Consider the following 461,373-nt stretch of genomic DNA (forward strand, 5'->3'; position numbering starts at 1 on the left):
TGCCGCTGCCGCTGCCGCTGCCGCTGCCGCTGCCGCTGCCGCTGCCGCTGCCGCTGCCGCTGCCGCTGCCGCTGCCGCTGCCGCTGCCGCTGCCGCTGCCGGTGCAGCGCATAACCATCGCGCCGCAGCGATGTGGCGACGTGCTGCATCGGGCTGCGTGGTGCGTCCGGCGCGAGCGCCCGGGCATGTGCCTGCAGGCGCGCCGCCAGGGACGCGGCGTCGGACCGGGTGTCGACGCTCTGCGTCGCCAGCGCGATCGCGAGCGACATCGCAAGCAACAGCGCAAGCATGACTTTCCAATGTGATGTGAAGAGCGGTCGCATGGCGTCACATGGCGCGGTGCGGCGCGTTGTCGGCAATCAATGCAGCCAGTGTAGCCAAACATGTCAAATTCTGCGTCGCTGGGTGAGGGCAATTCCGCGCTACAACGAGGTACCCACAATCCATCAAGTCTGCTTTGCGCCAGCACGACGTTACGGCTGTGGCATAGCAAAAATCCGCATCATATTTCGGCCGTAATTAATATTTTTTGCACATCGACTTATGAATATTGCATGGACTTTGATGTACTCTTGGTTGGTATTCTCTGATTTCCTTCGGTAAGCGGCTGGGTCTGCAAGGAGGATGAATCTTGCTTCCTGGCCTGTTCGTCGCAATGGCGCGACGTTGTCATCAGCAACTTAGGAGCGGACATGGCCACTAGTACCAATATTCTGGAAGTGCAAACACAACTGCGCAAACTGAGTTTCGACCCGGGCCCACTGGATGGCATATGGGGGCGGCGCACCATCGCGGCGTTGCGCGCGTTTCAGGAGTCGAGAGGGCTTCAGGTCGATGGCATTCTCGGGCCGAAGTCGCATAAAGCCTTGTTCCAGGGTGTGGCTAACAACCAGCACATCATTCCTGATGAGCTGCCCTGGATGGCCGAGGCAACGAGATTGATTAATACGATGGAATTCATGGGCGATCTGCATAATCCCGTCATCCTTGACTGGGCCGACGACCTCGATATCCATTATCCCGGTGACGAGGTTCCATGGTGTGGTTTGTTCGTCGGGCACTGCATCGGCAGTACGCTGCCGGAGGAAATCTTGCCGACGACGTTATTGCGCGCTCGCGCGTGGGAAAGGTTTGGCCAGAAAATGTCACCCCGCTACGGTGCAGTCATGGTCTTCTGGCGTATCAGTGAACAAAGCGGTAAAGGGCACGTCGGCTTTTATACCGGCGAAGACGACGACGCTTATCGTATTCTCGGCGGCAACCAGAGTGACAGTGTCTGCTATGAGTGGGTATCCAAGACACGTTTCAAGGCAGCACTCTGGCCCACGTCTGCGGCATCGCTGGCACACTTTGCATCGTCGCGGATATTGGACCGCGCAGCCGATCTGGCAGCGGGTGGCAACAGTCTGTTTGCGCAAACCAATGCGGGCCTGCATTCGCCGCACTGACAATGACAGGGCAGTGTGCTCGCGACCTGACAAAGGTCACGAGCAAAAAAACCGGGCCACGCAGGCCCGGTTTTCGTTCACCTTGTGTGTCGATTGTCAGCGTCGCCGGCACGATCGCAAGCTCGCCAGGGCAATGCCGCGCTACAACGCGCTGCGGCGTCGGCGCCACAGCGGGGACCATGACCGCTGGCACATTGCGCATCATCAATTTCGCTACAGTTTCGCATCGCTAAGATCGGGCGTTGCCGTGTTATCTGCGGTGGTCATCATGAGGCGAAGACAGTGAAACTCGATCAACTTGCTGCGAGCGTCATGGGATTGTCGGATACGAAACGCGCCATACGCCTCCGTCTATCGGGCGCCAATGGCATCGTCGACGACCTGCTGCTGGTGAAGTATGTGAGCGGGGTCGAGACAATGTGCGGCGGGATCGAATATGCGCTGCAATGCGTATGTCTGAGGGCAGGGCTGGCGTTGAAGGCGTTCATTGCCAATCCGGTCGAGCTGCAATTCGTGACCGATACCGGATCGCTGCGCAGCGTCTGCGGTATCGTCGGCGGTGTGACGGAGGGGCAGAGCGATGGGGGGCTGGCCACTTACCAATTGATCGTCCGTGACGCGATTTCTCTGTTGGAAGAGACCTGCAACACGCGGGTGTTTCGCAACCGCAACGAGGTCGACATCACCAGGATCATGCTGCATGAGTGGTGCCAATCCAACCCCATTGCCAGCGCCGCATTTCGCTTCGACCTCAGTGGGCTGAAGGCATATCCAGCCCGCGAATTTACCATGCAATATAACGAGTCGAATGCCGCCTTTCTGCGCCGTCTGTGGAAACGGCGCGGCATTGCGTGGTTTATCCGCGCCGGAGCTTCGAATGAACGGGGAAGCGACAACACGCCTGTTCATACGCTCGTGCTGTTTGACCAGCCGAACGCGCTGGAACAGAATCCAGCCGGCCCGGCACGCTACCACCGCGACCACGCCACCGAGCAACGCGATAGCATCACTGCCTGGCATGCGGTGCGCAAGCTGACTGCCGGGCGCGTTGAACGCCAGAGCTGGAACTATCGGTATGCATGGTCGATGAGCAGCCAGGATACGAGTCTGGCAAATCAGGGCGAGTCAGGCAACCGGTTCGCATCCTCGCTTGATGACTACCTGATCGACTCGCCGCACGTTGGCGACAGTTCGGATGACTATCGCTATCTGGGCCTTGCGCGCATCCAGCGCAAAGAGTATGAGGCCAAGTTCTTCGAGGGAGAAAGCGGCGACCGCGACATGCGCGTCGGGCAGTGGCGCAGCATAAGCGGGCACCGCGAAATCGATTCGTATCCGGAAGCGCAGCGTGAATTTGTCTGCACCGAATTGCGGGTGGAGGCCGAAAACAACCTGCCCACGACCCTGAATGAACGCGCTGGCCGGTTATTCGCACTGAATCGCTGGAGCAGCGAACTGGTGCGCGCCAGCGCCGAGCGGGGCGTACGCTATACCAATCGATTCACTTGCGTACGACGCGGCATTCCAATCGTGCCTGCCTTCGATCCACGCATCGATCTTCCGCGCACGGCGCCGCAAACCGCCATCGTTGTCGGACCTGCGAATCAAGAGATTTTTTGCGACGCAATGGGAAGAATCAAGCTGCGATTTCCTGCGTGTCGCGCACAAGACCATGAGCATGCCAAAGGTGCCGGCACATCGGACAGCGACCGGGATTCGGCGTGGGTGCGTGTTGCGACCGGTTGGGCGGGTAACCGCTATGGCGCAATCTCGCTGCCGCGCGCAGGCGATGAAGTTGTCGTCGTATTTTTGGGCGGCGACCCGGATAAGCCGCTCGTGATTGGCAGCGTCCATGGATACCGCACGCCGTCCCCGTCCTTCAGCCGTAGCAGCGTTCTGCCTGGGGATAAGCATTTATCTGGAATCGTGAGTCGCGAGGCGGAGGGGGGACGCGCGAATCAACTGCGCATGGACGATACGCCGGGACAAATCAGTGCGCAGATCGGGAGCGAGCACGATCACAGCCAACTCAATCTTGGTTATCTCACGCAGCCACGTTGTGACGGCGCCGCCGAGCCGCGCGGCGAAGGCGCGGAATTGCGCACAGATGCAGCATTGGCGTTGCGCGGTGGTCAAGGCGTCCTGATCAGCGCGGATGCGTCGCTGCGGGCGGCGGGAAGGCAGCTGGATCGGGATGGCTTGACTGGACTGGCCGAGGCGCTGGTTACCATACAAAAGCAGTTGGCCGAGTTGGCCGAGACCCATGAAACAGATGCGGTGGAAGGGGAGTCGCTGTCGCAAATGAAGTCGCATCTGGAACAGTGGGAGCAGGGCAGCAACACGGCAGGGCAAGCTGCGGCAGGGACGGGTGCGCCCATTGTCGCCATTGAAGCGCCAGCAGGCGTGCTGGTTGGCAGTCAGGCTGGCGTCACGATTGGGGCGCAGACGCATGTCGATCTGGTCAGCGTTCGGAATACCCAGGTATCTGCGGGGCGCAAGCTGATGCTGCATGCATTGCAGGGGATCAGTCTATTCGCGCATTCGCTCGGAACCAGACTTGTTGCGGCAAGCGGGAAGGTAGAGCTTGTTGCACAGGATGACAACGTCGAGATCACGTCAGCGAAAAGGATCGTTCTCACTGCAACGGAGGAGATTGTTTTGCAGGCCCCGAAAGTGACAGTGGTGACGCAGGGCGCGCAGGCGGCCTTTGGGGATGGAGCGATTACGCATCAATGCACGGGAAGTTTTATGGTCAAGTCGGCTAAAGCAGAATTTTCAGGTGCAGGGGATGGCGAGATGCATTCGACGCAAATGTATGAAAGTGATGTTCAATACGATCAGCATGTTCGATTGGTTGATTTGTCTACCGGTGAGCCATTAGCAGAGCAACGTTACCGAGTTACTGTTGAAGATGCTCAGGTATTGGAAGGGCGTACAAATGCAGATGGAGTGACTCAGCACTTTTCGTCTGATATCCCGTTTGCCCAATATAGGATTGAAGCCATCGACGACTAACTATAGTAAAGGTGTGAGTCAGTATTGGATGTCACATGGATGCTATCAGTAGCAAGAATCAAGAAAGATATGCGATGACGATTGTTCCAAGTAAAAATGGATACAAGCTGCCAATCAATCCCGAGAAAAAACAAGGAAAAATTTCTCAAGGTTTCGTCACGCCTAAACAGGACAAAATTCCACAAGTTCAAAAAATTCCGCCCAAGCGGGTTTTGCCTATCGTGTTTATACCGGGAATTATGGGATCAAACCTGAGAATGACGGAGACCCGCCAGAAAGAGCTCCACGGGACGCATAATATATCCTGGCGGCCAGATAATTCGAGTGTGACTGTGAAGCAATACAACGATAGTCCAATCAAGAGGCAACTGCGTCTAGATCCAGAGAACACCGAAGTTGACACCTACGATCCTTTGAAAAACACGACCGGGAGCCTTGAAGAAAGTTCGGACTCGCGCAATCAAAGCGTAACGTATACCCGAGGATATAGAGGTTGGAGCAGACTCGATGGGCCCTTACTACAGCCAGATTTGCCGGGGACTGAAAATCGCCGTAACCAGCATCAAAAAGCTCGAGAGCGAGGCTGGGGAGAGATATATTTTGGAAGTTATCAAAAACTTCTTGAAGTCTGTGAGAGTAAGCTCAATCTGCATTTTCCTGCGGAGTAATGGATCTTTATTTGCAGACCAATATTCTAAAAATCGACCCAAAAAAGTGGCAGGCAGATCCGAGTATTATTATGCCCCCTCTTGATGAGAGTTCTATGCGAGACGCTGTTAAAGGGTGTTGGTTTCCAGTACATGCAATGGGTTACAACTGGCTTAAAGGAAATTTTGAATCTGGTGTCGTTATTGCAAAAAAAATCAATACTTTGATTGATAAGTATAAAAGTGAAGGATTTGAATGTGAAAAAGTCATTCTTCTAACACATTCGATGGGAGGGATAGTCGCACGCGCAGTTATTCACCCTGCTATTGGAAACGCGAACGATAAAATATTGGGCGTCGTTCACGGAGTTATGCCTGCCCTGGGTGCCGGGGCAGCTTACAAGCGAATGCGTTGTGGCGTTGAGGGAGAATGGGCAGCGCCGACAGAAAGAATAACAGCAGGGGTTTTGGGAGATAACGCACAAGATGTAACTGCAGTGCTTGCGAATGCTCAAGGTGCCTTAGAGTTGCTTCCAAATCAGTTTTACGGAGCTCATTGGCTGGAATTTCGAGATGAAAAGAAAATATTGAAAAGCTGGCCTGTCCAGTGCCCATACGAGGAAATTTATAAAGTAAGAGCGAAATGGTTTAGTTTGTTCCGAGAACGATGGGTCAATCCGGCAGGTGCGATAGGGGTTGGAATTCACAAGACTTTGAATTTATTGGACGACGCTAAGAGCTTCCACGCTAGTATTGAAAATACCTATCACAATCAGAGTTACGCTCACTATGGGGTGGATCCCGATAGAAAAGCTTGGCACAAAGTGACTTGGAAGGTTGATGACGTGGTCGATTCAAAAAATATTGATTCTTTAAAGATTGTGGAAGACAATCGAAAAGGAAGTCTTAGTCTGGTCGATCTGAAAGCACCAGAAGATGTCAGAAAGGTTAATTTTTTAAGTGTCGAGATGCTTGGTCCAGATGCCCCTGGCGATCAAACCGTGCCGTCGCATTCAGCAGATGCACAGCTTTTAAGTAGAAAATTTAAAGGTGTATTCAGACAGCAAGGCTACGAGCATCAGGGCAGCTACTCGAATCCTGTCGTATTGGCGTCAACTTTATATTGCCTATTTAAAATAATTTCAACGATGAAATGGGATAAATGATGAAAAGGCTTATTTCTCATTCTGTTGCATGGTTGATTTTTACAATGGCGGTATTGGTAGTTATTATAATCATCAACGGAAGAGAGGGCAAAGTGATGCCGGCATCTAAGAAAATAGATAAAATATTTGAGCATACACATATGGTGTGTTTTGGGCGCTTGCGCGTGAAAATTCCGAAGGGTGCATCTGTCATCTACGGGCCTATTTCAGTTGATGGAAATATACAATTTTATCCCGATCAATCTTCAAATATTTCTACATTAGTAAATTCACGTTTGCAAGAAGTCAAATTGGAAAAAAGCTACTTGGCAGATTACTCACTCGCCAAGCTGCCAAAAATTGGAGAGGTCATTGATGGCATCATCCCAGGTCAGAAAATTGTTTTCGGGGCGAAAAGCTCAGTAAGTTACTCGATTCATTCTTATATCCCAATAAAAAATGACCTTTTTATTCATTACATCAGCAGTGCAATGCCCAGCGAAGACAATATTTCATTAATAAATAAAATTGCTGGCCATCTCAGCTCCCGCTCTGAGAATGAAATTCCTGCAGGAATGGGAGTGTGCGTTGAAGGAGGCTTTTTAGAAGTTGATGCAGAATACGAAAATAGTGCTATAGGTATTTATCTAAAAGAGATTCCAGATGTCCGAATTTCCATCGAAGCACGCAAAAACCATGATTATTTGCAAGAGGACAGTGCTCCGGGGCGGCTGCGGCAACAAGCGAAAGAACATGCTGCCAATCTTGGATTAGGCAACTTTTTCTCTAGCATAAAAATGCTACGAGAAGGATCCCGTCAACTGGGAGTCTGGCATGGTGAAGAAATTCTCACCAGGCGACCGGCTTACAAGAATGATACAGATGCACATGAATTCCGGTTTTTCAGCGTTGGTGAGGCAAACAACGCGCTGCATCCTTTGCTGGATATTCGACTCGATTCTGGCGTGAAGGATGACACGAAAGCCAAGATCAAGCCCACCCTTACAGATGACGAAGCCATGGCCCTCTGGGACAGATTGGTGCCGTCTATCGGCATACGCCAGCCAAGCGATGCAACCCTGACCAAAGAGCTAAGTCAAAAAGCACCGCTGGGAACTACAATTCAATCAGGTAACATATGCCCGCAAACGGGGCAATGGCAATGCCTTGACAAGCGAAGGGTCGAGGGGGAGCGATATCGTATATTCAGCGAGGGGGAAAAAATACCGCCAGTGATCGTGACGGGCCATAAGAGTTTTCTCAGGACACTTATCGGTGACGTCTACCGTGTTGCTCAAACTGAATGGCAATTGGTAGCCTATTCCCCACCGTCTTATATAGCAGATGAAATCGATGGTCTTTGCGAAGATATCCACAAATCAAAAGACAGCCATTCCTAACGTCATCCGCCTAAACGATCCTACCAGCCACGGCGGCAAGGTCACTGCCGTCGCTGCTACGCCTTTCACCGTTGGAGGCATCGCCGTCGCCTGCATTGGCGACAAATGTGCATGCCCGATCCACGGTGACGGCACTATTGTTGAGGGCGAGCCCATGTACACGATAAATGGCAATCCAGTTGCCTATAACGGCCATAAGACCAGCTGCGGCGCTACGTTAATCTCGACCATCGCGACCTTCACCCACAGCTAGCCCAAGCCCTGCAGCCATGTCACCTGCGCCAACCTTCACACGAAAAAAAACCGGGCCACGCAGGCCCGGTTTTCGTTCAAGTCAGCAGCGTCGCAACTTACCTCGCCGCCACCGGCGTCCCATCAGCTTGCGCCGCCGGTTCCACCCAGCCGCCGCCAAGCACGCGATACAACGCGACCTGGTTCTGCAGACGCAGCAGATTGGCCTGAACCGACAACTGCTGCGACTGGAACAGCGAACGCTGTGCGTCGAGCAGGTCGAGCTGGCTGGCTGCGCCGCTGCGGAAACGCAGGTCGGACAGGTTGAAGCGGTCGGCTTCGGCTTCGGTCACGGCTGCCTGCGCGCGCAGCTGTTCGCTGTACGTCGCCTGGCCGGCCAGGGCGTCCGCCACTTCGCGGAATGCCGTCTGGATCGATTGCTCGTAGCGCGCCACGGCGATGTCGCGCTGGGCACGGGCCGCGCCCAGCGTGGCGGTGTTGCGGCCATAGTCGAAGATCGGCAGGATTGCCTGTGGTGCGAACGACCAGCCCCAGGTGCCGCTCTCGAACAGGCCCGACAGCTCGGTGCTGGCGCTGCCGGCGCTGCCCGTCAGCGAGATGCGCGGGAAGAAGTTCGCGCGCGCCGCGCCGATGTTGGCGTTGGCCGCGATCAGTTCCTGCTCGGCCGCACGGATGTCCGGACGGTTGGCCAGCAGGTCCGATGGCAGGCCGGCCGGCAGGTCGGGCAGTTCGGTCTTGGCCAGCGTGGCGCCGGTCGAGACGTCGGCCGGCAGCGGCTGGCCGACCAGCAGCGTCAGCAGGTTGATGTCCTGGGCGCGGAAGCGCTGTTGCTGCGCCAGCGTGGCCAGGGCCGTTTCGACGAGCGAACGCGATTGCTGGATATCCAGGCGCGATGCGACGCCGTTCTCGAAGCGCAACTGCGTCAGGCGGTCCGAATCCTGGCGCGTCTTGAGCGTGTCTTGCGTGATGCGCAGCAGTTCTTCGTCGGCCAGCAGTTGCAGGTAGGCGTTGGCAACCGATGCGATCAGGCTGATCTGCGTGGTCTTGCGCGCTTCCTCGGTGGCCAGGTATTGCGCCAGCGCGGCCTCGGACAGGTTGCGCACCCGCCCGAACAGGTCGAGTTCGAACGACGTGACTTGCAGGCCGGCCTGGTAGGTGCTGTTGATCGGCTCGTCCTTGCCAACGGTCTGGCGGCTACCGCTGACGCCCAGGCCCACCGATGGCAGGCGGTCGGCGCGCGTGATGCGGTACTGCGCACGGGCCTGCTCGATGTTGGCAATGGCGATGCGCAGATCACGGTTGTTCACCAGTGCCTGGTCGATCAGCTGACGCAGGCGCGGATCGGCAAAGAACTGCTGCCACGCGACCGCGGCCGGCGCCTGGGCGATCACCGGGCTGGTCGATGCCGTGGCGGCCTGTGGCACTGCCGGGAAGGCGCTCGCCACCGGAGCGACAGGGCGCTCATAGTCCGGTGCCAGCGACATGCAGCCGGCCAGTGCCATCGACAACGCCAATGGCGTGACGATCAGTTTGATGTGTTTAATCATACTTGTTTCCCTTGTTCTGCGGCCTGCCGTTCCTGTTTCTCGAGCTCATGCTGTTTTTCCTGCGCATGGGCGTACATCTTGTTCTGGCGCTCGCTGCCCTTGAAGAGCGTGCGGATCACGACGAAGAACACCGGCACGAAGATCACACCGAGCACGGTCGCCGTAATCATACCGCCCATCACGCCGGTACCGATCGCGCGCTGCGATGCCGAACCGGCGCCGCCGGCCAGTACCAGTGGCAGCACGCCGAGGATGAACGCGAGCGAGGTCATGATAATCGGGCGGAAGCGCAGGTGGGCCGCTTCAAGCGCCGCGTCGAACGGTGACTTGCCTTCGGCTTGCAGATCCTTGGCGAATTCGACGATCAGAATCGCGTTCTTCGCCGCCAGGCCAATGATGGTGATCAGGCCGACCTTGAAGTAGACGTCGTTCGACAAGCCCCGCATATTGGCCGCCAGCAGCGAGCCAAGAATACCCAGCGGTACCACGAGCAGCACGGCCACCGGGATGGTCCAGCTTTCATACAGCGCGGCCAGGGCCAGGAACACGGCCAGCAGCGCGAAGCCGATCAGGATGAACACGGTCGAGCCCGAAAGCAGTTCTTCGCGCGACTGGCCGGTCCACTCGTACGAGAAACCAGCCGGCAGGCGTTCTGCCAGACGCTGCATCTCGTCCAGCGCTTCGCCGCTCGAATAACCCGGTGCCGGTTCGCCGGTCAGTTTCATCGCAGGATAGCCGTTGTAGCGGTTGGTTTGCATCGGGCCGGTGGTCCATTCGGTCGTCGCGAACGACGACAGCGGCACCGGCTGGCCCTGGGTATTCATCGCGTTGATGCGCAGAAGGTCGTCCGGCTGCATACGCTGGGGCGCATCGGCCTGCACGATCACGCGCTGCAGGCGGCCGGCGTTCGGGAAGTCGTTGACATACGACGAACCCATCGACGTCGACAGCGCGGTATTGATCGCAGCGAAGGTCACGCCCAGCGCTTGCGCCTTGTCGCGGTTGATGTTCAGCTTGAGCTGCGGCGCATCTTCCAGGCCTTCCGGACGCATGCCCGTCAGGACCTTGCTCTGCGACGCCATGCCCAGCATCTGGTTACGCGCGGCCAGCAGGGCGGCGTGGCCGTTGCCGGCACGATCCTGCAGGCGGAACGAGAAGCCGGTGCCGGTACCCAGTTCCGGGATTGGCGGCGGGCTCACCACGAAGATGAACGAGTCGCGCAGCGCGCCCATGTGGCCCATGATGCGCCCTGCGAACGCTTGCGCGTCCTGGCCGTCACCCTTGCGCTCGTCCCATGCCTTCATCGGGATGAACGCCAGACCCATGTTCTGGCCCTGGCCCGAGAACGAGAAGCCGGTCAGGGCCACGATGTTCGCCGTTTCCGGCTGCTTCATCACGAACTCTTCCATTGCATGCATGACGGCGCCGGTACGTTCGGCCGTCGCGCCTGGCGGCAGCTGGACGTTGGCGATCACATAGCCCTGGTCTTCGTTCGGCAGGAACGAATTCGGCAGGCGCGTGAACATCACGCCAACCACGACGACCAGCACGGCAAACACGACCATCCAGCGGCCGGCACGCTTCATCAGGGCGCCGACGAAGCCTTCGTATTTCTTGGCACCGGTGGTGAACTTGCGGTTGAACCAGCCGAAGAAGCCCTTCTTGTCATTGTGGTGACCGGCTTCGACGGGTTTCAACAGGTGCGCGCACAGCGCCGGGGTCAAGGACAGCGCCAGGAAGGCCGAGAAGGCAATCGAGGTGACCATGACCACCGAGAACTGGCGGTAGATGTTGCCGACCGCGCCAGCGAAGAAGGCCAGCGGGACGAACACGGCGATCAGGACCACGGTCACGCCGATGATGGCGCCGGAGATCTGGCCCATTGCCTTGCGCGTCGCTTCGAGCGGCGGCAGACCTTCTTCGCTCATGATGCGCTCGACGTTCTCGACCACCACAATGGCATCATCGACGACGATACCAATCACCAGCACCATGCCGAACATGGTCAGCACGTTGATCGAGAAGCCCATCGCCAGCAGGCAGGCGAACGAGCCCAGCAGTGCGATTGGCACCACGATGGTCGGGATCAGCGTATAGCGGAAGTTCTGCAGGAACAGGTACATCACCAGGAACACCAGCACGATCGCTTCGATCAGCGTGTGCACCACTTGCTCGATCGAAATCGAGATGAAGGTGGTGGAGTCGTAAGGGATCGAGTACTTCACACCGGCCGGGAACAGCTTCTGCAGTTCGGCCATGCGGGCCTTGATCAGATTGGCGGTTTCAAGGGCGTTACCGGCTGGCGCCAGCTGCACGCCGATACCGGCTGATGGCTTGCCGTTCAGGCGCGCCGAGGTGGCATAGGACTGGCCGCCGACTTCGATGCGTGCGACGTCTTTCAGGCGCACGGTCGAGCCGTCCTGATTGGCGCGCAGCACGATGTTGCCGAACTGTTCGACGTTCGACAGCTGGCCCGTCACGATGACGGTGGCGCTGATCTGTTGCCCCTGCGTGATCGGCAAATCGCCGATCGTGCCCGATGCGACCTGGGCATTCTGCTGCGAGATCGCGCTCGTGACGTCGGCTGGCGACAGGTTGTAGCCGACCAGCTTGGTCGGGTCGATCCAGATGCGCATCGCCTTTTCGGTACCGAACAGCTGAGCCTGGCCAACACCGGTAATACGCTGGATTTCAGGCAGCACATTGCGCGAGGCATAGTCGCCCAGGGCAATATTGTCCATCTTCGGGTCATCCGACGACAGGATGGTAAACAGCAGGAAGTTCGAGCGCGACTTGTCGACGCGCACACCTTGCTGCGTTACCGCCGGCGGCAGGCGCGGGGTCGCGCGCGACAGGCGGTTCTGGACGTCAACCTGGGCCAGTTCCGGATCGGTGCCGGTCTCGAAGGAAATGGTAATCGAGCCAGTGCCGTTGGCTTGGCTGGTCGATTCCATGTAGATCATGCCTTGGGCACCGTTCATCTCGCGTTCGATAATCGAGATGACGGAATCCTCCAGAGTCTGCGCCGACGCACCCGGGTAGGTGACGTTGACGACGATCGCGGGCGGCGCCACGGATGGATATTGGGCGATCGGCAACTGCTTGATCGCAACAGTACCCAGCACCATGATGAACAGCGCGATCACCCATGCAAAAATTGGGCGGTCAATAAAAAAACGTGCCATTGAAAAGTCCTGTTCGTTTTATTCTTAGCGGCTGCTATTGGCCGGGGTCGTTGCACCCGCCGCCGGCGAACCGGAACTCGGAGTGCGCGCACCCGGTGCATTCGCGCCGGCGGCGTTCGGCTGGGCAGCCGGGGCGCCTGCCTGTGCGGGGGCTTGTGCGGCGACCGGGGTCCATGGCACCGGCTTGACCGGCGTGCCTGGTGGCAGCATCTGCAGTTTCTGGAAGCCGTCGACCATGACGTTTTCGCCTTCCTTCAGGCCGTCGATGACGATCCAGCTCTCGCCTTGCTGCGAAGCGATCTTGACCGTGCGGGACACTGGCTTGTTGTCGGCGCCGATGACCATCACGGTGTCGCCGTTCTGGCCGCCACGGGTGACTGCCTGCTGTGGCACCAGGATGCCGCGCGTTTCCGACTGCGACAGACGCACGCGTGCGTACTGGCCAGGCAGCAGGGCATTGTCCGGATTGTCGATGGCGGCGCGCAGCGTGACCTGGCCGCTCGTTTCATCGACGGTGACGTCCGAGAACAGCAGCTTGCCCTTGCGTGGCAGCACGGTACCGTCGTCGAGCACGACCGTGACCGGCAGCTCGGCATCGAGCTTGCCGCCGGCCTGCTTGCGCAGGCGCTGCAGATCGTTCGCCGATTGCGTGATGTTCAGGTACATGCGGTCGGTCTGCTGGATCAGGGCCAGCTCGGTCGACTGGGTCGCCGAAACCAGCGCGCCTTCGGTCACCAGCGAACGGCCGATGCGGCCGGAGATCGGGGCGTTGACGTTGGTGTAGCCCAGATTGATCTGCGCTACGCGAACCTGCGCGCGGGCGGCGGCGACTTCGGCCTCACCCTGGCGCTGGGCAGCCACGGCGTTGTCGAATTCCTGCTTGCTGACAGCAGCGGCTTCGACCAGCGGCTTGTAGCGATCGGCAATGGACTTGGCCGCCACCAGATTGGCCTGGGCGCGTGCCAGGTCAGCCTGGGCGGCAGCGACCTGGGCCTGGTACGGTGCAGCGTCGATCTGGTATAGCGCCTGGCCCTGCTTGACCATGCTGCCCTCGGTGAACAGGCGCTTCTGGACATTGCCATCGACGCGGGCGCGAACCTGGGCGGTGCGGATTGCCTCGACGCGGGCTGGCAGCTCGGTCTGCAATGCGACGGTTTCGATCTTGGTGGTGATGACACCGGCCTGGACGGCTGGCGCTTGCTGGCCGCCAGGGGCGGCGCCGGCTGGGGCTGCATCTTTCTTGCCGCAGGCGGACAACAGAACCAGGGCTGCCAGGGTGGCGGCAGCGACCCGGGTCAGGGACGGGGACGAGGATTGGGCAGGGCGCATTACGTGTGCTTCCTTCTAGTTAGTAAGGCGTTGACCTCACCCGCCACTGAGGAAAACATGGCGAAGGGTAATATCAACACTGGCTTTTGCAAATCGTTTTATATACTATCACGACTGTATGTAAAATGTTTGCCCCCTTGTAATTTTGGAGTAACCCCCGAATATGGTCCGCAGGACGAAAGAAGAAGCCGCCGCAACACGAGACAGCATCCTTGATGCAGCAGAAATCTTGTTTGCAAAAAATGGCGTTTCGCGAACAACTTTACAGCATATCGCCACCGCAGCGGGCGTGACACGCGGCGCGATTTATTGGCATTTTGTCGATAAGGGCGCCGTCTTCAGCGCCATGATGGAACGCGCCACGATGCCCATGGATGCCGCCGTCAAGCTGGCAGGCGAGCGTGCGGACACCGATCCGCTGCAAAGCCTGCGCAACGAAATGATGGCAGTGCTGCAGATCGTGGAGGGTGACGAGAAGGCGCGCCGCGTGTTCGAGATCGCGACGCTCAAGACCGAATTTACCGACGAGGTCGATTCTGCCCGCGCGCACAAGCGCGAGTCGGTAGCGCGCTGGCGCGGCCGCTTGCAGGATCAGTTCACCCAAGCCAAGGCCGAGGGCACCTTGCCGGCCAGCGTCGATCCGCGCAATGCGTCGATGTGCATGTGGGTCATGCTCGACGGCTTGATCCGCAACTGGATTTTCGAGCCGGGTTCGTTCGAGCTGGTCGAGCTGGGTGCTGAATTGATCGACACCTACATCGCCGGGTTGCGTGCACGCTGAGACCTGGCTTTACACATGTAAAACCAAGAAAAAACCCGGTCGTAGGGTGGGCGGGTTACCCGCCCACGCGTTCAAACCAACTACGCATCGTGGCATGCCACGTTATGTTGAACGCGTGGACGGCAAAGCCATCCACCCTACGGTGTAGATGTAAAAACAACAAAAAACCCGGCCGCAGCCGGGTTTGTCGTTTGCGCAACTGATGTGATTAACGCATGCCTTCGATCATCACCTTCAGCTTGATCGAATCGGCGACGAACGCGCGGATGCCTTCGGCCAGCTTTTCGGTTGCCATCGCATCTTCATTGAGCATGAAGCGGAAGGTTTTCTCGTCGATTGCGATCTTCTCGATATTGGCGCTGTCATCCTTGACCAGCTTGCGCTCGAACGGCGCGTCGCTGTCGGCCAGCTTTTGCAAGAGGTCCGGCGAGATCGTGAGCAGGTCGCAACCGCTAAGTTCCAGGATCTGCGACGTGTTGCGGAAGCTCGCGCCCATCACTTCGGTCGCGTAGCCGAACTTGCGGTAGTACTGGTAGATGCCCTTGACCGACTGCACGCCCGGATCGTCGGCGCCCTGATAATCGGTGCCGGTCGACTTCTTGTACCAGTCGTAGATACGGCCGACGAACGGCGAAATCAGCTGCACGCCCGCTTCGGCGCAGGCCACCGCCTGGCACAGCGAGAACAGCAGCGTCAGGTTGCAGTGGATACCGTCTTTTTCCAGGATCTCGGCGGCGCGGATGCCTTCCCAGGTCGAGGCGATCTTGATCAGGACGCGCTCGCGCGACACGCCGGCCGCTTCGTACAGCGCGATCAGTTCGCGGCCCTTGGCCACCGTGGCCTCAGTATCGAAGGACAGCGCGGCATCGATCTCGGTCGACACGCGGCCCGGCACGAACTTGAGGATTTCCACGCCGAAGGCGATCAACAGGCTGTCGATGATGCCGTCGATCGACGCGTCGGGCGCGTCCGCGATCGCTTTTTCGAGCAGCGGGCGGTATTCCGGCTTCTGCACGGCTTTGAGGATCAGCGACGGGTTGGTGGTCGCGTCCTGCGGCGTATAGGCCTTGATCGACTGGAAGTCGCCGGTGTCGGCAACGACGGTGGTGAATTGCTTGAGCTGTTCGAGTTGGTTCATGGTGGTCTTTTGAATATTCTTAGAAATCGGTGCCCGCAACAAACGCGGCCAGCATGGCTTCCAGGCCGACGCGGTCTTCGTCGCTGAAGCGTTCAAGCTTCGGGCTGTCGATGTCGAACACGCCGATCAGCCGGTCGTCCTTGAGCACCGGGATCACGATCTCGGAGGCCGACGCCGAATCGCAGGCGATATGGCCCGGGAACGCGTGCACGTCGGCGACCACGATGGTCTCGCGGCGGGCGGCGGAGGCGCCGCAGACGCCGCGCCCGAACGGGATGCGCGCGCAGGCAGGCTTGCCCTGGAACGGGCCGACCAGCAGATCCTGGCCTTCGCCCTTTTTGGACGGCACGGTGAAGTAGAAGCCAGCCCAGTTCAGGTCGGCGATGGTGTCGTAGACGAGTGCCGAGAACTGCGCCGCATTGGCTGTCAGGTCACGTTCGCCTTCGAGGATGCTCGCGACCTGGCGGACCAGCAGGTCGTAATCGGGACGGGTGCTGCGTTCTGGATTGATGTGCATGGCGTTGACATTCGGCGGTCAAGAAAGGAACTATTTTAGCCGATGAACGAATCGAACTGCATGTCGAACTCCTGTAGCGCTTTCTGTGCGTTTTGCATCTTCTTGCGAAACTCCGGCCCGCGCCGCAGCGCCAGGCCCACCGCCAGCACGTCGATCACGACCAGGTACGCCAGGCGCGCCGAGATTGGCGTGTACGGGTCGGTCGCAAACACGAGGTCGATCGGGATCAGGAGCGTGGCCATCTCGGCCAGCGGCGTGCCCGATGGCGCCAGCACGATGACCTGCGCGCCGCCCGCCTTGGCCAGCTTGGCCGAACGGGTCAGCGCCGGGTTGTTGCCGCGCTGCGAAATGGCGACTACCGCATCGCCTTCGCGCAGCAGGGCGGCCGCGATCGAGTGGATGGCCGGGTCGGTGTAGGCCACCGTCGGCACGCCCGAGCGGAAGAACTTGTGCTGGGCGTCGGCCGCCACGAAGCCGGACGTGCCCTGGCCGTAGAACTCGATCTTGTTGGCGCGCGCGAGGATCTCGAGGGCCTGCTGGACCAGCTCCGGCTTGAGGTTGTTGCGCAGGTCGAGCAGCGTGTTGATCGAGCGGCTGCAGATCTTGTTGATCAGATCCGACGCCAGGTCGTCCTGGTGCGGCGCCTCGTTGGCGCCGGGCAGGGCCAGCGCCAGGCCTTGCGCCAGCTTCAGTTTGAACTCGTGCCAGCCGTCGTAACCCAGCGTGCGGCAAAAGCGCACGACGGTCGGTTCCGATACGCCCGCGTTGCGCGCGAGCGCCGTGATGTTCTGGCTCACGGTGCCGGACGGCGCCGCCAGCACCGCGAGCGCCACCTTGCGCTCCGATTTGGAGAGCGTGTCGAGCTGGGTGCGGATCGAGTCGAGCAGCATTGGTTAGCCTCAGTCTTCCGGCAGCGATTCTTCGCGCCACTGCAAGCCGTCGCGTCCGATCAGGGCGCTGGCCGCAGCCGGGCCCCAGGTGCCGGACGTGTACGGGGCGGGAGAGCTGTCGTCCTGTTCCCAGTGCTCCAGGATCGGTTCGACCCATTCCCACGCCGCTTCCAGCTCGTCGCCGCGCATGAACAGCGTGAGCTGGCCGCGCAGCACGTCGAGCAGCAGGCGCTCGTAGGCTTCCATGCGCGGCGACGTGAACTGCTCGCGAAAATCGAGTTCGAGTTCGGCCTGTTTCAGGCGCATCGAGTCGCCCGGCGTCTTGGCCATCAGGTTCATCGACAGCCCTTCATCGGGCTGCAGGCGGATCACCAGGCTGTTGGGCTGGAAGCTCGACGTCGGCTGGTTGAAGATCGAGTGCGGGATCGGCTTGAAGCGCACGACGATTTCGGCCAGGCGGTCGGACATGCGCTTGCCCGTGCGCAGATAGAACGGCACGCCGGCCCAGCGCCAGGTGTCGATTTCGGCCTTCATCGCCACGAAGGTCTCGGTGCGCGAACTCTTTGGCGCATCCGGTTCGTCGCGGTAGCCGGGCACCGGCTGGCCATCGATATAGCCCGAGCGGTACTGGCCGCGCACGATATTGTGCGAGAGCGTGGTCGGCGTGAAGCGTTTCAGTGAGCGCAGCACCTGCAGCTTGGCGTCGCGCACGGCGTCCGGCGCGATCGACGCCGGCGGCTCCATCGCCACGATGCACAGCAGTTGCAGCAGGTGGTTCTGCAGCATGTCGCGCAGCGCGCCCGAGTTGTCGTAGTAGCCCATGCGGTTGCCCACGCCGATCTTCTCGGCGATGGTGATCTGCACGTCCGAAATCCATTCGCGGCGCCACAGCGGCTCGAACAGGATGTTCCCGAAACGCAGGGCCAGCAGGTTCTGCACGGTCTCCTTGCCCAGGTAGTGGTCGATGCGGTAGATCTGCGACTCGGCGAAGACCTTGCCCACGTCCAGATTGATCTGCTTGGCCGAGGCCAGGTCGCGGCCCAGCGGTTTTTCGAGCACCACGCGCGAATTGGGCGTGGCCAGGCCCGTGGCGGCCAGGTTGTCGCAGATCTTGGCGAAGATCTGCGGCGGCGTGGCCAGGTAATACACGCGCGTGAGCGACGTGTCGGCGCGCAGGGCCGCGACCAGGTCACCGTAGGTGCCGGCATCGGTGGCATTGAGCGCCACATAGGTGATGCGGCCGATGAATTTTTCCCAGTTGGCGCCGGATGGCGCTTCCTTGATGTGCGGCTTCGAATTGGTCTCGACCATGTGCAGGAATGCTTCCTGCGTGGCGTCGTCGCGCCCGACGCAGATGATGCGGGCGCTGGCCGGCAGGTCGCCCGCCACGTCGCGCGCGAACATGGCAGGCAACAGCTTGCGCATCGCAAGGTCGCCACTGCCGCCAAAGAATACGAGGTCGAAATCGGGAATCGCCATGATGAGGTGGGTACTTGAAGAGAATGAAAACAGGAAGAGATTATATGTAAATTTACTACATAAATTAGCACCTTACAAGAAAATCTACTACGAAAGGCGGTCGCCGAGGTTTATGTTGACATAGTTGTGCGCCCACCGGCGCACCCCGAGTGGTGGGAATGCGACGGCCAGACAATGCGACATGACAGGGCAAGGGATCAGGGCTATAGTTTCCACAAGTAAATATCGTAGCCATGCGAGCTGCGAAGATGAGGGAGACATGATGGGCTGGATGCAAAGTCTGGGTCGGGCGCTGTCGCCGTTCGGTGGCCGGGCGGTGGGTGGCAGCGTGCGCGCGCTGGTGGTCAAGGCGCGCGATGGCAGCATCCGCACGGCGATCAATGCCGCGCGCCTGCGCAAGGAAGTCGATCAGGCGCAGGCCCAGGCCGCGCGCCAGCACCAGGCGGCCGGCGCGCTGGCCGCCGCGGCGCGCGAAGTCACCGACCTGTCGGCCGATGTCAACGCCGGTACGCTGCGCATCGCCGACACCGCCGCGCGTAACCTGCACACGGCGCGCGAATCGATGGATGAACTCACGCGCCTCGAAGCACGCATGCGCACCATCGAGGCGCAGGTGCACGGTTTTTCCGACACCGTCTCGCAACTGGTCGGACACCTGCACGAGATCGGCGAATTCGGCACCGTCATCGAAAACGTCGCCAACCAGACCAATCTGCTGGCGATCAATGCCGCGATCGAAGCGGCGCGCGCCGGCCCGGCCGGGCGCGGGTTTGCCGTGGTGGCCTCCGAAGTGCGGCGCCTGTCGCAGGTGGTCAACGCCGAAGCCGTGAAGATCGCGACCGCCAGCAGCGCGATGCGCGGGCTGGTGGCGTCGACCTCCAGCGCGACAGCCGATATCCTCGAGGGTGTGAACGTCTCGGCGCGCGAAGCCGGCAGCGCGGCGAGCCACCTGACGACGTTCGTGGCTGATTTTGAGCGCATGACCGCGACCGTGGACCAGATGGCGCTGGCGATGCAGTCGCTCGACGGCGTCAATCAGCAGATCGGGGCGCGCGTCGACGAGGTGGCGAGCAATGCGTCCGGGGCGGCGGCGACGATGCAGGATGCCTCGCGCCGGGTCGACGAGGTGCGGCTGGCAACCGAGGATCTGCAAGGCGTGCTGGCGGGTTTTCGCACCGGCGGCACGCCGTTCGACGCGCTGGTCGATGCAACCACCGTGCTGCGCGAAGAGGTGCTGGCCTGCCTGAAGCGCCACGGCGAAGGCGGCGCCAACGTGTTCGACCAGAGCTACCAGCCGATCGCGCAGTCCGATCCGCCGCGCTTTACCACGTCCTACGACCGCATCGTCGAGCGTGATCTGCAGGCGCTGTTCGACCGCGTGCTGACTGACTTGCCGGGCGCCGCCTACGCGCTGGCCGTGGACAACCGCGGCTTTGCACCGACCCATAACACCAAGTTTTCGCGCCCGCCCAACGGGCAGCGCGAGCACGACCTGGTGTATTGCCGGAACAAGCGCATCTTCGACGATCCGGTGGGTATCCGGCTGGCGAAGAACCGCGAGCCATTCCTGCTGCAGACCTATCTGCGCGATACGGGCGAGGTGATCAACGATCTGTCGATGCCGGTCATGCTCGACGGGAAGCACTGGGGCGCGGTGCGGATTGGCTACGATTCGGCCCGCATGATGGGCTGAGAGAAGCGCCCCCTGCCACCTGCCGGTTCCCGATATAAGCATAGGCAAAATCGATATTGGTAACGCAATTGGAGGCCTGTTAAGCTTCGCGTCCCTTCGGCGGTCGAGGTACCGCCGTCACCGACCAGAAGAAGAGAAGCCCCCATGAGCTGCAAGCACCATCACGCCAATCCGCATCGCGCGGTCCTGATCCTGAGCCTGATCGCGACCCTGGCCCCGACCGCAGCGCTGGCCCAGACCACGCCGCCACCGGCGCCGGCCGCCCAGGACCTGCAGACGATCGTCGTCACCGGCACCCGTTCACTGAACCGCCGCACGCTCGACTCGGAGTCGCCGGTCGACGTCATCGGCAACAAGGAACTGCTCAGCACCGGCTCGGGCGAACTGGCCACCGTGCTCTCGCGCCTGCTGCCATCGATGAATTTCCCGCGTCCGAGCGGTGCCGATGCCAGCGATGCGGTGCGTCCGGCGCAGCTGCGCGGCCTGTCGCCCGACCAGACGCTGGTGCTGGTCAACGGCAAACGCCGCCACACGTCGGCTGTCGTCAACGTCAACGGCACGCTGGGGCGCGGCTCGGCGCCGGTCGACCTGAATGCGATTCCGCTGGCGGCGATCGAGCGCATCGAAGTGCTGCGCGACGGCGCCGCGGCCCAATACGGCTCGGACGCCATCGCCGGCGTGGTCAATATCATCCTGAAGCGCGGCGCCAAGGGCGGCGAAGCAGAAGTGGTGTATGGCCAGTATGACGCGGGCGATGGCGAGCAGGCCACCGTGCGCGGCTCGGCGGGCTTCAATCTGGGCCAGGATGGCTGGGTGCGCATCGCCGTCGAAGCGGCCGAGCGCAACGCCACCAACCGCTCGTTCGCCGACCCGCGGCCGTCCGCCGGTCCACGCCAGGGTCTGGTGACCCAGCGTTACGGTGATCCGGACAGCCGTCCACGCACGCTGTTCGTCAACAGCGAAGTGCGAATCAACGACGACGTCGACTGGTATGCTTTTGCGAGCTACGGCGAGCGCGATACCTCGTCGGCGGCGACTTTCCGCACTGCGTTTACCGACAACAGCCGCACCACGCTGCGCTCGCCCCTGTATCCGGAAGGCTTCCAGCCGCTGCTGGGCAGCACCTCGGTCGATGCCTCGATCGTGACGGGTCTGCGCGGCGTGGTCGCCGGCTGGCGCTGGGACGCAAGCCTGAACCACGGCCGCAACCGCTTCACCCTCGACGTCAACGACACGGTCAACTACGGCCTCGGCGCGGCCAGCCCCACCAGCTTCTATGCGGGCGAACTGACCTCGACCCAGAGCCTGGCCAACCTGGACGTGGCGCGCGAAATTCCCGTGTCGTTCATGAGTGGTCCGCTGACGGTGGCCCTGGGCCTGGAAGCGCGCCATGAATCCTACGAGATCGGCGCGGGCGAAGCCGGTTCATACTTCGGTTCCGGCGCCCAGGGTTATTCGGGCTTCCGGCCCGAGAACGCGGGCGAAAATACCCGCAACAACAAATCGGTGTACCTGAACCTGGAAGGCGACATCACGAGCGCACTGTCGGGCGCACTGGCGCTGCGCCATGAACGCTACAGCGATTTCGGCAGCACGAACTCGGCCAAGGCATCGGCACGCTATGCGTTCACGCCGACCTTCGCGCTGCGCGGTACGGCATCGAACGGTTTCCGCGCGCCGTCGCTGGCCCAGTCGTTCTACACGATCACCACCACCAACACGCTGCTCGTGAACGGCGCCAGCGCACTGGTGGAGACGGGTACCTTCCCGGTCGGCAGCGCCGCCGCCCGTGCACTGGGCGCGCAGCCCCTCAAGGCCGAAAAGGCGCGCAACCTGAGCATCGGCGCGCAGTGGCAGCCAAATCGCAACTGGACCACGACGGTTGATTTGTACCGCATCGATATCGACGACCGCATCGTGTTCTCTTCGAACCTGCAACTTGCCAATGCACCGGCGCTGTCACGCGCGCTCGCGGCCCAGGGCGTGTTCGTCGGCGCGGCGCGTTACTTTACCAACGCGGTCGACACGCGCACCAAGGGCGTCGATGTGGTCAGCACGTACCGCCTGAACTTCGCGCAGGGCGCGCGCGCCGACCTGACGCTGGCCTACAACCACAACGACAACGACGTGCAGGGTGTGGCGGCGTCGCCGGCCGTGCTGTCGGGGCAGGGACTGTCGCTGGTGGACCGCCAGAGCATCAACCGCCTGACGGTCGGCTCGCCGAAGGACAAGCTCAGTCTGACCGGGGACTACACGCAGGGTGCGTGGAATGGCCGCGCCGTGGTGACGCGTTATGGCGAATTCACGGTGCCGCAGAACGATCCAGCGTTGGACCAGAACTACGACCCGCAGTGGGTGCTTGATCTGGCAGCGAGTGTACGCCTGAACCAATGGCGCCTGACGGCCGGCATCGACAACGCGACCAACCGCTATCCTGCGCAGGTCACGTCGCGGGCCAACCTGAACGTGAACGGCACCCAGCCGTACAGCGTGTGGGCGCCGAACGGCTTCAATGGCCGCTACTTCTACGTGAAGGCCGGCTACACCTGGTAACAGGCCGCCGCGCCGTGCGCAATGCACGGCGCGTGCTGTCTCATGGCCGGTATTCGGGCTCTTCGCGGCCCGCGACATCGAGCCGCACCGACAGCACCTTGCCGGTGTGCGGATACTGCGCGATTTCTTCGCTTGACCGACCCTGGCTGGCGCTGGTGATGTACAGCGTGCGCAGGTCGGGCCCGCCGAAGCAGACCGAGGTCGGGCAGCGCACCGGCAGTTTAATCTCGCGCAGGATCTCGCCGGTTGGCGAGATGCGCAGCACGCGAGCTCCTTCGAACATCGCGACCCAGTACATGCCTTCCGCGTCGATCGTCGCGCCATCGGGCCGGCCGCCGTAATCCGGCGCCGTCTTGTCGCTCGGGAAAGTGAGGATCGTGCGGCGGTTGCTTTGCTCGCCGGTGTCCACGTCGAAGTCGTAGCAGTCGATCCGGTGCGTGGTGGTATCGGCATGGAACATCGTGCGGCCATCCAGGCTCCAGGCCAGGCCGTTCGAGTTGGTCATGCCGCCGCGCCAGGCGCAGCGCAGGGTGTCGCGCTCGAGCACGTACATCTCGGCGGCCGGCTGGTCGCGCGGCTCGTACATGGTGCCGATCCAGAAGCGGCCCGCCGGGTCGACGCGCCCGTCGTTAAAGCGCACCTTCGACGGATCGTACGGCGCGTGGGCGATCGGGGTTTCGACACCGTCGGTCGTGTTCAGGCGCAGCAGGCCCTCGCGTGTGGCCACGACCAGAAAATTGTTGTCGTCGATTGCCAGCGCCGACGGGTTCGAACCCATCTTCCATGCGCTGAATTTGCCGCTTGCCGCATGCAGGCGGTTGACGGTCAAGCCCTCGATGTCGACCCAGTACAGGGCCGATTCGACTTCGTGCCAGATCGCCGATTCGCCCACCAGCATCGGCGCATCGTGTACCACTTCAAATTTTTCGGTTGCCATAATCTTTCTTTCGTGTCGCAGGTGCTGCAGCCGGCGTAGGGTGGACGGCTATGCCGTCCACGCGTTCAAATTAATCCGATTTTGTGGCGTACCAAAGGTCGTTGAACGCGTGGACGGGGAACCCGTCTACGCTACTAGGATTACGATCAGACGGCGGCTTTCGCGCGCGCGATCAAGCCATTGGTGGAACTGTCGTGCAGGCCTGGTGCCGGTTCGCCCGCCAGTTCGGCCTCGATCTTCTTGGCCAACACCTTGCCCAGCTCGACGCCCCACTGATCAAAACTGTTGACGTCCCACAGCACGCCCTGGACGAACGTCTTGTGTTCGTACAGCGCGATCAGGGCGCCCAGCGTGGTGGGCGTCAGGCGCTCCATCAGGATCGTGTTGCTCGGGCGGTTGCCGGGGAAGGTCTTGTGCGGCGTAAGGCGCTCGACTTCGTCCGCCGGCAAGCCTTGCGCCGTCAGGTCGGTGCGCACTTCGTCGGCGGTCTTGCCCTTCATGAAGGCTTCCGATTGCGCGAAGCAGTTTGCCAGCAGGGCAGTGTGGTGGTGGTCCATCTCGTGCGCCGGGCGCAGGGCGGCGATGAAATCTATCGGCGTCACGTCGGTGCCCTGGTGCAGCAGCTGGAAGTAGGCGTGCTGGCCGTTGGTGCCGCACTCGCCCCAGATCGCCGGGCAGGTTGGCGTGTCCACTGGCTGGCCGTCGCGCGTGACGCGCTTGCCGTTGCTTTCCATGTCGAGCTGCTGCAGGTAGGCCGGGAAGCGGTTCAGGTCCTGGTGGTACGGCGCGATCGAGACCGAGCTGCACTCGAGGAACTGGCGGTTCCAGAAGCCGATCAGGCCCAGGAGTGCCGGCAGGTTCTGCTCGAGCGGCGCGCTGCGGAAGTGCTCATCCAGTTCGTGGGCGCCGGCCAAAAAGTCCTTGAAGTAGCCAAAGCCCACGGCCAGCGCGACCGGCAGGCCGATCGCCGACCAGACTGAGTAGCGCCCGCCAACCCAGTCCCAGAACGGGAACATATTGGCCGGATCGATGCCGAAGGCCTTGATTGCTTCCGTGTTGGTCGATGCGGCGACGAAGTGCTTCGCCAATGCGGTGTCGGCCAACTCCGCAGGCGCGTGCGCCAGGAACCAGCGACGCGCGCTCTGCGCGTTCATCATCGTCTCGGTGGTGGTGAAGGTCTTGGAGGCGACGATGAAGAGCGTCGTTTCGGGATCGACCTGGCCCAGGGCCGCGTCCATGTCGTGGCCATCGACGTTCGAGACGAAGTGCATGCGCAGGCGCGGATGCGCGTAGTGGCGCAGGGCCAGCACGACCATCTTCGGGCCCAGGTCGGAGCCGCCGATGCCGATGTTGACGATGTCGGTAATCGGCTTGCCGGTGTAACCCAGCCATTCGCCGCTGCGCACCGCGTCGGTGAAGGTCTTGATGCGATCGAGCACGGCGTGGATGTCGGCATTGATGTCCACGCCATCGACCACGTGTGACGCGCCGCGCGGGGCGCGCAGGGCGGTGTGCAGCACCGCGCGGCCCTCGGTATTGTTGATGCGCGCGCCCAGGAACATCGCATCGCGCCGCGCTTCGACGCCGCGCTCGCGCGCCAGCTGCATCAGCAGTTCAAGCGTGCGCCCGTCGAGGCGATTTTTTGAATAGTCTAGGAACAGGCCTGCAGCCTCATCGCTGAAACGCTCGAAGCGCTGCGGGTCGGCGGCAAACAGATCGCGCATCTGCCACGTGGTGGCAATGTCGGCGTGCTGGGCGAGTGCCTGGAAGCTGGCGATACTGGTCAGGGATGGCTGGCGCATGGGGTCCGGGGTGCGTGGCACAATGTTGTCGTTAACAGATTATCGAATAATACAATTATCTGCGCGTAAATTCACTACATAAAAGCGCGTGTGCGTCGCCAGGATACCAACATCCGGCGCTGTTCGGGACCCCCCTTCACGCTCATCCGTATAGCATCGGGGGTAACTGAACAGCGCAGCACCCCAATTCGTAGTAAAATTTCAGATACTAAATTCAGGAAGGAACGAACATGGCGCTCCACCCCGTAGTCGAACAGGTTACCAACCGCATCATCCAGCGCAGCGGCCCGTCGCGCGCAGCCTATCTGGCGCACCTCGAGGCCGCCCGCATCCAGGGCGTGCAGCGCGGCGCGCTGTCGTGCACGAACCTCGCCCACGGGTTCGCCGCGTTCCCGGCCAACGACAAACTCAAGCTGCGTGAAGTCAAGCAGCCATCGGTGGCCATCGTTTCTTCCTACAACGACATGCTGTCGGCGCATCAGCCGTTCGAGAGCTATCCGACCATCATCAAGGACGCCGTGCGCGAGATCGGCGCCGTGGCCCAGTTCGCCGGCGGCGTGCCCGCCATGTGCGATGGCGTCACGCAGGGTCAGCCGGGCATGGAACTGTCGCTGTTCTCGCGCGACACCATCGCCATGGCCACCGCCGTCGGCCTGTCGCACAATATGTTCGATGCCAGCCTGTATCTGGGCATCTGCGACAAGATCGTGCCGGGTCTCCTGATCGGCGCGCTGCATTTCGGCCATATCCCGGGCATCTTCGTGCCGGGCGGCCCGATGACGTCGGGCCTGTCGAACAAAGAGAAAGCGCGCGTGCGCCAGCTCTACGCGCAGGGCAAGGCCACGCGCGAAGAACTGATGGAATGCGAAGCCGCGTCGTACCACGACGCCGGCACCTGCACGTTCTACGGCACCGCCAACAGCAACCAGATGCTGATGGAAGTCATGGGCCTGCACCTGCCGGGCGCCGCGTTCATCACGCCGGGCACCGAACTGCGCGACGCGCTGACCAGGAGCGCAGCGCGCCAGGCAGTGGCGATCTCGCAGCAGGGTGGTACCTATATGCCGATCGGCCGCATCGTCGACGAGAAATGCATCGTCAACGCGATCGCCGCGCTGCACGCGACGGGCGGCTCCACCAACCACACGCTGCACCTGGTGGCCATCGCACGCGCGGCCGGCATCGTGATCGACTGGGACGACTTCGACCAGCTGTCGAAGGTCGTGCCGCTGCTCACCCGCATCTACCCGAACGGCGAAGCCGACGTGAATCACTTCCAGGCCGCCGGCGGCCCGGGCTTCATCATCCGCGAACTGCTCGACGCGGGCCTCGCGCACGAAGACGTCAACACGGTGCTGGGCCACGGCCTGCGCGCCCACTGCAAAGAGCCGTTCCTGGGCGAGGATGGCAAGACCATCTGGCGCGACACGCCGGCCCAGAGCGGCGACGAGACCGTGCTGCGCCCGGCATCGAACCCGTTCAGCAACAACGGCGGCATGGTGCTGGTGCAGGGTAACCTGGGCCGCGCCGTGATGAAGATTTCGGCCGTCAAGAACGATTACCACGTGATCGAAGCGCCGGCGCTGACGTTCGATTCGCAAGAAGACTTCATGGGCGCCTACAAGGCCGGCCAGCTCAATCGCGATTTCGTGGCGGTGGTGCGCTTCCAGGGCCCACGCGCCAACGGCATGCCGGAACTGCACGCACTGACGCCAGCGCTGTCGAACCTGCAGGATGCCGGCTTCAAGGTAGCGATGGTCACCGATGGCCGCATGTCGGGCGCGTCGGGCAAGGTGCCGGCGGCGATCCACGTGTCGCCTGAAATCCTGGCCGGTGGCCCGCTGGGCCTCGTGCGCGACGGCGACATCATCCGCGTCGACGCCACCACCGGCACGCTGCAGGCGCTGGTGCCGGCCGAAGAATGGGCCGCGCGCAAGCAGGTCACGACCGACCTGAGCAAGAGCCACATCGGCATGGGCCGCGAACTGTTTACGATGTTCCGCGCCTCGATCAGCGCAGCGGAGCAGGGCGCGGCGACGTTCCCGCTGCCGTCGCCGGTTCCCACCATCGTGCCGCTGCACGAAGGCCTGGACGCCAATGAGGTGGTGCCGGGTTCAGACGAAGACTTTCTCTTTAGGACGCAGAAATGACCTTACTTGAAATTATGCGCTCGGCGAGCGTGATCCCTGTCATCGCCATCGACGATCCGGCGCACGCCGTGCCATTGGCCAGAGCGCTTGTCGCCGGTGGCATCCGCGTGCTCGAAGTCACGCTGCGCACGGAGCACGGCCTGGGCGCGATCCGCGCCATGAGCGAAGTCGAAGGCGCCATCGTCGGCGTCGGCACCCTAACCTCGCCCGAAGAATTCGTCGCCTCGCGCGACGCCGGCGCCGTGTTCGGCGTCTCGCCGGGCCTGACGCCAGCGCTGATCGCCGCCGCCAAATCGAGCGGCCTGCCGCTGCTGCCGGGCGTCATGACGCCATCCGAAGTGATGGCTGCGCGCGAAGCGGGCTTCCGTCAGGTCAAGCTGTTCCCGGCCATGCAGGCGGGCGGCGTGGGCATGCTCAACGCGATCCGGGGCCCGCTGTCGGACATGACGTTCTGCCCGACCGGCGGCATCACGATCGAGACCGCGCCGGCCTTCCTGGCCTGCAAGAACGTCGCCTGCGTCGGTGGTTCGTGGCTCACCCCGAAGGACGCGATCGAGGCCGGCGACTGGGCCCACATCACCGCGCTGGCAAAAGCCGCAGCGGCGCTGCGCGCCAGCTGACTGGCGTCGGGCGACGCATCGTGCGCTCGTACTTTCGTTCCCTGAGCGAAGGTGAAATCAGGTTGGCGTCGCTGCTGTTCGGCGACGCCATCGACTATTCGCGCGTGCGGATCCACAACCGCCGCTACATGCCGTTCCAGCCACACAACTGCTGCATGACGCCCAACGGCAGCATGTACTTTCATCACGCCTGTTTTCTCCCCGACTATGCACGCGGCGATCCGCCCGTGATCCACTGGTTCATGCACGAGATGGTGCACGTCTGGCAGTATCAGCTCGGATATCCGGTGCGGCTGCGCGGGGCGTTCCGGATCGGGCTATCCTATGGCTACACGCTGACCGAAGATTCGACGCTGGAGGACTTCAATATGGAAGCGCAGGGAGATTTGCTGGCGGATTACTTTGTGCTCAAGCACTTGCGCCGGCCCGAGGCGATGCGGCAACAGCGCTACCGCGACAGCCTGGCGTTGTACGAGAAGGTGCTGGCGCTGTTTTTGGCCGACCCTGCCAGCCGCGCCAGTCTGCACCGTGGACCGGCGCGCTGGCTGGCACGCTGGCAGGCCGCTTGATGCGCCCATTTTCCGTGGGCGCGATGCTGGCCGCCACGATCTTGTGCGCCCCCGCGCTGGCCAGCACCTGCTTTGGCAGCAGCGCCTCTGGGCGCATCGAAGGCGCAGTCGCCCTGCCGCTTGCGGGCGCCAACTTCGCTGCCTACTCGGAACTTGGTCGCAAGCTTGGCCGCACCTACGTCCATGCGCAGGTGCGCGACGTGGTCCTGGGCGCGTATTCGGCGCTGTCCCGCAGCACGCCGGACGTGCAGTACGTCTACGGCGAGACCGGCCTGCGTACCGGCGGCCCGATGCCGCCCCATCGCACGCACGAGAACGGGACATCGGTGGACTTCATGGTGCCGGTGCGTGGTCGCGATAGAAAGCCGACACCGTTGCCGCGCATCGCGCACAACCACTACGGCTACGATCTGGAATTCGACGACGCAGGCAAGCTTGCGGACTTGCACATCGACTTCGCCGCCATTGCCGCGCACCTGGCGCAGCTGGATCTGGCAGCACGGCGCCGTGGGCTCGGTATTGCGCGCGTCATTCTGGCGCCGGAGTACATCCCCAGGGTACTTGCCACACCGGCAGGTCAGCGTCTCAAGTCACTGCCTTTCATGAAGACCAGACCCTGGGTTCGGCACGACGAGCATTACCACGTCGATTTCGCGGTCACGTGTGCCACCTAGGGAGGCACCGATTAATTCATGGAGGCGGACTTGGTGCGGAAAATAGCCACCCTGCGGCGTTGCAAATTCTCGCAATAACTCGCTATTGCTGCGATTTGCGCCTTGCATGGCGGCTTTTTCCGCAGCCAATTCCATCCCCCAGAATAAATCAGTGCTTCCCTGGATCGACGGTAGTCGTTGCCACGTGACGCCATCAGGCGATGGCGTCTTCATCATCGTCGACGCGCGCCACGGCGGCGCGCGACGGCGTTTTAGGTCGTGTCACGAGTGAACGTGCGGGCGCAGCATGGTGTGCACCCGTCGGTGCGCCCTGGCCCAGGTTGAACACGCTGACCAGCTGCGCCAGGGTCGTCGCCTGTTCCTGCAGCGCCGCTGACGCTGCCGCCGCTTCTTCGACCAGCGCCGCGTTCTGCTGCGTCATGCCATCCATCTGCGTGATCGCCTCGTTGACCTGCTCGATACCCGTGCTCTGTTCGGCGCTGGCCGAGGCGATGTCGGCCATGATGTCGGTGACACGCCCGATGCCCTGCACGATTTCCTGCATCGTCGCGCCGGCTTCACCGACCAGGCGTTCGCCGGCGTCGACCTTCGTGACCGAGTCACTGATCAGGCCGCGGATCTCCTTGGCTGCGGCGGCCGAGCGCTGCGCGAGGTTGCGCACTTCGCTGGCCACGACCGCGAAGCCGCGGCCCTGTTCGCCGGCGCGCGCCGCTTCGACTGCCGCATTCAGGGCCAGGATATTCGTCTGGAAGGCAATGCCATCAATGACGGCGATGATGTCGCCGATCTTCTTTGACGACGCATTGATCGATGCCATCGTCGATACCACCTGCGACACCACCTGGCCGCCATGCGCGGCGATCTGCGAAGCGTTCTTGGCCAGCACATTGGCCTCGCGCGCATTATCGGCATTCTGGCGCACGGTGCTGGTGAGCTCTTCCATCGAAGAGGCGGTCTCTTCCAGTGAGCCGGCCTGCTGCTCGGTGCGCGACGACAGATCCATATTGCCCGTCGAAATCTGGCGTGACGCGGTGACGATGTTTTCAGTCCCGGCGCGCACCTCGGTCACGGTCTTGCGCAGGTTCGTGCTCATGCTGCTGAGAGCATCGAGCAAGTCGCCGACTTCATCGCGTGACTCGGCGCGGATATCGGTCGTCAGGTCGCCGGCAGCGACCTGACGCGCCAGGGCCACGGCGCGCCTGAGCGGCGTGGTGATGCTGCGGGCCAGCATGACACCCAGCACGATACTGACGACCAGCGCGACCAGAGCCAGTACGATCAGCGAGCGTCGTGCGGACCGGTCAAGCACCTCGATGTGATCATTGGCAGTCTTGAACAGCATCTGCTGGAAGGCCGCGACTTTATTGACGCTCTCGGTGTAGGCGATCATCTCCGGCATCACTTTTTGTTCAAAGTGAGCCTGGACCTGTGGACTGTCCGGTCCCAGCTCTCGCTTGAGCTTGTAAGCGGTGTTGCGCGCGTCAATGTAGGCAGTGCGGCGCGCCGCCACGGCGGCGATCAATGTCTTGCCTTCGGCACTTTTCACGAGCGATTCCAGCTCTTCCTGTACCTTGCTGACGTTGGCGCTGACAGCCTTCATTTCCTGCTCGTGGTACTTCTCGTCTGCGGGCGACGTGCTCTTGAACCGGGCGATGGTGCTGACCCGGTTGACGGCCACACCCTGGCGCCATTCCGTGGCCAGCATGAATTTGTCAGAGGCCTCTTCCATCTCTGTTTTGGCGCTTGAAATCTGGGAAAGTTGCCATAGCGCGTTACCCGCCATGAGGACCATGAGGCCGACGATGATGGCGAGTGTCGCACCCAGCCGGGTTCCAATCTTGAGGTCCTTGATATTCATTTCTGTTCCATTCCTGACGATAAGGGGAGACGCGATTGCGGTTTTCTTCCTAGGCAGTTGCGTGCTTACGGGCAACCTTGGAGACAGAATAAGGCCTCTACAAGCTGTAGAAACGGTAATATCGAAAAATTCATCCAAAGTGTTGCTCAGCGTAAACGAAACAATGTGTGAACATTACTTTTCTTGACGCAACGCTAATGTGGCGTTATGGCAATGTGCGTTCCGCGTACGCTTGCGTGACCGCGATGCGCGCGCGGCCACTCAGCGTCGCCGCAACAAGCAAGGGCGGCTTGGTGCGGAAAACACCATCAGGCGATGGCGTCTTCCTCATCATCGATCCGCTCCACGTCGGCGCGGGAAGGTGCGGCGCGGCGTACCGCCAGTGAGCGCCCGGCTGCGGCAAAACCCGCAGAATACGGCGCAGCATGGCGCGCGCCACCCGACCCGCCGTGGCCCACATTGAACACGCTGACCAATTGCGCCAGCGTCGTTGCCTGCTCCTGCAGCGATGCCGCCGCCGCCGCTGCTTCTTCGACCAGCGCCGCATTCTGCTGCGTCACGCCATCCATTTGCGTGATCGCCTCATTGACCTGCTCGATACCCGCGCTCTGTTCGGCGCTGGCCGACGTGATGTCGGCCATGATGTCGGTCACGCGCCCGATGCCCTGCACGATCTCCTGCATCGTCACGCCGGCTTCATCGACCAGGCGGCCACCGGCCTCGACCTTCGTGACCGAGTCGCTGATCAGGCCGCGGATTTCCTTCGCCGCAGCAGCCGAGCGCTGCGCGAGGTTGCGCACTTCGCTCGCCACGACCGCAAAGCCGCGACCCTGTTCGCCGGCGCGCGCCGCTTCCACCGCTGCATTCAGGGCCAGGATATTCGTCTGGAATGCAATGCCGTCGATGACGGCGATGATGTCGCCGATCTTCTTCGACGAGGCGTTGATCGACGCCATCGTGGACACTACCTGCGACACGACTTCACCGCCATGCGCCGCAATCTGTGATGCATTCTTGGCCAGCACATTGGCCTGGCGCGCATTGTCGGCGTTCTGGCGCACGGTGCTGGTCAGTTCTTCCATCGACGATGCCGTCTCTTCGAGCGAGCTGGCTTGCTGCTCGGTGCGCGACGACAGATCGAGATTGCCCGAGGCGATCTGCTGTGATGCGGTGACGATGGTCTCGGTGCCGGCGCGTACTTCGGTCACGGTCTTGAGCAGGTTGTCGTTCATGGTCTTGAGCGCCAGCACCAGGTCGCCCACTTCATCGCGCGACTCGGCGCGGATATCTGCCGTCAGGTCGCCCGAGGCCACCTGGCGCGCCAGGCCCACCGCATGTGCCAGGGGACGCGTGATGCTGCGGGTCAGCAGCCAGCCGCAGGCCGCACCGATGGCCAGCGCCGCGATGCCCAGGCCGATCAGGATGCGCGTTGCCGACACGACGATGGCATCGATGCTGGTGTCGGCATCGGTGAACAATTGTTCTTGGTACGTCGCGAGCTTTTCGATGGTGCCGACGTAGTTGCGCATTTCGGGGATGACCTTGACTTCGAAGAACGCCTTGACCTCGGCGCTGTCGCCGCCAAGCGCGCTCTTCATCTTGAAGCCCTCGTTGCGCATCGCCGAATACTTGGCGCGTTCGGTGGCAATGTCCGCCAGCAGCGTTTTGCCCTGGTCGCTCTGGACCAGGGATTCGAGCTCTTTCTGCAGCTTGCCGGCCTTGTCGCTGATGACTTTCATTTGTTCGTCGTGATACTTCTCATCGGCCGGATCGACGCTCTTGTACTTGGCGATGGTGCTGACGCTGTTGGTGAGTGTGCCCTGGCTCCACTCCTTGGCCAGCTTGGCGCGGTAGGATGTTTCCGCCATGGTCTGCTTGGCGTCGGCGATCCGCTCGAGCTGCCAGAAGGCAACGCCCAGCATCAGTACCATGAGTGCAAGCAAGGCGGCAAACGCGCCGCCAAGGCGTATGCCGATTTTGAGGTCGTTGATTGTCATAATGTCCGTTCAGGTGGCGAGGTGGTGACCTGGCATGTCGGTCGTACCGGGAAGGGCGTCGTACTGTTCTAAAAAATACCCAACGGCAATAGTAAGCCACGCTGCGGCGATATGAACTCAAAAAATCCGGTAATACCAAATGCCGTTGTCCAGGGGGAACATATTAGTACGTGGATGACATCGCCGGATAATCAATGCATAACGCAATGATGTTTTCATCACTGTCTGCAGAGGCGAGCATCGAGGCGGCAGGGTCATTCGTAGCGCAGGCAATCCACCGGCAGCAGGCGCGACGCGCGTCGGGCAGGATAAAACCCGAAGAACACGCCCACTGCCGTGGCAAACCCGCACGCCACCACCACGCCCGTGATGGTGAGATACACCTCGAAGTCGGCAAACTTCGTGATCAGCGCCGCGCCGCCGGCCGCGATCGCAATGCCGACCAGGCCACCGGCCAGGCAGATCAACACCGCCTCGGCCAGAAACTGCAGCAGCACGTCGTTGGGCCGCGCACCGATGGCCATGCGGATGCCGATCTCGCGCGTGCGCTCGGTCACCGACACCAGCATGATGTTCATGATGCCGATGCCGCCAACCAGCAGCGAGATCGCGCCGATCAGGCCAAGCAGCAGTGCCACCCCAGCGGTGATCTTGTTGGCCGTTTCGGCGATCGTATTCAGGTTCTGCACCCGGAAGTCGTCCGGATCGTCGACGCGAATCCGGTGCCGGCTGCGGATGACTTCCTTGATGTCCTCAACGGCGTCCGTCATTTCCACACCGGGCCGGCCCTGCGCATTGATGTAATGGACATTCTGCGGAAACGGCGACTTGACCAGGTTGGCGCTGGCCGCCGTGATCGGCACCAGGATCTGTTCGGCCAGGTCGGTGCCGTCGGTCTGGCGGCCTTCGCCGGCCAGCACGCCCACCACCTGGAACGCGACGTTCTCGATGCGCAGGAACTGCCCGAGCGGGTCGGCGCGGTAAAAGAACTGGTCCGCGACCTTCTGGCCGATCACCACCAGGCGCGCGCTGGCGCGCACATCGCTCTCGCCGAACAGCGTGCCCTGGTCGACTTTCCAGTTACGGATCGTAAACATCGCCGGTGTCACGCCCATGACCATGCTGCTGGCGTTTTCGTTGCCGGCGGCGACCTTGAAGCTGCCCTGCAATGCCGGCGCGGCGCCGGTCAGGCTGGGTAGCGCATTGAGGGCTTCGGCATCGCTAAGGGTCAGCACCGCCACCTTGCCTTCGCGGGCGCGCTGGGCGGCCGTACGATCGCCCCCCGGCATCACGTAGACCATATTCGTGCCCAGCATCTGCAACTGCTTGCCGATGAAGCGCTGCATGCTGTCGCCAAGTGCCAGCAGCAGCACGACCGACGCGATGCCGATCACGATGCCCAGCATCGTCAGGGCAGTGCGCAGCCGGTTGGCCGCCATTGAACGGAACGACTCGATCAGGACCTGGACCAGGTTCATCGCGCGGCTCCCGCATGGCTGCCCGCCAGTTGCAGGCCTTCGGCCGCCGGGCCGTCGTACAGCACGCGGCCATCCTTCAGGCGCACCAGGCGCCGGCTGTAGGCAGCGACATCGGGTTCGTGCGTCACCAGCACGATCGTGATGCCGCGTTCACGGTTCAGGGTGCCGAAGCTGGTCATGATGTCGTCGCTCGTGTGGGTGTCGAGGTTGCCGGTGGGTTCATCGGCCAGCAGCAGCGGCGGATCGGTCACGAGCGCGCGCGCGATCGCCACGCGCTGCTGCTGACCGCCCGACAGCTGGCTTGGCGTGCGCCTGGCAAACTCGCCCAGGCCCACGCGCTCGAGCTCCTGCACCGCGCGCGCCTGCGCCTTCGCGCGGCCCACACCGCCATAGATCAGGGGCAGGGCGACGTTCTCGGCCACGCTCATGCGCTTGATGAGATTAAAGCTCTGGAACACGAAGCCGATCGTGCGGTTGCGGATGTCGGCCAGTTCGGCACGCCCGAGCGTACGCGTATCGACGCCGTTCAGCAGGTAGGTGCCGCCGGTGGCCTGGTCCAGGCACCCCAGAATATTCATCAGCGTCGATTTGCCGGAACCCGACTGGCCCATGACCGAGACAAAGTCGCCGTGCTCCACGCGCAGGTCGACACCATGCAGCACCGGGGTTTCGACCGCGCCACTCAGATACGTCTTGACCACGCTGCGGATGTCGATCAGCGGCCCTGTCATGGATTCTCCGGCGTGGCCAGCGAGCGGGTGACGACGCGCTCGCCCGGCTTCAGGTCGCCCGAGACGACTTCGGTATAGCGAAAGTTCGACAGGCCGGCACGGATATCGACCGGCTGCGGGTGGTTCATCGCGTCGAGCTTGTAAATCTTGAACATGCGCGTCGTGTCGCTCGCGTTGCGAAACGCGATGTCGTCGTCCTTGACTGGCGCAGGGGTGGCGGCAACGGCGCCCGGTTTGGCGCCCTTGTTGCGCTTGCGCTCGGCCTCCTGCTCTTCTTCCGACAGCCGGAAGCGCAGCGCGGTGGTGGGGATGCGCAGCACGTCCGGGCGATTCGCCACGACCAGCCGCACCTGCGCCGTCATGCCCGGCTTGAGCAGTTCGTCGACATTGTCCACGTCGAGCACCACGTTGTACGTGACGACGTTCTGCACGACGTTCGGCGCCAGGCGGAACTGGCGCATCGTGGCGGCAAATTCGCGGTCGGGATAGGCATCGACGACGAAGCGCGCCGGCAGGCCGTCCTTGAGCTGGCCGACGTCGGCTTCGGACACGCTGGTATCGATCTGCATCTTGGTCAGGTCTTGCGCGATCTGGAACAGGTTCGGCGTGTTGAACGACGCCGCCAGGGTCTGGCCCAGGTCGATCGTGCGCTTGATCACCACGCCGTCGATCGGCGAGCGGATCACGCTGTTGTTCAGGTCCGCTTTGGCGCGGTCGTGCTGCGCCTGCGCCAGCGTCAGGTTGGCCTGCGCGACCTGCATCTCGCGCTTGGACTGGTCGAGCGCGAGGCCGGACAGGAAATTCTGCGCCACCAGCTGCTCGTTGCGCTCGAACGTGGCCTGGGCCAGACGCAGGCTGGCGCGCGCCGAGGCGATGTTGGCTTCGGCCTGGCGCACCTGGGCATTGAAGATGGTCGGCTCGAGCTTGAGCAGCACCTGGCCTTTTTTCACGCGGTCGTTGAAGTCGGCATTCAGTTCGGCCACGGTGCCCGACACCTGCGAGCCGACGTTGATCAGGGCGACCGGATTGATGGTGCCGGTAGCCGTCACGGTCTGGTTGATGGCGCCGCGGTCGACGACGGTGCTGCGGTATTGCGATGGTGGTACGGTGTCGTCCTTGCGCTTGACCACGGCAATGGCGACTGCGGCAGCGGCGAGGACGGCAACGGCGATGACAACGCGCTTCCTGGTGAAGATGTTCATTGTATGTATGCCAGATAAATACTAAGTGTAGGGTGGGCGCGGCCGGCGAGGCGGCTATGCCGTCCACGCGTTCAAATCAATCGGGATTCGTGGCGCGCCATGGTTCGTTGAACGCGTGGGCGGGAAACCCGCCCACCCTACCGACGGATAAGTGACGAGTTTGATACAGCGGCACTGGATTGGCAATGCATGATGCATGGGCAGGCCGGATTTTGAACGCGGATGGCGGCCATTTTTGAAAGTAAGGCGGCGTCGATCCGCTAGAATGGCGTATTCCTTTTTTTTTACCGAAGCATCATGACTCAAGACGAACTGAAACAAGCCGTAGCGCGCGCCGCCATCGATTACGTGGTCGAAGGTGAAATCATCGGCGTGGGCACCGGCTCGACCGCCAACTTCTTCATCGACGAACTGGCAAAGATCAAGGACCGCATCAAGGGCACCGTCGCGTCGTCCGAGGCCACGGCCAGCCGCCTGCGCGGCCACGGCATCCCGGTGTTCGACCTGAACGACGTCGAATCGATGGCGGTCTATATCGACGGCGCCGACGAAATCAACGCGCAGGGCGCGATGATCAAGGGCGGCGGCGCGGCGCTCACGCGCGAGAAGATCGTCGCATCGGTCTCAAAAAAATTCGTCTGCATCGCCGATGGCTCCAAGCTGGTCGAGACGCTCGGCGCATTCGCGTTGCCGGTCGAGGTGATCCCGATGGCGCGCGCTTCGGTGATGCGCCAGCTGGCAGCGCTGGGCGGCCAGCCAAAGCTGCGCCTCAAGGCCGGTACCGATCAGGCGTTCATTACCGACAACGGCGGTGAGCTGATCGACGTGGCGGGTCTGAAGATCACCGATCCGGTGGCGCTGGAAGAGACAATCAACGGGATCGTCGGCGTGATCGCCGTTGGCCTGTTCGCCAAAGCCGGCGCCGATGTCTGCCTGCTCGGCACGGCCGACGGCGTCAAGACCCTGTCGCTGTAACTGGAAACCCGATCATGAATCGTGCGCTGCTGCTGTCCGTCTCTTCGCTTGCTGCCTTGCTGGCAGGTTGTTCTGTCTTTGGCAGCTCGATTGACTTGTCCGAGCCTGCCGTTGCCGGGTCAGCCCCATCGGCTGCATCGGCCGACGTGACAGCGATCCAGCGCACGCCGTTCAAGATCGGGGAATCGTCGCACACGGTCGAGAAGCTGGCCAAGGCGCAGGCCTGCACCAGCATGCAGGGCGCGGGCCTGGTGACCGAGCCCGGGCCGATCGAGGTCTACCGGATGCAGTGCCAGAATGGCCAGGTGTTCATGGCGCGCTGCGAGCTGCGTCAGTGCACAAAGATGTAACGACACCAGGCGAAAAAAATCCCGCTCGCGGCCAGCGCCCCGAGCGGGATTTTTTTGTGCACCAAGCGTACGAAACGCAGCGTACAAAACGCCGCGTGCTTACACCGGTGGCGGCACGTAGCCCATTGCCTGGTCGGCGCCGTCGCCGAAGAAGTGCTTCTCGAGCTGCGTCGCCAGGTATTTGCGCGCGCGGTCGTCGGCCAGGTTCAGGCGGTTTTCGTTGATCAGCATGGTCTGGTGCTTGAGCCATGCCTGCCAGGCTTCTTTCGAGACCTGCAGGTACAGCTTCTTGCCCATCTCGCCCGGGACCGGTGGATAATCCAGGCCTTCGGCTTCCTTGTTCAGTTTGATGCAATTGACGGTGCGGGCCATCGAGTACTCCTGTTGTTCGTTCGGTGATTCGGTCATTGAAGACGCGTATTATAGAGACTTGATCAGGACCTGTGAGCGGCGCTGCCAGTTGTACATGTGCTGCCTGTCTTTCGGCAGGTCGTCCACGGTGGCCGGCACGAAGCCGCGCTTCTTGAACCAGTGCGATGTACGCGTGGTCAGCACGAACAGCTTGGTCAGGCCAGCCGCGCGGGCGCGGTTCTCGATGTGCTTGAGGATGCGTTCACCGTCGCCCTGCGTCTGCGCGTCCTGGCTCACGGTCAGGCAGGCCATCTCGCCCATTTTCGAGCCGGGGAACGGATACAGCGCGGCGCAGCCGAAAATCACGCCATCGTGGTCGATGACCGAGAACTGGTCGATCTCGCGTTCGATCAGCTCGCGGCCGCGATAGACCAGCGTGCCATCGGCTTCGAGTGGTTCGATGAGCTTGATAATCCCGCCAACGTCCTCAATTGTGGCATGGCGCAGGCTTTCCAGGTTCTCGTGGCTGATCATGGTGCCCACGCCATCGTGGGTAAACACCTCGAGCAGCGCCGAGCCGTCCATCTCGTACGGAATGATGTGGGCGCGGTCGACGCCGGCGTTGCAGGCCTTGATCGCGTGTTCCATGTAGAACGCGGCCGAGTCGGACAAAAAGCCCGCCTGCAGCACGGCTTCGGCCATGTGCGACGACAGCTCGCGAATCTCGGTGCCGGCCGCGTCGACGATCATCGGCGTTTCGGTAATGAAGATCAGCTTGTCGGCGTGCAGCGCGATCGCGGCCGACGCGGCGACGTCTTCCAGCGTGAGGTTGAAGATTTCGCCGGTGGGCGAGAAACCCAGCGGCGAGAGCAGCACCAGGTTGTCTTCGGTCTGCAGGATCGGGTGGATTTTTTCGGCCGCGATCTTGCGCGTGACGCCGGTGAGCTCGAAGTCGACGCCGTCGATCACGCCAAGCGGGCGGGCCACGACGAAGTTGCCCGAGACGATGCTGATCTGGGCGTTGGACATCGGCGTGTTGGGCAGGCCCTGGCTGAAGGCGGCTTCGATATCGAGACGCAGTTCGCCGGCGGCTTCTTTGGCGCATTCGAGGGCGGCAGTGTCGGTGACGCGCACGCCGCTATGAAAGCGCCCCTCGACGTTGCGCAGCGCGAGCTGTTCGGCCACCTGCGGACGTGAGCCGTGCACCAGCACGATCCGGATGCCGAGGCCGACCAGTAGTGACAAGTCCTGCGCCAGTACCGGTAGTGCGCCGGCGGCAACGAGCTCGCCGGGGAAGGCGACCACGAAGGTCTTGCCGCCGAATGCGTGAATGTACGGCGCGACCGAGCGCAGCCACTGGACGAATTGGGTAGGAGTTTCCATTTGCCGCATTATAATTCGCTGCGCGATGTGCGCACCAAAACCTTGTAAAAATCAATGTCTGAACAGAGTAACAAGCCTTCGCAACCACCGGCGCGCGTCGTAGACGCCGCTGCCAACGCCGATTCCAACGCCACTGCGGCCCCTGCAGCTGCCCAACCACGTCCACGCCGCGCGCGTGGCGAGGGGCAGCCACGCCAGCAGCGGCCGCACCGCGAGGAAGTCCCGCGCGAGCGCAATCCGCTGCCGCCCATCACCTTCCCCGAAGACTTGCCGGTCTCGGGCCGGCGCGCCGAAATCGCGAAAGCGATCCAGGAGAACCAGGTGGTCATCGTCTCGGGCGAAACCGGTTCGGGCAAGACCACCCAGTTGCCGAAGATCTGCCTGGAACTGGGCCGCGGCAGCAAGGGATTGATTGGCCACACGCAGCCGCGCCGGATCGCCGCGTCGTCCACCGCCAAGCGCATCGCGCAGGAACTGGGCACGCCGCTGGGCGAGCACGTGGGCTTCAAGGTGCGCTTCAACGACACGCTGCAAAAGGGCGCGTCGGTCAAGCTGATGACCGACGGTATCCTGCTGGCCGAAACGCAGACCGATCCGCTGCTGCGCAACTACGACACGATCATCATCGACGAGGCGCACGAGCGCAGCCTGAACATCGACTTCCTGCTTGGTTACCTGAAGCAGCTGATGCCGCGCCGGCCGGACCTGAAGATCATCATCACGTCGGCGACGATCGACGCCGAGCGCTTCGCGCGCCACTTCGGCAAGGGCGATGGCGCCGATCTGAAACCGGCGCCCGTGATCGAGGTGTCGGGCCGCCTGTACGCGGTCGAGGTGCGCTATCGCGCGGTTGATCGTGATCCGGTCGCGAATGTGGGGCTGAATGCCAGCCTGCCCAAACCAGGCGAGGCGCCGAATCTGGCACCCAGGGCGCAAGCCGCGCGCGACAAGCGCGACCTGATGGACGCCGTGGTCGATGGCGTCGATGAAGTCTGCCGGCTGGGGCAGGGCGACGTGCTCGTGTTCCTGCCGGGCGAGCGCGAGATCCGCGATTGCGCTGAGGCGCTGCGCAAGCACCATCCGCCGCATGTCGAGATCCTGCCACTGTTCGCGCGCCTGTCGGTCGAAGAGCAGGATCGCGTGTTCCGCACGACCAACGCGCGCCGCATCGTGCTGTCGACCAACGTGGCCGAAACCTCGCTGACCGTGCCGGGCATCCGCTACGTGGTCGACACGGGCCTGGCGCGTGTCAAACGCTACAGCTTCAGGAACAAGGTCGAGCAGTTGCAGGTCGAGCCGATCGCGCAGTCGGCCGCCAACCAGCGCGCCGGTCGCTGCGGCCGCGTGGCCGACGGCGTCTGCATCCGCCTGTTCGAAGAAGACGATTTCCTCAAACGCCCCAAATTTACCGAACCCGAAATCCTGCGTTCGTCGCTGGCCGCCGTCATCCTGCGCATGAAGGCGCTGCGCCTGACGGACGTGGAAACTTTCCCGTTCATCGAGGCGCCGCAAGGCCGCGCGATCGCCGACGGCTACCAGCTGCTGCAAGAAGTTGGCGCGGTCGACGATACCAATGAATTGACGCCGCTGGGCCGCAAGCTGGCCAAGCTGCCGCTCGACCCGCGCGTGGGCCGCATGATCCTCGCCGCGCTCGACAACGGGTGCCTGACCGAGATGCTGATCGTGGCCTCGGCCCTGTCGACGCAAGATCCGCGCGACCGCCCCGTCGAGTACCAGCAGCAGGCCGACGAGAAGCACAAGAAGTTCGCCGACGAGCGCTCGGAGTTCCTCAGCTACCTGAAGATCTGGGCCTGGTTCGAAGACGCGATCGAGCACAAGAAAACCAATCGCCAGTTGCAGGAAAACTGCCGCGCCAATTTCCTGTCGCAGGTGCGCCTGCGCGAGTGGCGCGACGTGCACTCGCAGCTGTTGACCATCGTGCGCGAGCAGGGCTGGCGCCTGAACGAGTCGCCGGCGACCTATGAACAGCTGCACATCTCGCTGCTCACGGGCTTACTTGGCAATATCGGCTTCAAGGCCGAGGACGAGCAGGCCGGCATCTACCTGGGCGCGCGCGGCATCAAGTTCCACATCTGGCCCGGCTCGACGCTGGGCAAGAAGGCGGGGCGCTGGGTCATGGCGGCCGAACTGGTCGAGACCACGCGCCTGTATGCGCGCACGATCGCGCAGATCCAGCCGGAGTGGGTCGAGAAGGTCGGCGCACACCTCTTGAAAAAATCGTGGGGCGAGCCGCGCTGGGAGAAAAAGCAGGCGCAGGTCACGGCGCTCGAACGCGCGACGCTGCACGGCATCGTCATCTACGGCGCGCGCCGCATCAACTACGGCCAGCGCAATCCAACCGAAGCGCGCGAGATCTTCATTCGCGATGCGCTGGTCGTGGGCGACTTCGAGACGCGCCTGCCGTTCTACATCCACAACCACAAGCTGGTCAAGGACATCGAGAACCTCGAACACAAGTCGCGCCGCCAGGACGTGCTGGTGGACGACCAGCTGATCGCGGCCTTCTACGACAGCGAGATCCCGCGCGACATCGTCAATGGCGCCGGCTTCGAGAAGTGGTACAAGGACGCAGCGCGCGAAAATCCGAAGCTGCTGTACCTGAACCGCGAAGAACTGATGCGGCACGAAGCGGCCGGCATCACCACCGAGTTGTTCCCGAAGACGATGACCGTCACCGGCATCGAGATGGGGCTGTCGTACCACTTCGAGCCGGGCAGCATGCGCGATGGCGTCACGCTGGCCGTGCCGCTGTTTGCGCTGAACCAGATTCCGCAAGAGCGCGCGGCATGGCTGGTGCCGGGCATGATCAAGGAAAAAGTGCACCTGCTGCTCAAGTCCCTGCCGCAAAAGCTGCGCCGCCACTGCGTGCCGCTGCCGGACTACGCGGCGAAGTTCGTCGAGCGCATCCACACGGCCGGCGCGTTTGGCCGTGGTGACCTGATCGACGTGCTGATCGCGGACGTGCGCGCGCAGACCGGCACGCTGGTGCTGACGGCCGACTTCAAGATCGAGACGCTGCCAGCGCACATGTTCATGAACTTCAAGGTGATCGACGAGCACAGTCGCCAGCTGGACATGGGCCGCAACCTGGCCACGCTGCAGGCAGAACTGGGCGGGCAGGCGCGCGAGAGTTTCCAGAAGATGGCCGAGTCGGCGCCGGCATCGAGCGGCTCGCTCGCGCGGCTGGCGCGCCCTGGCGCAGTGGGTTCCGGCGCAGCTGCTAACGCTGCGGCTGCACCGGCCGCAGCGCCGACGGCCAAGGGCAAGGGCGCCCAGCCGGCCGCGCCGGCGGTGGCCTCTGCCAAGGGTGCGTCGACGAGCAGCCAGCACACGGGCCTGACCGCCTGGACCTTCGGCGACTTGCCCGAGCTGCTGGAGATCAATCAGGGCAAGCTGACGCTGATCGGCTTCCCGGCGCTGGTCGACAAGATCACCTACTGCGACCTGGAAGTGTTCGACGACCCGAACGTGGCGGCGCGCACGCACCGCGTGGGCTTGCGCCGCCTGTTTGCGCTGCAGTTCAAGGAGCAGCTCAAGTTCGCCGAGAAGAACATCCCCGGCCTGCAGGGGATAGGCATGCAGTTCATGAGCCTGGGTTCGCAGGAAGACTTGCGCGACCAGATCGTGGCCAAGGCGATCGACATCGCCTGCCTGCAGGATCCGCTGCCGCTCAATGCGGCGCAGTTCAACGCGCGCCGCGACCAGGGCAAGGGCCGTATCGGCCTGTTGATCAACGAGGTCGCGCGCCTGGCGGGCCAGGTGCTGGCCGAATTCCACGGCATGCCCAAGCGCGTGCAGACCCTGCCGCAGGCGGTGTCGGCGGACATCTTGGGGCAGTTGCAGGCGCTCGTGCACAAGCGCTTCATCGCGGACAACGAGTACAGCCAGCTGGCGCACTTCCCGCGCTACTTGAAAGGGATCAATGTGCGGCTGGAGAAGTTGCGCGGCAATCCGACGCGCGATGCGCAGTTGATGGCGGAGTGGCAGTCGGCGGCGGCGCAGTTCCAGCGCACGCTCAAGAACATGGGGTCGAAGAACAACGATCCGCGCATGATCGAGTTCCGCTGGATGCTGGAAGAGCTGCGGGTATCGCTGTTCGCGCAGGAGTTGAGAACGCCGATGCCGGTGTCGGCCAAGCGCTTGCAGAAGGTGTGGGAGTCGATGCAGCGGTAATGACGGCGCATGGTTGACAGCTTAGTTGACAGCTTGGCCGCCAACCCTGCACCGTCGTGGTTCAATCAGCCGATGTTGCTGCCCCGGATGCGGCTCAGGTCCTTGTCGTCGCCCAGGTTGCCGGCACGCGGGTCAAGACTCGCGCCCGAGCCCTGGTTGAGCGGGGAGTCGCTCATGCTGCTTCCCGATCCGGCAACGCTGGCAGAACCGGCCGAGCCTGCGCCCATGCTCGAACCCATCGAGCCGCCGGCATACGTGCGGCTGCCGGTGCCTGCGCCGCCCATGCCAGTTGTCGGGACGCCTGGACCCATGCTCGGCGCGCCCGAACGATGCGGATCGGTGCCATAGAAATCGTGGATGCCGCCGGCCCAGGTGGTGTCAGCCATGTCGGGCCAGGCATCCTTGTCGAAACCGGGGGCCGTTTTGAGGTAGTCTTTCTCGACGTCGAGCACGAAGCGGTGATTGATCGTGTCCAGGTGCAGCGCCTGCCATGGCACCGCGAACAGTTTCTCTCCCATGCCCAGAAAACCCCCGAACGCCAGTACGGCGTAGGCCACCTGGCCGGTCTGCATGTCGAGCATGATGTCCTTGATGTCGCCAAGGTCTTCATCGTTGGCATTGACGACGCTGTCGCCAATGAGCGTGTCGGCGCCCATCAGCGATGGTCCCGGACCTGCGATGCTGGTGTCCTTGTACATCCCATATTTGTCGCGATCTGCGTAGCTCATCGTTTCCTCCGTGTCGGTTGACGTTATGAACAGCGCCCGCGGTTATCCCGATTGGGACCGACCGTGACCCTGTTGGCTCATGGTAGGCCGCTATTGAATTGGGGCGCGCGCGCCAGCGCTTCAGGTCGGGCGTCTTCCTCTTGCGACGGCAAAATGCAACAAGCGACATTAATGCGTTACAGAAATACTATGTTTACCGATTTGCCCTGAAACGATCGGCTACATTGGTGGATCGACAGGAATACGTTAATGGCAACTCTCATCCCATCACTCAGTGCCTGCACGGCGCGCATGACTTCTGGCGAACGGCGCTTCGCCTTGCGGCTGGAAGACAAACTCGAAGATGACTACCTGTGCTGGTATGACGTGAGCATCGGCGCGCGCAACCAGCATCCTGATTTCATTGTGTTTCATCCGGCACGCGGCTTGCTGGTGCTGGAAGTGAAAGACTGGCGCCTTGGCACCTTGGTCAGCATCGACAAGCAGCACGCAGTGATCGTCACCGACGCTGGCACCAAGCAGGTCATGAATCCGCTGGAGCAGGCGCGCCAGTATCTGTACGCCGTCACCAACAAGCTGGAGGGCGATCCGATGCTGATCTGGCCATCGGGTAGTTTGAAAGGGAAATTTTTCTTTCCCTATGGTTGTGGGGTTGTCCTGAGCAATATCACGCGCAAGCAATTTGACGATGGCGCGTTGGGCGAGATTCTTCCGGGGCACCTCGTTGTTTGCCAGGACGAGATGACTGAGAGTGTGGATGACGAAGCGTTTCAGGCGCGGTTATGGGGCATGTTCCCCATCAAGTTCAAGATGAAGCTGTCGTTGCCTCAGATCGACCGTGTGCGCTGGCACATGTTTCCCGAGGTGCGCATTGGCATTCAGGCAGATCTGTTCAATGAGCACGGCCAGATCAGTACGGAAATCCCGGACCTGATCCGTGTCATGGACCTGCAGCAGGAGCAACTGGCGCGCAGCCTGGGTGAAGGGCATCGCGTGATTCATGGCGTGGCCGGTTCAGGAAAAACGCTGATCCTGGGCTATCGCGCCGAGCACCTCGCAAAGCTTAGCCAGCGGCCGATTGCGATCCTTTGCTACAACAAGACCCTGGCCGCCAAGCTCGCCGCAATGATCGAGCAAAAGGGACTGGGCGAAAAAATCGTGGCCATCAACTTCCACGCATGGTGCATGCGCCAGCTTGACACCTATCACGTCGACAAGCCCGCCAGGACAGCCGACCTCGATGCTTTTTTCGAGGCGTGCATCGATAGCGTGATCCGTGGCGTGGACAGCGATCTCATTCCCCGCGGGCAGTACGACGCCGTACTGATCGACGAGGGGCACGACTTCAAACCGACCTGGTTCAAGCTGATCGTTCAAATGGTCAACCCTGAAACCAAGTCGCTGCTGGTCCTGTACGACGATGCGCAGTCGATTTATCACACGGCAAAGAAGCTGAAATTCTCGTTCTCGAGTGTCGGCGTGCAGGCAGCAGGGCGCACCACCATCCTGAAACTCAATTATCGGAACACTGCCGAAATCCTGGCGGTGGCGCGCGCCTTTGCCGCCGAGCTGCTCACCGCGCACAATACCGAGGACGACGAGGCGCCCACGGTCCAGCCGATGAGCACAGGCCGGCATGGCCCGAAACCGATTCTGGTGCAGCTGCCAAGTCTGCAGAAAGAAGCCGAATTTCTGGCCGATAAACTCGCTGCGGCCAGCAAGACCGGCACGCCATGGGGCGATATGGCGCTGATCTATCGGCGTTATGGTGTCGGTAAAGTGCTGGCAGAAGTGCTGCAGCGCCGCGACATTCCGTTTCAGTGGCAGCAGGCAAAAGGAGCGGCATATTCTCCGGTGCACGACAGCGTCAAGCTGATCACCATGCACAGCAGCAAGGGGCTGGAGTTTTCACTGGTGGGCATTCCCGGCCTTGGCGCCGAGTGCAAGGAAGAGGACATCGTGGAAGACGAGGCGCGCCTGCTATATGTGGCAATGACCCGCGCCACGCACGAGCTGGTAATGACCTGCGATGGCGTCACGCCCCATACGGACAAGCTCAAACGCGCAATGACGGTGCTGGAAACAATGTGAGTGTTGCGTGAAGTACACGGCAACAAGCTGCCTGATGCCAGCGGGTAAGACTATGCGAACCAGCGTACAGAAGAGCTGGACGGCAATGGTTAATCTGCAAAGCAATACTTTGGAGAACAATCATGACCGTCACCTCACGCTGCAACAACGCGGGACCGCTGGCCCGCCGGATCCCGACCCGTCCGTTCGCGGCGTTGCTGGTGCGATTGCTGCGCCGCCGCTGAGTACGCAGCCTTGATGGTCCACCCGGCAGGGCCGGGCGGACATGCCGGTGGGCGCTTACGGCTGCCCGCCGCCACCCGCCACGCCATACACATGACCGGTGGTATAGCTCGATTCATCCGATGCCAGCGTAACGAAGGTCGCCGCCAGTTCGGCCGGCTGGCCTGGACGCTTCATTGGCGTGTCTTCGCCGAACTTTGCGCGGCCCTCCGGTGAATTGCCGCCCGCCAGTTGCAGCGGCGTCCATACCGGCCCCGGCGCCACCGCATTGACCCGAATCCCTTTCGATGCCATCTGCTTGGCCAGCGACTTGGTGAACGCTACCTCGAACGCCTTGGTCGACGCATAGTCGAGCAGTTTTTCCGGCGGATCGTAGGCCGTCTGCGACGACGTGTTGATGATCACGCTGCCCGGCTTCATGTGCGGAATTGCTGCCTTGGTAATCCAGAACACCGCATACACATTGGTCTTGATCGTCCAGTCGAACTCGGCGCTGGTGATGTCCAGGATCGAATCATGGTTCTGCTGGCGCGCGGCGTTGTTGACCAGGATGTCCAGGCCACCCAGTTCGCGCACCGCCGTCTCCACCATCTTCTTGCAGAACGCTTCATCGCGAATATCGCCCGGCACGGCCACTGCCTTGCGGCCGGCGTCGCGGATCAATTGCATCACTTCGCGTGCATCCGGCTCTTCGGCCGGCAGGTAGCCGATCGCCACGTCCGCGCCTTCGCGCGCATACGCGATCGCGGCGGCGCGGCCGATGCCCGAGTCGCCACCCGTAATCAGCGCCTTGCGACCGGCCAGGCGGCCACTGCCGCGATAGGTGGTTTCGCCATGATCGGGCCGAGGCGTCATCTTGCTGGCCAGGGCCGGCCATGGCTGATCCTGATTCGGAAACGGTGGACGCGGATAGCGCTTGGCGGCTTCGCGCGCGGCGCCGGCGGCCGGCTGGTTGCCGCCCGCGGCTTGCTGGGCCAGGGCCGGCACGGCGGCGGCCGAGGCGGCGACGCCGGCGGCAACGGTGCCGACGAACCGGCGGCGCGATGGCGCCATGTCTTGTGTTTTTTTGTTCTCGATCTTCTTGTCTTCCGAATGCATGCTTGCTCCTTGGGAGTGGGGGAGGGTGCCGATAGCGGGCCACGACGTTGATAAAGATGTTAGTCGTTATCGAAAAGTCACGGTGTTCGGTAGCAGTGGGGCAATGTCTTGGAAGGGAGTTTAATGGCGCCTGAGCCAGGCTCGGCCGTCGTTGCAGATAGCCGGTCGATACAGCGCGGTAAGTGGCTCGATTACATTGTCATGCTGCGCGAGGCAGCATCAGTCGCGCTGCGGCGGTCCAGGTTGGCTCGTACCGTTGCCGTTTTACCGGCATGCAGATTGACCTCGAGTCTGTCGCAGCTTGCAGCGATATGGCTCGTCATGGCATAAATCAGGGTCGCCATTCCGGTCATTTCGAGTCCTTCCTCCACCATGACCAGCACGTTATAGAGCAGACTGTCGCCATGGCTTTCCATAACACTGCCATTGATCAGCTCCATGCCAAGGCAACCGCCAAGGAACAAACATGCTGCCAGGAGCATTCGACGGCGTGTGGCAACTGGCAACCGCAACATGAATCTAAGGAAGAACAGCGAGACGATGAACGCGCCTATCAAGCCCGGCACGACCCAGCTGTAATACATCAGGCCAAGGCGTGCGCCATTTTCCGGGTCAGAGCCCCCCAACATTGCGCGCATCGGCCCGGTCATTCTTTCATGCACCTGAAAACATTCATCGTAAGACAGGAACAGGAAACCCGCAGCCAGAACGGTCCAGTAGATGGCGTCCCGGTCACCACGATTTTTTGCGTCCAGCGCAATCACGGCAAGCAGGGCGCTGCTGCACAGTCCGAGACAAACCGAGAAAAACGTCGGAATATTGCCTTCGACATTGACGTCGAACAGGGGAACCAGGCCATAGACGGAATCGTGGTCGAACCCCAGGCGCATGACAAGGCCTGTTGCGTGTGCGCACAGCAGACAGACGATGATCGTACCCAGAACGTAGGCAACTGAACGTGAGCTTCCCGACAGGCGATAGGCGGGCATATTGTTTTCTCCAAAATGATCGCCACAGGAACTTCTGTTCGAACAACAGGAACTGCACAATGTTGTGACAAGACGATGACAACGATAAGGCGGAGGTTACCTTAATAATTAGACATCGTAAATAGTATATTCCTGCCATGTAAATACATTGCGCGGGCGAACTTCTGCAACGCGTTACCAAGGCCGTGCGATCGCTGCGGAAAGCAAAACGGTGATACATAAAAAACGGGTGACCCGGCAAAGCCGCGTCACCCGTTTTCAGGGCACTACCTGGGCGCTGAAAATCAGTCGACGGTCGCGCCGCTGTCTTTCACGACTTTCGACCATTTGGTGGTCTCAGCCTGGACGAACTTGGCGAAGTTCTCTGGCGTGTCGCCCACGTATTCGGTACCGGTGTCGGCCAGCACGCGCTGGAAGTCAGGCGATTTCATGACCTTCTGGGTTTCGGCGTTGATCTTGTCGACCACGGCCTTTGGCGTCTTGGCTGGCACGAACATGCCGTACCACGCATACGATTCGATCGGCAGGCCGGCTTCGGCGAAGGTCGGTACGTCTGGCAGCAGCGGCGAACGCTTGTTGCCCGAAATAGCGATTGGCTTGACCTTGCCGCTCTTGATGTGCGGCATGATCGCGATGGTGCTGTCGAACATGATCGGGATGTGGCCGCCCAGCAGGTCGGAAATCGCCGGTGCCGAACCCTTGTAGGGCACGTGGACCATGTCGAGCTTGGTCACGCCGCGGAAGATTTCGCCGGTCAGGTGTTGTGGGGTACCGTTACCGGCCGACGCGTACGAGAACTGGCCGTTCTTCGACTTGATCAGCGCCAGCAGTTCCTTGACGTTCTTGGCCGGGACCGATGGGTGGGCAACCAGCACCAGCGGTGCGCGCAGCAGGTTCGTGACCGGGATCAGGTCGGTCGCCGGGTTGAACGCCATTTTCTTGTACAGGCTCGGGTTGATCACGATTGGTGCGCTCGAGGTGATCAGCATGGTCTGGCCGTCCGGATTGGCGCGGGTGACCGCTGCCGAACCGATATTGCCGCCGCCGCCGCCGCGGTTATCGATGACGAACGACTTGCCCAGCGTGGTCGTCAAGCCTTTGGCCAGCGGGCGCGCCGCGATGTCCGACGGGCCGCCTGCCGGCCATGGCACGACGACGGTCACGGTGTCGCTTGGCCAGGCTTGGGCGAAGACGCTGGTGGAAAGAACGGTTGCCGCGAGAGCAAAGACAAGGGTTTTTCCGCTGGATGGGAAGACGCGCATGGTGTTGTCACCTCTATATAGTTGATTTGTTCCGATAACCTGCTGAGGCGATTTTACACGAAGGGTCCTGTCGGTTACGTCATCACAGGTGTAATCTTTTGTTTCTAACTGGGAATTTTTTACAACAATTTATGGCGTCGTGGCGGGCGTGGACTGCCCGGTGCTTGCTTCCCACACGACAGTCGGCGTCCAGCCGGTGGCCAGCAGCGTGGCCTGCATCACCGTGGCGGCGTTGTCCTTCGCGGTGTTCAGTACCGTCGGCTGGCTGCAGGCAGCTTGTACTGCTTTCTGCGCCGTGGCCAGCACGTTGTTCATGGCCGTGGTGCGCGTTTGCGCCGATGGAATGAACGCCTGCAAGCCCTGGTCGGTGACCGCATAGAAGTACGAGCCGCCCTTGTCGCGCGGTTCGTGGTTGATGCGCGCCTGCAGCGGCGAGGGCGCCGGCAGCACGACGGTCAGCGTGCGCGCCGTGTTGTCGATGTCTTCGTAGCGCGCCTGGCGCAGGTCGGTGGCCAGCGTGCAGTCGCCACGCGCGACCAGCAGCACGCGGGTGCTGCCAAGCCGTACTTCCCATTGCGACCACGGGATGTCCACGGCATTGGGCTGCGTGAATTCGATCACGTCCGAAAAGTTCATCTTGAGCGACACCAGGTGCCCCATCTTCTCGAGCGACACCAGCGGCGGCGGTGCGGGCGCTTCGTCGACCGGGCGCTTGATGAGGGCGAAGGTGATGACGGCGGCGAGGACGGCGACGAGCAGGATCGGCAGGTGTTGCGATGGTTTCATGGGCGGGCAGGGCGGGTGCGTTGGCGGACTCGGCGCCAGTCTATCCGATCCTGTGGATGGTTGTCGTTCGCGGGTGTGCCGTGACTGCCTGCGGCATACTGGCGTCATCACAGGAGAAACCCATGCCCGGTCTTACCGATGCCGCTGTTCTCGACGCGTGGTCACGCAACGTCGACCCATGGACTGCCGCCGTGCGCGGCGGGGAGATCGAAACACGCACGCTGGTCACCAATGCCGCCATCGTCGATGCGGTGCGCAGCCTCGATCCGGCCACGGGCGTCGATCTCGGTTGCGGCGAAGGCTGGCTGGTGCGCGCGCTGCCTGGCGTGGCCATGGTCGGCGTCGATGCAATTCCCGCGTTGGTCGAGAAGGCCAATGCCGCCGGCGGTGGCGACTTTTGCGTGCTGTCGTTCGAGCAGATCGCGCAGGGCCGGCTGGCGCTGGCGGTCGATGTCGCGGTCTGCAATTTCTCGTTGATCGGTAACGAGGCGGTCGATGGCCTGCTGCGCGCGGCGCCGACCTATCTGCGCCAGGGCGGCTCGCTGGTCGTGCAGACCGTGCACCCGCTCATGGCGTGCGGCGATGCGCCGTATGTCGACGGCTGGCGCGCCGGCAGCTGGGCGGGCTTTTCCAGCGACTTCGCCGATGCCCCGCCGTGGTACTTCCGCACGGTCGCGGGCTGGATTGCGTTGTTCGCGGCGCATCGCTTGCGCCTGACGGCGATGCGCGAGCCGCTGCATCCCGGTACCGGCAAGCCGGTTTCGCTGATCCTGATTGGTCAGCTGGAGGCTTAACGCCGCCTTAGCGCAGCAGCTTGAGGCCCGGCGGCAGCGCATCGCCCAGCATGCGCGCTTCGCTGGCCTGATCCAGTTCCACGACCTCGCGCACCATCTCGGTCCATGCCGGCGGCGCGCCGCTGGCCGCCAGGCGGCGCAGCACGTCGTCCCGCACCGCCTCATCGATGTCGCGCGAGCGGTCGCCCGTCATGCGCGCGATGTGGGCGGCGGCGAAACCGGCCGGTTCCACCTTGCGCCAGTCGAGCAGCAGGAGCTGGCGCAGCCAGCCCTCGGCCACGTCGGGCGGCGCTACTTCATGTGCGCTCGACTGGAACGACTGGCGCGCACCCACGCGGCCCAGCGCCCACAAGTAGCGCCCGTAGCGCGCGCTGGCGCGGGCATCGAGCTTGCCGCCGCCAGGGATGTCGGCGATCTGCTTGAACAGCCATTCCCCGATCTCGGCCTTGTAGGCCGACGGGATGCGCTCGAGCGACGCGCCCACGCGCAGCAGGTCTTCTTCGCTGCCGTCGACCAGCGTGACGGGGCGCCGGCCACGCTCGGCGGCATCGGCCTGCAGGTTGAAGGCGAAATCGTCGAGCACGCGCAGTTGCGCGTCGAGCGACAGCCCGCCGGCCACGCGGCGCCACAGCGTCCACCATTCGGCGCGCACCTGGCTGTCCTTGTGGTGCTGCACACCCGCCTCGAACATGGCCCACAGCCCCTCCATGCGCCATTCGTCGAGCGGGTGGCCGAAGCCGGGGCGCAGGCTGTAGCCGGCCAGATTGAGCCACGCGCGCTCGTGCTCGACCGAGCGGCGCCGGCCTTTCGCGCGCGCCATCAGGGCGTCGAACAGGCGGCGCAGCAGCGGCGTGGTCCAGCTTTCGCGCGCGCCGAGCAGGTGTTCCAGGCCGGCGCGCAGTTGCCTGACTTCTTTCGGCTCGATCTGTTTCGAGCGGGCGCCGAACACGCGCTCGATCTTGTCGATTGCCGCGTCCAGGTTTGCGGGCAGGGCCTCGTCCGGCGTGTCGATATCGACGTCGCCACCGCCGTCGCCACGCAACTGGAACGCGAGTTGCCAGCGCCCGCCGCCGTCTTGGGCGACGCAATGCACTTCGAGCGAACCGACTTCGCTCAGCGTCGTCACCAAGTGTACGGGAATCTCGGCCGTTGTGCCGGACGCTGAGGTGGACGCTGCCGCGCGCAGCACCGTCGCAATCGGCGGCAGGCGCACCACGTCGGCCGGATCGAGATCGACCAGGTCACCGGCCTGTGGCGCCGCGCCGGCATCGGCAATCGTCGAGACGAGGTGAAAGCGTACCGGCTGGCCGACGCGCAGTGCGAAGCTGCGCTCCGCCAGCGCGACTTCCGTGGCGGCCGGTGTGCCGCGTGGCAGCAGGCAGACGGCGCGCAGCAGGCCAGCGCGTGCTTCGCCGTCCAGGAGCAGGTAGTAGTTGCGGGCGGCGCCGCTGTCGATCGCCGGCGCCAGGCCCTGGCGTGCCAGCGCGTAGGCGACGCCGCCACGGGCGACGGCGATATCCGGATTCTCGTTGTGCAGCACGCGTAATGGCGCGTCGCGCCAGCCGGCCAGCGTGTCGACCAGGCGCCGCGCCAGCGCGCTGCCCCTAAACACGCCGCCGTTGAGCAGCACGGTATCCGGCACCGGGATGGTGTCGCCATCCAGGCCGAGTGCCTCGCGCGACGCCGCCGCATGCTGGCGCAGGAAGCTGGCCAGATGCCGCGTAATGGCCGGGTCGCTCGCATACGGCAGGCCGAATTCGACGATGCCGGTGCGCGCACGCACCGGTTCTTCCTGCGCGGCGTTGAGCGGCAGGAAGCCATCGAGCACGATGCGCTCGACGTCGCTGCGCAGCAGGTCAGCCTTGCGAGCCGAGCCGATCAGGCGGCTGCCGGCGCCCAGCAGCGTGACGGCAACCGACTCGGGGGCATCAATGGCCAGCAGTTGTTCCTTGGCGGCGCGGCAGCGTTCCGTGAGCTGGGCCAGGCGCGCGGCCGACAGGCGCGTGCGCGCGGTGTCATTGCCATCGTGTTCGCCGGAGTGTTCGGCCATGCGCGCTTCGATCAGGTGTGCCAGCGCCAGGTCCATATTGTCGCCACCCAGGATCAGGTGGTTGCCCACGCCGATGCGCGTCAGGTGCGGCTCGCCGTCCTTGACATCGACCTTGACCAGGCTGAAGTCGGTGGTGCCGCCACCCACGTCGGCCACCAGCACCAGTCGCGCGTCGCCCAGATCGTCGGCCAGGCTGGCGCGATGGCGGTACAGCCAGTCGTACAGCGCGGCTTGCGGTTCTTCCAGCAGCGCGACCTTCGGCAGGCCGGCCAGCCTGGCCGCTTCGAGCGTCAGCGCGCGGGCGCCTTCGTCGAACGACGCCGGCACCGTGAGCACGATCTGCTGGCGCTCAAGGGGTTGTTTGGGAAAGCGCGCATTCCATGCGGCGCGCAGGTGCGCAAGGTAGCTGGCGCTGGCGGCCACCGGCGAGACCTTGGGCACGTCGTTCTCGACACCCCACGGCAGGATCGGCGCCATGCGGTCGACGCCGCCGTGCGACAGCCAGCTCTTGGCGCTCGTGACGAGCCGGCCCGGCGTGGCCGCACCCAGCACGCGCGCCAGGCGCCCCAGCGCAACGCGCTCGACGCCGGCGACATCCGACCCCTGCCAGGGCAGTTGCAGGGCGCCGGGTGCCAATTCATCCGGCCCCGGGTGGTAACGCATCGAGGGCAGCAGCGGTGCGCCGGCCACTTCGCCGGGCGCCACCAACTGATCGATCTGGAATAGCTCGATGCCGCCCGGGCCATTGCGGCCGTAGGCCAGCACCGTATTCGTGGTGCCCAGATCGATGCCGACGAGCCAGGTCACTGGACCCCGGCCGCCGTACGCACGTCAAACTCGATCTTCCAGCGCTGGCCGTCATGCGCCACCGCCAGCAGTTCGAGCGTGCCGGTATCAAGCGCCAGCGCATGCAGTTTCACCTGCACGACCTCGCCCGCCGTGCGGCCGTCGGCCGGCAGCGTGGCCTGGATCTCGTTCATTTCGTGCAGCTCGTCCGGTCCCCAGAATTCGAGCACGTCGCCGATGCGGTCCTGGCGGCGCGTGGTGGAGCCGAAGAAGCGGAACGTGACCGGCTCGCCGATCACCAGGCCGAATTCCTGGCCCGGCAGTTCGAGTTCGCTGCCTTCTTCCATGCCGAACGGCGCCACGCACAGGGCTTCGAGTGGCGGCTCCATGCCGGGAATGGCCGGCATCGACGACTCGACACCGACGTAGTACGAGCGCGCCGTGCCGCCGCGAATGCGCACACCGCCGCCGCGCCGCGCGTAGCTGAAGTAGGCCGCGCCGCGCGCGACGGCCAGATCCAGATCGGCGCCTTCGAGCATACGCGCCGGCTCGGCGCCTTCCATGTACAGCCAGTCGTTGATGGTGTCCATCACGCGCTGGGCCAGGATGCCGGATTTGAACACGCCGCCATTGAACAGCACCGCGCTCGGATGCAGGAAGGTGTGGTCGGCCGTGACGCGGCCAGTAAAACCTTCGAGTTCGGCGGTGGCGCCGGCCTGGCGCGCGAGGAACGCGGCCAGGTGGCGCGTGATCGCTGCGTCCTGCGCATACGGCAGGCCAAGCTGGGTCAGGCCGGCGCGGGCGCGCACGGTCGGCCGCGCCGAGGCCTCCACGCGTGGGAAGAAGCCGTCGGTGATGAAGGCGGTGACTTCGTCGCGCGTGAGTTCAGTGCGGATCGAGCCGCCGATGAGTTTCGAGCCGCGGCTTGGCACCACGATCGGGTGCGTCGTCGCGTTGGCGTCGGCCAGCAGCGCTTCCTTGGCGCTGCGGCAGCCGTAGGTCAATGCGCGCATCTGCCAGGCATCGAGCTGGGTGCCGTTGGCAGCGAGTTTGCGGGCCACGAAGTGGGCCAGCGCCAGGTCCATATTGTCGCCGCCCAGCAGGATATGGTCGCCCACGGCCACGCGATGCGGCTCGAGCTTGCCGTCGCGTTCGAGGATCGCGATCAGCGAAAAGTCGCTGGTGCCGCCGCCGACGTCGACCACCAGGATGATGTCGCCCGGTGCGACCTGCTTGCGCCAGCGGCCGCCGCTGCCCTGGATCCAGCTGTAGAGCGCCGCTTGCGGCTCTTCGAGCAGGGTCGGCGTGAAGCCGGCCAGGCGCGCAGCGTCCAGCGTCAGTTCGCGCGCGCCCGGATCGAACGAGGCGGGGATGGTGACGGTGACCGATTGCTGGTCGAACGGCGCTTCGGGGTGCGCGGCGTTCCAGGCCTGGCGCAGGTGGCGCAGGTAATGGGTGGAGGCATCCAGTGGCGAAACACGGGTGACTTCGTCCGGCGCGTCCGTCGGCAGGATCGCGGCGCGGCGGTCCACGCCCGGGTGGCACAGCCAGCTCTTGGCCGACGAGACCAGGCGGATCGGCGTGGTCGCGCCGCGGCTACGCGCCATTTCGCCGGCGATCGCCGTTTCTTCGCTGTCGCTCCATGGCAGCGCGCGTTCGCCGGCCGGCAGTTCGTCCGGGTGCGGCAGGTACAGGAACGATGGCAGTAGCGGCAGCGCCTCGATCGTGCCGGGCGCGGTCAGTTGCGGGATCGGCAGCACGGCGTCGACGGCCTGTTCGCCGTCGCTGGCCTGCAGGTCGACATACGAGAGGGCACTGTGGGTGGTGCCCAGGTCGATGCCGATGGCGTAGCGCGGCTCGGCAGTACTGTTCAACGGGTCGTTCACGATGTCGTTCACAGTTCGACCTCGGCCGGGGCCAGCACGCGCGCATCGTGGCGCTCGGCCAGTTGCGGCAGTGTGACGCTGGCGGCGCGCCAGCCGCGATGGCTCAGGGTGCCGTTGAACGGCGCCGTGCCGACCACGTTGCCGGTCAGGCGCACGCTGGCGGCGTCAAAACCTTCGGCCAGCGTGATGCGGGCGCCTTCAGCTTCGCTGCGCACCGGTTCGATCGTGAAGTGCTCGCGCAGCACGCGCGCGCAGCCTTCGTGCACGACGCGCGCGGCGGCGCCGATGTCGGCATCCGAATAGCTGGTGAGGTTTTCGTGGGCGAAGTCGATCAGGCGGGCTTCGCGCTGGAAAAGGCTCAGCAGCTGCAGGGCCGAATCCGGCGTCGGCGCACGCAGGGGCGCCGGCGCGGGCGCCGGTTTCACTGCTGGCGCTGGCGCTGGTGCCGGTGCTGGTACTGGAGCGGCGGTCGGGCCGACACCGTCATCGCGCACGCGCGCAGCGAATTCGGCGTCGCCGAGCGATTTGAACAGGGCGCCGAAGGCGATCGACAAGCGGCTGAAGAAGCCAGGCAAATTGGTCTGTTGGGTCATGGTTGTTTTGATTGGTCAGTGCGAGAGCGGCAACCCGGCGCATCCGGCGCCAGAAAATGCCACTCCCAAAAGAGGCGCATGATACCAGCAGGCGCACCGTTGGCGCACTGACAAGACATGGTCAGGGTTGGCCGACAGCGCGTGCGCCACGCGTGAGCGCTGCTGCGTAATCGGTGAAATCGCCAAGGCCGCGCTGGATGATCGCAACCAGGGCCGGCAGGGGCGCGGCCTGGTAATCCCATTCGGCGCGGCAGAATTCGCCGGTGCGCTTGAGGTTGTCGGCCATGGTGGGCGCGATCCAGCCATGTCCTGCCAGCAGCGTGATGACCTCGCGTTCGTCCTGCGCTGGCCCCAGGCGCGCGCAGCCGATCACGTAGTCGCCCATCTCGATCGCCGCTTCCCAGGCCCGTATCACGTTCAGTGTGGCGGCATCCTGGCGCGTGATGTCGTCGGTGAATGTCGCGGGATCGCGCTCGTATTCTTCGCTGGCGCGGTTGCAGCAGCGTTCGATGATGCCGGCTTTCTTGAGCAGAAGATCGGTACTCGTTGCATTGCTGATTGCGTTGCTCATTGACAACTCCATGGTCATGGGGCACGAACGACATATGTGGCGCCAGAAAGCCGATCTACAAGGTGGCGATACGGTAGACAAAATGAAAAGCGCTTGCCAAGGCCCGTTTCAAAGAGTACTGTACGTTTATACAGTACTTGCATTGTTATCACTGCCATGAATCCTTCTTCCATCCTTGCCGCACCAGAGGCATTGCACCCATCGCTGTGGCGCGCCTCGCAGCTGGCGCATGCCGATACGCGCTGCATCGACACGGGTCACGCCACCCTGTCGGGCCAGCTGCCCGGCGGCGGCTGGCCCGGCGGCACCCTGGTCGACCTGCTGCTGCAACAACCCGGCATCGGTGAAATGCGCCTGCTGCGCCCGGCGCTGGCCGCCTGCGCGTCGCGCCGCATCGTGCTGCTGCAGCCGCCCCATCCACCCCAGGCGCTGGCGCTGGCCGCGCTGGGCCTCGATCCATCCCAATTGCTGTGGCTGCGCTCGACGCGCAGTGCCGATGCGCTGTGGGCGGCCGAGCAGGTCTTGCGCAGCGGTAGTTGCGGCGCGCTGCTGTTCTGGACCAACCACGTGCGCAGCGACAGCCTGCGCCGCCTGCACCTGGCGGCGCAGGGGGGCGAGACCCTGTTCTTCATGTTCCGTCCCCTGTCTGCCGCGCAAGACGCGTCGCCCGCACCGCTGCGCCTTGCGCTGCGTCCGGCTGCCGGCGGCATGACGATCGACTTCCTCAAACGCCGGGGACCGCAGCGCGACGCGCCGCTGTTCCTGCCCCTTGGTTCTTCATTACTGCAACGCCATGCGCCTCTGGATCGGCCTGTATTTGCCCCAGCTACCGCTCGAAGTCTTCAGCCCACGCTGGTGCAATAGCAGTAGCAGTAGCAGTAGCGGCGGTGCCGATGCTGCTGCTCCCGCTCCCGCTCCCGCTCCCGCCCATGCGCCTGCTGGTGCCGATGCGCTTGCTGGTACCGACACGTCGGCTGCTGGCGACCCCGGCATCGTGGTTCTGGAGCAAGAGCGGGTGATGGCCTTGTCAAAGGCGGCGCACATTGAAGGCGTGCTGCCCGGCATGCGGCGCGGCGGCGTGCTGATGCTGATGCCCCACGCGCGCATCGTCCAGCGCAGCCACGAGCGCGAGGCCGAGGCCTTGCAGGCAGTGGCCATGGCGATGCTGCAATACACGCCGCAAGTGGCGCTGGCCGAAGAAGCCACGCTGCTGCTCGACATCGGCGCCAGCCTGCGCCTGTTTGGCGGCATCCGGCAGTTGTGCGAGCGTGTGCGCGCCAACCTGCGCACGCTCGGCTTTACGGGGTGCATTGCCTGCGCGCCCACCGCGCGCGGCGCGTGGCTGCTGGCGCGCCGCAATGCCGGGCGCGCGGTCAAGATGGCCTCGCTCGTGCGGCGGCTCGACCGCCTGCCGGTGAGCCTGCTGCCACCGGCGCGTCCGTTTGCCGCCTGGTTCGATGGCCTCGGCTGCCGCCGGCTCGATGAATTGCAGCGCCTGCCCCGGCCCGGCCTGCAGCGGCGTTGCGGGCGCGCGCTGCTCGACATGCTCGACGCCGCGTATGGCCACAGTCCCGAATTGCTGCGCTGGATCGAGCCGCCCGAACGCTTTCAGGCCCGGCTCGAACTGTTCGACCGGCTCGAGCACGCCGACCTGTTGCTGGCCGGCGCTCACCACCTGGTGCTGCAGATGACGGGCTGGCTGTGCGCGCGCCAGCTGGCGGTCGAACGCATCCGGCTGCTGCTCGAGCACGAGCGGGGCAGGGTAGCCTGTCCGCCCACGGTGGTCGACATCGCGCTGGCCGAACCCACATGGCGCGACGAACACCTGATGCGGCTGCTGCGCGAACGCCTGGGCAAACTCGAACTCGTCGCGCCCGTGATCGGCATCCGGCTCGAAGCCCAGCAGTTGCAGGCGATGGCGCCGCCGACCGATTCGCTGTTCCCCGATCCCGGCGGCAGCGAAGAAGACCGCATGCGCATGATCGAACTGCTGGTCGCGCGCCTGGGCACCGACAACGTGCTGCAGGCGCTGCCGCATGCCGACTACCGGCCCGAAATCGCCAATGCCTGGGTGCCCGTGCACGAGAAAATGAGCGCGGCGGCGCGCGCCGCGCAGATGCCGCCCGACGTGCAAAGCCTGCCCCGGCCAAGCTGGCTGCTGGCCAAGCCGCTCGCGCTGCTGATGCGCGACCACCGGCCGTTCTACGGCTCGCCATTGCGGGTAGCGTCCAATCCCGAACGCATCGAAGCAGGGTGGTGGAGCCAGACGCAAACGCGCGATTACTTCATTGCCGAAGGCAAGGACCACGCGCTGTACTGGATCTACCGCGAGCGCATCAACGGCTCGGGCGAAGATGCGGCGCCGCGCTGGTTCCTGCATGGCTTGTTCGGGTAAGGCGATGCCGGTTGCAAGCTGCGAGCGCGCGTCAGCGAACGGACTGCTTGCCCCGGTCAGGCATACTTCAGCGATCGACAGTCGACAGGAGAACCCATGAAATTATCCATTCATTTCGCCGCCCTGGCCGTCTTCACATTCGCCGCCTCGGCCCACGCCGCCACGCAGCAGACGCTGGACACAGCCGGCTTTACCGTCAAGATCGTGCAGCAATGCGAAGAGGGCAACGTCACCTGCGACGACGTGCGCTACACCGGCACCAGCAAGAAGACCGGCAAGGCGATCACGCTACGCGGCAAGACCATGCACTCGATGGCGGCCGATGGCGTCACGCCCGGCGCCTTCCAGGGCTATGTGTTTCGCTCGGGCCGCGTGAACTACACCGTCTACGCCGATGGCCGGCTGGTGGTCACCGAAGGCAAGAAGACGCTGGTGAACCAGCGTGGCAAGTGGACATACTGACCGACGCATGGTGATCGATACCGTCCGGCGCGGCGCCCTTCATGAAGCCGGCTCGCATCGTCCACACTGACTGTGCCATCCGACTTGCCGGGTCTTTTCCTGGCAGCGCCACGATGGCTGGCCTGCGTCTGCCTGGGTCTTGTGATCAGGCAGACTGCTCTTCACCGTGCGTAGTTGCTTGCAACGGCCAGCCTTGCAGAGCGGCCATGACAATCCGGTTCAACTTTTCCCTGGCCGCGCCGTCCCGCGCCAGCGTGGACATCCCCTGGATCAACGCCATCGCCATCGCTGCAAGGGCATCGGCATCGGCATCGGCGGGCACGTCTCCCTGACGGATTCCCGCCGCAATCCGGTCCCGCACCTGCGCTTCGATACCCCGCCGCCTCGCGCCAAGCGCCTGGCGCACATCGCCTGCATCCGCGGAGCAACTCACTGCGGCGCTGGCCAGCAGGCAACCCTTCGGCGTGCATTCACCGGTGAAGCCGGCCGCCGCACCCAGCAGCATCTGCTGGACTGCGGCGCGCGCCGTCGGCGCCTGATCCAGCATCATCTGCAGGGAGCCGCCACCCGTCATGTACAACTCGAGCGCTTCGAAAAAGAGCGTCTTCTTGTCGCCGAACGCGGAATAAATACTCGACGGCGTCACGCCAAGCGCCGACGTCAGCGCGTTGAGCGACGTGGCTTCATAACCGTGTTCCCAGAATAGCAGCATGGCCTTGTTCAGTGCCGCCTCACGGTCGAACGACAGGGGGCGCCCCTTCTTGCGCAATGCCGCAGTGGTTTTTTTGGTAGCGATCACTAGGAAAGTCCTTGCAACGGTAATGTGAGCGGGTTACTATTTTCCTAGCAATCACTCTGAAAGTAAAGTTATGGCACTGCATGATTATCGTACCCTGGGCCGCTCCGGTCTGGCGGTGAGCCCTTTTGGACTGGGCACCATGACGTTCGGCACGTCGCGCTGGGGTTCGGACGCAGCAGATTCGCGCGCCGTATTCGACGCTTATGTCGAAGCCGGTGGCAATTTCATCGATACCGCAGACGTCTATTCAAGTGGCCGCAGCGAGGAAATGCTGGGCGCGTTTATCGCCGACAGCGCATCGCGCCACCGCCTGGTGGTTGCAACGAAGGCCGGCTTTGCGACGGGGAGCGGCCCGCATGCCGGCGGCAACAGTGCCAAGCACCTGCACGCCTCGCTGGAGAACTCCCTGCGACGCCTGCGCACGGATTTCATCGACCTGTTCTGGATTCACGTATGGGATGGCGTGACCCCTGCCGAGGAGCTGCTCGACACCATGGCCGCACTGGTCCGGGCCGGTAAAATCCGCTACTGGGGCATGTCCAATTCTCCCGCCTGGTTTATCGCAAAGCTGGCGACCCTGGCGCAGGTGCGTGGCTTGCCGGGGCCCATCGCACTGCAGTACTTCTACTCCCTGGCCAACCGCGACATCGAAGACGAATTCGTGCCTATGGCGGCCGAGTTTGGCATGGGTATTGTCCCGTGGAGTCCGTTGGCCTTTGGACTTCTGACCGGAAAATATGTGCGCGCCACCGTCGAGGCTGGGGCGCCGCGCGCGGGCGGCTTGCCACGCAACGCCGCATTACCGGGAGAGCAGCGTAGCGCCGACGACAAGCGGCTCGACGGCGCGAATCCGTTTGGTGATTCGTTGTTCACCGATCGCAACTGGAAGCTGGTCGACGCCCTGAAAAAGATCGCCCAGGAGGCTGGACATAGTCCTGCGAGCACGGCCTATGCATGGCTCAACAGTCGCCGCGGCGTGACATCGGTCTTGTTGGGCGTCAGCCGCCTGGCGCAGTTGGCAGAGAATATTGCGTCACTCGACATCGTCCTGACGCCCGAGCAATGCGCTGCGCTCGATGGCGCCAGCGCGATCGAGCGGGCAGCGTTGTACAGCCTGTCTTCGCCTGCAGTGCGCCAGCATGCGGTGTTTGGCGGAAGTACGGTACGGGCCTGGTGGGAGTGAGCCGTTCTCAATCCGGCGCCAGCAACTGTTCCAGCCGGCGCGGATAGTGATTCAAAAAGTCGCGCGTCACGGCGTCATGTTCCGTGTCCTCATAGCCGATCTCGGCAATGCCGCTGCCATCGAACGCCAGAATCTTCGCGCCAGGGTAGGCAAGCAGAATCGGCGAGTGCGTCACGATGATGAACTGCGACTGTTCCTGCACCAGTTGATGCATCGCCCGCAACGCGGCCAGCTGGCGATTGGGTGAGAGCGCAGCTTCGGGTTCGTCCAGCAGGTAGAGGCCATTGCCCCTGAATTTATCGAGCAGCACGCTCATGAACGCTTCGCCGTGCGAACGCGCATGCAGCTCCTTGCCGCCATAGCCGGTGGTGCCTGACATCTCGTCGAGGTAGGTCGCGAGATTGTAGAAACTTTCGGCCCGCAGAAAATAGCCGTCCCTGGGCCTGCGCGCGCTGCGCGACATCCGAATGTGATCCGCCAACCGGGTGTGCTCGCCGGACGTGTTCAGCAAGCGGTTGTTCAGCGTGCCGCCTTCGATGCCGAAGCCCAGCGCCAGCGCGATCGCTACCAGGATGGTCGATTTGCCGCTGCCGTTTTCAAGGTCACGTCGGCGTGAAATTCGATCGTCTGCAATTCGCACACGTTGAGCAGATAAACGGCTCCTGGCGTAGGGTGGGCGGCTAGGCCGACCACGCGGTGATCGTTGGCGCCAAGATCACCGCACTTGTGCACGCTGTAATAGACCGGCGTCTCCAATTCACTCCAGCATCATCGTCCGCGCTGCCTCGGTGCCACCCCAATCAGGAAGATATATCCCGCTCTTCACAAACCGCCCAAACGATGAATACGGCCACTGCGCAGCACTGCTGACATGACCATGCCTGACCGGCTTGTAATGAATGTAATCGACATGGCGCGCCATGTCGTCGTCATCCCTGATCTGATGTTCCCAGAAGCGCCGTTGCCAGATCGCGGCTTCACCACGGCGGCGGCGTGACTCGGCAGGCGCGATGTCGTCATATTGATCGCGACAGGAGAAGGAAACATGGTGCTTGATCTGTGCCCATCGTGTCGAGATGTCGGTGTCGCCATCCGGCAGCGTCCAGATGCAATGCAGGTGGTCCGGCATCAGCACGATGGCGTCGATCGAGAGGGGGCGGCGCAGGCGCGTTCGGTCGAATGCAACGCGCAAGGATGAGCGGATCGCATCGTCACACAGGATGGGGCGACGACGAAAGGCGACCAGCGTGAAGAAATAAGTCCGGCCAGAGCGGACGCGACGAAAATGGGACATGCTGCCGAGCGTATGCGGCAGCAGAGGGTAATGGGATGTCGCACGTCAAGCGTGACGTGCGCGTTGGATTTGCCGATCGTTGGACGCGTGGATGGCGGGGCCATCCACCCTACTCAGGCTTGCGCGTCGGATCGGCTGATGGTTGGACGCGTGGATGGCGCAGCCATCCACCCTACAGCGCCTTGAACAACACCTCGAGCCGATCCTTGGTGCCCGCAATGCGTTCCAGGCGCGGATAGCGCAGGCCGTCGCGGTAGTCGAGCGAGATCGTGCGCAGGTTGTTCCCCTTGCGTACCAGGAGTTCGAGCGGCGCCTTGCCATCCTTGGCGGCGCGCACCGCTGCCTTGAGCACATCGCCCTTGTAGACGCGGTTGTTGACCGCGACGATCGTCGTGTTGGCCGCCAGGCCCGCGCGGAAGCCCACGCCATCCCAGATCACGCCCGTGATGCCACCATCGGCGCGCACCTGGAAGCCCAGCGAGTACGTGAAGTCGGTGGTCTTGTTGCGATCTTCCGCACCGCGCGTTGTGTCGCTTGGCGTGTCGCCGTAGACCAGCTTCCAGCCGGCGCGCTTGAGGCCATCTAGCGGGGCGCCCGGGCCGTGGCCGTCCAGGCGCGCGCGCAGGAACGGCGCCCAGTCGTATTTCTGCACCTTGTTCAAGGCGGCCACCACGTCGTCGAACGTGTAGTAGGTCGTCTGCGTGCTGCCGTTGTCGATGCCGAAGAAGGCGCGCGCGAAGTCCTGAAGGCCGCGCTGCTCGCCCGACATCTCGCGGATCATCGTGTCGACGTCGAGCCAGATCAGCATGCCCTCGGTGTAGTAATCCTCGCTGCGCTGCCAGTTGCCCCAGCCGATCGGACGGCGGCCGTTGATGATCGGGTCGTTGACGGTGTCCTGCACTGCGCGCCAGTCCCGGCCCTGGGTGGCATCGTAGCGCGCGGCGTCGGCGGCCAGAGCGTCACGCGCGTGGGCTTGCGAGACCAGGCCTGAACGCGCGGCGAGCACCTTGCCCCAGAACTGGGTCTGGCCTTCGTACAGCCATAACAGCTCGTTCTGCAGCGGCGTGTTGAAGTTGGCGACATCCTGGCCCGCGGGCCGGCGGAACTTGCCGTTCCACGAGTGGACGAATTCGTGCGGCAGCAGCTCGCGTCCGGCCTCGTTGCGGTTCCACTCGGTGAAGTAACCGAGCTTGACGCCGTTCTCGCTCGACTGCTGGTGCTCGCGGCCGATGCCGCCGAACTCGTCCGAGATCGCAAACAGGAAATCGTACTGGCGATAGTGGTGCGATCCGAACAGCTTGAGTGCCTGGCTCACCATCGCGCGGTGCAGCGCGATCTGGTCCGGCTTGGCCTCGAGGTTTTCGGGATTGTCGGCCACCACGTTGAGCATCACCGGCTGCTTCGCGCCCGGCGCCAGGTCGATGCGCTTGAAGTAGCGGCCCGCGAACAGGGGCGAGTCGACCAGCGTATCGAGGTCGTGCGGCTTGAAGCGCACTTCGTCGCCGGTGCGTGCTTCGACCGCCAAAGAGCTGGCGAACTGCCAGCCGGCAGGCAGGCGCAGCGTCGGCTGCACGGTGATGCGGCGCGCCTGGTAGCCGGCCGGGTACAGCGCCACCGATTGCCACTGCACGCCGAGGATATCGTCGGTCATCGTGATGCGGCCCTGGCTCGTATCGAGCGGCGACAAAAACTGGTATTCGGCGTCGAGCGTGGTTGCGCCTTCCGGCACCACGACATGGAACGCATACACGTTGACCGGGTCGCGCTTCCATTCGAGCGGCTTGCCGCCGGCACGGAATTTCAGGCCGGCGAGCTGGGTCAGCGGGATGTTCGGACCGTGGTTGCCCGGTGCCCACTGCGGGTACAGCAGCGTCATCGCACCGGGCTGCACGGGCATCGACAGGCGCATCCTGAAGACCTGTTGCGACAGATTGCTCGCATCGACATGCAGCGCGATCGTGCCGGGATACGGGGCGTCGCCGACGGCGGGAAGCTGGGCCGAGGCAGGCAGGGCCAGAGTCAGGGCCAGAGTCAGGGCCAAAGCGCTCGCCGGACGGGCAGCGCGTGCAAAGAAGGTGCGGGATGCGGTCATGGAAAAAGGCAGGGAAGGGGAGCCGGGCAGTGTAGCACCGCCCGTAGGGCTGGATTTCCCCTGATACATCATGCAAACAAAATTTGGATAAATATTTTAAAAACCGCATTTTGAATGTCTTGATTTCGCGATCTCCGGCATTAGATTGGTACCAGCGGATGCTCAACTGAGGTCCGCACCCTTATCGCTTAACTTTACAAGGATAGATAGCATGCGTACTTACGACCTGACCCCACTGTACCGTTCCGCCATCGGTTTCGATCGCCTGGCCAGCCTGCTCGAGCAACGCGCCGAGTCGCAGCCAAGCTACCCACCGTACAACATCGAACTGGTGAGCGAAGACCAATACCGCATCGTGATGGCGCTGGCCGGTTTCACCCGCGACGAAGTCGAGATCATCACCGAGCGTGACAGCCTGCACGTCACCGGCCGCAAGCAGAAGGACGACGCCCAGCGCACCTTCCTGCACCGTGGCATCGCAGCGCGCGATTTCGAGCAGCGCTTCCAGCTGGCCAACCACGTGAAGGTGACCACCGCCTCGTTTGACAACGGCATGCTCACCATTGAACTGGTGCGCGAAGTGCCCGAGGCGCTCAAGCCGCGCAAGATCGCCATCGGCGATGCTGCCGGTACCACCATCAGCGGCGACAACGTCCAGGCGCTGGAACAGCGCGCTGCCTGAGCTGTGGCACATGATGTGATAATGGTTTGAACGAAGGGCGCCTGCAGCATCGGGGCGCCCTTGTCATATCTGGCGGGCATCGTGTCCGTCCAGCCGCAAGCCGTGTGCATCAAGGCGCGTCTAAGGGGTGTTGCCGGTCAACTTAAGTATGGTCTAAGACGGTTGCGCGACACTAGTCTCATCGAATCTCAATCATCGATTCACCGAATTTTCATCAGGAGCACATCCATGTCGAATCCAAGTGCCGTTACTGCCATCACTGCCAAACGCCTGACGCTGGCCCTGTGTGCCGCAGGCGTCATCGGCGGCGCGGTGGGTGCCATCGCTGTCAATCACAATAACGCGACTGCCAACCCCGCCGCCCCAGGCACGCCGGCCGTCGTCGCGGCAGCCCCTGGCACTGCGCCGGCTGCTGCCGTGGGCGCCCCGTCGTCGACCGTGGCGCTGCCCGACTTCACGCGCATTGCCGCGCAACAGGGCAAGGCAGTTGTCAATATCCGCGTCGTTGGCGGCACCAAGACCGCTGCCCGCAGTGGCGGTGATGCAGGCGGCATGCCAAGCCTCGACCCGGGCCATCCGTTGTATGAGTTCTTCAAGCAGTTTCAGGACCCGCGCTCCGGTGGTGAGCGCGCTGGTCGTGAAGCGCCCGTTTTCGGCGCTGGATCGGGCTTCATCGTAAGCCCGGACGGCGTCATCCTTACCAACGCACACGTCGTGCAGGGCGCTGACGAAGTCACGGTCAAGCTGCAGGATCGCCGCGAGTTTCGCGCCAAGGTTCTGGGCTCCGACCCGCGCACCGACGTGGCTGTGTTGAAAATCGACGCCAAGGGTTTGCCCGTGGCGCCGATCGGCAAATCCAAATCGGTCCTGGTGGGCGAGTGGGTGCTGGCCATCGGGTCGCCGTATGGCCTCGAAAGCACTGTCACCGCCGGCGTGGTCAGCGCCACCGGTCGTTCGATTTCGGACGGTAGCGTGCCGTTCATCCAGACCGACGTTGCGGTCAACCCAGGCAACTCGGGTGGCCCGCTGTTCAACACCCGCGGTGAAGTGGTCGGCATCAATTCGCAGATCTACAGCCAGACCGGCGGTTACCAGGGCCTGTCGTTCTCGATCCCGATCGATCTGGCGGTGCGCATCAAGGACCAGATCGTCGCCACCGGCAAGGTGCAGCATGCCAAGCTCGGTGTGGGCGTGCAGGAAGTCGGCCAGAGCTTTGCCGATTCGTTCAAGCTCGAATCGGTCGAAGGCGCCCTGGTGAGCAACGTCGAGCGTGGCAGCCCGGCCGAACGTGCGGGCCTCAAATCCGGCGACGTCATTCGCACGGCCAACGGCACGCCGATCGTCTCGTCGGGCGACCTGCCGGCCATGATGACGATGGCCAAACCCGGCGACAAGGTCGCGATGGACGTCTGGCGCGAGGGCAAGCTGGTGCGCATCGATGCGACGCTGGCCGACGCTGCCGAGAAACCGCGCCGCGGCCAGGTGGAAGACGTGGCGGGCGCTGTCGACAACAGCGCCAAGCTGGGCCTGTCGCTGCGGCCCCTCGAGCCGATCGAGCGTCGCCAGAGCGGCATCGCCGCTGGCCTGTTGATCGAGGACGCCTCGGGCGCCGCCGAGATGGCGGGCATCGAGCCGGGCGACGTGCTCATCTCGGTCAATGGCCGTCCCGTGACGTCGGTGGTCCAGGTGCGCGAGATGGTGGCCAAGGCCAGCAAGTCGGTGGCGCTGCTGATCCAGCGCGACGGTCAAAAAATCTTCATCCCGGTGCGGATTGGTTAATTGGTTAAGATAGCGTAGCGTCCTCGGGTCGCACTTTAATAACGGGGGATGTATGCGACTGCTGCTGGTGGAAGACGATACGATGATCGGTGAAGTGGTGCTCGACCTGCTCAGGGCCGAGCACTACGCGGTCGATTGGGTCAAGGACGGCGAAATGGCCGACACGGCCCTGATCCAGAACCAGAACTACGATCTGGTGCTGCTCGACCTGGGGCTGCCGCGCAAGGATGGCCTCGAAGTACTGCGCTCGATGCGCGCGCGCAAGGACCGCACCCCGGTGCTGGTTGCCACCGCGCGCGATTCGGTGGCCCAGCGCATCGCGGGCCTGGATGCCGGCGCCGACGACTACGTCCTCAAACCCTATGATCTCGACGAATTGCTGGCGCGCCTGCGCGCGTTGCTGCGCCGCGCTGCCGGCCGCGCCGAGCCGATTTTCGAATACCGCAACATCACGATCAATCCGGTCACGCGCGAAATCATGGTCGACGGCACCCAGGTGTCGCTGTCGGCGCGCGAGTGGGCCGTGCTCGAGGCGCTGGTGGCGCGGCCCGGCGCGGTACTTTCGCGTGCGCAGCTCGAAGAAAAGCTGTACAGCTGGCGCGATGAAGTCTCGAGCAATGCGGTGGAAGTGTATATCCACGGCCTGCGCAAGAAACTGGGCAGCGACCTGATCCAGAACGTGCGCGGCGTCGGCTACATGGTGCCGAAAGCATGAAAATGACGCACTCGCTGCGCGGGCGCCTGCTCTGGTTCCTGCTCGCGGCGATCACGATCGCGGCGGTGGCGCAGGCGACGATCGCCTACCGCACCGCGCTGCACGACGCCGACCAGATCTTCGACTACCACATGCAGCAGATGGCCTTGTCGCTGCGTTCGAGCACACCGCTGTCGAACGACGAAGCGCGCGCGCGGCAAGAAGCCGAAAGCGCCGGCGGCAACGACGATATGGTGGTGCAGATGTGGTCTCCCGACGGCGCCCAGATGTTTCACAGCGTCTCGCGTGCGCGCCTGCCGCAGCGCGCGGTGCTGGGCTTTTCGAACGTGCGCGCCAACAGCACGACCTACCGCGTGTTCTCGATCCAGACCTCGAATCAAACGGTGCAGGTCGCGCAAGACCTGGCCGTGCGCCGCAATATGGCCGGCAACCTGGCCCTGCGTACGCTGGGGCCCATTGCGGTCATGATGCCGATCCTGATGCTGGTCGTGTGGTGGGTCGTGAGTGGCTCGCTGCAACCGGTGGCGCGCGTGCGCTCGCAGGTGGCGTCGCGCCAGGCCGACGATCTGTCACCGGTCTCCGATACCGGCTTGCCCGACGAAGTGCGCCCGCTGGTGCAAGAGCTGAACCTGCTGTTCGGCCGCGTGCGCACCGCGTTCGAGGCCCAGCAGAACTTCGTGGCCGACGCCGCGCATGAACTGCGCACGCCGCTCGCGGCGCTGCGCCTGCAGGCCCAAAGCCTGGACCGCGCCGACACGCCCGAAGCGCGCCAGATCGCGGTGGGCCGTCTGACGGCCGGCATCGACCGCGCCACGCGCCTGGTCGAGCAGCTCCTGATCCTGGCGCGCCAAGAGGCCACCGCCGCCGAAGGCACGGCGACCCGCAACCGGCCGGTGGACCTGGCCGACCTGGCGCGCCGCACCGCCGCCGACCTGGCCGGCGTGGCCGCCGCCAAGGGGGTCGACCTGGGCTTGCAGCAGGCCGACCCGGCCAGCGTCGACGGCCAGCCCGATGCGCTGCAGATCCTGCTGCGTAACCTGGTCGACAACGCGGTCAAGTACACCCCGGGCGGCGGCACCGTCGACATCTCGGTGCTCAGCGGCGCCGGGACGGTGGCGGTGCAAGTGGAAGACAGTGGCCCCGGCATCCCGCCGGACGAACGCGAACGCGTGTTCGACCGCTTCTACCGCGTGGCTGGCAGCGAGGCCGCCGGCAGTGGTCTGGGCCTGGCCATCATCAAGGCGATCGCCGAGCGCCATGGCGCGGTGCTGACGCTGGATTCTTCTGATCGGCTGGGTGGCTTGATGGCCACCGTCACGTTCAAGACGACGGTACAGACAAGTCTTTAGCAGCGCAGCTCGTGATAACGCTGGCGCAGGCTGAGGGTGTCATGCGCCAGCGCTTCCCTTGATTCGCGCGCGGGCCCTTGATGCTCGATGCGTTCGTTGTCGACGATCGCCGCTTCGAGTGCGCGGCATTCGCGCTGTGCTCCAGCATCCAGCCCGTGACGCCGTACCGCTGTAGCGTACTGTTGCTCGTTCATGCCCAGGAGGGGTTTCAAGGCACGTGCCATATTCTCCTGTTGATATTCACGTGCGACTGTCACGCCCACGCGGGACGTGCCCGACAGCTTGTCGACACCGCGCGCCGGCACCACGTCGAGCCGTTTCGCACCGAGGCAGGGCACGTCGGTATAGGCGATCTTGCCGGCCACCTCACATTTATAGATCGTGCGGCTTGGTGCCGGTAGCTGCGCCTGCGCGGGCAGCAATGCAAGTAGCAGCAGCAGATTGCCAGTGAAGGCAGCCTTGATTCTGAATGGGATGGTGTGCATGGTGTGCGCCGGGAAGTGCCTGTTGCCGCGACCGTGCTGTTGCAGGCGCCTTTGCTGTCAAGCCAGGCAGGATACCGCAGCAGGTACGGGCAAAATAGCGTCAATTGTCACGCCAGCGCGGTGTGCGTACTCACGGTAAAATAACCGGTTTGGCGGCTTTTTGCCCGCCTGTTTGCATACCGGGGAACCCATGAACAAGAACATATTGGCCGCCAGCGTACTGGCGGCAACGGCCGGCCTGGCGTCAAGCCAGGACATCGTCAAGATCGGCCATGTGGCCGGGATCACCGGGCCGGTGGCCTACTTTGGCAAGGACACCGAGAACGCCACGCGCATGGCGATCGAACACCTCAACGCGCGCGGTACCACGATCGCGGGCAAGAAGGTGACGTTCCAGCTGGTGGCCGAAGACGACGCGGGCGACCCGAAACAGGCCACCAGCGTGGCGCAGAAGCTGGTCGACGCCAAGGTGAACGGCGTGATCGGGCACCAGACATCGGGCACCACGATTCCCGCGTCGAAGATCTATCACACCGCCGGCATCCCGCAGATTTCGCCGTCAAGCACCAGCCCGAAATACACGCAGCAGGGCTTCAATACGGCGTTTCGCACGATCGCCAACGATGTGCAGCTGGGCCAGGCCCTGGGCCGCTACGCGACCGGTGCCATGAAAGTGCGCCGCGTGGCCGTCGTCGACGACCGCACCGCGTACGGCCAGGGCCTGGTGATGGAATTTTCCAGGTCCCTGCAACAGCAGGGCGGCACGATCGTCGCGCGCGAGTTCACCAACGACAAGGCGACCGACTTCAGCGCCATCGTCACCCGCATCCGCGCCACCAAGCCCGACATGGTCTTCTTCGGTGGCCTGAGCGCCACGGCCGGCCCGATGCTGCGCCAGATGAAGCAGCTGGGCATGAACGTGCGCATGATGGGCGGCGACGGCATCTGCTCGGACGAGATCTTCAAGCTCTCCGGCGGCACCATGGTCGATGGCCAGGTCGTGTGCGCGGAAGCGGGCGGCGTGCGCGGTGAAGGCAAGGCCGGCATGGACAAGTTCCGCGTCGATTACAAGAAGCGCTTCGGCATCGACGTGCAGATCAACGCACCGTATGCGTACGACGCGACGATGGTCATGGCCGATGCGATGGTCAAGGCAGGATCGGCCGCCCCGGCCAAGTACCTGCCGTTCCTGGCCAAAGCCAGCTACAAGGGCGTGACCGGCCCGGTGGCGTTTGACGCGCGCGGCGATGTGCGTGACGGGACGATCACCTTGTACGGTTTCAAGGGCGGCAAGCGCTCATTGATCACGGTCACCAAGTAGGGTGGGCGGCTGCGCCGTCCAAGCGTTCAAACCAAGCCTGCGTAGCCACACCGCGATGACTGGTTGAACGCATGGATGGGAAACCCATCCACCCTACGCGATCAGGTGCCGGAAAGTCGGCTCGATATTCTTCGCGTGCAGATGGCGCACGATGTCTTCCAGCGTCGCGTCTTTCAGCAGCAGGCCTGCTGGCGGCGCAGGCACAGACAAGGACACAGGCGCAGGCGCAGGCACCGGCGCACTCACCGCAGCCGGTTCGAGCAGGCGCCACGCGTGCTCGAACTGCGCCGCATCGATACTCTCCAACCCTTCCAGGAACCCGGCCTGGCCATTCGGCGGCGGCTGCATGTCCAGCCCCGGTTCGTCGGCAAACGAGGCGCCCATTCCCGGGTGGATGAAGGCGGCCCATTTGCCGGTGCGCGGGTGCAGGCAGGGCGGCAGGGCGACCGGCGCACGTACCGCGTCCGGCGCCAGCTCAACGTCGGGGAAGTACGCGGCGCGCAGGCGTTCCAGAAAAGCCTGCGCGCGCTCGGCCGGTACCGGCGTCGCGAGCGACAGCCACAAATAATACGCGTCGCCGCCCGAGATGCTCACCGCTGGCGCGGGCAGCTTGAGCGTCGTCTGCAGCGCATTGGCCACCTCGCACAGCCGCGTCCAGTGTGCTTCGCTGTCGGCGCCCTTCGTCTTGCGAAACGGGATCATCATGGCGCGCGTCTCGCCATCGCCGTTTGTCAGGCTGACCGGCAGCGCGAGCACGTCGGACGACAGCACATCGGCGGGAAGATACAGCCGCATCAATTCGGCAATCAGTTTGTGCATGGTGTTCTCGCTGTAAAGGGCGCATTTTGACACATCACGTACCGGCATACCCTGTGGTACGGCGCCAACAGCCATTCTTGGACGAAAAACCAGGCGATTACTTTTTCGTGGATTTAAAACGATTCCGGCGAAAAAAGAATATCGCAGAAATGGCTGCGATATTCTTTCAGTCGCTTTTATAAGAAATTGCGCTATTTAAGTTATCGCAAATATTTATCTCGGGAAATGCGCTGAACAAGCGTATGCAATCCGGTTGCAAACCATTTAAAAATATCGCATTCTCATTTCCGGCATTCGATGATCAGAATGCAAATTCAAATAAATATAACGGAGACCAGCGTGCATCACACCCTTTCCTCAATGGGAACATGGGCCGTATTGTCGTCGGCCATGCTTCCTTCGTTCGTCGCTGCCCAGGCCGCGCCAACCCCGATCGTCTTCCAGAATGCCGCCGTGCACGACCCGTCGGTCATCAAGGTGGACGATATGTTCTATGTGTTCGGATCGCATCTGGCGGCCGCCAAATCGCGTGATTTGATGAAATGGCAGCAGGTCAGCGACGGTGTCACGGCGAACAATCCATTATTCCTCAATGGCGCATCGAATGTATTCACCGAACTGGCCGAAACATTCAGCTGGGCGCAGTCGTCCACACTTTGGGCGGCCGACGTCAAGCGCATGCCAGACGGAAAATTCTATATGTATTACAACGCCTGCAAGGGCGATTCGCCACGTTCCGCATTGGGTATTGCGGTAGCGAATAATATCGAAGGTCCTTATGTCGACAAGGGCATCATTTTAAAATCGGGCATGTGGGGCCAGCCCAGCCACGATGGCACGATCTACGACGCACTGAAACACCCGAATGCCGTCGATCCGCACGTCTTTTCGGATCGCGCCGGCAAACTGTGGATGGTGTACGGCTCGTATTCGGGCGGGATTTTCATCCTGGCGCTGAATCCGTCGACCGGCATGCCATTGCCGGGGCAGGGCTACGGCAAGCGCCTGATGGGCGGCAACCACGCACGCATCGAAGGTGCTTACGTGATGTACAGCCCCGCCACGTCGCACTACTACCTGTTTACGTCCTTTGGCGGGCTGGATGCGACCGGTGGCTACAATCTGCGCGTCGCGCGCTCGCTCAATCCGGACGGGCCGTACGTCGACGCCCAGGGCAACGACATGGCGGCTGTCAAATCCGATCCCACCAAGCCGCTGTTCGACGATGCATCGATCGCGCCCTACGGCGTCAAGCTGATGGGCAGCTTCCTGTTCGAGCGAAGCCTGGGCGATACGGGGACAGGCATCGGCACCGGCTATGTCTCGCCCGGCCACAACTCGGCGTATGTCGATCCGGCCAGCGGCAAGCACTTCCTGATCTTCCATGCGCGTTTCCCAGAGCGCGGCGAGCAGCATGAGATCCGCACGCACCAACTGTTCATGAATGCGGACGGCTGGCCGGTCGTCGCGCCGCGCCGCTACACGGGCGAGACGCTGGGCGCCGTGCGGCGCGAGTTCGTGCAGGGCGACTACATGCTGGTCAATCATGGCAAGGACATTTCGGCCGCCATCAAGAAGTCGCAGTCCATCTCACTCAACGCCGACGGCACGATCACGGGCGCCGTGGGCGGTAGCTGGCTGCTCACCGGCAGCAACGGGATCGAGATCCGCCTGCCCGGTGCCTCGCCGTACAAGGGTGTCTTCATCAACGGCTGGGACGAAACGGCCAAAAGCCCTGCGATGACCTTCTCGGCGGTCTCGCGCGAGGGCGTGTCACTGTTCGGCAGCCGGCTGCCGCCACGCACCGAGGCGCAGGTGGTCAATGCCGTCGCCGCAGAACTCAGCCTGGGCAACACGAGCGCCGTCACGGCCAATCTTGCGCTGCCCACGCGCGGCACGCGCGGCGCGGTGATTGCCTGGACGTCGTCCAATCCGACCGTCATCAGCAACACCGGGGTGGTCACCAGTCCGGCCAGCGGGGACGTCAATGTCACGCTCACGGCGCGCATCGCCAAGGGCAACACGGTGGTCACCAAGACCTTTGGCGTCACCGTGCGCAAGGCCGGCGGCCTGCTGGCCCATTACACCTTCGATGGCAACCTGGCTGACGCAAACGGCATCTTCGGCGCCGGCAGCGTGACCGGCAACCGGATCGACGCGCCAGGCGGCAGCATCGCCTTCGAGGCAGGCGTGAAGGGCAGGGCGGCTGTCTTCAACGGCGCGAGCGGCGTGCGGCTGCCCAATGGGCTCATCGCGAGCCAGAACTACAGCGTGGCGCTGTGGCTCAAGCCGGCGGCACTGACGGCGTTTTCGACCACCTTCTTTGGCGCGCGCACGACCGAATCCTGGGTCAGCCTGCTGCCGATGGGCCATGGGGGCGTGGGCGGCGCATCGATGCTGTGGTCGGGCACGGCCTGGTACGACGCCGGTCTTGGCATGACGATCCCTGTCGGCCGCTGGTCGCACGTGGCCTTCACCGTGCGAAACGGCGCGGTCAACGTGTATGTCGACGGCAGCAAACGATTCAGCGCCGCGGGTTTCCCCAACGTGTTTACCGGCACCAGCGGCGTGTTTGCGCTGGGCGTGAACTGGTGGGATGCGCCGTACCAGGGCGCGATGGACGATTTGCGCATCTACGGCTCGGCACTGAGCGACGCCGACATCGCGGCGCTCGTGCGCCAGTAACCCGCCACGTTTTCACATCAAGGAGCACCCTATGCAACACAGTATCCTTTCGTTCCTGCTGGCGGCATGCTGCGCGAGTGCGCACGCCGACGTCATTGGTTTTGACGACCTGGCCAGCAGCGAGACCGCCGTCATCGCCGACGGCTATGCGGGCTTCAAGTGGAGCGGCGTTGGCGTCATCGGCGCCGATGCCTATCCCGACAGCGGCTTTGCCAACGGCGTGGTCTCGGCGGCCAACGTCGCCTTCAACCACGGGGGCGGCACCGTCACGATCTCGAATACGACCGGCTTCGACTTCCTCGGCGCGTTCTTCACGTCGGCCTGGTATGAACAGGAACTCTCGTTCGAGGGCAGCCGTGCAGGCCAACTGCTGTTCGCGACCGACGTGTCGTACGGGATCGACACGTTCGCGCCGCAGTGGATCGAACTCGGTTGGCGCGGCATCGACACGCTCACGATCTACAACAGCAGCGGCACGCAGTGGGCCGTGGATGCTTTCACGGCATTCGCTACGGCGCCGAACACGGTGCCGGAGCCGGGGACGCTGGCGCTGTGCGGCATTGCTGCTGCGGGGTGGCTGGCGGCGCGCAGGCGCAGGCCGCTGCAGCGGGCATAAACGACAACGGCCTGCAATCGCTTGCAGGCCGTTGTTTTACCGCGCGGCTAGATTAGATCAGAAGCGGTGCGCCAGGCGCGCGAACAGCGCCGCGCCATTCAGGCCGAACTGCACGCTCTCGTACTTGAAACCGTTGTCGGTCTCGTTCGCATCCTGCACGGTCGGCTTGACGTCGAAGATGTTCGTGCCGCCCACCGTCAGGCGGGTCTTCTCGGTGAAGGCCCAGGTAAAGGCCAGGTCGGCCGAGGTCTTGGCTTCGTACTTCTGGTTCGGCACCGGTGGACCCGAGAACGTGCCCAGGGTTTGTGGACCGAAGTGGATCACGCGCAGCGCGGTTTCCAGCTTGCCCAGTGCGTAGTCGAAGCCCAGCGTGGCCTTGCGGCGCGGCGCGCCTTCTTCGATGAACAGGCGCTCGCGCTCGGACAGCAGCACGTCTTCGAAGCCGGCCAGCGCGGCCGGCGCTTTCACGCGCTGCACTTCGGTCTTGCTGAAGTTGGCGGCCAGGAATGTCGTCAGGCGGCCCGCGCCCAGCGTGGAGCGGTTCGAAATCGTCAGGTCCAGGCCCTGCGTCTTGGTGTCGACCGAGTTGACGAAGAACTGCGCCTGGCCCACGCCCAGCTGCTGCAGCGTCGCGCCCAGCGCCGGGTAGTTGTCGGCGTCAAAGCGCCCCGACAGCACGATGCGGTCATCGATGTCGATGCGGTACAGATCGGCCGTGACCGACGTTGCCTGCGTTGGCGACCAGGTCAGGCCCAGCGTGTAGCTCTTGGATTCTTCGTCCTTCAGTTGCGGGATACCGGCGGCGGCAGCCACGCGGCCACCGTTTGGCGCCAGCACGACGTCCAGCGGCTGGCCGCTGACGAAGTCGGTGAAGGTCGACGAGAAGTAGGCCTGCTGCAGCGACGGCGCACGGAAGCCCGTGCTGGCCGAGCCGCGCAGCAGCACGTTCGGTGCCAGGCGATAGGCGGCGGCGAGCTTGCCGGTGGTGGTCGAGCCGAAGTCCGAGTAGCGCTCGTGGCGCAGCGCGGTCTGGATCTTGAGACGGTCGGTGAGGTCGGTTTCGATGTCGACGTAGGCCGCGTTGCTGTGACGGTCGGTGTTGGTTTCGTCGCCCGGCTGGAAGCCCGGGAAGCCCTGGCTGCCGGCGTTGCCCCCGATGCCCACGCCGTCGGCGTCGATGTACGAACCGGCTTCACCGGCGAAGATCTGGTAGTTCTCGCGGCGGTGTTCGAGGCCGAACGCGACGTTCATGCCCTTGAACACATCGCTGTAGAAGCGGCTGATGTCGGCATTGGTGGTCGCCTGGCGGAACGAGAACGCGCCCGCGTAGAAGCGGTCGGCGCTGCGGCCCTGGCCGCCACCCAGCAGATCGAGGTTGGCGATCGAGGCGTTGAGCGTGTTGGCGATGTCGTACTTCAGGCGGTTGTAGCCGTAGGTCTGCGACAGGTCGGCATTCCATTCGCCGGCCGTCCAGCGGTAGCCGACGGTGCCCCAGCGGTCATCGACCTTGCCGTTGATGAACGGGACGAACCCGTCCGGGTACATCGCGGCCGAGTTGCGCGACGGGATGTCTTCGGAACCCAGGCCTTCGCGGCCGAAGGCGGCCGATGACGCGTCGCGCTGCTGCACGCCGGCGGTGAAGTAGAACTTGCCGCCCGCGCCGGCCGGGAATTCGCCGTTCAGGTAAATGGTCTGGTTTTCGGATTTGGTGTCGCCGATGATGCGCGGGTTGCCGGGCTCCGAACGGTTGGAGCGGCCGCGATCGGAGTATTCGCCGGTGATGCCCAGCACGCCGCCGCCAAGGGCCACGCCGCAGTAGGCCGACGCCTGCCAGTTCTCGCCGTCGCCTTCGGTGTACTGGCTGTAGCCGGCCACCGATTCGCAACCCAGGCTTTTCTTCAGGTCGATGTTGATCACGCCGGCAATCGCGTCCGAGCCGTATTGGGCGGCGGCGCCATCGCGCAGCACCTGCACTTCGCGGATCGCCATCACGGGGATGCCGTTCATGTCGGTGCCGGTGTTGCCGCGGTTGCGCGCGCCGAACAGGTTCACCAGCGCGACCGTATGGCGGCGCTTGCCGTTGACGAGCACCAGGGTCTGGTCCGAACCCAGACCGCGCAGGGCGGCCGAGTCGATCAGGTCGGCGCCGTCGGCGCCGGTCTGGCGTGTCGAGTTGAACGACGGCGACAGATTGCTCAGCACCTGTGCGAGGTCGAACTGGCCGCTTTGTTCGGCCGCTTTGGTCATCGGGATGAAGTCGATGGCCACCGGGGTGTCGGTGCTGGAGGCGGCGCCGACGCGGCGCGAGCCGACGACGCTCACGCTTGGCACGACGGCGTCAGTGGTGATGGTGGGTGCGGTTTGCGCCTGGACGGCGACAGGGGCGAGGGCAAGTGAGGCAAGGATGGTGCTGCCATACAGACTGGACAACACGGAGCGGGGCATGATTTTGAGTTTGAGCACTGGTTTCTCCGAAGGATATTCGGATACTAACAATGGATCCTTCGATTACCGTTGCAATGTGGCATTAACGCAACGTTCTTGTTGTATAACTTTGTATTATCAATTGAGTTGCATAATTAATTTCCTGTGGTAAATAACGTGCAGGAGGTGAAAAAGGTCGGTTATACTGTGTTTTTATACAGTACTTGTCATCTGACATGAGCCCGGCGTGACACAGCCTCCGACCAACCAGCCACCCGCATCCCCGACCCTGCCGCCCTACGCCGAGTTGTTCTGCCTGTCGAACTTCTCGTTCCTGCAAGGGGCGTCGCATGCCGAGGAGCTGGTGCTGCGCGCCGTGCAGCTTGGGTACTTCGCGCTCGCCATCACCGACGAATGCTCGCTGGCCGGCGTCGTGCGCGCGCATGCCGAAGCCAAGGAGGCCGGCCTGCCGCTCATCATTGGCGCCCACTTCCATTTGCAGAACCCCGATGGCAGCCCGGCGCCGTCGCTCATCCTGCTGGCGCAGAACCGCGAGGGCTACGGCAACCTGGCCGAATTCATCACGCTCGGGCGCACGCGTGCCGAGAAGGGCGCGTACCTCCTGACACCCGACGACCTGGCCGACCCGGCGCCGCAGAACGCGCACCTGCGCCATATGCCCGATTGCCTGGCAATTTTGCTGCCGCCGTATCCGGGGCACGAGGCGCAGGACGTCGACCGCCTGCACGCACAGGCGGCGTGGGTGGCCACCACCTTTCCGGGCCGCGCCTGGCTGGGCCTGACGTCGCTGCACCGCGCGTTCGACGATGCGCACCGCGCCACGGTCGAGGAAGTCGGCTGGCAGCACGGCTTGCCGATCGTGGCGCTGGGCCACGTGTGCATGCACGTGCGCTCGCGCAAACCGCTGCAGGACACGCTCACCGCCACGCGCCTGAACAAGGCGGTGGCCGACTGCGGCTACGGGCTGGCGCAGAACGCCGAGCAGCACCTGCGCTCGCGCCTGCGCCTGGCCAATCTGTACACGCCACAAGTGCTGGCCGAAACGGTGCGCGTGGCGCGCCTGTGCACGTTCTCGCTCGACGAACTGCGCTACGAATACCCGGACGAAGTGGTCCCGCCCGGCCATACGGCGGCAAGCTTTTTGCGCGCCGAAACCTGGATCGGCGCGCACCGGCGTTTTCGCGACGGCATTCCGGCCAAGGTGCAGGCGCAGATCGAGCACGAGCTGGCGCTGATTTCCGAGATGCGCTACGAGCACTACTTTTTGACGGTGTACGACATCGTGCGCTTCGCCCGCTCGCAGCACATCCTGTGCCAGGGCCGCGGCTCGGCCGCCAATTCGGCCGTCTGCTATTGCCTGGGCATCACCGAGGTCGATCCGGCCCGCGCCAGCCTGCTGTTCGAGCGCTTCATCTCGCGCGAGCGCAACGAGCCGCCCGACATCGACGTCGACTTCGAGCACCAGCGGCGCGAAGAAGTCATCCAGTACATCTACAACAAATACGGGCGCGATCGGGCGGCGCTGGCGGCGGTGGTGATCAGCTACCGCCCCAAGAGCGCGCTGAGGGACAGCGGCCGCGCGCTGGGCATCGATCTTGGCATCGTCGAGAAGGTGGCCAAGACCCACCACTGGTTCGACAGCCGCGCCGACCTGCTGGGCCGCCTGGCCGAGAGCGGCCTGGATCCCGAGGCGCCGCTGTCGCGCCAGTGGGCCACGCTCGCGCAGTCGCTGCTGAACTTCCCGCGCCACCTGTCGCAGCACCCGGGCGGCTTCGTCATCGCGCGCGGCAAGCTCTCGCGCCTGGTGCCGATCGAGAACGCCGCAATGGCCGATCGCAGCGTCATCCAGTGGGACAAGAACGATCTCGAAGAGCTGGGCCTGATGAAGGTCGACGTGCTGGCGCTGGGCATGTTGTCGATGATGCGGCGCGGGCTGGAGCTGGTGGGCCAGCGCTACGGCAACGTGTTCGAGATGCAGGACATTCCGGCCGACGACACCGCCACCTACGACATGATCTGCCAGGCCGACACGGTGGGCGTGTTCCAGATCGAGTCGCGCGCGCAAATGAGCATGCTGCCGCGGATGCGCCCGCGCGTCTTCTACGACCTGGTGATTGAGGTGGCCGTGGTGCGCCCGGGCCCGATCCAGGGCGGCATGGTCCACCCCTATCTGCGGCGGCGCCAGGGCTTCGAGCCGGTGGTATATCCGAGCGCCGACATGAAAGTGGCGCTCGAGCGCACGCTGGGCGTGCCGATCTTCCAGGAGCAGGTGATGCAGGTGGCAATCCTGGGCGCGGGCTTCACGCCGGGCGAGGCCGACCAGCTGCGCCGCGCGATGGCGGCCTGGAAGCGCAAGGGCGGGCTCGAACATTATTACGAGCGCATCACGACCGGCATGCTCGAGCGCGGCTACACCCTGGAATTTGCCGAGGCGATTTTCAGCCAGATCCAGGGTTTCGGCGAATACGGCTTTCCCGAGTCGCATGCGGCCAGCTTCGCGCTGCTGGCGTATGCCAGTTCGTGGCTCAAGTGCCACGAGCCGGCGGCGTTTTTATGCGCGCTGCTCAACAGCCAGCCGATGGGCTTTTACAGCCCGTCGCAACTGGTGCAGGATGCGCGCCGCCATGGCATCGAGGTGCGGCCGGTCGATGTCGCCGTCAGCAGCTGGGATTCGGCGCTCGAAGAATACGATCCGCACGAGCGCACGCGCCAGCCGGCGGTGCGCCTGGGCCTGTCGCTGCAGCGCGGGATGAAGGTCGATGCGGCCGAGCGCATTGAGCAGGCGCGCGCCGTGCGGCCCTTTGCCGATGTGGCCGACCTGGCGCGCCGCGCGGGCCTGGACCGGAGCGACCTGCAGGTGCTGGCGGCAGCCGGCGCGCTGCAATCGCTGGCCGGGCACCGGCGCGAGGCATTGTGGGAAGCCTCCGGCGCCGCGCCCGACAAGGACCTGCTGCGCCCGACGGTACCGCGCGAAGAAGCGCCGGTGCTGGCGGCGCCGAGCGAAGGCGAAGAGATCGTGGGCGACTACCGCGCGCAGGGCCTCACGCTGGGGCGCCACCCGCTGGCGCTGCTGCGCGAGCGCCTGCTGGCGCAGCGCTTCCTGCCGGCGTCGACGCTGATGGATTTCCAGAACGGCCAGCTGGCGCGCGGCTGCGGCCTGGTGACGGTGCGCCAGCGACCCGGCACCGCCAAGGGCGTGCTGTTTTTGACGCTGGAAGACGAAACCGGCAACGTCAATGTGATCGTGTGGCCGTCGCTGGTGGAGCAGCAGCGCCGCGAGGTCCTGAGCGCGCCGCTGCTCGGGGTCTACGGGGTCTGGCAGCGCGAGGGCGAGGTACGCCACCTGGTTGCCAAGCGGCTGGTAGATCTGTCGCACCTGCTCGGTAGCCTCGATACGCGCAGCCGCGATTTCTGTTGATCCACAGCCGGGGTCAGGTCTGACATTCGGACACGACCTCAGCCTAAGTCACTCCCAAAAGTGCCTTGCCCAGTATTAGCATGGCTCTGTGCCCGCTAGTTCCGACTGTTCGACTGTCGAGATCGTGTCCGAATGTCAGACCTGACCCTGGCTTTTTCGGTCGCTTCGTCTCGTCGCCAACTTTCATGTGGCGGCAGGCCGCCGCGTTGATAGAATGGTTAGTGCGTAAATATCACGGGAACAGCATGGACAAGACAAGCCGGGGCAGGGGAACAGGGCGCGTAACGCTCGAGCAGGTGGCGGGCATGGCCGGCGTGTCGATCATGACCGCTTCGCGCGCACTGAGCCAGCCGCAACTGGTGTCCGAGGCCACGCGTCTCAAGGTCGAGCAAGCCGCGGCCGAACTGGGTTACGTGCCCAATCGCGCGGCGCGGGCGCTGGCCTCGGCGCAGTCGCATGTGATCGTGGTGCTGGTGCCATCGCTGTCGAACGCCGTGTTCACCGCCGTCCTCGAAGGCATCCACGACGCCGTCGCGCCCGGCCAGTACCAGCTCCTGATCGGCAATACCTACTATTCGCAGCTCGAAGAAGAAAAACTGCTGCGCACCTATCTGCAGTCGAATCCCGACGGCATCCTGTTCTCGAGCCAGGTGCGCAGCCCTGCGGTGGCCAAGATGCTGGCCGCATCCAAGGTGCCGGCCGTCGCGATGATGGACCTGTCCGATGATCCGGCCGTGCTGTCGGTCGGCTTTTCGCAGTATGAGGCCGGCATGGCCATGACGCGCCATCTGATCGCCAAGGGTTACACGCGCATCGGCTTCATCGGTGCCCAGCTCGACGAGCGCACGCTGCGCCGCGCCGATGGTTACCGCGCCGCGATGGCGGCGGCCGGCCTGGCCGATCCCGGCCTAGAACTGATGGTGCCCGAACGCTCGACGATCGCGCTGGGCGCCGGCCTGATGGCACAGATGCTGGCGCTGCGGCCCGACTGTGACGCCGTCTTTTGCTGCAACGACGACCTGGCCCACGGCGCCGTGTTCCACTGCCAGCGGCAAGGCATCCGCATCCCGCGCGATGTCGCGGTATGCGGCTTCAATGACTTGCCGGCGTCGGCCTGGATGATGCCGTCACTGACCACGGTCGACACGCCGCGCTACCAGATCGGCTTCGAAGCGGCCGGCCTGCTGCTGCAGGTGATCAAGGGCGAGGAGCCGGCCGAGCGACGCATCGACCTTGGCTTCACGCTGCGCGACCGCGAAAGCGCATAAGCACGATCAGTAGGTTTTATAGGGCAAAAATTTGCCCGACAAAACCACGTTCACGCGGTCGCCTTTCGGGTCTTCGGTGCGCTGAATGTCCATCGAAAAATCGATGGCGCTCATGATGCCATCGCCGAATTCTTCGTGGATCAGCTCCTTGATCGTGGTGCCGTACACGTTCACCATTTCGTACCAGCGGTAGATCAGCGGGTCGGTCGGCACGGCCGTCGGCAGCGAGCCCTTGTACGGCACGATCTGCAGCCAGGCGATGGCTTCGTCGGACAGCTCGAACAGCTTGCCGACCGCCTCGGCCTGCGGTTTGGTCAGCGTCATCTGGCCCAGGCAGGCGGCCGTGGTCCATTCTTTCGACAGGCCCGTGGCCTCGGTCACGTCGCGCCATTTGATGCCCTTGCGGACTTTCGCGGATACGATCAGTTTGGTGACATCTTCACGGCATGAAATCATGTGGCGGCTCCAGAAAGTGGTGGGGAAGGTACGTGCTCACGCTTTACCTCAGCAAGGCGCGTGCCATGCATGAAGTCGACGAAGCAGACACATCTGGCCGGCCAGCCAGCAAGAAGCTAGCAAGAAGTCAGCATGACCTCAGCGAAATGCGCACCGCGCGGGCGCGGGTGCCCGAAATGGGTGCGCGGCCTGCGGGTTTACATTTGCAGACCGGGAGCGCACAATCGCGGTATGTTTGTTAGCGGTAACATAAGGCAATGACGACAGAACCAACGAGCGAAAACAAGGGAACGGCCTGGGTCATCATGGGCGTGAGCGGCTGCGGCAAAAGCCAGATCGGCGCGCGCCTGGCCAACGGGCTGGACGTGGAATTCATCGAGGGCGATGCCTACCACTCCGACGTGAACATCGCCCGGATGTCGGCCGGCATCGCGCTGACCGACGCCGACCGCCACGACTGGCTCCTGACCTTGCGTGACCTGCTGGCGCGGCGCGAGGGCGGGGCGGTGCTGTCATGCTCGTCGCTCAAGCGCAGCTACCGCGACCTGCTGCGGGGCGCAGGCGGCGACGTGCGCTTCGTGCACCTGGCCGGCGAGCGCAGCCTGCTGGCCGAGCGCGTCAGCAACCGCCCCGGCCACTACATGCCGCCGTCGCTGCTCGACAGCCAGCTGACAACGCTCGAACCGCTGCAGCCGGACGAAGCGGGCATCACGCTCGACATCCGCGACACGCCGGCGCAGCTGGTGGCGCAGATTCTCGCCAGCGCCTAGGCAGACAGGCTCAGGCCCGCCCGTCACTGGGGCCGCGTCGGCGCCGACACTTATCATCACCATCACCATGTCCGCCGCAGTCCGATCGCAAGCGGTATGCGCACCGGGTAATCGGTGCGTGACATGCAGATCTGTTTGACGCATCCCGAAAATCGGACTATATTTTTCATATAAATTTGGAAACGTTTCCAAGCATGTATTCCGCAGCAAAACCATTCGAGACCAACGCAAAGTTGGCGGCGTGTGGCACGGCAATCCGGCACGGCCACATTTTCTTGTCGTGAGAAAAGAGGAGTCAACGTGAGTCACCTACACCAGCAACACCGCTCAAAATGGAAGCCTTTCCAGCTGCTTGTCGCCGGCCTCGCGTTGGCGTGGAGCGCGCAAGCCGCCGCCAGCGTCACCAACCCCGTCATCGGTCAGTTGCTGTGGTCCGAAGAATTCAACGGCGCCAGCGTGAATACTGGCGTCTGGAACCTGCAGGACGGGAACGGTTGCCAGATCGGCCTGTGCGGCTACGGCAACGCCGAGCTGCAGACCTACAGCCCGAACAACGCCAGCATTGCCAACGTGCCGTTCGAAGCGGGCACGCGCGCGCTGGCGATCCAGGCGCGCAGCCAGACCGTGGGCAGCAATCTGTTCACGTCGGCGCGGCTCGACACCCGCAACAAGGTGCAGGTGCAGTACGGGATGATCGAGGTGCGCATGGCCACGCCGAACCTGGGCACCGGTCTGTGGCCCGCTGCCTGGCTGCTGGGCGTGAGTCCCCAGACCTGGCCGCGCAACGGCGAGATCGACATCATGGAGATGGGACACAAGGCTGCGGCGCGGGCCGAGGGCGGTGCGCCGTCATCCAACCACTTCGTCGGCGCGAACGTGATCACCTGGCAGCAGGCCGCCTGCGTGCCCGGCAACGAGAGCTGCGCCGCATCGACCGCGTGGCAGACCGATAACTGGCACGTGTCAGCCACGTCGCTGGCCAACCGCTTCGTCACCTACCGCTTCTACTGGACCGAGAGCCAGATGCGCTTTTCGGTCGTGGACAACGGCGTCGAGCACAATCTGTACAACGCGCCGCTGGCAGTCAATTCGAGCGCGCTGCAGGCGCCGTTCTACCTGCTGCTGAACATGGCCGTGGGCGGCAACTTCACCGATGCGGCCAATGCCAGCCAGGTCACGGCGCCGCTGCCGGGCACGATGTATGTCGACTATGTGCGCGTGTACCAGCTCGATGGCAAGGGGCAGGTCAAGCTGGGCGACCAGACCGCGCCCGAAGTCGCCGGCAAGTTCGGTGTATTCACCGATAACACGGCGGTCGACGCCAAGCTGGTGCCTGGGTCGAACGCCGACATCTACTTGTGGAATACCGCGTCTACCGGTGCCGGCACCACCGCGCCCTATGAAGGCAGTAACGTCATCGCCTGGAACTACACCTCGCCGGGCCAGTGGTTCGGCGGCGGCATCCAGGCGCGTCAGGCGCGCAACCTGAGTGCTTACCGGGCCAACGGCGTCGTCAACTTCCGCATCAAGATTCCGGCGAACGTGGGCTTCCGGATTGGCGTGGGCGACACCTATACCAACCAGAACTGGATTAACTTCCCGGCCAACACGACCGCGTATGGCCTGGTGCGCAACGGGCAATGGGCGCAAGCTTCGATCCCCGTCTCGACACTGCTCGGGCCCCTGGTGGCGGCGCAGTCGATCTTCGATGTCTTCATGATCTCGAGTATCGACGGCAGCCTGCCGACTGCAGGCTTCCAGTTTGCGATCGACGATATCGTGTGGAAGGCGGGCGGCAATGTGGCGACCAACATGCTGACGCGCGTCGCAGCGACGTCGGTAAGCCAGGTGGGGCCCACGATGCTGGAATTTCGCACCATGACCAAAGGCTGGGCCGATGTGCATTACACCGTCAATGGCGGCGCGCAGGAGAACGTGCGCATGTTGCTGCGCAGTGGCGTGAACACCTTGACGGCCGGTGGCATGAAGGCGGGCGATGTCGTGCGTTATACCTTCACGTACTGGGACACCGCGCGTAACGTTGGAGTCGATACGGCGCCACAGACGTTCACCATGAAATAAACCTTCCTAGAAGACAGTCACCTGCAAGCGATACGTGCGGCCCGCCTCGATATTGTCGATGCGGGCCGCAGCCAGTTCGACGCCGTCACAATTGACTGTCACGCGATCGACCGCGCCGCGCCGGATGTCCACCTCGAACGTCGCGCCGCGAAAGCGCCGCGTGACCGTCATGCCGGGCCAGCCGGACGGCAGCTGCGGGTTGACCGTCAAGCCATTCGCATCACCCTTCAAGCCACACAGGCCCTCGATCAGGCAGCGATAGACCCAGGCCACGGTGCCCGTGTTGAACAACTGGCTCGAGCGCCCGGCCGTGCGCGGGTACTCGTGGTAGGCGCCGCGATAGTAGTTGGGAATGAATACCGGCAGCTGGCCGCGCTGCAGGTAGTCGGCCAGGTCTGGTCCGGGGATCATCTTGCGCAGCGCGTCGAAGGCGCGGTCGGCCTCGCCGATCGTGTACAGGCTGAAGATGTAGAACACGGCAGCGTGGTTGTAGACCGCGCCATTCTCGGCCGAGCCGGGATGCTTTTGCGTGACGCGCCCGATATCTTCGCGCATGGCGCTGTAGGGCGGAGCGAACATCTGCACGCCGTAAGGCGTTTTCAGTTGCGCGTCGATCTCCGGCAGCATTCGCGCACGCTGCGCGTCGTTCGCGGCGCCCGACAGGAATGCCCAGCTTTGTGGATTCAGGTAGATGCGCCCTTCGGTATCGGCCGCCACGCCGAACTTGACGTCGTCGTCGGTGATGCCGCGCGCGAACCAGCTGCCATCCCACAGGTGGGCATTGGCAGAGGCGTTCATGGCCGCCGCGCCGTCGCGGTAGCGCGCCAGCATCGCGTCGTCGCCACGCGCGGCGCAGACGTCTGCCCACAGGTTCAGCGCGTATGCCGCTGCGACGGTCAGCCAGCCCGAGACGCCGCGGCCCTTGTAGCCGACCATGTTCATCGGGTCGCACCAGTCGCCCTGTTCGATGTAGGAGAGGCCCCGCGCATCGCGCCGCAGCAAGAGCCAGTCCATCGCCAGGCAGATGCGCTCGAACGCGGATCTGACATCGCCGCCGTGCGCGCTGATTGGCACGTCGAGAATCGCCACGTCGCCCGTTTCGTCAAGATAGGCTTGCAGGCACACGGGCAGCCAGACGCAGTGGTCGGTGTGCGGAATCTGGTTGATGTATTTGAGCTCGGCGCCTTCGAACAGCAGGATCCCGTCCGGCATGGCGCCACTTTCTTCCTGCTGGCTCAGCGCATGCAGGAAGGCAGCGCGGGCGGCGGCCGGCTTGACGAACACCATGCCCATATTGTCTTGCAGGTAGTTGCGGGTCTGCGGGTCGGTGCTGAGGCGATTGACGTCACCGTGGTAATACACCTGGCGCGCCAGCCACGTGTTGACGAAGTTGTCCAGCTCAGGATCGGGCGTGGCGATCTGCAGCACGCCGTCGCCCTCGGCGATGTAGGCGGCGTAGTCGCGCGCGGCAGCGGCGAAACCTTCTTCGCTCAGGTAGCGCTGGCGCAGCAGGGTAATCTCGGCATCGTCGAACGCGGGGCCGAACAGGAAGCGGCGCGTGACGGCCTCGCCCGGCGCCAGGGCCAGGCGATACTGGACGACGGCGGCTGGTGTTTCATAGCGCGCGTCGCCGCAGGGCAGGAGCGCATGCGCCAGCGTCGATGGCGCATGCAGGCCGCCTTCGCCTTCGAACACCTTTTGCCCGGTTTCCCAGGCGTCTGGCGCGTGCTCGCAAAGCAGCACCGTGCGGTCTTTCAGCAGGCGGTTCTTGAAGAAGTCGTCCAGCTTCTGGTAGGGCGTGATGCAGGTTGCGACGATGCCGCCAAGGTCGTGCCGGTATTCTGCCGACTGGTTCATCCACGACATGTAGCCGACCGTGAAGTACGGGTAGATGCTGATGCGGCGCGGACGCCCGGTCAGGTTGGTCACGGCCACGGTCCACAGTTCGGCCACGTCGTCGACCGGCAGCGCGAGCGTCAGGTCGATGCGCACGCCAAGCTTTTCGATCGTCCATTGCAGGTCGGTGCGCCCGACCGAGAACGCAAAATGATCAAGGCCGCCGCGCACCGGTTCGTACGGCGCCGAAAACAGCTCGCCCGTGTCTTCATCCTTCACGTACACGAAGCGGCCCGGATGGTGGGCATAGTAGTTCTGCTCCGGCTGCATGAACGATTTTGCTTCCATGTTCGGGCCGTGCGAATACTTGCCGGGTTCGGGCTGCATGAACTGCGCGGTGGCGTAGCCGCGGCAGGTCGTCTGGATCATCATCCTGCGGTTCCACAGGAAGCCGCCCGCCTGCGGCATCGCGGTCGGGCTGGTGAGCACATAGCGTTCGTCTTGCGGGTACAGCATGGGGGCAATCTCCGTTGGAATCATGGCGCCGCCTTGCGCGCGGCCAGTTCGGCGCCCATGCGCGCCAGGGCCCTGGCGTCGAGGTTATACAGGCACATCACCAGCACGGCCACCAGCGCAAAGGCGGCCGGCACGAACGACATCAGCCAGACGATGCCGGCCTGCGAGCCGACGCTCTGCGCCGCGTTGGGCACGTAACCGAGCCAGGTAAAGACGGCGCCGATGACGCTCACCGCCACCGCGGTGCCGAGCTTTTGCGAAAAGGTCGCGGCGGCGAAGGTCATCGCGGTGGCACGCCGGCCGGTGCGCCATTCGTTGTAGTCGGCGGTATCGGCATACATCGAGAACGCCAGCGGCGACTTGGGCCCCAGCACCAGGCCCAGGCCCGCCTGCAGCACGAACATCAGGTCGACCCGGTCGGCCGGGATCAGGAAGAACAGCGACGACAGCACGGCGGTGCAGCTCATCAACAGGATCATCAAGCGCTTCTTGTCGATGACGCGCGTGAGCAGCGGCGTGCAGGCCGCGCCGATGGCGGCAAACACCATATAGGTTGGCACGAAGGTCGCCATCAGTTCCGGCCGTTCGACGACGTACTTGAAGTAGTAGGCCGAGGTCGTGGTGCGCAGCGTGATCGTCACCATGATCACCAGGGCCAGCACGAACAGCACCACCCAGGGCCGGTTGGACGCCAGGTCGCGGATGTCGCGCCAGACGTCGTTCTTCTGGCCGGGCGGGGGGAGTACGCGTTCGCGCGTATTGATGAAGGTGATCAGGAACATGATCGATGCGGCCACGCTCCAGGCGAGCATGGTCAGCTGCCAGCCCCGTTCATCGTCGCCGGCGCCGAGCCACGCCACCATCGCCGGTGTGGCGGCCGTCACCAGCGTGCTGCCGGCGAACGCGAAGATGAAGCGCAGGCCGTTGATCGTCGAGCGCTCCTGCGGGTCGTTCGAGATCACGCCGGAGAGCGCGTTGTAGGGAATGTTCACGCAGGTGTAGCAGACCATCATCGCGAGGTAGCTGCCGTAGGCCCACAGCAGCTTGCCGTTGGCGTCGAGGTCGGGCGTGGTGTAGGTGAGCACGGCCGCCGCGCCGAGCGGAATCGACATCCAGATCAGGTAGGGGCGAAACTTGCCGAAGCGGGTGTTGGTGCGGTCGGCGAAGGCGCCGATCACGGGGTCGGTGAAGGCGTTGATCAGTTTGATCGAAGCGAGCAGCGTGGCCGCTTGCGCTGCCGAGATGCCGAAGGTGTCGGTGTAAAAGATCAGCAGGAAGGTGGCGATATTGGCCCAATAAAAATTGAAGCCCATGTCGGCCACGCCATAGCTGATCTTTTCTCGCCAGCCGAGGTTGCCGCCCATCGCCACAGGTGTCTCAGGCCCGTGCTTGAACATTGATTGTCTCCAGATATTTTTATGGTGATGTCAGCATTGGGTGATAACGCTAACATCGGGCAAGTATGGCGCTGCCGGGAGGGCGTGTCAACACACTGCGGCGCCCCAGGACGCCGTATTGAAATATGGTTGTTTTGATCATTGCTCTACACTGCCGGGGCAGCTTGCCATAACGCACTTTGAACAGGGGAGTCGATAGTCCACCATGATCCTGCCGGCCCGGATGCAATTTTTGATGAACCGTCTGCGCGAGCGCCTGTGGGTCAAGCCCATGATCGCCTGCGTCCTTTCTGTTGCCGGCGTGGCGCTGGCGCACCTGGTCGACAGCATCCCGATCGACTGGAAGGTGCCGGAAATCGCGCAAGGCTCGATCGTCGACCTGCTCAAGGTGATCGCCGCCAGCATGCTGGGCGTCGCGACGTTTGCCGTCGCCTCGATGGTGGCCGCGTATGCATCGACCGGGCAGTCGGCCACCGAGCGCGCGTTTCCGCTCGTGATCGCTGATGACGTGTCGCAGAACGCGCTGTCGATCTTTGTCGGCGCCTTCATCTTCGCCATCATCGGCCTGAGCGCAACGACCAACGACTATTTCGGCAAGCCGGGCCGGTTCACCCTGTTCGTGCTGACCTTGCTCACACTGGTGATCGTCGTGCTCGTGTTCGTGCGCTGGGTCGACAGCATTGCCCGTCTGGGTCGGCTGGGCGCCGTGATCGCCCGGGTCGAACGCGCGGCCGCCGAAGCGATGGCGCGCCGCACGCGAATGCCCTGCAACGCGTGGACATGGATGCGCTGCAGCGCATCGCCGCCGAACGCAAGCTGCGCATCACGCTGGCGGTCGCGCCCGGCGCGCTGATCGTGTGCTCGCGCCCCATCGGGTACGTACTGCCCGATGGCGAAGACGCCGGCACGATCGAACCGGACCTGATCGCCAAGGCATTCACAGTCGGGCCACTGCGCCAGTTCGACGAAGACCCGGGCTTCGGGCTGGTCGTGTTGACCGAAATCGGCAGCCGCGCGCTGTCCCCCGGCATCAACGATCCGGGCACTGCCATCGTTGTACTCAATGCGGTCTACCGGATCTTCAATGCGTGGACCCATCCCGATTTCGGCGTCGAGTCGGACCATGACCGCGTTGAAGTGCCGCCGCTGTCGCTTGACGATATGTTCAACGATATCTTCCCGCCGCTGGCCCGCGATGGCGCCGGGGTGCTGGAAATCGCGCTGCACCTGCAGTGGGTGTGCGGCGAGCTGGGGCGCTGCGGCGACCCGCACCTGCGCGTCGTGGCGCAGCGCCAGGCCGACGAGGCCCTGGCACGGTCGGCAGCCGCCCTCGACTTCGCGCCGGACCTGGCGCAACTGCGCCGCCGGCATGCTGACTACTGGTGACCGGCATGCCTGATGGGTCAGGCGGCGCTGGCATGAGCATTCCCTGCCACGCATGCCGTCTTGCACGCAGGCATCCGCGACAACCTGTTACCAAGTCATGCAATGCGCATGCCGCGCCAGACGCTTTCCGTCGTAAGCTTCAGCTCTGTCAATTGGAGGGATGAAGATGACGATAATCCGGATCATGGCGCTGGCCGTTGGCGTGCTCGCCGCGTGTGCGATGCAGGCGCAGGCGCAGGCGCAGGAACTGCTGCCAATCCAGACGCCAGTCGGGCCGGCAGTGCTCAAGGCCGATCAGCTGCACGAACCCGACCCGTTTGCCGGAACGCGTACGAGCGCGTCGCGCGTGTACGGCGCGAACGTTGCCGCCCAGCCCAATGACCATATCTTCAAGGGCTTGCGGCGCGATCCCCGCCTGATCGCCGGGATCAAGGTTGCCCCGCATGTCGCGCTCGAGGCCGGTTACGTCAATCTGCCCGACCGCGGCCTGTACCGGGACGAGCCGGGCAGACCCGAGGATGCATCGCAGGGGCTCGGCGAGAAAGGCTCGAGCAACCATCTGGCCGTCAAGCTATCGACGCCCGAGGATGCGCGCCTGACGGCCTATGCCAAGGCGGGGATCGCCTACAGCGAAATCAAGCGCAGCATCAATGCCGGGCCCGATACGTGGGTTCACAACGGCGCTGGTCCAAACATCGATGCCGGGTCCGATACGGGGCTGTACACGGGTGCTGGTGCAAAACTCAAGCTCGACAAATCAACATCGGTCAATGCCGAGTTCTCGCGACATGGCGACACGGCCAAGAAGCTTGGCCGTGTCGTCCGTGACGGCATCAAGGGCAACATGCTGATGGGATTCTGATCCCGTCAGTGCGCGGCGGCGGGTGCAGCCGCGACCGGCGCCGAAGCACGCTTTGTCACCTTCTCGTCACGCAGGTCTTCCGGATCGCGCAGCGGAATCATCAGGAATGCACTGAGCGCATACAGGCCGGCAAAGATCCAGATGATGCCCGCCACGCCGAGCGACGCACTGAAGATGGCGACGATCGCCGGCCCGACCCAGGTCGATGCACCGGCACCCAGGCTCAGCACCGACAGTGCGGCGGCGCGGTTTTTCGGCACCAGCAGCGGCATCAGTGCCGACAGGGGCACGAAGCCGCCCAGCGTCATGCCGTACATCGCGCCGAACAGGCTGGCGATATAGAAGTTACCGATGAACAGTTGAGGCATGTAGAAGAACAGCGGCGTCGTGATCGCGCTGCCGACGGCGCCCATCCAGATCACCGTGTTGCGCAGGCCGAAGCGGGTGGCCAGGCGGCTCGAGATGATGTTGCCGGCGATGTTGGCGACAAAAATGACCGTCACCAGGCGCAGCCACTGCTCCAGCGTGAAGCCGATGACCTCCATGAAGAAGCCCGGCAACACGATGAAGAAGCCGAACATCGACGCCGTGTTGATGGTACGGACGACGCCGCTGAGCGAGGTTTTCGGTTCTTCCCACATGATCGAGACGCTGCCCATCAGCGACGTCAACGGCTTTTCACCGACTGGCGCGAGGCGCTTCGTGCCGGCGGCATCCTTCACGCACAGCAGGGCCAGAGCGGCCCCGGCAATCACCAGGATCAGCGACAGCCAGAAGGTGGCGAGCGCGCCGATCAGCGGCACTGAAAAACTTGCCACCAGCGCGCCGAGGGTCGGCAGGCCGGCCGCGTAGGCGACCCAGAACCAGCCCATCGCCAGACCCAGCTTCCTGGCTGGTGTGGCGGCCACGATCCAGACCAGGAAGCCGTAGGCAAACAGCGGATAGCCGAAGCCGCGCAGCGCGTAGCCGGCCAGCATCATCGGGTAGCTCATCTGGCCGACGCCGAATGACAGGAAGAACACCTGGAACACGACCCAGATACCGGCGCCGATCAGCATGACTTTCTTCGGACCCCAGATATTCGACAGCGCGCCGGCGCACCACGAGCCGATCGCCACGGTCACGCCATACACGGTGAACAGGACCGCGATATCAGCCTCGACCATGTTTTTCTGGGCCAGGTAGGGCGCCAGATAACCAAGTTCGACGCCATCGCCGATCATGAAGACCAGCAGGCCGACGAAGCCCCAGAACAGTGGACGTGGGATGCCGAGCTTCTCGCATAATCTGTCGAGCAAGCCGGGACTGGAAGAAGGGAGCTGTGGCGATGCCGTTGACATACGGTTGGTTGTTGGAGACAAATTAGCACCTGCAAAATCGTGGCGTTCGTGAACGCGATGGGCGACCCGAAAGGGGTGGATGGCGCACGCTGTGGGCGAGCAGTGGGGCAGTTCCGGAGAGGAACTCAGGCCAAGGAAGCCTGTGACATGCCGTGGGAACGGCAAACAATGGCGCGTGACCGCGCCATTGCGTGAGACCGGAGCTGGTCTTTCCAAATGGTATCACATTTGCACAAATGTGCTAACTTATTAGTAAATCTGATGCGGATGTGCGACGTTGCTGCAAGATGCGACCAGGAAGTAAAAAACCGCCGTGCCCGGAACGGGGACGGCGGTTTTAGCTGGTGGCAACCGGAAGCTTAAAACTCTTCCCACTCCGCTTCATTCATCTTGGTCGAGGCAACCGGCTTGCTGGCTGATTTGGCGGTCGGCTTGCCGGCGGGCTTTTCTGCCTTCTTTTCTGCCTTCTTTTCGGCCGGCTTGCTCAGCGGCTGCTCTGCAGGCGTAGCGGCGGGCGTAGCAACCGGCCTGGCCGCCGCACGCGGCGCAGGCTTGCCCAGTGCCGGCCGTGCAGGTGGCGGACGTTTGACCGGTGCGCTCATTACGACCGGCGTCGTGTGCGCTGCATCGAGCTTGAACACGTCGACCACCTGTGCCAGGCGTTTGGCCTGATCCTGCAGCGAGGCCGTGGCGGCGGTGGCTTCTTCGACCAGCGCGGCATTCTGCTGGGTTGCGTTGTCCATCTGGCCCATCGCCTGGTTGACCTGATCGATGCCGGTGATCTGCTCCTGGCTGGCCGACGAAATCTCGCCCATGATGTCGGTCACGCGGCGGATCGAGTCCACCACTTCGCGCATCGTCGCGCCGGTCTGGTCGACCAGCTTGGTGCCGGTGTCGACTTTCTCGACCGAATCGCTGATGAGGCCCTTGATTTCCTTGGCGGCAGCGGCCGAGCGCTGCGCCAGCGTACGCACTTCGGAGGCGACGACCGCGAAGCCGCGGCCCTGCTCGCCGGCGCGCGCCGCTTCCACGGCAGCATTCAGTGCCAGGATATTGGTCTGGAACGCGATGCCGTCGATGACGCTGATGATGTCGACGATCTTGCGCGACGATTCGTTGATCGAGCCCATCGTGGCAACGACCTGGTCGACCGAGGCGCCTGCCTGCGTCGCCACGCTCGAGGCGGTGATGGCCAGCTGGTTGGCCTGGCGCGCATTGTCGGCGTTCTGGCGCACGGTGCCCGTCAGTTCTTCCATCGAAGCGGCGGTTTCTTCCAGCGCTGCGGCCTGCTGTTCGGTGCGGCTCGACAGGTCGAAACTGCCGGCGGCGATTTCGCCCGAGGCGCTGCTGATGGTCTGGGTGCCGGTGCGTACCTCGTCGACAATTTTGGCCAGACTAGTGTTCATATTGCCCAGCGCGCGCAGCAGGGCGCCCGTTTCATCGCTGGCGCTGCTGTCGATGCGCACGGTCAGGTCGCCGGCCGCAACCTGTTCGGCCGCATGCACGGCGCGGCGCAGCGGCCCGGTGATCGAGCGCGTCAGCAGCCAGGCGAAGATGCCGCCCAGCAGCAGGGCGCCGGCCGCGAGCGAACCGATGACGACCTTGCCACGAGCGGCGGTATTGGCGATCATCGCCGCGCTGTCGCTGATGTGCTGTTGCTGCAGCTTGACCAGATCGTGGACGCGTTCTTCGTAGGCCTTGGCGGCCGGCGTGAACTGCTGGGTCAGGATCTGTTCAGCCAGTTCGGTATTGCCATCGGCCTTGGCCTTGATGGCGCCGTCGCGCGCCTTGCTGTAGGCGGCGCGGTGCTCCATCACCGACTTGAACAGGGCTGTTTCTTCGTCACCGCTGATCAACGGTTCGATCTTCTTGACGAGATCGGCCGACAGCTTGCCGGTGGCGGCCGCGTCTTCCTTGAAGTACGCGGTCAGCGAGCCGTCGCTGCTCTTGACGATGGCGGCGGTGCGGCGTACGGCGGCAAAGATCTGCGTGTACCACTGGGCGATCATGCGTTCTTTTGCCAGCGGCTCGGCCAGAATGGTCTGCGTTTCTTGCGCGACCTGATTCAGCCGCCAGACGCCGACGGTCGCGATAATGACCGTCATCATGAGGGTCAGTATGAACCCTGCTGCCAGTCGCGTTCCGATATTGAGTTTGATAAAGTTGCCCATGTTTGATCTGCGTGAGGTGTGGGAATGCGGGTGGCCCTGCATCGGAAACGGTGTTCTGCCGACGGTCTTGACCGATGTGGTGATTTATTTAAAGATTAAAGTTACCAGTGCTAATTATTGCCCAATCGAAATATAATTGCACTGAGAACGCAAGATAATTCGTGGTTTTGTGATCGGCCAGCGACACCGGGGTCAGGGAGTTAACGTCTTGATATGAGGCGATATTTGCCGCTTTAAGGTATAATTTCTATTTCCCGCGTGTGCCGTTCGGCACCATCAGCACAATGACCAAATTCGTATTCGTCACTGGCGGCGTCGTCTCTTCCCTGGGCAAAGGGATTGCAGCAGCCTCCCTCGCCGCCATCCTCGAGAGCCGCGGCCTTAAAGTCACCATGCTCAAGCTCGATCCGTACATCAACGTCGATCCGGGCACCATGAGTCCAACCCAGCACGGCGAAGTGTTCGTCACCGACGACGGCGCCGAGACTGACCTCGACCTTGGCCACTACGAGCGCTTCATCAGCACCCGCATGAAGAAGGTGAACAACTTCACCACGGGTCAGATCTATGAATCGGTGATCCGCAAGGAACGCCGTGGCGAATACCTCGGCAAGACCGTGCAGGTGATCCCGCACATCACCAACGAGATCCAGGATTACATCCGTCGCGGCGCCGAAGGCGTCGACGTGGCGCTGGTCGAAATCGGCGGCACCGTGGGTGATATCGAGTCGCTGCCGTTCCTCGAGGCGGCGCGCCAGCTGTCGCTGCGTTCGGGCCGCAAGGGCGCCGCATTCGTGCACCTGACGCTCGTGCCGTTCATCGCCTCGGCCGGCGAACTCAAAACCAAGCCGACCCAGCACAGCGTGCAGAAGCTGCGCGAAATCGGCATCTCGCCCAACGCGCTGCTGTGCCGCGCCGACCGTCCGATCCCGGACGACGAGCGCGCCAAGATTTCGCTGTTCGCCAACGTCGAAGAGCAGGCCGTCATTTCGGTATGGGACGTCGACACGATCTACAAGGTCCCGCAAGTGCTGTGCGACCAGGGTCTGGACGACATCATCCTTGAAGCGCTCGGCCTGGAAGCGCCAAAAGCCGACCTGTCGATGTGGACCAAGCTGATTCACACGCTCGAAAATCCAAAGCACGAAGTCACGATCGGCATGGTCGGCAAGTACGTCGACCTGATCGAGTCGTACAAGTCGCTGACCGAAGCGCTGCGTCACGCCGGCATTCACACCGAAAGCCGCGTCAATATCGAGTACCTCGATTCCGAAGAAATCGAAACCCGCGGCTGCGAGCACCTGGCCAAGTACGATGCGATCCTGGTGCCGGGCGGCTTCGGCAAGCGCGGCGTCGAAGGCAAGATCGCCGCTGCCCGCTACGCCCGCGAAAACAAGATCCCGTACCTGGGTATCTGCCTGGGCATGCAGGTCGCGCTGATCGAGTACGCGCGCAATATGGCCGGCCTGACCAACGCCAACTCGACCGAATTCGATCCGGACACCGACCAGCCGGTCGTGGCCCTGATCACCGAGTGGCAGAACCACGACGGCAAGGTCGAAAAGCGCGACACCAATTCGAACCTGGGCGGCACGATGCGCCTGGGCGCGCAGACCTGCGCCGTCAATCCGGGCACGCTGGCCGCTGAAATCTACGGCAACGTCGTCACCGAGCGTCACCGTCACCGCTACGAAGGCAACAACCACTACCTGCCAAAGGTCGAGGCTGCCGGCCTGACCGTGTCGGCGCGTACGCCGAACGAAGACCTGTGCGAAATCATGGAGCTGCCACGTACCGGCGCGAATTCGCACCCTTGGTATATGGGCGTGCAGTTCCACCCCGAGTTCAAGTCGACGCCGCGCAACGGTCACCCGCTGTTTACGTCGTTCATCCGGGCCGCCCTGGCGCACCAGGCATCGAACACCAATCCTGCAGCCAACCTCGTCCAGGCCGCACCAGCACTCCAAGGAGACGCAGCATGAAACTCGCCGGATTCGACGTCGGCCTCGAGCACCCGATCTTCCTGATCGCCGGCACCTGCGTGATCGAATCGCGCCAGATGGCGATGGACACCGCGGGCACGCTCAAGGAAATCACCGCAGCGCTGGGTATTCCGTTCATCTACAAATCGTCGTTCGACAAGGCCAATCGCTCGTCGGGCAAATCGTTCCGTGGCCCTGGTATCGACAAGGGCCTCGAGATCCTGGCCGACGTGCGCCGCGAAATCGGCGTGCCGGTGCTGACCGACGTGCATGACGCCGAAATGATCCCGCATGTCGCGAGCATCGTCGACGTGCTGCAAACGCCGGCGTTCCTGTGCCGCCAGACCGATTTCATCAACGCCTGCGCGCGTTCGGGCAAGCCGGTCAATATCAAGAAGGGCCAGTTCCTGGCCCCGGGCGACATGAAGAACGTCATCGACAAGGCCAGAGCTGCTGCGCGCGACGCCGGCTTGGAAGAAGACAATTTCATGGCCTGCGAGCGCGGTGCGTCGTTCGGCTACAACAACCTGGTGTCGGACATGCGTGGCCTGGCCATCATGCGCGAATCGAATTGCCCGGTGGTGTTCGATGCGACCCACTCGGTGCAGCTGCCGGGCGGGCAGGGCACGTCGTCGGGCGGCCAGCGCGAGCACATTCCCGTGCTGTCGCGCGCCGCCGTGGCGTCGGGTATTGCCGGCCTGTTCATGGAAACGCACCCGGATCCGGCCAATGCGATGTCGGATGGCCCGAACGCGGTGCCGCTGGCGCGCATGAAGGAGCTCCTGACGACGTTGGTCGAGATCGACCGCGTCGTCAAGAAGTCGCCGTTCCTGGAATTCGACTTCAAGTAACCGTTCAGGTTTGGATGCGCCGTGTTGCGGGTATCCCTGAGGGACCCGATGCACGGCGGTCCCCCAAGATTACCTACCTTCTGGAGACTGAGAAACATGAGTGCTATCGTTGATATCATCGGCCGCGAAATCCTGGATTCGCGCGGTAACCCTACCGTCGAATGCGACGTCCTGCTCGAATCGGGCGTGATGGGCCGCGCGGCAGTGCCGTCGGGCGCATCGACCGGTTCGCGCGAAGCGATCGAACTGCGTGACGGCGATCCGAAGCGCTACTTCGGCAAAGGCGTGCTGCAAGCCTGCGAAAATATCAACACCGAGATCTCCGAAGCGATCATGGGCTTGGACGCGAACGAGCAAGCATTCCTCGACCGCACCCTGATCGATCTCGATGGCACCGAAAACAAGAGCCGCCTGGGCGCCAACGCGATGCTGGCCGTGTCGATGGCCGTGGCCAAGGCCGCTGCCGAAGAAGCGGGCCTGCCGCTGTACCGCTACTTCGGCGGTTCGGGCGCGATGCAGATGCCGGTGCCGATGATGAACGTCATCAACGGCGGCGCGCACGCCGACAACAACCTGGATATCCAGGAATTCATGATCATTCCGATCGGCGCCCCGTCGTTCAAGGAAGCCATCCGCTACGGCGCCGAGGTGTTCCACACGCTCAAGAAAATCCTGCACGCGCGCGGCCTGAACACGGCCGTTGGCGACGAAGGCGGTTTCGCCCCGTCGGTGGCCAACCATGAAGAAGCCATCAAGCTGATCATGGAAGCGATCGAACAGGCAGGCTACGTTGCCGGCCAGGACATCGCGCTGGGCCTCGATTGCGCCGCCAGCGAATTCTACAAAGACGGCCGTTACGTGCTGGAAGGCGAAGGCGGCCTGAGCCTGTCGGCAGCCGACTTCACCAACATGCTCGCGACCTGGTGCGACAAGTACCCGATCATCTCGATCGAAGACGCGATGCACGAAGGTGACTGGGAAGGCTGGGCCACCCTGACCGCCGCACTGGGCAAGAAGGTTCAGCTGGTGGGCGACGATCTGTTCGTCACCAATACCAAGATCCTGAAAGAGGGCATCCAGAAGGGCATCGCCAACTCGATCCTCATCAAGATCAACCAGATCGGTACGCTGACCGAAACGTTTGCCGCCATCGAGATGGCCAAGCGCGCCGGCTACACCGCCGTGATCTCGCACCGCTCTGGCGAAACCGAAGACTCGACCATCGCAGACATCGCCGTGGGCCTGAACGCGCTGCAGATCAAGACCGGTTCGCTGTCGCGTTCGGACCGCATGGCCAAGTACAACCAGTTGCTGCGCATCGAGGAAGACCTGGGCGACATCGCCAGCTACCCGGGCCGTGACGCGTTCTACAACCTGAAGTAATCCCCTGAGGCCGACGCGCGGGATGGGATCATCCCACCCGCGCGTCGGCTTTTTCATCTCCTTCGTTTCTCACCATGCGCCTGATCACGATTGCCCTGGCTGCGCTGCTCGTGCTGATCCAGTATCCCCTCTGGCTTGGCAAGGGCGGCTGGCTGTCCGTGGCCGACATGCAGAACCAGGTCGAAACCACGCGCATCAAGACCGAGCAGCTCGCCGCGCGCAACAGCAAGCTCGACTCCGAAGTCGATGACCTGACCGAAGGCACCGGCGCCGTCGAAGAGCGTGCGCGCTATGACCTGGGCATGATCAAGCAGAACGAGATTTTCGTGCAGGTGCTGCGCAAGAACGAAATCCCGGTCGAATCGATGACCGTGCCGCCACCACCACCACCGCCGAAACCTGGCGCCAAGCCAGCCGGCGCTGCCGCACACTGAACCAGCCACCATGACTCAAGAAAACACCCCGATCGACCCCGCCAGCCTCGATTCGCTCGATGCGATCGCAGATTGCCTGGCCGAAGCGTTTGAAGATGGCGATGGCGCCGTGATTGCGGCTGCCTTGCAGGCGGTGGCGCAAGCGCCTGCTCTGGGCGAACTGGCGGCCAGCGTGGGCATGCCGCGCGACGCGTTGCAGGCGGCGATGACGGCAGGGGAGTTTGATATGGACCTGACCCTCGAGATCATGAAGGTGGTCGACCTGCACATGAGTGGCGGGCACTAAGAATGACGAGGCACTCTGTGTCTCTCCACCACATACGTAAAAACGTCGTTCCAGCTGAGGCTGGAACGACGTTTCCAAGCTAATTTATTTAGCGCGACAACGGCCCGTAAAGGGCCGCAGTACTTCTTACTCTTTCGACTTCGACGATGCGTCGCCCTGCTCGTGGCCTGCGCCCTGTTCCAGGAATGCACGCAGCATCCATGCATTTTTCTCGTGCACTTCCATGCGGGTCGACAGCATGTCGGCGGTCGGGAAATCGTCGATTTCGTCAGCAATACGCACGGCAGCGCGCGCGGTGCGGATCACGGCTTCCTGGCCTTCGACCAGTTGACGGATCATCTCTTTGGCCGACGGCACGTCGGTTTCTTCGGTGATGGTCGACAGTTCCACATAACGCTTGTAGGTGCCTGGTGCGAAGTGGCCCAGTGCGCGGATACGCTCGGCGATATCGTCCAGCGCGGTCCACAGCTCGGTGTACTGCTCCTGGAACATCACGTGCAGGGTCTGGAACATCGGACCGGTCACGTTCCAGTGGAAGTTGTGGGTCTTGAGGTACAACATGTAGCTGTCGGCCAGGACGGTCGAGAGCGATTCGACGATTTTTGCGCGGTCTTCGGTGTTGATGCCAATATCGATGTTCATGTGTGGTTCTCCATTAGTCAGTGATATTCATGTGGTGCCACTGTCTGAAAATGCAACAGTATCAAACAGGCATCAGCTTATCATCTTGCCCCAATCGTCGCAGTACAGTAGAACGCGTGTGACGAAGCGTGAGAATTGGCGCGCCCCCGTCGCGTAGACTGATTTGTTTCTGATAACGAAAGTGATCACATGATGTCGCAACGTGCGGTAGTGGCACTGGTACTGGTGCTTTCCAGCCCGGCATGGGCGCAAGTATCGGCACCCGAAGCCGGTAGGGAAACGAAGGTCGAAGTCAGCGGCGTCAAGGACCCCGAGTTACGCCCCTACCGCATCATGTCGCGAGGGCTGGACGCGTTCGACAAGCACCATGGCCTGGCGCCCAGCGCCAGTTTGCGCTTCGAATTGAAGAACGCAGATGGCACGACCCAGTCGCCGGACGGCCTTGCCCTGCGCCTTTCCGGCGACACGGTGGACCTTCCGCTCGCGCTCGACAGCGATGCGACATTCATTCTGCCGCGTAGCCAGCAAGCGTTCGATGACAATGCCGACCTGGTTTTGAACCGTAAAAAATCACGGATGCGCTGGCGTCCGCGCGTGCGCAGTCCCGGCGTGCCTGAGAACATGCGCCGGCTGGGCGACATGCGGCTCGAATGCGAAGTGGCGTGGGCTGTGATGAAGGACGAGATCGGTATTGTGATGCGCAGCGCCATGGCGGTCGTTGGCGGGATGTGTCATGCGCCGATGACGGCGCTGTACTATCGCGCGCCAAAACGGCTCGAGGCAGCGCGCCTGACATCGGGCGAGCGTAGCAGGCTTTTGACGCTGAGCGAAGATCACCACAGCTTTATCGTTCCGGTGCGTAGCAAAGAGTGGGATAACGACAGCTTGATCACCTATGAATTCGCACCGGATTCGCAGCAGGCCGCTCAAAAAGAACAGGGCGCCGCAGCGCCCTGAAACAACCCGCCGGCGCCGGCCGGTGGCCGGCGCCGGCACACGTCAGTGCGTGCTGCCGCTTGGCGCAATCAGGGCCTGGGCCGCGGTATCCACGGCAAACAGCTGCGCGCAATCGACCTTGTCGAAGGCGTAGTGCTTGCCGCAGAAATCGCAGTTGATCCCCAGTTCGCCCAGTTCATCCAGCGCCGTTTCGACTTCTTGCTGGCCCAGCATCTTGAGCATATTGCCGACCTTCTCGCGGTTGCAGCTGCAGTGGAACTGCGGGTGCAGCGGATCGAACACGCGGATGGTTTCTTCCCAGAACAGGCGGTGCAGCAAGGTCGAGATGTCGGTCGAGAGCAGCTCTTCGTGCTTGAGCGTGCCGCCCAGCGCTGCGGCGCGGTTCCAGGTTTCCAGGTCTTCTGCTTCCGACGCCTGTTTGCTCTGGTCTTCGCCGCCGCTGTGACGCGGCAGTTTTTGTAGCAGCATGCCGCGCGCGACCTTGTCGTCTGCGGCGACCCACAGGCGCGTGTCGAGCTGCTCGGAACGCAGCATGTAGTTTTCGATCACGGTGGCGACGTCGTCGCCGTCGAGCGGCACGATGCCCTGGTAGGCTTGCTGGCCCGGCATCTTCTCGAGCGGGTCGAGCGTGATCACGAAGCGGCCCATGCCCTGCACATTGACCAACTGGCCGAGCGTGGCGTCGTCAGTCACCTCGACGTCGGGCGCCAGCTTGGCCGTGGCGCGCATGCGCAGGTTGGCGTCGCATTCGACAACCAGCAGGCGCACCGGCCCGTCGCCGTGGATCTGCATCACGATCGAGCCGTTGAACTTGAGGTTGGCCGAGAGCAGGGCGCAGGCCGCCACCATCTCGCCCAGCACCGAGCGCACCGCTTTCGGGTAGCCGTGGCGCGCCTGGATCTCGCGCCAGGTGTCGGAAATCTCGACCAGCTCACCGCGCACGGCAGCGTTGTCGAAGATGAATTTCTGCAGCGTGTCCTGGGTAGCCTGCGTGGTATCAAGCGTGGTATCTGGTGTCGTCATTCTTTATCCGATTCTCTTTAGCTGTGTATTGAATAGCTGGCCTCGCGCGACATAGCTCGCGGCATTGCCCTGCAGGCGCAGCAGGTCTTCTTGTGTCAGTGTCCGCACCACTTTCGCGGGCGAACCCAGGATCAGTGAGTGATCCGGAAATGTCTTGTTCTCGGTAACCAGCGCACCGGCGCCGACCAGGCAACCCTTGCCGATGCGCGCGCCGTTGAGGATCACCGCACCGATGCCGATCAGCGAGCCGTCACCGACCGTACAACCGTGCAGCATGGCCTGGTGGCCAATGGTCACGCCCCGGCCGATGTCGAGCGGATAGCCCATGTCGGTATGCATCACCGTGCCTTCCTGCACATTGCTGTTTTCGCCGATGGTGATGCGCTCGTTGTCGCCCCGCAGCGTGGCCCCGAACCACACCGAGGTATTGGCCGCCAGCGTGACCTTGCCGATCAGCGTGGCCGAATCGGCAACAAACGCCGACGGATCGATCTCGGGTGCATGTTCGCCCAGCTGGTAAATGGCCATGGATGCGCTCGCAGAAGGTTGGAATGGCGCTATTTTACCGCCCCATGCCTTGCGCAGCGCGGGCTTTGCCAACGCCGGAAGTCGGACAGATGGGGCCGTGGTACGCGAATTCAACGGTCCGGCGATATAATTGCCAGAACGATCGTACTTTTTTCGAGGTGCCATGAAACTTTCACGTTCTGAATTTGTCACCGTACGCGGCCTGCGTCTTCATGTGCGCCATTGGGGGAACGAGGGCGCGCCCAAGCTGTTCATGCTGCACGGGTGGATGGATGTGGCGGCGTCGTTCCAGTTCGTCGTCGATGCGCTCAAAGGCGACTGGCACGTGATCGCACCGGACTGGCGCGGCTTCGGGCACAGCGACCGTTCGGGCGCCGATACCTATTGGTTCCCGGATTACGTGGCCGACCTCGATGCGTTGCTCGACCGTTTCGCACCGGACGAGGCCGTGAACCTGCTCGGGCACAGCATGGGTGGCAATATCGCCGGCCTGTACGCTGGCGTGCGGCCGCAGCGCGTGGGCAAGCTGATCAACCTCGAAGGTTTTGGCCTGCCGGGCACGCGCGCGGCCCAGTATCCGAAACGGATGGCCAATTGGCTCGACGAATTGCGCGCGCCACCCGAGATGCGCGGCTATGCCAGCCTGGATGAAGTAGCGGCGCGCCTGCGCAAGACCAATCCGCGCCTGGCCTACGAGCGCTCGAGCTTTCTCGCTGCGCACTGGTCCGAGCAGGATCGCGACGGCCAGTGGCGCATCCTGGGCGACCCGGCGCACAAGATGACGGGCCCGCTGCTGTACCACGTCGACGAGATGATGGCGGCGTGGTCGGCCATCACGGCGCCGGTGCTGTGGGTCGAGGCCGAGGACACCGATATGTGGCGCTGGATGGGGGCGAAAGAGCAGGCACGCGTTGAAGTCGACCGCCGCATGGGGTATCTAAAGCACGTCACGGCGCGCATGGTGCCGCAGGCGGGACATATGCTGCACCATGATCAGCCGGAATTGCTGGCGCGCATGATCGAAGACTTCCTCGCTGCGCCGAAAGATTGATGCGCGTACAATGGAGCGTCCATCCCGCCTGCTGAAAATCCCATGCTGAAAGTCGACCTGCACTGCCATTCCAATGTTTCCGACGGCGTCCTTGCGCCATCGGAGGTGGCCGCTTACGCTGGCAAGAGCGGCGTGAACGTGTGGGCGTTGACCGACCACGACGAAATCAGCGGCGTGAAGGCCGCGCGCCAGGCGGCAACCGCGCTGGGCATGCGCTTCGTGGCCGGCGTCGAGATCTCGGTCACCTGGGCCAACGACACTGTTCACGTCGTCGGCCTGCAGGTCGACGAAGACAATCCGGCGCTGATCGCCGGGCTGGCGGCAACGCGCAACGGGCGCGAAAAGCGGGCCCGCGAGATGGCGGCCCAGCTCGAGCAGGCCGGCATTCCCACGCCCTATGAAGGCGCGCTGCGCTATGTTGCCAATCCCGATCTGATGTCGCGCACGCACTTCGCGCGCTACCTGTGCGAGATCGGCGTCTGCACGACGACGTCCGACGTGTTCCGGCGCTTCCTGACCGAAGGCAAGCCGGGCTATGTGCCGCATCGCTGGGCCACGCTCGGCGAAGCAATGGGCTGGATCGCGGGCGCGGGCGGCATCGCCGTCATTGCGCATCCGGGGCGCTACCGGTTCAGCGACACGGCCCAGGGCGCGCTGTTCGATGAATTCCGTCAACTGGGCGGCACCGCCATCGAAGTGGTTACCGGCAGCCACACGCCGGACCAGTACGGCACCTATGCCGAAGTCGCGCGGCGCTACGGCTTTCTGGCGTCGCGCGGCACCGATTTCCACGCCCCCGGCGAATCGCGGGTCGAGTTCGCCGAACTGCCCCCGCTGCCATCCGGCGTGACGCCGGTCTGGCACGACTGGTTCTAACACTCCCTTCAGTCTGACTGTACGGTCGCCGCTCCTGCGGCTGGCCGCGTTGCGCCCGTTGCTTTCCTGTTTTTATAAAGAATTTGCCCGCCAGCTCTTGTAAAAGCCGATTTATACTCCAATTGGAGTATATACAGCGTATGGAGAGCACGATGAAAGCAGTTTTACCCCAACAGAAACTTCCTGACAGCGACAAGGTCACGGTCAATGTCGGCCTGGTCGACCTGGCCCAAGTGGACCTGCTGGTCGAGGAAGGGTTTTATTCCAACCGCACCGACCTGGTGCGCACAGCGATCCGCAATCTGCTTACGCAGCATGCCGACGTGATCCGCCAGACCATCGTGCGCAAGCGCTATGTGATGGGCTTGTACCACTACTCGGTGCAGGAACTCGAACAACTGGTGGCGCAGGGCCAGCAACTCGATATCCATGTGCTCGGTCTGGCGGTCATCGAAGACAACGTATCACCTGAACTTGCCCGGAATGCGATCGCCTCGATCCAGGTCCTGGGCGCATTTGTTGCATCACCTGCCGTGCGCGCCGCGCTGGCAGATCGCACCCTTACCTAGACTGGATAGTGATGAAAACGCTCGACCAATTCATGAACAAGATGATGGCTTCTGCCCGCCTCGTGCAGAACAAGGATGTGGCCTCGGCCACCGCCACGATCCAGCAAGCGCTGGCGCAGGCCGGCCTGATGCCGGGGCATGGGCAGGGCGCAGCGCCCGCCAGGGAGGACGCTACGGGCTTTGTGGACATCAACCCGGCGCCCGATTGGCAAGCGCAGCTGCGCAAGGGCCAGGCGGCCATGCGCGCCGCCGGCGTCGGCGTCGGCATTGGCATGCCTCCAGATGACGACGTGGCCGTCATGGACGACGCCGCAGCGGGCACCTTCACGGCCGGCGTGTTTTCGAACGCCGCCGGGCGCCGCCGCTACAAGCTGTACATCCCGGCGCAGCCGTCGACCACGCCGCGTCCGTTGATCGTCATGCTGCACGGCTGCACGCAGAATCCCGACGATTTCGCGCTCGGCACCGGCATGAATCGCCTGGCTGAAGAAGCCAACTGCCTGGTGCTGTATCCCGAGCAGGACAGCGCCTCGAACCGCACGCAGTGCTGGAACTGGTTCGAGGCGGGCCACCAGGCGCGCGATGCGGGCGAGCCCGGCATCATCGCCGGGCTGACGCGGCAGATCCTCGCGGAGCACGGCGCCGATCCGGCGCAGGTGTTCGTGGCCGGCATGTCGGCGGGCGGGGCGATGGCGGCGGTGCTGGGCGCCGAGTATCCCGATCTGTTCGCGGCAGTGGGCGTGCACTCCGGTTTGCCGGCTGGCAGCGGGCGCGACATGATTACCGGCTTGCAGGCCATGAAGAAGCCAGCCAAAGGACGCACCTTGCGCGAAGCCGTGCCGGTCATCGTGTTCCACGGCAGTACCGATCACGTGGTGGCGCCAGCCAATGGCGACGCCGTGCTGCAACAGTATGTGGGCGCTCACGCCGGCCAGCACGCTACGCCGCCCAGCGTGCGTCACGACGATGCGGCCCATGGCGGGCGCCGCTGCCGTCGTAGTGTCTGGCGCGATGATGCGGGCCGGGCGATGGCGGAGCAGTGGGTCGTGCAGGGCGCAGGGCACGCTTGGGCTGGCGGCAATGCGGCGGGATCGCATACGGATGCGGCAGGACCGTCGGCGTCGAAGGAAATGCTGCGCTTCTTCCTGGGCGTGAAACGTTGATACGGCAGGCACGCGCGGCCGTGCCCTTGAATTTTCCGGCAGGCAGCCCAATATTGGCATCTTGTCATCCAGTCAGGAGTCGTCTGCCATGAAGCGCATTGTTCTTTTCCTCGCCACCAACCTGGCCGTCGTTCTGGTGCTGTCGCTGGTCATGAATGTGCTCGGCCTGGGCCGCGCCGTATCGGCGCAGGGCATCGACTTCGCTTCGCTGGCCGTGATGTCACTCGTGATCGGCTTTACCGGTTCGTTCATCTCGCTGTTGATCAGTAAGCCGATGGCCAAATGGTCGACCGGCGCGCGCGTGATCGAGCAACCGGCCAATTCCACCGAACAGTGGCTGGTGGACACCGTGCGCCGCCTGGCCGAGCGTGCCGGCATCGGCATGCCCGAGGTTGCCGTCTACGATGGCGAGCCGAATGCGTTCGCCACCGGCGCCTTCAAGAATTCGGCGCTGGTCGCCGTGTCCACGGGCCTGCTGCAAAGCATGAACCAGGACGAAGTCGAAGCCGTCCTGGGCCATGAAGTCGCCCACATCGCCAATGGCGACATGGTCACGCTCACGCTGATCCAGGGCGTGGTCAATACGTTCGTCGTGTTCTTCGCGCGCGTGGTTGGCTTCTTCGTTGACAAGATGCTGTTTCGCAAAGAAGGTGACGCGCCCGGCATCGGCTACTACGCCACCGTGATGGTCTGCGAAATCCTGTTCGGCCTGCTGGCCTCGATCATCGTGGCCTGGTTCTCGCGCCAGCGCGAATTTCGTGCGGACGCCGGCGCCGCCAAACTGATGGGCAGCCCGGTGCCGATGCAGCACGCGCTGGCCCGCCTGGGCGGTTTCGCGCCGGGCGCGTTGCCCAAGACGATGTCGGCGTCGGGCATTTCCGGCAGCGGCGGCGGCTGGGGCGCGCTGTTCTCGACCCACCCGCCGATGGAGCAGCGCATCGCCGCCCTGCAGTCGCTGCGCTAACAACAATAAAGGACACCATTCATGGGCCAGTTTTTCCAGATTCACCCAGAAAACCCGCAAGCGCGCCTGATCAAGCAGGCCGCGCAGATCGTCAGCGCCGGCGGCATCGTCGCGCTGCCGACCGATTCGGCGTACGCGCTCGTGTGCCGCCTGGACGACAAGACCGCCGTCGAGAAGCTGCGCCGCATTCGTGGCGTCGACGACAAGCACCACCTGACGCTGCTGGTGCGTGACCTGTCCGAAGTGGCGCAGTACGCGCGCGTGGACAACACGCAATACCGCCTGCTCAAGGCAACGATGCCGGGTCCGTACACGGTGATTCTGGAAGCCACGCGCGAGTTGCCGCGGCGCCTGTCGCACCCGTCGCGCAAGACGATCGGCCTGCGCGTGCCTGAAAACCGCATCACGCTGGCGCTGCTCGAAGAACTGGGCGAGCCGCTGATCGGCACCACGCTGCAACTGCCGGGCGACGAGCACATGCTGTCGGATCCCGATGAAGTGCGCGAGCGTCTCGAAAAGCAGATCGAACTGATCATCGACGGCGGCGCCGGTATGCTGGAAGCCACCACCGTGATCGACCTGACCGGCCCCGAGCCGGTGCTGATTCGCCAGGGCAGGGGCGACCCGGCAGCGTTCGGCCTTTGATCGTCGGGACGGCAGCCTCCAAGGCTGCCTTAAGAATTCCACCGGTCAAGTACCCGCCGGGCTCTGATAGAATCAGCCCCCATGGAAGAAACAATTCGCACCATCGCGGTGTATGCGCTGCCGGTCCTGTTTGCAATCACGCTGCACGAAGCTGCCCACGCCTACGCCGCCAAGTATTTCGGCGACAATACCGCCTATTCGCAGGGGCGCATGAGCCTGAACCCCCTGGTGCACATCGACATCTGGGGCACGATCGTGATCCCGGTTCTGATGTTCCTGTTCACGCCGTTCGTGTTCGGCTACGCCAAGCCGGTGCCGGTCGAATTCGGGCGCCTGCGCAATCCCAAGCGCGACATGGCGTGGGTGGCGCTGGCCGGCCCGCTGGCCAACTTCATCATGGCCGTGCTGTGGCTGATCCTGGGCGTGCTACTCGTGTTCTTCCAGGTCGGCGAAGAATTCCCGCACAAGATGGCGCAGGCCGGCATCGTCACCAACCTGTTGATCATGGCCTTTAATCTGCTGCCGATCCCGCCGCTCGATGGTGGCCGGATCGTCACGGCAATGCTGCCGCACCGCGCTGCGTATGCGTTCGCGCGCATCGAGCCATACGGTTTCTTCGTCGTGCTGGCGCTGGTGATGCTCAAGGTCGTCGGTTACTGGCTCACGCCGGTGATGGCGCTGGGCGGCTACCTGGTCCAGCTGGCAGCCACGCCATTCACGTTCTTCCTGCTTTGAACCGATGAGCACCGGTGTCCATATGGCGGCACTGCCCGCGTCGCCCTGGGTAGCGCGTTTTGCGCCCCTCGCGCAGCCGGGCGACGCGCTCGACCTGGCCTGCGGCAATGGGCGCCACACGCGCCTGCTCGCGGCGCAAGGATTGCAAGTGCTGGCGCTCGATCGTAATCCGGCGGCGCTGGCTGCCAGCGCTGGTGCAGGCGTGACGACGCTGGCCTGCGACCTGGAAGCCGATGGCGCAAGCTGGCCCTTCGAAGCCGGGCGCTTTGCCGTCATCGTCGTGACCAATTACCTGCACCGGCCGCTGTTCGCGCAGATCGCGGCAAGCCTGCGGCCTGACGGCATCCTGATCTACGAAACCTTCGCACAAGGTAACGAGATCTATGGCAAGCCGTCGAATCCGGCCTTTCTGCTCGCGCCCGGCGAACTGCTGGCGCTGGCCCATGAGGGTGGCCTGCAGGTACTGGCGTACGAGGACGGGCACGTAGAGCGACCCCATCCGGCGCAGGTGCAGCGCCTGTGCGCTGCGGGCCCTGCATACCGTAAAACCGAAGCGTGGCTCGACCATATTGTGGTCAGGAATGAACCATAGGGGCGGGCTATCCGCTACAATCAGATTTTTAAATGAATGGCACGGTCCAAAGATTATGATTAAGGGCAGTATCGTAGCAATCGTCACCCCGATGTTCGAAGACGGCACCGTCGATCGCGACGCCCTGCGCGCGCTGATCGACTGGCATATCGCCGAAGGTACCGACGCGATCGTCATCGTGGGCACGACCGGCGAATCGGCGACGCTGTCGCCGGAAGAGCATTGCGAACTCGTCAAGCTGGCGGTCGACCATGTCGCCGGCCGCATCCCTGTCATCGCCGGTACCGGCGGCAATTCGACCGTGGAAGCGATTGCGCTGACCCGTCATGCGAAAGCGGTCGGTGCCGACGCATCCCTGCAGGTCGTGCCGTACTACAACCGGCCGACGCAAGAGGGCATGTACCGCCACTTCCGCACGATCGCCGAAGCCGTCGACCTGCCAATCATCCTGTACAACGTGCCGGGCCGTACCGTGGCCGACATGGCCAACGAGACGGTCGCGCGCCTGGCGCCAATCGAGAACATCGTCGGCCTCAAGGACGCCACCGGCAATATCGGCCGCGGCATCGAACTGCTCAAGATGGTCGACCAGTCCTTCGCCGTGTATTCGGGTGACGATCCAACCGCGATGACGCTGATGTTCTGCGGCGGCGCCGGCAATATTTCGGTCACCGCCAACGTGGCGCCGCGCGCGATGCACGAGCTGTGCGTGGCCGCCATGAGCGGCGACATCGCCCGCGCACTCGAGATCAATAACCGCTTGCTCGGCCTGCATGCCAAGCTGTTCGTCGAACCCAATCCGGTGCCCGTCAAATGGGCACTGGCCGAGATGGGCAAGATGCCGGCGGGCCTGCGCCTGCCGCTCGCGCCGCTGTCCTCCCAATACCACGAGATCGTACGTGCCGCCCTGGTGGAAGCCGGCGTTCATTCCCCGTCCTGAATCCGCAAGGGTTCGGATTACTGACCTGATATCGAACGACATGACTATTCGCAAGACTAAGAATTCCAACGGCGCATCCCTGATCAACGCTCCTGCCGCCGCCCGTGTGCTCTCGCTCACGGTCATCGCGTTCAGCCTGGCGGCCTGCACCACGATCTTCAGTGGCGACAAAGTCGACTACAAGGGCACCAAGAAGGCCGCACCGCTGGACGTGCCGCCCGACCTGACCAAGCTGCAGCGCGACAACCGCTATGCGATTCCGGATGGCCGTGGCATCGCCACCGCGTCCGCATTCCAGCAGGGCCAGGCGGCAGCTGCTGCCGGCGGCGTGCCTGCGGTGGCCGGTGTCTCGGCATCCGGCCAGCCGATCGGCCCGATCTCGACCGACGCCGTCAGCGTGCAGCGCAATGGCGATCAGCGCTGGCTGGTGGTCAAGCAAACGCCTGAACAGCTGTGGCCGCAACTGCGCCAGTTCTGGGAAGAGCAGGGCTTCGCACTCGAGACCGAGTCGGCCACCACCGGCACCATGGAAACCGCCTGGGTCGAGAACCGCTCGAAGATTCCGCAAGACTTCGTGCGCCGCGCCATCGGCCGCGTGTTCGAGAGCGCGTACTCGACTGGCGAACGCGACAAGTTCCGCACGCGCCTCGAGCGCCTGCCGGACGGCTCGACCGAGATCTGGGTCAGCCACCGTGGCGCCGAAGAAGTCCTGGCCGGCCCGCAAAGCGAAACCACGACCTGGACCGTGCGTCCCAACGATCCGGGCCTGGAGTCGCAATACCTGAGCCGCATCGTTGCACTGCTGACCGGCGCCAAGGAAGTAGCCCCGGCCGAAGCCATGGTCGCGAACGCGCCGCTGGCGCCGCAACACGCCAAGCTGGTGGGCGACAAGGTCGAGGTCGACGAAGGGTTCGATCGCGCATGGCGCCGTGTCGGCCTGGCGCTCGATCGCGTCGGCTTCACCGTCGAAGACCGTGACCGCGTGCAGGGCATCTACTTCGTGCGCTACGTCGATCCGGATGCGGGCGAGACCAAGGATGGCTTCTTCAAGCGCCTGTTCACGTTCGGCAAGTCAGAAGACGCTGCCAAGGAAGCCCAGCGCTACCGCGTGCTGGTCAAGGCCGCACAGGGCGCAAGCGTGAGCGAAGTGTCGGTGCAGACCAACGACGGCAAGGCCGAAACCTCGCCGACGACGACCAAGATCCTGACGCTGCTGAACAACGAGCTCAAGTAATCCTCGTTGCGGCAACAAAAAACCGGCCAACTGGCCGGTTTTTTTTATGCCTGTCTGGATTGCGGCGTCGCTCTTTGCAAAGCGGCAGGCGTAAAAAAACCGGCCCGCAGGCCGGTTTCTTCATACCGAGTAACGAATTACTTGGTGGTAGCAGCAGCGTCAGCAGCTTGCGTAGCCGAGGTCTGAGCAGCAGCAGCAGCGTCGGTTGCGGTGGTTGCAGCAGCAGCAGCGTCGGTTGCAGCAGCGTCAGCAGCAGCAGCAGCAGCTGGAGCGGTTGCGTCAGCAGCTGGCATGGTTGCGTCAGCAGGAGCGACGACAGCAGCTGGGGTTTCGGTCACTGGTGCGACTGGAGCTTCTTCTTTCTTAGCGCAAGCAGCCAGGGTAACAGCGAACAGGGAAGCGATCAGCAGGGATTTTTTCATGGTTTTTTCCTTAGTATTTACAAAAGTAGAACTACTTGATACGAATAATAATTACCGGTAATTATTTCTCGATGGAATTCTCGTGCCTTCACAAATAGCAAGACTGCCACGCGCGCAACGGAACCTTCCTGATTGATATTATAGACAATTTTACAGTTTCGCAATAGCGCACACATGCTGTAGTGTAAGAATTTTCCGCTTTGATAAGCTTCATCTTGTTACAAGATGCTACGTACATGACGTGATGCCCGAAAAATAACTGTCGGGCAATGACTCATGCTCGCATGCGTGATTTACAACCCGGTCCTCGTCGGATGCAGCGTCGGCCGCGATGCTTCCCAGATCGCTTCGAATCGTTGTTGCGGAACATCGACGGCGCGCGGATCGTCGAAATCTGCTTCGCCACGCATGTGGTCGCTATGGAAGCGTCGCACCACGTGCTGCTCGTCGGCGATGCAGAACGAGTCGGTCAGCTGGCGCAGGTTCTTCGGGCTCTGGCGGCATTCGCAGGCGTGGCCGTAGTCGCGCAGCAGGCGCAGAAAGCGCGGAAAGTGGCGCTCGATATGACCAGGCTCGTGCAGGGCCAGGCGCAACGTGCCGCCGCGCTGCAGAAAGGCGCGCAGCGCCGCATCCACGCGGACGGCGCCCAGCGCAAACACGGCGCCATCCGGATCGAACAGGCGCAGGCTGTGCTGCGCGGCCGCCACGACGGCGAGAAACTGCGTCTCGCAATCGCGTCGGGTGTCGAACGGGATCGCGCGCGCATCCATCGTCAGCCCAGCTCGACCCAGCCGTCCTGGTACCACGCGTACAGGGATTCGGTGACGTCGTCGGTGGCTTTGCCGAGCGTGGCGCCGTCGATGCGGCGCTCATTGGCCAACACATCGAGCACCACCTTGTCGGCGCGGCCGGCGGCGAGCGATTCACCATTGATGAACACGTTCTTGCCGCGGTACAGCATCAGCGTCTTGCTCGAGAGCTTGACGCCGCGCTTGGCCGCCGTTTCCATGAAGCGGCCAAAGGTCAGCGGCTTGGCCGGCGGCGTGAAGAACACATTGTGCTTCGGCTCGGACATGTGCTCGCCGAGGAAGATAGTGACGTCTTCTTCATCCCAGCGCACCTTGTTGAGTTCTTCGGTGACGGTGGCGAGCATGTGCTTGGGGATTTCGGCCGGGTTCTTCGCTTCCTGCAACTCCGGATCGGCATAGCGGCCCGGCAGGTCGATGGAATCGGCCATGAATTGCAGGAAAGCTTCGCCCAGTTCCTGGAACGACGGCGAGCGGAAACCAATCGAATACGTCATGCATTCGCCTTCGGCGATGCCGTCGTGGGCGTAGTGCGGCGGCAGGTACAGCATGTCGCCCGGCTCCAGCACGAATTCTTCTTCGGGCTCGAAATTGGCCAGGATCTTGAGTGGCAAGCCGTCGATGATCGTCAGGTCTTGCTGCGCACCGATGCGCCAGCGACGCTTGCCGTGCGCTTGCAGCAGGAACACGTCGTACGAATCATAATGGGGACCGACGCCGGCGCCATCGGTGGCAAAGCTCACCATCAGGTCGTCCAGGCGGGCATCGGGCACGAAGCGGAACTGGCGCAGCAGGTCGTCGGCGCGCTCGTCATGCAGGTTCACGCCCTGGACCAGCATCGTCCAGTTTGGCGCGCTGCGCGCCGGCAGGTCGGTCAGGGGGCCGTGCTGCATATCCCATTCGCCGTCGCGCAGCGACACCAGGCGCGATTCGACGTGGTTCAGCGCGGCCAGCTCGGCCAGCTTCTCGAACTTGAGCAGTGGCTTGAAGCCGGGAATGGCGCCACGGATCAGCAGCGGCTTCTTGTGCCAGTAATCGCGCAGGAATTCAGCGGGGGAAAGATTCCCCAAAAGCGGTAATTTTTTCATGCGACATTATAACCAGCCGAAGCGGGACCTAGACCCATCGAGAGTATAATCCGCAGCTCACAATGAAAGGATGGACGATGAAGATTGCTAAAGACACAGTCGTGACGGTTAATTACAAACTGTCGGATGCCCAGAACAATCTGATCGAGGAGGGCTCCCAGCCGATGGTATACCTGCACGGCGGCTACGAGAACACCCTGCCGAAGATCGAAGAAGAGCTGGACGGTAAAGAAACCGGCTACGCCTCGACGATCCAGGTAGAGCCGGACGACGCGTTCGGTGACTACGAGCCAGAGCTGGTGAAGGTGGAAGAGCGTTCGCGCCTGCCGGAACCGATCGAAATCGGCATGCAGTTCGAAGGCGTGGCCGAAAACGGCGACGACGAGCCGGTGATTTTCACCGTCACCGAAATCGCTGACGACAAGGTCGTCCTGGATGGCAACCATCCACTGGCCGGCATGGCACTGCGCTTCGACCTGTCCGTGGTCGACGTGCGCGCTGCGACCGACGAAGAAATCCAGCACGGTCACGTGCATGGCGCCGGCGGTCATCATCACGAGATCGATGACGGCGACGATGGCGATCATTTCCGTAGCCAGCCGCTGCAGTAATTGGGTTGTTGCGCGGCCACCGCATCACGCGGTGGCCGCGTCTGTATCATGCGTTTATGTGAAGTGCCTGTTTTACTGCTTCGCGTCCACGACCGTGAACGCCGCATCTTTCCCCAGCATCACATTCACCTCGACCGCCTTGGTTCCCACCGATAGCTGTCCCAGATTGTCTTTCCATGCAATGTGCGGTGTGCGGCCGCCGGGCGCACTGCTATCGACCAGCAGCACCTTGCCATCGAACTTGACTGCCTGCGCCTGGATCTGACGCCGCGCCGCTTCGAAGCCGTCGCGCTCGACCGGTGTGCGCCGCAACAGGCCGCGCAGTCCCGTGGGCTGATCGAGATGGAACGGGCGCACGGCGCCTTCCGAGAACAGCACCAGCGCCTGGGCCTTGTCGCTGCGCGCCATCGCGAACAGGCGGTTCAGCCAGAAGCGATTGGCCACCGCCCGGTCTTCGTATTCGCTGTTGCGGCCCGCCGCCGGCAAGAAGTGGTTGTTCCCGGCCGGCAGATTGATGGTGGCGTACAGCACCTTGTCCACCTTCCAGTGCGCGTTTTCGGCATAGCTGCGAAAACGCGGGCTGGCCGACAGTTGTGTGAGGTGGATCTTGGTTGCGCCAAGCGATGCAGGCTCGCCGTACAGCAGTTCGCGCAGACGGTTCAGGCGCTCGATCGCATTGGTGCGTTTGGCCGAGTTGCGGCAGCCGGTCCAGTCGCTGCCGGCCAGCGACACGATCACCGGGCGCTTCGCATGCTCGAACAGGTCGCGCCGCTGCTGGTACAGCTTGTCGCCGCAGCTCTCGTTCTCGCCCTTGATGCCGGTGAGGACCACGAACGACACCGACTTTTCGGACGAATCGGCCAGCGCCTGCTTCAGGCGCGCGTCACTGTCGGCGCCCGCGTCATTGCCAACCACGGCGAAGCGGTGCGTGGGACGCTCTTCCTTGTCCTTGTCCTTGTCCTTGTCCTTGGCTTGGGCCGCCAGCGGCGCGCAGGCCATGAAGGCGGCGAGCAGCGCCGTGCAGGCAATGACAGGACGCGACATCGGCATCAGGCAGCCAGCCGTTTCAGCTCGTAGAGCCGTTCGAGCGCTTCGCGCGGGGTCAGCGCGTCCGGATCGATGGCGTCGAGGGCGTCGCGCAGCCCGTCATCTGGGGCCGCTGCCACGACTGGCGCCGGGGCGTCGTCAATATCGTGCTCGGGCAGGGGCGCGGCAAACAGGTCGCGCTGCGGCGTGCCGCCGGCGGCCTGCGCTTCCAGGCGCGCAAGGTGCTTGCGCGCGGCCTTGATCACCGGCTGCGGCACGCCGGCCAGTTGCGCCACCTGCAAGCCGTAGCTTTGCGACGCCGGGCCATCCTGCACCGCATGCAGGAACACGATGCTGTCCTTGTGCTCGACTGCCGACAGGTGCACGTTGTAGGCGCTTGGGTACGACTCCGGCAACTGGGTCAGCTCGAAATAGTGGGTCGCAAACAGCGTGAAGCTGCGGCTCGTGTCGATCAGGTGGCGCGCAATGGCCCACGCCAGTGCCAGGCCATCGAAGGTTGATGTGCCGCGCCCGACTTCATCCATCAGCACCAGTGAATGCTCGGTGGCGCCGTTCAGGATCGCGGCCGATTCGGTCATCTCGACCATGAAGGTCGAACGGCCATTGGCCAGGTCGTCGCTGGCACCGATGCGCGTGAAGATGCGATCGATCGGGCCCAGCGTGGCTTCGGCCGCCGGCACGTAGCTGCCGACATAGGCCAGCAGCGTGATCAGCGCCACCTGGCGCATGAAGGTCGATTTACCGCCCATGTTCGGACCGGTGATCAAGAGCAGGCGGCGCTCGTTCGAGAAGCGGCAATCGTTGGCGATAAAGCGCTCGATCTGGTTTTCAACCACCGGATGGCGGCCTTCGACGATGTTCAGGCACGGCGCATCGACCAGCTGCGGCGCGCACCAGCCGTGGCGCAGCGCGTGGCTGGCCAGCGCGACCAGTACGTCGACCTGCGCGATCGCGCGCGCGATCGTCTGCAGCGCGCCGATGTGCGGCGCGAGCTGGGCCAGCAAGTCGTCGTAGAGGATTTTCTCGCGCGCCAGCGCGCGGTCCTGCGCCGACAGCGCCTTGTCCTCATAGGCCTTGAGTTCAGGCGTGATGTAGCGTTCGCAGTTCTTCAGCGTCTGGCGACGGCGGTAGTCGTCCGGCACCTTGGTCGCCTGGCCGTTGGTCACTTCGATGTAGAAGCCGTGCACGCGGTTGTATTCGACGCGCAGGTTGGCGATGCCGGTGCGGGCGCGCTCGCGTGTTTCGAGGTCGACCAGGAACTGGCCGGCATTCTCGGACAGCGCCTGCAGTTCATCGAGATCGGCATCGTAGCCGCGCGCGAACACGCCACCATCGCGGATCATCGCGCTCGGCTCTTCAAGCACCGCGCGCACCAGCAGATCGAGGCAATCGGCCGGCGTGGCCAGGTCGTCATGCAGCTCGCGCAGCAGCGACGTATCGCCCGGCACGAAGCAGCGCGCTACCAGTTCGCGCAGCATCGGCAAGGCCTTGAGCCCATCACGCAGACTGGCCAGGTCGCGCGGCCGCGCGCTGAGCAAGGCCACGCGCGTGGTGATGCGCTCGATGTCCGGCACCTGCGCCAGCGTTGGCGACAGATTGTCGATGGCATCCGCCTGCAGCAGCGCGGCGATCGACTGGTGGCGGCTGCGCGCGATCGACTGGTCGCGGCGCGCATGGTGCAGCCAGTGGCGCAGCATGCGCGAACCCATCGCCGTGCGGCAGCCATCGAGCAGCGAGAACAATGTAGGCGACTCTTGCCCGCGAATGGTCTCGGTCAGCTCCAGGTTGCGGCGCGTGGCGGCATCGAGGCCGATGTATTCATTCTCGCTTTCGCACGCTAGACCCCGCACGTGCTGCAGCCCGCGGCCTTGCGTCGACTGGGCATAGCGCAGCAGCGCGCCGGCCGCGCCGAACGCGGCGCCCAGGCCGTCGGCGCCAAAGCCCGTGAGCGTGGCGACCTTCAACTGTTCGAGCAGCGCGCCGTGGCCCTTGACCACGTCGAAGTGCCATTCCGGCACGCGCTGGGTGTGCACGGTGGACGCGCCATCGTCGAACATGTCGCCGCAATCGGCGCGCAGGATTTCGGCCGGCGCGATGCGCTCGAGTTCATGCGCCAGGCGCGCCTCGATGGCGCGCGCGTCGCCGGAAAACTCCATCAGGCGCAGGTTGCCGCTGGCCAGCGACAGCCAGGCCAGACCCGCGGTGACGGTCTTGCGCTGGGTCTGCAGGCACAGGGCCAGCAGCGGACGCTCGGCTTTTTCGGGCAGCAGGTCGGAATCGGTCAGCGTGCCAGGCGTTACCACGCGCATGACCTTGCGTTCGACCGGGCCCTTGGACAGCGCAGGGTCGCCGATCTGCTCGCAGATCGCACATGATTCACCGAGTTTCACCAGCTTGGCCAGGTAGCCATCGAGCGAGTGAAACGGCACACCGGCCATCTTGATCGGATTGCCCTCGGACTTGCCGCGCGCGGTCAGCGTGATGCCCAGCACGCGCGAGGCTTTTTCGGCGTCGTCGAAAAACAGTTCGTAGAAGTCGCCCATGCGGTAGAACACCAGCATGTCGGGGTAGTCGGCCTTGATGCGCAGGTATTGCTGCATCATCGGGGTGTGCTTGTCGGTCGCGCTGTTCTTGACGGCTGCGGCGTTGATTTCAGTGGGAACGGTGGTCATTTCTTCGGATTGGGTACGGCGAGGCAGAGGCTGGCCAGAGCTGCGTATTTTACCGCGATTGGCGCTACGCGCGGCACAGCTGGGGTCCACAGCTGGGGTCAGGTCTGACATTCGGACACGACCTCAGCCTTAACCACTTCCAATGGTGTCTTGTTCAAATTAACATGGCGCCGTGCCAGCTAGTTCCGACTACTCGACTGTCGAGATCGTGTCCGAATGTCAGACCTGACCCCGGCTTTGCCCGTTTTGCGCGGGTCGCGCAATATCACGCGTAGCCAAGCGTGCCTTCGACGGCCACGCGCTCGCTGCACAGCACGACAAAACTGTCGGGGGCTTCGCAGGCCACCAACGTTGCCGAAGCACCGACCGGCACGGCGCGTTTAAATCGGCATGCCAGACTGGTGACGCGAGGATTGGCCGATTGCTCGAACGCCGCGCAGACGCGCGCCATCGTTTCCATGCCGTGAATGATCGGTGCGCGCATCCCCATCAGCCGCGCACTCCATGGCCATAGATGAATGGGATTCCAGTCGCCCGACAAGGCGGCATAGCGTCGCCCCGCATCGGCGGCCACGACCCATTTTGCAACGACGTCACCCACGGGCGCGCCCGATGGCGACACTGTCGCGTGCTTGGCGCGTTGCCCGCGTTTGATCAGGTACCGGCTGGTGCAGGTAAAGATTGTTTGCGCCTCGGTAGTCGCTACTGTCTCCAGCACACATTCGACTGCGCCGTTGACCCTGGGTTGCGGAATCGACAGCGTCGTCATTAATATCATTGGCGTATCAGTGCGTACCTCGCACTGCATCGCGAGGTCGTTTGACACATGAATCAACCCGACAACCCGAAACGGAATCGCACGATCGAGCATCGTCGCCAGTTGCGCGCGCTGCGCCAGCAGGTAGAGGTAGGTCAGCGGCACGGGGCCGGGCGGGAAGCCGAATGCGTCGCTGTAGCGCCGTACGTGGTCGGCATCGATCCGGTCCAGCCGGTAGCTGGCCTGGACCGGTAGCGCCGACGGCCGCGCGGGCCGCTTGAATAATGCCCGCAACAGCGGCCAGGCATTGGCCCTGGGCAGGGCAGGGCAGGATGATGAGGACGGGCTGTTCATCAACGCAGCATACCGCGTGATTGCCCGTCCCCGGTCACAACAGCACCGAGATTCAGGCTGCTGCCTTGACCCGCGCCGTGATATGCGCCAGCGCCGCGTCCACCTGGTCGATCAGGATCAGGCACAAATCGCCATCGCCCAGGCGCGAGAGCGCCCGGTCGATCGCCACGAACTCGCCATTGATTTCTTCGACGTGTTCGGTGCGGGTCGCATTGCTCAAGCCTGCGCGCAGCAGCGCGATGACTTCGCCATCGGCGCGGCCGCGCTGGCACTGGTCCTGATACAGCAGCACGTCGTCGAACGCCGCGCCCAGGATTTCGGTCTGCTGCGTGATGTCCTGGTCGCGCCGGTCGCCGGCGCCGCTGATTACCACCGAGCGGCGCTTGGCGGGCATGCTCTCGACCGCATTGACCAGCGCGGCGATCGCATCCGGATTGTGGCCGTAGTCGGCGATCACGGTCGCGCCTTTGTAATCGAACACGTTGAAGCGCCCGGGCGCGTTGTCGCTCTCGCCGACGAAGGTTTTCAGGCCCAGGCGGATCGCATCCCACGACGTGCCCACGCCCCAGGCGGCGGCCACCGACGCCATCACGTTCTCGACCTGGAAGCCCACCACGCCACCGCGCGTGATCGGTACTTCCTTCAAGTCGATGCGCTCGACGAACGATTCTTGCGCTGCCACCAGGTAGCCTTCTTCGACGAAGACGACGCGGCGCCCTTGGGCGCGGTGCATGGCCATGACGGGATTTCCCATGTCCTGGGCGAAGAGAGTCACTTCGCCGCGCGTTCTTTCGGCCATTGCTGCCACGGTCGGATCGGCGGCGTTGAGTACCGCCATGCCGCCGACGGCCACGTTCTGCACGATCACGCGCTTGAGCACCGCCAGGTCTTCGAGCGTGGTGATGTAGTTCAGGCCCAGGTGGTCGCCCGAGCCGATATTGGTGACCACCGCGACCTGGCATTTGTCGTAGGCCAGGCCTTCGCGCAGCAGGCCGCCGCGCGCCGTTTCGAACACGGCGGCGTCGACGTCAGGGTGCAGCAGCACATTGCGCGCGCTGCGCGGGCCGCTGCAGTCGCCACTTTCGATGCGGCGCCCTTCGATGTAGACACCGTCGGTGTTGGTCATGCCGGTGCGCAGGCCACCGGCCGTGAGCAGGTGCGCGATCAGGCGCACGGTGGTCGTCTTGCCGTTCGTGCCGGTGACGGCCACGATCGGAATGCGGCCATCGTCGCCGTCCTTGAACAGCGTGTCGACGATTGCCTCGCCGATCGGGCGCGGTTTGCCGAACGACGGCGCCAGGTGCATGCGCAGGCCTGGCGCGGCGTTGACTTCGACGATGCCGCCGTTCTGGTCTTCGATGGGTTTCAGGACGCTGTCGCAGACCAGGTCGACGCCGCAGATATCCAGGCCGATCATGTGGGCCGCAGCGACGGCGCGCGCCGCGACTTCGGGGTGCACGTCGTCGGTGACGTCGGTGGCCGAGCCGCCGGTGGACAGGTTGGCGTTATTGCGCAGCACGACGCGCTGACCGATGGCGGGCACCGAGTCCGGCGTCAAGCCGTTCTGGGCCAGCGTGCCGATGGCGATGTCGTCGAAGCGGATCTTGGTCAGCGATGTGCCGTGGCCGTCGCCGCGGCGTGGGTCGAGGTTGACCTGTTCGACCAGTTCGCGCACGCTGCGCTCGCCATCGCCCACCACCTGCGGAGGTTCGCGGCGTGCGGCGGCCACCAGCTTGTCGCCCACCACCAGCAGGCGGTAGTCGTGGCCCGGCAGGTAGCGTTCGACCAGGATGTCGTCGCGGAACTCGCTGGCTGCCTTGAAGCCGGCGTCGAGCTGTTCGCGCGTGGTGACGTTGACCGTCACGCCCTTGCCCTGGTTGCCGTCCTTTGGCTTGATCACCACCGGCAGGCCGATTTCCATGGCGGCGGCCCAGGCGTCATTGGGGTCCGAGACACCGCGACCCTGCGGCACCGGCACGCCGGCTGCGTCGAGCAGCTTCTTGGTCAGTTCCTTGTCTTGCGCGATCGATTCGGCAATGGCGCCGGTGGCGTCGATCTCGGCGGCCTGGATGCGGCGCGCGCGGCTGCCCCAGCCGAACATGACCATGCTGCCTTCGGTCAGACGGCGAAACGGGATGTTGCGGGCCACGGCGGCCTGCACGATCGCGCCGGTCGATGGGCCGAGGCGCACGTCTTCGTCGGTCGCGCGCAGTTGCGCCAGCGCGGCCAGCATGTCGAACGGGGTGTCGTTGCGGGCCGATTCGATCAGTTGCTGCGCGAGTTCGAGCGCCTGGCGGCCGACGTCTTCTTCGCTGTATTCGACGACCACCTGGTAGGTGCCGGTTTCCAGCGTGGCGGTAGTGCGGCTGAAGGTCACCGGGCAGCCGGCCTCGGCTTGCAGGTGCAGCGCGACCAGTTCGAGCACGTGCGCCAGCGGGATCGTTTCATAGTGGCCGAACGGCTGCAGGCCGCCGATCTGCGGGAAGCGCACGCGCAGGCGCGACTCGAATCCGGGCAGTTCGCCGATCGATTGTTCCTGGGGCGAGCACGTCACGATCGCCTCGACCGAGGTGTGGTGGCTCCAGAGATTGGGGCCACGCAGGGCCCGTACGCGAGATACTTCCATAAACCGTCATTCCTTTCGCGGGCCGCGCACCGCGCGCACATGCGCGGGGGCGGGCGCCAGGCCCGGCAGATTGCCGGGCAATGTCATTCAATGTGTCGTTTGTTTTGGTGTCGCGTCGAAGGCGCGCAGGCCGCCGCACAGCAGGTCGCTCGGCACGCCAAGCGCCCACGCCGCTGCCACTGCCGCCAGCACGTTTTCGGGGTACTTCACGGTGGATGGCTTCATCGTGTCCAGCGTGTTCAGGCGCGTCTCGATAGTGCCTGCGGCCAGCATGATGCGCCCGTCGCGCACGAACACGATGCGCTCGCCCGCCGCGCGGTGCGCTGCCAGCACCGCATGGTGTTCGTCGAAGGCGTAGAAGATCACGCCGCCGTCGCACAGTTCGGCCAGCGCCGCCACCTGTTCGTTGGCGGCGTTGAGCACGGCCACGCCGTCCGGCAGGATCACGTCGACCTGGGTACGAATCACGTTGCGCAGGGCGTCGTCGTCGTGGATATGGAACTCTGCCAGCTCGGCCAGGCCTTGCATGTCGGTCACGACGCCCACCGTGCAGCGGTCGTACGGCAGGCCGTCCTGCAGGATCGAGCGGGCGTTCGATTCGAACACCGCCGTCTGCACGTTGCGGTTGATCAGGATGCGCTGGCCGGCTTCGACGGATGTACTGTCGCGGTTCGAGATCACGCGCGCATTCAGGTACAGGCCCTCGCCGTTGGCCACGCCGACCTCTTTGCCGGTGATGTTGACCAGGCAGCCGATCAGGCGCGTGATCAGGCTGCAGCCGAGCGAGCCGGTCACGCCAACCACCGGGATGCGCGCGGTGTCGTCCGGCGCGAACAGGTGTTCGATGATGTCCTTGCCGACGTTGCGCGCGGTGCCGCTGGCTGGTTTGGTGTGGGCCAGCAGGCCCGGGCTGGCATTGACCTCGATGATCGCGCCGCGCTGCTCAAGCAGGGGGCGGCCGATGTCTTCGCACACCAGGTCGATGCCGGCGATGTCGAGGCCAACGATGCGTGCAGCCAGCGCCGCGGCGTGCGCGACGTCCGGATGCAGCTGGTCGGTGACGTCGTCGGCGACGTTGCCGTTCATCTGGATCAGCACCTTCTGGCCGGCGGGCGGCACCGAGTCGGGCGTGAGGCCCTGGCGCTTGAGCTGCAATTGGTTTTCTTCGCTCTTGCGCGGCTCGACGGGGCTGAGCGGGAATTCTTCGCTTTCGCCGCGGCGCGGGTCGATGTTGATCTGGCTGTCGCACAGCTCGGCCACATTCTGGCGGCCGTCGCCCGTCACCCACAGCGATTCGCCGCGCGCGACGGCAACGACCTTGCGGCCGACCACCAGCAGGCGGTGCTCGCTGCCCGTGATGAAGCGCTCGACCAGCACCGAGCGGCTTTCGCCTTCTTCGGACGCGATCACGTAGGCGGCGCGCACATCGGCTTCGGTATTCAGGTTCAGCGAGACGCCGCGGCCGTGATTGGCGTCGATCGGCTTGACGACCACCGGCAGGCCGATGTCGGCGGCTTCTTCCCACGCCGCGTCGGCGCTGCGCGCGATCGCACCTTCGGGCACCGGCACGCCGCACGAGGCGAGCAGGTTCTTGGTCATGTCCTTGTCGCTGGCGATGCCCTCGGCAATCGCACTGGTGCGGTCGGTCTCGGCGGTCCAGATGCGGCGCTGCGCGGCGCCGTAACCCAGTTGCACCAGATTGCCGTCGGTCAGGCGGATCGACGGGATGCGGCGGTCGGTGGCGGCGTCCACGATGTGCGCGGTCGACGGGCCCAGGCACAGGCGGTCGACCATATCAGTGAGCGTCGCGATGGCACCCGGCAGGTCGAACGGCTCGTCGTTGATCGCGGCCATCAGCAGGCGATGGGCGACCTCGAGCGCGGCGCGCCCGACGACGTTGTCGCGCGTGCGGAAGGCCATCTTGTAGACGCCATGCTCACCGGTGGAGCGGGTCTTGCCAAAGCCGGTCTTCATGCCGGCCAGGCTTTGTACTTCGAGCACGACGTGTTCGAGGATGTGGCCGGCCCAGGTGCCTTCGTTCAGGCGCTCGATGAAGCCGCCGTGGTAGCCCACGCCGCAGTGGTGCTCGATCAGGCCGGGCAGCCAGGTGGTCAGGCGCGTCGTGAACCCGGGGAGCAGATTCGAGGGATAGTCTTCCAGTTCGCCGATATCGAGCCAGGCCTCGAGCACGGGACGGTAAGTCCAGATGTTCGGTCCCGCCAGATAATTAATGCGCAGGAATTTGATGTCGTTCTTTTTCGTCATGTAAATACGTTGGTCACCTGGCGCTACTCCCACACCGGCGACTTGTCCTTGTATGCCTGAGGTGTCACTACGTTAGCGAAACAGCGCCAATCGCAGCGCACATCACGCTCTGATCTAATCCAGTTGCTGCTTTTACTTAGCCGCAATATTTTCGTCAAAACACATTTCGTGTCATCCAAACTCTGCCCAAAAACGTTCTAGCGCTCTGTGGAGCGTTTCATGCCTGGCATAACAACAACCGCCGCACGCTTTACCCATACTGAATCTTTGCCGAATTAAAGCCCGTCTCGGGCGCAAACCATGACAACAAAACAACTTGCCAATCCGTCGTCGCTGGCAATAGCCGCCAATTTCTTGCCAGATAACTGGGAAAGTGACGTCGCGAAACAGCTTGCATCAGGGGAAAACGTTTTAAGCAGCGTGGAGGTTGACCTCGATGCGAAATTACATTTCTCAAAAGGATTAGTTCTGGTCACGCAGCGGCGCCTGCTGGCGCGCGCGCCGGGCGAAACGGCGTGGCGCGACTGGCCTTACCGCGAAGGACTGGCGCTGCGCCACCACGACCACGCCGGTGTCGGGCATCTCGAACTGACCGATGCGCACGGGCTACTGGCCAGCTGGCGCTTCACGCTGGGCCAGAACCTGCACGCCGTGCGCGTGGCCGACCAGTTCCTGGACCAGATGGAAAGCGCGCTGACGGGCGTGGCCGTCCAGCCGCCCGAGCAGCATACTTGTCCAAGTTGCAAGGCACCTCTCGATGCCGACCAGGACGATTGCCCGATCTGCGAAAAAGTGTTGCACACGCCACCATCGACGTGGACGCTGTTTCGCCTGTGGCGCTTCGCCAGGCCGTATCAGGGGCAATTGTTCCTGGGCTTCTTGCTGATGCTGGGCTCGACTGCTGCGCACATGATTCCGCCGTACCTGACGATGCCGCTGATGGACAATGTCCTGATTCCGTACCAGAACGGGCAGCAGATCGATACGAGCCTCGTGTATATGTACATGGGCGGCTTGCTGGCCTCGGCCGTGCTGGCCTGGGCGCTGGGCTGGGCCAAGACCTACGTGCTGGCGCTGGCGTCCGAGCGCATCGGCGCCGACCTGCGCTCGACCACCTACGAGCACCTGATGCGCCTGTCGCTCGAATTTTTCGGCGGCAAACGCACGGGCGACCTGATGGCGCGCATCGGCAGCGGTTCGGACCGCATCTGCGTGTTCCTGTCGCTGCACCTGCTCGACTTCCTGTCCGATGTCCTGATGATCATCATGACGGGTGTGATCCTGTTCTCGATCAATCCATGGCTGGCGCTGGTGACGCTGGCGCCGTTGCCATTCATCGCCTGGATGATCCACCTCGTGCGCGACAAATTGCGCACCGGCTTTGAAAAGATCGACCGCGTCTGGGGCGAAGTCACCAATGTGCTGGCCGATACGATTCCGGGCATCCGCGTCGTGAAAGCCTTTGCACAAGAGAAGCGCGAAGCAGCGCGTTTCCGCGAAGCCAACCGGCACAACCTGAACGTCAACGATAAGCTCAACCGCGTGTGGTCGCTGTTTTCGCCGAGCGTGTCGTTCCTGACCGAACTTGGCCTGCTGGTCATCTGGTGCTTCGGTATCTGGCAAGTCTCGCGCGGCGACATCACGGTCGGTACGCTCACGGCATTCATCGCCTATAGCGGGCGCTTCTACGTGCGCCTCGATTCGATGAGCCGCATCGTGTCGGTCACGCAAAAGTCGGCCTCGGCCGCCAAGCGTATCTTCGACATTCTCGACCATGTCTCGAGCGTGCCCGATCCGGTCAACCCGATCAAGGTGGCCAAGCTCGAAGGCAACATCGAACTGCGCGAAGTCGGTTTCCGCTACGGCAACCGCGCCGTCAATCGCGGCATTTCGCTCAATATCAAGGCCGGCGAGATGGTCGGCCTGGTCGGTCACAGCGGGTCGGGCAAGAGCACGCTGGTGAACCTGATATGCCGTTTCTACGACGTGTCCGAAGGCGCGATCCTGCTCGACGGCAAGGACATCCGCTCGTTTGCCGTCGCCGATTACCGCCGCAATATCGGCCTCGTGCTGCAGGAGCCGTTCTTGTTCTTCGGCACCATTGCCGAGAACATTGCCTACGGCAAGCCGGATGCATCGCGCGAAGACATCATCGCGTCGGCCCGGGCCGCGCACGCGCACGAATTCATCCTGCGCCTGCCGCAGGGCTACGATTCGATGGTCGGCGAGCGTGGCCAGGGCCTGTCGGGCGGCGAGCGCCAGCGCATTTCGATTGCGCGCGCACTGTTGATCGATCCGCCCATCCTGATCATGGATGAAGCCACCTCGTCGGTGGACTCGGAAACCGAGAAAGAAATCCAGAAAGCGCTCGACAATCTGGTGCAAGGCCGCACGACCATTGCCATTGCCCACCGCCTGTCGACGCTGCACCGCGCCGACCGCCTGATCGTGCTCGACCGCGGCGTGGTGGTGGAAGAGGGTAGCCACGATGACCTGATGGCGCGCGAAGGCGCCTACCACCGCCTGTACGAAGCGCAAGCGCGCAACGTGGATCAGGACCTCGACGACAAGGACGCATGATGAGTACCGTTTCGACAACCCCGTTCCAGTTGCGCCGCGACGCATTCGGCAAGCTGGTGATCACCCTCGAGACTGGCGAAGAATACGTGGGCATCACGCCCGTGCGCGCGTTCCCGATCCAGGCGCCGACCAAGGGCATTTCGCTCGTGCGCGACGGCGGCAAGGAAGTCGCCTGGATCGACGATCTGGCCACGGTGCCGGATGACATCCGCACGCTCATCAGCGATGAAATCGGCGGGCGCGAGTTCATCCCCGAAATCATCAATATCAAGGATGTGTCGAGCTTTGCCACACCGTGCACCTGGTATGTGACGACCGACCGGGGCGACACCGAGTTCGTGCTCAAGCTCGACGAAGACATTCGCCGCATCGGCGAAGCGTCGCTGCTGGTGGCGGATAGCCACGGCATCAACTTCCTGGTGCGCGACATGTTCAAGATCGACAAGCACAGCCGCAAGATCCTCGACCGTTTCCTGTAATCCAGGGGCACCCCCGGTTTGACCCGTCAGCGGGGGATTGTGGTCCCGTACGTTCGTCTGCCCACATACCGTCAGGGCAGATGACGTTAGAGTTGTCTCATCGGCCACACGGCCTTCGCTAACAGGAGACGACCATGGATTCCATCAATCGCAACCAACCCGAAGAAAACCGCCGCGATCTGGCAGGGCTTGAGGCCATCGAGCGCATCAAGGACATCATCGACGATGCCGAGACCGGCTTCTTCATCACCGGCGGCGGCACCGGCGCGAGCCGCGGCGTGCGCCCGATGAGCGTGCGCGAGACCGACGACAATGGCGCCATCTGGTACCTGGGCGCGATCGACAGCCACACGAATCAGGAACTGCAGGCCAATCCAACCGTCAAGCTGTTCTTCCAGGCGGGCGAAAATGCCGGCTTCCTTGAACTGGACGGCCACGCTGAAGTGTCGCAGGACAAGGCCCGCATCAAGCAGCTGTGGGAGCCGCTGCTCAAGACCTGGTTCACCGAAGGCGAGGACGACCCGCGCATTATCGTGATCAAGGTCACCCCGAAGTCCGGTTATTATTGGGACAACAAGCACGGCGGCATCGTGGCCGGCGCGAAGATGGCGATCGGTGCCGTACTCGGCAAGACGCTGGATGATTCCATTGAAGGCACGCTGACCTTCTAAATCGACGAAGGGCGGGCCCATGCATGTAATTCTGGTGACGATGGGCTCTGCCGGGGACCTGTTCCCGTTCCTGTGGATCGGGCGGGCGCTGCGCCAGCGCGGCCACCGCGTCGATTTTCTGGGCCCTGACCTGCATGCGCCCTACGTCGATGCGGCCGGGCTGACCTTTCACGGTTTGCCGGCCGACCCGGCCGTGCTCGACCACCCCGATCTGTGGCATCCCACCCGCGGCCTGGCCGTGGTGTGGGACGCAACACGGCCGGCGATGGCGCAATTGCCGTCCCTGGTCGCCGCGCTCGATTCGGGCAAACAGACCCTTCTTCTGGTGCATCCTCTGGCGCTGCCAGAGGCCGACCTGTGCCGTCTCAACCTGCCTGGGTTAAAGATCGCCGCGACCTGGCTGGCGCCGTCCAATCTGCCCACCGTGTACGACCCGTTGTTACTGGGTCCTTATCCCGTACCGACCTGGGTGCCGCATGGCGCGCGGCGCTGGTTATGGCGCACGCTCGCCGCGCGCTTCATCGATCCGGTCGCGTTGCCCGGCCTGAACGCGGCGCGTGCCGAGCGTGGACTGCCCCGCGTGCGCAGCCTCATTGATTACCTCCACACCATTCCCGACCTGTCGCTGGCGCTGTTTCCCGACTGGTTTGCCGCGCCCGTGCCGGACTGGCCGCAGCCGATGCTTCAGGCTGGTTTTCCCCTGTACGACCCCGATCCTGACGCTGCGCCAAGCGCCGCGCTGCGGGCGTTTCTCGATGTCGGCGCGCCGCCAGTCGTCTTTACGCCAGGCACCGGCAACCGGCAGGCGGGACGCTACTTCGAGGCAGCGTCGCAAGCCGTCGCGCAACTGGGCCTGCGCGCGATCTTCCTGACGCCGCACCGCGAGCAGCTGCCCGGTTCGCTCCCACCGTCCATCTGCTGGCAAGGCTACGTGCCGCTCAAGGCCTTGCTGCCGCACGTCGCCGCGCTGGTGCACCACGGCGGCATCGGCACGACGGCCGAAGCGCTGCGCGCCGGCACGCCGCAACTGGTGGTGCCGCTCGCGCACGATCAGTTCGATAACGCGGCAAGGGTGGTGGTGCTGGGGGCGGGCGTCAGCCTGCACGCCAGGCGCGTCACGCCGGCCCGGATGGCGGCCGCGCTGCAGCAGGTTCTGGCGGGCGCGGTGGCGTCGCAAGCGGCAGCGGTTGCCGCCCGTTCCACCGCGCCGGATTGCCTCGATGCATTGTGTCGCCGGCTTGAGGAACTGGCGCGCGCCTGAGCTGATTGTTGGTAAGCGCACCGACACCGTCGCGGTAATAGCGTCCAATGGCGTATCTAGAATACGCCGGAGGGCAGATGCCCCGCAAGAAAACCACCCCCCCAAACGCTGCCGAAGACGGCTTCGTCCATGTGCGCGGCGCCCGCGAACACAATCTGAAAAACGTCAGCCTCGACATCCCGCGCGGACAACTCGTGGTGTTTACCGGGGTTTCGGGCTCGGGCAAGTCGTCGCTCGCCTTCGGCACGCTGTACGCCGAAGCCCAGCGCCGCTATCTCGAATCGGTCTCGCCCTACGCGCGGCGCCTGTTTCATCAGATGCCGGTGCCCGAGGTCGATACGATCGAAGGCTTGCCGCCGGCCGTCGCGCTGCAGCAGCAGCGCGGCACGCCCACGGCCCGTTCGTCGGTCGGCAGCGTCAGCACCTTGTCCAATTCGCTGCGCATGCTGTATTCGCGCGCCGGCGATTATCCGGCAGGGCAAGAGCTGCTGTACGCCGAATCGTTTTCGCCGAACACGCCGCAGGGCGCGTGCCCGCGCTGTTCGGGCATGGGGCGCGTGTTCGAGGTGACCGAGCAATCGATGGTGCCGGACGACAGCCTGACGATCCGCGAACGGGCCATCGCCGCCTGGCCGCCGGCCTGGCACGGCCAGAACCTGCGCGACATTCTGGTGACGCTGGGCTACGACGTCGACACCCCATGGCGCGATCTGCCGAAGAAAGACCGCGACTGGATCCTGTATACCGATGACAGCCCGAGCGTGCCCGTGTACGGCGGCCTGACGCCCGAGGAAACCCGGGCTGCCCTCAAGCGCAAGGACACGCCCAGCTACCAGGGCACGTTCACCGGCGTGCGCCGCTACGTGATGCAGACCTTTGCCAACACCGAAAGCGCGTCGATGAAAAAGCGCGTGGCGCGCTATATGGTCAGCAACGCTTGTCCGGAATGCGAAGGCAAGCGCCTGCGGCGCGAGTCGCTGTCGGTGACGTTCGCCGGCATGGACATCGCCGAACTCTCGCGCCTGCCGCTGGCGCGCCTGGCCGAATTGCTGGCGCCGTATACGCACGCGACGAGCAAGATAGAAAAAGGCTTGCACGCCGAGCAGCTGATCGTGCGCCGGCGCATCGCCGATGATCTGTCGGCCCGCATCGAGGTGCTGCTGGCAATGGGTCTTGGCTACCTGGCGCTCGATCGCAGCACGCCGAGCCTGTCGCCGGGCGAACTCCAGCGCCTGCGCCTGGCCACGCAAGTGCGCTCCAGCCTGTTCGGCGTCGTCTATGTGCTCGATGAACCGTCGGCCGGCCTGCATCCGGCCGATGCCGAAGCGCTGCTCGACGCGCTGGCGCAACTGAAAGCCGCCGGCAATTCGCTGTTCGTTGTCGAGCACGCGCTGGACGTGATCCGCCAGGCCGACTGGATCGTCGACGTCGGGCCGCTGGCCGGCGAGCGCGGTGGCCAGGTTCTCTACAGCGGGCCGCCGGACGGCTTGCGCGACGTGGAAGCGTCGCAAACCCGGCGTTACCTGTTTGGCGACGCGGCCCTGGGTGCGCGCACGCCGCGCGAACCGACCGGCTGGCTCAAGCTCGAGGGCGTGCACCGTAATAATCTGCAGGATCTCGACGTCGCGTTCCCGCTGGGTGTGCTCACGAGCGTGACGGGCGTGTCGGGCTCCGGTAAATCGAGCCTGGTCAGCCAGGTGCTGGTCGAACTGGTCGCTGCGGCCCTGGGGCAGGGCAGTGCGGTGGCCGAAGAGCAGTCCGACGAACCGGACCTGGAGCGCGACGACGCCCTGCCGCTCGAGGGGCGCATCGTGGCCGGCATGGACGGCGTGCGACGCCTGGTGCGGGTCGACCAGAAGCCGATCGGGCGCACGCCGCGCTCGAACCTGGCCACCTATACGGGCCTGTTCGACCAGGTGCGCAAGCTGTTTGCGGCCACGCCGGACGCCAGGAAACGGCGTTTCGACGCCGGCCGCTTCTCGTTCAACGTCGCCAAGGGCCGCTGCGAGCACTGCGCCGGCGAAGGCTTCGTGATGGTCGAACTGTTGTTCCTGCCGAGCGTGTACGCGCCTTGCCCGACCTGCGACGGCGCGCGCTACAACGCGCAGACGCTCGAAGTAACGTACCGTGGCAAGAATATTGCCGAGGTCCTGGGCATGACGGTGGGCGAGGCGATCGACTTCTTCAAGGGTGAAGCGTTGGTGGAGCGCGCGCTCGAAGTGCTGAATGAAGTGGGGCTGGATTACCTGCGCCTGGGCCAGCCGGCCACCGAGCTGTCGGGCGGCGAGGCGCAGCGTATCAAGCTGGCGTCCGAGCTGCAGCGCGCCACGCGCGGCAATGCGCTGTACGTGCTGGACGAGCCGACCACCGGCCTGCATCCGGTCGATGCCGACCGCCTGATGGTGCAACTGAACCGTCTGGTCGACGCCGGCAACACCGTGATCGTGGTCGAGCACACGATGCGCGTGGTCGCGGGCAGCGATTGGGTCATCGATGTCGGTCCCGGCGCAGGTGATCGGGGCGGCAACATCGTGGTCGCCGGGCCGCCGCGCGATGTTGCTCGTAACAAGAAAAGCCGCACCTCGCAGTACTTGAAACCACATATGGGCGAGCCAAGGTAGCACGCGAAGCGGTGCGCCCGCTGCGTATCCATTTTGCTAAGATTACGGTTGTAGCGCACGGTCGGGCTTCTGCACGACCGTACGCATTTGGTGTGGGCGCGATGTCACAATTGCGTTACACTTGGGCTATTTTTTTGCTAACAGAACAACAGGTATGGCCGGTTCAACCATCGATAACAACGCGTTTCGCCGCATCCTTTCCCGCAATGTCGCGCTGCCCTTGGGCATGAGCGTTGTCAGTGCGCTCGTGTTCGTGGGCATCATCGCGTATCTGATCAATAACCTGACCTGGGTCGAGCATTCCCAGAAGGTGATCGGCAATGCGCACGAGATCCGCAAGCTGTCGGCCGAAATGGAAGCCGGCATGCGCGGCTATCTATTGGCGGGCGATGAAGAGTTCCTGACGCCGTACCTGCTGTCGGCGCAGCGGATGGGCAGCAGCCTCGATACGCTGGGTGAACTGGTCAAGGACAATGGCCCGCAGGCCGAACGCATCACGCGCATTGCGCAGGTCCAGAAACAGTGGGAGGCATTTGCCGAGGAGATGATCACGCGGCGACGGGCCAATGACCTGAGCTATATCGATGCGGTCAGAAGCGGTCGCGGCCGACTGCTCACCGACGAGATGCGGCGCAATTTCGACCTCGTGCTGGCGTCCGAAGCCCGGCTGCTGCAGGAACGCAGCGACAACGCGCGCAGCACGACCTTCTGGTCGGTGGCGCTGTTCCTGCTGCTCTCGGCGCTGGTGGGTGGCGGCCTGGCCATCTTTGGCCGGCGCCAGTTGATGACCCTGTCCAGTTCGTATAACGACGTGCTGGGCCACGAAGCCGAGCACAATGAAAAACTGCGCCACCAGGAGTGGCTGCGCACCGGCCAGAACGAACTGACCGTGCGCAGTGCCGGCATCCATCACCTCGAGCCGCTGGCCGATGCGGTGCTGCCGTACGTCGTCAAGTATCTCGACGGCGTCGTGGGCGCAATGTACGTGCGCAGCGAAGACGGCGTGCTGCGCCGCATCGGCGCCTACGGCTTTACCCATACCCCGTCCGAACGCGCCGAATTCATCCAGCCGGGTGCTTCGCTGGCCAGCCAGGCGGCGCAGGAAAACCGCCTGATGGTGCTCGACGAACTACCGGCCGGCTACATGAAGGTCAGCTCGAGCCTGGGCGAGACTGCCCCGCGCGCGCTGATCATTGCGCCGTTCTACAACCACGGCAAGGTCAAGGGCGTGTTCGAGATCGCCTTCCTGCGTCCGGTGGAGCTGCGCGACCGCGAATTCCTCGGCTTCATCGCCCAGGCGGTGGGGGCGGCCATGGCGGCCGTGCTGTACCGCCAGCGCCTGCAGGATTCGCTCGAAGAAAGCCAGACGCTCAACGAAGAACTGCAGGTCCAGCAGGAAGAACTGCGAACCGCCAACGAAGAGCTCGAAGAGCAGTCGCGCGCGCTCGAAGAATCGCAGTCGGCACTCGAAAACCAGCAGGCCGAGCTGCGCACCACCAACGACCAGCTGGCCGAACAGGCCTTGAGCCTGGACATGAAGAATGCGGCGCTGCAGTCGGCGCAGGAGCAGTTGCAGCAGCGCGCCATGGAACTGGAAAGCGCGAGCCGCTACAAGTCCGAGTTTTTGGCCAATATGTCGCACGAGCTGCGCACGCCACTGAACAGCTCGCTGATCCTGGCCAAGCTGCTGTCCGACAATACGCCGGGTAACCTCAGCGACGAGCAGGTGCGCTTCGCGCAAACCATCTATTCGGCCGGCAATGACCTGCTGCACCTGATCAACGACATCCTCGACATCTCGAAGGTCGAAGCAGGCAAGCTCGAACTGGTGCCCGAAGACGTGCCGGTGCGGCGCGTCGTCGAAGGCCTGGCGCGCACGTTCGAGCCGCTCGCGCGCCAGAAGTCGCTCGAGTTCCGCATCGACGTGGCGCCCGATGTGCCGGCATCGATCAACACCGATCGCCAGCGCATGGAGCAGATCCTCAAGAACCTGTTGTCCAACGCCGTCAAGTTCACCGATGCGGGCGCCGTCACGCTGTCGGTGCAGACGACCGTCGATGGCGCGGTTGCCTTCCGCGTGCAGGACAGCGGCATCGGTATCGCGCCCGACCAGCAGGACAAGATTTTCGACGCTTTCCACCAGGCCGATGGGACCACCAGCCGCCGCTTCGGCGGCACGGGCCTGGGCCTGTCGATTTCGCGCGACCTCACGCGCCTGCTCGGTGGCGGCATTGCCGTCTCGAGCGCGCCGAACGAGGGTAGTGTGTTTACGCTGACGTTGCCGCACGGCCTGCCGGATTCCGTGCTCTCGTCAGGCTCGTCCATGTCGGCCCCGGCGGTGACCAGCGCGCAGCCGCACCATGCGCCAGCCCCGGTGGTCCGGCCGTCGGCGCCTGCGCCAGCTCCTGCGCCGGTGCCGGTGCCAGCGCCTGCGCCGGTCGTGACTGACCACTACGAGAGCTTCCCGGATGACCGAGAGCGCCCGGCCGATGGCCGGCGCAGCGTGCTGGTGGTCGAGGACGAAATGGCGTTCGCACGCATCCTGTACGACCTGGCACGTGAGCTCGATTACCGCTGCCTGGTGGCGATGAGCGCCGAAGAAGGCCTGGCGCTGGCCATCAGCCAGCGGCCTGACGCCGTGCTGCTCGACGTGCGCCTGCCCGACCGCTCTGGCCTGACCGTGTTGCAGCAGCTGAAGGACAACCCGGCCACGCGCCACATCCCCGTGCACATCATCTCGAGCATCGAGAACGGCGGCGAGGCGCTGCACCTGGGCGCGATCGGTTATGCGCTCAAGCCCGCGAGCCGCGAAGAACTGGAAGAAGTGTTCCGCAAGCTGCAGGAGAAGTCGGCGCAGAAGATCAAGCGCGTGCTGCTGGTCGAGGACGACGAGCGCCAGCGCGAAAGCGTCGTGGCGCTCATTGCCGACGACGACGTGCAGATCGCGGCGGTGGGCACGGCCAACGAAGCGCTCAATCTGCTGCGCACCGAGATCTTCGACTGCATGGTCATCGACCTGAAGCTGCCGGACATGCAGGGCGGCGAGCTGCTCGAGCGCATGTCGCACGAGGAACTGTGCTCGTTCCCGCCCGTGATCGTCTACACGGGCCGCAACCTGACACGCGACGAAGAGGCCCAATTGCTGCGCTACTCGCGCTCGATCATCATCAAGGGCGCGCGCTCGCCCGAGCGCCTGCTCGACGAAGTCACGCTGTTCCTGCACAAGGTGGAATCAGAACTGTCGACCGAGCGTCAGAGCATGCTCAAGGCCGTACGCGGGCGCGATCGCGTGTTCGAAGGCCGCACGATCCTGCTGGTGGACGACGACGTGCGCAATGTGTTCGCACTGACTGCGGCACTCGAGCAGCGCGGCGCGAAGGTCGAAGTGGGCCGCAATGGCTTCGAAGCGATCGCGAAACTCGATGAAGTACCGGGCATCGACCTGGTGCTGATGGACATCATGATGCCGGGGATGGACGGCATGGAAGCGACGCGCCGCATCCGCGCCGACGGCCGCTTCGACCGCCTCCCGATCATCGCCATCACGGCCAAGGCGATGAAGGACGACCAGGAGCAATGCCTGGCCGCCGGCGCCAACGATTACCTGGCCAAGCCGATTGACCTGTCCCGCCTGTACTCCCTGTTGCGGGTCTGGATGCCGACCCTGGAGCGCATTTGAGCCATACGCCGAGCGACTTCGACATCGAGCTGCGGATGCTCGTCGAAGCCGTCTACCTGAAATACAACTATGACTTCCGCGACTACACCGGCGCTTCGCAAAAGCGCCGCGTGCTGGTGGCCATGCGCGAGATGGGATGCAATACGGTCTCCGAGCTGCAGTCGCGCGTGGTGCACGATCCGAACGGCTTTGCCCAGTTGCTGCAATACCTGACGATTCCCGTCACCGAGATGTTCCGCGACCCGGACTACTTCAGGGCGGTGCGCGAGCAGGTCGCGCCGTTCCTGAAAACCTACCCATCGCTCAAGATCTGGGTGGCCGGCTGCAGCACGGGCGAAGAAGTCTATTCGCTGGCGATCCTGCTGAAAGAAGAAGGGCTGCTCGAACGCAGCATCATCTACGCGACCGACATCAATCCGAAGTCGCTTGAAACAGCCCGGCGCGGCGTGTACCCGATCGACCGCATGCGCCTGTACACCGAGAATTACCAGAAGTCCGGCGGCAAGGCCGCGTTCTCGGACTATTACACGGCGGCCTACGGCGGCGCGCTGTTCGAGCGCAGTCTGATCGAGAACGTGACGTTCGCCGACCACAGTCTGTCCACCGACAGCGTGTTCTCGGAAACCCACTTTGTCAGCTGCCGCAATGTGCTGATCTACTTTAACCGAACGCTGCAGGACCGGGTATTCGGCCTGTTTCATGAATCGCTGTGCCACCGGGGCTTTTTGGGCCTGGGCAGCAAGGAAAGCATCGACTTTTCCAGCTACGCCGGGCGCTTTGAGTCGCTGGCGCGGCGGGAACGGGTGTATCGCAAGGCCGCGCCATGAGCCTGAACGAGCAAGTGGCGGCGGCGCTGGGCAAGCGGCGCATCGAGCTGGTCCTGATCGGCGGCTCGGCCGGCGGCGTCGATGCGCTGCTCAGCTTACTGCCGTCGCTGCAGCCGGACTATAAGCCGGCCGTGGTCTGCATCCTGCATGTGCCGGGCGACCGCGAAAGCCGGCTGGCCGAACTGTTCGATGCGCGCGTGATGCTCCCTGTGCGCGAAGCGCGCGACAAGGCGCCGATCGAGCCGGGCAATGTCTATTTCGCCGGCTCGGGGTACCATCTGTCGATTGAGCAGGACCGCAGCTTTTCGCTCAGCTGCGAAGCGCCCGTCCAGTATGCCAGGCCGTCGATTGATGTCTTGATGGAATCGACCGCCAGTGTGTATGGACCGGCAATGGCCGGTATACTACTGACCGGCGCCAATTTTGATGGCGCCGAAGGGATGTGCAGTATCCGCGAACACGGCGGGCTGACCATCGTCCAGGATCCTGAAGAAGCGCACGCCAGTACGATGCCGAGAGAAGCCATCCGGCGCTGCGCGCCACATCTGGTGCTGCCGCTGGCCGCTATCCGCGCCGCGCTGCCCCTGTTGGAGACCCCATGAGCGCCCATGAATTAAGCAAAATCCTGATCGTCGATGACTTGCCCGAGAACCTGCAGGCGCTCGAGGCGCTGCTGCGCCACGACCAGCGCGAGATTCACCAGGCCAATTCCGGCGACGCCGCGCTGGCCTTGCTGCTCGAGCACGAATTCGCGCTGGCCATCCTCGACGTGCAGATGCCGGGCATGAACGGCTTCGAACTGGCCGAGGTGATGCGCTCGACGTCGCGCACGCGTCATATCCCGATCGTGTTCGTCTCGGCTGCCGGGCGCGAGCTCGATTACGCCTTCAAGGGTTATGAGAACGGCGCAGTCGACTTTTTGTACAAGCCGATCGACCCGGGCGCGGTGCGCAGCAAGGTCGCCGTGTTCGTCGCGCTCGACCAGCAGCGCCGTGAAACGCGGCGCCAGATGCTGGCGCTCGAGCGCAGCCGGCAAGAGCAGGAAACCTTGCTGCGCGAGCTGAACCAAACCCAGCAGGAGCTGCAGCGCTCGTTGAAGATGCGCGACGAATTCATGTCGCTCGTCGCGCACGAACTGCGCACGCCGCTCAATACGCTGTTCCTGGAAACCCAGATGCGCAGCCTGCAGATCAAGCGCGGCAATGCGGCCGCGTTCGCGCCGCAGCAGATGGAAGCGATGGTCCAGCGCGACGAGCGCCAGATCAAGTCGATGATCCGCCTGATCGACGACATGCTGGATGTCTCGCGCATGCGCAGCGGCAAGCTGTCGATCCGGCCAACGCAGGTTCAGTTGATGACGCTGCTGGAGCGCGTCGTCAGCGACCTGTCGCTGCAGGCGGCCACGACCGGCAGTTCGCTGACATTGCTGCCGCATGAGCCGGTCAGCGGCTGCTGGGACGAGTTCCGCGTCGAGCAGGTGATCGTCAACCTGCTCACCAATGCGCTGCGTTACGGCGGCGGCCAGCCGGTCGAAGTGAGTGTCGAGCAGGTGGGCGAGTGCGTGCGCATCGACGTGCGGGACGGCGGCAAGGGCATCGCACCGGGCGACCTGGAACGCATCTTTGAGCCCTTCGAGCGCGGCGCCCGCAATGGCGAACCGAAAGGCCTGGGGCTGGGCCTGTATATCTCGCGCCAGCTGGCGATCTCGCACAGCGGCGAGTTACGCGTGACGAGCATCGCCGGTGAAGGCTCGACCTTCAGTCTGATGCTACCATGCACGGCCGTGCCGGTCTGCGCCTGACGGCGTAGCCCTGGACAGCTCGGCATGCTGTCGCCCGCTCGATAGTCAAAATCAATCAACTGTATCCAATCAATCAATTTCCCAAAAGACGAGCTGAGCGGTACACTGCTTGTCATACGTTTCACCAACCACAAACAGGAGAATACATGTCCCTTATCAACACCCAGATCAAACCGTTCAAAGCCACCGCATACAGCAATGGCAAATTCATCGACCTGACCGAAGAAAACTTCAAGGGCACCTGGTCGGTGGTGATGTTCTACCCGGCCGACTTCACCTTTGTCTGCCCAACTGAACTGGAAGATCTGGCCTCGTTCCAGCCTGAATTCGACAAGCTGGGCGTGAACGTGTACGGCGTCTCGACCGACAGCCACTTCGCTCACAAGGCATGGCACGACACCTCGGACGCGATCAAGAAAGTCAACTATCCGCTGATCGGCGACCCGACCGGCACCCTGTCGCGCAACTTTGAAGTCATGATCGAAGAAGAAGGCATGGCACTGCGCGGTACTTTCGTCATCAATCCAGAAGGCCAGATCAAGGTCATGGAAGTGCATGACAACGGCATCGGCCGCGATGCATCGGAACTGATGCGCAAAGTCAAAGCTGCCCAGTACGTCGCCGCTCACCCAGGCGAAGTCTGCCCAGCCAAGTGGACCGAAGGCGCTGAGACCCTGACCCCATCGCTGGACCTGGTCGGCAAGATCTAAGTAACGCGGTAGTCTGGTAGCCCCCTGACCGGGCCGCTGCGGCGGCCCGGTGCTTTTAGCGCCCTCCATTTATTGATTCAAAGAGTTTAAGGAAACCATCATGCTTGAAGCGACCCTCAAGAAACAGTTGCAAGCCTATCTGGAAAAAGTGGTGCAGCCGATCGAGCTGGTTGCATCCTTGGATGATTCGCCGAAAGCGCGCGAAATGGACGAGCTGCTGCGTGAAATCGCAGAGCTGAGCAACAAGATCACCGTGCGCTACGAAGCCAATGAGCGCACCCCGTCGTTCGCGATCAACCGCGTCGGCACCGATGTCGGCGTGCGTTTCGCCGGCATCCCGCTGGGCCATGAATTCACCTCCCTCGTGCTGGCACTGCTGCACGTGGGCGGCCACACCATCAAGCTGGAGCAGGCGGTCATCGACCAGATCGCTGCCCTGGATGGTGACCATGTTTTTGAAACCTACATCTCGCTGTCGTGCCACAACTGCCCGGAAGTCGTGCAGGCACTGAACACGATGTCGGTAATTAACCCGCGCATCAAGGTCGTGACGATCGATGGCGGTGTCTTCAAGCAGGAAGTTGAAAGCAAGCAGATCCTGGCCGTGCCGATGATGTTCCTGAATGGCCAGCATTTCGGCCAGGGCCGCACCACCATCGAAGAGATTCTGTCAAAAATCGACGTGAACGGCGGCGCGAAAAAAGCCGCGGCACTGAGCGAGAAAGAAGCGTTTGACGTGCTGATCGTCGGCGGCGGTCCTGCCGGCGCGGCTGCAGCAATCTACGCTGCCCGCAAGGGCATCCGTACCGGTGTTCTGGCCGAGCGTTTCGGCGGCCAGGTACTCGATACGCTGGCGATCGAAAACTACGTGTCGCTCAAGGCAACCGATGGGCCGAAGTTCGCCGTGGCCCTGGAAGAGCATGTGAAGGATTACGAAGTCGACATCATGAACACGCAGCGCGCCAGCAAAGTCGTCGGCGGCAACGGCTTGATCGAAGTGCACACCGAGAGCGGTGCGGTGTTGAAATCGAAGTCGGTGATCATTGCCACGGGCGCCCGCTGGCGCGAGATCAATGTGCCGGGCGAGAAAGAGTACAAGAACCACGGCGTGGCCTATTGCCCGCACTGCGACGGTCCGCTGTTCAAGGGCAAACGCGTGTCGGTGATCGGTGGCGGTAACTCGGGCGTGGAAGCGGCAATCGACCTAGCCGGCCTCGTCAAGGAAGTCACGCTGATCGAGTTCGGCAATGAATTGCGCGCCGATGCCGTTCTGCAGCGCAAGCTGTTGTCGCTGCCGAACGTGAAGGTGATCAAGTCGGCGCAGACCACCGAGATCCACGGTGACGGCAAGATCGTCAATGGCCTGAGCTACAAGGATCGCACTACCGGCGCGATTCACCGGATCGACCTGGAAGGCGTGTTCGTGCAGATCGGCCTGATTCCGAATTCGGAATTCCTGAAGGGTTCGATCGATCTGTCGGCGCATGGCGAAATCGAAATCGATGCACGTGGCCATACCTCGATGCCGGGCGTGTTTGCCGCCGGCGACGTGACGACGGTGCCGTTCAAGCAGATCGTGATTGCAGTGGGTGAGGGTGCGAAAGCATCGCTGGCAGCGTTTGATTACCTGATCCGCCAGCCGGTGGAACAGGAAGAGCAAGAGCAAGAGAAGAAAGCTGCTTGATGACGGGCGGGCCGAAAGGCCTGCCCAGGAAACACTTGGAGCGAGCCGAAAGGCTTGCTCGCAATGACAATGAACGCCGTCTTCCCAGTGGAAGATGGCGTTTTTTTATTTAGTGGAGCGAGAACAGCACGGTCGAGGAGAGGGCGCCCGACTCCAGCAAGAACCAGGTGGCAGCGCCGGCAAGGGCCAGATGGACGGCAGTCCATGTCATTGGGTGGCGGCGCATGATGAATCTCCTGGGTGGTGGCAATGCTGTGAATGTGGATTACATCTTATGTCGCCAATCCGGCCTTGGGCATCGGTAAATACTCCGTCGTGATGTAGGACTAAACCTTCTTGCGAATGTGTGTCGCACAATTGAGATCTAATCGACAATATTTTTGGAAGGTGACGGTCCTACGCCCGAAGTAGGTGGCGTCCTATAGTCGAGTCGGGGCGGTCAACCTACAGTCGATATCACCATGACACGACACGACCCCACCCTGATGCACCGCGGCCTCATTGCCGTGCGCCGCAACGCCATCCAGCGCCTTCTCGAGGGCATCTTCGGCATCGCCAAGCTGCGCGACGGCCAGCAACGCGTGATCGACAGCGTCCTTGACGGCAAGGACACGCTGGCAATCATGCCCACCGGTGGTGGCAAATCGCTGTGCTACCAGATTCCGGCAAAGATGCTCAAAGGCATCACGGTTGTCGTTTCGCCGTTGATCTCGCTGATGAAAGACCAGCTCGAAAAACTCGAGGAACTGGGCATCCGGTCGGTGCAGGTCAACAGCTGCCTGAACGCCGAAGAAGAACATGCGGCGATCGCGGCCATCGAACAGGAGACCTGCGAAATCGTGTTCTGCACGCCCGAACGCATGGTCTCGCCCGACTTCACTGCAACGCTGCAAAAGGTCACGCTCGACATCGTCGTCATCGACGAAGCGCACTGCATCTCGCAGTGGGGTCATGATTTTCGGCCGGCCTATATCGGCCTGGGCGGGGCGATCGAAGCGATTGGCCGCCCGCCGGTGCTGGCACTGACGGCGACTGCGACCGATGAAGTCATTGCCGACATCAACAAGCAGCTGGGCCGCAAGCTCAATGTCATCAATACCGGCGTGTACCGCCCGAACCTGCATTACGCGGTCCAGCAGGTCACGAGCGTGGCCGAGAAATACCAGGCTGCGCTGCGCCTGGTGCAGGCATCCCAAGGCGTCGGCATTGTCTACGCGGCCACCGTCAAGGCGGCCCAGGAGATGCTGGGCGTACTCGAAGAGGCCGGTGAATCGGTCACCATCTATCACGGCAAACTGCCTGCGGCCGAGCGCAAGTTGAACCAGGACCTGTTCATGGATGGCGAGCGCCGCGTCATGGTCGCGACCAATGCATTCGGTATGGGTATCGACAAGTGCGATACCCGCTTCGTGATCCACCTGCAGATTCCGCCCAACCTCGAATCGTATTATCAGGAGTCCGGCCGCGCCGGGCGCGATGGGGTGGACGCCACCTGCACGCTGCTGTACCTGCAGGACGACAAACGCCTGCAGCAGTTTTTCCTGATGAAGCACTACCCATGCGCGCAGGAGCTGCAACTGGTGCACGGCGCGGTGCGCGGGCTGGGCGACACCGGTCCCGTGACCCCGGCGCGCCTCGAAGAAGCGTTGGAAGCCCTGGCCGAGTCGAGCATCAAGGTCTGCATCAAGCTGCTCAAGGATGCCAAGCTCATTCGCCAGAACCGCAAGCTCGACTATATCGCCGCCAGCGCCGAACCGAAGCCCGGCATCTTCGACAAGCTGGCTGCCGTTTACACCCAGAAACAGGAACACGACAAGCACGCGCTCGAACAGATGGTCGGGTACGCCGTCAGCGGTTTTTGCCGCTGGAAGCTGATCCTCGACTATTTTGACGACAAGGTGGCGGGTTTCGAACACTGCTGCAAGTGCGACAATTGCCTCAATCCGCCGGCGCTGTCGCTGACGGACGGTTTCGAGATCGGTGACAACGCGTTCGACCACGAGCCGGTGGCTGAAGCACCAGCGCCCAGGTTCGTCGTCGGCGCGCGTGCCTGTTCGGCCAAGTACGGCGAGGGTGTAGTATCTGCCATTGCCGGCGACCAGATCACGCTTGATTTTGCCGATGGAGAAAGCCGGACCTTCATGGCCGACTTCCTCGAGCCGGCGTAAGGATGGGCATGGGAGACATGGTCGTTGTCCGCAAGGAGGGCTTGTACTGCGTACCGGGTGATTTTTATATCGATCCATGGCGCCCGGTGCCGCGCGCCGTGATCACGCACGCGCATGGCGACCATGCACGCGTCGGTCATGGCCACTACCTGGCCGCCGCGCCCGGTATCGGCGTGCTCAAGTCGCGCCTGGGCGACATCACCGTTGACGCGATGGACTACGGCCAGACGGTCACGCACAACGGCGTGAAGATCTCGCTGCATCCGGCCGGTCACGTGCTGGGCTCCGCGCAGGTGCGCATGGAATCCGGCGGCGAAGTCTGGGTCGCCTCGGGCGACTACAAGGTCGAACCGGATAAAACCTGCGCGCCGTTCGAACCGGTGCGCTGCGACACCTTCATCACTGAATCCACCTTTGGCCTGCCGATCTACCGCTGGCAACCCGAGGCCGAGCTGATGGCCGAGATCAACGCCTGGTGGCGCAAGAATGCCGACGAGGGCCGTTGCAGCGTGGTGTTCGCGTATTCATTCGGCAAGGCGCAGCGCATACTGGCAGGGCTGGACGCGAGCATCGGCACGATCGTCTGCCACGGCTCGGTCGAGCCGCTCAACCGCGCCTACCGGGCCGAGGGTATCGAGATTCCACCGACCGTGCTGGTCACCGACGTCGACAAGGCGCTGCTGCGGCGCGCGATGGTGATCGCGCCGCCGTCTGCCAGCGGCTCCACCTGGATGAAGCGCTTTGGGGACTACAGCGATGCCTTCGCCAGCGGCTGGATGCTGCTGCGCGGCGCCCGGCGCCGGCGCGGCGTCGATCGCGGCTTCGTGCTGTCCGATCATGCCGACTGGCCGGGCCTGATGAGCGCCATCAAGGCGACGGAGGCCGAGCGCGTGATCGTCACGCACGGCTCGATCCCCACGCTCGTGCGCTGGCTGAACCAGAACGGGCTCGACGCGTCCGGCTTCGAAACCGAGTACGGCGACGAGGAGGCGGGCGAGGCCGCATCCGATGGCGCCCCGAAAGAATCGGCTGCGCCCGACAGTGCGGCAGGAGCGGCTGATGCGTGAATTCGCCCGCCTGTACGCCGACCTCGACGAAACCACGTCGACCACCCGCAAGCTCGACGCGCTCCAGGCATACTTCGCCAATGCCGCGCCCGAGAACGCCGCGTGGGCCGTGTACTTCCTGGCCGGCGGCAAGCCGCGCCAGGCGGTGCCGACCAAACTGCTGCGCCAGTTCGCCATCGAGTACGCGGCGCTCGACGGGTGGTTGTTCGACGAGTCGTACGCGGCCGTGGGCGACTTCGCCGAAACCATCGCACACATCCTGCCGCCACCGACCGCACGCTCCGACATTGGCCTGGCCGAATGGATGGAAGAGCGCATCGGCCCGTTGCGCGGCGCCGACCCCGGCCGCATCCGTGAGGCGCTGTTTGGCTACTGGAACGAACTCGACTGGCGCGAACGCTTCCTGCTCGTCAAGCTGATTGGCGGCGGGTTTCGCGTGGGCGTCTCGCGCCTGCTCGTCACGCGCGCGCTCGCTGCCATCGCGGCGGTGGACAGCAAACTCGTTGCCCAGCGCCTGATGGGGTGGACCGACGGGCGCGTGAAACCGACCGCCGCAGGTTTCCTGCAACTGATCGCCGAGCAGTCGGCCGAAGAACACAAGCTGCGCGGCGGGCAGCCCTATCCATTCTTCCTGTCGCATCAACTGGCGGCTGAACCGGCAACGCTGGGCGAACCGTTTGACTGGATCGTCGAATGGAAGTACGACGGCATCCGCGCGCAACTCGTGCGCCGTGACGGCCAGAGTTTCCTGTGGTCGCGCGGCGAGGATCTGATCACCGAGCGGTTTCCCGAGCTGGCCGCGGCGCGCCTGCCGGACGGCATGGTGCTCGATGGTGAAGTGCTGATCTGGCAGCCCGATGCAGCGATGCCGTCGCCGTTCGCCGACCTGCAAAAACGCATTGGCCGCAAGACCATCTCCAGCAAGCTGCTGGCCGAATTGCCCGCTGTGCTGTGCTGCTACGACCTGCTCGAACTGGACGGCGTCGATCTGCGCGCCTTGCCGCAGCACGAGCGGCGCGCGCTGCTCGAAGTCGAAGTGGCCAAGCTCGATCAGCGCCAGTTGCGCCTGTCACCCGTGGTTGAGGCCGACAGCTGGGAAGCGCTGGCCGCACTGCGCGCCGGCTCGCGCGCGCGCAGTGTCGAGGGCATGATGCTCAAGGCGCGCACGGCGCAATATGGTGTCGGGCGCACGAAGGATGTCGGCATCTGGTGGAAGTGGAAAATCGATCCGTATGCCATCGACGCGGTGCTGCTGTATGCGCAACCGGGCAGCGGGCGGCGCGCGTCGCTCTACACCGACTACACGTTCGCCGTATGGGACGGGGCCGGCGACGAACGCAAGCTGGTGCCGTTCGCGAAAGCGTATTCGGGCCTGACCGATGCCGAAATCACGCAGGTCGATAACGTCATCCGGCGCACGACGATCGAGAAATTCGGCCCGGTGCGTTCGGTGAAACCGACGCTGGTGTTCGAGATCGGCTTCGAGGGCATTGCGCTCTCGCCCCGCCACAAGGCCGGCATTGCGGTGCGCTTTCCCCGCATCCTGCGCCGGCGGCTTGACAAGCCGGTCGACGAAGCCGATACGCTCGATACGCTCAAGGGTTTGCTGGAGGCGGCCACGGCATGAGTCGCAACGAGGTCAAGGACCGGGTCGACGCGTGGTTTGCCGGGCGTGGCTGGACGGTGTTCCCGTTCCAGCGCAATGTCTGGAAGGCGGCGCTCAAGGGCGAATCGGGCCTTTTGCATGCGAATACTGGCGCCGGCAAGACGTTCGCCGTCTGGTTCGCGGCGCTGCAGCGCGCAGGGCTTGCGTCGGGCCGCAACAAGGCGGGCCTGCGCGTCCTGTGGATCACGCCGATGCGGGCGCTCGCAGCAGACACGCAGCGCGCGCTCGAAGAATCCGCCGCCGAGCTGATGCCCGAGTGGCGCATCGGCGCGCGCACCGGCGACACGAAAGCCAGCGAGCGCGCGCGCCAGACGCGCAGCATGCCGGCCACCCTGGTGACGACGCCCGAAAGCCTGACGCTCATGATCAGCAACGCGGCGGCGCTCGAGCAGTTCCGCAACCTGGACATGATCATCGTCGACGAGTGGCACGAGCTGATGGGCAGCAAGCGCGGCGTGCAGGTGCAACTGGCACTGGCGCGGCTGCGGCGCTGGCGGCCCGCGCTCCTGGTCTGGGGCGTATCGGCGACGATGGGCAACCTCGAGCTGGCGCGCCAGGTGCTGCTTGGCTCGGACGCGGGCGTGCTGGTCGAGGGCGACACGCGCAAGAAAATCGTCGTCGATTGCCTGATACCCGAAAACGTGTCGCGCTTTCCGTGGGGCGGGCACCTGGGCCTGCAGATGCTGCAGCCCGTGATCGACGAGATCGACAAACACGAGGCCACGCTCGTGTTTACCAACACCCGGTCACAGTCCGAGATCTGGTACCAGAACATCCTCGAGGCGCGGCCCGATTGGGCCGGCGTCATCGCGCTGCACCATGGCTCGCTCGATCGCGACGTGCGCGAGTGGGTAGAACTTGGCCTGAAAAGTGGCATCCTCAAGGCGGTCATCTGCACCGCGAGCCTGGACCTGGGGGTGGACTTTTTGCCGGTCGAGCGTGTGCTGCAGATCGGCAGCGCCAAGGGCGTGGCGCGCCTGCTGCAACGTGCCGGCCGCAGTGGCCATGCACCGGGGCGCGTTTCGCGCGTGACGCTGGTGCCGACCAACAGCCTCGAATTGCTCGAGGCAGCCGGTGCGCGCAAGGCGGTGGCGGCGCGCCGCATCGAAGGGCGCTATGTGCCCAACAAGCCGTTCGACGTGCTGGTCCAGCACATCGTGACGGTGGCGCTGGGTGGTGGCTTTCGCTCCCAAGAACTGTACGACGAAGTGCGCCAGGCCTGGTCGTACCGGGATCTGACGCAGGACGAATGGCAATGGGCGCTCGACTTTGTCGCGCGCGGCGGCCAGAGCCTGACCGTGTATCCCGAATACCGGCGCGTGCTGCCCGACGCAGAGGGCGTCTACCGCGTGCCCGATGCCGCGATCGGCCGCCGGCACCGGATGGGCATCGGCACCATCATGTCGGATGCCACGATCCAGGTGAAGTACATGTCGGGCGGGCGCATCGGCAGCGTCGAAGAATCGTTCATCTCGCGCCTGAAGCCCGGTGACCGTTTCCTGTTCGGCGGGCGCATCCTCGAATTCGTGCGCGTGCACGAACTGACAGCGTTCGTGCGGCGCGCCACCGGCACGCGCGGCGCGATCGCGCGCTGGCAGGGCGCCAAGATGCCGATGTCAAACGAGCTGGCACACGCCGCGCTGGAAGAACTGCGGCTGGCCGACGGGGGCGTGTTCGACGGCCCCGAAATGCGCGCGCTGGCCCCGCTGATCGAGATCCAGCAGCGCTGGTCGGCGCTCCCCACCAGTGAAACGCTGGTGCTCGAATCGATGAAGAGCCGCGAAGGGTATCACCTGTTCGTGTACCCGTTCGCCGGGCGTTCGGTGCACATGGGGCTGGCCTCGCTGATGGCGTTTCGGGTCGGGCGGGTGCAGCCGATCACGTTCTCGATTGCGATCAACGACTATGGCTTCGAGCTGATGTCGCCCGAGCCGGTGGACTGGGCCCGCATATTCGACACGTCCACCGGGGCTGGCGTGGCGCTGTTTGCTACCGAGCGCCTGCTCGAAGACGTGATCGACAGCCTGAACGCGACGCAGTTGTCGCAGCAGCGCTTTCGCGAAGTCGCGCGCATCGCCGGGCTCGTGTTCCAGGGCTATCCGGGCCAGCCAAAATCGAACCGGCAGTTGCAGGCGTCGTCGTCGCTGTTCTTCGAGGTGTTTCGCAAGCACGACACGGGCAATCTGCTGCTCACGCAGGCCGAGCGCGAAGTGATGGAGCAGGAGCTGGAACTGACGCGCCTGCGCGACACGCTGCTCGAGCTGCATGCGCGCCGCGTGGCGTATCGCGAGGTCAAGCGCGCGACGCCGTTCGGGTTCGCGCTGATGGTCGAGCGCTTCCGCGAAAAGGTCAGCACCGAGAAACTGAGCGACCGGGTCGCGCGCATGGTGCGTGAACTCGAGAAGGCGGCGGCATGACCGATGCAACCATCCAGGTGGCGGGCGAGACGCTGTTGCTGCTGCCCGAGAAGGCCGTGTACTGGCCTGCCCAGCGCATGCTGATCGTTGCCGACATCCACTTCGGCAAAGCCGCGGCGTTTCGTTCGCTGGGCGTGCCGGTGCCGCGCGGGACGACATCGGAAAACCTGGCCGGCCTGGACGCCTTGGTCGCGCAGCACGACGCGCGCCACGTCGCGTTTCTTGGCGACTTCCTGCATGCGCGGGCGGCCCATGCCAGTTCGACCCAGCTGGCGATGCTGGCCTGGCGTGGGCGCCACCCCGAGCTGGCCTTGACGCTCGTGCGCGGCAATCATGACCTGCACGCGGGTGATCCGGCCGAGGCGCTGGGCATCGAGCTGGTCGACGAGCCGCATGCGATCGGACCGTTTGCGTTCTGCCACCATCCGGGCGTCGATGCGCCGGGCTATGGCTTGGCCGGCCACGTGCATCCGGTGTACGTGCTGGCCACGCGCTTCGATGCGCTGCGCCTGCCGTGCTTTGTCGTGGGTACGCAAGGCCTTCTGTTGCCGTCGTTCGGCGCCTTCACGGGGGGCCACGCGGTCAAGCCGGGGCCGGGCGACCGGATCTACGTGACCTCGGGCGACATGGTGCACGGCGTCGGCTAGCAGCTTCGTACGTCAGCGTACCGACCCGCAGCCAGCACAGGTGTAAGGTCGGACATTGACCCCGCTGATGCCAGGAGAACGCCAATGAAACTACGCCTCATGATGTGTACCTTCGCCGCCGCCATGGCGCCAGCCACGGTACTGTTGACCGCCAGCGGTAGCGCCATTGCGCAGCCTGCGCCGCAAAGCCGCACCGCGACCCCGGCCATCGACGGTTTCAATGTCGAAGAAGTCGCGCGACTCGACCAGGGCGTGCGCCTGCAGTTCGATTTGTACGGCACGCCGGGCGGAAACGCCACGCTCAATCTCGATGGCGCGAACCGCTCGCTGCACCTGACCGAAGTCGAACCCGGCCAGTACACGGGTTCGTATGTGATCGGCACGCGTGACCGCCTGAAGGCCGACAGCCGCGTGAGCGCCGAGCTGCGCATGGGCAGTGAGGTTGCCACGAGCGTGCTGCGTGAATCGCTCGTGCGGGGCGACGTGGCGCAGCCCGCCGACGACGCACGCCAGCTGACCACGAAGGATCCCCGCATCGCCGCCGCGGCCCCCGGCGCCGCGCCACCGCCGGCCCCGCGCGCGACGGAACGTCCGCGCGTGGCCCGTTACTGCACCAGCTGCGGCATCATCGAGAAAGTGGAGACCGTGCAGGGCGCCTTGCCCAATCCACGGCCACTGGCCAGCGACGCCACCGCGCGCCAGTACGTTCGCGTGACGGTGCGCATGAATACGACCGACACCACGCAGGTGCTGGAGTTTGCCAACAATCCCGGCTACCGCAGCGGTGACCGCGTGCGGGTCAATGACGGCGTGCTGACGCTCGACAAGCAAGAGTAATCCACACAGCATGTACCAACGACAACGCCCGCCATCACTGGCGGGCGTTGCTTGTATACCGGACTGGTGTCAGGCCGTGGCCAGCACCTGGTCGTCGCCCGATTGATCGAGTTCGGCCTTTTGCTTGGCGCTTGCCTTCGTGCGCGAACGCGATGGCGGCAGGCGGCGCAGCGTCTTGAGCGATTCGGCATCCTTGATGCCGATGGTGCGCTGGTCGACCGTGATCATGCCGATCTCGTTGAAGGCCGACAGCGTACGGCTGACGGTTTCCAGCGTGAGGCCGAGGTAGCTGCCGATCTCGTGGCGGGTCATGCGCAGGTTGAACAGCTTGCTCGAGTAGCCCATCGCGGCAAAGCGGTCGGCCAGCGCGACGAGAAAGCGTGCCACGCGCGCCTCGGCCGACAGGGCGCCGAGCATGCCGATCATCGTTTGTTCACGCACCAGCTCGCGGCTCATCACGCCGTACATCATGTTCTCGAGCTCGTTGTGCACGCGGCCCAGCGCCGTCAGTTTCTTGAAGGGCAGCAGGATCAGGTCGCAGTCGGACAGCGCCACCGCCTCGGACGCATAGTGGCGCGTGTGGATGCCATCGACGCCGAGCATGTCGCCCTTCATCGGGAAGCTGAGCACCTGCTCGTTGCCGAATTCGTCGATCAGCACGGTCTTGAGAAAGCCCGAGTTGACGATGTACAGGGTGTCGAAGGCCTGGCCGATCGTGTGGACGCGCTGACCGGTCTTGAACTGAACGTGCTGGAACAACAATTCTTCGGAACTTACCGAGACACTGGCCTGGATACGCAGCAGGTCGCAGACTTCCTTGAGGTTGGACCAGAGTCGGCCCTGGCGCTGGCGACCGGCCTCCATCGGGGAATGCAGGGTCGGCTGGGTGGCGTTGCGTGGTTCTGACGGTGGCTGAGACTGCATGCTCTTCTCCGGTAAGAAACTCAGGGTTTGAGGCGACCCCGGCGGCACTGCCGATGGTGACGCACATCTGCGATGCCATTGATTGCAAGCGGCTGACGCCGTGACTTGGATCGCGAGCAAGTCAAAGCGACCAATTCAGTATGCCAACACGAGCCCGGCACGACTATCAGCGTTGCCTGAATATGTAGGTAGGACAGATGGTAGGATTGTAGGAATATTCCTACTGGCAAGCGGTGTTGCCCGAATGGCGGAGGGGTGAAACAGGAAGGTCAGAACCTTGTTCTTGAACAAACTCGTTCGTGGCGGCAGTTGTTGCGCAACATCGGATAGCGGGGTCGGCGTAAGGTCACGAACCCGCTGTTCTCATGCTTTCATCGGCGAGAGCAGGCGGTGCGCCACGGCGTACTGCACCATTTCCGAGAGCGAACTCATCCCCATCTTCTGCATGATGCGGGTTTTGTGGGTGCTCACTGTTTTCACGGAGAGATGCAGGCCGTTGGCGATCTCGGTAATCGATTTCCCACCCACGAGATGGGAAAATACCTCAAATTCGCGGTCAGATAACTGCTTGTGGAGCAATTGCTCGCTTGGGGCCATGATGTTCAGGGCCAATTGCTCTGCTACTTCGGTACTGATGTACGGGCGCCCGGAAGCCACTTTGCGGATAGCGCCCACCAACTGCGTGCCCGCGCTTTCCTTCGTGAGATAGCCCTGGGCGCCAGCCCGGATCGCGCGCACGGCGTACTGTTCTTCCTCGTGCATCGTCAGGATGAGAATGGCCAGTTTGGGCGCCTCGCTGCGCACTTGGCGGATCAGGTCGACACCGCTGCGCCCGGGCATGGACAGGTCGAGCAGCAACAGATCGAAGCCGCCCTGGCGCACCAGGGCCAGCACCTCGAACCCGTTGGTTGCTTCGCCGACGATGTCAACTTCTTCGGCGCCCTCCAGGATACGTTTCAGACCTTCGCGCATGATCGTGTGATCGTCCGCGATGACAATTCTGATCATGTCGATTCCTCACACATTAAGAGGTTTCCTACCCCGCAAACCGTTGTTCTATTAAACACGGTTTCTTGGAGTAAGTCCTGCTATCAACACTGCGGGTTGCCCTACCTCGCTTTGTGCGAAGTGCAGACGGTTTTGTCTCGTTCAGACTGCGGGTTCGGCGATCAGCCGGTGCACCAGCACCGGCTTGGCAGTGTGCGACAGCACCTTGTTGGTGACACTGCCCAGCAACAGCTGATTCCAGCCGCTGCGGCCGTGCGAACCCATGAAGATCAGGTCGCAGCCTTCTTGCTCGGCAACGTCGACGATCTTGAGCGCCGCGGTATCGGAAAACGCCGTCAGGCACCGGTGCGCGAGATTGGCGCTAGCGCAGGAGCGCATGATCTTGCCCATGTATTCCTCGCCCATCCGGCGCATCTGGGCTGCATATTCTTCTTCGCTGGGGTACGAGGGCGGTATGATCTCGACGTACACCGGGTATTGGTATTCGGGCGCGACAAACAGGGCCAGTACTTCGGCGCCCAGTTGCTGGGCAAACTTGACGCCGGCGCAGGCGGTGTGCTGAGAGACGGCGGATCCGTCGGTTGTAATCAGAATTTTGCGGTACATGATGATTCTCCTCAGGGCCTCTCCATTCTGACAACCGTATGCCGAATGGTCAGTGTTGAAAACGCAAAGTGTTGAGTTCGCTCAAACGTCATGTGACCGTCCGGATGCGACACTTTCTCACGGAAAACAACAGCGCGATCACAAAATACAACACCGAGCATATAAAAACGATCAGGAATTGCACGTTTTAATTGTCTCGCAACTAAGTTTTTGAGTCCATTTTGTTGCATCGCCTTCTCTTAGATTTACCTGGGGCAACCACGCTGATACACTCGCAGGCAACACTAGTCCCATCGGTGGGCCCGGAAACGACCGGCCCGGTGGACGCAGCACCCCCCAGTATTGCAGAGCTGATTGCGAATTTATATTATGGAGAAGCAGGGATTATGACCAACGCCGCTGACGATTTCGACGCACTATTCGATGAAGTGGCGGCGCAGCGCACCAGCGCTTCGCCAAGTCCTGCCACTTCCCCTGCGCCTGCCCCGGCAGCTGCAGCCAGCAACGACGAGGACGATCTCGACTCGCTGTTCGACCAGGCGTCGGCCACCGCCGTGTCCGCTGCACCCGCAGCCCCCGCTGCCGCCCCGCCCGTCGCGCCCGCTGCAGCGGCAACCACCGCCACGGCCCCGGCCGCCGGCGACGATGGCAATGAACACGGCGGCATGTTCGAACGCCTCGGCGGCATCGTGCGCCTGCTGCACGATTCGCTGCGCGAACTGGGCTACGACAAGGCGCTCAATGAAGCCTCGTCGCAGATCGTCGATGCCCAGGATCGCCTCGAGTACGTCGCCACGCTGACCGAACAGGCTGCCAACAAGGTCCTGAACACGCTCGACGAAGGCATGCCAGCCCAGGACGCGCTGTCGAAGCAATCCAAAGACATGGAATTGCGCTGGGCCGACCTGTTTGACGGCAAGCTGAGCCTGGACGAATTCAAGGCGCTGGCCGGCGATTCGCGCCAGTTCGCCACCAGCGTGACGGCAGCCACCGAAGCCGAAAAAGCGCGCCTGCTCGAAATCATGATGGCCCAGGACTTCCAGGACATCACCGGCCAGCTGATCAAGAAAGTGGTCAAGATCACGCAGGCCGTCGAGGGCGAGCTGGCCCAGCTGCTGCGCGACAACGCGCCACCTGACATCAAGGAAAAGCTGGCGCAGAAGCAGGCAGTACCGGAGCCGCTGATGCAAGGGCCGTCAGTGCCGCAGGCGGCACTGAACCAGGACAACGTTGACGATCTTCTTGCCGATCTGGGATTCTAATGGACGATATGCTGAAGGATTTCGTCGTCGAGGCGATGGATCTGGCGGTCAACGTCGAAGAGCACCTGCTGCGCCTCGAACGCGATCCCGACAACAAGGAAACCCTGAACGCGGTGTTCCGATCGTTCCACACGATCAAGGGCGGGGCCGGCTTCATGGGCCTGCCTGCACTCGTGGCGGCCTGCCACCTGACCGAAAACCTGTTCGATGCGCTGCGCACCGGCGCTGCGCCGGTCACGCCGATCGCGATCGAAGCGGCGCTGCAGGCATCGGGCTTCGTGGCCGATCAGCTGGGTGACCTGAACAACGGCACACCGCCGGAAGGCCTGGCGCAGATGCCGGCCGACCTCGAACGCATCCTGATGGACGCGATCGAAGGCAAGGGCAACAGCGCGCCGGTGCCAGTTGCCGCGCCGGTGGTGCAAGCACCCGTTGAAGCGCCCGTCGTGGTCGCACCGGTCGTCGGCGAAGATGGCCTGGACTGGGTTGGCATGTACAACACCGTCGTCCCCGCCGCCAATGCCCTCGTCGGCGCACCTGCCGTTGCTGCTGCCGCCGTTACCACCGCAGTTGCTACCTCCGCCCCAGCGGCTGCGCAAGCCGCACCCGCAGCCGCCAGCCCGTCAACGGCAGTCGCCACCACGGCGACCCCCGTACCGGGCGGCAAGGGCTGGGACGGCACCGAACGCCGCAACGACACCAAGCCGGTCGCCAACGCGCCGGTCAAAGATGAAAGCATCCGCATCGACGCGGTCAAGCTCGACGCCCTGCTCGAAGTGGCCGGTGAATCGGTCCAGGCCGCGAACCAGGCTGCCGTGCTGCTCGAACGCCTGCAGCAATTCAAGTTTGAAGGCCAGGCTGCGACCTTGATCGCCACGCTGGCCGAAACGCTGGAACGCGCGTCGCGCTATTCGGCCGAACTGCAGCGCGCCACGCTGGCAACCCGCATGCAGCCGGTGGGCCGCCTGTTCCAGAAATTCCCGCGCCTGGTGCGCGAGCTGGCGAAAGACCTGGGCAAGGACGTCGAACTGACCATCGAAGGCGCCGAGACCGAAGTCGATCGCGTGGTCGTGGACAGCCTGTACGATCCGCTGGTGCACATGCTGCGCAACGCCCTGGACCACGGTGTCGAGTCGCCAGCCGACCGCGTCGCCAACGGCAAGCCGGCCAAGGCCTTCATCCTGCTGAAAGCCTGGCAGGAAGCCAACAGCGTCATGATCGTGCTGCAGGACGACGGCAAGGGCATGGACCCGTCCCGCCTGCGCAAGATCGCCATGGACAAGGGCCTGATCGGCGAAAACGGCGCGCAGAGCGACGAAGACGCTTACCAGCTGGTGTTCCTGCCGGGCTTCTCGACCAAGGAAGTCGCCTCCTCGGTCTCGGGCCGCGGCGTGGGCATGGACGTGGTCAAGACCGCGGTGGAGAAGAACCGCGGCGCCATCCGCATCGAATCGCAGATGGGCAAGGGCACGCGCTTTGCGATCCGCCTGCCGATCGAACTGTCGATCGTGCCGACGATGCTGGTGTCGACCTCGGGCGCGCAACTGGCGCTGCCGATGGCCGTCGTCGAGCGCGTCGTCGAGCTGCCGGACGAATTCGCCTGTGTCGGCGGCTTCCCGGTGCTGAAAGACCAGGGCCGTCCGCTGCCGGTGCGCTCGCTGGCGCTGGCGCTGGGCTACGAGGCCGGTTCCGAGAAGGTCGGCATCGTCATCAATGCACCGCAACCGTACATCCTCGCGATGGAAGCGGTCGATGGCACGGCCGACCTGGTGATCAAGCCGATGACCGCACTGTCGGTCGAAGGCATCACCGGCACGGCGCGTTCGGCCGAGGGTGAGCTGGTGCTGGTCGTGGGCCTGTCGTTCCTGATGGATGGCTGCCGCAGCAGCGTGCGCCTGGCGGCATAAAGCAGCGCAAACTCCGCTCATCGGCAAAAGCGCAGGGAAAGGCCCGGGTCATTGATCCGGGCTTTTTTTATTTGTGCGTAGCAAAGCCCTTGCAAACTTAATTTGCCACATGTTAAGGTCCTTGGCATAAACATGCGCCGCCCCACCATGGTGCGGCACAGCACAACTATGGCATAATCGAAAATCCGGCTGCCGGGCACCCTGTCCCGGCGACCGCGCGCATCCCCTGTGCGCCCATACACCGCATCAATGGACTGACCATGCAAAAAACGCTCTACGACAAACTCTGGGATTCCCATGTCGTGCGTGCCGACGCCGATGGCACCACCGTCCTGTATATCGACCGGCACCTGGTACACGAAGTGACCAGCCCGCAAGCCTTCGATGGCCTGCGCGACGCTGGCCGCGGGCTATGGCGTACTTCGAGCACGCTGGCCGTGGCCGACCACAATGTGCCGACCACCGACCGCGCGCAAGGGATCGCCGACCCCACGTCGCGCCTTCAGGTCGAAACGCTCGACGCCAATGCCAAAGCGTTCGGTCTCACGTACTTCAACATGAACGACCTGCGCCAGGGCATCGTGCACGTGATCGGGCCCGAGCAGGGTGCCACGCTGCCCGGCATGACGGTCGTCTGCGGCGACTCGCATACCTCTACCCACGGCGCCTTCGGTTGCCTGGCGCATGGCATTGGCACCTCGGAAGTCGAGCACGTGCTGGCCACGCAAACGCTGCTGGCCAAGAAATCCAGGGCCATGCTGGTCAGGGTCGAGGGCGACCTGCGCCCGGGTGTGACGGCCAAGGACATCGTGCTGGCCGTGATCGGCCACATCGGCACCGCGGGCGGCACCGGTTATGCGATCGAATTTGGCGGCTCCGCGATCCGCGCGCTGTCGATGGAAGGCCGCATGACGGTCTGTAATATGGCGATCGAAGCGGGCGCGCGCGCCGGCATGGTGGCGGTTGACGACACCACGATCGCCTACGTCAAGGACCGGCCGCTTTCGCCCACGGCCGATCAGTGGGATCAGGCCGTGGCCTACTGGCGCACGCTGCACAGCGACGACGGCGCCGTGTTCGATACGGTCGTCGAACTCGATGCACACGACATCCAGCCGCAGGTCACTTGGGGCACGTCACCCGAGATGGTGATTGCGATCGACGGCCGCGTGCCGGACCCGCTCGACGAACACGACCCGGTGCGCCGCGGCGCCATCGAAAAAGCGCTGGTCTACATGGACCTGACGGCGGGCACGCCGATCGACGAAGTAACGATCGACAAGGTGTTCATCGGTTCGTGCACCAACTCGCGCATCGAAGACCTGCGCGCCGCCGCCGATGTCGTGCGAGGCCGCCAGCGCGCGCCGAACGTCAAGCTGGCGATGGTCGTGCCGGGTTCGGGCCTCGTGAAAGAACAGGCCGAGCGCGAAGGCCTCGACCAGATCTTCCTGGCCGCCGGCTTCGAATGGCGCGAGCCGGGCTGCTCGATGTGCCTGGCGATGAACGCCGACCGCCTGGAGCCGGGCGAGCGCTGCGCGTCGACGTCGAACCGCAACTTCGAAGGCCGCCAGGGTCAGGGTGGACGTACGCATCTGGTGTCGCCGGCAATGGCCGCTGCCGCAGGTATCGCGGGGCACTTTGTCGACGTACGCGCGCTCTGATGCGTTAAGGCGTATTGCGATCATTTTTACGATCATTTTCTCGTTCAGGACATCATGAAAAAAGCTCTCGCACTCTCCCTCGTCGCCATCCTGCTGGCCGGCTGCAACACCATTTCGGGCATCGGCCGCGATGTCTCGAAGGTCGGCCAGGTCGTGACCGGCGCCGGCGGCAAATAAGATGGGCCAATAAGATGGAAAAGTTCACCGTACACGAAGGCCTGGTGGCGCCGCTCGACCGCGCCAACGTCGATACCGACGCCATCATCCCGAAACAGTTCCTCAAATCGATCCGGCGCACCGGCTTCGGCCCGAACCTGTTCGACGAATGGCGTTACCTGGATCATGGCGAACCGGGTCAGGACAACAGTGCGCGCCCGCTCAATCCCGATTTCGTGCTGAACCAGCCGCAATTTGCGGGCGCCTCGATCCTGCTGACGCGCAAGAACTTCGGCTGCGGTTCGTCGCGCGAGCACGCGCCGTGGGCGCTGCAGCAGTTCGGTTTTCGCGCCGTCGTCGCGCCGAGCTTTGCCGACATCTTCTTCAACAACTGCTTCAAGATTGGCCTCTTGCCGATCGCATTGACCGAAGACGAAATCGAAGCACTGTTCCAGGCGGTCGAACGCCAGCCGGGCTTCCAGCTGACGATCGACCTCGAACAGCAGCGCATCGGCACGCATGACGGCAGCCTGTCGTTCGGCTTTGCCATCGACGACTTCCGCAAGTACTGCCTGCTGGGTGGCCTGGACGACATCGGCCTGACGCTGCGCCATGCGGCCGACATCCGCGCCTTCGAACAACGCCATCTCGCGGCCCAGCCGTGGCTGGCCAACGCGATCTGATCGCGGCGCCAAGACAAGAAACCAAGACAAGAAACCAAGACAAGAAAGACGAGCATGAAGATTGCGATCCTGCCGGGTGACGGCATCGGCCCGGAGATCACCGCCCAGGCGGTGAAGGTACTGAACGCGCTTGGTGAGCAGTTCGAGATGGAGACCGCAGAAGTGGGCGGCGCTGGCTACGCCGCGCACGGTCACCCGCTACCCGACAGCACGCTCAAGCTGGCGAAAGATGCCGACGCGGTGCTGTTCGGCGCCGTGGGCGACTACCGGTACGATGTGCTCGAACGCGCGCTGCGTCCCGAGCAGGCGATTCTTGGCCTGCGCCGCGAACTGGGCCTGTTCGCCAACCTGCGCCCGGCGATCCTGTACCCGGAACTGGCCGGTGCCTCTACCCTCAAGCCCGAGGTGGTGTCGGGCCTGGACATCCTGATCATCCGCGAGCTGACCGGCGACATCTATTTTGGCAAGCCGCGCGGCGTGCGCGAATGCCCGGACGGCCCGTTCAAAGGGCAGCGCGAAGGCTTCGACACGATGCGCTACGCCGAAGGCGAGATCCGCCGCATCGCCCACGTTGCGTTCCAGGCCGCGCTGAAACGCGACAAGCGCGTGACCAGTGTCGACAAGGCCAACGTGCTCGAGACGGGCCAGTTCTGGCGCGATATCGTCACTGACGTGCACAAGGAATACGCCGGCGTCGAGCTCGACCACATGTACGTCGACAACGCCGCCATGCAACTGGTGCGGGCGCCGAAAAAGTTCGATGTGCTCGTCACCGGCAACATGTTCGGCGATATCCTGTCGGACGCCGCGGCGATGCTGACCGGTTCGATCGGCATGCTGCCATCGGCTTCGCTCGACGCGAACAACAAGGGCCTGTACGAGCCGTCGCACGGTTCGGCGCCGGACATCGCGGGGCAGGGCGTGGCCAATCCGCTGGCCACGATCCTGTCGGCCGCGATGATGCTGCGCTTTACCTTTGGCCTGACGGCGCAAGCCGACCGCATCGACAACGCCGTCAAGCGCGTGCTGGCCCAGGGGCTGCGCACGCCGGACATTCACGAAGCAGGGTCCACCCGCGTGGGCACCGAAGAGATGGGCAACGCGGTCGTCGCGGCGCTCGGATAACACTGTAATCACACTGAAAGAAGACGATGAAATTAGTTGGTCTGGTAGGTTGGCGCGGCATGGTTGGCTCGGTCCTGATGCAGCGCATGCAGGAAGAGGGCGATTTCGACCACATCGAGCCCGTGTTCTTCACGACGTCGAATCCGGGCGGCGCCGCGCCGGCGATGGCGAAGAATGAAACCACCCTGAAGAGCGCGAGCGACATCGCCGAACTCTCCAAATGCGAGATCATCATTTCCTGCCAGGGCGGCGACTACACGAGCGAGGTGTTCCCGCAACTGCGCGCGGCCGGCTGGAACGGCTACTGGATCGACGCCGCATCCACGCTGCGCATGAACGACGACGCGGTCATCGTGCTCGACCCGGTCAACCGCGCCGTGATCGATGCGGCACTCTCGCGCGGCGTGAAGAACTACATTGGCGGCAACTGCACCGTCTCGTGCATGCTGATCGGCCTGGGCGGCCTGTTCGAAGCAGGCCTGGTCGAGTGGATGACGTCCATGACCTACCAGGCAGCATCGGGCGGCGGCGCGCAGCACATGCGCGAACTGCTCACGCAGTTCGGCACGATCAACAGCGCGATCAAGCCGCTGCTGGACAACCCGGCATCGGCCATTCTTGAAATCGACCGCACCGTGCTGGCCACCCAGCATGGTCTCTCAAGCGACGAAACCAAGCAGTTCGGTGTGCCACTGGCCGGCAACCTGATCCCGTGGATCGACAAGGACCTGGGCAACGGCCAGTCGAAAGAAGAGTGGAAGGCCGGCGCCGAGACCAACAAGATCCTGGGCCGCGGCGCGGGCTTCGACACCACACCGATTCCGGTCGATGGCCTGTGCGTGCGCATCGGCGCGATGCGCTGCCACTCGCAGGCACTGACGATCAAGCTGACCCGCGATGTCCCGCTGGACGAGATCAGCGACATCATCGCCTCGCACAACCAGTGGACGAAGGTCGTGCCGAACAACCGCGAAGCGTCGATGCGCGACCTGTCGCCGGCCGCCGTCACCGGCGGGTTGACCATCCCGGTTGGCCGTCTGCGCAAGATGTCGATGGGTGACGATTACCTGTCGGCGTTCACCGTCGGCGACCAGCTGCTGTGGGGCGCGGCCGAGCCGCTGCGTCGCATGCTGCGCATCGTGCTGGAACGTTAAAGCGTACGCACACCGGGCCGGCTGCCTCGCGGTCGGCCCAATATTTCCAGTTCGTCATCGCCGGTTGCACTAACTGCAACTGACATGTCTGGTGGTTATCGAACCCCGTGAAGGCATGTCTCACAGGCCACAAAACCCCCCGTTTCCCCTGCTGTAAACGTGCGCATCGCTTGCGTGCCCTAGAGCATGATGTTATGTTGAGACTCCGGGAAACCGTCTTTCCCTCGGCCAACTAACTCGCTGCTCACTATGCATTTTTCGGAACAATCTCAGCTCATGGCACCTGCGTTGAAAACCCTCACTGCGGCGATCGCCAGTGCAGTGTTCGTCACTTCCGCCGCCAGCGCGGCCGGGCTTGGAAAATTGACCGTGTTGTCGGCACTTGGCCAGCCACTGCGCGCCGAGATCGAACTGACGACCAGCGCCGGCGAAGACCCGGCCAGCATGGCCGTCAAGCTGGCCACGCCCGAGGCATTCCGCAGCGCGAACATCGACTTCAATCCGGCGCTGCTGTCGCTGCGCTTCGCCGTCGAGCAGCGCGGTGGCCGCCAGATCATCCGCGTGAACTCCAGCCAGCCGCTGAACGAACCGTTCGTCGACATGCTGCTCGAGCTGACCTGGAATAACGGTCGCCTGGTGCGCGAGTACACGTTCCTGCTCGATCCGGCCGAACTGCGCACGACGCAGCCGGCGCAAGTGGCCAGCAGCCCGGCGCCGCGCGCGGCAGCGCAGCCTGCGGCTGCAGCGCCTGCTGCTGCACCGGCGTTTGACGCAGCCGAGCGCGCCCGCATTGCCGCCGCACGCGAGGGCGCCGCGCGCCAGGCGGCGCAGCGCGATGCGGCGGCTGCCGAAAGCACCTACCGCGTGCGTCGCGGCGATACGCTCAGTGGCATCGCCACCCGCGTGAAGCCGGCCGAAATTTCGCTCGACATGATGCTCGTGGCGCTGTACCGCGCCAATCCCGAGGCCTTTATCGGCAACAACATGAACCGCCTGAAGTCGGGCCAGATCCTGAGTGTGCCCGATAGCGACGCACTGCGTGGCGGCGCGAGCCAGAGCGAAGCGCGCGGCGTGGTCGTGGCGCATGCAGCCGATTTTGACGCCTACCGCAACAAACTCGCCGGCCAGGTCGCGGCCAGCACCCCGAGCAGCGCGCCGCAGGGCGGCCAGAGTGCAACCGGGCGCGTGACCGCGCGCGTGGAAGAACAACCGACCGCCGCCAACGAAGCGCAGGACAAGCTGCGCCTGTCGAAGGCCACGGCAGGCGCTGCCGGCACGCCGGAGACCGGCACCGCCAGCGTCGAAGACACGCTGGCCAAGCAGCGCGAACTCGAACAGGCCGAGGCCCGCGTCAAAGAGCTCGAAAAGAACGTCGGCGAACTTGAAAACCTGATGACGGTGCCGAGCCGTGCGGGCGCGGAAGCCGAGCAGGCCGCAGCGGCGCCCGTCGTGGCGACGCCAGCCAAACCGGTCGCGCATCCACGCCTGAAAAAGCCGGTGCCGGCGCCGGAGCCAGAAAAAGGCCTGGTCGACACACTGCTGGACAATATGCTGTACATCGCCGCAGCGCTCTTGGTGCTGCTGCTGGTCCTGTTTGGCATCGCGCAGCGCCGCAAGCGCAACGCGGCGCCGGTGGCGCCAACGCCGACCGAACCGTCAGTGCTGGGCGGGCCGGGCACCAGCGCCCAGTCGCTGTTCGCCGAAAGCGGTGGCCAGAGCGTCGATACCAACAACAGCGTCTTCAACTCGAGCTTTGCGCCATCGGCCAGCCAGCTCGATACGAATGAAGTCGATCCGGTTGCCGAAGCCGACGTCTATATCGCCTACGGTCGCGACGCCCAGGCCGAGGAAATCCTGAAGGAGGCACTGCGCATGCATCCGGACCGTCATCCCGTGCGACTGAAACTGCTTGAGATCTACGCGACGCGCAAGGATGCCCGCGCCTTTGAAATGCAGGCGCGCGAGCTGCATGCACTCACGCAGGGCCAGGGCGACGAATGGGCGCACGCTGCGGCGCTGGGCCTGGGCATCGACCCGCAAAACCCGCTGTACGCGAACGCCGCGCCGGCCCTGGCGCAAGCGCCGTCGGCGCAGGAACGCGGCCAGCAGGCCATCTTGTCGCAGCAGTACCAGGACGCGCTTCGCGCTGACGAGCCGGCAGCCGTTGCTGGTTCCAGCACTGGCACCAGCGCGGGTGCGCTTGCCGGCGCGGTGGCTGCCGGCGCTGTCGCTGGTGCTTCTGCGATATCGCTGTCGAAGGACGATGCGGATTACACCGCGGCGCCGCAAGCCGAACCGGTGGTTGCGCCACGCACCGACGACAACACGCTCGACTTCGATCTTGGCGGGCTGACGTTCGAGCCGGTTACCGATGCCGAGAGCGCGGCCCCAGCGCCGGCAAGCCGGCCCGACCCCGACGCCACGGCCGTGCCGGACCTCGACTTCGACATGCTGGCACCGGTACCGGCAGCGGCAGGCAAGCCCGAGTCGACGCTGTCGACCGACGTCAACGATCTCGAATTCGACATGGACTTCGATGCGCCGCCTGCCGCGCAAGCCGCTGCAGCCACCCCGGCCACCCCGACCGCCCCGGCTGATCTGCGCGACGACTTCTCGCTCGATCTGACGCCGCAGCCGCAAATCCAAGCTACCCCGGTCGACATGGCCGGTATGGCCAAGGATTTCGACGGTTTGCCGTCGCTGCCGGGCAGCCCGGCGCAACCGGCGCTGGCCACTGCGACGCCAAGCGATCCGCTGTTCGATCTCGATTCGATGGACTTCGGCGCACCGGTCACGCCGGCGACGCCGGCGCCCGTGAACGATCCGCTGCCTGCCGTGCGCGGCTCGTCGAACACGAATCTGTCCGAAGATCCGCTGTTCGATCTGGACGCGATGGACTTCGGCGTACCGGCCGAGACGCGTGCATCGAGCGGCGCCGAACCGAAAGACTTCGCGGCGCGCCAGGACGATCCGTTCGACATGTTCGACCTGCCGGACACCCCGGCGCCCGTGCCTGCGCCCGAAGAATTGTCAGCCCCGCCGCTGTCCGATGCGCCGACGCCAGCGGCCTTCGACACTGACGTGGCGGGTGAGGTGGTGAATGAGGCGTCCCCGGCGCCGCTCTCGCCTGAGCACATGGAAATGGAAACCAAGCTCGATCTGGCCGTGGCCTACCAGGAAATCGGCGACAAGGAAGGCGCACGCGAACTGCTCGATGAAGTCATCAAGGGCGGCAGCACCGAGCAGGTTGGCCGTGCCAGCGCGATGCGAGAGCTGCTGGCGTGACGCGTATTGTTCTGGGTGTCCAGTACATCGGCACCGGTTGGAACGGCTACCAGAAACAGCCGGAACGCAATACGGTCCAGGACCGTCTTGAAATGGCGCTCGAGAAGTTCGCCTGCACGCCGCTGGCCACCACCTGTGCCGGCCGCACCGATACCGGCGTGCACGCGATCGAGCAGGTGGTCCATTTCGATACCGATCTGGTGCGACCGACGCAGGCATGGGTGCGCGGCGTGAATACCTTCCTGCCCGATTCGATTGTCGTGCGCTGGGCGAAAGAGGTGCCGCTGGGCGAGGACGGGCTGGAATTCCACGCCCGTTTTTCGGCCCGCTCGCGCACCTATCACTACGTGCTGTACAACCATCCGACGCCGTCGGCGCTGTTGTCGAACCGCGCCGGCTGGATGTTCCGGCCGCTCGATGTCGAGCGCATGATCGACGCCGCGCGCCATCTGATCGGCACGCACGACTTTTCTGCGTTTCGCGCCTCGAGCTGCCAGGCGAAGACCCCGGTCAAGGACATGCACGAAGTGCGCATCGAGCGCCACGGCGACATCATCGTGTTTACGCTGCGCGCCAGCGCCTTCCTGCATCACATGGTGCGCAATATCGTCGGCTCGCTCGTGTATGTCGGGCTGGGACGGCAAGAGCCGGACTGGATGCACGAGGTTCTCGAAAGCCGTTCGCGCGACGTGGCCGCGCCGACCTTCATGCCCGACGGCCTGTATTTCGCCAAGATCGAGTACGATCCAATCTGGAAGCTGCCGCAGGAAGCGGCCGCGCCGCTGCCCTGGCTGTAAGGAAGTAAGCATATGCAACGTACCCGTATCAAAATCTGCGGCATCACCCGCGAAGAAGACCTGAGCGCCGCTGTCGCTGCGGGCGCCGATGCCTTGGGCTTCGTGTTCTATCCGAAGAGCCCACGGTATGTGAGCCCGGCCCGCGCCGGCGCCTTGTGCGCCGGCCTGCCGCCGTTTGTGAGTGGCGTGGCGCTGTTCGTCAATCCGACGCTGGCCGAGGTGCAGGAAGTCGCGGCAGCGATGCCGCTCGCGCTGATCCAGTTCCACGGTGATGAGACGGTGGAGCAGTGCGCGGCGATTGCGGCGGCCGTCCAGCGCCCGTTCATGCGCGCGTTTCGCGTCAAGCCTGACACGATCCCTGGCACGCTGCTAGAATGTGAGCTTGCATACCGCACCGCCAGTCCATGGTTCTCGAGTCTTCTGCTCGATACGTACGTGGACGCTTATGGCGGCGCAGGAAAGGTCTTCGATTGGTCTCTCATCCCAAAAGAGCTCGCGCCTCGGGTCGTTTTGAGTGGTGGCTTGAACGTACACAACACCACTGACGGTGTCGTACGCGTTCGGCCCTTTGCCGTCGACATCAGCAGTGGTGTCGAAGCAGCAAAGGGTATCAAGGACGCCCGCAAGATGGCCGCGTTTGTCGCGGCCGTGCGGGCAGCCGATGCCACTATTCATAGCGAGACATACCATGCACAACCTCCCATTCAAGGCAGCGCCTAACGCCGCCCCGCTGTTCAAGACCCCCGATTACGCCCTGCCCAACGCGCAGGGGCACTTCGGCCCCTACGGCGGCGCCTTCGTCGCCGAGACGCTGACGCACGCGCTGGCCGAGCTGAGCGAAGCCTACGCAAAGTACGCGCAAGACCCTGAATTTCTCGAAGAGTACCGCTACGAGCTGGCGCACTTCGTTGGCCGTCCGTCGCCCGTGTACCACGCGCGGCGCTGGTCCGAGATGGCCGGCGGTGCGCAGATCTACCTCAAGCGCGAAGACCTGAACCACACCGGCGCGCACAAGATCAACAACGTGATTGGCCAGGCGCTGCTCGCGCGGCGCATGGGCAAGCCACGCATCATCGCTGAAACCGGCGCCGGCCAGCACGGCGTGGCCACGGCCACCATCTGCGCGCGCTTTGGCCTCGAGTGCGTGGTCTACATGGGCAGCGAAGACGTCAAACGCCAGGCCCAGAACGTGTACCGCATGAAGCTCCTGGGCGCGACCGTGGTGCCGGTGGAATCGGGCTCGAAGACGCTCAAGGACGCGCTCAACGAAGCGATGCGCGACTGGGTCACGAACATTGAAAACACGTTCTACATCATCGGTACGGTGGCTGGCCCGCACCCGTATCCGATGATGGTGCGCGACTTCCAGGCGGTGATCGGCGAAGAGTGCCGCGTGCAGATGCCGGCCATGACGGGGCGTCAGCCTGACTACGTCCTCGCCTGCATCGGCGGCGGCTCGAATGCGATGGGCATCTTCTATCCGTATATCGGCGAGCCGGGCGTCAAGCTGTTGGGCGTCGAGGCAGCGGGGGAGGGCCTGGACTCGGGCAAGCACTCGGCCTCGCTGACATCCGGCCTGCCGGGCGTGCTGCACGGCAACCGCACCTATCTGCTGCAGGACGAAAACGGGCAGATCGCCGAGACGCATTCGGTGTCGGCGGGCCTGGATTATCCGGGCGTCGGGCCAGAACACGCGTGGCTGAAAGACACGCTGCGCGCCGAGTACGTGTCGGTCACGGACGACGAGGCGCTGCAGGCATTCCACGACTGCTGCCGCATCGAAGGCATCATTCCGGCGCTGGAATCGTCGCATGCGATCGCGTATGCAGTGAAGCTGGCGGCGACGCTGCCGAAGGACCAGATCATCCTGGTCAATCTGTCGGGCCGCGGCGACAAGGACATGCACACGGTGGCACAGCGGATGGGGCTTGATTTCGGCTGATGCCGGCGTCAACCATTCCATCCTGCCCCGGTCAGCCGGGGTAGTCGCCTTTTCCGATTATCAAAGGAACCCAGCATGTCCCGCATCGAACAGACTTTTACCGCGCTCAAGGCGCACAACAAGACCGCTCTCGTCACCTTCATCACGGCCGGCGACCCGGGCCCCGAACTGACCGTCCCGCTGATGCACGCGCTGGTAGAGGGCGGCGCCAACATCCTCGAACTGGGCGTGCCATTTTCGGACCCGATGGCCGAAGGCCCAGTCATCCAGCGCGCCTGCGAGCGCGCACTCAAGTTCAATGTCGGCCTGAAAGACGTGTTCGGCTTCGTGCGTGAATTCCGCAAGAACGACCCCGACACGCCGGTGGTGCTGATGGGTTACGCCAACCCGATCGAACGCATGGGCCAGGCCGAATTCATCCGCTGCGCCAAAGAAGCCGGTGCCGACGGCGCGATCGTCGTCGACTACCCGCCCGAAGAATGCGCCACGTTCGCCACTGCGATGCGCGACAACGACCTGGACCTGATCTTCCTGCTGGCCCCGACATCGACCACGGAGCGCGTCAAGCAGGTGGCCCAATACGGCGGCGGCTTTAGCTACTACGTTTCGCTGAAAGGCGTGACGGGCGCCGGCACCATCGATACCGACGACGTTGCCCGCCGCGTGGCGGCGATCCGCGAGCACGTCAAACTGCCGATCGGCGTGGGCTTCGGCATCCGCGACGGCGCAACGGCCAGAGCCGTTGCCGAAGTGGCCGACGCCGTCGTCATCGGCAGCCGCATCATCCAGGAAATCGAAAACAGCCCGCCAGGCCAGGCCGTCGACGCCGTCCGCGCCTTCACCACCACCATCCGCACCGCCCTCGACGCGCGCTAAGCCACCAGCCAAATGCCAATGAGGGTCAGAGTCGAATTATTGAGCAATTTCCTCGTAAAATGTTGTCATTTAATTCGACGCTGACCCTCATGGTGATTGCCTCCAAGTTCTTGCAATCCAATTAGGGTCAGAGTCGAATTGTTTGACAACTTTTTGCGATTGGCAGGTGAATCTTATCAATGTCTGCTTGCGACGGTCATGGCCAATGGATTTTTTGCAGGCTGACCGCCACATCTTTCCTGCTAGTTGCGCCAGCTTAAAGCTTTTTCATTTTCCATCAGTAAATTGATCTCTCCGTAGCTCAACCTGAGGGAGCGTTCGATGAAGAAGCGTGTCAAGCACATTGCAGTGGCCCAGTTCGGAAAGATGTTGGCGGCAGTTTATTTCGTCGCTATGCTCCCGGTCTTGGCGATATTTCTCCTTGCCATCCTGACGGGCGCAGAGGTGCCGCCGATTGGTGCCGGCGTGGTCATTCTGTTTGCAGTTGTGTATATCGTCAGCATCTATCTTGCTGGAATGCTGAGTGCATGGATATATAACATCGTGGCGGCGCGCTTGGGAGGCGTTGAATATACGGTCAACGATATCGCGTTGCCAGCGAAATAATCGCCAAAAATCACCGCGTAAATAAATTAGGGTCAGAGTCGAATTGTTTGACAACTTCGAGGAATTGCCCAATAAATCCACTCTGACCCTAATTGTTGAGAAATTGATTATCTGGCTGATCCACTTGACTCTGTCCCTCATATTGCGAAAAGGATCTATTGCGGCATTAATTCGGCCGAGGATCGATGCTATTTATTGGGAAATTATCGAAAGTTGTCAAACAATTCGACTCTGACCCTCATTGTTTGAGGGTGATCGCTATGGGGTGCGGGTTGTGGGTGCTGTGTGATGTTTGATTGGCAATCTTGATAATTTGCTACGATTCGACAAGCTGCCTGCGAGCGGCTACACTACGCCCCACTGTAAGATTTGCCGCAAAGGAGAGAATATGAGTTGGTTGGAAAAACTGCTGCCCCCTCGGATCCAGCGCTCCGATGCCGCTAACCGCAAGACCATGCCCGAGGGCCTCTGGGTCAAGTGTCCGTCGTGCGAGTCGGTGCTGTACCGGGCGGATATCGAGTCCAACCTGCACGTGTGCCCGAAGTGCTCCCATCACATGCGCATCCGCGCGCGTGCGCGCCTGGATTCGCTGCTCGATGAAGGCGGTCGCTACGACATTGGCCAGGAGACGTTGCCAGTCGATACCTTGAAGTTCAAGGACAGCAAGAAGTATCCGGACCGCCTCAAGGCTGCCATGGAAGCCACCGGCGAGACCGATGCGCTGATTGTCCAGGGCGGCTCGATCATGAGCTTGCCGGTGGTCGTGGCCTGTTTCGAATTCGAATTCATGGGTGGCTCGATGGGCTCGGTGGTCGGTGAGCGTTTCGTGCGTGGCGCGCAGGTCGCGCTCGAGCAGAAGGTGCCGTTCATTTGCATCACTGCCACCGGCGGCGCGCGCATGCAGGAAGGTTTGCTGTCGCTGATGCAGATGGCCAAGACCACGGCGATGCTGACCAAGCTGTCCGAGAAGAAGCTGCCGTTCATCAGCGTGCTGACAGACCCGACCATGGGCGGTGTCTCGGCCTCGTTCGCCTTCATGGGCGACGTCGTCATCGCCGAGCCGAAGGCCCTGATCGGCTTTGCCGGTCCGCGCGTCATTGAGAACACGGTGCGTGAGAAATTGCCGGAAGGCTTCCAGCGCGCCGAGTTCCTGGTCCAGAAGGGCGCTGTCGACATGATCGTCGACCGCCGCAAGATGCGTGAAGAAATCGCGCGCCTGCTGGCCCTGCTGCAAAACCAGGCGACCGAAGTTCTGGCCTGATCCATTCAAAGGCCACCGCGAGGGCAACCCGCGAACATTGGCGCCAACGGCGACCGGCGCCGCCATGCCATACGGCGGCCCCGGCGGTCGCCTTTCACATTTCCCGCATCGCCCGCTGACTCCCTTTTTGCTGAGCACCATGTCCCCACTCCCGACTACCTTGCCCGACTGGCTGGCGCTGCTCGAATCGCGTCATGCCGAAACCCATATCGACATGGGCCTGGACCGCGTCCGCGCCGTCAAGGAACGCCTGCAGCTCGCGTTTTCATGCCCCGTAGTCATGGTGGCCGGCACCAACGGCAAGGGCTCGACCTGTGCGATGCTCGAGTCGGTGTTGCTGCAGTCGGGCTACCGCGTCGGCCTCTACATCAAGCCGCATTTCCTCGACTTTAACGAGCGCGCCCGCATCAATGGCGAGATGGCCTCCGACGACGTCCTGATCACCGCCTTCAACGCCGTGGAAGCCGCGCGCGGGGATACGGACCTCACGTACTTCGAATTCACCACACTGGCCATCGCCCACCTGCTGTCAACCAGCGAGATCGACGTCGCCATCCTCGAAGTCGGCCTGGGCGGCCGGCTCGACGCTGTCAACGTGATCGACGCCGACGTGTCGATCGTTACCAGCATCGACATCGACCACACGGCTTACCTGGGCGACACGCGCGAGAAAATCGGCTTCGAAAAAGCCGGCATCTTCCGCGCCGGCAAAACCGCGATCTGCAGCGACCCTGTGCCCCCACAGTCGCTGATCGACCATGCAACGAACATTGGCGCCGATCTGTGGCTGCTCGGCCGCGACTTCAACTACCAGGGCGACCAGCAGCAGTGGAGTTTTGCCGGCCGCACCGGGCGCCGTAACTCACTGGCGTATCCGGCCCTGCGCGGTGCCAACCAGTTGCTCAATGCGTCCGCCGCGCTGGCCGCCCTCGAGGCGCTGCGCATGACCTTGCCATGCGGCGCCCAGGAAACCCGCGCCGGTCTGGCGATGGTCGAGCTGCCGGGCCGCTTCCAGGTGCTCGCGGGACGCCCGACCCAGGTGCTCGACGTGGCCCACAATCCGCACGCCGCATCGACGCTTGCGCAGAACCTCGGCAATATGGGCTTTCACCGCTTCACGTACGCGGTGTTCGGCATCATGGACGACAAGGACATCGACGCCGTGATCGCACCGATGGCATCAAGCATCGATCACTGGTGCGTCACGCGCCTCGATTCGCCGCGCTCGGCCGACCCTGCAGCATTGGCAAACAAGATTGCTGCACTGAAGCCAGCCGGCGCGAAAGCCGGCGATTTTTCTGTCACCACCTTCGATACGCCCGCCGAGGCTTACGCGAATGCGCTGAGCCGGGTTGAGGAGAATGATAGAATTGTGGTCTTTGGTTCGTTCTACACGGTTGCCGGCGTGATGGCGGCCCGTAAATCCTCACTACACTGATACCTCAATCGCATGGGCTTGTTCTCGTTCGGCACTAAAAACAAGCAAGAAACTGTTCGCGACAGCGGCCACTTCGTCAAGGACGACGAGGCCGCCTACACCGAGCGCGCACGCTCCAAGCGTGCAAGCTCGGCCGGTGAGGGCGGTCGCCGCTCGAGCCGTGGCGATCCGATCCTACCCGAGAAAAAACGCGCGCGTCGCCGCCTGGTCGGCGCCATTGCGCTGGTCCTGGCGGCCGTGGTGGCCTTGCCGATGCTGCTCGATTCCGAGCCCAAGCCGCTGGCCACCGACATTGCGATCCACATTCCCGACAAAGACAAGGCCGCGCCGCTGCCGGTGCCATCCGAGCAGGTCGCGCCAACGGCCAGCGTCGACAGCGACGAAGAGATCATCGACGCTGTCCCCGCGCCGCCTGCTGGTACGCGCACGCCCCCGGTCGCCGTGGCCGCAGCGCCGGTCGCCAGCGAGGTGCCGCCAATGCGCATGCTCGAGCCAGCCAAGCCGGTCGAAACAGCCAAGCCGACGCCGAAGCCCGAAGCAACGCCAAAGCCAGAAACCGAAGCCAGGCCAGTGACAAAGCCCGAGCCCGTCAAGGCCGAGCGCAAGAGCGAGCCCGAGAAAAAGCCCGAGCCAGAGAAGAAACCGGTCAAGGTCGCCGAGAAAGCCGCCGATTCGCATCCAAAAGCCGAGCAGGTCGCCAAGCCGGCCCGTCCGGACGACGCCGCGCGCGCCATCGCGATTCTCGAAGACAAGCCAGCCGCCAAGCCCGAGCCAAAAACGATCAAGGCCGAGGGGCCGGCGCCGCGCTTCGTGGTGCAGGTTGCCGCGCTGGCCAGCCAGGAAAAAGTCACCGAATTGCAAAGCCGCCTGCGCGCCGCCGGCGTCGCCTCGTTCACCCAGAAGTCTGGCGAACTGATCCGCGTGCGGGTCGGCCCGTTCAGCAAGGAAGAAGCAGAGAAAGTGCGTGCCAAATTAGGCGGCATCGGTCTGTCCGGCACGATGGTGCCGCTCTGATCCTCGCTGCAGCGTGACGATTTTCGATTACCTGGTGCTGTTCGTGCTGATCGCGTCTGTCGTGATCAGCACGCTACGCGGCCTGGTGAAGGAAATCCTGTCGCTGGTAGGCTGGGTCGTCGCCTTCGTGGTGGCCAATGTCTACGGCGCCCAGCTCGCGCCCTTGCTGCCCGAGGTGATTCCGGGCGGGACCGCGCGCCTGATGGCCGCCTTCATTGCGTTGTTCCTGGGCGTGCGAGTTCTGATGGGCTTGCTGTCGATGGCAATTGGCGCGGTGGTTGCGGCCACGGGCCTGTCGCTGGCGGACCGTGGCCTGGGCGGCTTGTTCGGCCTGGCGCGAGGCGTTGTGATCGTGCTCGCAGGCGTCATATTGTGCGGGATGACGGCGATTCCGCAGCAGGCGTTCTGGCGCGACGCGCTGTTGTCACCGATTGCCGAGACCGGCGCGCGCACCGTCAAACCATTCTTGCCCGCTGCCTTTGCGCAGCATATTAATTACTAGACCAGTATTCGTTGTTTTCGCAGTTTTCTGTCATTTTGCACCCAAGCTTTTAGGAGCACTTCATGTGTGGCATCGTCGGCGTCGTTTCGCACTCTCCCGTCAACCAGCTTCTGTACGATGCATTGCTGCTGCTGCAGCACCGCGGCCAGGACGCTGCGGGCATTGCGACCAATCACAGCAGCATGTTCTCGATGTTCAAGGCCAACGGCCTGGTACGTGACGTTTTCCGTACCCGGAACATGCGTTCGCTGCAGGGCAACACCGGCATCGGCCATTGCCGTTACCCGACCGCAGGTTCGTCGAGCGAAGAAGAGGCGCAACCGTTCTACGTCAACGCGCCATTCGGCATCACGCTCGCGCACAACGGCAACCTGACCAACCAGGCTCAGCTCAGGGATGAGCTGTTCCGTAACGACCGCCGCCACATCAACACCGATTCCGATTCCGAGGTGCTGCTCAACGTGCTGGCCCACGAAATCCAGGAAGCGGCCGATGGCTTCTCGCTCGACGCCGACGCCATCTTCAAGGCCGTCGCCGCCGTGCACCGCCGCGTGCGCGGGGCCTATGCGGTCGTCGCGCAGATCGCCGGCCATGGCATGCTGGCGTTCCGCGATCCGTTTGGCATCCGTCCGCTGTGCCTGGGCGTGAACGAAACCGAGAACGGCAACGAATACCTGGTCGCCAGCGAGTCGGTCGCTCTCGAAGGCCTGGGCTTTCGTTTCGTGCGCGACATCGCGCCGGGCGAGGCGGTCTTCATCACCAATGATGGCAAGCTGTCCGAGCGCCAGTGCGCCGAAAATCCATCGCTCAATCCGTGCGCGTTCGAATTCGTCTACCTGGCCCGCCCGGACTCGGTGATCGATGGCGCGTCGGTCTACGCTACGCGCCTGCGCATGGGTGAATACCTGGCCGACAAGGTTCTCAGTGAAATCCCGGTCGAAGACATTGACGTCGTCATGCCGATTCCCGATTCGTCGCGTCCTGCCGCCATTCAGCTGGCGTTGAAACTGGGCGTCGAATACCGCGAAGGCTTCATCAAGAACCGCTACATCGGCCGCACCTTCATCATGCCGGGCCAGGGCATGCGCAAGAAATCCGTGCGTCAGAAGCTCAATGCGATCATTTCCGAATTCAAGGACAAGAACGTGCTGCTGGTCGACGATTCGATCGTGCGCGGCACCACCAGCCGCGAGATCGTGCAGATGGCCCGTGAAGCCGGCGCGCGCAAGGTGTACTTCGCCTCGGCCGCGCCACCGGTGCTGTACCCGAACGTGTACGGCATCGACATGCCGACCCGCGACGAACTGATCGCCTACGGCCGCACGACCGAAGAAGTCTGCCGTGAGATTACCGCCGACCGCGTGATTTACCAGGACATCGATGCCCTCAAGCGCGCGATTTCGGACGTCAATCCGGCACTGACGAACTTCGAGGCGTCGTGCTTCGACGGCGTCTATGTGACGGGCGACGTGACCCCGGAATACCTCGATCGCCAGGAAACGGCGCGTCATAATCCTGCCGCCAAGGATGAAGACCAGGTCCGTACCCAACTGAATTTGAACCCCGCCGCCGCCGAGTAAGCATGAGCGAGAAAAAAACCTACGGCTTTACCACGACGATCCTGCACAACGACCGGTACAAGCCGATCGAGCACGGTTCGCTGCACAAGCCGATCCACACCTCCGTCGCGTTCGGCTACACGGATGCGCGCCAGCTCGCGTCCGTGTTCCAGGGCAAGGAGCCGGGCTTCCGTTATGGTCGCCAGGGCAATCCGACCGTCAGCGCGCTCGAGGACAAGGTGAGCAAGATGGAAGATGGCGTCGCCACGCTGTGCTTCGGCACCGGCATGGCGGCCATTGGCGCGCTGTTCCAGGCCTTGCTCAAGGCGGGCGACGCCATCGTCTCGTCGAGCTTCCTGTTTGGTAATACCAACAGCCTGTGGCAGACGGTGGCGGGGCAGGGCGTCGATGTTGCCTTTGTCGATGCGACCGATGTGGCGCAAGTCGAAGCGGCGTTGACGCCCAACACGCGCATGGTGTTCGTCGAGACGATCGCCAATCCGCGCACGCAAGTGGCGGACCTGGCCCGCATCGGCGAGCTGTGCCGTGAGCGGGGCATCCTGTACGTGGTCGACAACACGATGACGTCGCCATGGCTGTTCCGCCCGAAGAGCGTCGGTGCTGGTCTCGTGGTCAATTCGCTGACCAAGTCCATCGGTGGTCACGGCATCGCGCTCGGCGGCGCGCTGACTGATACCGGGCTGTTTGACTGGAGCACCTTCCCCAACATCGCACCGAACTTTCGCAAGCAGCCGGCGCAGGCCCAGGGCATGGCGCAACTGCGCGCGAAAGCGCTGCGCGACTTCGGCGCCTCGCTTGGGCCGGAAGCGGCGCATCACATCGCCGTCGGCGCCGAGACACTGGCGCTGCGCATGACGCGTACCTGCGCCAATGCACTGGCGCTGGCCACGATGCTCGAGGCTGACGAGCGCGTGGCGAAGGTCCACTATCCGGGCCTGGCCTCGCACCCACAGCATGGTATTGTCACGTCGCTGTTTCGCGCCGGTGGTTCGCTGCTCAGCTTCGAGCTGCACGAGGCCATCGATCCGTTCGATTACCTCAATCGCCTGCAGCTGGCGATTCCGGCGTCGAACCTGGGCGACAACCGTACGCTGGTCATTCCGGTGGCGCACACGATCTTCTTCGAGATGGGCGCCGAGCGCCGCGCCAGCATGGGCATTGCCGAGTCGCTGATCCGTGTGTCGGTGGGCATCGAGGACACCGATGACCTGGTTGAAGACTTCCGCCAGGCGCTGGACGCGTAAGTACGGCGTACCGCCCGGCGTTACCGCGCGGCGTATCGCGCGGCGTTACCGCGCGGCGTTACCGCGTGGCGTTACCGCGTGGCGTTACCGCGTGGCGTTACCGCGTGGCGTAAAGCCATGCAAAGAAGGCCGGCGCGATGCCGGCCTTGTCATTTTTACGGTTGAGTTTGGCTGTAAAAGGGGGCTATGATGCGCCATCGTCAGCTTGTCATTTTCTTCGGATGCCCATGAAACGTTTCCTGCTCTGCCTGTCCCTGTACCTGCCCCTGAGCATCGCCAGCACTGCCTATGCGGGCGAGCTGGAAGACGCCAATGCGCTGTTCGAAAAGAAGGATTACGCGGGCGCGCTCAAGCTCTACACCAAGCTGGCCAATGCCGGCAATCCACAAGCGCAGCAGCAGCTGGGCCAGATGTACTGGTATGGCGAAGCGGGCGCCGTCGACGAGGCGGCGGCCAAGGCATTGTTCGAAAAGTCGGCGGCCAAGGGCAACAAGGTCGCGGCCGAATCGCTGGTCGTGATGGAACAGCGCGTGACCAAGCGCGCCGAGATCGATTACTGGATCAAGGGCTACGATGGCGCCGAGCTGCAGTCGGGCGAATACCGTTGCCCGTCGCCGCGCATTCCAGCCGTGTCGAAAGTCAACGACGAGATCGATCGCGTCAACAAGCTGGTGACGGGCTGGCAGGATTGCTATAACAAGATGGTAACGAACCTGAACGCGCAGTCGCCATTGACCAAGAAGATTCCGGCCGATATCGCCAAGCTGATGAACAAGCAGGAAACAGAGGCATCGGCAGCCTACCTGGAGCAGGTGCGGCAGAATATCGCGGAAGGCGCGAAGGTCAATTCAAAGATGATCCTGGCCGATTTTGCCGCGTGGCGCAGTGCGACCGAGGCCTTTGTCAGCCAGCACAATGCGGTCGTGAAGAAGGCGTCGAAGTAGGCAGGGCAGGACGGGCGCCGGCAGGGAGAGGCCGGCGCCTTTGCATCAGTTCCAGCTACGCATCAGACCAACAGCCAGGCCTTCGAGTGCAAACTCTTCGTCTGGCGAGACGGCAATGATGTTGAAGTCGGGGTTTTCTGGCAGCAGCTCGACCAGATCACCCGTCTTGCGATAGCGCTTGACCGTGACTTCGTCGCCCAGGCGCGCGACGACGATCTGGCCATTCTTGGCGCTGTCGATTTTCTTGACCGCCAAAAAGTCGCCATCCATGATGCCGGCGTCGCGCATCGACCAGCCCTTGACCTTCAGCAGAAAATCGGGCCGCGCTGCGAACATCGCGGCGTCGACGTTGTAAGTGGCTTCGACGTGCTCCTGCGCCAGGATCGGATTGCCCGCCGCGACGCGCCCGACCAGCGGCAGCGACATGAACGACGGTGGCGGCATCGGAATCGCCTCGACGCTCGCGCCGATCAGGCGAATGCCACGCGACGTGCCCGGCGAAATTTCGATGGCGCCCTTGCGCGCCAGCGCTTGCAGATGTTCTTCAGCCGCATTGGCCGAGCGGAAACCAAGTTCGGAAGCGATTTCAGCCCGGGTCGGGGGGAAACCGGTGTTCTCGATCGCTTCCTTGATCAGGTTCAGGATCTGTTCTTGCCGTGCAGTGAGCTTTAGCATAAATGTGTTACAGCAACCGGTTATGTGTGTAACCTGTATTTTTGTACAGTATTCTGCCGCGCGCAAGGGGAAACGCAAAAAATATCGCGAAAATCCCGATTCAGGGTCCAAACATGCGCCAAAACCCCGGAATTGTCGAGTCAGATCTGTCGCAAGACGGGCTGAACGTGCCTGCAATGCGTCATTGGGCTTTCCAAGCCACCGAGATCCGGGTTATAATTGCCGGCTTTCCCTTCCCACACTCGTCTTGACGCCGAGGTGGGCATTTGTTAAACGTCCTCAAGGAGTAATGCATGCGTCATTATGAAATCGTGTTTATCGTCCATCCGGACCAGAGCGAACAAGTCCCGGCGATGATCGAGCGTTACAAGACCACGGTGACCAGCCGCGGCGGTAACATCCATCGCGTTGAAGACTGGGGCCGCCGCCAGATGGCATACCAGATCCAGAAGCTGCCAAAAGCACACTACATCTGCCTGAACATCGAATGCGACAACGAGACCCTGGTCGAGCTGGAAACTGCATTCAAGTTCAATGATGCGGTTCTGCGTCACCTGACCGTCAAGCTGAAAAAAGCTGAAACCGCACCGTCGCCGATGATGAAATCGGTGCAGCGCGAAGACGCAGCCAAGAGCCACCGTGCCGAAGCCGCTGCGCCTGCAGCCGCTCCAGCCGCTGCGCCAGCGCCTGCTGCTGCTTAAGTTTTTCCCAGTTATTCGTAGTAACCAGTAATACCGGGTGCACAGCGCAAACCACCTCCAGCTCATGGCGACCATCGCCGAGCGCGACGTACTGCGTTACACCCCGGCCGGTGTGCCAATCGTTTCAGCCGTCCTGATGCACGAATCGCAGCAGGAAGAGGCCGGAGTCGAAAGGTCGGTCGCGTTCGAAGTCCCCGCGTTCGCCGCGGGCGAGATTTCGGGCAGGTTTGCCAGCGCCGAACTTGGCGCCAGCTACAGGTTCAACGGATTTCTTGCACGGAAAAATCGCAACAGCAAAGCCCTGGTGTTTCACATCATTGATTTCAGTGCCGCTTAACCCGGCAATTTAGATACAGGAGCCTCAAATGGCATTCGGTAAAAAGTTCGACAAAAACAAAGCGAAACTCAAAGAGAAGCGCAAACAGCAAAACCCGCTGTTCAAGCGCAAGAAATTCTGCCGCTTCACCGCCGCTGGCGTTGAGCAGGTGGACTACAAGGACGTCGACACCCTGAAGGACTTCGTCCAGGAAAACGGCAAGATCATGCCAGCACGTCTGACCGGCACCAAGGCGCACTATCAGCGTCAGGTCGACACCGCGATCAAGCGCGCACGCTACCTTGCGCTGCTGCCGTACACCGACCTGCACCACGGTTAATCGTCGGTCACGACAGTCAGACATCTGGAGATCACTATGCAAATCATTCTGTTGGAAAAAGTAGTCAACGTCGGCAACCTGGGCGACGTCGTCAAGGTCAAGGACGGTTACGCACGTAACTTCCTGATCCCACAAAAGATGGCCCGCCGCGCTACCGCCGGCGCCGTCGCCGAGTTCGAAGCCAAGCGCGCTGAACTGGAAAAAGCAGCAGCTGAAAAGCTGTCGGCTGCCCAGGCCGAAGGCGACAAGCTGAGCGGCATGACCGTCACCATCGGCCAGAAAGCCGGCGTTGATGGCCGTCTGTTCGGTTCGGTCACCAACTTCGACATCGCCGAAGCGCTGACCAAGCAAGGTTTCGCTGTCGAGAAGTCGCAAGTGCGCCTGCCGACCGGCCCTTTGAAAACCACCGGCGAATTCCCGGTTGCAGTCGCTCTGCACACCGACGTCGTGTCGGAAATCACCGTCGCTGTTGTGGGCGAAGCTGCCTAAGCACACGCTGTACATGTGCTGAGCACGCAGTTCTGAAAAAGCCGGGTTCGCCCGGCTTTTTTGCTTTTCGGCTTTCCATTATTGCCAGTCGCAAGACCGGAAAAGGTATAATCCCGCCCATGAACGCAGCACCTCCAGATCCGCAACTCGACGCCCTGCGCATCCCCCCGCACTCCATCGAAGCCGAGCAATCCGTCATTGGCGGCTTGCTGCGCGATAACGCCGCATGGGACCGCATTGCCGACTTCATGAACGCGGAAGACTTCTACCGCTACGATCACCGCATCATCTTCGAACAGATGGTCCGCCTGATCAACGGCGGCAAGCCGGCCGACGTGATTACCGTCTACGAAGCCTGTAACCAGCTCGGCAAGGCCGATGACGTGGGCGGCCTGCAATACCTGAATGCGATGGCGCAGAACACGCCGTCGGCTGCCAATATCCGGCGCTATGCCGAGATCGTGCGCGACCGCGGCATCCTGCGCAAGCTGATCACTGTGGCCGATGAAATCTCGGGCAATGCGTTCAACCCGCAGGGCAAGGAAGTCAAGCAGATGCTCGACGAAGCCGAGTCCAAGATCTTTGCCATTGCCGAATCCGGCTCGCGCGGCCAGCAGGGCTGGAATCCGATCCAGCCGCTGCTGACGCAGGTCGTCGAGCGCATCGACGAACTCTATAGCCGCGAGAATCAGGGCGAGATTACCGGGGTGCCCACCGGCTTTATCGACCTCGACCGCATGACGTCCGGCCTGCAACCGGGCGACCTCGTCATCGTTGCCGGTCGTCCGTCGATGGGCAAGACGGCGTTCTCGGTCAATATCGGCGAGAACGTCGCGATCGAGGCCGGTCTGCCGGTCGCAATTTTCTCGATGGAGATGGGCGGTACCCAGCTGGCGATGCGTATGCTGGGTTCGGTCGGCCAGCTCGACCAGCACCGGCTGCGTACCGGGCGCCTGAACGACGAGGATTGGCCGCGCCTGACCCACGCCATTCAAAAGATGAACGACGCCCAGCTGTACATCGACGAGACGCCGGCGCTGAACCCGATCGAGATGCGTGCGCGTGCGCGACGCCTGGCGCGCCAGTGCGGCAAGCTGGGCCTGATCATCGTCGACTACTTGCAGCTGATGCAGGGTAGCCAGCCGGGCGATAACCGCACCGCTGAAATTTCGGAGATTTCGCGCTCGCTCAAGGGCCTGGCCAAGGAGCTGCAATGCCCTGTGGTGGCGCTGTCGCAGCTGAACCGCTCGCTGGAACAACGGCCGAACAAGCGGCCCGTGATGTCCGACTTGCGCGAATCCGGCGCAATCGAGCAAGATGCCGACGTCATCATCTTCCTGTACCGCGACGAGGTCTACAACCCCGATTCGCCCGACAAGGGCACGGCCGAAATCATCATCGGCAAGCAGCGTAACGGTCCCATTGGCGCGATCCGCCTGACCTGGATCGGCCAGTACACCAAGTTCGGCAATTACAGCGGCAACCTGTCTGTGTACCAAGGTGACTAAATAACCATTTGTAGTAACACCGAGGCGGCCATTGATGTTTTAATGGCCGCCTTTGCGCGTGGCCGCATTTCCGGCGCGAGCGCGTGATCCCAGAGAGTCAATACGGAGAATCTATGTTTGGACGTTTCATGCCCACCGAGGGCAAGTTTTTCGATCTTTTCAATCAGCATGCCGACTTGTGCGTCAAAGGGGCGCAGGAGATGGTCAGTCTGATGACCAACTTCGATGACCTCGAAACCCGCACCCATGCGATCGAGACGATCGAAAAGCAGGCTGACAAGATCACCTATGCCACGGTGGACTTGCTGCACAAAAGCTTCATCACGCCGATCGACCGCGACGATATCCACAAGCTGATCACGCGCATGGACGACATCCTGGACATGATGGAAGACGCGGCCCAGACGATTTCGCTGTACGACCTGCAAGCCGTGACGCTGGAAGCCAAGCGTCTGGCCGAGCTGTGCCTGGCCTGCTGCCTGAAGGTGCAGGAAGCCGTCTCACTGCTGCACAATATGGACAACGCCGCCAGGATCGTCGCGCTGTGCGAAGAGATCGACCGCCTGGAATCGGACGCCGACCACGTGATGCGCGCGGCGATGTCCAAGCTGTTTCGCGACGAGCCGGACGTGCGTAACCTGATCAAGATGAAGGCCATCTACGAGATTCTCGAGACGGTTACCGATCGCTGCGAAGACGTGGCCAATATCATCGAAGGCATCATCGTCGAGAACGCGTAAGCGTCGCAGACCTGCATAACCATGGATAATCTCAACATCAGCATCTACGTGCTGGGAATGCTCGTGCTCCTGGCACTGGTATTCGACTTCATGAACGGTTTTCACGATTCGGCAAACTCGATCGCCACCGTGGTCTCGACCGGGGTTTTGAAACCCCAGCACGCCGTCGCAATGGCGGCCTTCTTCAACTTCATCGCGATCTTCGTGGTCAACATGAAAGTCGCGCAAACCATCGGCAAGGGCACGATCGATCCGCACGTGGTTGACCATTACGTGATCTTTGGTGCCCTGGTCGGGGCGATCTCCTGGAACGTCATCACCTGGTACTACGGCATTCCATCATCGTCGTCGCACGCGCTGATCGGCGGCCTGGTGGGCGCGGCCGTGGCCAAGGCGGGCACCGGTTCGCTGATCTCGAGTGGCCTGATCAAGACCGTGGCGTTCATCGTCGTCGCGCCGCTGCTGGGCTTTGCGCTGGGCTCGATCATCATGCTGATGGTGGCCTGGATCTTCGTGAAGTCCACGCCCAGAAAGGTCGACGGTTTGTTCCGCAAGCTGCAGCTGGTCTCGGCTGCGGCGTATTCGCTGGGCCACGGCGGCAACGACGCGCAAAAGACGATGGGCATCATCTGGATGCTCCTGATCGCCGCGGGCTACACGAGCGCGACGGCCGAGTATCCACCGGCCTGGGTGATCATCTCGTGCTACGCGGCGATCGCATTCGGTACGCTGTTCGGCGGCTGGCGCATCGTCAAGACCATGGGCCAGAAGATCACCAAGCTCAAGCCGGTTGGCGGCTTCTGCGCCGAAACGGGCGGTGCGGTCACGCTGCTGCTCTCGAGCGCGTTCGGCATTCCGGTGTCGACGACGCACACGATCACCGGCGCCATCGTCGGCGTGGGCGCCGCGCGCAAGACCTCGGCCGTGCGCTGGGGCGTGGCTGGCAATATCGTGTGGGCCTGGATCTTCACGATTCCGGCATCGGCCTTCATGGCGGCGGTGGCCTGGTGGATCGGCACCAAGATCATGTGATTGCGGCTGGATCACCATCGAAAACGGCGCCCTCGGCGCCGTTTTTTTTTCAATGCTGCGTCATCGCGCCCGTGCCGACGCCGGAGTTTTTCATGTTCTCGCGCTCGATGTCGCTGACCGTACCGGCATTGTTGGCCGTCTGGCCTTTCTTGCGCGGCAGGTAGGTGCCGATTGGGGTAGTGCGTTCTTCGCGCACGCTTGCGGTCTTCGCGCCGTCAGGGGCAGGGCTGGTGCAAGCGGCCAGCAGCAGGGCGGCAGCGCACGAGGTGAGGAGTGATGTCAGCGGGAGGGGCATGGAAGCAGGCTCGGGAAAGTGGCTGTTCGGTATTGACAGCCGCGCCCCATTCTAAGCCGGTGCCGGCGCGCGCCACCCTGACAGATTTGACAGGTGAGCATGGGCGTAAAGTGCGCTAGCCGAGATCGACTTCCAGGCCTTCGTAGGCCAGCAGCACCTGGAGGTTGCCCAGGCACCCGGCGTGGCGCGCCGTCACGTCGGCAAAGACAGCCTCGAGCTCATCGTCGCCGCGGGTCGGTTCGTGGTGCGTGCAATACAGCGTGCGTGCGCCAACGCGTAGCGCCATCGCAATGGCGCCGTCAAACGTGCCGTGGCCCCAGCCGCGCTTGGACGGGTATTCGTCGCGCGTGTACGAGCAATCGACGATCAGCGCGTCCACGCTCCCCATCACGGCGTCCATGCGGCGCTCGGCCTCGCGTACCTGCAGTTCGGCCGCCGCATGCTGCGGGTGGTCCGCAGCATGCGGGTTGTACCAGGGTTCGTGGTCCCCCGTGAAGAACACCGATGTGTCGTTGCAATCGATGCGGTAGCCAAGGTTGGTTACCGGGTGGTTCGTCACTACGTTGGAAACCAGTGCATCGCCCACCGCGAGCGGCTCACCGATGGTGAGCGTGCAGTACTCGATCGTGGCGCTCATGTCTGTTTCGCCTACCGGAAAATAGCTGCTTTGCAGCTGCACGCCCATCACGTGTTCGATGCCTTTTCCCGTGATCGGATCATGCGCCCCATGCAGGCGCACGCGGCTGCCCTTGACGAACAGCGGGGTGAAGAAGGGCAGGCCATGGATGTGATCCCAGTGGCTGTGCGTGATGAAGATATTGGCGTGCACGGGAGGCCGGGCCAGCAGGTGCTGGGCCAGCGGGAACAGGCCGGTGCCGCCATCGAGCACGATCAGCGTGTCGTCGTCGGTGCGTACTTCGATACAGGTCGTGTTGCCGCCATAACGCGCCGTGCGTGGCCCCGGTGCCGGGATCGACCCACGTACTCCCCAAAAACGAAATTTCATGGTGCATTCCCTGCCAGATGAACTCGGGATAATTCTATATAGTTTCGATCATAGCGGGTTTGTCATCCTTGGAGACGTTGTGACCCAGAAATGCCGTGCCAAAACAGGGCGCAGTCAACGTTATCTGTTGATGGCGCCGACTGCGATGCGCAGCAACTGTTCCGGGGAACTTACCCGCCCCCCATCGAGGGCCCAGCGCCAGCCCAGGTAATTGGGCAGGTAGCGTGACGCTACGCCACGAAAGCACATCAGCCAGGCCTTGAAGCGCTGGTGATACCCGTTCACGTTCTGTACGTGGATAGCCAGGTTGCCCAGGCGCCTGACGCGCACGCCGGCGCGCAGATTCACCACCTCGTGCGCGATCCTGTGCTTGCGTGCAAAGGCGCGGTAGGCGGCATGGCTGTCGCTGACCAGCAGCGCCTGTGGATCGAGCCTGGGCAGCAAGCCGCGTTCGAGTTGTGCGGCCGTCAGCGCACCGCGGCCAGTGACGGCGTCAATGGTGCCCCCGTTGCGGTCGCGCGCCACGAGGATGCAATCGAGCTCACGGGAAATGCCGCGCCGGGCGGCGCGCCCGCCCCGCCGACGGGGTGGGCGGTCGAGTGTGCGCGAGCCCTTCTGCGATTCGAGCAGGAACGTCTCATCAGCCTCGACGATGCCGTTCAGCGCGGCGGGCCGGTCGAGCTTGACCCAAGCGAGAAAGCGGTGGCGCCATCGGAAGGCGGTATTGCGGTGCACGCCGACCCGGTCTGCGGCTTTGCGCACGGGGAGCGAGTCCAGCAGCACCTGGGAGTAGGCGAGCCATTTGGTCTTGAGCCTGAGCCGCGCCAGTGGCGTGCCGCTCAGGTCGTTGAAAGTGCGCCCACAATTGCAGTAGCGAAAACGCTGCAGATCGTTGGCAAACCCGTGCCGGTTGCAGCGTGCGTCGCCACAGCTGGGACAACAGCGCCCTGGTGCCCTGGCCTGGGCGATGAGCGCAACGACCTGGTCGAGGCCGGCCGCAGGGTGCAGCGCATCGAGCACTTGACGACGCTGCGCCCCGTTCAGCGATGGCAATGTTGCGAACCAACGTTTGAAACGTGGCGCTTTCATGATCGACTCCTGACACTGGCGACAGGGGTTGGACCATGGGGCCGCTCATCAGTTCAAAGCTCAGCTCTATTTAACGTTGACTGCGCCAAAAAAAACGCCCGCCGGTGAGGGCGGGCGTTTCAGGACTGCGTCTGCACGGAGCAGACCGCAAAACGATTACAGCACGTCGCTGGCGTGATCGGCCAGGCGCGAGCGTTCGCCGCGCGCCAGCGTGACGTGGCCACCGTGGTTCCAGCCCTTGAAGCGATCGACCACATAGGTCAGGCCGCTCGAGCCTTCGGTCAGGTACGGCGTGTCGATCTGCGCGATATTACCCAGGCACAGGATCTTGGTGCCAGGACCGGCGCGCGTGACGAGCGTCTTCATCTGCTTGGGCGTCAGGTTCTGCGCTTCGTCGATGATGAGGAACTTGTTGACGAAGGTGCGGCCGCGCATGAAGTTGAGCGACTTGATCTTGATGCGCGAGCGGATCAGGTCTTGCGTTGCCGCGCGACCCCAGTCGCCGGCATCGCCGTCCGACTTCATCAGCACTTCGAGGTTGTCGTCGAATGCGCCCATCCATGGCGACATCTTCTCTTCCTCGGTGCCTGGCAGGAAGCCGATGTCTTCACCGACCGGCACCGTCACGCGGGTGACGATGATCTCGTTGTAGAGCTTGGTTTCGAGCACCTGCGCCAGGCCGGCGGCCAGGGCCAGCAGGGTCTTGCCGGTACCGGCCTGGCCCAGCAGCGTGACGAAATCGCACTCCGGATTCATCAACAGGTTCAGCGCGAAGTTCTGCTCGCGGTTGCGCGCCGTGATGCCCCAAACGTTGTTCTTGTTGTGGCTATAGTCGCGCAGGGTTTGCAGCACGGCGGTCTTGCCGTCGATCTGCTTGACCTGGGCATACAGCGGCGACTGGCCATCCTTCGGCTCCATGTACACGAACTGGTTCGGCAGCAGCGTCGGAATCAGCGGGCCGGTCACGCGGTAGTAAGTCGCGGAGTTGCCGTTCTTGTTTTCCTGCCACGATTCGACGTCCTTGCCGTGCGTGTCCCAGAAATTGTCCGGCAGCTGGACGACGCCCGAGTACAGCAGGTCGCTGTCTTCCAGCACGTGGTCGTTGAAGTAATCTTCGGCCGGCAAGCCGATGGCGCGCGCCTTGATGCGCATATTGATGTCTTTCGACACCAGCACGATCGCGCGGCCTGCCTGCTGCTGCTCGAGTGCCCGCACGACGCCCAGGATCTGGTTGTCGGCTTTGCCTTCCGGCAGGCCTTCGGGCAGTGGCGCACTGGTCAGGCGGGTCTGGAACAAGAGGCGGCCCTTGGCATCCTTGTTGCCCAGCTTGGACAGCGGAATGCCGGACTCGATCGCGTCGTCGTCGACGTTGGCGATCAGGGCGTCGAGCGTGCGCGAGACCTGGCGTGCATTGCGCGCCACTTCGGACATGCCCTTCTTGTGGTTATCGAGTTCCTCGAGCGTCATCATCGGCAGATAGACGTCGTGTTCTTCGAAACGGAACAGCGAGCTTGGGTCATGCATCAACACATTGGTGTCGAGCACGAACACCTTGGTCAGGCCCGAATGGTCGGCCTTGCGTCTGGTGGACGACTTGAGCTGCGCATCCACCGGCTTGTGCTTGGTGGAGTGCAGTTGTTCGGCATCCTGCTCGCGCAGCTTGGCCGAGATCGGGGCAACGTTCGGCGCCTGAGGTGCAGCTTGGGGTGCAGCTTTTGGTGCAGCTTCCGGCGCAGCCTGTGGCTTCGCTTCGGCAACCGGGGCAGCGCGCACCGGCGCTTGCGCGGCGGCGAGGGTGTCTTGCGCTTTGCGGCGTGCGCGCGACTTCGGCGTCGGCACGGCTTGACCGCTGATCAGGTCATCGACTTCTGGGTCGGGCTTGGCCGAGATCGAACGCACGGGCGAACGACCGGGTTCGGCCTTTGGGTAATCTTTGACCAGCAGCATGGTCGCTGGTTCATTCGGTATTTTTGGCAGTGGCATCAGGTTCTCAATCTAAAAAAAGTCTGGAAGACCGTGCGCGCGCGGGCCACATGGCGCTGGCGCACGAGATGACGCGACTAAACAGGGATATGGGGAATTGCGGTTGAACTGTTGCAACACGGCCGAGCCGGCAAATGCGCCGGCCCGGCGGGCAACCGGATGGGAGAAATACAGATACAGGACAGGTTGAATTACAGGTCGACTCAAAATAGGCGGTAGCGATCCAGCAGGTTGAACAAACTGGAGCCAGCCAATATCAGGGCTGGCTCTTCAGAAATTCCAGCACTTCAGTCACGTGGTCACTGACCTTCACGCCACGCCATTCTTTCACCAATCGGCCTTGAGCGTCAATCACAAACGTACTGCGCTCGACCCCCCGTACTTTCTTGCCATACATGTTCTTCATCTTCATGACGTCGAATTGCGTGCACACGGCTTCGTCGGCGTCCGAGATCAGCTCGAACGGCAGACCGAGCTTGGACTTGAAATTCTCGTGCGAGCGCAGCGAATCGCGGGACAAGCCATAGATGTCGGTGCCCAGTGCCTGGAAGGCAGGATACGCTTCGCGAAAGGCGATGCTCTCGGTGGTGCAGCCAGGGGTATTGTCCTTCGGGTAAAAGTACAGCACCGTGTACTTGGCGGGGCGCCCGAGCAGTTCAAACGGTTTCTCGCCCGTCATCGGGGCAGTGAAGGGGGCAAAGGTTGCAAGTTGGCTCTCGGCCACGGGTTTCTCCTGACGGTCGCAGCGCAGCTGCAGGGTGACCCTCCCGGCGCGCCATGGCGGGGAGCGGCATCCCATGATAATCCGTCGGCGCTATCCGCCGCTAGTACTGTCGTGGGCAGAATCGCAATATTTACCCCGATTGAAACGATTCCGGGCCCGTTGACCCGGTATTGTATCGATTCATGCGGTGCGTTCGAGGATCAGGGCCAGCGTCACCTTGCGGCCTTCGCCCATCAGCACGTTGTACGTGCGGCAGGCGGCGCCGTTGTCCATGCTTTCCACGCCGATGTGCCGGCTCGACAGACTGGTGACCAGGCGCGGATGCACAAACCGCTGGCGCGCGCCGGTGCCGAGGATGACGACGTCCGGCGCATCCAGCGCCAGTTCATCGAAGTGGGCGGCGGTGAGCTGATCGAAATCGGTCACGGGCCAGGGACGCGGCGGGACCTCTGGCAGCAGCGTCAGGCTGTAGTCGAAACGCTGGGCGTTGATCTCGACGCCGCTGGCATCGACGCCGGTAACGGTCTGGTATTGCTGGGTATTGTCGGAATGGAGCTTCATGGCGATAGGCGAAGTGGGCGCATCGGATGCGGTGACTGTGCGGATACCCATTGTAACCGGATCGGCAAGGTTGCCTAAACCGTGCGCTTTGGGCAGAATGGTATTTTTGCGCACTGCAACAGTGCAGGCGTTTTTCCAGGGGATACTGTGCGACCGATTGCCAAATCGAACAAGCTCGACGACGTCTGCTACGAGATCCGCGGACCGGCTCTGGAGCAGGCGCGCCAGATGGAAGAAGACGGCCAGAAAATCATCAAGCTCAATATCGGCAACCTGGCCGTGTTCGGCTTCGATGCACCGGACGAAATCGTCAGCGACATGATCCGCAATATGCACGGCGCGGCCGGTTATACCGATTCCAAGGGCATGTTCGCGCCGCGCAAGGCGATCATGCACTACACGCAAGAGAAAAACATCACCGGCGTGACGATCGACGACATCTACCTGGGCAACGGGGCATCGGAACTGATCGTCATGTCGATGCAGGGCTTGCTGAACAATGGCGACGAAGTGCTGGTGCCGGCGCCCGACTACCCGCTGTGGACCGCCGCCGTGAGCCTGGCCGGCGGCGCGCCGCGCCACTACATCTGCGACGAAGGCGCCGGCTGGATGCCCGACATCGCCGACATGCGCAGCAAGATCACGCCCAACACGCGCGCCATCGTCGTCATCAACCCCAACAACCCGACGGGCGCCTTGTATCCGCGCGAAGTGCTGCTCGAGATTATCGAACTGGCGCGCCAGCATCAGCTGATCATCTACGCCGACGAAATCTACGACAAGACGCTGTACGACATGGCCGAGCACGTCTCGATGGCCTCGCTGGCTGACGACGTGCTGTTCGTGACACTCAATGGCCTGTCGAAGAACTACCGTTCGTGCGGCTACCGTGCCGGCTGGATGGTGGTGTCGGGCGAAAAACGCCATGCGAAGGGCTATATCGATGGCCTGAACATGCTGGCCTCGATGCGCCTGTGCGCCAACGCGCCGGGCCAGTTTGCGATCCAGACCGCGCTCGGCGGGCACCAGAGTATCAACGAGCTGGTGGGCCCAGGCGGGCGCCTGCTCCGGCAGCGCGATCTCGCCTACAAATTGCTTACCGATATACCGGGCGTGTCCTGCGTGAAGCCAAAAGCTGCGCTCTACATGTTCCCGCGCCTCGATCCGAAGATGTACCCGATCACGGACGATCAGCAGTTCATTTGCGAACTGCTGACCGAGGAAAAAGTGCTGCTGGTGCAAGGCACCGGCTTCAACTGGATCGCCCCGGACCATTTCCGGCTGGTGTTCCTGCCTAATTCCGACGACCTGACCGACGCTTGCGGACGCATTGCGCGCTTCCTCGACGGTTACCGACGGCGCCACGCTTGAATCAGCGCGTCGCGCCCAGACCTCACGAGAAACAGATTTTATGAAACCGATTCAAGTTGGCCTGCTGGGCATCGGCACCGTTGGTGCCGGCACCTTTAACGTACTCAAGCGTAACCAGGAAGACATCCGCCGCCGCGCCGGCCGCGGCATTGAAGTGACGATGGTCGCCGCGCGCAATACCGAGCGCGCACGCGCCGTCACCGGTGATGGCGTGGCCGTCGTCAGCGACCCGTTCGCCGTGGTGAACCATCCCGATATCGACATCGTCGTTGAGCTGATCGGCGGCTACGAGTTGTCGCGCGAACTGGTGCTGCAAGCTATTGCCAATGGCAAGCACGTGGTCACCGCCAACAAGGCGCTGGTGGCGCTGCACGGCAACGAGATTTTCGCGGCCGCGCAAGAAAAAGGCGTGATCGTCGCGTTCGAGGCAGCCGTGGCCGGTGGCATCCCGATCATCAAGGCGCTGCGCGAAGGCCTGACCGCCAACCGCATTGAATCGGTGGCCGGCATCATCAACGGCACCACCAACTTCATCCTGTCCGAAATGCGCGACAAGGGCCTGGACTTCGCCACCGTGCTGGGGCAGGCCCAAGCGCTGGGTTACGCCGAGGCCGACCCGACCTTCGACATCGAAGGCGTGGACGCCGCGCACAAACTCACCATCATGTCGGCGATCGCCTTCGGCATCCCGGTGCAGTTCGACAAGGCCTACGTCGAAGGCATCAGCCAGCTGCAGGCGGTGGATATCCGCTACGCCGAACAGCTCGGCTACCGCATCAAGCTGCTGGGCATCACCCGCCGCACGACGGGTGCCGCTGGCGAAGGCATCGAGCTGCGCGTGCACCCGACCCTGATCCCGGCCGCGCGCCTGATCGCCAATGTCGAGGGCGCGATGAACGCCGTGCTGGTGCATGCCGACGCCCTCGGCGTCACGCTGTACTACGGCAAGGGCGCCGGCGCAGAGCCGACCGCATCGGCCGTGATCGCCGACCTGGTCGACGTGACGCGCCTGGCCACCGTTGACCCGTCGGGCCGCGTGCCGCACCTGGCGTTCCAGCCGAACCAGATGAGCGACGTGGCGATCATGCCGATGGCCGACATCACCACCAGCTATTACCTGCGCGTGCACGTGCAGGATCAGCTGGGCGTGATGGCCGACCTGACGCGCATCCTGGCCGACGGCAATATTTCGATCGACGCCGTGCTGCAGAAAGAGCCGGGCGACCAGACCGATATCGACATCATCATGCTCACGCACCAGACGCAGGAAAAGAGCATCGATGCGGCGATTGCCAGGATCGAGGCGATGCCGGCCGTGATTGGCAAGGTGACGCGGATTCGACTGGAGTCGCTTGGATAAGTCGGGCAGGGTGGCCGCGTGGCCACCCGCGCCATGCGGGCCGGGTAGTACCGCGCGATTCTTCTGGGCTGTTTCGTATCGCCGGTGACGACCTTCGGTATCAGATGCGAATACGCAAGCATGAATATGAGAAACATGCTTTGTCCGGCCGTGCTTGCCGTTGTACATTACGGCATCCTAGTCATCCGAGCCCTCCAGCATGCGCCAACCGAGCCAATTCTCCCTGCTGACCCAGCGCCGTTTCGCCCCCTTTTTCTGGACCCAGTTCCTGGGCGCGTTCAACGACAATCTGTTCAAGACGGCACTCCTGGTCGTGATGACCTACGACGCGCTGAACTGGACCACGCTCGACCCGTCGCTCATCAACAACCTGATCCCCGGCCTGTTCATTCTGCCGTACGTGCTGTTTTCGGCCACGGCCGGCCAGCTCGCCGACAAGTTCGACAAGGCCAGGCTCGCGCGCATCGTCAAGATCGCCGAGATCGCGATCATGCTGGTGGCCGGTATCGGCTGGATGACGCACAATCTGTGGCTCCTGATCGCAGCCGTCATCGGCATGGGCATGCACTCGACGCTGTTCGGTCCCGTCAAGTACGCCTACCTGCCGCAACACCTGAAGTCCGACGAACTGGTCGGCGGCAATGGCGTCGTCGAGATGGGGACGTTCGTCGGTATCCTGCTGGGAGAAGTGGCCGGCGCGGTGCTGGTTGGCAGGCCGAGCGGCATCATGCTGGTGGCCGGCGCCACGGTGCTGTTTGCCGTGCTGGGCCTGCTGGCCAGCTGGCGCATCCCGCCTTCGCCCGCACCGGTGCCCGAGCTGCGCATCAGCCGCAACATCATTGCCGAATCGTGGCGTAACCTGGCGTACTCGCGTAAGAACCGCACCGTGTTCCTGTCGATGCTCGGCAACTCGTGGTTCTGGTTCTATGGCGCGCTGCTGCTGGCCCAGTTTCCCGTGTTCTCCAAGGATTACCTGCGCGGCGACCATAGCGTGTTCGTGCTGCTGCTCACCGTGTTCTCGCTCGGCATCGGGGCCGGCTCGCTGCTGTGCGAGCGCCTGTCGGGCCACAAGGTCGAGATCGGCCTGGTGCCGTTCGGCTCGATCGGCCTGTCGCTCTTCGGCATTGATCTGTACTTCGCCAGCGCGGGCTTTACGGCATGCAGCACGATCGTCGACTGGATGGCGCTGCTGAGCCAACCGGGGGCCTTGCGCATCCTGTTCGACCTGGTGATGATCGGTGTGTTCGGGGGCCTGTTCATCGTGCCGCTGTTCGCGCTGATCCAGACGCGTTGCGACCAGAAGCACGTCTCGCGCACGATCGCAGGCATGAACATCCTCAATGCGATGTTCATGGTCGTTTCGGCCGGCGTGGCGATCCTGCTGCTGGGGCAGGGCTTCACGATCCCGGAACTGTTCCTGACCACGGCGCTGCTCAATGCGGTGGTGGCGATCTACATCTTCTCGCTGGTACCGGAATTTTTGATGCGCTTTTTGGCCTGGATCCTGATCCATACCGTGTACCGCGTGCGCATGATCGATACGTCGCACATTCCGGCCGATGGCCCGGCGGTACTGGTCTGCAATCACGTGAGCTACGTCGATGCGATCGTCATCAATGCGGCCAGCCCGCGCCCGATCCGCTTCGTGATGGACCACCGCATCTTCAAGACGCCGTTCCTGCGCTGGATTTTCCGCGCGGTCAATGCGATCCCGATCGCGCCGGCCAAGGAAGACCCGTGGACGATGGAAAAGGCCTTCGTCGACATCGCGCACGCGCTGCATGACGGCGAGCTGGTCTGCATCTTCCCGGAAGGGCGCCTGACCAAGACGGGCGAGATGAGCGAATTCAGGAGCGGCATCACCAAAATCATCGAACGCAACAAGGTGCCGGTGATCCCGATGGCGCTGCGTGGCCTGTGGGGCAGCTGGTTCACACGCGACCAGGGCAATCTGTTCGGCCGGCGCATCGCGCGCGGCATGCGCTCGCAACTGTCGCTGGCGGTGGGCACGCCAGTGGCGCCCGAACTGGCGACGCCGGAATATCTGCAGCAGCAGGTGATGACGTTGCGGGGGGAGTGGAAGTAGGCGGGGGCGAGCGCCAGGCCATACTGCCTCGATAGGTATGGCAAAAGCGCAAGATTTTTTTTGTGGCTCTGATATAATTATTGACTAGTCGGGGCGTAGCGCAGCCTGGTAGCGTACGTGCATGGGGTGCACGGGGTCGGAGGTTCGAATCCTCTCGCCCCGACCAATAGATTCAAGAAAAGGCCAATCTCCGGATTGGCCTTTTTTCTGCCCGGACGCCGCATTCACGCTGCGGCCAACCCACCATTCAGGGCGTCTTCCCAATGCTGTCACCGAGCCAGTGGTGATCGATGTCGTGCAAGCCCCAGTCCGCAGCGCTCTCGCACCCGACAATCGCATCGCGCGCACCCGGCGCCCCCAGGTCGATCAACTCCGGCCGGATATGAGCCCGTGCTCGCGTAGAGAAGAACACCTTGATCTTGGGCAGCAGCAGCGATTTGCCGCAGGGCTGTTCCGCGACGACGCCGAGGCGGCCCGATTGCAGGCGCACCAGCGTGCCCACGGGGTAGATGCCGACGCACTTGACGAAGGCGGCGAACACGGCCTCGTCGAACTGGCCGGCGCGGGCCCATTCGGCCATGCGCCGCAGCGATTCGGCCGGGCACCAGCCGGCCTTGTAAGGCCGGTTCGAGGTGATGGCGTCGTACACGTCGCACACCGCGCCCATGCGCGCGTACAGTCCCACAGCGTCACCGGAGAGCCGGTGGGGATAGCCCCGGCCGTCGGGCCGCTCATGGTGGTGCAGGCAGACGTCCAGGGCTACCGGGCCGACGTCGGGTGAGGCCAGCAGCATCGCGTGACCCTTTTCCGGGTGGCCGCGAACGACGCAAAACTCGTCCTCGGTCAGGCTGCCAGGTTTGTTGAGCACGTCAGCCGGAACGGCCATCTTGCCGACGTCGTGCAGCAGACCGGCCAGGCCCAGTTCGCGCGTGAGATGGTCGTCCAGGCCCAGCTGGCGCGCGAGCGCGATCATCAGCGCGCAGACGGCCACCGAATGCATATAGGTGTAGTTGTCGGCCGTCTTCAGGCGCGCCAGGCCGATCAGCGCGCCGGGATTGCGCAGTACCGAGTTGGCGATGGATTCGACCAGCGGCATGGCGTGGCGCAGCTCGACCGCGCAGCCCATGCGCGCTTCGTTGAACATGTCGAACAGTGCCCGTTTCGATGCGTTGAGCAGCACGGCGGCGCGGCCGAGCTCGTCTTCCATGGTGGAATGCGCAGCGCTGCGGAAGCGAAACGCCGTTCCCGGTGCCTGGGGCGGCGGCGGGGTGGCCGGCGCCATGGCGCGCGCATCCGGGGTGGACGCTACATCGAGTCCGCGTTCGGTGTCGATCCAGGCGTCGGCGGCGCGACTGGCCGCGATGCGTTCGAGCTGCGCTGCCGATTCGATCAGAAATGACGATTGCCAGAATGGCGTGTCGATCCACGAGCAGCACAGTTGTTCCACATACATTCCTAACCGCAGCTGCTCAATGGCGACCTTCTTCAGTCCGGCACGCGCCACCGGCGCTGCCTGCCGACCGCTCCCGATCATGGCATGGCCAGTTGCAGCGCGGCGTCGCGCTTGACGCCCGGATGACGGCGGGGCGCTGGCGTTGGTGCTGCACTGCGCACCAGCTTGAACACGGCCAGCGCCTGCATCACCTTGAGCGTCTGCTCCTGCAGCGCGGCGGCGGCCGCCGCCGATTGCTCCACCAGTGCGGCGTTCTGCTGGGTCACGCCATCCATCTGCGTGACGGCGTCGTTGACCTGGCCGATACCCGCGACCTGTTCGCGCGAGGCGGCGGCGATGTCGGTCATCAGGCCACTGACCTTGCGCACGGCCGCCTGCACTTCCTGGGTGGTCGCCCCGGCGCGCGCGGCCAGGGTGGCGCCGGCCTCGACTTGCGTGATGGACGCTGCGATCAGCCGCTTGATTTCCTGCGCTGAGGTGTTGCTGCGCTGGGCCAGGTTGCGCACTTCGCTGGCGACGACGGCAAATCCGCGTCCCTGTTCACCGGCACGGGCCGCCTCGACGGCCGCGTTCAGCGCCAGGATATTGGTCTGGAAGGCGATACTTTCGATGATGCCGATGATGTCGCCGATCTTGCGCGATGCCTGCGAGATCTGGTCCATGGTCGCGATCACTTCGCCCACGATCAGGCCACCACTCACGGCGGTGCCGTCAGCCGCCTCGGCCATGGTACTGGCCTGGCCGACGCTGGCGCTGTTCTGCTGGACGGTCGAGGCCAGCTCTTCCATGCTGGAAGCCGTCTGTTCGAGCGTCGATGCCTGGGATTCGGTGCGTCCCGACAGATCCATATTGCCGGTGGCGATTTCCGCGGTCGCCACGCTGATCAACTGGAAGTTGCTGCGCACGTCGCCCACGATGGACTGCAGGTTGATGCGCAGCTGGCGCATGGCCCGCACCAGCTGGCCCATTTCGTCCTGTCGGTCGCTGCTGAAATCGGAGGTCAGGTCGCCCCCCGCCATGACCTGGCAGGCCTGGCGCGCTGCTTCCATCGGGCGCAGCAGGGTCGCGTGCAGCGCGTACCAGAAGTACAGCAACGACGCGATGGCAGCGCCGGTCAACACAGTCAGCATGGTCTCGAGATTGGCAAACCGGGTCGCGCCGTCGAACAGGTGGAAACCCAGCAGAAGCAGTAGTAACGCGCACTGGCCCGTCAGGTTCAGCGCGATGCGGCGTCGCAGCGACATCCTGGTCAAGGCGGCCAGCCGCCCGCGCAGCCCTGTGGCGCGCACCATGCCCTGCTCGAAGCGGATATTGCCGGCGGTACCGGCCTTCATGTTGCGATAGAGTTCGGCGGCGGCCGTGATCTGTTGGCGCGTGGGTTTGGTGCGCACCGACATGTAGCCGACGGCCTTGCCGTTTTCCATGACCGGTGTCGCGTTGGCCATGACCCAGTAGGCGTCCCCGTTCTTGCAGCGGTTCTTGACCATGCCTGTCCACGACCGCCCCGAGCGGATGGTGGCCCAGAAGTCGGCGAATGCCTCCACCGGCATGTCGGGATGGCGCAGAATGTTCTGAGGGGCGCCGATCAGCTCATCCTCGGTATAGCCGCTGATGGCAATGAAGTACGGGTTGGCGTACGTGATATTGCCTTGCAAATCGGTGGTCGACACGATGGTGTCCGTGTCGCTTAGTTCGATTTCGACATTGGTAACTGGAAAATTATTGCGCATGGAAGGCTCCTGCTTGAGATGGGGCGGGCGTAATGCGCCACCGATTTTGATTCACTGCAGCAACAATTTTAAGTCATAAGAATCGAAGTGCACAAATAAAACGAATAAACTGAATTATTTTTGTGGTTGTGTTGCGATTTTTCACGTTCGGTATTACGACAAGCCGCATGTGGTGCACCATGTAACTACGTATGAAGATAGCAGCGCGTTCGTTGCAAGCCAGACATGGTTTCGTTGTGTTTTCGCCAGCCAGGTGTAGCATGAGAAAAATGGTCATTCCACCCCTCGGGCCCGTCAAGCGGCGTCGGTATGTCGAGTTCGCCATGTTGGCGACTGCACTGGTATTGATTGGTGCCAGCCTCGCTTACGTGCATCTGACCGAAGTGGCGCGTATCGAAAGCAGTGAGCGGGCACGCCTGCTGTCGCTCACCACACTATTGGCTCGCGATATCCAGACCGATCTCGAGGCCACCAATGTAGCGCTGGAAGATGTCGTCCGCGATTACCTGAGCGAGCCCGATGGCGTCGTCGCCGATGCCGCGCTGTCCGGTCGCCTTGCCGCGCTGGTCGGCGCGATGCCCGGGCTGCGTGCGATGATGGTGTTCAACCGCGACGGGCAGGTGCGCGCTGCCAGTCACCAGGATCTGTACGGGCGCGATTTTTCCCGGCGCGACTATGTGGCGGCAGTGCGGCGCGCCCCCAGCAGCCGCACGCTGTACGTGGCCGAGCCGTTCCGGTCGATCCGCGGTGACCAGGTGGTGACGGTCGCGCGCATGGTGCCGGACGCAGCGGGCCGATTCGCTGGACTCGTGCTCGCCACCCTGGACCCCGAATATTTCACCGGTCAGTTCCGCACCGCCATGTATGCGCCCGACGTTTGGGCAGTGGTGATCCACGGCGGCGGGCGGCAATTGCTGAACTATCCGCCGAAGGGCAACATCGACGGCACCAACCTGGCGCGCCCGGGCACGTTCTTCCAGCGCCACCGCAGCAGCGGCAGGGAGGCGGGGATACTCGAAGGCACGGTCTACACCACGGGCGAGCAGCGGGTCATGGCGATGGCCACGATCGCGCCAGCAGCGCTGGCCATGGACTATCCGCTCGTGATCGGCCTGAGCCGCGACGTGACCGCAGTCGCCGCGCCGCTCCGGCGCCAGGGGCTGACGCTGGCCGTGCTGTTCGCCGTACTGGCAACCGGTGCCTGCGCGGCACTGGCGGTCTTGCAGCGCAAGGGAGCGCAGTGGGCAAGGCAGGATACCGAGCAGGCGCGTGCGCGCGCCGCCATGCAGGGCGTGTATGACAGCGAAGCGCGTTTTCGCACGCTGATCGAGGACGCGCCGCTGGCCATCGCCATCCTGCGCCACGGCCGCTTCATCTATTCCAACCCGCGCTACCGGGTCTTGCACGGCTATGCGGCAACGGACGATCTGACCGGACTGCGCTGGCGCGCAATGATCGCTACGCAGTCGCTGGCCGACCTGGCGCTGCAAGAGGCCATGATCGAGGCCGACAGCCCCACTGAGCAGCATTTCGAGGCGATGGGCGTGAGCAAGTGGGGCTGCAGCGTACCGATCTACAAGACCACGGCCCAAGTGAAGCTGGCGGACGGCCCGGCAACGCTGGTCTTCGCCCAGGATATTTCGGCGCAAAAGTGCGCCGAGGCCGAGATGCTGCTGGCTCGTTATGCGGCTGAGACGGCCAGCCGCAGCAAGGCCGAGTTCCTGGCCAATATGAGCCACGAGATCCGCTCGCCGCTCAACGCCGTGCTCGGTTTCGCCTATCTGCTCGAGCAGCGTGCGATCGATGCCGACGCGCGCAGCATGGTGCACAATATTCGCGTGTCCGGCCAATCCCTGCTGGCCATCGTCAATGACATCCTCGATGTGTCGAAAATCGAGGCCGGGCACATGCTGATCGAGACCGCACCGTTCTGCCTGGCCGAGTTGCTGGACAAGGTCGCCACCAGCATGCGTATCGGCGCCGCCGGCAAGGACCTGCAACTGATCGTCGACGGGCCACCTGACGGTGCCGGCAATGTGCTTGGCGATGCGTTGCGGCTGGAACAGGTGCTGCTCAACCTGACCGGCAACGCCGTCAAGTTCACACCAAAGGGCCAGGTCGCGCTGCGCTGCGCGTTGCTGGGGCGCGATGGCGATGTCCTGCTGCTCCAGTTCAGCGTGCACGACACCGGCATCGGCATCGACCCCACGGCTCAGGAGGCGATCTTCTCGCCGTTCACCCAGGCCGACAGCTCCACCACGCGGCGCTTCGGCGGCACCGGCCTGGGGCTGACCATCTGCCGCCAGCTGGTCGCGCTGATGGGCGGCGCGCTGGTCGTCGACAGTGCGCCCGGGCGCGGCAGCGTGTTCAGTTTCAGCCTGTCGCTGCAGGCATCCACCGAGGTCAACGTCACGCCAGCCTGCCCGGCCAACGCATCCCCGGAGCAGGTCCTGCGCGACGTGTGCGTGCTGGTCGTCGACGACAGCGACATCAACCGCGCGGTGGTCCAGCGCATCCTGCGCGACCAGGGCGCCGAGACCGTCTGCGTGGGCGACGGCCGGCAGGCGCTGGACTGGCTGCTGGCGCATCCGGACCAGGCCGACGTCGTGTTGATGGACGTGCAGATGCCGGTCATGGACGGCATCGAGGCCACCCGGCAGTTGCGCCGCATGCCGCAGTTCGACGACCTGCCGGTGATCGCGCTCACTGCCGGTGCGTTCAAGGAGCAGCAGGAGGCCGCGCTGGCGGCCGGCATGTGTCATGTGCTGAGCAAGCCATTCGACGTGCCGGCGATGCTTGCGTTGCTCGCGCGCTTGTGCGGCAACAGCGGCGCCACGGCCGGACAGACGCCCCCACAGCGCGACAACGATGCGCTCGACCTGGCTGCCGGGCTTGCCCTGTGGCTGGACAGTGCGGCCTACCGACAGTATCTGGCCCAGTTCCTCGACCTGCATGGCGACAGCGTGGCGGACATGCGTGCCAGCCTGGCTGCCGGCCGGCCCGCAGAAGCGGCGGCGCTGGCCCACAAACTGGCCGGCGTGGCAGCCAGCCTGGCCCTGCCTGCCACGCACGCCGCCGCCCATCAGGCCGAGAGCCTGCTGTACGCCGCGATGCGCGAGCCGGGCGCTGACGCCGCTGCAGTCGACCTGGCGCCACTGGACCGGGTCTTGGCACAGGCGCGGCGCGCCATCGACCATTACCTCGGGCCTGCCCCGGCCGTGGCGCCGCCGGTGGCAGCACCATCGGAAGTGCTGCACGCGCACCTGACCGGTCTGCTGGACGCGCTCGAGGCCGATGCGCTGGACGCGGCCGAGACCTGCCTTGCGGCGCTGGCACCGATGCTGCCTGCGGCGGTGCTCGATCGTGTGTGGCATCCGCTGCGCCGCTTCGATTTCCGCGCCGCCGAGGCCGCTGCGCGCTCGTTGGCCGCGTCCGTACCGGTGACGGCAGCACACTGAACCACCATGCTGCCGGCCGATCACGATCACGATGACGCTGCCGGGGTAGGGGCAGTGCGTCAGCGGCCTGGCTGCGTCCAGCGACGCACGAGGTCGCCAAGCTGCTGCGCCGTGAAGGGCTTGCTCAGATAATCGTCCATGCCGGCCGCCAGGCAGCGTTCGCGGTCGCCGTCGATGGCGCTGGCGGTCAATGCCACCACCGCCAGGCGCGGCGCGCCGGTGGCATCTTCGCGCTGGCGCAACTGGCGGCACGCCTCGTAGCCGTCGAGCACCGGCATCATGCAATCCATCAGCACCAGGTCATAGGTGCTGGTCGCCAGCGCCGTCAGCGCGGCCTCGCCGTTGACCGCCTCGTCGACCCGGCAGCCAAGCTTTTCGAGCAGGATCCGCAGCAGTTCGCGGTTGATCTCGGTGTCCTCGACAACGAGCACGCGCGGCGACCCCACGGTGGTGCGCAGGCCGGATGCGGTGACGGTGTCGGGCACCGGTGTCGTCGCCAGGCTGCAAGGCACGAGCAGGCGGAAACAGGCACCGGGCCCGGTGCGCGGTACCAGGTCGATACTGCCGCCCATCAGGTCGGCCATCCGCCGGCAGATGGCAAGCCCCAGGCCGGTGCCGCCGTACACGCGGCTGATGGTGTTGTCGGCCTGGCTGAATGGCTGGAACAGGCGCGCCTGCGCAGCCGGCTCGATGCCGATGCCGTGATCGGCGACCTGGTACAGCAGCACCCAGCCGCCGGCCGCTTCCGGATCGCGCCGGGCCAGCACGGTCAGTTCGATCGGGCCGCCGCCGGCCGGCGTGAACTTGATGGCGTTGCTGAGCAAATTGCCCAGCACCTGGCCGATGCGATCGGCGTCGGCCATGATGGCCGGCGGCAGCACGCCCGGTCGCAGCACGATCGCCAGGCGTTTGCGCTCTGCGCTCATGCGGTACGAATCGACCCGCTGCGCTGCATGGCGCAGCGGGTCGAACGCCTGCGGCACCATTTCAAAGTTACCGGACTCCACCTTTGAAAAGTCGAGGATGTCGTTGATGGTGCGCAGCAGCTCGAGCACGCTCTGGTGCACGGTGCGCGCATACCGGTCCAGCGGAGTCGCCAGGCCGGCGCCGAGCAGCAATTCGGACATGCCGACGATCCCGTTTATCGGTGTGCGGATCTCGTGGCTCATCATCGCCAGGAACCGCGACTTTGCCTGATTGGCGGCCTCGGCCTGTGCTTTCAGCGCAAGCGCCTCGGTGGCATCGCGCTCGCGCTGACGGACGATACGCAGGACCGTGGCAAAGGCCAGGGCCACGCCCAGCATACCGGTCAACGCGATGGCCCCCAGCGGGCGCAGATTGCGCCACCAATGGCTCGTCAACAGCGATTCGGGCACCGACGCTTCGATGATCAACGGGTAGTTGCGAACCGGCCGCTGCGCCACCATGCGTGGCTCAGCAGCGCTCGAGCCGGTGTCGGGCGGCTGGCCGATCATGGCATGACGCTGCGGCCACGAAGCCAGCACGATCCGGTCACTCGACAACAGTGAGATCGCCGCCTCCTGACCGGGGCTGACGGAATGGAAAAAATCGTTGAACGATGCGCACGAAATGCCCACCACTGCCACGCCCGCGAAGCGGCCATCGGGCGTTTCGCGACGGCGGCTGAGGTAAAACGTCCACGCGCCGTTGACCTTGTTGCGCACCGGCCGGCTGACGTGAAGGGCGGTGCCGCGGTGTGCACGGTGGTAAACGAAGTAATCGCGCTCGGACAGGTTAATGACGGGGGCCGGCCAGGCGCGAGTCGAATTGAGCATCGCACCATCGGCGCCGATGATGCTGGCAACGGCCGCCTGGGGCAGGCCGCTGATCTTGTCGCTCATGGTGCGAAAGAGGGCCTCGCCGCCCATTGCCGGGGCACCATTCTCGGTCGGCAGCGCGGCGATGATGCTGTCGAGTGCGAGGCTGGACGAGGCCATCGATTGCGCCGTGCTTTCGGCCAGTACCAGCGTCAGGTTGTCGAGATCGCTGGCCCAGTCGTCGATCTCGCGAGCGCGCAACACCCACGCCGAGCTGGCCAGCCCGAGCGTGAGCAGCAGCACCAGGGCCGCGCAGATCATGGCGCTCGTGCTGCGCGTATCCAGTTGTCGCAAGCGATGCCACCATGGCACGCCATCCATCGATGTGTCCGCGATCACCCATGCCCCCGTCGGTATTGGTCGGCACCCTGTGAGGTGCCCGCGCGCGGTATGGAAACGGCGAATCACGCGCCCATGCCGGCTCGCCCGGTAGACCACGAGTCTACATTAAAACCTTTAAATTCGTTAATTTAATTTAATAAATTGTATTTAACAAATTTGGAGATTGTGCGAGGCTTGTTCGCTACACTGGCCCGGGTTTGCGGGCACGTTGCGCGAGATTGGCGCGCAAATAACCGCGCAGCTCGTCGTAGTTGATCGGCTTCGGGAAAAACACCACGCCCGCCGGGACGCCGCCACGCGCTGCCAGTTCGTCAGCGGGTAGTCCGGACAGGATGGCAATGCTGACGTTTGCCAGTTCCGGGTCGGTCATGACAGTGCGCACCACTTCGAAGCCATCGATGCCATCCATGACGATGTCCGCGAGCAGGATGTCGGGCGGGCGACGGGCGATCTCCAGCAGCGCCTGGTAGCCGTTTTCACAAAAGATGCATTCTGCCGGCAGGTCCCAGCCCCCGAACTGGCGCTGGTACAGGGCGCGCTGGATGGCGTTATCCTCGATCACGAGAATGCTCGCGCGCCCGCCGCCTTCGCGCGCCGTGCTCCCTGCCAGCTTGTGCTTGTAGTCCAGGATAGCCTTGAGCGGAATGCGGCGGTGTCCGCCCTGGGTTTTCCAGGCTTCCAGCACACCCGTCTCGGCCAGTTGCTGCACCAGCGATACCGACACGCCGAGCATGTGCGCGGCCACCTGCGTGGTGCACACCTCGTCAAACATCACTGCACTTTTCTTCATTGCCACCAGAACCACTCCCCACCAGGCGCGCGCTCAATGAGAATTCATTGAATTCGTTTTAATCGGTTGTATTGTACGCCGGTATTACCGCTCGGCACGCATTGCGTCGACCGGCTGGCAGCGCTTGTAGAAGAACGTCGTTGCGCACAGCGCGCCGTCGGGAAGATGCGCGAAATCCGGTATCACCCCGGCACGCTGCCATCCCGACCGTTCGTACAGGCGCGCGGCGACCGCGTCGGCCGTGTCGAGCACGAGCACACTGCGCCCCTGGGTACGTGCTGCTCCCTCGACCGCCTCCATCAATCGCCGACCTACCCCGGCACCACGCGCCCGGCGCCGCACCAGCAGCTTGGCCACGTCAGCCCGATGTTGCTGGTTGTCCGGCATCGCGGTGATCAACTGGACGGTGCCGAGAATGCCAGCACTGTCTTCGGCCACGATGAGCGTTCGTTCTGCGCGCCCCACGCCGGCGGCGACGTCGTGCCAGAACTGTAGCGCCGTCGTGCGCGTGAGCGGCAACATGAAGCTGACCGATGCCCCGCCTTCGACGCAATCGATCAGTACGTCAGCCAGTTGCTCGCTGCAGGCCAGCACCTCGTGCTGCGAGAGCGTGCGTAGCGTGATCTCATGCGTCATTGGGGTCTCCCTGTTGGTGGTGTTGTGCAATATGCGCGATCGAACTTGCCGGTCACGGGCGACGCTCACTGACTGGCGTTCTTTCCGTGGTGAGTGTCGGCTTGACGTCTGGCCATTCTAGCCCGGACCCGGCGCCAGTGTGTCCAGCAGCGCCAGCAGATAGGGAATGTCCACCGGCTTGACCAGGTGCCGCGAAAAACCGGCGGCCTGCGACGCGGCCACGTCCTGCGGCTGTCCGTAGCCGCTGAGCGCCACCATGACCGCGTCGGCCATGCGCGGCGCGGCGCGCAGCCGGCGCACGAGCTGGTAGCCGTCCATGTCGGGCAGGCCGATATCGAGCAGGCAGACATCGAATGCGCGGGATGCGGCCTGCAGCAGGGCGCCATGGGACGATTCCTCGACCTGCACCGTGTGGCCGACAGCCGAAAGCACCATGCCCAGCGATTCGGCGGCATCGCGGTTGTCGTCGACGATCATGATGCGCAGCGCCGTGTGCGCTGCCAGCGCGGGGTCATCCGGCGTCGCCGTGGCAGGATCGAGCGCGCTCGCGCTCAGCGGTAACGTGACGGCGAAGCAGCTGCCCTGGCCGGGGCCGGCGCTGTGCGCTTCGACCTTGCCGCCATGCAGCGTCACCATGCTGCGCACCAGTGCCAGGCCCAGGCCAAGCCCGCCCTGCGCCCGGTCCGGCGTGCGCCTGGCTTGCGTGAACAGCTCGAAGATGTCCGGCAGCAGCGCGGGGTCGATGCCGACCCCGTTGTCCCGGACCGACAGGGTCACGCATGCAGCCTCGGCGTCGGCTTCGGCAAACACCGTGATCTCGCCCCCATCCGGCGTGTATTTGGCCGCGTTTCCCAGCAGGTTGGTCAGCACCTGCACCAGCCGCTTGCGGTCGCCCGTGACGGTGACGTTGGCCGCGCCCAGGCGCGTTGCGAGCGTGTGGCCCTTTTTTTCAATGAGCGGGCGCGCCTGCTCGATGGCGCTCCCGATGACGGTCTTGAGATCGACCGGCAGGTGCTCTAGTTCGACCAGGCCGCGCGTGACGCGCGAAACGTCGAGCAGATCGTCCACCAGCTCGACCATGTGCCTCACCTGGCGACCGATGACGTCGGCCGCAAGCGCGGTGCGCTTGGGATCGACGCCCGGGAGCTTGAGCATCTGCGCCGCGGTGCTGATCGGCGCCAGCGGATTGCGCAGTTCATGCGCCAGCATCGCCAGAAATTCATCCTTGCGCACATTGGCCGCCTTGAGTTCTTCGGCGGCCAGCCGCTGGTCGTGCATGTCGGTGACCGTGCCCATCCAGCGGATGATGGCGCCGGCCTCGTCGCGCACCGGCAGGGCGCGGTTGAGCACCCAGCGATACTCGCCGCTGTGGTGACGCAGCCGGTGCTCGATCTCGAACAGTGCGCCGCTGGCCAGGCTGGCCGTCCACTGCGCCTGCAGTGCCGGCAAGTCGTCGGGGTGGATGGTGCGGATCCAGCTGGTGCCGGCCAGCGCCTGGATTGATATCCCGGTGAACTCGGACCAGCGCCGGTTCGAGTAATCGTTGGTGCCATCGGGCAGGCACGACCACACCATCTGCGGCATCGCTTCGGTCATGATGCGGAACTTGCCTTCGCTCTCGCGCAGCGCGCGCTGGATCTGTACCTGGGCCGTCAGGTCCATCGATGCCGCCACGGCGCCGGTGATATTGCCGGCGTCGTCACGAATCGGTATGGACCGGGTGAGCAGCGTATGCCGCTCGTGCGGCCGGCCGAACGGTTCGATCTCGACGAAGTCGGCATCGACCTGCTCGCCGCGCAGCGCGCGCACCAGCGACCAGTCGTGCGCCTGTACCGGCTGCCCATGGCGCTGCGAACCGTCGGCCCACCAGCCGCGCCAGTCGGCATAGCCTTCGGTGCTGGTCGTCATCGGATGCTCGCCCCACAGCACGTGCATCATCGGGTTGGCCGACGACATCGCGCCCTGCGCATCGGCGTAGACGATCCCCACCGGCGCCGAACTGAGCAGCGCATCGAGGCGCCGCCGATCGGCCTCGGCCTGCGCCAGGGCAGCGCGCGCGGCCGCTTCGCTCGCCTGCAGGGCGCGCTCGGCGTTCTTCTGGTTGCTGATGTCGGTAAACAGCAGCGCCACACGGCGCCTGGTCGGGTGTGCGATGCGGCTGACGTAGACGGTGAACCAGCGCCCCATCGCTTCCGAGCCTTCCTCGAAGCGGCGCGCCACGCCGCTGCGGGCGATGTCGTCATAGATGTCGACCCAGCTCTGCTCGATGTCGGGCACCAGCGCGCGCACGGTCTTGCCGACACTGTCGACCAGGCCCGTGTGGCGCGCAAAGGCGGGGTTGGCTTCGACGAACAGGTAATCGACCGCCTTGCCGTGGGCATCGTCGATCATCTCGATCATGCCGAAGCCTTCGTCCATCGTGTCGAACAGCGCGTGGTGCGTTTGCTCGAGGCGCTGGCGCAGCAAATGGCTGTGCGTGACGTCGTTGACGATGGCGAGTACGCCGCGCACGCCGCGTTCGTCCTCGATCGGGCTGTAGCCGTAGGTCCACCAGATGTCTTCGCGCCGACCGTGGCGGGTGAGCGGGATCAGCCGGTCATCGTGCCACGCCCCGGGGCCACCAGCCATGATGTGCTCGATCTCGGGCCCGATCAGGTCCCAGGCTTCTGCCCAGCAGACCCGGCCCGGCTGGCCCAGCGCGGACGGATGGCGCTCGGGGCCAAGGGTCTGGCGGTAGCTGTCGTTATACAACTGGATCAGGTCGCTACCCCACCAGATGAACATCGGGTGATTGCTCGACAGCACGACCCGGACCATGGTCTTGAGCGCCATCGGCCAGGTGTCCGGCAGCCCCAGCGGGGTGGCTTGCCAGTCATGGGCGCGCATGAGGGCGCCCATCTCGCCGCCGCCGGTCAGGAAGCTCGATTGTGAATTCAAGGGGATCGATCTTGGCATCTACGAACGTCTACGATACGGCTTGCATGCGCGATTCGCAATGGCAATGGCGCGCGGCAATCATCCATGGCGTTGCAGCCGCAGCAGTAACCAGGCCGCTGCCGTCGTGAAGGTCGCGATCAGCCCGCACACGATCCAGAAACCGTGACCGTTTTCGGCCAGCGGCACGCCCCCCACGTTCATGCCGAGCAGGCCCGCAATCAGGTTGATCGGCAGCGCCATGACCGTCACGATCGTGAGCAGGTACAGGCTGCGCGCATTGTCTTCGTTGACGCGCGCGGCGATTTCTTCCTGCAGCAGCTTGATGCGTTCCTGCAGCGCGGCCAGGTCGCTCAGCACCACGGTGAATTCTTCGGTGGCCTGGCGCAGGTCTTGCCGGTCATCGCCATGGACCCAGGCCGGCGGGCGCTGCAGCAGGCGAAACAGCGCCGCCGGCTCCGGCGCCAGCAGGCGTTGCAGCCGCACCAGCACGCGCCGCAAGGCGCCAAGGTCTTCGCGCTGGCGTGTCAGGCGTCCGGCCAGCAGGCGGTCTTCGATGGTGTCGACGCGCGCCACCGCATCGCGCACAATGTTGACCAGCACGTCGGCCTGGTCGCGCAGCAGGTGCACCAGCAGTTCGCTCGACGAGCGCAGAGGCGCGCCCTGCAGCACGTCCTGGCGCAGGCGCTCGATCGACGCCAGCGGCTTGCGGCGCGCGCTGATGACGGCGTGCGGCGTGACATGTGCCCACAAGGTCGATATCTCGGCGCTGTCGAGCGAGAAGCCGTGCAGCACGTCGTTGACGACGGCGATCAGCGCGTTATCGGCAATCTCGATGCGGGTCGAGCGCGAGCCCTGGTGCAGCGTGGCGTAGAACTCGTCGGCCAGGCCGGCGTGCTGGCGCAGCCAGCGTTCGCTGGCCGTGTTCGACAGGTTAAAGTGCAGCCAGATGAACTGGTTCGGCTGCGGCGCGGCCATCCAGCGCAGGGCGTCGGCCACGCCGATGGGTACCGCAGTGGGCACGGCGGCAGTCTCGGGGTCGATCAGGAAACCCCACACCAGGCCCGAATTGTCGGAGCCGTAATTGAAGCTCGATGCCGCCATTTCCCCGTCCAGGTTGAATCAACGATGGGCAATTGTAGAGTGATCCGCGCGCCCCATGTGCAAGATCGGGTGCGCTGTCGGCGCACTGGCGCGATGTCATCAAGCTGAAATGTAGGGCCGCTAAGATTGCTGCTGTGTCTCTCTCTCGCGTGATCCCCGACGGATTTCGCGTTACTCCGTCGGCGGAGGTGCCGACGGATTTTTTGTGCTCTCGCCCCACGAAAGAAATCAGATGCAAGCAACACAGATCGATCGCCGCTATGTCGGCCTGCCGTATATGCAGTCGAATCCGTACGCGGATGCCACCCACGTCGTGCGCCAGGGTATGCAGATCCAGGCCAGCCTGGGCACCCTCAGCGCCGTCGAATTTCTCAAGCAGCATGGCGTGCATGGCGCCGTGATCCACCGTGTGCTGATGGGCGAGTTCGTGCGGATGGACGACCAGGTTCTGATCGACGATCCACGCATGTAACCGCCGTGCACGGCAAAGGACCGCCCGCGCAGCTTCAGGCGGGGTCGGTCAGCTCGCGCAGGATGGCACACTGGCCCGCCGTCTGCACCGAGTCGCAGCGGGCGCGCACTGCCGACAGGGCAGTGCGCAGCTGCTGCAGTTCGGCGATCTGGCGATCGATTTCGGACAGCTGGTGGTCGACCAGTGCATTGACCCCGCTGCACGAGCGCTCCGGCTGGTCCTGGTAGCCCAGCAGTGTGGCGATTTCTGCCAGCGACATCCCCAGCGCCCGGCAGCGCCGGATGAAATGGAGCCGCTCGGCGTGGCTCGCATCGTAGACCCGGTAGTTCGCCTGCGAACGCACGGGCGGCGGCAACAGACCCTTGAGTTCATAGAACCGCACCGTTTCGGACTGACACCCGGTCAGCTTCGCCAGTTCTCCAATTCTCATCGACATTCACCTTGACCTTGTAGTAACTACAGGGATTCTAATGCATCCATTGTCGTTGGAGGTGCGTATGTCGTCATGCTGTTCAGGATCGTGCAATTCTGCCACCCCGCCACCCGACGGGCGCTACCGCAAAGTGCTATGGGCGGCCCTTGTCATCAATTTTGCCATGTTCGGCGTCGAGATCGTCAGCAGTCTGGCCGCCGGTTCGGTGGCGCTGCTGGCCGACTCGATCGACTTTCTGGGCGACGCCGCCAACTACGGCGTCTCGCTGTTCGTGCTGGGCCTGGCCGTCGTGTGGCGCTCGCGCGCGGCCTACGCCAAGGGCCTCGTGATGGGCGCCTTCGGCCTGCTGGTGCTGGCACGGGCCTTGTGGCTTGGCACGGGCGGCCACGTGCCGCTGGCCCAGACCATGGGTGTGGTGAGCGTGCTGGCGTTGGCGGCCAATGGCGCGGTGGCGGCGCTGCTGTATGCGTTCAGGAACGGCGACGCCAACATGCGCTCGGTGTGGCTGTGCACGCGCAACGACATGATCGGCAACGTGGCCGTCATGCTCGCTGCGCTCGGCGTGTTCGGCACCGGGGCCGGTTGGCCCGATATCGTGGTGGCGTCGATCATGGCGCTGCTGGGGCTGCATGCGGCGCGCGACATCATCCTGCAGGCGCGGGGCGAGCTGCGCCAGGCGCCCGGTGCTGGCGTGATCACCCGTTAGCGCAGGTCGCCATGCCGGGCGATCAGCATCGCCGCGTGGTACAGGTCGGGCGCGATGCGCGTGGGCAGCCGGCGCGGGCCCAGGCGCCACTCGGTTTCGTTGCCGTTGTCGATCAGCAGCGTGCGGCAGCCGGCGCGGTTGCCGGCTTCGACATCGTGCAGGATGTCGCCGATCATCCACGATGCGCGCAGGTCGATGTCGTGCTCGTGCGCGGCGCGCAGCAACATGCCCGGCGATGGCTTGCGGCAGGTGCAGGCATGGGCATAGTTGCTGACGGTGCCCAGCGGATGGTGCGGGCAATAATAAAAGCCGTCGAGCGTGAGCTGTTCGCGAAACAGCAGGTCGCGCAGGCGGTCGGACATCGGCGCCATCGCTTCTTCGCCGAAACAGCCGTGTGCGATGCCGGACTGGTTGGCGACGACGAACAATCGGTAGTCCAGACCCGAGAGCAGCCGCAGCGCGGGCCCGGCGCCGTTGACCAGGCGGATGCGGCGCGGTTCTGCAGTGAAGGGCAGGTCGTCGACCAGTGTGCCGTCGTTGTCCAGAAAAATGGCTTTCATGCGGGCGCCTTTCACGGTGCGGTCATGGTCATGGTCATTGGAGGGCGGAATTGTCTGGCACGGCCAGCTTGGCAGGGCGCTCGCCACCGTTAATGGCCATCGCCTGCGCCAGCCCGGAAAGGCGGTGCAGCCGGGCCAGGTGCGAAGCCAGCGCCTCGGCGTCGCGCGGCGGGATGACGGCGCCCGGCAGCGGGCACGCCAGCGCTGCGTGCGAGAGAGCGACATCTGCCGCGCACCACGGCGTTCTGACCAGCACATTGGCTGCGGCATGGCAGTCGCGCAGGACCTGCGTCGAGCCTGGCACCAGGAAGTGCACGTGTGTTTTCATGGACAGTGCGCGCACCAGGTCGCGCAGTCGCGCCAGTTCGGCATCGGCACCGGCATCGGCGCTCACGGCGACGAGCAGCATCGCATCGACGCCATGCCGCTGACGCAGCCTGGCAACGCCCAGGATCGCGGTGTCGATGCCAACGCAGGGTGCAAGGCGACCGCTACGCACGGCGCTGGCAAGCACGACGAAGCATGCTTGAGCGATGTCCAGCCGGCGTCGCGCCAGGGAGCGCCCCGGTGGGCGTGCGCCGAAAGGTAGCGCGGCGGCAGTGCAGGAAACGTCGTGCGTTGCTGGCATGGCAGGTCTCCGCGGGTTGCGCGCCACCGTGCATGGGCGGCGATGGCGAGCGGTTCGACTACCACCTGCGTGGTGCGGTTCCAGTAGAGCAGGGCGACTTGGCGCTGGATCAAGCGCGCCACAATGCACACCGGGGCGCCAATGGCGCCCCGGAAGGTGTTACTGCTGCGATGTTACGGTTGAAACCCGCGCACTTATTTGCGCGAAAAGCCCGTGTCGTCGTCCATCTTGCGATCGCCGGCGAGCTGGTTGGCGCCGCCCGGGCTGCGCGGATACCCGCCTGCCGCATCGTTCGATTCGTGCACGGGATTCGGTTCGGCGTACATGCTGCCGCCGGTCTCGTGACCCTCGCCTTCGGTACGCGGACCGCCGTTGCCGCCGCTGCGCGGCAGGCCGCCGGCCAGATCGTTAGACTGGTGGAACTCGTCAGCCGGTACTTCGCGGCGGGTTTCGCCCGTTTGCGAACCGTTGCGGTCGGTGCTTTCCTGGATCTTGCTCGAGCTGGCGTCCTGGGTATCGGCGCGGTTTTCGCCATTGGCATTATCCACACTCTGACGGTTGCCGTAGATGTCGCCATGCTGCACGCCCGGCACGCCGGCTTCCGTTCCGCGTGCGTCGCGCTCTTCGGTGCCTGGCACGATGCCGGTATCGACACCTGTCCCGGTGCTGGTGCCTGCATGCGCAGGCTGGACCGACGCAGGTGCGTTCGGGTTATCGGTCGTGCTTGTCTTGCCCTGGCGATTGCCCACCGGTTCGCTCAGCTGACCCCACTCGCCCGATTGCGCTTCCATCGCGCGCTGGTGGCTGTCGGTCGTGCCCTGCTGCGCGCCGGTCGGGGCGAGCTGGCCTTGCGATGCACTCGGGAGATCGGTGTGGGCCATGCCGGTGCCCGACGGCGCGCGCTGTTCGCTGGCGCCATCGCGCGTCGCGCCCTTGGCATCCGGATTCGATTTTTCGTTGGCGCCGTTATTGGTCTGGTTATTCACTTCGCTACGCTGGTTTGCATCCATGTCGGTCTCCTGTGCATTGGTGAACTGGCAGGTCAGTGCCTGCCGCATGGACCCATCATGCGCGCACATGGCGCTGCACAGAATAGGATGACGTAGGGGGCGTCTGTAGGACTGTTCCTGAGCCGATGATTGGATACTGAAACTTTAATTTCGTAACTGCACTAATTCTCGCGCGTTGTCCTACAAAGTCATCTGGACTACTCCTATAGCAGCATCCAGATAGCGTGCCTACTATGGATTTGGGCTCATCGTCGCCGCCGTTCGGGCGTCGGCAGGCCTCAAGCCTGCCGCAGGACGCGGCGGTTTCCAATCGTCTATATGGGAGAAACCTCATCATGGCCTCAAGCAACCAGGGTAACAAGCAATCCGGTACGGCGGGTAACAGTCAAAGTGCCGGCGGCACCCGTAATCGCGGCTTCGCATCGATGGATCCCGCACGCCAGCGCGAAATCGCCAGCCAGGGCGGCAAGGCTGCTCACGCGAAGGGCACGGCGCACGAATTCACGTCCGACGAAGCCCGCCGCGCAGGCAGCCTGAGCCACGGTAACCGCCAGTCGGCGAGCGCCAGCGACATGGTGCGCAGCGCGTCTGCGAGCGACAACCGCCAGGGCGCCGGGAGCGGCAGTCGCAGCGGCGGCGCCAAGGAATAACCTGCCTGTTTCCGGCGGCGCGCCGGCACAGTCATCCACGGGGAGCGTCATGCTCCCCGTTTTGCTTTCCCAAGGAGCAAACCACCCAAAAGGCCGGGGGGATGCGGTAGAATCGCAGCGCCTTTTTCAACCTTCCCCCGAGGATCAACGTCGTGAAACCAGCGGTAATTCGTCAAGTCAAGAGCCTGTCCATGTCCTGCGACCGGGTTGGTAACCTGTTGCTGACCAAGTTCTCCACCATCGGTGCAAGCGATGTTGCCGTTCATATTCCGGCCAATGTCGTGTTCTGGCTGCTCAAGCACCTGCCGGTCAACCAGGACCCGCAGCTCAAGGCGCCCCCGGCCGGCCCCGTGATCGGCGAGGTCGACTGGCAAAACCCGAGCACGCCGCGCGTCCAGTACGTCAATTGCAAAGAGCTGCCAGGCATGATCCGCATGACCTTTGCGCTTGAGACCAAGCCCGATCTGACCGTCGTGCTCGATCGCGGCAATGTCGAGCTGATGCGCCAGATCATGGCGATGTATGCCAAGGATCTGATCGACCTCGACGCGCAGTAAATTCTGTTCCTTAGCGCCTCTCGCCGGGCTGGCGCCCGGCGCTTTGTCACCCCGCGCCGCCGTCCACGGCGGGCCATGAAAGGATCACCATGTCCATCAAGATCAGCACGATGTTCGACGCCGGATCGATCGACGTCGTTCATGCCGAGCATCCATCCCGGATCGACCTGAACCTGCGCGCCGACTCGCACGCCGACATCCACCAGTGGTTTCATTTTCGCCTGCAGGGCGCGCGCGACCAGGCCGTGACAATGCGTTTTTTAAACGCGGGCCAGGCCACGTATCCGAAAGGGTTCGAGGATTACCAGGCGGTGGCCAGCTATGATCTCGACAACTGGTTCCGCGTGCCGACCACGTTCGATGGCCAGGTGATGACGATCGAGCATACGCCGGAAACGGACAGCGTCTACTACGCCTACTTCGAGCCATACAGCTGGGAACGCCACCTGCGCCTGCTGGGCGAGGTGGCCGACAACCCGATTGCGCGCGTGCTCGACATCGGCAGCACGGTCGAAGGGCGCGACATGAACCTGGTCGTGATCGGCAATCCGCAGGCCGAGAAAAAGATCTGGGTCATCGCGCGCCAGCACCCTGGCGAATCGATGGCCGAGTGGTTCGTCGAAGGCATGATGGACGCGCTGCTCGACAGCGCCAATCCGGTCGCGCGCACGCTGCTGCAGCGCGCCGTGTTCTACATCGTGCCGAACATGAACCCGGACGGCTCGGTGCGCGGCAACCTGCGCACGAATGCCGCCGGCGCCAACCTGAACCGCGAATGGATGAACCCGTCGCTCGAGCGCAGCCCCGAGGTACTGTGCGTGAAGCAGAAGATCGAAGAAGTCGGCATCGACATGTTCTTCGACATCCATGGCGATGAAGCGCTGCCGTACAACTTCGTGGCTGGCTGCGAAATGCTGGCCGATTTTACTGCCGAGCGCGCCATGGAGCAAACCGCCTTCATCGACCGCTACATCGCCTGCAGCCCGGACTTCCAGAAAGAATTTGGCTACGCTGCCAGCAAGTACAACGACGAGCTGCTCACGCTGGCGTCGAAGTATGTCGGCCATCACTACAAATGCCTGTCGCTGACGCTGGAAATGCCGTTCAAGGACAACGCCAACCTGCCCGACGCGCACACCGGCTGGAACGGCGCGCGCAGCGCGGGCCTGGGCGCGGCCATGCTGCAACCGATCCTGCAAGGGCTGGGCTAAACCGATGGGCATCGAGATCGAACGCAAGTTCCTGCTGGCAGGCGACGGCTGGCGCACACTGGGCACGGCCACGCTGCTGCGCCAGGGCTATCTGTGCGCTGACCCGACGCGCACGGTGCGCGTGCGCATCGAGGGCGAGCAGGGCGTCCTGACCATCAAGAGCAAGAGCGAAGGCGCGTCGCGTGGCGAATGGGAGTATCCGATTCCGCTCAGTGAGGCCGCCGAGCTGCTCGAGCGCCTGTGCGAGCGGCCCCTGGTCGAAAAGACCCGGCGCCGTATCGAGCACGCCGGTTTTACCTGGGAAGTCGATGAATTCCTGGGCGAGAACGCGGGCCTGGTCGTGGCCGAGATCGAACTGCCGGCCGAGGACACCGTCTTCGACAAGCCCGACTGGATCGGTCAGGAAGTCACTGGCGAGAAGCGCTATTACAACTCCAGCCTGATCAGGGCGCCGTATTCCACCTGGACCGATACCCCGACATGACCCATCGCTCGCGCCGCAGCCTCATCCAAGTCGTCATCGTTACCGCGCTGGGTCTGGCGTTTTCTGGCGCCTCGGCCGCTCCGGCCTCAGCAGTCGGTGCGGCTTACTTCCCGCCCGCCGGAGAGTGGGCGCGCAAGGACCCGGCGGCGCTCGGGATGGATCCGGTTGCGCTGGCCGCCGCCATCGCGTTTGCACAAGCGCGCGAGACCGAGCGGCCGCTCGACCTGTCCGACCAGGAAGCCATCTTCGGTACGCGCCTGGGCTCGATGCCAACCCGCCGCGCCGCGAGCAACGGCGTGGTGATCTACAAGGGTTATGTCGTGGCCGAGTTCGGCGACACGCGTTTTGTCGATCCGACCTACTCGGTGGCCAAGAGCATGCTGGCCACCGTGGCGGGCGTGGCCGTGCGCGACGCTCGCCTGCAGGTCGATGAGCCGGTGGCGCAGCGCGTCACCGACGGTGGCTACGCGACGCCTCACAACGCGGCCGTGACGTGGAAACAGCATCTTCAGCAAGAGTCCGAATGGGACGGTGAGCTGTGGGGCAAGCACAGCAACTTCATCGGCAAGGCAGCCTTCGGCAAGGGCGAAAGGGCGCCGCGCGCCATCAAGGCACCGGGCACTTTTTACGAATACAACGACACGCGCGTGAACCGCCTGGCACTGTCACTGCTGCGCGTGTTTGGTCAATCGGTGCCGGACGTGTTCCAGCAGCAGGTCATGGACCCGATCGGTGGCTCGTCGACCTGGAAATGGATCCCTTACCACAATAGCTACGTCGAACTGAATGGCAAGCAGGTGCCCTCGGTCAGCGGCGGCACGCGCTGGGGCGGCGGCATGTGGATCGACAGCTGGGACATGGCGCGCTTCGGTTACTTGTGGCTGCGCCAGGGCAACTGGGCCGGCAAGCAGATCCTGCCACCGGCCTATGTCACGGCGGCGCTCACGCCGAGCGCACATGGTCCCGATTACGGCTATCTGTGGTGGCTCAATACCAAGGGCAAGAACTTGCCGGGCATGCCGGTCACGGCATTCGCCGCGCTGGGCGCTGGCAGCAACGATATCGTCGTCTCGCCCGAGCACGACCTGGTGATCGTCTGGCGCTGGCATGCGGGCAATGCCGCCGAATTCGCCACGCGCGTGGTGAGAGCGATCCGCAAATAGAGCGTGGTCCTGCAGTCCAACGAACCGCATTCTGGCCTCATCCGGACGGCGTTCAGGCGCGTGGCGGCATCTCGGTTTCGTACACGCTCCGTTGTCCAATTGTGCGGGGCAAAAGGGGGGTTGGGTGATATTCTTTTGCTATTAAATTCACTCGCGATGCGGCGACGCGTGCCACGGCCTTTAGAGGGGTCCGGCGCAAGCCTCCCCCGGCATTGCCAATATCACCAGGACACAAGCATGAAAAAGAACATCGCCATTGTTGGTGCAGGATTCTCCGGGGCAGTGATCGCCAATCAGCTGGCACAGGCCGGCTACAGCGTCGACGTGTTCGAGTCGCGCCCGCACGTGGCCGGCAATTGCTATTCCGAGCGCGATGCCGAAACCGGCGTCATGGTCCACGTCTACGGCCCGCACATTTTCCACACCGATAATGAACGCGCGTGGGAATTCGTCAACCGCTTCGCCGAGTTCAAGCCGTATGTCAATCGCGTCAAGGCCATCACTGACGGCAAAGTCTTCACCTTGCCAATCAACCTGTTGACCATCAACCAGTTCTTCAACAAGACGATGGGCCCTGCCGAAGCACAAGAGTTCCTTGCGAACCTGGGTGACAAGACCATCGAGAACCCGACCACGTTCGAAGAGCAGGCGCTGCGCTTCGTCGGGCGCGACCTGTACGAAGCGTTCTTCAAGACCTACACGATCAAGCAGTGGGGCCTGGAGCCAAGCGAACTGCCGGCAAGCATCCTCAAGCGCCTGCCCGTGCGCTTCAACTACGACGACAATTACTTCAACCACAAATATCAGGGGATGCCGGCCGAGGGCTACACGCAACTGGTGCAGAACATCATCGACACGCCAGGCGTGACGGTGCACCTGAACACCACGTTCGATCCGGCGACCAAGGGCGAGTACGAGCACGTGTTCTACAGCGGCCCGATCGACGCCTGGTTCAAGCACACCGAAGGCCGCCTGCCTTACCGCACGCTGGACTTCGAAGTCTTCCGCGCCGACGGCGACTTCCAGGGTAACGCTGTCATCAATTACTGCGACAACGAAAAGAAATACACGCGCATCACCGAGCACAAGCACTTCTCGCCGTGGGAAAAGCACGAAAAGACGATCTGCTACGCCGAGTACAGCCGTCAGTGCGAAGAAAAGGATATCCCGTACTATCCGATCCGCCAGAACCGCGAAAAGGCCATGCTCGAGCTGTACGTGAACAAGGCGCAAAACGAGCCGAACGTCACGTTCGTCGGCCGCCTGGGCACGTATCGCTACCTGGACATGGACGTCACGATCGCCGAAGCACTGGCCACATCCGACAAGTTCCTTGAAAGCGCCCGCACCAATGCCCGCATGCCTGCATTCACCATCGATCCGATGGCGTAATACGCAAGAGCAGCCATAAAAGAAGGCCAGCCACGATCAACGTGGCCGGCCTTTTTTGCATTCATCCGCAATATAAACAGCGGGGGTCAGGTCTGACATTCGGACACGATCTCGACAGTCGGTAGTCGGAATTTGGGGAGACCGAGCCATGCTGATACTGAGCATGCCACCATTGGAAGTGGCTAAAGCTGAGGTCGTGTCCAAATGTCAGACCTGACCCCGGCTGTGGAAGATCAGTGGAAGTGCTCGCTGCCGCTTGGCGTGTCGTCCGGCATCTCGGCGTGCACCAGTTCGCCTGTGGGGTCGGCGAACAAGGGGGAGCCGCAGTCGTCGCAGTACTCGGCGACGTAGCGCTCGTTGATGCGCTTGATGTGGGCGATGCCGGCTTCGTTCAGGTGCGCGACGATCTCGTTCAGTGGGCTGAGCGCGTCGTGCGTGATGGCCAGCGGGCCTTCCACCGGCGTGCCGGACTCGTCTTCTTGCCCGTACAGCGGCCAGACGATGCCATACACGACATCGGCGCTCTGACGCATCGTGAAGGACACGCGGTATTCGTCGATCTGGATGTCCGGCGCTTCTTCGCCAAAGCCGGCGACGACGGCGCGCAGGTCGGACGGCTCCACGCCCAGCGTGTTGGTCAGGTAGTGCACGGCAGCGCGGATCGAGATCGGACGGATCAGCTTATCGGCTTCGCGGCAGGCGACGTAATACGCTTCCGGCAGCAGCAGCTCGATGCCGCAGCCGGGCATCAGACGCGCGACGTTGGCGGTGGCTTGCGTGCGCCATTGTTCCAGGCTGCGCTCGCGCTCTTGCACGACGTGCAGCTGATGCTGCGGTTCTTGCCAGCGGAACAGCGGGTCGCCCGCCGGCGCGACGATCGCGATCAGCATGTAGCGCGTGTCGGCCAGGAAGGGCGCGGTTTCCTCTAACTGGGGCGCTGGCTTGATCGTGCCACCCTTGTGCGCGGCGGCCGCCAGCTTGTGCGTCAGCGCGTAGGTTTCGGCGTGGGTGCGCGGCAGCTGGTCGATCGAATACAGGGTTGGGGCGATCGCCATCTTCGTGCCGCCCGCGAGCAGGTGCGCCGAGAAGTGGGCGCCGAGCGTGGCCAGCAAGTCGGCCGGGATCGCGCCAGTGGCGATCGAAAACCGGGTCCAGGCCAAAATCGGGGCAGCGATCAGGAGCGCCTGCCAGGTGACGTCGACGCCATCCTTCTGCTCGACCATCATGGCCGATTCGCTGACCGCTTCGACCGTGTCCATCAGGACGTCGTATGAGGCCAGATCGCTCTTGAACAATGCGTTCAGGGCGCTGTCGATGCTGTCCTGGTGGTTGGTCTTGAGCAGTTTTTGCAGTTGCGTGTCGAGCTGGCGTTCCCACGCCCGTTCTTCGGCACGGCTGGCAGCTTGCATGAGGGCTTGCGAGAGGCTGACGAGGCGCTGGCTTTCTGCGGGAAGTTTGGGTGTTGAATCTTTGGAAGGACGACGCATGGGGCGAGTGAGTCTCTTGTCAGTTAGTGGATCGAATGTCAGTGGAGCGATAGAGCGCGGCTGGCGTTGCGCAGATCAGCGTACGCAGTTTAAAGCCGGATAATGATGATAATCCCTTATCCCCGGTATTGTAGTTGATTCGGCCACGGCCCATGAAGAATGGGGCCGGCGCACCCGGTACGCACGGATTGCAGGAAGACGCTTGCCAAGTCCGCGCACACCGCCCATAATGAGAACAATTCTCATTCAAGCATTAATGGGAAGACGGAAGGAACTGTTCTGCCCTGCCGGCGACCGGGAAAGCGCTGGCAGATGCTCTTCACGGAGTACCACCCCCGCCGGGAGACCGGATTCGCCCCTCCTGGCTTGCCAGGGGGGATTTTTTTATTGGCCGTACCCACCACGATCTCATCATGATGCTGCATATCCCCGGCGTGCTGACGCCAGAACAGGTCTCTGCTATCCGCGCCCGGCTTGACCGCGCGCCAGAGTGGATCGACGGGCGCGAGAGCGTCGGCGCGCAGGGCGCGCAAGTCAAGCGCAACCGCCAGCTGGGCGAGGGCACGCCGCTCGCGCTCGAGCTCGGTCAGATCGTCAGCGGCGCGCTGATGGCCAACCCATTGTTCTTTGCTGCCGTGTTGCCGCTGCGGGTGCTGGCGCCATACTTCAATGCGTACGCGGGCGGCGAGCATTACGGGCTGCACGTGGACGGTGCCATCCGGGCCCAGCGCGGCGGCTTGCCGGCCGTACGTGCCGATGTGTCGACGACCGTGTTTCTGAGCGAGCCCGACGACTACGAGGGCGGTGAGCTGGAGGTGGTGGACCTGTATGGCACGCACGAAGTCAAGCTGGCGGCGGGGGATGCGATCGTGTATCCGTCCGGCAGCGTGCACCAGGTGCGGCCGGTGACGCGCGGAGAGCGGGTGGCGTCGTTCTTGTGGACGCAGAGCATGGTCAGGGATGACGCCAGGCGGGCGATGCTGTTCGACCTGGACACGCATATCCAGGCGCTGCGAAGCGACCATGGCGAGTCGAGCACGACGGTCGGGCTGACGGCGCACTATCACAACCTGCTCAGGATGTGGGCCGAGGTGTGATGAATACCGCTGTCGCACCGCGCGATCTCGCTGCGTATCCTTGAACGCGTGGACGGCGAAGCCGTCCACGCTACGTCTACGCACGATTGAACGCATGCCCGGCAGGGTGGACGGCTCCCGCCGTCCACGCGGTGATCGTTGACGCTACCGTTTACCCGACGTCGATGCAATGTCGAATGACGATGTAAAAAGGGCTGTAACCCGTGAGGATTCCAGCCCTTTTCTGTTGGACGCAGCCCGCTTGCGCGGGCCTTGCCAACAGCTTACGCCAGCAGCTGACGCAGCACGAATGGCAGAATACCGCCGTGCTTGTAGTAGTCGACTTCGATTGGCGTATCGATACGCAGCAGCACGCGCACTTCTTGCGATTCGCCGTTTTCACGATGGATCACGAGCGTGGCCAGCTGTTGCGGCTTGATCTCGCCTTCCAGGCCCTTCAGGTCATACGTCTCTTTGCCCGTGATGCCCAGGCTGTCGACGCTGTCGTTGCCGATGAATTGCAGCGGCAGCACGCCCATGCCCACCAGGTTCGAGCGGTGGATGCGTTCGAACGAGCGCACGATCACTGCCTTCACGCCCAGCAGCTGGGTGCCCTTGGCGGCCCAGTCGCGCGACGAGCCGGTGCCGTACTCTTCGCCGCCGAAGATCATGGTCGGGGTGCCGTCAGCCACGTATTGCATGGCGGCGTCATAGATCGACATCTGTTCGCCGGTTGGCTGGAACTGCGTGATGCCGCCTTCGATCGCCGAGCCGTCCGGACCCACCGGGATCATGCGGTTCTTGATCCGCACGTTGGCGAAGGTGCCGCGCATCATGATTTCGTGGTTACCGCGCCGCGAGCCGTACGAGTTGAAGTCGGCTTTCAGGACGTTGTGTTCCTTGAGCCACTTGCCTGCTGGGCCGTCTTCCTTGATCGAACCGGCCGGGGAGATGTGGTCGGTGGTGATCGAGTCGCCGAACACGCCCAGTGCGCGTGCGCCGGTGATGCCGGTGGCGACCGCTTTCGGGGTCATCTCGAAATCAGCGAAGAACGGTGGCTCGGCGATGTAGGTCGATTCAGGCCAGTTGTAGACTTGACCTTCGGTCGTGGTGACGCGTTCCCACAGCTCGCCCGGGTTGCCCTTGACGTCGGCGTAGTTCGACTTGAAGACTTCCGAGTTCATCGCAAAGCGCATCAGCTCACCGATCTCTTGCGAGGTCGGCCAGATGTCGCCCAGGTACACGTCCACGCCATGGCTGTCCTGGCCGACTGGCTCGGTCATCAGGTCGCGCGTCATGTTGCCGGCGATCGCGTAAGCGACGACCAGCGGTGGCGACGCCAGGAAGTTCGAACGGATGTTCGGGTGGATCCGTGCTTCGAAGTTACGGTTGCCCGACAGGATGGCCGAGGCGACGATGTCGTTCTGCGTGATCGCGGCGTTCAGTTCCGGGGTCAGGTCGCCGGCATTGCCGATGCAGGTCGTGCAGCCGTAGGCGGTCACGCCGAAGCCCAGCTTTTCCAGGTACGGCAGCAGGCCGGCAGCGGTCAGGTACTCGGTGACCACGCGCGAGCCAGGGGCCAGCGACGACTTGATGTGCGGCGCCACGGTCAGGCCGCGCTCGACGGCTTTCTTGGCCAGCAGGCCGGCGGCCAGCAGCACGCTCGGGTTCGACGTGTTGGTGCACGACGTGATGGCGGCGATCAGGATGTCGCCGTTCTTCACGTTCACGCCGTTGGTCGTGGTGTACTGCTTGTTGAGGTCTTCCGGATTCTTGTTGAAGCCGTTCTGCGTCGTCGGCTTGCTGAACAGTTCCGTGAAGTTGTTCTTCACGTTGCCGAGTTCAATACGGTCTTGCGGACGCTTCGGGCCTGCCAGCGATGGCGTGACGGTCGACAGGTCGAGCTCGACGACGCGCGTGAAGTCGATGTCGCCTTCTTGCGGGATGCCGAACATGCCCTGGGCGCGGTAGTAGCCTTCGAACGCAGCCAGCTCTTCTTCGGTGCGGCCGGTGCCGCGGAAGTAGTCGACCGTGGCTTCGTCGACCGGGAAGAAGCCCATCGTCGCGCCGTATTCAGGCGCCATATTGCCGATGGTTGCGCGGTCGGTGGTCGACAGCGAGCGGGTGCCGGCGCCGAAGAACTCGACGAACTTGCCGACGACTTTTTCTTTGCGCAGCAGTTCGGTGACGGTCAGCACCAGGTCGGTCGCGGTGCAGCCTTCGCGCAGCTTGCCTTTCAGGTTCACGCCGATGACGTCCGGGGTCAGGAAGTACACCGGCTGGCCCAGCATGCCGGCTTCGGCTTCGATACCGCCCACGCCCCAGCCGACCACGCCAACGCCGTTGATCATGGTGGTGTGCGAGTCGGTGCCGACCAGCGTGTCAGGGTAGTACACGTCGCCCTGCTTCATGACGCCGCGCGCCAGGTATTCCAGGTTGACCTGGTGGACGATGCCGAAGCCCGGTGGCACGACGCCGAAGGTGTCGAAGGCTTGCATGCCCCATTTCATGAACTGGTAGCGCTCGTTGTTGCGCGAGAATTCCAGCTTCATGTTCAGGTCGAGTGCGTTCGGCTCACGGAAGTGGTCGATCGTGACCGAGTGGTCGACGACCAGGTCGACCGGCACCAGTGGCTCGATCTTCTTCGGATCAGCGCCCATCTTGGCGGCGACGTTACGCATCGCAGCCAGGTCGGCCAGCAGCGGCACGCCGGTGAAGTCTTGCAGCACGACGCGGGCCACGACGAACGGAATCTCGTCGGTGCGCTCGGCCGTGGCTTTCCAGCCGGCGACCTGCTTGATGTGCTCTTCGGTGACCTTCTTGCCGTCGCAGTTACGCAGCACGGATTCCAGGACGATACGAATCGACACCGGCAGGCGCGACAGGTTCACACCAAGGGTTTCCGCCAGCGCTGGCAGCGAGTGAAACTGGCCGCTCTGGCCTGCGCCGATCGGGAATTCCTTCAGTGTGTTCAGGGTGTTGCGAGACATAATCTCTCCTTCAGTGGAATATTGTTATCAACAACGTTGTTATTTCAACAGCATCAAATAACATCAGGCGACAGGACGGTCTGGATCCGGGAAACCCAGGCCGCGGCTCAAGTCTTGCTCGCCTCCGGCGCCGCGGTCGCCACGATCGCGGACTGGGTGGCGTTCTTGCATTCATTCGCCAGTTGGCGGTTGAGCTTCGAGTCGAGCAGGATGCCCTTGGACGGAATGCCAATCCAGATCAGGCCATAGTGCGGATTTTCGAAGCGCAAGGCGCCGGTGGTGGTGCCGATGCGGGCCAGGCGGTGCAGCCGGGTCTTCCAGCGCAGCGCGATGTGGCTCGCATCGTTGTCGTTCGTGTAGATCGTGATCTTGTTGCCCAGCTCGCAATCGTACTCGGTGGTCTTGGTGTCGGTGATGTCCGGTTCGTCGACCTCGAGCGGGTTGGCGGCCACCGCGGCGGCCGTGACGGCAGCGGTAGCAGCAGCGGCTTTCGCCTTCTTGCCAGATTTTTTCGCGGGCGCCTTCGCCTGCTTTTTCGCCGCTTCGGCAGCGAGCACGGCGGAGGCTTTCGGGTGCGCTACCGGCGTGGCGGCGTTGGCCGGCGCACACGCGACGGCGGCGGCAAGCGCAAGTGCGCAGGCAGCATTGACTGGTGAGAGGAGGGTGGCCATGGTCGGGATTATCGGGAGTCTGAGAGGTTGACGATGGCTGCAGCTGCCTCTGGCAGGGCGAGGCCGGCCAGCTTGGCCCGCTGCAACACCGACCAATAGTATCGGTAGCTCGCACGGTCATGCAAGCGCCCATGTTGCGCAATCGGTCCCCAGCCCGAGGCCATGGCTTCGGTCAGGATATTCGTGGCTTCATTGACTTCGGACAAGCGCGGCGTGAACGCCTTGAGGATCGGCTTGATCTGATCCGGGTGGATGCTCCACATACGGGTAAAGCCGAACTCGGCGCCGGCGCGCTGGGCATCGTTCGCCACCGTTGCGCTGTCCTTGATGTCGGTCGTCACGTTGTGCGATGCCACCTTGCCATGGGCATGGCAGGCCGCCACCATTTCGAGCTTCGCGCGCACCACCAGCGGGTGCGTGAACTGGCCTGGCGTGCGCATCGCGCTGGCCGGAATCGCGCCGTAGTGGGCCGAGACAAAATCCATGATGCCGAACGACAGGCACTCGACCTGCGGCAGCGCCGCGATGTCGTAGGCGTCGCGCAGCGCGCCGTGGGTTTCGATCAGTACATGCACTGGCAGGTCGGTGCGACCGGCAGCGAGCGCGTACTTGTTGATCAGCTCGATCGCGCCGCGCACCTCGTCGACGCTGTCGACTTTCGGCAGCACGACATACGCCAGGCGCGCCGCCGCGCCGCCGACGATGATCGCGACGTCGTTGGCAAAGTGGATGCTGGCCGGCTCGTGCAGGCGCGCGCCGACACGGTTGAAACGGTTCTCTTCGCTGTTTAACAAGCCCGCCACAAGGACGGCGTGCTCGTGCTCGACGCCCGCCTGGGCGCCGTCTTCGCAGTCGAAGGTGATGTCAAACAAGGGACCAAGCTCTTGTTGCAGGGTCAGCGATTTGCGCATCAGTTTCTCGGCGCCGGCGTAGTGATCGCAGGAGGGGAGAAGCAGCGGCTGGCGTTTGCCCTGGAATAAAACCTCGGAAGGATGCATAGATTTCTTCACAACGCTTGGTTGCATAAAACACCGCCGTGCCGGTTGACTGGCACGGCGTGGTTGGCGCACGGCAGTTGCCGTGCGCCTTGTACTGATTAGCCCAGCAGGTGTGCGACGCCGGCTTTTTCTTCTTCCAGCTCTTTCAGGGTCAGGTTGATGCGCTCTTGCGAGAACGAATCGATGTCCAGACCTTGCACGATCGTGTATTCGCCATTCTCGGTCGTGACCGGGAAGCCGAACATGGTGCCTTCAGGGATGCCGTACGAACCGTCCGACGGGATACCCATCGTGGTCCACTTGCCGTTCGTGCCCAGGACCCAGTCACGGACGTGGTCGATCGCTGCGTTGGCGGCCGAGGCTGCCGACGACAGGCCGCGCGCTTCGATGATCGCAGCGCCGCGCTTGCCGACGGTTGGCAGGAAGGTGTTGGCGTTCCATTCCTGGTCGTTGATCAGGTCCTTGACCTGCTCGCTGCCAGCGGTGGCGAAACGGTAGTCGGCGTACATCGTTGGCGAGTGGTTGCCCCAGACGACCATTTGTTCGATGTCCTTGACGGCCTTGCCGGTCTTGGCTGCCACTTGCGACAGCGCGCGGTTGTGGTCCAGACGCAGCATCGCGGTGAAGTTTTTCGCTGGCAGGTTCGGTGCCGACTTCATCGCGATGTAGGCGTTGGTGTTGGCTGGATTGCCGACCACCAGCACCTTGACGTTGCGCGAAGCGACGGCGTCCAGCGCCTTGCCCTGCACGGTGAAGATCTGGGCATTGGCTTCCAGCAGGTCCTTGCGTTCCATGCCTGGGCCACGTGGACGGGCGCCGACCAGCAGGGCGACGTCGATGTCCTTGAATGCGGTCATTGGATCGGCGTGCGCCGTCATGCCTTCGAGCAGCGGGAACGCGCAGTCGTCGATTTCCATCATTACGCCCTTGAGCGCCTTCTGTGCTTTTTCGTTGTCGATTTCGAGCAGCTGAAGGATGACCGGCTGGTCCTTGCCGAGCATGTCGCCGTTGGCGATGCGGAACAGCAGGGAATAGCCGATCTGGCCGGCAGCGCCGGTCACAGCGACGCGCATTGGGGTTTTAGCCATGATGAATCTCCAAAAGTGGGAATGAAAACGGTTTGCACCGAGGTCGACGCCGAGCCTACGCTTGTAGCGCTCAGCTGCAATCAGACTTTAATCAGACTGCAATGATAACAAAAAGCGTCGGCCGGGCTATTCAAAAGTCAATCGCGGGTGTCGCGCGCGTACTCTAGCAAGAGTGCCACCGACTCCCGGTCGGGCATGAGTGTATGCCTGCGTCATCAAGGCTGTCAATTCATATCTTATGTCTTATATAAGACAGATATCTGAATGCCTCAAAAGCTGGACGGTATGGCGCTTTTGTGGTGAAATCGCGGTCTATGAATTCCACCTCGTCCAATCCGGCTGCCGACCCTGCCGCCAGCGGCTCGCCGTCCTTCCGGCCGCTGTACCAGCAGATCAAGGCCCTGATCACCAAAAGCCTGCAGGCCGGCGAGTGGAAACCGGGCGAAATGATGCCGAGCGAAGTCGAGCTGGCCGGGCGGTTCAAGGTCAGCCAGGGCACGGTGCGCAAGGCCATTGACGAGCTCGCGGCCGAGAACCTGGTCGTGCGCCGCCAGGGCAAGGGCACGTTCGTCGCCAGCCACGCCGAAGAACGCGCGCATTTTCGCTTTCTGCGCCTGCGGCCCGACGAAGGCTTGCCACACCATCCTGAAAACCGCTTCCTCGAGGTCAAGCGCATCCGTGCACCGGCCGAGGTCGCGCGCCTGCTCGACCTGAAAGCGGGCGACGCCGTCGTCTACATCAAGCGCGTGCAGTCGTTCGAGGGCAAGCCGACCATCCTGGAAGAGCTGTGGCTGCCGGGCCAGTTGTTCAAGGGCCTGAGCGCCGAGCGCCTGGTGGAATACAAGGGCCCGATGTATGGGCTGTTCGAAACGGAATTCGGCACCCGCATGATCCGCGCGACGGAAAAGATACGCGCCGTCACGGCCGATGCCGCCACGGCCGACTATTTGAAGGTGCCGCAAGGCACACCGCTGTTGTGCGGCGAACGTGTGTCGTTTACCTACGGCGACAAGGCAGTCGAGCTGCGCCGCGGGATGTACTTGACGGAACAACATCACTATCAGAACGAGCTGTCCTGATAAGTAGCTCAGCCGTATAGAAATACTTTGCCGCAGTCAATATGGGCTGCAGCGAAAATCGGCAAGAGCGACTAAAATAACTTGGTTTTGGGTGCGCGGCGGACATGACCCGGTCCTTCGCTCGCTGTCCCGCCCACCTTGCTTCGCGTTAACGGACCAAGACAGGGAAATCAGCGAAAATCCAAAGGGTTCACATAAAAAATTGTTGTCATAAGGGAGGTGTACCATCATGTCCGAAGCCGTGAGAGAAGCAAAGCAGAAGGGGCGGCCGGAGTTCCGCAATATCGGCATCACCGATATCACCAGCAAATATCGCATGCCGCCATCGGCCATCGTGTCGATCCTGCACCGTGTCAGTGGCGCCGGCATGTTCCTGGCGTTGCCTTTCCTGTTGTACCTGTTCCAGCAAAGCCTGCTGTCGGAATCGTCGTTCGGCTACTTTGCCGGCATCGTTTCCCACCCGCTCGCCAAGATCGTCCTGCTGGGCCTGTCGTGGGCTTACCTGCACCACTTCACCGCCGGCATTCGTCACCTGATCATGGACAATCACATCGGCATCGAGAAGGACACGTCGCAAAAGACCGCCCGTGTCGTGCTGGTGATCAGCCTGCTGCTGACCGCGTTGGTCGGCCTGAAACTGTTCGGAGTGTTTTAATTATGGCAACCAAGAATAATATCGGCACACGCCGCGTCGTCGTCGGCGCGCACTATGGCGTCAGGGACTGGCTGGCGCAGCGCGTCACCGCCATCGTGATGGCGGTCTACACCGTCATCCTGCTGGTCGCGTTCCTGACCGGCCAGAATTTCACCTATGAAGGCTGGGCGGGTCTGTTCTCCCAGCAATGGTTCAAGCTGTTTTCGCTGGTGACGTTCCTGGCGTTGTACTACCACGCCTGGGTCGGCATCCGCGATATCTGGATGGACTATGTTAAATCGGCAGGCCTGCGTCTGTTCCTGATGCTGGTAACGATCTTCTGGCTGCTCGCTTGCGCCGCCTGGACCGTACAAATTCTCTGGAGTGTGTAATCGTGGCAGCTATCAAAACTGCAATTCCTACCCGTCGGTTCGACGCGGTCATCGTGGGCGCCGGCGGTTCCGGCATGCGCGCTTCCCTGCAACTGGCTGAAGCCGGCCTGAACGTTGCTGTTCTGTCCAAAGTGTTCCCGACCCGCTCGCACACCGTGGCGGCGCAGGGCGGCATCGGCGCCTCGCTCGGCAATATGAGCGAGGACGACTGGTACTGGCACATGTTCGACACCGTCAAGGGCGGCGACTACCTGGGCGACCAGGATGCGATCGAATTCATGTGCCGCGAAGCACCGAAAGTCGTCTACGAGCTGGAACACTTCGGCATGCCGTTCGACCGCAACCCTGACGGCACGATTTATCAGCGTCCGTTCGGCGGCCACACGGCCAACTTCGGCGAAAAGCCGGTCCAGCGCGCCTGCGCAGCAGCCGACCGTACCGGTCACGCGCTGCTGCACACGCTGTACCAGCGCAATGTCCGCGCCCGCACCCACTTCTTCGTGGAATGGATGGCACTGGACGTGATCCGCGACGCCGAAGGCGACGTGGTCGGCGTGATGGCCCTGGAAATGGAAACCGGCGAAGTCATGATCATCGAAGCGAAGACCACCATCTTCGCCACCGGCGGCGCAGGCCGTATCTTTGCCGCATCGACCAATGCCTTCATCAACACCGGCGACGGCATGGGCATGGCGGCGCGTGCCGGCCTGCCGCTGCAAGACATGGAGTTCTGGCAGTTCCACCCGACCGGTGTGGCGGGCGCGGGCGTCCTGATCACCGAAGGCGTGCGCGGCGAGGGCGGTATCCTGATCAACAGCAACGGCGAACGCTTCATGGAGCGCTACGCGCCGACGCTGAAGGATCTGGCGCCACGCGACTTCGTGTCGCGCTCGATGGACCAGGAAATCAAGGAAGGCCGCGGCTGCGGTCCGAACAAGGACCACGTGCTGCTGGACCTGCGCCACATCGGCGCCGACACCATCAAGAAGCGTCTGCCTTCGATCCTCGAAATCGGCCACAAGTTCGCCAACGTCGATGCGACCAAGGAACCGATTCCGGTCGTGCCGACGATTCACTACCAGATGGGCGGCATCCCGACAAATATCCATGGTCAGGTCGTGGCACCGGATGGTGCGGGCGGCCAGAAGATCGTGGGTGGTCTGTATGCGATTGGCGAATGCGCCTGCGTGTCGGTCCACGGCGCGAACCGCCTGGGCACGAACTCGCTGCTCGACCTGATCGTGTTCGGTCGCGCAGCCGGCAACCACGTCGTCGCGTCCGACCTGAAGAAGAAAGTCGCCAAGCCGATGCCGGCTGATGCTGCCGACTTCGCACTCGATCGCCTGAACCGCCTCGAAACGTCGACCGGCACCGAGAAAGTGCAGCACGTCGCCAACGATATCCGCGCCACGATGCAGAAGTACTGCGGCGTGTTCCGCACCGACCAGCTGCTCACGCAGGGCGTCAAGGAAATCATGGTGCTCGACGAGCGCCGCAAGAACGTGTCGTTCAAGGACAAGTCGAAGGTGTTCAACACCGCTCGCGTCGAAGCGCTCGAACTGGACAACCTGATCGAAACCGCGAAAGCGACTATCGTTTCGGCCCAGGCGCGCAAGGAATCGCGCGGCGCCCACGCCCACAGCGATTACGAAGTCCGCGACGACGAGAACTGGATGAAGCACACGCTGTTCTTCTCCGAGGGCAACCGCCTCGACTACAAGGGCGTCGTGCAAAAGCCGCTGACGGTCGAGACCTTCAAGCCAAAAGCACGTACTTTCTAAACATTTTTGTGGCTACCGGGCGATTGTCGCCCGGCCGCCGTGATGAGATAGGTAAAACATGGCACGCACTGTCCAACTGAAAATTTACCGCTACGATCCGGACAAGGATTCGAAGCCTTACATGCAAGACGTTTCGGTCGAGCTGCAAGACACCGACAAGATGCTGCTGGACGTCCTGCAGCGCATCAAGGCGGACGTCGATGACTCGTTGACGCTGCGCCGCTCGTGCCGCGAAGGCGTGTGCGGTTCGGACGCAATGAACATCAACGGCAAGAACGGTCTGGCCTGCACGACCAACCTGAACGAGCTGACCCAGCCGATCGTGCTGCGTCCTCTGCCGGGCCTGCCGGTGGTGCGCGACCTGATCGTCGACATGACCAACTTCTTCAAACAGTATCACTCGATCAAGCCGTACCTGATCAACGAGTCGATCCGGCCTGAAAAAGAACGTCTGCAGTCGCCCGAAGAGCGCGAAGAGCTCGACGGTCTGTACGAGTGCATCCTGTGCGCCTGCTGCTCGACTTCGTGCCCGTCGTTCTGGTGGAACCCGGACAAATTCGTCGGCCCGGCCGGTCTGTTGCAGGCGTACCGCTTCATCGCCGACTCGCGCGACGAAGCGACCAACGAGCGCCTGGACAACCTGGAAGATCCGTACCGCCTGTTCCGCTGCCACTCGATCATGAATTGCACGGATGTGTGCCCGAAAGGCCTCAATCCGAACAAGGCGATTGGCAAGATCAAGGAACTGCTGGTGCGTCGCGCGATTTAAGCGATGGATGCGTGTGGCGCCGCAGGTGGGCGCCGCACGCGTTGTCTGGCGGTGTGCAGACGTGCGTCGGACGCGTTCGACGAACGTGTGCAATACCGTAAAAGTACCGTGCTGCCGAATCGTGTCAGCCGGAGTATGATGTCGAACCAACAACGGATTTTAATGTGATTACACATCAAGCCGATCCTGCCAACCGTTCGCGCCTGCGCTGGCGTGCACGTCGCGGCCTGCTCGAGAACGATCTGATCCTGACGCGCTTTCTCGATGCGCAAGAAAAGGGTCTGACGGACGACGAGGTCGATGCGCTGACGCGCCTGCTGGACCTGGCTGACAACCCGTTGCTGGACTTGCTGCTGGGGCGCAACGAGCCCTCCGGCGAGCACGACCTGCCGCACGTGCACGCCTTGCTGGCGAAGCTGCGGCTAGCGTAAGCGAACTACGGGCCTTTCGATTCGCCAACGCGGCACGTCGCGACGCCCCCCGGTTTCGTTTTATTTTGTAGACCCACTCCCACAAGAAGGAAGTGCCATGAACATCTCTGATACCAAAGCCACCCTGTCGTTCTCGGACGGTAGCCCGTCGATCGACATGCCGATCTACAAAGGCACCATCGGCCCGGACGTCGTCGACATCCGCAAGCTGTACGGCGCGACCGGCAAGTTCACGTACGATCCTGGCTTCATGTCGACCGCCGCCTGCAACTCGAGCATCACCTACATCGACGGTGACAAGGGCGAGCTGCTGTACCGCGGTTATCCGATCGAGCAACTGGCCGTCAATTGCGACTTCCTGGAAACCTGCTACCTGCTGCTGAACGGCGAACTGCCGGACGCAGAACAGAAAGAGCTGTTCACCGACACCGTGACCAAGCACACGATGATCCACGAGCAGATGAATTTCTTCTTCCGTGGCTTCCGCCGTGATGCGCACCCGATGTCCGTGCTGGTCGGCACGGTCGGCGCGCTGGCGTCGTTCTACCACGATTCGCTCGACATCAACGATGCCAAGCAGCGCGAAATCTCGGCGATCCGCCTGATCGCCAAGCTGCCGACCCTCGTCGCGATGGCCTACAAGTACAACGTCGGCCAGCCGTTCGTGTACCCACGCAATGACCTGTCGTACAGCGCCAACTTCATGTACATGATGTTCGCCAATCCGTGCGAAGAGTACAAGGTCAATGACGTGCTGGTGCGCGCACTGGACCGCATCCTGATCCTGCACGCAGACCACGAGCAGAACGCATCGACCTCGACCGTCCGTCTGGCCGGTTCGTCGGGCGCCAACCCGTTCGCCTGTATCGCAGCCGGTATCGCCTGCCTGTGGGGCCCTGCCCACGGCGGCGCGAACGAAGCGGCCCTGAACATGCTGAAAGAAATCGGCAGCGTCGAGAACATCCCGGCCTTCATCGAGAAGGTCAAGGACAAGAATTCCGGCGTCAAGCTGATGGGCTTCGGTCACCGCGTGTACAAGAACTTCGACCCGCGCGCCAAGCTGATGCGCGAAACCTGCCACGAGGTGCTGGAAGAGTTGGGCCTGCAGGACGACCCACTGTTCAAGCTGGCAATGGAACTGGAACGCATCGCCCTCGAAGACGAATACTTCGTGTCGCGTAAGCTGTACCCGAACGTCGACTTCTACTCGGGCATCGTGCAGTCGGCACTGGGTATCCCGGTCACCATGTTCACCGGCATCTTCGCGATGGCCCGTACCATCGGCTGGATCGCGCAGTGGAACGAAATGATCGCCGACCCTGAGCAAAAGATCGGCCGTCCACGTCAGCTGTTCGTCGGCTCGCCGGCGCGTGACGTGCCGGACATGGACAAGCGTTAATCCGCTGGTTCAATAGCTGAAAAAGCGGGCTGCGGCCCGCTTTTTTCATGGGCGCCTGCAGCGAAAATATTTCGTCGGCCGACCCCTGGCATTGCCGCCGAAGAGGTCTATACTGAGCTCATCAGTTTCAATTGCCACTATGAAACATTCCATGTATTCCCGATCAGTCGAACCCATTGGTGCACGTACGCTGGCGCGGCTCGGATTGCTCCGCGCCGCCCATGGTCGAGCGGCGCACGCCGTCAGTGCGTAGCGCCGCAGCCAGGCCCCGCCATCGTAGCGGCAAGCCGGCTCTCTCAACGCTGATCGTGGAGACTGAAATGAGTGATTCAATGGTTGTATCCTGGCTTGACCTCGAACGCCTCGAGCGTGTGCTGGATCGGCTTTCTCCGGCAGAGGCCCGAGCGCGTGACGCGCTGCTGGGTGAACTCGAACATGCGCAACTGGTCGAGCCGTGGGAGATGCCGCCCGACGTCGTGACGATGAATTCGCGCGTGCGCTTTCGCGTGACCGGCGCCAGCGAAGAAGAGACGATGACGCTGAGCTATCCGAACGACATGCAGGACACCGCAGAACGCCTGTCGGTGCTCACGCCGGCCGGCACAGCGCTGCTGGGCGTGCGGGTGGGTGGGCGGATGTCGTGGCAGCAGCCGGACGGGCCGCACGAGGCCACGGTGCTCGGGATCGAGCATCAGGCACAGCCAGCAGGGCGGCAGCACCGCTAGGGGAGCACTGATTTATTCTGGGGGATGGAATTGGCTGCGGAAAAAGCCGCCATGCAAGGCGCAAATCGCAGCAATAGCGAGCTATTGCGAGAATTTGCAACGCCGCAGGGTGGCTATTTTCCGCGCCAAGTCCGCCTCCATGAATTAATCAGTGCTTCCCAAGTGCCTGCGCTGGCGGGGTGGGCGAATGCACCGGCCTCTTGCGTGCATGTGTAGAATGCTTCGCTCATCACCGTCATCGAAGGACCACCATGCAACGCCTCCTGACCGCCTGCTTACTTAGCCTGAGCCTGAGCCTCTGCCTGTCGCTGGCCGGCCCCGCGCACGCTGCCACCGATGCAAGCCTGACGCGCGAAGTCAACGCCTTCGTCGACGGCTGGCACGACGACGCCGCCAATACGCGCATGGCGTACTTTGACAAGATCGCCAAGGATGGCGTGTATATCGGCACCGACCACACCGAGCTGTGGACGCGCGATGAATTCAAGGCCTGGTCGAAGAAGTACTTTGACGCCAAGGCGGCCTGGACCTTCAAGGCCACGCGCCGCAATGTCTACGCGTCGGCCGACAAATCCCTGATCTGGTTCGACGAGCTGCTCGATACCAAGAACATGGGGCCGGCGATGGCCAGCGGCGTGCTGCGCAAGACCAAGACGGGCTTCGAGATCGTTCACTACCAGCTGTCGCTGGCGGTGCCCAATGCCGTCAACGAGCAGGTCGTGGGCATCATCGCCGCGCACGAACAGCAGCCAAAGAAATAAGCAGCCTGCAGTGAATCAGCCTTATATCGGCCGCTTTGCGCCATCGCCTTCCGGGCCCCTGCACGCCGGCTCGCTGGTCGCGGCCATGGCCAGCTACCTCGACGCCCGCTGGCACGACGGCACGTGGCTGATCCGCATCGAAGACATCGACGAAGGCCGCAGCGTGCCCGGCGCAGCCGAAGGCATGCTGCAATTGCTGGCCGCGCTTGGCATGGCGCATGACGGCGAGGTGGTCTGGCAAAGCCGGCGCAAGCACCTCTACGAAGCGGCTGCCGCGCGCATCGCGCAGGACACCTATCCGTGCGGCTGCAACCGGCGCGAGATCGCCGATTCACGCATCGGCGTGGCGCCCGATGGCAGCGCGATCTATCCCGGCACCTGCCGCCATGGCCTCGGACCGGGCCGCACGATGCGCAGCCTGCGCGTGCGCGTGCCGGCGGCGGGCGACGACGAGATCACCTTCATCGACCGCTTTGCCGGGCCCGTCACGCAGCACCTGGCGCGCGATGCCGGCGACTTCGTGCTGAAACGCGCCGATGGGTTCTGGGCCTATCAACTCGCGGTCGTGGTGGACGATATCGAACAGGGCGTGACCGACATCGTGCGCGGCGCAGACCTGCTCGATTCGACGCCGCGCCAGATCCATCTGCAGCGGCTCCTGCACGCACCGACGCCGCGCTATCTGCACGTGCCGGTGGTACGCAACAGCAATGGCGAGAAGTTGTCGAAGCAGACCGGTGCGCTCGCGGTCACGGCGGGCGATGCGCCTGCGGCGATCGCGGTGCTGACAGAGACCGCAGGGTTTCTGGGGCTCGTGCTGGAGCCCGCCGCGCCAGATTCCATTGATGCATTCTGGCGCGCTGCGATTCCTGCCTGGGGCCGCCTGCTGGCCCAGCACGGCGCACTGCGGTAATTTACTGCGGTAATTTACTGCGGATTCTGCAAGATGCTGATCGAGCCGTTCGTCTCCAGGAATGCGCATTTCATCTTCAGGCGCGGGCAGTCGGCGCCGCGCAGCGCTTCTTCGACATCGTCCTGCGACAGGCGGCAGCGCTTCATCACATTCTCGAAAAACACGCCGTCGCGCCCAATCAGCACGGGGCTGCCCTCGACGAACGACTCGAACTTGCGGCTGCGCGAGGTCAGGAAGGAGATCAGCACGGTCAGCGCCACCAGTGTCGCGGCGATGATCAGCCCGCCGAACAGCGATTCGTCACCACCCGTCATCGAATTGGAGACGGATTCGGACAGCAGCATCACCACCAGCAGGTCGAACGGCGTGAACTGGCCGACCGTGCGCCGGCCCGACACACGCATCATCACGAGCAGGGCGCAGTAAACGATCGCGCCGCGCGCGATCAGCTCCCACCAGGGTAGATCGAGGTCGAACATGGCGCCTCCAGGGCAGAAAATAGTGGCTGATTGTAATCAATCTGCCAACCTCATGACGCCCGGCTGCGCCATGCCGGATCAGTGACCGGCCAGCATGTCTTGTGCGCCGTCCTTGTCGTGGATGGCGAACCGCTTCATCAATGTGGCGCTGGCCTCGTTCAGGCCATGCACGAACACCTGCGCACCGGCCCGGCGCAGTTTCAGGACCACCTTGTCGAGCGCGCCGATGGCCGTGATATCCCAGAAATGCGCATCGCTCAGGTCGATGTGCACGGTCGCGTCTGTTGCGTTGTAGTCGAACGCATGGACCAGCTGGTCGGCCGACGCAAAGAACACGTGACCGCTGACAAGATAGCGGCGCACATCGCTGTCAGCGTCGACGCGCGCCGTCACGCCCAGCATCCGGCTGACTTTCTGCGCAAAGAAGACGCCCGACAACAACACGCCCGCCAGCATGCCCTTGGCCAGATCGTGCGTGGCCACGGTGACGATGACGGTGGCGAGCATGACGATGCTCGAGCTGGCCGGATGCGCACGCAGGTTCGTGATCGAGCCCCAGCTGAACGTGCCGATGGCCACCATGATCATCACGGCGACCAGCGCCGCCATCGGGATCTGCCGCACCCAGTCGCCCAGGAACACGACCATGAACAGTAGCACCACGCCAGCGGTCAGCGTCGACAGGTGGGTGCGTCCGCCAGACTGCACATTGGTCACCGATTGCCCGATCATCGCGCAGCCGGCCATGCCGCCGATGAAGCCGGTGGCGACGTTGGCGATGCCCTGGCCGACGCATTCGCGGTTCTTGTCGCTGCGGTGCGCGGCGGTATCGCTCGATCAGCGCGACGGTGGTGGCGCAGCTGGCATGTCATCCGTTGGTGACGGTGGTGACGGTGGTGACGGCGGTGCGGGCGGCCTTGCGTGTGCCGGTGGCACCGGTGGTGCTGGTGGCGCCGGCCTGTCCTTCAGCGCATGACCGACCCGTGCGGGTGGCGGCGGCGGCGGTGCGACACCAACTGGCGGTGCAGGCGGCGTCGTTGGCGCCAGTAGCGCAGCTGGCGGTGCGGGCGGTAGTGGTGGCGGTGCGCATTTGCTGCTGGTGCCACGGCAGTCGGGTTGTTCGGCGGCGTGGGTCAGGCTGGCGCACAGTGGCAGGCCCATGGCCAGGCCAAGGGCCAGGCTGGATCGGATGATGCGGTTCATGGTGTTCTCCTTGGTGGGCATGCAACACATGCTGCGCCAACAATGTGGAGAAATCATGGAGACGCCCGACCGCGTCAGCACAGCGTGAAACATTCTTGGAGGCAAATCGCGCCATCGTCGTTTACTAAACGGCACTAAACTTCACGCAAACTGCCAAAGTTTGTTGAGGCCTAACACATTACTTGTATAAATTTGCGGTACCGGTTTGCACCACCCTGCGATATGCAGATGAGATGCCGCCGTTTAGTAAATCTGCGACCAGCCGGCATGCGACACCTCAGGAGCGTGTCACGCCGGCTTGACCATCGGGACGCTTCACGTTGCGGTGCGCAAAGGCTGCCGGTTGACGGACGCCAAACCAGCTGCCGCCATAAAAGATAGCCCATACAGGGCACGACCAGGAGACACACATGTATTCACACACCCACCGCGCTTCACGGCAGCGCTGCAGCGTCACGCCCATCGCCATGGCCGTCAGTCTCGCGCTGCTGTCGCTGTCGACCGTTCACGCCCAGACCGTGCCGGTCGACGGGGCAGCCCAGCCGCCGGCCGCACAGCCGGGCGCAGCGCAAACAGTCCCGGCCGCAGCCGCAGCCGCAGCCGCAGCCGCAGTCGCCGATACGCCGTCCGCCGACCAGCCGGCCGGCGCCAGCCCGACGACGGTGGTGGTGACGGGGTTCCGCTACTCCATCGAGAAAAGCCTCGACCAGAAGCGCGAGGCGAATTCGATCGTCGAGGTGGTCACCGCCGAAGACGTGGGCAAATTCCCGGACAAGAACGTGGCCGATGCGCTGCAGCGTGTGCCGGGCGTGGTCGTCACCCGCAGTGGCGGCGAAGGCAAGAACGTCAGCGTGCGCGGCCTGTCGTCCGACCTGACCCTGACGCAGCTGAACGGCAACTACGTCGCCACCGCCGAATCGAATGGCGATCCGTCGCGCTCGTTCAACTACATGCTGATGCCGTCGAACATGCTTGCCAGCGCCGAGCTGTACAAGACCTCCGAAGCGCGCTTCGACGAAGGCGGCATCGGCGGCACGGTGATCCTGCGCACGCGCCGGCCGCTCGACGTCAAGTCGGGTACGGGCTTCGTCAACGCCGAAGGCACCTGGGCCGATACCACCAAGAAGACCGATCCGCAGTTCTCCGGCCAGTATGCGTGGCACGACGAGAGCAACCGCTTTGGCGTGCTGGTCGGCTACACCCAGCAAAAGCGCACCACGCGCACGATGGGCGCGAGCACCGAAAACTGGCAATGGTATGCCGACGACTACAAGGCGCAGCCGCCGGTGGGCGCCGATGGCCAGCCATCGAAACTGAATTCGTTCTGGTGGGGCCAGTCGGGCTTCTATGACCAGTCGGGCAAGTACTACACCAAGTTCGCGATGCCGACTGCGGTGGCGCTGGACGTGCGCACCACCGAGCGCGAGCGCAAGGGCGGGCAGGTCACGCTGCAGTTCAAGCCGCTGCGCAACCTGAACATGACGGCCAATTACTTCCGCTTCGACCTGCAGCAGAATTCGCAGCTGAACCAGCTGAAGGTCCCGGAATGGAATATCGCGCGCTACGACGGCGACGGCAACTGGCCGGGCGGACGCCTGCTCGACGGCCTCACGTTCGACCCGAGCGGCACCGTCGTCACCGGCGCGCAGTACAGCCTGCGTCCGGGCAAGGCGTACTACTGCACCAGCGCGCAGGCCGGCGCGGGCGGCTTGAGCAATACCGGCGGCTTCGGTCCGGACGATTGCACGGTCCCGACCCCGCAGATCACGGGCGGCTACAGCCGCGAGAAGGCGCTGTCGCAAACGGCCGACATCGAAGTCGAATGGAAGGGCGAGTCTGTCGACGCCACCTTCAAGGCCGGCCGCACCTGGGCCAAGGGCGGCCCGGAACTGCAATTTGGCATGCCGATCAAGCCGCGCCGCCAGAATGCCGACGGCAGCTGGGCGCTCGGTAACACGGCCACGTCGTGGGACGTGAGCGGCACGCCGACCATGACGTTCGCGCCGGAACTGATGCAGAACCTGCGCAATGGCATCGGCGAGATCGACCTGGGCTCGACCTCGTCGTCCTGGACCCGCAACAGCACCGACCAGAACTACGCGCAGGCCGACCTGACCTGGCACGCCGACAGCAAGTGGCTCGACTCGGTCCAGTTCGGCGCCAAGTACCGCGACGGCGGCACCAGCCGCAGCACCGGCAACAATTACTGGGTCTGCAAGGGCGCCAACCCGGCCGATTACGACAGCCGCTACCAGAACGGCTGCGATGCGTCGGCCAACCAGTTCCGTCCCGAGTTCCTGTACGACGAATCGCTGGGTAACCTGACGGGCGGCCTGAAAGCCAGCGCTTTCCCCGGCATCAATTACCCGGCCTATATCTCGTACCTGAACCAGACGTATGGCGAGATGCAGACCCGCAACGAAGAAAACTTCATCTACAACGTGGATGAAAAGATCACGTCGATGTACTTGCAGGGCAATTTCAAGACCGACCGCCTGCGCGGCAACCTGGGTGTGCGCGTGGTGCGCACCCGCCAGCATGCCGACTCGACCGACAAGGTCGACTACTACAACGACTACTTCTTCGACGGTCCCGACGGCACGCCGGCGCCATGCCTGGCCGGTGGCTTGCCAGCCGCCGGTGCGCCTGCCGGCTCGGGCTGCACGAGTGGCTTCACGGTCGTGCCGGACAGCGAAACCAATCCGGCCACCGGCCACGTCTCGACCTATGTGGTCAGCTCGCTCGACCGCACCTACACCGATGTGCTGCCAAGCCTGAACGTCGCCTACGACCTGACCGACACGCTGCTGCTGCGCGGCGCCGCCTCGAAGGTCGTGGCGCGGCCAAGCTACAACGATATCGGCGCGCCGGGCGCCCTGAGCAACTACAGCCAGGAATACGTCAACGATCGCCGCCTGATCGGCGGGGGCGACCGCCAGGGCTGGTTCGGCTCGGGCAGCAACAAGGATCTGGAGCCGTACCAGGCCACGCAGTACGACCTGGGCCTGGAGTGGTACTTCCACCGCGGCTCGGTGCTCGGCGCCGGCATCTTCCGCAAGAACGTCAAGAACTTCGCGGTGCCGGTCGTGCGTGATGTCAACCTGAATCTCGGGGGCGAGTCGATCGCGGTGCAGAACTATGCGACCAGTGCCGGCGGGCGCGACGCGGTGTCGAAAGGCATCGAGTTGTACGGCCAGCACACGTTCGACAACGGCATCGGCTTCCAGCTCAACTACACGTACAACAAGACCAACCAGGCCGCCATCACGCTGGCCGACGGCACCGAGATCGGTACGTCGCCACTCGTGGGCAGCGCCAAGAACCAGGCCAACGTGACGGTGTTCTACTCGACCGACCGGCTCATGCTGCGCGCGTCGTACAACCGCCGCGGCCAGGTGGTCAATGGTCTGATGAACGGCTTGAACGTGTATGAGGCGCCCTACAGCCAGGTCGACCTGAACGCGTCGTACAACTTCACGCCGCAGCTGAGCTTGACCGCATCGGTACTGAACGCCACCGAGGAAGAATCGCACTCGTACCTGGGCAACGACACCAAGGCGCGCTTCTACAGCAACAACTACGCCGGCCGTGTGGCGTATATGGGCCTGAACTACAAGTTCTGAGTCTGCAGCGACCATCGCCGCGGTCCCGCGGTCAACGCGGGTTTGCCACACAATCACGTTGGGTTGAACGCGTGGACGGCGTAGCCGTCCACCCTACCGCCCGCAGGACAGGCGTAGCGTGGACGGGTCCCCCGTCCACGCGTCCAACGAACCCCGGGTTCGCCACAAAACCAGGTTGGTTTGAACACAGGACAGTGTCTCTTTTCCAGGATCACGCCATGAACGACCGGATCAGTACGATCTCGACGGCCGGCGGCGGCTGGCGCGCGCTGTGCGCCGGCCTGCTTCTCTTCTTTTGCGCAGGCCTCGCCCTGGCCAACCCGTCCGACAAGCTCGTCATCGACGGGGGCTGGCGCTTCCACCTGCTGCCGGGCGACGCGCGTGAAGAGGCGCATCCCGACCTCATGCCATGGCGCGCCGCCACGGTGCCGGGCACCGTGCATACCGACCTGCTGGCCCACGGCCTGATTCCCGATCCCTACGTCGGCGCGCCCGAAGCAGGCTTGCAGTGGATCGGCCTGGCCGACTGGGAATACCGCACCGCCTTCGACGTGCCGCGCGCGGTACTGCAACGCGCGCGCAGCGAGCTGGTGTTCGCCGGCCTCGACACCTTTGCCGAAGTTTGGCTCAACGGCGTCAAGCTGCTCCACGCGAACAATGCGTTTCGCACCTGGCGCGTGCCGGTGGCGGGCCGGCTGCGTGAGCACGGCAACATCCTGCGCATCGTGTTCCGCTCACCGATCAACACGATGCTGCCGCAGGTCGCCGCGATGCCGCACAAGATCGCCGGCAACTATGCCTCGCCGTACGGCGATGAACCCAAGGATATCCTGAGCGCGAACTTCGTGCGCAAACCCGGCTACCACTATGGCTGGGACTGGGGGCCGCGCTACGTCACTGCCGGCATCGGCAAACCCGTCGTGCTGCACAGCTGGGATGCGGTGCGCATCGACGACCTGCAACTGCGCCAGGACCGCGTCGATGCCGCGCGCGCAGACATCGCCGCCATCGCCTCGCTCGACGCCGTGCGCGCCGGGCGCTTCACGCTGCGCCTGTGGCAGACGGCGCCCGGCGGTCAGCGCACGCTCGCAGCAAAGCGGCGCGTCACTCTGCGCGCCGGCGCCAACCGGATCGAACTGCCGGTGCGGATCGACGCGCCGCAGCGCTGGTTCCCGAACGGCTACGGCAAGCAGCCGCTGTACCGCTACCAGCTCGAGGTCGCCCATGGGAACAACACGCTTGCCACGCATGCTGCGCGCACGGGTCTGCGCAGCGTCGAACTGCGGCGCGACCATGACGCCGCGGGCCAGGGCTTTTATTTCGTCATCAATGGGATTCCCGTGTTTGCCAAGGGCGCCAACACGATCCCGTTCGACATGTTTCAGCCGCGCGTGCGCCGCGAGGGGTTGCGGCGCGTGCTGCAGTCGGCGGCCGACGCCAATATGAACATGCTGCGGAGCTGGGGCGGCGGCTATTACGAGGACGAAGACTTCTACGACCTTGCCGATGAGCTGGGCCTGATGGTCTGGCAGGATTTCATGTTCGGCGGCGGGATGCAGCCAGCGTACGATCCGGCGTTTCGCGCCAACGTGGTCCATGAGGCGCGCGACCAGGTGCTGCGCCTGCGCAACCGGCCCAGCGTCGTGCTTTGGTGCGGCAACAACGAGCAAGAGGTCGCCTGGAAAAACTGGGGCCACCGCAAGACGCTCGAGCGCGCCGACCCGGTCTTTGCCAGCCAGGTGTGGGACGGGTATGTGACGCTGTTCGGCGTCGATCTGCGCCGCGTGGTGGCCGAAGAAGGCGGCGGCATCGGCTACTGGTCGAGCTCGCCCGGCAACGATTTGCAGGAAGTCGCCAACACGCCGGGCAGTGGCGACATGCACTACTGGGAGGTGTGGGGCAATCCGGCCCATCCGGTTTCCAACTATCTCGACATCACGCCGCGCTTCATGTCCGAGTACGGGCTGCAGGCCTGGCCGGTGCAGCGCACGATCGACGCCTTTGCCACGCGCGCCGAGCAGGGCGTGGCCACGCCCGTCATCGAAGCGCACCAGAAATTCATGGCCGGCAAGGGCAACCAGCGCTTGATGAAGTACGTGCAGGCGCAGTTCGGCGTACCGGTCGATTTTCCGGCGTTTGCCTATCTGAGCCAGGTGATGCAGGCCGACGGCATCGAACTGGCCGCGCTGCACCATCGCCGCAGCCGGCCTCACACGATGGGTTCGCTTTACTGGCAGCTCAATGATGTGTGGCCGGGCGCGTCGTGGTCGAGCATCGACTGGTTCGGCCGGCCGAAAGCGCTGCAGTTTCATGCACGCCGCTTCTTTGCACCGGTCGCGGTGGCCGCACTGCGCGACGCCGGGGGCGCCACGCGCGTCAGCCTGCTCAACGACCGCACGCACGCCGTGCAGGGGACGCTGCGCACGCGCGTGATGACGATTGACGGCGCCGTGCTGCGTGACACGCGCGAAGCCATTGCGATCGGGCCGCTGTCGGCGGGCGACGTGCGCGCGTATGCTGACGCGGACCTGCTGGCCGGCGCCGATCCGGCTTCGACCGTTGCCGTGTTCACGCTGCAGGTGGATGGCGAGCCGGCATCGACCGGCGTCGTCTACTTCGTGCCGGCGAAAGACGTCGCCTGGCGCGATCCTGGCCTGCAGACGACCGTACACCGCGATGGTAATGGCTACCGCATCGAGATCACGGCAGCGACACTGGCGCGCGGCGTCTGGCTCGATGCCGGCGACGTCGATGCGCAGTTCCACGACAATGCCCTGACCGTGCTGCCGGGCGAATCCGTCACCGTGCGCGTGACGTCCACCGCCAGCGAGACCGTGCTGCGCGCCGCCCTCCATGTCCGCTCGCTGCGCGATGCCATGCGCGCGACCAACCCAACTTCCTGGAAGATCACCCCATGAACAAGACCCACACCATCGGCGCCGCCGTGGCCATGCTGCTGGCCAGCATGGCCAATGCCGCCGAACCCCGCACTGCCAACGGTTTTGCGACCTCGTTCGAAGCGAATGATCCCGTCCCCGCTACCACAACAGGCGAGGGCATCCGGGTCACGCCGGGCAGCGGCCCTGATAAACCCTACGCTGCCAAGGCGAAGGCCGGCTACACGGGCCTGCGCGCGCTGCAATATCGCGCGGACGGCAAGGGCGGACGCTTGCCGCTGTTCGCGGTCGATCTGGCGATCACCGCCGACACGGTCCTGTCATGGAAGGTGCTGCCCGAGATCGTCGATGGCGACATCGCCACCTCCACCGGCGTGGCGCTGGACCTGGTGCTGGACGACGGCCGCCGCATCTCGAGCCTTGACCTGCGCGACAACCACGGCGTGCGCATCGACGCGGCGGTGCAGGCCAAGTCAAACACGCTGTATCCGCAGCAGTGGGCGCACAAGTCGGTGCGCCTTGGCAGCCTGGCGGGCCGCCGCATCAAATCGATCGAGCTGGCGCTGCAGCCTACTACCGCCGCCGGCGCCAGCGGCTGGCTGGACGACATCGTCATCGGCGAGCAGGCCCAGGGCGACACCAAACGCCCGAGCGACCACGTGCTGACGACACGCGGCACCCAGGCCAACGGCACCTTCTCGCGCGGGAACAATATTCCGGCCACGGCGATGCCACATGGCTTCAACTTCTGGACGCCCGCCACCGATGCGGGCACCTTGACCTGGTTGTATCGCTGGAACGAGCAGAACGACGAAAACAACCGGCCGCGCCTGCAGGCGCTGTCGCTGAGCCACCAGCCGAGCCCCTGGATGGGCGACCGCCAGACCTTCCAGATCATGCCCTCAAACGCGACCGGCCAGCCCGATCCCGACCGCAAGCGGCGCGCGCTGTCGTTCTCGCACGAGAACGAAGTGGCGCGCGCGCACACCTACCGCGTGGACTTCGACAACGGCATCCGCGCCGAGATCGCGCCGAGCGAGCGGGCGGCGATCTTTCGCTTTCGCTTCCCGCAAGGGGGCGACGCCAACCTGCTGTTCGATAACGTCGATGCGCGCGGCGGCCTGCGCCTGGACGCAGCCACGCAGACGCTGCGCGGCTACACCGACACGCGCAGCGGCCTGTCGAACGGCGCGACGCGCATGTTCGTGTTCGCCCGCTTCGACCAGCGCTGGCAGGCCAGCGGCTCGCTGGAGACGGGCCGCCCGACTGGCTACATCAAGTTCAAGGCCGACGGCGGCGAAGTGCGCATGCGCATCGCGACGTCGCTGATCTCGGTCGAACAGGCGCAAAAGAATCTGGCGCTGGAAATCGGCGACGCCGGCTTCGACACCGTGCGCGAGCGCGCGCAGACGGCGTGGGACAAGGAACTGGGCCGGGTGAAGGTCGATGGCGCCAGCGCCGACCAGCTAACCACGGTCTACTCGAACCTGTACCGCCTGTTCCTGTACCCGAACGTCGGCCACGAAAACGTCGGCAGCGCGCAGCAGCCCGACTGGCGCCACGCCGACCAGAGTGGCTGGTCGCAGGCCAACACCGGCGGCGACGCCGACAAGACCTCGGCGCCGGTCGTCGCCGGCAAGGTGTATGTCAACAACGGCTTCTGGGATACGTTCCGCACCACGTGGCCGGCCTACGCGCTGCTGGCGCCAACCCGCGCCGGCGAGATGGTCGACGGCTTCCTGCAGCAGTACCGCGACGGCGGCTGGGTGGCGCGCTGGTCGTCGCCGGGCTACGCCGACCTGATGGTCGGCACCAGTTCTGACGTCGCCTTTGCCGATGCCTGGCTCAAGGGCGTGCGCGGTTTCGATGCGCACCAGGCGTATGAAGCGGCGCTGAAGAACGCGACCGTGGTGCCGCCCGTGTCGAACGTCGGGCGCAAGGGCCTGGGCAAGTCAATGTACCGCGGCTATGCCGATGCGTCGGTCCATGAAGGCATGTCGTGGACGCTCGAAGGTGCGCTCAATGACTTCGGCCTGGCGCAGATGGCGACCGCGCTGGCCGGCGGGGAGGGTGACACGTCGCGCGGGCGCCGCTACCGCGAGGAAGCCGCATACTTCGGCGCGCGCGCCACCGATTACGTCCACCTGTACAACCCGGCCACGGGGTTCTTCCGCGGCCGCGACGCCAAGGGCGCGTGGCGCGAACCGGCCAGGGCGTTCGATCCGCGCCGCTGGGGTGGCGACTATACGGAAGCCAATGCCTGGAACTTCGCGTTCACCGTGCCGCACGACGCCGAAGGACTGGCCGGCCTGATGGGCGGACGCGCGGCGCTGGGCAAGCGGCTCGACACCTTCTTTACCACGCCCGAAACGGCGCAGGCGGCGTTCTCGGGCAGCTACCGCCAGGTGATCCACGAAATGACGGAAGCGCGCGACGTGCGCATGGGCATGTACGCCCACAGCAACCAGCCGTCGCACCACATCCCATGGATGTACGTGGCCGCCGGCCAGCCTGCGAAGACGCAGAAGATCACGCGCGACATCCTGGCGCGCCTGTACCTGGGCAGCGAGATCGGGCAGGGCTATCCGGGCGACGAAGACAATGGCGAGATGTCGGCCTGGTACACGTTTGCGATGCTGGGACTGTATCCGCTGCGGATGGGGTCCCCGGAATACGTGATCGGCTCGCCGGCCTTCGCGCGTACCGATGTGCGCCTGGAAAACGGCCGCACGCTGTCCGTGATCGCGCATGGCAACAGCGTTGACAACGTCTACGTACAGTCGCTCACCGTCAATGGCAAGCCGTGGACCAAACCCTGGATCCGCCACGACGACATCGCTGCCGGCGCGACGCTGGAATTCACGATGGGCAGCACGCCATCGACCTGGGGCAGCGGCGCCGGCGCCTTGCCAGCGTCGCTCACGCCAGCCGGCAAGCAGCCTGCAGGCCTGGTCGACCGCAGCAAGGGTGCCACGCTCACGCTGGACGGCAAACGCGCGCCCGCGCCGCTGACCGACGACGATGCAGCCACGGCCGTGCAGGTAGCAGCAGCGGCGAACATCGGTATCACCCTGGCCAAGAGCGCACGCATCAGCCACTACACGCTCACCGGCGGCAAGGCGCCGCTGGGCAAGGTGTCGTGGACGCTGGAAGGCCGTGACGCCAAGGGCGGCTGGGTCGCGCTCGACACGCGCGAGAACGAAGTCTTCCCCTGGGAACGCCAGCTGCGCCCGTTCGGCATCGCCAAGCCAGGCGTGTACAAGGCATACCGCTTGCGCTTTGCGCAGTGCGCGGCGTTCGAGCTGGCCGAACTGGAACTGCTCGAAGCGCGGTAAACACACCGCGCTCCGGGGGCGATGCTTGTTTACTAAAACGCGCTAAAACACGGCCGGTTTAGTTTGCCTGCGTTGACTCCCCAGAGGCGCGGCTGCTATAAAACACACTACAAGAATGCGCGTTGGAGACGATTCCGATGACGCAAAAAGCGCCCGCAGAGGCGTAATGCCGTTCAGTTACCCATAGAGTGAAAAGCGGGGGTCAGGTCTGACATTCGGACACGATCTCGTCAGTCGGACAGTTGGCACTCGCTGGCACCGCGCCATGCTAATAATGGGCAAGACACCATTGGAAGTGGCTAAGGTTGAGGTCGTGTCTGAATGTCAGACCTGACCCCGGCTGTGGAAGTAGTTAAGGCTGAGGTCGTGTCTGAATGTCAGACCTGACCCCGGCTGTGTTAACTGAACGGCATTGCCCGCAGAGGCGTTTATTAAACCAACGATTGGAGACCGATCATGTCCATGATCACGAGGCCCGGCATGCCGGAGGCGCGGCCGTGAGCCAGGTCACGCTGCGCCATATCGCCAGCGCCACAGGGCTGTCCATTGGCACCGTCTCGCGCGCGCTGAAGAACCAGGGCGGCATGACGGAGGCCACGCGCACGGCCGTGCGTGACGCGGCGCTGCGGCTGGGCTACGACTTTTCGCTGCTCAAGAAAGGCCGGATCCGCCGCATCGCGTTTTTGCTGCACAGCCAGCACAACACCCTCACGTCCAGCCCCTTCTTTACGCCCGTGCTGCACGGGGCCGAAGAAGCCTGCCGGCGCGAGGGGATTGCGCTGTCGCTGATCGTCGTCGGGCCGGCCGAACCGGTGCTGGAACAGATTCGCCTGCACCAGCCCGACGCGATCCTGTGCGCCGGCTTCTTTGAGCCGGAAATCCTCAGCGCCCTGCAGCAGACCGGCAAGCCGATGGTGCTGGTCGACATGCACCGGCGCGGTTTCACGTCGATCAACCCGGACAATATCAGCGGCGGCTACCTCGCCACGCAGCACCTGCTGCGCGTCGGGCGCAAGCGCATCGCCATGCTGTCGGGGTCCCTGGCCCACTACAGCATCGGGCAGCGCAACCGCGGCTTTCGTCAGGCGCTGTTCGATGCCAGGATGCATGCCGATCCGAGCCTCGAAGTGAGCGTGCCGACGATGGGCGAGGGCGACGACGGCGTGATCGAGGCGATGCGCAGCCTGCTGGCGTTGCCGAAGCGGCCCGACGCGCTGTTCTGCTACAACGACAGCACGGCGCTGGTCGCGATGAAGTACTGCCTGGGCGAGGGGCTCAAGATTCCCTACGACCTCGCCATCGTCGGCTTCGACGATATCGCCGCCGCCGCTGCCGCCATTCCGCCACTGAGCACCGTGCGCGTGGACAAGGAAGCGCTGGGGCGCGCCGGCGTCGATGCGCTGCTCGCCAGGCCAGAGCTTCAACACACCAACCCGCAACAGCCCGGCCTCCAGCAGAGCGACGTGGACGCCACCCAGATAACCCTGCCAGTCGAGATCATCGTGCGCGAGAGCAGCTACGACGACTAGCGTACAACCACCATCCCCCACCATGACCACGTTCCCGAACTTTCGCAGCCCGGACCTGCTGCTCGACCACGCGCGCCATACGATGCGCTTCTACCACCCGCGCGCGATCGATCCGGCCGGTGGCATGTTCCACTATTTCAAGGATGACGGCGCCGTCTACGACCCGCACCACCGCCACCTGGTGAGCAGCACGCGCTTCGTGTTCACGTATGCGATGGCATACCGCCAGTTCGGCGATCCGGCCTATCTGGACGGCTTGCAGCACGCGGTGCGCTTCCTGCGCGACGCGCACCGCGCACCGGACGGCAGCGGCTACGCCTGGATGCTGGATGGACGCGAGCTCGAAGACGGCACCCAGCATGCCTACGGCCAGGCCTTCGTGCTGCTGGCGTATTCGCATGCGACGATGGCCGGGCTGGAACAGACGCGCGCCTGGATCGGCGAGACGTTTGACCTGATGGAAGCGCGCTTCTGGAGCGCGGCCGATGGCCTGTACGCCGACGAGGCAAGCCACGACTGGCGCACGCTGTCGAGCTACCGCGGCCAGAACGCGAACATGCACGCAGTCGAGGCGCTGCTGGCGGCCCACCAGGCCACCGGCGAAGCGCGCTACCTCGAGCGCGCCTATCTGGTGGCCAGCAACATCACGCAGCGCCAGGCCGCGCGCTGCGGTGGCCTGGTCTGGGAACACTACGACGAGCAGTGGCAACCGGACTGGAAGTTCAACATCGACGACCCGGAAAACCTGTTTCGCCCATGGGGCTACCAGCCGGGCCACTTTACCGAATGGGCCAAGCTGCTGGTGCAGCTCGAAGCGCGCGCCACGGGCGTTCTGTTTGATGATCTGAGCTGGCTGCTGCCAACCGCGGAGCGCCTGTTCAAGGTGGCGCTGGAGAAGGGCTGGGACAACGAATACGGCGGCGTGGCCTATTCGCTCGCGCCCGACCTGACAGTCTGCGACAGCCACAAATACTTCTGGGTGCAGGCAGAAAGCGCCGCCGCGGCGGCGCTCCTGGCCGCGCGCACCGGTAACGACGCCTACTGGACCTGGTACGAGCGACTGTGGCAATACAGCTGGAGCCACTTCGTCGACCACCAGCACGGCGCCTGGTACCGCATCCTCGACCGCGATAACCGCAAGCTCAGTGACGAGAAAAGCCCGGCCGGCAAGGTCGATTACCACACGATGGGCGCCGTGTACGACATCGTCGCCGCGATGAAAGGGACGCGCCATGGTTGATGCACCGTTCATGCTGTGCGCCGGCGAGGCGCTGACCGACATGATCCATCAGGGCGACGAACGCTGGGTCAGCCGCGTGGGCGGCTCGACCTGGAACGTGGCGCGCGCGCTGGCGGTGCTGGGCGAGCCGACGGCGTTTGCCGGCGCGATCAGCCGCGACCGTTTTGGCGACGCCCTGTGGGCGGCCAGCGAAGCGGCGGGCCTGGACCTGCGCCTGCTGCAGCGCGTGGAGCGCGCGCCGCTGCTGGCCGTGGTCGAGGGCGGCGAGCCGCCGCGCTACTTCTTCATCGGTGACGACAGCGCCGACCTGCATTTCGATCCGTCCGCGCTGCCGGCCGGCGCCTTCGACGGCCTGCGCTGGGCGCACTTTGGTGGCATCAGCCTGGCGCGCGAGCCGCTGGCCGCCACGCTGGTGGCGCTGGCGCGCACGTTGAAAGAACGCGGCGTGTCGATCAGCTTCGATCCGAATTACCGCAACCTGATGGATGCGCGCTACACGCCGACGCTCGAGGCAATGGCCTCGCTGGCCGACCTGATCAAGGTGTCGGACGACGACCTGCGCGGCCTGTTCCCCGGCCTGGGGCTGGACGACGCCCTGGCGCGCCTGCGCGCGTTCAACCCGGCCGCTTACTGCCTGCTCACGCGCGGCGGCCAGGGCGCGAGCCTGTTCCACGGCGACGAACGTTGTCACGCGCTGGCGCCGAAAGTGGCGGTCGTGGATACCGTGGGCGCGGGCGACGCCAGCGCCGCTGGCCTCTTGCACAGCCTTGCACGCCATCCGCAGCGCGCCCTGCAGGCGCACCTGCACGCCGCACTGGCGGCCGGCTCCGCCGCCTGCCTGCAGGCCGGCGCCACCCCACCGCCACCGGCGGCCATGCACCAACTGTTCGAACTGCTCGAAGGAGAAGCATCGTGATGCCGCATTTCCGTACCCGTTTCAGTGTCCCCACGCTGGTGCTGGCCTGCCTGCTGCCCCTGGGCGCGCAGGTCGCGCTGGCGGCCGACAGCATGCCGGTCAACACCTTCATCGGCACCCAGGATGAGGGCAACACCTTCCCCGGCGCCTCCGCGCCGTTCGGCATGATCCAGGTCAGCCCGATTGCCGACCACTACGCCGGTTATCGCTACAGCGACAAGCGGATCCGCGGCTTTGGCCACTCGTTCCTGTCCGGCGCTGGCTGCTGGGAGCAGGGCGGACAGCTGTCGGTGCTGCCGGTCACGGGCACCATCGGGCCGGGCGGCGACTTCGACACCGCCAAGAAAGACAGTTTTGACCACAAGCGCTACGCCGCCGACTATACGCATGACGGCGAAGTCGGCCAGGCTGGCTACTACAAGGTCAAGCTGACCAGCTACGGCGGCATCACGGCCGAAGCGACCGCGCTGACCCGCGCCGCCGCCGAACGTTATACCTACGCGCCCGGCACCAAGACCGGCCATGTGCTGCTCAACGTCGCGCAGGCCAACGAGCGCCATGGCGTCATCGGCAGCGAAGTGCAGGTCGTCGGTGAGCGCGCCGTCGAGGGCAAGATCGTCACCCGCAGTTTCTGCGGCGGCGCCAAGTATACGACCTGGTTCCGCATGGAGTTCGACCAGCCCATCGCCGCCAAGGGCGTCTGGGACGACCGTGGCGGCTGGCCTGGCGCTGCCGGTCCGAGCCAGCAGGGCGAGGCCAAGCCGCATGGCGTGTGGCTTAGTTTTGAGCTGAAGAACGGCCAGGCCGTCACCGCTGTCAGCGCGATTTCGCACGTCGACGCCGAAGGCGCGCGCATCAACCTCGCCGCCGACGGCAAGGCTGGCGACAAAGCCTTGACCTTTGATGCGATGAAAACAAAGGCGCAGGCCACCTGGCAGCGTGAACTGGGCAGCGTGCGCATCAAGGGCGGCAGCAAGGACGACCGCACCGTGTTCTACACGGCGCTGTACCACGCGCTGCTGCAGCCGCTGACGGGCAACGACGCCGACGGCCGCTATCGCGGCTATGACGATGCGATCCATACCGCCAAGGACTGGACCTACTACGAATTCTTCTCGCTGTGGGACACCTATCGCGCGCAGAACCAGTTGCTGGCGCTGATCCGGCCCGAGCGCGCGCGCAATATCGCGACCTCGGTACTGGCGATCCGCGACCAGGGCGGCTGGCTGCCGCGCTGGGGCTATGCCAACTTCGAAACCAATATCATGACGGGCGACCCGGTCACGCCGTTCCTGGTCGATCTGTGGCGCTTCGGCGCGCTCAAGGGTCGCGAAGCGCAGGCCTACGCCGCGCTGCGCGAAAATGCCTTCGGTGTGCCGGCCCACGGCATCCGTCCGCAAGGCCGTTCGGGCAATCCGAATTACATGAAGCAGGGTTTCGTGCAGTACGACCGCAGCTTTGTGTCGAAAGGGATGGACACCGACCCGCACCACGGCGCCTCGGCGACGCTCGAATACGCGCTGGCCGATGGCGCGCTGGCCGAGATGGCCAAGGCGCTCGGCCACGAGGACGATGCCCGTGTGCTGGCGCAGCGCGCGCTGAACTGGAAAACCGTCTGGGATGCCAATGCCATCGACGAACCGACCGGCCAGCGCGGCTTCCCACGCCCACGCCTGATCGACGGCAGCTGGTTTGCCGATGTCGGCAGCGGGTTCGATCCGCGCGGCGACCATGGCTTCCATGAAGGCACGGCGTGGCAATACCAGTGGCTGGCGCCGCAGGACGTGCCGGGCCTGGCCGCAGCGATGGGCGGGCAGGCGGGGGCACTGGGCCGGCTTGACCAGTTCTTCGACTATCCGGCCGTGTTGGCCGACCCGAACGCCGTGCGCAAGTCGTGGGTGGTGGGGCCATACAGCTACTACGCCCAGTTCCGCTACAACCCGAACAACGAGCCGGACCTGCACGCACCGTGGATGTACACGTTGATGGGCCAGCCGTGGAAGACGACCACCGTGCTGCGCGCCGCCGAAACGCTGTTCACCAATGGTCCGGGCGGCGTGACGGGCAACGATGACCTGGGGACGATGTCGGCCTGGTACCTGTTCAGCGCATTGGGCATCTATCCGGACATGCCGGGCAGCGGGCGCTTCCTGCTGCATGCGCCGCGCTTTGCAGGCGCCGAGATCGACCTGGCACAGGGCCGCACGCTGCGCATCGACGCTGCTGGCGCCAAGCCGGGCCAGCGCGGTTTCGTCAAGTCGGTCAATTACAGCGGCCGCGCGGTGGAGCGCGTCTGGCTCGACTGGGAGCAAGTGCAGTCGGGCGGCGCGCTGAAGTACCAGCTGGCGCCGCAGCCGGATGCGCAGGGCTGGGGCACGCGTGCCCGCGACCTGCCACGCCCGCCCGCTGGCATGGCCCGCTAAGTACCTCGACCACAACAAAAATAGTTAGGAGACAGCATGGCAAATATGGCTACGGGCGCGGCACCACTCGCGCGGCAGGACGGTCCCCCCGGGACCCAGCAGGGCAGTAACACGGGGGCGCTCGTCATCGTCACCATCCTGTTCTTCATGTGGGGCCTGATCACGTCGCTCAACGACGTCCTGATCCCGCACCTGAAGGCGGTCTACACGCTGACCTACGTGCAGGCGATGCTGGTGCAGTTCTGCTTCTTCGGCGCGTATGCGATCGTGTCGCTGCCGGCCGGCGTACTGATTCGCCGCATCGGCTACCAGAAGGGCGCCGTGACGGGCCTCCTGGTGGCGGCCGTCGGCTGCACGCTGTTCTATCCGGCCGCTGCCGGCGGCTATGGCATGTTCCTGCTGGCGCTGTTCGTTTTGGCCTCGGGCATCACGGTGCTGCAGGTCGCGGCCAATCCGTATGTGGCCGTGCTGGGCCCGGCGCGCACGGCGTCGAGCCGGCTGACGCTCACGCAGGCGTTCAATTCGCTGGGCACGACGATCGGACCGGCCGTGGGCGGGGTGCTGATCCTGTCGGCGGCCGGCGCTGCCGCCGTGGCGGGGACCGACGTTGTTGCAAATGCGGCTGCCGAAGCAGCCAGCGTGCGCGGGCCGTACCTGATGCTGGCCGGCCTGCTGGTCGTGCTGGCCGTGCTGTTTTTGGCAGCGAAGCTGCCAACGATTGCTGCCGCCGATGACGCTGGTGCGCCGGTGGCGGGTGCCGCCGGCTCGGTGCTGGCGCATCGCCATCTGGTGCTGGGTGCCATCGGCATCTTCCTGTACGTGGGCGCCGAAGTGAGCATCGGCAGCTTCCTGATCAACTTCATCGGCGAGCCGCAGATCGCTGGCCTGGCGCATGCCGACGCCGCCCATTACGTCAGCATCTACTGGGGCGGCGCGATGGTGGGTCGCTTCATCGGCTTTGCCGTGATGCGCGTGGTCAGCCCGGGCAAGACGCTGGCATTCAATTCGGTGGCGGCAATCGTGCTGGTATTGGTCGGCACGTTCGCGCAGGGCGACATCGCGATGTGGGCGATCCTGGCGGTTGGCCTGTGCAACTCGATCATGTTCCCGACGATCTTCAGCATGGCGCTTTACGGCCTGGGCAAGCACACGGGCCAGGGTTCCGGCATCCTGTGCATGGCCATCGTCGGCGGCGCGCTGGTGCCTTTTGCGCAGGGCGCGCTGGCCGATACCTTGGGCGTGCAGATCTCGTTCCTGCTGCCGGCCGCATGCTATGCGTTCATCCTGTACTTCGGTGCCCGTTACGCGTCGATGTACGCGCCGAAGTAACCTTCACGCGTCGTAGCGGTAGCCGAGGCCATAGATCGAGCGGATCGGCTCCAGCCCCGGCGCCGCCGCATCGATCTTGCGCCGCAGGTTCTTGACGTGGCTGTCGATGGCGCGGTCGGTGGCGTCGAGATTATCGGCGCGGGCCGCGTCGAGCAGCTGGGCGCGTGACAGCACCTGGCCCGGCCGGCGCGCCAGCGCTGCCAGGATCGCGTACTCGCTTGGCGTCAGGTCGAGCGCACGGCCGTGGAGACTGACGCTGCGCGCGGCCTCGTCGAGCTGCAGCGCCGCCGGCGCAACGTCGCTGCTTCCGGCGCGGCGCAGGATCGCCTTGATGCGCGCCATCAGTTCGCGCGGGCTGAACGGCTTGCACAGGTAGTCGTCAGCGCCCAGTTCCAGCCCCAATAAGCGGTCGATTTCTTCGACGCGCGCCGTCACCATCACGATTGGCACGTCCGAAAATGCGCGCACCGCGCAGCACAATGCCAGGCCATCCAGGCCAGGCAGCATCAGGTCGAGCACGATCAGATCCGGCGGCGCCGCGCGGATCGCGGCCAGGGCCTGCGCGCCATCGCCATGCACGGTCGCGACATAACCGGCCGCGCGTGCGTAGTCGGCGATCACGGCGGCCAGTTCTGGTTCATCCTCGACGATCATGATGGTGCTGATCATGGCACGTCCTTTTCAAGCAGCGGCAGCGACACGGTCACGCGCAGGCCGCCCAATGGCGAATGGGCGAACGCCAGCGCGCCGCCCTGCGCTGCGAGCAGGCGCCGGCTCAGGGCCAGACCCAGGCCGGCGCCGCCGTGCGCGCGGCTACGCGAGGCATCGACGCGGTAGAAACGCTCGGCCAGCCGCGCCAGCGCGGCATCGGGCACGCCGGGCGCGCTGTCGTCGAGCGTCAGGTGCAACTGGCTGTCGTGCACCTGCGCGCTGAGCCGCACCACGCCGCCGGGCGCCGTGTAGCGCAGGCTATTCTCGAACAGGTTGGCCAGCACCTGACGCAGGCGGTCCGGGTCGCCCAGCACCTGTGAATGTGCCGGCGCCCCGCCGGTCTCGAACGTCAGGCCAGCGGCCTGGAAGCGCGCGCCGAATGCCTGCGCTTCAGCGGTCGCCAATTGCCACAGGTCGAGCGGCACGCGCTGGCATGCCAGTTCGCCGACGTCGGCCCGCGCCAGCGCATACAGTTCGTCGATCAGCTTCGTCAGCGCATGCACCTGCAGCACCATCGCATCGACGGTGGCGGGTGTGGCCTGGCGCACGCCATCCTGAATCGCTTCGAGCTGTGCGCGCAGTACGGCCAGCGGCGTGCGCAGTTCGTGCGAGGTATCGGCCACCCACTGGCGGCGCGCCGCTTCCGCTTGATCCAGTCGTTCGGCCAGCGCATTGAAGTGGCGCGCCAGGTCGCCCAGTTCGTCGCTGCGCTGGTCCGGCAGGCGCACGGCGTAGTCGCCTGCGGCCAGTGCGCCGGCGCCGCGCGCGAGGCGGTCGATCGGGCGCCGGAAGTGGCGCGCCAGGCCGATTGCCGCCAGCGCGCTGAGCACGAGGGCGAGTCCGCCAATCAGCCACAGGCTGCGCTGCAACTGGTCGAGAAAGGCGAACGCCATCGCGTCACTGGGCCGCGCGCTGCGCGCGACGCCGAGATAGCCAACGGTGCGCTCATCGATGGTGATGGCGCGCCGAGCCAGCGGACGGTTGCCCGGCGGACGGCCGGCGAGATACGCGCCCTGAGCATCGAGCAGCGTGATGCGCATGTGCAGGTCGGCGATTACGCCGGGTGGGGCGGGTGGGGGTGGTGGGAGCGGCGGCATCGGTGGGCCGGCTGGCGTGTGCTGGGCAGCAGCTGGTGCAACAGGTGCCACGGGGGCGACAGGGCCCACTGGCGCTACCGGTCCCACCGGCCCGACCGGCGGCGCCGGTTTCCCCCGCATCGACTGCAGGCGCGTCAGTTCGCCGCCGATCCAGTCGCGGCGGTCTTCACCAGCGGGCAAGAACGTCCAGTCGCCATGTTGGCGGTACTGGCGCGCGACGGCGCCAGAGAGTTCGTCGAGGCGATCCAGTTCGATCGCCACCGCGTAGTCGCCGAAACTGCCCAGCACATTCTGGCGCAGCAGCAGCACGGCGGCGGCGGCCACCGTCAGCATGGCAAGAAGCACGGAGGCAAAGAGGCGGTGGCCGATGGCGATTTTCACGGGGCGGGCAAGAAGTGGTGACAGTGCATGGTAAGCCATGAGCGTCGCGACGCGGCATGTTGAATGCGCACGAGGTTTGGCGGCTACTGTTCAGCCCTTGAGGACTAGCCCCTTATCGAATTACCGGCGGGCATAGCCGCGCCCGTGGTATGCGTCGTTGATGCGCCAGTCGGATACCAGCGCGCCCGCAGTTGCATGAACGGCGTCTCTATCACGCGGTACAGTACCCAGCCGCCCAGGATGCCGGCCGCCATGACCGCTGCGATGGTCAAGGGCGCGCCGGGGTCGATGCGCCTGCTGACCAATTCCGGACGCAAGGCCATGAACACTGGCTTGTGCACCAGGTAGACGGCGTAGGACCACAGGGCCAGGCTGGCTGCGCCGGGAATGCTCGCCCGGTTCAGGATCGAGCCCGGGCTGAGCGCCGAACAGGTCAGCACCGCGAAGCTGGCGGCGACCAGTGAAAACCCGAAGGTGGATGCCGCGAAAGCAGTCGGCACGTCGTTCATTATTCCGTACAGCACAGCCGCCGACATCGCCAGGCCCGCTACCAGCAGCGCATTCCCGTTGCGCAGGATGCGTGCAAAGGCCGCCGGATGGAAATTTTTGAGCATCGCGATGGCGACACCGGGCAGCAATTCGTCGAAGCGGGAAAAGCTCGAGTAGTACACCGGCGCCGCAAAGACATCCATGCCGTCCATGAAGGCCATGCCGCGTACCGTCATGCCGGTGCCGATGGCGGCAAAGAGGGCGCACCAGAGCCAGCGCGGCGAGCGCTCGCTGCCGACCAGTACCAGCACTGCCAGCGGGAACACCAGGTAGAACTGCTCTTCGATGCACAGTGACCACGAGTGCGTGAAGGTTTCCCCATAGTTCAAACCGAAGTTCTGGGTGAAGGTGAGGAACTGCCAGACCGGCGCCATGCTCTTGCCGGCGATGGGACTATCCGGCAGCAGCAGGTACACGGCCAGCACCGCGTAGTAATTTGGCAGCGTGCGCAGCAAGCGGCGTGCGAAGAAGGTTTTCAGGTCCAGCTTATCGCCACGCGCGGCCGGCGCCAGCAGCTGATTGCCGATCAGGTAACCGCTCAGCACGAAAAACAGGTCGACTCCGGCCCAGCCGATTTTTCCCATGAAGCCGAATGTCGGCGCGTGGCTGACGAAGCCTTGGTAGTGCGACATCAGGACCAGCGCGATGGCAAGCGCGCGCAGGGTGTCCAGCCCGGCGAGCCGGGCGGAAGTGGATTGAAGCTGCATCATGAAGATTTCTTGTCGAGGTGTTGTAGTGCTTCCGCCAGGGCGGGCATATAGGTGCGGCTGGCGCGCAGCACGCTGCCGTCATGCAGGCGCAGCAGGGCGTCGCGATTGGTCAGCGAGCGCAGCTCGGCGACCATGTCCAGCCGCACGATGGTCGAGCGGTGCACACGGTGGAACTGGCGCGCATCGAGCTGTATGGCCAAGTTGTGCAGGCGCTCGCGAACCAGCCAGGTCTTGCCGTTCGCATGCAAGGTGGCGTAGTCGCCGTCGGCCTCGATGCGCTCGACCTGCGCAACCGGCACCAGCACCGTGCGCGCGCCGACACGCACGCTGAAGCTGCGCAGCGCCGGCACGGCTGGTGGCAACGTGCTGCCGTAGGCGCGATAAGGAAAGGCCTGCTGCGCGCGGTCGAGGGCTTCGTCCAGGCGTTCGTCATCGACCGGCTTGAGCAGGTAATCCAGGGCGGCCAGATCGAATGCCTGCAGGGCGAAGCTGTCGTAGGCGGTCAGCAGGATCGCCATCGGCCGCTGCGCCGGCGGCAGCGCTGCCAGCACCTCGAGCCCGGTCTGGCCCGGCATCTCGACATCGATAAATACCAAGTCGGGCCGCAGCGCCAGGATGCCGGCATGAGCGCTGTCGCCGTCACCGAACTCGCCGACGAGAGCGAAGCCGCTGCGCCGCGCCAGCCTGAGCTTGACCGCCAGCCTGGCCAGCGGTTCGTCGTCGACAATGACGACCCGTATGTTCATGCCGCCGCCTCCATGCTACGTAGCGGCAAGGCGATACGCACGCCGAAGCGGCCGTCCGGCCCCCACCCCGTCTCGACTTCCTGATCGTCGCCGTACAGCTGGAGCAAGCGTTCCCTTACGTTGGCCAAGCCGATACCGCATCCCGGCTGCACCGGCTGCTGACCGTCGTTGCGCACCTCGACCAGCAGGCGCCCGCCGACATGCTCAAGACGGATGTCGAGCCGCCCGGGGACGGACAGCGGCGCGATGCCGTGACGGATCGCGTTCTCGACAAGGGGCTGCAGCATCAGGTAGGGCATGACGTTGTCGAGCAGGCCCGGACCGGATTTCACGCTCAGACACAGGCGTTCGCCCAGGCGTGCCTGTTCGATCTTGAGGTAGGCGTCGAGCAGGGCCAGTTCTTCCGCAAGCGAATGCTCGTGGCGGCCGTCGTGCGCAAGCGTGGCGCGCAGGAAGTCGGCCACACAGCCGAGCATGCGGTTGGCCTCGCGGTTGGACTGGGCCGACACGAGCGCGGAAATCGCGTTCAGGGAGTTGAACAGGAAGTGGGGGTTGACCTGCAGGCGCAGCGCGCGCAGCTGGGCGTCGCGCGCTGCGGCCTGCGCCTGAGCCAGATGGAGGCGCACTTGCTGCAGAGACAGGTAGTAGGCCGCCACTGCATGCACGGCGCAGAACGCGATCAGGGCCAGCCAGCAGCCGTCCAGACCCTCGGCCAGTTCATTCCAGCGGTAGTGCTTTTGCAGCCCGAGCCAGATTCCCAGGCCCTGTCCCAGCACGGCGTTCAGGATGGACATGGCGTAGCTGGCGGCCAGCAGCACCAGCGCCATACGCAGCCAGGGCCAGTCACAGCGCCACATGGCGCGCTGCAGCAGCGCCAACGGAATCAACCACACCAGGCAGGCAACGAAGTACAAGCTGCGGAAGGCCGCAGCATACTCGTAGCCGAAGACAGGCAGCCCGAGGATGGCCATGCAGGCGGCGATCGGCAGTGCGGCCAGCACGGGGACGAACAGGGGCGTTTCGACTTTCATGCCGGCTTTTCGAATTGTAATGTTGCTATTCTATCGTCTCAGTCGCCCATGGAAAACAGCATCGAGCTGATCTTCCAGCCGTCTTCCGCGCGCACCATTTGCCAGCTCTCGCTGCCGCGGTTGGTCACCTTGCCGTCTTCGAGAAAGTCGAAATCGAACCACACCGAGGCGACGGCGCCATTGGTGTCGACCCGCACGTTGTAGAAACGTTCTTCGATCGGCTTGTCTGCCGTCTGGATGAATTCAGCGAACTTCTTCCAGCTCGAAGAAACCACTTTGCGTGCCTTCGGATTGCGCGCCTTGACGTTGGCCCAGGCCGCCTCGTCGACCACCGACAGCCAGCTGTCGTGGTCTTGCAGGAACAGGCTGCCTAGGGTCTTGCCGTCACGGGCGATGAGCGCCGTCTTGAATTGATCGACGACCGCGTGGATCGCCGCCACGTCGGCCGCTCGGGCGCCTGGGGTGGTGCCTTCGGCGGCATGCGCCGGACTCGCCAGGCAAAGTGCGAAAAGAAGGGATGACAGTAGGATACGCATGGAAGCCCTCGGGAGTTGGAAAATTTCCACTTTAGGCAGCAGCCGCACGGCGGTCCAGTGGAATGCGCCGACCCGTGCATACCCTGCGACGAAAGGGTTGAGCCTGAGTTGAGGGTATTTCAAAGAAACCACTGGCTTTTCAAGATGCGCTCGAAAAATGAACGAGTTAGATCATTGCAGAGCCCGTGTCTGAATGTCAGACGCGACCCCGCTATAGCAACGTCTTCCCGCGAGCACTCGTCAACCAAACATCCGCATCAACTTTCTCACGCAACGGGTGTAGACTGGTCCGCGCTTCAGATCCGAAGCGCTACCGGAGTGCATATGAAAGCAATATGGAATGGTGAGGTGCTGGCGCAGTCGAACGATACGGTCGTCGTCGAAGGGAACCATTATTTCCCCCCTGCCTCTTTAAACCGCCAGTTTTTCAGCGATTCGAGTACAACAACCAACTGCCCCTGGAAGGGGACAGCGAGCTACTACGACATCGAGGTGAACGGCAAGGTCAACAAGGATGCGGCCTGGCTGTATGCCACACCAAAATCCGCCGCGGCAAATATTACCGGCCACATCGCGTTCTGGAAGGGTGTGGATGTGAAGCCCTGACGCGGTTCATTGACTGCATCGTTCCGCAAGGTGTTTGAGGTACGGGCGTCGGGTGTCGGGTCGATCTGCTTTTGGACGAACCCGACCGTTCGCGTCTGACTATCAGGTTACTGGGCTGAAAAGGTCGCAGTCAGTTGTCGACCCAGCACGTTCTCTGAGTGAGTGCCAAATGAAAAGAAGTCCGCTGACAAGAAAATAGAACTTGATCAGGGCATCAGTACACGTCGCGCCGGTAGCGCCCATCGGCCATCATCGCCTCGACCGTATCCGCGCCCAGCACCTCGAGCAGTGCATCATGCACGCCGCCAGCCATCCCCTGCAGGCTGCCGCAGACATAGATCGCGGCGCCATCCTGCACCCACTGGCGCATCAGCTCACCCTGCGCTGCGACCAGATGCTGCACATAGCGCGCCGTGCTGCCGTCGCGCGAAAACGCCAGGTCGAGGCGGGCGAGGGCGACGCTGTCGCGCCACTCTTCGAGTTCGCCCCGGCACAGGAAATCATGGGCCGCATTGCGTTCGCCGAACAGCAGCCAGTTGTCGTGGGTGCCGACGTCGATGCGCGCCTTGAGCAGCGCGCGCAGGCCAGCCAGGCCGCTGCCGTTGCCGATCGCGATCAGGGGCCGCAGTCTATTGTCGCCCAGCCGGAAGCGTGCATGCGCGCGCACCCGTAGCCGGATCGTGTCCGTTTCCAGCGCATCCGTGCACAACCAGCCCGACGCCGCGCCCGGTGTCCCGTCGGCACGCTGCTGCAATCGCACCAGCAAGGTCAGCTGGCCTTCTGCTGGTACCGAGGCAATCGAATACTCGCGCGGGTGCTCGGGGTCGGCCGGCGCGCTCACCTGCGCCAGGTCGCCCGCTTCCCACGCCGGCAACGCGCCATCCTGCGGCATCAAAGCGATGCGGTACAGCGGCGCGCCGGCGCTGCCGGGATTGAGCAGCGTGCGTTCGGCGATGCGCCAGGCGCCGTAGGCAGGCGCTTCCCAGTCCGGTGCGTCGCTCGTGCCGGCCAGGTGGCTCAGGTGGTGCTGCCATGCGGCCAGCGCCTCCGGTGCGCCACGGTCGACGTCGATCCGCTCGAACAGGCTCGTTGCGCCACGCTCAAGGAGCCAGGCATCGAGCGCGCGGCCGAAGCCGCAGTAGTTGGTGTACGTGATGTCGCCCAGGGCCAGCATGCCGAAGTGCAACTGCGACAGATCTGGCGCAGCGCCCATCGTCTGCGTGGCAAAGCGCGCGGCGGGGTCGGGCGCGTCGCCTTCGCCGTAGGTGCTGCAGACGAACAGGATGCGGCTGGCGCCCGACAAGGTCGCCATGTCGAGCGTCGAGATGCAGGCTGCGCGCGCGTCCAGGCCCCCGAGTGCCAGCGTGGCGGCCGTGCGTTCGGCCAGAAATTGCGCGCTGCCGGTTTGGCTCGCGTACACCACGAGCCAGTCGGCGGCTACGCGAATGGGGCGCGCCTTGGCGAGATGCATGCGCCACAGTCCCAGGCACATCGCAAAATATACGCCGCACAGCGCCAGGGCGCTGCCCCAACGCAGCGGTTCGATCGTCATCATCATTGCAGATTCATTGCAGATTCATTGCATCATCAAGCGCCATGCGCTCGTCGTGGTTTCTTTCAAGCCGGATTCGGCGCGCACGAGAAAGCGCGCCGCAATCCCGCGCTGTTCGGCAAACGCCAAGCCATCGGCGGGTCCCAGCACCGTCAGGGCAGTGGACAGCGCGTCGGCCGCCATGCAGGTCGGCGCCAGCACCGTCACCGAGGCCAGATCGTGATCGACCGGGTAGCCGCTGCGCGGGTCGAGCGTGTGCGCGATGCACCGCCCGCGGTATTGAAAACTGCGCCGGTAGTCGCCCGAGGTGGCAATCGCCAGCCCGTGCAGGGCAACGATCGTCTGCCCGACAGCCTCGCAATCGGGCACGCCCTCGACCTCGACCCACCAGGGCTGGCCATCCGGCTTGACCCCGGCGCCGCGCAATTCGCCGCCCGCTTCGACGACGAAATGGCGCACGCTGCGATCTTCGAGGCACGCCGCCATGCGATCGACCGCATACCCTTTGGCGACCGAAGAGAAATCCAGGATCGCGCCGCCTGGTTGCAGCAGGCGCCGCCCGGCAGGATCGAGCACCGGCTGGCGCTCGATCCGGCGCTCTAGGAAGGCGTCGACCAGCCCCGCCTGCGGCGCCTGGAACCCCGGCTGATCGTAGCGCCCGCTGGCGCCAAAGCCCCACAGATCGACAAGCGCGCCGGCGGCCGGATCGTAAGCGCCGCCGCTATCGGCCGCGACCTGCAGCGCGTACTCGGCGACGGCGAAAAACTGGGGCGGCAGCGCGTGCCAGCTGCCGGCCGGCGCGCGGTTGTAGCGCGACAGCAGAGAGTCGGCGTCCCAATGGCTCATTTGCGCAACGATCTCATCCAGCTCGCCTTGCAGCGCGCCGGCGAGCACGGCGCCATCGGCGCCCGGCGGCAGCATCAGCCGCGCCGACCAGGTCGTGCCCATCGACGTGCCGGCCGTGGCAAACAGCGTGCTGCCGCCGGGCGGCATGGCCGCGTCGACGCTCAAGGGAACAAGAATGGTGCGCATCGATTCCCTGCGTCCTTACTGTGGCAGGACGTCGAGCGTGGCTGTGTAGCTGTAGCGCTTGGCGCCCGGCGTTGGCGGACCCTTTGGCGTCTCGAGCGGGAACTTGGCCGAGAGCCAGTACATATTTGCTGCCGGCACCGTGAACTTGACCTCGCCCGTGGCGTCGGTGGTAAAGCGCAGCTCGCCCAGCGTGCCGCGGTACTTGACGGCGCCCGGCACCATGCTGAACGGGAAGTTCGGCAGCGGCTTGCCGTCGAGCTGGAAGCGGAACGTGATCGGCTCGCCCGCGCGCAGGTCGGACGGATTGGTGACCGGAACCATTTCAAGGCCGACGCCGCTCGGTTTGAGCGCCGTGTCGTTCATGTCATTGGCCGAGACGAAGGTTTCCAGGCGCGTGTGCGTGGTGCTGGTGGTGACGTCGGTCGCGCCGGCCGGGATTTGCACGCCCGGTGTGCCTTCGACACCGCGCAAGCGCTTGACTTCGCCGCCCAGCTTGTAGCTGCCCATCACGTTGTTGCTGACGATGGCCAGGCGGTAGGTGCCGTCCTTCGGCAGGCGGATGTCGATCGTGCTGCGGAATTTGCCGAGCACGGCGCCTTCGGCCTTGGTCGTCACACCGTCTGGTCCCGTGATGGTCAGGTTGTCCAGGCGCAGCGGCACGTGGTGGAATTCGAACAGGCCTTCCGAGATCGCGCCGTCGAGCGTGACCCACGGTTCTTTCGCTTCGACCATGGCCGTGCTTGGCAACAGCCAGCCACGGTGCGCCTGCGCGCTGATCGACATGCCGGCCAGGGCCAGGCCGAGCAGGGCGCCCTTGAGGATACGTTTATGCATGGGATTCTCCCTGGAGTGTTGTTATTGGAGTTCGAGGGCGACGGCGCCCAGTTCTTCCTTGCCGGCGGCATTGGCCGCGACCTTGCCCTTGCCGGTCCACGTGAACGGCACTTTGACCAGTTCACGTCCGCCAGCTTCACGCGACGCTTCCACGACCAGCTTGTATTCGCCAGCCGGCAGCTTGTCGAGGCCGTGCTTGACGCCGGCAAATTTCATCGTCTGGCTGCCTGCGGGGCGGGTGGCGCCGCTCACGCCATCGAGCGGGAACTTGGCGTCACGCCCGGCCTTGCGCCACCAGGTGCGCAGGTCCTTGACCCATTTGTCGCCGGCGGCATCTTTCTTCAGGTCGTAGAGCACGGCCAGATTGGCCGCGACGCTTTGGTCGGCGCGTTCGAGCCAGATCGCCACGTACGGCTTGTGGTATTCAGCCACGTTCAGTTGCGGCAGGTCGAACTTGACCGACAGGTCGGCGGCCATGGCCCAGCCGGAGACGAGCGGCAGGGTCAGGACGAGCGAGTGGGACAGTTTCATGCTTGGTCTTCTCTCAGGTTGGAAATCGGTGGAACGCTCAGTGGCAAACTTCAGTGGCAAACTTCAGTGGCAAACTTCAGTGGACAAACAACAAGGCCAGCACGGCGGGCAGCACGATGCCGAAGCCGATCACCGGCCAGGTCGATGGCCGGTTGGCCGCGTGGTATTTCATGATCAAAAAGCCCGTGATGCAAAACACGATGCAGGCGACCGAAAAAATATCGATGAACCAGCTCCAGACGGCGCCGGTGTTGCGGCCCTTGTGCATGTCGTTGAGCCACGAGATCCAGCCGCGGTCGGTGCGCTCGAATTCGGCGCTGCCGTCGACGGCGATGCGCAGCCAGGCGTCGCCACCGGGGCGGGGCAGCGCGATGTAGGCGTCTTCCTCGGTCCATTCGGCGCGCTGGCCGCGCACGTCGACGGGGAATGCGCTGTTGGTCCAGTCGGCAATGCTGCTTGGCAGCGGTACCTTGGCGTCGGCATGCTCTTCGGCCCATTGCTTGAATTGCGGACGCAGCGGCGCCGGCAGCGTGGCTTTCAGGCGCGTGACCTCGGGCGTGGCCTTGATCAGCGCCGCGTTGTTCAGCGTCAGCCCCGTAAAGCTGAACAGCAGCATCGCCATCAGGCAGATCGCGGAGCTGATCCAGTGCCATTGGTGCAACTGTTTGAGAAACATGGCGCGCCCGGCGCCCGGCAGGCGCTGGGGCATGCTGCCTGCAGTGGGGGCGGGGGTGCCGGTTGCTTTGGCCGATGCCGGCAACACGGGCTGGACAGTATCAGGGGACGGGGCAGATGTGGACATGCCATAAATGATAACGATTATCATTTACAAGGTCAATGTGGTATTGACTACCAGCTGAAATTTGCCTGCCCGGATCCAGTGTTTAAAAACACATTTGGAAATAAATTATTCTAGGAATGTAATCTGCCCGGTAGGGGATCATGCGTTACAATCATGAGCGCAAACAGGCAGGATTTTGCACATGTATTGGTACTGAAACAGTCCTTCCCCCACAACTTGATGTCTTGAAGTGCAATCCGCTAAACGGTCAGGCCGTGTCGCGGAAGGTTAAATAACCCGCCCAACCCTCGCGAAGCGCGAAAAGAAAGGTGAGCAAGAATGATGCAACAACAAAACGCCAACTCATACCTGTTCGGCGGCAATGCCCCGTACGTGGAAGAGTTGTACGAGTCCTATCTGGACAATCCGTCGTCGGTGCCAGACAACTGGCGCGCCTACTTCGACCAGATGCAGCACGTGCCGGCCGTCGATGGCTCGAACCGTCCTGACGTCGTCCATTCATCGGTCATTGCGTCGTTCGCCGAACGCGCCAAGCAGGGCCCGATCCGCACCGTGGTCGCCTCGGCTGACTCCGAGCTGGGCCGCAAGCGCGTCGCCGTCACCCAGATCACCGCCGCTTACCGCTACCTCGGTTCGCGCTGGGCCAACCTGGATCCGCTGCAGCGCCAGGAACGTCCACTGCTGCCAGAACTCGATCCCGCGTTCTACGGCTTCACCGAGTCCGACATGGACACGGTCTTCAACATCACCAATACGTATTTCGGTCAAGAAACCGCGCCACTGCGCGATATCCTGAACATGCTGCGTGACACGTACACCCGTTCGATCGGTGCCGAGTACATGTACATCAGCGACCCGACCGAAAAGCGCTGGCTGCAAGAGCGTCTGGAGTCGATCCGTTCGACCCCGACCTTCTCGGCCGAAAAGAAAAAACACATCCTCGAACGCCTGACCGCGGCCGAAGGCCTCGAGCGCTACCTGCACACCAAGTACGTCGGTGCCAAGCGCTTCTCGCTCGAAGGTGGCGAATCGTTCATCGCGTCGATGGACGAAGTCATCCAGCGCGCCGGTGAAAAGGGCGTCCAGGAAATCGTCATCGGCATGGCCCACCGCGGCCGTCTGAACGTTCTGGTCAACACCCTGGGCAAGAGCCCGGCCGAGCTGTTCGAAGAATTCGAAGGCAAGCACGCCGACGACCTGCCAGCCGGTGACGTCAAGTATCACCAGGGCTTCTCGAGCGACATCACCACGCCGGGCGGTCCAGTCCACCTGTCACTTGCCTTCAATCCTTCCCACCTCGAGATCGTCAACCCGGTCGTCGAAGGTTCGGTCAAGGCGCGCATGGAACGCCGGGGCGATCGCAAGGGCAAAGAAGTGCTGCCGATCCTCGTGCACGGCGACGCTGCATTCGCCGGCCAGGGCGTGGTCATGGAAACCCTGAACCTGGCGCAGACCCGCGGCTACGGTACGGGCGGCACGGTCCACATCGTCATCAACAACCAGATCGGTTTCACCACGTCCGACCCGCGCGATGCGCGCTCGACGCTGTACTGCTCGGACGTCGTCAAGATGATCGAAGCGCCGGTGCTGCACGTGAACGCCGACGATCCTGAAGCCGTCGTGCTGGCCAGCCAGATCGCACTCGATTACCGCGCCGAATTCGGCAAGGACGTCGTCGTCGACATCATTTGCTACCGCAAGCTGGGCCACAACGAGCAGGACACGCCAGCGCTGACCCAGCCGCTGATGTACAAGAAGATTGCCAAGCACCCGGGCACCCGCAAGCTGTACGCCGAGAAATTGGCAGCGCAGGGCACCATCGAAGCCGACGGCGGCGACAAGCTCGTCGCCGCGTTCCGCGATGCGATGGACGCCGGCAAGCACACGGTCGATCCGGTGCTGACCAACTTCAAGAACAAGTACGCCGTCGACTGGGCACCGTTCCTGAACAAGAAGTGGACCGATGCGGCCGATACTGCCGTGCCACTGACCGAACTGAAGCGCCTGGCACAACGCATCACCGTCACACCAGAGAACTTCAAGCCACACTCGCTGGTCGACAAGGTGCTGGCCGACCGCGCCAATATGGGCCGCGGCGACGTCAACCTCGACTGGGGCATGGGCGAACACCTGGCCTACGCGTCGCTGTTGTCGTCGGGTTACGCCATCCGCCTGTCGGGCCAGGATGCGGGCCGCGGTACGTTCGTGCACCGCCACGCCGTACTGCACGACCAGAACCGTGAACGTTGGGACCAGGGCATCTACCTGCCACTGGCCAATGTGTCCGAGAACCAGGCCAACTTCACCGTGATCGACTCGGTGCTGTCCGAAGAAGCCGTGCTCGCCTTCGAGTATGGTTTCTCGACCGCCGAACCGAACACGCTGACGATCTGGGAAGCCCAGTTCGGCGACTTCGTCAACGGCGCGCAAGTCGTCATCGACCAGTTCATCGCTTCGGGCGAAGTGAAGTGGGGCCGCGCGTCGGGCCTGGTCATGATGCTGCCGCACGGCTACGAAGGCCAGGGTCCGGAGCACTCGTCGGCACGTATCGAGCGTTTCCTGCAACTGTGCGCAGACAACAATATGCAAGTGGTCCAGCCAACGACCGCAGCCCAGATCTTCCACCTGCTGCGTCGCCAGATGGTGCGTCAGTTCCGTAAGCCTTTGGTCATCTTCACGCCGAAGTCGCTGCTGCGTAACAAGGATGCCGGTTCGCCGCTGACCGACCTGGCCAAGGGTGGTTTCCAGACCGTGATTGGCGAATGCGACGAGAAGATCGACGCATCGAAGGTCAAGCGCGTGCTGGTCTGCTCGGGCAAGGTCTACTTCGACCTGGTCAATGCACGCAAGGCGCGCGCCGTCACCGACACCGCGATCATCCGCATGGAACAGATGTATCCGTTCCCGCACAAGTCGTTCGCCGCCGAACTCAAAAAGTTCCCGAACGCCGGCGAAGTGGTGTGGGTGCAGGACGAGCCGCAAAACCAGGGCCCGTGGTTCCAGATCCAGCACAACATCTTCGAAGGCATGGAAGATGGCCAGCGCCTGGCGTACGCCGGCCGCGCCGCATCGGCGTCGCCTGCGGTCGGTTATGCCGACAAGCACATCGCGCAGCAGAAAGAACTGCTGGAGACCGCGTTCTCGAAGCTCAAGGGCTTCATTCTGACGAAGTGATCACCAATAAGTAAGACCACGACCCCGGCGCCGCGCGTCGGGGTTTCTTGCAAAGAATAATTACTGGAGTTTTAAATGGCACAAATCGAAGTCAAGGTCCCTGTATTGTCGGAATCGGTTGCTGAAGCGACCCTGCTGTCCTGGCACAAGAAAGTCGGCGAGTCCGTCGATCGCGACGAGAACATGATCGACATCGAGACCGACAAGGTGGTCCTGGAACTGCCAGCGCCAAGCGCCGGCGTGATCGTGCAACTGCTCAAGGCCGACGGCGCGACCGTCGTCGCCGGTGAAGTCATTGCCGTCATCGACACCGAAGCATCGGCGCAGACCAGCCCGCTGCCAGTGAAAGCCATCCCGTCGGCTGCGCCAAACGCGCCAATCGACACGCCGGCAACGCAAGCAGCTCCAGCAGCTGCCTCGAATCAGTCGAAAGCCGGCGTGGCAATGCCTGCCGCTGCCAAGATCCTGGCTGACAACAACCTGAGCGCCGCCGGCGTTGACGGTTCGGGCCGTGACGGCCGCGTGACCAAGGGCGACGCCCTGGCCGCAGTCGCCAGCAAGCCAGCTGCCGCACCAGCACCAGCCGCCGCACCTGCCAAGGCACCACTGCAGCAAGTGCCTGCCGCCGGTCCTGCCAACCTGGGCGACCGTCCGGAAGAGCGCGTGCCGATGAGCCGCCTGCGCGCCCGTATCGCCGAGCGCCTGCTGCAATCGCAGTCGACCAACGCCATCCTGACCACGTTCAACGAAGTGAACATGGCGCCAGTCATGGAACTGCGTAACAAGTACAAGGACAAGTTCGAAAAAGAGCACGGCGTCAAGCTGGGCTTCATGTCGTTCTTCGTCAAGGCCGCCGTTGCCGCACTGAAGAAGTACCCGGTGCTCAACGCGTCGGTTGACGGCAACGACATCGTCTACCACGGCTACTTCGACATCGGTATCGCTGTCGGTTCGCCACGTGGCCTGGTGGTGCCGATCCTGCGCAACGCCGACCAGATGTCGATCGCCGACATCGAAAAGAAAATCGGTGAATTCGGCCAGAAAGCCAAAGAAGGCAAGCTGACCCTGGACGACCTGAACGGCGGTACGTTCTCGATCTCGAACGGCGGCGTGTTCGGTTCGATGATGTCGACCCCGATCATCAACCCGCCACAGTCGGCCATCCTGGGCGTGCACGCGACCAAGGACCGCGCGGTTGTCGAAAACGGTCAGATCGTGATCCGTCCGATGAACTATCTGGCCATGTCGTACGACCACCGCATCATCGACGGCCGCGAAGCCGTCCTGGGCCTGGTCGCGATGAAGGATGCGCTGGAAGATCCGGCCCGCCTGCTGCTGGACCTGTAAGTCTCAACCTGGTCGGCGCCCTCTGGTGCCGGCCATAGTTTGCCGGAGAACGACATGCTGTCAGACGAAATCAAGCGGCTGCACGAGCTGCACCAGGCCGGCGCGCTGTCCGACGCCGAATTCGAGCAGGCCAAGGCGCGCATTCTGTCCGGCGCGTCGACGGTCAGCCTGACGAAAGAGAGCACGTTCAGGGGCGGCTCGTCGTTCGACACGCACCGTGACGACCTGCTCAGCGGCCTGCGCCGCACGCGGCTCGATCGCTGGCTCGGTGGCGTGTGTGGTGGCCTCGCGCGCACCTATGGGCTCGAGTCCTGGGTCTGGCGCCTGATCTTCGTGTTGTTCGTCCTCACGTTCGGCTTCGGCATCCTGATTTACCTGCTGCTGTGGGTATTTGTTCCGGAAGAATAAAAAAGGAATCATGTAATGAGCGATAAACAATTTGACGTCGTCGTCATCGGCGGCGGTCCTGGCGGTTACATTGCCGCCATCCGCGCAGCCCAGCTGGGCTTCAAGGTTGCCTGTATCGACGAATGGAGCAACGCCGCCGGCAAGCCTGCCCCGGGCGGCACCTGCACCAACGTCGGCTGCATCCCGTCGAAAGCCCTGCTGCAGTCGTCCGAGCATTTCGAGCACGCCGGTCACGCTTTTGCTGACCACGGCATCAATGTCTCGGGCCTCGAGCTCGACCTGGGCAAGATGCTGGGTCGCAAGGACACGATCGTCAAGCAGAACAACGACGGCATCCTGTTCCTGTTCAAGAAGAACAAGGTCAGCTTCTTCCACGGCCGCGGCGCGTTCGCCGGCACTGCCGAAGGCGGTTACACCATCAATGTCAGCGGCCCGACCACCGACACGCTGACCGCCAAGAACGTGGTCATCGCGACCGGTTCGAACGCACGCCAGCTGCCAGGTGCCGAATTCGACGAGAAACTGATCCTGTCGAACACCGGTGCACTGGCGATCGATGCGGTCCCGGGCAAGCTGGGCGTGATCGGCGCCGGCGTCATCGGCCTGGAAATGGGCAGCGTCTGGCGCCGTGTCGGCGCGGATGTCACCGTGCTCGAAGGTCTGCCGACCTTCCTGGGTGCAGTCGACGAGCAGATCGCCAAAGAAGCGCACAAGCTGTTCGTCAAGCAGGGCCTCAAAATCAACCTCGGTTGCAAGATCGGCGCGATCACCAAGGGCGAGAACAACGTTACCGTTGCCTACGCCGACAGCACCGGCGCCGAGCAAACCACCACGTTTGACCGCCTGATCATCTCGATCGGCCGCGTGCCGAACACGATCGGCCTGAACGCCGAAGCCGTCGGCGTGCAGCTCGACGAGCGCGGCTTTGTCGTGGTCGATGACGAGTGCCGCACCAACCTGCCAGGCGTGTGGGCAGTGGGCGACGTCGTGCGCGGCCCGATGCTGGCGCACAAGGCCGAAGAAGAAGGCGTTGCCGTTGCCGAGCGTATCGCCGGCCAGCATGGTCACGTCAACTTCAACACGATTCCTTGGGTCATCTACACGTCGCCAGAGATCGCGTGGGTCGGCAAGACCGAGCAGCAGCTCAAAGCCGAAGGCATCGCCTACAAGGCCGGTACCTTCCCGTTCATGGCCAACGGCCGTGCGCGCGCACTGGGCGACACGTCGGGCATGGTCAAGTTCCTGGCCGATGCCACGACCGATGAAATCCTGGGCGTGCACATCGTGGGCCCGATGGCGTCCGAGCTGATTTCGGAAGCCGTCGTGGCGATGGAATTCAAGGCCTCGGCCGAAGACATCGCCCGCATCTGCCACGCGCACCCGTCGCTGTCGGAAGCAACGAAAGAAGCCGCACTGGCGGTGGACAAGCGTTCGCTGAACTTCTAAGCAATTCACCGGCTTCGTGCCGCACGTTGGACGCGTGGACGGGAAACCCGTCCACCCTACGGGTCAGCAACGCACGCTGCGATGCTGAACGGTTCCACGTGTCGTAGGGTGGACGGCTCCGCCGTCCACGCGTTCAACTGGCCGCGTCCACCCTACTTTTTCTCGGTATCCCATGAACGTTCAAGAATATTATGTGCACGAGCTTAACGCGCGTGGCTTCACGTCCGACCCCGCGCAGCAAATGGCGGTGGACCGCCTGCAGCAGGCGTACGACGACTGGGTCGCCTACAAGGCCCAGCGGTCGTCCGCTTTCAAACGTCTGATCAACCGCCCCACGGTGCCGAAGGGCGTCTATATGTGGGGCGGAGTAGGGCGCGGCAAATCGTTCCTGATGGACTCGTTCTATTCGGTCGTGCCGGTGGTGCGCAAGACGCGCCTTCACTTTCACGAATTCATGCGCGCCGTCCACGGGCAGCTGGATGAACTCAAGGGCGTGGCCGATCCGCTCGACGAAGTCGCCAAGCGCATCGCCAAGAAGTACCGGCTGATCTGCTTCGACGAATTCCACGTCTCGGACATCGCCGACGCGATGATCCTGTACAACCTGCTCAAGGCCCTGTTCGACAATGGCGTGAGCTTCGTGATGACGTCGAACTACGAACCGTCGACGCTGTACCCGGACGGCCTGCACCGCGACCGCATGCTGCCAACCATCGCGCTGCTGCAGGCGAAGCTGGATGTGCTGAACGTCGATGCCGGCAACGATTACCGCAAGCGCGCGCTCGAACAGGTCGAGGCGTATTACACGCCGCTCAATGCCGCGTCCGACCGCGCCTTGCGCGACGCCTATGCCAAGGTGGCCGACATCGCCGATGAAGCGCCGATCGTGCACATCGAGAACCGCGAGATCCGCGCGCTGCGCCGTGCCGGCGGCGTGATCTGGTTCGATTTCGCCACGCTGTGCGGCGGCCCGCGCTCCCAGAACGATTACCTGGAACTGGCCAGCCAGTTCCACACGGTGGTGTTGTCCGCCATCCCGGCGATGTCAGCATCGCAGTCGTCCGAAGCGCGCCGCTTCACCTGGCTGATCGACGTGTTCTATGACCACAAGGTCAAGCTGATCATGTCGGCGGCGGTCGAGCCTGAAGAGCTCTATACGCAGGGCCAGCTGGCCAATGAATTCCACCGGACCGTATCGCGTATCATCGAGATGCAGTCGCGCGAATACATGCTCTCCGAGCGGCGCGGCGCGGCCGACAAGATCGCCTGATACGGTCAAGCACGACAACAAGGATCCACATGACACGAACTACCAAGCTGCGCGCGGGCGCGCTGCTGGCCCTGGCAAGCCTCATGGCGGCCTGCTCGACGACACAGCCGGCCGCGCCGGATGTGCCGCCGCCGGCATCGGCCTCGACCGCGCAGGCCGAAGGACGCCTGGCAGCCGTGGCCGCCGAGCGCCGCGCGATCGACAACCGCTACGCCGAGCGCGAAGTCGTCTGCTACGACAAATTCTTCGTCACCAGTTGCCTGGACGAGGCGCGCGAGCAGCAACGCGTGGCGCTGCTCGAGCAGCGCGCCATCGAAATCGAAGCGTCGCGCTACCTGCGGCAGGCCAAGGTCGATCAGCGTGACCGCGCCCTGGCCGTGTCCGAAGCCGCATTCCAGAAAGAAGAAGCCGAATTGGCGGCCAATCCACCGCCAGTCAAGGCGCCGCCGAGCACTGCCTTGCCAGCCGCGCGCACGACCCCGTCGGAGTCGCGCGCAGCCCGTACCAGACGCCTGCAACAGAATGCAGCCCGCACCCAGAGCGCTCAGGCAAGGGCGGCCCAGAATGTGGCCGCAGCCGAAGCACGTCGCGTGGAATCGCTCGAGCGCCAGAAGCAGGTGGCGCGCCGTGTGGCCGAGCGTGAAGCGAAGGCGGCCAAACGCGCGGCCGATGAGGCCGCAAAAAAGGCGGCCCAGCCGCCGGCAGCGAGCAATTAGGAGTTGGCCGGCGTGGCCAGCTTGACGATGGCCATCGTGCAGTTGCCGCCCTTGCCCTGCGAGCGTTCGCCGGCTTTGCTGATGAGCTTTTCGGCGGCCTGGCGCGGCGTGGACTTGGCAGTCACGGCGGCCAGTTCGGCATCGGTAAAGAAATGCCACAGGCCGTCGGAACCCAGCAGGAAGCTGTCGCCGGCAACCAGGCCGGTGTGGCTGCCGGTCGTGACGAACGGTTCCTTGCGGCTGTTGCCCAGTACATTGAGCAACAGCTTGGAGCGGCGGTGGTTGCGCGCCGCATCGGCCGGCAGCCGGTCGCTCGAGATCAGGTGCTCGACGTAGGCGACGTCGCTGGTGCGCATCGCGCACTTGTCGTGCTCGAAGCGATACAGGCGCGAGTCGCCCACGTGGGCCCAGACCGCCTCGCCATGCGGACTGATCACCAAGCCGACAAAGCTGGCGTGGAGTTCGGTCTTGCCGGCGATGGCGTTCATCTTGATGACCGTGTGGGTTTCGCTGATGATTTCGTGCAGCAGTTGGGCGAGGCGCTCGATGTCCGGGTGGTCGCCTGGCTTGAATTCGTCGAACACCTGGCGCGCCGTGTGCAGCACCTGTTCGGCCCCGGCCGGACTGGAGATGCCGTCGGATAGCACCGCGAGCACATAGCCGGGGGCACGCGCGCCCGTGAACAGGGCAGCGCGATCGTTTTGCTGGGGGCGGTTGCCGATGTGCTGCGCGGTGCCCGCTTCGATCCTGTAGGAAGTCATAAATGCTTGTTTTCTTTAGCCTAACGCCAATCTTTGTTGGCGGCAATGACCGCGTGGATTAAACTATGCACCTAGAACCAACCAACAAGCAAGAAGATTTGCTTGCAGCAATACTGGAAGGCCCGCTGTGCCAGCGCCGACCAGCTCCCATTCCCGCAATCCCATCTGCAACCACTGTTTGGAACAGACCATCATGATCGATGTCCAGGACATCCAGCGCCGTATTATTGAACTCGATGTGGAACACCGCGACCTCGATGCCGTCATTGCCCTGTTGACGGCGGACGGCCACGCGGACGGGTTACAACTGCGCCGCCTCAAAAAGCGTAAACTGCAGCTCAAAGATCATATTACGCTGCTCAAGATGCAGCTGGTTCCCGATATTCCGGCCTGAGCCATTGCTGCGAGCCACGTTTCTTCAAGATAAGTTACGACACATACATTGACCGACCATCTCCCTGTTCCCGGCCCTGCCGCAGAGCCGGTCGGGACGGCTGGGCCGGCCACTGGCGCCGTGGAAGCACATTCCGCCGCGTCGACCGACTCCGTTATCCCCGCCGGCAAATACGACGCTGACCTCGACCGCCTGTTCGGCGCGGGCGGCCCGCTCGCGCCCGCCGTCGGCACCTTCAAGCCACGCCAGGCCCAGACCGAGATGGCCAAGGCCGTCGCCCACGCCATCGACAAACAGCAAGTGCTCATGGCCGAGGCCGGTACTGGCACCGGCAAGACCTTCGCCTACCTGGTCCCGGCGCTGCTGTGGGGCGGCAAGACGATCGTCTCGACCGGCACCAAAAACCTGCAGGACCAGTTGTTCATGCGCGACATCCCGACCATTCGCGCCGCCTTGCGCGCGCCGGTCTCGGTGGCGCTGCTCAAGGGCCGCTCGAACTACGTTTGTCACTTTCACCTGGAGCGCACGCTGCAGAACGGCCGCCTGACGTCGCGCGACGACGTCGGCCACCTGCGCGAAATCTCGCGCTTCATGAAAATGACGAACTCGGGCGACAAGGCCGAGCTGGCCAAGGTGCCCGAAACGGCCACGGTCTGGAACCTCGTCACGTCCACGCGCGACACCTGCATGGGCGCCGAGTGCCAGTACTACCAGGACTGTTTCGTGATGAAGGCGCGGCGCGAAGCGCAGCAGGCCGATATCGTCGTCGTCAACCACCACCTGTTCTTCGCCGACGTGGCGCTGAAAGACACCGGCGTGGCCGAGCTGCTGCCGTCGGCCAACACCATCATCTTCGACGAGGCGCACCAGCTGCCTGACACGGCGACGCTGTTCTTCGGCCAGTCGGTGTCGACCTCGCAAGTGCTCGAACTGTGCCGCGACGTGCTGGCCGAAGGCCTGGCGCATGCCCGTGGCGGCCCCGATTGGGCCAAGGTCGTCACCGTCGTCGAGAAAGCCACGCGCGACCTGCGCCTGGCGTTTGGCGAAGGCAATCTGCGCCTGTCGCTGCCGCAGATCATGCCGACGTCGCAATTTTTCCCGGCACTCGATACGCTCAAGACCGAGCTGGCCGGAATGATCACGACGCTCGAAGACAACGCCGCGCGCGCCGAAACGATCGAAGCCTGCCGCGTGCGGGCGCACGACCTGGCCGCCGCCATCGAAGGATGGAAGCCGGATCCCAAGGCGCCGGCCGCCGAGCAGGCGGTGCTGTGGGCCGAAGCGTTCGCGTCGTCGCTGCAACTGCACAAGACGCCGCTGTCGATCGCGCCGATTTTTTCCAACCAGCGCGAAGGCACGCCGCGCAGCTGGATTTTTACGTCGGCAACGCTGGCGGTCAAGAACGACTTCAAGCATTTCTCCGACCAGCTGGGGCTGACGGGCGAGCCGGCCAAGACCTGGCCGAGCCCGTTCGATTACGTGAACCAGGGCTTGCTGTACGTGCCAACCGGCTTGCCGGAGCCGCAGGCGGCCGTCTATACCGACGCCGTCGTCGATGCGGCGTTGCCGGTGATCGAGGCCGCCGGCGGGCGCACGTTCTTCCTGTGCACGACGATTCGCGCCGTCAACAAGGTGGCGGAACGCCTGCGGGTCGAGTTCGCCGAGCGCGGTTGGGATTTCCCGCTGTTCGTGCAGGGCGAGCGGGGGCGCACCGAATTGCTCGATTCGTTCCGCACTGCCGGCAATGCCGTGCTGGTGGGCAGCCAGAGCTTCTGGGAAGGCGTCGACGTGCGTGGCGATGCACTCTCGCTCGTGATCATCGACAAGCTGCCGTTCGCGCCGCCGGACGATCCGGTGCTGGCCGCGCGCATCGAGGTGATGGAAAAGCAGGGCCTCAACGGCTTCATGCACCACCAGTTGCCCGAGGCGATCATCACGCTCAAGCAGGGGGCAGGGCGCCTGATCCGCGACGTCGACGACCGGGGCGTGTTGATGATCTGCGATCCGCGCATCATCACCAAGCCGTACGGGCGCCGCATCTGGCAGAGCTTGCCTTCGTTCAAGCGCACGCGGGTGCAGGAAGAGGTGCTGCGCTTCTTCGATCCGGCGGCGGCAGAGGCCGCTGCTGCTGATGCTACCGAGGGCGGCGCGGCCTGAGCACGCTTACGGCGTGATCACGACCTTGCCGGTCACCTTGCGCGCCGCCATGTCTTCCAGCGCCTGCGCGGTGTCGGCCAGCGCGTAGCGCTCCGATACCAGCGGGCGCAGCTTGCCCTCGCCATGCCAGGCGGCCAGTTGCGCCATCGCGGCATGGTGCGCGCCCACTTCCTTGCGCGTGAAATCGCCCCAGAACACGCCCACCACGGATGCGCCTTTGAGCAGCATCAGATTCCACGGCAGTTGCGGAATACGACCCGCCGCAAAGCCGACCACCAGGTGCCGGCCGCGCCAGGCAATCGAGCGCAGCGCCGGTTCGCTGTATTTGTCGCCGACGGGGTCGACGATCACGTCCGGCCCGCGGCCATCGGTGGCAGCGCGGATGGCGTCGCGCAAGTCGTCCCGTTCGTAGTTGATCAGCGCGTCGGCGCCATGGGCGGCGCATAGCGCCAGCTTGTCATCGGTGGAGGCGGCTGCGATCACGCGCGCGCCCAGTGCCTTGCCGACCTCGACCGCCGCGAGCCCGACGCCGCCGGACGCGCCCAGCACCAGGATTGTCTCGCCCGGTTGCACGGCGCCCCGGTCGGCCAGTGCGTGATACGCGGTGCCGTAGGTGAGCGTCAGCGCCGCGGCCACAGCGAAATCCATCGTGGCCGGCATTGGCAGCAGCGCGCTCACGGGCGCCAGCGCCTGCTCGGCAAAGGCGCCGGTGCGCGTGAAACCGATCACGTGCTGGCCGGGCGCGAACGCGGTCACGCCAGGACCCACCGCGCGCACGACGCCGGCAAACTCGTTGCCTGGTGTGAAGGGCAGGGGCGGGCGGAACTGGTACTTGCCCTGGATCGTCAGCACGTCCGGAAAGTTCACGCCGGCGGCGCGGACATCGACCACCACCTCGGCCGGGCCCGGCACCAGGTCGGGCAGGTCTGCAAGGATCAAGCTGCCGGGCGGGCCCCAGGCGGTACAGCGGATGGCTTTCATGGCTTCTTTCATCGGTAGCGGCGCGGGGCATTATGCCTCACGGCTGAACGTGGATGATCAGTCCAGCCCGTACCGCACGGCCGGTCTTCTCCTGTTCGACCGCAACCGATGGGCCTCACAGGCAGGCTAGCATCGGCAGGATCGCGCCGTTCTTCGCTGCCTGGCGCGCTCGTGCCAGATGTTCTTCCTCCCCAATCATGAGGCATCGCATGGACCAATCCAGCCTGTCGTTCGCGTCCCCCGCGGCGCTCGATGCCCATGAAGCGTTCGCGCAGACACTCGCGCGGCAGCACGCGTTCACACATGCGAGGGCGGTGCTGGAAAGCGTCGTCGCGGCACGCCGGTGCCAGCAGGGCAGCGCGCATCGCGACACGCTACGCTGCAGCTACCGGCTGGCGCTGCTGTGCGCCGGGGCGGGCGAACTCGGCAATGCACGCCGGTTGCTCGAAAGGATACTGCGCGCCTGCGCACGGCAAGCCACCTGCGATGCCGCCGCCCGCCTTGCCGCGCGCACGGCGCTCGCCGAGGTCCTCGCCACGCAAGACGACATGGCCGGATTGAAGCATTTGAACAACAGTCCTTGAGCGTGGTTGTTTGGCGCTTGCCGCGGTTGCCACGCTGCTTGTCAATTCGCTAATTCATTCCTCCCGGCGGCATGGCAAAGCTGCCCTCAACGTTCCGGATCATGAAATCCGGGCGCATTTTTCCGCGACCAAGTGTCGATACAAGCGTTGCTTCAGGTAAAATCGTCTCTATGCGGATACTGATTAGCAACGACGATGGCTATCTCGCGCCCGGCATCCAGGCGCTGGCGGATGCGCTCGCGCCGATCGCCGAGATCGTCGTGGTCGCGCCCGACAGCAACCGCTCGGGTGCGTCCAACTCGCTGACGCTCGACCGCCCGCTGTCGGTCCACAAAGCAGCCAACGGCTTTTACTTCACCAATGGCACGCCGACCGACTGCGTGCACATCGCGCTGACCGGGATGTCCGACGCGCTGCCCGACCTCGTTGTTTCCGGCATCAACAATGGCCAGAACATGGGCGACGACACGCTGTATTCCGGCACCGTGGCCGCCGCCACCGAAGCCTATCTGTTCGGCGTGCCGGCCATCGCGTTCTCGCAGGTCAACAGCGGTTGGGCCCACATCGACGATGCAGCCCGTGTGGCGCGCGACATCGTCGAGCGCTTTGCGGCCGGCGGTTTTGCCGCCTTGCCGTCGCCGTTCCTGCTCAACGTGAACATCCCGAACCTGCCGTATGACCAGATCGGCCCATTGACCCCGGCCCGTCTCGGCCGTCGCCACCAGGCCGAGCCCGTCATCCGCGCGCAGGATCCGCGCGGGCGCGAGATCTTCTGGATCGGCGCGCCCGGCGCCTGCCTTGATGCGGGCGAGGGCACCGATTTCCACGCGACCTCGCAGGGGCGCGTGTCGATCACGCCGCTGCAGATCGACCTGACCCACAAGACCCAGCTCGATCTGCTGGCTGGAGCCTTGCCATGAAGGATGCGCGTCCGAACTTCCCGCTGCCGCTGTCGTCGACGACGGGGGGCGCGCGCAAGCCCGGCGCGCCGCCGCCGGTGTTTACGCCGCAGACCGCCACCCGCAACGCCGCCAGCGGCAGCAAGGCGCCGCTTGAAGCCGCGCCGGCGGCGCGCGCGCCCGGCTACGTGCAGGCAAGTACCAGCGCACCGACCGCCCAGCGCTCGGACCTTGCCGCGACCGAAGCGGTGCGCCGCGCGATGGTGGCGCGCATCGCGCGCCAGGGCGTCAACGACCCGCAGGTGCTGCGCGCCATGGAAATCGTGCCGCGCCACCTGTTCCTGGAGCCGGCCATGTCGGACCAGGCGTATGTCGATGCATCGCTGCCGATCGGCCATCAGCAGACGATGTCGCAGCCGTACATCGTGGCGCGCATGATCGACATGGTGTGCGCCGGCCGCAAGCTCGAGCGCGTGCTCGAGATCGGCACGGGCTGCGGCTACCAGGCCGCGGTGCTGTCGTTTGTCGCGAAGGACGTGTATTCGATCGAGCGCATCCGGGCCTTGCACGAGCTCGCCAAAACCAATCTGCGCCCGATGCGCATAGCGAACCTGCGTTTGCAGTATGGCGATGGTATGTTAGGCTTGCCACAGGCGGCGCCGTTCGACGGTATCATTCTCGCGGCTGCCGGCCTCGACGTGCCGCGCGCGCTGCTCGAGCAGCTGGCCATCGGTGCGCACCTGGTGGCACCGGTTGGTGCCGAGGTGCAGCACCTGCACCGTATAACCCGCACCGGCAAGGCCGAGTGGACCAGCGAAACGCTGGAAGCGTGCCACTTCGTGCCCTTGCGCCCGGGCACCATCTAATTTCAATCTGGGCCGCCAGGCCCGCAGTACGCCGACAAGACTAAAGAATGCCAATGACACAAGCACCGCGTTTCGCCCTCCTGACGATCCTCATCGGCCTCGTTGCCGGCTGTTCCACCACGACCCGCCAGGCGCCTGTCGTCGAACGCGGTACCCCTCCCGCACAGACCCGCCCGGCACCGGTGCGCGTCGACGACGCGCCCAAGCACGACGAGCGCGGCATGTACACCGTGCGCAAGGGCGACACGCTGCTGCGCATCGCCTTCGACTTCGGCCAGAACTACCGCGACCTGGTCGACTGGAACAAGCTGGCCAATCCCGACGACATCAAGGTAGGCCAGGTACTGCGCGTGAGCGCACCTGGCGGTGAGCGTACGGCCAATGTCCAGACCCAGCCGATTCCGATGCCGCCGGCCGCCACCGCGCCGCGCAAGACCGAGCCGCGCGTCGACAAGAAACCGTTTCCCGAGAGTGCCGCTGCCGATACACGCCCGAGCGTCCCAGTCGTCACGCCAGTCGCGCCGGCAGCACCTGTCGCCCCGGCTCCCGGTGCCAGCGACGAAGCGCGCCTGAGCTGGATGTGGCCATCGGAAGGCCGCGTCATCGCCACCTTCGACGACGGCCGCAACAAGGGTCTGGATATCGCCGGCAAGGCCGGTCAGCCGGTGGTCGCGGCGGGTTCTGGCAAGGTCATGTACGCTGGCAGCGGGATTCGCGGTTATGGTAACCTCGTGATCGTCAAGCATAGCAACAGCCTGTTGTCGGCCTACGCGCACAATCGCAAGATCGTCGTGAAGGAAGGCGACAATGTGGCCAAGGGCCAGTTGATCGCCGAAATGGGCGATTCCGACGCCGACCTGGTCAAGCTTCACTTCGAGATCCGCCAGCAGGGCAAGCCGGTCGACCCGACGAGGTTCCTGCCCGTTCGATAGGATGGTATGACGCAGCCGCCGCTCTCGCTCGACTCGCAGGACACCGACGAGTTTCCGGATGACCCGGAAAGCGAGGCAGCGCCTGCTGCACGCGACGACGAACCATCGGCGGTTGCCGCCGTCGTCGACACGGTCGACGAGCTGCGCAAGGTCTTGCAGGCCGAGCTCGCGACCGACACCACCCAGCACTACCTGAACCAGATCGGCACCCGCGCGCTGCTTACGCACGCCGAAGAAGTCCATTTCTCCACGCTGTCCAAGGCCGGGGATTTTGGCGCCCGCCAGACGATGATCGAGCACAATCTGCGCCTGGTCGTCTCGATTGCCAAGCACTACATCAACCGGGGCGTGGTGCTGCTCGACCTGATCGAGGAAGGCAATATCGGTCTGATGCGCGCGATCGATAAATTCGAGCCCGAGCGGGGCTTTCGCTTTTCGACCTATGCGACCTGGTGGATTCGCCAGAGTATCGAGCGCGCGATCATGAATCAGGCGCGCACGGTACGGTTGCCGGTGCACATGGTGCGCGAACTCAATGGTGTGCTGCGCGCCAAATACCATCTCGAAGCGCACAACCACGATGGCAAGGAAGCCTCGAGCGAGGACATCGCCAGCCTGGTCGGCCGCCCGGTCGAAGAGGTGCAGGATATTTTGATGCTGTCCGAGCATCCTACGTCGCTCGACGCGCCGCTCGACAACGACCCGCAATCGAGCCTGATGGACGTGTTGCCCGACGACGGCGAGAGCAGTCCCGACGCCCACGCCGAGCAGCAGGAAGCCGCGCTGCTGGTGCGCGACTGGCTGGCGCGCCTGCCGGACAAGCAGCGCCTGGTCGTCACGCGCCGCTTCGGCCTGGACAACGACGAGCCGGCCACGCTCGAGACGCTGGCTGACGAGCTGGGCGTCACGCGCGAGCGGGTACGCCAGATCCAGCAAGAGGCACTCGTCAAGCTCAAGCGTGCAATGGCCGCCCGTGGCGTCGTTCGCGACGCCTTGTTCTAACGCTTCCGGGCAGGTTGTAGCGCCTCATCCGTTTCCTTGCTATCATGCGCCCGCCTGTACGGCCCCGCCGCCAGCGCATCCTTTCCTCGACGCTCACCCCTTTCTGATCGCCCATGCACGACATTTTCATCGACATCAAATCCCTTGATATGGACGGGCGCGGCGTTGGCCACCTCGAGAACGCCGACGGCTCGCCCGGCAAAGTGGTCTTCGTCGAAGGCGCGCTGCCCGGCGAGCGCGTCAGCTACGAGACGCTCAAGAAAAAGAAGAACTGGGAAGCGGGCCGCATGGTCACGCTGCAGCGCGCATCGTCGATGCGGGTCGAGCCCAGATGCATCCACTTCGGCTACTGCGGCGGCTGCTCGATGCAGCATCTGGAGCCGGGCGCGCAGGTCGCGATGAAGCAGCGCGTGCTCGAAGATAACCTCAAGCACATCGCCAAGGTGAAGGCCGAGACCATCCTGCGGCCGATGTATGGCCCGACCTGGGATTACCGCTATCGCGCGCGTCTGTCGGTGCGTAACGTGCCGAAGAAAAACACGGTGATGGTGGGCTTTCACGAGAAGGCATCGGCGCTGGTGGCCGATATCGTTACCTGCGAAATCCTGCCCGACCATGTCGCGCGCCTGATCGTGCCGCTGCGCGCGCTGATCGCAGCGCTGTCGGTGATCGACCATGTGCCGCAGATCGAAGTGGCGATCGGCGAAGAATCGACGGTGCTGGTGCTACGCATCATGGCGCCGCCCAACCGTAAGGACGAAGCGCTGCTCAAGGCATTCGCCGACGAATGGAAGATCCACTGGTGGCTGCAGCCGAATGGCCCCGATTCGGCGCATCCTTATTATCCGCTGGGCACTGACCTGTATTACACGCTGCCGGAGTTCGGCATTCGCATGCCGTTCAAGCCAACCGACTTCACCCAGGTCAACCACCAGATCAACCGCGTGCTGGTCTCCAAGGCGCTGCGCCTGCTGGACGTGCAGCCGACCGACCGCGTGGCCGACCTGTTCTGCGGCCTGGGCAACTTCACGCTGCCGCTGGCGACGCAGGCGCGTGAGGTCGTCGGCATCGAAGGCAGCACCGCGCTGACCGAGCGCGCGCTGGACAATGCCCGCGCCAATGGCCTGGCCGCCAAAACATCATTCTCGACGCGCAACCTGTTCGACGTGACAAAAGGCGACCTGGTCGCGCTAGGGCGCTTTGACCGCATGCTGATCGACCCGCCACGCGATGGTGCGATGGCGCTGGCGCAGGCGCTGGCCGACCTGCGCATCACCCACGAGCACCTGATGCCGCAGCGCATCGTGTACGTCTCGTGCAGCCCATCGACGCTGGCGCGCGACGCCGGCATCCTCGTGCACGAAGCCGGCTACGTGATGACGAAGGCAGGCGTCGTCAACATGTTCCCGCACACGTCGCACGTCGAATCCATCGGTGTATTCGAGCTGGGCGAGAAGCCAGCGCCGGCAGAAGAGTGGATCTGATAGCCGGGGTCAGGTTGACATTCTAAAAAACCGGGGTCATAAAAAACCGGGGTCAGGTCTGACATTCGGACACGATCTCGACAGTCGGGCAGTTGCAACTCGCTGGCAATGACTACGCTAATGATGGGCTAGACAACGTTGGAAGTGGTTAAGGCTGAGGTCGTGTCCGAATGTCAGACCTGACCCCCGCTGTGGGTGGGGAAGTGAAGGACGAAAAAAAACCGGCGAGTGGCCGGTTTTTTTATTGGGGCAGGGACGATCAGTCGTCGCCACCAATGATGCCCAGCAGGCGCAGCACGCTGGAGAAGATGTTGAATACGCTCAGATAGATCGACAGCGTGGCGGTGACGTAGTTGGTTTCGCCGCCGTTGACGATGCGCTGGACGTCATACAGGATGAAGGCCGAGAAGATACCGATCGCCAGGACCGAGATCACGATCGACAGCACCGACATCTGCAGGAAGATGTTGGCGACGACTGCCAGCAGCAGCACGACGACACCGGCCATCAGCCAGCTGCCCATGCCCGAGAAATCGCGCTTGGTCGTGGTGGCGATGCTGGCCATCACGGCGAACACGATCGCGGTGCCGCCAAAGGCGGTCATGATCAGGCTGCCGCCGTTTGAGTAATTCAGCGTGTGCGTCAGAAGCGGGGCCAGCATCAGGCCCATGAAGAACGTGAAGCCCAGCAGCAGGGCAACGCCCAGGCCCGAATCCTTGTTCTTTTCAATGGCCCACATGAAACCGAATGCCACGGCCATGAAGATGACGAAGCCGAGGATGCCGCTGAACAGCGCCACACCCATGGACACGCCAAGGAAGGCGCCTGCCACGGTCGGGATCATCGACAGCGCCAGCAACCAGTAAGTATTGCGTAGCACGCGGTTACGCGAGGCCTGACCGCCTTTGGTCAGGTCGATGGTACTTTGGGTACTAGGATACATAGTGCCTCCGGAGAAATGAATGACTGCTGGTACTGTACAACAACTACCTACCATCCTATAACATGTAGCTTAAACGAGCATGAAGGTTGATGAAGAAGCTGGACGTAGATTTGCTGCCACTTTACCACCATGCCGACCGCCACCGCAATATGAGCTTTTCGGGTCGGATATGGTAAAATTGAAGGTTAATTGAGTCCCAAAGTCCGTTTTCAATACTCAGTTCTAAACCTTTCATTTTATTGGAGTTTTCTCATGGCAATCGAACGCACCCTGTCCATCATCAAGCCTGACGCAGTCGCAAAAAACGTGATCGGCAAAATCTACAGCCGTTTCGAAGAAGCTGGCCTGAAGATCGTCGCTGCACGCATGGTGCAACTGTCGCGCGCTGAAGCCGAAGGCTTCTACGCTGTGCACGCTGCACGTCCATTCTTCAAGGACCTGGTCGAGTTCATGATCTCGGGCCCAGTCATGGTCACCGCCCTCGAAGGCGAAGGCGCGATCCTGAAAAACCGCGACCTGATGGGTGCAACCGATCCAAAGAAAGCTGACGCTGGCACCATTCGCGCTGACTTCGCCGATTCGATCGATGCCAACGCCGTTCACGGTTCGGACGCTGCCGAAACCGCCGCTGTGGAAATCGCTTACTACTTCCCGGCACTGAACGTCTACTCGCGTTAATTAGTAAGGGGGAGCGCAGTCCGGGCGCGCCCCGGAGCATTCTCCCCGGACTAATGCAATGAGTAACCTGCTCGCCTGCGGCCAAGGGCTGATGCGAGCGGGTGCTGAAACTGAGGAATTTTTGCCATGACGACGCTCACCAACCTGCTGGACTTTGATCCCGCGCAACTCGTCGCTTATTGCGCCGACTTGGGTGAGAAGCCGTTTCGCGCCAAGCAATTGCAACGCTGGATCCACCAGTTTGGCGCCGCGGACTTCGATAGCATGACCGACCTGGCCAAGTCGCTGCGTGAAAAGCTGCGTACGCGCGCCGAAGTGCGCGCGCCAGCCATCGTCAGCGACAACACGTCCACCGATGGCACGCGCAAGTGGCTGGTCGACGTCGGCAATGGCAATGCGGTCGAAACCGTGTTCATCCCGGAAGAAAACCGCGGCACGCTGTGCATCTCGACGCAAGCGGGCTGCGCCGTCAACTGCCGTTTCTGCTCGACGGGCAAGCAGGGCTTCAACCGCAACCTGACGGTCGCCGAAATCATCGGCCAGCTGTGGATGGCCGAGTTCGAGCTGCGCCGCACCAAAGGCATCGAGCCGGGCCCGAAAGGCGAACGCCAGATCACCAATGTGGTGATGATGGGCATGGGCGAGCCGCTGCTGAACTACGAACCCACCGTTACCGCACTCAAGCTGATGCTCGACGATAACGCCTACGGCCTGTCGCGCCGCCGCGTGACCCTCTCGACCTCGGGTGTGGTGCCGAACATCGACAAGCTGTCGCAGGACGTGCCGGTAGCCATGGCGGTGTCGCTGCATGCGTCGAACGATGCGCTGCGCGATATCCTGGTGCCGCTCAACAAAAAATACCCGCTGCGCGAACTGATGGCTGCCTGCAAGCGCTATCTCGAATTCGCGCCGCGCGACTTCATCACGTTCGAATACTGCATGCTCGACGGCTTCAATGACAGCGACGAGCATGCACGCGAACTGATTGCACTGGTCAACGACCCCGTGGTCGGTGTGAACTGCAAGTTCAACCTGATTCCGTTCAACCCGTTCCCCGAGTCGGGCCTGTTCCGCTCCAAGAATCCCCGCATCAAGGCGTTTGCCCAGGTGCTGATGGATGCCGGCATCGTCACCACCGTGCGCAAGACGCGCGGCGACGATATCGACGCCGCCTGCGGCCAGCTGGCTGGTGAGGTCAAGGACCGCACCCGGGTGGTCGAGCGCATGGAAAAAATGGCCGAGTACCAGAAAAAGTTTGGCGCCGACTTCGGGCGCATCGTGGAGATCCCGACCTGATGAAGCTTGCCGCCGCCGCGCTTGCACTCGCCTCGACCCTGACCCTGCTGGCCGGATGCGCCAGCAACGCGGGCGGCGGGTCGGGCAGTGGATCGGGCACTACCGGCGAGCTCAAGACGGCGTCGGACCAGACGGCGGGCGAGAAGCGTGCCTCGATCCGCATTCAACTGGCGGTCGGTTATTACCAGCAGGGCAAGTACGAAATCGCGCTCGACGAAATCAAGAAGGCGCTGGCGGCCGATGCGGCCTATGGCGATGCGTACGGCTTGCGCGCGCTGGTCTACACGTCGATGGGCCAGTATCCGCTGGCCGAAGAGAATTATCAGCAGGCGCTGCGCCTGCGCCCGAACGACCCCGAGTTTTCAAACAACTTCGGTTCGTTTCTGTGTCAGTCGGTCAACCGCCCGGCCGAGGCAATGCGTTATTTCGATGCTGCACTGAAGAACCCCACTTACCAGACGCCGCTCAGCGCGCTGGTGAATGCGGGCGTGTGCAGCATCAAGAACCAGAACAACGATGCGGCCGAGCGCTATCTGCTCGAAGCCTTGCGTTTGAACCCCGGTTTGCCGACGGTCAACACCGGATTGGCGCGGGTATATTACGAGCGGCGCGACCTTGAGCGCGCCGGTTTTTTCATCAACCGCCTGCTCGAGACAGCCAAACTCGACACGCTGTCGGCCGATGCGCTGTGGCTTGCCATGCGCATCGGGCGCAAGGCGGGTGACCGGACCCATGAAGCGTCGCTGGCGGCCCAGCTGCGGCGCCGCTTCCCCGGTTCGCCCGAATACGCGGCGTACGAGCGCGGGGCGTTTGGTGAGTAAAGAAGAACAAGGACAAGGACAAGGACAATGAACGAGCAAGCAGACCAGCCAGCCGCACCGGGCAACGCGTCCGGCATCCCTGGCAAGACCCTGCAATCCCAGCGCGAAATCATGGGCTGGAGCGTCGAGCAGGTTGCCGACCAGCTCAAGCTGGCGCCGCGCCAGGTGCTGGCGCTGGAAGCGGGCGATTACGCCTCGCTGCCCAGCCCCGCCGTCACGCGCGGCTTCGTGCGCGCCTACGCCAAGCTGCTGCGCATCGACGCGGCGCCACTGGTGTCGATGATCGAACTGAACATGCCACCCGAAGCCCGTGCTGGTGCCCAGTCGGCCATCGCTGCTGCGCGCCGTGAACAAAAACCAGCGGCGTTCTCGGAAACCCGGTTCCCGATCAACGGCAAGCGCCGCAGCCTGCCGCTGGGCTGGATTGCGGCCGTGGTCGTCGTGGCCGGCGCCGCTGTCGCGGTCTGGCAGTTCAACCTGATACCAAGTTTTAACCGTGACGTGGAATCGGGCGATACGATGGTGCTCGAGAACCCGGCCACCGGTGTCGTGGCGCCGGGCGCTGCTACCCCGGCGCCGCAAGGCCTGATCAATCCGTCGGTGCCGCTCATTTCGGTGCCGTCGCCATCGAGCCAGGGTACGGCGCCTGCAGGCACGCCGGCGACAACGTCAGCAGCCCCAAGCGCGCCTGTTGCTGCGCCTGCCGCAGCGCCGGTGACTGCGCCGGCCGCTGCCACGCCGGCGCCCGTTGCCGTGGCGCCGGCGGCTGCAGCGACCGCTGCCGCAGCGACGGCTGCCGCAGCGACGGCTGCCGCTGGCCCCAACACGCTGTTGCTGAATGTGCGCGCCGATTCGTGGATCGAAGTACGCCCGAGCGGCGGCGGTCGCCCGCTGATCTCGCGCCTGGTCAAGGCTGGCAGCACCGAGTCGGTCGAGGTTCTAGGTCCCGTCAATCTGACCGTTGGCGTGCCGGGCGCCGTGACCGCGACGCTGCGCGGTGCTAACGTTCCGCTGCCACAGCAGCCGGGCAAGACCATCGCACGCGTGGCCCTGAAATAAGCTGATCACTCGCTGGAACCAACATGAATTCCTTGAACGAAACCCCTGTCCCCGAGTTCGCATCGGCCGCCGCCATTCCATCGGGCCCGATGGCCCGCCGCGCCAGCCGCAAGGTTCTGGTCTCGCACGGCGCGCGCCAGGTGTGGGTCGGCGGCGATGCGCCGGTCGTCATCCAGTCGATGACCAATACCGATACCGCCGATGCGATCGGCACCGCGATCCAGGTCAAGGAGCTGGCGCGTGCCGGTTCCGAGATCGTGCGCATCACGGTCGACACGCCGGCAGCGGCGGCCGCCGTGCCGGCGATCCGCGCCCAGCTCGACCGCATGGAAGTCGATGTGCCGCTGGTCGGCGACTTCCATTACAACGGCCACCTGCTGCTGCGCGATTATCCCGAGTGCGCGCAGGCGCTGTCGAAATACCGCATCAATCCGGGCAATGTGGGGCAGGGCGCCAAGCGCGACACACAGTTCGCCCAGATGATCGAGATCGCGGCCAAGTACGACAAGCCGGTGCGCATCGGCGTGAACTGGGGCAGCCTCGACCAGTCGCTGCTGGCGCGCATCATGGACGAGAATGCCTTGCGCGCCAATCCATGGTCGGCCCAGGCCGTCATGTATGAAGCTTTGATCACGTCGGCCATCGAGAACGCCATGCGCGCCGAAGAAGTGGGCCTGGCGCGCGACAAGATCATCCTGTCGTGCAAGGTCTCGGGCGTGCAGGACCTGATCGCCGTGTACCGCGAACTGGCCCGCCGCTGCGATTACCCGCTGCACCTGGGCCTGACCGAAGCGGGCATGGGCAGCAAGGGCATCGTCGCCTCGACCGCCGCGCTGTCGGTGCTGCTGCAAGAGGGCATCGGTGACACGATCCGCATTTCGCTGACGCCCGAGCCGGGCGGCGATCGCACGCGCGAAGTCATCGTCGGCCAGGAGATCCTGCAGACGATGGGCCTGCGCAAGTTTACGCCGATGGTCATTGCATGCCCGGGTTGCGGCCGCACGACGTCGACCGTGTTCCAGGAGCTGGCGGACAATATCCAGACCTTCCTGCGCGACCAGATGCCGGAATGGAAAAAGACCTATCCGGGCGTGGAAGGCATGAACGTGGCCGTGATGGGTTGCATCGTCAATGGCCCGGGCGAATCGAAGCACGCGAACATCGGCATCAGCTTGCCGGGCACGGGCGAATCGACGGCGGCGCCGGTGTTCGTCGATGGCCAGAAATTTGCCACGCTGCGCGGCGAGCGGATCGTCGAAGAATTCCAGACGATCGTGCTGGACTATGTGAAGAAAAACTACGGCCGCGAGTCGGTGATGTAGGGTGGACGGCTTCGCCGTCCACGCGTCCAACCGGTGCTTGCCCTGCCGGAACGCGTGGACGGCATAGTCATCCACCCTACCGAGGAATTGGTGCAGGCAGTACCGGCACCGTTTGTACGCACAAAGAATTGGTTCAGGCAGTACAAGCACCGTTTGAACACGAAAAAGAGTTAACAGAAAATGTCCAAACCAGAAAAAATCGTTGCCATCAAAGGCATGAACGACATCCTGCCCAGCGATGCACCGCTGTGGGAATTGTTCGAGAACACCACCGAAACGATCCTGAAAAGCTACGGCTACCAGAAGATCGTCACGCCGATCGTCGAGCAGACGAGCCTGTTCTCGCGCGCCATCGGCGCCGTGACTGACATCGTCGAAAAAGAGATGTATTCGTTCGAAGATTCGATGAACGGCGACCAGCTCACGCTGCGTCCTGAAGGCACCGCCAGCGTCGTGCGCGCCGTGCTCGAACATAATCTGGTCTACGACGGCCCGCGCCGCCTCTGGTACAAGGGCCCGATGTTCCGCCATGAGCGTCCGCAGCGCGGACGCTATCGCCAGTTCTTCCAGTTCGGCGCGGAAGCCATCGGTTTTTCGGGCCCGGACATCGATGCCGAGCTGATCATGATGTGCCGCCGCCTGTGGGATGACCTGGGCATCGAGAACGTGCGCCTCGAACTGAACTCGATCGGCAACGCCGAAGAGCGCCAGCGTCACCGCGCCGACCTGATCGCCTACCTCGAGCAGCACGAGGCCATCCTGGACGCCGAAGCCAAGCGCCGCCTGCACAGCAATCCGCTGCGCATCCTCGACACCAAGAACCCGGCGATGCAAGAGATGGTCAATGCGGCGCCGCGCCTGCTGGACTACTTGGGCGAAGAATCGCTGGCGCACTTCAACGGCGTCAAGTTCCTGCTCGACCAGAACGCGGTGCAGTACACGGTCAACCCGCGCCTTGTACGCGGCCTGGACTATTACAACCGCACCGTCTTCGAGTGGGTCACCGATGCACTGGGCTCGCAAGGCACGATCTGCGCTGGCGGCCGCTACGATCCGCTGGTGGAAACCTTTGGCGGCAAGGCCACGCCGGCCGTCGGTTTCGCGATGGGCATGGAGCGTATCATCGAGCTGATGAAGGCGATGGGCGAGCCGGCCGAGCCGAACCAATGCGACGTCTACATGGTCCATCAGGGCGAGAAGGCGCAGCTGCAAGCCTTCATCCTGGCCGAGCGCATTCGGGATGCCGGGCTGGATGTTGTGTTACATTGCGCAACGCCAGCGGGCGCCGGCAGCTTCAAGAGCCAGATGAAGAAGGCCGACGGGTCGGGCGCGGCGTTTGCCGTGATCATTGGCGAAGACGAAGTCGCCAACGAAACCGCCGCCGTGAAGACGATGCGCGGCGAGATCGGCGAGCAGCAGCAGAGCACCGTGCCGTTCCTGGAAGTGGTCGACTACCTGGTCGACCAGATCACCGGTGCGCACGTGCATGACGAACACTGCGGGCACGACCACGATCACGTGCACAAGCATTAACACCCGTCGTACCTCGCAAACCATTCAACCACTACAAGAACACGCATATGGCATACGATCACCAAGAGCAGGAACAGCTTGATTCCTTCAAGGCGTTCTGGTCGAAATACGGCAACATCATCGTCTGGGTCCTGATCCTGGCGCTTGGTTCGTTTGCTGGCTGGAATTTCTGGAAGACCCATCAGGCCAACAAGTCGATCGAAGCGTCCGCGCTGTACGACGAACTGCAAACGTCGCTGCTGGCCAATGACAATGCCAAGGTCCAGCGTATCGCCGGCGACATCCGCGCCAAGTACGAGAACTCGCCGTACACGCAGATGGCAGCCCTGGCCGCGGCCAAGACGGCGTTCGACGCCAATGACCTGAAAACCGCCAAGGCCCAGCTGCAATGGGCGGCCGAGAACGGCAACGACGAATACAAGTCGATCGCCAAGCTGCGCCTGGCTGGCGTGCTGCTCGACGAAAACGCGTTCGACGACGCCTTGAAAGTGTTAAATGGAACGTTCCTGCCACAGTTCACTGCGCAAGTGAACGACCGCAAGGGCGATGTGCTGGTGGGCCAGAACAAGCTGAACGAAGCACGCGCTGCCTATGTCGCCGCACTGGCCGCGATGGATGCTGCCAGCCCGGCCCGTCAACTGGTGCAGGTCAAGCTCGAAGCCATCGGCGGCACTGTGCCGGCAGACAAGAAAACCGGCCAAGCGCCAGCCGCAGACCAGAAAGCGGCTGCGTAAAATTTTCGCATGAGATGGCCCGCGTCCGCCTCGCAGCGGACGCGGGCTTTGCGTCCTTTATAGTCCAGGAACAAGGTAGAACATAATGCGTATTAGCAGCAAGCTTGTTGGCGTCGGCGTACTGGCCCTGATGACGGGTTGCTCGACCCTCAATTCGCTCAATCCATTTGCATCAGACAAGAAGGGCGATCAACCCGCCAAACTCGTCGAACTCAAGGGCAGCATGGCCGTGCGTACCGCATGGAAACTCGATATCGGCAAGGCGAAGAGCTACCAGTTCTCGCCTGCGCTGACCGGCAACACGCTCGTCGTGGCCGCAGCCGATGGCGCCATTGCGCGCGTCGACGCCGCCACCGGCAAGCAGCTGTGGCGCGTCAAGGCCGACAGCGAGCTGTCGGCGGGCGTGGGCACGGATGGCAACCTGATCGCCGTGGGCGGCGAAAAGGGCATCCTGATGGGCTACAACATGGATGGCAAGCTGCTCTGGAAAACGCAGCTGTCGAGCGAGATCCTGTCGGCGCCGGTCGTGTCGCAAGGCATCGTGGTCGCCCGGTCGATCGACAACCGCATCGTCGGTGTCGATGCCACCGACGGCAGCAAGAAATGGACCGTGCAGAAGGTCGCGCCGCCGCTGACGCTGCGCAACGCGCCGGGCATGATCGTGGCCGGCACCGACGTGATCGTCGCCCAGCCGGGCGGCAAGCTGTCCGCACTGATCATCGCGACCGGCGCACCGCGCTGGGACGTCGAGGTCGGCATCTCGCGCGGCGCGACCGAACTGGAGCGCGTCACCGACATCGGCGGCGCCCCGGTGCTGTTCGAAAACGAGGTGTGCGCCGCGTCCTATCAAGGGCGCGTAGGCTGCTTTGACCTGGTGACTGGTTCGGCGCGCTGGACGCGCGACCTGTCTTCCAGCGTCGGCGTGGCCGTCGACCAATTGTTCGTGTTCGCACCGGACGACAAGGGAGCACTCAATGCATTCACCCGCGACACGGGCGCCAGCAGCTGGAAGAACGACAAACTGTCGTTCCGCCGCCTGTCGACCCCGCTGTCGTATGGCCGCGCTGTTGCGGTCGGCGACTACGAAGGCTATGTGCACTTCCTGTCGCGCGAAGATGGATCTTTCCTGGCGCGCGCCGCAACCGACGGGAGCCCGATCGTGGGCACGCCGCTGGTCGCCGGTTCAAACCTGATTTTTCAAACACAAAACGGAACTGTGACCGCCATCGCGGTCGAATAAGAAAACATGAAGCCGGTAATCGCACTCGTAGGTCGACCCAACGTCGGGAAATCGACCTTATTTAACCGCATGACCCGTTCGCGCGACGCGTTGGTGGCCGACATGCCAGGCCTGACGCGCGACCGCCATTACGGCGAAGGCCGCATTGGCGAACGACCATTTCTGGTCATTGACACGGGCGGTTTCGAGCCGGTCGCCAAAGAAGGCATCATGCACGAAATGGCGCTGCAAACGCGCCAGGCCGTCGCCGAAGCCGACGTGGTCGTGTTCATCGTCGACGGCCGTCAGGGCCTGACCCCGCACGACAAGACCATCACCGATTTCCTGCGCAAGAGCGGCCGCAAGGTCATGCTCGTCGTGAACAAATCGGAAGGCATGAAGTACACCGCCGTCACCGCCGACTTCTATGAGCTCGGCATGGGCGACCCGTACGTCATCTCGGCCGCCCACGGCGACGGCGTGTCCGACCTCGTGGTCGAGGCGCTCGACGCCGCATTTGCCGCGCGGCCGGATGAGCCTGCCGAACTCGAGCACGTCGACCATGGCATCAAGATCGCCATCGTCGGCCGCCCGAACGTGGGCAAATCGACGCTGATCAACACGCTGGTCGGCGAGCAGCGCGTGATTGCCTTCGACATGCCGGGTACCACGCGCGACTCGATCGAAGTACTGTTCGAACGCGACGGCAAGAAATTCACGCTGATCGACACCGCGGGTATCCGTCGTCGCGGCAAGATCTTCGAGGCCATCGAGAAGTTCTCGGTCGTCAAGACCATGCAGTCGATCGCCGACGCCAATGTCGTCGTGCTGCTGCTCGATGCCCAGCAGGACATCTCGGAACAGGACGCGCACATCGCCGGCTTCATCCTGGAGTCGGGCAGGGCGCTGGTCGTGGCCGTCAATAAATGGGATGGCCTCAAAACCGACGAGCGCGACGAAGTCAAAATCGACCTCGACCGCAAGCTCGATTTCCTCAGCTTCGCCAACACGCACTTCGTCTCGGCACTGCGCGGCACCGGCATCACGCAACTGATGAAATCGGTCGAGGCGGCCTACGCTGCCGCCACCGCCAACCTGTCGACGCCGCGCCTGACGCGCGCGCTGCAAGAGGCCGTGGAGAAGCAAGAGCCGAAACGCAAGGGCTCGGGCCGTCCAAAGATGCGCTACGCCCACCAGGGTGGCCAGAACCCGCCGATCATCGTCATCCACGGCAATGCCCTGGACGGGATTAGCGAGCCGTACAAGCGCTATCTCGAGAAGCATTTCCGTGAGACGTTCAGCCTGGTCGGCACGCCGCTGCGGATCGAGCTGCGCAGTGGCAAGAATCCGTTCGCGAAGCCGTAGCAGTACGACAAAAAGTGGCGAAACAGGTTACAGTAGTTCGAGGCCGCATTCGCTTTGGCAGAATATGGCCTCACCCATGTGGCATGACTACTTGAAAATCGGCAAATCGCCTCAAACTTTTAACTACAACAACATCACGGAGCTGTTATGAGCAACAAAGGGCAACTGTTACAAGACCCATTCCTCAACGCCTTGCGCAAGGAACACGTCCCTGTCTCGATCTACCTGGTCAACGGTATCAAGCTGCAGGGTCATATCGAATCCTTCGACCAATACGTCGTTTTGCTTCGCAACACCGTGACCCAGATGGTCTATAAACACGCCATCTCCACCGTCGTGCCGGCCCGCGCCGTCAACCTCAATCTTGACTCCAGCGAAGCCGAGTAACGCCGATGGCTGACGCCCCCGGCACGCCGCTCATGCGCGCAGCCCTGGTCGGCATCGACTTCGGGACTGGCGACTTCAACGCCAGTCTCGAAGAGCTGTCCCTGCTTGCGCAGTCCGCTGGCGCCGAACCGATCACCACGATCACGGCCAAGCGGTCGAGCCCCGATCCCGCACTTTTTATCGGCAGCGGCAAGGCCGATGAAATCGCCCTCGACGCCAAGGCACTCGGCGTTGATATCGTCATCTTCAACCACGCACTCTCGCCTGCCCAGCAGCGTAACCTCGAGCGCCGTCTCGATCTGCGCGTCGTCGACCGTACCAGCCTGATCCTCGATATCTTTGCGCAGCGCGCCAAGAGCCACGAGGGCAAGCTGCAGGTCGAGCTGGCGCAGTTGCAGCATCTGGCCACGCGCCTGATTCGCGGCTGGACTCACCTCGAACGGCAAAAGGGCGGTATCGGCCTGCGCGGTCCCGGTGAAACCCAGCTCGAGACCGACCGCCGGCTGATCGGCGAACGGGTCAAGGCGCTGCGCGCACGGCTGGCCAAGCTGCGCAAGCAGCACGAGACCCAGCGTCGTCAGCGCGGCCGCAACAATACCTTCTCGGTGTCCCTCGTCGGCTACACCAATGCCGGCAAGTCGACGCTGTTCAACTCGCTGACCAAGGCCGGCGTCTACGTGGCAAACCAGCTCTTCGCCACGCTCGACACGACCAGTCGCCGCATGTATCTGGGCGACGACGTCGGCAGCATCGTGATCTCCGACACCGTCGGCTTCGTGCGCGACTTGCCGCACCAGTTGGTGGCGGCGTTTCGCGCCACGCTTGAAGAGACGATCCACGCCGATCTGCTGCTGCACGTGGTCGACAGCGCGTCGCCCACGCGCATGGAGCAGGTAGAGCAGGTCAATGAGGTATTACGCGAGATCGGCGCCGATCATGTTCCCCAAATTCTGGTCTGGAACAAGATCGATGCGGCGGGCCTGGAGCCCGCGATCGAGCGTGATGAGTATGATAAGATCAACCGGGTATTCATCAGTGCTCATAGCGGCGCCGGCCTGGATCTGCTGCGTTCGGCGATCGCCGAAACGGCCAGATCCGCGCCTGGTCAAAGCAACCGGGCCACCCCGGAAAACGAAGAACAGGACGACGCTTTCGAGCTCGCCGAGGTCGATGCGTCGGTGGACGCGCTGCCTGGCGCGCTATCCGAAGGTCCTGCCGACCATCTGCCAACTTCCACCCTTGTCGGGCCACGCTAAGCCTATGTTTGTTTCCATACTAAAAAGATTCGGCGTCAAACTGTCGCTGAACGACCCTCGCTGGGGCCGCAACCCAGAAGATGACCGCAAGGCCCAGGACGGTCGCCGTCCGGGCGACGGTCCCCCTGACCTCGACCAGATGTGGCGCGATTTCAATGCGCGCCTCAACAAGATGTTCGGCAACCGTGGCAACAACAACAACGGCGGTGGCGACAATAGCGGTGGTCCGAACCGCGAAATGCGTGGCGCGGGCATCGGCGCTGGCGTCATTGCCGTCATCGTCGGCTTCATCTGGCTGGCCTCCGGCGCGTTCATCGTGCAAGAGGGTAAAACGGCCGTGGTCACGACGTTCGGCGAGTTGAGCCACACGACGACGCCGGGCTTCAACTGGCGTTGGCCGTACCCTATCCAGGCCCACGAAATCGTCGATGTGTCGACGATCCGTACGGCCGAGATCGGCTATCGCGGCACGGCCAGCAACAAGCAGACGCAAGAATCGCTGATGCTTACCGACGACGAAAACATCGTCGACATCCAGTTTGCGGTCCAGTACACGCTGAAAGACCCGGTCGCCTGGGTGTTCAACAACCGCGACCAGGACGACACCGTGCGCCAGGCCGCCGAGACGGCGATCCGCGAAGTGGTCGGTCGCAGCAAGATGGACTTCGTCCTCTACGAAGGCCGCGAAAAAGTCGCTGCCGACGTGCAGGCGCTGATCCAGACGATCACCGACCGCTACAAGCTGGGCGCCCTGATCAGCAACGTGACGATGCAGGGCGTGCAACCGCCCGAGCAGGTCCAGAACGCGTTCGACGACGCCGTGCGCGCCAGCCAGGACCGTGCCCGCGCCCGTAACGAAGGCGAAGCGTATGCCAACCAGGTGATCCCGGCCGCGCGCGGTCAGGCCTTCCGCCTGCAGCAGGACGCAGAAGCGTATCGCTCGATGGTGGTGGAAAACGCAACCGGTAATGCGTCGCGCTTCGACCAGGTGGTCGCTGCCTACGCCAAGGCGCCGGGCGTGACCCGTGACCGCATGTATGTCGACACGATGCAGCAGATCTTCTCCAGCACCACCAAGGTGATGATCGACTCGCGTGCCAATAACAACATGCTGTACCTGCCGCTCGACAAGCTGATGCAGCAGGTTACGGCCAACGATGCCCAGGTCGGCAGCAAGTCGGGTCCGGTGCAAGTGCCAAGCACTGCCCAGCCGGCTGAAGTCACCCAGGCCCTGGAAGCGGTGCGCCAGCGTGATGAGCGCAGCCGTGATTCCTCACGTGATCGGGAGACCCGTTAATGAACCGCTTCGTTACCATCTTCGTGGCCGGCTTCATCGCACTGATGCTGCTGTCGTCCACCATTTTCGTCGTCGACCAGCGCCGCTACGCGATCGTGTTCGCGCTCGGCCAGGTCAAGGAAGTGATCGACACGCCAGGCCTGCATTTCAAGCTGCCGCCACCGTTCCAGAACGTGGTGTACATGGACAAGCGCATCCTGACGCTCGACACGCCTGACGTGAACCGCTTCATCACGTCCGAGAAGAGCAACGTGCTGGTCGATTCGTTCATCAAGTGGCGCATCAGCGATCCGCGCCTGTACTACGTCAGTTTCGCGGGCGATGAAACGCGCGCGCAGAACCGGCTGTCGCAGATCATCAAGGCGGCGCTGAGCGACGAGATCACCAAGCGCACCGTGCGCGAAGTAATTTCGGGCCAGCGTGCAGCCGTGATGGCAGCGGTGCAGGCCAAGCTGGTGTCTGAAGCGAAGGAAGTCGGCATCGGCATTGTCGACGTGCGCCTCAAGCGCGTCGAGTACACCGAGCAGAACATCAACTCGGTGTATGAACGCATGCGCGCCGAGCGTGTCCGCGTTGCCAACGAATCGCGTTCGACTGGTGCTGCCGAATCCGAACAGATCCGCGCCGACGCCGATCGCCAGCGCACCGTGATCATCGCCGAAGCGTTCCGCGATGCCGAAAAAGTCAAGGGTGACGGCGATGCGAAAGCCTCGGCGATCTACGCCGAGGCCTTTGGCAAGAACCCGGAATTCGCTCGCTACTACCGTTCGCTCGAAGCCTACCGCACCAGCTTCAAGGATCGCAGCGATGTCCTGGTCGTCGATCCGAACTCGGAGTTCTTCAAGTACTTCAAGGCGCCGGCAGGCGGTGGCAAGTAACGTCGTGCCCGTCCGCTGGCGGGCGTGAATCACTGACCTGGGGGAGCAGGGCCATTGGCCTTGCTCCCCCAGCTTCGTATACGGCGCGCATAGCTGGCTCTGCTTGAGATCGTGGCAGATTATCAACCTTGAACCCTGCCAGTTCCGCTTTCCCTGCCTCAGTCAGACCGTTTTCGGTTAAAATCACCGATTCGGCGTTCGCGTCGTGCGCTGGCACGCCTGTCGTACGAAGCTTGCCATTGACTATCTCAAACCCATTACGTCGTTGCCCATGCCGAATTGGCTATTGCCTGAAAATATCGCCGATGTCTTGCCGTCCGAAGCGCGCAAGATCGAAGAGTTGCGCCGACTGATGCTCGACAACTTCCGGCTCTACGGTTACGAATTGGTGATGCCGCCGCTGCTCGAGTATCTCGACTCGCTGCTGGCCGGCGCCGGTGCGGACACCGACCTGAAAACCTTCAAGGTCATCGATCCGCTGTCGGGCCGCCTGCTCGGTCTGCGCGCCGACATGACCACGCAGGTCGCGCGCATCGACGCGCACCTGCTCAACCGTGAGTCGATCACACGCCTGTGCTATGCCGGCAGCGTGCTGCATACGCGCCCGTCGGGCCTGCATGCTACGCGCGAGCCGATGCAGATCGGTGCCGAGATCTACGGCCACGCAGGCCTGGAAGCCGATGCCGAGATCCAGGAACTGGCGCTTGGTTCCCTGGCCCTTGCCGGTTTCACGAACGTGCGTCTGGATCTGGCCCACGTCGGCGTGCTGCGCGCACTGCTCGACGACGACCCGGCCGCCAAGCGCGACGAGAATCAGCTCTACAGCCTGCTGCGCGCCAAGGATGCGCCGGGCCTGGACGCCATCTCGCAGAATTACTACCCGCAGACCCGCAAGGCGCTGCTGGCCTTGCCGCATCTGTATGGCGACATCGAGGTGCTGGCGAAAGCCCGCGACTTGCTGCCGGCCCTGCCGGGCGTGCAGCGCGCACTGGCCGAACTGGCAGCGCTGGCCGCCGGCGCGCTGGGCCGCGCCGAGATCGCGATCGATCTGGCCGACCTGCGCGGTTACCAGTACGAAAGCGGCGCCATGTTCGCGTTGTACGTGACGGGGCTGCCGAACGCAGTCGCGCGCGGCGGTCGTTACGACCATGTGGGCGAAGCATTCGGCCGTGCGCGCCCGGCGACGGGTTTCTCGCTCGACCTGCGCGAACTGGCCCGGCTGTTGCCGATGGCCGAGCGCAAGCATTCCATTCGCGCGCCCTGGGGCAATGCCCCCGAGCTGAAGGAAAAAATCGCTGACCTGCGCAAGGCAGGCGAAGTCGTGATCCAGAGCATGCCGGGTCACGACAATGTTCAGGACGAGTTCGAGTGCGACCGCGTACTCGTCCTCGAAAGTGGAAATTGGATTCTCAAAAACTTAGGTTAAGTGATGTCAAATACTAACGTGGCAAAGAACGTCGTTGTCATCGGCACCCAGTGGGGCGATGAAGGCAAGGGCAAGATCGTCGACTGGCTCACCGACCACGCCGCTGGCGTGGTGCGTTTCCAGGGTGGCCATAACGCTGGTCATACCCTGGTGATCAAGGGCCAGAAAACCGCGCTGCAGCTGATCCCGTCGGGCATCATGCGCGAAGGCGTCGCCTGCTACATCGGCAACGGTGTCGTGGTCTCGGTGCCGGACGTCATGCGCGAAATCGACAAACTGGCTGCGGCCGGCGTCGAAGTCGTCTCGCGTCTGATGATCTCGGAAGCCTGCCCGATCATCCTGCCGTACCACGTCGCCATCGACAAGGCACGTGAACTCAAGCGCGGCGAGAACAAGATCGGCACCACGGGCAAGGGCATCGGCCCGGCCTACGAAGACAAGGTCGCGCGCCGCGCGATCCGCATCGCCGACCTGCTCAATGCAGAACGTTTTGCCGAGAAGCTCAAAGAGAACCTCGACTACCACAACCACGTGCTGGTGAACTACCTGGGCGCCGAAGCGATCGACTTCCAGACCACGTTCGACGACGCCATGGCCCTCGTGCCACGCCTGCGTCCGATGGTCGGTGACGTGTCGTCCGCGCTGTACGCCGCGCACAAGGCCGGCGGCAAGCTGCTGTTCGAAGGCGCGCAAGGCTCGCTCCTGGACGTCGACCACGGCACCTATCCGTTCGTTACCTCGTCGAACTGCGTGGCCGGCAATGCCGCTGCCGGCGCCGGCGTTGGCCCGAACATGCTGCACTACATCCTGGGCATCACCAAGGCCTACACCACCCGCGTCGGTTCGGGCCCGTTCCCGGCCGAACTGCCAACCGACGCTGGCGTCGGCGAGCACCTGTCGCGCGTGGGCCACGAGTTCGGCACCGTCACGGGCCGCGCCCGTCGCTGCGGCTGGTTCGATGCCGCGCTGCTGCGCCGCTCGGTCCAGATCAATGGCGTGTCGGGCATGTGCCTGACCAAGCTCGATGTGCTGGACGGCATTGAGTCGTTGAAGCTTTGCACCGGCTACAAGATCGACGGCCGCGCGGTCGACATCTTCCCGGTCGGCGCCGAAGACGCAGCCCGCTGCGAGCCGGTGTACGAAGAGATGCCGGGCTGGACCGAAAGCACCGTCGGCGCCAAGTCGATGGAAGCGCTGCCGGCCAACGCCCGCGCCTACATCCAGCGCATCGAAGAACTGGTCGGCGTGCCGATCGACATGGTCTCGACCGGTCCTGACCGCGAAGAAACGATCGTGCTGCGCCACCCGTTCGCCGCCTAACGACAAAATCTGGAGTCAAAAAAGATGAATTCCCCTGTATCGACGGAAAAAGACCTGTGGGTCTCGTGGGACGAATACCACCGCCTGATCGAGCGCCTGGCGCTGCAAGTGTATGAATCGGGCTGGAAGTTCGACCAGGTGCTGTGCCTGGCGCGCGGCGGCGTGCGTCCGGGCGACGTGTTCTCGCGCATTTTCGATGTGCCGCTGGCGATCCTGTCGACCAGCTCGTACCGCGAAGAAGCGGGAACCAAGCAAGGCGACCTGGACATCTCGAAGTACATGACGATGACCAAGGGCCCGCTGGCCGGCCGCGTGCTGCTGGTGGATGATTTGGCCGACTCGGGCGTGACGCTGCGTAAAGTCAGCCAGCACCTGACCGAGAACTACCCGCAGGTCACCGAAGTCAAATCGGCGGTCATCTGGGTCAAGGGCACGTCGTCGATTCGTCCGGATTATTTCCTGGACGACCTGCCGCACAATCCGTGGATTCACCAGCCGTTTGAAGAATACGACGGCCTGCGTCCGCATCAGCTGTCGGCCTGGCTGAAGAAGTTCGAGAAATAATTCAGCCAGTCAGATGGCCGATGAGCGGGGAAGGGCGGATGCCTTTCCCCGCTTTTTTATTGGCGCTTCACTGTGGCAATCGAGCTCACCAATAGGTAACGGTTACAGCGCCTTCTTTTTCTTCTTAGGCAGCGGTAATTCCTGCGCGGTAATCCGCACCAGCTGGCTCAGCCAGTCCCGGTCTTCGCACAGGTCGCCGTCAATCTGGAAGCACGGTTTCGCGCCGGGATAGGGTGGCGCCTCGACAGGGATCCCGATATGGGATCGACCACCCTTCGTTGGCTTGACGAACAGGACATCGTCGCATACCAGCGCGACCATCTTCTCGTCGAGATAGATGCCGTATTCGCCGAACATCTTCTTGGCGCTGACCGCCCCGACTGCGCTCATCTGGTCGAGGATGAAGTCGACCGTGCTTTGATGTGATCCCATGTCCGCTTTCGATGGTGAGGTGACCGGCCTTCGTGCCAGATCGTCCGGCACGTTGATGCACTCTGGTAAGATTACGCCTTTACTGTAGTCGCATCTTCCAATAATAATAAGCCATGACCCAAAGCTTCTTCTCCACCTTCATCCTGCTCATTCTCGTGACCGACCCGTTCGGTAACGTCCCGCTGTTTGCCGCCGCACTGAAAGACACGCCGCTCGAGCGCCGCAACCGCATCGTGATCCGCGAGTGCGCCATCGCCTTCGTGCTGCTGCTGGTATTCATGTTCTTCGGCAAGCACTTCCTGGAAGCGTTGCACCTGAGCCCCATCGCGCTGCGCATCGGCGGCGCCGTGATCCTGTTGATGATCGCGATCCGCATGATCTTCCCGCACCCGGATGGCGTACTGGGCAAGAGCGAGGGCGGCGAACCGTTCATCGTGCCGCTGGCGATTCCCGCGCTGGCTGGCCCGTCGGCACTGGCCACCGTGCTGCTGCTGTCGGCCACCAGCTTTACCGAAACGATGGTGCACGTGGCGGCGCTGGCAGCGGTCGGCATCGTCTGGCTCGCGGTGTTCCTCAGCGCGGAGAAGCTGCAGCAAAAGCTCGGTCCGCAAGTCATGACGGCCTTCGAGCGCCTGATGGGTTTGATCCTGACGGCGATGGCGGTCGAGATGCTGCTGGGCGGGATCCGCGAGTTTGTGCGGACGCTGTAACGCTCACGTCATGCTCACGTCACGCTCCCGTGCGTGAGCCGTACAGTAAATCTGGCAAACTTCGCTTGCGCGATGTGCGCGGATCAACACGAAGCATCATGGGTATGAATCAGGTAGATGAGGCGCCGACGGATGTGCGGCAAGAACCGTCGTTATTCCTCGGCGGCGGCACGATGCGCGCGCTGATGCGCGAACACGACTGGGATGCTTCGCCACTCGGGCAGCCGCGCGACTGGCCGCAGGCCTTGCGTACGACCGTCGCGCTGATGCTCGATTCAAAGTTCCCCATGTTTGTCGCCTGGGGCGACGAGCTCGGCTTCCTGTACAACGATGCCTACGGCGTCATCCTGGGCGCCAGGCATCCGGCCTCGCTTGGCCTCGGCTTTTGCGATGTGTGGCCGGACATCTGGGACGACGTCGCGCCGCTGGTCGCGCGCACGATGGGCGGCGAGTCCATTTACCTCGATCGTTTTCCGCTGACCATGCGCCGCCATGGTTACGACGAAGAGACGTGGTTCCGCTTTTCGTATTCGCCAGTAAGAGGCGACGACGGCCTGGTGGCCGGCATGTTCTGCGCCTGTGTTGAAATCACCAACGAAGTGCTGGCGCAGCGCTACCGCGACGAAGAAAACACGCGCCTGGTGAGTCTGTTCGAGGAAGCGCCCGGCATCATTGCCGTGTTGCGGGGCCCGGACCACGTGTTCGAACTGTGCAACCGTTCTTATCTGGCACTGGTCGGCCATCGCGATCTCATTGGCAAGCCAGTGCGCGACGCATTGCCGGAGGTGCAGGGGCAGGGCTACTTCGAGCTGCTCGACCAGGTCTATACCAGCGGCCAGCCGTTTGTCGGCCATGCGGTGCCGCTGCGCGTGCAACGCGAGCCGGGTGGCCCGCTCGAGGAATGCTTTCTTGATTTTGTCTACCAGCCGATCCGCGACCAGCAGGGCAGGGTGACGGGTATTTTCGTGGAGGGCAGCGACGTCACCGTGCGCAAGCGCATCGAGGACGAGCTGCGCGAAGCCAACCGCCAGAAGGATGACTTCCTGGCGATGCTCGCGCATGAGCTGCGCAATCCGCTCGCGCCCATCACCACCGCCGCGCAACTGCTGCAGCAGGGCCAGATGGATTCGCCCGGCATCGCGCGCGCCAGTGCGATCATCGCGCGCCAGGCCCAGCACATGACGGCGCTCGTCAATGATTTGCTGGACGTCTCGCGCGTCACGCGCGGGCAGGTCACGATCGTGCAGGAAACCGTGGCCGTCGAACGGCTCGTGCAGGAAGCGGTGGAGCAGGTGCGCCCGTTGCTGGACAGCTGCCAGCATGCACTGTTCGTCGACATCGAACCGGGCCTGTATGTGCGGGGCGACCGCACGCGGCTGATCCAGGTGCTGTCCAATATCCTGAACAATGCTGCCAAATACACGCCTGCCAGAGGCCGCATCGTGCTGAGCGTGCGCATGGATGGCGGCGACGTGCGCATTGCCGTGCGTGACAACGGCCAGGGCATCGAGCCCCCGATGCTGCCGTATATTTTCGACCTGTTCACGCAGGCCGAACGCACGCCGGACCGCTCGCAAGGCGGGCTGGGCCTTGGTCTGGCACTGGTCAAGAGCCTGGTCCAGCTGCATGGCGGCCGCGTCGATGCGCTCAGTGACGGGCTGGACGAGGGCAGCGAATTCGTCGTGTATCTGCCGCTGCTGGAACCGGTCGCGCCCGTAGCGGCTGCTGAGTCAGCCGCGCCTGCGATGGAAGCGTCCGGTTTGCGCGTGCTGGTAGTCGACGACAACGTCGATGCCGCCGAGATGCTGGCCACGCTGCTGGAAATGAATGGGTATGAAGTCCGTGTCGAATTCGACGGTGCGAGTGCGCTGGCGACGGCATTGCGCGAGCCGCCGGCCGTGGCGCTGCTCGATATCGGCTTGCCGGATATGGACGGCCACGAACTGGCGCGCCGCCTGCGCGCGCAGCCGGCGACAGCGGAAGCCGTGCTGGTGGCGCTGACCGGGTACGGCCAGGCCGAAGACCAGGAGCAGGCCCGGCAGGCCGGCTTCAACCATCATATGGTCAAGCCGGCCGATCTGGACCGGCTGTTGACGTTGCTGGCCGGTATAGAGCGCTAAGCCGGCAACGCCCGGCTGGCCCTACTTGCCCAGCATCGAGACGACGTTGTCGGCCCCTGGCGCGCCGAACGCCTGCTGCTTGAGCACATGCAGCTGGTCGCGCACCTGCGCGGCTTTCTCGAACTCCAGGTTCTTGGCGTGATCGACCATGAGTTTTTCGAGGCGCTTGATCTCTTTGCTGATCTGCTTCTCGCTCATCGATTCGATCTTTGCTGTTTCCTTCGCCTCTTCCAGCACCTCGCGCGCCGCGTTCGGGCTGTACACGCCGTCGATCATTTCCTTGATCTTCTTGTGCACGCCTTTCGGGATGATGCCGTGTTCGAGGTTGAACGCAACCTGCTTGGTACGGCGGCGTTCGGTCTCGTCGATGGCGCGCCGCATCGAATCGGTGACGCGGTCCGCGTACAGGATCGCCACGCCGTTCAGGTTACGCGCCGCGCGGCCGATCGTCTGGATCAGCGAGCGTTCGGAGCGCAGGAAGCCTTCTTTGTCGGCGTCGAGCACCGCCACCAGTGACACCTCCGGCAAATCCAGGCCCTCGCGCAGCAGGTTGATGCCGACCAGCACGTCGAAGGTGCCCAGGCGCAGGTCGCGCAGGATTTCCACGCGCTCGACCGTGTCGATATCGCTGTGCAGGTAGCGCACCTTGATGCCGTGGTCGCCCAGGTATTCGGTGAGCTGCTCGGACATGCGCTTGGTCAGCGTCGTCACCAGCACGCGCTCGTCCTTGGCGACGCGGTCGTTGATTTCGCCCATCAGGTCGTCGACCTGCGACAGGGCAGGGCGCACGATGATCATCGGGTCGACCAGACCGGTCGGGCGCACCACCTGCTCGACGACGTTGTCGGCGCGGCCCTGTTCGTATTCGGCCGGCGTGGCCGAGACGAAAATCGTCTGGCGCATCTTGCCTTCGAACTCGACGAATTTCAGCGGCCGGTTATCGAGCGCCGACGGCAGGCGGAAACCATATTCGACCAGGTTTTCCTTGCGCGAGCGGTCGCCGTTGTACATCGCATTGAGCTGACCGATCATCACGTGCGACTCGTCCATGAACATCAGCGCGTCTTTCGGCAGGTAGTCGATCAGCGTCGGTGGCGGCTCGCCCGGCATCGCGCCGGACAGGTGGCGCGAATAGTTCTCGATGCCCTTCGTAAAACCGATCTCGGCCATCATCTCGAGGTCGAAGCGGGTGCGCTGCTCGAGGCGCTGTTCTTCGATCAGTTTATTTTGCTGGCGGAATTCTTCGAGGCGGTCGCGCAGCTCGGCCTTGATCGATTCGACCGCGCGCAGCACGGTCGAGCGTGGCGTGACGTAGTGCGAACCTGGATACACGGTAAAGCGCGGGATCTTCTGGCGCACGCGACCCGTCAGCGGATCGAACAATTGCAGCGATTCGATCTCGTCGTCGAACATCTCGACGCGGATTGCCAGCTCGGCGTGCTCGGCCGGGAAGATGTCGATCGTGTCGCCGCGCACGCGGAACGAGCCGCGCGAGAAATCCATCTCGTTGCGCGTGTACTGCATCTGGATCAGGCGCGCGATGATGTCGCGCTGGGCCACTTTGTCCTTGTGGCGCAGCGTGAGAATCATCTTGTGGTATTCGTTCGGATTACCGATACCGTAGATGGCCGAGACGGTGGCGACGATGACGACGTCGCGCCGCTCCATCAGCGACTTGGTGCACGACAGGCGCATCTGCTCGATGTGCTCGTTGATCGACGAGTCCTTTTCGATGAACAGGTCGCGCTGCGGCACGTAGGCTTCGGGCTGGTAGTAATCGTAGTATGAGACGAAATACTCGACCGCGTTTTGCGGGAAGAATTCGCGGAACTCCGAATACAACTGGGCCGCCAGCGTTTTATTGGGCGCGAAAATGATCGCGGGCCGGCCTGCCTGCGCGATCACGTTGGCCATCGTGTAGGTCTTGCCAGAGCCCGTGACGCCCAGCAGCGTCTGGTACATCAGGCCGTCGTCGATGCCTTCCATCAGCCCTTTGATCGCGGTGGGCTGGTCGCCCGCCGGCTCGAACGGCTGGTGCAGTTTGAACGGCGAATCCGGGAACGTGATGACGGTCGGTTCGGGAGAAGTTGCGATGGATAATTCAGCCATGCTTACAGACCTTTGTTAGAATGAGAATCCGCTCGCGGCCCCGCAGGTTCAAGGGCCGCTGTCTATACAATTGCAAACCCCGCCGCTGCCATTCCAGCCAACAAAACCGAGTTTATCAGATGACTTCCACTGCCTCCGCCAGCCTGTTCAGCGCCATTGAAATGGCCCCACGCGACCCGATCCTGGGCATCACCGAAGCCTTCAACGCCGACACGAACACCGCGAAAATCAACCTCGGCGTGGGTGTCTATTATGACGACAAGGGCAAAGTGCCGCTGCTCGAGTGCGTGCAGAAGGCGGAAGCCAAACTGATGGAGCAGCCAACGCCACGGACCTACCTGCCGATCGAAGGTCTGGCAGCGTACGACAAGGCGGTGCAAGAGCTGGTATTTGGTGTCGACAGCCCGGTAATTCAAGAGAAACGCGCACTGACCGTGCAAGCCATCGGCGGCACCGGCGCACTGAAAATCGGCGCCGACTTCCTCAAGCGCTTCCTGCCAGCGTCCGATGTGTACATCAGCGACCCAAGCTGGGAAAACCACCGCGCACTGTTCGAAACCGCCGGCTTCACCGTCCACAACTACGCGTATTACGACGCAGCCACGCGCGGCGTGAATTTCGACGGCATGCTGGCCGCACTGAAGGCGATGCCGGCAGGTTCCATCGTCGTGCTGCACGCGTGCTGCCACAACCCGACCGGCGCCGACCTGACGCAAGACCAGTGGGGCCAGGTGATTGCCGCCGTCCAGGCCGGCAATCTGGTGCCATTCCTCGACATGGCCTACCAGGGCTTTGCCAACGGCATCGATGAAGACGGCGCCGTCGTGCGGCGCTTCGCTGCGACCGGCATGGCGATGCTGGTGTCGAACTCGTTCTCCAAATCGTTCTCGCTGTACGGCGAGCGCGTGGGCGCACTGTCGATCGTGGCCACCACGAGCGAAGAAGCCACGCGCGTGCTGTCGCAGCTCAAGCGCGTCGTGCGCACAAACTACTCGAACCCGCCAACGCATGGCGGCAAGGTCGTCGCCACCGTGCTGGCAACGCCTGAGCTGCGCACGTTGTGGGAAGAAGAGCTGGCCGGCATGCGCGTGCGTATCCGCGAGATGCGTGGTGCGATGGTTGAAAAGCTCAAGGCCAAGGCCCCGGGTCACGACTTTGAATTCGTGCGCGAGCAGGTCGGCATGTTCTCGTACTCGGGCTTGAGCAAAGAGCAAGTGGGCAAACTGCGCGACGAATCGATCTACGCCGTGGACACGGGCCGCATCTGCGTTGCGGCGCTCAATTCCACCAACATCGATCGCGTCGTTGACGCCATCGCCAAAGTTCTCTAAAATCGCGGCTCTCTTGATCGCCATGTGCGCGCAAGAGGGCAGCAGTAGATGGAAAACGAAGCGCCTGTGCTGATTTGACAGAAACGTTTCATGAACCATATAATGCCAGCTTCAATTCCCTGATAGCTCAGTTGGTAGAGCGACGGACTGTTAATCCGCAGGTCCCTGGTTCGAGTCCAGGTCGGGGAGCCAGAATACAGAGAAGGCCGCATCGAACGATGCGGCCTTTTTCGTTATGCGGCGCCCGCAGTGTCACAGCGCCGTGTTACAGGAGATATCGCTTGAAGCAACCACTGAAAAGCCACGCCACCCTGATTGAAGGGCAGATGTTTCGCTTCGCCAGAGCCGGGCAGGGCAGCCCGTCGATCGTGCTGATCGGCGGCGCCGGCGGGCCGCTCGATGGCTGGTTCAAGCTGTATCCCGAGATCGAGGCGCTGGGCACCGTGTTCAGCTACGACCGGCCAGGCACGGGCGGCAGCCCAAGGCCGACCGAAGCGCAGTATGGCGAGACCGTCGTCGCGCAGCTGCGCCAGTTGCTGGATTTTGCCAAGGTGCCGCCACCATTCGTGCTGGTGGCGCATTCGTTCGGCGGCCTGCACGCCAACCTGTTCGCGCGCGAGTTCGCCGATGAGGTGGCTGGCGTGCTGTTCATCGAGGCCACCGCGCCGCAGGACGTGGACAACCTCAAGCAATACCAGTCGACACTGCAGCGGGGCTTCGTCAAGCTGCTCGACAGCGTGTCGCCGCGCGATGCGTTCGACGAGATCCGCAACGAGCGCGAGACCGTCAAGGATATTCTCGAAGCACCCGCGTTTCCACTGGTGCCAGTGACGGTGCTGTCTGGCACGAAGCGGCTGCCGCGCTGGCTGGTGCCGGCAGCGCTGGTGCGTGAGCGTGAACGGTCGCAGCTGGCGCTGGCAGCCTTGTCGCCACTGGGTGAGCGGGTCGTGGCCGAGCGCAGCGCGCATTATCCGCAACTGTCCGAGCCGGAACTGGTGCTCGCTACCTTGAAGCGTTTGCTGGCGCGGATCGCTCGCTAGATTTTTCTTTTCGAAAAATTTGCGAAATCGACACCAGCAGGTATAATGCGGCCTCAATTCCCTGATAGCTCAGTTGGTAGAGCGACGGACTGTTAATCCGCAGGTCCCTGGTTCGAGTCCAGGTCGGGGAGCCAGAATACGAAGGGCCGCATGCAAATGCGGCCCTTTTTGTATTGGGTGTCTGATGCGCTTATTTGCCCGACACCGGCTTGACCTTCGCCGCCGCCTCAAGCGCACGTTCACGCGCCGTGGCGATATCGTCCGCCGTCGCCAGTGCCACACCCATGCGCCGCCGCGCAAATGACTCCGGCTTGCCAAACAGGCGCACATCGGCGCCCGGCACCCGCAGCGCCTCGGCCACGCCCTCGAACGCAATCCCGACCTCATCGAGCTGGCCATAGATGACCGCCGACGCGCCCGGCGCGCGCAGGGCCACATTCACCGGCAAGCCGAGAATCGCCTTCGCATGCAGTTCGAACTCGCTTTGCACCTGGCTGGCCATCGTCACCATGCCCGTGTCGTGCGGGCGCGGGCTCACTTCCGAGAACCACACCATGTCGCCCTTGACGAACAGTTCGACGCCGAACACGCCGAGCCCGCCCAGATTGCCCGTGACTTTGGCGGCGATCTCGCGCGAGCGTTCCAGTGCCAATGGTTGCATCGGATGCGGCTGCCACGACTCGACGTAGTCGCCCTGGACCTGCTTGTGGCCGATCGGATCGCAGAAGCTCGTTTCGACCTGGCCATCGGCGCCCAGGGAGCGCACCGTCAGCAGCGTGATCTCGTAATCGAAATCGATGAAGCCTTCGGCGATCACACGCCCGGCGTCGACCCGCCCGGCGCTGGCGGCGTATGCCCAGGCAGCGGCCACGTCGTCCGCGCCGTCGAGCTTGGACTGGCCCTTGCCCGACGACGACATGACCGGCTTGACCACGCACGGGAAGCCCACGGCAGCGCAGGCAGCCTGCAATTCGGCCAGGCTGCTGGCGAACTGGTAGGGCGACGTGGCCAGTCCCAGTTCTTCGGCGGCCAGGCGGCGGATGCCTTCCCGGTTCATCGTCAGTTGTGCTGCGCGCGCGGTCGGGATGCAGGTGATGACGCCCGCCGCTTCCAGTTCGGCCAGCTTGTCGGTGGCGATCGCTTCGATTTCCGGCACCACGAGGTGAGGGCGTTCCTGCGCGATCAAGGCTTCGAGCGCCGCGCCGTCGGTCATGTCGATCACGTGTGCGCGGTGCGCGACCTGGTGGCCCGGCGCGTTCGGATAACGGTCGACGGCGATCACTTCCACGCCCAGGCGTTGCAGGGAGAGGATCACTTCCTTGCCCAGTTCGCCCGAGCCGAGCAGCATGACGCGGGTTGCGGATGGAGAAAGCGGGGTGCCGAGGATGCGGGAAATAGTCATGGTGGTTCGGGGATCGAAAAGGGTGGTGGGAAGCTGCGACTATATCAAAAGCGCTCCCTGGCAGTGGCCAGCCAGCCAATGCGCACACTGCACTGGTCAAATCGGAATCGCCCGGCTATAATATTGCCTCAATTCCCTGATAGCTCAGTTGGTAGAGCGACGGACTGTTAATCCGCAGGTCCCTGGTTCGAGTCCAGGTCGGGGAGCCAGAACAAGAGAAGGGCCGCATGCAGATGCGGCCCTTTTTGCATTGGCGGCGCCAGTATGTCAGCGCCCCTTCTTTTTATTCGCGGTGTAGGTCCGTGTATAGAACCCCGCCGGCTTCTTCGCCACCCACAGGATGAATGCCGCGATATCCGCGTGCCCGCGCAGTGCTTCCCATGTGTGATAGGTCTGCAGCAGTTCGCGCTCGGTGAATGCCGAGTGGATCTTGCGATGGCAGATCTTGTGGATCGGGTACTGGTCGCGCCCCTTGAACGTCTTCGGGATCAAGTGATGGCGGTCGACGTGCTCCGTTCCCAGCGGCCTTCCGCACAACGGGCAGGGGTCCTCGGGCGTGGTCGTGGTTGATTGGTGGAGTGGCATGCGTGCCATATGCAGGGCGATTTTTTACTGCACAAGTCTTGACCCGTGTTTGCTGGAATGATACCAATCGTAACGAATCCTTGTTAAATCGTATTAGTGTAGAATTAACCTGCGAATTATCCCCCAGCATATTTTTTCTCCAGCCCTGAAAGCGACGTGGTTTGCAATGATCGAAGACAACTCCACCGTTTGTTCCGTGCTGTTGATCGACGACGAATCGTTTGCTCAAGACATCATTGCCCACGGCCTCAAGAGCTGTGTCGGTCACCAGCTCCGCTACGAACCCAACGCTGCACGCGCGGTCGAGGTGGCGCGCGAGGTCGACCCGACGGTCGTGATCGTCGATTTGCGCATGCCGGGCGGTGTCGATGGCTTTGACGTCATTGCCATGCTGCGCGCGCATCCGGACACACATGACGTGCCGGTCATCCTGCTCTCGTCCGAAGACGACCCCGATACCAAGTCGAAGGCCTTTGCCGTCGGCGCCAACGACTACATGGTCAAGTGGCCCGATCCGCGCGAGCTCGTGGCGCGGGTCCAGTATCACAGCGGCGCCTGCATCGCGCGGCGCGAGCGCGACGAAGCCTTCGCATCGCTGCGCCTGAGTCAGGAGCAACTGGCGGCCAGCCAGCTGGCGCTGCACCAGGCGCAAAAAATGGAAGCGATCGGTCAGCTTACCGGCGGCGTCGCCCACGATTTCAATAACGTCCTGCAAATCATTGGTGGCAATCTGCAGTTGCTGAAAATGGTCGGCAACCTGAACGATGCCTCGCGCATGCGGGTCGAGATGGCGCTGGCGGGCGTCGAGCGCGGCGCCAAGCTGGCCGCGCACCTGCTTGCCTTCGCGCGCCGCCAGCCGCTGCAGTCGATCGTGATCGATCCGACCCATCTGGTGCGCGAGATGGATGACATGGCCCGCCGCGTCCTGGGCGCCGGCACCCGTGTCCAGACCGAGGTCGCGCCCGGGCTGGGCAGCACCATGGTCGATCCCAACCAGCTGAACAACGTGCTGCTGAACCTGGTCATCAACGCGCGCGACGCGATGCCGGACGGCGGTACGCTGACGATCTGCGCCAGCAATGTTGCCGCTGACGACGACCTGCCTCCCGACGTGCCGCGCAACGATTACGTGCTGCTCGAGATCGCCGATACGGGCAAGGGCATGCCGCCCGACGTGCTGCGCCGGGCATTCGAGCCGTTTTTCACCACCAAGCCGACTGGCCAGGGTACGGGCCTGGGGCTGTCGATGGCGTATGGTTTCGTCAAGCAGTCGGGCGGTGAAATCGTGCTGCGAAGCGAGCCGGGCAAGGGCAGCAGCGTGTGCATCTATTTGCCGCGCAGCGCTGCGACGCCGGTCGAGCATGCCGAGTCGGTTGCGCACATGCCGCTGACGGGCGGCCTGGAAACCATCCTGGTGGTCGAGGACGAAGAAGACGTGCGCTCGTCGACCTGCGGCATCCTGTCGGCGCTGGGCTACGAGGTACTGGAAGCAGCCGATGCGGCCAGCGCGGCGGCGCTGGTCGAAGAAGGCCGGCACATCGACCTGGTATTTACCGACGTGATCATGCCGGGGCCACTGTCGAGCCTGCAACTGGGCGAGATCGTGCGCCGCTGTCTGCCAGAGTGCGAAGTGCTGTATACCTCGGGCTATGCCGAAGGCGTGCTGACCCACGAAGGCAAGCTGGACGCGTCGGTCCATCTACTGCAGAAACCCTACCACCCGGACGCGCTCAGTGCGCGCATCCGTCATTTGCTGCGTCGTTCGCGGCGCGCTTCAGGCAAGCCGCAAACGGCAAGTCACTTCGGCTTGATGTAACGGTACGAGCCTGGCGGCGGCTCGTTGAGCACCGCCCAGAAGATCCCCAGATCGGCAATGGCGCGCACGAATTCGTTGAAATCGACGGGTTTGACCACGTACGCATTCACACCCAGCTCGTAGCTGCGGATCAGGTCCTGTTCTTCTTTAGACGACGTCAGCATCACCACTGGTACCGACCGGAGTTCGGCGGTCTGCCGGATTTCCTTGAGTACTTCGAGGCCGTCGACCTTCGGTAATTTCAGGTCGAGCAGGATCACGGCGGGATTGCCGAGCTGGCGGCCGTCGAACTCGCCCCGCCGGTGCAGATAGTCGAGCGCCTCGGCGCCGTCGCGCGTAACCACGACCTCGTTGGCCAGCTGGCTCTTGGACAGAGCGATGAGGGTGAGCTCCAGGTCGTGTGGATTGTCTTCTACCAGGAGGATGGGCTTAAGCATGCGTGCCTTGTTCTGTGATGGCTTGTTTGGGGAGGGTGAATGAGAACGTCGCGCCTTCGCCCTGGATCGAGTCGGCCCAGACGCGGCCATGATGGCGTTCGATGATGCGCCGCACGTTGGCCAGGCCGATGCCGGTGCCCTGGAAATCTTCCATGCGGTGCAGGCGCTGGAATACGCCGAACAGCTTGTGCACGTAGTCGCGGTTGAAGCCGGCGCCGTTGTCGGCCACGTGGAACGCGTAGTCGGCGCCGGCATCTTCGGCCCAGATCCGGATCACCGCAGGGTCGCGTCCTTTGGTGAACTTGACGGCGTTGGACAGCAGGTTGAACATCGCCAGGTGCAGGAAGGTCGGATCGCCCCGCACGACGGGCATGCGGTCGATGTGCCAGTCGACGCGGCGCTGACCGATCTCGATGCCCAGCTTGTCGATGCAGCCCGAGACCAGGTCGGTCATGTCGATGCTGGTCGGGCGCAGCGCGGCGCGGCCCATCTGCGAGAACGACAGCAGATCGTCGACCAGCTTGCCGGCCAGGCGCGCCGACTCCTTGATGTTCTTCAGAAAGCGCTGACGCAGGGCCACGTCTTCGCTGCCGGCCGATTCGAGCAGCAGGTCGGAAAAGCCGGCAATGTGGCGCAGCGGCGCGCGCAGATCGTGCGAGACCGAATACGAAAATGCTTCGAGTTCCTTGTTGGCGCGGCCCAGCTCTTCGGCCAGTTCGGCCATCTGCTCGGCGCGCTCGAGCGCGATACCCAGCAGCGCCGTGCGGAACTCAGTGGTCAGCTCGATTTCGGCCACGTGCCACGGCAGGCTGTGGCCGCGGATCGTTTCGCGCCAGGTGGCAAAGCTCTGGCGCGGCGATAACCGGCCCGGCGCACCGGGGGCGGCTTCCTTTTCGTACGGATTGCCGGCCCATTCCACGGTCTGGATCATTTCGGGGCGGAACCACAGCAAATAGTGCTGGTGGATGCGCGAAATCGGCAGCGCCAGCAAGCCGCTGGCATTGTGCATGAAGGCCCTTGCCGGCGGGTACACCGCTGCCAGCTCGTCGGTGTGGAAGACGTCGGTGTGGCCATGCACGGCGAGCCAGGTCGACAGGTCGCGAATGGCGGCCTCGTCCGGCGTATCGCCGTAAGTGAGGATGCGTTCCTCCGCCACGACGGCCACGCCGCCGGCACGCGCAAAGCGCAGCAACTCGCCGGACACGCCGCTCAGGTTGTCGATGAAGTCGGCGCTTTTGGTCAGGCGGCCAAGGATTTCGACCATGATGCGGCGCACGTCGAGGCGGAACTGCAGCTCGGCGCTGTCTTCGCGGCCCTCGATGCACAATGCGAGGATCTGACCGAGCTGTTCGCAGGCAGTGCGTTTTTCGACCGATACCGCGCGCGCAGTGGCATTGTGGCACCCGATCAGGCCCCATAACTTGCCCTTGACGATGAGCGAGACCGACACCGATGCCTGCGTGCCCATATTGCGCATGTATTGCAGATGCACGGGCGAGACGCTGCGCAGCGCCGCATACGTCAGGTCGTTACGGGCACCCGTGGCTGGATTGTCCTCTGGCACCAAGGGCGAGACATCGTAATCGGCATCCTGGATCACGCGGATCGGTGAGCTCAGGTACAGCTCGCGTGCCTGGGATGGAATATCGCTGGCCGGGAAAGACTGGTTCAGATACGAGTCGTACTCGGGGGCTTTGGCTTCGGCCACCACGCGGCCGTGGCCATCGTGGTCGAACCGGTAGACCATCACGCGGCCATAACCCGTGACGGAGCGGACGTGACGCGCGGCCAGGTCGGTCAGCGCGGGGATGGATGCCTGCTCGCCGACCTTGGCGAGAAAGTCGGTAATGAGCGGATACAGATGGCGAAAGTCGGCCGGCTGGGCGCGCTCGACCGCTTCGAATTCGGCGATCACCAGGCCGTCCCAGACATGGCCCAGAACATCGAAATGGCGGCCGTTGCCGAGGGTGACAGTGCCCAGATACATCGGGCGCTGGCCAAGCGTATCGCTGTCCAGTTCGCGCGCCATGCGCGCACCGCAGGCGTCGCCAATCACGGCCGCCAGTGGCATGCCGATCGCCGCTTCCGGGGCCAGGCCGGCCAGTTGCAGCAGATTGGCGCTGGCCTGCATCACTTGCAATGCAGGCGACAACGTCAGCATGAAGCCGTGCGGCTGGATACCGCCAGGCGTGCGGATGGGCTCGCTGGCGCAGCTGGCAATGTCGAGTTGGTCGGGAGATGCCTGGGTCATGGGCCGTCGAATTAACACACAGGTGAGCAGGGCCATATTTTAACGTGAAAGTTTGTTCTCACGTCACGATGCGTGAATTCGCCCCCGGTTCGACGCGCCCTTGAAATGAGAATCGTTCTCATTTAAGATGCGGTATAGACCAGAAACAGGAGGCGCAGATGGCCGCATACCGGGAAGCCGATGGCTTGGCTGGCGAGCACGTGACGTTGCTACGGGCGCACGCAGAAGCGCAGGCGCGCTGCAGCGCACTGCTGCAGGCGCAGGCCACGTGCATCGCCGCCATGGAAGCGCAACTGATCCGCGCGCGCGGCGCGACGATGCGCACGACGACGGCGCTGGCCTGGGAACGCGAAGACCGCGCGGCCCTCGATGCGGCGTTGCCGGGGCTGGGCCGGCGCGTGGCCCTGGGCCGCCAGGTCGCCGCGTTGCAGGCCCGCGTGCATGACTTGATGCGCACGCTGCAGCGCCGTGAGCTGGCCGAGCGGCCGGGCAGCTTGGGCAGCGCGGGCGGTCCCAGGCACGCGCCAGCCGGTTTGGCGGCCGACCTCGAAGCGAGTCTGCAGGAAGCCGACCTGGTGATTTGCCAGACCGGTTGCATGAGCCATGGCGACTACTGGCGCGTGCAAGACCATTGCAAGCGCACCGGCAAGCTGTGCGTGCTGGTGGACCAGCCCGACGGCTTGCAGATCGTGCGCCTCCACCGGCCTGCCGAGGTGCTGTCACCCTGAGCTAGAGCGCGAAGAGGATGTCGCTGATCCGTTCGTATAGCGGATTGGCCGATGGCCCCCGGTTGGGCCAGTTCAGGATGTCGAAGTGGTCGTACCCCGGGTAGTTGCCCAGAAAGTTCCAGGTTCCCCGCAGCGCCGTGCCGTCATAGTCGCGCGCCGGGTGCCCGCCGGGTGCGCGCATGCTGACCGTGTTGACGACACCATCGTTCGGGAACCAGTCGCTGTCGATGCGCACCCTTTGTTGCACATTGACGGTGTAGCTGCCCATGCCGCGCTGAGCTGCCGAGGGCACGATCCATTCGCCGGCGAATGATTTGAAGTAAGGCATCATGTCGGCGCGCGCGTACTGGAACGCCGTCGTCTGGATCGGTGCGATCGCGCGGTCGGTGCCGTTGCAGCACCAGCTGCCGCTCGCGGTGGCCACCGTGCCCACTGAAAAATAGTAGACGTCGGGCGAGGTCAGCGCCCACCGGTTGAATTCGCGCGCGCCGTCCGGCGCGAGCTCCCAGCCCGCTGCCCGGTGGCGCAGGATGTCGCGCAGTACGATGGGCACATTGGGCAGGATATTCAAGACCGCGTCGCTGAGCGTGGTGCCGTTGTGCGGCGCCGAGATCGTTGTCGCGCTGCGGATCCAGCCCGTCTTGCCGCCCTTGAACAGCGCGCCATCGCCTTCGTCCGCCATCGAGCCGTGTTCGAGCAGCTGGATCAGCGCGCGAATCGTCGTGCCGCCCTGGCTATGGCCGATCACGTGGATCGGATGGGCACGGTCCCATTGCGGGTACAGCGCCAGCGGATAGGCGTGCGGATTGTCGCGGGGATCGGCGGCCCAGCATTTACCGGGTGGCTTTTGCAGCTGGCCAGGCACCGCCTGGGTGACAACGTGCGCCTTGCCATAGTCGACGCAACCCCCCTTGATCTGCGCATACAGCTCGGCGGCGCGGTCCCAGTTTGACGCGATCGGGCTGACGGCGGCGGCAAGCACCGCGTGCGGGCCGCGATAGACCTGCATGTAGGCCGCAATGTCGCCGTAACCGCCCCAGTAATTGAAGCCGCTCCCCTGGAACTCGTCGGGACCGAAACCGAGAAAGCCGTGCACCAGCACGACGGGATCGTTGTTCGCGGCAGGGGCGGCGGGCGCGGCCAGCAGGCCGAGGACGAAGACCATCAACGCGGCAGCGCAGGCGTGGACGAGACGGGCCATCGATATGCTCCGGACATTGCGACAGCCGCATTGTCGGGCGTATCACCAAGCGACGGTTTGCGCTGGATCGACCCGACGCACGGTAAAGCGAACTCGTGCAGCAAGAACTGCGCAGGCCGCTTGACAAGCGTGCACGATCAGCGCGCGGTCGTGCTGCCCACCGAGGTCGTCGGATCGAATTCAGTCATCGGGTTCGGCGCCGGCATGATTGCCGCCGTGGCCGCCGCTTTCCCGGCCACGGCCCCGTCGATGCGCTCGTCATGCCAGACCACATAGTCGTCGATCGAGTACAGCCGGCACGGCTCCTTGCTCTTGGCCGTGCAGGTCGCCAGTGCGCGCCCATCCGGATCTTCGCCTTCCTCGGCCCAGGTCCAGCCGCCGCTGGCCGACACGGCAAACGCGCGCGGCGTCATCTTGGTCAGATAGTCGCGGTAAGCGCGGCGGCCGTTTTCGGACAGGAACGGCACGGCCGCGATATCGTCGACCTGCGCATAATCGGTGCGCGCCGGGCTGGGCGGGGCAGGGACGTCGACCACGATGGCGGTGGGCATGCCGATCTCGCGCAGGAACTGTTCAGTATCTTGCAGCCACACTTTTTCACCGTCGCGGCTGGCCAGCAGGCCGTGCGCATCGCGCTTGAAGGCGGGGAGCTCGACCAGGCGGCCACGGCCCCCGGCCCCGGCGTAAGCGGCGTGCATGCGGCTGGCCAGCTCCGGACCGAACAGCGAATCGTTCTGGCCATACAGCCACAGGCTCGGAACCTTCGCCTTGGCCCCATAGTCGGCAAAGGCCGCCACCAGTTGCGAGCGCCAGGCGCAGCGGTTGCTGTCGTCGCGCAAGCCGCCCGCGAAATTGATCAGGCCGCGCACGCCCGGCAGCGCCTGGGTGCCCAGTGCGATGGCCGCCAGTCCGCCGTACGATTGCCCGGCCACGATCATGCGCGCGCCGTCGATCCACGGTTGCTGGCGTGCATGGGCGAGGGTGGCGCGGATGTCTTCGGCCTGGGTGTAGCCATTGGCGGTCATGTCGCAGCCGCGATCGCGGTAACGTCCACCCGACTTCGAAAAACCCTGGCGCATCGGCACCATCACCGCGTAGCCGCGCTTCACGAACACGGACGCCATATGATAGAAGCGGTCGCGCGACTGCAGGCTCGGGCGGCCCGGGTCCTTGCCGTGGTTGATGACGATCAGGGGGAACGGGCCGGCCCCGTTGGGCTGGAAAACAGTGGTCTCGAGCAGCACATCGTCCGGGCCGGCCGGCACCTGGATGACGTGCTCGTTCATCCGGTAGTCGAGCGTGCTTGCGACAGGGTGTGACGGCGGCAGTTCCTGCGACTGGGCAAACGCGGGCAGCAGGGCTAATGCGGCAATCGAAGCGGACATCAGGGTGCGGATGGACTGGATTCTCGACATGGCTGGCTCTGGACATGCTGCCTCACGGAACAATTTCCGCACGGAACAAATCTGAGTCTAGGACCAATAAATCCGTAGGGCAATATCTTGTTGACTAACTTGGGCAATAAATTTTTGCGTGTGGCGAAAGTGCCATCCGACGAGATGCCGAGCAAAGGCGTAAGATAGCGAGCCTGACAATTATGGTGAAACAGCAGGATGAGCAAGTATGCGCCACGCGAATGGGCACCCGACGAAAAGCCGATGTTGCCCGGCTCCCCGTCCACGCCGGCGCACACCACAAAGCTGCGACTGGCCTATCTGGCGGTCGGCATCCTCGTCACGATTACAGGCGGCCTGGGCAATGCGCTGGTTGCCGTCAACCTGATCAATCTGCAGGGCGTGCTGGGCGCCTACCAGACCGAAACGGCCTGGTTGCCGGCCGCTTACGTGATGGCCAATGCGTCGATGAACCTGCTGCTGGTGAAATTTCGGCAACAGTTTGGCCTGCGCCTGTTCACCGAATGTTTCCTGGTGCTGTACGCGCTGGTCACGCTGGCCCACCTGTTCGTCAACGATCTCGGTTCGGCGATTGCCGTGCGCGCCGCCCACGGCATGCTGGCCGCCGCCGTCAGTCCACTTGGCCTGTATTACACGCTGCAGGGGTTCAAGAAAGAGTGGCGCCTGAAAGGCATCGCGATCTCGCTCGGCACGGCCCAGCTGGCGCTGCCGCTGGCCTATATCTTCTCGGGCGACCTGCTGCGCATTGCCGAGTGGCGCGGCCTGTACATGTTCGAGCTGGGCCTGGCGCTGGTGTCCCTCGGCGCCGTGCTGCTGCTCAAGTTGCCGCCGGGCGACCGCGTCAAGGCGTTCCGGCCCACCGACTTCGTCACGTTCGCGCTGTTCGCGCCGGGCATGGCGCTGCTGTGCATGGTGCTCACGTTCGGGCGCATCTTCTGGTGGACCGAACAGGCGTGGATCGGCGTGGCGCTGGCGGTGTCGATCTTCCTGCTCGCCGCGGCGATGTGCGTCGAGCACAACCGGGCCAATCCGCTGCTGAACCTGCGCTGGCTGACCAACCGCAACATCCTGCGCGTCGCGCTGTCGCTGCTGCTGGTGCGCATCGTGCTGTCCGAGCAAAGCGTGGGCGCGGTCGGTTTCCTGCGCGCCGTGGGACTGGACAACAACCAGATGCAGTCGCTGTTCCTGTGCGTGCTGGCGGCCACCGTCGCCGGCATCGTCGTGTCGGCCCTGACGGTCGACGTGAAGCACTTGATAGCGCCACAGGTCATTGCGCTGCTGCTGATGGCGCTGGGCGCCTGGATGGATGCGCATGCCAATAACCAGACCCGCGCCGAGCAGATGTACCTGAGCCAGAGCCTGCTCGCGTTCGGCGGCACGCTGTTCATCGGGCCCTCCTTGATTTCAATGATCGTCACCGTGATCGGTAATCCGGGCGCCTTGATCAGTTTCTCGGTGCTGTTCGGCCTGACCCAGAATCTGGGCGGCCTGATCGGCTCGGCGCTGGTCGGCACATTCCAGATCATGCGCGAAAAATTCCACTCATCGACGATCGTCGAGGGCTTGAGTTTGCTCGATCCGCTGGTGGCCAGTCGCATCCAGTCCGGCGCTGCAGCCGCAGGGCAGTTGCTGGCCGATCCGGCCGCGCGCACGCGCCAGAGCCTGGCGTCGCTGGCCGCCAGCGCCACGCGCGAAGCGAATATCCTGGTCTACAACGACGTGTTTTTGATGATCGCCATGATCGCCGCCGCGAGCGCGACCTGGATCTTCCTGCACGCCCTCTGGCTGCATTACAACCTCCCGGCTACCGCCCCGGCCGCGGCGCCGGCACCGGCGCCAGCCGCACCTGCCAATAACATTCCCGCACCCATCACCGTCACCGATTGATATGTCAGAACCTGTTCCTACTCCCGCGCGCCCGACGCGCAAGATCATCCTTAGCGCGCTGGGTTTTGCCGCCATCGCGCTCGTTGGCATCCTGATCGTGCTGTACGCTTGGAACCTGCCGCCGTTTCGCAGCACGCTGCAGGCGACCGAGAACGCGCTGGTGCGCGGCCAGGTGACGATCATCAGTCCGCAACTGAGCGGCTACGTGACCGAGGTGCGCGTGCAGGATTTCCAGACCGTCAAGAAGGGCGAGCTGCTCCTGCGCATCGATGACCGGATTCCGATCCAGCGCCTGGCGCAGGCACGGGCCGAACTGGCCAACCGCCAGGCGGCCCTGGCCAATTTCGCGCAGACCAATGCCAGCGCCCGCGCGACCATCGCCCAGAACCAGGCGCTGCTGGCCTCCAACGAAGCGCAGTCGCAGCGCAGCAGCGCCGACCTGCGCCGCGTCGAAGAACTGGCGGCCGACGGTTCGCTGTCCGCGCGCGAACTCGACGCCGCGCGCGCCACCCGCGCCCAGTCCACGGCCAGCCGCGATCAGGCACGCGCCTCGGTCGAGATCGCCCGTCAGAACCTGGCGTCGGTCGGCGTCAACCACGCCGCTCTCGAAGCGGCCGTTGCCAGCGCCGAAGCAGCCGTCAAGCTGGCCGAGATCGACCTGTCCAACACCAATATCATTGCGCCGCGCGACGGTCAGCTGGGGCAAGTGACCGTGCGCCAGGGCGCCTTCGTGAATGCCGGCGCGCAGCTGACCGCGCTGGTTCCGAACCAGATGTGGATCATCGCGAACATGAAGGAAACGCAGATGGCGCGGGTGGCCGTCGGCCAGCCCGTCAGTTTTAGTGTCGATGCGCTGGGCGGCGCGAAGCTGCGTGGCCACGTCGAGCGCATCGCGCCCGCCACCGGCTCGGAGTTTTCGGTGATCGCGCCGGATAACGCCACCGGCAACTACGTCAAGATCGCACAGCGCATTCCGGTACGCATCAGCATCGACCCGAACCAGCCGCTGGCCCAGCGCCTGCGGCCAGGGATGTCGGTGGTGACGACGATCGATACGGCCGCTGCCACCACGGCGAACGCGGGGCAGCGGTGAAGCGGCGCTTGGTGGTTCTGGCGGCGCCACTCCTGTTGGCCGCGTGCGCGATGGCGCCGCAGCCGGCGCCGCCATCCTCGGTGACGGTGCCGGTGGCCTGGCGCACGACCTTGCCCGGCGCGAATGCCAGCGTCGAACGCGACTGGTGGCGCGCGTTCGGCGATCCGGCGCTGGACGCGCTGGTGCAACAGGCGCAGGCGAACAACGGCGACCTCAAGGTTGCGCGCGCGCGGCTGCAGGAATACCAGGCGCGCATTCGCGTGGCCGACAGCGCGCGCCTGCCGGCGCTGAACCTGTCGCTGGCGCCGACGCGGGCGCGCGCCATTGGGCCGCTCGGCACGCCGATTGAATCGACGTCGCTCGTGGGCGCGGTGCAGGCCAGTTACGAGCTGGATCTGTTTGGCCGCGTGGGCAACACCATCGAGGCGGCGCGGTTCGAGGCGCTGTCGCAAGAGGCAGCGCTGGAAGCGGCGGCGCTGGCGGTGGCAGCCAATACGGCGTCGGGCTACCTGAACCTGCTTGGCCTGGACGCCCAGCTGGCGCTGGCCAAGGCCACGCTGGCCTCGCGCGAGCGCTCGTACAACCTGGCGCGGCACCAGTTCGAAGTGGGCTACAGCTCGCGCCTGGAAATGTCGCAGGCCGAGGCCGAATTGCGCGCGACCGCCGGCACCGTCCCGCAGCTGGAGCGGCAGGTGGCGCAGCAGGAACAGGCGCTCAATCTGCTGCTGGGCGCAAGTCCGGGCGCAATTGCACGCGGTGCCGATCTGCTGTCGCTGCGTGAGCCAACCCCGGCCCCCGGCTTGCCGTCCAAACTGCTGCGGCGTCGGCCCGACATCGCCCAGGCCGAGCAGGCCATCGCGGCGGCCGACGCCAGCCTGGCCGTGGCGCGCGACGCGCTCTTGCCGTCGATCCGGTTGACGGCGTCGCTCGGGGCAGGGGCGGGCGGCATCTCGCAATTGCTGCGCTCGCCGACGGAATTGTGGAGCATCGGCGGTAGTGTCCTTGCTCCCTTGTTCGATGCGGGCCGCCTGCGCGCCCAGGCCGAGATCGCCGGCACGGTGCGTGATCGCGCGATCTACGGCTATGAGGCCGTGGTGCGCACGGCGTTTGCCGAAACCGAGAATGCGCTGGCGTCGATCGATGGCTTGCAGCGGCAATTGGTGCAAGCCGAAGCGCGGCGCGCGGCGGCCGGCGAAGTGCTGCGCGTGGCTCACAACCGCTACACCAACGGCTATGCGTCGTACCTGGAAGAGCTCGACGCGCAGCGTACCGCGTTCAGTGCCGATCTCGCGGCGCTGCAACTGCGCACGAGTCTGCTGGCGGCGCACGTCGACCTGTACCGCGCGCTGGGTGGTGGCTGGACGCCGGCGCCGTGACGGGTGCGGCTGGCTTGAAACGCGCTGTCTGCACGACGTGCCTGCGGGCCCAGTCGGCCTGCATTTGTCGCTGGATCACGCCGGTACAGGCGCAGGCGCACTTGCTGATCCTGCAGCATCCGCTCGAAGTGGGCAACGCCAAGAACAGCGCGCGCCTGCTGCACCTGTGCGTGACCGGCAGCGCGCTGGCGACCGGCGAAGCCTTCGAGGCCGGGGTGCTGCACGGCTTGCTGCATGCGGATGGGCGCACGCCCGTGTTGCTGTATCCGGCCACGCCTGGCGACGCGGGCTTGCCCATGCCGCCGCCGACGCCGGCGCTGCCGGCCGACGCGCTGCGGCTGGTGCTGCTCGACGCCACCTGGCGCAAGAGCCGCAAGATGCTGTACCTGAATCCGGCGCTGCAACGGCTGCCGCGCCTGGGCCTGACGGACGTGGCGCCATCGAACTACCGGATCCGCAAGGCGCATGCACCGCATCAGCTCTCGAGCCTGGAAGCGGCGGCGCAGGCGCTGGGACAATTGGACGGCGCCCCCGAACGCTTCGGCCCGCTGCTTGATGCCTTCGACGGGTTTGTCGCACAACAGGCGGCCTACGTGCGCGCTTGCGCTGCCGGATCACTCGCGTGCAACTCAAGCTCATCTGATGAACAGGACGTGAACCGTTTAATGGGTGATTAAACGGAAACACCGGTGATGATGAACCGCATTTTGACCTGTTTCCTGTATGATCAAACCATGCAAGAACAATCCTTAACCTCCCCCACGGTGTACTACGACGGCGGCTGCCCGGTATGCGCCCGCGAGATCGCCCTCTATCAACGCCAGGACGGTGCAGACCAGGTGTGCTGGGTCGACGTCGCGCACTGCGCGCCCGAAGCGCTTGGCCCGGGACTGAACCGCGAGGCCGCCATGGCGCGCCTGCACATGCGCCGTCCCGATGGCACCCTGGCCAGTGGCGCGGAGGCATTTACCCTGATGTGGCGGGCGCTGCCGCGCTGGGCCTGGCTTGGACGCCTGCTGGGCTCCCGGATCGCGCTGGCGGTGCTCGAGCCGGCCTACCGCCTGTTCCTGGTCATGAGGCCGCTGTGGCGCGGCCGGGGCAGCCAGCGATGAAGGGCGCGCGCATGCGGGTAGCGGTGGTCGGGGCCGGCATTGCCGGGGCCGCCTGTGCGCGCGCGCTGGCCGATGCCGGGCATGCGGTGCAGGTGTTCGACAAGTCGCGCGGTGTTGGCGGGCGCATGTCCACCAGGCGTGTGACGTCGGTCGCTGGCGCCGACGCTGTGCTGGGGCTGGATCACGGCACGCCGGGCTTTGCTGCCGTGGGCGCCGACTTCCTCGGTTTCGTGGAAGAGGGACAGCGCGCCGGCCTGCTGGCACGCTGGACGCCGCGGCTGGCCCCACACAGCGCAGCCCTGCAAGGCGGCGCGATGTGGGTTGCCACGCCCGACATGCCGGCCCTGTGCCGCGCATTGTTGATGGACCTGCCGTTGCATACCCTGTGCACGGTCGATGGCGTGCGTCGCAGCGGCGCAATGTGGTCGATCGAGAGCGCCGGCGTGACCGTGGCCGATGGCTTCGATGCCGTGGCGCTGGCGATTCCGCCGCAACAGGCGGCCGTGCTGCTGGGCGTGCATCGCCCGGATTGGGCCGTGCGCGCGCAGGCAGTGCCGATGTTGCCCGTCTGGGTCTTGATGGGCATCACCGACGCGCCCGCAAGCGGCGGTGACTGGCACCTGGCGCAGCCCGCGTCCGGCCCGTTGGCGCTGGTGCTGCGCAACGATGCCAAGCCGGCCCGCGCAGCGCTGGCGGCGCAGGCCCAGTGGGTGGTGCACGCAACGCCAGACTGGACTGGCGCGCACCTGGACACGCCGCCCGACCAGGTGCAGGCGCTGCTGCAGGCGGCGCTTGCCGATTGCGTCGGCGGCGCGCTGGCCTGGCGCTTCGCGGCCGTGCATCGCTGGCTGTATGCAACGCTGGCAGCGGTTTCCGGTGACGAGCAAACCGATGGCGCTCATGCCTGCGCTGGTGCCTGGTGGGATGTGGGCACGGGGCTTGGCGTGTGCGGCGATGCCCTGGCCGGCGGCGGTGTGGAAGGAGCCTGGCGCTCCGGCCGCGCGCTGGCCGCGCTGGTGACTGCTGGTGCGAACGGGGACCGGGCATGAGCGCGCTGGCGGACGAAATCGCGCGCTTCGACCGGCTCGGCGCCACCTGGTGGGACCCGACCGGGCCGATGCGGCCGCTGCATGTCACAAATGCGCTGCGCCAGGCTTATCTGCTGGATTGCATGGCGTCGCATTTCGGCCGTGCCGATACGTCGCTGGCGGGTCTGCGCATTCTCGACGTCGGCTGCGGCGGCGGGCTGCTGTCCGAACCGCTGGCGCTGCGCGGCGCGCAGGTGGTCGGCATCGACGCCTCGCCCGGTAACCTGGCAGCGTCGCAGCGCCACGCCGCCGCCAGCGGCGCATCGCCCGACTATCGCCTGGGCGAACTGGAAACCGTGCTGCAGCCCGATGAACGCTTCGACGTGGTATTGGCGCTCGAGGTGGCCGAGCATGTGGCCGACCCCCACGCCTTCATCGAGGAGGTAGCGCGGCGCGTGGCGCCCGGTGGCCTGCTGCTGGCGTCGACAATCGACCGCACCTTGAAGAGCTACCTGTTGGCCATCGTGGGGGCCGAGTACGTGCTGCGCGTGCTGCCGCGTGGCACGCACCAGTGGCGCCGCTTCGTCAAACCGGCCGAGCTGTCGGCCGCGGCCATCGGCTCCGGGCTGCAGCGGATCGACTTGCGCGGCATGCGTTACCTGCCGGTGTTGCATCGTGCCTCATGGTGCAGAGATACGAGCGTCAACTATCTGGCGACCTTTGCCCGTCCGGCCTGACCGGATCAGCTGGGCAAAGTCGTTTGATGATCATCGGGCAGCTTGCCTGTATTTGCTGGCCCCTGCTTACACCTGCTTACAAACGCTTAACCGCACACAACAAGAGCTCGGCAGAGAATCGGACCAACTTACAGGACACCGACTCATGCAACGATTGCGCGCCGCCATTCTTCTCTTTTTGTTTGCAGGCACCTGTCGGGCCGGCGAGCCGGTCGTGGTCCCGACTGCCGAATTCCAGGCTCTGCTGGCCGCCTATGCGCTGGTTAAAACCCGCTACGTCGACGCGCCGGACGACAAGAAGCTGCTGGATGGGGCAATCGTCGGCATGCTCGCGTCACTCGATCCGCACTCGAGTTTTCTGGACAAGGACGCGCTCGCTGAAGTCCGGAGGGACGACGCCGGCGAGTACACCGGTATCGGCATCAGTGTCGACTTCGCTGCCGCCGACATGCTGGTGACGGCGGTAACCGCAGACTCGCCGGCCTACGTTGCCGGCATCGAACCGGGCGATATGATCGCGTCGATCGACGGCGTGACGATCGCCGGCATGCGCCTGCCCGACATTGCGCAGCGCATGCGCGGCGTGCCCGGCAGCGCGCTGGAGATCGGGGTTCGGCGCGGCGGCAGTGGCGCCGTTCGCACGGTCAAGCTGCACCGGGCCGCGTTGCTGGCGCAGACCGTCCGGGTGCGCCCGATGGCAAACGGGATCGCGTGGATCCACGTGACGGCGTTCGAAGGACGCACTGCGCAGGATCTGGTTGCGGCGTTAAAAACGCTCGACGCAAACGGGGCGCCGCGCGGCATCGTGCTCGACGTGCGCAATGATCCGGGCGGCCTGGTGTCGGCTGCGGTCGGCGTGGCCAGCGCGTTCCTGCCGCCGGGGACGCCATTGTTTTCGGCGCGCGGGCGTGCCACCGATGCCGCTGCCCAAGCCACCGTCACGGTCGATCCGCGCTTTTACCAACGAGCCAATGGGCCGGACGTGCTGGCCGACTTGCCCGCATGGGCGCGAACGGTGCCGCTGGCGGTGCTGGTCAACGGTGCGTCGGCGTCGTCCGCCGAATTGCTGGCCGGCGCATTGCAAGATCATGGTCGCGCCACCGTGCTTGGTTCGCGCACCTTCGGCAAGGGCTCGATCCAGAGCATCTTTCCGCTGACTGCCGACAGCGCCGTCAAGCTCACGGTGGCGCGCTACTTCACGCCCAATGGCCACGAAATCCAGGCGCGTGGGATCACGCCGGATGTGATCGTGGCGCCGGATGGTACGCAGGATGGTGCGGCGGGACTGGCACTGCGCGAGGAAGACCTGGCGCAGCATCTCGCCGCGATCCTGCCTGCACCGGATGACGCGCCGCCTGCAACACGTGCCGGGGTGGAAAGCACGCGCATGTTCGGTACACGCGACGACAAGGCGCTGGCGGCTGCCATCCGTTTGCTGGGGCCGGAGTTGGGGAAGGTTAGTCGTGTTGGCAGCGTGCTGGGCGTACTGCCCCCCGGCCTGAAGCAACTTGGCGCTGCGCTGAAACGGTGGTGACGCGCCGGGTAAGTTTCGGTAAAGCAGGACGACAGCCGCCTGCCGTGCGCTTATATTCGTGATCGTCTTTTTCTGACCATGGGTGTCGTATGCCAGTTCAAACCACGTTCTCACGCTTGCCTTGCTTGCTGCGCGCCTGCCTGCTGGTACTCGCCATGGCTGGCCCCGGAACGGCGCAGTCAGTCCCACTGACCGATCTGCGGGCCGAAGACCTGCTGCCCATCGCGGGCGACCTGAAACAGTCGCTCGGCCTGAGTCCCAACCAGCAAACCCTGTGGAGCAAGGCCGAAGCAGCGTCGCGCACGACCCTGCGCGATCGCACCCGGCGTCGCGCTGCACTCCAGGAATGGGCCCGAACCTTGCTGGCCATCCCGGACGCTGACCTGCGCAAGCTGGATGCAGCCACCGATGCCGAAAGTGCGACAGCAAACGCCGAGGATCGGCAACTGCGCGCGCTGTGGCTCGATGTGAACGATGGGCTCGACGACACGCAGCGCCGCCAGGTTGCCGGCCGTTTTGGCGAGCAGTTGATGCGCGTGGTGCCTGAAGGCGGCGGGCGCGGCGGCGCTCCGGCAGGGCAACGCGACGAGCCGAACCGGCGCGGCGGGCCTGGCAACGGGCGTGGCCCCGGTGCCGGTCAGGGGCCAGGTGGGCCGGGCGGCGCGTCGCTGAACTTCGGCGGCTGATCGGGCACCGGCAATGGGTAAAACGTCACTGACGAGCTCGTTTTATTCTAAGATGCGGCATTGACAGGCACGCCGACGCGCGCGCCGTCCAGTCGCCTCAAGAAGAATCCATGACCACACCAGTGACACCAGGGCAGGCCGGTCTTTCCGACACCGCCCCGAACGAGGCCGGCACTGTCGCCGTGACGATGGAGCAGGGCTTGCAGGCCGCCGGCGTCGGCCGGTTCCAGTACCGGATCTTCCTGATCTTCGGGCTGGTCTGGCTGGCCGACGCGATGCAGGTGTTGTCGATCGGCTTTTCTGCGCCGTCGATCGCGAAGACCTTCGGGCTGTCGATGCCGCAGGCCTTGCAGACGGGGACCGTGTTTTTCGTCGGTATGCTGATCGGCGCGTTTGTCTTCGGGCGCCTGGCAGACCGCATCGGTCGCCGGCCCGTGTTGCTGATGGCGGTGGTGATCGACGCCTGCTTCGGCGTGGCGTCCGCGTTTGCGCCCGATTTTACGTGGCTGCTGGCGCTGCGCCTGATGACGGGCATCGGCGTGGGCGCGACGCTGCCGGTCGATTACACGATGATGGCCGAGTTCCTGCCCAGCGACCGGCGCGGGCGCTGGCTGGTGCTGCTCGAATCGTTCTGGGCCCTTGGCACGATTGCGCTGGCCGTGCTGGCCCTGTGGGCGGTGGGCTGGGGCGAGGATGCGTGGCGCGTCATCTTCTTTGTTACCGGCATTCCGGCGCTCATCGGCATCGTGCTGCGCTGGTATATTCCGGAGTCGCCCATGTACCTGCACCGCAGCGGCAAGCCGGAACAGGCGCGTGCGGTGCTGCAACGCGTGGCCAGGACCAATGGCCGCACGCTGACGATGCCGCCGTTGCTGCCCGAGCCTAAGGTCAAAACGACACTGCTGTCGCTGTTCTCGGGCGGATTGCGCCGTCGCAGCCTCGCGCTGTTCGTCGCCTGGGGCCTGATCTCGATTGCCTATTACGGCGTGTTCGTCTATCTACCAATCCGGCTGAGCGCGGAAGGCTTCGGCTTCATGCGCGGCCAGGAATTTTTGATCGTGCTGGCGCTGGTCCAGTTGCCCGGCTTCGCGCTGGCGGCGTATGGCGTCGAACGCTGGGGTCGCAAGCCGACGCTGGTGGGGTTTCTCCTGCTGAGCAGTGTCGGTTGCCTCGGCTACAGCCTGGGCAGCTCGACCGTGCTGGTCGTGGGCTCGACGCTGCTGATGAGCTTTGCGCTGCTGGGGACGTGGGGCGCGCTGTATGCGTTCACGCCCGAGGTGTACCCGACCCGCCTGCGCGCCAGCGGCATGGGCATGGCCGGGGCGGTTGCCCGGTTCGGCGGCCTGTTTGCGCCGGCGATCGTCGCGCCGGTGATGGCGACCCATTTCACGCTGGCGCTGATCATGCTCTCTGGCTTCCTGTTCATGGGCGCGATCGCCATCCTGTGCGTGGACACCGAGTCGCGCCAGCGCGCGCTCGACTGAACCGTTGAGTTGTCACGGCGGCTCGGCTAGGATGTCGCATCGAACGTTACAGGATGCAGGTATGGGTGAGCAAGGGGCGGGCAGTCGGCTGGTGGTGTTCGTCGGCGCCGAGTCGACGGGGAAATCGACATTGGCCAGCATGCTGGCGCGGGAGCACGGGGCGCAGTTTGTTCCCGAAATCGGCCGCGTCATTTGGGAAGAAAAGCAGGGCCAGCTGGTCGCAGCCGATTATGTCGAGATCGCCGAACGGCACCGCGCTGCCGAAGACGCCGCCGTCGCAAACGCCGCAGGCGAATATGTCTTCGTCGACACCAATGCATTGACCACGCTGCTGCTCGGCCTGCGCTTCGGGCAGGTCACCGAGCCGGTGCCACCGGCCCTGCTGCGCTATGCGCTCGAATGCCGCACCCGCTACCTGCACCATTTCGTGTGCGCCGACGACATCCCGTATGAAGAAGAGCCGGGCGTGCGTGAAAACGCGGCGTGGCGCACGCAGATCCAGCAACTGGTGCTGGAAGACCTGGACCGGCGCGGCATCGGCTACACGATCCTGACGGGTTCACTTGAGCAGCGCGCTGCGCGCGTGATGGCCACGCTAGGGGCCATCGCGCAGCAGACCGGCGTAGATGCAGACGCGCTCAAGCGTACTGCTGCGTAACGCCCAGCGCCGCCAAATGCCGCTCGATCTCGAACACGTGCGGATCGGGTTTGCCCAGTGCGCGCAGTGACTGGGCCAGGCCCAGCAGGTAGTCGCTGTTCGGGCCGCTCGGGCCGCGCGCCGTGGCAATCTGGCGCGCAATCGCGTGCTCGTCGGCCGGGCCAAGATACGCCGCGTTGTCGTGCGTGGCGATATACACGATGCCTTCGTCGCTGCTGCCGTCGTCAAACTGCATTTGCGTGGCCAGGCGCAGGTAGCCGTTCTTTTCGCGCTGGTCGAGATGCGCGAATTCTTCGGGCGTGACCAGAAACGCCATGCCGTGGCAGATCGCATCGGGGTCCGGCACCAGCGTCACTACGCGCCCCGGCGCCGTCTCGGTGCCGCGGTGGTCGTGCGAGCCTTGCCAGAAGCGGCGCGTCCAGCCGCTGATCGACGCAGCGCGCTGCGCAAGAAACGGGAAATCGGGTTTGAAGATCAGGGAGCCGTAGCCAAACAGCCAGACACTGGCATGGCTGTCGAACTTGTTCATTTGCCGGTTGATTGCGATCGTATCGTGGGACATCGTGGGTCCGATAAAAAAAGACACGGTTCATTGTAGCGTGCCTTTTTGTGAGAATCAGCCTTCCCCTTGCGACCGTTTTACATATGCAAACAGGAATTCCAGATAACTCTCGACGGCCGGCGACAGCGAGCGCCCTGGCCGCGTGTAGACAAAAAAGCGCCGCTGCACGCTCGGCGCACCGAGCGGGCGCATCGTCAGCCCGTACAGCGTGGCCAGCGGCTCGGCGTAGGGCAGGCACACCGTCACGCCCAGGCCCGCGCTGACCATGGCCAGCGCCGTCGTCATGAACGTCACCTCATGCGCCGGCGTGAGCGCGATGCCCGTGCCGGTGGGCTGCACCGCGTCGAGCAGCAAGTCGGTGAACTGGCCCTGCAGCGAAATGAACGGGTAGGCCGCCGCGTCCTGCCACGTCACGCGCTCGAGCGCGGCCAATGGATGCTGGTGCGGAAACACCAGCGCGAACGGCATGCTAAACAGTTCGCGCGCCAGCAATGGCGGGGCGGGCGTGCGTTCCGGGCCGATCCCCACATCGGCTTCGCCCGACAGCACGCGCGTGATGACGCCCTCGACTTCGGTATCGGCCAGGCGCACGATGATCTCCGGGTGCTGCGCGCGGTAGGCGGCGATGCTTGGCGGCAGCAGCGTGCACGCCATCAGCTGTGGCGCCGCGATGCGCACAACGCCTTTCTTCAGGCGCGTGTGATCTGCCACGTTAGCCAGCGCACCGTCCAGGTCATCGATGATCTGGCTAAATAAGGGCAGCAGTTCGCGACCGATGTCGGTGAGGCTGATCCGGCGCGTGCTGCGGTCGACAACCCGGGCGTCCAGTGTCTGCTCGAGTTCCTTGATGAGGCCAGACAATGCCGATTGCGTCACGTGCAAGGTCTGCGCGGCCAGCGTGAACGTGCCCGTCCTGGCCAGCGCAACGAAGGCGCGCATTTGTCGTAAGGTTGGGTTCATCGGGTGGATTGATTAGATAGGCTGATATATCGAGCTAAAAAATATCGTTTGTATGATAGTGCGTTTTACCTTGTAATGGCGGTTACTCTGCAATCACAAAGGACAGTCCCATGAAACTCGCCACCCTCAAAGCTGGCGGCCGCGACGGCACCCTGGTCGTCGTCAGCCGCGACCTGGTCACGTGCCAGCAAGTTCCGACCATCGCGCGCACGCTGCAGGCGGCGCTCGACAACTGGGATGCGTGCAAGCCGCAGCTCCAAGAAGTCTATGCCCAGCTCAACGATGGCAATGCAGAAGGTGCCGAATCGTTCATCGAGGCCGCTTGCCACTCGCCGCTGCCGCGCGCCTACCAGTGGGCCGATGGCTCGGCCTACATCAACCACGTCGAGCTGGTGCGCAAGGCGCGTGGCGCCGAGGTGCCGGCGTCGTTTTACACCGATCCGCTGATGTACCAGGGTGGCGGCGATTCGTTCGTCGGCCCGCTTGACCCCATCGCGGCCCTGTCCGAAGACTGGGGCATCGACCTCGAAGCCGAGGTGGCCGTGGTCACGGGCGATGTGCCGATGGGCGCCGACGCAGCCGAGGCCGCCAGCGCCATCCGCCTCGTCATGCTGGTCAACGACGTGTCGCTGCGTAACCTGATCCCGAACGAGCTGGCCAAGGGCTTCGGTTTCTACCAGTCCAAGCCGGCCAGTGCGTTCTCGCCGGTGGCGGTCACGCCGGACGAGCTGGGCGCAGCGTGGCAGGGCAACAAGCTGCATCTGCCGCTTCTGGTCACGCTCAATGGCGCCGCGTTCGGCAAGCCGAATGCTGGCGAAGACATGACCTTCAGCTTCGCCCAGCTGGTCGCGCACGCGGCCACCACGCGCGAGCTGTGCGCGGGCAGCATCATCGGCTCGGGCACCGTGTCGAACAAGCAGGGCGGGCTGTATGGCTCGAGCGTCGAGCATGGCGGCGTGGGCTATTGCTGCCTGGCCGAAGTGCGCATGTACGAAACGATCGAAGGCGGCGCCCCCAAAACGCCGTACCTGGCGTTCGGCGACACCGTGCGCATCGAGATGTTTGATGCGAGCGGGGCCAGCATCTTTGGCGCCATCGACCAGGAAGTCGTCCGTTACCACGAGAGGCAACCATGAAACTGTATACCTACTTTCGCAGCTCGGCCGCCTACCGGGTGCGCATCGCGCTGCACCTGAAAGGGCTGGCCTACGACGCGGTGCCGGTGCACCTGCTCAAGGATGGCGGCCAGCACCTGCAGGACGCTTACCGTCAGATCAACCCGAGCGGCCTGGTGCCGTCGTTCCAGGATGACCGCATCACGCTGTCGCAGTCGCTGGCCATCATCGAGTATCTCGAAGAGGTGTATCCGGACGTGCCGCTGCTGCCCAAGGATGCGCCGGGCCGGGCGCGCGTGCGCGAGCTGGCCCAGATCATCGGCTGCGACATCCATCCGATCACGAATCTGCGGGTGCTCAATTACCTGGCGCGCGACATTGGCGTGCCCGACCAGGCCAAGAGCGAGTGGTACCGCCACTGGGTGATCGAGGGGCTGCAAGCGCTCGAAGCCCACCTGGCGCGCGATCCGGGCGCGGGGCCGTTCTGCCATGGCGCCCATCCGACGATCGCCGATTGCTACCTGGCGCCGCAGGTATTCAATGCGCAGCGGTTCCATATCGATGTGGCGGCCTACCCGAATATCGACCGCATCAATGCACTGTGCATCGCGTTGCCCGCGTTCCAGGCGGCGCACCCGTCGCGTCAGCCCGATTCCGAATAGTGTGCGGCTGGCTGCGAAGGGCGGCGGCGCGCTACAATCGCCGCCTCCTTCCATTGCCATTTCGCCATGACCGCCACCGCCGCTACTGACGCCAGTCCCATCGCAATCCCTGCACCGATCCTGCAGGCCCTCGACCTGGCCGATGCCTCGTGGCGTCCGATTCTTGAAGCGGGGCTGCAGGCAGTCGCCCGCGCCAACCCGGACTATCTGCCCGCGCTCGCGCACGACGATTACCTCCCCACCGAGCACCGCCTGTTCGCCGCTTTTGCCCAGCCACTGGACCAGGTGCGCTACGTGCTCGTGGGGGAGGGGCCGTATCCGCGCGCCGCGAGCGCCACTGGCGTGAGCTTCATGGATGGCGCAGTAGGCGACCTGTGGAGCGATGGCGGGCTGTCCAAGCCGGTCAACCGGGCCACGTCGCTGCGTAACTTCATGAAAATGCTGTTGGTGGCAAGCGGCCAGTTGCAGGCCGATGCAACGAGCGGGGACGCCCTGGCGCCGATTGCGCAAGCCGCGCGCGCCGACGGCTCGGTCCAGACGCTGGCGCAGCTGCAGGACAATCTCGTGCACGAGGGCTTTTTGCTGCTCAATGCCGCGCTGGTCTTTCGCAAGCATGTCAAGCCGGTCATCGACGCGCGCGCCTGGCTGCCTTTCCTGCAGACGGTGCTGGCGGCGCTGGGGGCGCAGCCGCAGGTGCCAACGCTGGTCCTGTGGGGCAAGATCGCCGAACAATTGCAAAAGTTGCCAGAGACAAAAGCCTTCCCGCAGGCAGTGGCCGAGCATCCCTATAATCTGAGCTTCATCGGGCATCCGGGCATGCGGGCGCTGTTCGGGCCAATGGCGTTGCTGAGGGCCCGCTAACCGCGTGGATGGCTAGGGGACGGTAGGGTGGACGGGTCTCCCGTCCACGCGTTCAACAAACTCGTGCGTCATACATCACGTCGGGTTGAACGCGTGGATGGCATCGCCATCCACCCTACGGATGACGTGATTTTTCAGGACGAGCATGACCCGCCGTTTTTGGGGTGGTCCAAGACAATATCATTGCGATTTGCTATACTTGACTAAATCGTTCAACTAATCAGGTCTTTCCCCGCTTTCACAGGGAAACATGCCACACGCTGTGGTGCCGACTTGGTGCTTGAACAAGAGAAACATTTTATCATTCACCGGGGTTGAAATGCGTCTGACCACCAAAGGCCGTTTTGCTGTCACTGCGATGATCGACCTTGCCATGCGTCAAGGCAACGGTCCGGTCACGCTGTCGGGCATCAGCCAGCGGCAGGCGATTTCGCTGTCGTACCTCGAACAGCTGTTTGGCAAGCTGCGCCGTCACGAGATCGTCGAATCGATCCGTGGTCCGGGCGGCGGCTACAGCCTGGCGCGCGCGGCGGGCAAGGTGACGGTGGCGGACATCATCATCGCCGTCGACGAGCCGCTCGACGCAACCCAGTGCGGCGGTAAAGAGAACTGCCATGGCGCCCATACCGACGGCGCCCGCTGCATGACCCACGAACTGTGGACCACGCTGAACGAAAAAATGGTCGACTACCTCGATTCGGTCTCGTTACAAGACCTGGTCGACCAGCAGCGCCAGAAAGAACTGAACGTCGTGCACGTGCACCGCGGCGCCCCCGCCGCAGTCGGACAAAACTAAGTAACCGGAGTAAATCAGATGAACGCGCCAATGGACAAGACCACCGAGCAAAGCTTCGCGCCAGCTCCACATTTCCCGATCTACATGGATTACTCGGCCACGACGCCGGTCGATCCACGCGTCGCCGACAAGATGATTCCGTTCCTGCGCGAGCAGTTCGGTAATCCTGCGTCGCGCAGCCACGCCTACGGCTGGAACGCCGAAGCGGCGGTCGAAGAAGCGCGCGGCCACGTCGCCGCGATGATCGGCGCCGATCCGCGCGAAATCGTCTGGACCTCGGGCGCGACCGAAAGCAACAACCTGGCGATCAAGGGGGCGGCCCAGTTCTACAAGACCAAGGGCAAGCACATCATCACGGTGAAAACCGAGCACAAGGCCGTGCTGGATACCGTGCGCGAACTCGAACGCGTCGGCTTCGAAGCGACCTACCTCGAGCCGCAAGCCAACGGCCTGATCACCATCGAGCAGCTGGCAGCGGCGATCCGTCCTGACACCATCCTCGTGTCGGTCATGTTCGTGAATAACGAAATCGGCGTCGTGCAACCGATCGCCGAGATCGGCGAACTGCTGCGCTCGAAGGGCATCATCTTCCATTGCGACGCGGCCCAGGCCATCGGCAAGGTCGAGATCAACCTCGAAACGCTGAAGGTCGACCTGATGACGTTCACCGCGCACAAGGCGTACGGCCCGAAAGGCATCGGCGCGCTGTACGTGCGTCGCAAGCCGCGCGTGCGCCTCGAGGCGCAGATGCACGGTGGCGGTCACGAGCGTGGCATGCGTTCGGGCACGCTGCCGACGCACCAGATCGTCGGTATGGGCGAGGCGTTCCGCCTGGCCAAGGTCGAGATGGACAGCGAGCTGGAGCGCGTGCGCGCACTGCGCGATCGCCTGGCCCGTGGCCTCATGGAGATCGAAGAAGTCTATATCAACGGCGACATGGACCAACGCGTGCCGCATAACCTGAACGTCTCGTTCAACTATGTCGAAGGCGAGTCCCTGATCATGGCGATCAAGGACCTGGCCGTGTCGTCCGGTTCGGCCTGTACCTCGGCCAGCCTGGAACCATCGTACGTGTTGCGCGCCCTGGGTCGCAGCGATGAGCTGGCACACAGCTCGATCCGCTTCTCGATTGGCCGCTTCACGACTGAAGAAGAAATTGATTTCGCCGTCAACCTGCTCAAGAGCAAAGTTGGCAAGCTGCGTGAACTGTCGCCGCTGTGGGACATGTTCAAGGACGGGATCGACATCAGCTCGATCCAATGGGCAGCACACTGATCTGCTCATAACGAGCACGCGTTACTACACATACTGGAGCATCACCATGGCATATTCGGACAAAGTACTGGACCACTACGAAAACCCACGCAACGTCGGCGCGTTCGACAAGGGCGACGATGACATCGGCACCGGCATGGTCGGCGCGCCGGCCTGCGGCGACGTCATGAAGCTGCAGATCAAGGTCAACGACCAGGGCCTGATCGAAGACGCAAAGTTCAAGACCTATGGCTGCGGTTCGGCCATTGCGTCGAGCTCGCTGATCACCGAATGGGTCAAGGGCAAGAGCCTGGACGAAGCGCTGGCAATCAAGAACACGCAGATCGCCGAAGAGCTGGCACTGCCGCCGGTCAAGATCCACTGCTCGATCCTGGCAGAAGACGCGATCAAGGCCGCTGTGGCCGACTACAAGGCAAAGCACGCCGACAAAGCAGCAGCGTAATCCCTGGTAGCAGCGTAATCCCTGGTAATAGAACTGAGCTGGAGAAGCACAACATGGCAATCACCCTGACCGAAAAAGCTGCAAAGCACGTCAACCGTTACCTCGAACGCCGGGGCAAGGGCATTGGCTTGCGTTTCGGTGTGCGCACCACCGGCTGCTCCGGCCTGGCCTACAAGCTCGAGTACGTCGATGAAAGCGCAAACGAAGACAGCGTCTTCGAATCGCATGGCGTGCAGGTGTTCGTTGATCCGAAAAGCCTGCCGTACATCGACGGCACCGAGCTCGATTTCGCCCGCGAAGGCCTCAACGAGGGCTTCCGCTTCAATAATCCGAACGTCAAGGACAATTGCGGCTGCGGCGAGAGCTTCCGCATCTGAGCGGCAGTCGCGCCAACCCCATGCAGAATCACTTCGAATTATTCCAGCTGCCGGCCCGTTTCGAGGTCGACCAGAGCGCCCTCGACGCCGCTTACCGCGAAATCCAGGGCCGCGTCCACCCTGACCGGTTCGTCGGCAGCAGCGACGGCGAAAAACGCGTCGCGATGCAATGGGCGACGCGCGCCAACGACGCCTACCAGACCCTGCGCAGTCCGCAAAAGCGCGCGCAGTATCTGTGCGAGCTCAACGGCGTGGATCTGCAGACCGAGTCGAACACCGCGATGCCCACCGCGTTCCTGATGCAGCAGATGGAATGGCGCGAAGAGCTTGGCGACGCACGCGCTGGCAAGGATGCCAGCGCGCTTGACGCGCTCGATGCGCAGGTGCGCGCCGAACGCAAGCAGATGCTGGTCACCGTTGGCCAGCAGCTCGATGCGGGCGACTACGCCGCTGCCGCGCAGGGCGTGCGCTCGCTGATGTTCCTCGATAAGTTCGGCGACGAAGTGCAGTACGCCTTCGAAGCGATCGACGCATAACCTTCCTGCTTTTCATCGTGGTCGGCCGCGTCGTCCACGCCGCGTCACGCTAACCCGGCCGGACGCGTAAAATAGCGTTCGCACCGCACCGTTCCTGCACGTAAAAATAACACTGGTATCACGACTATGGCACTCCTCCAAATCGCCGAACCCGGCATGTCCACCGCCCCGCACCAGCACCGCCTGGCCGTTGGCATCGACCTGGGCACCACCAATTCGCTCGTTGCCACCGTTCGCAGCGGCAGCCCCGAAGTGCTCAGCGACGAGGAGGGGCGCTCGCTGCTGCCGTCGATCGTGCGCTATCTGGATAACGGCCATGCCCACATCGGCCACAAGGCGCGCGCGCACCAGACCACCGACCCGAAGAACACGATCGTCTCGGTCAAGCGCTTCATGGGGCGCGGCCTGAAAGACATCGCGCACGCGGAAAACCTGCCGTACGACTTCGTCGATGGCGAGGGCATGGTCCAGCTCAATACCGTCGCGGGCGTGAAAAGCCCCGTCGAAATCTCGGCCCAGATCCTGGCCACGCTGCGCCAGCGCGCCGAAGATTCGCTGGGCGACGACCTCGTGGGCGCCGTGATCACGGTGCCGGCGTACTTCGACGATGCACAGCGCCAGGCAACCAAGGATGCGGCCCAGCTGGCCGGCCTGAACGTGCTGCGCCTGCTGTCCGAACCCACGGCCGCCGCGATTGCGTATGGGCTCGACCAGGGCAAGGAAGGCGTGTTCGCCGTGTATGACCTGGGCGGCGGCACGTTCGACATCTCGATCCTCAAGTTGTCGAAAGGCGTGTTCGAAGTGCTGGCCACCGGCGGCGACTCGGCGCTGGGCGGCGACGATTTCGACCATCGCCTGTTCTGCTGGATCATGGAAAAAGCGCGCCTGGCGCCGTTGTCGGACCAGGACACCGCAACGCTGATGGTCAAGGCCCGCCAGGCCAAGGAACTCCTGTCGACGAATGAAGAAACAACGATCGAGGCGATCCTGAAGTCGGGCGAGCTGGTGCAGGTGACGATCACGGCCCGCGAATTCGTCGAGATCACGAAGCACCTGGTCGGCAAGACGATGAATGCGATCCGCAAGGCGATGCGCGACGCCGACGCGAGCGTCGAGGACGTCGACGGCGTGGTCATGGTGGGCGGCGCGACGCGCATGCCGCACGTGCGCCTGGCGGTATCAGACTTCTTCCAGACCATCCCGCACGCCAATATCGACCCGGACCGCGTGGTGGCGCTGGGCGCGGCGATCCAGGCCAATCTGCTGGCCGGCAACCGCGCCGACGGCGAAGACTGGCTGCTGCTGGACGTGACCCCGCTGTCGCTCGGCATCGAGACGATGGGCGGCCTGGTCGAGAAGATCATTCCGCGCAATTCGACGATTCCGGTCGCGCGCGCGCAGGAATTCACGACTTTCAAGGATGGCCAGACGGCGCTGGCGGTACACGTGGTGCAGGGCGAACGCGAGCTGGTGTCGGACTGCCGCTCGCTGGCGCGCTTCGAGCTGCGCGGCATTCCGCCGATGGCGGCCGGTGCGGCGCGCATCCGCGTGACCTACCAGGTCGACGCCGATGGCTTGCTGGCGGTGGCCGCGCGCGAGATGCGCTCGGGCGTGGAAGCATCGATCACGGTCAAGCCATCGTACGGCCTGCTTGATGACCAGGTGGCGCGCATGCTGCAGGAGTCGTACACGTCGGCCTCGAGCGATATGCAGATGCGCGCACTGCGCGAAGAGCAGGTCGAGGCCGAACGCATCCTGCTGGCCACGCAGTCGGCGCTCGACAGCGATACCGATCTGCTCTCGCCCGACGAGCAGGCCACGATTGCCGCGCAGCTGCAACTGGTGCGCGATGCGGTGGCGATGTCGAACGACACGACGCTCGAAGCGGGCCTGCGCCAGAACGCCGTGCACGATGCGGTCCAGGCGCTGGCGCACGGCACCGAAGAATTCGCGGCGCGGCGCATGGACAAGAGCGTGCGCAAGGCATTGTCGGGCAAGTCGCTGGACGAAATTTAAGACGAAACCCTGGGGTAGGGTGGGGCTCGGCCGTCCACGCGGCGATCGTTGGCAGCCAGATCATCCGGCGCGACATCGGTACCGATCACCATCCACGCGTGGATGGCAGAGCCGCCTCGCCGGCCGCGTCCACCCTACGTCTACAATACGCCTTACCGCACCATACAAAACAATCAACCGAGGTAATCCAAGTGCCACAAATCGTCATCCTTCCCCATCCCGTGCTGTGCCCAGAAGGCGCCGTGCTTGACGCGCCACGCGGCAAATCGGTCTGCGACGTGCTGCTCGAGAACGACATCGACATCGAACACGCCTGCGACCGCGTCTGCGCCTGCACCACCTGCCACGTGATCGTGCGCGAAGGCTTCAATTCGCTCAACGAGCAAGAAGAGCAGGAAGAAGACATGCTCGACAAGGCCTGGGGCCTGGAGCCCAATTCGCGCCTGTCGTGCCAGGCGATCGTCGCCGACGAAGACCTGGTCGTCGAGATCCCGAAGTACACGATCAACCACGCCGCCGAAAAGAACCACTGATCTTCATGAAGCGTGTCGAGAACGTCAAGAAAGCCCCGGCCGTGCCCGAGCTGCCGCCCGAGGTTCGCCCGGGCCAGTCGATCGAACTGCTCAAAGAGCTGCACATCCTGACCCGCGACGGCAAGTTGAACCAGGACAGCCGCCGCAAGCTCAAGCAGGTGTACCACCTGTACAACTTCATCGAGCCGCTGCTGCGCGACGTGCAGGGGGCCAACGGCAGCGTGTCACTGGTCGACCATGGCGCCGGCAAGTCGTATCTTGGTTTCATCCTGTACGACCTGTTCGTGAAAGCCCAGCAGGGTGACGCGCAAGTGGATTCGCACGGCGGTTCGCACATCTACGGCATCGAGACGCGCGAAGAACTGGTCACCAAATCGACCGAGCTGGCCGCGCGCCTGGGTTTCAAGGGCATGTCGTTCCTGCCGCTGTCGGTGGCAGAATCGACCACCTCGAGCGCGCTGCCCCCATCGATCGACATCGTCACCGCGCTGCACGCCTGTAACACCGCCACCGACGATGCCATCGACTTTGCGCTCAAGAAGAACGCGAAGCACATGGTGCTGGTGCCGTGCTGCCAGGCCGAAGTCGCCACCGTCCTGCGCAAGAACAAGGGCAAGGACGTGAAACGCAGCGCGCTGACCGAAATCTGGCGCCACCCGATCCACACGCGCGAGTTCGGCAGCCAGATCACCAACGTGCTGCGCTGCCTGCAGCTCGAGGCGCATGGCTATCAGGTCACCGTGACCGAGCTGGTAGGCTGGGAACACTCGATGAAGAACGAACTGATCATCGCCACCTACAAGAACCTGCCGCGCCGCCGCCCGACCGAACGCCTGCACGAAGTGCTGGGCGAACTGGGTCTGGCGGAGATGACCAAACGTTTCTACGCACCGCAAGCCGCCACCACGGAGTGACAACAAGCATGAGCGAGAACACGCAAGGCTGGATCGACCTGCGCAGCGATACTGTCACGCAACCGGGCGCCGCGATGCGCGCCACGATGGTGGCCGCCCACGTCGGCGACGATGTGTATGGCGACGACCCCACCGTCAACCGCCTGCAGGATTACGCGGCGGAGCTGTTTGGCTTCGAGGCCGGCATGTTTGCCCCGAGCGGCACGCAGACGAACCTGATCGCCTTGATGACGCACTGCGGTCGCGGCGACGAATACCTGGTCGGGCAGGAAGCCCATACCTACAAGTACGAAGGCGGCGGCGCTGCGGTGCTGGGCAGTATCCAGCCGCAGCCGATCGCCAACCAGCCGGACGGCTCGATCCTGCTGGCCGACATCGAGGCCTACATCAAGCCCGACGACATGCACTTCGCGCGTACCCGCCTGCTGGCGCTGGAAAACACGATCGGTGGCCGGGTGCTGAGCCAGGAATACGTGGCTGCGGCCACGACGCTGGCGCACGAGAAGGGCCTGGCCACGCACCTGGACGGCGCGCGCATCTGCAATGCCGCCGTCAAGCAGGGCATCAGCCTGCTTGACGCGGTGGCGGGTTTTGACACCGTCTCGGTGTGCCTGTCCAAGGGCCTGGGCGCGCCGGTCGGCTCGGTGCTGCTTGGCCCCAAGGCATTCATCGAGCAGGGCAAGCGCTGGCGCAAGATGCTGGGCGGCGGCATGCGCCAGGCCGGCGTGATCGCCGCCGCCGCGCATTACGCGCTCGAACACAATGTCGCGCTGCTGGCGCAGGACCATGACAACGCGGCCGAACTGGCGCGTGGCCTGGCCCTGATCCCGGCGCTCACCGTCAGCACCCCGCAAACGAATATCTTCTGGATCGACGTGCCGGCTGGCGCCTGCGCACCGCTGCGCGCGGCGCTCGAACGGGCGCAGATTCGCGCCACGGTTGGCCCCAGAATGCGTCTCGTGACGCACCTCGATGTCTCCGCGCGCGACGTACAGCGCACGGTCGACGTCTTCACCACATTTTTTACTGATTGGCGAGCATGACAACTGAAGAAGCAATCCGCCTGGCCAAGCGCGTGGCCGACGTGGCAGGGTGCTCGCGCGCCGATGCCGAGCGTTATATCGCCGGCGGCTGGGTCAGCGTCGACGGCGCCGTGGCCGAAGATCCCGCCACCCGCGTCACGCCGGAACAAAAGGTCGAGATGCTGCCCGGCGCGACGCCGGTCGAACCGGACCCGGTGACGATCCTGATGCACAAACCGGCCGGCATCGAGATCGAGGCGGCGCTCGCAAGCATCACCGCGGAAAATCAGGTACTGGAACACGGACGCGGCAAGCCGTTCCTGCGCCGGCACCTGTTCAAGACCACGGCGGCCACGCCGCTGGAGACCACGGCCTCGGGCCTGATCGTGTTCAGCCAGGATTTCCGCGTCATCCGCAAGCTGGTCGACGATGCATCGCGCAACGAGTCCGAATACGTCGTCGAAGTCGACGGCCAGATCGCCGACAATGGCATGGCCAAGCTCGGCCGCATGTTCAAGGCCAGCTGGCAAAGCGAGCAGCGCCTGCGCATCGCCGGCAAGAACATCCAGCGCGGCCAGATCGAGCGCCTGTGCGGCGACGTCGGCCTGCGCGTGACGGCGCTGCGCCGCCTGCGCATCGGCCGCATCTCGATGGGCCCGATGCCCGCCGGTGGCTGGCGCTTCCTGCGCGACACCGACCAGTTCTGATTCTGCTACGGGCAACGTGTTGATGACATGTCATGCTGCTGTCATTGGCGCGTCCTATGCTGGCGGTTTTTCATCCCTGGAAAACCGACCATCATGCATCGCCACGCCCCAGTACCTTCCCGCTACCTCCCGATGATTGCCGCGATGGCGCTGGCCTGCACGCTCGCAGCCTGCGGCGGCAATGACGATGACGAACCCACGCCGACCACGCTCGCGCTGGAAAAAATCGGCAGCTATAACGGCGGCGCGGTCGGCGCGGCCGAGATCACCGCCTACGATGCGGCCAGCAAGCGCCTGTTCGTCGTTAACGGCGCCAATGGCACCGTCGATGTGCTGGACCTGAGCACGCCCAATGCGCCCAAATTGCTGGGCACGATCAGCGTCGCGGGCATCGGCAAGGCCGTCAACAGCGTCGCCGTGCACGATGGCCTGGTGGCGCTGGCCATCGAAGCGGCGGTCAAGACCGATCCCGGCACCGTGGCGTTCTACAATGCGGCCGACCTCAAGCTGATCAACAGCGTGAAAGTCGGTGCGCAGCCCGACATGCTGGTGTTCACGCCGGACGGCAGCAAGGTGCTGGTCGCCAATGAAGGCGAGCCAAGCGGGTATGGCGTGCCCGGGACGAGCGATCCGGAAGGCGCGGTCAGCATCATCACCGTCAATCGTGGCGGCGCGCCAAGTGTCGCTACCGCTGATTTTCGCAGTTTCAATGGCCAGGAAACGGCGCTGCGCGCGCAAGGCATCCGCATCTTTGGCCCCAACGCCACGGCAGCGCAAGACTTCGAGCCGGAATACATCACCGTCAGCGAAGACGGCAAGACGGCCTGGGTCACTCTGCAAGAGAACAATGCGATCGCCATCGTCGATGTTGCGAGCGCCAAGATCACGGCAATCAAGCCGCTCGGCTTCAAGGACCACAATGTTGCCGGCTTCGGTATGGACGCGTCGGACGAAGATGGCGGCACCAATACCAACAGCGGCACGCCGGCCACGAAGATCGGCCCGCAGCCGGTCAAGGGCATGTACCTGCCGGACGCGATTGCCGGCTACACGGTTGACGGCAAGCATTACCTGCTGACCGCGAACGAGGGCGACGCCCGCGCCGACTGGCCGGGCTTCAACGAAGAGACGCGCATCCGCGCCCATTGCACGGCAGGACTGGATCCGAGCGTGTTCCCGAATGCCGGCAATGCGACGTTCGACTCGAACCTGGGGCGCCTGCGCGTGACGACGACGCCGAACGGCGGTGGCATGACCGGCAAGAATGCCGCCGGCCAGTGCACCGAGCTGTACACGTTTGGCGGGCGGTCGTTCTCGATCTGGGACACGGACATCAAGCGCGTCTACGACTCGGGCGACGAATTCGAGCGCCGCACCAGCACGCTGCCCAATGCGCGCTTCAATGCCAGCAACGACAACAACAATCTGGAAGACCGCAGCGCCTCGAAAGGCCCGGAACCTGAGGGCGTCGTGGTCGGCAAGTTCGGCGACAAGCAGTATGCGTTCGTTGGCCTGGAGCGTATCGGCGGCGTGATGGTCTACGACATCACGAAGCCGGCAGCGGCGTCGTTCGTGACCTATCTGAACACGCGCGATGGCGACAAGGGCGACCTGGGGCCGGAAGGCTTGACCTTCATCCCGGCGCACAAGTCACCGAACGGCAAGCCGTTGCTGATCGTCGGTAACGAGGTCAGCGGAACGACTGCCGTCATGCAGGTCAATCTGACGTATTAATTGTCCGACTGATTGTCGCTGCGCCTGCCCAGCAAGCTGACACCGATCGCGGCCGCGATCAGCACGGCGCCCACGGCAAGTGCGCTGTCATTCGACGGCGCGCGCGCCTGAACGTCGCGCCGCGCTCTGGCAAGGGCAGGGGCAGGGCGGTTCACCATGCCGCTGTGCACGCCGCTCGCGCCATGCTGCGGCTCGTACAGCGCGCCTACCGTGTTGTCGGTCGGGTCGGCACGCCTGGCCCAGGTTTCCATGAAGCGGTTCATGCCGGATGCAATCAGGTCCGGCGCCAGTTGCGTGAGCTTCTTGGTCACGTCGGGTGCGCCCAGCACGGTGACGGCGCGCGGCTTGCGCACCAGGGCGACGACAGCGTCGGCCACTTTCTCGGGGGCCAGCACGCCGGGCGGATACGCTAGCTTAGCGCCCGTGTAGTTGGCCACGTGATGAAAGCCCGGCGTGTCGACGAAGGTCGGATAGATGTCGCACACGTGAATGTCGCGCTGCTTGCCAAGTTCGGCGCGCAGCGCTTCGCTGAAGCCGCGCAGCCCGAACTTGCTGGCGCCGTAGGCCGACGCATAGGGCATGGCAACGAAGCCGCCCGACGAAATCATGTTGACCCAGATGCCGTAGTTCTGCTCCAGGAAGATCGGGATCACGGCGTGCGCGTCGTTCATGTGGCTGACCAGGTTGGTCTCGATCACCTGGCGGTGATGGGCGATCGGCACGTCGGCGAACTTTCCGACCACGCCGCTGCCCACGTTGCTGAACCACAAATCGATCTGGCCCAGAAGCGCGCGCGCCTCCTGCGCAAACGCAGCGACGGCGTCGGCATCGATGGCGTCGACAACCAGCACGTCGGCATGGCCGCCAGCCTGGCGGCAGCGCCGGGCGATGTCGTCCAGGCCGTCCTTGCCGCGCGCGCCCAGTACGAGATGGGCGCCCTGGCGGGCAAAGGCGATGGCAGTGGCGGCGCCGATGCCGCTGGAGCCGCCCATGATGACGACGCGAAGGAGTGTTTGATGCATGGCGTACCCTTTTCAATGATTGACGAGTTCGTAGACTGTTCAATTATTGGGGTATTCCCGTGACGACGTATTTCGAATTCCGCGTGACAAGTTAATCGGGCCGCAGGCGGGATTCGTCCCCAGCTACCCCGTCGGCAACGGCAAGGCTGACCGTGACGGTGGTGCCGTAGCCGAGTCCGCTGCTCGCGGCGGTCACGTCGCCGCCATGCAGATCGATGATCCTCCGCACCAGCGCCAGTCCGATGCCCAGGCCGCCCTGGGCCCGGTCGGGCGAGCGCTCGGCCTGCGTGAACAGGTCGAACATGCGGGGCAGCAGCAGCGTGTCGACGCCCACGCCGTTGTCGCGCACGGTGATGGTCACCGTATCGGCCTGGCGCGCCACCGTGACATCGATGCATCCGCCATGGGGCGTGTACTTGGCCGCGTTGTTGAGCAGGTTGGCCAGCACCTGGACCAGGCGGTGCGCGTCGCCGGCGATGCGCGCGGCGCCAACGTCGCCCGTCACGGTCAAGGCATGGCGGCGTGCCGTGATCAATGGCTGCGACTGCTCGACGGCATTGGCAACGAGCTGCATCGGGTCGAGCAGCGCCCGGTCCAGCTGGATCAGGCCGCGGGTCACGCGCGATACGTCGAGCAAGTCGTCGACCAGCGACGTCATGTGGCGCACCTGGCGACTGATCACTTCGCTGGAACGCCGTACCCGCTCTTCGTTCGCGGTGCCAAACTTGAGCATTTCCGCCGCTGCGGCGATCGGCGCCAGCGGGTTGCGCAGTTCGTGCGCCAGCATGGCCAGGAACTCGTCTTTGCGGCGGTCCTGTTCCTGCAGCGAAGCGTACAGGCGTGCGTTCTCGAAGCCGGTGGCGGCGATCGACGCCAGTTGCACCAGAATGGCTTCGTCTTCGTCCGTGAAGTCGCCCTCGAACCGGTCCGATGCCTGGATCAGGCCGATATTGTTGCCCATGCGATCGATCAGCGGCACGGCCAGCCAGCCGCGCAGCACCGGATGCGCACCGGCATGCTCGCCAAAGCTGCGCCAGGCCGGATGCGCCTCGAGCTGCGCCTGGTTCAGGCGCATGACGCGATTGTCGCGGCAGACTTGCGCGTAGATCCCGGCGCCCTCGGCCCTGGCGTCATAGGCCCGGTAAGCTGCGTACTTGTCCGACAGCGAGACGGCATTGATCGCATGCGCCCAGCCGCCCGCTTCGGTCAGCGAGACGACCGCCTGGTGCGTCTGCAGGATGTCGCGCACCGCAGCCACCAGCGCCTGCGCGATGTCTTGCGCCGCCAGCACCGTGTGCAACGTCCGCGCCGCCTGCGCGACCTTGGCCAGCAGGGCGCTGTTGCGCCTTTCCCGTTCGAGTCGCTGGGCCAGTTCGAGCTCGGCCGCGATCACGTCGTGAATGTCGGTGTTGGCGCCGATCCACTCGCGGATCGAGCCGTCCTCGGCCAGGATCGGGATGCCCTTGACTGCGGTCCAGCGGTAGCTGCCGTCCGCGCTGCGCAGCCGGTACTTCGTCTCGAACACCGAGCACGCGGCAACGCATGCCAGCCACAGCGTTCTGGTCGGTGCGCGGTCGTCGGGGTGCAAGGCATCGACCCAGCCGAACTCCTTCCATTGGTCATAGGTCTGGCCGGTAAAGGCGCGCCAGGACGGCGAGTCTTCCAGCACGCGGCCATCGGGCGTATTCGACCAGACGATCTGCGACGTGGCCATCACGAGCGAGCGAAAGCGCTGTTCGCGCAGCCGCAGCGCGCTGTCGGCCGCCATGCGCTCGGTGATGTCCTCATGCATGAGCATCACTTCGAGGATATTGCCGGCCTGATCCTTGATCGGCCGTGCCCGGGCAGTGACCCAGCGCTGCGGACCGTGGCCATCGAGCGCGCTGACGTCGTACAGCGCCGCCGGTATTTCGACCGATTCGCCCGCCAGCGCCCGCGCCAGCAGGGGCGCAATCCCGCTGGCGATCAGTTGTGGATCGCGCACGACGTTGAACTCGTCGCTGAGCACGTACGCCATCAGCGGCGTGCCTTCGTGGATCTGCCACAGGTTTTCCCATGCCTTGTTGACACGGATGGTGCGCCCTGAGGGCGTCAGGATCTGGATGCTGATCGGCGCCTGTTCGAACAGGGCCTTAAAACGGGTGTCTGGCATGCTGGCTGCTTCGGAAAACATGACGTGCCGGGTGGGCGACAAAGCGCACTCGGGCTGTTTTTTAATGGGGGACACGCATCATGTCACAGCTTAGCTGCCCTGATGCAATCATTGTTGTACTGCTGCGCGAATGCAACGCTTGTGCTGCTGCGCGCATCACGCCGGCCAGCGCCGTCCAGCGAACTTCAGGGCTGCTTGTCCTTGCTGCGCACGGGCTTGGGCAGAAGAATCTGCCGCGTGCCTGCCAGCCGGTCATGCAGGAACTGCCGGTCGCGGTCGAACCAGGCGGTCGCGGCCCAGGCGGCAATGCCGAGCGCGAGCGCGCCGGCGATGCCGGCCTTCGCATGCAGCCCGGAGACGGCGCACACGATCAGCGCGGGCGCGAACCAGCCCCAGGCGGCCAGGTAGCGCACGATGGCGACGCGCCAGGGCAGGCGGGCGTGGCCCGGCTTGACGAGCTTGATGCGCCAGGTCTTCATGGCCAGCGTGTGCCCGCTGTCGCGCCAGCACCAGGTGAAGTACAGGCCCGTGACGACGAACAGGTATACCTTCAGCCCGTGCTGGAAGAGGGCCTCCTGACGATTGCCGGTGATGAGCAGATACAGCAGGACGGCCAGCATCTCGACCGCGAACAACAGGAAGAATTCATAGACCATCGCGGCCAGGCGCCGCTTGATCGTGGGTGTGCCGGGAGCTGGCAGCCCGGCCTGGGGTGGTTCAGTTGCCGGCATTGGCGGCCTGGACAGCGCCGGGCTGAGCGCCCGACGTGGCGACAGCGCCGCCATTCACGGATGCTGCCGGGGCCGGGGCGGGCGGCGGTGCGGCAGCCGGCGCCACCGGTGCCGGCGTGACGGCAAGCGCCGACGGCGCCGCCGCATCGGGCGTGCCGATCAGCACGCACTCGGCGCCACGTCGCGCTGTGTTCGCTGCGCACGGCATCGGCACGACCAGTTGCGGCGCGTCCGGCAGCGCGATCGGTACGCTCTTTTGCATCGTGGACGGCTTGCTGGCCAGCTTGCGCTTTTGATCAGCCGACAGTTGCTTGTAGTTTTCCCAGTTGGCTGCCTTGTCACCCTGCGCCAGCTTGTTGGTCTTGCTGAAGTTTTCGCGCGCCAGTTCACGCTGCTGCGGCGTGAGTTTCATCCACTGGCGCATGCGCTCCTGCACGCGCCCCTGCTCGGCCGCGTCCAGCGAGGCGAAGCGGGCCGAGACTTCGATCCAGCGGCGCTTGCGCGCGCCTTCCATGCGGTCCCACTCGGGCGCGAGCGGCGCAAGCGCCACCTGTTGCGCACTACTCAGGTCACGCCACAGCGGCTTGTCGGGGGCCTTGCGCAGCGGGCGCACGCTCGCGATCGTCTCGGTTGCTGCGGGCAGGATGGACGGCGTCTCGAAGCGGTCAACGATGACCCAGGCAAGCGCAGCAGCGGCCACGACGCCGATGACGGTTCTCAGCACGGGAAAGCGCGATGTCGAGACGTTCTTCTTGGTCATTGCTGGCGCTGCTGCGACTCCAGATAGGCGTTGAAACCCGGGTCGAGGTAGGCGGTCAGCGGCAATTCGTCGGCCAGCACGGCGGCGTCGATGTCAGTCAGTGCGGCCAGTTGCTGCTGTTGTTCGTGCTGGTAAAAGCCACCCATGCCAATCACCAGCGCCAGTAGCGGCGCGGCGATGGCCAGGCGCGACACCGCCGGCCCGGCGAAGAATGCGCCAATCCCGCGCCAGCCGAAGCCGGCCCGGGCGTCGGGCTTCCTGCGCGCCATGGCGGCAGCGCGTGCGACCGCCAGCCGGTTAACTGTCGAAGCCGGCAGGTGGTCGAGCTGTTCGTCCAGCGCGTGGCGTATCTTGTACGCCAGATTGATGTCGTCGATGTTCATAGTGTGATTCCCTTGGCCTGGAGCGCTGCCGCGAGGGCGTGGGTGGCGCGCGAGCAATGCGTTTTGACGCTGCCCTCCGAGCATCCCATTGCTGCCGCCGTTTCGGCGACGTCCATATCTTGCCAGTAACGCATGAGGAAGGCTTCCCGTTGACGCGTGGGGAGTTTTTGTACTTCGTCATCGATCAGGCGCAAGGTTTGGGTACGCTCGACCTGGTCCGCGCTCGACTCTGCGGCGGCCGAACCCTGCTCGGCCTCGAGTGAGGCAAGGATATCGAAGTCATCATCGTCGTTTCCCTCGCCCCGCCCGAAGCCCGAGAACAGGCTGACCCAGGTATTGCGCACTTTTTCGCGGCGGAAGTAGTCGAGGATCGTCGTCTGCAGGATGCGCTGGAACAGCATCGGCAGCTCGGCCGCCGGCTTGTCGCCGTATTTTTCGGAAAGCTTGATCATCGCGTCCTGCACGATGTCCAGCGCCGATTCGTCCTTGCGAACCGCATAGACCGCCTGCTTGAACGCGCGCCGTTCGACATTCTGCAGAAAGTCGTTAAGTTCTTTGTCTGTGGCCATGCAGGTTCAGGGGGAGGCGCGCGAGTGGGTCGTGCTTTAGGGAAAACTGTCGCATCCTAGCAAAAAACCACCCGGCCTGCATCGGAATCGCTCAGGGCCCACTCCCGCCATGCTGAGTGCATGGGGGCCGTGATACTGATTGGCAGGCGTGCGGGTTCAGCTCGCCGGTTGGGGTACGCCCAGTGTCGCAATGCGATAAGTGGCTTCCTGGCCGCCGTCGTCGGTCATGATGAACTCGGCGCGGCTGGCGCCCATCCGGAACATGCGGCCAGCCCCGGCCGGAATCAGCGACTGCACGCGGCGCACGATATGGCCGGCCAGCCCGTGCGCGCCGCGCGCCACCAGCACCGCGCCATCCTCGCCTGGCGCATCCGCGCGCAGGTCGAGCAGCGGTATGGCCGCGCCATGCCACGCCATGGTCGGGCCGAGCGGCGCGGCCAGCGGAACGATCTGTTCGATCGCGCCCAGCGGCAGCGCCTGCAGGCCGGCGGCATCGAACACGATATAGGCTTCGGTATTGCTGACGCTGACGCTGACCCTGGCGCCGGCGCCGGCGCTGGCGGACAAGGTGGGCGCGACGCTGTCGCCGCTCGCCAGCGCCGCCTCGGGATGCCGCGCCAGCAAGCGCGCGACGTCGACCAGCAGCACGGCGGCACCGTTGGCATCGATGACGTTTTCGCCGATCCCGTCGGTGCTGGACAGGCCGGGACCGAAGTCGTCGAGCCGCAGCACGGCCTGCACCGGCACGCCCAGCGCCAGGCCGGCGTGCTGCAGCACGGCGAGCAGGGGGGCAGACTCGACGCGGGTATCAACGCCCGACGCGTGGAACAGCGCTGCGCTGGATACCAGCGCCAGCTGTCTGCCGTGCCAGTCGCACCAGGCGCTGCTGCCGATATGCGTGAGTGCCGGCAGGGCGAGCACTTCGGCCAGTACGGCTGGCGGCACGCCGATCAGGCCATGGCCGGTGTCGAGCAGTGCGTAACAGGTGCGTTGCAGTGTCTCTGTTGCGAGTGGTGCTGCGGGTGCGGCGGCCGTTGGCGCCATGCTCCAGCACAGCGCCAGATCGGCCAGCCGGGCCACTTCCAGCAGGCTCAGAAGCACGCCGTTCCCGGCCGGCACAGCGCTGTGGAACACGTCGTCCGGATTGTCGCCGTGATGCAGGCGCTGCAGCGCCGCTGCCTCGACCTCGACCAATTCGTCGAGCGCATCGACGCGCAGGCCGACGGTACGGTCGCCGTCGCGCAGCAATAGCAGTTGCGGGGCGGCGTCAGCCGGCGCCGCGCCGACGTCCAGCCAGCGCGCCAGATCGACCACCGGCACGGCCACGCCCTCGTGTTCGACCATGCCGAGCAGGGCATGGGTGCGCAGTGGCAGGCGACCAAGGGTTTCCGGCAACGGCAGGGCCTGGAGCACGGCCTCGATCCGTATGCCGATCCCGACTTCGCCGATCCGGATGCGCGCCAGCATCAGCTGGGCGCTGCAGGTGGCTGGCATGGCCTAGCGCTCCCGCGCCACTGCCTCGAGCTCGGCCAATAGACGCGAAGCGTCGCGGGTGGCGTCGGCCTGGTGATTGGTGGCGCCGCCAATGCCGGCGATCGAGTTGCTGGTGGCGGCGACCGACTCGAGAATGCGCTCGAACGCATCTTCGACATCGCCGGCCAGGCGGGTGCCTTCGTCGACGCGGCTGACCGTTTCGTTGATCAGCTTGGAAATTTCGCGCGCCGCCAGTGCCGATTTTTCGGCCAGCTTGCGCACCTCGTTGGCCACCACCGAAAAGCCGCGCCCATGCTCGCCGGCGCGCGCCGCTTCGATCGCGGCATTAAACGCCAGCAAGTGGGTCTGGCCGGCGATGCTGGTGATGGTGTCGACGATTTCGCGCACGTCGCCCGACGAAGTCTGGATGGCTTGCATGGCGCCCTTGGAGCGCTCCAGCAAGCGGCTGCCGCTGGCCGCACCGTCCTGGGTGCGCGCCGCCATCGCAGCCGACTCGCGCGCGCCATCGGCGATCTCGGCGATCGAGCGACCCAGGCCGTCCAGGGCCGTGCCGATGGCGTTGATCTTGGCGCTCACCAGTTCTTCGCGCCGGACCTGGGCCGTCACGTCCATCGCGAACTTGACGACTTTGTAGGGTTTGCCGGTGGCATCGAGGATCGGATTGTAGGTGGCCTGGATCCAGATGTCGGCATCGTGCTTGCCACGGCGCTGGAAGCGCCCGGCCTGAAAACGGCCCTGGCCCAGGTCGGCCCAGAAGTGGCGGTATTCGGCGCTTTTGGCCAGTTCCGGGTCGCAGAACAGCGTGTGATGGCGGCCGACGATCTCGTCTTCGGTATAGCCCATGGTGCGCAAGAAATTCTCGTTTGCAGACAAGACATTGCCACGCATATCGAATTCGATCACTGCCTGTGAGCGTCCGATCGCGTCGAGCTTGCCGCGCGATTCGGCGGCCAGCAGCTTCTGCTCGGTGATGTCGGTGGCGAACTTGACCACCTTGACCGGCCTGCCGTCGGGGTCGAAGATTGGACTGTAGGTGGCCTGAATCCAGACCGGCGTGCCGTCGCTGCGGATGCGCTTGAATTCGCCGCTGTGGAACTCGCCCTTGGCCAGGCTGTGCCAGAACATCCGGTATTCGGGCGAGCGATGGTAGGCAGGTTCGCAGAACATTGCGTGATGGTGGCCGATGACCTGATCTTGCTCGTAACCCAAGGTGAGCAGGAAGTTGCGGTTGGCATGCAGGATGCGGCCTTCGAGATCGAACTCGATCACTGCCTGTGCGCGGTCAATTGCCGTCATCGCGGCCATGGCCATTTCCTGCAGAGTTTCGTTAGGCGCTTGCATCGCTGAATCCGTGTCAGAAGGTAAAGAAACCGTATGTTCGTTTAATTATCTCAAACGTTTTTTCGATGGAATATAAATTCCATCCGGCAAGAAAAGTATTTTACTTCGGTGCACCAGATTTACAACACGCACACCAGACTTGCACCAAAAACGAGCGGGTCAGCATCGTGTGCGTTACGCCACAGCGCCGTGCCGTGGTCGTGGCGCCCGCCCGGCAGGCGCGTGGTGGCACCCATCCGGTCGACAATTGGCCGCGCCTTGTCGAAAGACAAAGCTTGACCAGAATGGTGCGGCGCGGTATGGTGTTCCTCACGCTTTGCACCCTCAAAGCATCAACGTCATGCGGGAGTCGCCCACAACGCCCCGTCCGCCATGGCACGCTTTCATTTGTAGGCAGTTTGCTCCGACCCGTGCCACAAGCGCGAGAGATGCGTCCAACCGCTACAAACACTCAAGCCTAACGAGTTGCGCCCAGCGTCAATGCGTACGGTCCCTACGGCGACCCGAACCATCGACGTGCACGCAGAAAGAAGTGGAGCCTGAGGGTTGTAAGCGCAGCACGCATTTCGCCAGGAACGAGCATCCGATCAATCAACCCTATGGGTTTTGAAAGGAATGGTTATGAGTTTCGATCCAACAGTCCCCATCACGGGCGCTGAAATTGTTGTCCGTTGTCTGGCAGAAGAGGGCGTGAAGCACGTTTTCGGTTATCCGGGCGGCGCTGTCCTCTATATCTACGACGCGATCTTCCAGCAAGATAAATTCCAGCACGTTCTCGTGCGCCACGAACAAGCTGCGGTGCATGCTGCTGACGCCTATTCGCGCAGCTCGAACACCGTGGGCGTCGCTCTCGTCACGTCCGGCCCTGGCGTCACCAATGCCGTCACCGGCTTGTCGACCGCCTATATGGATTCGATTCCGATGGTCGTGATTTCGGGCCAGGTCCCGAGCCACGCGATCGGCCAGGATGCATTCCAGGAATGCGACACGGTCGGCATCACCCGCCCGGTGGTCAAGCACAACTTCCTGGTCAAGGACGTGCGCGACCTGGCCTCGACGATCAAGAAAGCCTTCTTCATCGCCCGCACCGGCCGGCCCGGTCCTGTGCTGGTCGATATCCCGAAGGACATCACGGTCAACAAATGCCTGTTCGAGTACCCGCGCGAGATCGAGATGCGCTCGTACCGTCCGGTCGACAAGGGCCACGTTGGCCAGATCCGCAAAGCGGTCGCGCTGCTGCAGAACGCCGAGCGGCCGATGATCTATGCGGGCGGCGGCGTCATCCTGGCCAATGCCTCGAATGAGCTCAATCGCATGGTCGAGACGACCGGCTTCCCGATCACGAACACGCTGATGGGGCTGGGCGCGTCGCGTTCGTCCGATCCGCAGTTCGTCGGCATGCTGGGCATGCACGGCACCTACGAAGCGAACATGGCCATGCAGCACTGCGATGTCTTGATCGCCATCGGCGCGCGCTTCGACGACCGCGTAATCGGCAACCCCAAGCATTTCGCCTCGCATCCGCGCAAGATCATCCATATCGACATCGATCCATCGTCGATTTCCAAGCGCGTCAAGGTCGATATCCCGATCGTCGGCAACGTCAAGGACGTCCTGATCGAACTGCTCTCGCAGCTCGACGCTGGTAATGGTCACGCCAATGCGCCTGCGCTGCAAAGCTGGTGGAAGCAGATCGCCGAATGGCGTGGCCGCGACTGCCTCGCGTATGCAAGCTCCGACACGCTGATCAAGCCGCAGGCCGTGATCCAGCAACTGCACAAGGTCACCGGTGGCGACGCGTTCATCACGTCCGACGTCGGCCAGCACCAGATGTGGGCCGCGCAGTACTACCCGTTCGACAAGCCGCGCCGCTGGATCAATTCCGGTGGCCTGGGCACGATGGGCGTGGGCCTGCCGTTCGCGATGGGCGTGCAGATGGCCAATCCGGACGCCACCGTGGCCTGCGTCACCGGCGAAGGCTCGATCCAGATGTGCATCCAGGAGCTTGCCACCTGCAAGCAATACCACCTGACGCCAAAGATCATCCTGCTGAACAACCGCTTCCTGGGCATGGTCCGTCAGTGGCAGCAGATCGACTACGGTTCGCGCTATTCCGAGTCGTACATGGATTCGCTGCCCGACTTCGAAAAGCTGGCCGAGGCCTATGGCCACGTTGGCATGAAAATCGAAAAGCCGGGCGATGTCGACGGCGCGCTGCGCGATGCGTTCGCCATGAAAGACCGCCTGGTGTTCATGAACTTCATCACCGACCAGAGTGAAAACGTGTGGCCGATGGTCAAGGCGGGCCGCGGCCTGAACGAAATGCTGCTCGGCTCGGAGGACCTGTAAATGCGCCATATTATTTCTGTCCTGCTGGAGAACGAAGCCGGTGCGCTCTCGCGCGTGGTCGGCCTGTTCTCGGCGCGCGGCTACAACATCGAAACGCTGACCGTGGCGCCGACCGAAGACGCGACGCTGTCACGCATGACGATCGTGACGTCCGGCTCGGACGACATCATCGAGCAGATCACGAAGCACCTGAACCGCCTGATCGAGGTCGTCAAGGTGGTTGACCTGACCGAAGGCCAGCACATCGAGCGCGAGCTCATGCTGATCAAGGTGCGCGCGGTTGGCAAGGAGCGCGAAGAAATGAAGCGCACCGCCGATATCTTCCGTGGCCGCGTCATCGACGTCACCGAAAAGACCTACACGATCGAGCTGACCGGCGCCAAATCGAAACTGGATGCCTTCATCGACGCCATCGACCGCGCCTCGATCCTCGAGACCGTGCGCACCGGCGGCTCGGGCATCGGCCGCGGCGAACGCATTCTGAAAGTTTGAGCAACGCTCAACATCACACAATTCAAATTCAATAACAGGACAAAAAAAATGAACGTTTTCTACGACAAGGACTGCGACCTCTCCCTCATCAAGGGCAAGAACGTTGCCATCATCGGTTACGGCTCGCAAGGCCATGCGCACGCGCAGAACCTGAGCGAATCGGGTGTCAATGTCACCGTCGGCCTGCGCCGCGGCGGCGCCTCGTGGGGCAAGGTCGAGCAAGCCGGCCTGAAAGTGGCAGAAGTCGATGAAGCCGTGAAAAACGCCGACGTCATCATGATCCTGCTGCCGGACGAAAACATCGCCGAAGTCTACAAGCAGAACATCGAGCCGAACGCGAAGCAGGGCGCGGTGCTGGCCTTCGCTCACGGTTTCAACGTCCACTATGGCCAGGTTGTCCCACGCGCCGACCTCGACGTGATCATGGTCGCCCCAAAAGCGCCGGGCCACACAGTGCGCGGTACCTACACGCAAGGTGGCGGCGTGCCGCACCTGATCGCCGTGTACCAGGACAAATCGGGCGCCGCACGTGATATCGCCATGTCGTACGCCATGGCCAACGGCGGCGGCCGCGCCGGCATCATCGAGACCAACTTCCGCGAAGAAACCGAGACCGACCTGTTCGGCGAGCAGGCCGTGCTGTGCGGCGGCGCGGTCGAACTGATCAAGGCGGGCTTCGAGACGCTGACCGAAGCCGGTTACGCGCCGGAGATGGCGTACTTCGAGTGCCTGCACGAACTGAAACTGATCGTCGATCTGATCTATGAAGGCGGCATCGCCAACATGAACTACTCGATCTCGAACAACGCGGAGTACGGCGAATACGTCACCGGCCCGCGCGTCGTGACCGAAGACACCAAGAACGCGATGCGCCAGTGCCTGAAGGACATCCAGACCGGCGAATACGCCAAGAGCTTCATCCTGGAAAACAAGGCTGGCGCACCAACCCTGATCTCGCGCCGTCGCCTGACCGCCGAGCACCCGATCGAAGAAGTCGGCGCGAAGCTGCGCGCGATGATGCCGTGGATCGCGAAGAACAAGCTGGTGGATCAGTCGAAGAACTAAGTTTGCGGCCAGACCATCGCGTGCGGTGGTGTGGCGTTGGCAATCAACGCGTGGACGGCAGAGCCGTCCACCCTACGTATGCGTGGCATGGAGAATCCGGCCGCACGCACATCGTAGGGTGGACGGGTCTCCCGTCCACGCGTTCATCTAACGATTGCCAACACGTTTCAAAAGCTACTCATTTGCAACTGTCCATTACAAATTACCGATGTTTTCCCTGTGCAAGGTATCGTATAACCAAGTTAGACATTCGTCGCAACTCACAGGAGAACAATAATGGCATTCACCAAATCCCTCGTCGCCGCCGCCCTCGTGCTGGCCTTCAGCGCTGCCCAGGCGCAGACCGCGTCGTCCGCTGCAACGACCGGCACCATGGTCGTGGTGCCGGCCTTTGGCGAAGTCAGGCATGCCAATGACGAAGCGACGATCACCTTCGCCGTCGAAGAGCACGACAAGGACAAGAACGCCGCCGCCGACCGCGTCAATCGCAAGATGAAAGAGGGCACCGAGATCGTACGCCGCGCCGATCCGAAGGCCGAACTGAAAACCCAGGGCTACTACACGTACCCGGTGTATCCGGAAGTGCAGCCACAGCCGGTTGGCCGCGTGGTCGCGCCGGTCAAGCCGGTGCCGATCGCCTGGCGCGTCGGCCAGTACCTGGAAGTCAAGACCACGAATCTGGCTGCGCTGCCCAAAACGGCCGCCGCCGCGCAGAAGGTTCTGCAGATCAATAACATCAACTTTGGCCTGACCCCGGCGACCGAAAAGCGCCTCGACGACCAGCGCATTGCCGCCACCTACCAGAACCTGAACGAGCGCATCGTCTCGATCGCCAAAGCAATGGGCCGCCAGCCGGGCGACGCCGTGCTCGATACGGTCGACTTCGAAGGCTCGGGCAATTACGCGGGCGGTGCCGAGGCGGCGCCCGCCATGATGATGCGTTCGAGTGCCAAGCGCGAGATGGACGATGGCATGGCCGAACCGAGCTTTGAACCAGGCGAAACCACGCTGCAGATGCGCCTGGTGGGCAAGGTCAAGTTCAAATAAGCCATCATCCGGCACGGTCGTGTTCAAGTAAGCGCCATGCAATTGCCAACCGGGTTAGCGTAGTGTTTCGCTAACACGGGTCCCGCCTCTATAATGGCTGGGAACAGTCGCTCGGCGGCTCACTTGAATACGATTGCTTATGCCAACTTTTCCACGAAGAAGAACACCAGGGACCCCGCCCAAAGGTCCACGATTCTCCCGCCTGAAAAAGCGTTTCGGGACCCGTACGCAAGCACGCGCGGCCGGTGAGCGGGGCCGCGGCATCTACCTGCTGCCGAACGCCTTTACCACCGCCGCGCTGTTCTGCGGGTTCTACGCCATCGTCATGGCGATGAACCAGCGCTTCGACCAGGCCTGCTGGGCCGTGTTCATCGCGATGATTCTCGATGGCTTGGACGGGCGCATCGCGCGCCTGACCAATACCCAGTCCGAATTCGGCGCCCAATACGACAGCCTGGCCGACATGGTGTCGTTCGGCGCCGCGCCCGCGCTCGTGATCTATGAATGGTCGCTGCGCGGCATGGGCAAGATGGGCTGGCTGGCCGCCTTCATCTACTGCGCCTGCGCCGCCTTGCGCCTGGCGCGTTTCAACACCAATATCGAAGTCGTTGACAAGCGCTTCTTCCAGGGCTTGCCCAGCCCGGCCGCAGCGGCGCTCGTGATCGGCTTCATCATGATGATGATCGACCCGGACATCAGCGTCAGCGCGCGCAAGGTCGACTGGGTGTCGTGGTGCATCACGGTGTTTGCCGGCCTGACGATGGTGTCGAACGTGCCGTTCTACAGTTTCAAGGACATCAACTTCCGCAAGTCGGTGCCGTTCATCGCGGTGTTCCTGATTGCGCTGGTGCTGGCCTTGCTGGCGATCGATCCCCCCAAGGTGCTGTGGCCGATCTTCGTGATCTACGGCCTCTCGGGTTACGCCGTGTATGTGTGGCAGCGTGCCAAGGGCAAGCGGGTCAGCATCATCCCGCTCGACGACGCCGACGACGACCTTCACCGCTGACCCCCGGCCGCCCGCAACCATGAGAATTCCTTACTTCGCGGCCTGCGCCGCCGCCGTCCTGCTCCTGTCGGGGCTGCTTGCTGCCTGCTCGCCGCTGTCGCTCGTCAACGCGGTCTCGCCAAGCGGCGCCTCGCGCACGGTGGCCTCGGCCGCCTACGGCACCAACCCACGCCACGTGCTCGATATCTACCGCCCTGAAAACTGGACCGGCCCTGCGCCCGTCATCGTGTTCTATTACGGTGGCAACTGGGTCGACGGCGAGCGGGGCGACTATGCGTTCGTCGGCCGCGCGCTGGCGGCGCGTGGTTTCGTGGTGGTCATTCCCGACTACCGTCTGTATCCGCAGGTGCGCTACCCGGACTTTCTGACCGACAGCGCAGAAGCGCTGGCCTGGACCTCGCGCCGGATCAAGGCGTATGGTGGCGATCCGAAGCGAATCTATGCGATGGGCCACAGCGCCGGCGCCTACAACGCGGCGATGCTGGCGCTCGACCCGCGCTGGCTTCGGGCGCAGGGCACGGCCCCGAGCATCCTGCGCGGCTGGATCGGCATGGCCGGCCCGTACAACTTCCTGCCGATTGAGAATCTAACGACGCGCCCGGTGTTCCTGTATCCGGATACGCCGCGCGATTCGCAGCCGATCAACCACGTGACGATCAATGCGCCGCCGGCGCTCCTGATCGCGGCGCGCAACGATGCGACGGTCGACCCGGAGCGCAACACCGGCGCGCTGGCTGACCGGCTGCGCGCGACAGGCGTGCCGGTGCGCGAGGTGAGCTTTACGGGCGTGAACCATGTCACGCTGCTCGCGACGCTATCGAGCTCGCTGCGCCGCCTGGCGCCGTCGCTCGACGCGATCGAAGACTTCGTGCACAGCGACGGCGGGCGCAAGCTGCCGCAGGCGCGCTAAGCCAACTTACACCGCAGCCCCTACCAGGAGCTGCGGTCCCTTGGCTCGTACATCGGGTCCGGCCCGTTCATCATCTGGCGTACGACGCCCCCCTCGTCGAAATGCACGTGCATCAGCGAGTTCCAGACGCCGGCTTCCTTGTAGCGGTACGACCAGACCTCGTAGTTCTGCATCGCCACGCGCGAGCGTTCGGCAGGGCGCCCGATCGTGCGCAAGACCTGCTCCTTGGTCGCCTGGTCGATCTTGAGCGTGGCAAATTTTTCGCCGGTCAGTACCTGCTCGTAGGCGGTCAAGCGGCCATCGGGGCCAAGGCGTGCCATCCATGTGTACTGGCCCATCGGCCCCGTCGCGTATTCGAGCGAGCGCGCCGCGCCGTCGGCATCGACGTAGATAGACGTCGGCTTGCCGAGCTTGGCCTGGACCACATCGGCCGTTTCGCCCGGCAGCGGGGCAGGGCGCGTGGCGCACGCCGCCAGCAGCAGCGTGGCGGCCAGCGTTGTTATTTTCATCATCGGGTGCATTATTTTTTCCTTTACATGGCGGCAGGGCGGGCAAACGCTGGTGGCTACCCGCGTTTTGCACTATACTTGCCGGTCTGTCCGAATCCGGGCAGGCATCTAATCAATCACGGTGCGCTGGGTTGCGACTCTTGCACCGCATGTGAAAGGTAACATCATGACCGTAGAAACTCTGAACAAAGCCGCGATTATCGCGGACAACGCACGTGGCGAAAAAGACACCGGTTCGCCGGAAGTGCAAGTTGCACTGCTGACCGCACGCATCAACGACCTGAACGGCCACTTCAAGGCCCACCAGAAAGATCACCACTCGCGTCGTGGTCTGATCATGATGGTCAACCGTCGTAAGAGCCTGCTGTCGTACCTGAAGAACAAAGATCTGAACCGTTACCGCGACCTGATCGCCAAACTGGGCCTGCGTAAGTAATTCGTTTGCGCCAGACGGTTTAAGTCTCAAGATGCCTGCGCCAGTTCACTGTCGCGGGCATTTTTCGTTTTTGAGCTGTTTGTTTGTTGTTGCAAGGCTGCTTCTCTCCTGAGCGGCCCGTGGTGAGAGGTGAACGACAGCACCTGAAAATCTGTCGGCAAAATGAAAGGGATACCCCATGTTTAACAAAGTTACGAAAACCTTCCAGTACGGTCAACACACTGTCACCCTGGAAACGGGCGAAATCGCGCGCCAGGCAAGCGGCGCCGTCGTGGTGTCGGTTGAAGATACCGTCGTGCTGGCAACCGTGGTCGCACGCAAGGATGCCAAGCCAGGCCAGGACTTCTTCCCGCTGACCGTCGACTACCTCGAGAAAACGTATGCTGCGGGTAAAATCCCGGGCGGTTTCTTCAAGCGCGAAGGCCGTCCTTCCGAGAAAGAAACGCTCACCTCGCGCCTGATCGACCGTCCAATCCGTCCGCTGTTCCCGGAAGGCTACCTGAACGAAGTCCAGGTCATCATTCACGTGCTGTCGGTCAACCCTGAAATCGATCCGGACATCCCTGCGATGATCGGCGCTTCGGCCGCCCTGTGCATCGCTGGCATCCCGTTCAGTGGCCCGATCGGCGCCGCGCGCGTCGGCTACGCAAATGGCCAGTACATCCTGAACCCGACCACCACCGAGCTGAAGACTTCGCTGATGGACCTGGTCGTGGCCGGTACCGAAACCGCCGTCCTGATGGTCGAATCCGAAGCCAAGCAATTGTCTGAAGAAATCATGCTGGGCGCCGTCGTGTTCGGTCATGACCAGATGAAAGTCGTGATCGATGCGATCCACGACCTGGTCGCCGAAGGCGGCAAGCCGGAAGTCGAATGGGCGCCGGCGCCAAAGAACGAAGAACTGATCGCCCGTATCGGCGAACTGGCTGGCGCGAAAGTGCGCGATGCATACCAGACCCGCGAAAAATCGGCGCGCCAGCAAAAGCTGAAGTCGCTGTCGTCGGAAGTCATCGCTGAGCTGAATGCCGCTGGCGTGACCTTTGACTCGGGCGACGTCGGCAACATCCTGTTCGACATGGAAGCCAAGGTCGTGCGTTCGCAGATCCTGGAAGGCGAGCCACGCATCGACGGTCGCGACACCCGCACCGTGCGTCCGATCTCGATCCGTTCGAGCGTGCTGCCACGCACCCACGGTTCGGCCCTGTTCACCCGCGGTGAAACGCAGGCGCTGGTCGTTGCCACGCTGGGCACCGCCCGCGACAGCCAGAAGATCGACGCGCTGATGGGCGAGTACACCGATTCGTTCATGATGCACTACAACATGCCTCCGTTCGCCACCGGCGAAACCGGCCGCGTCGGTACGCCGAAGCGCCGCGAAGTCGGCCACGGCCGTCTGGCCAAGCGCGCGCTGATCGCTGCGCTGCCGGATCCGGAAGACTTCAGCTACTCGGTGCGCCTGGTCTCGGAAATCACCGAGTCGAACGGTTCGTCGTCGATGGCCTCGGTCTGCGGCGGCTGCCTGGCACTGATGGACGCTGGTGTGCCGATGAAATCGCACGTGGCCGGTATCGCCATGGGCCTGATCAAGGAAGGCGGCAAATTCGCCGTGCTGTCGGACATCCTGGGCGATGAAGATCACCTGGGCGACATGGACTTCAAGGTGGCCGGTACCGCAGCAGGCATCACCGCGCTGCAGATGGACATCAAGATCCAGGGCATCACCAAGGAAATCATGCAGGTGGCACTGGCGCAAGCCAAAGAAGGCCGTCACCATATCCTGGGCGAAATGCAGAAGGCCATGCCAACCGTGAAGACCGAACTGTCGGACTTCGCACCACGCCTGATCACCATCCGCATCAATCCAGAGAAGATCCGTGACGTCATCGGCAAGGGCGGCGCTGTCATCCGCGCACTGACCGAAGAGACCGGCACCCAGATCGACATCAGCGACGAAGGCGTGGTCACGATCGCGTCGGTCGACGCTGCCGCCGGCCAGGAAGCCAAGCGCCGCATCGAAGAGCTGACCGCATCGGTCGAAGTGGGCAAGACCTACGACGGCACCGTGCTGAAACTGCTGGACTTCGGCGCGATCGTGCAAGTCATGCCAGGCAAGGATGGCCTGCTGCACATCTCGCAGATCGCCAACGAGCGTGTCAACGCCGTTGCCGATTACCTGAAAGAAGGCCAGCAAGTGCGCGTCAAGGTCCTCGAGACCGACGAGCGCGGCCGTCTGAAGCTGTCGATGAAGGCGGCTGATCCGGTTGAAGGCGCAGCGGTGTAATCACGCTGCAGGCAACGGAAGCGGCTCGCCGCTTCCGCTCTTAAAAACCGCCAGAGCGTGAGCCTGGCGGTTTTTTTATTGCATGATTATGTCTGTTTCCGCACTGAATAGTTTTACACGCAACCGTATGCTGGGCGCGTGAATTGGGTAAATACAGTTCACGGGCCTGCAGACATGGGCACCTAACCTGCCATGTCTGCAAGAATTATCGTAATACCGGACGAGCCGCCGCGGTCGGACGCCCCGGGAACAGGCATTGCAGAATCATGACGGCCCAGAAACAGACGCACGACGACGGAATGACCCGCGACATTCCTGGCAACACGAAGAAAAAGCGCAGAGGCCCGCCCTTGTCGGTGGCGGCATGGAAACAGTTCGTCAGCGTCGCCAAGCCGTACTGGCTGGGCGATGAGCGCAAGCGGGCATGGCTGCTGATGGCACTGTTGATCGTGCTGATGCTGGTGGAAACCAAGCTCGCCGTGATGCTCAACGACCAGGCCGGCGAGCTGACGTCGGCGCTGGCCGGCAAGGACCGTGACCGTTTCTGGGGCGCGGTGCAGGCATGCCTGATCGTGCTGGCATTCGCCGTACCGATCTACGCGTTCTATTACTATATGCGCGACCTGTTCGCCAACAAGTGGCGGCGCTGGCTGACGCGGCGTTTTCTCGATGGTTACGTGGGCGGCCGCAAATACTACGAGCTGGGCTCGAACCAGGAGATCGACAACCCCGACCAGCGCATCTGCGAGGATGTGAACACCTTCACGGGCCGCTCCGTCCACTTCATGCTGATCTTCCTGGGTTCGCTGATGCAGCTGGTGGCCTTCAGCGCCGTGCTGTGGTCGATCTCGCACGTGCTCGTTGGCGTCCTGGTGGCTTACGCGCTGTTGGGCACGATCATCGCACTGGTGGTCTTTGGCAATCCGCTGATCCACCTGAACTTCTGGCAGTTGCGGCGCGAAGCCGATTTTCGTTTCAGCCTGATCCGGCTGCGCGAGAATGCCGAGTCGATTGCCTTCTATGGCGGCGAGGCGCAGGAGCGCGCGCACATCGACAGCAAGTTCAACAAGGTCATCCATAATTTTTCGCGCCTGATCAAGAAGCAGCGCGCGCTCAACCTGTTCCAGCGTACGTTCAGCCAGCTCACGCTGGTGCTGCCGTTCGTGATCCTGGCCGATGCCGTGCTGTCGGGCGAGCTTGAAGTTGGGCGTGCGGTGCAGGCGGCCGGCGCCTTCACGGCGGTGCTGGCGGCGGTGGGCGTCATCGTCGACAACTTCGAAAGCCTGAGCCGTTTCGTCGCCGGCATTGGCCGCTTGCAGACCTTGTCCATGCATGTGATGCCCGAGCCGCCGGCCGGCAATCCGTGCGACACGCAGGCGCGCATCACACGCACGCCTGGCGACCATCTCGCACTCGAGTCACTGACCTTGTGTCCGCCGCAGTCCGATCGCGTGCTGATCAAGGAGTTGACGCTGTCCCTGAAGCCGGGCGACGCATTGCTGATCAATGGCGACAGCGGCTGCGGCAAGAGCTCGCTGCTGCGCGCCATTGCCGGGCTCTGGCACAAGGGCAGCGGGGTGATCCACCACCCGCCGCGCGAGGATTTCTTCTTCCTGCCGCAGCAGCCGTATCTGCAGCCGGGCACCCTGCGCAGCCAGCTGATCTATCCAAGCACCCACACCTCGCTGAGCGACGCGCAGTTGATCGACATTCTGGAGCAAGTGCACCTGCCGTATCTGGCAGGGCGCGTCGGGGGCCTGGACGCCACCCTCGACTGGGAAAAGCTGCTGTCGATCGGCGAGCAGCAGCGCCTGGCATTTGGTCGCGTGCTGGTGCACGAGCCAGCCATCGTGATCCTGGACGAAGCCACCAGCGCGCTCGATAGTGCCAATGAATCGTCGCTGTACAAGCGCCTGCGCGACAAGGGCACGACGCTGGTCAGCGTCGCGCACCGCGCCGGCGTGCTGCGCCACCATACCCACGTATTGTGGCTGACGGGCGACGGCGGCTGGGAAGTGCATCCGGCGGCCGACTATCAGTTCGATGTGTCGGCGCCTGCGCGTAGCAGCGTCCAGGAAGCGCAGTCTGTCCCGCATTCCCGTACCAGCGTCCTGGTCGATTAATCGTGGTACGACGATATTGCTTGACCCTCCAGCAGCTACAGGGTATTTAATGGGATATGGCGCGCCGATCATCCGGTCGCGCGCCGTTCGATAACGACCGATCCGATGCGCCGTCTTTTCCTCATCCTGCTGCTGTTTGCCATGCCTTTCCAGGCCGCCTGGGCGGCGGGTGCTGCCTATTGCACGCACAATGAAAAGACCATGCACCCGGGCCACCACACCCACAAGCATGCGCCGTCGTCGACCTCGTCGTCGTCCACAGCCGCAAACCAGGACGATGCCAGCCCCGCCGACCCGTGCAGCGACTGCGACGCCTGCCACCATCTGTCGGCCAGCGCGGTGCTGTCGTCGCAACCCAATCTGCCCCTGCCCAAGGGGGCGCCGCATCTGCGCGGCGAAACACGGCGCTACGTCTCGCACGTGCCCGACCTGATCCCGCCACCCGACCGCCTGCTGCGCATCTAGCGCGGCGAACATCCATCGTTGGCCCGCCACGCGCGGCCGCCCGATTGCCTTCGCCGGACATTCACCCGTTCGGAGCACCATCATGAAACACCGTTTAACACCGCCGCTGGCGGCGTTTGCCCTTGCGTGCGCGCTGGCAAACGCTGGCCTGCCGCTGGCCGCCCAGGCGGCGCCCATGGCCGCCGCCGTGGCCGCCCCCCTGCAACCCTTGACACTCGACGCGGCCATCGCGCTGGCGCTGCGTTTCAACCCGACGCTACGCGCTGCTGGTAATGAAGTTGCCGCGCAACAGGGCGCGCTGGCCCAGGCCGGGGCGCGCCCCAATCCCGAACTCGAACTGCTGCGCGAAGGCGAGCGCAGCGACAACCGCACGCTCACGGCGCTGTTGACCATTCCGGTCGAACTGGGCGGCAAGCGCGCCGCGCGCATCGATGTGGCGCGCCAGGAAGGCCAACTGGCGGCGCTGGCGCTGAACGCCGAGCAGGCGCGCGTGCGCGCCGATGTGATTGCCGCGTTTTACGAGGTCGTGGCTGCGCTGGCGCGTGAACGCATGGCGCAGGAACTGGTCGGCCTTGCAGGCCGGGCACTGGAGGCTGCCGGCAAGCGGGTCGACGCCGGCACCTTGTCGCCCGTCGAGCAAACCCGCGCCCGCGTGGCGCAGGGCAGCGCGCGCATCGAGGCGCTGCAGGCGGGGCGCGCGCTGGAAACGGCGCGGTTCCAGCTCGCTGCGTTGTGGGCCGGCGAGGCGCGCGGGCTCGTGGTCGTCGAACCGGACGCCGTCACGCTGCCCACGCTGCCGCCGCTGGAGCGGTTGCTGGCGCAACTGGACGCCGCGCCCGGCATGCGCCAGGCCGGCGCGAACCTCAAGCACCGGCAGGCGCTGGCCAGGCTTGAACAGGCGCGCCGCACGCCGGACGTCAACGTGATCGTCGGCGCCCAGCGTGAAGGGCAAGACGCCCGCAACAGAACGGTACTGGGTCTGTCGGTGCCGCTGCCGCTGTTCGACCGCAACCACGGCGCGGTCCTCGAAGCGCTGCGCCGCGTTGACAAGGCGCAGGATGAACAGGCTGCACAGGGCGCCCGGTTGCGCGCCGAACTGGGTCAGGCCCATGCGCGCCTTGGCACCGCGCTGGCCGAATGCGCGCTGATCGCCGCCGACGTCCTGCCCGGCGCGCAGGACGCGCAGCGCGCCGCCAGCCGTGGCTTCGCGCTTGGCAAGTTCGGACTGATCGACGTGCTCGACGCCCAGCGCGTGCTGGCCCAATCCACTTACCAATACCTCAATGCCGTCGCCGAGAGCCATCGCGCGCAGGCCGATATCGCACGCCTGCTGGGACAAGCAGCCGTGCAGGAGAACCCATGAACAAACAGCAAACCCGCATCATCGTCATCATGCTGGCCATCGCGCTGGCGCTGGCCGCCTTCGTTCTGCTGCGCGACCGCGCGCAGCCGGCAGGAGACGAGCACGGCGAACATGACGAACAGGCCGAACGGGCCGAACAGGCTGAAGCAAAAGACGCAGCGCACGCTGACGACGGCGTCATCCACTTCACACCCAACCAGATCACGGTGGCCGGCATCACGCTCGCTTCGGCCGGTCCGAAGCATCTGGACACCTTCATTCGCATGCCGGGCCAGATCGCGCTGAACGAAGACCGCACCGCCCACGTGACGCCGCGCGCGGCCGGTTCGGTGCGCGACGTCAGCGCCGACCTGGGCCAGCAGGTACGCAAGAACCAGGTACTGGCCAGCATTGCCAGCGCCGACATCGCCGGCCAGCGCGGCGCGCTGACGGCGGCGCAGAAGCGGGTCGACTATGCGCGCAGGATTGTTGCGACCGAGCGCACGCTGTGGGAAGAAAAGATCACGGCGCGACAAGATCTGCTGAAAGCCGAGCAGGAACTGATCGAGGCCGAAGTTGCGCGCGACACCGTGCGCCAGCAATTGCAGGCACTTGGCGCAGGCGGTGCTGGCGGCTCGAACCTGCTCGCGATCCGCGCGCCGTTTGACGGCATCATCGTCGAAAAGCACATCACGCTGGGCGAAGTGGTGGGCGCCGATACGCGCGTGTTCACGCTGACTGATTTGTCGACCGTGTGGGCCGACGTGGTGGTGCCGGCGCGCGACCTGGACATCGTGCGGGTCGGCACGACCGCCGTGATCCGTTCGATTGCATCAAGCACGACAGCGCCTGGCAAGGTGAGTTTTGTCAGTTCGCTGGTGGGCGAGGCGTCGCGTTCGGCCAAGGCCCGCGTGGTGCTGGCCAACCCGGGCGCCGCCTGGCGGCCCGGCCTGGCCGTGAACGTCGACATCGTCACCGGCTCGAGCGACGTGCCGGTGGCCGTCGCGCGCGAAGCGATCCAGACGGTCGAGACGCGTCAGGTGGTCTACAAGCGCGTCAAGGAAGGTTTCATCGCGCAGCCGGTCAGCACCGGGCGCGCAGATGGGCGCTTCATCGAGATCACGGCCGGCCTGAATCCGGGCGAGACCTATGCCGCCGGCGGCAGCTTCACGATCAAGGCCGAACAGGGCAAAGGCGAGGCCACCCATGCACACTGACCTGCAAGCCTCCACCTGGTTCGACCGTCTCATTACGCTCAGTATCGAACGGCGCTGGCTCGTGCTATTGGCCGTGCTGGCGATGGCCGCCATCGGTATCTACAACTATGGCCGTTTGCCGATCGACGCCGTGCCTGACGTGACCAACGTCCAGGTGCAGATCAACACGGCCGTGCCGGGCTACTCGCCGCTCGAGGTCGAGCAGCGCATCACTTACCCGGTCGAGGCGGTGCTGGCCGGCCTGCCGGACCTGGAAACCTACCGCTCGCTGTCGCGCTATGGCCTGTCGCAGGTGACGGTGGTGTTCGACGAGGGCACCGACATCCACTTCGCGCGCCAGCTCGTGAGCCAGCGCCTGCAGGATGCACGCGAACACCTGCCGGCCGGCGTGGTGCCGGCGCTGGGCCCGATCGCCACGGGCCTGAGTGAAATCTATCAGTGGACCGTCGAGAGCGAGCCCGGTGCGAAGAAGCCCGATGGCACGCCCTACACACCGACCGACCTGCGCGAGATCCAGGACTGGATCATCAAGCCGCAACTGCGCTCGGTGCCGGGTGTCACCGAGATCAACTCGATCGGTGGCTTCGACAAGGAATACCTGGTGGCCCCGAACACGGCCACGCTGTCGTCGTACGGGCTGGAACTGGCCGACATCGTGCGCGCGCTCGAGCGCAACAACAGCAATGTCGGCGCCGGCTACATCGAGCGCGAGGGCGAGCAGTACCTGGTGCGCGCGCCGGGCCAGGCTGCGTCGATGGACGACATTGGCAATATCGTCGTCACCAGCGTCAACGGCATTCCGGTGCGCGTGCGCGACGTCGCCGAAGTGGGCATCGGGCGCGAGCTGCGCACTGGCGCTGCCACCGAGAACGGCGTCGAAGTGGTGCTGGGCACCGTGGTCATGCTGATTGGCGAGAACAGCCGCAAGGTGGCGCAGGCGGTCGACGAGCGCATGCTCGAGATCAATCGTAGCCTGCCCAAGGGCGTCAAGGCGGTCACCGTCTACGACCGCACGGTGCTGGTCGAGAAGGCGATTGCGACCGTGCGCAAGAACCTCATCGAAGGCGCCATCCTCGTCATCGCCGTGCTGTTTTTCTTTCTTGGGAATCTGCGCGCGGCGCTGCTGACTGCACTGGTGATTCCGCTGGCAATGCTGTTTACGTTCTCGGGCATGGTGGCCGGCGGCGTCAGCGCCAACCTGCTCAGCCTCGGTGCGCTGGACTTTGGCATCATCGTCGACGGCGCCGTCGTCATCGTCGAAAATTGCGTGCGCCGGCTGGCCGGCGCGCAGCACCGGCTCGGGCGTCTCTTGAGCCGCGAAGAGCGCTTTGCCGAAGTCTTCGCCGCCGCGCGCGAAGCCAGGCGGCCCCTGATCTATGGCCAGTTGATCATCATGATCGTCTACCTGCCCATCTTCGCGCTCACCGGCATCGAGGGCAAGATGTTTCATCCGATGGCGTTCACGGTGGTGTTCGCGCTGCTGGGCGCAATGATCCTGTCGGTGACGTTCGTGCCGGCCGCCGTGGCGCTGTTCATCGGTCGCAAGGTCGATGAAAAGGACAGCCGCGTCATGCTGGCCGCGCACCGCTGGTATGCACCGGCGCTCGACTACGCGCTGGCCAACCGCGCCGTGGTGCTGGTGTTTGCCGGCCTGGTGATCGCTCTGGCGGTGCTGATGGCCACGCGCCTGGGCCTGGAGTTCGCGCCGAATCTCGACGAGGGCGATATGGCGGTGCTGACGGTGCGTGTGCCGGGCACGAGCCTGACCCAGTCGGTCAAGATGCAGCAGCAGATCGAGACGACGCTGATGCGCGAGGTGCCCGAGATCGCGCGCGTGTTCGCCCGCATCGGCACGGCCGAAATCGCATCCGACCCGATGCCGCCCAGCGTGGCCGACAGTTACATCATCTTCAAGCCCGAGTCCGCGTGGCCCAAGCCGAAACGCTCGCGCGCCGCCGTGCAAAGCGCGATCCGCACGGCGCTCGAACGCCTGCCCGGCAACAGCTACGAATTCAGCCAGCCGATCCAGCTGCGCGTCAACGAACTGATCTCGGGCGTGCGCAGCGACGTCGCCGTCAAGCTGTTCGGCGACGACCTGGGCGTGCTGGAAGCGACCGCCGGCCAGATCGCGGCCAGCCTGCGCTCGGTACCCGGCGCGGCCGAGGTGCAGGTCGAGGCCACGTCCGGCCTGCCGATCCTGCAGATCCGGGTCGACCGCGAGCGCGCCGCGCGCATGGGCCTGAACATCGGCGACGTGCAGGAAATGATCGCGACTGCCACTGCCGGGCGCGTGGCCGGCACGCTGTTCGAGGGTGACCGCCGCTTCGACATCGTCGTGCGCCTGCCGGAAGAGATGCGCGCCGACATCGATGCGCTGCGTCGGCTGCCGGTGGCGTTGCCCGCCACGAGCGAGGGGGCACGCAGCTTCATCACGCTGGGCGAAATCGCCACCTTCGACGTCGCGCCCGGCCCGAACCAGTTGAGTCGCGAAGAAGGCAAGCGCCGCGTGGTCATCACCGCCAACGTGCGCGGGCGCGACATCGGCTCGTTCGTCGCGGCGGCGCAGGCGCGCATCGCCGAGGACGTGCGCATTGCGCCCGGCTACTGGACGGCCTGGGGCGGCCAGTTCGAAAACCTGACGACTGCCGCCGAGCGCCTGCGCCTGATCGTGCCGGCCTCGCTGTTGCTGGTGTTCGTGCTGCTGTACCTGGTCTTCAACAATCTGCGCGACGGCCTGCTGGTATTTACCGGGATTCCGTTTGCGCTGGCCGGCGGCGTGGCCGCGCTGTGGGCGCGCGGCATTCCGCTGTCGATGTCGGCGGCGGTGGGCTTCATCGCGTTGTCGGGGGTGGCGGTGCTCAATGGCCTGGTGCTGATTGCGTTCATCCGCAGCCTGCGCGAAGAGGGGATGTTACTACCCGAGGCAGTGCGCCATGGCGCACTGGCGCGCCTGCGACCGGTGCTGATGACGGCGCTGGTCGCCTCGCTCGGCTTCGTGCCGATGGCTCTCGCAACCGGCACCGGCGCCGAGGTCCAGCGCCCGCTCGCCACGGTGGTCATCGGTGGGGTCTTGTCGTCGACCGTGCTGACGCTGTTATTGCTGCCCGTGCTGTATCAGTGGACGCATCGCGCGGGCTTGCGAGGGGCTGGTAAAAATATCCTCTAGCCAACAGAACAAGGCCGATTGTCAGTACTGAAAATGGTATAGTTGGACATTCATCATCACCTTGCCAACATCCCACCGAATCAAGCGGAACGTGGTGCGGCGCCACTTATTTTTGAGGATACGACAGATGAGCATGAACGATTACGCGGACCGGATCAGCCAGGCGATTCTTGCAGAAGAGTCGGGGATTGGTGCAGAGTGGCTCTCCCAGCTGGAGTCGATCACCGTGCGCAGCAGCGGCGCGGCGCGCGAGCAGTTGCGCGCGCATTGCCAGCAGCTGCTCAAGGCGTTCGCTGTCGCGACCCGCAGCGGTGAACTCGATAATATCGAGCACCGTTCGTGGGACGAGGTGCGTGACCTGCTCAGCGAAATCTCGGCCACCCGCGCCAAGGCCGGCTCCACCCCGGCCGAAACGGCAACGCTGGTGTTTTCGCTCAAGCAGCCGCTGTTTGCGCGCCTGCGCGAGGTGTTCGATACCGATGCCGAAGGCCTGGCCATTGCATCCTGGACCGTCAATACACTGATCGACAAGCTGGGCCTGTTTACGATCGAAGTGTTCCAGAAAACGAAGGACCAGATCATCGTGCGCCAGCAGCAGGAGCTGCTCGAGCTGTCCACGCCCGTGGTCAAGCTGTGGAACGGCATCCTGGCGCTGCCGCTGATCGGTACCCTCGATTCGGCGCGCACCCAGGTGGTGATGGAAAACATCCTGCAAAAGATCGTCGACACCGGTGCCATGATCGCCATCATCGACATCACCGGCGTGCCGACCGTCGACACGCTCGTTGCCCAGCACCTGATGAAAACGATCGCCGCGGCCCGCCTGATGGGCGCCGACTGCATCATCAGCGGCATCCGGCCGCAGATCGCGCAAACCATCGTGCACCTTGGTGTGAATCTGGAAGACGTGATCACCAAGGCCACGCTGGCCGACGCCTTCCTGGTCGCGCTCGAGCGCACCGGCGCGTCGATCATGATCAAGAACGCAGCCTGAGGCGATCGCTATGGAACGTATCCCGATCCTGCGCATGGGCGACCTGTTGCTGGTGACGATCCAGGTCGACATGCATGACCGCCTGGCGATGCAGCTGCAGGACGACCTGACCCAGCGTATCGTGAGCGACAGCGCCAAGGGCGTCCTGATCGACATCTCAGCGCTCGACCTAGTCGACTCCTTCATTGGCCGCATGATCAGCAACACCGCCGCCATGGCGCGCGTGCTCGACGCACGCACCGTGGTGGTGGGCATGCAGCCGGCGGTCGCGATCACGCTCGTCGAACTCGGATTGACTCTGCATGGCGTTCAGACGGCGCTCAATGTCGAGAAGGGCATGGCCCTGCTCGGAAAGAGCTATCGATAATGGTCGACGCGCAAACCCGGACGGTGCTGTTCGAGACACCGTTGCTGGAGCATCGCCGCGCCCAGCGCACCGGCCGCGTGACCTTGCGCCTGCGTACCGATGAAGACGTGGTGGGCGTGCGCAAGCAGGTGCGCGAGCGCGCAGTGGCGATCGGCCTGTCGCTGATCGACCAGACCAAGCTGGTAACGGCGGCGAGTGAACTGGCACGTAACACCATCAAATACGGCGGCGGCGGCGAGGTGCATCTCGATGCCTTCGGCGACGGCGCACGCCTAGGCATCGGCTTGTTGTTCATCGACGACGGCCAGGGCATTTCGGACATCGAGAGCGCACTGCGTGACGGTTTCACCACCGGCGGCGGCCTGGGCCTCGGCCTGGGCGGCTCCAAGCGGCTGGTCGACGAGTTCGACATCGACAGCCGTCCGAAGGAGGGCACCGCGGTGCTGATTATCAAATGGAAACGCTGATCAGTTCGCAGTCGTCGCACTTCGTCTTCAACCTGACCCATGCCAGCGATGTCGCGGCCGTGCGCCGCGCCGGCCAGAAGGTGGCCGACTCGCTGGGCTTCAATGAAGTCAAGGCTGGCCAGCTGGCCCTGATCATCACCGAAGCGGCGACCAATATCCTCAAGCACGCCGGCGAAGGCGCCATGCACGTCGGTCCGGCGCAGTCGCCGGCCGGCATCGGCGTGGACGTGCTGGCGCTCGACAAGGGCCCCGGCATTGCCGACATCGACAACTGCCTGCTCGATGGCGTCTCGAGCGCCGGTACTGCCGGCACGGGCCTGGGCGCGCTGCTGCGCCTGTCCGACGAATTCGACGTGTACACGAAGCGCGGCGAGGGCTCTGCGTTCTTCATGCGCCTGTGGCGCGATGAACCGGCCCCGCATCCGCGCGGCGTGGAAGTGGGCGCGCTGTGGGCGCCGATCGCCGGCGAGGACGAGTGCGGCGACGGCTGGGCCGTCTCGTGCGGCGATGATGGCGCCACCATCCTGGCGTCCGATGGCCTGGGTCACGGCCCGAATGCAGCGACTGCCACGAATGCGGCGATCGATGCGCTGGCCCAGCGCGGCCCGGTCGGCGCCGGCGAGATGGTGCAGGCGGCGCACGAGGCCCTGCGCGGCACGCGCGGCGCGGCGCTGGCGGCGGCGCGCATCGATTTCTACAACGACGAACTGACGTTTGCCGGCGTGGGCAATATCGCCGGCGTGGTGATCGACAACGACCGGCGCGCGCTGGTCTCGCACAACGGCATCGTCGGCGCCAATCTGCGCAAGGTGCAGGAGTTCACGGTGCCGTTCCCGGCCGGCGCGTTGTGCATCCTGTGCTCGGACGGCATCCAGACCCAGTGGGATCTGAAAAAATATCCGGGCCTGCACGGGCGCGCACCGGCGCTGATCGCGGCCGTGCTGATGCGCGACTTCATTCGCGGGCGCGACGACGCGATGGTCGTCGTCGTGCGTCGTGTAGCGAGCCTCGCATGACATCGCAGCGCATCCTCGGCGTGGGCCTGGACAGCGAGCAGGATGTGGTGCTGGTGCGCCAGCGCGCGCGCCAGATCTCGGCCTTGCTGGGACTCTCGCAGCAGGACCAGGTGCGGGTCGGCACGGCGGTGTCCGAGGTGGCGCGCGGCGCCAGCTCCCAGGGTCCCGGCGGGCGCGCCGTGTTCCAGCTATGCGAACGCGACGGGCGCCAGCATCTCGAAATTCTGGTCAGCGCCGGGCGGCCCCGCAATGGCCGCTCGAGCGACCCGACGTTTGGCGACATCGGCCCCGAGTCGCTGCGCGAACTGGCGATCGTCACCGCGCATCGCCTGATGGACGCGTGCGAAATTGACCCCGGTGAAGCTGGTGCGGCCAAGGTCACGGTGCGCAAGGCGCTGCCGGCGCACGAGCGCATCACGCCTCTGCGCCTCGCCGAAATCGGCGTGCGCCTGGCCGACAGCCCGGACGCGAGTCCCCTGCACGAGCTGCAGTTGCAGAACCAGGAGCTGCTCTCCACACTGGCCGAGCTGCGCGAGCGCCAGGAAGACCTGATGTCGCTCACGCGCGAACTCGAAGACACCAACCGCGGCATCGTGGCGCTGTACGCCGAGATCGAGGACAAGGCCGAGCGCCTGCGCCGCGCCGACGAAATGAAGTCGCGCTTCCTGTCCAACACGAGCCACGAGCTGCGCACGCCGCTGTCGTCGATCCGCGCGCTGGCCCAGTTGCTGCTCAACCGGATGGACGGCGACCTGACCGAAGAGCAGGAGCGCCAGGTGAGCTTCATCGCCACTGCGGCCAATGATTTGTCCGAGCTGGTCAATGACTTGCTCGACCTGGCCAAGATCGAAGCTGGGCGGGTGCGGGTAGAGGTCGAACCGGTGATGGTCGAGAACCTGTTCCGTGCGCTCAAGGGCATGCTGCGCCCGTTGGTGGATGAGGCGCGCGTCGAACTGGTGTTCGAGCCGTCCGGCGTGCAGGTGCCCTTGCTCTCGGACGAAGGCAAGATTTCGCAAATCCTGCGCAACTTCATTTCGAACGCGCTGAAATTCACCGAGCAGGGTTCGGTGCTGGTGTACGCCGCGCACGACCCCGAGGCAGACACGATCGCGTTCGCCGTGGCCGACACCGGCATCGGCATCAGCCACGAGAACCTGCAACTCATTTTTGAAGAATTCAGCCAGATCGAGCATCCGCTGCAACGGCGCAGCAAGGGTACCGGCCTCGGTCTGCCCCTGTGCCGCAAGCTGGCCGAACTGCTCGGGGGGCGGGTCGACGTGGCCAGCACCGTCGGTGTCGGTACCACCTTTACCCTGACCCTGCCGCGCAGCCTGGCGCCGACGCTGCCAGCATTTGACCCCACACGATCATGAATTCCTATCGTACCCAGATTCTCAACGTTGACGACAACGACGGCGCGCGCTACGCCAAGACCCGCATCCTGCAAAGCGCCGGCTTCGAGGTGCTGGAAGCGGCCAACGGCACCGACGCGCTGGAGATCGTGCGCAAGACCTTGCCGGCGCTCGTGCTGCTCGACGTGAAGCTGCCCGACATCAACGGCATCGAAGTGTGCCGCCGCATCAAGGCCGAATCCGAGATCAGCACGGTGCTGGTGCTGCAGACCTCGGCCGCACTGACGGGCCGGGCTGACAAGATCCGCGGCCTGGAAGGCGGCGCCGACAACTACCTGGCCGCGCCGATCGAGGCCGATGAACTGATCGCCAACGTCAACGCGCTGCTGCGCATGCGCCAGATCCAGGTCGACCTGCGCGACAGCGAAGAGCGCTTCCGCCAGCTGACCGACAATATCGACGACGTGTTCTGGATGTTCTCGGTGCCGGCGCGCGAGGTGGTCTATGTCAGCCCGGCCTACGCCACCGTGTGGGGCCGCTGCGCCGAAGCGCTGGGCCAGCAGCCCGACGACTGGCTGGCCGCCGTGCACCAGGACGACCGTGCACGCATGGCGGCGCGCTGGGAACGCGTGGCGTTCGAAGCCCACTACGACGACGAGTTCCGCATCTCCGGCGCCGACGGGCAGGTGCGCTGGGTGCGCGACCGCGTGTTCCCGGTGCGCGATGCACGCGGCCAGGTGGTGCGGGTGGCGCGCGTCACCAGCGACATTACGGGCCGGCGCGAAATGGAAGCACTGCTGCGCGCCGCCGACAGCAACAAGAACCAGTTTTTGGCCACGCTCGCGCACGAGCTGCGCAATCCCCTGAGTCCGATCCGCAACGCGGCCGCGCTGCTCGGCGCCATTGGTGACGGGGCGGCCGAGCGCCAGGCGCACGCACGCGACGTGATCACGCGCCAGGTCGACCACCTGGCGCACCTGGTCGACGACCTGCTGGACGTGGCCCGCATCTCCGAAGGAAAAATCGTGCTGCGCAATGAAGAAGTCGACATCAATGGCGTGATCGCCCAGGCCATCGAGACCGCGGCGCCGCTGATCGGCGCGCGCGGGCACCACCTGAGCGTCGAGCAGCCGGACCACCAGATCTGGGTCTTGGGCGACCCGGTGCGCCTGGCCCAGTCGGTCGGCAACCTGCTGCACAACGCCGCCAAGTTCACGCCCACCGGCGGCGCGATTCACCTGGCCGTGCGCGTGACCGCGGGTGAAAACGGACCTGCGCGCGTGTGCATTTCGGTGCGCGACAACGGCATCGGCATCGCCAGGGACAACCTGCCGCGCATTTTCGGCATGTTCACCCAGGTCGAGGTGCCGCCGGACCGCGCGCCGGAAGGTCTGGGCATCGGCTTGTCCCTGGTGTCGCACCTGCTCGAACTGCACGGCGGCCATCTGTCGGCCACCAGCGAGGGCATCGGCCTGGGCAGCACGTTCACGGTCGACCTGCCGCTGCTGCACATCAGTGCCGGCGAAGGCGGCGTTGCAGCGCCATCGTCCGCATCCGAAGCGCAGAGCGGCGGCATGCGCGTGCTGCTGGTGGACGACAATGTCGATGCGATGGAAATGATGGGTTTTTTGCTGGCCGAGATGGGCTACGAAGCGCACACCACGGCCGACGCGAACGAGATCGAAGAGCTGGCCGCACGCCACGATCCGCACGTGATCGTGCTCGATATCGGCTTGCCGGGCGTAGATGGCTATCAGGTGGCGCGCCGCATCAAGAGCAATCCGCAACTGGCGCATATCCGGCTGGTGGCGCATACCGGCTACGGCTCGCCGGAAGACCGGCGCCGCGCGCACGAGGCCGGGTTCGATGCGCACCTGGTCAAGCCGGCCGAGTTGTCGGATCTGGAAGCGGCGTTGCGGGGATAATCCGGTGCGGGTTCAGGCCAGCAGAGCGACCGCCTTCACCTGCGCCCACAACGCACAGCCAGGTTCGATCGCCAGTTCGCGCCGCGAACGCTCGGTGATCCGCGCCAGCAGCGCCGTTTCACCGACCAGCAAGCGCACCAGCACCTGACCGGGCGATGCGCCCGGCCCGACCGCATCGACCCGCGCCGGCAGGATATTCGTGATGCTGCTGCCGCGTGGTCGTTCCAGCGCCAGGCTCACATCGCGTGCATGGATGCGGCAGCGCACCAGGGTGCCGATGGCGACGTCACGCTGGCCCACCAGCAGCACGCCGCCAGCGAATGCCAGGTGCGACAGGCCATCGGCGTCGTGGGTTTGCAGCGTCGTCTCGATCATCACGCCGGCATCGTCCTGGAAATTGGCCGCCAGGTCCAGGCGCGCGAGCGTCGCGGCCAACGGGCCGCTGGCCAGCACCCGGCCTTCCTCCAGCACTACCAGATAATCGGCCAGGCGCGCCACTTCGTCGGCCGCGTGGCTGACGTAGACGACCGGCAGCGCCAGTTCGTCGTGCAGGCGTTCCAGATAGGGCAGGATCTCGAGTTTGCGCCGCATGTCGAGCGCGGCGAGCGGTTCGTCCATCAGCAGCAGGCGCGGCGAGGCAAGCAGCGTGCGCGCGATGGCCGTGCGCTGGCGCTCTCCGCCCGATAGCGTGGCCGGGCGCGCATCCAGCAGGCGTTCGATGCCGAGCAGTTCGGCCACCGTCATCAGGTCGAATTGGCGCTCGGCCGGTTTGAGGCGTTTGCGCCCGAATTCCAGATTAGCGCGCACGGAGAGGTGCGGGAACAGGCTCGCTTCCTGGAACACGTAGCCGATGCCGCGTTCGTGGGTCGGCACGAACGCCTTGCGTGCATCGTCCTGCCATACTTCGTCGCCCAGCGCGACGCGGGCGCCGGGCACGCGCTCGAGGCCCGCCAGCACGCGCAGCACCGTGGTCTTGCCGGAGCCGGAATGCCCGAACAGCGCGGTCACGCCGCGCCCGGGCAGGGCCAGATCGACATCGAGATTGAATGCACCGCGCTCGATGCGGCATGCAACCGAGATGGACGTCATCGCTGCGTCCCCCGCATTGACTGGGGATACAGCGTGTACAAGGTGAGCAGCACGACAAAGCTGAACACCAGCATGCCGCCGGCGAGCCAGTGCGCCTGCGCGTATTCCATCGCTTCGACGTGATCATAGATCTGCGTGGAGACGACGCGCGTCCTGTCCGGGATATTCCCGCCGATCATGAGCACGACGCCGAATTCGCCGATCGTGTGCGCGAAGCCCAGGATCGCGCCGGTGACGAAGCCGGGGCGTGCCAGCGGCACGACCACGGACCAGAAGGTGTCCCACGGCCCTGCGCGCAGCGTGGCGGCCACTTCGAGCGGGCGCTCACCAATGGCCTCGAAGGCATTCTGCAAGGGCTGCACGACGAACGGCAGCGAATAGAACACCGATGCGATCACGAGGCCCGTGAAGGTGAAGGCGAGCGTGCCCATACCCAGCGCGCCGGTGAGTTGCCCGAGCGGGCCGTTCGGCCCCATCGCCAGCAGCAGGTAAAAGCCGATCACGGTCGGTGGCAGCACGAGGGGCAGGGCGACGAGCGCGCCGACGACGCGCTTGGCGCGCGAGCGGGTGCGCGCGAGCCACCATGCCAGCGGTGTGCCGAACAGCATCAGCAGCAGCGTGACGAGGGTCGCGAGCTTGAGCGTCAGCCAGATCGCGGCGAAGTCGGACGCGTCGAGCATGTGTCTAGACTTCGTAGCCGTAGGCGCGGATCAGCGCCTTGGCCTTGTCGGTGCGCAGATAGTCCAGCAGCGCCTGCGCGGCCGGGTTCTTCGCGCCGCGGGTCAGCAGCGCGGCATCCTGGCGGATCGGCGCGTGCATCGCTGCGGGGACGATCCAGCCCGAGCCGGCGGTGAATCTGCCATCGCGCCAGACCTGCGCCTGCGCCACGAAGCCCAGTTCGGCGTTGCCGGTGCTGGCGAACTGCCAGGCTTGCGCGATGTTTTCGCCCTGCACCAGGCGCGGCTGCAGGCGGGCGGTCAAGCCCAGCTTGTCGATGACGGCCACTGCCGCCGCACCGTACGGGGCCGTCTTCGGATTGGCGATGGCGAGGTGCCTGAAGTCACCCGTCTTGAGCACGGCGCCGCCCGCATCGACGTAATGTGCTTTGGCCGACCACAGCACGAGACGGCCGATCGCGTAGGTGAAGCGGCTTTTGGCGACGGCATGGCCTTCCGCTTCCAGTCTGGCGGGCGTTTCGTCATCGGCCGACAGCAGCACCTCGAACGGCGCGCCGTTGCGGATCTGCGCGTAGAATTTGCCGGTTGCGCCACTGGCGACGACGGCCTTGTGGCCGGTATCCTTCTGAAACTGTTCGGCCAACTTTTCCATCGGGCCGGCGAAATTGGCGGCCACCGCCACCTGGACTTCGCCAGCATGGGCTGGCCCCAGGCAGGCCACCACGGCAAGCAGGCTGGCAAGGCGTTTCATGTCATCTCCGGATCGTAAAAGGCGCTATAGTCGAAAGTATATAACGGATTGCGGAGTGCACATGGATGACAGGAACATCGCTCTCGACGGCAAGGTCTGGATGACGGTCGGTGGCGAGCAACTCGGCGGCACGAACCGGGTCGGCTTGCTGGCGGCGCTTGCGCAATGCGGGTCGATCACCGCAGCCGCGAAACAGGTCGGGTTGAGCTACAAGGCGGCATGGGATGCGATCGACACGATGAACAACCTGGCCGGCGAGCCGCTCGTGCAACGCTCGACGGGCGGCAAGGGCGGCGGCGGCACGCGCCTGACGGCGCGCGGTGCGCAACTGGTCGAAAATTTCACCATGATCGAGCAACTGCACCATGATTTTCTGGCGCGGCTCAATCGGCAGGCGGGCGGCGTGGCCGACGATGCCGCACTCTTCACGAGGTTCAAGATGCGAACGAGCGCGCGCAATCAGTTCTTCGGCACCGTGACGCGCGTCGCGGCGGGTGCGGTCAATGACGAGGTCGAACTGGCGATCGCAGGCGGACAGAAGATCGTCGCGATCGTCACGCGCGAGAGCGCCGAACATCTGGCGCTGGCACCGGGCCGACAGGTGTTTGCACTGATCAAGTCGTCGTCGGTGATCGTCATGACGGCGGGCGAGGGCGTGCGATTGTCGGCGCGCAATCAGCTGGCCGGCACCGTCGCGCGCCTGACGCGCGGCGCGGTCAATGCCGAGGTCGTGATTGCCCTCGGCGACGGCGGTACCGTGGCAGCGACCGTGACCAACGAGAGTGTCGATACGCTGGCGCTGGCGGAAGGCGGGGCCGCAACCGCCTTGTTCAAGGCATCGAGCGTGATTCTAGGGGTGCCCGAATAAACGGTGGTAATGTAGCTTTTTTCAAACCCACAGAAAGGCGATCATGTTCAAGCGAATGGCGGCAGAAGCACTCGGCATCAGCGATATCGGCGTCATCGTCGGCCCGGCCGACTACGGCAACGTCGATGCGGATGACTACCTGTTTACCGAAGACGGCGAGCAGATCTTCTTTCTCATCAAAAGCAAGAAAGACGAATACTGCTTTACCAATCTTGGCCTGATCCATGTGGATGGCGATTCCGCCATCTCGTCGAAGCGCTCGATCAAGCGCTACGATTATGCGTCGCACCAGATTACCGGCGTCACCATCGAAACGGCCGGTACGCTCGATATGGATATCGAGCTCAAATTCAATCTGGACGACACCAAGTTCTCCATCGACGTCAAGAAAACGTTCATCGAACAGCTCAAGGACATCTATAAGGCCCTGATCTCGATCGGCAAACAGCAGCAACGCGATGCGGTTTGCCGCGGCAACGCGCTGCGTACGCTGGATGCCACTGCATCGGTGCACAAGCTCAATATCGCGCCAGGCGCTGGTGGCTTGGTCAGCCAGTTCGATGAATTGCTGACGGCCTTGAATACGGCGATGCTCGATACCTATACCAAGCGCGATTTCAGCGACGTGTACGCCAAGTACATTCATAACTGATCGGTGGGCTGGGGGGGGGGCGGACCTCGCAGGTTCGCCACTGACCCTTAGCCGGAATAATGCGCTCGATGGTTATTGGTCAATTGGTAAACTGCGCTCTTTGGCCGATGAGCATGGTCAGGCTACGGTATTGCTTGACATGCTGACGTCCATTGCGCAGCCGTCGTCTTCCGACATCGCACCTTCGATGGCGCACTGTTAGCGCCTACTTGCGAGGTTGGCAAAGCTCTCGCGTATTGCCCTTGAAGAAATCGCGGTAGCACGTATCGCTATTGATGTCGCACCACCACCCTGGCCCAGGGCAACTTACTACAAGCGGCAATGGGGTGATCAGTTTAACGTGACCGTGATCATCGATTCGGGCGGCAGGGCCACTGGTATGGGGCATCAGGCCGGCTATTGCCGGTCGCACGATCCCGCCCGCGAAGGCCAAGCGATTCGTCCAGCAGACGGCTGACTGCTTCGGACCGACAGCCCTCTGTGGAAACAGTCTGTGACTTTTCCAGCTCGGCAACCTGATATGCTGGTGCCGACCGGCTCAAGAGGCCAAGGTCAATGTGAATGAAAAAATGCCAGGCAAGAACATGACGCATGTAGTCAAGATGGGCATCGCGAGCAGCGTAATGATGCCAAACTTAGTCTTCACGGAGCATGGATTTGAATCTTGAAACGAAATGGTGGTTCATTGGCTCGGTCTACTTCGTCACTGCTCTTACTGCCATTCCATTACTGATCGGCGCTGGCACGTGGCCAATCACCGGATTTGCTCAAGGGCTGGTCTGCCTTATGTGTTTTCTTACCCTCAACCGTCTCTTTTCCGCTATAGCACGGGTTATCGTCGTAGTCGCGTTTCCGTCAAAAAAATGGCAATAAACGTAGCGATCAACAGCTCCGGATCAGGACACGTGTCGAACAGTCTGTGAATTTTTCGATCCAGTAAGCGATTAAGCTGTTACGAACGGCCGAGTTCGGCCTAAGCAGACATGGGCGAACAACCACCCATGCTGCCCAAGAGACCAAAGGAAGAAGTATGCTAACCGACCTGATCTTGAATATTCTCGCTCCAATCAGTGCAAAACGCTATCCAGTCGTACGCACAGCGTTGTGGCTGATAGTCGCTGTCTTCGTATTCCTCTTGATTTACGGTGTACTTGCTCCTTGAACGTCACCAGGGCAACTTGCACTTGGCTTCACTTGCCGCGGTACCTGAACTGCGTCGCAAGCGCAGTTTTAGTCGAGATGCGTACCGTTACGTATCGTTGGACGCACGAGGTTTCTCCACGTGCCCATCAATCGCGTTAACCAACCGATCCACATTATGCAAACACCAAGCATTTCTCCCACCAAACCCAGTCACAAGGCCGGGATTGGACTTCTTTTAGGACTGGCTTGCGGAACCGGAATTGCCTGGCTTGCCGGTGCAAGTTCCATAATAGGGGCAGGACCGGGCATGTTCGCAGGCGCCGTCATCGGAGCTTGTATAGACAAAGAACTGCCCGTACGCAGCCGTATTGCATTGGCAGGTTTTGCAGTGGCTTTGATTATGGCAGCGTTGGTTGGCGCTACGATGTGACTGCCAGGCTCGTTGAACGAGGCCAAGACAAGACTTCAGTCGGCCACAAGGGTACGATCAGGCAAATGTAAACGCTAGGGAAGCACTGATTTATTCTAGGGGATGGAATTGGCAGTTGAAAAAGTCAGCCTGCAAGGCGCAAAATCGAAGCAATAGCGAGCTATTGCGAGAATTTGCAACGCCGCAGGATGGCTTTTTTCAACGCCAAGTCCGCCGCCATGAATTAATCAGTGCTTCCCTAGGGCGCCATGAGCACAGAATCATGGAAGAATAATCTCGATGAGGTTCGTGAGCATTACCTGAACGGGCTACAGGGGGCAGTAGCGAAGTTCAAGCGAGAGTATCCACATGCTGCTACCGATTTATTGCTGGAAGTGGGTAGCAGCTCCGCCGACGCGGCCGGCCTGTATCGAATGGATATGGCCGCGAACGTAGATGGAAAATTTAAGATGCGAGAATGTAGTCTCTTAAACTATCTAAATTTCTCCCCTGCATCCTTCAAGCCTTTTCAGGATGTATCACTGAAACTTTCGCTGTTCGCCTGGAACGGCGTCGATATCCCCGTTGACGCAACTGTTCCTTCGACACGTTTGGAGTAATGGACGCTGCGCTGGTTATATGTCGACCGCGATAGTGATGAAGTCCGATCTGACTGAACAAGGCTGCTTTGGGTCAGGTCCGGCCCTTCGTGACAGTCCGTGAACTTTTCAGCTTGGCAAGCTGCTATGCTGCGCCAACCGCCGAGATTTGGAAAAAAGCAGACTCTTTACCACGTGGCGCGATCTAATATCTTTTCAAAATCAAGGTGCTAAATGTTTTTTGTAGCTTTCTTCCTTTTCGTGTCGGGCGCTGCCCTGCTTTTGTTCGGCTTCAAAAAAAATAACCGAGGCTTGCTTACCGTGGCAGCCTTTCTATGGCTCGCATCAGGCGCATTGGAAGGAGCTTCCAACGGGTTTATTAAGGGATTTAACAGCTCAGCGTCGGGAGTTGCATCTATGCCTTCCCGCTAGCTAAGCTAGACCGTTGAGACGCAGTCAAGCCCGCTTCGGGTCGGTTCCGGCCTGTCGCTGCACGCGGCATCTTCACTTCGTAACCTGCTATGCTCGCTTGAACGGCTGGGTTCGGCCAGAAGCGTTCTCTCCTGTGCTTGTATTTAGTTGACTAGGCACTATGTACCGGTCATGCTAAAAAACCAACTTAATTGGAAGAGGCCATTGTTTTTCGCACTTTTGCCAATCTTTCTAGTGATGATTTTTCTTGGCTTTCCTATGCCAGCAGCCCCGCCGCCAGCTACCAAGCCGGCTCAAGAGCAGACTGTCGCTGTGAAATAGAAAAAAACACATTGGATTAATTCCCGAAGCAGATCAACGTAGCGGCACGTCTGAGCCTTTATGACCAATTGAAGGAATTGAGTTGAACAGGCGTCGTGTGCTTTCAGCTAACTGCGCCTCTCATGCACGCGTTTTGGCGTAATGCCATGACGCGGGTGCCCAAAGAATGAGGGGAAATCATCCTAATCAACACGTTGCTCCCCTATCATAAAGCTCGCCGCTCTCGGCTGAAATGGCGCTTAGTGGAAAAAGGTGTGAAAGGTGTGTGTAGCGATCTGGCATCGAAGGGGTTTCTTGCGGTGTGCCCACGCCGGTACTTTAGAACTCTCCCCAGTCCCCTTGGGCAGATGCAACGTCTTTAAGGGGCGCCGCCACCCGTCCTGATGGCGCGATGACCGAACCTGCAAATCGCCGTGACGGTTTCAGTGCGCGCCGCACTGAAACCGTCAGCTTGGCCGATGTCGTGCTGGTCGCTGCCAGCGCCGAACCAGGCGCCAGCTTGAACATGCTCACGGTGCGAGCCAATCGCACTGATTGCTCGCGTAGCGCCTGGGAGGCTGCGGCTGCCTGTTCGACGAGGGCGGCATTTTGCTGCGTCACTCCGTCCATTTCGCCGATGACCTGATTGATCTGTCCAATGCCCGCTTCTTGTTCCACGCCGGCGGCTTCTATTTCCGCCATGATGGCGGTGACCGAATTTACGCTGGCGACAATTTCAGTCATGGTTGCGCCTGCTTGGTCGACCAGCTGTCCGCCGATTGCAACTTGTGCTACGGAGTCCCCAATTAATTCCTTGATTTCGCGTGCGGCGCCGGCCGAGCGCTGCGCCAAGTTGCGCACCTCGGCGGCGACGACTGCAAACCCGCTTCCCTGCTCGCCAACGCGCGCGGCCTCGACTGCGGCATTCAGTGCCAGGATGTTTGTCTGAAAGGCAATGCCGTCGATTAGGGCAATAATATCGACGATCTTACGCGAGGAGGTATCAATCGAGCCCATCGTGCGCACCACCTGGCTAACCACCTCTCCTCCTTTGAGCGCCACCGCCGCCGATGTTCTTTCCAGCTCATCAGCTTGGCGGGCATTGTTGCCGTTATGCTTAACGGTTGACGTGAGTTCCTCCATCGAGGAGGCGGTTTCCTCCAGCGACGCGGCCTGCTGCTCGGTGCGTGCCGACAGGTCCACGTTGCCACTGGCGATTTCACCTGAGGCCACCGCGATGGAGTCGGTTGCCTGACGTATTTCGCTCACCGTTCTTGCGAGATTTTCTTGCATTTCACGCATTGAAAATAACAGGCTTTGCTCGTCACCTTGTAGCGTTGCAACTGACACGCTTAAATCGCCGCCAGCGATGGCGCGCACGATCCTGGCGGCGTACTCCGGCTCGCCACCGAGTTCACGATACACGCGCCGAATCAGCACGATACCGGCTCCGGCGGCGCCCAGCGCGCCCAGCCCGACGACGATCTCCATAATTGCACTCAGATGCGCATAACCGACAGTGGCTTGCTCGTATTCTTCCTTGGCCACATCGACTTGTAGTTTGCGCAGCATGTCAATACCGTTTGTTACCGGCAGCACCAATTGCTGAAATACCGTCTGTAAACTCTGCGCCTCTTCCTTCCTACCTTCGTGCAAGGCTACGACCATGGGAAGTAAAGCTCCCTTGGTTAATCGGGTCTGGTCAACGTTGAATTGATCGCCCAGCAGCTTCTCTTCCGGTGTGAGATAGGTGGCACGATAGTTTGCCCAAGTCGCGTCGATCTCTGCAGTGTTCTTGTTGATTTGCGCCAGTTTGGACTTGACCTTCGTCTCGCTTGGCTCGGCCAGGGCTTCGGCAAGCAAAAGGCGGTTGCCCACTAGCAGGCGATCGATGCGCGAGACTTGCTCCAACGCTACGGTACGGTCTTCGTAGACAGTCTTCAGGCCTTTGTTCGAGTTCCCCATTCCATATAATCCTAACCCCCCGACCAGGATCGACAGAGCGATCAACATTGCGATCATGATGCCAATACGAGCCTTTAGTGTCATTTTCATACAATTCACTTTTCCGTAAATACATTTTTAGTCAGCGTCCAACGCTACCTTGGTCCACTAGCTTGCCGCCGGCGTCGACTTTCTCGACAGAGTCGTTCATCAGTGTCTTGATTTCCTTCCATTGCTTGGCAGAGAAGGGGCAATAACGACGACTTCCATTGCAACAGAGCGTACATACTTTTTTTCGTAAGCCAATATAGGCCTGGTGTAGGATATTTCCTACATGTAAATTAATTTACGCTTAACTAAATGCACAGATGTTAGTGAAACTAGACGATCGCACAACTTTCGACCGTGCAAGGACGTCGGCTGCCGAGGTGATGTAGGAACAAGGGTAGCGGGTTACGCATATGCTTTGACGGGAGATGCTGGTCGTTCTACTGGGCTGGCAAAGATTCTTCAACCTGATCCGACCACTATCAGTCGTTGCGCGTCGAACCCATTGCTGGCTATCTACTGCTGACTTCAAGGTGCAGCTTCAGATCGCAGACGGAGACGAGGACGTCTGGTTCGATGCGACAGTTTTGTCACCGTTGTGACCGTCCGCTTCGGGTCGACAGTTGCCCGTCAAGATACTGGCTGACTTTTCCCATCCGGCAACCTGCTAAGATTACGCGACCGGCCGAGTTCGGCCAAGATCGGACATTTGGCCCCATCGTCCAAACAGACGCAGAAACAAACAGCTTTTTCGCCTATCGCCAGCGCACATCAGGGTTATGATTGCCCACGATAAATTATTTCCTCAATGCATGTTTTCGCGACTCGACTTCGGTCTTAAACTATTCGGCGCCCTGATCATCATCATTGTTGCCTGCCTCGCTACACTGCCCAGTGTTAGCAGTTATCAGGCGAACACTACCTTGCATGCACTTCAAGAGGGAGCGGCAAAGGAGCGCGCATACAACTTGGTGCTGAGCTTGCTAAAGGATGCTGAGACTGGTCAACGTGGCTTCCTGATCGGCACTGACGAGAGCTTCTTGGAGCCATACAACATCGGCGTTGCAGGCATTCCCGTTGCGCTCGAAAATTTGCAGCGGCTCGCCAGTTCAGACCAGGAGCGGGCCCTGACGACTCGCATTGCCAGTTTAAGCCGAGCCAAAGTTCTGGAGATGGACCGCAGCATCCGCCTTAAAAGGGCTGGTGACAGCCAAGCGGCCGTCGACGCGGTGGCTAGCCAACGAGGCAAGCTTCTGATGGACGAGTTGCGCACCCTATTTGGCCGCCAGCTTCATGTGCTGGCCGAGCGTCGCAAAGTGCTGCGTGATGAACTGTTTACGACGCTGGGCTACAACTCGGCACTGGGTATTGGCGCCGCCATGGCCTGCCTTGTCGTGATCGTTGCAACGGTGCTCATCGTTACCAGGAGCTTGAACAAGCAAGCGGAAGCGGTTAACCAGTCGCAGTTACTAGCCGAGAGCAATGCGTTGCTGGCGAAGCAATCCGCCGTGCGAGCAGAGCGCCTATCGGTGGCAGCAGATATGCTGCACGCGTTAGACAGCGTTAAGGCGCCGTCCGAACTTGCCCGCATGCTACCGGTATTCCTTCGCAAACTACTACCGGACACGGCTGGGGCGGTATACCTCTACCGCAATTCGCGCGACGCACTCGAATTGAATGCGTCGTGGAACCTGACCGATAAGGCGACTCCTACCATCGCCCGCGATGAATGTTGGTGCCTGCGGCTGGGCAAAATGCATGTCGCTACGACGCAGCACGACCTTTTCTGCGATCACGGTGCGCCCTGGATAGGCAAGTATGCATCCCAGACGTGCGTCCCCATGATCTCTCAAGGCGATGTCGTGGGTGTTCTGATGGTCCTGGACGATCGGCGCGAAGAGAGCCCGAGCGACAGCATGCACATCATCGCGCTGGCCGAGCAGCTTAGCCTGGCAATAAGCAACGTCGTGCTGCGGGACACTCTACGCCACCAATCAACCGTCGATCCGCTCACCGGCCTGTATAACCGGCGCTTCTTCGACGAATCGCTCAAGCGCGAGCTGGCGCGCGCCCAACGCAGCCAGAGCGCCTGTTCGGTGGTGATGATTGACCTGGACCATTTCAAGCGCGTCAATGACACCTACGGCCATGAAGGCGGCGATCTGGTACTGAAGGCCGCCAGTCACGCGATCCAGCAACGGGTGCGCGCAAGCGACGTAGTGTGCCGCTACGGCGGAGAAGAACTGGTGCTGATGCTGCCTGACTGCAGTGCAGAAGAGGCTGAGAAGTGCGCCGAGGGGATCCGTTCGTCCCTTGCCGGCATCGCAATCCAGCACGCGGGACAAACAATTTCGGGCATTACAGCATCGTTCGGTGTAGCACAGTGGCCCGGTCATGGCAACGGCGAACGGGATCTAATATCTGCCGCTGACCGTGCTCTGTACGCGGCAAAGAAAGGTGGGCGCAACAAAGTGATGGTCGCTGAAGTTGTCACGCCGGCGCTGGAAGACACGTACCCCCAAAATGGGCGCGAGACCTCTTTAGGTGTGGACACAACGGTATAGGAGTAGCTTCCGCTATACAGTGCTGTCAAGGTCCGCTTCGGGTCGAAACCAGTCCTTCGATTTGCGCATCGTATCAACGATGACACGTTGATCTAAGCCGCTGCGCCACATCTACAGGTTCGGTACCGGATCAATCGCCGCTGATCGTGGCCGCTGATTATTTGTGATTCTGACGAGTCTTGAGGGCTTAAGAAATTTTCAAAAGGATGGCGGCAAGCGTGCGGGCACTGTGTCCATGCTATGTTGGTATCCCGTACTCCTTCAGACTGAAAGCACCATGATCTTCAACCTTAAATTCTTAGAGCACGACGTTTCCATCGACCAAGATACCTGGACCGCGCTGGCCACGACAGGAAGCGATGTGTCGCTTGAAAATGTTCGGGCCACCGTTCTCGGTGTATTGGAGCGCAACGGGATATTCACGGTAGAAGACAGCAACGACCAGGTCGTCCGGCGCATCGAGACGCCAGCAGAGTTCGAGGGTTATATGCAAGAGATCGAGATGCAGCGGACACAGTTCCAGCAAGAGCAGGCGTAAACTCGAAGGACATGTAAAGGCGCCTGCCCACGACGCTTTGCCCTGATTCGCCAGGGGCCGTGCTTTTGCAGGAAGCTGAATTGACAGCGCATCGGGCAATCGGCAGCCGATGCTCGTCATTTGCTGCTCCAGAAAATTGTCTGCAAGGGCAGGCGTCCGGCCGAAGCCCGCCCGGGTCTGCCTGTGCCGATGTCCGGGGCCGGACACCGTGCGCGCCAGCACGGGCGGTAGAATTGGCCCGGACAGCCTCTTCCCAACCCTTCAAGCGAGTCACGATGCCATTTCCCTGCACCTTCCGCCGCACATTCCGTCACACCGTCCTCGCCGCCAGCCTGCTCGCTGGCCTGTCCCATGTCGGCGCGCAGGCCGCGTCGCTTCCGGCGCCGTTCGAAACCCAACTGGCCGCCGACTTTCCCAAGCTCGAAGCCTTCTACCGTGACCTGCACGCCAATCCGGAACTCGGTTTCGCGGAGCACAAGACCGCAGCCAAGCTGGCCGAACGGGCCAAGGCGCTCGGCTTCGAGGTGACCACCGGCGTTGGCGGTACCGGCGTCGTGGCGATCCTCAAGAATGGTCCGGGGCCGACCGTGATGCTGCGCACCGAGATGGATGCACTGCCGGTGCTGGAAAAGACCGGCCTGCCGTTTGCCAGCAAGATTACGACGAAAAACGCCGCCGGCGACACCGTGCCGGTCGCCCACGCCTGTGGCCACGACCTGCACATGGCTGCCTGGTATGGCACCGCAAAGCTGATGTCGGAGAACCGCGAGGCCTGGAGCGGCACCTTGATGCTGATCGGCCAGCCGTCCGAAGAAGCATTGACGGGCGCTGCCGCCATGCTCAAGGACGGCTTGTTCACGCGTTTCCCGAAACCGGATTATGCGTTGTCGATGCATGATGACGCGTCGATGGCATCTGGCACGGTCATGTGGCATGCCGGGCCATTTCGCGCCTCGGCCGACACCGTCACCATCACGATGTTCGGGCAGGGCGGGCATGGCGCCGTACCGCACGAGACGCGCGACCCGGTGGTGATGGCGGCGCGGCTGGTGATGGCGCTGCAGACGCTGATCTCGCGCGAAAACAATCCGCTCGACCCGGTGGTGATCACAGTCGGCAGCATCCAGGGCGGCACCCAGGCCAATATCGTGCCGGATCAGGTCAAGCTGGCGCTGACGGTGCGCACCTTCCGGCCAGAAGTGCGCCAGCGCGTACTGGCCAGCATCGCGCGTGAAGCCAAGGGCGAGGCGCTCGCCGCAGGCGCGCCGAAGGAGCCGCTGGTGGAAGTCAAGACGGGCACCGACTCGGTGGTCAACGATCCGCAACTGGTGGCACGCGCCGTCAAGGCGGTCGAGCAGGCCGTCGGCCCTGATTTTGTGAAAGAAATGCCGGCCAAGATGACGTCCGAGGATTTCGCCATGTACGGCCAGCAGCCCGGCGTCAAGGCGCTGTTGCTGCACGTGGGCGCGGTCGATGCCGGCCGCCTCGAGGCAGCGAAGAAGGCTGGCCAGCCATTGCCCGGCACCCATTCGCCGCAATGGGCGCCTGATCTGAAGCCGACGCTGACCAACACCATCAAGGCCGAAACGGCGATCCTGCTCGACCTGATGGCGCCGCAGCGTTAGGCGCACCGGTACAAGGCCCGCTGCAGGTCCGGTTGCCGACACTGTCGCCGGGCCTTGTGTAAGTGCACGATTGCTTTTCGGTCATAAAGCGGGCTGACGGTACAATCGGACGTCCGTTCCTGAAAGGCCCGCCATGCATGTTCTTGTCTTCGCTGCTGCGTCCTCCCTCGTCTTTGCCGCAGTGACGCTCGCCCAGGCCCAGGCCCAGGCCCAGCCTGCAGGCAAGGTCGTGCAAGTCAGAATCGGTACGGTCTCTCCGCTGTCCGGCCCCAGCGCCCATGCGGGCAAGGACATCGAAAACGGTGCCCGCATGGCGATCGATGAACTCAACACGAAGGGTATCGTGCTGGGCGGCAGCAAGGTGCAATGGGTCTTGCAACCCGAGGACGACGCCGCCGATCCAAGGACCGGCACGACGGTCGCGCAAAAGCTGGTCGATGCGAAAGTGGCTGCCGTCGTGGGTCACCTGAATTCGGGTACGACAGTGCCGGCCTCTAAAATATACGCCAACGCCGGCATTCCGCAGATTTCGCCGGCAGCCACGACGCCCGTCTACACCAACCAGGGTTTCAAGACGGCGTTTCGCGTCGTCGCCAACGACAACCTGATCGGCCGCACGCTGGCCACGTATACGATCGGCACGCTGAAAGCCAAAAAGATTGCCGTGATCGACGACCGCACCGCCTTCGGCCAGGGGCTCGCCGACGAATTCGTCAAGGGCGTCAAGAAGGCAGGGGCGGGTGCGAGTGTTGTCAGCCGCCAGTTCACCAACGACAAGGCAACCGATTTCAACGCCATCCTGACCCAGATCCGCGCACGCGATCCGGACGTGATTTTTTATGGCGGCATGGACGCGGTGGCCGGCCCGATGCTCAGACAGATGAAGGCGCTCGGGCTGCGTGCCAAGCTCATCTCGGGGGACGGCGTCTGCTCGGAAAAAATGCCGCAGCTGGCCGGCGATGCGCTGGTCGATGACAAGGTGTACTGCGTCGTGGCGGGTGGTGTTGGCGCTGCGCAGGAAGCGGGCCTGAATGCATTCACAAAACGTTACCAGCAGCGCTACAAGATTCCGCTGCAGACGTATGCTCCCTATGCCTATGATGGGGTGATGGTGTTTGCGAAAGCGATGCAGACCGCAAACTCGAGCGATCCAGCAAGATTCCTGCCCGCGTTGGCCGCCGTCAGGCACGAGGGCGTTACTGGCAGCATCGCCTTCGATCAGAAAGGCGATTTGCGCGACGCGGCGATGACGATCTATACCTTCCGCAAAGGACAGAAAGCCAAGTTGGCCGTGCTGCGCTGACGTGCCGAGCTCAACCAGAACTAGGCCGTTCCGGAGTTGCCACAAGGGTGGATCTGTCAGGATTCTTTACAGTTAGTATTTTTGAAAATGTAAATACGATAGGAATCAAGCGCCTGGAATAACGGTACGGTAATTGCTTTGTGGCGTGTGCTCGATCAAGTTTCTCTTTGACACAACGCAAGCTTTTTACAGGACCTGCCATGCTTATCTCTTGCCCTTCTACTCTGGTACGCCATGTAACCAATGCCGCCATGCTCGCGATCGGCCTTTTCGGCGCGACGCTGGCGCAAGCCGGCACGCTCACGTTCACCGACACGACGGTGGGTGGCCCAACATGGAACCGTCCGCTTACTACCACCACGCTCAGTGCGGTAGGTACGAACGTCTCCTACGACGTCAACCGCATCCGGGTCGACCAGACCGGCAACTACACATTCTTCAGTCAAAGCCTGGTGCCAGCCGGCTGGGACAACTATCTCGTGCTGTACGCCAATGGATTCAGTGCGGCTTCACCCTTGGCGAACCTGATCGTGCTGAATGACGATTTCACCACCGGCAGCTTCGGCCAGGCTGGATTCACGATTGCCTTGTCCGCCGGGATCGATTACTTTCTGGTCGAAACCGGATTCGGCAATGCCGACGCCGGCAGTTACAGCACGGTCATCACGGGCCTGAACGGCGGGACGGCAGCACTTGCCAACGTGACCGATGTGCCGGAACCGGCCACGATGCTTCTCCTTGGTCTTGGCATGGCCGGGCTCATGGCCGCCCGTCGCCGCACCTAGCGTTCTTGTCGGCTGACCTGGCGCCGATGGTACGATGCTGCTTTCGTTCAGAAGTCCAGAGGAAGCAATGACCATATTCGCCATGTCCGTCTTCGATGCAACCGTGATCTACGACGGCAAGGAACTCTTCAAGGGCCAGGGCGCCGCCAGCGGGTGGGCCGAAAAGCTTGCGAAGGAAATCGAGAGCCGCGTCACCGTCGAAAAGATCGGCACCGGCTGGGCTCTGGTCGGCCGGGTCGACGGCGTCGATTGCCGTTGGGGCATCATGGGGCAGCGCCTCAAACGGCTGGACTGACCAGAATGCGCAGTTCGAACAACGGTCTCGTCTACTCCACGGAAACGGGCCGCATGTGCCCGACCTGCCGCCAGCCTGTGGCGCAGTGCACGTGCAAGACGCTCGCCAATGCCGCACCGGTTGGCGATGGCAATGTGCGCGTGTCGCTGCAGAGCAAGGGGCGGGGTGGCAAGAGCGTCACGCTCGTCAAGGGCGTGGCGCTCGACCCGATGGCGCTGGCCGTGCTTGGCAAACAATTGCGCACCGCCTGCGGCGCGGGTGGCACGGTCAAGGACGGTGTGATCGAAGTGCAGGGCGACCATTGCGACACGGTTCTGCAGGCGTTGGCCAAACTCGGGCAGCGGGCAAAGCGCTCCGGCGGTTGACGCCGGCCCGGCTGCATCAATCATTGCGTGCGGCGCGCGTTGCCAGCGCCACGACGGCAACGCCTGCCGCGACGATCAGCGCATCTTCGATCAGGCCGCTGCGAGTCTGGCCGATCCTGGCGATCGCCTGCTTGCGGGCAGCCAGCGTGGCATAGGCCAGCGGTACCGCAGTTGCGACCGCGACCGCAGCGCCTGCCTTTTCACGACCTTCAGGCGCCAGCGCCGCGCCGGCAATACCGGCGCTCGCAATGCGCGCCAGCAGGCCCAGGAACACGGTGCGGTCCGGCGCCGACTTCATCTTGTCACCGTACAGTTCACCGGCGCCCATGGCCAGTGCGCCGTACTTGAACAGCGGGCGATCCAGCAGGACGAGGTTGCCCGACGTGTGACGCCCGGCCAGGCGTGCGGCGGCAAGGGTGGCCATCGGTGTCATCGAGCGGGCGCTGGCGACGGCGCCAATCAGGGCGGAAGAGAGCAGGCTGGTAGATTTCATGTTTAGTCCTAAGCAAATGATGTTGTGCAATACGCTGTTGAACCGAATACAGGATTGATTCAGTTGCCTTATTTTTAACACAAAATCGAAATCCGGCCTGTTCTGTAAGGACGTTAGATCACGCGGCGCGGGGCCGCCGTGGCCGGGTTTCCGCTGTTGGGCGTGCCAGTGCGCTCGATCAGCATGATGTGCGCTTCGAGGGGTGCGCGGGGCCGGTGCCGCACGCCTTGCGGCACGACATACAGCTGGCCGGGTCCCAGCGTCACGGTCTTGCCGTCGTCGAGGTCGATCTCCAGACTGCCAGCGAGCACCAGGAAAAAATCGTCTGAATCGTCGTGCACATGCCAGTGGTATTCGCCACGCAGCTTGGCGACCATGACGTCGTGGCCGTTGAACAGGCTGACCGTGCGCGGTTGCCAGGCTTCGCTGAAAGTGGCCAGTTTGCCGGCCAGGTCGATTGCTGCGTTCATGCGTTCTCCGTGAATGAAAACGTCATCGTGCGCCTGCGGGTGGCCAGCGGTCTTGTACAATTGTTGCATGCATACCGCACCCGCCCGGCCAGTCAACGACGCCACCTTTTCGGCGCTGGCCGGCGGCGTCACGCTGATGCAGGCAAACTTCACCGATCACGCGTTCGAGCGCCACAGCCACGATGGTTTCGCGATCGGCATGACCACCGCCGGGGTGCAGCGCTTTCGCTGCAAGGGCGCGCAGTACGACAGCCAGGTGGGCGACTTCGTCCTGTTCAATCCGGATGAAGACCATGATGGCAGCGCCGGCACGGCCGACGGGTTCCGCTATGCGATCTGGTATGTGCCGGACGCGTTCGTCGCGAGCTGCGTCGCGCCCGAGGGCGAGCGCGCCGACGGCCGGTATTTCACCCGGCCATGCGTGACCGACCACCGGATGGCTGCGGCATTTGCGCGGCTCTCCGGCAACCTGCTGGCAACCCCGGCCGAGTCGCTGCGGGCGGAAACGATGCTGCGTGCGTTTCTGGCATCAATGCTGGCGCGCCATGGCGATCGCCCCGGCGTGCCCGCTCCCCGTGCCGGCGCATTCGCCGCCGAGGCGCGCATGGCGCAGGTCAGGGACTATATCCGCACGTACTTTCAGCGCGACATGACGGTGGCCGACCTGGCCGTCGTGGCCGGCATGTCGCGCACGCACCTCACGCGCGCGTTCAGCGCGGCGTACCACACGCCGCCGCACGTGTACCTCAATTCGGTGCGCGTCGCGCATGCCTGCACGCTGATCCGGGGCGGGATGCCGCTCGCGGCGGTGGCGCTGGCATGCGGCTTTGCCGACCAGAGTCACCTGACGCGGCGCTTCAAGGGCTGTGTCGGCGTGACCCCGTCAGGCTGGCGTGACAGATTGCGCCGCTAGCGCGCCCGCCGCGTCAGCCGCCGGCCGGATGGTCAGCGTCTGCGCGAAGTGCGCGATCAAGGCTGTTACCTTGGGCGCATGCTGGCGGCTGCGCTGCCACACCAGATACAGCGGCAGGCCGGCCGTGGCCAGCGCTGGCAGGATTTTCACGAGGCTGCCGTCGCGCAGCTGCTGCTCGACGAGCCAGGTTGCCAATTGCGCGATTCCCAACCCCATTTCCACTGCCGTGACCTGCGCCTCGGCCTGCCCCAGCACGATGCGGCCGTTCACGTGCTGGCGCGCCAGCGGCAGCGCGCCGTCCTTGATCAGCCATGGACTCGTGCTGCCGTCCGCGCGGCCGTACAGCACGGCGTCGTGCTGTAGTAATGCGTCCAGCGTGGCCGGTGCGCCGTGCCGCGCCACATAGGCAGGCGACGCGCAGAAGACGAGTTCTTCGTCACCCAGATGCTGGTAGCACAGCGCCGCCGGCCAGGTGTCCGAGCCGCCGATGCGCACGACCACGTCCAGCCCATCCTCGACCGGATCGACGAAGCGGTCGGTGAACGATGCGTGCGGCTGTACCTGCGGATACAACTCGGCAAACGCCAGCAGCGACCGCACCGCGTGCATCCGGCCGAACGTGGCCGGCATGTCCACGCGCAAGCGGCCAGACGGCGCGATATGGTCGTGCGCCAGCAGGCGCTCGGCCGCTTCGAGCTCGTCCAGCACACGCACGCAGACCTTGTAGAACACGTTGCCGGCATCGGTCATCTCGAGCTTGCGCGTCGTGCGGTCGAACAGCGGGCGTTTCAATCGCCCTTCGAGCCGTGCGATGGCCTTGCCAACCGCCGAGTTGGTCAGGTTGAGTCGCTCGGCGGCTGCCGTAAAACTGCCAGCGTCGGCCACGGCAACGAAGGTTTCGAGCCCTTTCAGGCGTTCTGCGGGTGTCATTGGCTAGATCCTGGAAATTTATTCCACCTAATGCAGGAATTCTTATCCAACACGGGAATTTTTATCTTTTATATCATGACAGTCAACTATTTACTGGAGTTTCACGCAATGCCCAATCCATCTACTACGACTGTCGATACGATGACGGACAAGCCGCAGGCCACAGGCGGCGCGCTGTCCATCGCGATTCTTGCCATCGCCGCGTTCGTCATCGTGACCACCGAATTTTTGATTGTCGGCCTGTTGCCGGCACTGGCGCGCGACCTGTCCATCACGGTGGCCACGGCCGGCCAGCTGGTGACGCTGTTTGCCGTGGTCGTCATGGTGTGCGGCCCATTCCTGACGGCGTGGCTGGCCAACGTCGACCGCAAGAAACTGTTCGTCGCGGTGCTGGTGCTGTTTGCAGCGACCAATGCGCTGGCGGCTGTTGCGCAGAATATCTGGGTGCTGGCGCTGGCGCGCTTATTGCCGGCGCTGGCGTTGCCGGTGTTCTGGGGCACCGCGAGCGACACCGCGGCGCAGATCGCCGGGCCGGAAAAAGCCGGTCGCGCCGTCTCGACCGTCTATCTCGGCATTTCAGCCGCGATGCTGTTTGGTATCCCGCTCGGGACGCTGGCGGCCGATGCGATCGGCTGGCGCGGCGCCTTCGCGCTGCTCGCTGCACTGTCGCTCTTGATCGCCGTGCTGATGTTCTTCAGCATGCCGACGGTGCGCGCGTCGCAGCCGGTCGCCATGCGTGAACAGGCCAAGATCCTGAAAAGCCCGTTCTTCATGGCCAACGTGGCCCTGTCGATCCTGGTGTTTACTGCCATGTTCACCGGCTACACCTACCTGGCCGAGATGCTGGAGAAATCGGCCGGCGTGGCACCGGCGCAGGTCGGCTGGTGGTTGATGGGCTTTGGTGCAGTCGGACTGATCGGTAACTGGCTGGGCGGCCTGTGGGTCGACCAGAAACCGCTGGCTACCACCGCCATCTTCAGCGTCGTGCTGGGCCTTGGTATGGCGGCGTCGATGCTGTTCGCCGGCCTGAGCATCGGGTTTGCCGTCGCATTGGGCGTCTGGGGCATCGCCAATACCGCGCTGTATCCGATCTGCCAGATCCGCGTGATGAAGGCCGCGACCGGCGCCCAGGCGCTGGCCGGCACGATCAATGTATCGGCAGCCAACGGCGGCATCGCGCTGGGCGCCGTGATCGGTGGCGTTGCAGTGGCCAACTGGGGCGCGGGCAATGTCGGTTACGTGGCCGCCGGTATTGCCGTGCTGGCTGCGCTGGCCGCTGGCCTGGTGGCACGTATGAGCCCGGCAGTAGTCCCGGCAATGAGCCCGGCAATGAGCCCGGCAGCCAAGGCGTCATGACCATGACACTCGCACCGATTGGCCCGTTACCGGCCGAACTGGCAAGTCACGCCGGCTACCAGCGGATCTTCAAGCCGGGCAAGCTCACCTTCGGCTTCATCATGCCGCTCGAAGGCTATCCGGATGCGCCGTTTCCGACGCTGGCCAATCACCAGGCGCTGGCGCGCATGGCCGACGAGGCCGGTTTCTCGACCCTGTGGCTGCGCGACGTGCCGTTTTACGATCCGAACTTCGGCGACACCGGCCAGGTGCTCGATCCGATGGTGTACATGGGCTTTCTGGCAGCGCACACGAGCCGGATCGCGCTGGGCACCGCCGGCATCGTGGCGACGCTGCGCGAGCCATTGATCGTGGCCAAGCAGGCCGTGTCCGTCGACCAGTTGCTGGGTGGGCGCCTGGTGCTGGGCTTGTCGACGGGCGACCGGCCCGTCGAGTACCCGGCGTTTGGCCTGGACTTCGATAACCGCGGCGAGCGTTTTCGTGAAGCGTTCGGCCTGATCAAGGGCGTCACCGAACAGGACTTTCCGCGCATGCGCACGGCCCACTACGGCAACCTGGATGGCAGCATCGACTTGGTGCCCAAGCCGGCGGCGTCGCGCCTGCCGATGATCGTGGTCGGCCGCGCGCGCCAGGACATGGCGTGGATCGCCCGTCACAGCGATGGATGGATCTGGCACCTGAGCGACTTCGCCCGCCTGCCGCAACTGATCGAGGCATGGCGTGCCAGCCATGAGCCGGGGCAGTGGGTGCGCCCGTACGGCTACGGCACGATGTTCGATCTGACGGAAGACCCGAACGAACCCCTGCGCTTCGTGCGCAATGGCATTCGTAGCGGCCGCCATGCGCTGATCGAGCTGTTTTACCATCAGCAGGAACAAGGCGTGAGCCACGTGGCGCTCAATATGAAACCGCTGCGCCGGCCGGCGCAGGATGCGCTGGCCGAACTGGCGGAGCATGTGCTGCCGCTGTTTAACGCCGACTGATTTTCTACCATTGTCTTTTAACGCACGATCACGAAAAAGGAATGTCATGACGATTGATTTCGACCGTAGCGACAACCTGCAGCGCCCACCGATGGGCCAAACCCGCGATCCGATTTCGCATCCACTGATCGTCACGGCAACCTTTGTCAGCCGCGTCGACAGCACGCCGCGCAGCGAGCGTCCGCAAGACGCGGGCTCGGCCAAAAGCAAGCACGGCAACGAGGTGCACCTGCCGAACTGGCGTCCAAGCGCGCTGGCGCTGGAAGGCAATCAAAACCTGGCGTTCGAGCACTGGGACGAATACTGGCGCAAGGTGCATGGCCCGAAATTCGCATGGGATGAGCCGGGCAGTTCGTCCGAACGTGTGCTGCGCTACGACCAGGTGCACCGTATTGCGTCGGGCCCGTCGTCGTTCTTTCCGCCACCGTACCGCGCCATGATCGGCAACGACGGCAAGCTGCCGGCCGAGCCCGAGAAGTGCGTGCCGCCGTACGGGCGCCCGCGCTGGGACGGCCTGGCCTACATCACGTATGCCGAGCAGGACGATATCGAGCGCGTGTTGAGCCAGGAAAAATTTGCCGAGCGGATCATCGCCGACGAGCAGGTGGCGTTTCGCATGGTCACGCGTGAGATCACGCGCGAATACATCCTGATCCCGAGCGCGCGCCACCGCGATCCGATCAGCCTGGTCAAGATCCACATGCGCAACTTGGACCTGTCACGCGAAGAGTTCCAGCGGCGCCTGCTGGACGAGCATGCGCCGCTGGTCATGGCGCAGGGTGCGACGACCGAACTGGTGCGGCGCTACGCGGTGCTGCTCAATATCGGCTCGACCCAGAAGGACCCGGAAGGCAGCAAGATCGATGCGGTCTCGATCCTGTCGTTCGCGTCACTGAACGATGTCGAGGATTACCTGGTCAGCAACGACCATGAGGCGATGGCGCAATCCGAAGCGGCGCTTACCGGCGAAGGGTCGGAGTGGTGGACGGCAATTAACTACAGCGTCATGAATCGCCTGATGCCGGAAGTGGCCACCAAGCGCTGACCGCCTACGGTAAAATCACGCCAACGCCGGTCGCGCCGACCGGCGGTAACGTGATACGGGGATTTGCCATGGCCAAGAAGGAAGAAGAACTCGACGAAGAAACGCTGGCGTTCGTTAACTGGTGTATCGAGGTCGAGGGGTTTTTAGTCGCGGGCGGCGCTACCGTACGGCAGGCGCAAGACCATATCGAGGAAGAAATCGAATGGTTCACCGACCAGTTCTACGATTCGCTCACGCCTGAAGAGGCGGCCAAGGAAGCACTGGCGTAACGACAGTACTGTCAATGAAAACAGGCCTGCACCGCGTGACCGCGGCGCAGGCCTGTTTGCTTGTGCCCGTTGCTCGTTGCTAATGATGCTAATGATGCTAATTATGCGCGGGCGCCCGCGCTGCGGCGACGCAGTGCGGCGGCGCCCGCGAGGCCGGCGCCGAACAGCAGGACGCTGGCCGGTTCCGGCACGTCAACCGGTCCACCCGGGTCCGCGAGTACGACGCCTTGACCCGACAGCGCAGTCAAGCCGGCAATGTCATCGCCAACCGAATCGAGGAAGATCACGTCAGCGAACGACAGCGCGGACGTGCCCGCACCGATCGCTTCAAAGGTGATGCTGGCCAGCAGGCCGCTGCCCGAGGCGCCCGGGATCGGGCCCAGCAGGCTGCCGTAGACGAAGTCGATGAAGCCCGTTTCCATGCCGAGCACGCCGCTGATCGTATTGCCCGCCGTGCCCAGGAAAGCGCCTTCGGTCACGTTCAGTGCGCGCAGGTAGCGCGCATCGTAGTTGATCGAAAACTGGTACGAATACAGGTCGGCGATATCGTCGATCGCGATGTTATAGGTGACGGTCGAGCCGACCTGCGCGGCCGGGCCGGTGGAGAACGACAGGATGGGCGCGGCCCAGGCCTGGGTGCTGGCGCCCAGCAGGACGGCGGCGATGAAGTGCTTCCAGTTGCTCATGGTGTGATCCTAAAGTTGAGTAGGTAATCAATGGTTCTGGCGGACCGGTTACGCTGCTCCGGCCCGCCGCTTGAATCAGTTGCAGACCGTGCCGGCTGGCACGCGCTGCGTGACGACGTTCAGGTCGCGGATATTGACGATGCCATCGCTGTTGACGTCGGCGCGCACGTCAAAACCAGCCTGACCGGTGCGCTTGTTCAGCGATGCACGCACCACCGCCACGTCGGCGCAATCGACCACGCCGTCGCCGGTCACGTCACCCACGACAGGCACGTTCGCCAGCGTGAAGTTGGCATCCGAGACGTCGAAGAACACGTTGCCCACGGCCTCGATCTTGATGCGGCCCTGCGTCGTCGCCAGTGCCGGGAACGTGACGCTCGCGCTACCCGTGTTTGGCACACTTGCTGCCAGCAGGTGTGGCCAGGTTACGCCGCCGTCGGTCGACAGCGTGATCTTCACGTTCGCGGTGCTCACTGGCGCCACGTTGGTGTTGGCCACGCTCCAGGTCACGGTCTGCAGGCCGGCGTTGATCGTGGCCGCCGTGTTGGGCGACGTGACCAGGAACGGACCGGCGGCTGGCGCCAGCACCAGCGTCGTGGTGGCGCTGTTGACGCCGCCACGGCCGTCACGCGCCGTCAGCTTGAAGTTGAGCGACGCCGGTGCGGCGTTGGCCGAGAAGCCCACGTAGGCCGCGGTTGGCAGGAACTCCGAGAAACAGTCGATCTCGGTTGCCGTTGGCGTGGCGCTCGCGGTCGGGCAGGCGCCGGTGACGGCATTGGTGTTGTTGGCCAGGATCTGCGCCATGTCCGGGAACACGCGGGTCGGATCGGTGGTCACCTGATTCTGGCCTGGCGAGCCGTACTCGAGCGTACCGGCCTCGGTCACGACGGCGCGCGTGCTGAACTGGCGGAATAGCGGGCCGTTGAGCTTGACGTTATTGATCAGCGAGGTACCGGTGCTGCCGCCCCGGTCGTTCTGCTCCCACATATACGTCACGGTGTCCTCGTCGCCATCGACGGCGCTGCCGGTGAGCGCAAATGGCGTGCGCACCGGGATCGTGAAGCTCGGGGTTGCGGTGACGCTCGGCGCCGAATTGGTCGTGCCCGCCACGCTGCCACCGCGATTGGTCAGGCCGCCGCGGGCGACTTCACCGATGAAGCCGGATCCACCACCGGTGACGCCGGTCAGCACCAGTGAAGGCACGTTGATGCCGGCGAGCGTGCCGCCGAAGGTAACGGTGAAGCCCGTATCGGTCAGCGCGCTGACCGCGACGGTGCCGCCGCTTGGCCAGCCGGCGATGCTTTCGATGGCTGCCTTGACGCCAACGGTGGTGAAGTTAGCGCCGCGCACGATCGCTGCCGACAGATTGCCGTTAAAGCTCAGCTGGAACTGCTGGCCATTGGCGATGAAGCCGGTCAGGGCGCCCACCTGCACTTCGCTGATGGCGCTATCGGCGCCCGACGTATAGGCCACGATTTCGTCGAAGCTGCGCTGCGACCAGTACGGATCGCTGTGCGGCTGCAGGTTGTCGTTGCCGCAGATGCCGGCGTAAGCCATGATCGACGAGCCACTGCCTGGTTCGACCGAGGTGGTGGCGCTACGGTTTCCGCCACTGCAACTGCCCACCGTGCCATTGAACGTGTGGTTGCCCGAGAACTGGTGACCGAGTTCGTGCGCGACGTAGTCGACGGCGAAGAAGTCGCCGGTCGGGGTCGGGATGCCGGTGCAACCCTGCGCTTTGCCGTTGCCGCCCACGACACCCAGGCTGGCGATGCCGCCGCCGTTCAGGCCGAAGGCGATGTGGCCGACGTCGAAGTTGCTCGCCCCCGCCAGCAGGCCGGTGACGATCCGGTTGCGGCTCAGGGTGCCGCTCGTGCAGCCGGCTGCCTGGGCCGGCGTGTAGCAGGCCGTGCCGCCGCACGGGCCATTGGCGCCGGTCATCTGCGCGGCGGTATTCAGGTTGAGTGCATCGGTGGCGTCGATCAGCACCAGGCTGATCGAGGTTTCGTCTTCATAGACCTGGGTCACGCGGTTGATCAGCGTGACTTTGGCAGCTGTGACGTTGGCGGCGCCGAAGTACGTGGCGTAGCTCGGGTCGGTCACCAGCGCCAGCCGGTAGGTGCGCAGCGCGCTGCCGACGACGGCATTGGCTGCCATGCCTGGGTCGACCACGCGGTAGGGCGCGCTGGTGCTGTTGCGCCCGTCGGTGGCGGTGATGTCGAATGCGCCCTGGCGCGCTGCGGCGGCCGGCAGCGTCACGGTGATCGCGCCGTTCTTGTCGGCAGTGGCCGTGACGGTCTGCAGCGCCACGCCATCGCCATCGGCCGCGATGTTCAGGCTGACGCTTGCGCCCGGGGCAAAGCCCGCGCCGGTCACGACCACGCTGTCACCTTCCTGGTAGAACGAGCGCGACAGGCTCAGCTGCGGCTCGATGGCGCCTTCGATCAGCGGACCACGCGGGTTGATCAGGTCAGCGCGCGTGTAGCTGGCGTAGACGCTGGTGTCATTGCGGTAGTACGGATCGACATACCAGCCGCCGTCCGGCGAGCGCACCGACGCGTGCAGGCCAAGCTGGGTAATGTCCATGCGCAGCGTGGCGCGCGGATCGTCGACGCCCTTGCCGCGATAGGTCTTGATGTCGGGATGCTTGGCGGCCAGGCCCGGCTCCATGACCGGGGATTCTTCGAGCGTGAAACGCTGGTAGCCACCGTCCGGATGCGGCAGCGAGATGGTCAGGCTGCTCGCCGACAGGTCGCCGCTGCGCGCCATCGGCGCTTCGCGGGCAACGCCCCGGATACCGGCCAGGTCAAGGCTTGCGGCGCGTACCCGGCGCAGTTGCAGGGCTGGTGTTTTGGCGCTGGAAGTGCGCGCCGTCGTTGATGCCGCCGGCACCGTGACGTCTTGCCAGAAAGCAGCCGCGCGCTGGTTCTGCACCTGGACCGGGCCAACTTGCGCCGCCAGCACGGATGGGGTGCCAACGACCAGGGCCAGCGCGACGCAGAGCGCGAGCGAACCTTTTTTCAGGGGGGCGGTGTGGGGCTGGCTTTGCTTGCCGTGGTACGGCGAGCTCGAAGGCTTCGTTCTCATGCGTAGTCCTTTCGCGACTGGTGGGCGTGTGTCGTTGTGGTGAGCGGTGATGCGTCTTCCGGGAGCTTCCTCGTGGTGCCAGCGATGCGTTGCACATCGAATTTCACGATGCAAATAATGCAATGCGAGCGAATTGATATTATTGCTGCAATGATATTCAAAGCAAGTAAATACTTTCTTGTTGTAATCTTGTTGAATTAATTGGTTCGGCGAATTATGGTGCTGGCTTATCGCGTTTTATCATGCTAAATATGCACGCATATTCCCTCTGCATACTTGTTGATAAATAAAGTTTGAAACGAAAAAATGCCCCGCAAACTACACGGGGCATGCATCGATACTGCAGTGGTCGAATTACTTGTCCGTCAGCGTGAATTCGCCATACGGCGCCAGTTGCGCATCAAGCTTCGATGGATCGCCGACGACCACGATCGATTGCTTCTCGGGCGCAAAATATTGCTGCGCCACCTTGCGCACCTGCTGTGGCGTGACCTTCCGGATCAGCGGCACATAGTCGCCCAGGAATTCGGGCGGCAAGCCCACCAGCCAGTTGGCGGCCAGCGTATTGGCCACCGACCGCTGCAACTGGTTATTGAGCAGGTAGCCGCCCGCGACATAGCGCTTGTTCATGTCCATCTCGGCCGTCGTGACCAGCTCGCTGCCCAGGCGCTTGTACTCCTTGAAGTATTCGGCCAGCGATGCGCCCGTCACTTCATTGCGCACGTCGGCGCCGCCGACCATCATGCCGCCCGCACGGCTCATGCGCGCGCCCGCCGAGGCGCCGTAGGTGTAGCCCTTTTCTTCGCGCAGATTGGTATTGATCCGGCTCGAGAAGCCGCCACCGATGATGGTGCTGGCCAGGCGCAGCGGGATCTGGTCGGCGGCGCTGGCGGCGATGCCCGGGCTGCCCACGCGCAGCGTCGACTGCACGCTGCCGTCACGCTTGAGCAGGATGCGCGCCGGCTTCACGGTCGTGGCGACGGCGGGCGTGTCCGGCAATGCAGCGCCGCTGGCCTTCCAGTCGCCAAATGCGGCTTGCGCCAGCGTCATCGCTTGTGCTTCGGTGATGCGGCCGGTGATGACCAGCAATGCGCGGTCCGGCCGGAAGCGTTTCGCGTGTTCGGTGCGCAGCAGCGCGGCGTTCACGGCATTGATCGACTCTGCAGTGGGATCGGTGCGGCTGTACGGGTGATCGAGGTAAACCGCTTTCTTGATCGCGCGCTCGGCACGAAAACCCGGCTGCGTTTCGGCCACGCGCAGCGCCTGCAGCGCATTGGCTTTGGCCAGCGTCACTTCGTTCTCGGGGAACGACGGCTGGCGCGCGATCTCGGCCATCAGGTCCAGCATGCCGCCCGCCTGCGAGGCAACGGCGTTGGCCGACAGGATGATGCCGTCGGCGGCCGGGCTGGCGGCCACTTCGCCGCCCATGCCTTGCGCGGCTTCGGCGATCGCGCGCGAATCGCGCTTGGCCGTGCCTTCGTTGAGCATCCCGGCGAGCATCGCGGCAAAGCCGCCCTGGGTCGGGGCATCGGCAGCAAAGCCGGCGCCGCGCAGCGCCAGCACGAAGTCCACGCGTGGCAAGCCCTGGCGCGGCACGACCCAGACGCTCAAGCCGTTGGCCAGCGTCTGCTTGCCGATCTTCGGTGCGGGAATCGATTTTTCCTGGCCATACGCAGGCATGCCGTTCGGGGCCTTGGTTTGTGCATGCAACGTCGGCGCGAACGCCAGCGAGACGGCAAGCGCGAGCATCAGTTTGTTCATGATGCGCTCCTTATTTGGTGACGCCGGCAGGCGCAGTGGTGGTGAGGGCCGCAGCGGTCTTGGCGGCGTCGATCATGGCGGCCGGCTTGCGGTCGATGACGGTGCGGTTGGTCGGCACGAGATAGGTCTTGACGACGCGCTGGATGTCGCTCGAGGTCACGCCATCGATCCAGCCCGGAATCCTGTTGACGACATTGGCGTCGCCCCACAGCACCTGCAGCTTGGCCATCGTGTCGGCGCGGTTGACGAAGCTTTCCAGCTTGTTGTTCCAGTCGGCCAGCATGCGGGTCTTGACGCGCCCCAGCGTGGCATCGTCGACGCCGTCTTTTGCGACCTTGGCGATCTCTTCATCCATGGCCTTGAGGACGGCGTCCGCGCTGCTGTCGGGCTTGTACAGCGCATGCACGGTCATCAGGGTCGGGCCGTTGTATTCCCAGGGGCTGGTCAGGCCAAACAGGATGTCGACATTCAGCGCGATCTCGCGGCCCTTGACCAGGCCCTGGTAGAACAGCGACGCATCGCCACCGCCCAGCAACTCGGCCAGCACGGCGACGGGCGCCTGGTCGCGGCTGCCGCGCTCGGGCACTTTCCAGGCCGCCGCGATCGCCGGCACCTGGGCCAGTGCGTCGCTTTGTTGCAGACGCTTTTCGGCTGTGTTGAGTGGCTCGCTGAAATCCGTGCCTTTGGGCACCGTCCGCGCAGGAATGGCGCCGAAGTATTTCTGGGCCAGCGCGAAGCCCTGCTGCGGCGTGATGTCGCCGGCGATGGCCAGCACCGCGTTGTTCGGACCGTAGTAATCGCGGTGGAACGCGCGCACGTCGTCCAGGCTGGCGTTTTCCAGGTCTTCGAAGCTGCCGTAGCCGTCGTGGTTGTTTTCCCATTTCTGGAATGCGTGCTGGCTGATGTCGATCCACATGAAGCCGCCATACGGCTGGTTCTTCACGTTGACGCGGATTTCTTCCTTGACGACGTCCTGCTGGTTCTTCAGCGTGGCCGCGCTGAAGTCGAGCGTCTTCATGCGGTCAGCTTCCAGCCACAGGATCGGCTCGAGCGCCGAGCTGGGCACGGTCTCGATGTAGTTGGTGAAGTCGGGGCGGGTCGAACCATTGTTCCAGCCGCCGCCGCCCGTGATCGTCGTATCGAAGACGCCTTTTGGCGCGTTCGGCGTGCCCTGGAACATCAGGTGTTCGAACAGGTGCGCAAAGCCCGTGCGGTTCTTCGGCTCGAGGCGCATGCCGACGTGGTAGACGACCGAGACGCCGACGGTCGGCGAGGTGCGGTCTTCCGACACGATCACGGTCAGGCCGTTGTCGAGTTTTTTCATGGTGACCGGCAAGGTCCACCCGTCGGCCGGTGCGGCAAATGCCGACATCGACAGGGTGAACCCGGCCAGCAGGGCGGGGTAGTGGCGCATGCGCATGGGGACCTCGAAATGGATCGCAATGAAATGAGTGTGACCGGGGCGGGGTGCGCCACCGGCGAAACATCTTAGCGCAATGGCATGCTGTAAAAGAATGTTTTTGTTGTGCCAGCGCAGGATGGCGCCGGGTCATGCGTGCTGCATCGGCCCCCCATCGTTGTGCCGCAAACTGCCACCGCTGCGCAGTTCGGAGGCCGTTTTTTGCAGTTCATCGCACACCGGGCGGGAGCACTTGCGTTTCGGGCTATAGTTTCATCATGACAAGTCCCGGCATTGGCCCGGGCCGCAATATACTGGAGAATCTCGATGAATCACCTTTTGAAGCTGGGCGCCGTTGCCGCATTGTTGGGCGCTACGGCCGGCCTCGTGCGCGCCGCGCCGGACACGGCCAGCGAGTCGCGGCCCGTCGATGCGCACGTCGTGCGCGTGACGCTCGAAGGGGTCGGGGACCTGGTGATCCGCCAGGGCGCGACGGCCACGCTGGTGCTGACGGGCGACGCGCGCCTGCTGGCGCGCACGATCACCACGCAGCGCGGCGACACGCTCAATATCGAAACCGAAGGCCGCCGCGCGGGCTTCAACTTCGGCCGCTCGTCGGGCATCCAGGCCGAACTCGTGCTGCCGAACCTGCGCGCGGTCTCGTCCGAAAGTATCGGCGCTACCACGGTCAGCGGCTTTGCCGGCCAGTCACTGGACATCAATCTCGATGGCGCCGGGTCAATGTCGGTATCATCATCGAATTACCGTTTCATCACCGCCAACCTGGGCGGCGTGGGCAACCTCAAGATCCATGGGGTCGACAGCGAGGGCATCGACCTGAACCTGGGCGGCGCCGGCTTCGTGACCCTGACCGGCCGCAGCAAGCGCCTGAAGGCCGAGCTGGGCGGGCTGGGCGGGCTCGATGCGCAGGGCTGCAGCGTCGACTCGGTTGCGCTCGATCTGTCAGGGCTGGGCAATGCCACCGTCAACGTGCGCCAGAGTATCAACGTGTCGCTGTCGGGGATGGGGTCGGTGACGGTACTGGGCAAGCCGGTCAATCGCAAGGTGGCGCTCGACGGGCTGGGCAAGGTCAACTGGAAATGACGGGCGCGCGACCACCACGCCGGCCGGGGGCATCCCGGCGCCATTGGCAAGGACCTGGATTCTGTGTGCGAACCATGACGACACCATTCTTTGCAATCTTCCTGGCGCTGTGCCTGCAGTTCGGCCTGCACGGCAGCGCCCAGGCCGGTTTCCCCGAAGGCGCCAGTGCCTACAACGCCCGCAACTATGCGCTTGCTTTAAGGGAAGTCACGCCGCTGGCCAAGGCCGGGCATGCCGAAGCGCAGCATCTGCTGGGACTCATGTATTACATGGGTCGCGGCGTCGCGCGCGACTACAAGCAGGCCTTCGCCTGGCACCAGAAGGCCGCGCTTCAGGGCAAGGCCGATGCCCAGTACGTGGTCGGTGCAATGTTTTATACGGGCAATTCGGTGCCGCAAGACCAGAAGCACGCCGTGACCTGGTTCCGCAAGGCAGCCGAGCAGGGGCATGCCGAGGCACAGAATGCTCTCGGACTGATGTACCGCTACCACGTGGCCGGCGTGCCGCAGGATGTCGTGCTGGCCTACATGCTCTACAACCTGGCCGCGGCCGGCGGCAACCGCAATGCCGTCGACCAGCGCGCCGCTATCGCCAAACGCATGACGCAGGAGCAGATCGAAGAAGCGCAGGCGCTGTCGCGCACCTGGAAGCCGGGCACGCCGCTTCCGCTGACATCGAAGACGGGCGGTGATGCTTGATGCATCCGGCGGCGCTGGCTTGTTTGGCCGCCGCAAACCAGAAGGTAATAAACTGGACTCGCAATGAACAGATATTGTCGTCATTCCCTGGTTCTTCTGATGTTGCTGCCCCTCGGCCTTCCAATGTTGGCTGCCGCTGACAGCACAAGCCTGGAAAAAAATCGCCTGCAAACGCCGGGCACCAACGCTGTTGTTCTGCAAGCCGGTGCGCTTTCGCGGCCTGAAGGGGGTAATGCGTCGACTGCGGCCGGACTAACGGGCAGTGGGCTGATCACCGGACCGTCCGCCGATAACGAGCCTGAATTTTCTGCGCAGGACCTGCAGGCGGACCTGCGCTTCATGCGAGACGAAATCGACAGGATTCACCCTGATCCGGGCCTGTTTGCCAGCCGGGAAACGCTCCGAAAGGCCTATGAGCAAGTCGCTGCGCAGTTGCAGAAACCAATGACCCGCGACCAGGCATGGGTGGTGCTTGCCAAGCTGAACCCGCTGTTCGCGGACGCGCACATGCTGGTTGCTCCGCGCAAATGGACAGCGCTCACCAGGACACACCTCGAAGCGGGCGGTGTGCTGTTCCCGTATGAGGTCCAGGTTGGCATCGACGGCGACATGATCATCCGGGCCGAGCTCGACGGCAGCACGAGCCCGCTGACAGGCACGCGCATCGAGCAAATCAACGGTGTGCCTGCCGCCCGCGTCGCGCAGGAACTCCTCTCGCTCATGGGCGGCGAAACGCCGGGACTGCGGGCCAATCTTCTGTCACGCCGCATGTGGTTCTATTACTGGCGAGTGTTTGGGGCGCCGCGGCAATTTGACCTGGTCGTTACCAACCCTGATGGGCCAAAACACATACGCATGGCAGGCACCAGCAAGATTCCAACTTCGCTGGACATCGAAGGGGCTTCCGGTTTCAAAAAAACCTTTCAGTTCGAACTGCTCCCCGGGAAAGCAGCGCTGCTGACGATCAATCAGTTTCAGTGGCCCGACCAACAGGCCTTCAATGCATTCACCAAGGACGCGTTTACCAGAATCCGCGATGCGAAGGTAACGACACTCATGATCGATGTTCGCGAAAATACTGGCGGCAACGACGATATGTGGAAAGCGGGGCTTTTACCTTACATTGCCGACAAGTCCTTCCGGAATGGCTCGAGCTATGTCAAAAAAGTCATCGAAGGGCGAGCGAGAGGGGCCGAAAAAGTTGGCGACATCGTGCACGGGTTCGGCGACACCTGGGTTGAACCTGACTTGAGCAATCCGCTGCACTTTTCCGGAAAAACATACGTGCTGGTTGGCCGCATTACTTACTCATCTGCGGTGCTGTTTTCGAATGTCGTACAAGACTTCGGCTTTGCACAGCTGGTAGGTGCCGGCGGATATGCGCGCGCACGTCAAACCGGCGGCGTACGCAACATCACATTACCGAACACCGGGCTGGAATTGACCATCCCGTTTTTCGTGCTCGACCGTCCCTCAGGAAGTCGGGAGCCCGCGCTGGTACATCCCGACATCGTATTGCCTGACAGTCCATTCGACCGCATGGTGATCGTAAAAGCCCTGCTCGAACAGGTGCGCAATGCGAGCGCTTTCGCATCTGGCGCGCACTGAGTTGTACCTGCGCTGGCGCTACCTCTGTGCAGTGGTTGGTTCCATCCCAGGCACTCCGGCAACGTCGGCAATTGGGTCTATGGCGCCATCGAGAATGCCGTAGTACGTGATGTGGCTACCGAGTCAGTCAAGAATGTTCGTCAGGCGCGCCTGTCCGCCCCACGTTCGAGGAGGGTGTTGATCATCGCCCGGTCATCTGGCTTTCACGCCACGTCTGGCCACGCCGGTCGTGCGCTATCTGGTCACGCTGTTCTTCTCGCACCGCCACAAGAAGCTGGCGCAGGCACTGGGTGAGCGCGCTGCAACCGGCCAACGCCGCGCCGCAGACCGCAGCCAAGCCGGCCGGGCGCGCTGAGATCGGCTGAAATGCGTCCTCGCATGGTAGGCTTCGGCTTTGACTCACTCGCGCGCCCGAAACAATCGCGGCGTAGCGGCAATTTGGAGCTTGTATGTTGATTGCCACTCACGGCGGCAAATTCCACGCAGACGATGCGTGGGCGGTCGCCGTCCTGAAGGTGTTGTTCCCCGACGCCGACGTTATCCGTACGCGCGAGCAGGCCCGGATCGATGCCGCCGACTTCGCGATCGATGTCGGCGGGGTCTGGGACCCGGCCACGGGCCGGTTCGACCACCACCAGAAGGAATTTAACGCCACCCGGCCGTCCGGCGTGCCGTATGCCAGCGCCGGCCTGGTCTGGCGCGACCACGGTGCGCGGTGCGTCGCCGCGCTGGCGCTGCGTCACACGGGCGAGACCTTATCCGACGATACCGCCCAGCAGATCGCGTATGCCATCGACGTCGATATCGTCCAATACCTCGATTTGTCGGACGTCGGCGTGGCCAAGAACGCACCGGGCAGCTATGGCTTGTCGGCCGTGGTCTCGGGCTTCAATCCGGGCTGGCTCGACGAGCAGCGCCTGGGCTATGGCGAAGCGGTCGACGAGTATCGCATGGGCCAGTTCATGCGCGCCGTGGAGTTTCTCACCGACATCATGGGCAATGCCGTGCGCTACCGCGTGGGCGCCATGCTGGCCGTTACGCAGGTGCGCCAGGCCGAGGTGCTCGAAGGCGGCAAGCTGCTGTTCCTGAAGAACGCCGCGCTGCCGTGGAGCAGCATCGTACGCAAGGAAATGCCGAAGATCCTGTTCGTCATCAGCCATAGCCTGACCGAGAACCGCTACATCCTGCACACGGTGTCGGTCGATACCGAAAGCTTCGATGCGCGCGCCGACTTGCCCGAAACCTGGGCCGGCCTGCGCGAAGCGGACCTGGCTGCCGTGACGGGCGTGCCGGACGCCGTGTTCTGCCACACGGGCCGGTTTATTGCTGCCGCGCGCAGTTATGACGGCATTCGCACGATGGCGCGTCAGGCGCTCGATGCGGTCGAGCAGGGCGTGACGGTCACGACCTATTCGTAGGCGGGGCATGCGCGGCGCGCACGCTCTACGGGTGGTCGGCAAGCCAACGCCGACTCCCGTACAATTGCGGTTTTGCTAATGCAGGAGCCATCCATGCGCGCTATCGAAATCACCAAGCCGGGTCAGCCCGACGTATTGCAACTGTGCGACCGGCCGATACCAGCCCTGAAAAGCGGCGAAGTCCTGATCAAGGTCCATGCTGCCGGTATCAACCGCCCCGACGTGTTCCAGCGCCTGGGTAAATACCCGGTGCCGCCGGGCGCCTCTGATCTGCCGGGCCTCGAAGTGGCCGGCGAAATCGTCGATGGCGAGCTGGGGGACAGCGGTTTTGCCAAGGGTGACCTGGTCTGCGCGCTGGTGCAGGGTGGCGGTTACGCCGAATACTGCGCGGCGCCGCTCGAGCAATGCCTGCCCGTGCCAGAAGGGCTGAGCCCGCTGGAAGCGGCAACCTTGCCGGAAACGTTTTTCACCGTCTGGAGCAATGTGTTCGACCGCGCCGGTCTGGCCGAGGGCGAAAGCCTGCTGGTGCAGGGCGGCAGCTCGGGTATCGGCGTGACCGCCACCCAGATCGCCAGCGCGCTGGGCCACCGCGTGTTCATCACGGCAGGCAGCGACGACAAATGCCGCGCCGTCGAAGCACTCGGCGCCGAGCGGGGCATCAATTACCGCGATGAAGATTTCGTCGCGGTGGTCAAGGAACTCACGGACGGCCGTGGTGTCGACGTGATTCTGGACATGGTTGCGGGCGACTACGTCGCGCGTGAGATCGACTGCCTGGCCGACGATGGCCGCCTGGTCGTCATCGCGCTGCTGGGTGGCGCGCAGGCTAACCTCGACATGAACCAGGTGCTGCGCCGTCGCCTGACCATCACCGGTTCGACGCTGCGTCCCCGTTCGGTCGCGTTCAAGGCGGCCATTGCACGCCAGCTGCGTGAGCAGGTCTGGCCGCTGTTTGCGCAAAAAAAGATCAAGCCGGTGATCCATCATGTGTTCCCGCTGGCTGACGCTGCGGCGGCGCACACGATGATGGAATCGAGCACGCACGTTGGCAAGATCGTGCTGCAGGTGCTGGCCGACTGACCACAAAAACAACAGGCGCGCCGGCGTGGGTCCATGGGGCCCGCGCGGCGCATCCACGGGCGGTTTCAGGCTGGTTGACGCTGTCAGCCATTGTTTGACCGCCACAATATCGACCGCTAGAATAGCGGGTTATTTGACATGGGGTAGTATGCGTCCCACACTCGTAGTAGGTAACTGGAAGATGAACGGCAGCCGGGCATTCAATGCCGAGCTGCTGCAAGGCATTCTCGCTGGTCTGGACGCCGGCGCTGGTGCGCAGGCAGCGTGCGCGGTGTGCGTCCCCGCACCGTATCTGTTCCAGTGCGAGCAGTTGTTGGCCGGTAGCAGCGTGGCCTGGGGTGCGCAGGATGTCGCAACCGAGCCGTCTGGTGCCTTTACCGGCGAAGTGTGCATCTCGATGCTGCAGGATTTCGGCTGCCGTTATGTGATCGTCGGCCACTCCGAGCGCCGTGGCTACCACGGCGAATCGAACGAGCTGGTCGCGCGCAAGGCGAAGGCGGCACTGGACGCCGGCCTGACCCCGATCGTCTGCATCGGCGAAACGCTGGAACAGCGCGAAGCGGGCGAGACCAACGATGTTGTCGGCGGCCAGCTGCATGCCGTGCTGGAACTGGTGGGCTTTGAAGATGTCCCACGCCTGGTCCTGGCCTACGAGCCGGTATGGGCGATCGGCACTGGCAAGACCGCCACGCCGGAGATGGCGCAGCAGGTCCACGCCGACATGCGCGCGTTAGTGCGCAAGTGCAACATCGACGCTGCCGAAACCGTACAAATCCTTTACGGCGGCAGCATGAAGCCGGAGAATGCACGCGAGCTGCTGGCGCAACCGGACATCGATGGCGGCCTGATCGGCGGGGCAGCACTGAAGGCCGACGATTTCCTTGCCATTCTGCGCGCTGCATAAGGACATAATCTTCCGCATATAGTTTTGCGAAGATTTTGGAATTACAAAAAATTTGAAACGCTGTTAAACCTTGGAATGGAATTGCAATGATCTGGTCTAATCTTATTATCGTCGTGCAGGTTATCTCGGCCCTGTCCATTATTGGCCTGGTCCTGATGCAGCACGGCAAGGGCGCTGATATGGGTGCGGCCTTCGGCTCCGGCGCCTCCGGCAGCCTGTTCGGCGCATCCGGTTCGTCGAATTTCCTGTCCAAGGCAACGGCAGTGGCCGCCGCAGTCTTCTTCGGCACCACGCTGACGCTGGCCTACATCGGCAACGATCGCAGCGGCGGCGACAATGCCGGCGTGATGGGCCGCGCCCAGGCGCCTGCAGCCGGTATCCCGGTCACGGCCCCGGTGCAGACGGCGCCAGCCGATGTGCCAACCCTGCCAGCTGGCAGTGCGGTCCCGGCCGTCCCGGCACCAGCGCCGGCAGTGCCTGCGCCAGCGACCAAGTAAGCAACCAGGTAAGTGACCAGGTAAGCGCCGCAGCAAGCGTAAAACCAGGTCACGCTGTCCCGGCGCCGTGCGCGCCGTTGTGGTTTAAAAACAATGCGCCTTTTATCGGGCGCATTGTTGTTTTTAGGCGTAGAATACCGCGGCGCGTGACAGGGTTAGGCAACCTGCATGGGCAGCCTTGCAATATGAACCGTTGTGCCGCAACGAACTTTGTCATGCTCATGTCAGTAAAAGAGCGTCCAATAGATTGTTCGGCGATATGATTCAAATATATGGCAAATATCTTTGTGATTGCGCAATTTGAGCATTGAAAGATAGTGCTAAAGCAGGGTAAAATACTGTTCTCCAGCCGACGTGGTGAAATTGGTAGACACGCTATCTTGAGGGGGTAGTGGCGCAAGCTGTGCGAGTTCGAGTCTCGCCGTCGGCACCAAAATTTAGAAAGAAAGCCAGCAAGGGCGCACGAGTCTTTACCTCATGCCTGAGCTGGCTTTTTTACGAGGATCTGTCGTACGATCCTGGCGGCAGGCTCGAGGCCAGGTTCGCACGATTCGGTGCTGCATCTCTGCAGCGTTCCATTAACCGATCGTTCAGAAGGCTTCATCGTGAACCTCGAAAGTTATCTCCCCGTTCTTCTCTTTATCCTGGTTGGCATCGGTGTCGGTGTCGCCCCGCAGGTGCTTGGTCGCCTGCTCGGGCCGCACAAGCCCGACGATGCCAAACTGTCTCCGTATGAATGCGGCTTCGAAGCCTTCGAAGACGCGCGCATGAAGTTCGACGTCCGGTACTACCTGGTCGCGATCCTGTTTATTTTGTTTGATCTTGAAACGGCATTCTTCTTCCCATGGGGCGTCTCGATGCGCGAACTGGGGTTCACCGGTTTCATCACGATGATGGTGTTCATCGCCGAATTCGTCGTGGGCTTCTGGTACATCTGGAAGAAAGGTGCCCTTGATTGGGAATAAGCCATGGCTATTGAAGGCGTACTAAACGAAGGTTTCATCACCACCACAGCCGACAAGCTGGTCAACTGGGCACGTACCGGGTCGATGTTCCCGATGACGTTCGGTCTGGCCTGCTGCGCGGTCGAGATGATGCACGTGGGCGCGGCCCGCTACGACATGGACCGCTTCGGCATCGTGTTTCGACCGTCGCCACGCCAGTCCGACGTCATGATCGTTGCCGGCACGCTGTGCAACAAGATGGCGCCGGCGCTGCGCAAGGTCTATGACCAGATGGCCGAGCCGCGCTGGGTCATCTCGATGGGCTCCTGCGCCAACGGTGGCGGCTACTACCATTATTCGTATTCGGTCGTCCGTGGCTGCGATCGCATCGTCCCGGTCGATGTCTACGTGCCAGGCTGTCCACCGACCGCCGAAGCTCTGCTGTACGGCATCATGCAGCTCCAGAACAAGATCAAGCGCACCAATACCATCGCGCGCTAAAAACGGACGGCGTACTCCATGACGACAAAACTCGAAACCCTTCAACTCGCCCTGCAGACTGCATTGGGTGAGGGCGCCGCTATTTCCAGCGCGCTGGGTGAAGTCACGGTGGTGGTCAAGGCTGCCGACTATATCGGCTCGATGACGACGCTGCGCGACACGCCTGCGCTGGCCTTCGAGCAGATGATCGACCTGTGCGGCGTCGACTATTCGGAATATGGCGAAGGCACCTACGAAGGGCCGCGCTTTGCGGTCGTCGTGCACCTGCTGTCGCTGACCCACAACTGGCGCGTGCGCGTGCGGGTGTTCTGCCCGGACGACGACATGCCGCTGGTTGAATCGATCACGCCGATCTGGCGCGCCGCCAACTGGTTCGAGCGCGAAGCGTTCGACCTGTTCGGTATCCTGTTCGATGGCCACGGCGACCTGCGCCGCATCCTGACCGACTACGGTTTCATCGGCCATCCGTTCCGCAAGGACTTCCCGGTTTCGGGCTACGTCGAAATGCGCTACGACCCCGAGCAGAAACGCGTGATCTATCAACCCGTCACGATCGAACCGCGCGAGAACATTCCCCGCGTGATTCGCGAAGAGACTTACGGGACGAAATAATGGCTGAGCTTAAGAACTACACCCTGAACTTTGGTCCGCAGCACCCGGCAGCGCACGGCGTGCTGCGCCTCGTGCTCGAACTCGACGGCGAGGTGATCCAGCGCGCCGACCCGCACATCGGCCTGCTGCACCGCGGCACCGAGAAGCTGGCCGAGACGCGCACCTACCTGCAATCGGTGCCGTACATGGACCGTCTCGACTACGTGTCGATGATGTGCAACGAACACGGCTACGTGCTGGCGATCGAAAAGCTGCTCGGCATCCAGGCACCGATCCGCGCCCAGTACATCCGCACGATGTTCGACGAAGTCACCCGCATCCTGAATCACCTGATGTGGCTGGGCGCGCACGCGCTGGACATCGGCGCCATGGGCCCGTTCCTGTACTGCTTCCGCGACCGCGAAGACTTGTTCGATGTCTACGAAGCCGTGTCGGGCGCGCGCATGCACGCGGCCTACTACCGCCCGGGCGGCGTGTACCGCGACCTGCCGGACACGATGCCACAGCACAAGGCTTCGCCCATCCGCAGCGCCAAGGCGATCGACGCACTGAACGAACACCGCCAGGGCTCGGTACTCGACTTCCTCGACGCGTTCACGAAGCGCTTCGATGGTTACGTCGACGAGTACGAAACCCTGCTGACCGATAACCGTATCTGGAAGCAGCGTACGGTCGGCATCGGCGTGGTGACGCCGGAAGACGCGAAAGCGATGGGCTTCACGGGCGCCATGCTGCGCGGCTCGGGCATCGCCTGGGATCTGCGCAAGACCCAGCCGTACGCAGCGTACGACAAGGTCGAGTTCGACATTCCGGTTGGCACCAACGGTGACTCGTACGACCGCTACCTGGTGCGCGTGGAAGAGATGCGCCAGTCGAACCGCATCATCAAGCAATGCATCACCTGGCTGCGCGCCAATCCGGGCCCGGTCATGATCGACAATAACAAGATTGCGCCGCCGAACCGGATGGACATGAAGTCCAATATGGAATCGCTGATTCACCACTTCAAGCTGTTTACCGAAGGCTTCCACGTCCCAGAGGGCGAGGCGTATGCCGCGGTCGAGCATCCGAAGGGCGAGTTCGGCATCTATATCGTCTCCGACGGCGCCAACAAGCCATACCGCCTGAAAATCCGCACGCCGGACTATGTCCACCTGCAGAGCCTCGACGAAATGGCACGCGGACACATGATCGCTGATGCCGTCGCCATCATCGGTACGCAAGACATCGTGTTCGGCAGTATTGATCGCTAGTCCGAAAGGCAGAGAAGAATATGTTATCCCCGCAGTGCTATCAAAAAATCGATCGGGAGCTGGCCAAGTACCCAGCCGATCAACGCCAGTCGGCCGTGATGGCCTCGCTGGCCCACGCCCAGGTCGAACTGGGTTGGCTGTCGCCAGAGACGATGCAGGAACTTGCCGATTACATCCAGATGCCGGCCATTGCCGTGCAAGAGGTGGCGACTTTCTACAATATGTTCAACGTCAAGCCGGTTGGCCAGCACAAGATCACCGTGTGCACCAACCTGCCATGCGCATTGTCGGGCGGTGAACGCGCGGCCCAGCGCATCAAGGATGCCCTGAACATCGACTTCCGTGACACCACGGCGGACGGCAAGTTTACGCTGATGGAAGGCGAGTGCATGGGCGCCTGCGGCGACGCACCCGTCATGCTGGTGAACAATCACCGCATGTGTTCGTTCATGAGCGACGCCAAGATCGACGCCTTGCTTGAGGAGCTGAACAAATGACCAGCCTGCACGATCGTCACATCAAGCCGCTGATCCTGAAGGATCTGAACGGCAGTAACTGGCACCTGAACGACTACGTCAACCGTGGTGGTTACTCGGCGCTGCGCCGCATCATCGAAGAAAAGATCACGCCCGAGCAGATCATCGCCGACATGAAGGCGTCGGGCCTGCGCGGCCGTGGCGGCGCCGGTTTCCCAACCGGCCTGAAGTGGAGCTTCATGCCGCGCCAGTTCCCGGGCCAGAAATACCTCGTCTGCAATACCGACGAAGGCGAGCCGGGCACGTTCAAGGACCGCGACATCATTCGCTACAACCCGCATTCGCTGATCGAAGGCATGGCCATCGGCGCCTACGCGATGGGCATCACCGTGGGCTACAACTATATCCACGGCGAGATCTTCGAAGACTACCTGCGCTTTGAAGAAGCACTCGAAGAAGCGCGCGCCGCCGGCTTTTTGGGTGACAACATCCTGGGCAGCACGTTCTCGTTCCAGCTGCACGCGCACCACGGTTATGGCGCCTACATCTGCGGCGAAGAAACCGCGCTGCTCGAGTCGCTCGAAGGCAAGAAGGGCCAGCCGCGCTTCAAGCCACCTTTCCCGGCCTCGTTCGGCCTGTACGGCAAGCCGACGACGATCAACAACACCGAGACCTTTGCTGCGGTCCCGTTCATCCTGAACATGGGCGCCGAGAACTACATGGCGCTGGGCAAGCCGAACAATGGCGGCACCAAGATCTTCTCGATCTCGGGCGACGTCGAGCGGCCAGGCAACTATGAGGTCCCGCTGGGTACGCCGTTTGCGACCCTGATGGAACTGGCAGGTGGCATGCGCGGTGGCAGGAAGATCAAGGCCGTGATTCCAGGCGGTTCGTCGGCGCCAGTGGTGCCGGGCGAGCAGATGATGCAAACCGATCTCGACTACGATTCGATCGCCAAGGCCGGCTCGATGCTGGGTTCGGGCGCCGTCATCGTGATGGACGAGACGCGCTGCATGGTCAAGTCGCTGCTGCGCCTGTCGTACTTCTATTACGAAGAATCGTGCGGCCAATGCACCCCATGCCGCGAAGGCACGGGCTGGATGTACCGCATGGTCCACCGCATCGAGCATGGCCAGGGCCGACCGGACGACATGGATCTTCTGAACAACATCGCTGACAACATCAAGGGTCGCACGATTTGCGCGCTCGGCGATGCGGCCGCGATGCCGGTCCAGGCCATGATCAAGCACTTCCGCGAAGAATTTGAATATCACATTGAGCACAAGCACTGCCTCGTGCCCTCATACCTTTAAACCAGGTCAGGTAACGATCCCATGGTTGAAATTGAATTAGACGGCAAGAAAGTTGAAGTCCCACCGGGTTCGATGGTGATGGACGCCGCAAACAAGCTCGGAACGTACATTCCGCACTTCTGCTATCACAAGAAATTGTCGATTGCTGCGAACTGCCGCATGTGTCTCGTCGAAGTGGAAAAGGCGCCGAAGCCTCTGCCAGCGTGCGCGACCCCGGTCTCGCCTGGCATGATCGTGCGCAGCCACAGCGACAAGGCCGTGCAGGCCCAGAAGTCGGTGATGGAATTTTTGCTCATTAACCACCCGCTCGACTGCCCGATCTGCGATCAGGGCGGCGAATGCCAGTTGCAGGATCTGGCCGTGGGCTATGGCAAGAGCGGTTCGCGCTACGAAGAAGAAAAGCGCGTGGTGGCCCCGAAAGAAGCGGGCCCGCTGATCTCGATGGAAGAGATGTCGCGTTGCATCCAGTGCACCCGTTGCGTGCGTTTCGGCCAGGAAGTTGCCGGCGTCATGGAATTCGGCATGCTGGGCCGCGGCGAGCATTCCGAAATCACGACGTTTGTCGGCAAGACCGTCGACTCGGAAGTGTCGGGCAATATGATCGACCTGTGCCCGGTCGGCGCGCTCACCAGCAAGCCATTCCGTTATTCCGCACGTCCATGGGAACTGCAGCGCCGCAAGTCGGTCTCGCCGCACGATTCGCTGGGCGCGAACCTGATCGTCCAGGTCAAGGGCGGCAAGGTCATGCGCGTGCTGCCGCTCGAGAACGAAGCGGTCAACGAGTGCTGGCTGTCGGACAAAGAGCGTTTCTCGTACGAAGCACTGAACAACACCGATCGCCTGACCAAGCCAATGATCAAGCAGGGCGGCATGTGGCAGGAAGCCGAGTGGCAAACCGCGCTCGAATACGTCGCCCACGGCCTGCGCAATATCCGTCACGAACATGGCGCCGATGCGATCGCTGCCGTCGCGACTGCGCACTCGACCGTCGAAGAACTGCACCTGCTGAACAAGGCCGTGCGTGGCATGGGCTCCGACAACATCGAGTTCCGCCTGCGCCAGAGCGACTTTTCGCTCGACGGCCAGGTCACGCCGTGGCTCGGCATGCCGATCGCCCAGCTGAGCACGCTCAAGCGCGCGCTGGTCATCGGTTCGTTCCTGCGCAAGGATCACCCGCTGGTCACGACGCGTCTGCGCGCCGCCACCAAGTCGGGTCTGCGCCTGTCGCTGGTTGCCGGCGCGGACGACGAACTCCTGATGAAGGTCGCGCACAAGCTGATCGCAGCACCGAGCGACTGGCTCGTCGCGCTGTCGGAAATCGTCGTTGCCATCGCTGCCGACAAGGGCATCGCGGCACCAGCCGGTTTCGAGCAGATCGAAGCGTCGGACATCGCAAAAGCGATTGCCGCCTCGCTGGTCGTCGTCGGTGACGTTGAACTGCCAGGCGCGATCCTGCTGGGCAACGCTGCTGCACAACATCCGCAAGCATCGAAAATCCACGCCGCTGCGCAGTGGATCGCCGAGCAGACCGGTTGCTCGTTCGGTTACCTGGTCGAGTCGGCCAACACGATCGGCGGCCACCTGGTGGGCGCCACGTCGGGCAAGAACGAAGCACCGTTCGCCACGCCGAAAAAAGCCTATGTGCTGCTGAACGCCGAACCGCAACTGGATGCCGCGAACCCGCAGCAAGCCACGGCTGCGCTGGCTGCTGCCGAGATGGTCGTCGTCATGTCGGCCTTCAAGCACGGCCTGGATTACGCCGACGTGCTGCTGCCAATCGCGCCGTTCTCGGAAACCTCGGGCACGTTCGTCAATTGCGAAGGCCGCGCACAAAGCTTCAACGGCACCGTGCGTCCGCTGGGCGACACCCGTCCAGCCTGGAAAGTGCTGCGCGTGCTGGGTAACCTCTTGGGCCTGCAAGGCTTCGACTACGACACGTCGGAATCGATCCGCGACGAGCTGTTCGGCAAGGGTGTGACCGATCTGTCGGGCAAACTGAACAACAACGCCACGCTGGCACCGACTGTCGGCGCTTACGCGCCAGCCGGCCAGCTCGAGCGCGTGACCGACGTGCCGGTGTACTTCACCGATGCGCTGGCGCGCCGCGCCGAGCCACTGCAGCGCACCGCCGACGCGAACGCGCCGCTGGTGACGCTGTCCAAAGCGGTGGCTGAATCGATTGGTGTCAAAGCCGGCGACAGCGTCACCGTCACGCAAGGTGCCGGTTCGGCCGTGCTGGTGGCCGACGTCGACGCCACGCTGCCATCGAACGCGGTGCGTGTCGCCGCCGGCCATCCGGCCGTGGCAAGCCTGGGCGCCATGTTCGGTGCCATCCAAGTTGCAAAAGCAGGGGAGAGCAAGTAATGGCCGCGCCCGGTTACATTGATTCATTCAACGCCGGCGGTGCAGACCTGCTCGGCCCGGTCTGGCCGATTGTCTGGACCCTGATCAAGATCATCGCGGTGCTGGCACCGTTGATGATCGCGATTGCCTACGCCACGCTGTGGGAACGCAAGTTCATCGGCTGGATCCAGATCCGCGTGGGCCCGAACCGCGTCGGTCCCGGCGGCCTGCTGCAGCCGATGGCCGACGGCTTAAAGCTCCTGATCAAAGAGATCGTGATCCCGGCCAAGGCGAGCAAGAGCCTGTTCGTGATCGGTCCGGTCATGACGATCATGCCGGCACTGGCTGCCTGGTCGGTCATTCCGTTCGGCCCGCAGTTTGCGCTGGCCAATGTCAACGCCGGCGTGCTGCTGCTGATGGCCATCACCTCGGTCGAGGTGTACGGTATCATCATCGCCGGCTGGGCCTCGAACTCGAAGTACTCGTTCATGGGCGCCATGCGCGCATCGGCCCAGATGATCTCGTACGAAATCCCGATGGGTTTCGTGCTGGTGGTCGTACTGATGGTCACGGGCAGCCTGAACCTGTCGGACATCGTCGCCGCTCAGCAGATGGGCATGTTCGCCGGCTGGGGCGTGAACTTCCTGTCGTGGAACTGGCTGCCGCTGTTCCCGCTGTTCATCATCTATCTGGTGTCGGGCCTGGCCGAGTGCGGCCGTCACCCGTTCGACGTGATCGAAGGTGAATCCGAGATCGTTGCCGGTCACATGGTCGAGTACTCGGGCATGTCGTACGCGATGTTCATGCTGGCCGAATACGGCAACATGATCCTGATCGCCTGCCTGGCTTCGCTGTTCTTCCTTGGAGGCTGGTCGGCACCATTCAGCTTCCTCGAAGTCGGCGGCACCCTGGGCGGCTTCATCGGCTTCTTCTGGCTGTTCCTGAAAACGTTCTGCCTGGTCACGTTCTTCATCTGGGTGCGCGGTACGTTCCCACGTTACCGCTACGACCAGATCATGCGTCTGGGCTGGAAAGTGTTCATTCCGATCACGCTGATCTGGCTGGTGTTCATCGCCGCCTGGATGCAGACGTCGTGGAATATTTGGAAGTAAGGGGACGCACATGTCACGTATGAAAGAAATCCTCGGCAGCCTGATGCTGACCGAGTTGATCAAGGGCCTGGCCCTGACCGGCCGCTACGCTCTGTCGCGCTCGATCACGGTGCAGTATCCGGAAGAAAAGACCCCGATGTCGAACCGCTTCCGCGGTCTGCATGCGTTGCGTCGCTACCCCAACGGGGAAGAGCGCTGCATCGCCTGCAAACTGTGCGAAGCAGTCTGCCCGGCCATGGCGATCACGATCGAGTCTACCCAGCGCGAAGACGGCACCCGCCGCACCTCGCGCTACGACATCGATCTGACCAAGTGCATCTTCTGCGGCTTCTGCGAAGAATCGTGCCCGGTCGACTCGATCGTCGAAACACACGTGCTGGAATACCACGGCGAAAAACGCGGCGACCTCTATTACACCAAAGAGATGCTGCTGGCCGTGGGTGACCGCTACGAAACCGAGATTGCCGCTGCCCGCGAGGCGGACGCCAAGTTCCGCTAAGTGTTAATTACAAGAGGCTCCTGGGTTAGTCATGACATTTACTGATATTTTGTTCTACGTGTTCGCGGCCGTGATGGTGCTGGCCAGCCTGCGCGTCATCACCGCCAAGAACCCGGTTCACGCCGCGTTGTTCCTGGTGCTGACCTTCTTCAACGCGGCCGGTATCTGGCTGCTGCTCAAGGCCGAATTCCTCGCCATCGTGCTGGTACTGGTCTATGTCGGCGCCGTCATGGTGCTGTTCCTGTTCGTCGTCATGATGCTCGATATTAATATCGACCGCATGCGTGAAGGCTTCTGGGGCTTCCTGCCAATGGCGCTGGGCGTCGGCGCCCTGATCGTGCTCGAGATGGGCGCGGTGCTGTGGCACGGCTACAGCAACTTCCAGCAAACGCCGGAAGCGGCTGCCCTGAACATCGGCGGCACCAAGGAACTGGGCCTGCAGATCTACACGCGCTACATCTACGGCTTCGAGATTGCCGCCGTGGTGCTGCTGGTGGCGATTGTTGCCGCCGTTGCCCTGACGCTGCGCCGCCGCAAGGACAGCAAGGCCATCGATCCGGCCGACGCCGTGCGTGTCAAGCGCAACGACCGCCTGAAGATCATCAAGGTCGCGACCGTGAACCAGCCGGCCATCGATGCCGCGAACGTGGCCAAGGCCGCAGCTGCTGCCGCTGCCGCCGCGCCTGCTGCCGAACCGAAGGAAAGCAAATGACCGTCTCCCTCGCACACTACCTGATTCTCGGCGCGATCCTGTTCGCCACCGCCGTGGTCGGTATCTTCCTGAACCGGAAAAACATCATCATCTTGCTGATGGCCATCGAATTGATGCTGCTGGCGGTGAACCTGAACTTCATCGCGTTTTCCCACTACCTGGGCGACGCGGCGGGCCAGATCTTCGTGTTCTTCATTTTGACCGTCGCGGCCGCCGAAGCAGCAATTGGCCTGGCGATCCTGGTGGTCCTGTTCCGCAATCTGGACACGATCAACGTGGAAGACCTCGACAGCCTCAAAGGCTGATCGGTCTCGCTCGATAACTTATAACGAATAAGGTTCAACATGGCGGGGCAAATTTCAACCTCACTCTTACTGGCGGTGCCACTGGCGCCGCTCGCAGGCTCGGCGATTGCCGGTCTGCTGGGTACCAAGTTCCTGGGCAATGTCGTCGGCCGCAAGGTGTCGCATACCGCGACCATCCTCGGCGTGGCGATCGCGTTGGTCATTTCGGTCATGACCCTGATGGCCACGCTCGACGGCTTCACGCTCAATCAGGATCTGTACACCTGGATGACCGTCGGCACGCTCAAGATGGCCGTCGGCTTCCAGATCGACACCCTGACCGCGATGATGATGTGCGTCGTCACGTCGGTGTCGCTGATGGTGCACATCTACACGATTGGCTACATGGCCGAGGATGACGGCTATAACCGCTTCTTCTCGTACATCTCGCTGTTCACGTTTGCCATGCTGATGCTGGTCATGTCAAACAACTTCCTGCAGCTGTTCTTCGGCTGGGAAGCAGTGGGCCTGGTTTCGTATCTCCTGATCGGCTTCTGGTATACCCGTCCGACCGCGATTTTCGCCAACATGAAGGCATTCCTGGTCAACCGCGTCGGCGACTTCGGTTTCATCCTCGGGATTGGACTCATTCTGAGTGCCGCTGGCACGATGAATTATGCCGAAGTGTTCGCCAAGGCCGACCAGCTGGCCCTGATGACCGTGCCGGGCACCGACTGGCCGCTGCTGACCGCCGCCTGTATCTGCCTGTTCATCGGCGCGATGGGCAAGTCGGCGCAGTTTCCGCTGCACGTCTGGCTGCCTGACTCGATGGAAGGTCCGACCCCGATCTCGGCACTGATCCACGCCGCAACGATGGTTACCGCCGGCATCTTCATGGTGTCGCGCATGTCGCCGCTGTTCGAGCTGTCCGACGGCGCGCTGTCGTTCATCATCGTCATCGGTTCGATCACCGCGCTGTTCATGGGTTTCCTGGGCATTATCCAGAACGACATCAAGCGCGTGGTCGCTTACTCGACGCTGTCGCAGCTGGGCTACATGACCGTCGCACTGGGCGTGTCGGCCTACTCGGTCGCCGCATTCCACCTGATGACGCACGCGTTCTTCAAGGCGCTGCTGTTCCTTGGCGCCGGCTCGGTCATCATGGGCATGCACCACGACCAGGACATGCGCAATATGGGCGGCCTGCGCAAGTACATGCCGATCACCTGGATCACTTCCCTGATCGGTTCGCTGGCCCTGATCGGTACCCCGTTCTTCTCGGGCTTCTACTCGAAGGATTCGATCATCGAGGCAGTACACGCGAGTAATCTGCCAGGCACCGGCTTTGCGAACTTCGCCGTGCTGGCCGGCGTGTTCGTCACGGCGTTCTACTCGTTCCGCATGTACTTCCTGGTATTCCACGGCGAAGAGCGTTTCGGCAAAGCCCATGCGCACGACCATCATGACGATCATGCGCATCACAAGGCGGCTGACGATCATTCCGATCCGCACGCACTGCACGATTCCGGTTCGCACCATGAAGAAGACGCGCACGACGACCATGGCCACCACGGCCTGGCCCCGGGCCAGAAGCCGCACGAGTCCCCATGGGTCGTGACGGTGCCGCTGGTCCTGCTGGCAATCCCGTCGATGCTGATCGGTTTCTTCACGATTCAGCCGATGCTGCATGGCACGTTCTTCGATGGCGTCATCACCGTGAACCCGAACCACCCGGCCATGGCCGAACTGGGCGAGATGTTCCACGGCGCTGCCGCGATGGCCCTGCACGGCCTGCAGACCGCACCGTTCTGGCTGGCACTGGCCGGCGTCGTTGCCGCCTACTACTGCTACATGATCAACCCACGCGTGCCGGCCTGGTTCTACGCCAAGTTCAAGCCACTGCACACCCTGCTGGACAACAAGTACTACATGGATGCGTTCAACCAAAAAGTCTTCGCCGGCGGCTCGCTGCTGCTGGGCGGCGGCCTGTGGAAAGTGGGCGACCGCGGCCTGATCGACGGCCTGGTCGTCAACGGCAGCGCCAAGGCAGTCGGCTGGTTCTCGACCATCACCCGTAAAGCACAGACCGGTTACATCTACCACTATGCGTTCGTGATGATCGTTGGCGTGCTGGCGGCCATGCTGTACTTCTTCCCGTTCTGGCGCGGTTAATCACAGGCAGAGATAACGAAAAATGATGCAGTCTACAATTTCAACATTTCCACCGTACCTGAGCCTGGCCATCTGGCTCCCGATCCTGTTCGGCGTGCTGGTCCTGGCCGTTGGCCGCGACAAGAACGCCGGCATGGTACGCATGCTCTCGCTCGTGGGCGCCATCGTCAGCCTGTTGCCGACGATTCCCCTGATCACGAACTTCGACAACGCTGCCCACGGCATGCAGTTCTTTGAAGAAGCGGCCTGGATTGATCGCTTCAACATCTTCTACCGCCTGGGCGTCGATGGCCTGTCGCTGTGGTTCGTGCCGCTCACTGCCTTCATCACGATCATCGTGGTGCTGGCGGCCTGGGAAGTGATCCAGGAACGCGTCGCCCAGTACATGGGTTCGTTCCTGATCCTGTCGGGCCTGATGATCGGCGTGTTCTGCGCGCTGGACGGTCTGCTGTTCTACTTCTTCTTCGAAGCGACGCTGATCCCGATGTTCATCATCATCGGCGTGTTTGGTGGCCCGAACCGCGTGTATGCAGCGTTCAAGTTCTTCCTGTACACGTTCTTCGGTTCGCTGCTGACGCTGGTCGCGATCATCTATCTGTACAACGCGTCGGGTTCGTTCAACATCCTCGACTGGCACCTGCTGCCACTCACGATGAAAGAGCAGATCCTGATCTTCTGCGCGTTCTTCATGGCGTTTGCCGTCAAGGTCCCGATGTGGCCAGTGCACACGTGGCTGCCGGATGCCCACGTCGAAGCGCCAACCGGCGGCTCGGTCGTGCTGGCTGCGATCATGCTCAAGCTCGGCGCATATGGTTTTCTCCGATTTTCGCTGCCGATCACCCCTGACGCGAGTCAGTACCTGGCGCCGGTCGTCATCGTGCTGTCGCTGATCGCCGTGATCTACATCGGTCTGGTCGCACTGGTCCAGAAAGACATGAAGAAACTGGTGGCGTACTCGTCGATTGCCCACATGGGCTTCGTCACACTGGGCTTCTTCATGTTCAACGACCTGGGCGTGCAGGGCGGCCTGATGCAGGCGATCTCGCACGGTTTCGTGTCGGGCGCGATGTTCCTGTGTATTGGCGTGCTGTACGACCGTGTCCACTCGCGTGAAATCGCTGCGTACGGCGGTGTCGTCAACACGATGCCGAAGTTCGCCGCCTTCGCCGTGCTGTTCTCGATGGCCAATGCCGGCCTGCCGGCGACGTCGGGCTTCATCGGCGAATTCATGGTCATCCTGGGCGCGGTCGAGTTCAACTTCTGGACGGGCCTGGCTTCGGGTACCGCGCTGATCCTGGGCGCTGCCTATTCGCTGTGGATGGTCAAGCGTGTCATCTTCGGCCCGGTCGCCAACAAGCATGTCGCCGAGCTGGTCGACCTGAATGGCCGCGAGTTCGCCATCCTGTCGGTGCTGGCCATCGCCACCCTGGCCATGGGCCTGTACCCGGCACCGATCGCCGAGACCTTGCAGGTGTCGGTCACCGATCTCCTGCAACATGTCGCAGTCAGCAAAGTGCCTCAATAAAACGCCATGAATGAGATGACCCCAACCCTGTTAGCGGCAGCCGACACCAATCTGGTGCCGGTGTATGCCGAGATCTTCCTCCTGATCGCGACATCGGCGATCCTGCTGATCGATATGTACCTGAAGGCCGGCAAGCGCAACCTGACGTACGCGCTGTCGCTGCTGGCAATCGCCGGTTGCGCCGTGTTCTCGTTCGTCGATTTCAATGCCGGCACGACCGTCTTCACCTTCAGTGGGATGTATGTGTCCGACCCGATGTCGAACCTGCTCAAGTTGTTTACGTACCTGGCCACGGCCATGACCCTGGTCTATTCGCGCCAGTATGTCGGTGAGCGCGACATGATGTCGGGCAACCTGGGCGGCGAGTTCTATGTGCTTGCGCTGTTCTCGATGCTCGGCCAGATGATCATGATCTCTGGTAACAGCATGCTGTCGATCTACCTTGGCCTCGAACTGATGTCGCTGTCGCTGTACGCCCTGGTGGCGCTGCGCCGCGATCACGCGATCTCGACCGAAGCGGCGATGAAGTACTTCGTCCTCGGCGCACTGGCCTCGGGTTTCCTGCTGTATGGCATGTCGATGATTTACGGCGCAACCGGTTCGCTCGATATCACCACGATCCGCGAGGTCACGAGTGCCGGGCAGGCCGATCCGATGATCCTGGTCTTCGGCCTGGTGTTCCTGGTGGCTGGCCTGGCGTTCAAGCTCGGCGTGGTGCCATTCCACATGTGGGTACCCGACGTCGTGCAGGGCGCGCCAACCGCCGTCACGCTGCTGCTGGGTGGCGCGCCGAAGCTGGCGACGTTCGCCATCGTGATCCGCCTGCTGGTCGAAGCGCTGCCATCGATGGCCGTGGACTGGCAGCAGATGCTGATGGTCGTGGCAGTCCTGTCGCTCGCCTTCGGTAACATCACGGCAATCGCGCAGACCAATATCAAGCGCATGCTGGCCTACTCGACCATTGCCCAGATGGGCTTTGTCGTGCTGGCCCTCGTGGTGGGCAATACGGGTAGCAGCCTGACCGATGCTGCTGCCGCCTACAGCGCCGGTATGTACTACACGATCATCTATGTGCTCACGACGGTCGGCACCTTCGGCCTGATCATGATGCTGGCGCGCGCCGGCCACGAAGCAGAGCTGATCAGCGACTTCAAGGGTCTCGGCAAGCGCAGCCCATGGTTCGCCATTGTCATGACCGTCCTGATGTTCTCGCTGGCCGGCGTGCCGCCGATGGTGGGCTTCATCGCCAAGTACGCGGTGCTGCAGGCCGTTGCCAATGCCGGCATGGTGTGGCTGGCCGTCGTGGCGGTGATGTTCTCGCTGATCGGTGCGTTTTACTACCTGCGCATCGTCAAGACCATCTGGTTCGACGAAGCAGCAGACACCTCGGCCATCTCGACCCCGCTGGACATGCGCATCATCATGTCGCTCAACGGCGTGGCAATCGTGGTGATGGGCGTGATTCCAGGCAGCCTGCTGGCCGTCTGCTACAGCGCCATGCAAGCCACGCTGGCCAAATAAGGCGTGGATCTGAACCTGGCCGCCTGGCTGGTGGTGCTGCTCGCGCTGGCCGCCGCCAACCTGCCGTTCATCAACGAGCGCCTGTTCGGGCTCGTGGCGCTCCCCGGCCGCAAGCCGGCCGGGGAGCGGCGCATCAAACCGTTCCCCGTGCGCCTGGTGGAGCTGGTCGCGCTGTACTTCGTGGTGGGCTTCATTGCCCGCCTGCTTGAATCGCGCATCGGGTCGGTGGCCGTACAGACCTGGGAATTTCACGCCGTGACCGGGTGCCTGTTCCTGGTGCTGGCGTTTCCCGGCTTCGTGCTGCGGTATTTGCACAAGCCACGCCGGTAGAGATCGAGCGGTTCGCTTATGATGCTTCGTATCGCAGCCTCAACGATAAGGAGCACATAGTGTCGGAACTGAAAGAAACCCGCCTCGACGGCGGCGTCGTCTACGATGGACCCTTCCTGAAGGTCGAACGCGACCGCATCCGCCTGCCGGATGGCAAGGAAAGCCACCGCGAATTCATCCGCCACCCTGGCGCCGTCGTTATCCTGCCGCTGCTCCCCGATGGCCGCATCCTGCTGGAACGCCAGTTCCGCTACCCGAATGGCAAGGTCTTCATTGAGTTCCCGGCCGGTAAGATCGATCCGGGCGAAGACCACCTCGACTGCGCCAAGCGCGAACTGGCCGAAGAAACCGGCTACTCGGCCGCCAAGTGGCGCTTCATCTGCACCATCCACAATGCCATCGCCTACTCGGACGAGCACCTCGAGATCTTCCTGGCCGAAGACCTGACGCAGGGCGAGCAACAGCTCGATGCCGGCGAATTTCTCGAACTGTTCAGCGTCACGCTGCCTGAACTCCTGGCACTCGTACGCAGTGGCGAGATCACCGATGTCAAGACGATCATCGGCACGTTCTGGCTCGAGAAAATCCTGGCCGGCGACTGGACGCCCGCCTGATCACGATGCAGCACTGTTTGTTGGCAGCACTGCTGTTCTTGATGATCCCGGTGGCGTCGGCACAAATCCGCACGCCGCTGCAGGCGCGCTGCGAAGACACGATCGGCGAGAGCATCTCGGTGCTGTCGACGCGCGAGCAGGGCTACCGGATCGACAACACCCGCTCGTACCACGACCTTACGCGCCTGATGCCCAGCGTGCGCCGCGGCTCGTGGGTGCTGGGCCTGACGCACACCGAAGCGCGCGTGCGCATCAATGTTGGCGGGCGCATGCTGGCCGACCCGGCCACCGGCTACGAATGCGTGGCGCCGCGCATCGACGTCAGTCTCGATTACGCGCCCATCGTGGTGTATGTCGGCCGCGAATTTCCACCCACATCGTGCGCCTACCGCGAAGTGCTGGCTCACGAACTGCGTCACCTGACCACCTACCAGAGCTTCATGCCAAAGGCCGAAGCCACCGTGCGCGCGCGGCTGGCGGCACGCTTTGCCGGCAAGCCCTTGTACGCGCCCATCGGCCAGGCGCAGGCGCTGCTGCAGCGCGAGATCGACCGCAGCTGGATGCCTTATATCAAGAGCGAGATGGCCAGGGTCGAAGTGCTGCAGGCCGCGATCGATACGCCGCAGGAGTACGCCCGCCTGGGCAAGGTTTGTGCAGGTGAGGTACAGTCGTTGCTGAGATCCGCGCGCCGCAATGGATGACAAGAAGCTGTTGATGACAATGAACGAACAACCCCACGCAAGCCGTCGCCACGTCGCACTGATTCCGGCCGCCGGCGTCGGCGCCCGCATGGCGGCCGGCAGCCCCAAGCAGTACCTGACGATCGGCGCCAAGCCCATGCTGCGCCACACGGTCGACGCCTTTCTGTCCAGCCCGCTAATCGCCCACACCTACGTGGTCGTCAGCCCTGACGACCCGTTCATCGACGCCGTGCTGCCGGATGCACATGTTGGCGCGAGCCGCGTCACCGTCTTGCGCTGCGGCGGCGCGACGCGCATGGAATCGATTCGCAATGGTCTGCACACCATCCGCGCGACACTGGCCGACACCGACCACGTGCTGGTGCACGACGCCGCGCGCCCCGGCCTGAATGCGGCGCTGATCGAACGCCTGATCACCGGGACGGGCGACCATCCGGCCGGCGGCCTGCTGGCCCTGCCGGTGGTCGATACCGTCAAGCGCAGGAGCGACGCCGGCATCACCACTGTCGCTCGTGCCAACCTGTGGCTGGCCCAGACGCCACAGATGTTTACCTATGCGCTGCTGTGCCGCGCGCTCGACGCGGCGACCGACCCCGAAGCGATCACCGACGACGCCAGCGCGGTCGAAGCCCTCGGGCTGGCCCCCAGGCTGGTCGAAGGGCACCCGCGCAACCTCAAAGTCACACTGCCATCGGACATCCGCATCGCCGAGATGTACCTGGCCGCCGACGCCTCCATTTGACCAAGACATTTGACCAATACAAGAACCTATCATCATGGCACTCGCATCCTACAATCCCACTCCACCGTTTCGCATCGGCACCGGCTATGACAACCACGCGCTGGTCGAAGGGCGCAAGCTCATCGTCGGCGGCGTGACCATCCCGCACCGCCTCGGCCTGCAAGGCCATTCGGATGCCGATGTGCTGCTGCACGCGATCATCGATTCGCTGCTGGGCGCGGCCGCGCTGGGCGACATCGGCAAGCACTTCCCGGACACCGACCCGATGTTCGCCGGCGCCGACTCGCGCACGCTGCTGCGCGAAGTGGCGAACCGCGTCCTGCAATCCGGTTACACGATCGGCAACATCGACGCCACCATCATCGCGCAGCAACCCAAGATGGCGCCGCACATCCCGCTGATGGTCACGCGCATCGCCGAAGATCTGGGCGTCTCGCCGCAGCAGGTCAACATCAAGGCCAAGACCAACGAGAAGCTCGGCTACCTCGGGCGCGAAGAAGGCATGGCCGCGCAATCGACCGCACTGCTGATCCGCGCGCCAGCCGACTGATCGGCCCACTGAGCCGCCGACGGATCGTAGCCCATGGCAGGGGCGGTGGCTCTATAATTGCCGAATGACAAACACCTCCGCCCACCTGTCGCCGCGCGCGGCCTGGACACTGATCCTGGTTGCCAGCGCCGTCATGATGATCACGACGGGGACGCGCCTGACGAGCGGCCTGTTTCTGTCGCCGCTCAACACCGCCACCGGCCTGGGCGTGGCGACCATCAGCTTCGTGATGGCGGTGGCGCAGCTGATGTGGGGCGTGGCGCAGCCGGTCTTTGGCGCCGTGGCCGACAAGTACGGTCCGGGCCGCGTGATTGCGCTGGGTGGCGTCATGCTGGCGGTCGGCACGGCCGCCACGCCGTTCGTCGGCTCCGAATGGGCGCTGCTGCTGACGATGGGCTTCCTGTCGGCGGCCGGGGCAGGGGCGGGCAGCTTCTCGATCCTGATCGGCGCCACCGCACAGCGCCTGCCCCCGGAACGCCGCGCGTTCGCGTCCGGCTTCATCAATGCCGGTGGGTCGTTCGGCCAGTTCGCGCTCGCCCCGCTGATGGGCGCGATCATCGCCGGCGCCGGCTGGATCGTGGCGATGCTGACGCTGGCAGCCACTGCATTGCTGACCATTCCGCTGGCCTGGCCGCTGCGGCGCAAGCGCGCTGCCGTTGCCACTGTCGTTGCCACCGGGCCAGCGACGCCATCTGCACCGGTCACGCCTTCAACACCACCCATCGCCCTCGGTCAGCAACTGCGCCAGGCGCTGCGCGATCGCAGCTACCTGTGCCTGCATGCGGGCTTTTTCACCTGCGGCTTTCACATCGCCTTTCTCGTCACTCACTTGCCGGGCGAAGTCGCCATGTGCGGCTTGCCGACGACGGTGTCGGCCACGGCGCTCGCGCTGATCGGCCTGTTCAACATCGCCGGCAGTCTGGCGGCCGGCATGCTCGCCTCGCGTTATCGCATGAAGTCGCTGCTGTTCTGGATCTACGCGAGCCGCGTCGTCATTGTTGGCCTGTATCTGCTGGCGCCCAAGACGGCGTGGACCTTCTACATCTTCGCCGGCGCGCTGGGCTTCACCTGGCTGGCCACGGTGCCGCCGACGGCGGGCCTGGTGGGCAAACTGTTCGGCGTGCGCTACTTGGCCACGCTGTTCGGCATGACGCTGCTGTCGCACCAGATCGGCGGCTTTTTCGGTGCCTGGCTGGGCGGACTGGCCGTCGTCCACACCGGTGACTATCGCTGGATGTGGTATGCCGACATGGCCCTGGCCGCCGCCGCAGCGCTGATCAATCTGCCAATCCGCGAAGCGCACGTGGTCCGCGCGCCGGCACTGGCCAAGGCATAACGATGGCGCGCGATGCATGGGCCTACCGCGAGGTGGCGGTCGAATCCAGCCTGGACTGGCGCGGCCGGCCGTGCATCTCGCCTGTCTCGGGTCAGGCGTTTTCAACGGGCATGCGGGTGCAGTGTTCGCGCCGCCTGCTCGATCTGGCGCAGTACCCGCTTGGCACGTGTTTTTTGCTGTCGGTGCGCATCAGCGACCGCCAGGGTGGCGCGCCGTTCCTGTATGCGTGGCATGGCGATCCGGTCGTGGTCTTGAGCAAGGCAGCGCGCAAGCGCTTCCTGCAGATGTACCGGCGCCTGCGCCTGTAACGGCCCAACGTCGTGGTGAAACTGGTTATCATGGGCGATCGACAATACACATCATGCATACTCCAGGAATCCCCATGACCACCAAAAAAATCGCTGTCCTCGTCGGCAGCCTGCGCAAGGAATCGCTCACCCGCCGCGTTGCCAACAGTCTTATCGCCGTGGCCCCGGACGGCTTTGAACTGACGATCGTCGAACTGGGCGACCTGCCGCTGTACAACGAGGACGACGAAACCGCCACGCCACCGCCCGCATTCACGGTGTTTCGCGACGCGATCAAAGGCGCGGACGGCATCCTGTTCTGCACGCCCGAATACAACCGCTCGGTGCCGGGTTCGCTCAAGAACGCGATCGACGTCGGCTCGCGTCCGTATGGCAAGGCCGCCTTTGCCGACAAGCCGTGCGCCGTGGTCAGCGTCTCGCCTGGCGTGCTGGGCGGATTTGGCGCCAACCACCACCTGCGCCAGATGCTGCCGTTCCTGAACATGCCGACGATGCCGGCGCCAGAGGCTTATATCGGCGGCGTCGCCGCCAAGTACGAAGGCGACAGGCTGATCGACGACGGCACGCGCGCCTTCTTCGAAAAATTCATGGCCGCCTTCGGCGCCTGGGTCACGCAGCACGCCCGATGAGCCGGGCGAGCGACCACGAACACGTCCCGACTGCGCCGCGTGATCTGCCAACCCTGCTGGGGCGCCCGCCCGGGGGCTGGCGCGCGCGCATGTTCGACGTCATCTTCGGCACCGACACGCCGGCCGGGCGCCGCTTCGACCTCGCGCTGGTGGCAATCATCCTGCTCAGCATTCTCACCGTGGTGCTCGACAGCGTGCCGGCCATCGGGCGGCGCTATGCGGCGCAGATGTCGGTGCTCGAATGGACGTTCACGATCTTTTTCACGCTCGAGTACATCGCGCGCCTGGTCTGCATCCAGCGGCCCATGCGCTATGCGCGCAGCTTCTATGGCGTGATCGATCTGGTCTCGGTGCTGCCGACCTGGATTTCGCTGCTGGTCCCGGGCAGCCAGGTGTTTCTCGACGTGCGCATCCTGCGCCTGCTGCGCATCTTCCGCATCCTCAAGCTCACGCGCTATGTCGAAGAGTACACGCGCCTGGGCGAGGCGCTGGTGGCCAGCAAGCGCAAGATCATGGTGTTCCTGTCGGTCGTGCTGATGCTGATCCTGATTCTCGGCACCGTGATGTATGTGGTCGAGGGGCCCGAGAGCGGCTTTACCAGCATCCCGATGGCGATGTACTGGGCCACCGTGACGATCACGACGGTCGGCTATGGCGACATGACGCCGCACACGCCGCTGGGCAAGGCGATCGCGTCGTTCATGATGCTGCTCGGCTGGGGCATCCTGGCGGTGCCGACGGGAATCGTCAGCGCCGAGATGACGTCGCAGAAGCTGGCGCGCCATGCGCCGCGCGGCGAGCCACGTACCTGCAGAGGCTGCGGCAGCACGGGGCACGATCCGCGCGCGCAGTTCTGCAAGGATTGTGGCGCCGGGCTGGCAGCAGAGCAGGCCTGACGGCCGAGGCATCAATCGAGCGTGATGTTCGCCTTCTTGATGACCTTGTTCCAGTAGTCGAGCTCGCCCGTCACGAGGCTGGCGACGGCAGGCGGATTCAGGTAGTGGATTTCGACGCCCTGCGCGTCGGCCTGTTTTTTCGCTTCCGGCGTCTCCAGCGCACCCTTCACGCCATTGCTCAATTGCGTGACGAGGGCAGGCGGCGTGCCCGCCGGCGCAAACAGGCCCACCCAGGCTTCGAGCGTGAAGTCGGGATAGCCTGCTTCAGCCGTCGTCGGTACCTGCGGCAGCATCGGATGGCGCTCTTTGCCGGCGATGGCCAGCGCCTTCAGTTTGCCGGACTGGACATGCTGCATTACCGATGGCGGCGTGGTGATGAACACGTGCACGCGCCCCGACAGCACGTCCGCGATCGCCTGGCCGGAACCCTTGTAGGGAACGTGCAGCATATTGGTACCGGTCTGCTGCTTGAACAGTTCGGTCCCGATATGCGACAGCGAGCCATTGCCCTGCGACGCGTAGCTGAATTTGCCAGGATTCTTTTTCAGGTAGGCCACCAGTTCACCGAGCGTGCCTACCGGCAGCGACGGATGCACGGCCACGACATTGGTTGCGGTGACCAGCAGCGCGACGGGCGTGAAATCCTTGGGCGCCCACGGCAGCTTCGTCATCAAGGACGGGTTGGCAGTGTGATACGCCGAATACGACACCAGCAGCGTGGCGCCATCCGGCGCGGCGCGGGCCACCGTCTGGTAGGCGATATTGCCGCTGCCACCGGGCCGGTTGTCGACGACGACCGTGTGCTTGAGCAGCTGCCCGAGCGGTTGCGCGACCACGCGCGCGGCCGTGTCGACGACGCCGCCAGGCGGATTGGGAACGATCAGCGTGATCGGCTTGGATGGCAGCGACTGGGCAAGCGCTGCGGCTGAGGCAAGCAGCAGCATGCCACCGGCAAGGGTGCGAAGCATCGTACGTCTCCTGTGAATGTGTGTGTCGTGACCCGCTCTCTGGGGCGGGCTTTGGGTACAGCAAGGTACCAGCCAATGTACTGATTTATCGCGTGCCCGGCATTCGTATTATCGGTCGTGCAGTCTTCGCATTTCGCGAAGCCTTCGTCATCCGCGAAGCGGGAATTGCCGATTCAGGGATTCCCCGGCCAGGTTGTTTCGGGCCACACTCGGTCCACCGGCAACGCCGCCGCAGAGCGGGCAGTGCCGGCAATCGAACGATCGCGATGGAGACGACAGATCATGGCAGACACGCGGCATGGCACGCGGCACGACACGCTGTACGACAAACTATGGGCACGGCACGAAGTGCATGTCGAGGACGACGGCACAACGCTGCTGTACGTCGACCGTCATTTACTCAATGAGGTCATGAGCCCGCAGGCCTTCGAAGGCTTGCGCACGCACCGGCGCAAGGTCTGGCGCATCGCGTCGAATCTGGCGGTGGCCGACCACAATATTCCGACCACCGACCGCGCGGCCGGCATCGACGATCCCGTCTCGCGCCTGCAGGTCGAGACGCTGACGAAAAATTGCGGCGAATTCGGAATCGACGAAATCGGCATGACGGACCGTCGGCAAGGCATTGTGCACGTGATCGGGCCGGAGCAGGGCGTCACGCTGCCGGGCCTCTCCATCGTGTGCGGCGACAGCCACACGAGCACCCACGGCGCGTTTGCCTGCCTGGCATTCGGCATCGGCACGTCCGAGGTCGAGCATGTGCTGGCGACCCAGTGCCTGCTCGGCAAGAAGTCGAAGAACCTGCTGGTGCGATTCGACGGCGCGCTGCCGCCGGGCGTGACAGCCAAGGACATGGCGCTGGCCATGATCGGCAAGATCGGCACCGCAGGCGCGACGGGCTATGCGATCGAGTATGCCGGCGCGGCAGTCACTGCTCTGTCGATGGAGGGCCGCATGACCCTGTGCAATATGACCGTGGAGGCAGGCGCGCGCTGCGGCATGATCGCGGTCGACGACAAGACGCTCGCTTATCTCGATGGCCGCCCGGAAGCGCCCCGTGGGGCGCAATGGGAGCGGGCCGTCATCTACTGGCGCACGCTGGCGAGCGACCCCGGCGCCGTGTTCGATGCGCTAGTGACGATCGACGTGGCCACCATCAAGCCCCAGGTAACGTGGGGTACGTCGCCCGAGATGGTCACGACCGTCGACGGCATGGTGCCCGATCCCGCGCACGAACCTGACCCCACCAGGCGCGCCGGCATCGTGCATGCGTTGTCGTACATGGGCCTGGCGCCCGGTACGCGCATGACCGACATTCATGTCGACGTTGTCTTTATCGGCTCGTGCACCAACTCGCGCATTGAGGATCTGCGCGCCGCCGCCGCCATCGTGCGCGGCAAGCAGGTCGCGCACAACGTGCAACTGGCCATGGTGGTGCCGGGCTCGGGGCTGGTCAAGCAGCAGGCCGAGGCCGAGGGGCTCGACACCGTCTTCCGCCAGGCCGGCTTCGAATGGCGCGAGCCGGGCTGCTCGATGTGCCTGGGCATGAACGCCGACCAGCTGCAGCCCGGCCAGCGCGCGGCCTCGACGTCGAACCGCAATTTCGAAGGCCGGCAGGGCGCTGGTGGCCGCACGCATCTGGTCAGTCCGGAAATGGCGGCGGCCGCAGCCGTCATGGGGCATTTCGTCGATATCCGGGAGTGGTGCTGATGGAACAATTTACTGCACACGAAGGACTGGTCGTGCCGCTCGACCGCGGCAATGTCGATACCGATGCCATCGTCCCCAAACAGTTTCTCAAATCGATACGTCGCGTCGGCTTCGGTGTGAACCTGTTCGATGCCTGGCGCTATCTCGATATCGGTGAACCCGACCAGGACTGCAGCGGCCGCCCGCTCAATCCGGATTTCGTGCTGAACCAGGCACGCTATCAGGGCGCCAGCATCCTGCTCGCGCGCGACAATTTCGGCTGCGGCAGTTCGCGCGAGCATGCGCCGTGGGCCCTGGCCGACTTCGGCATTCGCGTGCTCATCGCGCCGTCGTTTGCCGACATTTTTTATAACAACTGCTTCAAGAACGGCTTGCTGCCAATCGTGCTCGCTGACCACGACGTCGACGCGCTGTTTGCGGCCTGCGCCGCCGCGCCGGGGTTTGCCGTGAAGGTCGACCTGTCGGCGCAGACCGTCACCTGGCCAGGCATTGACCGCGTCAGCCGGTTCGAGGTGGACCCGGCCCGCAAGCATCGCCTGCTGCATGGCCTCGACGATATCGCGCTGACGATCGGCCACGCGGACAAGATCCGGGCGTATGAGGCATGGCGCAGGAAGGAGGAAGACTGGGTGTTCTGAAGCCGCGCGCAACGCTGCCACGTGCTTGTGGCAAGATGCACGCTGTCCACCCTGTCGTCATCCAAGGAGAGTGCTGTTGAACTACGCGCGTTTTGATCTGGTCACGCTCAACCTGTTCATCGAGATTGCGCGCACCGGCAGCATCACGCGCGGCGCCCAGCAAGCCAATCTTGCCGTCGCTGCGGCGAGCAAGCGCGTATCGGACCTCGAAGCGCATCTGGGCACACGGCTGCTGTACCGCCACGCCAATGGCGTCACGCTGACCGAAGCGGGCCGCTCGTGTTTCCAGCACGCGCTGGGCATTCTGCAGGACGTCGACCGGATGTCGGGGGACCTGTCCGACTTCGCTGCCGGCGGCCGGGGTCAGGTGCGCATCTGGGCCAACACCTCGGCAGTGACGCAGTTCCTGCCGGACGACCTGACGCGCTTTCGGCGCGAGCATCCGGGCATCCGCGTCAGCCTGGAAGAGCGCAACAGCGGCGACGTCGTGGCGGCGGTGCGCGAGAACCGCGCCGACATTGGCCTGTTTGCCGACCGCACCGCCGTTGGCGACATCGATGTCTTCGATTACCGCCAGGACCGGCTGGTCCTGATCGTGTCGCTCGATCATCCACTGGCCATGCACGACAGCGTGCGGCTGGCCGATGCGCTGGACTATGAATTCGTCAGCCTGTCCGAAGCGACGTCGCTGGCCGAACGATTGCGCACCGAATGCAGCCGCCTTGAAAAGCCATTGAAGCTCAGTATTCAGGTGCGCAGCTTCGACGCCGTCTGCCGCATGGTGATGGTGGGCCTGGGTATCGGCGTGCTGCCGCGCCTGGCCGCCGAACCGCACGTGCGCTCGATGGGCCTGAAGCTGATCACGCTGACCGACGACTGGGCCGAGCGCACGCTGCTGCTCGCGCTGCGCAGCACGCTGGCGCTGCCGGCCCCGGTCAGGTTGCTGGCCAGTTGCCTGAGCGCCGATGCGGCCCGCGCGATCAACGCGCCCTGAACGCACACCATTCCAACCCATTCACGAAAAAACCAAGCCATGTCGATCCATTTCTACGAACCCCGTCAAGGCCACGGGCTGCCCCACGATCCCTTCAATGCCATCGTCGGCCCACGGCCCATCGGCTGGATCTCGTCGCTGAGCGCATCCGGCGTGCGCAACCTGGCCCCGTACAGCTTCTTCAACGCTTTCAACTATGTGCCGCCGATCGTCGGGTTTGCCAGCATCGGCGCCAAGGACACGCTGCGCAATGTGCAGGAGACGGGCGAATTCGTGTGGAATCTCGCGACGCGCCCCCTGGCCGAGGCGATGAACGCGTCGTGCGCCGCCGTCGGCCCCGAGGTCGACGAGTTCGCGCTGGCCGGGCTGACACCCGCGCCGTCGCGCCTGGTGGCGGCGCCGCGCGTGGCTGAAAGCCCGGTCGCGTTCGAATGCAAGGTCACGCAGATCATTCAGTTGCAGCAGGTCAGCGGCGAGACGGTGCCGACCTGGCTGGTACTCGGTGAAGTCGTGGGCGTGCACATCGCCGTAGCGTCGCTGAAGGACGGCGTCTACGACACCGCCAATGCTGGCCATATCCTGCGCGCGGGCGGGCCAGCCGATTACTTTTCGGTCGGGCCCGAACAGCTGTTCCAGATGCACCGGCCGCGCTAGACGATCATCCGGTGCGCACCACGGTGGCGTGTGGCGCACCGGATTGGTGGATTACGGCATGGCCGCGTGCTGTGCAAAGTGTGGTGCAGCGCGGCCCGGCAATGGTGCATATGGGCGCGTGAGGGTGACCGCTGGCGGGGCAGCGGCGTCGCGTTCGAGCCAGTAGTTGAATTGGCCGAAGCTTGGCAAACCACCCGCATCATGGCCCTGGAAGAAGTCGCCCAGCATCTGGCGGTACGCCGCGCGGCGCGAAAAATCGTCGTGACTGGCGGCGTAGCGCGCCGCCGCGGCGCGGAAGATTGCGCGCATCCGTTCGTCGGCATTGGTGCCGGTGGCCTCGCCCTTGCGTGGCCGGCCGCGCTTGATGCCGGCGGTGACGGCGCGCGTGCGGCCCGGTGCGCCCGAGTTGCTGTAGTCGGGCAGCAGCGCGTCCGGCGTCTGGCCCCGTTCCCAGTAGCGGCGCAGGTAGCGCAGGATGCTCGACTTCGAGACCCCATGGGCTGCTGCGTAACCGGCCATCAGGATGGCGCGGTCGCGCGGCTGGTACAAGGCCTGGCGGTCGGCGTGCAGGGCGCGCACGGCCGACCAGGCTTTGGCCTGCAGGGTCCGGTAGCCTTCCGGTACCGGCTCTTGCGGCGGCGTGGCCGCGAACGGATCGACCAGCAACCGGCGCGCCCCGCCGCCGCGCAGCAGGTCTTCGAGGTCGTGCAGGGGCGTCGGCTCGGGCAGGGCCGAGGGGCTGGCCAGCCGGTACGTCCATGCCAGCGCCTGTGAACGGTCGATCCACAGCACCCGGATCATGTGGCCATGCATGCCCGTGTATTCGAGCACATCGTTTTGGGTCAACATCGTCTTCTCCCGCAGTTCAGTGTGCTTCTGTACATGCAAGGATCGAGCCAGCCACTTCATCAGGCAACGCTCATGAAGGCGAACACGTTTGGTGCACCGCAAACGAGCAGTGCGCGCGCGACGTAGTCTCGTTGATTCGTGTCCGATACGGTCGATCAACCACGTAGCGAGAAGCGTGCATGTTTTCGTTTATCGGGTGGTCGCAATGCTTGGCAGGCTGTGCAATCCAGCCAATCGATTACGGCAACGTGATGCCAGAAGGGGCTGACAAACGTCGCGTCATGGGTGCTCACGAACCTTGGGGGGGATATGCGAAGTCTACTGATATTGTTGACTGCATGGGCAGGTACTTGGGGCGGTGCATGTGCCCAAGTCCCGATTTCCATAGACGACGCAATCAGCCAGGAGAGAGCGAACCTTGCAAGGCTGGCGCAGAGCGGGAGAACACCACAGCTTTGCAGTCAGCAAGGCCTTTCCATCGAGTGCAATGTCGTGCCCGGGCCGCAGCTCGACAGTTTTTTTTATCGAGGAGATTTATTGGATTCACGGGCCGTCTCCAGTCAATTGCCTAAAGCAAAATATGAGAGTCTGGCTCGACTTGTGTCGCTGCTGGAACAAAAGGCAGTGTTGCTTGAAATTTCCATGGCCTACCCGCCGCGAACGCTCTGGGAATTTCAGACGCTGCGTCAAGCGTTCAATGCCCAACGTCTTCAGATATATACGCTTGAAAAAAAGTTAGCTGGGTTGCAGTGCAAACAAGGACAGGAGATAGAAAATGCAAGGTCAGAATAAGCTCCCGTCCCTTGAATCACTGGATGCACAGATCGCTGCGATCAGACGTGAAACATCACATCAGACGGGCATCCCAGCGCAGTGGTGGACAGCTGAGAGCGCAATGACTGTCAGCGCCGTTGTCCTCGCTTTCGGCGTGCTTGTGCTGATCGTGACGGTGCTGATGATCAAGTGGGGATCTTCCCCTGAATCGACGTTGCGTGTCGTAGGGACGATCGTGATCCTTATCATGGCAGTCTTTCTGGTCGTGGCTGGGTACAGCGACAAGCAAATTGCGCCTGTAATGGGATTGCTAGGTACTGTCGCGGGGTACTTACTGGGAAAATCTTCAAAAGAAGCCTAACGGGCGCTTTACTGCCATTCAGTGGCTTTCCGAGCCATCTGCCGATGCCCGGAATCACGACATCAGCAAGCATTATCAGATCGACGACTCGGGCCAGCATACCGGCAACTTGGAAGACGACAGAGCAGAACGTCGTTCTACGAAGCCGCCTGCATGGTAATCGTCGCAAAACCTCGATGCGCCTTCTCGTGGTGCCGTTCCGTGGACCTCGGCAACTGCGGCAAAATTGCATCATCCGAGTTTCAATTGCCGACCGTCAATTGGAGTTCATGCGACAATTCGGCCATGAGCGATCCAGTCCGACCTTCTTCCATTTCCTCCGACGATGGCGGCATGCGCGCGCTGGTGCGCCACCACGATTGGGCAGCCACCGCACTGGGTGACGTGGCCAGCTGGCCACCCGAGTTGCGGGTCGCGCTCGATCTGATGCTCGATGCGCGGCACCCGGCGCTGGTCGGCTGGGGCACGCCGGCATCGCCGACGATGCCAGTACTGTTCAATGATGCCTATGCCAGGCTGCTGGGGGCAGAGTGCCCACAGGCGCTGGGCCAGCCGCTGTCCGCCATCCTCCCTGCGGCCTGGCCGCGCCTCGCACCGCTGGTCGAGACCGCGCTTGCCGGCGCGCCGGCCTGGCTCGGCGACGTGCAACTGGTGCCGGCAGCCACGCACACGCCTGGCGCGCGCCACTTCAGCGCCGCCTTCTCGCCGCTGCGCGATGCCGCCGGCACGGTACACGGCTTCTTCCATACCGCGTTCGCGATCGACGCCGGCGAGCACGTGCGCGTCGAAGCAGCGTTGCAGCGCCAGGCGCACGAATCGGCCGAAGCCAGCCGCCACCGCAGCGAATTTCTGGCGGTGCTGGCGCATGAGCTGCGTAATCCAATGGCCCCGATCCGCACCGGCCTGGAAATCATGCGCCTGCGCGCCGACAGTCCCGAAACGATCGAGCGCGTACGCGAAATGCTCGAGCGCCAGACGCGCCAGATGACGCACCTGATCGACGACCTGCTCGACGTCGCGCGCGTCACCAGCGGCAAGATCGATATCCGCAAGCAGCTGGTCGACCTCAATCGCGTGGTCGCCAGCGCGGTCGAGACCAGCACACCGATGATCCAGGGTGCGCGCCACGTCCTCGACGTCGCCATGTGGGGCGAGCCGCTGCTGCTCGACATCGACCCGACCCGCGTCGCGCAGGTGATCAACAACCTGTTGACCAACGCGGCCAAGTACACGCCGCCCGGCGGCAGCATCCGCCTCACGGTGCGCAAGGAGCGCAGCAGTGGCGGCGGACAGGCGGTGGTGTCGGTGACCGACAGCGGCGTGGGCATCCCGCCCGAGCACCAGGACACGATCTTCGAGATGTTCAACCAGGTCGGCCGCAACATGGGCCTGGCGCAGGGCGGGCTGGGCATCGGCCTGTCGCTGGTGCGCCAGCTGGTGGCGCTGCATGGCGGCAGCGTCAGCGCCGAGAGTCCGGGCGCGGGTCTTGGCAGCACGTTCACCGTGCGCCTGCCACTGGGCGCACGCATGGCGGTGCCGGGCGACGACACGGCGCGGCAGGACCGCCGCACGGCGCAGCGCCGCACCTACCGCATCCTGGTGGTGGACGACAATGTCGACGCGGCCGAAAGCCTGTCGCTGCTGCTGCAACTGAACTCGCACGAGATCCGCACCGCAACCAATGGCCGCGATGCGCTGGCCCTGGCGCAGGAATTCGTGCCGGACGTTGCGTTCCTCGACATCGGCATGCCCGGCATGACCGGCTTCGAGCTGGCCACGCGCCTGCGCGGTGTGCCCGCGCTGGCGCGGATGACCATCGTTGCCGTCACCGGCTGGGGTTCGGAAGAAGACCAGGCGCGTTCGCGCGAGGCCGGGTTCGACCAGCACTTCACCAAGCCGATCGCGGCCGAGACGGTGAGCCGCCTGCTGGCGGCACTGGACTAGGTTTTCGGCTTAGTCGGGCGCGTTGCCGAGGCGCTCGGCGTCGATCTCGCGCTTCATCGCGCCCACGCTGCCCATGTATTCGGCCACCGGCACAGCGGGACTGGCGCGCAGCTCTGGCGGCAGCAGCACCGGCATGTACAGCTCGTCGGCGGTACGGCCATTGCGCTGCATGTTTCCGGCCAGGATCAGCAGCGAGACCAGCACCGCAACCCCGGCGCAGGACAGACGCAGACGGCGCCGGAACTGCGGCGTGACGGTGGCCAGGTGAAAGTAGATCATCATGGATACGGTCACCACCACCGCGTGCGAGCCATAGCCGGTCAGCCATTCGAGCGACCATGCATAGGCCACCACGCTGGCCAGCAGGCGCACCCCGACCAGCGCGGCCAGGCCGAAACCGACAATGAACAGATGCCGTCCGAGGCGCGCGCGGCGGCCGAACAGGCGGTTGGAAAACGCCCACATGCCGCTCCAGGCCAGACCCGCGCCAACGGCCAGCGCCGGATACAGCGCGTAACGTTCAGGGTCGCCTCCGGCGTCGAGCAGCCAGGCCACGAACAGTCCGGTCACCAGGCACAGCACGATGCCGGCGCCGCCCGGCAGCATGCCTTCCCAGCCGTGCATCGTGCGGTCGACCAGTTCGGGCGGCACCGGGTGTGCGGCGGAGCGGATGCGCAGCGACGTGTGCCCCATGCGCACGACGGTGTCGCCGCCCAGGGTCAGTTCCTTGACGCGCCGGCCCTTGTGGTTGATGCCGTTCTTCGTATCGAGGTCGCGCAGCAGCAGAGCGCCATCGGCGCCGAGATCGACCAGCGCGTGGTGCGCCGCTGCGTAGTCGTCGTCGACGATGAAGTCGTTGTCGTAGGCGCGGCCGAGGCGGATCGGGAGCGCCGTCACGCGATGCCGGTGCAGCACCTCACCGTTGCGCGCCAGCGTCTCGATGGTCCAGGGGCCGCTCATTTGCGCACCGGGCGCCCGAACGCGCCAAGATAGGCCCGCGTGACGCGCATGCCGTTTTCGTATGACACGCCCGAGACGTCGAGCCGGCTTTGCAGGCTGGCCTGCGAGGCATCGGTGCTGGCCGTGAGCAGCGTGAAGTTGTACAGCCCTTCGAACTTGCGATAGGCGCGCACGCAGGTCACGGCGCGCAGCGGCAGCGTACGCGTGTGCACGAAGCGCTCGGTGCAGAACGGCTTGGTCAGGCGCGGATCGCCCGTGCTGCCCAGGTTATCCACCTGGAAGATATCGCTGGCCAGCGCGGCAAAGCGCATCGGGTCCATCGTCCCCGAGCGGATGTAGCGGTGGGTCATCGAGACATTGCCGGTCTGCTGGACGTCCGAGACGAATACCGCCGACTGCATCACGCAGCTCATGGCGTCGACCGCGTAGGCGGCGCCGCGCGAATTGGAGCGGCCCCAGCAACGCACCTGGCCGGACTCGCGCACCGGCACCAGGTATGGCCCCATGCCCTTGAGCGTCAACGGTTCTTCGAGCAGCCGGTCGACCATGCCGGCCTGGTGCGCCAGCAGCTGCTTGCCGATCAGCGGATTGAAGTCGGGCGGGGGCGCGGCCTGTTGCGCCACCTTGCGCAGCAGCTCCTGCGCGTACAACACCGGGACCAGGAAGCTGACCGATTCGCCGTCGCGCCGGCGCGAGACGTTGATACCGGCCACGGTGCCGCTGGCGGTCACGCTGGGGCCGCCGCTCATGCCCGAGTTGATCGGGCCGCTGAAGATCAGGCGGTCATAGAAGCTGCGCTTGAGGACACCGTTGTAGGCGCCTTCCGAAATCGCAAACCCCAGGTCGAGCGGATTGCCCAGCGAGTACAGGGGCTGGCCCTGGCGCAGCTTTACTTTTTGCTCGGGCACCTTGAAGAAGCCACTGCCGTTGCGGTTGATGCGCACCACGGCCAGGTCGTGCAGCACGTCGACCGCCAGCAGTTCGACCGGCCCGGTATTGCCGTCAGTATCGATGTATTCGGCCGTATAGATGGCCGGGTCAAGCGCCATCTGCGAGACCACGTGGTAATTGGTCAGCGCGAGGTTGCTGGTGCCGACCAAAAAGCCCGATCCGACCGTGGACTGGGTGCGGCCGTTCTTGAGCAGCATGCGGATCTGCAGCAGGTCGCCGCGCGCCGATTCGTACAGGTCTTGCGCGGCCGACGAAGGCTGGGGCAGGGCGTCCTGCGTGTCCACTTCGCCCGGAATCAGCTCGGTGGGCGTGGCCGCTGGCGGCGTGTCGACCGCGATTTGCGGGACCGGCGCTGCGACGTTAGCCGCTGCCGGTGCGGCCAGGGCGCCGCGCGCGACGGGGCCAGCGCTCGTTTGTGCGAGCGCCGGCTGCGTGAACAGATCGGCCGCAGCGCCAAGCGCCAGGCAGACGATCAGGAGTGCGGACAAGCGTGCCAATGAAGCGCGGTTCATGCGGTTGCCAGGAAGCAGATGGAAGCCGCTATCTTGCCATCGGGGCGGCGGGCCCTGCGCGCGTTAGCGCGCCGACGGCTAGGCAACCGGTGCCGGCGCTGCCGGGGCCACCGGCTCGCCCTGTTCGACCGACGTCAGGGGCGCCATCATGTGGCCCAGCTTGGCCTGCTTGGTATTGAGGTAGCTGTTGTTGTGGGCGTTGCGGTTGACCAGCAGCGGCACGCGTTCGGTGACCGTGATCCCCAGGCGGGTGAGGGCGTCGATCTTGCGTGGATTGTTGGTCATCAGGCGCACCGCCTTGACGCCAAACTGCGCCAGCATTGGCCGGCACAGCTCATAGTTGCGGGCATCGGCGTGGAAACCCAGTTGCAGATTGGCTTCCACCGTGTCGGCGCCGGCTTCCTGCAGCCGGTAGGCGCGGATTTTGTTGAGTAGGCCAATGCCGCGGCCTTCCTGGCGCAGGTACAACACGATGCCGCGGCCTTCGTCGGCGATGCGGCGCAGCGCGCCTTCCAGCTGTGCGCCGCAATCGCAGCGTTGTGAGAACATGACGTCACCGGTGAGACATTCGGAATGCACGCGCGCCAGCACCGGTTCGCCGTTGCCCAGGTCGCCCAGCACCATTGCCAGGTGCTCCTTGCCGGTGGCTGCCTCGACCCAGGCGTGCAGCGTGAATTCGGCCCACGGCGTCGGCAGCGCGCACGAGGTGGCGTAGTCGAGCAGGGCGGGCGGAAGGTTGGCGGGAATGGCGGCAGCGGCTTGCATGACGGTGTTTCCAATCGATGACGATAGACTTGTAGGGCACAAGTTTATCGGAAATCGGGCGTGGCCGTGCGGAATCACTCCGGCCGCTTCTTCAGCATCACCAGATGCAGGCAAGTTTTCACAAGGCAGTCGCGCAACACATTTAGGCGGATTGGGTAAATAACCGTGGTGTTCGTGTAACTGTTGGTTGAATACCAAGTGTAGCATTGCCCGAGGCCATTATCTACGTGATACGCTCGGACCATCGATACCCTCATGTATTCCATGCAGAATTCCCCGACCTTCTGGCACCGTCTGATCCCGCGCGGGCTTGGTGCACGGCTCGCTCTCGCGTTCACGCTGATGAGCGGCGTCCTTACGCTGCTGCTGGTCGAAGTGGTCGAACGCTCGGCGACGGCGCAGGTCAAGAGCAGTATCGGCGCGGGCCTGGGCGAGATGGCGATGCAGACTGCCGACAAGCTCGATCGCGGCTTGTATGAACGGTTCCGCGAGGTGCGCCTGATGGCGCGCCGCAACGACCTGATCTCGCCGGCGACGAGCCAGACCGAACGGCGCCGCATCCTGGCCGACATGCAGTCGACGTATGGATTCTACGAATGGATCGGCCTGGCTGACCTCGACGGCACGGTGCTGGTCGAGGCGCGTGGCCTGCTCGAAGGCAAGAACGTGGCCAAGCGGCCCTGGTTCAGCAACGCACTGGCAGGCAAGTATGTGGGCGACGTGCACGAGGCTGTCCTGCTGGCCAAGCTGCTGCCGGTGCAGCAGGGCGAGCCGCGCCGCTTTGTCGACGTCGCCTTCCCCTATCTCGATGCGAACGGCCAGCCCGCCGGCGTGATGGGCACGCACCTGTCGTGGGAATGGGCGCGCGATGTCGAGCGATCAATCATCGCGCCGGTCCAGACCCGCAACAAGGTGCAGGCGCTGATCGTCAGCGCCGAAGGCGTGGTGCTGCTCGGGCCCGAAGACCTGCTCGACACGACCGTCAAGCTGGGCAGCCTGAATGCGGCGCGCGAAGGGCGCACCGGGTATGCGGTCGAGCATTGGCCGGATGGGCGCGACTACCTGGTCGGCTATGCTGCGACCAGGGCCGTGGGCGATTACCCAGGACTGGGCTGGCACGTGCTGGTACGCCAGGAGCTCGAGGATGCCTACGCGCCGGTACGCCAATTGCGCGAGCGCGCCCTGTGGAGCGGCGGCGTGCTGGCGCTGCTGTTCTCGCTGGGCGGCTGGCTGCTGGCACGGCGCATCACGCGCCCGCTCGCGGCGCTGGCCAGTTCGGCCGATGGCCTGCGCCGTGGCGACACGCATGAACTGGTGCCGGCCGGGAGCAGCTACACCGAAGTGCATCAGCTGTCCGGCGCGCTCAATGCGCTGGTGACGGCACTGGTGCAGCGCCGCGCCGACCTGCAGACCCTGAACGACACGCTGGAACAGCGGGTCGACCGCCGCACCCGCGAACTGGAACGCGCGCTCGTTGCGGTGCGCGCCAGTGAGGGGCGCATCATCGCCATCGTCAAAGCGGCGCAGGATGCGTTCATCGCCGTCGACCTGCGCGGCATGATCGTGGACTGGAACCCGGCCGCCGAGCGTATGTTCGGCTGGACCCGACACGAGGCCGTGGGCTGGCCGCTGGCAGAAATGATCTTGCCCGAGCGCTATCGCGGCAGCATCGACAAGGCCTTGCAGTCGTTCCGCCACAACGGCCAGTTCATGCTGGCCCGCCGCATGGAGCGCACCGTGATCAACCGCCAGGGCTTCGAGTTCACGGTCGAAAGCACGGTAACGCTGGCCGGCGAACGCGATGACGCGTTCTTCTCGATCTTCCTGCACGATATTTCCGAACGCAAGAAAGTCGAGCGCATGAAGAACGAATTCGTCTCGACCGTCTCGCACGAACTGCGCACGCCGCTCACGTCGATCCACGCATCGTTGTCGATGCTCGGCGGCGGTATGGCCGGCAATCTGCCGTCGGATGCCGCCAGACTGGTCGCAATTGCCAGCCAGAGCTGCGACCGCCTGATGCGGATGGTGAACGACCTGCTCGACATCCAGAAGATCGAAGCAGGCCACATGGAATACCAGCGCACCGCTCAATTGCTCGCACCGCTGATGCATCACGTGGCTGATGCGATGGAAGGCCAGGCGCGCCAGGCGGGCGTGACGCTGCGCCTGGACATGCCGCCAGGCGCCGAAGGGGTCCAGGCCGAGATCGACCACGACCGCATGGTGCAGGTGCTGACCAATCTGGTCTCGAACGCGATCAAGTGCACACCTGGCGGCAAGGTCGTCATTCTTGGCCTCGCGCAGCGCCCGGGCTGGGCACGCCTGAGCGTGACCGACGAAGGTCCCGGGATTTCCCCGGCCTTCCAGAGCCGCGTGTTCGAGCGCTTCGCGCAGGCCGACGCGGCCGACTCGCGCCAGCGCAGCGGCTCGGGCCTGGGCCTCTCCATCAGCAAGGCGATCGTCGAAGAGCATGGCGGCGCGATCGGGTTCGAAACCCGCGCCGGTGCAGGAACGCGCTTTACGGTGGAGTTGCCGCTGGCGTGACGGTGCTTCCTTAGCGCAAGTCGTGCAGGGCCATGCCGCCAAAGCTGGTCCAGGCCCCGAACGTGCTTTCGAGCTGCGGCAACAGCCGCATCAGAGCGCCCTTGTCGGCATGAAAACTGGCATCGGCCGCGTCGATCTCCTGGCTGGCGGCGAGCGCGTAGGCCTGCGCCTTGTCGTGCGCCGCCGGCACCTGCTGCAGCAGCACGATCTTCTGGCCACCCAGTCTGAACACGAGCAGGTCGCCGCGCGCGCCGGGTGGACGACGCTCGTAACGGCGCTGGGCACCGGCACCGATCGGTCCCGCGTCCAGCGCCACGCGCACGGTCTTGCCATGCTCGACGCCCCAGTCGAGAAACGGCACGGCCAGCCGGTAGATCTGCGCCGGATCGGTGCGCGGACTCTTGACCGTCAGGATGTCGGCATGCTTGGCCATTCCCTCCAGAAGCGTGCGCTTGTCTGTCCACCAGTGGGGCACGACGAAGTCCAGCGTCAGCGGGCCGGCCGCCTCGCGCAGCCTGGCCGCCAGTTCGAGGTAGCGCCGGTCGCGCTGCGCCTGCGGCAGCACGTGGGCCGGCAGCAGATAAGGTTCGATGTGGTACTGGACACCCTTCAGTCGCGCCCCGTCGTCGGCGGCCGCGTTGTAGGCGGCGTAGGCGCGCAGGCGTGCGATGGCCGCGTCCTGCGCAGGGGGCAGCACCATCTCGGGCGCGCCCTCCATCGCGCTGACTGCAATGCCCCGACTGCCAGCCTGGCGCACGAAGGCGCCCAGCTGCGCCGCATCGTCGACACGGCCGTCCTTCAGCGGGACCGTGATGAAGACCGCGCCCATCTCTTGCTGGACCGCCCAGTCCAGGAATGCTGCGCCACGTTCGCGCCATTCGTTCGGGCTCCAGGTCCAGGTCGCGCGCCCCGCCGCCGCCGGATCGGCGTCGAGCGCCGGCCGCAGCGTCAGCGCGTCGAGCGTCAGTGTCGCCGCACCTTGCGGACATGCCAGCGAGACGTCGCGCCAATGGGCACGGTCGAGCTTTTCGGGCAGGTCGAAGCGCGCCGGCCGCACGCGTTGCCCGGCGTCCAGGCTGCCCAGATCGAACGCCTGGTCCGGCTCGCCCGGCGCGCCGCTCGAGACGTGCAGCGCGAAGCGGCCGTCGCCGGAAAACGTCGCCTGCAGTACGGCGCGCGCGCGCGGCATGAACCACGGGCCGAGCAGCGTGACGCCGGCAGGCCTGGCGCCGGCGCGGCAGGTCAGGTACAGGCGGCCATCCTTGACGTCGGCGCTGATGCGCGCCGTATCGCCATGGGTGCGCGCCTGCATCGCACCCAGCAGGCTGGCGCCGAACGGCATCGGGGTCTGGGGTCGCGGCGCGGGCTGGTCGCTCACCAGCGTGTGTTCGCTGACGCTGAACGACTTGCCCTTGTCGGCCTCGATCCCGCGCAGCAGGATGGTCTTGCCGGGGCTGGCGTCGGGCGGCAGGAAGTGCAGTGCCTGCACGCCCATCACGGCCGTCGGCAGCGGCAGCACGCGGCAATTGGCCTGCTGCTTGCCGGGTTCTTCGGTGACGATGGCATGCAGGATGGTACCGTCGCGCGCCGTGGTCTGCGCGGTGATGGCGCCGGGGGATACGACCAGCGGGCCCGGACACAGCTGCAGGCTGGCAGCAAACGCGGGTGTGATCGACAGCGAGAAGACAAACAGGAGTGGGAGCGAACGGGACATGACTTGATTTTAAGTCAATAGCCCGAAACGGCGCGTACGGTTCGGCCCGTCAAGTGCCCTGGACCTGAATCAGGCGCCGCACGCGCGCCAGCAGGGCATTGGGCTCGAACGGCTTGCTGACGAAATCGTTGGCGCCGGCGTCGAGCGCGCGCACCGTATCGCGCTCGGTATGTTTTGCCGTGAGCATCAGGATCGGCACCGCGTGCCAGTCGGGCCGCGCACGCACCAGCGCAACCAGTTCAAAGCCATCCAGGTAGGGCAGCATGACGTCCATCAGGATCAGGGCCGGCATGTCGGCAGCGGCGGCGATATGCGCGCTCGCGACGCGGCCGTCGGCCAGGTGGGTGACACGGTAACCCTGGCGCTCGAGCATGAAGCGCAGTACCTGTGCGATGTGGTCATCGTCCTCGACAACCAGAACCAGTGGCGATGATGCTTGTTCGTTCGGCATGATGAGCTCGTCAGTTAAGGCCCGATTATACCGATGTGCATCGCCGGTATGTCACAAGAACTGCCAAAAAGTATCAATTACCCGCGACGATTTGGAGGGCCGCGCAGCGGATCGAGCAACCCGCGCAGATCGTTGTGATCGAGTTCGTACATCAGGGCCAGCAGCTGGCCCAGTTCGCCCCGGGGAAAGCCCTCGCGCGCAAGCCAGCCGAGATAGTGACCGGGCATATCGGCAATCTTGCGGCCCTTGTATTTACCATAGGGCATTTCTCGAACCAGAAGGAGGGCTAAATGGTCAGCATTCATTGTGCGGCACTTTAGCAAACAACGGCGACGTTGTAGCATTTCGATGACAAGGGAGGCCATCATGGACAATCAATTCAATCTCGAGCGCTTCGTGCAGGCACAGGATCCGGTGTACGCCACCGTGCTGACCGAGCTGCGCGCCGGCCACAAGCGCGCGCACTGGATGTGGTTCGTGTTTCCGCAGATCGCTGGCCTGGGCACCAGCACCATGGCGCAGCGGTATGCGATTGCGTCCGGCGACGAGGCGGCTGCGTATCTCGCGCATCCGGTACTGGGAAAGCGCCTGCGCGAGTGCGCCGGCATCGTCGCCGCGCTCGATGCCGACTCGGCCGGCGCCATTTTCAGCCATCCGGATGAGCTGAAATTTCACTCGTCGATGTCGCTGTTTTCTGACGTGGCGCCCGATGAAGCCGTGTTCCAGGCCTGCATCGACAAATACTTCGACGGCCAGGCCGACCCGGAGACGCTGGCCCGGCTGTAACGGTGTCACTGCGGGGACTCAGGCCTCGGCCAGTTGCGCCAGCAGTTCGTCCGGGCGCCCGCGCATGGCCACGTGCAGGATGACCGCCGTGTTCAAGCGCAGCGCCGGGTGACCCGCGCGGTGGCGCGCAAACCAGAACACCTCGTCGAGGTCTTCGTCGGCGTGCTGCGATACCGTCACGATCTGCTCGGGCGGGATGTCGTCGTAGTCGAACGCTTCGAGTGCGGCGTCGTCGACGGCGTCCTGCCAGCTTTCGCACTCCTTGCCCCAGGCCAGCATGCTGCGGCAGCCCGACGCGACCAGCCAGCGCGCCACGTCCCAGCGCCACATTTCGTCGCTGTCGTCGTCGATGACGACGATGGCCATGAACGGCGCCAGCTGGCTCAGGTCGGGCAGGGCGTCGTGGGGCCGTAGTTGCAGGTAATGGGCTTTGGCTTGCATGGTATTGGTGCCGGATCGGTGGTTCAAAGGCGTCATTATCGCAGCTGGCACGCGCCGCGCCGGTCGCACGTGCTCAATCGGCCGGAATGTTGCCATCGACCAGCATGGCGCGCAGGCGCATGCGCCGGTGTTCGAGCGCGCTCATTTCGGCTTCGATGGCGGCCAGCAGCTTGCGCCGTGCTGGCGCGGTTTCGGGACACATGGCGGCGCCATCGACGGCCAGCATGCAGTTCGGGAACGCCGCAATGTCGGCCAGGCTGAACCCCGCCGCGATCAGGCGCCCGATCTGGCGCACCTGCGTGACGGCGGCCACCGGGAACACCCGATAGCCATTGTCCGCCCGGCCCGATGTCAACAAGCCCTGTGCGTCGTAGTGACGGATCGAACGCACACTGGCGCCGCTTCGGCGCGCCAGTTCGCCGATCGACAACCTGGCCTGCTCTTGCGTTGGCATTGCACACATATCGCTTGACCCTCACACTAATGTCAGGCTCGAGGATAGCAGTTCATCGACTCTGGAGCCCATCATGCCTCTGCTTTCTTCCCCCATCCGCGCCATGGCGCAGGTTTTATTTCATGCGCTGTTTGCCGTACTGCTTGGCGCACCATCGCTACTGCACGCGGCCACGCGGCAGTTTTCCGTTACCGCCCCCGACGGCGTGACGCTGGCGGTCCAGGAGTCCGGCAATCCGGCCGGCCCGGCCATCGTCTTCATCCACGGCCTGTTGGGCAGCCACATGAACTGGGAAGCGCAGCGCGCCAGTCCGGCCCTCCAGGGATACCGCCTGATCAGTTACGACCTGCGCGGCCACGGCCGTTCCGGCCAACCCGGCGCCGCCAGCGCGTATCGCGAAGGACGACGCTGGGGCGACGACCTCGCAGCCGTCATCGCTGCCACCGGCGCGCGCCGGCCGGTGCTGGTCGGCTGGTCGCTGGGCGGGGTCGTGATCTCGAATTACCTGGCGGTGTACGGCGACACCCGGATCGGCGGGGCGGTATATGTCGATGGCGTGATCGAGCTGGGCCACCCCCAGCAAATCAAACCGCATCCCGCGGTGTATCGCGATTTGAATGCGAGCGCACTGGCTACCCGCCTGGATGCACAGCGTGCCTTCCTCGCGCTGTGCTTTGCCACGCGACCCGACCAGCCCACGTTCGAGCGCCTGCTGGGCGCCGCTGCAATGGCATCGTGGGACATGCAGGCGGCCGTGTTCGGGCTCGATGCGCCGTTGGGCGGCCTGGCGAAGGCGCGCGTGCCGGTGCTGCTGCTGTATGGCGCGCGCGATGCGCTGGTCGATGCCGATGCTGCCATGGCGCTTGCGCGTCAGGTCAATCCACGTGTGACGCAGATCGTCTACGCCGCTTCCGGACATGCACCGTTCGCGGAAGAGCCTGAGCGCTTTTCACGCGACCTGGCAGCCTTCGTCACTGCAGCGGCGACCGGTGCACCGAACGATCAGGTGGCTGGGAGCGCCGGCGAGTAGACGCGGTCCAACAACGTGTACAACTGCGCGATATCGATCGGCTTGACCAGGTGATGGTCGAACCCGGCCCGCAGGATCTGCTGGCGGTCGCTGTCCTGGCCGTAGCCGGTGATGGCGATCAGCAGCGCGTCGGCGGTGCCGGGACGCGCGCGCAGGCGGCGCGCCAGTTCCAGGCCGTCGATGCCGGGCAGGCCGATATCCAGCAGGCACACCTGCGGCGGCGTGCCCAGCGTGGCGGCCAGCGCTTCGAGTGGATCGTGTTCGACCTGCACCTGGTGGCCGTTCGCTTCCAGCAGCATCGACAGCGTGATGGCCGCATCGACATTGTCGTCAACGACCAGCACGCGTAGTAGCGCCGAGCCGGCGGCCGGCTGCGCCCACGCATCAGGCGCAGGCACGGTCGCCGGCGACGCATGCAGCAGCGGCAGGCAGGCCGAGAAGCGACTGCCCTGACCTGGCCCCGCGCTGGTGCAGGCGACCTCGCCGCCATGCAGCTCGATCAGGCTTTTCACGAGCGCCAGACCCAGTCCCAGGCCGCCCGATGACCGGTCCGAACTGCGCTCGGCCTGCGTGAACAAGTCAAAAGCGCGCGCCGCCAGCTCGGGCGCCATGCCAATCCCGTTGTCGATGACATCGATGCACAGCCGCTCGCCACGCGCGACGGCGCTCACGCCAAGGCGACCGCCTTCGGGCGTGTACTTGGCGGCGTTGCCCAGCAGGTTGGCCACCACCTGCACCAGGCGTTTGTGGTCGCCCAATACCTGCGTGCCGGGCGGCGGCAGGTTCAGCGTCAGCACATGGCCGCGCGCTGCGATCAGCGGCGTGACCTGCTCCACCGCTTCGTGCAGCACAGCGCCCACGTCCAGCAGGGTCTGGTCCAGCTCGACCAGCCCGCGCGTGACGCGCGAGACGTCGAGCAGGTCGTCGATCAGCGCCGTCATGTGCTTCACCTGGCGCCCGATGATCTGGCTGGTGCGCTTGAGCATGGCGTCATCGAGCTTCGTGCGCTGCAGCAGTTCGGCTGCAGCGCCGATCGGCGCCAGCGGGTTGCGCAGTTCGTGCGACAGCATCGCGAGAAATTCGTCCTTGCGGCGGTCGGTCTCGCGCAGCTTGTCTTCCCAGGCCTTGCGCTCGCTGATGTCGCTGGCCGCACCGATCCATTCATAGATCTCGCCGGCCGCGTCGAACATCGGTACGGCGCGCGACAGCGTCCAGCCGCAACTGCCGTCGTTGCGCCAGACCCGGTGCTCCAGTTCGAGAACCGCGCCGCCTTGCATTGCTCGTGCGATCGCAGCCTGGATGAGCGCGTGGTCGTCGGGCGGAATGTAGTCGGCCAGCCAGTTGCCGGTGGGCGCATCGGTGTCCTTCATGAAGCCGCGCCCTTCGAGACGGCGCATCTCGGACCAGTCGGCGCTCATGCGGTAGATGACGTCGGCGGTTGCATTGGTCAGCGCCCGGAAGCGTTTTTCGCTTTCGCGCACGGCGGCTTCGGAATTGACTTGGTCAGTGACGTCGATATTGCTGTGTGAAATGCAGAGCAGTTCACCATCGGCTCCGAAGATCGGCGTGCTGGTGGCAGTCCAGAAGCGTTCTTCAAAACCCGTCTCGCCATTGGGCAGCACCACCGGAATCGGATAGCGGATCGCGGGCAGGGTGTCGGGGCGGCTGCTGGCGCGCACCCGGGCCAGCGAGTCGCGCAGGCGCGCCTCGCCGGTGTCGGTGGGGTCGTCCGGATCCTGCGGGAAGGCCGTAAACAGGCTGACGCCCACGAGCTCCTTGCGCGTACGCGCCGAGGCCTTCAGGAACGCATCGTTGACGGCGAGGATCGTCGCTTCGGGCGTGGGAGACAACAGGTAGTGCCCGAACGGCGATCGGTCGAAAACAGACTCAAACAGGTTGGTGGGCAGCATTGATGATCGACCAACGGTTGCAAAGGTTAAATAATTATAGGCCACATTTGACGGATGCCGCGCCAATTCCAGCCGTCAACCGTGGCTTTTGATCACGCTGCGACGCGTACGACCAGCTTGCCGAAATTCTTGCCGTCGAGCAGGCCGATGAAGGCCTCGGGCGCTTTGTCCAGCCCCTCGACGATGTCTTCACGGTAGCGCAGCGCCCCATCCTTGATCCAGCCTGCAGCCTCTTTCAGGAAGGTCGGCTCGAGCCGCTCGGCAAACTCGTTCTGCAGGAAGCCGCGCACCGTCAGGCTCTTGAATAGCGTGAGGCTCAGGTCGATCGAGGCGCCCGCGCCGGCGTCGTTGTAATGCGAGACCAGGCCGCACACGGGAATGCGCGCAAAGTTGTTCAGCAAGGGTTTGACCGCTTCGAGCACCTGGCCGCCGACGTTCTCGAAATAGACGTCGATGCCGTCCGGGCATGCCTTGGCCAGCTGCTCGGCGAAGTCCGGCGCGCGGTGGTCGACCACGGCGTCGAATTTCAGCTCGTTCTTGACGAACGCGCATTTCTCGGGGCCGCCGGCAATGCCCACCGCGCGCGCGCCCTTGATGCGGGCGATCTGGCCGACGACCGAGCCGACCGCGCCGCTGGCAGCGGCCACGACGACGGTTTCGCCTGCCTTCGGCTGGCCGATTTCCAGCAGGCCGGCATACGCCGTGAAGCCCGGCATGCCAAGCACGCCGACGGCGGTGGACACGGGCGCGCTGTCAGGATCGACGCGGCGCAGGTTGCTGCCATCCGAGATGGCGAACGACTGCCAGCCAGAGTAGGCCACGACGATGTCGCCTTCTTTCCAGTCCGGGTGGTTCGACTGCTTGACGCGGGCGACGGTGCCGCCGACCATCACGTCGCCCAGTTCAAGGGCGGCGGCGTAGGTGGCGGTGCCGTTCATGCGGGTGCGCATGTACGGGTCAAGGGACAAAAACAGGGTTTCGAGCAGCAGCTCGCTAGCGCCTGGCGTGGGGATCGGCGCATCCTCGATGCGGAAGTTCTCTTCGGTCGGCTTGCCTTTCGGGTGCGAAACCAGGACGATGCGGCGGTTGGTTGTTGCAGTCATGTGTGGAGCTCCTTGAGGTGAATCGGATGGCATAGCATAAAGAACGTTTGCCAATGCTGCCCACGCGCCACATCCAATCGTCGAAACTGGCTCCCTGGCAATGTCATACGGCGCGAAACGGAAGGGCGTGCGTATAATCCGAATACGTTTGCCCTATCACTACAGAAAAAACAACTCATGGCCTCTTCTTCCGACAACATCAGCATGGCGGTGTTCTGCGACTTTGAAAACGTCGCACTGGGCGTTCGCGACGCCAATTACGAAAAATTCGACATCAAGCCGGTGCTGGAACGCCTGCTGCTCAAGGGCAGCATCGTGGTCAAGAAGTCGTACTGCGACTGGGACCGCTACAAGGGCTTCAAGGCAGCGATGCATGAGGCGAACTTCGAGCTGATCGAGATTCCGCACGTGCGCCAGTCGGGCAAGAATTCGGCCGACATCCGCCTCGTCGTCGATGCACTCGATCTGTGCTACACGAAGTCGCACGTCAACACCTTCGTCATCATCAGCGGCGACTCCGACTTTTCGCCCCTGGTCTCGAAGCTGCGTGAAAATAACAAGCAGGTGATCGGCGTGGGCGTCAAGCAGTCGACCTCCGACCTGCTGGTGGCGAACTGCGACGAATTCATCTTTTATGATGATCTGGTGCGCGAACAGCGCCGCACCGCCGCCAAGCGCGACGAGCGCAAGGCCGCCCCGCAGCCGCGCCGCTCGAACGCGAGCAGCAACACCAACACGAATGTCGGCGACGACAAGCGCAAGGAAGAACTCGAAGCGCGCAAGGTGCAGGCACTCGACATGGTGGTCGAGACGTTCGATGCGCTCACGTCCGAGCGTGGCGACACCGGCAAAATCTGGGCTTCGCTGCTGAAAGACACGCTCAAGCGCCGCCGTCCCGATTTCTCGGAAACCTATTACGGCTTCCGCACCTTCGGCAACCTGCTCGAAGAAGCGCAGACGCGTGGCCTGTTCGAATTCGGCCGCGACGAAAAATCCGGCACCTATGTGTTCCGCAGCGCGCATGCAGGCAACGTGGTCTCTGGCCAGGAACCCCAGCAGGATGGCACGCAAGCGCCGGACGCCGTGGTGCAGGACATGCTCGACGCGGCAGCGCCGGTCGATGGCAATGACGAGGCGGTCAAGAACGATGGCCGTCGTGGCCGTGGCCGCGGTGGCCGCAAGGGCGGTAACCGCAACGAAGCGTCGAGCGTAGCAGCACTGCCAGAGGCGGTGGCGGTCGAGGCGGAACCGCAGGAAGAGACGTTCGAAGAACCGGCAGCGCAACCGGCCAGGACCGACGGCCGTCGCGGCCGTGGCGCTGGCGGGCGCAAGGGCGGCAACCGCAACGACGCGTCGAACGTGCCGGCGCTGCTGGCGCCAGTTGCCTACGAGCCGCAAGCGCACGAAGAAACCTTCGACGAACCGGCATCGCAACCGACGCTGGTCGTGAGCGACGCCGAGCCGGTGGACGTCGACGAAGCGCCGGCGCTGGCAGAAAAAGAACGTCGCCGCGCGCCACGCAAGCCGTCGGCCAAGAAGCTGGCGGAGCAGGCCGCGGCCGCTGAGGCCGAAGCTGCTGCGGCAGCCGAAGCCGAAGCCGAAGCACAGGCGGCGGCTGCGGCGCAGGAAGAGGTCGCGTCCGAGCCGGCAGCAGAAGGAGAAGCGGAAGCGGATGCAGAAGACGCCAAGCCGGCGCGCACCAAGGGCGCCCGTCCGGCGCGCAAGGCCGCGCCACGCAGCCGTCGTCCGGCCAAGCCGAAGGCCGGTTCAGACAACGGTTAATCACAGACTGCCGCGCGCCGCGCGCCCCTGGGCGATGCCATAATCACGACGCCTGCCCGGTTTTCGGGCAGGCGTTGTCGCTTGATGGAGCCTCCCATGCGCGCACCTGCCGTCCTGTTGCTGCTGTCCTGCCTGGGCGCGCCTGCGCTGGCCGCTGCGCCGGCGGGTGTCGCCACCGGTCATCCGATCCTTGGCATCTGGCGGCTCGCCGTGCCGGGAACCGGCTGCGCCGAGACCTACCGCTTTCGCGCCGACGGCACCACGTTCGTCACCAGCGCCGCCGAAGTCTCCGAAAGCGTCTATACCGTTTCTGCGCAGCCCGACAAGCAGGGCTTTTATCGCCTGCAAGACCGCATCACCAAAGACAACGGCAAGCCCGATTGTTCGGGCAACGTCATGCAGCCCGGCGCCCAGGTCATCAACTTCATCCAGTTTCACCCGTCACGCACGCTGTTCCTGATGTGCGCCGACCAGACCATGAACACCTGTATCGGGCCGTTCCGGCGGGTGCGCAGCGAAGAGGTCTGAGCGTCGATTGACGGGCCGGGCGGGCACCGCGGGCGGCGGTTTCCGGTGCATGTCCAGTGCGTTTCGGGTGTGTTTCCAGTGTATATTGCTGGGCAAAACGATCACCGCCCCCCATTCATGTCCCCGTTACTCCTGTTTTGCATCCTCATCGGCTACTTCGCCTTGCTGCTGGCCGTGGCCTGGGCCACGTCGCGCGGCGCCAACAACGACAGCTTCTTCATCGGTAACAAGAGCAGCAACTGGGTGCTGGTCGCCTTCGGCATGGTCGGCACCACGCTCTCGGGCGTCACGTTCGTCAGCGTGCCGGGCGCCGTTGGCGTCGACGGTTTCGGCTACGCGCAGATACTCATCGGCTACGTGATCGGCTACCTCGTCGTCACCTGGCTGCTGCTGCCGCTCTACTACCGGCTGCAATTGACATCGATTT

401 protein-coding genes, 5 tRNA genes and 3 pseudogenes (1 of these 409 only partly in view) are annotated in these 461,373 nt (G+C 63.8%); 274 read left to right on the plus strand and 135 right to left on the minus strand.

Annotation, left to right across the window (positions count from 1 at the left end; all coding sequences use genetic code 11):
- The 7 genes from RCH14_RS04890 to RCH14_RS04920 all read left to right on the plus strand — a co-directional run.
- Positions 1-305, plus strand: a 305-nt coding sequence (locus RCH14_RS04890) for a hypothetical protein (RefSeq protein ID WP_343025047.1), incomplete at its 5' end; no start/stop codon positions are given.
- Between the two features lie 387 nt (positions 306-692).
- A complete protein-coding gene (locus tag RCH14_RS04895) occupies positions 693-1,448 on the plus strand; it encodes a TIGR02594 family protein (protein ID WP_343025048.1) in 756 nt (251 codons plus the stop codon).
- Between the two features lie 282 nt (positions 1,449-1,730).
- Positions 1,731-4,463 carry a type VI secretion system Vgr family protein gene (locus RCH14_RS04900; protein WP_343025049.1) on the plus strand — a complete coding sequence of 911 codons (2,733 nt, stop codon included), beginning with the start codon at positions 1,731-1,733 and terminating at the stop codon, positions 4,461-4,463.
- 35 nt (positions 4,464-4,498) lie between these two features.
- Positions 4,499-5,131, plus strand: a complete 633-nt coding sequence (locus RCH14_RS04905; protein ID WP_343025050.1) for a hypothetical protein — start codon at positions 4,499-4,501, stop codon at positions 5,129-5,131.
- Between the two features lie 11 nt (positions 5,132-5,142).
- Positions 5,143-6,276 (plus strand): hypothetical protein, encoded by a 1,134-nt coding sequence (locus tag RCH14_RS04910; RefSeq protein WP_343025051.1) that lies wholly within the window; start codon positions 5,143-5,145, stop codon positions 6,274-6,276.
- The gene (locus RCH14_RS04915; RefSeq protein ID WP_343025052.1) at positions 6,273-7,655 is read left to right on the plus strand and encodes a T6SS immunity protein Tli4 family protein; all 1,383 of its coding nucleotides are present in this window, start codon (positions 6,273-6,275) and stop codon (positions 7,653-7,655) included. Before RCH14_RS04910 ends, RCH14_RS04915 begins: the two co-directional genes overlap by 4 nt.
- Positions 7,609-7,908 carry a PAAR domain-containing protein gene (locus RCH14_RS04920; protein WP_343025053.1) on the plus strand — a complete coding sequence of 100 codons (300 nt, stop codon included), beginning with the start codon at positions 7,609-7,611 and terminating at the stop codon, positions 7,906-7,908. The genes RCH14_RS04915 and RCH14_RS04920 overlap by 47 nt, the downstream gene beginning before the upstream one ends.
- Before the next feature lie 97 nt (positions 7,909-8,005).
- On the opposite strand, the gene RCH14_RS04925 is transcribed toward RCH14_RS04920, so the two are convergent.
- Genes RCH14_RS04925 through RCH14_RS04935 form a run of 3 tightly spaced genes read right to left on the minus strand, consistent with a single transcriptional unit; the run spans position 8,006 to position 13,968 of the window.
- On the minus strand, positions 8,006-9,454 hold the full coding sequence (locus RCH14_RS04925; RefSeq protein ID WP_343025054.1) for an efflux transporter outer membrane subunit: 1,449 nt from the start codon (positions 9,452-9,454) through the stop codon (positions 8,006-8,008).
- Positions 9,451-12,639, minus strand: a complete 3,189-nt coding sequence (locus tag RCH14_RS04930; protein WP_343025055.1) for an efflux RND transporter permease subunit — start codon at positions 12,637-12,639, stop codon at positions 9,451-9,453. The genes RCH14_RS04925 and RCH14_RS04930 overlap by 4 nt, the downstream gene beginning before the upstream one ends.
- Positions 12,640-12,663: 24 nt before the next feature.
- Positions 12,664-13,968 carry an efflux RND transporter periplasmic adaptor subunit gene (locus RCH14_RS04935; RefSeq protein ID WP_343025056.1) on the minus strand — a complete coding sequence of 435 codons (1,305 nt, stop codon included), beginning with the start codon at positions 13,966-13,968 and terminating at the stop codon, positions 12,664-12,666.
- Between the two features lie 163 nt (positions 13,969-14,131).
- On the opposite strand from RCH14_RS04935, the gene RCH14_RS04940 reads away from it, so the two are divergent.
- Entirely contained in the window at positions 14,132-14,749 is a 618-nt protein-coding gene (locus RCH14_RS04940) for a TetR family transcriptional regulator (protein ID WP_343025057.1), read from the plus strand.
- 208 nt (positions 14,750-14,957) lie between these two features.
- Here RCH14_RS04940 and tal read toward each other — a convergent pair whose 3' ends face one another.
- Genes tal through zwf form a run of 4 tightly spaced genes read right to left on the minus strand, consistent with a single transcriptional unit; the run spans position 14,958 to position 18,773 of the window.
- The gene (gene tal / locus RCH14_RS04945; protein WP_343025058.1) at positions 14,958-15,887 is read right to left on the minus strand and encodes a transaldolase; all 930 of its coding nucleotides are present in this window, start codon (positions 15,885-15,887) and stop codon (positions 14,958-14,960) included.
- Between the two features lie 19 nt (positions 15,888-15,906).
- Positions 15,907-16,404, minus strand: coding sequence for a GAF domain-containing protein (locus RCH14_RS04950; RefSeq protein ID WP_343025059.1), 498 nt, complete (start codon positions 16,402-16,404; stop codon positions 15,907-15,909).
- A 35-nt stretch (positions 16,405-16,439) separates the two neighbouring features.
- On the minus strand, positions 16,440-17,294 hold the full coding sequence (locus RCH14_RS04955; RefSeq protein ID WP_183555662.1) for an SIS domain-containing protein: 855 nt from the start codon (positions 17,292-17,294) through the stop codon (positions 16,440-16,442).
- A gap of 9 nt (positions 17,295-17,303) precedes the next feature.
- Positions 17,304-18,773 carry a glucose-6-phosphate dehydrogenase gene (gene zwf / locus RCH14_RS04960; RefSeq protein ID WP_343025060.1) on the minus strand — a complete coding sequence of 490 codons (1,470 nt, stop codon included), beginning with the start codon at positions 18,771-18,773 and terminating at the stop codon, positions 17,304-17,306.
- A 271-nt stretch (positions 18,774-19,044) separates the two neighbouring features.
- Here zwf and RCH14_RS04965 point away from each other — a divergent pair, with 271 nt between their 5' ends.
- Both RCH14_RS04965 and RCH14_RS04970 read left to right on the plus strand, forming a co-directional pair.
- The gene (locus RCH14_RS04965; protein WP_343025061.1) at positions 19,045-20,466 is read left to right on the plus strand and encodes a methyl-accepting chemotaxis protein; all 1,422 of its coding nucleotides are present in this window, start codon (positions 19,045-19,047) and stop codon (positions 20,464-20,466) included.
- Between the two features lie 144 nt (positions 20,467-20,610).
- Positions 20,611-23,019, plus strand: a complete 2,409-nt coding sequence (locus RCH14_RS04970; protein ID WP_343025062.1) for a TonB-dependent receptor — start codon at positions 20,611-20,613, stop codon at positions 23,017-23,019.
- Between the two features lie 40 nt (positions 23,020-23,059).
- Here the strand turns inward: RCH14_RS04970 and RCH14_RS04975 are convergent, their stop codons facing one another.
- Together RCH14_RS04975 and pgi are read right to left on the minus strand one after the other, a co-directional pair.
- Positions 23,060-23,956, minus strand: coding sequence for an SMP-30/gluconolactonase/LRE family protein (locus RCH14_RS04975; RefSeq protein ID WP_343025063.1), 897 nt, complete (start codon positions 23,954-23,956; stop codon positions 23,060-23,062).
- Between the two features lie 146 nt (positions 23,957-24,102).
- Positions 24,103-25,758, minus strand: a complete 1,656-nt coding sequence (gene pgi, locus RCH14_RS04980) for a glucose-6-phosphate isomerase (protein WP_343025064.1) — start codon at positions 25,756-25,758, stop codon at positions 24,103-24,105.
- A gap of 230 nt (positions 25,759-25,988) precedes the next feature.
- Between pgi and edd the strand changes: the two genes are divergently transcribed.
- From edd to RCH14_RS05000, 4 genes are read left to right on the plus strand one after another with little or no spacing between them, the layout of a single operon-like run.
- Positions 25,989-27,908 carry a phosphogluconate dehydratase gene (gene edd, locus RCH14_RS04985; protein WP_343025065.1) on the plus strand — a complete coding sequence of 640 codons (1,920 nt, stop codon included), beginning with the start codon at positions 25,989-25,991 and terminating at the stop codon, positions 27,906-27,908.
- Positions 27,905-28,528: a bifunctional 4-hydroxy-2-oxoglutarate aldolase/2-dehydro-3-deoxy-phosphogluconate aldolase gene (gene eda / locus RCH14_RS04990; RefSeq protein WP_343025066.1), complete on the plus strand. Its 624-nt coding sequence runs from the start codon at positions 27,905-27,907 to the stop codon at positions 28,526-28,528. Before edd ends, eda begins: the two co-directional genes overlap by 4 nt.
- 20 nt (positions 28,529-28,548) lie before the next feature.
- The gene (locus tag RCH14_RS04995) at positions 28,549-29,097 is read left to right on the plus strand and encodes a Rhs element Vgr protein (RefSeq protein ID WP_343025067.1); all 549 of its coding nucleotides are present in this window, start codon (positions 28,549-28,551) and stop codon (positions 29,095-29,097) included.
- Positions 29,097-29,771 carry a penicillin-insensitive murein endopeptidase gene (locus RCH14_RS05000; RefSeq protein WP_343025068.1) on the plus strand — a complete coding sequence of 225 codons (675 nt, stop codon included), beginning with the start codon at positions 29,097-29,099 and terminating at the stop codon, positions 29,769-29,771. Before RCH14_RS04995 ends, RCH14_RS05000 begins: the two co-directional genes overlap by 1 nt.
- Positions 29,772-29,964: 193 nt before the next feature.
- Here the strand turns inward: RCH14_RS05000 and RCH14_RS05005 are convergent, their stop codons facing one another.
- The 5 genes from RCH14_RS05005 to RCH14_RS05025 form a co-directional block, all read right to left on the minus strand.
- A complete protein-coding gene (locus RCH14_RS05005; RefSeq protein ID WP_343025069.1) occupies positions 29,965-31,629 on the minus strand; it encodes a methyl-accepting chemotaxis protein in 1,665 nt (554 codons plus the stop codon).
- A 308-nt stretch (positions 31,630-31,937) separates the two neighbouring features.
- Complete coding sequence (locus RCH14_RS05010) at positions 31,938-33,626, minus strand: methyl-accepting chemotaxis protein (protein WP_343025070.1); 1,689 nt, start codon at positions 33,624-33,626, stop codon at positions 31,938-31,940.
- A 254-nt stretch (positions 33,627-33,880) separates the two neighbouring features.
- Positions 33,881-35,104, minus strand: a complete 1,224-nt coding sequence (locus RCH14_RS05015; RefSeq protein WP_343025071.1) for an ABC transporter permease — start codon at positions 35,102-35,104, stop codon at positions 33,881-33,883.
- Complete coding sequence (locus RCH14_RS05020) at positions 35,101-35,835, minus strand: ABC transporter ATP-binding protein (RefSeq protein WP_343025072.1); 735 nt, start codon at positions 35,833-35,835, stop codon at positions 35,101-35,103. Before RCH14_RS05020 ends, RCH14_RS05015 begins: the two co-directional genes overlap by 4 nt.
- Positions 35,832-37,037 (minus strand): efflux RND transporter periplasmic adaptor subunit, encoded by a 1,206-nt coding sequence (locus tag RCH14_RS05025; RefSeq protein WP_343025073.1) that lies wholly within the window; start codon positions 37,035-37,037, stop codon positions 35,832-35,834. The genes RCH14_RS05020 and RCH14_RS05025 overlap by 4 nt, the downstream gene beginning before the upstream one ends.
- A gap of 297 nt (positions 37,038-37,334) precedes the next feature.
- Here RCH14_RS05025 and rpiA point away from each other — a divergent pair, with 297 nt between their 5' ends.
- Complete coding sequence (gene rpiA, locus RCH14_RS05030) at positions 37,335-38,012, plus strand: ribose-5-phosphate isomerase RpiA (protein ID WP_343025074.1); 678 nt, start codon at positions 37,335-37,337, stop codon at positions 38,010-38,012.
- A gap of 14 nt (positions 38,013-38,026) precedes the next feature.
- A complete protein-coding gene (locus tag RCH14_RS05035) occupies positions 38,027-38,362 on the plus strand; it encodes a hypothetical protein (protein WP_343025075.1) in 336 nt (111 codons plus the stop codon).
- Between the two features lie 99 nt (positions 38,363-38,461).
- Here the strand turns inward: RCH14_RS05035 and RCH14_RS05040 are convergent, their stop codons facing one another.
- The gene (locus RCH14_RS05040; protein ID WP_343025535.1) at positions 38,462-38,734 is read right to left on the minus strand and encodes an oxidative damage protection protein; all 273 of its coding nucleotides are present in this window, start codon (positions 38,732-38,734) and stop codon (positions 38,462-38,464) included.
- A gap of 48 nt (positions 38,735-38,782) precedes the next feature.
- Complete coding sequence (gene argA, locus RCH14_RS05045) at positions 38,783-40,096, minus strand: amino-acid N-acetyltransferase (RefSeq protein ID WP_343025076.1); 1,314 nt, start codon at positions 40,094-40,096, stop codon at positions 38,783-38,785.
- 54 nt (positions 40,097-40,150) lie between these two features.
- On the opposite strand from argA, the gene hrpA reads away from it, so the two are divergent.
- On the plus strand, positions 40,151-44,290 hold the full coding sequence (gene hrpA, locus RCH14_RS05050; protein WP_343025077.1) for an ATP-dependent RNA helicase HrpA: 4,140 nt from the start codon (positions 40,151-40,153) through the stop codon (positions 44,288-44,290).
- 65 nt (positions 44,291-44,355) lie between these two features.
- Here the strand turns inward: hrpA and RCH14_RS05055 are convergent, their stop codons facing one another.
- Positions 44,356-45,018, minus strand: coding sequence for a PRC-barrel domain-containing protein (locus tag RCH14_RS05055; RefSeq protein ID WP_343025078.1), 663 nt, complete (start codon positions 45,016-45,018; stop codon positions 44,356-44,358).
- Positions 45,019-45,267: 249 nt separating this feature from the next.
- On the opposite strand from RCH14_RS05055, the gene RCH14_RS05060 reads away from it, so the two are divergent.
- Positions 45,268-47,109, plus strand: coding sequence for a 3'-5' exonuclease (locus RCH14_RS05060; protein WP_343025079.1), 1,842 nt, complete (start codon positions 45,268-45,270; stop codon positions 47,107-47,109).
- Positions 47,110-47,388: 279 nt separating this feature from the next.
- Here the strand turns inward: RCH14_RS05060 and RCH14_RS05065 are convergent, their stop codons facing one another.
- The 4 genes from RCH14_RS05065 to RCH14_RS05080 form a co-directional block, all read right to left on the minus strand.
- Complete coding sequence (locus RCH14_RS05065) at positions 47,389-48,429, minus strand: SDR family oxidoreductase (protein ID WP_343025080.1); 1,041 nt, start codon at positions 48,427-48,429, stop codon at positions 47,389-47,391.
- A gap of 191 nt (positions 48,430-48,620) precedes the next feature.
- Positions 48,621-49,418 (minus strand): hypothetical protein, encoded by a 798-nt coding sequence (locus RCH14_RS05070; RefSeq protein ID WP_343025081.1) that lies wholly within the window; start codon positions 49,416-49,418, stop codon positions 48,621-48,623.
- A gap of 284 nt (positions 49,419-49,702) precedes the next feature.
- Positions 49,703-50,680, minus strand: a complete 978-nt coding sequence (locus RCH14_RS05075; RefSeq protein WP_343025082.1) for a tripartite tricarboxylate transporter substrate binding protein — start codon at positions 50,678-50,680, stop codon at positions 49,703-49,705.
- Between the two features lie 129 nt (positions 50,681-50,809).
- Positions 50,810-51,466, minus strand: a complete 657-nt coding sequence (locus RCH14_RS05080) for a DUF4230 domain-containing protein (RefSeq protein WP_343025083.1) — start codon at positions 51,464-51,466, stop codon at positions 50,810-50,812.
- Positions 51,467-51,588: 122 nt separating this feature from the next.
- Between RCH14_RS05080 and RCH14_RS05085 the strand changes: the two genes are divergently transcribed.
- Positions 51,589-52,260: a methyltransferase domain-containing protein gene (locus tag RCH14_RS05085; protein ID WP_343025084.1), complete on the plus strand. Its 672-nt coding sequence runs from the start codon at positions 51,589-51,591 to the stop codon at positions 52,258-52,260.
- 7 nt (positions 52,261-52,267) lie between these two features.
- On the opposite strand, the gene RCH14_RS05090 is transcribed toward RCH14_RS05085, so the two are convergent.
- The 4 genes from RCH14_RS05090 to hepT form a co-directional block, all read right to left on the minus strand.
- Complete coding sequence (locus RCH14_RS05090; RefSeq protein WP_343025085.1) at positions 52,268-55,117, minus strand: Hsp70 family protein; 2,850 nt, start codon at positions 55,115-55,117, stop codon at positions 52,268-52,270.
- The gene (locus RCH14_RS05095; RefSeq protein ID WP_343025086.1) at positions 55,114-56,982 is read right to left on the minus strand and encodes an Hsp70 family protein; all 1,869 of its coding nucleotides are present in this window, start codon (positions 56,980-56,982) and stop codon (positions 55,114-55,116) included. Before RCH14_RS05095 ends, RCH14_RS05090 begins: the two co-directional genes overlap by 4 nt.
- An 8-nt stretch (positions 56,983-56,990) precedes the next feature.
- Positions 56,991-57,575 (minus strand): DUF2760 domain-containing protein, encoded by a 585-nt coding sequence (locus RCH14_RS05100; protein WP_343025087.1) that lies wholly within the window; start codon positions 57,573-57,575, stop codon positions 56,991-56,993.
- Positions 57,576-57,696: 121 nt separating this feature from the next.
- Entirely contained in the window at positions 57,697-58,146 is a 450-nt protein-coding gene (gene hepT, locus RCH14_RS05105) for a type VII toxin-antitoxin system HepT family RNase toxin (protein WP_343025088.1), read from the minus strand.
- Positions 58,147-58,302: 156 nt separating this feature from the next.
- Here hepT and imuA point away from each other — a divergent pair, with 156 nt between their 5' ends.
- The 3 genes from imuA to RCH14_RS05120 all read left to right on the plus strand — a co-directional run bounded on the left by imuA (position 58,303) and on the right by RCH14_RS05120 (position 61,003).
- Complete coding sequence (gene imuA / locus RCH14_RS05110) at positions 58,303-59,010, plus strand: translesion DNA synthesis-associated protein ImuA (protein ID WP_343025089.1); 708 nt, start codon at positions 58,303-58,305, stop codon at positions 59,008-59,010.
- Positions 58,940-60,541, plus strand: coding sequence for a DNA polymerase Y family protein (locus RCH14_RS05115; RefSeq protein ID WP_343025090.1), 1,602 nt, complete (start codon positions 58,940-58,942; stop codon positions 60,539-60,541). Before imuA ends, RCH14_RS05115 begins: the two co-directional genes overlap by 71 nt.
- Positions 60,542-60,637: 96 nt before the next feature.
- Positions 60,638-61,003, plus strand: a complete 366-nt coding sequence (locus RCH14_RS05120) for a hypothetical protein (RefSeq protein ID WP_343025091.1) — start codon at positions 60,638-60,640, stop codon at positions 61,001-61,003.
- A 145-nt stretch (positions 61,004-61,148) separates the two neighbouring features.
- Here RCH14_RS05120 and RCH14_RS05125 read toward each other — a convergent pair whose 3' ends face one another.
- On the minus strand, positions 61,149-61,802 hold the full coding sequence (locus RCH14_RS05125; protein WP_343025092.1) for a TetR/AcrR family transcriptional regulator: 654 nt from the start codon (positions 61,800-61,802) through the stop codon (positions 61,149-61,151).
- 70 nt (positions 61,803-61,872) lie between these two features.
- Between RCH14_RS05125 and RCH14_RS05130 the strand changes: the two genes are divergently transcribed.
- The gene (locus RCH14_RS05130; RefSeq protein ID WP_343025093.1) at positions 61,873-62,985 is read left to right on the plus strand and encodes an aldo/keto reductase; all 1,113 of its coding nucleotides are present in this window, start codon (positions 61,873-61,875) and stop codon (positions 62,983-62,985) included.
- 7 nt (positions 62,986-62,992) lie between these two features.
- On the opposite strand, the gene RCH14_RS05135 is transcribed toward RCH14_RS05130, so the two are convergent.
- The 3 genes from RCH14_RS05135 to RCH14_RS05145 all read right to left on the minus strand — a co-directional run bounded on the left by RCH14_RS05135 (position 62,993) and on the right by RCH14_RS05145 (position 66,371).
- Positions 62,993-63,625, minus strand: coding sequence for an AAA family ATPase (locus RCH14_RS05135; RefSeq protein ID WP_407070056.1), 633 nt, complete (start codon positions 63,623-63,625; stop codon positions 62,993-62,995).
- 117 nt (positions 63,626-63,742) lie between these two features.
- Positions 63,743-64,279: an REP-associated tyrosine transposase gene (locus RCH14_RS05140; protein ID WP_343025094.1), complete on the minus strand. Its 537-nt coding sequence runs from the start codon at positions 64,277-64,279 to the stop codon at positions 63,743-63,745.
- Positions 64,280-64,451: 172 nt separating this feature from the next.
- Entirely contained in the window at positions 64,452-66,371 is a 1,920-nt protein-coding gene (locus RCH14_RS05145) for a peptidase M61 (RefSeq protein ID WP_343025095.1), read from the minus strand.
- A gap of 211 nt (positions 66,372-66,582) precedes the next feature.
- On the opposite strand from RCH14_RS05145, the gene RCH14_RS05150 reads away from it, so the two are divergent.
- The 4 genes from RCH14_RS05150 to RCH14_RS05165 all read left to right on the plus strand — a co-directional run bounded on the left by RCH14_RS05150 (position 66,583) and on the right by RCH14_RS05165 (position 70,896).
- Positions 66,583-67,053, plus strand: coding sequence for an Hsp20 family protein (locus tag RCH14_RS05150; RefSeq protein WP_183555607.1), 471 nt, complete (start codon positions 66,583-66,585; stop codon positions 67,051-67,053).
- Between the two features lie 228 nt (positions 67,054-67,281).
- Positions 67,282-68,832 (plus strand): Do family serine endopeptidase, encoded by a 1,551-nt coding sequence (locus tag RCH14_RS05155; protein WP_343025096.1) that lies wholly within the window; start codon positions 67,282-67,284, stop codon positions 68,830-68,832.
- Between the two features lie 52 nt (positions 68,833-68,884).
- Positions 68,885-69,547: a response regulator transcription factor gene (locus tag RCH14_RS05160; protein WP_343025097.1), complete on the plus strand. Its 663-nt coding sequence runs from the start codon at positions 68,885-68,887 to the stop codon at positions 69,545-69,547.
- Positions 69,544-70,896, plus strand: a complete 1,353-nt coding sequence (locus RCH14_RS05165) for an ATP-binding protein (protein ID WP_343025098.1) — start codon at positions 69,544-69,546, stop codon at positions 70,894-70,896. Before RCH14_RS05160 ends, RCH14_RS05165 begins: the two co-directional genes overlap by 4 nt.
- Here RCH14_RS05165 and RCH14_RS05170 read toward each other — a convergent pair.
- Complete coding sequence (locus RCH14_RS05170; RefSeq protein ID WP_343025099.1) at positions 70,893-71,381, minus strand: hypothetical protein; 489 nt, start codon at positions 71,379-71,381, stop codon at positions 70,893-70,895. The genes RCH14_RS05165 and RCH14_RS05170 overlap by 4 nt on opposite strands.
- 190 nt (positions 71,382-71,571) lie before the next feature.
- Between RCH14_RS05170 and RCH14_RS05175 the strand changes: the two genes are divergently transcribed.
- Complete coding sequence (locus RCH14_RS05175; RefSeq protein ID WP_343025100.1) at positions 71,572-72,702, plus strand: branched-chain amino acid ABC transporter substrate-binding protein; 1,131 nt, start codon at positions 71,572-71,574, stop codon at positions 72,700-72,702.
- A gap of 93 nt (positions 72,703-72,795) precedes the next feature.
- Here RCH14_RS05175 and RCH14_RS05180 read toward each other — a convergent pair whose 3' ends face one another.
- Positions 72,796-73,521: a hypothetical protein gene (locus RCH14_RS05180; RefSeq protein ID WP_343025101.1), complete on the minus strand. Its 726-nt coding sequence runs from the start codon at positions 73,519-73,521 to the stop codon at positions 72,796-72,798.
- Between the two features lie 390 nt (positions 73,522-73,911).
- Here RCH14_RS05180 and RCH14_RS05185 point away from each other — a divergent pair, with 390 nt between their 5' ends.
- Positions 73,912-76,206, plus strand: coding sequence for a family 43 glycosylhydrolase (locus RCH14_RS05185; protein WP_343025102.1), 2,295 nt, complete (start codon positions 73,912-73,914; stop codon positions 76,204-76,206).
- A gap of 31 nt (positions 76,207-76,237) precedes the next feature.
- Positions 76,238-76,822, plus strand: a complete 585-nt coding sequence (locus tag RCH14_RS05190) for a PEP-CTERM sorting domain-containing protein (protein ID WP_343025103.1) — start codon at positions 76,238-76,240, stop codon at positions 76,820-76,822.
- Between the two features lie 57 nt (positions 76,823-76,879).
- Here RCH14_RS05190 and RCH14_RS05195 read toward each other — a convergent pair whose 3' ends face one another.
- A complete protein-coding gene (locus RCH14_RS05195) occupies positions 76,880-79,285 on the minus strand; it encodes a TonB-dependent receptor domain-containing protein (RefSeq protein ID WP_343025104.1) in 2,406 nt (801 codons plus the stop codon).
- A 208-nt stretch (positions 79,286-79,493) separates the two neighbouring features.
- Between RCH14_RS05195 and RCH14_RS05200 the strand changes: the two genes are divergently transcribed.
- Positions 79,494-82,685 (plus strand): error-prone DNA polymerase, encoded by a 3,192-nt coding sequence (locus RCH14_RS05200; protein WP_343025105.1) that lies wholly within the window; start codon positions 79,494-79,496, stop codon positions 82,683-82,685.
- Positions 82,686-82,930: 245 nt separating this feature from the next.
- Positions 82,931-83,953 carry a LacI family DNA-binding transcriptional regulator gene (locus RCH14_RS05205; protein WP_343025106.1) on the plus strand — a complete coding sequence of 341 codons (1,023 nt, stop codon included), beginning with the start codon at positions 82,931-82,933 and terminating at the stop codon, positions 83,951-83,953.
- A 6-nt stretch (positions 83,954-83,959) separates the two neighbouring features.
- Here the strand turns inward: RCH14_RS05205 and cynS are convergent, their stop codons facing one another.
- Positions 83,960-84,409, minus strand: coding sequence for a cyanase (gene cynS, locus RCH14_RS05210; RefSeq protein ID WP_332531442.1), 450 nt, complete (start codon positions 84,407-84,409; stop codon positions 83,960-83,962).
- A 257-nt stretch (positions 84,410-84,666) separates the two neighbouring features.
- Here cynS and RCH14_RS05215 point away from each other — a divergent pair, with 257 nt between their 5' ends.
- Together RCH14_RS05215 and RCH14_RS05220 are read left to right on the plus strand one after the other, a co-directional pair.
- Positions 84,667-85,179, plus strand: a complete 513-nt coding sequence (locus tag RCH14_RS05215; RefSeq protein ID WP_343025107.1) for a gluconokinase — start codon at positions 84,667-84,669, stop codon at positions 85,177-85,179.
- A gap of 300 nt (positions 85,180-85,479) precedes the next feature.
- Positions 85,480-87,261: a glycoside hydrolase family 16 protein gene (locus RCH14_RS05220; RefSeq protein WP_343025108.1), complete on the plus strand. Its 1,782-nt coding sequence runs from the start codon at positions 85,480-85,482 to the stop codon at positions 87,259-87,261.
- 6 nt (positions 87,262-87,267) lie between these two features.
- Here the strand turns inward: RCH14_RS05220 and RCH14_RS05225 are convergent, their stop codons facing one another.
- Both RCH14_RS05225 and RCH14_RS05230 read right to left on the minus strand, forming a co-directional pair.
- Positions 87,268-89,613: a GH36-type glycosyl hydrolase domain-containing protein gene (locus RCH14_RS05225; RefSeq protein WP_343025109.1), complete on the minus strand. Its 2,346-nt coding sequence runs from the start codon at positions 89,611-89,613 to the stop codon at positions 87,268-87,270.
- 20 nt (positions 89,614-89,633) lie between these two features.
- Positions 89,634-91,010, minus strand: coding sequence for an MFS transporter (locus tag RCH14_RS05230; protein WP_343025110.1), 1,377 nt, complete (start codon positions 91,008-91,010; stop codon positions 89,634-89,636).
- A gap of 271 nt (positions 91,011-91,281) precedes the next feature.
- Here RCH14_RS05230 and RCH14_RS05235 point away from each other — a divergent pair.
- Positions 91,282-92,396, plus strand: a pseudogene (locus tag RCH14_RS05235) (DUF2254 domain-containing protein).
- A gap of 166 nt (positions 92,397-92,562) precedes the next feature.
- Positions 92,563-93,258, plus strand: a complete 696-nt coding sequence (locus RCH14_RS05240; protein ID WP_343025111.1) for an outer membrane beta-barrel protein — start codon at positions 92,563-92,565, stop codon at positions 93,256-93,258.
- A gap of 5 nt (positions 93,259-93,263) precedes the next feature.
- Here RCH14_RS05240 and RCH14_RS05245 read toward each other — a convergent pair whose 3' ends face one another.
- Both RCH14_RS05245 and RCH14_RS05250 read right to left on the minus strand, forming a co-directional pair.
- Positions 93,264-94,598 carry an MFS transporter gene (locus RCH14_RS05245; protein WP_343025112.1) on the minus strand — a complete coding sequence of 445 codons (1,335 nt, stop codon included), beginning with the start codon at positions 94,596-94,598 and terminating at the stop codon, positions 93,264-93,266.
- A gap of 359 nt (positions 94,599-94,957) precedes the next feature.
- Positions 94,958-96,769, minus strand: a complete 1,812-nt coding sequence (locus RCH14_RS05250; protein ID WP_343025113.1) for a methyl-accepting chemotaxis protein — start codon at positions 96,767-96,769, stop codon at positions 94,958-94,960.
- 284 nt (positions 96,770-97,053) lie between these two features.
- Here RCH14_RS05250 and RCH14_RS05255 point away from each other — a divergent pair, with 284 nt between their 5' ends.
- The 5 genes from RCH14_RS05255 to RCH14_RS05275 all read left to right on the plus strand — a co-directional run bounded on the left by RCH14_RS05255 (position 97,054) and on the right by RCH14_RS05275 (position 101,705).
- On the plus strand, positions 97,054-98,751 hold the full coding sequence (locus RCH14_RS05255) for a CTP synthase (protein WP_343025114.1): 1,698 nt from the start codon (positions 97,054-97,056) through the stop codon (positions 98,749-98,751).
- Complete coding sequence (gene kdsA, locus RCH14_RS05260; protein ID WP_343025115.1) at positions 98,748-99,602, plus strand: 3-deoxy-8-phosphooctulonate synthase; 855 nt, start codon at positions 98,748-98,750, stop codon at positions 99,600-99,602. Before RCH14_RS05255 ends, kdsA begins: the two co-directional genes overlap by 4 nt.
- 96 nt (positions 99,603-99,698) lie before the next feature.
- Positions 99,699-100,985, plus strand: a complete 1,287-nt coding sequence (gene eno, locus RCH14_RS05265; RefSeq protein WP_258835206.1) for a phosphopyruvate hydratase — start codon at positions 99,699-99,701, stop codon at positions 100,983-100,985.
- A gap of 74 nt (positions 100,986-101,059) precedes the next feature.
- Positions 101,060-101,419, plus strand: coding sequence for a cell division protein FtsB (ftsB, locus tag RCH14_RS05270; RefSeq protein WP_343025116.1), 360 nt, complete (start codon positions 101,060-101,062; stop codon positions 101,417-101,419).
- Positions 101,420-101,429: 10 nt separating this feature from the next.
- A complete protein-coding gene (locus RCH14_RS05275; RefSeq protein WP_343025117.1) occupies positions 101,430-101,705 on the plus strand; it encodes a hypothetical protein in 276 nt (91 codons plus the stop codon).
- 126 nt (positions 101,706-101,831) lie between these two features.
- Here RCH14_RS05275 and RCH14_RS05280 read toward each other — a convergent pair whose 3' ends face one another.
- Positions 101,832-102,347, minus strand: coding sequence for a Dps family protein (locus RCH14_RS05280; RefSeq protein WP_343025118.1), 516 nt, complete (start codon positions 102,345-102,347; stop codon positions 101,832-101,834).
- Positions 102,348-102,536: 189 nt separating this feature from the next.
- On the opposite strand from RCH14_RS05280, the gene RCH14_RS05285 reads away from it, so the two are divergent.
- The gene (locus tag RCH14_RS05285) at positions 102,537-103,304 is read left to right on the plus strand and encodes a hypothetical protein (protein ID WP_343025119.1); all 768 of its coding nucleotides are present in this window, start codon (positions 102,537-102,539) and stop codon (positions 103,302-103,304) included.
- 42 nt (positions 103,305-103,346) lie between these two features.
- On the opposite strand, the gene hslO is transcribed toward RCH14_RS05285, so the two are convergent.
- On the minus strand, positions 103,347-104,327 hold the full coding sequence (hslO, locus tag RCH14_RS05290) for an Hsp33 family molecular chaperone HslO (RefSeq protein ID WP_343025120.1): 981 nt from the start codon (positions 104,325-104,327) through the stop codon (positions 103,347-103,349).
- A 3-nt stretch (positions 104,328-104,330) separates the two neighbouring features.
- On the minus strand, positions 104,331-104,855 hold the full coding sequence (locus RCH14_RS05295; protein ID WP_343025536.1) for a gamma carbonic anhydrase family protein: 525 nt from the start codon (positions 104,853-104,855) through the stop codon (positions 104,331-104,333).
- A 163-nt stretch (positions 104,856-105,018) separates the two neighbouring features.
- Here RCH14_RS05295 and RCH14_RS05300 point away from each other — a divergent pair, with 163 nt between their 5' ends.
- The 10 genes from RCH14_RS05300 (at position 105,019) to bamC (ending at position 113,624) form a co-directional block, all read left to right on the plus strand.
- The gene (locus tag RCH14_RS05300) at positions 105,019-105,906 is read left to right on the plus strand and encodes an alpha/beta hydrolase (RefSeq protein WP_343025121.1); all 888 of its coding nucleotides are present in this window, start codon (positions 105,019-105,021) and stop codon (positions 105,904-105,906) included.
- Positions 105,907-105,948: 42 nt separating this feature from the next.
- Positions 105,949-106,782 (plus strand): 3',5'-nucleoside bisphosphate phosphatase, encoded by an 834-nt coding sequence (locus tag RCH14_RS05305; RefSeq protein ID WP_343025122.1) that lies wholly within the window; start codon positions 105,949-105,951, stop codon positions 106,780-106,782.
- Between the two features lie 152 nt (positions 106,783-106,934).
- A complete protein-coding gene (locus tag RCH14_RS05310; protein WP_343025123.1) occupies positions 106,935-107,351 on the plus strand; it encodes a CopG family transcriptional regulator in 417 nt (138 codons plus the stop codon).
- Between the two features lie 11 nt (positions 107,352-107,362).
- Positions 107,363-108,514, plus strand: a complete 1,152-nt coding sequence (locus RCH14_RS05315; protein ID WP_343025124.1) for a PHB depolymerase family esterase — start codon at positions 107,363-107,365, stop codon at positions 108,512-108,514.
- A gap of 88 nt (positions 108,515-108,602) precedes the next feature.
- Positions 108,603-109,478, plus strand: a complete 876-nt coding sequence (htpX, locus tag RCH14_RS05320; protein ID WP_343025125.1) for a protease HtpX — start codon at positions 108,603-108,605, stop codon at positions 109,476-109,478.
- A 21-nt stretch (positions 109,479-109,499) separates the two neighbouring features.
- A complete protein-coding gene (locus RCH14_RS05325) occupies positions 109,500-110,123 on the plus strand; it encodes an L-threonylcarbamoyladenylate synthase (RefSeq protein WP_343025126.1) in 624 nt (207 codons plus the stop codon).
- A gap of 81 nt (positions 110,124-110,204) precedes the next feature.
- The gene (locus tag RCH14_RS05330) at positions 110,205-110,858 is read left to right on the plus strand and encodes a site-2 protease family protein (protein WP_343025127.1); all 654 of its coding nucleotides are present in this window, start codon (positions 110,205-110,207) and stop codon (positions 110,856-110,858) included.
- Positions 110,859-110,880: 22 nt separating this feature from the next.
- A complete protein-coding gene (locus RCH14_RS05335) occupies positions 110,881-111,450 on the plus strand; it encodes a class I SAM-dependent methyltransferase (RefSeq protein WP_343025128.1) in 570 nt (189 codons plus the stop codon).
- A gap of 55 nt (positions 111,451-111,505) precedes the next feature.
- Positions 111,506-112,390, plus strand: coding sequence for a 4-hydroxy-tetrahydrodipicolinate synthase (gene dapA / locus RCH14_RS05340; RefSeq protein ID WP_343025129.1), 885 nt, complete (start codon positions 111,506-111,508; stop codon positions 112,388-112,390).
- A 40-nt stretch (positions 112,391-112,430) separates the two neighbouring features.
- Entirely contained in the window at positions 112,431-113,624 is a 1,194-nt protein-coding gene (gene bamC, locus RCH14_RS05345; RefSeq protein ID WP_343025130.1) for an outer membrane protein assembly factor BamC, read from the plus strand.
- Positions 113,625-113,761: 137 nt separating this feature from the next.
- Here the strand turns inward: bamC and RCH14_RS05350 are convergent, their stop codons facing one another.
- The 3 genes from RCH14_RS05350 to RCH14_RS05360 all read right to left on the minus strand — a co-directional run bounded on the left by RCH14_RS05350 (position 113,762) and on the right by RCH14_RS05360 (position 115,940).
- Positions 113,762-114,046 carry a hypothetical protein gene (locus RCH14_RS05350; RefSeq protein ID WP_343025131.1) on the minus strand — a complete coding sequence of 95 codons (285 nt, stop codon included), beginning with the start codon at positions 114,044-114,046 and terminating at the stop codon, positions 113,762-113,764.
- 293 nt (positions 114,047-114,339) lie between these two features.
- Complete coding sequence (locus RCH14_RS05355; protein WP_343025132.1) at positions 114,340-114,816, minus strand: hypothetical protein; 477 nt, start codon at positions 114,814-114,816, stop codon at positions 114,340-114,342.
- Between the two features lie 2 nt (positions 114,817-114,818).
- Positions 114,819-115,940 carry a cupin domain-containing protein gene (locus RCH14_RS05360; RefSeq protein ID WP_343025133.1) on the minus strand — a complete coding sequence of 374 codons (1,122 nt, stop codon included), beginning with the start codon at positions 115,938-115,940 and terminating at the stop codon, positions 114,819-114,821.
- Positions 115,941-116,017: 77 nt separating this feature from the next.
- Here RCH14_RS05360 and RCH14_RS05365 point away from each other — a divergent pair, with 77 nt between their 5' ends.
- Positions 116,018-116,551, plus strand: coding sequence for a peptidylprolyl isomerase (locus RCH14_RS05365; RefSeq protein WP_343025134.1), 534 nt, complete (start codon positions 116,018-116,020; stop codon positions 116,549-116,551).
- A gap of 72 nt (positions 116,552-116,623) precedes the next feature.
- Here the strand turns inward: RCH14_RS05365 and RCH14_RS05370 are convergent, their stop codons facing one another.
- The 5 genes from RCH14_RS05370 to cphA (RCH14_RS05390) form a co-directional block, all read right to left on the minus strand.
- Complete coding sequence (locus tag RCH14_RS05370) at positions 116,624-117,601, minus strand: hypothetical protein (RefSeq protein WP_343025135.1); 978 nt, start codon at positions 117,599-117,601, stop codon at positions 116,624-116,626.
- Positions 117,601-120,270 (minus strand): DNA mismatch repair protein MutS, encoded by a 2,670-nt coding sequence (gene mutS / locus RCH14_RS05375; RefSeq protein ID WP_343025136.1) that lies wholly within the window; start codon positions 120,268-120,270, stop codon positions 117,601-117,603. The genes RCH14_RS05370 and mutS overlap by 1 nt, the downstream gene beginning before the upstream one ends.
- A 265-nt stretch (positions 120,271-120,535) precedes the next feature.
- Positions 120,536-121,381, minus strand: coding sequence for a MaoC/PaaZ C-terminal domain-containing protein (locus RCH14_RS05380; protein ID WP_343025137.1), 846 nt, complete (start codon positions 121,379-121,381; stop codon positions 120,536-120,538).
- 52 nt (positions 121,382-121,433) lie between these two features.
- Positions 121,434-124,007, minus strand: a complete 2,574-nt coding sequence (gene cphA, locus RCH14_RS05385; protein WP_343025138.1) for a cyanophycin synthetase — start codon at positions 124,005-124,007, stop codon at positions 121,434-121,436.
- A gap of 87 nt (positions 124,008-124,094) precedes the next feature.
- Positions 124,095-126,272: a cyanophycin synthetase gene (cphA, locus tag RCH14_RS05390; protein WP_343025139.1), complete on the minus strand. Its 2,178-nt coding sequence runs from the start codon at positions 126,270-126,272 to the stop codon at positions 124,095-124,097.
- 300 nt (positions 126,273-126,572) lie between these two features.
- Here cphA (RCH14_RS05390) and RCH14_RS05395 point away from each other — a divergent pair, with 300 nt between their 5' ends.
- From RCH14_RS05395 to RCH14_RS05475, 17 genes are all read left to right on the plus strand, one after another.
- Positions 126,573-128,852 (plus strand): ABC transporter ATP-binding protein, encoded by a 2,280-nt coding sequence (locus tag RCH14_RS05395; RefSeq protein WP_343025140.1) that lies wholly within the window; start codon positions 126,573-126,575, stop codon positions 128,850-128,852.
- Positions 128,849-129,331, plus strand: a complete 483-nt coding sequence (locus tag RCH14_RS05400) for a DUF1854 domain-containing protein (RefSeq protein ID WP_407070057.1) — start codon at positions 128,849-128,851, stop codon at positions 129,329-129,331. Before RCH14_RS05395 ends, RCH14_RS05400 begins: the two co-directional genes overlap by 4 nt.
- A 134-nt stretch (positions 129,332-129,465) precedes the next feature.
- Positions 129,466-130,002 carry a pyridoxamine 5'-phosphate oxidase family protein gene (locus RCH14_RS05405; protein WP_343025141.1) on the plus strand — a complete coding sequence of 179 codons (537 nt, stop codon included), beginning with the start codon at positions 129,466-129,468 and terminating at the stop codon, positions 130,000-130,002.
- A 19-nt stretch (positions 130,003-130,021) separates the two neighbouring features.
- Positions 130,022-131,263 carry a glycosyltransferase gene (locus tag RCH14_RS05410; protein ID WP_343025142.1) on the plus strand — a complete coding sequence of 414 codons (1,242 nt, stop codon included), beginning with the start codon at positions 130,022-130,024 and terminating at the stop codon, positions 131,261-131,263.
- 77 nt (positions 131,264-131,340) lie between these two features.
- Positions 131,341-133,884, plus strand: a complete 2,544-nt coding sequence (gene uvrA / locus RCH14_RS05415) for an excinuclease ABC subunit UvrA (protein WP_343025143.1) — start codon at positions 131,341-131,343, stop codon at positions 133,882-133,884.
- Positions 133,885-134,038: 154 nt separating this feature from the next.
- The gene (locus tag RCH14_RS05420) at positions 134,039-137,563 is read left to right on the plus strand and encodes a response regulator (protein ID WP_343025144.1); all 3,525 of its coding nucleotides are present in this window, start codon (positions 134,039-134,041) and stop codon (positions 137,561-137,563) included.
- Positions 137,564-137,598: 35 nt separating this feature from the next.
- Complete coding sequence (locus RCH14_RS05425; RefSeq protein ID WP_343025538.1) at positions 137,599-138,390, plus strand: protein-glutamate O-methyltransferase CheR; 792 nt, start codon at positions 137,599-137,601, stop codon at positions 138,388-138,390.
- Positions 138,387-138,992: a chemotaxis protein CheB gene (locus RCH14_RS05430; RefSeq protein WP_343025145.1), complete on the plus strand. Its 606-nt coding sequence runs from the start codon at positions 138,387-138,389 to the stop codon at positions 138,990-138,992. The genes RCH14_RS05425 and RCH14_RS05430 overlap by 4 nt, the downstream gene beginning before the upstream one ends.
- The gene (locus RCH14_RS05435; RefSeq protein ID WP_343025146.1) at positions 138,989-140,191 is read left to right on the plus strand and encodes a hybrid sensor histidine kinase/response regulator; all 1,203 of its coding nucleotides are present in this window, start codon (positions 138,989-138,991) and stop codon (positions 140,189-140,191) included. Before RCH14_RS05430 ends, RCH14_RS05435 begins: the two co-directional genes overlap by 4 nt.
- 146 nt (positions 140,192-140,337) lie before the next feature.
- Positions 140,338-140,901 (plus strand): alkyl hydroperoxide reductase subunit C, encoded by a 564-nt coding sequence (gene ahpC, locus RCH14_RS05440; protein ID WP_343025147.1) that lies wholly within the window; start codon positions 140,338-140,340, stop codon positions 140,899-140,901.
- A 100-nt stretch (positions 140,902-141,001) separates the two neighbouring features.
- The gene (gene ahpF / locus RCH14_RS05445) at positions 141,002-142,585 is read left to right on the plus strand and encodes an alkyl hydroperoxide reductase subunit F (protein ID WP_343025148.1); all 1,584 of its coding nucleotides are present in this window, start codon (positions 141,002-141,004) and stop codon (positions 142,583-142,585) included.
- 461 nt (positions 142,586-143,046) lie between these two features.
- Entirely contained in the window at positions 143,047-144,753 is a 1,707-nt protein-coding gene (locus RCH14_RS05450; RefSeq protein WP_343025149.1) for an ATP-dependent DNA helicase RecQ, read from the plus strand.
- Positions 144,754-144,761: 8 nt separating this feature from the next.
- Positions 144,762-145,820 carry a ligase-associated DNA damage response exonuclease gene (locus tag RCH14_RS05455; RefSeq protein ID WP_343025150.1) on the plus strand — a complete coding sequence of 353 codons (1,059 nt, stop codon included), beginning with the start codon at positions 144,762-144,764 and terminating at the stop codon, positions 145,818-145,820.
- On the plus strand, positions 145,813-147,447 hold the full coding sequence (locus RCH14_RS05460) for an ATP-dependent DNA ligase (protein ID WP_343025151.1): 1,635 nt from the start codon (positions 145,813-145,815) through the stop codon (positions 147,445-147,447). The genes RCH14_RS05455 and RCH14_RS05460 overlap by 8 nt, the downstream gene beginning before the upstream one ends.
- Positions 147,444-149,903: a ligase-associated DNA damage response DEXH box helicase gene (locus RCH14_RS05465; protein ID WP_343025152.1), complete on the plus strand. Its 2,460-nt coding sequence runs from the start codon at positions 147,444-147,446 to the stop codon at positions 149,901-149,903. The genes RCH14_RS05460 and RCH14_RS05465 overlap by 4 nt, the downstream gene beginning before the upstream one ends.
- Complete coding sequence (gene pdeM, locus RCH14_RS05470) at positions 149,900-150,550, plus strand: ligase-associated DNA damage response endonuclease PdeM (protein WP_343025153.1); 651 nt, start codon at positions 149,900-149,902, stop codon at positions 150,548-150,550. Before RCH14_RS05465 ends, pdeM begins: the two co-directional genes overlap by 4 nt.
- A gap of 84 nt (positions 150,551-150,634) precedes the next feature.
- Positions 150,635-151,387, plus strand: a complete 753-nt coding sequence (locus RCH14_RS05475; protein ID WP_343025154.1) for a hypothetical protein — start codon at positions 150,635-150,637, stop codon at positions 151,385-151,387.
- A 69-nt stretch (positions 151,388-151,456) separates the two neighbouring features.
- Here RCH14_RS05475 and RCH14_RS05480 read toward each other — a convergent pair whose 3' ends face one another.
- From RCH14_RS05480 to RCH14_RS05490, 3 genes are all read right to left on the minus strand, one after another.
- Positions 151,457-152,251 (minus strand): helix-turn-helix domain-containing protein, encoded by a 795-nt coding sequence (locus RCH14_RS05480; protein WP_343025539.1) that lies wholly within the window; start codon positions 152,249-152,251, stop codon positions 151,457-151,459.
- A gap of 423 nt (positions 152,252-152,674) precedes the next feature.
- On the minus strand, positions 152,675-153,319 hold the full coding sequence (locus RCH14_RS05485) for a response regulator transcription factor (protein ID WP_343025155.1): 645 nt from the start codon (positions 153,317-153,319) through the stop codon (positions 152,675-152,677).
- A 141-nt stretch (positions 153,320-153,460) separates the two neighbouring features.
- Positions 153,461-153,925, minus strand: coding sequence for a universal stress protein (locus RCH14_RS05490; RefSeq protein ID WP_343025156.1), 465 nt, complete (start codon positions 153,923-153,925; stop codon positions 153,461-153,463).
- 386 nt (positions 153,926-154,311) lie between these two features.
- Between RCH14_RS05490 and RCH14_RS05495 the strand changes: the two genes are divergently transcribed.
- The 20 genes from RCH14_RS05495 to RCH14_RS05590 all read left to right on the plus strand — a co-directional run bounded on the left by RCH14_RS05495 (position 154,312) and on the right by RCH14_RS05590 (position 177,362).
- The gene (locus RCH14_RS05495; protein ID WP_343025157.1) at positions 154,312-155,187 is read left to right on the plus strand and encodes a protein phosphatase CheZ; all 876 of its coding nucleotides are present in this window, start codon (positions 154,312-154,314) and stop codon (positions 155,185-155,187) included.
- A complete protein-coding gene (locus tag RCH14_RS05500; protein ID WP_343025158.1) occupies positions 155,187-157,094 on the plus strand; it encodes a chemotaxis protein CheA in 1,908 nt (635 codons plus the stop codon). Before RCH14_RS05495 ends, RCH14_RS05500 begins: the two co-directional genes overlap by 1 nt.
- Positions 157,095-157,354: 260 nt before the next feature.
- Positions 157,355-158,755 carry a 3-isopropylmalate dehydratase large subunit gene (leuC, locus tag RCH14_RS05505; RefSeq protein WP_343025159.1) on the plus strand — a complete coding sequence of 467 codons (1,401 nt, stop codon included), beginning with the start codon at positions 157,355-157,357 and terminating at the stop codon, positions 158,753-158,755.
- Between the two features lie 54 nt (positions 158,756-158,809).
- Positions 158,810-158,932, plus strand: a complete 123-nt coding sequence (locus RCH14_RS05510; RefSeq protein ID WP_343025160.1) for a hypothetical protein — start codon at positions 158,810-158,812, stop codon at positions 158,930-158,932.
- A gap of 14 nt (positions 158,933-158,946) precedes the next feature.
- Positions 158,947-159,594 carry a 3-isopropylmalate dehydratase small subunit gene (gene leuD, locus RCH14_RS05515; protein ID WP_343025161.1) on the plus strand — a complete coding sequence of 216 codons (648 nt, stop codon included), beginning with the start codon at positions 158,947-158,949 and terminating at the stop codon, positions 159,592-159,594.
- 54 nt (positions 159,595-159,648) lie between these two features.
- Positions 159,649-160,719 carry a 3-isopropylmalate dehydrogenase gene (gene leuB / locus RCH14_RS05520; RefSeq protein ID WP_343025162.1) on the plus strand — a complete coding sequence of 357 codons (1,071 nt, stop codon included), beginning with the start codon at positions 159,649-159,651 and terminating at the stop codon, positions 160,717-160,719.
- Between the two features lie 26 nt (positions 160,720-160,745).
- The gene (gene asd / locus RCH14_RS05525; protein WP_343025163.1) at positions 160,746-161,873 is read left to right on the plus strand and encodes an aspartate-semialdehyde dehydrogenase; all 1,128 of its coding nucleotides are present in this window, start codon (positions 160,746-160,748) and stop codon (positions 161,871-161,873) included.
- A 288-nt stretch (positions 161,874-162,161) separates the two neighbouring features.
- Positions 162,162-165,158: a FimV/HubP family polar landmark protein gene (locus RCH14_RS05530; RefSeq protein ID WP_343025164.1), complete on the plus strand. Its 2,997-nt coding sequence runs from the start codon at positions 162,162-162,164 to the stop codon at positions 165,156-165,158.
- The gene (gene truA / locus RCH14_RS05535) at positions 165,155-165,955 is read left to right on the plus strand and encodes a tRNA pseudouridine(38-40) synthase TruA (protein ID WP_343025165.1); all 801 of its coding nucleotides are present in this window, start codon (positions 165,155-165,157) and stop codon (positions 165,953-165,955) included. Before RCH14_RS05530 ends, truA begins: the two co-directional genes overlap by 4 nt.
- Positions 165,956-165,967: 12 nt before the next feature.
- Positions 165,968-166,675 carry a phosphoribosylanthranilate isomerase gene (locus RCH14_RS05540; RefSeq protein WP_343025166.1) on the plus strand — a complete coding sequence of 236 codons (708 nt, stop codon included), beginning with the start codon at positions 165,968-165,970 and terminating at the stop codon, positions 166,673-166,675.
- Positions 166,644-167,897, plus strand: coding sequence for a tryptophan synthase subunit beta (trpB, locus tag RCH14_RS05545; protein ID WP_343025167.1), 1,254 nt, complete (start codon positions 166,644-166,646; stop codon positions 167,895-167,897). The genes RCH14_RS05540 and trpB overlap by 32 nt, the downstream gene beginning before the upstream one ends.
- 75 nt (positions 167,898-167,972) lie before the next feature.
- Entirely contained in the window at positions 167,973-168,773 is an 801-nt protein-coding gene (gene trpA, locus RCH14_RS05550; protein ID WP_343025168.1) for a tryptophan synthase subunit alpha, read from the plus strand.
- A gap of 321 nt (positions 168,774-169,094) precedes the next feature.
- Positions 169,095-169,379 (plus strand): hypothetical protein, encoded by a 285-nt coding sequence (locus tag RCH14_RS05555; RefSeq protein ID WP_343025169.1) that lies wholly within the window; start codon positions 169,095-169,097, stop codon positions 169,377-169,379.
- Between the two features lie 388 nt (positions 169,380-169,767).
- Positions 169,768-170,640: an acetyl-CoA carboxylase, carboxyltransferase subunit beta gene (gene accD / locus RCH14_RS05560; protein ID WP_183555523.1), complete on the plus strand. Its 873-nt coding sequence runs from the start codon at positions 169,768-169,770 to the stop codon at positions 170,638-170,640.
- Between the two features lie 139 nt (positions 170,641-170,779).
- Positions 170,780-172,078 carry a bifunctional tetrahydrofolate synthase/dihydrofolate synthase gene (gene folC, locus RCH14_RS05565; protein ID WP_343025170.1) on the plus strand — a complete coding sequence of 433 codons (1,299 nt, stop codon included), beginning with the start codon at positions 170,780-170,782 and terminating at the stop codon, positions 172,076-172,078.
- Between the two features lie 12 nt (positions 172,079-172,090).
- The gene (locus RCH14_RS05570) at positions 172,091-173,092 is read left to right on the plus strand and encodes an SPOR domain-containing protein (RefSeq protein ID WP_343025171.1); all 1,002 of its coding nucleotides are present in this window, start codon (positions 172,091-172,093) and stop codon (positions 173,090-173,092) included.
- 13 nt (positions 173,093-173,105) lie between these two features.
- Positions 173,106-173,594: a CvpA family protein gene (locus RCH14_RS05575; RefSeq protein WP_343025172.1), complete on the plus strand. Its 489-nt coding sequence runs from the start codon at positions 173,106-173,108 to the stop codon at positions 173,592-173,594.
- Between the two features lie 62 nt (positions 173,595-173,656).
- Positions 173,657-175,174 carry an amidophosphoribosyltransferase gene (gene purF / locus RCH14_RS05580; RefSeq protein WP_343025173.1) on the plus strand — a complete coding sequence of 506 codons (1,518 nt, stop codon included), beginning with the start codon at positions 173,657-173,659 and terminating at the stop codon, positions 175,172-175,174.
- A 2-nt stretch (positions 175,175-175,176) separates the two neighbouring features.
- The gene (locus RCH14_RS05585; RefSeq protein ID WP_343025174.1) at positions 175,177-176,418 is read left to right on the plus strand and encodes a cystathionine gamma-synthase family protein; all 1,242 of its coding nucleotides are present in this window, start codon (positions 175,177-175,179) and stop codon (positions 176,416-176,418) included.
- A 227-nt stretch (positions 176,419-176,645) separates the two neighbouring features.
- Positions 176,646-177,362, plus strand: a complete 717-nt coding sequence (locus tag RCH14_RS05590; RefSeq protein WP_343025175.1) for a sel1 repeat family protein — start codon at positions 176,646-176,648, stop codon at positions 177,360-177,362.
- Between the two features lie 45 nt (positions 177,363-177,407).
- On the opposite strand, the gene lexA is transcribed toward RCH14_RS05590, so the two are convergent.
- On the minus strand, positions 177,408-178,037 hold the full coding sequence (gene lexA / locus RCH14_RS05595; protein WP_332531557.1) for a transcriptional repressor LexA: 630 nt from the start codon (positions 178,035-178,037) through the stop codon (positions 177,408-177,410).
- Between the two features lie 293 nt (positions 178,038-178,330).
- Here lexA and rpsF point away from each other — a divergent pair, with 293 nt between their 5' ends.
- From rpsF to RCH14_RS05620, 5 genes are all read left to right on the plus strand, one after another.
- Positions 178,331-178,738: a 30S ribosomal protein S6 gene (rpsF, locus tag RCH14_RS05600; protein WP_183555516.1), complete on the plus strand. Its 408-nt coding sequence runs from the start codon at positions 178,331-178,333 to the stop codon at positions 178,736-178,738.
- 37 nt (positions 178,739-178,775) lie between these two features.
- On the plus strand, positions 178,776-179,075 hold the full coding sequence (gene priB / locus RCH14_RS05605) for a primosomal replication protein N (RefSeq protein ID WP_343025176.1): 300 nt from the start codon (positions 178,776-178,778) through the stop codon (positions 179,073-179,075).
- A 28-nt stretch (positions 179,076-179,103) separates the two neighbouring features.
- Complete coding sequence (gene rpsR / locus RCH14_RS05610; protein WP_183555514.1) at positions 179,104-179,394, plus strand: 30S ribosomal protein S18; 291 nt, start codon at positions 179,104-179,106, stop codon at positions 179,392-179,394.
- Positions 179,395-179,430: 36 nt separating this feature from the next.
- The gene (rplI, locus tag RCH14_RS05615; RefSeq protein ID WP_183555513.1) at positions 179,431-179,883 is read left to right on the plus strand and encodes a 50S ribosomal protein L9; all 453 of its coding nucleotides are present in this window, start codon (positions 179,431-179,433) and stop codon (positions 179,881-179,883) included.
- 119 nt (positions 179,884-180,002) lie between these two features.
- Positions 180,003-181,391, plus strand: coding sequence for a replicative DNA helicase (locus tag RCH14_RS05620; RefSeq protein ID WP_343025177.1), 1,389 nt, complete (start codon positions 180,003-180,005; stop codon positions 181,389-181,391).
- Here the strand turns inward: RCH14_RS05620 and RCH14_RS05625 are convergent.
- Entirely contained in the window at positions 181,388-181,561 is a 174-nt protein-coding gene (locus RCH14_RS05625; protein ID WP_343025555.1) for a hypothetical protein, read from the minus strand. The genes RCH14_RS05620 and RCH14_RS05625 overlap by 4 nt on opposite strands.
- Between RCH14_RS05625 and RCH14_RS05630 the strand changes: the two genes are divergently transcribed.
- Both RCH14_RS05630 and RCH14_RS05635 read left to right on the plus strand, forming a co-directional pair.
- On the plus strand, positions 181,505-182,131 hold the full coding sequence (locus RCH14_RS05630) for a DUF47 domain-containing protein (RefSeq protein ID WP_343025178.1): 627 nt from the start codon (positions 181,505-181,507) through the stop codon (positions 182,129-182,131). The two genes, RCH14_RS05625 and RCH14_RS05630, sit on opposite strands and share 57 nt — an antisense overlap.
- Before the next feature lie 21 nt (positions 182,132-182,152).
- Positions 182,153-183,163, plus strand: a complete 1,011-nt coding sequence (locus tag RCH14_RS05635) for an inorganic phosphate transporter (protein WP_343025179.1) — start codon at positions 182,153-182,155, stop codon at positions 183,161-183,163.
- A gap of 49 nt (positions 183,164-183,212) precedes the next feature.
- On the opposite strand, the gene RCH14_RS05640 is transcribed toward RCH14_RS05635, so the two are convergent.
- From RCH14_RS05640 to RCH14_RS05665, 6 genes are all read right to left on the minus strand, one after another.
- Positions 183,213-183,458: a hypothetical protein gene (locus RCH14_RS05640; protein ID WP_343025180.1), complete on the minus strand. Its 246-nt coding sequence runs from the start codon at positions 183,456-183,458 to the stop codon at positions 183,213-183,215.
- 115 nt (positions 183,459-183,573) lie between these two features.
- Entirely contained in the window at positions 183,574-184,464 is an 891-nt protein-coding gene (locus RCH14_RS05645) for an MBL fold metallo-hydrolase (protein WP_343025181.1), read from the minus strand.
- A gap of 120 nt (positions 184,465-184,584) precedes the next feature.
- Positions 184,585-185,553 (minus strand): IS1595 family transposase, encoded by a 969-nt coding sequence (locus RCH14_RS05650; RefSeq protein ID WP_343025182.1) that lies wholly within the window; start codon positions 185,551-185,553, stop codon positions 184,585-184,587.
- A 156-nt stretch (positions 185,554-185,709) separates the two neighbouring features.
- Positions 185,710-187,536 carry a PhoH family protein gene (locus tag RCH14_RS05655; RefSeq protein WP_343025183.1) on the minus strand — a complete coding sequence of 609 codons (1,827 nt, stop codon included), beginning with the start codon at positions 187,534-187,536 and terminating at the stop codon, positions 185,710-185,712.
- Positions 187,537-187,792: 256 nt separating this feature from the next.
- Complete coding sequence (locus RCH14_RS05660) at positions 187,793-188,260, minus strand: peroxiredoxin (protein WP_343025184.1); 468 nt, start codon at positions 188,258-188,260, stop codon at positions 187,793-187,795.
- A 180-nt stretch (positions 188,261-188,440) separates the two neighbouring features.
- Complete coding sequence (locus tag RCH14_RS05665; protein WP_343025185.1) at positions 188,441-188,821, minus strand: Mth938-like domain-containing protein; 381 nt, start codon at positions 188,819-188,821, stop codon at positions 188,441-188,443.
- A gap of 147 nt (positions 188,822-188,968) precedes the next feature.
- On the opposite strand from RCH14_RS05665, the gene RCH14_RS05670 reads away from it, so the two are divergent.
- From RCH14_RS05670 to RCH14_RS05685, 4 genes are all read left to right on the plus strand, one after another.
- Positions 188,969-190,192: a pyridoxal phosphate-dependent aminotransferase gene (locus RCH14_RS05670; RefSeq protein WP_343025186.1), complete on the plus strand. Its 1,224-nt coding sequence runs from the start codon at positions 188,969-188,971 to the stop codon at positions 190,190-190,192.
- Between the two features lie 40 nt (positions 190,193-190,232).
- Positions 190,233-191,552 carry a homoserine dehydrogenase gene (locus RCH14_RS05675; protein ID WP_343025187.1) on the plus strand — a complete coding sequence of 440 codons (1,320 nt, stop codon included), beginning with the start codon at positions 190,233-190,235 and terminating at the stop codon, positions 191,550-191,552.
- Between the two features lie 199 nt (positions 191,553-191,751).
- Positions 191,752-193,638 carry an MFS transporter gene (locus RCH14_RS05680; RefSeq protein ID WP_343025188.1) on the plus strand — a complete coding sequence of 629 codons (1,887 nt, stop codon included), beginning with the start codon at positions 191,752-191,754 and terminating at the stop codon, positions 193,636-193,638.
- An 89-nt stretch (positions 193,639-193,727) separates the two neighbouring features.
- A tRNA-Pro gene (locus RCH14_RS05685) sits at positions 193,728-193,804 on the plus strand.
- An 81-nt stretch (positions 193,805-193,885) separates the two neighbouring features.
- Here RCH14_RS05685 and RCH14_RS05690 read toward each other — a convergent pair.
- Positions 193,886-195,172, minus strand: coding sequence for an HD-GYP domain-containing protein (locus RCH14_RS05690; protein ID WP_343025189.1), 1,287 nt, complete (start codon positions 195,170-195,172; stop codon positions 193,886-193,888).
- The gene (locus RCH14_RS05695) at positions 195,169-196,821 is read right to left on the minus strand and encodes a methyl-accepting chemotaxis protein (protein WP_343025190.1); all 1,653 of its coding nucleotides are present in this window, start codon (positions 196,819-196,821) and stop codon (positions 195,169-195,171) included. Before RCH14_RS05695 ends, RCH14_RS05690 begins: the two co-directional genes overlap by 4 nt.
- Before the next feature lie 323 nt (positions 196,822-197,144).
- On the opposite strand from RCH14_RS05695, the gene RCH14_RS05700 reads away from it, so the two are divergent.
- A complete protein-coding gene (locus RCH14_RS05700) occupies positions 197,145-200,279 on the plus strand; it encodes an ATP-binding protein (protein ID WP_343025191.1) in 3,135 nt (1,044 codons plus the stop codon).
- A 59-nt stretch (positions 200,280-200,338) separates the two neighbouring features.
- On the opposite strand, the gene RCH14_RS05705 is transcribed toward RCH14_RS05700, so the two are convergent.
- The 5 genes from RCH14_RS05705 to RCH14_RS05725 all read right to left on the minus strand — a co-directional run bounded on the left by RCH14_RS05705 (position 200,339) and on the right by RCH14_RS05725 (position 207,923).
- The gene (locus RCH14_RS05705) at positions 200,339-202,411 is read right to left on the minus strand and encodes a response regulator (RefSeq protein ID WP_343025192.1); all 2,073 of its coding nucleotides are present in this window, start codon (positions 202,409-202,411) and stop codon (positions 200,339-200,341) included.
- 229 nt (positions 202,412-202,640) lie between these two features.
- Positions 202,641-203,249 (minus strand): response regulator, encoded by a 609-nt coding sequence (locus RCH14_RS05710; protein WP_343025540.1) that lies wholly within the window; start codon positions 203,247-203,249, stop codon positions 202,641-202,643.
- 84 nt (positions 203,250-203,333) lie between these two features.
- Positions 203,334-203,885 (minus strand): GNAT family N-acetyltransferase, encoded by a 552-nt coding sequence (locus RCH14_RS05715; protein ID WP_343025193.1) that lies wholly within the window; start codon positions 203,883-203,885, stop codon positions 203,334-203,336.
- 117 nt (positions 203,886-204,002) lie between these two features.
- Positions 204,003-206,822 (minus strand): PAS domain S-box protein, encoded by a 2,820-nt coding sequence (locus tag RCH14_RS05720; protein WP_343025194.1) that lies wholly within the window; start codon positions 206,820-206,822, stop codon positions 204,003-204,005.
- Between the two features lie 78 nt (positions 206,823-206,900).
- Positions 206,901-207,923, minus strand: coding sequence for a transporter (locus RCH14_RS05725; protein WP_343025195.1), 1,023 nt, complete (start codon positions 207,921-207,923; stop codon positions 206,901-206,903).
- Between the two features lie 232 nt (positions 207,924-208,155).
- On the opposite strand from RCH14_RS05725, the gene RCH14_RS05730 reads away from it, so the two are divergent.
- A complete protein-coding gene (locus tag RCH14_RS05730) occupies positions 208,156-208,395 on the plus strand; it encodes a hypothetical protein (protein ID WP_343025196.1) in 240 nt (79 codons plus the stop codon).
- Positions 208,396-208,429: 34 nt separating this feature from the next.
- Here the strand turns inward: RCH14_RS05730 and cadR are convergent, their stop codons facing one another.
- Positions 208,430-208,825, minus strand: a complete 396-nt coding sequence (cadR, locus tag RCH14_RS05735; RefSeq protein ID WP_343025197.1) for a Cd(II)/Pb(II)-responsive transcriptional regulator — start codon at positions 208,823-208,825, stop codon at positions 208,430-208,432.
- A 67-nt stretch (positions 208,826-208,892) separates the two neighbouring features.
- Between cadR and RCH14_RS05740 the strand changes: the two genes are divergently transcribed.
- Entirely contained in the window at positions 208,893-209,534 is a 642-nt protein-coding gene (locus tag RCH14_RS05740) for a cation transporter (RefSeq protein WP_343025198.1), read from the plus strand.
- Here RCH14_RS05740 and RCH14_RS05745 read toward each other — a convergent pair.
- The 3 genes from RCH14_RS05745 to RCH14_RS05755 all read right to left on the minus strand — a co-directional run bounded on the left by RCH14_RS05745 (position 209,531) and on the right by RCH14_RS05755 (position 211,780).
- The gene (locus RCH14_RS05745) at positions 209,531-210,094 is read right to left on the minus strand and encodes an HAD family hydrolase (RefSeq protein WP_343025199.1); all 564 of its coding nucleotides are present in this window, start codon (positions 210,092-210,094) and stop codon (positions 209,531-209,533) included. The genes RCH14_RS05740 and RCH14_RS05745 overlap by 4 nt on opposite strands.
- A 34-nt stretch (positions 210,095-210,128) precedes the next feature.
- Positions 210,129-210,722 (minus strand): glycosyltransferase, encoded by a 594-nt coding sequence (locus RCH14_RS05750; RefSeq protein WP_343025200.1) that lies wholly within the window; start codon positions 210,720-210,722, stop codon positions 210,129-210,131.
- A 194-nt stretch (positions 210,723-210,916) separates the two neighbouring features.
- Entirely contained in the window at positions 210,917-211,780 is an 864-nt protein-coding gene (locus tag RCH14_RS05755; RefSeq protein WP_343025201.1) for a hypothetical protein, read from the minus strand.
- 287 nt (positions 211,781-212,067) lie between these two features.
- Here RCH14_RS05755 and RCH14_RS05760 point away from each other — a divergent pair, with 287 nt between their 5' ends.
- The 6 genes from RCH14_RS05760 (at position 212,068) to glf (ending at position 217,189) form a co-directional block, all read left to right on the plus strand.
- A complete protein-coding gene (locus RCH14_RS05760; RefSeq protein WP_343025202.1) occupies positions 212,068-212,382 on the plus strand; it encodes a KGG domain-containing protein in 315 nt (104 codons plus the stop codon).
- 191 nt (positions 212,383-212,573) lie between these two features.
- The gene (locus RCH14_RS05765) at positions 212,574-212,939 is read left to right on the plus strand and encodes a hypothetical protein (protein ID WP_343025203.1); all 366 of its coding nucleotides are present in this window, start codon (positions 212,574-212,576) and stop codon (positions 212,937-212,939) included.
- An 89-nt stretch (positions 212,940-213,028) separates the two neighbouring features.
- Positions 213,029-214,150, plus strand: a complete 1,122-nt coding sequence (locus RCH14_RS05770) for a M14-type cytosolic carboxypeptidase (protein WP_343025204.1) — start codon at positions 213,029-213,031, stop codon at positions 214,148-214,150.
- A gap of 4 nt (positions 214,151-214,154) precedes the next feature.
- Entirely contained in the window at positions 214,155-214,634 is a 480-nt protein-coding gene (locus tag RCH14_RS05775; protein ID WP_343025205.1) for a CYTH domain-containing protein, read from the plus strand.
- Positions 214,631-215,797, plus strand: coding sequence for a serine hydrolase (locus RCH14_RS05780; protein ID WP_343025206.1), 1,167 nt, complete (start codon positions 214,631-214,633; stop codon positions 215,795-215,797). The genes RCH14_RS05775 and RCH14_RS05780 overlap by 4 nt, the downstream gene beginning before the upstream one ends.
- A 237-nt stretch (positions 215,798-216,034) precedes the next feature.
- Positions 216,035-217,189 carry a UDP-galactopyranose mutase gene (glf, locus tag RCH14_RS05785; protein WP_343025207.1) on the plus strand — a complete coding sequence of 385 codons (1,155 nt, stop codon included), beginning with the start codon at positions 216,035-216,037 and terminating at the stop codon, positions 217,187-217,189.
- 233 nt (positions 217,190-217,422) lie between these two features.
- On the opposite strand, the gene RCH14_RS05790 is transcribed toward glf, so the two are convergent.
- Positions 217,423-218,676, minus strand: a complete 1,254-nt coding sequence (locus RCH14_RS05790; RefSeq protein ID WP_343025208.1) for a DUF2863 family protein — start codon at positions 218,674-218,676, stop codon at positions 217,423-217,425.
- A gap of 413 nt (positions 218,677-219,089) precedes the next feature.
- Between RCH14_RS05790 and RCH14_RS05795 the strand changes: the two genes are divergently transcribed.
- Positions 219,090-219,773 carry a Fe2+-dependent dioxygenase gene (locus tag RCH14_RS05795; RefSeq protein WP_343025209.1) on the plus strand — a complete coding sequence of 228 codons (684 nt, stop codon included), beginning with the start codon at positions 219,090-219,092 and terminating at the stop codon, positions 219,771-219,773.
- 263 nt (positions 219,774-220,036) lie between these two features.
- On the opposite strand, the gene acnA is transcribed toward RCH14_RS05795, so the two are convergent.
- From acnA to RCH14_RS05815, 4 genes are all read right to left on the minus strand, one after another.
- A complete protein-coding gene (gene acnA, locus RCH14_RS05800; RefSeq protein WP_343025210.1) occupies positions 220,037-222,742 on the minus strand; it encodes an aconitate hydratase AcnA in 2,706 nt (901 codons plus the stop codon).
- Positions 222,743-222,849: 107 nt separating this feature from the next.
- Positions 222,850-223,413, minus strand: a complete 564-nt coding sequence (locus tag RCH14_RS05805; protein ID WP_343025211.1) for a hypothetical protein — start codon at positions 223,411-223,413, stop codon at positions 222,850-222,852.
- An 8-nt stretch (positions 223,414-223,421) separates the two neighbouring features.
- Positions 223,422-224,411, minus strand: a complete 990-nt coding sequence (locus RCH14_RS05810) for an aldolase/citrate lyase family protein (RefSeq protein ID WP_343025212.1) — start codon at positions 224,409-224,411, stop codon at positions 223,422-223,424.
- Positions 224,412-224,509: 98 nt separating this feature from the next.
- Complete coding sequence (locus RCH14_RS05815) at positions 224,510-225,499, minus strand: malate dehydrogenase (protein WP_343025213.1); 990 nt, start codon at positions 225,497-225,499, stop codon at positions 224,510-224,512.
- Between the two features lie 314 nt (positions 225,500-225,813).
- Between RCH14_RS05815 and RCH14_RS05820 the strand changes: the two genes are divergently transcribed.
- The 10 genes from RCH14_RS05820 (at position 225,814) to gluQRS (ending at position 234,383) form a co-directional block, all read left to right on the plus strand.
- The gene (locus RCH14_RS05820) at positions 225,814-226,578 is read left to right on the plus strand and encodes a GntR family transcriptional regulator (RefSeq protein ID WP_343025214.1); all 765 of its coding nucleotides are present in this window, start codon (positions 225,814-225,816) and stop codon (positions 226,576-226,578) included.
- Positions 226,579-226,807: 229 nt separating this feature from the next.
- Positions 226,808-227,233, plus strand: a complete 426-nt coding sequence (gene sdhC / locus RCH14_RS05825; RefSeq protein ID WP_343025215.1) for a succinate dehydrogenase, cytochrome b556 subunit — start codon at positions 226,808-226,810, stop codon at positions 227,231-227,233.
- A 2-nt stretch (positions 227,234-227,235) separates the two neighbouring features.
- A complete protein-coding gene (sdhD, locus tag RCH14_RS05830) occupies positions 227,236-227,604 on the plus strand; it encodes a succinate dehydrogenase, hydrophobic membrane anchor protein (RefSeq protein WP_343025216.1) in 369 nt (122 codons plus the stop codon).
- Between the two features lie 2 nt (positions 227,605-227,606).
- Entirely contained in the window at positions 227,607-229,385 is a 1,779-nt protein-coding gene (sdhA, locus tag RCH14_RS05835) for a succinate dehydrogenase flavoprotein subunit (RefSeq protein ID WP_343025217.1), read from the plus strand.
- Between the two features lie 58 nt (positions 229,386-229,443).
- Positions 229,444-230,154 (plus strand): succinate dehydrogenase iron-sulfur subunit, encoded by a 711-nt coding sequence (locus RCH14_RS05840; RefSeq protein ID WP_343025218.1) that lies wholly within the window; start codon positions 229,444-229,446, stop codon positions 230,152-230,154.
- Positions 230,155-230,318: 164 nt separating this feature from the next.
- Positions 230,319-230,585 (plus strand): succinate dehydrogenase assembly factor 2, encoded by a 267-nt coding sequence (locus RCH14_RS05845; RefSeq protein ID WP_343025219.1) that lies wholly within the window; start codon positions 230,319-230,321, stop codon positions 230,583-230,585.
- 97 nt (positions 230,586-230,682) lie between these two features.
- Positions 230,683-231,984, plus strand: coding sequence for a citrate synthase (gene gltA, locus RCH14_RS05850; RefSeq protein WP_343025220.1), 1,302 nt, complete (start codon positions 230,683-230,685; stop codon positions 231,982-231,984).
- Positions 231,985-232,304: 320 nt separating this feature from the next.
- Positions 232,305-232,709 (plus strand): nucleoside diphosphate kinase regulator, encoded by a 405-nt coding sequence (gene rnk / locus RCH14_RS05855; protein ID WP_343025221.1) that lies wholly within the window; start codon positions 232,305-232,307, stop codon positions 232,707-232,709.
- A gap of 251 nt (positions 232,710-232,960) precedes the next feature.
- Positions 232,961-233,470: a nuclear transport factor 2 family protein gene (locus RCH14_RS05860; protein WP_343025222.1), complete on the plus strand. Its 510-nt coding sequence runs from the start codon at positions 232,961-232,963 to the stop codon at positions 233,468-233,470.
- Between the two features lie 10 nt (positions 233,471-233,480).
- Positions 233,481-234,383: a tRNA glutamyl-Q(34) synthetase GluQRS gene (gene gluQRS / locus RCH14_RS05865; protein WP_343025223.1), complete on the plus strand. Its 903-nt coding sequence runs from the start codon at positions 233,481-233,483 to the stop codon at positions 234,381-234,383.
- Positions 234,384-234,397: 14 nt separating this feature from the next.
- Here the strand turns inward: gluQRS and RCH14_RS05870 are convergent, their stop codons facing one another.
- The 3 genes and pseudogenes from RCH14_RS05870 to RCH14_RS05880 form a co-directional block, all read right to left on the minus strand.
- Positions 234,398-234,862, minus strand: coding sequence for a YetF domain-containing protein (locus RCH14_RS05870; RefSeq protein WP_343025224.1), 465 nt, complete (start codon positions 234,860-234,862; stop codon positions 234,398-234,400).
- A 78-nt stretch (positions 234,863-234,940) separates the two neighbouring features.
- Positions 234,941-235,675 (minus strand): annotated as a pseudogene (locus RCH14_RS05875) (SulP family inorganic anion transporter); the annotation flags it as partial.
- 24 nt (positions 235,676-235,699) lie between these two features.
- Positions 235,700-236,065 (minus strand): hypothetical protein, encoded by a 366-nt coding sequence (locus RCH14_RS05880; RefSeq protein WP_343025225.1) that lies wholly within the window; start codon positions 236,063-236,065, stop codon positions 235,700-235,702.
- 410 nt (positions 236,066-236,475) lie between these two features.
- Between RCH14_RS05880 and RCH14_RS05885 the strand changes: the two genes are divergently transcribed.
- The 8 genes from RCH14_RS05885 (at position 236,476) to RCH14_RS05920 (ending at position 253,357) form a co-directional block, all read left to right on the plus strand.
- Complete coding sequence (locus RCH14_RS05885; RefSeq protein ID WP_343025226.1) at positions 236,476-239,688, plus strand: TonB-dependent receptor; 3,213 nt, start codon at positions 236,476-236,478, stop codon at positions 239,686-239,688.
- Between the two features lie 218 nt (positions 239,689-239,906).
- Positions 239,907-242,606, plus strand: a complete 2,700-nt coding sequence (locus tag RCH14_RS05890; RefSeq protein ID WP_343025227.1) for a glycosyl hydrolase 2 galactose-binding domain-containing protein — start codon at positions 239,907-239,909, stop codon at positions 242,604-242,606.
- A complete protein-coding gene (locus RCH14_RS05895) occupies positions 242,603-245,920 on the plus strand; it encodes a GH92 family glycosyl hydrolase (RefSeq protein ID WP_343025228.1) in 3,318 nt (1,105 codons plus the stop codon). The genes RCH14_RS05890 and RCH14_RS05895 overlap by 4 nt, the downstream gene beginning before the upstream one ends.
- Positions 245,921-246,417: 497 nt before the next feature.
- On the plus strand, positions 246,418-247,449 hold the full coding sequence (locus tag RCH14_RS05900; protein WP_343025229.1) for a LacI family DNA-binding transcriptional regulator: 1,032 nt from the start codon (positions 246,418-246,420) through the stop codon (positions 247,447-247,449).
- Positions 247,450-247,471: 22 nt separating this feature from the next.
- A complete protein-coding gene (locus RCH14_RS05905) occupies positions 247,472-248,689 on the plus strand; it encodes an AGE family epimerase/isomerase (protein WP_343025230.1) in 1,218 nt (405 codons plus the stop codon).
- The gene (locus tag RCH14_RS05910; protein ID WP_343025231.1) at positions 248,682-249,605 is read left to right on the plus strand and encodes a carbohydrate kinase; all 924 of its coding nucleotides are present in this window, start codon (positions 248,682-248,684) and stop codon (positions 249,603-249,605) included. Before RCH14_RS05905 ends, RCH14_RS05910 begins: the two co-directional genes overlap by 8 nt.
- Positions 249,605-252,028, plus strand: coding sequence for a GH92 family glycosyl hydrolase (locus RCH14_RS05915; RefSeq protein ID WP_343025541.1), 2,424 nt, complete (start codon positions 249,605-249,607; stop codon positions 252,026-252,028). The genes RCH14_RS05910 and RCH14_RS05915 overlap by 1 nt, the downstream gene beginning before the upstream one ends.
- 36 nt (positions 252,029-252,064) lie before the next feature.
- Positions 252,065-253,357 carry a sugar MFS transporter gene (locus RCH14_RS05920; protein ID WP_343025232.1) on the plus strand — a complete coding sequence of 431 codons (1,293 nt, stop codon included), beginning with the start codon at positions 252,065-252,067 and terminating at the stop codon, positions 253,355-253,357.
- Positions 253,358-253,360: 3 nt separating this feature from the next.
- Here RCH14_RS05920 and RCH14_RS05925 read toward each other — a convergent pair whose 3' ends face one another.
- From RCH14_RS05925 to RCH14_RS05950, 6 genes are all read right to left on the minus strand, one after another.
- The gene (locus RCH14_RS05925) at positions 253,361-254,026 is read right to left on the minus strand and encodes a response regulator (protein ID WP_343025233.1); all 666 of its coding nucleotides are present in this window, start codon (positions 254,024-254,026) and stop codon (positions 253,361-253,363) included.
- Positions 254,023-255,585 carry an ATP-binding protein gene (locus tag RCH14_RS05930; protein WP_343025234.1) on the minus strand — a complete coding sequence of 521 codons (1,563 nt, stop codon included), beginning with the start codon at positions 255,583-255,585 and terminating at the stop codon, positions 254,023-254,025. The genes RCH14_RS05925 and RCH14_RS05930 overlap by 4 nt, the downstream gene beginning before the upstream one ends.
- A gap of 65 nt (positions 255,586-255,650) precedes the next feature.
- On the minus strand, positions 255,651-256,805 hold the full coding sequence (locus RCH14_RS05935; protein WP_343025235.1) for an acyltransferase: 1,155 nt from the start codon (positions 256,803-256,805) through the stop codon (positions 255,651-255,653).
- Positions 256,802-257,551: a LytTR family DNA-binding domain-containing protein gene (locus tag RCH14_RS05940; protein ID WP_343025236.1), complete on the minus strand. Its 750-nt coding sequence runs from the start codon at positions 257,549-257,551 to the stop codon at positions 256,802-256,804. The genes RCH14_RS05935 and RCH14_RS05940 overlap by 4 nt, the downstream gene beginning before the upstream one ends.
- Positions 257,548-258,582, minus strand: coding sequence for a histidine kinase (locus RCH14_RS05945; protein ID WP_343025237.1), 1,035 nt, complete (start codon positions 258,580-258,582; stop codon positions 257,548-257,550). The genes RCH14_RS05940 and RCH14_RS05945 overlap by 4 nt, the downstream gene beginning before the upstream one ends.
- A 38-nt stretch (positions 258,583-258,620) precedes the next feature.
- Positions 258,621-259,118, minus strand: a complete 498-nt coding sequence (locus tag RCH14_RS05950) for a hypothetical protein (RefSeq protein ID WP_343025238.1) — start codon at positions 259,116-259,118, stop codon at positions 258,621-258,623.
- 324 nt (positions 259,119-259,442) lie between these two features.
- Between RCH14_RS05950 and RCH14_RS05955 the strand changes: the two genes are divergently transcribed.
- Positions 259,443-259,724 (plus strand): DUF427 domain-containing protein, encoded by a 282-nt coding sequence (locus tag RCH14_RS05955; RefSeq protein WP_343025239.1) that lies wholly within the window; start codon positions 259,443-259,445, stop codon positions 259,722-259,724.
- Between the two features lie 214 nt (positions 259,725-259,938).
- Here the strand turns inward: RCH14_RS05955 and RCH14_RS05960 are convergent, their stop codons facing one another.
- From RCH14_RS05960 to RCH14_RS05980, 5 genes are all read right to left on the minus strand, one after another.
- Complete coding sequence (locus RCH14_RS05960; RefSeq protein ID WP_343025240.1) at positions 259,939-261,282, minus strand: sulfite reductase subunit alpha; 1,344 nt, start codon at positions 261,280-261,282, stop codon at positions 259,939-259,941.
- A gap of 18 nt (positions 261,283-261,300) precedes the next feature.
- Positions 261,301-262,308 carry an FAD:protein FMN transferase gene (locus tag RCH14_RS05965; protein WP_343025241.1) on the minus strand — a complete coding sequence of 336 codons (1,008 nt, stop codon included), beginning with the start codon at positions 262,306-262,308 and terminating at the stop codon, positions 261,301-261,303.
- A gap of 15 nt (positions 262,309-262,323) precedes the next feature.
- Positions 262,324-263,142: a DUF4198 domain-containing protein gene (locus tag RCH14_RS05970; RefSeq protein ID WP_343025242.1), complete on the minus strand. Its 819-nt coding sequence runs from the start codon at positions 263,140-263,142 to the stop codon at positions 262,324-262,326.
- A gap of 21 nt (positions 263,143-263,163) precedes the next feature.
- The gene (locus tag RCH14_RS05975; RefSeq protein ID WP_343025243.1) at positions 263,164-263,673 is read right to left on the minus strand and encodes a DUF2271 domain-containing protein; all 510 of its coding nucleotides are present in this window, start codon (positions 263,671-263,673) and stop codon (positions 263,164-263,166) included.
- 76 nt (positions 263,674-263,749) lie between these two features.
- The gene (locus RCH14_RS05980; protein WP_343025542.1) at positions 263,750-264,382 is read right to left on the minus strand and encodes a PepSY-associated TM helix domain-containing protein; all 633 of its coding nucleotides are present in this window, start codon (positions 264,380-264,382) and stop codon (positions 263,750-263,752) included.
- Between the two features lie 411 nt (positions 264,383-264,793).
- On the opposite strand from RCH14_RS05980, the gene RCH14_RS05985 reads away from it, so the two are divergent.
- The 6 genes from RCH14_RS05985 (at position 264,794) to RCH14_RS06010 (ending at position 272,836) form a co-directional block, all read left to right on the plus strand.
- Positions 264,794-267,649, plus strand: a complete 2,856-nt coding sequence (locus RCH14_RS05985) for a 2-oxoglutarate dehydrogenase E1 component (protein ID WP_343025244.1) — start codon at positions 264,794-264,796, stop codon at positions 267,647-267,649.
- A 75-nt stretch (positions 267,650-267,724) separates the two neighbouring features.
- Positions 267,725-268,996, plus strand: a complete 1,272-nt coding sequence (gene odhB, locus RCH14_RS05990; protein WP_343025245.1) for a 2-oxoglutarate dehydrogenase complex dihydrolipoyllysine-residue succinyltransferase — start codon at positions 267,725-267,727, stop codon at positions 268,994-268,996.
- Between the two features lie 54 nt (positions 268,997-269,050).
- Positions 269,051-269,404, plus strand: coding sequence for a PspC domain-containing protein (locus tag RCH14_RS05995; RefSeq protein ID WP_343025246.1), 354 nt, complete (start codon positions 269,051-269,053; stop codon positions 269,402-269,404).
- A gap of 15 nt (positions 269,405-269,419) precedes the next feature.
- Positions 269,420-270,850, plus strand: coding sequence for a dihydrolipoyl dehydrogenase (gene lpdA, locus RCH14_RS06000; RefSeq protein ID WP_343025247.1), 1,431 nt, complete (start codon positions 269,420-269,422; stop codon positions 270,848-270,850).
- Between the two features lie 172 nt (positions 270,851-271,022).
- Positions 271,023-272,120 (plus strand): cell division protein ZapE, encoded by a 1,098-nt coding sequence (zapE, locus tag RCH14_RS06005; RefSeq protein WP_343025248.1) that lies wholly within the window; start codon positions 271,023-271,025, stop codon positions 272,118-272,120.
- 29 nt (positions 272,121-272,149) lie between these two features.
- Positions 272,150-272,836, plus strand: coding sequence for a hypothetical protein (locus RCH14_RS06010; protein ID WP_343025249.1), 687 nt, complete (start codon positions 272,150-272,152; stop codon positions 272,834-272,836).
- Here RCH14_RS06010 and RCH14_RS06015 read toward each other — a convergent pair.
- Positions 272,833-273,597 carry a serine/threonine-protein phosphatase gene (locus RCH14_RS06015; protein ID WP_343025250.1) on the minus strand — a complete coding sequence of 255 codons (765 nt, stop codon included), beginning with the start codon at positions 273,595-273,597 and terminating at the stop codon, positions 272,833-272,835. The two genes, RCH14_RS06010 and RCH14_RS06015, sit on opposite strands and share 4 nt — an antisense overlap.
- A 193-nt stretch (positions 273,598-273,790) precedes the next feature.
- On the opposite strand from RCH14_RS06015, the gene RCH14_RS06020 reads away from it, so the two are divergent.
- Both RCH14_RS06020 and RCH14_RS06025 read left to right on the plus strand, forming a co-directional pair.
- Complete coding sequence (locus tag RCH14_RS06020; RefSeq protein WP_343025543.1) at positions 273,791-273,991, plus strand: DUF465 domain-containing protein; 201 nt, start codon at positions 273,791-273,793, stop codon at positions 273,989-273,991.
- Between the two features lie 120 nt (positions 273,992-274,111).
- A complete protein-coding gene (locus RCH14_RS06025; protein ID WP_343025251.1) occupies positions 274,112-276,148 on the plus strand; it encodes an ATP-dependent DNA helicase in 2,037 nt (678 codons plus the stop codon).
- Positions 276,149-276,154: 6 nt separating this feature from the next.
- Here the strand turns inward: RCH14_RS06025 and RCH14_RS06030 are convergent, their stop codons facing one another.
- Positions 276,155-277,129, minus strand: a complete 975-nt coding sequence (locus tag RCH14_RS06030; protein WP_343025252.1) for an NADPH:quinone oxidoreductase family protein — start codon at positions 277,127-277,129, stop codon at positions 276,155-276,157.
- Positions 277,130-277,338: 209 nt separating this feature from the next.
- On the opposite strand from RCH14_RS06030, the gene RCH14_RS06035 reads away from it, so the two are divergent.
- The 6 genes from RCH14_RS06035 to rlmD all read left to right on the plus strand — a co-directional run bounded on the left by RCH14_RS06035 (position 277,339) and on the right by rlmD (position 282,896).
- Complete coding sequence (locus RCH14_RS06035; RefSeq protein WP_343025253.1) at positions 277,339-277,713, plus strand: hypothetical protein; 375 nt, start codon at positions 277,339-277,341, stop codon at positions 277,711-277,713.
- A 170-nt stretch (positions 277,714-277,883) separates the two neighbouring features.
- Positions 277,884-278,633 (plus strand): 5'/3'-nucleotidase SurE, encoded by a 750-nt coding sequence (gene surE / locus RCH14_RS06040; RefSeq protein ID WP_343025254.1) that lies wholly within the window; start codon positions 277,884-277,886, stop codon positions 278,631-278,633.
- Positions 278,630-279,478: a protein-L-isoaspartate(D-aspartate) O-methyltransferase gene (locus RCH14_RS06045; RefSeq protein WP_343025255.1), complete on the plus strand. Its 849-nt coding sequence runs from the start codon at positions 278,630-278,632 to the stop codon at positions 279,476-279,478. Before surE ends, RCH14_RS06045 begins: the two co-directional genes overlap by 4 nt.
- Positions 279,479-279,531: 53 nt before the next feature.
- Positions 279,532-280,410 (plus strand): peptidoglycan DD-metalloendopeptidase family protein, encoded by an 879-nt coding sequence (locus tag RCH14_RS06050; RefSeq protein WP_343025256.1) that lies wholly within the window; start codon positions 279,532-279,534, stop codon positions 280,408-280,410.
- 6 nt (positions 280,411-280,416) lie between these two features.
- Positions 280,417-281,412, plus strand: coding sequence for an RNA polymerase sigma factor RpoS (gene rpoS / locus RCH14_RS06055; RefSeq protein WP_343025257.1), 996 nt, complete (start codon positions 280,417-280,419; stop codon positions 281,410-281,412).
- 113 nt (positions 281,413-281,525) lie between these two features.
- Positions 281,526-282,896 carry a 23S rRNA (uracil(1939)-C(5))-methyltransferase RlmD gene (gene rlmD, locus RCH14_RS06060; protein WP_343025258.1) on the plus strand — a complete coding sequence of 457 codons (1,371 nt, stop codon included), beginning with the start codon at positions 281,526-281,528 and terminating at the stop codon, positions 282,894-282,896.
- 259 nt (positions 282,897-283,155) lie between these two features.
- Here rlmD and RCH14_RS06065 read toward each other — a convergent pair whose 3' ends face one another.
- Positions 283,156-283,839: a Bax inhibitor-1/YccA family protein gene (locus RCH14_RS06065; protein WP_343025259.1), complete on the minus strand. Its 684-nt coding sequence runs from the start codon at positions 283,837-283,839 to the stop codon at positions 283,156-283,158.
- Positions 283,840-284,091: 252 nt separating this feature from the next.
- Here RCH14_RS06065 and ndk point away from each other — a divergent pair, with 252 nt between their 5' ends.
- From ndk to RCH14_RS06145, 16 genes are all read left to right on the plus strand, one after another.
- Positions 284,092-284,517, plus strand: a complete 426-nt coding sequence (gene ndk, locus RCH14_RS06070) for a nucleoside-diphosphate kinase (RefSeq protein WP_183555425.1) — start codon at positions 284,092-284,094, stop codon at positions 284,515-284,517.
- Positions 284,518-284,643: 126 nt separating this feature from the next.
- Entirely contained in the window at positions 284,644-285,813 is a 1,170-nt protein-coding gene (rlmN, locus tag RCH14_RS06075) for a 23S rRNA (adenine(2503)-C(2))-methyltransferase RlmN (RefSeq protein WP_343025260.1), read from the plus strand.
- A complete protein-coding gene (pilW, locus tag RCH14_RS06080) occupies positions 285,813-286,634 on the plus strand; it encodes a type IV pilus biogenesis/stability protein PilW (protein WP_343025261.1) in 822 nt (273 codons plus the stop codon). The genes rlmN and pilW overlap by 1 nt, the downstream gene beginning before the upstream one ends.
- 27 nt (positions 286,635-286,661) lie before the next feature.
- On the plus strand, positions 286,662-287,693 hold the full coding sequence (locus RCH14_RS06085; protein ID WP_343025262.1) for a helix-turn-helix domain-containing protein: 1,032 nt from the start codon (positions 286,662-286,664) through the stop codon (positions 287,691-287,693).
- A gap of 23 nt (positions 287,694-287,716) precedes the next feature.
- Positions 287,717-289,015, plus strand: coding sequence for a flavodoxin-dependent (E)-4-hydroxy-3-methylbut-2-enyl-diphosphate synthase (gene ispG / locus RCH14_RS06090; RefSeq protein WP_343025263.1), 1,299 nt, complete (start codon positions 287,717-287,719; stop codon positions 289,013-289,015).
- A 180-nt stretch (positions 289,016-289,195) separates the two neighbouring features.
- Positions 289,196-290,548: a histidine--tRNA ligase gene (gene hisS / locus RCH14_RS06095; RefSeq protein ID WP_343025264.1), complete on the plus strand. Its 1,353-nt coding sequence runs from the start codon at positions 289,196-289,198 to the stop codon at positions 290,546-290,548.
- Between the two features lie 47 nt (positions 290,549-290,595).
- Positions 290,596-291,282, plus strand: coding sequence for a tetratricopeptide repeat protein (locus RCH14_RS06100; RefSeq protein WP_343025265.1), 687 nt, complete (start codon positions 290,596-290,598; stop codon positions 291,280-291,282).
- A gap of 85 nt (positions 291,283-291,367) precedes the next feature.
- Positions 291,368-292,522, plus strand: coding sequence for an outer membrane protein assembly factor BamB (bamB, locus tag RCH14_RS06105; protein ID WP_343025266.1), 1,155 nt, complete (start codon positions 291,368-291,370; stop codon positions 292,520-292,522).
- A gap of 6 nt (positions 292,523-292,528) precedes the next feature.
- Positions 292,529-293,866 (plus strand): ribosome biogenesis GTPase Der, encoded by a 1,338-nt coding sequence (der, locus tag RCH14_RS06110; RefSeq protein WP_343025267.1) that lies wholly within the window; start codon positions 292,529-292,531, stop codon positions 293,864-293,866.
- Positions 293,867-294,013: 147 nt separating this feature from the next.
- Positions 294,014-294,253: an RNA chaperone Hfq gene (gene hfq / locus RCH14_RS06115; RefSeq protein WP_183555416.1), complete on the plus strand. Its 240-nt coding sequence runs from the start codon at positions 294,014-294,016 to the stop codon at positions 294,251-294,253.
- A gap of 32 nt (positions 294,254-294,285) precedes the next feature.
- Positions 294,286-295,509 (plus strand): GTPase HflX, encoded by a 1,224-nt coding sequence (gene hflX / locus RCH14_RS06120; protein ID WP_343025544.1) that lies wholly within the window; start codon positions 294,286-294,288, stop codon positions 295,507-295,509.
- Between the two features lie 4 nt (positions 295,510-295,513).
- On the plus strand, positions 295,514-296,806 hold the full coding sequence (gene hflK, locus RCH14_RS06125) for an FtsH protease activity modulator HflK (RefSeq protein ID WP_343025268.1): 1,293 nt from the start codon (positions 295,514-295,516) through the stop codon (positions 296,804-296,806).
- Complete coding sequence (hflC, locus tag RCH14_RS06130; protein ID WP_343025269.1) at positions 296,806-297,684, plus strand: protease modulator HflC; 879 nt, start codon at positions 296,806-296,808, stop codon at positions 297,682-297,684. Before hflK ends, hflC begins: the two co-directional genes overlap by 1 nt.
- A gap of 271 nt (positions 297,685-297,955) precedes the next feature.
- On the plus strand, positions 297,956-299,110 hold the full coding sequence (locus RCH14_RS06135) for an ATP phosphoribosyltransferase regulatory subunit (protein ID WP_343025270.1): 1,155 nt from the start codon (positions 297,956-297,958) through the stop codon (positions 299,108-299,110).
- 3 nt (positions 299,111-299,113) lie between these two features.
- The gene (locus RCH14_RS06140; protein WP_343025271.1) at positions 299,114-300,430 is read left to right on the plus strand and encodes an adenylosuccinate synthase; all 1,317 of its coding nucleotides are present in this window, start codon (positions 299,114-299,116) and stop codon (positions 300,428-300,430) included.
- A gap of 24 nt (positions 300,431-300,454) precedes the next feature.
- Positions 300,455-300,994, plus strand: coding sequence for a phosphoribosyltransferase (locus RCH14_RS06145; RefSeq protein ID WP_183555411.1), 540 nt, complete (start codon positions 300,455-300,457; stop codon positions 300,992-300,994).
- Positions 300,995-301,096: 102 nt separating this feature from the next.
- On the opposite strand, the gene RCH14_RS06150 is transcribed toward RCH14_RS06145, so the two are convergent.
- Complete coding sequence (locus RCH14_RS06150; RefSeq protein WP_343025272.1) at positions 301,097-301,426, minus strand: TfoX/Sxy family protein; 330 nt, start codon at positions 301,424-301,426, stop codon at positions 301,097-301,099.
- Positions 301,427-301,539: 113 nt separating this feature from the next.
- On the opposite strand from RCH14_RS06150, the gene RCH14_RS06155 reads away from it, so the two are divergent.
- Both RCH14_RS06155 and RCH14_RS06160 read left to right on the plus strand, forming a co-directional pair.
- Complete coding sequence (locus RCH14_RS06155; protein WP_332530948.1) at positions 301,540-302,136, plus strand: MarC family protein; 597 nt, start codon at positions 301,540-301,542, stop codon at positions 302,134-302,136.
- 104 nt (positions 302,137-302,240) lie between these two features.
- Entirely contained in the window at positions 302,241-304,256 is a 2,016-nt protein-coding gene (locus RCH14_RS06160; RefSeq protein ID WP_343025273.1) for an ATP-binding protein, read from the plus strand.
- Positions 304,257-304,277: 21 nt separating this feature from the next.
- Here the strand turns inward: RCH14_RS06160 and uvrB are convergent, their stop codons facing one another.
- The gene (uvrB, locus tag RCH14_RS06165) at positions 304,278-306,365 is read right to left on the minus strand and encodes an excinuclease ABC subunit UvrB (protein WP_343025274.1); all 2,088 of its coding nucleotides are present in this window, start codon (positions 306,363-306,365) and stop codon (positions 304,278-304,280) included.
- 119 nt (positions 306,366-306,484) lie between these two features.
- On the opposite strand from uvrB, the gene RCH14_RS06170 reads away from it, so the two are divergent.
- From RCH14_RS06170 to RCH14_RS06185, 4 genes are all read left to right on the plus strand, one after another.
- On the plus strand, positions 306,485-307,696 hold the full coding sequence (locus tag RCH14_RS06170; RefSeq protein WP_343025275.1) for an amino acid aminotransferase: 1,212 nt from the start codon (positions 306,485-306,487) through the stop codon (positions 307,694-307,696).
- A gap of 116 nt (positions 307,697-307,812) precedes the next feature.
- Positions 307,813-307,888, plus strand: a tRNA-Asn gene (locus RCH14_RS06175).
- Between the two features lie 89 nt (positions 307,889-307,977).
- Complete coding sequence (locus RCH14_RS06180; protein ID WP_343025276.1) at positions 307,978-308,736, plus strand: alpha/beta hydrolase; 759 nt, start codon at positions 307,978-307,980, stop codon at positions 308,734-308,736.
- 58 nt (positions 308,737-308,794) lie between these two features.
- Positions 308,795-308,870 (plus strand) — tRNA-Asn (locus RCH14_RS06185).
- A gap of 56 nt (positions 308,871-308,926) precedes the next feature.
- On the opposite strand, the gene purT is transcribed toward RCH14_RS06185, so the two are convergent.
- Positions 308,927-310,138 (minus strand): formate-dependent phosphoribosylglycinamide formyltransferase, encoded by a 1,212-nt coding sequence (gene purT / locus RCH14_RS06190; RefSeq protein WP_343025277.1) that lies wholly within the window; start codon positions 310,136-310,138, stop codon positions 308,927-308,929.
- Positions 310,139-310,271: 133 nt separating this feature from the next.
- On the opposite strand from purT, the gene RCH14_RS06195 reads away from it, so the two are divergent.
- Positions 310,272-310,347, plus strand: a tRNA-Asn gene (locus tag RCH14_RS06195).
- 58 nt (positions 310,348-310,405) lie between these two features.
- On the opposite strand, the gene RCH14_RS06200 is transcribed toward RCH14_RS06195, so the two are convergent.
- A complete protein-coding gene (locus tag RCH14_RS06200; RefSeq protein ID WP_343025278.1) occupies positions 310,406-310,723 on the minus strand; it encodes an HNH endonuclease signature motif containing protein in 318 nt (105 codons plus the stop codon).
- Between the two features lie 166 nt (positions 310,724-310,889).
- Between RCH14_RS06200 and RCH14_RS06205 the strand changes: the two genes are divergently transcribed.
- Complete coding sequence (locus RCH14_RS06205) at positions 310,890-312,539, plus strand: response regulator (RefSeq protein ID WP_343025279.1); 1,650 nt, start codon at positions 310,890-310,892, stop codon at positions 312,537-312,539.
- On the opposite strand, the gene RCH14_RS06210 is transcribed toward RCH14_RS06205, so the two are convergent.
- Together RCH14_RS06210 and RCH14_RS06215 are read right to left on the minus strand one after the other, a co-directional pair.
- Positions 312,521-312,976 (minus strand): response regulator, encoded by a 456-nt coding sequence (locus tag RCH14_RS06210; RefSeq protein ID WP_343025280.1) that lies wholly within the window; start codon positions 312,974-312,976, stop codon positions 312,521-312,523. The genes RCH14_RS06205 and RCH14_RS06210 overlap by 19 nt on opposite strands.
- Positions 312,969-315,227, minus strand: coding sequence for an ATP-binding protein (locus tag RCH14_RS06215; RefSeq protein WP_343025281.1), 2,259 nt, complete (start codon positions 315,225-315,227; stop codon positions 312,969-312,971). The genes RCH14_RS06210 and RCH14_RS06215 overlap by 8 nt, the downstream gene beginning before the upstream one ends.
- Before the next feature lie 158 nt (positions 315,228-315,385).
- On the opposite strand from RCH14_RS06215, the gene RCH14_RS06220 reads away from it, so the two are divergent.
- Positions 315,386-315,955 carry a DUF2325 domain-containing protein gene (locus RCH14_RS06220; RefSeq protein ID WP_343025282.1) on the plus strand — a complete coding sequence of 190 codons (570 nt, stop codon included), beginning with the start codon at positions 315,386-315,388 and terminating at the stop codon, positions 315,953-315,955.
- 1 nt (position 315,956) lies between these two features.
- Here RCH14_RS06220 and RCH14_RS06225 read toward each other — a convergent pair whose 3' ends face one another.
- Together RCH14_RS06225 and RCH14_RS06230 are read right to left on the minus strand one after the other, a co-directional pair.
- Positions 315,957-317,156 (minus strand): hypothetical protein, encoded by a 1,200-nt coding sequence (locus RCH14_RS06225; RefSeq protein WP_343025283.1) that lies wholly within the window; start codon positions 317,154-317,156, stop codon positions 315,957-315,959.
- Between the two features lie 137 nt (positions 317,157-317,293).
- Positions 317,294-318,571: a CocE/NonD family hydrolase gene (locus RCH14_RS06230; protein ID WP_343025284.1), complete on the minus strand. Its 1,278-nt coding sequence runs from the start codon at positions 318,569-318,571 to the stop codon at positions 317,294-317,296.
- 243 nt (positions 318,572-318,814) lie between these two features.
- Here RCH14_RS06230 and RCH14_RS06235 point away from each other — a divergent pair, with 243 nt between their 5' ends.
- From RCH14_RS06235 to RCH14_RS06285, 11 genes are all read left to right on the plus strand, one after another.
- Positions 318,815-320,458, plus strand: coding sequence for an MFS transporter (locus tag RCH14_RS06235; RefSeq protein WP_343025285.1), 1,644 nt, complete (start codon positions 318,815-318,817; stop codon positions 320,456-320,458).
- Between the two features lies 1 nt (position 320,459).
- Positions 320,460-321,551 carry an HlyD family secretion protein gene (locus RCH14_RS06240; protein ID WP_343025286.1) on the plus strand — a complete coding sequence of 364 codons (1,092 nt, stop codon included), beginning with the start codon at positions 320,460-320,462 and terminating at the stop codon, positions 321,549-321,551.
- Positions 321,548-322,927, plus strand: a complete 1,380-nt coding sequence (locus tag RCH14_RS06245) for an efflux transporter outer membrane subunit (protein WP_343025287.1) — start codon at positions 321,548-321,550, stop codon at positions 322,925-322,927. Before RCH14_RS06240 ends, RCH14_RS06245 begins: the two co-directional genes overlap by 4 nt.
- A gap of 14 nt (positions 322,928-322,941) precedes the next feature.
- Positions 322,942-323,604 (plus strand): tRNA-uridine aminocarboxypropyltransferase, encoded by a 663-nt coding sequence (locus RCH14_RS06250; RefSeq protein WP_343025288.1) that lies wholly within the window; start codon positions 322,942-322,944, stop codon positions 323,602-323,604.
- Positions 323,605-323,619: 15 nt separating this feature from the next.
- A complete protein-coding gene (locus RCH14_RS06255) occupies positions 323,620-324,039 on the plus strand; it encodes a DUF393 domain-containing protein (RefSeq protein WP_343025289.1) in 420 nt (139 codons plus the stop codon).
- Entirely contained in the window at positions 324,036-325,088 is a 1,053-nt protein-coding gene (locus RCH14_RS06260; protein WP_343025290.1) for an FAD-dependent oxidoreductase, read from the plus strand. The genes RCH14_RS06255 and RCH14_RS06260 overlap by 4 nt, the downstream gene beginning before the upstream one ends.
- Positions 325,085-325,804 (plus strand): bifunctional 2-polyprenyl-6-hydroxyphenol methylase/3-demethylubiquinol 3-O-methyltransferase UbiG, encoded by a 720-nt coding sequence (gene ubiG / locus RCH14_RS06265; RefSeq protein ID WP_343025291.1) that lies wholly within the window; start codon positions 325,085-325,087, stop codon positions 325,802-325,804. Before RCH14_RS06260 ends, ubiG begins: the two co-directional genes overlap by 4 nt.
- Before the next feature lie 145 nt (positions 325,805-325,949).
- Complete coding sequence (locus tag RCH14_RS06270; protein WP_343025292.1) at positions 325,950-327,338, plus strand: S41 family peptidase; 1,389 nt, start codon at positions 325,950-325,952, stop codon at positions 327,336-327,338.
- A 155-nt stretch (positions 327,339-327,493) separates the two neighbouring features.
- Entirely contained in the window at positions 327,494-328,024 is a 531-nt protein-coding gene (locus RCH14_RS06275; protein WP_343025293.1) for a hypothetical protein, read from the plus strand.
- 188 nt (positions 328,025-328,212) lie between these two features.
- Positions 328,213-329,508: an MFS transporter gene (locus RCH14_RS06280; protein WP_343025545.1), complete on the plus strand. Its 1,296-nt coding sequence runs from the start codon at positions 328,213-328,215 to the stop codon at positions 329,506-329,508.
- A 61-nt stretch (positions 329,509-329,569) separates the two neighbouring features.
- The gene (locus RCH14_RS06285; RefSeq protein ID WP_343025294.1) at positions 329,570-330,166 is read left to right on the plus strand and encodes an ATP-binding protein; all 597 of its coding nucleotides are present in this window, start codon (positions 329,570-329,572) and stop codon (positions 330,164-330,166) included.
- Here the strand turns inward: RCH14_RS06285 and RCH14_RS06290 are convergent.
- Together RCH14_RS06290 and RCH14_RS06295 are read right to left on the minus strand one after the other, a co-directional pair.
- Positions 330,147-330,728, minus strand: a complete 582-nt coding sequence (locus RCH14_RS06290) for a gamma-glutamylcyclotransferase (protein WP_343025295.1) — start codon at positions 330,726-330,728, stop codon at positions 330,147-330,149. The genes RCH14_RS06285 and RCH14_RS06290 overlap by 20 nt on opposite strands.
- 54 nt (positions 330,729-330,782) lie before the next feature.
- Complete coding sequence (locus RCH14_RS06295) at positions 330,783-331,688, minus strand: LysR family transcriptional regulator (protein ID WP_343025296.1); 906 nt, start codon at positions 331,686-331,688, stop codon at positions 330,783-330,785.
- Positions 331,689-331,798: 110 nt separating this feature from the next.
- On the opposite strand from RCH14_RS06295, the gene RCH14_RS06300 reads away from it, so the two are divergent.
- The 14 genes from RCH14_RS06300 (at position 331,799) to RCH14_RS06365 (ending at position 344,678) form a co-directional block, all read left to right on the plus strand.
- A complete protein-coding gene (locus RCH14_RS06300; protein WP_343025297.1) occupies positions 331,799-332,824 on the plus strand; it encodes a fumarylacetoacetate hydrolase family protein in 1,026 nt (341 codons plus the stop codon).
- The gene (gene maiA, locus RCH14_RS06305) at positions 332,821-333,465 is read left to right on the plus strand and encodes a maleylacetoacetate isomerase (protein WP_343025298.1); all 645 of its coding nucleotides are present in this window, start codon (positions 332,821-332,823) and stop codon (positions 333,463-333,465) included. Before RCH14_RS06300 ends, maiA begins: the two co-directional genes overlap by 4 nt.
- 66 nt (positions 333,466-333,531) lie before the next feature.
- Positions 333,532-334,326 carry a uracil-DNA glycosylase gene (locus tag RCH14_RS06310; RefSeq protein ID WP_343025299.1) on the plus strand — a complete coding sequence of 265 codons (795 nt, stop codon included), beginning with the start codon at positions 333,532-333,534 and terminating at the stop codon, positions 334,324-334,326.
- Between the two features lie 319 nt (positions 334,327-334,645).
- The gene (iscR, locus tag RCH14_RS06315; RefSeq protein WP_343025300.1) at positions 334,646-335,122 is read left to right on the plus strand and encodes a Fe-S cluster assembly transcriptional regulator IscR; all 477 of its coding nucleotides are present in this window, start codon (positions 334,646-334,648) and stop codon (positions 335,120-335,122) included.
- An 18-nt stretch (positions 335,123-335,140) separates the two neighbouring features.
- Positions 335,141-336,397: an IscS subfamily cysteine desulfurase gene (locus RCH14_RS06320; RefSeq protein WP_343025301.1), complete on the plus strand. Its 1,257-nt coding sequence runs from the start codon at positions 335,141-335,143 to the stop codon at positions 336,395-336,397.
- 46 nt (positions 336,398-336,443) lie between these two features.
- Positions 336,444-336,839: a Fe-S cluster assembly scaffold IscU gene (iscU, locus tag RCH14_RS06325; RefSeq protein ID WP_332530981.1), complete on the plus strand. Its 396-nt coding sequence runs from the start codon at positions 336,444-336,446 to the stop codon at positions 336,837-336,839.
- Between the two features lie 53 nt (positions 336,840-336,892).
- A complete protein-coding gene (gene iscA, locus RCH14_RS06330; protein WP_183555379.1) occupies positions 336,893-337,216 on the plus strand; it encodes an iron-sulfur cluster assembly protein IscA in 324 nt (107 codons plus the stop codon).
- Positions 337,217-337,236: 20 nt separating this feature from the next.
- Complete coding sequence (gene hscB / locus RCH14_RS06335; protein ID WP_343025302.1) at positions 337,237-337,752, plus strand: Fe-S protein assembly co-chaperone HscB; 516 nt, start codon at positions 337,237-337,239, stop codon at positions 337,750-337,752.
- A gap of 126 nt (positions 337,753-337,878) precedes the next feature.
- On the plus strand, positions 337,879-339,768 hold the full coding sequence (gene hscA, locus RCH14_RS06340) for a Fe-S protein assembly chaperone HscA (RefSeq protein ID WP_343025303.1): 1,890 nt from the start codon (positions 337,879-337,881) through the stop codon (positions 339,766-339,768).
- Between the two features lie 191 nt (positions 339,769-339,959).
- Positions 339,960-340,301, plus strand: a complete 342-nt coding sequence (fdx, locus tag RCH14_RS06345; protein ID WP_343025304.1) for an ISC system 2Fe-2S type ferredoxin — start codon at positions 339,960-339,962, stop codon at positions 340,299-340,301.
- 5 nt (positions 340,302-340,306) lie between these two features.
- Positions 340,307-341,215, plus strand: a complete 909-nt coding sequence (locus tag RCH14_RS06350) for an SAM-dependent methyltransferase (protein ID WP_343025305.1) — start codon at positions 340,307-340,309, stop codon at positions 341,213-341,215.
- Positions 341,216-341,223: 8 nt separating this feature from the next.
- Positions 341,224-342,258, plus strand: coding sequence for a low-specificity L-threonine aldolase (gene ltaE, locus RCH14_RS06355; RefSeq protein WP_343025306.1), 1,035 nt, complete (start codon positions 341,224-341,226; stop codon positions 342,256-342,258).
- Positions 342,255-342,944 carry an RNA pseudouridine synthase gene (locus tag RCH14_RS06360; protein WP_343025307.1) on the plus strand — a complete coding sequence of 230 codons (690 nt, stop codon included), beginning with the start codon at positions 342,255-342,257 and terminating at the stop codon, positions 342,942-342,944. The genes ltaE and RCH14_RS06360 overlap by 4 nt, the downstream gene beginning before the upstream one ends.
- A gap of 93 nt (positions 342,945-343,037) precedes the next feature.
- Positions 343,038-344,678, plus strand: coding sequence for a choice-of-anchor I family protein (locus RCH14_RS06365; protein ID WP_343025308.1), 1,641 nt, complete (start codon positions 343,038-343,040; stop codon positions 344,676-344,678).
- Here RCH14_RS06365 and RCH14_RS06370 read toward each other — a convergent pair.
- From RCH14_RS06370 to RCH14_RS06405, 8 genes are all read right to left on the minus strand, one after another.
- Positions 344,675-345,700 carry an SDR family oxidoreductase gene (locus RCH14_RS06370; RefSeq protein ID WP_343025309.1) on the minus strand — a complete coding sequence of 342 codons (1,026 nt, stop codon included), beginning with the start codon at positions 345,698-345,700 and terminating at the stop codon, positions 344,675-344,677. The two genes, RCH14_RS06365 and RCH14_RS06370, sit on opposite strands and share 4 nt — an antisense overlap.
- Positions 345,701-345,791: 91 nt before the next feature.
- A complete protein-coding gene (locus tag RCH14_RS06375) occupies positions 345,792-347,852 on the minus strand; it encodes an ATP-binding protein (RefSeq protein ID WP_343025310.1) in 2,061 nt (686 codons plus the stop codon).
- 185 nt (positions 347,853-348,037) lie between these two features.
- Positions 348,038-348,583: an RDD family protein gene (locus RCH14_RS06380; RefSeq protein ID WP_343025311.1), complete on the minus strand. Its 546-nt coding sequence runs from the start codon at positions 348,581-348,583 to the stop codon at positions 348,038-348,040.
- Entirely contained in the window at positions 348,570-349,343 is a 774-nt protein-coding gene (locus tag RCH14_RS06385; RefSeq protein ID WP_343025312.1) for a DUF3106 domain-containing protein, read from the minus strand. Before RCH14_RS06385 ends, RCH14_RS06380 begins: the two co-directional genes overlap by 14 nt.
- A complete protein-coding gene (locus tag RCH14_RS06390) occupies positions 349,340-349,726 on the minus strand; it encodes a DUF3619 family protein (protein ID WP_343025313.1) in 387 nt (128 codons plus the stop codon). Before RCH14_RS06390 ends, RCH14_RS06385 begins: the two co-directional genes overlap by 4 nt.
- On the minus strand, positions 349,723-350,295 hold the full coding sequence (locus RCH14_RS06395) for an RNA polymerase sigma factor (RefSeq protein ID WP_343025314.1): 573 nt from the start codon (positions 350,293-350,295) through the stop codon (positions 349,723-349,725). Before RCH14_RS06395 ends, RCH14_RS06390 begins: the two co-directional genes overlap by 4 nt.
- 156 nt (positions 350,296-350,451) lie before the next feature.
- Positions 350,452-351,789: a chemotaxis protein CheW gene (locus tag RCH14_RS06400; protein ID WP_343025315.1), complete on the minus strand. Its 1,338-nt coding sequence runs from the start codon at positions 351,787-351,789 to the stop codon at positions 350,452-350,454.
- Positions 351,790-351,792: 3 nt separating this feature from the next.
- Complete coding sequence (locus tag RCH14_RS06405) at positions 351,793-353,130, minus strand: methyl-accepting chemotaxis protein (RefSeq protein WP_343025316.1); 1,338 nt, start codon at positions 353,128-353,130, stop codon at positions 351,793-351,795.
- 621 nt (positions 353,131-353,751) lie between these two features.
- Here RCH14_RS06405 and RCH14_RS06410 point away from each other — a divergent pair.
- The 6 genes from RCH14_RS06410 to RCH14_RS06435 all read left to right on the plus strand — a co-directional run bounded on the left by RCH14_RS06410 (position 353,752) and on the right by RCH14_RS06435 (position 359,999).
- A complete protein-coding gene (locus RCH14_RS06410; protein WP_343025317.1) occupies positions 353,752-355,479 on the plus strand; it encodes an acetolactate synthase 3 catalytic subunit in 1,728 nt (575 codons plus the stop codon).
- Entirely contained in the window at positions 355,480-355,971 is a 492-nt protein-coding gene (gene ilvN / locus RCH14_RS06415; RefSeq protein ID WP_183555358.1) for an acetolactate synthase small subunit, read from the plus strand.
- 12 nt (positions 355,972-355,983) lie between these two features.
- Positions 355,984-357,036 carry a ketol-acid reductoisomerase gene (gene ilvC, locus RCH14_RS06420; protein WP_343025546.1) on the plus strand — a complete coding sequence of 351 codons (1,053 nt, stop codon included), beginning with the start codon at positions 355,984-355,986 and terminating at the stop codon, positions 357,034-357,036.
- Between the two features lie 276 nt (positions 357,037-357,312).
- A complete protein-coding gene (locus RCH14_RS06425) occupies positions 357,313-358,083 on the plus strand; it encodes an SIMPL domain-containing protein (protein ID WP_343025318.1) in 771 nt (256 codons plus the stop codon).
- A 139-nt stretch (positions 358,084-358,222) separates the two neighbouring features.
- Positions 358,223-359,089: a CDP-diacylglycerol--serine O-phosphatidyltransferase gene (gene pssA / locus RCH14_RS06430; protein ID WP_343025319.1), complete on the plus strand. Its 867-nt coding sequence runs from the start codon at positions 358,223-358,225 to the stop codon at positions 359,087-359,089.
- 19 nt (positions 359,090-359,108) lie between these two features.
- On the plus strand, positions 359,109-359,999 hold the full coding sequence (locus tag RCH14_RS06435; protein WP_343025320.1) for an alpha/beta hydrolase: 891 nt from the start codon (positions 359,109-359,111) through the stop codon (positions 359,997-359,999).
- A 20-nt stretch (positions 360,000-360,019) separates the two neighbouring features.
- On the opposite strand, the gene RCH14_RS06440 is transcribed toward RCH14_RS06435, so the two are convergent.
- Entirely contained in the window at positions 360,020-360,511 is a 492-nt protein-coding gene (locus RCH14_RS06440; protein WP_343025321.1) for a hypothetical protein, read from the minus strand.
- A 163-nt stretch (positions 360,512-360,674) separates the two neighbouring features.
- Between RCH14_RS06440 and rpsO the strand changes: the two genes are divergently transcribed.
- The 13 genes from rpsO (at position 360,675) to RCH14_RS06505 (ending at position 377,659) form a co-directional block, all read left to right on the plus strand.
- On the plus strand, positions 360,675-360,944 hold the full coding sequence (gene rpsO, locus RCH14_RS06445; RefSeq protein WP_183555352.1) for a 30S ribosomal protein S15: 270 nt from the start codon (positions 360,675-360,677) through the stop codon (positions 360,942-360,944).
- Positions 360,945-361,122: 178 nt separating this feature from the next.
- Positions 361,123-363,225 carry a polyribonucleotide nucleotidyltransferase gene (gene pnp, locus RCH14_RS06450; protein ID WP_343025322.1) on the plus strand — a complete coding sequence of 701 codons (2,103 nt, stop codon included), beginning with the start codon at positions 361,123-361,125 and terminating at the stop codon, positions 363,223-363,225.
- 266 nt (positions 363,226-363,491) lie between these two features.
- Positions 363,492-365,348, plus strand: coding sequence for an ABC transporter ATP-binding protein/permease (locus tag RCH14_RS06455; RefSeq protein WP_343025323.1), 1,857 nt, complete (start codon positions 363,492-363,494; stop codon positions 365,346-365,348).
- A gap of 105 nt (positions 365,349-365,453) precedes the next feature.
- The gene (locus RCH14_RS06460) at positions 365,454-365,813 is read left to right on the plus strand and encodes a hypothetical protein (RefSeq protein WP_343025324.1); all 360 of its coding nucleotides are present in this window, start codon (positions 365,454-365,456) and stop codon (positions 365,811-365,813) included.
- Positions 365,814-365,895: 82 nt separating this feature from the next.
- Entirely contained in the window at positions 365,896-367,176 is a 1,281-nt protein-coding gene (locus tag RCH14_RS06465) for a TolC family protein (RefSeq protein WP_343025325.1), read from the plus strand.
- Entirely contained in the window at positions 367,173-368,372 is a 1,200-nt protein-coding gene (locus RCH14_RS06470) for an efflux RND transporter periplasmic adaptor subunit (protein WP_343025326.1), read from the plus strand. The genes RCH14_RS06465 and RCH14_RS06470 overlap by 4 nt, the downstream gene beginning before the upstream one ends.
- Positions 368,362-371,538, plus strand: coding sequence for a CusA/CzcA family heavy metal efflux RND transporter (locus tag RCH14_RS06475; RefSeq protein ID WP_343025327.1), 3,177 nt, complete (start codon positions 368,362-368,364; stop codon positions 371,536-371,538). The genes RCH14_RS06470 and RCH14_RS06475 overlap by 11 nt, the downstream gene beginning before the upstream one ends.
- A gap of 127 nt (positions 371,539-371,665) precedes the next feature.
- A complete protein-coding gene (locus tag RCH14_RS06480; protein WP_343025328.1) occupies positions 371,666-372,532 on the plus strand; it encodes an STAS domain-containing protein in 867 nt (288 codons plus the stop codon).
- A gap of 10 nt (positions 372,533-372,542) precedes the next feature.
- Positions 372,543-372,899 carry an STAS domain-containing protein gene (locus RCH14_RS06485; RefSeq protein WP_183555342.1) on the plus strand — a complete coding sequence of 119 codons (357 nt, stop codon included), beginning with the start codon at positions 372,543-372,545 and terminating at the stop codon, positions 372,897-372,899.
- Positions 372,899-373,366, plus strand: coding sequence for an anti-sigma regulatory factor (locus tag RCH14_RS06490; protein WP_343025329.1), 468 nt, complete (start codon positions 372,899-372,901; stop codon positions 373,364-373,366). Before RCH14_RS06485 ends, RCH14_RS06490 begins: the two co-directional genes overlap by 1 nt.
- Positions 373,354-374,382: an ATP-binding SpoIIE family protein phosphatase gene (locus tag RCH14_RS06495; protein WP_343025330.1), complete on the plus strand. Its 1,029-nt coding sequence runs from the start codon at positions 373,354-373,356 to the stop codon at positions 374,380-374,382. The genes RCH14_RS06490 and RCH14_RS06495 overlap by 13 nt, the downstream gene beginning before the upstream one ends.
- Positions 374,379-375,755 carry a sensor histidine kinase gene (locus RCH14_RS06500; RefSeq protein WP_343025331.1) on the plus strand — a complete coding sequence of 459 codons (1,377 nt, stop codon included), beginning with the start codon at positions 374,379-374,381 and terminating at the stop codon, positions 375,753-375,755. Before RCH14_RS06495 ends, RCH14_RS06500 begins: the two co-directional genes overlap by 4 nt.
- A complete protein-coding gene (locus RCH14_RS06505) occupies positions 375,752-377,659 on the plus strand; it encodes a response regulator (RefSeq protein ID WP_343025332.1) in 1,908 nt (635 codons plus the stop codon). Before RCH14_RS06500 ends, RCH14_RS06505 begins: the two co-directional genes overlap by 4 nt.
- 12 nt (positions 377,660-377,671) lie before the next feature.
- Here the strand turns inward: RCH14_RS06505 and modC are convergent, their stop codons facing one another.
- Genes modC through modA form a run of 3 tightly spaced genes read right to left on the minus strand, consistent with a single transcriptional unit; the run spans position 377,672 to position 380,176 of the window.
- On the minus strand, positions 377,672-378,748 hold the full coding sequence (modC, locus tag RCH14_RS06510; protein WP_343025333.1) for a molybdenum ABC transporter ATP-binding protein: 1,077 nt from the start codon (positions 378,746-378,748) through the stop codon (positions 377,672-377,674).
- A complete protein-coding gene (gene modB / locus RCH14_RS06515; RefSeq protein WP_343025334.1) occupies positions 378,745-379,428 on the minus strand; it encodes a molybdate ABC transporter permease subunit in 684 nt (227 codons plus the stop codon). The genes modC and modB overlap by 4 nt, the downstream gene beginning before the upstream one ends.
- A gap of 4 nt (positions 379,429-379,432) precedes the next feature.
- The gene (modA, locus tag RCH14_RS06520; protein WP_343025335.1) at positions 379,433-380,176 is read right to left on the minus strand and encodes a molybdate ABC transporter substrate-binding protein; all 744 of its coding nucleotides are present in this window, start codon (positions 380,174-380,176) and stop codon (positions 379,433-379,435) included.
- A gap of 61 nt (positions 380,177-380,237) precedes the next feature.
- On the opposite strand from modA, the gene RCH14_RS06525 reads away from it, so the two are divergent.
- From RCH14_RS06525 to RCH14_RS06540, 4 genes are all read left to right on the plus strand, one after another.
- Complete coding sequence (locus tag RCH14_RS06525; protein WP_407070058.1) at positions 380,238-381,044, plus strand: TOBE domain-containing protein; 807 nt, start codon at positions 380,238-380,240, stop codon at positions 381,042-381,044.
- Between the two features lie 43 nt (positions 381,045-381,087).
- Positions 381,088-381,696, plus strand: coding sequence for a PH domain-containing protein (locus tag RCH14_RS06530; protein WP_343025337.1), 609 nt, complete (start codon positions 381,088-381,090; stop codon positions 381,694-381,696).
- Positions 381,697-382,978: 1,282 nt separating this feature from the next.
- A complete protein-coding gene (locus RCH14_RS06535; protein ID WP_343025338.1) occupies positions 382,979-383,269 on the plus strand; it encodes a hypothetical protein in 291 nt (96 codons plus the stop codon).
- A gap of 248 nt (positions 383,270-383,517) precedes the next feature.
- A complete protein-coding gene (locus tag RCH14_RS06540; RefSeq protein ID WP_343025339.1) occupies positions 383,518-383,868 on the plus strand; it encodes a hypothetical protein in 351 nt (116 codons plus the stop codon).
- Positions 383,869-384,918: 1,050 nt separating this feature from the next.
- On the opposite strand, the gene RCH14_RS06545 is transcribed toward RCH14_RS06540, so the two are convergent.
- Positions 384,919-386,634 (minus strand): methyl-accepting chemotaxis protein, encoded by a 1,716-nt coding sequence (locus tag RCH14_RS06545; protein WP_343025340.1) that lies wholly within the window; start codon positions 386,632-386,634, stop codon positions 384,919-384,921.
- Positions 386,635-386,683: 49 nt separating this feature from the next.
- Positions 386,684-386,767: pseudogene (locus tag RCH14_RS24040) on the minus strand (methyl-accepting chemotaxis protein); the annotation flags it as partial.
- A gap of 583 nt (positions 386,768-387,350) precedes the next feature.
- Between RCH14_RS24040 and RCH14_RS06550 the strand changes: the two are divergent.
- The 7 genes from RCH14_RS06550 to RCH14_RS06580 all read left to right on the plus strand — a co-directional run bounded on the left by RCH14_RS06550 (position 387,351) and on the right by RCH14_RS06580 (position 394,046).
- Entirely contained in the window at positions 387,351-389,135 is a 1,785-nt protein-coding gene (locus tag RCH14_RS06550) for a diguanylate cyclase (RefSeq protein ID WP_343025341.1), read from the plus strand.
- 277 nt (positions 389,136-389,412) lie between these two features.
- The gene (locus tag RCH14_RS06555) at positions 389,413-389,673 is read left to right on the plus strand and encodes a hypothetical protein (protein WP_343025342.1); all 261 of its coding nucleotides are present in this window, start codon (positions 389,413-389,415) and stop codon (positions 389,671-389,673) included.
- Between the two features lie 275 nt (positions 389,674-389,948).
- A complete protein-coding gene (locus RCH14_RS06560) occupies positions 389,949-391,298 on the plus strand; it encodes an amidohydrolase (protein ID WP_343025343.1) in 1,350 nt (449 codons plus the stop codon).
- A gap of 133 nt (positions 391,299-391,431) precedes the next feature.
- Positions 391,432-392,601: a branched-chain amino acid ABC transporter substrate-binding protein gene (locus tag RCH14_RS06565; RefSeq protein ID WP_343025344.1), complete on the plus strand. Its 1,170-nt coding sequence runs from the start codon at positions 391,432-391,434 to the stop codon at positions 392,599-392,601.
- A 251-nt stretch (positions 392,602-392,852) separates the two neighbouring features.
- On the plus strand, positions 392,853-393,386 hold the full coding sequence (locus RCH14_RS06570; RefSeq protein WP_343025345.1) for a PEP-CTERM sorting domain-containing protein: 534 nt from the start codon (positions 392,853-392,855) through the stop codon (positions 393,384-393,386).
- A 67-nt stretch (positions 393,387-393,453) separates the two neighbouring features.
- Positions 393,454-393,681 carry a hypothetical protein gene (locus RCH14_RS06575; RefSeq protein ID WP_343025346.1) on the plus strand — a complete coding sequence of 76 codons (228 nt, stop codon included), beginning with the start codon at positions 393,454-393,456 and terminating at the stop codon, positions 393,679-393,681.
- Between the two features lie 5 nt (positions 393,682-393,686).
- Entirely contained in the window at positions 393,687-394,046 is a 360-nt protein-coding gene (locus RCH14_RS06580; protein ID WP_343025347.1) for a translation initiation factor Sui1, read from the plus strand.
- A gap of 16 nt (positions 394,047-394,062) precedes the next feature.
- Here the strand turns inward: RCH14_RS06580 and RCH14_RS06585 are convergent, their stop codons facing one another.
- Together RCH14_RS06585 and RCH14_RS06590 are read right to left on the minus strand one after the other, a co-directional pair.
- Positions 394,063-394,539 carry a hypothetical protein gene (locus RCH14_RS06585; RefSeq protein ID WP_343025348.1) on the minus strand — a complete coding sequence of 159 codons (477 nt, stop codon included), beginning with the start codon at positions 394,537-394,539 and terminating at the stop codon, positions 394,063-394,065.
- Between the two features lie 113 nt (positions 394,540-394,652).
- Positions 394,653-395,009 carry a cupin domain-containing protein gene (locus tag RCH14_RS06590; RefSeq protein ID WP_343025349.1) on the minus strand — a complete coding sequence of 119 codons (357 nt, stop codon included), beginning with the start codon at positions 395,007-395,009 and terminating at the stop codon, positions 394,653-394,655.
- Between the two features lie 67 nt (positions 395,010-395,076).
- On the opposite strand from RCH14_RS06590, the gene RCH14_RS06595 reads away from it, so the two are divergent.
- A complete protein-coding gene (locus tag RCH14_RS06595; protein WP_343025350.1) occupies positions 395,077-395,922 on the plus strand; it encodes an AraC family transcriptional regulator in 846 nt (281 codons plus the stop codon).
- Here the strand turns inward: RCH14_RS06595 and RCH14_RS06600 are convergent.
- Entirely contained in the window at positions 395,893-396,852 is a 960-nt protein-coding gene (locus RCH14_RS06600) for a LysR family transcriptional regulator (RefSeq protein ID WP_343025351.1), read from the minus strand. The genes RCH14_RS06595 and RCH14_RS06600 overlap by 30 nt on opposite strands.
- A gap of 141 nt (positions 396,853-396,993) precedes the next feature.
- On the opposite strand from RCH14_RS06600, the gene RCH14_RS06605 reads away from it, so the two are divergent.
- The 4 genes from RCH14_RS06605 to RCH14_RS06620 all read left to right on the plus strand — a co-directional run bounded on the left by RCH14_RS06605 (position 396,994) and on the right by RCH14_RS06620 (position 400,505).
- Entirely contained in the window at positions 396,994-398,208 is a 1,215-nt protein-coding gene (locus RCH14_RS06605) for an MFS transporter (protein WP_343025547.1), read from the plus strand.
- Positions 398,205-399,191: an LLM class oxidoreductase gene (locus RCH14_RS06610; RefSeq protein ID WP_343025352.1), complete on the plus strand. Its 987-nt coding sequence runs from the start codon at positions 398,205-398,207 to the stop codon at positions 399,189-399,191. The genes RCH14_RS06605 and RCH14_RS06610 overlap by 4 nt, the downstream gene beginning before the upstream one ends.
- Positions 399,192-399,237: 46 nt before the next feature.
- Positions 399,238-400,236: a hypothetical protein gene (locus RCH14_RS06615; RefSeq protein WP_343025353.1), complete on the plus strand. Its 999-nt coding sequence runs from the start codon at positions 399,238-399,240 to the stop codon at positions 400,234-400,236.
- A 68-nt stretch (positions 400,237-400,304) separates the two neighbouring features.
- Complete coding sequence (locus tag RCH14_RS06620) at positions 400,305-400,505, plus strand: hypothetical protein (protein ID WP_183557631.1); 201 nt, start codon at positions 400,305-400,307, stop codon at positions 400,503-400,505.
- Positions 400,506-400,606: 101 nt separating this feature from the next.
- Here RCH14_RS06620 and RCH14_RS06625 read toward each other — a convergent pair whose 3' ends face one another.
- From RCH14_RS06625 to RCH14_RS06640, 4 genes are all read right to left on the minus strand, one after another.
- The gene (locus RCH14_RS06625) at positions 400,607-401,191 is read right to left on the minus strand and encodes a cohesin domain-containing protein (protein WP_343025354.1); all 585 of its coding nucleotides are present in this window, start codon (positions 401,189-401,191) and stop codon (positions 400,607-400,609) included.
- Between the two features lie 75 nt (positions 401,192-401,266).
- Positions 401,267-404,278 carry a M12 family metallo-peptidase gene (locus RCH14_RS06630; protein ID WP_343025355.1) on the minus strand — a complete coding sequence of 1,004 codons (3,012 nt, stop codon included), beginning with the start codon at positions 404,276-404,278 and terminating at the stop codon, positions 401,267-401,269.
- A 354-nt stretch (positions 404,279-404,632) separates the two neighbouring features.
- Positions 404,633-406,039 carry a pitrilysin family protein gene (locus RCH14_RS06635; protein ID WP_343025356.1) on the minus strand — a complete coding sequence of 469 codons (1,407 nt, stop codon included), beginning with the start codon at positions 406,037-406,039 and terminating at the stop codon, positions 404,633-404,635.
- A 10-nt stretch (positions 406,040-406,049) separates the two neighbouring features.
- Positions 406,050-407,459 carry a pitrilysin family protein gene (locus RCH14_RS06640; RefSeq protein WP_343025357.1) on the minus strand — a complete coding sequence of 470 codons (1,410 nt, stop codon included), beginning with the start codon at positions 407,457-407,459 and terminating at the stop codon, positions 406,050-406,052.
- A gap of 306 nt (positions 407,460-407,765) precedes the next feature.
- Between RCH14_RS06640 and RCH14_RS06645 the strand changes: the two genes are divergently transcribed.
- From RCH14_RS06645 to RCH14_RS06800, 32 genes are all read left to right on the plus strand, one after another.
- Complete coding sequence (locus RCH14_RS06645; RefSeq protein ID WP_343025358.1) at positions 407,766-408,542, plus strand: GIN domain-containing protein; 777 nt, start codon at positions 407,766-407,768, stop codon at positions 408,540-408,542.
- Between the two features lie 74 nt (positions 408,543-408,616).
- The gene (locus RCH14_RS06650; protein WP_343025359.1) at positions 408,617-409,240 is read left to right on the plus strand and encodes a tetratricopeptide repeat protein; all 624 of its coding nucleotides are present in this window, start codon (positions 408,617-408,619) and stop codon (positions 409,238-409,240) included.
- Between the two features lie 99 nt (positions 409,241-409,339).
- Positions 409,340-410,848, plus strand: coding sequence for a S41 family peptidase (locus tag RCH14_RS06655; protein ID WP_343025360.1), 1,509 nt, complete (start codon positions 409,340-409,342; stop codon positions 410,846-410,848).
- Between the two features lie 229 nt (positions 410,849-411,077).
- A complete protein-coding gene (locus RCH14_RS06660) occupies positions 411,078-411,203 on the plus strand; it encodes a hypothetical protein (RefSeq protein WP_343025361.1) in 126 nt (41 codons plus the stop codon).
- A 94-nt stretch (positions 411,204-411,297) separates the two neighbouring features.
- A complete protein-coding gene (locus RCH14_RS06665) occupies positions 411,298-412,266 on the plus strand; it encodes an MYG1 family protein (protein ID WP_343025362.1) in 969 nt (322 codons plus the stop codon).
- 93 nt (positions 412,267-412,359) lie between these two features.
- Positions 412,360-413,346: an NAD(P)H-quinone oxidoreductase gene (locus RCH14_RS06670; RefSeq protein ID WP_343025363.1), complete on the plus strand. Its 987-nt coding sequence runs from the start codon at positions 412,360-412,362 to the stop codon at positions 413,344-413,346.
- Between the two features lie 148 nt (positions 413,347-413,494).
- On the plus strand, positions 413,495-414,250 hold the full coding sequence (tpiA, locus tag RCH14_RS06675; protein ID WP_343025364.1) for a triose-phosphate isomerase: 756 nt from the start codon (positions 413,495-413,497) through the stop codon (positions 414,248-414,250).
- Positions 414,251-414,336: 86 nt separating this feature from the next.
- Positions 414,337-414,747: a preprotein translocase subunit SecG gene (gene secG, locus RCH14_RS06680; protein ID WP_343025365.1), complete on the plus strand. Its 411-nt coding sequence runs from the start codon at positions 414,337-414,339 to the stop codon at positions 414,745-414,747.
- Between the two features lie 348 nt (positions 414,748-415,095).
- Positions 415,096-415,180, plus strand: a tRNA-Leu gene (locus tag RCH14_RS06685).
- Between the two features lie 172 nt (positions 415,181-415,352).
- Positions 415,353-415,712 (plus strand): NADH-quinone oxidoreductase subunit A, encoded by a 360-nt coding sequence (locus RCH14_RS06690; RefSeq protein WP_183557670.1) that lies wholly within the window; start codon positions 415,353-415,355, stop codon positions 415,710-415,712.
- 3 nt (positions 415,713-415,715) lie between these two features.
- Positions 415,716-416,192 carry an NADH-quinone oxidoreductase subunit B family protein gene (locus RCH14_RS06695; protein WP_147933132.1) on the plus strand — a complete coding sequence of 159 codons (477 nt, stop codon included), beginning with the start codon at positions 415,716-415,718 and terminating at the stop codon, positions 416,190-416,192.
- A gap of 18 nt (positions 416,193-416,210) precedes the next feature.
- Complete coding sequence (locus RCH14_RS06700) at positions 416,211-416,804, plus strand: NADH-quinone oxidoreductase subunit C (RefSeq protein WP_343025366.1); 594 nt, start codon at positions 416,211-416,213, stop codon at positions 416,802-416,804.
- Entirely contained in the window at positions 416,804-418,057 is a 1,254-nt protein-coding gene (locus RCH14_RS06705) for an NADH-quinone oxidoreductase subunit D (RefSeq protein WP_183557677.1), read from the plus strand. Before RCH14_RS06700 ends, RCH14_RS06705 begins: the two co-directional genes overlap by 1 nt.
- A gap of 20 nt (positions 418,058-418,077) precedes the next feature.
- Complete coding sequence (gene nuoE / locus RCH14_RS06710) at positions 418,078-418,554, plus strand: NADH-quinone oxidoreductase subunit NuoE (RefSeq protein ID WP_183557680.1); 477 nt, start codon at positions 418,078-418,080, stop codon at positions 418,552-418,554.
- On the plus strand, positions 418,551-419,846 hold the full coding sequence (nuoF, locus tag RCH14_RS06715) for an NADH-quinone oxidoreductase subunit NuoF (protein ID WP_343025367.1): 1,296 nt from the start codon (positions 418,551-418,553) through the stop codon (positions 419,844-419,846). The genes nuoE and nuoF overlap by 4 nt, the downstream gene beginning before the upstream one ends.
- 21 nt (positions 419,847-419,867) lie before the next feature.
- Complete coding sequence (nuoG, locus tag RCH14_RS06720; protein WP_343025368.1) at positions 419,868-422,210, plus strand: NADH-quinone oxidoreductase subunit NuoG; 2,343 nt, start codon at positions 419,868-419,870, stop codon at positions 422,208-422,210.
- Positions 422,210-423,301 carry an NADH-quinone oxidoreductase subunit NuoH gene (nuoH, locus tag RCH14_RS06725; RefSeq protein WP_343025369.1) on the plus strand — a complete coding sequence of 364 codons (1,092 nt, stop codon included), beginning with the start codon at positions 422,210-422,212 and terminating at the stop codon, positions 423,299-423,301. Before nuoG ends, nuoH begins: the two co-directional genes overlap by 1 nt.
- Before the next feature lie 10 nt (positions 423,302-423,311).
- Entirely contained in the window at positions 423,312-423,800 is a 489-nt protein-coding gene (gene nuoI / locus RCH14_RS06730; RefSeq protein WP_183557692.1) for an NADH-quinone oxidoreductase subunit NuoI, read from the plus strand.
- Positions 423,801-423,831: 31 nt separating this feature from the next.
- Entirely contained in the window at positions 423,832-424,512 is a 681-nt protein-coding gene (locus RCH14_RS06735) for an NADH-quinone oxidoreductase subunit J (RefSeq protein WP_343025370.1), read from the plus strand.
- Positions 424,509-424,817 carry an NADH-quinone oxidoreductase subunit NuoK gene (gene nuoK, locus RCH14_RS06740; RefSeq protein WP_343025371.1) on the plus strand — a complete coding sequence of 103 codons (309 nt, stop codon included), beginning with the start codon at positions 424,509-424,511 and terminating at the stop codon, positions 424,815-424,817. The genes RCH14_RS06735 and nuoK overlap by 4 nt, the downstream gene beginning before the upstream one ends.
- Positions 424,818-424,856: 39 nt before the next feature.
- Complete coding sequence (nuoL, locus tag RCH14_RS06745) at positions 424,857-426,968, plus strand: NADH-quinone oxidoreductase subunit L (RefSeq protein ID WP_343025372.1); 2,112 nt, start codon at positions 424,857-424,859, stop codon at positions 426,966-426,968.
- 22 nt (positions 426,969-426,990) lie between these two features.
- Complete coding sequence (locus RCH14_RS06750; protein ID WP_343025373.1) at positions 426,991-428,493, plus strand: NADH-quinone oxidoreductase subunit M; 1,503 nt, start codon at positions 426,991-426,993, stop codon at positions 428,491-428,493.
- Positions 428,494-428,499: 6 nt separating this feature from the next.
- The gene (nuoN, locus tag RCH14_RS06755; protein ID WP_407070059.1) at positions 428,500-430,014 is read left to right on the plus strand and encodes an NADH-quinone oxidoreductase subunit NuoN; all 1,515 of its coding nucleotides are present in this window, start codon (positions 428,500-428,502) and stop codon (positions 430,012-430,014) included.
- A gap of 3 nt (positions 430,015-430,017) precedes the next feature.
- Positions 430,018-430,344, plus strand: a complete 327-nt coding sequence (locus tag RCH14_RS06760) for a DUF2818 family protein (protein WP_343025374.1) — start codon at positions 430,018-430,020, stop codon at positions 430,342-430,344.
- 56 nt (positions 430,345-430,400) lie between these two features.
- Positions 430,401-430,958 (plus strand): NUDIX hydrolase, encoded by a 558-nt coding sequence (locus RCH14_RS06765; RefSeq protein WP_343025549.1) that lies wholly within the window; start codon positions 430,401-430,403, stop codon positions 430,956-430,958.
- Between the two features lie 17 nt (positions 430,959-430,975).
- Positions 430,976-431,659 carry a hypothetical protein gene (locus RCH14_RS06770; protein WP_343025375.1) on the plus strand — a complete coding sequence of 228 codons (684 nt, stop codon included), beginning with the start codon at positions 430,976-430,978 and terminating at the stop codon, positions 431,657-431,659.
- 13 nt (positions 431,660-431,672) lie between these two features.
- Positions 431,673-432,401: a 2-C-methyl-D-erythritol 4-phosphate cytidylyltransferase gene (gene ispD, locus RCH14_RS06775; protein ID WP_343025376.1), complete on the plus strand. Its 729-nt coding sequence runs from the start codon at positions 431,673-431,675 to the stop codon at positions 432,399-432,401.
- A gap of 34 nt (positions 432,402-432,435) precedes the next feature.
- Positions 432,436-432,951, plus strand: coding sequence for a 2-C-methyl-D-erythritol 2,4-cyclodiphosphate synthase (gene ispF, locus RCH14_RS06780; RefSeq protein ID WP_343025377.1), 516 nt, complete (start codon positions 432,436-432,438; stop codon positions 432,949-432,951).
- 64 nt (positions 432,952-433,015) lie between these two features.
- Positions 433,016-434,287: an MFS transporter gene (locus RCH14_RS06785; protein WP_343025378.1), complete on the plus strand. Its 1,272-nt coding sequence runs from the start codon at positions 433,016-433,018 to the stop codon at positions 434,285-434,287.
- 2 nt (positions 434,288-434,289) lie between these two features.
- Entirely contained in the window at positions 434,290-434,595 is a 306-nt protein-coding gene (locus RCH14_RS06790) for a hypothetical protein (RefSeq protein ID WP_343025379.1), read from the plus strand.
- 74 nt (positions 434,596-434,669) lie between these two features.
- The gene (locus RCH14_RS06795; RefSeq protein ID WP_343025380.1) at positions 434,670-435,224 is read left to right on the plus strand and encodes an NAD(P)H-dependent oxidoreductase; all 555 of its coding nucleotides are present in this window, start codon (positions 434,670-434,672) and stop codon (positions 435,222-435,224) included.
- On the plus strand, positions 435,221-436,120 hold the full coding sequence (locus tag RCH14_RS06800; RefSeq protein WP_343025381.1) for an ion transporter: 900 nt from the start codon (positions 435,221-435,223) through the stop codon (positions 436,118-436,120). The genes RCH14_RS06795 and RCH14_RS06800 overlap by 4 nt, the downstream gene beginning before the upstream one ends.
- 11 nt (positions 436,121-436,131) lie before the next feature.
- Here RCH14_RS06800 and RCH14_RS06805 read toward each other — a convergent pair whose 3' ends face one another.
- Entirely contained in the window at positions 436,132-437,088 is a 957-nt protein-coding gene (locus RCH14_RS06805; protein ID WP_343025382.1) for a tripartite tricarboxylate transporter substrate binding protein, read from the minus strand.
- A 282-nt stretch (positions 437,089-437,370) separates the two neighbouring features.
- Here RCH14_RS06805 and leuC (RCH14_RS06810) point away from each other — a divergent pair, with 282 nt between their 5' ends.
- The 4 genes from leuC (RCH14_RS06810) (at position 437,371) to RCH14_RS06825 (ending at position 441,084) form a co-directional block, all read left to right on the plus strand.
- Entirely contained in the window at positions 437,371-438,798 is a 1,428-nt protein-coding gene (gene leuC / locus RCH14_RS06810; protein WP_343025383.1) for a 3-isopropylmalate dehydratase large subunit, read from the plus strand.
- Positions 438,798-439,436: a 3-isopropylmalate dehydratase small subunit gene (gene leuD / locus RCH14_RS06815; protein ID WP_343025384.1), complete on the plus strand. Its 639-nt coding sequence runs from the start codon at positions 438,798-438,800 to the stop codon at positions 439,434-439,436. Before leuC (RCH14_RS06810) ends, leuD (RCH14_RS06815) begins: the two co-directional genes overlap by 1 nt.
- A gap of 76 nt (positions 439,437-439,512) precedes the next feature.
- Complete coding sequence (locus tag RCH14_RS06820) at positions 439,513-440,430, plus strand: LysR substrate-binding domain-containing protein (protein ID WP_343025385.1); 918 nt, start codon at positions 439,513-439,515, stop codon at positions 440,428-440,430.
- A gap of 39 nt (positions 440,431-440,469) precedes the next feature.
- A complete protein-coding gene (locus RCH14_RS06825; protein WP_343025386.1) occupies positions 440,470-441,084 on the plus strand; it encodes a flavin reductase family protein in 615 nt (204 codons plus the stop codon).
- 51 nt (positions 441,085-441,135) lie between these two features.
- Here RCH14_RS06825 and RCH14_RS06830 read toward each other — a convergent pair whose 3' ends face one another.
- A complete protein-coding gene (locus RCH14_RS06830) occupies positions 441,136-441,933 on the minus strand; it encodes a hypothetical protein (RefSeq protein ID WP_343025387.1) in 798 nt (265 codons plus the stop codon).
- 309 nt (positions 441,934-442,242) lie between these two features.
- Between RCH14_RS06830 and RCH14_RS06835 the strand changes: the two genes are divergently transcribed.
- From RCH14_RS06835 to RCH14_RS06845, 3 genes are all read left to right on the plus strand, one after another.
- Positions 442,243-442,725, plus strand: a complete 483-nt coding sequence (locus RCH14_RS06835) for a hypothetical protein (RefSeq protein WP_343025388.1) — start codon at positions 442,243-442,245, stop codon at positions 442,723-442,725.
- Positions 442,709-443,068: a hypothetical protein gene (locus RCH14_RS06840; RefSeq protein WP_343025389.1), complete on the plus strand. Its 360-nt coding sequence runs from the start codon at positions 442,709-442,711 to the stop codon at positions 443,066-443,068. The genes RCH14_RS06835 and RCH14_RS06840 overlap by 17 nt, the downstream gene beginning before the upstream one ends.
- Before the next feature lie 285 nt (positions 443,069-443,353).
- Positions 443,354-445,012: an ATP-binding protein gene (locus RCH14_RS06845; protein ID WP_343025390.1), complete on the plus strand. Its 1,659-nt coding sequence runs from the start codon at positions 443,354-443,356 to the stop codon at positions 445,010-445,012.
- A gap of 9 nt (positions 445,013-445,021) precedes the next feature.
- On the opposite strand, the gene RCH14_RS06850 is transcribed toward RCH14_RS06845, so the two are convergent.
- From RCH14_RS06850 to ribA, 3 genes are all read right to left on the minus strand, one after another.
- Positions 445,022-445,972, minus strand: coding sequence for an FHA domain-containing protein (locus RCH14_RS06850; protein ID WP_343025391.1), 951 nt, complete (start codon positions 445,970-445,972; stop codon positions 445,022-445,024).
- The gene (locus RCH14_RS06855; protein ID WP_343025392.1) at positions 445,969-447,435 is read right to left on the minus strand and encodes a serine protease; all 1,467 of its coding nucleotides are present in this window, start codon (positions 447,433-447,435) and stop codon (positions 445,969-445,971) included. Before RCH14_RS06855 ends, RCH14_RS06850 begins: the two co-directional genes overlap by 4 nt.
- 78 nt (positions 447,436-447,513) lie before the next feature.
- On the minus strand, positions 447,514-448,200 hold the full coding sequence (ribA, locus tag RCH14_RS06860; protein WP_343025393.1) for a GTP cyclohydrolase II: 687 nt from the start codon (positions 448,198-448,200) through the stop codon (positions 447,514-447,516).
- 255 nt (positions 448,201-448,455) lie between these two features.
- Between ribA and RCH14_RS06865 the strand changes: the two genes are divergently transcribed.
- On the plus strand, positions 448,456-450,747 hold the full coding sequence (locus RCH14_RS06865) for an ATP-binding protein (protein ID WP_343025394.1): 2,292 nt from the start codon (positions 448,456-448,458) through the stop codon (positions 450,745-450,747).
- 10 nt (positions 450,748-450,757) lie between these two features.
- Here RCH14_RS06865 and RCH14_RS06870 read toward each other — a convergent pair whose 3' ends face one another.
- From RCH14_RS06870 to RCH14_RS06880, 3 genes are all read right to left on the minus strand, one after another.
- Positions 450,758-452,461: a hypothetical protein gene (locus tag RCH14_RS06870; protein WP_343025395.1), complete on the minus strand. Its 1,704-nt coding sequence runs from the start codon at positions 452,459-452,461 to the stop codon at positions 450,758-450,760.
- Positions 452,462-452,510: 49 nt separating this feature from the next.
- Positions 452,511-452,912 carry a response regulator transcription factor gene (locus tag RCH14_RS06875; protein WP_343025396.1) on the minus strand — a complete coding sequence of 134 codons (402 nt, stop codon included), beginning with the start codon at positions 452,910-452,912 and terminating at the stop codon, positions 452,511-452,513.
- 77 nt (positions 452,913-452,989) lie between these two features.
- A complete protein-coding gene (locus RCH14_RS06880) occupies positions 452,990-453,217 on the minus strand; it encodes a DUF3820 family protein (RefSeq protein WP_343025550.1) in 228 nt (75 codons plus the stop codon).
- A gap of 61 nt (positions 453,218-453,278) precedes the next feature.
- Here RCH14_RS06880 and RCH14_RS06885 point away from each other — a divergent pair, with 61 nt between their 5' ends.
- Positions 453,279-453,698 (plus strand): DUF1810 domain-containing protein, encoded by a 420-nt coding sequence (locus RCH14_RS06885; protein WP_343025397.1) that lies wholly within the window; start codon positions 453,279-453,281, stop codon positions 453,696-453,698.
- Between the two features lie 18 nt (positions 453,699-453,716).
- Here RCH14_RS06885 and RCH14_RS06890 read toward each other — a convergent pair whose 3' ends face one another.
- A complete protein-coding gene (locus RCH14_RS06890; protein WP_343025398.1) occupies positions 453,717-454,139 on the minus strand; it encodes a hypothetical protein in 423 nt (140 codons plus the stop codon).
- 73 nt (positions 454,140-454,212) lie between these two features.
- A complete protein-coding gene (locus RCH14_RS06895; RefSeq protein ID WP_343025399.1) occupies positions 454,213-454,602 on the minus strand; it encodes a MerR family transcriptional regulator in 390 nt (129 codons plus the stop codon).
- 64 nt (positions 454,603-454,666) lie between these two features.
- Here RCH14_RS06895 and RCH14_RS06900 point away from each other — a divergent pair, with 64 nt between their 5' ends.
- The gene (locus RCH14_RS06900) at positions 454,667-455,623 is read left to right on the plus strand and encodes an alpha/beta hydrolase (protein WP_343025400.1); all 957 of its coding nucleotides are present in this window, start codon (positions 454,667-454,669) and stop codon (positions 455,621-455,623) included.
- On the opposite strand, the gene RCH14_RS06905 is transcribed toward RCH14_RS06900, so the two are convergent.
- Together RCH14_RS06905 and RCH14_RS06910 are read right to left on the minus strand one after the other, a co-directional pair.
- Complete coding sequence (locus tag RCH14_RS06905) at positions 455,596-457,533, minus strand: ATP-binding protein (RefSeq protein WP_343025401.1); 1,938 nt, start codon at positions 457,531-457,533, stop codon at positions 455,596-455,598. The two genes, RCH14_RS06900 and RCH14_RS06905, sit on opposite strands and share 28 nt — an antisense overlap.
- A gap of 92 nt (positions 457,534-457,625) precedes the next feature.
- Positions 457,626-458,636 carry an NADP-dependent oxidoreductase gene (locus RCH14_RS06910; protein ID WP_343025402.1) on the minus strand — a complete coding sequence of 337 codons (1,011 nt, stop codon included), beginning with the start codon at positions 458,634-458,636 and terminating at the stop codon, positions 457,626-457,628.
- Between the two features lie 177 nt (positions 458,637-458,813).
- Between RCH14_RS06910 and RCH14_RS06915 the strand changes: the two genes are divergently transcribed.
- From RCH14_RS06915 to RCH14_RS06925, 3 genes are all read left to right on the plus strand, one after another.
- Positions 458,814-460,418: an NYN domain-containing protein gene (locus tag RCH14_RS06915; protein WP_343025403.1), complete on the plus strand. Its 1,605-nt coding sequence runs from the start codon at positions 458,814-458,816 to the stop codon at positions 460,416-460,418.
- Between the two features lie 96 nt (positions 460,419-460,514).
- Positions 460,515-460,946, plus strand: coding sequence for a hypothetical protein (locus RCH14_RS06920; RefSeq protein ID WP_343025404.1), 432 nt, complete (start codon positions 460,515-460,517; stop codon positions 460,944-460,946).
- Positions 460,947-461,063: 117 nt separating this feature from the next.
- Positions 461,064-461,373: the beginning of a sodium:solute symporter gene (locus tag RCH14_RS06925; RefSeq protein ID WP_343025405.1), read on the plus strand. Its footprint extends 1,160 nt past the window's final position; 310 of the gene's 1,470 nt are visible here — the first part of the coding sequence; its start codon is at positions 461,064-461,066; its stop codon lies off the right edge, out of view.

The sequence above is a fragment of the Massilia sp. MP_M2 genome (genome assembly GCF_039123635.1).
GTDB lineage: Bacteria > Pseudomonadota > Gammaproteobacteria > Burkholderiales > Burkholderiaceae_D > Telluria.

Bases quoted from the DNA above. Each gene is read 5' to 3' on its own strand.
- RCH14_RS06280 (WP_343025545.1), top strand. From the start codon at position 328,213: ATGGAGCAGGGCTTGCAGGCCGCCGGCGTCGGCCGGTTCCAGTACCGG.
- RCH14_RS05315 (WP_343025124.1), top strand. From the start codon at position 107,363: ATGAAAACGCTCGACCAATTCATGAACAAGATGATGGCTTCTGCCCGC.
- RCH14_RS05180 (WP_343025101.1), bottom strand. From the start codon at position 73,521: ATGCACAAACTGATTGCCGAATTGATGCGGCTGTATCTTCCCGCCGAT.
- RCH14_RS05885 (WP_343025226.1), top strand. From the start codon at position 236,476: ATGTATTCACACACCCACCGCGCTTCACGGCAGCGCTGCAGCGTCACG.
- RCH14_RS05160 (WP_343025097.1), top strand. From the start codon at position 68,885: ATGCGACTGCTGCTGGTGGAAGACGATACGATGATCGGTGAAGTGGTG.
- RCH14_RS06395 (WP_343025314.1), bottom strand. From the start codon at position 350,295: ATGGCCACAGACAAAGAACTTAACGACTTTCTGCAGAATGTCGAACGG.
- RCH14_RS05035 (WP_343025075.1), top strand. From the start codon at position 38,027: ATGAATCGTGCGCTGCTGCTGTCCGTCTCTTCGCTTGCTGCCTTGCTG.
- RCH14_RS05715 (WP_343025193.1), bottom strand. From the start codon at position 203,885: ATGACGCATGAGATCACGCTACGCACGCTCTCGCAGCACGAGGTGCTG.
- RCH14_RS06625 (WP_343025354.1), bottom strand. From the start codon at position 401,191: ATGAGCAACTGGAAGCACTTCATCGCCGCCGTCCTGCTGGGCGCCAGC.
- RCH14_RS06540 (WP_343025339.1), top strand. From the start codon at position 383,518: ATGAGCACAGAATCATGGAAGAATAATCTCGATGAGGTTCGTGAGCAT.
- RCH14_RS05760 (WP_343025202.1), top strand. From the start codon at position 212,068: ATGGCCTCAAGCAACCAGGGTAACAAGCAATCCGGTACGGCGGGTAAC.
- RCH14_RS05400 (WP_407070057.1), top strand. From the start codon at position 128,849: ATGATGAGTACCGTTTCGACAACCCCGTTCCAGTTGCGCCGCGACGCA.
- RCH14_RS05305 (WP_343025122.1), top strand. From the start codon at position 105,949: ATGCTGAAAGTCGACCTGCACTGCCATTCCAATGTTTCCGACGGCGTC.
- RCH14_RS05920 (WP_343025232.1), top strand. From the start codon at position 252,065: ATGGCAAATATGGCTACGGGCGCGGCACCACTCGCGCGGCAGGACGGT.
- RCH14_RS05905 (WP_343025230.1), top strand. From the start codon at position 247,472: ATGACCACGTTCCCGAACTTTCGCAGCCCGGACCTGCTGCTCGACCAC.
- RCH14_RS06705 (WP_183557677.1), top strand. From the start codon at position 416,804: ATGGCTGAGCTTAAGAACTACACCCTGAACTTTGGTCCGCAGCACCCG.
- RCH14_RS05225 (WP_343025109.1), bottom strand. From the start codon at position 89,613: ATGCTGTACCCGCAAGACGAACGCTATGTGCTCACCAGCCCGACCGCG.
- RCH14_RS06365 (WP_343025308.1), top strand. From the start codon at position 343,038: ATGCATCGCCACGCCCCAGTACCTTCCCGCTACCTCCCGATGATTGCC.
- RCH14_RS06035 (WP_343025253.1), top strand. From the start codon at position 277,339: ATGGACCAATCCAGCCTGTCGTTCGCGTCCCCCGCGGCGCTCGATGCC.
- uvrB (WP_343025274.1), bottom strand. From the start codon at position 306,365: ATGGCTGAATTATCCATCGCAACTTCTCCCGAACCGACCGTCATCACG.
- RCH14_RS05815 (WP_343025213.1), bottom strand. From the start codon at position 225,499: ATGGCTAAAACCCCAATGCGCGTCGCTGTGACCGGCGCTGCCGGCCAG.
- RCH14_RS06870 (WP_343025395.1), bottom strand. From the start codon at position 452,461: ATGTCCCGTTCGCTCCCACTCCTGTTTGTCTTCTCGCTGTCGATCACA.
- RCH14_RS05950 (WP_343025238.1), bottom strand. From the start codon at position 259,118: ATGCGTATCCTACTGTCATCCCTTCTTTTCGCACTTTGCCTGGCGAGT.
- RCH14_RS06920 (WP_343025404.1), top strand. From the start codon at position 460,515: ATGCGCGCACCTGCCGTCCTGTTGCTGCTGTCCTGCCTGGGCGCGCCT.
- RCH14_RS06285 (WP_343025294.1), top strand. From the start codon at position 329,570: ATGGGTGAGCAAGGGGCGGGCAGTCGGCTGGTGGTGTTCGTCGGCGCC.
- RCH14_RS05065 (WP_343025080.1), bottom strand. From the start codon at position 48,429: ATGCATTCGGAAGACAAGAAGATCGAGAACAAAAAAACACAAGACATG.
- hrpA (WP_343025077.1), top strand. From the start codon at position 40,151: ATGTCTGAACAGAGTAACAAGCCTTCGCAACCACCGGCGCGCGTCGTA.
- nuoF (WP_343025367.1), top strand. From the start codon at position 418,551: ATGACCAGCCTGCACGATCGTCACATCAAGCCGCTGATCCTGAAGGAT.
- cynS (WP_332531442.1), bottom strand. From the start codon at position 84,409: ATGATTTCATGCCGTGAAGATGTCACCAAACTGATCGTATCCGCGAAA.
- RCH14_RS05710 (WP_343025540.1), bottom strand. From the start codon at position 203,249: ATGAAGAAAAGTGCAGTGATGTTTGACGAGGTGTGCACCACGCAGGTG.
- RCH14_RS05360 (WP_343025133.1), bottom strand. From the start codon at position 115,940: ATGAAAAAATTACCGCTTTTGGGGAATCTTTCCCCCGCTGAATTCCTG.
- RCH14_RS06435 (WP_343025320.1), top strand. From the start codon at position 359,109: ATGAGAATTCCTTACTTCGCGGCCTGCGCCGCCGCCGTCCTGCTCCTG.
- RCH14_RS05335 (WP_343025128.1), top strand. From the start codon at position 110,881: ATGGCGGCACTGCCCGCGTCGCCCTGGGTAGCGCGTTTTGCGCCCCTC.
- ahpF (WP_343025148.1), top strand. From the start codon at position 141,002: ATGCTTGAAGCGACCCTCAAGAAACAGTTGCAAGCCTATCTGGAAAAA.
- der (WP_343025267.1), top strand. From the start codon at position 292,529: ATGAAGCCGGTAATCGCACTCGTAGGTCGACCCAACGTCGGGAAATCG.
- RCH14_RS06010 (WP_343025249.1), top strand. From the start codon at position 272,150: ATGACACGAACTACCAAGCTGCGCGCGGGCGCGCTGCTGGCCCTGGCA.
- RCH14_RS06290 (WP_343025295.1), bottom strand. From the start codon at position 330,728: ATGTCCCACGATACGATCGCAATCAACCGGCAAATGAACAAGTTCGAC.
- acnA (WP_343025210.1), bottom strand. From the start codon at position 222,742: ATGTCTCGCAACACCCTGAACACACTGAAGGAATTCCCGATCGGCGCA.
- RCH14_RS06845 (WP_343025390.1), top strand. From the start codon at position 443,354: ATGAGCGATCCAGTCCGACCTTCTTCCATTTCCTCCGACGATGGCGGC.
- modA (WP_343025335.1), bottom strand. From the start codon at position 380,176: ATGAAACGCCTTGCCAGCCTGCTTGCCGTGGTGGCCTGCCTGGGGCCA.
- RCH14_RS06085 (WP_343025262.1), top strand. From the start codon at position 286,662: ATGAACGAGCAAGCAGACCAGCCAGCCGCACCGGGCAACGCGTCCGGC.
- RCH14_RS06500 (WP_343025331.1), top strand. From the start codon at position 374,379: ATGACATCGCAGCGCATCCTCGGCGTGGGCCTGGACAGCGAGCAGGAT.
- RCH14_RS06460 (WP_343025324.1), top strand. From the start codon at position 365,454: ATGCGCCGTCTTTTCCTCATCCTGCTGCTGTTTGCCATGCCTTTCCAG.
- RCH14_RS05640 (WP_343025180.1), bottom strand. From the start codon at position 183,458: ATGCCCCTCCCGCTGACATCACTCCTCACCTCGTGCGCTGCCGCCCTG.
- RCH14_RS06585 (WP_343025348.1), bottom strand. From the start codon at position 394,539: ATGAAATCTACCAGCCTGCTCTCTTCCGCCCTGATTGGCGCCGTCGCC.
- RCH14_RS06390 (WP_343025313.1), bottom strand. From the start codon at position 349,726: ATGAACATCGACGACATCAATCTGGCGTACAAGATACGCCACGCGCTG.
- RCH14_RS06370 (WP_343025309.1), bottom strand. From the start codon at position 345,700: ATGCATCAAACACTCCTTCGCGTCGTCATCATGGGCGGCTCCAGCGGC.
- nuoK (WP_343025371.1), top strand. From the start codon at position 424,509: ATGACCGTCTCCCTCGCACACTACCTGATTCTCGGCGCGATCCTGTTC.
- RCH14_RS05695 (WP_343025190.1), bottom strand. From the start codon at position 196,821: ATGCGCAATAATTTTCCAGTTACCAATGTCGAAATCGAACTAAGCGAC.
- RCH14_RS06900 (WP_343025400.1), top strand. From the start codon at position 454,667: ATGCCTCTGCTTTCTTCCCCCATCCGCGCCATGGCGCAGGTTTTATTT.
- RCH14_RS05395 (WP_343025140.1), top strand. From the start codon at position 126,573: ATGACAACAAAACAACTTGCCAATCCGTCGTCGCTGGCAATAGCCGCC.
- leuD (WP_343025161.1), top strand. From the start codon at position 158,947: ATGGAAAAGTTCACCGTACACGAAGGCCTGGTGGCGCCGCTCGACCGC.
- RCH14_RS06605 (WP_343025547.1), top strand. From the start codon at position 396,994: ATGACGGACAAGCCGCAGGCCACAGGCGGCGCGCTGTCCATCGCGATT.
- leuD (WP_343025384.1), top strand. From the start codon at position 438,798: ATGGAACAATTTACTGCACACGAAGGACTGGTCGTGCCGCTCGACCGC.
- RCH14_RS05500 (WP_343025158.1), top strand. From the start codon at position 155,187: ATGGACGATATGCTGAAGGATTTCGTCGTCGAGGCGATGGATCTGGCG.
- nuoG (WP_343025368.1), top strand. From the start codon at position 419,868: ATGGTTGAAATTGAATTAGACGGCAAGAAAGTTGAAGTCCCACCGGGT.
- RCH14_RS06545 (WP_343025340.1), bottom strand. From the start codon at position 386,634: ATGAAAATGACACTAAAGGCTCGTATTGGCATCATGATCGCAATGTTG.
- RCH14_RS05350 (WP_343025131.1), bottom strand. From the start codon at position 114,046: ATGAAAAAATCCCTGCTGATCGCTTCCCTGTTCGCTGTTACCCTGGCT.
- RCH14_RS05115 (WP_343025090.1), top strand. From the start codon at position 58,940: ATGCGCCTCTGGATCGGCCTGTATTTGCCCCAGCTACCGCTCGAAGTC.
- ftsB (WP_343025116.1), top strand. From the start codon at position 101,060: ATGCGCCTGATCACGATTGCCCTGGCTGCGCTGCTCGTGCTGATCCAG.
- RCH14_RS05120 (WP_343025091.1), top strand. From the start codon at position 60,638: ATGAAATTATCCATTCATTTCGCCGCCCTGGCCGTCTTCACATTCGCC.
- RCH14_RS05250 (WP_343025113.1), bottom strand. From the start codon at position 96,769: ATGGGCAACTTTATCAAACTCAATATCGGAACGCGACTGGCAGCAGGG.
- ispG (WP_343025263.1), top strand. From the start codon at position 287,717: ATGAATTCCTTGAACGAAACCCCTGTCCCCGAGTTCGCATCGGCCGCC.
- RCH14_RS05465 (WP_343025152.1), top strand. From the start codon at position 147,444: ATGAGTCGCAACGAGGTCAAGGACCGGGTCGACGCGTGGTTTGCCGGG.
- RCH14_RS04930 (WP_343025055.1), bottom strand. From the start codon at position 12,639: ATGGCACGTTTTTTTATTGACCGCCCAATTTTTGCATGGGTGATCGCG.
- RCH14_RS06240 (WP_343025286.1), top strand. From the start codon at position 320,460: ATGTCAGAACCTGTTCCTACTCCCGCGCGCCCGACGCGCAAGATCATC.
- RCH14_RS04915 (WP_343025052.1), top strand. From the start codon at position 6,273: ATGATGAAAAGGCTTATTTCTCATTCTGTTGCATGGTTGATTTTTACA.
- RCH14_RS06235 (WP_343025285.1), top strand. From the start codon at position 318,815: ATGTTGCCCGGCTCCCCGTCCACGCCGGCGCACACCACAAAGCTGCGA.
- RCH14_RS06525 (WP_407070058.1), top strand. From the start codon at position 380,238: ATGGATGACAGGAACATCGCTCTCGACGGCAAGGTCTGGATGACGGTC.
- RCH14_RS06275 (WP_343025293.1), top strand. From the start codon at position 327,494: ATGGCTGGCCCCGGAACGGCGCAGTCAGTCCCACTGACCGATCTGCGG.
- ispD (WP_343025376.1), top strand. From the start codon at position 431,673: ATGACAATGAACGAACAACCCCACGCAAGCCGTCGCCACGTCGCACTG.
- RCH14_RS04905 (WP_343025050.1), top strand. From the start codon at position 4,499: ATGGATGCTATCAGTAGCAAGAATCAAGAAAGATATGCGATGACGATT.
- RCH14_RS05635 (WP_343025179.1), top strand. From the start codon at position 182,153: ATGGATAATCTCAACATCAGCATCTACGTGCTGGGAATGCTCGTGCTC.
- RCH14_RS06785 (WP_343025378.1), top strand. From the start codon at position 433,016: ATGACAAACACCTCCGCCCACCTGTCGCCGCGCGCGGCCTGGACACTG.
- RCH14_RS05805 (WP_343025211.1), bottom strand. From the start codon at position 223,413: ATGGCCACCCTCCTCTCACCAGTCAATGCTGCCTGCGCACTTGCGCTT.
- RCH14_RS06145 (WP_183555411.1), top strand. From the start codon at position 300,455: ATGAATTCCCCTGTATCGACGGAAAAAGACCTGTGGGTCTCGTGGGAC.
- RCH14_RS05455 (WP_343025150.1), top strand. From the start codon at position 144,762: ATGGGAGACATGGTCGTTGTCCGCAAGGAGGGCTTGTACTGCGTACCG.
- lpdA (WP_343025247.1), top strand. From the start codon at position 269,420: ATGAGCGATAAACAATTTGACGTCGTCGTCATCGGCGGCGGTCCTGGC.
- RCH14_RS05655 (WP_343025183.1), bottom strand. From the start codon at position 187,536: ATGCCACTGCCAAAAATACCGAATGAACCAGCGACCATGCTGCTGGTC.
- RCH14_RS06295 (WP_343025296.1), bottom strand. From the start codon at position 331,688: ATGAACCCAACCTTACGACAAATGCGCGCCTTCGTTGCGCTGGCCAGG.
- ndk (WP_183555425.1), top strand. From the start codon at position 284,092: ATGGCAATCGAACGCACCCTGTCCATCATCAAGCCTGACGCAGTCGCA.
- RCH14_RS05450 (WP_343025149.1), top strand. From the start codon at position 143,047: ATGACACGACACGACCCCACCCTGATGCACCGCGGCCTCATTGCCGTG.
- RCH14_RS06910 (WP_343025402.1), bottom strand. From the start codon at position 458,636: ATGACTGCAACAACCAACCGCCGCATCGTCCTGGTTTCGCACCCGAAA.
- RCH14_RS05055 (WP_343025078.1), bottom strand. From the start codon at position 45,018: ATGAGCTACGCAGATCGCGACAAATATGGGATGTACAAGGACACCAGC.
- zwf (WP_343025060.1), bottom strand. From the start codon at position 18,773: ATGGCGATTCCCGATTTCGACCTCGTATTCTTTGGCGGCAGTGGCGAC.
- RCH14_RS04895 (WP_343025048.1), top strand. From the start codon at position 693: ATGGCCACTAGTACCAATATTCTGGAAGTGCAAACACAACTGCGCAAA.
- pgi (WP_343025064.1), bottom strand. From the start codon at position 25,758: ATGCGCCAGCCATCCCTGACCAGTATCGCCAGCTTCCAGGCACTCGCC.
- RCH14_RS06750 (WP_343025373.1), top strand. From the start codon at position 426,991: ATGATGCAGTCTACAATTTCAACATTTCCACCGTACCTGAGCCTGGCC.
- hflX (WP_343025544.1), top strand. From the start codon at position 294,286: ATGCGCGCAGCCCTGGTCGGCATCGACTTCGGGACTGGCGACTTCAAC.
- RCH14_RS05100 (WP_343025087.1), bottom strand. From the start codon at position 57,575: ATGACCCAACAGACCAATTTGCCTGGCTTCTTCAGCCGCTTGTCGATC.
- RCH14_RS05650 (WP_343025182.1), bottom strand. From the start codon at position 185,553: ATGAAAGCGCCACGTTTCAAACGTTGGTTCGCAACATTGCCATCGCTG.
- hflK (WP_343025268.1), top strand. From the start codon at position 295,514: ATGTTTGTTTCCATACTAAAAAGATTCGGCGTCAAACTGTCGCTGAAC.
- RCH14_RS06650 (WP_343025359.1), top strand. From the start codon at position 408,617: ATGACGACACCATTCTTTGCAATCTTCCTGGCGCTGTGCCTGCAGTTC.
- RCH14_RS06615 (WP_343025353.1), top strand. From the start codon at position 399,238: ATGACGATTGATTTCGACCGTAGCGACAACCTGCAGCGCCCACCGATG.
- RCH14_RS04935 (WP_343025056.1), bottom strand. From the start codon at position 13,968: ATGCGCCCTGCCCAATCCTCGTCCCCGTCCCTGACCCGGGTCGCTGCC.
- RCH14_RS04955 (WP_183555662.1), bottom strand. From the start codon at position 17,294: ATGCTGCTCGACTCGATCCGCACCCAGCTCGACACGCTCTCCAAATCG.
- secG (WP_343025365.1), top strand. From the start codon at position 414,337: ATGATCTGGTCTAATCTTATTATCGTCGTGCAGGTTATCTCGGCCCTG.
- leuC (WP_343025159.1), top strand. From the start codon at position 157,355: ATGCAAAAAACGCTCTACGACAAACTCTGGGATTCCCATGTCGTGCGT.
- RCH14_RS05965 (WP_343025241.1), bottom strand. From the start codon at position 262,308: ATGCGCACCATTCTTGTTCCCTTGAGCGTCGACGCGGCCATGCCGCCC.
- RCH14_RS06470 (WP_343025326.1), top strand. From the start codon at position 367,173: ATGAACAAACAGCAAACCCGCATCATCGTCATCATGCTGGCCATCGCG.
- ahpC (WP_343025147.1), top strand. From the start codon at position 140,338: ATGTCCCTTATCAACACCCAGATCAAACCGTTCAAAGCCACCGCATAC.
- RCH14_RS06565 (WP_343025344.1), top strand. From the start codon at position 391,432: ATGCATGTTCTTGTCTTCGCTGCTGCGTCCTCCCTCGTCTTTGCCGCA.
- RCH14_RS05430 (WP_343025145.1), top strand. From the start codon at position 138,387: ATGAGCCTGAACGAGCAAGTGGCGGCGGCGCTGGGCAAGCGGCGCATC.
- nuoH (WP_343025369.1), top strand. From the start codon at position 422,210: ATGGCCGCGCCCGGTTACATTGATTCATTCAACGCCGGCGGTGCAGAC.
- RCH14_RS05025 (WP_343025073.1), bottom strand. From the start codon at position 37,037: ATGAACATCTTCACCAGGAAGCGCGTTGTCATCGCCGTTGCCGTCCTC.
- RCH14_RS05020 (WP_343025072.1), bottom strand. From the start codon at position 35,835: ATGACAGGGCCGCTGATCGACATCCGCAGCGTGGTCAAGACGTATCTG.
- RCH14_RS05620 (WP_343025177.1), top strand. From the start codon at position 180,003: ATGAACGCAGCACCTCCAGATCCGCAACTCGACGCCCTGCGCATCCCC.
- RCH14_RS06825 (WP_343025386.1), top strand. From the start codon at position 440,470: ATGTCGATCCATTTCTACGAACCCCGTCAAGGCCACGGGCTGCCCCAC.
- RCH14_RS05295 (WP_343025536.1), bottom strand. From the start codon at position 104,855: ATGGCCATTTACCAGCTGGGCGAACATGCACCCGAGATCGATCCGTCG.
- argA (WP_343025076.1), bottom strand. From the start codon at position 40,096: ATGGAAACTCCTACCCAATTCGTCCAGTGGCTGCGCTCGGTCGCGCCG.
- ubiG (WP_343025291.1), top strand. From the start codon at position 325,085: ATGAGCGCGCTGGCGGACGAAATCGCGCGCTTCGACCGGCTCGGCGCC.
- hscB (WP_343025302.1), top strand. From the start codon at position 337,237: ATGCAGAATCACTTCGAATTATTCCAGCTGCCGGCCCGTTTCGAGGTC.
- RCH14_RS05730 (WP_343025196.1), top strand. From the start codon at position 208,156: ATGCAAGCAACACAGATCGATCGCCGCTATGTCGGCCTGCCGTATATG.
- RCH14_RS06665 (WP_343025362.1), top strand. From the start codon at position 411,298: ATGTTGATTGCCACTCACGGCGGCAAATTCCACGCAGACGATGCGTGG.
- rlmD (WP_343025258.1), top strand. From the start codon at position 281,526: ATGCACGACATTTTCATCGACATCAAATCCCTTGATATGGACGGGCGC.
- RCH14_RS06560 (WP_343025343.1), top strand. From the start codon at position 389,949: ATGCCATTTCCCTGCACCTTCCGCCGCACATTCCGTCACACCGTCCTC.
- tal (WP_343025058.1), bottom strand. From the start codon at position 15,887: ATGAACCAACTCGAACAGCTCAAGCAATTCACCACCGTCGTTGCCGAC.
- zapE (WP_343025248.1), top strand. From the start codon at position 271,023: ATGAACGTTCAAGAATATTATGTGCACGAGCTTAACGCGCGTGGCTTC.
- RCH14_RS05080 (WP_343025083.1), bottom strand. From the start codon at position 51,466: ATGAAACCATCGCAACACCTGCCGATCCTGCTCGTCGCCGTCCTCGCC.
- RCH14_RS04970 (WP_343025062.1), top strand. From the start codon at position 20,611: ATGAGCTGCAAGCACCATCACGCCAATCCGCATCGCGCGGTCCTGATC.
- RCH14_RS05000 (WP_343025068.1), top strand. From the start codon at position 29,097: ATGCGCCCATTTTCCGTGGGCGCGATGCTGGCCGCCACGATCTTGTGC.
- RCH14_RS06225 (WP_343025283.1), bottom strand. From the start codon at position 317,156: ATGGCCCGTCTCGTCCACGCCTGCGCTGCCGCGTTGATGGTCTTCGTC.
- RCH14_RS06505 (WP_343025332.1), top strand. From the start codon at position 375,752: ATGAATTCCTATCGTACCCAGATTCTCAACGTTGACGACAACGACGGC.
- cphA (WP_343025139.1), bottom strand. From the start codon at position 126,272: ATGACGAAAAAGAACGACATCAAATTCCTGCGCATTAATTATCTGGCG.
- RCH14_RS05680 (WP_343025188.1), top strand. From the start codon at position 191,752: ATGCGCCAACCGAGCCAATTCTCCCTGCTGACCCAGCGCCGTTTCGCC.
- rlmN (WP_343025260.1), top strand. From the start codon at position 284,644: ATGACGACGCTCACCAACCTGCTGGACTTTGATCCCGCGCAACTCGTC.
- RCH14_RS06630 (WP_343025355.1), bottom strand. From the start codon at position 404,278: ATGAGAACGAAGCCTTCGAGCTCGCCGTACCACGGCAAGCAAAGCCAG.
- RCH14_RS06350 (WP_343025305.1), top strand. From the start codon at position 340,307: ATGAAGCGTGTCGAGAACGTCAAGAAAGCCCCGGCCGTGCCCGAGCTG.
- surE (WP_343025254.1), top strand. From the start codon at position 277,884: ATGCGGATACTGATTAGCAACGACGATGGCTATCTCGCGCCCGGCATC.
- RCH14_RS05915 (WP_343025541.1), top strand. From the start codon at position 249,605: ATGCCGCATTTCCGTACCCGTTTCAGTGTCCCCACGCTGGTGCTGGCC.
- RCH14_RS06310 (WP_343025299.1), top strand. From the start codon at position 333,532: ATGACCGCCACCGCCGCTACTGACGCCAGTCCCATCGCAATCCCTGCA.
- nuoN (WP_407070059.1), top strand. From the start codon at position 428,500: ATGAATGAGATGACCCCAACCCTGTTAGCGGCAGCCGACACCAATCTG.
- RCH14_RS05310 (WP_343025123.1), top strand. From the start codon at position 106,935: ATGAAAGCAGTTTTACCCCAACAGAAACTTCCTGACAGCGACAAGGTC.
- RCH14_RS05230 (WP_343025110.1), bottom strand. From the start codon at position 91,010: ATGTTCAAGCACGGGCCTGAGACACCTGTGGCGATGGGCGGCAACCTC.
- RCH14_RS06635 (WP_343025356.1), bottom strand. From the start codon at position 406,039: ATGAACAAACTGATGCTCGCGCTTGCCGTCTCGCTGGCGTTCGCGCCG.
- modC (WP_343025333.1), bottom strand. From the start codon at position 378,748: ATGACGTCCATCTCGGTTGCATGCCGCATCGAGCGCGGTGCATTCAAT.
- RCH14_RS06645 (WP_343025358.1), top strand. From the start codon at position 407,766: ATGAATCACCTTTTGAAGCTGGGCGCCGTTGCCGCATTGTTGGGCGCT.
- RCH14_RS05955 (WP_343025239.1), top strand. From the start codon at position 259,443: ATGAAAGCAATATGGAATGGTGAGGTGCTGGCGCAGTCGAACGATACG.
- RCH14_RS05775 (WP_343025205.1), top strand. From the start codon at position 214,155: ATGGGCATCGAGATCGAACGCAAGTTCCTGCTGGCAGGCGACGGCTGG.
- hfq (WP_183555416.1), top strand. From the start codon at position 294,014: ATGAGCAACAAAGGGCAACTGTTACAAGACCCATTCCTCAACGCCTTG.
- RCH14_RS05585 (WP_343025174.1), top strand. From the start codon at position 175,177: ATGAGCGAGAAAAAAACCTACGGCTTTACCACGACGATCCTGCACAAC.
- pdeM (WP_343025153.1), top strand. From the start codon at position 149,900: ATGACCGATGCAACCATCCAGGTGGCGGGCGAGACGCTGTTGCTGCTG.
- RCH14_RS05925 (WP_343025233.1), bottom strand. From the start codon at position 254,026: ATGATCAGCACCATCATGATCGTCGAGGATGAACCAGAACTGGCCGCC.
- pssA (WP_343025319.1), top strand. From the start codon at position 358,223: ATGCCAACTTTTCCACGAAGAAGAACACCAGGGACCCCGCCCAAAGGT.
- asd (WP_343025163.1), top strand. From the start codon at position 160,746: ATGAAATTAGTTGGTCTGGTAGGTTGGCGCGGCATGGTTGGCTCGGTC.
- tpiA (WP_343025364.1), top strand. From the start codon at position 413,495: ATGCGTCCCACACTCGTAGTAGGTAACTGGAAGATGAACGGCAGCCGG.
- RCH14_RS06530 (WP_343025337.1), top strand. From the start codon at position 381,088: ATGTTCAAGCGAATGGCGGCAGAAGCACTCGGCATCAGCGATATCGGC.
- RCH14_RS05140 (WP_343025094.1), bottom strand. From the start codon at position 64,279: ATGTCCCATTTTCGTCGCGTCCGCTCTGGCCGGACTTATTTCTTCACG.
- hflC (WP_343025269.1), top strand. From the start codon at position 296,806: ATGAACCGCTTCGTTACCATCTTCGTGGCCGGCTTCATCGCACTGATG.
- RCH14_RS05130 (WP_343025093.1), top strand. From the start codon at position 61,873: ATGGCACTGCATGATTATCGTACCCTGGGCCGCTCCGGTCTGGCGGTG.
- RCH14_RS06215 (WP_343025281.1), bottom strand. From the start codon at position 315,227: ATGACCCAGGCATCTCCCGACCAACTCGACATTGCCAGCTGCGCCAGC.
- htpX (WP_343025125.1), top strand. From the start codon at position 108,603: ATGAAGCGCATTGTTCTTTTCCTCGCCACCAACCTGGCCGTCGTTCTG.
- RCH14_RS06230 (WP_343025284.1), bottom strand. From the start codon at position 318,571: ATGTCGAGAATCCAGTCCATCCGCACCCTGATGTCCGCTTCGATTGCC.
- RCH14_RS05280 (WP_343025118.1), bottom strand. From the start codon at position 102,347: ATGAACATCGATATTGGCATCAACACCGAAGACCGCGCAAAAATCGTC.
- maiA (WP_343025298.1), top strand. From the start codon at position 332,821: ATGAAACTGTATACCTACTTTCGCAGCTCGGCCGCCTACCGGGTGCGC.
- RCH14_RS05425 (WP_343025538.1), top strand. From the start codon at position 137,599: ATGCTCGTCGAAGCCGTCTACCTGAAATACAACTATGACTTCCGCGAC.
- trpA (WP_343025168.1), top strand. From the start codon at position 167,973: ATGTCCCGCATCGAACAGACTTTTACCGCGCTCAAGGCGCACAACAAG.
- RCH14_RS05590 (WP_343025175.1), top strand. From the start codon at position 176,646: ATGAAACGTTTCCTGCTCTGCCTGTCCCTGTACCTGCCCCTGAGCATC.
- eno (WP_258835206.1), top strand. From the start codon at position 99,699: ATGAGTGCTATCGTTGATATCATCGGCCGCGAAATCCTGGATTCGCGC.
- RCH14_RS06380 (WP_343025311.1), bottom strand. From the start codon at position 348,583: ATGCCGGCAACTGAACCACCCCAGGCCGGGCTGCCAGCTCCCGGCACA.
- ribA (WP_343025393.1), bottom strand. From the start codon at position 448,200: ATGCAAGCCGCTGCCGCCATTCCCGCCAACCTTCCGCCCGCCCTGCTC.
- RCH14_RS04940 (WP_343025057.1), top strand. From the start codon at position 14,132: ATGGTCCGCAGGACGAAAGAAGAAGCCGCCGCAACACGAGACAGCATC.
- rpsO (WP_183555352.1), top strand. From the start codon at position 360,675: ATGACCGTAGAAACTCTGAACAAAGCCGCGATTATCGCGGACAACGCA.
- RCH14_RS06485 (WP_183555342.1), top strand. From the start codon at position 372,543: ATGGAACGTATCCCGATCCTGCGCATGGGCGACCTGTTGCTGGTGACG.
- RCH14_RS06030 (WP_343025252.1), bottom strand. From the start codon at position 277,129: ATGAAAGCCATCCGCTGTACCGCCTGGGGCCCGCCCGGCAGCTTGATC.
- RCH14_RS05840 (WP_343025218.1), top strand. From the start codon at position 229,444: ATGGCACGCACTGTCCAACTGAAAATTTACCGCTACGATCCGGACAAG.
- RCH14_RS06850 (WP_343025391.1), bottom strand. From the start codon at position 445,972: ATGAGCGGCCCCTGGACCATCGAGACGCTGGCGCGCAACGGTGAGGTG.
- RCH14_RS06135 (WP_343025270.1), top strand. From the start codon at position 297,956: ATGCCGAATTGGCTATTGCCTGAAAATATCGCCGATGTCTTGCCGTCC.
- RCH14_RS06800 (WP_343025381.1), top strand. From the start codon at position 435,221: ATGAGCCGGGCGAGCGACCACGAACACGTCCCGACTGCGCCGCGTGAT.
- cadR (WP_343025197.1), bottom strand. From the start codon at position 208,825: ATGAGAATTGGAGAACTGGCGAAGCTGACCGGGTGTCAGTCCGAAACG.
- RCH14_RS05625 (WP_343025555.1), bottom strand. From the start codon at position 181,561: ATGCTGATTGAAAAGATCGAAAAACTTGCCCTCGGTGGGCATGAAACG.
- RCH14_RS06895 (WP_343025399.1), bottom strand. From the start codon at position 454,602: ATGTGTGCAATGCCAACGCAAGAGCAGGCCAGGTTGTCGATCGGCGAA.
- RCH14_RS06490 (WP_343025329.1), top strand. From the start codon at position 372,899: ATGGTCGACGCGCAAACCCGGACGGTGCTGTTCGAGACACCGTTGCTG.
- RCH14_RS05555 (WP_343025169.1), top strand. From the start codon at position 169,095: ATGAAGAAGCGTGTCAAGCACATTGCAGTGGCCCAGTTCGGAAAGATG.
- RCH14_RS05975 (WP_343025243.1), bottom strand. From the start codon at position 263,673: ATGAAACTGTCCCACTCGCTCGTCCTGACCCTGCCGCTCGTCTCCGGC.
- RCH14_RS06595 (WP_343025350.1), top strand. From the start codon at position 395,077: ATGCATACCGCACCCGCCCGGCCAGTCAACGACGCCACCTTTTCGGCG.
- RCH14_RS06400 (WP_343025315.1), bottom strand. From the start codon at position 351,789: ATGCCAGCCACCTGCAGCGCCCAGCTGATGCTGGCGCGCATCCGGATC.
- RCH14_RS05740 (WP_343025198.1), top strand. From the start codon at position 208,893: ATGTCGTCATGCTGTTCAGGATCGTGCAATTCTGCCACCCCGCCACCC.
- RCH14_RS05880 (WP_343025225.1), bottom strand. From the start codon at position 236,065: ATGAACCGCATCATCCGATCCAGCCTGGCCCTTGGCCTGGCCATGGGC.
- RCH14_RS06270 (WP_343025292.1), top strand. From the start codon at position 325,950: ATGCAACGATTGCGCGCCGCCATTCTTCTCTTTTTGTTTGCAGGCACC.
- RCH14_RS06160 (WP_343025273.1), top strand. From the start codon at position 302,241: ATGAATCAGGTAGATGAGGCGCCGACGGATGTGCGGCAAGAACCGTCG.
- RCH14_RS06200 (WP_343025278.1), bottom strand. From the start codon at position 310,723: ATGCCACTCCACCAATCAACCACGACCACGCCCGAGGACCCCTGCCCG.
- RCH14_RS05890 (WP_343025227.1), top strand. From the start codon at position 239,907: ATGAACGACCGGATCAGTACGATCTCGACGGCCGGCGGCGGCTGGCGC.
- RCH14_RS05930 (WP_343025234.1), bottom strand. From the start codon at position 255,585: ATGGCTTACCATGCACTGTCACCACTTCTTGCCCGCCCCGTGAAAATC.
- odhB (WP_343025245.1), top strand. From the start codon at position 267,725: ATGGCACAAATCGAAGTCAAGGTCCCTGTATTGTCGGAATCGGTTGCT.
- RCH14_RS05165 (WP_343025098.1), top strand. From the start codon at position 69,544: ATGAAAATGACGCACTCGCTGCGCGGGCGCCTGCTCTGGTTCCTGCTC.
- RCH14_RS06550 (WP_343025341.1), top strand. From the start codon at position 387,351: ATGATTGCCCACGATAAATTATTTCCTCAATGCATGTTTTCGCGACTC.
- RCH14_RS05175 (WP_343025100.1), top strand. From the start codon at position 71,572: ATGAACAAGAACATATTGGCCGCCAGCGTACTGGCGGCAACGGCCGGC.
- RCH14_RS05075 (WP_343025082.1), bottom strand. From the start codon at position 50,680: ATGCGCGTCTTCCCATCCAGCGGAAAAACCCTTGTCTTTGCTCTCGCG.
- lexA (WP_332531557.1), bottom strand. From the start codon at position 178,037: ATGCTAAAGCTCACTGCACGGCAAGAACAGATCCTGAACCTGATCAAG.
- RCH14_RS06465 (WP_343025325.1), top strand. From the start codon at position 365,896: ATGAAACACCGTTTAACACCGCCGCTGGCGGCGTTTGCCCTTGCGTGC.
- RCH14_RS06405 (WP_343025316.1), bottom strand. From the start codon at position 353,130: ATGCAAGCGCCTAACGAAACTCTGCAGGAAATGGCCATGGCCGCGATG.
- RCH14_RS05185 (WP_343025102.1), top strand. From the start codon at position 73,912: ATGCTTCCTTCGTTCGTCGCTGCCCAGGCCGCGCCAACCCCGATCGTC.
- RCH14_RS05155 (WP_343025096.1), top strand. From the start codon at position 67,282: ATGTCGAATCCAAGTGCCGTTACTGCCATCACTGCCAAACGCCTGACG.
- RCH14_RS05690 (WP_343025189.1), bottom strand. From the start codon at position 195,172: ATGATCGGGAGCGGTCGGCAGGCAGCGCCGGTGGCGCGTGCCGGACTG.
- RCH14_RS05435 (WP_343025146.1), top strand. From the start codon at position 138,989: ATGAGCGCCCATGAATTAAGCAAAATCCTGATCGTCGATGACTTGCCC.
- rpoS (WP_343025257.1), top strand. From the start codon at position 280,417: ATGACGCAGCCGCCGCTCTCGCTCGACTCGCAGGACACCGACGAGTTT.
- nuoL (WP_343025372.1), top strand. From the start codon at position 424,857: ATGGCGGGGCAAATTTCAACCTCACTCTTACTGGCGGTGCCACTGGCG.
- RCH14_RS06410 (WP_343025317.1), top strand. From the start codon at position 353,752: ATGAGTTTCGATCCAACAGTCCCCATCACGGGCGCTGAAATTGTTGTC.
- nuoI (WP_183557692.1), top strand. From the start codon at position 423,312: ATGTCACGTATGAAAGAAATCCTCGGCAGCCTGATGCTGACCGAGTTG.
- RCH14_RS06320 (WP_343025301.1), top strand. From the start codon at position 335,141: ATGAACGCGCCAATGGACAAGACCACCGAGCAAAGCTTCGCGCCAGCT.
- RCH14_RS06155 (WP_332530948.1), top strand. From the start codon at position 301,540: ATGACCCAAAGCTTCTTCTCCACCTTCATCCTGCTCATTCTCGTGACC.
- RCH14_RS06205 (WP_343025279.1), top strand. From the start codon at position 310,890: ATGATCGAAGACAACTCCACCGTTTGTTCCGTGCTGTTGATCGACGAC.
- RCH14_RS06375 (WP_343025310.1), bottom strand. From the start codon at position 347,852: ATGCCAGACACCCGTTTTAAGGCCCTGTTCGAACAGGCGCCGATCAGC.
- RCH14_RS06360 (WP_343025307.1), top strand. From the start codon at position 342,255: ATGACAACTGAAGAAGCAATCCGCCTGGCCAAGCGCGTGGCCGACGTG.
- RCH14_RS05940 (WP_343025236.1), bottom strand. From the start codon at position 257,551: ATGAACATACGGGTCGTCATTGTCGACGACGAACCGCTGGCCAGGCTG.
- RCH14_RS05285 (WP_343025119.1), top strand. From the start codon at position 102,537: ATGATGTCGCAACGTGCGGTAGTGGCACTGGTACTGGTGCTTTCCAGC.
- RCH14_RS05495 (WP_343025157.1), top strand. From the start codon at position 154,312: ATGACCAACGCCGCTGACGATTTCGACGCACTATTCGATGAAGTGGCG.
- RCH14_RS06050 (WP_343025256.1), top strand. From the start codon at position 279,532: ATGACACAAGCACCGCGTTTCGCCCTCCTGACGATCCTCATCGGCCTC.
- RCH14_RS05330 (WP_343025127.1), top strand. From the start codon at position 110,205: ATGGAAGAAACAATTCGCACCATCGCGGTGTATGCGCTGCCGGTCCTG.
- RCH14_RS06480 (WP_343025328.1), top strand. From the start codon at position 371,666: ATGAGCATGAACGATTACGCGGACCGGATCAGCCAGGCGATTCTTGCA.
- RCH14_RS05780 (WP_343025206.1), top strand. From the start codon at position 214,631: ATGACCCATCGCTCGCGCCGCAGCCTCATCCAAGTCGTCATCGTTACC.
- RCH14_RS05215 (WP_343025107.1), top strand. From the start codon at position 84,667: ATGACGACAGAACCAACGAGCGAAAACAAGGGAACGGCCTGGGTCATC.
- RCH14_RS05790 (WP_343025208.1), bottom strand. From the start codon at position 218,676: ATGCGTCGTCCTTCCAAAGATTCAACACCCAAACTTCCCGCAGAAAGC.
- RCH14_RS05960 (WP_343025240.1), bottom strand. From the start codon at position 261,282: ATGATGATGACGATCGAACCGCTGCGTTGGGGCAGCGCCCTGGCGCTG.
- RCH14_RS06475 (WP_343025327.1), top strand. From the start codon at position 368,362: ATGCACACTGACCTGCAAGCCTCCACCTGGTTCGACCGTCTCATTACG.
- RCH14_RS06455 (WP_343025323.1), top strand. From the start codon at position 363,492: ATGACGGCCCAGAAACAGACGCACGACGACGGAATGACCCGCGACATT.
- RCH14_RS05755 (WP_343025201.1), bottom strand. From the start codon at position 211,780: ATGCGGCAGGCACTGACCTGCCAGTTCACCAATGCACAGGAGACCGAC.
- RCH14_RS05410 (WP_343025142.1), top strand. From the start codon at position 130,022: ATGCATGTAATTCTGGTGACGATGGGCTCTGCCGGGGACCTGTTCCCG.
- RCH14_RS05995 (WP_343025246.1), top strand. From the start codon at position 269,051: ATGCTGTCAGACGAAATCAAGCGGCTGCACGAGCTGCACCAGGCCGGC.
- sdhD (WP_343025216.1), top strand. From the start codon at position 227,236: ATGGCAACCAAGAATAATATCGGCACACGCCGCGTCGTCGTCGGCGCG.
- hisS (WP_343025264.1), top strand. From the start codon at position 289,196: ATGTCCAAACCAGAAAAAATCGTTGCCATCAAAGGCATGAACGACATC.
- RCH14_RS06795 (WP_343025380.1), top strand. From the start codon at position 434,670: ATGACCACCAAAAAAATCGCTGTCCTCGTCGGCAGCCTGCGCAAGGAA.
- glf (WP_343025207.1), top strand. From the start codon at position 216,035: ATGAAAAAGAACATCGCCATTGTTGGTGCAGGATTCTCCGGGGCAGTG.
- RCH14_RS06495 (WP_343025330.1), top strand. From the start codon at position 373,354: ATGGAAACGCTGATCAGTTCGCAGTCGTCGCACTTCGTCTTCAACCTG.
- trpB (WP_343025167.1), top strand. From the start codon at position 166,644: ATGCACAACCTCCCATTCAAGGCAGCGCCTAACGCCGCCCCGCTGTTC.
- RCH14_RS05490 (WP_343025156.1), bottom strand. From the start codon at position 153,925: ATGTACCGCAAAATTCTGATTACAACCGACGGATCCGCCGTCTCTCAG.
- RCH14_RS06575 (WP_343025346.1), top strand. From the start codon at position 393,454: ATGACCATATTCGCCATGTCCGTCTTCGATGCAACCGTGATCTACGAC.
- RCH14_RS06610 (WP_343025352.1), top strand. From the start codon at position 398,205: ATGACCATGACACTCGCACCGATTGGCCCGTTACCGGCCGAACTGGCA.
- RCH14_RS06890 (WP_343025398.1), bottom strand. From the start codon at position 454,139: ATGCAAGCCAAAGCCCATTACCTGCAACTACGGCCCCACGACGCCCTG.
- leuC (WP_343025383.1), top strand. From the start codon at position 437,371: ATGGCAGACACGCGGCATGGCACGCGGCACGACACGCTGTACGACAAA.
- RCH14_RS05010 (WP_343025070.1), bottom strand. From the start codon at position 33,626: ATGACAATCAACGACCTCAAAATCGGCATACGCCTTGGCGGCGCGTTT.
- iscR (WP_343025300.1), top strand. From the start codon at position 334,646: ATGCGTCTGACCACCAAAGGCCGTTTTGCTGTCACTGCGATGATCGAC.
- folC (WP_343025170.1), top strand. From the start codon at position 170,780: ATGTCCCCACTCCCGACTACCTTGCCCGACTGGCTGGCGCTGCTCGAA.
- RCH14_RS06065 (WP_343025259.1), bottom strand. From the start codon at position 283,839: ATGTATCCTAGTACCCAAAGTACCATCGACCTGACCAAAGGCGGTCAG.
- RCH14_RS05935 (WP_343025235.1), bottom strand. From the start codon at position 256,805: ATGATGCAGCTTCAATCCACTTCCGCCCGGCTCGCCGGGCTGGACACC.
- pnp (WP_343025322.1), top strand. From the start codon at position 361,123: ATGTTTAACAAAGTTACGAAAACCTTCCAGTACGGTCAACACACTGTC.
- rpiA (WP_343025074.1), top strand. From the start codon at position 37,335: ATGACTCAAGACGAACTGAAACAAGCCGTAGCGCGCGCCGCCATCGAT.
- leuB (WP_343025162.1), top strand. From the start codon at position 159,649: ATGAAGATTGCGATCCTGCCGGGTGACGGCATCGGCCCGGAGATCACC.
- RCH14_RS05300 (WP_343025121.1), top strand. From the start codon at position 105,019: ATGAAACTTTCACGTTCTGAATTTGTCACCGTACGCGGCCTGCGTCTT.
- RCH14_RS05060 (WP_343025079.1), top strand. From the start codon at position 45,268: ATGGCAACTCTCATCCCATCACTCAGTGCCTGCACGGCGCGCATGACT.
- edd (WP_343025065.1), top strand. From the start codon at position 25,989: ATGGCGCTCCACCCCGTAGTCGAACAGGTTACCAACCGCATCATCCAG.
- RCH14_RS06140 (WP_343025271.1), top strand. From the start codon at position 299,114: ATGTCAAATACTAACGTGGCAAAGAACGTCGTTGTCATCGGCACCCAG.
- RCH14_RS05750 (WP_343025200.1), bottom strand. From the start codon at position 210,722: ATGCCAGCAACGCACGACGTTTCCTGCACTGCCGCCGCGCTACCTTTC.
- RCH14_RS04965 (WP_343025061.1), top strand. From the start codon at position 19,045: ATGCAAAGTCTGGGTCGGGCGCTGTCGCCGTTCGGTGGCCGGGCGGTG.
- RCH14_RS05070 (WP_343025081.1), bottom strand. From the start codon at position 49,418: ATGCCCGCCTATCGCCTGTCGGGAAGCTCACGTTCAGTTGCCTACGTT.
- RCH14_RS05745 (WP_343025199.1), bottom strand. From the start codon at position 210,094: ATGAAAGCCATTTTTCTGGACAACGACGGCACACTGGTCGACGACCTG.
- RCH14_RS05870 (WP_343025224.1), bottom strand. From the start codon at position 234,862: ATGTTCGACCTCGATCTACCCTGGTGGGAGCTGATCGCGCGCGGCGCG.
- RCH14_RS06640 (WP_343025357.1), bottom strand. From the start codon at position 407,459: ATGCGCATGCGCCACTACCCCGCCCTGCTGGCCGGGTTCACCCTGTCG.
- RCH14_RS06620 (WP_183557631.1), top strand. From the start codon at position 400,305: ATGGCCAAGAAGGAAGAAGAACTCGACGAAGAAACGCTGGCGTTCGTT.
- RCH14_RS05085 (WP_343025084.1), top strand. From the start codon at position 51,589: ATGCCCGGTCTTACCGATGCCGCTGTTCTCGACGCGTGGTCACGCAAC.
- RCH14_RS05540 (WP_343025166.1), top strand. From the start codon at position 165,968: ATGCAACGTACCCGTATCAAAATCTGCGGCATCACCCGCGAAGAAGAC.
- RCH14_RS05725 (WP_343025195.1), bottom strand. From the start codon at position 207,923: ATGGCGGCATCGAGCTTCAATTACGGCTCCGACAATTCGGGCCTGGTG.
- RCH14_RS06170 (WP_343025275.1), top strand. From the start codon at position 306,485: ATGACTTCCACTGCCTCCGCCAGCCTGTTCAGCGCCATTGAAATGGCC.
- RCH14_RS05480 (WP_343025539.1), bottom strand. From the start codon at position 152,251: ATGGAGGCCGGTCGCCAGCGCCAGGGCCGACTCTGGTCCAACCTCAAG.
- RCH14_RS05970 (WP_343025242.1), bottom strand. From the start codon at position 263,142: ATGCATAAACGTATCCTCAAGGGCGCCCTGCTCGGCCTGGCCCTGGCC.
- RCH14_RS05145 (WP_343025095.1), bottom strand. From the start codon at position 66,371: ATGACCGCATCCCGCACCTTCTTTGCACGCGCTGCCCGTCCGGCGAGC.
- RCH14_RS05240 (WP_343025111.1), top strand. From the start codon at position 92,563: ATGACGATAATCCGGATCATGGCGCTGGCCGTTGGCGTGCTCGCCGCG.
- RCH14_RS06865 (WP_343025394.1), top strand. From the start codon at position 448,456: ATGTATTCCATGCAGAATTCCCCGACCTTCTGGCACCGTCTGATCCCG.
- RCH14_RS06570 (WP_343025345.1), top strand. From the start codon at position 392,853: ATGCTCGCGATCGGCCTTTTCGGCGCGACGCTGGCGCAAGCCGGCACG.
- ltaE (WP_343025306.1), top strand. From the start codon at position 341,224: ATGAGCGAGAACACGCAAGGCTGGATCGACCTGCGCAGCGATACTGTC.
- RCH14_RS05510 (WP_343025160.1), top strand. From the start codon at position 158,810: ATGAAAAAAGCTCTCGCACTCTCCCTCGTCGCCATCCTGCTGGCCGGC.
- RCH14_RS06210 (WP_343025280.1), bottom strand. From the start codon at position 312,976: ATGCTTAAGCCCATCCTCCTGGTAGAAGACAATCCACACGACCTGGAG.
- RCH14_RS06590 (WP_343025349.1), bottom strand. From the start codon at position 395,009: ATGAACGCAGCAATCGACCTGGCCGGCAAACTGGCCACTTTCAGCGAA.
- RCH14_RS05810 (WP_343025212.1), bottom strand. From the start codon at position 224,411: ATGCATCCTTCCGAGGTTTTATTCCAGGGCAAACGCCAGCCGCTGCTT.
- RCH14_RS05040 (WP_343025535.1), bottom strand. From the start codon at position 38,734: ATGGCCCGCACCGTCAATTGCATCAAACTGAACAAGGAAGCCGAAGGC.
- RCH14_RS06790 (WP_343025379.1), top strand. From the start codon at position 434,290: ATGGCGCGCGATGCATGGGCCTACCGCGAGGTGGCGGTCGAATCCAGC.
- RCH14_RS06020 (WP_343025543.1), top strand. From the start codon at position 273,791: ATGATCGATGTCCAGGACATCCAGCGCCGTATTATTGAACTCGATGTG.
- RCH14_RS05570 (WP_343025171.1), top strand. From the start codon at position 172,091: ATGGGCTTGTTCTCGTTCGGCACTAAAAACAAGCAAGAAACTGTTCGC.
- RCH14_RS05485 (WP_343025155.1), bottom strand. From the start codon at position 153,319: ATGATCAGAATTGTCATCGCGGACGATCACACGATCATGCGCGAAGGT.
- RCH14_RS05675 (WP_343025187.1), top strand. From the start codon at position 190,233: ATGAAACCGATTCAAGTTGGCCTGCTGGGCATCGGCACCGTTGGTGCC.
- RCH14_RS06835 (WP_343025388.1), top strand. From the start codon at position 442,243: ATGCGAAGTCTACTGATATTGTTGACTGCATGGGCAGGTACTTGGGGC.
- RCH14_RS06255 (WP_343025289.1), top strand. From the start codon at position 323,620: ATGATGAACCGCATTTTGACCTGTTTCCTGTATGATCAAACCATGCAA.
- RCH14_RS04950 (WP_343025059.1), bottom strand. From the start codon at position 16,404: ATGCACATCAATCCAGAACGCAGCACCCGTCCCGATTACGACCTGCTG.
- accD (WP_183555523.1), top strand. From the start codon at position 169,768: ATGAGTTGGTTGGAAAAACTGCTGCCCCCTCGGATCCAGCGCTCCGAT.
- RCH14_RS06670 (WP_343025363.1), top strand. From the start codon at position 412,360: ATGCGCGCTATCGAAATCACCAAGCCGGGTCAGCCCGACGTATTGCAA.
- RCH14_RS05980 (WP_343025542.1), bottom strand. From the start codon at position 264,382: ATGCCCCAGCGCCTGCCGGGCGCCGGGCGCGCCATGTTTCTCAAACAG.
- RCH14_RS06700 (WP_343025366.1), top strand. From the start codon at position 416,211: ATGACGACAAAACTCGAAACCCTTCAACTCGCCCTGCAGACTGCATTG.
- rpsF (WP_183555516.1), top strand. From the start codon at position 178,331: ATGCGTCATTATGAAATCGTGTTTATCGTCCATCCGGACCAGAGCGAA.
- RCH14_RS06915 (WP_343025403.1), top strand. From the start codon at position 458,814: ATGGCCTCTTCTTCCGACAACATCAGCATGGCGGTGTTCTGCGACTTT.
- RCH14_RS06805 (WP_343025382.1), bottom strand. From the start codon at position 437,088: ATGCTTCGCACCCTTGCCGGTGGCATGCTGCTGCTTGCCTCAGCCGCA.
- RCH14_RS04925 (WP_343025054.1), bottom strand. From the start codon at position 9,454: ATGATTAAACACATCAAACTGATCGTCACGCCATTGGCGTTGTCGATG.
- uvrA (WP_343025143.1), top strand. From the start codon at position 131,341: ATGCCCCGCAAGAAAACCACCCCCCCAAACGCTGCCGAAGACGGCTTC.
- RCH14_RS06885 (WP_343025397.1), top strand. From the start codon at position 453,279: ATGGACAATCAATTCAATCTCGAGCGCTTCGTGCAGGCACAGGATCCG.
- ilvN (WP_183555358.1), top strand. From the start codon at position 355,480: ATGCGCCATATTATTTCTGTCCTGCTGGAGAACGAAGCCGGTGCGCTC.
- RCH14_RS05475 (WP_343025154.1), top strand. From the start codon at position 150,635: ATGAAACTACGCCTCATGATGTGTACCTTCGCCGCCGCCATGGCGCCA.
- RCH14_RS05945 (WP_343025237.1), bottom strand. From the start codon at position 258,582: ATGAAAGTCGAAACGCCCCTGTTCGTCCCCGTGCTGGCCGCACTGCCG.
- RCH14_RS05460 (WP_343025151.1), top strand. From the start codon at position 145,813: ATGCGTGAATTCGCCCGCCTGTACGCCGACCTCGACGAAACCACGTCG.
- RCH14_RS06015 (WP_343025250.1), bottom strand. From the start codon at position 273,597: ATGACTTCCTACAGGATCGAAGCGGGCACCGCGCAGCACATCGGCAAC.
- dapA (WP_343025129.1), top strand. From the start codon at position 111,506: ATGATTAAGGGCAGTATCGTAGCAATCGTCACCCCGATGTTCGAAGAC.
- RCH14_RS05700 (WP_343025191.1), top strand. From the start codon at position 197,145: ATGTTGGCGACTGCACTGGTATTGATTGGTGCCAGCCTCGCTTACGTG.
- RCH14_RS05820 (WP_343025214.1), top strand. From the start codon at position 225,814: ATGAATTCCACCTCGTCCAATCCGGCTGCCGACCCTGCCGCCAGCGGC.
- RCH14_RS06045 (WP_343025255.1), top strand. From the start codon at position 278,630: ATGAAGGATGCGCGTCCGAACTTCCCGCTGCCGCTGTCGTCGACGACG.
- RCH14_RS05770 (WP_343025204.1), top strand. From the start codon at position 213,029: ATGTCCATCAAGATCAGCACGATGTTCGACGCCGGATCGATCGACGTC.
- RCH14_RS06150 (WP_343025272.1), bottom strand. From the start codon at position 301,426: ATGGGATCACATCAAAGCACGGTCGACTTCATCCTCGACCAGATGAGC.
- RCH14_RS06580 (WP_343025347.1), top strand. From the start codon at position 393,687: ATGCGCAGTTCGAACAACGGTCTCGTCTACTCCACGGAAACGGGCCGC.
- iscU (WP_332530981.1), top strand. From the start codon at position 336,444: ATGGCATATTCGGACAAAGTACTGGACCACTACGAAAACCCACGCAAC.
- RCH14_RS06875 (WP_343025396.1), bottom strand. From the start codon at position 452,912: ATGCCGAACGAACAAGCATCATCGCCACTGGTTCTGGTTGTCGAGGAC.
- RCH14_RS05255 (WP_343025114.1), top strand. From the start codon at position 97,054: ATGACCAAATTCGTATTCGTCACTGGCGGCGTCGTCTCTTCCCTGGGC.
- cphA (WP_343025138.1), bottom strand. From the start codon at position 124,007: ATGGAAGTATCTCGCGTACGGGCCCTGCGTGGCCCCAATCTCTGGAGC.
- RCH14_RS05245 (WP_343025112.1), bottom strand. From the start codon at position 94,598: ATGTCAACGGCATCGCCACAGCTCCCTTCTTCCAGTCCCGGCTTGCTC.
- rplI (WP_183555513.1), top strand. From the start codon at position 179,431: ATGCAAATCATTCTGTTGGAAAAAGTAGTCAACGTCGGCAACCTGGGC.
- kdsA (WP_343025115.1), top strand. From the start codon at position 98,748: ATGAAACTCGCCGGATTCGACGTCGGCCTCGAGCACCCGATCTTCCTG.
- RCH14_RS06260 (WP_343025290.1), top strand. From the start codon at position 324,036: ATGAAGGGCGCGCGCATGCGGGTAGCGGTGGTCGGGGCCGGCATTGCC.
- hscA (WP_343025303.1), top strand. From the start codon at position 337,879: ATGGCACTCCTCCAAATCGCCGAACCCGGCATGTCCACCGCCCCGCAC.
- RCH14_RS05170 (WP_343025099.1), bottom strand. From the start codon at position 71,381: ATGCACACCATCCCATTCAGAATCAAGGCTGCCTTCACTGGCAATCTG.
- RCH14_RS06695 (WP_147933132.1), top strand. From the start codon at position 415,716: ATGGCTATTGAAGGCGTACTAAACGAAGGTTTCATCACCACCACAGCC.
- pilW (WP_343025261.1), top strand. From the start codon at position 285,813: ATGAAGCTTGCCGCCGCCGCGCTTGCACTCGCCTCGACCCTGACCCTG.
- RCH14_RS06440 (WP_343025321.1), bottom strand. From the start codon at position 360,511: ATGATGAAAATAACAACGCTGGCCGCCACGCTGCTGCTGGCGGCGTGC.
- RCH14_RS06840 (WP_343025389.1), top strand. From the start codon at position 442,709: ATGCAAGGTCAGAATAAGCTCCCGTCCCTTGAATCACTGGATGCACAG.
- rpsR (WP_183555514.1), top strand. From the start codon at position 179,104: ATGGCATTCGGTAAAAAGTTCGACAAAAACAAAGCGAAACTCAAAGAG.
- sdhC (WP_343025215.1), top strand. From the start codon at position 226,808: ATGTCCGAAGCCGTGAGAGAAGCAAAGCAGAAGGGGCGGCCGGAGTTC.
- RCH14_RS06735 (WP_343025370.1), top strand. From the start codon at position 423,832: ATGACATTTACTGATATTTTGTTCTACGTGTTCGCGGCCGTGATGGTG.
- RCH14_RS05355 (WP_343025132.1), bottom strand. From the start codon at position 114,816: ATGGATGCGCGCGCGATCCCGTTCGACACCCGACGCGATTGCGAGACG.
- RCH14_RS05985 (WP_343025244.1), top strand. From the start codon at position 264,794: ATGATGCAACAACAAAACGCCAACTCATACCTGTTCGGCGGCAATGCC.
- RCH14_RS05405 (WP_343025141.1), top strand. From the start codon at position 129,466: ATGGATTCCATCAATCGCAACCAACCCGAAGAAAACCGCCGCGATCTG.
- RCH14_RS05860 (WP_343025222.1), top strand. From the start codon at position 232,961: ATGCAACGCCTCCTGACCGCCTGCTTACTTAGCCTGAGCCTGAGCCTC.
- RCH14_RS05665 (WP_343025185.1), bottom strand. From the start codon at position 188,821: ATGAAGCTCCATTCCGACAATACCCAGCAATACCAGACCGTTACCGGC.
- eda (WP_343025066.1), top strand. From the start codon at position 27,905: ATGACCTTACTTGAAATTATGCGCTCGGCGAGCGTGATCCCTGTCATC.
- RCH14_RS06855 (WP_343025392.1), bottom strand. From the start codon at position 447,435: ATGAACCGCGCTTCATTGGCACGCTTGTCCGCACTCCTGATCGTCTGC.
- purF (WP_343025173.1), top strand. From the start codon at position 173,657: ATGTGTGGCATCGTCGGCGTCGTTTCGCACTCTCCCGTCAACCAGCTT.
- iscA (WP_183555379.1), top strand. From the start codon at position 336,893: ATGGCAATCACCCTGACCGAAAAAGCTGCAAAGCACGTCAACCGTTAC.
- bamC (WP_343025130.1), top strand. From the start codon at position 112,431: ATGACTATTCGCAAGACTAAGAATTCCAACGGCGCATCCCTGATCAAC.
- RCH14_RS06600 (WP_343025351.1), bottom strand. From the start codon at position 396,852: ATGACACCCGCAGAACGCCTGAAAGGGCTCGAAACCTTCGTTGCCGTG.
- RCH14_RS06220 (WP_343025282.1), top strand. From the start codon at position 315,386: ATGGCCGCATACCGGGAAGCCGATGGCTTGGCTGGCGAGCACGTGACG.
- RCH14_RS04920 (WP_343025053.1), top strand. From the start codon at position 7,609: ATGGTCTTTGCGAAGATATCCACAAATCAAAAGACAGCCATTCCTAAC.
- RCH14_RS05275 (WP_343025117.1), top strand. From the start codon at position 101,430: ATGACTCAAGAAAACACCCCGATCGACCCCGCCAGCCTCGATTCGCTC.
- RCH14_RS05365 (WP_343025134.1), top strand. From the start codon at position 116,018: ATGAAGATTGCTAAAGACACAGTCGTGACGGTTAATTACAAACTGTCG.
- RCH14_RS05325 (WP_343025126.1), top strand. From the start codon at position 109,500: ATGGGCCAGTTTTTCCAGATTCACCCAGAAAACCCGCAAGCGCGCCTG.
- RCH14_RS05895 (WP_343025228.1), top strand. From the start codon at position 242,603: ATGAACAAGACCCACACCATCGGCGCCGCCGTGGCCATGCTGCTGGCC.
- RCH14_RS04975 (WP_343025063.1), bottom strand. From the start codon at position 23,956: ATGGCAACCGAAAAATTTGAAGTGGTACACGATGCGCCGATGCTGGTG.
- hslO (WP_343025120.1), bottom strand. From the start codon at position 104,327: ATGACGACACCAGATACCACGCTTGATACCACGCAGGCTACCCAGGAC.
- nuoE (WP_183557680.1), top strand. From the start codon at position 418,078: ATGTTATCCCCGCAGTGCTATCAAAAAATCGATCGGGAGCTGGCCAAG.
- purT (WP_343025277.1), bottom strand. From the start codon at position 310,138: ATGACTATTTCCCGCATCCTCGGCACCCCGCTTTCTCCATCCGCAACC.
- RCH14_RS06880 (WP_343025550.1), bottom strand. From the start codon at position 453,217: ATGAATGCTGACCATTTAGCCCTCCTTCTGGTTCGAGAAATGCCCTAT.
- RCH14_RS06300 (WP_343025297.1), top strand. From the start codon at position 331,799: ATGAAACTCGCCACCCTCAAAGCTGGCGGCCGCGACGGCACCCTGGTC.
- RCH14_RS06555 (WP_343025342.1), top strand. From the start codon at position 389,413: ATGATCTTCAACCTTAAATTCTTAGAGCACGACGTTTCCATCGACCAA.
- gltA (WP_343025220.1), top strand. From the start codon at position 230,683: ATGAACATCTCTGATACCAAAGCCACCCTGTCGTTCTCGGACGGTAGC.
- hepT (WP_343025088.1), bottom strand. From the start codon at position 58,146: ATGAGCAACGCAATCAGCAATGCAACGAGTACCGATCTTCTGCTCAAG.
- RCH14_RS06655 (WP_343025360.1), top strand. From the start codon at position 409,340: ATGTTGCTGCCCCTCGGCCTTCCAATGTTGGCTGCCGCTGACAGCACA.
- modB (WP_343025334.1), bottom strand. From the start codon at position 379,428: ATGCTCGACGCGTCCGACTTCGCCGCGATCTGGCTGACGCTCAAGCTC.
- RCH14_RS05910 (WP_343025231.1), top strand. From the start codon at position 248,682: ATGGTTGATGCACCGTTCATGCTGTGCGCCGGCGAGGCGCTGACCGAC.
- RCH14_RS06830 (WP_343025387.1), bottom strand. From the start codon at position 441,933: ATGTTGACCCAAAACGATGTGCTCGAATACACGGGCATGCATGGCCAC.
- RCH14_RS05795 (WP_343025209.1), top strand. From the start codon at position 219,090: ATGATGCTGCATATCCCCGGCGTGCTGACGCCAGAACAGGTCTCTGCT.
- RCH14_RS05190 (WP_343025103.1), top strand. From the start codon at position 76,238: ATGCAACACAGTATCCTTTCGTTCCTGCTGGCGGCATGCTGCGCGAGT.
- RCH14_RS05015 (WP_343025071.1), bottom strand. From the start codon at position 35,104: ATGAACCTGGTCCAGGTCCTGATCGAGTCGTTCCGTTCAATGGCGGCC.
- RCH14_RS06385 (WP_343025312.1), bottom strand. From the start codon at position 349,343: ATGACCAAGAAGAACGTCTCGACATCGCGCTTTCCCGTGCTGAGAACC.
- RCH14_RS05645 (WP_343025181.1), bottom strand. From the start codon at position 184,464: ATGAAATTTCGTTTTTGGGGAGTACGTGGGTCGATCCCGGCACCGGGG.
- RCH14_RS06425 (WP_343025318.1), top strand. From the start codon at position 357,313: ATGGCATTCACCAAATCCCTCGTCGCCGCCGCCCTCGTGCTGGCCTTC.
- mutS (WP_343025136.1), bottom strand. From the start codon at position 120,270: ATGACCACCGTTCCCACTGAAATCAACGCCGCAGCCGTCAAGAACAGC.
- RCH14_RS05005 (WP_343025069.1), bottom strand. From the start codon at position 31,629: ATGAATATCAAGGACCTCAAGATTGGAACCCGGCTGGGTGCGACACTC.
- bamB (WP_343025266.1), top strand. From the start codon at position 291,368: ATGCGTATTAGCAGCAAGCTTGTTGGCGTCGGCGTACTGGCCCTGATG.
- RCH14_RS05370 (WP_343025135.1), bottom strand. From the start codon at position 117,601: ATGCCGATGTCGCGTCCTGTCATTGCCTGCACGGCGCTGCTCGCCGCC.
- RCH14_RS06100 (WP_343025265.1), top strand. From the start codon at position 290,596: ATGGCATACGATCACCAAGAGCAGGAACAGCTTGATTCCTTCAAGGCG.
- RCH14_RS06905 (WP_343025401.1), bottom strand. From the start codon at position 457,533: ATGCTGCCCACCAACCTGTTTGAGTCTGTTTTCGACCGATCGCCGTTC.
- RCH14_RS05205 (WP_343025106.1), top strand. From the start codon at position 82,931: ATGGACAAGACAAGCCGGGGCAGGGGAACAGGGCGCGTAACGCTCGAG.
- RCH14_RS05765 (WP_343025203.1), top strand. From the start codon at position 212,574: ATGTCCTGCGACCGGGTTGGTAACCTGTTGCTGACCAAGTTCTCCACC.
- ispF (WP_343025377.1), top strand. From the start codon at position 432,436: ATGGCACTCGCATCCTACAATCCCACTCCACCGTTTCGCATCGGCACC.
- RCH14_RS05420 (WP_343025144.1), top strand. From the start codon at position 134,039: ATGGCCGGTTCAACCATCGATAACAACGCGTTTCGCCGCATCCTTTCC.
- imuA (WP_343025089.1), top strand. From the start codon at position 58,303: ATGAATCCTTCTTCCATCCTTGCCGCACCAGAGGCATTGCACCCATCG.
- RCH14_RS05380 (WP_343025137.1), bottom strand. From the start codon at position 121,381: ATGAACAGCCCGTCCTCATCATCCTGCCCTGCCCTGCCCAGGGCCAAT.
- rnk (WP_343025221.1), top strand. From the start codon at position 232,305: ATGAGTGATTCAATGGTTGTATCCTGGCTTGACCTCGAACGCCTCGAG.
- RCH14_RS05630 (WP_343025178.1), top strand. From the start codon at position 181,505: ATGTTTGGACGTTTCATGCCCACCGAGGGCAAGTTTTTCGATCTTTTC.
- RCH14_RS05150 (WP_183555607.1), top strand. From the start codon at position 66,583: ATGCGTACTTACGACCTGACCCCACTGTACCGTTCCGCCATCGGTTTC.